Annotated in this window: 313 protein-coding genes, 5 tRNA genes, 1 rRNA gene, 74 pseudogenes and 2 CRISPR repeat arrays (2 of these 395 running past the window's edge); of the genes and pseudogenes, 74 read left to right on the forward strand and 319 right to left on the reverse strand. The window is 48.5% G+C overall.

All coding sequences use genetic code 11. From position 1 onward, the window contains the following. From A0V43_RS06800 to A0V43_RS06945, 32 genes and pseudogenes are all read right to left on the reverse strand, one after another. Nucleotides 1–976: the 5' portion of an endo-1,4-beta-xylanase gene (locus A0V43_RS06800; RefSeq protein ID WP_063192702.1), read on the reverse strand. The gene continues 20 nt to the left of window position 1, outside the view; 976 of the gene's 996 nt are visible here — the first part of the coding sequence; the start codon lies at nt 974–976; its stop codon lies off the left edge, out of view. A 2-nt stretch (nt 977–978) separates the two neighbouring features. Further along, a complete protein-coding gene (locus tag A0V43_RS06805; RefSeq protein ID WP_063192703.1) occupies nt 979–3,096 on the reverse strand; it encodes a glycoside hydrolase family 52 protein in 2,118 nt (705 codons plus the stop codon). 72 nt (nt 3,097–3,168) lie between these two features. After that, entirely contained in the window at nt 3,169–3,783 is a 615-nt protein-coding gene (locus A0V43_RS06810; protein WP_063192704.1) for a polysaccharide deacetylase family protein, read from the reverse strand. A gap of 23 nt (nt 3,784–3,806) precedes the next feature. Beyond that, complete coding sequence (locus A0V43_RS06815; RefSeq protein ID WP_063192705.1) at nt 3,807–4,853, reverse strand: aldose epimerase family protein; 1,047 nt, start codon at nt 4,851–4,853, stop codon at nt 3,807–3,809. Between the two features lie 113 nt (nt 4,854–4,966). After that, nucleotides 4,967–5,833 carry a carbohydrate ABC transporter permease gene (locus A0V43_RS06820; protein WP_015374982.1) on the reverse strand — a complete coding sequence of 289 codons (867 nt, stop codon included), beginning with the start codon at nt 5,831–5,833 and terminating at the stop codon, nt 4,967–4,969. A gap of 14 nt (nt 5,834–5,847) precedes the next feature. Beyond that, a complete protein-coding gene (locus tag A0V43_RS06825; RefSeq protein WP_013145180.1) occupies nt 5,848–6,717 on the reverse strand; it encodes a carbohydrate ABC transporter permease in 870 nt (289 codons plus the stop codon). 62 nt (nt 6,718–6,779) lie between these two features. Then, the gene (locus A0V43_RS06830; protein WP_013145179.1) at nt 6,780–8,105 is read right to left on the reverse strand and encodes an extracellular solute-binding protein; all 1,326 of its coding nucleotides are present in this window, start codon (nt 8,103–8,105) and stop codon (nt 6,780–6,782) included. 104 nt (nt 8,106–8,209) lie between these two features. Then, nucleotides 8,210–8,989, reverse strand: a complete 780-nt coding sequence (locus A0V43_RS06835; protein ID WP_063192706.1) for a response regulator transcription factor — start codon at nt 8,987–8,989, stop codon at nt 8,210–8,212. After that, a complete protein-coding gene (locus A0V43_RS06840) occupies nt 8,989–10,710 on the reverse strand; it encodes a sensor histidine kinase (protein ID WP_063192707.1) in 1,722 nt (573 codons plus the stop codon). Before A0V43_RS06840 ends, A0V43_RS06835 begins: the two co-directional genes overlap by 1 nt. A gap of 219 nt (nt 10,711–10,929) precedes the next feature. After that, complete coding sequence (locus tag A0V43_RS06845; RefSeq protein WP_236930977.1) at nt 10,930–11,424, reverse strand: glycoside hydrolase family 127 protein; 495 nt, start codon at nt 11,422–11,424, stop codon at nt 10,930–10,932. Nucleotides 11,425–11,705: 281 nt separating this feature from the next. Continuing rightward, nucleotides 11,706–11,915, reverse strand: a pseudogene (locus A0V43_RS20360) (IS1634 family transposase); the annotation flags it as partial. A 169-nt stretch (nt 11,916–12,084) separates the two neighbouring features. Next, nucleotides 12,085–13,524: pseudogene (locus A0V43_RS06855) on the reverse strand (glycoside hydrolase family 127 protein); the annotation flags it as partial. Then, nucleotides 13,521–14,732, reverse strand: coding sequence for a sn-glycerol-1-phosphate dehydrogenase (locus A0V43_RS06860; RefSeq protein WP_015374987.1), 1,212 nt, complete (start codon nt 14,730–14,732; stop codon nt 13,521–13,523). The gene A0V43_RS06860 and the pseudogene A0V43_RS06855, both read right to left, overlap by 4 nt. Next, on the reverse strand, nt 14,729–15,532 hold the full coding sequence (locus tag A0V43_RS06865) for an HAD-IIA family hydrolase (protein ID WP_063192710.1): 804 nt from the start codon (nt 15,530–15,532) through the stop codon (nt 14,729–14,731). Before A0V43_RS06865 ends, A0V43_RS06860 begins: the two co-directional genes overlap by 4 nt. A 21-nt stretch (nt 15,533–15,553) precedes the next feature. After that, the gene (locus A0V43_RS06870) at nt 15,554–16,606 is read right to left on the reverse strand and encodes an aldose epimerase family protein (RefSeq protein ID WP_063192711.1); all 1,053 of its coding nucleotides are present in this window, start codon (nt 16,604–16,606) and stop codon (nt 15,554–15,556) included. 16 nt (nt 16,607–16,622) lie between these two features. Next, entirely contained in the window at nt 16,623–17,618 is a 996-nt protein-coding gene (locus tag A0V43_RS06875) for a Gfo/Idh/MocA family protein (protein WP_063192712.1), read from the reverse strand. Nucleotides 17,619–17,680: 62 nt separating this feature from the next. Then, nucleotides 17,681–19,189, reverse strand: a complete 1,509-nt coding sequence (arfA, locus tag A0V43_RS06880) for an arabinosylfuranosidase ArfA (RefSeq protein WP_063192713.1) — start codon at nt 19,187–19,189, stop codon at nt 17,681–17,683. A gap of 325 nt (nt 19,190–19,514) precedes the next feature. After that, nucleotides 19,515–21,002, reverse strand: coding sequence for an alpha-N-arabinofuranosidase (locus A0V43_RS06885; RefSeq protein ID WP_063192714.1), 1,488 nt, complete (start codon nt 21,000–21,002; stop codon nt 19,515–19,517). 296 nt (nt 21,003–21,298) lie between these two features. Next, nucleotides 21,299–23,845, reverse strand: coding sequence for a LamG-like jellyroll fold domain-containing protein (locus A0V43_RS06890; RefSeq protein WP_063192715.1), 2,547 nt, complete (start codon nt 23,843–23,845; stop codon nt 21,299–21,301). A 29-nt stretch (nt 23,846–23,874) separates the two neighbouring features. Beyond that, on the reverse strand, nt 23,875–24,756 hold the full coding sequence (locus tag A0V43_RS06895; protein WP_013523906.1) for a carbohydrate ABC transporter permease: 882 nt from the start codon (nt 24,754–24,756) through the stop codon (nt 23,875–23,877). A gap of 28 nt (nt 24,757–24,784) precedes the next feature. Continuing rightward, entirely contained in the window at nt 24,785–25,687 is a 903-nt protein-coding gene (locus A0V43_RS06900) for a carbohydrate ABC transporter permease (protein ID WP_013523907.1), read from the reverse strand. 110 nt (nt 25,688–25,797) lie between these two features. After that, nucleotides 25,798–27,159 (reverse strand): ABC transporter substrate-binding protein, encoded by a 1,362-nt coding sequence (locus tag A0V43_RS06905; RefSeq protein ID WP_013523908.1) that lies wholly within the window; start codon nt 27,157–27,159, stop codon nt 25,798–25,800. A gap of 329 nt (nt 27,160–27,488) precedes the next feature. Further along, a complete protein-coding gene (locus A0V43_RS06910; protein ID WP_063192716.1) occupies nt 27,489–28,436 on the reverse strand; it encodes an arabinan endo-1,5-alpha-L-arabinosidase in 948 nt (315 codons plus the stop codon). 128 nt (nt 28,437–28,564) lie between these two features. Beyond that, entirely contained in the window at nt 28,565–29,866 is a 1,302-nt protein-coding gene (locus A0V43_RS06915) for a glycoside hydrolase family 27 protein (protein ID WP_063192717.1), read from the reverse strand. Between the two features lie 111 nt (nt 29,867–29,977). Beyond that, nucleotides 29,978–31,468 (reverse strand): L-arabinose isomerase, encoded by a 1,491-nt coding sequence (gene araA, locus A0V43_RS06920; RefSeq protein ID WP_063192718.1) that lies wholly within the window; start codon nt 31,466–31,468, stop codon nt 29,978–29,980. A 16-nt stretch (nt 31,469–31,484) separates the two neighbouring features. Continuing rightward, a pseudogene (locus A0V43_RS06925) lies at nt 31,485–33,178 on the reverse strand (ribulokinase). 16 nt (nt 33,179–33,194) lie between these two features. After that, nucleotides 33,195–33,881 carry an L-ribulose-5-phosphate 4-epimerase gene (gene araD, locus A0V43_RS06930; protein WP_063192719.1) on the reverse strand — a complete coding sequence of 229 codons (687 nt, stop codon included), beginning with the start codon at nt 33,879–33,881 and terminating at the stop codon, nt 33,195–33,197. Between the two features lie 94 nt (nt 33,882–33,975). Next, nucleotides 33,976–35,069: pseudogene (locus A0V43_RS06935) on the reverse strand (GntR family transcriptional regulator). 272 nt (nt 35,070–35,341) lie between these two features. Further along, a complete protein-coding gene (locus A0V43_RS20365; protein WP_236930979.1) occupies nt 35,342–35,641 on the reverse strand; it encodes a pyroglutamyl-peptidase I family protein in 300 nt (99 codons plus the stop codon). Continuing rightward, nucleotides 35,568–35,828, reverse strand: a complete 261-nt coding sequence (locus tag A0V43_RS20715) for a pyroglutamyl-peptidase I family protein (protein WP_250637092.1) — start codon at nt 35,826–35,828, stop codon at nt 35,568–35,570. The genes A0V43_RS20365 and A0V43_RS20715 overlap by 74 nt, the downstream gene beginning before the upstream one ends. Before the next feature lie 40 nt (nt 35,829–35,868). Continuing rightward, nucleotides 35,869–36,678: an enoyl-CoA hydratase gene (locus tag A0V43_RS06940; protein WP_063192720.1), complete on the reverse strand. Its 810-nt coding sequence runs from the start codon at nt 36,676–36,678 to the stop codon at nt 35,869–35,871. 344 nt (nt 36,679–37,022) lie between these two features. Next, on the reverse strand, nt 37,023–38,459 hold the full coding sequence (locus A0V43_RS06945) for an aldehyde dehydrogenase family protein (RefSeq protein ID WP_063192721.1): 1,437 nt from the start codon (nt 38,457–38,459) through the stop codon (nt 37,023–37,025). 520 nt (nt 38,460–38,979) lie between these two features. Here A0V43_RS06945 and A0V43_RS06950 point away from each other — a divergent pair. Next, a complete protein-coding gene (locus A0V43_RS06950) occupies nt 38,980–40,260 on the forward strand; it encodes an IS110 family RNA-guided transposase (RefSeq protein ID WP_063192722.1) in 1,281 nt (426 codons plus the stop codon). Nucleotides 40,261–40,644: 384 nt separating this feature from the next. On the opposite strand, the pseudogene A0V43_RS06955 reads toward A0V43_RS06950, so the two are convergent. From A0V43_RS06955 to A0V43_RS07070, 25 genes and pseudogenes are all read right to left on the reverse strand, one after another. Next, a pseudogene (locus tag A0V43_RS06955) lies at nt 40,645–40,848 on the reverse strand (aldose epimerase family protein); the annotation flags it as partial. A gap of 16 nt (nt 40,849–40,864) precedes the next feature. Then, nucleotides 40,865–41,802: pseudogene (locus A0V43_RS18815) on the reverse strand (Gfo/Idh/MocA family protein). Between the two features lie 242 nt (nt 41,803–42,044). After that, entirely contained in the window at nt 42,045–43,118 is a 1,074-nt protein-coding gene (locus tag A0V43_RS06965; RefSeq protein ID WP_442899712.1) for a sugar ABC transporter permease, read from the reverse strand. A 2-nt stretch (nt 43,119–43,120) separates the two neighbouring features. Beyond that, nucleotides 43,121–44,635 (reverse strand): xylose ABC transporter ATP-binding protein, encoded by a 1,515-nt coding sequence (locus A0V43_RS06970; RefSeq protein ID WP_063192725.1) that lies wholly within the window; start codon nt 44,633–44,635, stop codon nt 43,121–43,123. Nucleotides 44,636–44,746: 111 nt separating this feature from the next. After that, nucleotides 44,747–45,841, reverse strand: a complete 1,095-nt coding sequence (gene xylF / locus A0V43_RS06975) for a D-xylose ABC transporter substrate-binding protein (protein WP_063192726.1) — start codon at nt 45,839–45,841, stop codon at nt 44,747–44,749. 299 nt (nt 45,842–46,140) lie between these two features. Then, the gene (locus tag A0V43_RS06980) at nt 46,141–47,343 is read right to left on the reverse strand and encodes an MFS transporter (RefSeq protein ID WP_236930980.1); all 1,203 of its coding nucleotides are present in this window, start codon (nt 47,341–47,343) and stop codon (nt 46,141–46,143) included. A gap of 31 nt (nt 47,344–47,374) precedes the next feature. Beyond that, a complete protein-coding gene (fba, locus tag A0V43_RS06985; protein ID WP_062898653.1) occupies nt 47,375–48,262 on the reverse strand; it encodes a class II fructose-1,6-bisphosphate aldolase in 888 nt (295 codons plus the stop codon). 73 nt (nt 48,263–48,335) lie between these two features. After that, nucleotides 48,336–49,796: a CoA-acylating methylmalonate-semialdehyde dehydrogenase gene (locus tag A0V43_RS06990; RefSeq protein WP_062898654.1), complete on the reverse strand. Its 1,461-nt coding sequence runs from the start codon at nt 49,794–49,796 to the stop codon at nt 48,336–48,338. Nucleotides 49,797–49,816: 20 nt separating this feature from the next. Next, nucleotides 49,817–50,824, reverse strand: a complete 1,008-nt coding sequence (gene iolC / locus A0V43_RS06995) for a 5-dehydro-2-deoxygluconokinase (RefSeq protein ID WP_011231378.1) — start codon at nt 50,822–50,824, stop codon at nt 49,817–49,819. A gap of 31 nt (nt 50,825–50,855) precedes the next feature. Next, a pseudogene (iolB, locus tag A0V43_RS07000) lies at nt 50,856–51,683 on the reverse strand (5-deoxy-glucuronate isomerase). Between the two features lie 17 nt (nt 51,684–51,700). Next, nucleotides 51,701–52,627: a myo-inosose-2 dehydratase gene (gene iolE, locus A0V43_RS07005; protein ID WP_011231380.1), complete on the reverse strand. Its 927-nt coding sequence runs from the start codon at nt 52,625–52,627 to the stop codon at nt 51,701–51,703. 18 nt (nt 52,628–52,645) lie between these two features. Beyond that, nucleotides 52,646–54,577: pseudogene (gene iolD / locus A0V43_RS07010) on the reverse strand (3D-(3,5/4)-trihydroxycyclohexane-1,2-dione acylhydrolase (decyclizing)). A 21-nt stretch (nt 54,578–54,598) separates the two neighbouring features. After that, nucleotides 54,599–55,441 carry a sugar phosphate isomerase/epimerase family protein gene (locus tag A0V43_RS07015; protein ID WP_063193828.1) on the reverse strand — a complete coding sequence of 281 codons (843 nt, stop codon included), beginning with the start codon at nt 55,439–55,441 and terminating at the stop codon, nt 54,599–54,601. A gap of 15 nt (nt 55,442–55,456) precedes the next feature. After that, nucleotides 55,457–56,460 (reverse strand): annotated as a pseudogene (locus A0V43_RS07020) (ABC transporter permease). Between the two features lie 18 nt (nt 56,461–56,478). Beyond that, nucleotides 56,479–57,989 (reverse strand): annotated as a pseudogene (locus A0V43_RS07025) (sugar ABC transporter ATP-binding protein). 176 nt (nt 57,990–58,165) lie between these two features. Beyond that, a complete protein-coding gene (locus tag A0V43_RS07030; RefSeq protein ID WP_063192727.1) occupies nt 58,166–59,134 on the reverse strand; it encodes a sugar ABC transporter substrate-binding protein in 969 nt (322 codons plus the stop codon). Between the two features lie 142 nt (nt 59,135–59,276). After that, the gene (iolG, locus tag A0V43_RS07035; protein WP_063192728.1) at nt 59,277–60,302 is read right to left on the reverse strand and encodes a scyllo-inositol 2-dehydrogenase; all 1,026 of its coding nucleotides are present in this window, start codon (nt 60,300–60,302) and stop codon (nt 59,277–59,279) included. 55 nt (nt 60,303–60,357) lie between these two features. Beyond that, nucleotides 60,358–61,551, reverse strand: a complete 1,194-nt coding sequence (locus A0V43_RS07040) for a Gfo/Idh/MocA family protein (protein ID WP_063192729.1) — start codon at nt 61,549–61,551, stop codon at nt 60,358–60,360. 16 nt (nt 61,552–61,567) lie between these two features. Next, on the reverse strand, nt 61,568–62,209 hold the full coding sequence (locus A0V43_RS20375) for a Gfo/Idh/MocA family protein (RefSeq protein ID WP_236931024.1): 642 nt from the start codon (nt 62,207–62,209) through the stop codon (nt 61,568–61,570). Between the two features lie 14 nt (nt 62,210–62,223). Continuing rightward, nucleotides 62,224–62,571: a Gfo/Idh/MocA family protein gene (locus A0V43_RS20380; RefSeq protein WP_236930982.1), complete on the reverse strand. Its 348-nt coding sequence runs from the start codon at nt 62,569–62,571 to the stop codon at nt 62,224–62,226. 298 nt (nt 62,572–62,869) lie between these two features. Further along, nucleotides 62,870–63,884 (reverse strand): annotated as a pseudogene (locus A0V43_RS07050) (LacI family DNA-binding transcriptional regulator). A 193-nt stretch (nt 63,885–64,077) separates the two neighbouring features. Continuing rightward, nucleotides 64,078–67,211 (reverse strand): annotated as a pseudogene (locus tag A0V43_RS07055) (alpha-mannosidase). A gap of 39 nt (nt 67,212–67,250) precedes the next feature. Beyond that, nucleotides 67,251–68,075 carry a carbohydrate ABC transporter permease gene (locus tag A0V43_RS07060; protein ID WP_128578077.1) on the reverse strand — a complete coding sequence of 275 codons (825 nt, stop codon included), beginning with the start codon at nt 68,073–68,075 and terminating at the stop codon, nt 67,251–67,253. A gap of 21 nt (nt 68,076–68,096) precedes the next feature. Beyond that, nucleotides 68,097–69,032 carry a carbohydrate ABC transporter permease gene (locus A0V43_RS07065; RefSeq protein WP_128577994.1) on the reverse strand — a complete coding sequence of 312 codons (936 nt, stop codon included), beginning with the start codon at nt 69,030–69,032 and terminating at the stop codon, nt 68,097–68,099. 73 nt (nt 69,033–69,105) lie between these two features. Continuing rightward, nucleotides 69,106–70,497 (reverse strand): extracellular solute-binding protein, encoded by a 1,392-nt coding sequence (locus A0V43_RS07070; protein ID WP_442899720.1) that lies wholly within the window; start codon nt 70,495–70,497, stop codon nt 69,106–69,108. A gap of 377 nt (nt 70,498–70,874) precedes the next feature. Between A0V43_RS07070 and A0V43_RS07075 the strand changes: the two genes are divergently transcribed. Beyond that, entirely contained in the window at nt 70,875–71,951 is a 1,077-nt protein-coding gene (locus A0V43_RS07075) for a GntR family transcriptional regulator (RefSeq protein ID WP_236930983.1), read from the forward strand. A 100-nt stretch (nt 71,952–72,051) separates the two neighbouring features. Here the strand turns inward: A0V43_RS07075 and A0V43_RS07080 are convergent, their stop codons facing one another. After that, nucleotides 72,052–72,816 (reverse strand): enoyl-CoA hydratase, encoded by a 765-nt coding sequence (locus A0V43_RS07080; protein WP_063192733.1) that lies wholly within the window; start codon nt 72,814–72,816, stop codon nt 72,052–72,054. Between the two features lie 188 nt (nt 72,817–73,004). Between A0V43_RS07080 and A0V43_RS07085 the strand changes: the two genes are divergently transcribed. Then, the gene (locus A0V43_RS07085) at nt 73,005–74,462 is read left to right on the forward strand and encodes an ArnT family glycosyltransferase (protein ID WP_063192734.1); all 1,458 of its coding nucleotides are present in this window, start codon (nt 73,005–73,007) and stop codon (nt 74,460–74,462) included. A gap of 95 nt (nt 74,463–74,557) precedes the next feature. Here the strand turns inward: A0V43_RS07085 and A0V43_RS07090 are convergent, their stop codons facing one another. The 4 genes and pseudogenes from A0V43_RS07090 to gabT form a co-directional block, all read right to left on the reverse strand. Beyond that, on the reverse strand, nt 74,558–75,985 hold the full coding sequence (locus A0V43_RS07090; RefSeq protein ID WP_063192735.1) for an aldehyde dehydrogenase family protein: 1,428 nt from the start codon (nt 75,983–75,985) through the stop codon (nt 74,558–74,560). 106 nt (nt 75,986–76,091) lie between these two features. After that, the gene (locus A0V43_RS07095; protein WP_063192736.1) at nt 76,092–77,513 is read right to left on the reverse strand and encodes a sodium:solute symporter family protein; all 1,422 of its coding nucleotides are present in this window, start codon (nt 77,511–77,513) and stop codon (nt 76,092–76,094) included. A 146-nt stretch (nt 77,514–77,659) separates the two neighbouring features. After that, nucleotides 77,660–78,997 carry an aspartate aminotransferase family protein gene (locus A0V43_RS07100; RefSeq protein WP_015375005.1) on the reverse strand — a complete coding sequence of 446 codons (1,338 nt, stop codon included), beginning with the start codon at nt 78,995–78,997 and terminating at the stop codon, nt 77,660–77,662. A 321-nt stretch (nt 78,998–79,318) separates the two neighbouring features. Next, nucleotides 79,319–80,664: pseudogene (gene gabT / locus A0V43_RS07105) on the reverse strand (4-aminobutyrate--2-oxoglutarate transaminase). 160 nt (nt 80,665–80,824) lie between these two features. On the opposite strand from gabT, the gene A0V43_RS07110 reads away from it, so the two are divergent. The 6 genes and pseudogenes from A0V43_RS07110 to A0V43_RS07135 all read left to right on the forward strand — a co-directional run bounded on the left by A0V43_RS07110 (nt 80,825) and on the right by A0V43_RS07135 (nt 87,761). Continuing rightward, nucleotides 80,825–82,213 (forward strand): sigma-54 interaction domain-containing protein, encoded by a 1,389-nt coding sequence (locus tag A0V43_RS07110; RefSeq protein WP_013523933.1) that lies wholly within the window; start codon nt 80,825–80,827, stop codon nt 82,211–82,213. Between the two features lie 164 nt (nt 82,214–82,377). Continuing rightward, on the forward strand, nt 82,378–83,352 hold the full coding sequence (gene speB / locus A0V43_RS07115; protein ID WP_013523934.1) for an agmatinase: 975 nt from the start codon (nt 82,378–82,380) through the stop codon (nt 83,350–83,352). Nucleotides 83,353–83,382: 30 nt separating this feature from the next. Next, nucleotides 83,383–84,830: pseudogene (locus tag A0V43_RS07120) on the forward strand (aldehyde dehydrogenase family protein). A gap of 78 nt (nt 84,831–84,908) precedes the next feature. Further along, a pseudogene (locus tag A0V43_RS07125) lies at nt 84,909–86,280 on the forward strand (purine-cytosine permease family protein). 1 nt (nt 86,281) lies between these two features. After that, nucleotides 86,282–87,103: a carbon-nitrogen hydrolase family protein gene (locus tag A0V43_RS07130; protein ID WP_063192737.1), complete on the forward strand. Its 822-nt coding sequence runs from the start codon at nt 86,282–86,284 to the stop codon at nt 87,101–87,103. Nucleotides 87,104–87,110: 7 nt separating this feature from the next. Further along, nucleotides 87,111–87,761 (forward strand): cyclase family protein, encoded by a 651-nt coding sequence (locus A0V43_RS07135; protein ID WP_063192738.1) that lies wholly within the window; start codon nt 87,111–87,113, stop codon nt 87,759–87,761. Between the two features lie 60 nt (nt 87,762–87,821). Here the strand turns inward: A0V43_RS07135 and A0V43_RS07140 are convergent, their stop codons facing one another. The 3 genes from A0V43_RS07140 to A0V43_RS20385 are packed head-to-tail and all read right to left on the reverse strand — an operon-like array spanning nt 87,822 to nt 89,814. Further along, complete coding sequence (locus A0V43_RS07140) at nt 87,822–88,379, reverse strand: sugar O-acetyltransferase (protein ID WP_063192739.1); 558 nt, start codon at nt 88,377–88,379, stop codon at nt 87,822–87,824. Between the two features lie 56 nt (nt 88,380–88,435). Next, nucleotides 88,436–89,647, reverse strand: coding sequence for a D-serine ammonia-lyase (locus tag A0V43_RS07145; RefSeq protein ID WP_236931025.1), 1,212 nt, complete (start codon nt 89,645–89,647; stop codon nt 88,436–88,438). After that, nucleotides 89,569–89,814 carry a hypothetical protein gene (locus tag A0V43_RS20385; protein ID WP_236931047.1) on the reverse strand — a complete coding sequence of 82 codons (246 nt, stop codon included), beginning with the start codon at nt 89,812–89,814 and terminating at the stop codon, nt 89,569–89,571. Before A0V43_RS20385 ends, A0V43_RS07145 begins: the two co-directional genes overlap by 79 nt. Nucleotides 89,815–90,090: 276 nt before the next feature. On the opposite strand from A0V43_RS20385, the pseudogene A0V43_RS07150 reads away from it, so the two are divergent. Both A0V43_RS07150 and A0V43_RS07155 read left to right on the forward strand, forming a co-directional pair. After that, nucleotides 90,091–91,258: pseudogene (locus A0V43_RS07150) on the forward strand (MFS transporter). A gap of 329 nt (nt 91,259–91,587) precedes the next feature. Further along, a complete protein-coding gene (locus A0V43_RS07155) occupies nt 91,588–92,067 on the forward strand; it encodes a GNAT family N-acetyltransferase (protein ID WP_063192740.1) in 480 nt (159 codons plus the stop codon). A 114-nt stretch (nt 92,068–92,181) separates the two neighbouring features. On the opposite strand, the gene A0V43_RS07160 is transcribed toward A0V43_RS07155, so the two are convergent. The 18 genes and pseudogenes from A0V43_RS07160 to A0V43_RS07240 form a co-directional block, all read right to left on the reverse strand. Then, entirely contained in the window at nt 92,182–92,805 is a 624-nt protein-coding gene (locus A0V43_RS07160) for an urease accessory protein UreH (protein ID WP_063192741.1), read from the reverse strand. A gap of 20 nt (nt 92,806–92,825) precedes the next feature. Continuing rightward, entirely contained in the window at nt 92,826–93,641 is an 816-nt protein-coding gene (locus tag A0V43_RS07165) for an urease accessory protein UreD (RefSeq protein WP_063192742.1), read from the reverse strand. Next, nucleotides 93,638–94,252 carry an urease accessory protein UreG gene (gene ureG, locus A0V43_RS07170; RefSeq protein WP_013523944.1) on the reverse strand — a complete coding sequence of 205 codons (615 nt, stop codon included), beginning with the start codon at nt 94,250–94,252 and terminating at the stop codon, nt 93,638–93,640. Before ureG ends, A0V43_RS07165 begins: the two co-directional genes overlap by 4 nt. 49 nt (nt 94,253–94,301) lie before the next feature. After that, nucleotides 94,302–94,979: an urease accessory protein UreF gene (locus tag A0V43_RS07175; RefSeq protein ID WP_063192743.1), complete on the reverse strand. Its 678-nt coding sequence runs from the start codon at nt 94,977–94,979 to the stop codon at nt 94,302–94,304. After that, nucleotides 94,972–95,418 (reverse strand): urease accessory protein UreE, encoded by a 447-nt coding sequence (ureE, locus tag A0V43_RS07180; protein WP_050367339.1) that lies wholly within the window; start codon nt 95,416–95,418, stop codon nt 94,972–94,974. The genes A0V43_RS07175 and ureE overlap by 8 nt, the downstream gene beginning before the upstream one ends. A gap of 10 nt (nt 95,419–95,428) precedes the next feature. Further along, entirely contained in the window at nt 95,429–97,138 is a 1,710-nt protein-coding gene (gene ureC, locus A0V43_RS07185; protein WP_063192744.1) for an urease subunit alpha, read from the reverse strand. Continuing rightward, the gene (locus A0V43_RS07190) at nt 97,135–97,470 is read right to left on the reverse strand and encodes an urease subunit beta (RefSeq protein WP_015375019.1); all 336 of its coding nucleotides are present in this window, start codon (nt 97,468–97,470) and stop codon (nt 97,135–97,137) included. Before A0V43_RS07190 ends, ureC begins: the two co-directional genes overlap by 4 nt. A gap of 45 nt (nt 97,471–97,515) precedes the next feature. Then, nucleotides 97,516–97,821 (reverse strand): urease subunit gamma, encoded by a 306-nt coding sequence (locus A0V43_RS07195; protein WP_011231418.1) that lies wholly within the window; start codon nt 97,819–97,821, stop codon nt 97,516–97,518. Between the two features lie 83 nt (nt 97,822–97,904). Continuing rightward, a complete protein-coding gene (gene urtE / locus A0V43_RS07200; protein WP_063192745.1) occupies nt 97,905–98,606 on the reverse strand; it encodes an urea ABC transporter ATP-binding subunit UrtE in 702 nt (233 codons plus the stop codon). Nucleotides 98,607–99,002: 396 nt separating this feature from the next. Then, nucleotides 99,003–100,282: pseudogene (locus tag A0V43_RS07205) on the reverse strand (IS110 family transposase). A gap of 105 nt (nt 100,283–100,387) precedes the next feature. Then, nucleotides 100,388–101,119 (reverse strand): annotated as a pseudogene (gene urtD, locus A0V43_RS07210) (urea ABC transporter ATP-binding protein UrtD); the annotation flags it as partial. Then, the gene (urtC, locus tag A0V43_RS07215) at nt 101,094–102,152 is read right to left on the reverse strand and encodes an urea ABC transporter permease subunit UrtC (protein ID WP_063192746.1); all 1,059 of its coding nucleotides are present in this window, start codon (nt 102,150–102,152) and stop codon (nt 101,094–101,096) included. The pseudogene urtD and the gene urtC, both read right to left, overlap by 26 nt. Before the next feature lie 10 nt (nt 102,153–102,162). After that, on the reverse strand, nt 102,163–103,062 hold the full coding sequence (gene urtB / locus A0V43_RS07220) for an urea ABC transporter permease subunit UrtB (protein WP_063192747.1): 900 nt from the start codon (nt 103,060–103,062) through the stop codon (nt 102,163–102,165). Between the two features lie 55 nt (nt 103,063–103,117). Further along, entirely contained in the window at nt 103,118–104,374 is a 1,257-nt protein-coding gene (gene urtA, locus A0V43_RS07225) for an urea ABC transporter substrate-binding protein (RefSeq protein ID WP_033005789.1), read from the reverse strand. A gap of 288 nt (nt 104,375–104,662) precedes the next feature. Further along, complete coding sequence (locus A0V43_RS07230; RefSeq protein ID WP_236930984.1) at nt 104,663–105,973, reverse strand: methyl-accepting chemotaxis protein; 1,311 nt, start codon at nt 105,971–105,973, stop codon at nt 104,663–104,665. Between the two features lie 546 nt (nt 105,974–106,519). Continuing rightward, the gene (locus A0V43_RS20390; protein ID WP_250637093.1) at nt 106,520–106,957 is read right to left on the reverse strand and encodes a M20/M25/M40 family metallo-hydrolase; all 438 of its coding nucleotides are present in this window, start codon (nt 106,955–106,957) and stop codon (nt 106,520–106,522) included. A 37-nt stretch (nt 106,958–106,994) separates the two neighbouring features. Beyond that, nucleotides 106,995–107,765 carry a M20/M25/M40 family metallo-hydrolase gene (locus A0V43_RS20395; protein ID WP_250637094.1) on the reverse strand — a complete coding sequence of 257 codons (771 nt, stop codon included), beginning with the start codon at nt 107,763–107,765 and terminating at the stop codon, nt 106,995–106,997. 13 nt (nt 107,766–107,778) lie between these two features. Next, entirely contained in the window at nt 107,779–109,017 is a 1,239-nt protein-coding gene (locus tag A0V43_RS07240; protein WP_063192749.1) for an allantoate amidohydrolase, read from the reverse strand. A 162-nt stretch (nt 109,018–109,179) separates the two neighbouring features. Between A0V43_RS07240 and A0V43_RS07245 the strand changes: the two genes are divergently transcribed. Then, on the forward strand, nt 109,180–110,799 hold the full coding sequence (locus A0V43_RS07245) for a PucR family transcriptional regulator (RefSeq protein WP_063192750.1): 1,620 nt from the start codon (nt 109,180–109,182) through the stop codon (nt 110,797–110,799). 687 nt (nt 110,800–111,486) lie between these two features. Next, the gene (locus A0V43_RS07250) at nt 111,487–112,956 is read left to right on the forward strand and encodes an NCS1 family transporter (protein ID WP_063192751.1); all 1,470 of its coding nucleotides are present in this window, start codon (nt 111,487–111,489) and stop codon (nt 112,954–112,956) included. Here the strand turns inward: A0V43_RS07250 and A0V43_RS07255 are convergent. Then, nucleotides 112,940–114,115, reverse strand: a complete 1,176-nt coding sequence (locus A0V43_RS07255; protein ID WP_063192752.1) for an ISL3 family transposase — start codon at nt 114,113–114,115, stop codon at nt 112,940–112,942. The genes A0V43_RS07250 and A0V43_RS07255 overlap by 17 nt on opposite strands. A gap of 170 nt (nt 114,116–114,285) precedes the next feature. Between A0V43_RS07255 and allB (A0V43_RS07260) the strand changes: the two are divergent. Further along, a pseudogene (gene allB / locus A0V43_RS07260) lies at nt 114,286–115,670 on the forward strand (allantoinase AllB). Nucleotides 115,671–116,012: 342 nt separating this feature from the next. Here the strand turns inward: allB (A0V43_RS07260) and A0V43_RS07265 are convergent. From A0V43_RS07265 to A0V43_RS07275, 3 genes and pseudogenes are all read right to left on the reverse strand, one after another. Then, a pseudogene (locus A0V43_RS07265) lies at nt 116,013–117,353 on the reverse strand (GntP family permease); the annotation flags it as partial. Nucleotides 117,354–117,467: 114 nt separating this feature from the next. Further along, a pseudogene (gene gntK, locus A0V43_RS07270) lies at nt 117,468–119,038 on the reverse strand (gluconokinase). A 17-nt stretch (nt 119,039–119,055) separates the two neighbouring features. Further along, nucleotides 119,056–120,072, reverse strand: a complete 1,017-nt coding sequence (locus tag A0V43_RS07275; protein ID WP_063192753.1) for a LacI family DNA-binding transcriptional regulator — start codon at nt 120,070–120,072, stop codon at nt 119,056–119,058. A 618-nt stretch (nt 120,073–120,690) separates the two neighbouring features. Here A0V43_RS07275 and A0V43_RS07280 point away from each other — a divergent pair. Next, entirely contained in the window at nt 120,691–121,266 is a 576-nt protein-coding gene (locus A0V43_RS07280) for a DUF5626 family protein (RefSeq protein WP_236930985.1), read from the forward strand. A 305-nt stretch (nt 121,267–121,571) separates the two neighbouring features. Here A0V43_RS07280 and A0V43_RS07285 read toward each other — a convergent pair. The 18 genes and pseudogenes from A0V43_RS07285 to A0V43_RS07370 form a co-directional block, all read right to left on the reverse strand. Further along, nucleotides 121,572–122,485 (reverse strand): annotated as a pseudogene (locus tag A0V43_RS07285) (Rpn family recombination-promoting nuclease/putative transposase). Nucleotides 122,486–122,659: 174 nt separating this feature from the next. After that, nucleotides 122,660–124,084: direct repeats of the CRISPR family, unit length 30 nt; unit sequence GTTTCAATCCCTCATAGGTACGATAAAAAC. Nucleotides 124,085–124,268: 184 nt separating this feature from the next. Continuing rightward, entirely contained in the window at nt 124,269–125,204 is a 936-nt protein-coding gene (locus tag A0V43_RS07290) for an AEC family transporter (RefSeq protein ID WP_063193830.1), read from the reverse strand. Between the two features lie 193 nt (nt 125,205–125,397). Then, nucleotides 125,398–126,090 (reverse strand): response regulator, encoded by a 693-nt coding sequence (locus A0V43_RS07295; protein ID WP_063192754.1) that lies wholly within the window; start codon nt 126,088–126,090, stop codon nt 125,398–125,400. Nucleotides 126,091–126,103: 13 nt separating this feature from the next. Then, nucleotides 126,104–127,714 carry an ATP-binding protein gene (locus A0V43_RS07300; RefSeq protein WP_063192755.1) on the reverse strand — a complete coding sequence of 537 codons (1,611 nt, stop codon included), beginning with the start codon at nt 127,712–127,714 and terminating at the stop codon, nt 126,104–126,106. 75 nt (nt 127,715–127,789) lie between these two features. Next, a pseudogene (locus tag A0V43_RS07305) lies at nt 127,790–129,314 on the reverse strand (tripartite tricarboxylate transporter permease). Between the two features lie 13 nt (nt 129,315–129,327). Next, entirely contained in the window at nt 129,328–129,783 is a 456-nt protein-coding gene (locus A0V43_RS07310; protein WP_015375035.1) for a tripartite tricarboxylate transporter TctB family protein, read from the reverse strand. Nucleotides 129,784–129,835: 52 nt separating this feature from the next. After that, nucleotides 129,836–130,876 carry a tripartite tricarboxylate transporter substrate binding protein gene (locus tag A0V43_RS07315; protein WP_063192756.1) on the reverse strand — a complete coding sequence of 347 codons (1,041 nt, stop codon included), beginning with the start codon at nt 130,874–130,876 and terminating at the stop codon, nt 129,836–129,838. 380 nt (nt 130,877–131,256) lie between these two features. Further along, nucleotides 131,257–132,105 (reverse strand): Rpn family recombination-promoting nuclease/putative transposase, encoded by an 849-nt coding sequence (locus A0V43_RS07320; protein ID WP_063192757.1) that lies wholly within the window; start codon nt 132,103–132,105, stop codon nt 131,257–131,259. A 100-nt stretch (nt 132,106–132,205) separates the two neighbouring features. Further along, a CRISPR array of direct repeats spans nt 132,206–133,707; the repeat unit is 30 nt; unit sequence GTTTCAATCCCTCATAGGTACGATAAAAAC. A gap of 181 nt (nt 133,708–133,888) precedes the next feature. Continuing rightward, nucleotides 133,889–135,048 (reverse strand): annotated as a pseudogene (locus A0V43_RS07325) (mannitol-1-phosphate 5-dehydrogenase). Then, nucleotides 135,048–135,491: a PTS mannitol transporter subunit IIA gene (locus tag A0V43_RS07330; RefSeq protein ID WP_063192758.1), complete on the reverse strand. Its 444-nt coding sequence runs from the start codon at nt 135,489–135,491 to the stop codon at nt 135,048–135,050. The pseudogene A0V43_RS07325 and the gene A0V43_RS07330 overlap by 1 nt, the downstream one beginning before the upstream one ends. A 5-nt stretch (nt 135,492–135,496) precedes the next feature. Then, nucleotides 135,497–137,586: pseudogene (locus A0V43_RS07335) on the reverse strand (BglG family transcription antiterminator). A 275-nt stretch (nt 137,587–137,861) separates the two neighbouring features. Further along, a pseudogene (locus A0V43_RS07345) lies at nt 137,862–139,312 on the reverse strand (PTS mannitol transporter subunit IICB). A gap of 136 nt (nt 139,313–139,448) precedes the next feature. Then, the gene (locus A0V43_RS18835) at nt 139,449–139,619 is read right to left on the reverse strand and encodes a DUF3368 domain-containing protein (RefSeq protein WP_081601531.1); all 171 of its coding nucleotides are present in this window, start codon (nt 139,617–139,619) and stop codon (nt 139,449–139,451) included. 166 nt (nt 139,620–139,785) lie between these two features. Then, complete coding sequence (locus A0V43_RS07350) at nt 139,786–140,175, reverse strand: PIN domain-containing protein (RefSeq protein WP_236930986.1); 390 nt, start codon at nt 140,173–140,175, stop codon at nt 139,786–139,788. Continuing rightward, complete coding sequence (locus A0V43_RS07355) at nt 140,168–140,464, reverse strand: UPF0175 family protein (protein WP_236930987.1); 297 nt, start codon at nt 140,462–140,464, stop codon at nt 140,168–140,170. The genes A0V43_RS07350 and A0V43_RS07355 overlap by 8 nt, the downstream gene beginning before the upstream one ends. 120 nt (nt 140,465–140,584) lie before the next feature. Then, on the reverse strand, nt 140,585–142,048 hold the full coding sequence (locus A0V43_RS07360; RefSeq protein WP_063192760.1) for a CoA-acylating methylmalonate-semialdehyde dehydrogenase: 1,464 nt from the start codon (nt 142,046–142,048) through the stop codon (nt 140,585–140,587). Nucleotides 142,049–142,249: 201 nt separating this feature from the next. After that, nucleotides 142,250–143,437, reverse strand: a complete 1,188-nt coding sequence (locus tag A0V43_RS07365) for an iron-containing alcohol dehydrogenase (protein ID WP_063192761.1) — start codon at nt 143,435–143,437, stop codon at nt 142,250–142,252. Between the two features lie 241 nt (nt 143,438–143,678). Beyond that, nucleotides 143,679–144,020: a group II intron maturase-specific domain-containing protein gene (locus A0V43_RS07370; protein WP_063192762.1), complete on the reverse strand. Its 342-nt coding sequence runs from the start codon at nt 144,018–144,020 to the stop codon at nt 143,679–143,681. A 363-nt stretch (nt 144,021–144,383) separates the two neighbouring features. On the opposite strand from A0V43_RS07370, the gene A0V43_RS20400 reads away from it, so the two are divergent. Beyond that, on the forward strand, nt 144,384–144,803 hold the full coding sequence (locus A0V43_RS20400; protein ID WP_236931027.1) for a DUF6431 domain-containing protein: 420 nt from the start codon (nt 144,384–144,386) through the stop codon (nt 144,801–144,803). Nucleotides 144,804–144,944: 141 nt separating this feature from the next. After that, nucleotides 144,945–145,357 (forward strand): annotated as a pseudogene (locus A0V43_RS07380) (helix-turn-helix domain-containing protein); the annotation flags it as partial. A gap of 151 nt (nt 145,358–145,508) precedes the next feature. On the opposite strand, the pseudogene A0V43_RS07385 reads toward A0V43_RS07380, so the two are convergent. After that, nucleotides 145,509–147,027 (reverse strand): annotated as a pseudogene (locus A0V43_RS07385) (ISLre2 family transposase). A 34-nt stretch (nt 147,028–147,061) separates the two neighbouring features. Between A0V43_RS07385 and A0V43_RS07390 the strand changes: the two are divergent. Together A0V43_RS07390 and A0V43_RS07395 are read left to right on the forward strand one after the other, a co-directional pair. Next, nucleotides 147,062–147,907, forward strand: a pseudogene (locus A0V43_RS07390) (DDE-type integrase/transposase/recombinase); the annotation flags it as partial. Beyond that, nucleotides 147,900–148,700: an ExeA family protein gene (locus tag A0V43_RS07395; RefSeq protein WP_063192763.1), complete on the forward strand. Its 801-nt coding sequence runs from the start codon at nt 147,900–147,902 to the stop codon at nt 148,698–148,700. The pseudogene A0V43_RS07390 and the gene A0V43_RS07395, both read left to right, overlap by 8 nt. A 209-nt stretch (nt 148,701–148,909) precedes the next feature. Here A0V43_RS07395 and ltrA read toward each other — a convergent pair. From ltrA to A0V43_RS07515, 24 genes and pseudogenes are all read right to left on the reverse strand, one after another. After that, nucleotides 148,910–149,767, reverse strand: a pseudogene (ltrA, locus tag A0V43_RS07400) (group II intron reverse transcriptase/maturase); the annotation flags it as partial. A 588-nt stretch (nt 149,768–150,355) separates the two neighbouring features. Beyond that, nucleotides 150,356–152,065, reverse strand: a complete 1,710-nt coding sequence (locus tag A0V43_RS07405) for a sigma 54-interacting transcriptional regulator (RefSeq protein ID WP_063192764.1) — start codon at nt 152,063–152,065, stop codon at nt 150,356–150,358. A 242-nt stretch (nt 152,066–152,307) separates the two neighbouring features. Continuing rightward, on the reverse strand, nt 152,308–153,312 hold the full coding sequence (locus A0V43_RS07410) for a C-terminal binding protein (RefSeq protein ID WP_063192765.1): 1,005 nt from the start codon (nt 153,310–153,312) through the stop codon (nt 152,308–152,310). 214 nt (nt 153,313–153,526) lie between these two features. Further along, on the reverse strand, nt 153,527–154,675 hold the full coding sequence (dgoD, locus tag A0V43_RS07415; RefSeq protein WP_063192766.1) for a galactonate dehydratase: 1,149 nt from the start codon (nt 154,673–154,675) through the stop codon (nt 153,527–153,529). A 2-nt stretch (nt 154,676–154,677) separates the two neighbouring features. Then, nucleotides 154,678–155,334: a bifunctional 4-hydroxy-2-oxoglutarate aldolase/2-dehydro-3-deoxy-phosphogluconate aldolase gene (locus A0V43_RS07420; RefSeq protein ID WP_011231442.1), complete on the reverse strand. Its 657-nt coding sequence runs from the start codon at nt 155,332–155,334 to the stop codon at nt 154,678–154,680. Nucleotides 155,335–155,350: 16 nt separating this feature from the next. Then, nucleotides 155,351–156,309 (reverse strand): annotated as a pseudogene (locus tag A0V43_RS07425) (sugar kinase). Between the two features lie 47 nt (nt 156,310–156,356). Continuing rightward, on the reverse strand, nt 156,357–157,523 hold the full coding sequence (locus A0V43_RS07430; protein ID WP_063192767.1) for a UxaA family hydrolase: 1,167 nt from the start codon (nt 157,521–157,523) through the stop codon (nt 156,357–156,359). After that, nucleotides 157,495–157,815 (reverse strand): UxaA family hydrolase, encoded by a 321-nt coding sequence (locus A0V43_RS07435; protein WP_063192768.1) that lies wholly within the window; start codon nt 157,813–157,815, stop codon nt 157,495–157,497. The genes A0V43_RS07430 and A0V43_RS07435 overlap by 29 nt, the downstream gene beginning before the upstream one ends. Nucleotides 157,816–157,863: 48 nt before the next feature. Continuing rightward, nucleotides 157,864–158,820 (reverse strand): U32 family peptidase, encoded by a 957-nt coding sequence (locus A0V43_RS07440; RefSeq protein WP_013145105.1) that lies wholly within the window; start codon nt 158,818–158,820, stop codon nt 157,864–157,866. A 49-nt stretch (nt 158,821–158,869) separates the two neighbouring features. After that, the gene (locus A0V43_RS07445; protein WP_063192769.1) at nt 158,870–159,784 is read right to left on the reverse strand and encodes a dihydrodipicolinate synthase family protein; all 915 of its coding nucleotides are present in this window, start codon (nt 159,782–159,784) and stop codon (nt 158,870–158,872) included. A gap of 14 nt (nt 159,785–159,798) precedes the next feature. Beyond that, complete coding sequence (locus tag A0V43_RS07450) at nt 159,799–160,419, reverse strand: urease accessory protein (RefSeq protein ID WP_063192770.1); 621 nt, start codon at nt 160,417–160,419, stop codon at nt 159,799–159,801. Between the two features lie 3 nt (nt 160,420–160,422). Then, nucleotides 160,423–161,658, reverse strand: coding sequence for a nickel pincer cofactor biosynthesis protein LarC (gene larC, locus A0V43_RS07455; RefSeq protein WP_013145102.1), 1,236 nt, complete (start codon nt 161,656–161,658; stop codon nt 160,423–160,425). Then, nucleotides 161,655–162,463, reverse strand: a pseudogene (larB, locus tag A0V43_RS19970) (nickel pincer cofactor biosynthesis protein LarB). The gene larC and the pseudogene larB overlap by 4 nt, the downstream one beginning before the upstream one ends. Further along, on the reverse strand, nt 162,460–163,284 hold the full coding sequence (gene larE, locus A0V43_RS07465; RefSeq protein ID WP_011231451.1) for an ATP-dependent sacrificial sulfur transferase LarE: 825 nt from the start codon (nt 163,282–163,284) through the stop codon (nt 162,460–162,462). Before larE ends, larB begins: the two are co-directional and overlap by 4 nt. 106 nt (nt 163,285–163,390) lie before the next feature. Then, entirely contained in the window at nt 163,391–164,857 is a 1,467-nt protein-coding gene (gene gucD, locus A0V43_RS07470; protein WP_013145100.1) for an alpha-ketoglutaric semialdehyde dehydrogenase GucD, read from the reverse strand. A 20-nt stretch (nt 164,858–164,877) separates the two neighbouring features. Beyond that, complete coding sequence (locus tag A0V43_RS07475; RefSeq protein WP_063192771.1) at nt 164,878–165,777, reverse strand: fumarylacetoacetate hydrolase family protein; 900 nt, start codon at nt 165,775–165,777, stop codon at nt 164,878–164,880. A gap of 70 nt (nt 165,778–165,847) precedes the next feature. Then, nucleotides 165,848–166,624 (reverse strand): IclR family transcriptional regulator, encoded by a 777-nt coding sequence (locus tag A0V43_RS07480; RefSeq protein ID WP_063192772.1) that lies wholly within the window; start codon nt 166,622–166,624, stop codon nt 165,848–165,850. A 107-nt stretch (nt 166,625–166,731) separates the two neighbouring features. Further along, nucleotides 166,732–168,933, reverse strand: a complete 2,202-nt coding sequence (locus A0V43_RS07485) for a dihydroxy-acid dehydratase domain-containing protein (RefSeq protein WP_063192773.1) — start codon at nt 168,931–168,933, stop codon at nt 166,732–166,734. 13 nt (nt 168,934–168,946) lie between these two features. After that, a pseudogene (locus A0V43_RS07490) lies at nt 168,947–170,214 on the reverse strand (lactate racemase domain-containing protein). Nucleotides 170,215–170,321: 107 nt separating this feature from the next. Further along, entirely contained in the window at nt 170,322–171,380 is a 1,059-nt protein-coding gene (locus tag A0V43_RS07495; protein ID WP_063192774.1) for a TRAP transporter substrate-binding protein, read from the reverse strand. 39 nt (nt 171,381–171,419) lie between these two features. Next, a complete protein-coding gene (locus A0V43_RS07500; protein ID WP_063192775.1) occupies nt 171,420–172,703 on the reverse strand; it encodes a TRAP transporter large permease subunit in 1,284 nt (427 codons plus the stop codon). Next, a complete protein-coding gene (locus tag A0V43_RS07505; RefSeq protein ID WP_063192776.1) occupies nt 172,704–173,294 on the reverse strand; it encodes a TRAP transporter small permease in 591 nt (196 codons plus the stop codon). A gap of 24 nt (nt 173,295–173,318) precedes the next feature. After that, nucleotides 173,319–174,347, reverse strand: a complete 1,029-nt coding sequence (locus A0V43_RS07510; protein ID WP_063192777.1) for a TRAP transporter substrate-binding protein — start codon at nt 174,345–174,347, stop codon at nt 173,319–173,321. A gap of 469 nt (nt 174,348–174,816) precedes the next feature. Beyond that, entirely contained in the window at nt 174,817–175,764 is a 948-nt protein-coding gene (locus A0V43_RS07515; protein WP_013523972.1) for an aldo/keto reductase family protein, read from the reverse strand. A 297-nt stretch (nt 175,765–176,061) separates the two neighbouring features. Here A0V43_RS07515 and A0V43_RS07520 point away from each other — a divergent pair, with 297 nt between their 5' ends. The 6 genes and pseudogenes from A0V43_RS07520 to A0V43_RS07545 all read left to right on the forward strand — a co-directional run bounded on the left by A0V43_RS07520 (nt 176,062) and on the right by A0V43_RS07545 (nt 181,547). Then, the gene (locus A0V43_RS07520; RefSeq protein WP_015375048.1) at nt 176,062–176,790 is read left to right on the forward strand and encodes an amino acid ABC transporter ATP-binding protein; all 729 of its coding nucleotides are present in this window, start codon (nt 176,062–176,064) and stop codon (nt 176,788–176,790) included. A 28-nt stretch (nt 176,791–176,818) separates the two neighbouring features. After that, a complete protein-coding gene (locus A0V43_RS07525) occupies nt 176,819–177,664 on the forward strand; it encodes a glutamate ABC transporter substrate-binding protein (RefSeq protein ID WP_063192778.1) in 846 nt (281 codons plus the stop codon). An 87-nt stretch (nt 177,665–177,751) separates the two neighbouring features. Continuing rightward, nucleotides 177,752–178,405 carry an amino acid ABC transporter permease gene (locus A0V43_RS07530; RefSeq protein ID WP_063192779.1) on the forward strand — a complete coding sequence of 218 codons (654 nt, stop codon included), beginning with the start codon at nt 177,752–177,754 and terminating at the stop codon, nt 178,403–178,405. Between the two features lie 16 nt (nt 178,406–178,421). Further along, complete coding sequence (locus tag A0V43_RS07535) at nt 178,422–179,072, forward strand: amino acid ABC transporter permease (protein ID WP_033025580.1); 651 nt, start codon at nt 178,422–178,424, stop codon at nt 179,070–179,072. Nucleotides 179,073–179,362: 290 nt separating this feature from the next. Beyond that, nucleotides 179,363–180,618: pseudogene (locus tag A0V43_RS07540) on the forward strand (sensor histidine kinase). A 29-nt stretch (nt 180,619–180,647) separates the two neighbouring features. Further along, entirely contained in the window at nt 180,648–181,547 is a 900-nt protein-coding gene (locus A0V43_RS07545) for a response regulator (RefSeq protein WP_063192780.1), read from the forward strand. 117 nt (nt 181,548–181,664) lie between these two features. Here A0V43_RS07545 and A0V43_RS07550 read toward each other — a convergent pair whose 3' ends face one another. Further along, nucleotides 181,665–181,979: a MurR/RpiR family transcriptional regulator gene (locus A0V43_RS07550; protein WP_236930989.1), complete on the reverse strand. Its 315-nt coding sequence runs from the start codon at nt 181,977–181,979 to the stop codon at nt 181,665–181,667. Nucleotides 181,980–182,108: 129 nt separating this feature from the next. Here A0V43_RS07550 and A0V43_RS07555 point away from each other — a divergent pair, with 129 nt between their 5' ends. Then, the gene (locus A0V43_RS07555) at nt 182,109–182,636 is read left to right on the forward strand and encodes a YceI family protein (protein ID WP_063192782.1); all 528 of its coding nucleotides are present in this window, start codon (nt 182,109–182,111) and stop codon (nt 182,634–182,636) included. Nucleotides 182,637–182,689: 53 nt separating this feature from the next. On the opposite strand, the pseudogene A0V43_RS07560 reads toward A0V43_RS07555, so the two are convergent. From A0V43_RS07560 to shc, 5 genes and pseudogenes are all read right to left on the reverse strand, one after another. Beyond that, nucleotides 182,690–183,462, reverse strand: a pseudogene (locus tag A0V43_RS07560) (3-hydroxybutyrate dehydrogenase). After that, on the reverse strand, nt 183,462–183,767 hold the full coding sequence (locus tag A0V43_RS07565) for a 4a-hydroxytetrahydrobiopterin dehydratase (RefSeq protein WP_063192783.1): 306 nt from the start codon (nt 183,765–183,767) through the stop codon (nt 183,462–183,464). Before A0V43_RS07565 ends, A0V43_RS07560 begins: the two are co-directional and overlap by 1 nt. A gap of 2 nt (nt 183,768–183,769) precedes the next feature. Then, on the reverse strand, nt 183,770–184,357 hold the full coding sequence (locus A0V43_RS07570; RefSeq protein ID WP_063192784.1) for a Uma2 family endonuclease: 588 nt from the start codon (nt 184,355–184,357) through the stop codon (nt 183,770–183,772). Between the two features lie 344 nt (nt 184,358–184,701). Further along, the gene (locus A0V43_RS07575; protein WP_063193832.1) at nt 184,702–185,952 is read right to left on the reverse strand and encodes an esterase/lipase family protein; all 1,251 of its coding nucleotides are present in this window, start codon (nt 185,950–185,952) and stop codon (nt 184,702–184,704) included. A gap of 230 nt (nt 185,953–186,182) precedes the next feature. Next, nucleotides 186,183–188,035 (reverse strand): annotated as a pseudogene (shc, locus tag A0V43_RS07580) (squalene--hopene cyclase). 88 nt (nt 188,036–188,123) lie between these two features. Between shc and A0V43_RS07585 the strand changes: the two are divergent. The 3 genes and pseudogenes from A0V43_RS07585 (at nt 188,124) to A0V43_RS07595 (ending at nt 190,567) form a co-directional block, all read left to right on the forward strand. After that, nucleotides 188,124–189,274, forward strand: a pseudogene (locus A0V43_RS07585) (DUF2515 domain-containing protein). Further along, the gene (locus tag A0V43_RS07590) at nt 189,264–189,659 is read left to right on the forward strand and encodes a CBO0543 family protein (protein ID WP_063192785.1); all 396 of its coding nucleotides are present in this window, start codon (nt 189,264–189,266) and stop codon (nt 189,657–189,659) included. Before A0V43_RS07585 ends, A0V43_RS07590 begins: the two are co-directional and overlap by 11 nt. Nucleotides 189,660–189,810: 151 nt before the next feature. Then, a pseudogene (locus A0V43_RS07595) lies at nt 189,811–190,567 on the forward strand (rhamnogalacturonan acetylesterase). A gap of 159 nt (nt 190,568–190,726) precedes the next feature. Here A0V43_RS07595 and A0V43_RS07600 read toward each other — a convergent pair. The 15 genes and pseudogenes from A0V43_RS07600 to A0V43_RS07660 form a co-directional block, all read right to left on the reverse strand. Beyond that, nucleotides 190,727–191,704, reverse strand: coding sequence for a bile acid:sodium symporter family protein (locus A0V43_RS07600; RefSeq protein WP_063192786.1), 978 nt, complete (start codon nt 191,702–191,704; stop codon nt 190,727–190,729). A gap of 141 nt (nt 191,705–191,845) precedes the next feature. Then, nucleotides 191,846–193,624 (reverse strand): adenine deaminase C-terminal domain-containing protein, encoded by a 1,779-nt coding sequence (locus A0V43_RS07605; protein WP_063192787.1) that lies wholly within the window; start codon nt 193,622–193,624, stop codon nt 191,846–191,848. Nucleotides 193,625–193,711: 87 nt separating this feature from the next. Continuing rightward, nucleotides 193,712–194,161 (reverse strand): acyl-CoA thioesterase, encoded by a 450-nt coding sequence (locus tag A0V43_RS07610; protein WP_063192788.1) that lies wholly within the window; start codon nt 194,159–194,161, stop codon nt 193,712–193,714. Nucleotides 194,162–194,185: 24 nt separating this feature from the next. Next, nucleotides 194,186–195,763: a benzoate-CoA ligase family protein gene (locus A0V43_RS07615; RefSeq protein WP_063192789.1), complete on the reverse strand. Its 1,578-nt coding sequence runs from the start codon at nt 195,761–195,763 to the stop codon at nt 194,186–194,188. 122 nt (nt 195,764–195,885) lie between these two features. Next, nucleotides 195,886–196,683, reverse strand: coding sequence for an enoyl-CoA hydratase/isomerase family protein (locus A0V43_RS07620; RefSeq protein WP_063192790.1), 798 nt, complete (start codon nt 196,681–196,683; stop codon nt 195,886–195,888). 143 nt (nt 196,684–196,826) lie between these two features. After that, complete coding sequence (locus A0V43_RS07625) at nt 196,827–197,471, reverse strand: Phenylacetic acid catabolic protein (RefSeq protein ID WP_069304315.1); 645 nt, start codon at nt 197,469–197,471, stop codon at nt 196,827–196,829. Nucleotides 197,472–197,487: 16 nt separating this feature from the next. Then, nucleotides 197,488–197,703, reverse strand: a complete 216-nt coding sequence (locus A0V43_RS07630) for a hypothetical protein (protein ID WP_013145071.1) — start codon at nt 197,701–197,703, stop codon at nt 197,488–197,490. Beyond that, nucleotides 197,700–198,026: a metal-sulfur cluster assembly factor gene (locus A0V43_RS07635; protein ID WP_063192791.1), complete on the reverse strand. Its 327-nt coding sequence runs from the start codon at nt 198,024–198,026 to the stop codon at nt 197,700–197,702. The genes A0V43_RS07630 and A0V43_RS07635 overlap by 4 nt, the downstream gene beginning before the upstream one ends. Beyond that, nucleotides 198,026–198,961, reverse strand: a complete 936-nt coding sequence (locus tag A0V43_RS07640) for a Phenylacetic acid catabolic protein (RefSeq protein WP_063192792.1) — start codon at nt 198,959–198,961, stop codon at nt 198,026–198,028. The genes A0V43_RS07635 and A0V43_RS07640 overlap by 1 nt, the downstream gene beginning before the upstream one ends. A gap of 280 nt (nt 198,962–199,241) precedes the next feature. Beyond that, nucleotides 199,242–200,216, reverse strand: a complete 975-nt coding sequence (locus tag A0V43_RS07645) for an MBL fold metallo-hydrolase (RefSeq protein ID WP_063193833.1) — start codon at nt 200,214–200,216, stop codon at nt 199,242–199,244. 97 nt (nt 200,217–200,313) lie between these two features. Continuing rightward, the gene (locus A0V43_RS07650; protein WP_236930990.1) at nt 200,314–201,189 is read right to left on the reverse strand and encodes a PaaX family transcriptional regulator; all 876 of its coding nucleotides are present in this window, start codon (nt 201,187–201,189) and stop codon (nt 200,314–200,316) included. Nucleotides 201,190–201,318: 129 nt separating this feature from the next. Next, nucleotides 201,319–201,605 (reverse strand): annotated as a pseudogene (locus tag A0V43_RS21000) (enoyl-CoA hydratase-related protein); the annotation flags it as partial. Beyond that, nucleotides 201,605–203,086: an aldehyde dehydrogenase family protein gene (locus A0V43_RS07655; protein ID WP_442899714.1), complete on the reverse strand. Its 1,482-nt coding sequence runs from the start codon at nt 203,084–203,086 to the stop codon at nt 201,605–201,607. The pseudogene A0V43_RS21000 and the gene A0V43_RS07655, both read right to left, overlap by 1 nt. Further along, nucleotides 203,052–203,258, reverse strand: a complete 207-nt coding sequence (locus A0V43_RS18855) for a PaaD-like zinc ribbon domain-containing protein (RefSeq protein WP_013145068.1) — start codon at nt 203,256–203,258, stop codon at nt 203,052–203,054. Before A0V43_RS18855 ends, A0V43_RS07655 begins: the two co-directional genes overlap by 35 nt. Before the next feature lie 601 nt (nt 203,259–203,859). After that, entirely contained in the window at nt 203,860–204,177 is a 318-nt protein-coding gene (locus A0V43_RS07660; protein ID WP_063192794.1) for a hypothetical protein, read from the reverse strand. 198 nt (nt 204,178–204,375) lie between these two features. On the opposite strand from A0V43_RS07660, the gene A0V43_RS07665 reads away from it, so the two are divergent. Together A0V43_RS07665 and A0V43_RS07670 are read left to right on the forward strand one after the other, a co-directional pair. Next, entirely contained in the window at nt 204,376–205,689 is a 1,314-nt protein-coding gene (locus A0V43_RS07665) for a processed acidic surface protein (protein WP_063192795.1), read from the forward strand. After that, nucleotides 205,690–206,283 (forward strand): class D sortase, encoded by a 594-nt coding sequence (locus tag A0V43_RS07670; protein WP_014196058.1) that lies wholly within the window; start codon nt 205,690–205,692, stop codon nt 206,281–206,283. A 45-nt stretch (nt 206,284–206,328) separates the two neighbouring features. Here the strand turns inward: A0V43_RS07670 and A0V43_RS07675 are convergent, their stop codons facing one another. Beyond that, on the reverse strand, nt 206,329–207,492 hold the full coding sequence (locus A0V43_RS07675; RefSeq protein WP_063192796.1) for a CapA family protein: 1,164 nt from the start codon (nt 207,490–207,492) through the stop codon (nt 206,329–206,331). Nucleotides 207,493–207,727: 235 nt separating this feature from the next. On the opposite strand from A0V43_RS07675, the gene A0V43_RS07680 reads away from it, so the two are divergent. Further along, nucleotides 207,728–208,141 (forward strand): coiled-coil domain-containing protein, encoded by a 414-nt coding sequence (locus A0V43_RS07680; RefSeq protein ID WP_063192797.1) that lies wholly within the window; start codon nt 207,728–207,730, stop codon nt 208,139–208,141. Nucleotides 208,142–208,870: 729 nt separating this feature from the next. Here A0V43_RS07680 and A0V43_RS07685 read toward each other — a convergent pair. The 21 genes and pseudogenes from A0V43_RS07685 to A0V43_RS07775 all read right to left on the reverse strand — a co-directional run bounded on the left by A0V43_RS07685 (nt 208,871) and on the right by A0V43_RS07775 (nt 226,722). After that, nucleotides 208,871–210,424 carry a class I adenylate-forming enzyme family protein gene (locus A0V43_RS07685; protein WP_063192798.1) on the reverse strand — a complete coding sequence of 518 codons (1,554 nt, stop codon included), beginning with the start codon at nt 210,422–210,424 and terminating at the stop codon, nt 208,871–208,873. Nucleotides 210,425–210,470: 46 nt separating this feature from the next. After that, on the reverse strand, nt 210,471–211,247 hold the full coding sequence (locus A0V43_RS07690; RefSeq protein WP_063192799.1) for a crotonase/enoyl-CoA hydratase family protein: 777 nt from the start codon (nt 211,245–211,247) through the stop codon (nt 210,471–210,473). Nucleotides 211,248–211,269: 22 nt separating this feature from the next. Next, on the reverse strand, nt 211,270–212,667 hold the full coding sequence (eat, locus tag A0V43_RS07695; protein WP_063192800.1) for an ethanolamine permease: 1,398 nt from the start codon (nt 212,665–212,667) through the stop codon (nt 211,270–211,272). Between the two features lie 26 nt (nt 212,668–212,693). Beyond that, nucleotides 212,694–213,551 carry an ethanolamine ammonia-lyase subunit EutC gene (gene eutC, locus A0V43_RS07700; protein ID WP_063192801.1) on the reverse strand — a complete coding sequence of 286 codons (858 nt, stop codon included), beginning with the start codon at nt 213,549–213,551 and terminating at the stop codon, nt 212,694–212,696. A gap of 27 nt (nt 213,552–213,578) precedes the next feature. Then, nucleotides 213,579–214,939, reverse strand: a pseudogene (locus A0V43_RS07705) (ethanolamine ammonia-lyase subunit EutB). 13 nt (nt 214,940–214,952) lie between these two features. Next, nucleotides 214,953–216,410, reverse strand: coding sequence for an ethanolamine ammonia-lyase reactivating factor EutA (locus A0V43_RS07710; RefSeq protein ID WP_063192802.1), 1,458 nt, complete (start codon nt 216,408–216,410; stop codon nt 214,953–214,955). 30 nt (nt 216,411–216,440) lie between these two features. After that, the gene (locus A0V43_RS07715) at nt 216,441–217,031 is read right to left on the reverse strand and encodes an ANTAR domain-containing response regulator (RefSeq protein WP_063192803.1); all 591 of its coding nucleotides are present in this window, start codon (nt 217,029–217,031) and stop codon (nt 216,441–216,443) included. Further along, nucleotides 217,028–218,329, reverse strand: a complete 1,302-nt coding sequence (locus A0V43_RS07720; RefSeq protein WP_236930991.1) for a sensor histidine kinase — start codon at nt 218,327–218,329, stop codon at nt 217,028–217,030. Before A0V43_RS07720 ends, A0V43_RS07715 begins: the two co-directional genes overlap by 4 nt. After that, nucleotides 218,275–218,451 (reverse strand): histidine kinase N-terminal domain-containing protein, encoded by a 177-nt coding sequence (locus A0V43_RS20905; RefSeq protein ID WP_335339938.1) that lies wholly within the window; start codon nt 218,449–218,451, stop codon nt 218,275–218,277. Before A0V43_RS20905 ends, A0V43_RS07720 begins: the two co-directional genes overlap by 55 nt. 91 nt (nt 218,452–218,542) lie before the next feature. Continuing rightward, the gene (locus tag A0V43_RS07725; RefSeq protein ID WP_063192804.1) at nt 218,543–218,986 is read right to left on the reverse strand and encodes a EutP/PduV family microcompartment system protein; all 444 of its coding nucleotides are present in this window, start codon (nt 218,984–218,986) and stop codon (nt 218,543–218,545) included. Beyond that, nucleotides 218,983–219,321 carry an ethanolamine utilization microcompartment protein EutS gene (eutS, locus tag A0V43_RS07730; RefSeq protein ID WP_023633559.1) on the reverse strand — a complete coding sequence of 113 codons (339 nt, stop codon included), beginning with the start codon at nt 219,319–219,321 and terminating at the stop codon, nt 218,983–218,985. Before eutS ends, A0V43_RS07725 begins: the two co-directional genes overlap by 4 nt. A gap of 10 nt (nt 219,322–219,331) precedes the next feature. Further along, a complete protein-coding gene (locus A0V43_RS07735) occupies nt 219,332–219,601 on the reverse strand; it encodes a EutN/CcmL family microcompartment protein (RefSeq protein WP_023633558.1) in 270 nt (89 codons plus the stop codon). A gap of 11 nt (nt 219,602–219,612) precedes the next feature. Then, entirely contained in the window at nt 219,613–220,407 is a 795-nt protein-coding gene (locus tag A0V43_RS07740; protein WP_023633557.1) for a hypothetical protein, read from the reverse strand. 10 nt (nt 220,408–220,417) lie between these two features. Next, nucleotides 220,418–221,197, reverse strand: a complete 780-nt coding sequence (pduL, locus tag A0V43_RS07745) for a phosphate propanoyltransferase (protein WP_063192805.1) — start codon at nt 221,195–221,197, stop codon at nt 220,418–220,420. Between the two features lie 11 nt (nt 221,198–221,208). Continuing rightward, nucleotides 221,209–221,496, reverse strand: a complete 288-nt coding sequence (locus A0V43_RS07750; RefSeq protein ID WP_017435945.1) for a BMC domain-containing protein — start codon at nt 221,494–221,496, stop codon at nt 221,209–221,211. Between the two features lie 30 nt (nt 221,497–221,526). Next, nucleotides 221,527–223,041, reverse strand: a complete 1,515-nt coding sequence (locus tag A0V43_RS07755) for an acetaldehyde dehydrogenase (acetylating) (RefSeq protein WP_063192806.1) — start codon at nt 223,039–223,041, stop codon at nt 221,527–221,529. Further along, nucleotides 223,022–223,423, reverse strand: a complete 402-nt coding sequence (locus tag A0V43_RS07760; protein ID WP_236930992.1) for a BMC domain-containing protein — start codon at nt 223,421–223,423, stop codon at nt 223,022–223,024. The genes A0V43_RS07755 and A0V43_RS07760 overlap by 20 nt, the downstream gene beginning before the upstream one ends. Nucleotides 223,424–223,450: 27 nt before the next feature. Continuing rightward, nucleotides 223,451–224,103: pseudogene (gene eutL / locus A0V43_RS07765) on the reverse strand (ethanolamine utilization microcompartment protein EutL). A 266-nt stretch (nt 224,104–224,369) separates the two neighbouring features. Next, a pseudogene (locus A0V43_RS18865) lies at nt 224,370–224,549 on the reverse strand (PTS transporter subunit IIC); the annotation flags it as partial. A 227-nt stretch (nt 224,550–224,776) separates the two neighbouring features. Further along, nucleotides 224,777–225,043 (reverse strand): DUF2642 domain-containing protein, encoded by a 267-nt coding sequence (locus A0V43_RS07770; RefSeq protein WP_063192808.1) that lies wholly within the window; start codon nt 225,041–225,043, stop codon nt 224,777–224,779. Nucleotides 225,044–225,231: 188 nt separating this feature from the next. Then, nucleotides 225,232–226,722, reverse strand: a complete 1,491-nt coding sequence (locus A0V43_RS07775; RefSeq protein ID WP_063192809.1) for a peptide MFS transporter — start codon at nt 226,720–226,722, stop codon at nt 225,232–225,234. A 418-nt stretch (nt 226,723–227,140) separates the two neighbouring features. On the opposite strand from A0V43_RS07775, the gene A0V43_RS07785 reads away from it, so the two are divergent. Next, complete coding sequence (locus tag A0V43_RS07785; RefSeq protein ID WP_063192811.1) at nt 227,141–227,662, forward strand: gamma carbonic anhydrase family protein; 522 nt, start codon at nt 227,141–227,143, stop codon at nt 227,660–227,662. A gap of 459 nt (nt 227,663–228,121) precedes the next feature. On the opposite strand, the gene A0V43_RS07795 is transcribed toward A0V43_RS07785, so the two are convergent. From A0V43_RS07795 to ilvD, 18 genes and pseudogenes are all read right to left on the reverse strand, one after another. After that, entirely contained in the window at nt 228,122–229,117 is a 996-nt protein-coding gene (locus A0V43_RS07795) for an alpha-ketoacid dehydrogenase subunit beta (RefSeq protein WP_063193835.1), read from the reverse strand. Beyond that, nucleotides 229,114–230,185, reverse strand: a pseudogene (gene pdhA, locus A0V43_RS07800) (pyruvate dehydrogenase (acetyl-transferring) E1 component subunit alpha). Before pdhA ends, A0V43_RS07795 begins: the two are co-directional and overlap by 4 nt. A gap of 25 nt (nt 230,186–230,210) precedes the next feature. Further along, a pseudogene (locus A0V43_RS20410) lies at nt 230,211–230,522 on the reverse strand (ABC transporter ATP-binding protein); the annotation flags it as partial. A 308-nt stretch (nt 230,523–230,830) separates the two neighbouring features. Continuing rightward, on the reverse strand, nt 230,831–231,973 hold the full coding sequence (locus tag A0V43_RS07810) for a Glu/Leu/Phe/Val dehydrogenase dimerization domain-containing protein (RefSeq protein WP_063192812.1): 1,143 nt from the start codon (nt 231,971–231,973) through the stop codon (nt 230,831–230,833). Between the two features lie 187 nt (nt 231,974–232,160). Beyond that, nucleotides 232,161–233,111 (reverse strand): NAD(P)H-dependent flavin oxidoreductase, encoded by a 951-nt coding sequence (locus A0V43_RS07815; RefSeq protein WP_063192813.1) that lies wholly within the window; start codon nt 233,109–233,111, stop codon nt 232,161–232,163. Nucleotides 233,112–233,420: 309 nt separating this feature from the next. Beyond that, nucleotides 233,421–234,278, reverse strand: coding sequence for a phenylacetic acid degradation operon negative regulatory protein PaaX (gene paaX, locus A0V43_RS07820; protein WP_033008035.1), 858 nt, complete (start codon nt 234,276–234,278; stop codon nt 233,421–233,423). Nucleotides 234,279–234,487: 209 nt separating this feature from the next. Next, a complete protein-coding gene (locus A0V43_RS07825) occupies nt 234,488–235,699 on the reverse strand; it encodes a thiolase family protein (protein WP_063192814.1) in 1,212 nt (403 codons plus the stop codon). A 26-nt stretch (nt 235,700–235,725) separates the two neighbouring features. Continuing rightward, nucleotides 235,726–236,589 carry a 3-hydroxyacyl-CoA dehydrogenase gene (locus A0V43_RS07830; RefSeq protein WP_063192815.1) on the reverse strand — a complete coding sequence of 288 codons (864 nt, stop codon included), beginning with the start codon at nt 236,587–236,589 and terminating at the stop codon, nt 235,726–235,728. 251 nt (nt 236,590–236,840) lie between these two features. Beyond that, entirely contained in the window at nt 236,841–238,358 is a 1,518-nt protein-coding gene (locus tag A0V43_RS07835; protein ID WP_063192816.1) for an aldehyde dehydrogenase family protein, read from the reverse strand. 17 nt (nt 238,359–238,375) lie between these two features. Next, nucleotides 238,376–239,149, reverse strand: a complete 774-nt coding sequence (locus tag A0V43_RS07840; RefSeq protein ID WP_063192817.1) for an enoyl-CoA hydratase-related protein — start codon at nt 239,147–239,149, stop codon at nt 238,376–238,378. A gap of 12 nt (nt 239,150–239,161) precedes the next feature. Then, nucleotides 239,162–239,938, reverse strand: coding sequence for an enoyl-CoA hydratase/isomerase family protein (locus tag A0V43_RS07845; protein ID WP_015375103.1), 777 nt, complete (start codon nt 239,936–239,938; stop codon nt 239,162–239,164). Beyond that, a complete protein-coding gene (locus A0V43_RS07850; protein WP_025950499.1) occupies nt 239,931–240,242 on the reverse strand; it encodes an EthD family reductase in 312 nt (103 codons plus the stop codon). The genes A0V43_RS07845 and A0V43_RS07850 overlap by 8 nt, the downstream gene beginning before the upstream one ends. A gap of 24 nt (nt 240,243–240,266) precedes the next feature. After that, nucleotides 240,267–240,743, reverse strand: a complete 477-nt coding sequence (gene paaD, locus A0V43_RS07855; RefSeq protein ID WP_063193836.1) for a 1,2-phenylacetyl-CoA epoxidase subunit PaaD — start codon at nt 240,741–240,743, stop codon at nt 240,267–240,269. Between the two features lie 155 nt (nt 240,744–240,898). Then, on the reverse strand, nt 240,899–241,732 hold the full coding sequence (paaC, locus tag A0V43_RS07860) for a 1,2-phenylacetyl-CoA epoxidase subunit PaaC (protein WP_063192818.1): 834 nt from the start codon (nt 241,730–241,732) through the stop codon (nt 240,899–240,901). Beyond that, a complete protein-coding gene (gene paaB / locus A0V43_RS07865) occupies nt 241,708–242,061 on the reverse strand; it encodes a 1,2-phenylacetyl-CoA epoxidase subunit PaaB (RefSeq protein WP_011231529.1) in 354 nt (117 codons plus the stop codon). Before paaB ends, paaC begins: the two co-directional genes overlap by 25 nt. 12 nt (nt 242,062–242,073) lie before the next feature. Continuing rightward, nucleotides 242,074–243,042, reverse strand: coding sequence for a 1,2-phenylacetyl-CoA epoxidase subunit PaaA (gene paaA, locus A0V43_RS07870; RefSeq protein WP_063192819.1), 969 nt, complete (start codon nt 243,040–243,042; stop codon nt 242,074–242,076). A 95-nt stretch (nt 243,043–243,137) separates the two neighbouring features. Continuing rightward, a complete protein-coding gene (locus A0V43_RS07875; protein ID WP_236612564.1) occupies nt 243,138–243,509 on the reverse strand; it encodes a phenylacetate--CoA ligase family protein in 372 nt (123 codons plus the stop codon). Between the two features lie 356 nt (nt 243,510–243,865). Continuing rightward, nucleotides 243,866–245,536 (reverse strand): dihydroxy-acid dehydratase, encoded by a 1,671-nt coding sequence (gene ilvD, locus A0V43_RS07880; protein WP_063192821.1) that lies wholly within the window; start codon nt 245,534–245,536, stop codon nt 243,866–243,868. Between the two features lie 504 nt (nt 245,537–246,040). Here ilvD and proB point away from each other — a divergent pair. Next, nucleotides 246,041–247,165: a glutamate 5-kinase gene (proB, locus tag A0V43_RS07885; protein ID WP_063192822.1), complete on the forward strand. Its 1,125-nt coding sequence runs from the start codon at nt 246,041–246,043 to the stop codon at nt 247,163–247,165. Further along, on the forward strand, nt 247,162–248,406 hold the full coding sequence (locus A0V43_RS07890; RefSeq protein ID WP_063192823.1) for a glutamate-5-semialdehyde dehydrogenase: 1,245 nt from the start codon (nt 247,162–247,164) through the stop codon (nt 248,404–248,406). The genes proB and A0V43_RS07890 overlap by 4 nt, the downstream gene beginning before the upstream one ends. A gap of 309 nt (nt 248,407–248,715) precedes the next feature. Here A0V43_RS07890 and A0V43_RS07895 read toward each other — a convergent pair whose 3' ends face one another. The 3 genes and pseudogenes from A0V43_RS07895 to A0V43_RS07905 form a co-directional block, all read right to left on the reverse strand. Then, nucleotides 248,716–249,120, reverse strand: a complete 405-nt coding sequence (locus A0V43_RS07895) for a GtrA family protein (protein WP_063192824.1) — start codon at nt 249,118–249,120, stop codon at nt 248,716–248,718. Next, nucleotides 249,092–250,053: pseudogene (locus tag A0V43_RS07900) on the reverse strand (glycosyltransferase family 2 protein). The gene A0V43_RS07895 and the pseudogene A0V43_RS07900 overlap by 29 nt, the downstream one beginning before the upstream one ends. A gap of 239 nt (nt 250,054–250,292) precedes the next feature. After that, nucleotides 250,293–252,338 carry a glycosyltransferase family 39 protein gene (locus tag A0V43_RS07905; protein ID WP_063192825.1) on the reverse strand — a complete coding sequence of 682 codons (2,046 nt, stop codon included), beginning with the start codon at nt 252,336–252,338 and terminating at the stop codon, nt 250,293–250,295. Nucleotides 252,339–252,491: 153 nt separating this feature from the next. Here A0V43_RS07905 and A0V43_RS07910 point away from each other — a divergent pair, with 153 nt between their 5' ends. Further along, complete coding sequence (locus A0V43_RS07910; RefSeq protein ID WP_063192826.1) at nt 252,492–253,001, forward strand: hypothetical protein; 510 nt, start codon at nt 252,492–252,494, stop codon at nt 252,999–253,001. Nucleotides 253,002–253,136: 135 nt separating this feature from the next. Here the strand turns inward: A0V43_RS07910 and A0V43_RS07915 are convergent, their stop codons facing one another. From A0V43_RS07915 to A0V43_RS07940, 6 genes are all read right to left on the reverse strand, one after another. Continuing rightward, complete coding sequence (locus A0V43_RS07915) at nt 253,137–256,394, reverse strand: hypothetical protein (protein WP_063192827.1); 3,258 nt, start codon at nt 256,392–256,394, stop codon at nt 253,137–253,139. 210 nt (nt 256,395–256,604) lie between these two features. After that, the gene (locus A0V43_RS07920) at nt 256,605–257,171 is read right to left on the reverse strand and encodes a shikimate kinase (protein WP_063192828.1); all 567 of its coding nucleotides are present in this window, start codon (nt 257,169–257,171) and stop codon (nt 256,605–256,607) included. Nucleotides 257,172–257,187: 16 nt separating this feature from the next. Continuing rightward, the gene (locus A0V43_RS07925) at nt 257,188–258,216 is read right to left on the reverse strand and encodes a LacI family DNA-binding transcriptional regulator (protein WP_206501589.1); all 1,029 of its coding nucleotides are present in this window, start codon (nt 258,214–258,216) and stop codon (nt 257,188–257,190) included. A 173-nt stretch (nt 258,217–258,389) separates the two neighbouring features. Continuing rightward, entirely contained in the window at nt 258,390–259,589 is a 1,200-nt protein-coding gene (locus A0V43_RS07930; protein WP_063192830.1) for a CaiB/BaiF CoA transferase family protein, read from the reverse strand. Nucleotides 259,590–259,613: 24 nt separating this feature from the next. Continuing rightward, nucleotides 259,614–260,387, reverse strand: coding sequence for a type I 3-dehydroquinate dehydratase (gene aroD, locus A0V43_RS07935; RefSeq protein ID WP_063192831.1), 774 nt, complete (start codon nt 260,385–260,387; stop codon nt 259,614–259,616). A 12-nt stretch (nt 260,388–260,399) separates the two neighbouring features. Further along, a complete protein-coding gene (locus tag A0V43_RS07940; RefSeq protein WP_128577999.1) occupies nt 260,400–261,158 on the reverse strand; it encodes an IclR family transcriptional regulator in 759 nt (252 codons plus the stop codon). Between the two features lie 501 nt (nt 261,159–261,659). On the opposite strand from A0V43_RS07940, the gene A0V43_RS07945 reads away from it, so the two are divergent. Further along, the gene (locus A0V43_RS07945; RefSeq protein ID WP_063192833.1) at nt 261,660–262,976 is read left to right on the forward strand and encodes an MFS transporter; all 1,317 of its coding nucleotides are present in this window, start codon (nt 261,660–261,662) and stop codon (nt 262,974–262,976) included. Between the two features lie 102 nt (nt 262,977–263,078). On the opposite strand, the gene A0V43_RS07950 is transcribed toward A0V43_RS07945, so the two are convergent. From A0V43_RS07950 to A0V43_RS08000, 11 genes are all read right to left on the reverse strand, one after another. Continuing rightward, nucleotides 263,079–264,362: a TRAP transporter large permease subunit gene (locus A0V43_RS07950; protein ID WP_020756271.1), complete on the reverse strand. Its 1,284-nt coding sequence runs from the start codon at nt 264,360–264,362 to the stop codon at nt 263,079–263,081. Next, on the reverse strand, nt 264,363–264,953 hold the full coding sequence (locus tag A0V43_RS07955) for a TRAP transporter small permease (RefSeq protein WP_063192834.1): 591 nt from the start codon (nt 264,951–264,953) through the stop codon (nt 264,363–264,365). It lies immediately after the preceding gene. 76 nt (nt 264,954–265,029) lie between these two features. After that, nucleotides 265,030–266,046, reverse strand: coding sequence for a TRAP transporter substrate-binding protein (locus A0V43_RS07960; protein ID WP_063192835.1), 1,017 nt, complete (start codon nt 266,044–266,046; stop codon nt 265,030–265,032). A 273-nt stretch (nt 266,047–266,319) separates the two neighbouring features. Beyond that, complete coding sequence (locus A0V43_RS07965; RefSeq protein WP_063192836.1) at nt 266,320–267,156, reverse strand: sugar phosphate isomerase/epimerase family protein; 837 nt, start codon at nt 267,154–267,156, stop codon at nt 266,320–266,322. Between the two features lie 30 nt (nt 267,157–267,186). After that, a complete protein-coding gene (locus A0V43_RS07970; protein WP_063192837.1) occupies nt 267,187–268,950 on the reverse strand; it encodes a thiamine pyrophosphate-binding protein in 1,764 nt (587 codons plus the stop codon). Continuing rightward, nucleotides 268,947–269,945, reverse strand: a complete 999-nt coding sequence (locus A0V43_RS07975; protein WP_063192838.1) for a zinc-dependent alcohol dehydrogenase — start codon at nt 269,943–269,945, stop codon at nt 268,947–268,949. The genes A0V43_RS07970 and A0V43_RS07975 overlap by 4 nt, the downstream gene beginning before the upstream one ends. Before the next feature lie 17 nt (nt 269,946–269,962). Continuing rightward, complete coding sequence (locus A0V43_RS07980; RefSeq protein WP_063192839.1) at nt 269,963–271,396, reverse strand: aldehyde dehydrogenase family protein; 1,434 nt, start codon at nt 271,394–271,396, stop codon at nt 269,963–269,965. A 3-nt stretch (nt 271,397–271,399) separates the two neighbouring features. Continuing rightward, the gene (locus A0V43_RS07985) at nt 271,400–272,242 is read right to left on the reverse strand and encodes a citryl-CoA lyase (protein ID WP_063192840.1); all 843 of its coding nucleotides are present in this window, start codon (nt 272,240–272,242) and stop codon (nt 271,400–271,402) included. A 319-nt stretch (nt 272,243–272,561) separates the two neighbouring features. Beyond that, nucleotides 272,562–273,905: a hypothetical protein gene (locus A0V43_RS07990; protein WP_236930993.1), complete on the reverse strand. Its 1,344-nt coding sequence runs from the start codon at nt 273,903–273,905 to the stop codon at nt 272,562–272,564. An 88-nt stretch (nt 273,906–273,993) separates the two neighbouring features. Beyond that, nucleotides 273,994–274,845 (reverse strand): Cof-type HAD-IIB family hydrolase, encoded by an 852-nt coding sequence (locus A0V43_RS07995; protein WP_063192841.1) that lies wholly within the window; start codon nt 274,843–274,845, stop codon nt 273,994–273,996. 21 nt (nt 274,846–274,866) lie between these two features. Next, a complete protein-coding gene (locus A0V43_RS08000; RefSeq protein WP_128578000.1) occupies nt 274,867–275,085 on the reverse strand; it encodes a hypothetical protein in 219 nt (72 codons plus the stop codon). 131 nt (nt 275,086–275,216) lie between these two features. On the opposite strand from A0V43_RS08000, the gene A0V43_RS08005 reads away from it, so the two are divergent. Together A0V43_RS08005 and A0V43_RS08010 are read left to right on the forward strand one after the other, a co-directional pair. Further along, entirely contained in the window at nt 275,217–275,630 is a 414-nt protein-coding gene (locus A0V43_RS08005) for an EamA family transporter (RefSeq protein ID WP_063192843.1), read from the forward strand. Between the two features lie 280 nt (nt 275,631–275,910). Then, nucleotides 275,911–277,029, forward strand: coding sequence for a Delta(10) desaturase DesB (locus A0V43_RS08010; RefSeq protein WP_063192844.1), 1,119 nt, complete (start codon nt 275,911–275,913; stop codon nt 277,027–277,029). A 166-nt stretch (nt 277,030–277,195) separates the two neighbouring features. Here the strand turns inward: A0V43_RS08010 and A0V43_RS08015 are convergent, their stop codons facing one another. The 16 genes and pseudogenes from A0V43_RS08015 to A0V43_RS08090 form a co-directional block, all read right to left on the reverse strand. Then, nucleotides 277,196–277,582, reverse strand: a complete 387-nt coding sequence (locus A0V43_RS08015) for a DUF302 domain-containing protein (RefSeq protein ID WP_063192845.1) — start codon at nt 277,580–277,582, stop codon at nt 277,196–277,198. Between the two features lie 149 nt (nt 277,583–277,731). Beyond that, nucleotides 277,732–278,513 (reverse strand): annotated as a pseudogene (locus tag A0V43_RS08020) (sulfite exporter TauE/SafE family protein). Between the two features lie 71 nt (nt 278,514–278,584). Then, entirely contained in the window at nt 278,585–279,721 is a 1,137-nt protein-coding gene (locus A0V43_RS08025) for an MBL fold metallo-hydrolase (RefSeq protein WP_063192846.1), read from the reverse strand. Nucleotides 279,722–279,768: 47 nt separating this feature from the next. After that, nucleotides 279,769–280,338, reverse strand: coding sequence for a sulfurtransferase TusA family protein (locus A0V43_RS08030; protein ID WP_063192847.1), 570 nt, complete (start codon nt 280,336–280,338; stop codon nt 279,769–279,771). A gap of 21 nt (nt 280,339–280,359) precedes the next feature. Continuing rightward, on the reverse strand, nt 280,360–280,656 hold the full coding sequence (locus A0V43_RS08035; RefSeq protein ID WP_063192848.1) for a rhodanese-like domain-containing protein: 297 nt from the start codon (nt 280,654–280,656) through the stop codon (nt 280,360–280,362). Nucleotides 280,657–280,668: 12 nt separating this feature from the next. Continuing rightward, nucleotides 280,669–281,034 carry a rhodanese-like domain-containing protein gene (locus A0V43_RS08040; protein ID WP_063192849.1) on the reverse strand — a complete coding sequence of 122 codons (366 nt, stop codon included), beginning with the start codon at nt 281,032–281,034 and terminating at the stop codon, nt 280,669–280,671. Nucleotides 281,035–281,117: 83 nt separating this feature from the next. Continuing rightward, nucleotides 281,118–281,533: pseudogene (locus A0V43_RS08045) on the reverse strand (DsrE/DsrF/DrsH-like family protein); the annotation flags it as partial. 53 nt (nt 281,534–281,586) lie between these two features. Beyond that, nucleotides 281,587–281,814 (reverse strand): sulfurtransferase TusA family protein, encoded by a 228-nt coding sequence (locus A0V43_RS08050; RefSeq protein WP_063192850.1) that lies wholly within the window; start codon nt 281,812–281,814, stop codon nt 281,587–281,589. 101 nt (nt 281,815–281,915) lie between these two features. Beyond that, nucleotides 281,916–282,176 carry a metal-sensitive transcriptional regulator gene (locus A0V43_RS08055; RefSeq protein ID WP_013145015.1) on the reverse strand — a complete coding sequence of 87 codons (261 nt, stop codon included), beginning with the start codon at nt 282,174–282,176 and terminating at the stop codon, nt 281,916–281,918. Continuing rightward, complete coding sequence (locus A0V43_RS08060; RefSeq protein ID WP_033012386.1) at nt 282,143–282,535, reverse strand: hypothetical protein; 393 nt, start codon at nt 282,533–282,535, stop codon at nt 282,143–282,145. Before A0V43_RS08060 ends, A0V43_RS08055 begins: the two co-directional genes overlap by 34 nt. 89 nt (nt 282,536–282,624) lie before the next feature. Continuing rightward, nucleotides 282,625–283,194: a class I SAM-dependent methyltransferase gene (locus A0V43_RS08065; protein ID WP_063192851.1), complete on the reverse strand. Its 570-nt coding sequence runs from the start codon at nt 283,192–283,194 to the stop codon at nt 282,625–282,627. A gap of 140 nt (nt 283,195–283,334) precedes the next feature. Beyond that, nucleotides 283,335–284,462, reverse strand: coding sequence for an MBL fold metallo-hydrolase (locus tag A0V43_RS08070; RefSeq protein WP_063192852.1), 1,128 nt, complete (start codon nt 284,460–284,462; stop codon nt 283,335–283,337). 46 nt (nt 284,463–284,508) lie between these two features. Then, nucleotides 284,509–284,754, reverse strand: coding sequence for a glutaredoxin family protein (locus A0V43_RS08075; RefSeq protein WP_013145011.1), 246 nt, complete (start codon nt 284,752–284,754; stop codon nt 284,509–284,511). 24 nt (nt 284,755–284,778) lie between these two features. After that, on the reverse strand, nt 284,779–285,168 hold the full coding sequence (locus A0V43_RS08080; RefSeq protein ID WP_011231562.1) for a DsrE/DsrF/DrsH-like family protein: 390 nt from the start codon (nt 285,166–285,168) through the stop codon (nt 284,779–284,781). A 274-nt stretch (nt 285,169–285,442) separates the two neighbouring features. Beyond that, a complete protein-coding gene (locus A0V43_RS08085) occupies nt 285,443–286,705 on the reverse strand; it encodes a glycoside hydrolase family 18 protein (RefSeq protein WP_063193837.1) in 1,263 nt (420 codons plus the stop codon). Between the two features lie 215 nt (nt 286,706–286,920). Beyond that, nucleotides 286,921–287,130, reverse strand: a complete 210-nt coding sequence (locus A0V43_RS08090; protein ID WP_236930994.1) for a hypothetical protein — start codon at nt 287,128–287,130, stop codon at nt 286,921–286,923. 178 nt (nt 287,131–287,308) lie between these two features. Here A0V43_RS08090 and A0V43_RS20415 point away from each other — a divergent pair. Then, nucleotides 287,309–287,506 (forward strand): annotated as a pseudogene (locus A0V43_RS20415) (hypothetical protein); the annotation flags it as partial. Between the two features lie 5 nt (nt 287,507–287,511). Here the strand turns inward: A0V43_RS20415 and A0V43_RS08095 are convergent. From A0V43_RS08095 to A0V43_RS08185, 19 genes and pseudogenes are all read right to left on the reverse strand, one after another. Next, complete coding sequence (locus tag A0V43_RS08095; protein ID WP_063192853.1) at nt 287,512–288,747, reverse strand: MFS transporter; 1,236 nt, start codon at nt 288,745–288,747, stop codon at nt 287,512–287,514. Nucleotides 288,748–289,071: 324 nt separating this feature from the next. Continuing rightward, complete coding sequence (locus A0V43_RS08100) at nt 289,072–289,701, reverse strand: response regulator (RefSeq protein WP_063192854.1); 630 nt, start codon at nt 289,699–289,701, stop codon at nt 289,072–289,074. Then, nucleotides 289,679–290,701: a PAS domain-containing sensor histidine kinase gene (locus A0V43_RS08105; protein WP_063193838.1), complete on the reverse strand. Its 1,023-nt coding sequence runs from the start codon at nt 290,699–290,701 to the stop codon at nt 289,679–289,681. Before A0V43_RS08105 ends, A0V43_RS08100 begins: the two co-directional genes overlap by 23 nt. 70 nt (nt 290,702–290,771) lie before the next feature. After that, on the reverse strand, nt 290,772–292,181 hold the full coding sequence (locus A0V43_RS08110; RefSeq protein WP_063192855.1) for an MBL fold metallo-hydrolase: 1,410 nt from the start codon (nt 292,179–292,181) through the stop codon (nt 290,772–290,774). Between the two features lie 11 nt (nt 292,182–292,192). Beyond that, the gene (locus tag A0V43_RS08115; RefSeq protein WP_063192856.1) at nt 292,193–292,735 is read right to left on the reverse strand and encodes a hypothetical protein; all 543 of its coding nucleotides are present in this window, start codon (nt 292,733–292,735) and stop codon (nt 292,193–292,195) included. 13 nt (nt 292,736–292,748) lie between these two features. Next, nucleotides 292,749–293,948, reverse strand: coding sequence for an FAD/NAD(P)-binding oxidoreductase (locus tag A0V43_RS08120; protein WP_063192857.1), 1,200 nt, complete (start codon nt 293,946–293,948; stop codon nt 292,749–292,751). 310 nt (nt 293,949–294,258) lie between these two features. Then, nucleotides 294,259–294,627, reverse strand: a complete 369-nt coding sequence (locus A0V43_RS08125) for a YidH family protein (RefSeq protein WP_063192858.1) — start codon at nt 294,625–294,627, stop codon at nt 294,259–294,261. A 26-nt stretch (nt 294,628–294,653) separates the two neighbouring features. After that, complete coding sequence (locus tag A0V43_RS08130; RefSeq protein ID WP_063192859.1) at nt 294,654–295,208, reverse strand: TlpA disulfide reductase family protein; 555 nt, start codon at nt 295,206–295,208, stop codon at nt 294,654–294,656. A gap of 66 nt (nt 295,209–295,274) precedes the next feature. Next, nucleotides 295,275–295,934 carry a cytochrome c biogenesis CcdA family protein gene (locus A0V43_RS08135; protein WP_335339939.1) on the reverse strand — a complete coding sequence of 220 codons (660 nt, stop codon included), beginning with the start codon at nt 295,932–295,934 and terminating at the stop codon, nt 295,275–295,277. Nucleotides 295,935–296,330: 396 nt separating this feature from the next. After that, entirely contained in the window at nt 296,331–296,924 is a 594-nt protein-coding gene (locus A0V43_RS08140) for a hypothetical protein (protein WP_063192860.1), read from the reverse strand. 166 nt (nt 296,925–297,090) lie between these two features. Beyond that, a complete protein-coding gene (gene cdr / locus A0V43_RS08145; protein WP_063192861.1) occupies nt 297,091–298,734 on the reverse strand; it encodes a CoA-disulfide reductase in 1,644 nt (547 codons plus the stop codon). A gap of 166 nt (nt 298,735–298,900) precedes the next feature. Next, on the reverse strand, nt 298,901–299,602 hold the full coding sequence (locus tag A0V43_RS08150) for an ABC transporter ATP-binding protein (protein ID WP_063192862.1): 702 nt from the start codon (nt 299,600–299,602) through the stop codon (nt 298,901–298,903). Then, the gene (locus A0V43_RS08155) at nt 299,599–300,408 is read right to left on the reverse strand and encodes an ABC transporter permease (protein ID WP_063192863.1); all 810 of its coding nucleotides are present in this window, start codon (nt 300,406–300,408) and stop codon (nt 299,599–299,601) included. Before A0V43_RS08155 ends, A0V43_RS08150 begins: the two co-directional genes overlap by 4 nt. Before the next feature lie 135 nt (nt 300,409–300,543). Next, entirely contained in the window at nt 300,544–301,077 is a 534-nt protein-coding gene (locus tag A0V43_RS08160; protein ID WP_063192864.1) for a nitrous oxide reductase accessory protein NosL, read from the reverse strand. Continuing rightward, on the reverse strand, nt 301,074–302,354 hold the full coding sequence (locus A0V43_RS08165; protein ID WP_063192865.1) for a right-handed parallel beta-helix repeat-containing protein: 1,281 nt from the start codon (nt 302,352–302,354) through the stop codon (nt 301,074–301,076). The genes A0V43_RS08160 and A0V43_RS08165 overlap by 4 nt, the downstream gene beginning before the upstream one ends. Nucleotides 302,355–303,047: 693 nt before the next feature. Then, nucleotides 303,048–303,335, reverse strand: a pseudogene (locus A0V43_RS08170) (glucose-6-phosphate isomerase); the annotation flags it as partial. A 72-nt stretch (nt 303,336–303,407) separates the two neighbouring features. After that, nucleotides 303,408–304,310 (reverse strand): phosphogluconate dehydrogenase (NAD(+)-dependent, decarboxylating), encoded by a 903-nt coding sequence (gnd, locus tag A0V43_RS08175; RefSeq protein ID WP_063192867.1) that lies wholly within the window; start codon nt 304,308–304,310, stop codon nt 303,408–303,410. A gap of 107 nt (nt 304,311–304,417) precedes the next feature. Beyond that, nucleotides 304,418–305,874 (reverse strand): annotated as a pseudogene (gene zwf / locus A0V43_RS08180) (glucose-6-phosphate dehydrogenase). Between the two features lie 338 nt (nt 305,875–306,212). Then, nucleotides 306,213–307,379, reverse strand: a complete 1,167-nt coding sequence (locus A0V43_RS08185; RefSeq protein WP_015375150.1) for an iron-containing alcohol dehydrogenase — start codon at nt 307,377–307,379, stop codon at nt 306,213–306,215. A gap of 303 nt (nt 307,380–307,682) precedes the next feature. Here A0V43_RS08185 and A0V43_RS08190 point away from each other — a divergent pair. The 6 genes and pseudogenes from A0V43_RS08190 to A0V43_RS08215 all read left to right on the forward strand — a co-directional run bounded on the left by A0V43_RS08190 (nt 307,683) and on the right by A0V43_RS08215 (nt 313,919). Beyond that, a pseudogene (locus A0V43_RS08190) lies at nt 307,683–308,047 on the forward strand (winged helix-turn-helix transcriptional regulator). Between the two features lie 499 nt (nt 308,048–308,546). Further along, on the forward strand, nt 308,547–309,722 hold the full coding sequence (locus A0V43_RS08195) for an ISL3 family transposase (RefSeq protein WP_063192752.1): 1,176 nt from the start codon (nt 308,547–308,549) through the stop codon (nt 309,720–309,722). 187 nt (nt 309,723–309,909) lie between these two features. Next, the gene (locus A0V43_RS08200; RefSeq protein WP_063192868.1) at nt 309,910–310,584 is read left to right on the forward strand and encodes a GNAT family N-acetyltransferase; all 675 of its coding nucleotides are present in this window, start codon (nt 309,910–309,912) and stop codon (nt 310,582–310,584) included. 15 nt (nt 310,585–310,599) lie between these two features. Continuing rightward, complete coding sequence (locus tag A0V43_RS08205; protein WP_033015477.1) at nt 310,600–311,271, forward strand: GNAT family N-acetyltransferase; 672 nt, start codon at nt 310,600–310,602, stop codon at nt 311,269–311,271. A gap of 374 nt (nt 311,272–311,645) precedes the next feature. Further along, nucleotides 311,646–313,003, forward strand: a pseudogene (locus tag A0V43_RS08210) (ISLre2 family transposase). A gap of 205 nt (nt 313,004–313,208) precedes the next feature. Further along, nucleotides 313,209–313,919: a bis-aminopropyl spermidine synthase family protein gene (locus A0V43_RS08215; RefSeq protein WP_236930995.1), complete on the forward strand. Its 711-nt coding sequence runs from the start codon at nt 313,209–313,211 to the stop codon at nt 313,917–313,919. Nucleotides 313,920–314,432: 513 nt separating this feature from the next. Here A0V43_RS08215 and hxlB read toward each other — a convergent pair. The 3 genes and pseudogenes from hxlB to A0V43_RS08230 form a co-directional block, all read right to left on the reverse strand. Then, the gene (gene hxlB / locus A0V43_RS08220; RefSeq protein ID WP_063193839.1) at nt 314,433–314,990 is read right to left on the reverse strand and encodes a 6-phospho-3-hexuloisomerase; all 558 of its coding nucleotides are present in this window, start codon (nt 314,988–314,990) and stop codon (nt 314,433–314,435) included. A 3-nt stretch (nt 314,991–314,993) separates the two neighbouring features. Then, the gene (gene hxlA / locus A0V43_RS08225; protein ID WP_015375155.1) at nt 314,994–315,629 is read right to left on the reverse strand and encodes a 3-hexulose-6-phosphate synthase; all 636 of its coding nucleotides are present in this window, start codon (nt 315,627–315,629) and stop codon (nt 314,994–314,996) included. Between the two features lie 413 nt (nt 315,630–316,042). Continuing rightward, nucleotides 316,043–316,114, reverse strand: a pseudogene (locus A0V43_RS08230) (DUF4004 family protein); the annotation flags it as partial. Between the two features lie 195 nt (nt 316,115–316,309). On the opposite strand from A0V43_RS08230, the gene ade reads away from it, so the two are divergent. The 3 genes and pseudogenes from ade (at nt 316,310) to A0V43_RS21005 (ending at nt 320,343) form a co-directional block, all read left to right on the forward strand. Beyond that, on the forward strand, nt 316,310–318,043 hold the full coding sequence (ade, locus tag A0V43_RS08235; RefSeq protein WP_063192869.1) for an adenine deaminase: 1,734 nt from the start codon (nt 316,310–316,312) through the stop codon (nt 318,041–318,043). Between the two features lie 254 nt (nt 318,044–318,297). Next, nucleotides 318,298–319,404, forward strand: a pseudogene (locus tag A0V43_RS08240) (glycosyltransferase). After that, nucleotides 319,391–320,343, forward strand: a pseudogene (locus A0V43_RS21005) (exosporium glycoprotein BclB-related protein). The pseudogenes A0V43_RS08240 and A0V43_RS21005 overlap by 14 nt, the downstream one beginning before the upstream one ends. A gap of 116 nt (nt 320,344–320,459) precedes the next feature. Here the strand turns inward: A0V43_RS21005 and trpB are convergent. The 18 genes and pseudogenes from trpB to A0V43_RS08335 all read right to left on the reverse strand — a co-directional run bounded on the left by trpB (nt 320,460) and on the right by A0V43_RS08335 (nt 341,864). Beyond that, a complete protein-coding gene (trpB, locus tag A0V43_RS08255; RefSeq protein WP_063192871.1) occupies nt 320,460–321,623 on the reverse strand; it encodes a tryptophan synthase subunit beta in 1,164 nt (387 codons plus the stop codon). A gap of 331 nt (nt 321,624–321,954) precedes the next feature. After that, nucleotides 321,955–322,209, reverse strand: coding sequence for a hypothetical protein (locus A0V43_RS19775; protein WP_063192872.1), 255 nt, complete (start codon nt 322,207–322,209; stop codon nt 321,955–321,957). Then, nucleotides 322,133–322,330: pseudogene (locus A0V43_RS20910) on the reverse strand (IS1634 family transposase); the annotation flags it as partial. The gene A0V43_RS19775 and the pseudogene A0V43_RS20910, both read right to left, overlap by 77 nt. 275 nt (nt 322,331–322,605) lie before the next feature. Next, nucleotides 322,606–323,268 (reverse strand): annotated as a pseudogene (locus A0V43_RS08270) (IS1634 family transposase); the annotation flags it as partial. 149 nt (nt 323,269–323,417) lie between these two features. Continuing rightward, nucleotides 323,418–324,782 carry an ISLre2 family transposase gene (locus A0V43_RS08275; protein ID WP_063192874.1) on the reverse strand — a complete coding sequence of 455 codons (1,365 nt, stop codon included), beginning with the start codon at nt 324,780–324,782 and terminating at the stop codon, nt 323,418–323,420. 189 nt (nt 324,783–324,971) lie between these two features. Then, nucleotides 324,972–325,980, reverse strand: a pseudogene (locus A0V43_RS08280) (IS1634 family transposase); the annotation flags it as partial. Nucleotides 325,981–326,080: 100 nt separating this feature from the next. Further along, nucleotides 326,081–326,332: pseudogene (locus A0V43_RS18905) on the reverse strand (IS1634 family transposase); the annotation flags it as partial. A 132-nt stretch (nt 326,333–326,464) separates the two neighbouring features. After that, entirely contained in the window at nt 326,465–326,782 is a 318-nt protein-coding gene (locus A0V43_RS08285; RefSeq protein ID WP_128578002.1) for a hypothetical protein, read from the reverse strand. A 195-nt stretch (nt 326,783–326,977) separates the two neighbouring features. Further along, on the reverse strand, nt 326,978–327,751 hold the full coding sequence (locus A0V43_RS08290; protein WP_063193840.1) for a hypothetical protein: 774 nt from the start codon (nt 327,749–327,751) through the stop codon (nt 326,978–326,980). Between the two features lie 41 nt (nt 327,752–327,792). Further along, entirely contained in the window at nt 327,793–329,736 is a 1,944-nt protein-coding gene (locus A0V43_RS20420; protein ID WP_063192876.1) for a hypothetical protein, read from the reverse strand. 137 nt (nt 329,737–329,873) lie between these two features. After that, the gene (locus A0V43_RS20425; RefSeq protein ID WP_063192877.1) at nt 329,874–331,193 is read right to left on the reverse strand and encodes a hypothetical protein; all 1,320 of its coding nucleotides are present in this window, start codon (nt 331,191–331,193) and stop codon (nt 329,874–329,876) included. After that, nucleotides 331,190–332,068 (reverse strand): DUF4007 family protein, encoded by an 879-nt coding sequence (locus tag A0V43_RS08305; RefSeq protein WP_063192878.1) that lies wholly within the window; start codon nt 332,066–332,068, stop codon nt 331,190–331,192. Before A0V43_RS08305 ends, A0V43_RS20425 begins: the two co-directional genes overlap by 4 nt. 84 nt (nt 332,069–332,152) lie before the next feature. Beyond that, nucleotides 332,153–333,313: an FtsK/SpoIIIE domain-containing protein gene (locus tag A0V43_RS08310; RefSeq protein ID WP_063192879.1), complete on the reverse strand. Its 1,161-nt coding sequence runs from the start codon at nt 333,311–333,313 to the stop codon at nt 332,153–332,155. After that, on the reverse strand, nt 333,289–335,808 hold the full coding sequence (locus A0V43_RS08315; RefSeq protein ID WP_063192880.1) for a hypothetical protein: 2,520 nt from the start codon (nt 335,806–335,808) through the stop codon (nt 333,289–333,291). Before A0V43_RS08315 ends, A0V43_RS08310 begins: the two co-directional genes overlap by 25 nt. Nucleotides 335,809–335,876: 68 nt before the next feature. Beyond that, nucleotides 335,877–337,169, reverse strand: a complete 1,293-nt coding sequence (locus A0V43_RS08320; RefSeq protein WP_063192881.1) for a hypothetical protein — start codon at nt 337,167–337,169, stop codon at nt 335,877–335,879. A 15-nt stretch (nt 337,170–337,184) separates the two neighbouring features. Next, complete coding sequence (locus A0V43_RS08325) at nt 337,185–338,741, reverse strand: hypothetical protein (protein ID WP_063192882.1); 1,557 nt, start codon at nt 338,739–338,741, stop codon at nt 337,185–337,187. Between the two features lie 36 nt (nt 338,742–338,777). Then, the gene (locus tag A0V43_RS08330) at nt 338,778–340,478 is read right to left on the reverse strand and encodes a hypothetical protein (RefSeq protein WP_236930996.1); all 1,701 of its coding nucleotides are present in this window, start codon (nt 340,476–340,478) and stop codon (nt 338,778–338,780) included. A 210-nt stretch (nt 340,479–340,688) separates the two neighbouring features. After that, nucleotides 340,689–341,864: pseudogene (locus tag A0V43_RS08335) on the reverse strand (ISL3 family transposase). 366 nt (nt 341,865–342,230) lie between these two features. Between A0V43_RS08335 and A0V43_RS08340 the strand changes: the two are divergent. From A0V43_RS08340 to A0V43_RS08355, 4 genes and pseudogenes are all read left to right on the forward strand, one after another. After that, the gene (locus A0V43_RS08340; protein WP_015375174.1) at nt 342,231–343,658 is read left to right on the forward strand and encodes an 8-oxoguanine deaminase; all 1,428 of its coding nucleotides are present in this window, start codon (nt 342,231–342,233) and stop codon (nt 343,656–343,658) included. An 18-nt stretch (nt 343,659–343,676) separates the two neighbouring features. Beyond that, nucleotides 343,677–344,458: pseudogene (locus A0V43_RS08345) on the forward strand (ABC transporter ATP-binding protein). After that, a complete protein-coding gene (locus A0V43_RS08350) occupies nt 344,459–345,319 on the forward strand; it encodes an ABC transporter permease (protein WP_015375176.1) in 861 nt (286 codons plus the stop codon). A 209-nt stretch (nt 345,320–345,528) separates the two neighbouring features. Continuing rightward, nucleotides 345,529–346,560, forward strand: coding sequence for an ABC transporter substrate-binding protein (locus A0V43_RS08355; RefSeq protein WP_015375177.1), 1,032 nt, complete (start codon nt 345,529–345,531; stop codon nt 346,558–346,560). A 476-nt stretch (nt 346,561–347,036) separates the two neighbouring features. Here A0V43_RS08355 and A0V43_RS08360 read toward each other — a convergent pair whose 3' ends face one another. From A0V43_RS08360 to A0V43_RS08390, 8 genes and pseudogenes are all read right to left on the reverse strand, one after another. Further along, a complete protein-coding gene (locus A0V43_RS08360) occupies nt 347,037–347,501 on the reverse strand; it encodes a nucleotidyltransferase family protein (RefSeq protein WP_236930997.1) in 465 nt (154 codons plus the stop codon). A gap of 21 nt (nt 347,502–347,522) precedes the next feature. Then, nucleotides 347,523–348,614: an XdhC family protein gene (locus A0V43_RS08365; RefSeq protein WP_047818543.1), complete on the reverse strand. Its 1,092-nt coding sequence runs from the start codon at nt 348,612–348,614 to the stop codon at nt 347,523–347,525. Then, a pseudogene (locus A0V43_RS20430) lies at nt 348,611–349,064 on the reverse strand (helix-turn-helix domain-containing protein); the annotation flags it as partial. The gene A0V43_RS08365 and the pseudogene A0V43_RS20430, both read right to left, overlap by 4 nt. A 100-nt stretch (nt 349,065–349,164) precedes the next feature. Beyond that, the gene (gene allB / locus A0V43_RS08375) at nt 349,165–350,178 is read right to left on the reverse strand and encodes an allantoinase AllB (RefSeq protein WP_335339945.1); all 1,014 of its coding nucleotides are present in this window, start codon (nt 350,176–350,178) and stop codon (nt 349,165–349,167) included. After that, nucleotides 350,094–350,528, reverse strand: a complete 435-nt coding sequence (locus A0V43_RS20915) for an amidohydrolase family protein (protein ID WP_335339940.1) — start codon at nt 350,526–350,528, stop codon at nt 350,094–350,096. Before A0V43_RS20915 ends, allB (A0V43_RS08375) begins: the two co-directional genes overlap by 85 nt. 150 nt (nt 350,529–350,678) lie before the next feature. After that, a complete protein-coding gene (locus tag A0V43_RS08380) occupies nt 350,679–351,179 on the reverse strand; it encodes a cytosine permease (RefSeq protein ID WP_236930998.1) in 501 nt (166 codons plus the stop codon). A gap of 137 nt (nt 351,180–351,316) precedes the next feature. Continuing rightward, nucleotides 351,317–352,573: an ArgE/DapE family deacylase gene (locus A0V43_RS08385; RefSeq protein ID WP_063192884.1), complete on the reverse strand. Its 1,257-nt coding sequence runs from the start codon at nt 352,571–352,573 to the stop codon at nt 351,317–351,319. Nucleotides 352,574–352,605: 32 nt separating this feature from the next. Continuing rightward, nucleotides 352,606–353,844, reverse strand: coding sequence for an allantoate amidohydrolase (locus tag A0V43_RS08390; protein WP_041470520.1), 1,239 nt, complete (start codon nt 353,842–353,844; stop codon nt 352,606–352,608). Nucleotides 353,845–354,020: 176 nt separating this feature from the next. On the opposite strand from A0V43_RS08390, the pseudogene A0V43_RS08395 reads away from it, so the two are divergent. From A0V43_RS08395 to uraH, 5 genes and pseudogenes are all read left to right on the forward strand, one after another. Then, a pseudogene (locus tag A0V43_RS08395) lies at nt 354,021–355,635 on the forward strand (PucR family transcriptional regulator). 180 nt (nt 355,636–355,815) lie between these two features. Further along, the gene (locus A0V43_RS18925; RefSeq protein WP_128578004.1) at nt 355,816–356,001 is read left to right on the forward strand and encodes a hypothetical protein; all 186 of its coding nucleotides are present in this window, start codon (nt 355,816–355,818) and stop codon (nt 355,999–356,001) included. Between the two features lie 319 nt (nt 356,002–356,320). Beyond that, a pseudogene (locus A0V43_RS08400) lies at nt 356,321–357,681 on the forward strand (ISLre2 family transposase). A 158-nt stretch (nt 357,682–357,839) separates the two neighbouring features. Beyond that, nucleotides 357,840–359,221: pseudogene (pucL, locus tag A0V43_RS08405) on the forward strand (factor-independent urate hydroxylase); the annotation flags it as partial. A 15-nt stretch (nt 359,222–359,236) separates the two neighbouring features. Continuing rightward, entirely contained in the window at nt 359,237–359,599 is a 363-nt protein-coding gene (uraH, locus tag A0V43_RS08410; RefSeq protein WP_063192885.1) for a hydroxyisourate hydrolase, read from the forward strand. A gap of 114 nt (nt 359,600–359,713) precedes the next feature. Here the strand turns inward: uraH and A0V43_RS08415 are convergent, their stop codons facing one another. From A0V43_RS08415 to A0V43_RS08440, 6 genes are all read right to left on the reverse strand, one after another. Next, on the reverse strand, nt 359,714–360,217 hold the full coding sequence (locus A0V43_RS08415) for a (2Fe-2S)-binding protein (RefSeq protein WP_047818549.1): 504 nt from the start codon (nt 360,215–360,217) through the stop codon (nt 359,714–359,716). Continuing rightward, nucleotides 360,196–362,496 (reverse strand): xanthine dehydrogenase subunit D, encoded by a 2,301-nt coding sequence (gene pucD, locus A0V43_RS08420; protein WP_063192886.1) that lies wholly within the window; start codon nt 362,494–362,496, stop codon nt 360,196–360,198. Before pucD ends, A0V43_RS08415 begins: the two co-directional genes overlap by 22 nt. 2 nt (nt 362,497–362,498) lie before the next feature. Continuing rightward, nucleotides 362,499–363,365 (reverse strand): FAD binding domain-containing protein, encoded by an 867-nt coding sequence (locus A0V43_RS08425; protein WP_015375199.1) that lies wholly within the window; start codon nt 363,363–363,365, stop codon nt 362,499–362,501. Beyond that, nucleotides 363,316–363,951 carry a nucleotidyltransferase family protein gene (locus tag A0V43_RS08430; protein ID WP_063192887.1) on the reverse strand — a complete coding sequence of 212 codons (636 nt, stop codon included), beginning with the start codon at nt 363,949–363,951 and terminating at the stop codon, nt 363,316–363,318. Before A0V43_RS08430 ends, A0V43_RS08425 begins: the two co-directional genes overlap by 50 nt. A 49-nt stretch (nt 363,952–364,000) precedes the next feature. After that, entirely contained in the window at nt 364,001–364,453 is a 453-nt protein-coding gene (locus A0V43_RS18940; protein ID WP_128578007.1) for an XdhC family protein, read from the reverse strand. Nucleotides 364,454–364,538: 85 nt separating this feature from the next. Continuing rightward, nucleotides 364,539–365,864: an NCS2 family permease gene (locus A0V43_RS08440; RefSeq protein ID WP_015375201.1), complete on the reverse strand. Its 1,326-nt coding sequence runs from the start codon at nt 365,862–365,864 to the stop codon at nt 364,539–364,541. A 463-nt stretch (nt 365,865–366,327) separates the two neighbouring features. Between A0V43_RS08440 and A0V43_RS08445 the strand changes: the two genes are divergently transcribed. From A0V43_RS08445 to A0V43_RS08465, 6 genes and pseudogenes are all read left to right on the forward strand, one after another. After that, nucleotides 366,328–367,677 (forward strand): 5'-deoxyadenosine deaminase, encoded by a 1,350-nt coding sequence (locus A0V43_RS08445; RefSeq protein WP_063192888.1) that lies wholly within the window; start codon nt 366,328–366,330, stop codon nt 367,675–367,677. Between the two features lie 81 nt (nt 367,678–367,758). Then, entirely contained in the window at nt 367,759–368,289 is a 531-nt protein-coding gene (locus A0V43_RS08450; RefSeq protein WP_063192889.1) for a winged helix-turn-helix domain-containing protein, read from the forward strand. Continuing rightward, complete coding sequence (locus tag A0V43_RS08455) at nt 368,286–368,816, forward strand: IS630 family transposase (RefSeq protein ID WP_015375204.1); 531 nt, start codon at nt 368,286–368,288, stop codon at nt 368,814–368,816. Before A0V43_RS08450 ends, A0V43_RS08455 begins: the two co-directional genes overlap by 4 nt. A gap of 301 nt (nt 368,817–369,117) precedes the next feature. Further along, nucleotides 369,118–369,318, forward strand: a complete 201-nt coding sequence (locus tag A0V43_RS20435; RefSeq protein ID WP_236931000.1) for a hypothetical protein — start codon at nt 369,118–369,120, stop codon at nt 369,316–369,318. Then, a complete protein-coding gene (locus tag A0V43_RS20920; protein ID WP_335339942.1) occupies nt 369,230–369,580 on the forward strand; it encodes a CBO0543 family protein in 351 nt (116 codons plus the stop codon). Before A0V43_RS20435 ends, A0V43_RS20920 begins: the two co-directional genes overlap by 89 nt. Nucleotides 369,581–369,649: 69 nt before the next feature. Beyond that, a pseudogene (locus A0V43_RS08465) lies at nt 369,650–369,981 on the forward strand (hypothetical protein). A 96-nt stretch (nt 369,982–370,077) separates the two neighbouring features. On the opposite strand, the gene A0V43_RS08470 reads toward A0V43_RS08465, so the two are convergent. From A0V43_RS08470 to A0V43_RS08490, 5 genes are all read right to left on the reverse strand, one after another. Further along, entirely contained in the window at nt 370,078–371,049 is a 972-nt protein-coding gene (locus tag A0V43_RS08470) for a sugar phosphate isomerase/epimerase family protein (protein ID WP_033017215.1), read from the reverse strand. A gap of 103 nt (nt 371,050–371,152) precedes the next feature. Continuing rightward, nucleotides 371,153–372,307, reverse strand: coding sequence for a Gfo/Idh/MocA family protein (locus tag A0V43_RS08475; protein WP_063192890.1), 1,155 nt, complete (start codon nt 372,305–372,307; stop codon nt 371,153–371,155). Continuing rightward, nucleotides 372,304–373,053 carry a ThuA domain-containing protein gene (locus tag A0V43_RS08480; protein WP_047758013.1) on the reverse strand — a complete coding sequence of 250 codons (750 nt, stop codon included), beginning with the start codon at nt 373,051–373,053 and terminating at the stop codon, nt 372,304–372,306. The genes A0V43_RS08475 and A0V43_RS08480 overlap by 4 nt, the downstream gene beginning before the upstream one ends. A 93-nt stretch (nt 373,054–373,146) precedes the next feature. Continuing rightward, nucleotides 373,147–374,226: a Gfo/Idh/MocA family protein gene (locus tag A0V43_RS08485; RefSeq protein WP_063192891.1), complete on the reverse strand. Its 1,080-nt coding sequence runs from the start codon at nt 374,224–374,226 to the stop codon at nt 373,147–373,149. Between the two features lie 166 nt (nt 374,227–374,392). Then, nucleotides 374,393–375,397 carry a LacI family DNA-binding transcriptional regulator gene (locus tag A0V43_RS08490; protein ID WP_063192892.1) on the reverse strand — a complete coding sequence of 335 codons (1,005 nt, stop codon included), beginning with the start codon at nt 375,395–375,397 and terminating at the stop codon, nt 374,393–374,395. A gap of 375 nt (nt 375,398–375,772) precedes the next feature. Here A0V43_RS08490 and A0V43_RS08495 point away from each other — a divergent pair, with 375 nt between their 5' ends. Both A0V43_RS08495 and A0V43_RS08500 read left to right on the forward strand, forming a co-directional pair. Then, nucleotides 375,773–376,729, forward strand: coding sequence for an RpnC/YadD family protein (locus A0V43_RS08495; RefSeq protein WP_063192893.1), 957 nt, complete (start codon nt 375,773–375,775; stop codon nt 376,727–376,729). Between the two features lie 204 nt (nt 376,730–376,933). Continuing rightward, nucleotides 376,934–377,371, forward strand: coding sequence for a GNAT family N-acetyltransferase (locus A0V43_RS08500; protein WP_063192894.1), 438 nt, complete (start codon nt 376,934–376,936; stop codon nt 377,369–377,371). 100 nt (nt 377,372–377,471) lie between these two features. On the opposite strand, the gene A0V43_RS08505 is transcribed toward A0V43_RS08500, so the two are convergent. From A0V43_RS08505 to A0V43_RS08540, 8 genes and pseudogenes are all read right to left on the reverse strand, one after another. After that, nucleotides 377,472–378,767 (reverse strand): MFS transporter, encoded by a 1,296-nt coding sequence (locus A0V43_RS08505; RefSeq protein ID WP_063192895.1) that lies wholly within the window; start codon nt 378,765–378,767, stop codon nt 377,472–377,474. Nucleotides 378,768–378,926: 159 nt separating this feature from the next. After that, on the reverse strand, nt 378,927–379,373 hold the full coding sequence (locus tag A0V43_RS08510; RefSeq protein WP_063192896.1) for a MaoC/PaaZ C-terminal domain-containing protein: 447 nt from the start codon (nt 379,371–379,373) through the stop codon (nt 378,927–378,929). A 263-nt stretch (nt 379,374–379,636) separates the two neighbouring features. Next, entirely contained in the window at nt 379,637–380,464 is an 828-nt protein-coding gene (locus A0V43_RS08515) for a carbohydrate ABC transporter permease (RefSeq protein WP_063192897.1), read from the reverse strand. A gap of 13 nt (nt 380,465–380,477) precedes the next feature. Continuing rightward, nucleotides 380,478–381,785 carry a carbohydrate ABC transporter permease gene (locus A0V43_RS08520; protein WP_063192898.1) on the reverse strand — a complete coding sequence of 436 codons (1,308 nt, stop codon included), beginning with the start codon at nt 381,783–381,785 and terminating at the stop codon, nt 380,478–380,480. Nucleotides 381,786–381,967: 182 nt separating this feature from the next. Next, nucleotides 381,968–383,281, reverse strand: coding sequence for an ABC transporter substrate-binding protein (locus A0V43_RS08525; RefSeq protein ID WP_206501591.1), 1,314 nt, complete (start codon nt 383,279–383,281; stop codon nt 381,968–381,970). A 427-nt stretch (nt 383,282–383,708) separates the two neighbouring features. After that, nucleotides 383,709–384,113 (reverse strand): hypothetical protein, encoded by a 405-nt coding sequence (locus tag A0V43_RS08530; protein WP_063192900.1) that lies wholly within the window; start codon nt 384,111–384,113, stop codon nt 383,709–383,711. Between the two features lie 13 nt (nt 384,114–384,126). Continuing rightward, nucleotides 384,127–385,027 (reverse strand): annotated as a pseudogene (glsA, locus tag A0V43_RS08535) (glutaminase A). A 173-nt stretch (nt 385,028–385,200) separates the two neighbouring features. Beyond that, complete coding sequence (locus A0V43_RS08540; RefSeq protein WP_063192901.1) at nt 385,201–385,776, reverse strand: Uma2 family endonuclease; 576 nt, start codon at nt 385,774–385,776, stop codon at nt 385,201–385,203. A 135-nt stretch (nt 385,777–385,911) separates the two neighbouring features. On the opposite strand from A0V43_RS08540, the gene A0V43_RS08545 reads away from it, so the two are divergent. Both A0V43_RS08545 and A0V43_RS08550 read left to right on the forward strand, forming a co-directional pair. Beyond that, nucleotides 385,912–386,373 carry a Uma2 family endonuclease gene (locus A0V43_RS08545; protein ID WP_063192902.1) on the forward strand — a complete coding sequence of 154 codons (462 nt, stop codon included), beginning with the start codon at nt 385,912–385,914 and terminating at the stop codon, nt 386,371–386,373. A gap of 367 nt (nt 386,374–386,740) precedes the next feature. Then, nucleotides 386,741–386,814 (forward strand) — tRNA-Pro (locus tag A0V43_RS08550). A 276-nt stretch (nt 386,815–387,090) separates the two neighbouring features. Here A0V43_RS08550 and A0V43_RS21010 read toward each other — a convergent pair. The 5 genes and pseudogenes from A0V43_RS21010 to bioF form a co-directional block, all read right to left on the reverse strand. Then, a pseudogene (locus A0V43_RS21010) lies at nt 387,091–387,269 on the reverse strand (IS1634 family transposase); the annotation flags it as partial. Between the two features lie 15 nt (nt 387,270–387,284). Next, nucleotides 387,285–387,464: pseudogene (locus A0V43_RS20445) on the reverse strand (IS1634 family transposase); the annotation flags it as partial. Nucleotides 387,465–387,601: 137 nt separating this feature from the next. Next, nucleotides 387,602–388,552, reverse strand: coding sequence for a hypothetical protein (locus tag A0V43_RS08555; RefSeq protein WP_236931001.1), 951 nt, complete (start codon nt 388,550–388,552; stop codon nt 387,602–387,604). 63 nt (nt 388,553–388,615) lie between these two features. Continuing rightward, nucleotides 388,616–389,173: a hypothetical protein gene (locus A0V43_RS18965; protein WP_128578009.1), complete on the reverse strand. Its 558-nt coding sequence runs from the start codon at nt 389,171–389,173 to the stop codon at nt 388,616–388,618. Nucleotides 389,174–389,784: 611 nt separating this feature from the next. Then, the gene (gene bioF / locus A0V43_RS08565; protein WP_063192904.1) at nt 389,785–390,975 is read right to left on the reverse strand and encodes an 8-amino-7-oxononanoate synthase; all 1,191 of its coding nucleotides are present in this window, start codon (nt 390,973–390,975) and stop codon (nt 389,785–389,787) included. Nucleotides 390,976–391,180: 205 nt separating this feature from the next. Between bioF and A0V43_RS08570 the strand changes: the two genes are divergently transcribed. Then, nucleotides 391,181–391,363 carry a small acid-soluble spore protein H gene (locus tag A0V43_RS08570; protein WP_011231614.1) on the forward strand — a complete coding sequence of 61 codons (183 nt, stop codon included), beginning with the start codon at nt 391,181–391,183 and terminating at the stop codon, nt 391,361–391,363. Between the two features lie 276 nt (nt 391,364–391,639). Here the strand turns inward: A0V43_RS08570 and A0V43_RS08575 are convergent, their stop codons facing one another. The 9 genes and pseudogenes from A0V43_RS08575 to A0V43_RS08610 form a co-directional block, all read right to left on the reverse strand. Further along, nucleotides 391,640–392,008, reverse strand: coding sequence for a VOC family protein (locus A0V43_RS08575; protein WP_063192905.1), 369 nt, complete (start codon nt 392,006–392,008; stop codon nt 391,640–391,642). Next, nucleotides 392,005–392,787, reverse strand: a complete 783-nt coding sequence (locus tag A0V43_RS08580; protein ID WP_063192906.1) for a YhfC family intramembrane metalloprotease — start codon at nt 392,785–392,787, stop codon at nt 392,005–392,007. Before A0V43_RS08580 ends, A0V43_RS08575 begins: the two co-directional genes overlap by 4 nt. Nucleotides 392,788–392,810: 23 nt before the next feature. Continuing rightward, nucleotides 392,811–393,458, reverse strand: a complete 648-nt coding sequence (locus A0V43_RS08585; protein ID WP_063192907.1) for an SdpI family protein — start codon at nt 393,456–393,458, stop codon at nt 392,811–392,813. Continuing rightward, nucleotides 393,445–393,729: an autorepressor SdpR family transcription factor gene (locus A0V43_RS08590; RefSeq protein WP_015375228.1), complete on the reverse strand. Its 285-nt coding sequence runs from the start codon at nt 393,727–393,729 to the stop codon at nt 393,445–393,447. Before A0V43_RS08590 ends, A0V43_RS08585 begins: the two co-directional genes overlap by 14 nt. Nucleotides 393,730–394,021: 292 nt before the next feature. Next, nucleotides 394,022–395,131 (reverse strand): RNA-guided endonuclease InsQ/TnpB family protein, encoded by a 1,110-nt coding sequence (locus tag A0V43_RS08595; RefSeq protein ID WP_063192908.1) that lies wholly within the window; start codon nt 395,129–395,131, stop codon nt 394,022–394,024. Between the two features lie 12 nt (nt 395,132–395,143). Next, nucleotides 395,144–395,542, reverse strand: a pseudogene (tnpA, locus tag A0V43_RS18975) (IS200/IS605 family transposase). Between the two features lie 188 nt (nt 395,543–395,730). Then, nucleotides 395,731–395,916, reverse strand: a complete 186-nt coding sequence (locus tag A0V43_RS08600; RefSeq protein ID WP_063192909.1) for a hypothetical protein — start codon at nt 395,914–395,916, stop codon at nt 395,731–395,733. A gap of 58 nt (nt 395,917–395,974) precedes the next feature. Beyond that, complete coding sequence (locus A0V43_RS08605) at nt 395,975–397,630, reverse strand: class I adenylate-forming enzyme family protein (RefSeq protein ID WP_063192910.1); 1,656 nt, start codon at nt 397,628–397,630, stop codon at nt 395,975–395,977. Nucleotides 397,631–397,881: 251 nt separating this feature from the next. After that, on the reverse strand, nt 397,882–398,397 hold the full coding sequence (locus tag A0V43_RS08610) for a DoxX family protein (protein WP_063192911.1): 516 nt from the start codon (nt 398,395–398,397) through the stop codon (nt 397,882–397,884). A gap of 180 nt (nt 398,398–398,577) precedes the next feature. Here A0V43_RS08610 and A0V43_RS08615 point away from each other — a divergent pair, with 180 nt between their 5' ends. Continuing rightward, nucleotides 398,578–399,120, forward strand: a complete 543-nt coding sequence (locus A0V43_RS08615; RefSeq protein ID WP_063192912.1) for a diguanylate cyclase — start codon at nt 398,578–398,580, stop codon at nt 399,118–399,120. Next, nucleotides 399,041–399,232, forward strand: a pseudogene (locus A0V43_RS18980) (4-hydroxyphenylacetate 3-hydroxylase C-terminal domain-containing protein); the annotation flags it as partial. The gene A0V43_RS08615 and the pseudogene A0V43_RS18980, both read left to right, overlap by 80 nt. Nucleotides 399,233–399,287: 55 nt before the next feature. On the opposite strand, the gene A0V43_RS08620 reads toward A0V43_RS18980, so the two are convergent. Beyond that, the gene (locus A0V43_RS08620) at nt 399,288–400,724 is read right to left on the reverse strand and encodes a sodium/proline symporter (RefSeq protein ID WP_063192913.1); all 1,437 of its coding nucleotides are present in this window, start codon (nt 400,722–400,724) and stop codon (nt 399,288–399,290) included. A 342-nt stretch (nt 400,725–401,066) separates the two neighbouring features. On the opposite strand from A0V43_RS08620, the gene A0V43_RS08625 reads away from it, so the two are divergent. Beyond that, complete coding sequence (locus tag A0V43_RS08625) at nt 401,067–402,308, forward strand: aminopeptidase (protein ID WP_063192914.1); 1,242 nt, start codon at nt 401,067–401,069, stop codon at nt 402,306–402,308. A 103-nt stretch (nt 402,309–402,411) separates the two neighbouring features. Here the strand turns inward: A0V43_RS08625 and A0V43_RS08630 are convergent, their stop codons facing one another. The 4 genes and pseudogenes from A0V43_RS08630 to A0V43_RS08645 all read right to left on the reverse strand — a co-directional run bounded on the left by A0V43_RS08630 (nt 402,412) and on the right by A0V43_RS08645 (nt 407,552). Next, nucleotides 402,412–405,225, reverse strand: coding sequence for a tetratricopeptide repeat protein (locus tag A0V43_RS08630; RefSeq protein ID WP_063192915.1), 2,814 nt, complete (start codon nt 405,223–405,225; stop codon nt 402,412–402,414). 283 nt (nt 405,226–405,508) lie between these two features. Then, entirely contained in the window at nt 405,509–406,147 is a 639-nt protein-coding gene (locus tag A0V43_RS08635) for a LysE family translocator (RefSeq protein ID WP_013144954.1), read from the reverse strand. Continuing rightward, nucleotides 406,137–406,652, reverse strand: a pseudogene (locus A0V43_RS18985) (YqcI/YcgG family protein); the annotation flags it as partial. The gene A0V43_RS08635 and the pseudogene A0V43_RS18985, both read right to left, overlap by 11 nt. Before the next feature lie 23 nt (nt 406,653–406,675). Then, nucleotides 406,676–407,552 (reverse strand): annotated as a pseudogene (locus A0V43_RS08645) (IS982 family transposase). A gap of 72 nt (nt 407,553–407,624) precedes the next feature. On the opposite strand from A0V43_RS08645, the gene A0V43_RS18990 reads away from it, so the two are divergent. Next, complete coding sequence (locus tag A0V43_RS18990) at nt 407,625–408,317, forward strand: hypothetical protein (RefSeq protein ID WP_128578012.1); 693 nt, start codon at nt 407,625–407,627, stop codon at nt 408,315–408,317. Between the two features lie 87 nt (nt 408,318–408,404). On the opposite strand, the pseudogene A0V43_RS08650 reads toward A0V43_RS18990, so the two are convergent. Beyond that, nucleotides 408,405–409,322 (reverse strand): annotated as a pseudogene (locus A0V43_RS08650) (transposase); the annotation flags it as partial. Between the two features lie 61 nt (nt 409,323–409,383). Between A0V43_RS08650 and A0V43_RS08655 the strand changes: the two are divergent. Further along, nucleotides 409,384–409,617, forward strand: a complete 234-nt coding sequence (locus tag A0V43_RS08655; RefSeq protein WP_063192917.1) for a hypothetical protein — start codon at nt 409,384–409,386, stop codon at nt 409,615–409,617. Nucleotides 409,618–410,966: 1,349 nt separating this feature from the next. On the opposite strand, the gene A0V43_RS08660 is transcribed toward A0V43_RS08655, so the two are convergent. From A0V43_RS08660 to A0V43_RS08680, 5 genes are all read right to left on the reverse strand, one after another. Further along, nucleotides 410,967–411,043 (reverse strand) — tRNA-Arg (locus A0V43_RS08660). 95 nt (nt 411,044–411,138) lie between these two features. After that, nucleotides 411,139–411,209: transfer RNA gene (locus tag A0V43_RS08665), tRNA-Gly, on the reverse strand. A gap of 101 nt (nt 411,210–411,310) precedes the next feature. Then, nucleotides 411,311–411,384, reverse strand: a tRNA-Arg gene (locus A0V43_RS08670). A gap of 9 nt (nt 411,385–411,393) precedes the next feature. Next, nucleotides 411,394–411,465, reverse strand: a tRNA-Gly gene (locus A0V43_RS08675). 192 nt (nt 411,466–411,657) lie between these two features. Further along, nucleotides 411,658–414,295: ribosomal RNA gene (locus tag A0V43_RS08680) — 23S ribosomal RNA — on the reverse strand; it runs 290 nt beyond the window's last position.

Below are 414,295 nucleotides of genomic sequence, written 5' to 3' on the forward strand. Positions count from 1 at the left end.
AAAAAGCTGGTTTCGGTTTATGCTGTTCATCGAACAAAAGCGGCCAGTTTTTTCTCCCCTGCACTGGAAAGTTATCGAGCCATGTATGGTCATCAGCAATTCCCCAAAATGTGACACTTTGAATAACATCGCGATACTCCTTAAACAAAGCGAAAATTTGCCCATACCGCTCTGCTTGCTGTTCGATCATTTCGTTCGTCGGGACAGCCAAATCGGTTCGACGATCGTGAAATTCAAACATGGATACATCGAGTTCCGTAATATGAAGAACAACGCCAAGTGACGCATATCGTTCAATGGCCGCACGAATTTCATCCAACGATGGGTGGGTCAAACTCCAATGCGCTTGCATCCCGATGCCATGAATCGGAATGCCTTTGTCACGCAGCGATTTGACAAGTGCAAAAATTTTTTCTCTCTTTTCCGGAAAACATTCATTATAGTCATTGTAAAAAAGCAGTGCATCTGGGTCAGCTTCATAAGCATAGAGAAATGCTTGTTCCATAAAATCGTCCCCGATGATTTGTCGCCACTTCGAAGGCCTCAACAACTCGTCTCCTTCGTCGGCTACCGCTTCGTTGACGACATCCCAACAATATATTTTTCCCTTGTATCGCCGTACAACAGTTGAAATGTGACATTTCATCCGCTCAAGCAACACATCCCGACTGACGAAATGGCCTTGACCATCTTGAAACACCCAATCCGGAGTCTGGTTGTGCCATACAAGTGTGTGCCCTCGAACCGCCATTCGGTGCGAACAAGCAAAATCAACAATCCGATCCGCTTCCTGAAAGGTAAATTTCCCTTCTTCCGGCTGAAGATGCTCAAACTTCATATGGTTCTCTGCCGTAATACTGTTGACATGATCGATCAACAACTGTTTTTGCATCTCAATTGTCACAGGATTGACCGCCGCCCCGATGCGGAAATCATTCGCGAATACATCGCGGAGGGAGGGGAGGGAGCTGTTCATCTTCATTCCCCCTCCTCCAACCATAAAATGCTCGTCACGCCGCGCGGGTAGTATTTGCTGCCGCTGATTTCGCCAGCGATAATTTGGTCGCTCCAACTCCAAATGGAGAGCGTCGGATGCGTGAGCCACGCAACATGAGCCGCATCAGCTCGTTTTCCTTGTTCATCCCATTCCCACCCTAAAATGCGGCGGGCAATAAACTGGCATAAGTAAATTTTGCTCAACCACGAGTTGTTGCTTGTCGAGGAAATTTTCCATCCCCCGTCCGGGAATAGGCAAATTCCTTCCCGCAACACATATTGCAAATGTTGTCGCAGTGCACGAATATAGTCTCCAAAACGTCCTTCTTCTCTTAACGCCTCATGGCAGTTCGTAAAGTAAGGAAACACAAGCCCCTCAATAGCCGGAATGATTTTCGAGTCATTTCCTTCTCCCATCACGGCTGGGATATACCCGTCCTCCGTCACGTGACTGACAATCGTCGCGGCGCATTTTTCCGCCTGCTCCCTTGCCAATGCAGCCAGTTCTTCTTTGCCGACATCGCGGAACAACTTTTCGAGCGCCACATAGGCAGCCCAACATTTTCCTGCCAAATATAAATTGTTGCGCGCCTGGCCGAGGGAAACATCCAAACTATCATACGTTGTGATTTCCGCTCCACCCATGGTGCGGGTGCTGTCAAGCCCCATCACGCCGTTCCGCTTTTCTGGATCCGGATGATCGCGGCGCACCATGCTTTCGAGACATTGTTCCAAGATCGTAAGCCGCCGGTCGCGCCATGCCCAGTCTTTCGTTTGTTCGATGTATACCGCCGCGCAAAGCACCCAGTTGACGAGCTGTTCGTGCGTCATATGTGAAAAGCAGCCGCTGATTCCGTATAGCTCATATGACGAGTAATGCGGACGCGAGAACGTGTTGGCGACTCCCATATCATGAGTGAAGCTGATGCCGCCGGGATATTCCGTCTCATCTCCTGGGAAACGGACACGATCCTCATAGCTGTAGCGCTCGACATAGAAGTCAAGCACATTTTTCACCGTCCACGGATTCATTTTCAACTCAAAAAAGAGCTGGTCGACGGTGAGATCAAACGTATTCATCATCCGGTACTCGCCTTCATTGACGACCCAAATCGGCTTTCCTTCATGCTCAAGCAGTTGTGTATTGCCATAGTAGCTGCGGATCGCGTGCGCCATCATAAACTTTTGATCATCGGAGAGCCATTCTTTTTCAATGAGTTCATTCGAACGGAACGCCTGCTCCTTTAACACCTCGGCCTGCTCTAACGCATAAAGACCGACTTCTTCGATATTACGGAAGAAACGGGTGTAAAAATAAGAGGAATCCATTCCCGCCGTCACACAACCTCCACGATAGAAGCAAACAGCAAATTGATACGTTTTCTTTTCTCCCGCCGGCACATCAACGATTAACGCACCGACTTTCCCAAGCCCAAACGTCCAGTTTTCTTCGAGAGTCGCCGTTAAGATATCCTCCATGCTAAAATGCAGCGCTGAGCGAACACCCTCATCCTTGGATACAATGCCCAAAATCCGCCCTTGACCGACCCCTCGCAACTGCGGGCATGTATCATCGATACGCCGCATGGAAGTATACGGGTCGGTGCCTTCGAATCCGAAAAACGCCCGTCGTGTTCTTGTTCCGTTCGTGTTATCGATCGTCATCTCGACAATGACAGCTGGGACCAACGCCAACTTGAGTTCTTCCTCGGCCGCTGTTTCGGGATCAGGCACCGCCTTTACCGGCGAATAAACCGTAAACGTTAAATCCCCAGCTTTCCATGTATCCGTTGCCACACAGAATTCGCGCTTGATCTCCTCTTTCGCAAACGGGATGAGAATGTTTGGTTTTTGCGGATTCGGATCAGGATTTTCAATGTCATATCGTTTGCTTTCATCCTCGCCTGTTGTTTCCGCGAATGGAAGGATATGATACAGCCCCGGCTCATGCGGCGACTCAACGCCAATAAAGACATTTTGCCGCGGCGGTCGGGCGAGTTCCAAGTCCAGTCCTCCGCTTTTTCCTGGGAATCCTAGCGTAAAGCTGGCAAACGCCCCAACCGGCGAGTGATGGGCGTTGAAAAATACATTGGTTGGCATGAATAGCTCACTCTCCCCTTTTCTTACTATGCATGCGATCAATCATCAGAGCATCAGAGAACTGCTACTTTTTCATCTGCTTCCAGCTTGCAGCTCCAACAATTCGCTGACCGTGACCAATTTGTAACCTTGCGAATACAATTCGGATACGAGTATATTGACAGCCTCGATCGTTTGTGAACGATCTCCGAATCCGTCATGAAAGAGCAAGATGCTCCCGTTTTTTATATGGGGGCGACTCTTCCGAACAATATAGTCAACGCCCGGTTGTTCCCAGTCTCGGGCATCCGTATTGAGCGCACCGATCATTTGGTAGCCGAAATGGTTGCACATCGAAACAACAGTTGCATTGTAGTCAAGATAAGGAGGACGGAAAATCGTGGGCTTCGCTCCAGTCATCTCGGTAATGATGGCATCCGTCCACTCCATTTCTCTCAAAGCCTCATCTTCCGTTAGAGAAGTCAGGTTAGCGTGAGAATACGTATGATTGCCAATTTCATGCCCTTGCGCCTTGACCATCTTTACAACTTCCGGATGCTTCTCCATCTGGCTTCCGATCATAAAAAAGGTCGCTTTTCCAGATGCCTTCTCCAATATCTCCAACACTTTCAATGTATAAACCGGATTCGGTCCATCATCAAACGTCAGGGCGACCAATCTGTGCGGCGTCTCTACATGTTCAATCATTCCTCTATCTTTCCTCCATTGATTCAAATGATGCCAAACCGATAGACCGTCGTTGATGCTCGCTCTTGGCCAGCTGGCAATACGATCGACGGAAACTGCGGATGATGAACCGCATCCGGCAGCCCTTGCGTTTCGAGGCAAACACCGAGATATTTCCGCGACGGCACGCCGCCCAAATCCAGCCCCTCCGGCAATTGGTTTGACGTATACACGACGACGCCGACCTCATCCGTCTCCACCGTCAGCACCCGCCCACTCTCCGGATCGGAAAGCACAATCTCTTTGTCATGATGCCGATCGAGCCAAAACGGATGGTCATAGCCCCCGCCAACGAGTTCAATTTGCGGATGCCCGGATTCGACCGCCTCCCAGATCGCCTTTCCTTGCCGCAAGTCAAACGGCGTGCCGGCGACATCCAAGACGCGGCCTGTCGGAATCATCTCCTCATTCAACTCGAGCACACGCGAGCTTTGGATCGTCAGCGTGTGGTCCAATATATCGCGCTTGCCGTTGCCGCTTAGGTTAAAATACGTATGGTTCGTCAAATTGAGCAAAGTTGTTTTGTCCGAACGAGCCCGGTGTGTGACGGTCCATTCGTTGTCATTGTTCAGCCAATATTCCACTTGAACATGAACCGTTCCCGGGTACCCTTCCTCCCCGTCCGGGCTCGTGTACGAAAAGACGACCCCCACCGCACCGTCGCGCTGGACGGGCTCGGCCTGCCACAGCACACGATGGAATCCGCTCGGACCGCCGTGCAAGTGGTTGTTGTGTTCGTTTTTCGCCAGTTGATATGTGATTCCATCAAGTTCGAAGCTCGCCCCGCGAATGCGCCCCGCCACCCGGCCGATCACGGCGCCGAAATAAGGGGCGTTCTCAACATACGGTTCAAATCGTCCAAACCCGAGCACGACATTTTCGATGTTGCCGTTCCGGTCGGGAACGCGGAGGTCCGTCACGATGCAGCCGTAGTTTGTCGTGGACAGTTCCATGCCGTGTTCATTTGTCAACGTAAATAAAAGAACATCTTTTTCGTTGAAACAAGACCATGTTTCTTTCCTAATCCGCAACCTCTCTCCCCTCTCCAACGATGGAAAAAGCAACGATTTGATTATTTTCATCATACTATATTTGTTTAGTTTGTATATAACACAAACAAACTTAACCACAATCACATATGACATCATCCTTTTACCGAACCGGCAACCAATCCTTCAATAATTCGATCGCTCAAGAATAAGTACACAATCAAAATCGGCAAAATGCTGATCACCAAAGTCGCGCCGATGGCCCCCCAGTCGGTGAGATATTGGCCGACAAAATTATTGACTCCGACTGTGATCGTTTTCCATTTTTCCGAACTAATGAACGTGTTGACAAACACAAACTCATTCCAATTGTAAATCATGTTGATAATAGCTGTAGTCGCAAGAACAGGCGCTGTCATCGGCAATGTGATGCGGAAAAAAATGCGATGAACAGAGCACCCGTCCATTACCGCCGCTTCTTCGATTTCGCGCGGCAACGACTGATAAAATCCTAGCAAAATCATAATCGTAATCGGCAAGTTAAAGGTCGTATACGAAAGGATGATCGAAACGGGGTTATCAATCAAGTTCATTTTATTATAAATATTAAACAACGGAATGAGCGTCGAATGAAGCGGGATCATGTAAGCGATCATAAACAGGGCCAATACAACACCTTTGAATTTCCACTCCATTCTGGTCAAGGCGAACGTGACAAAACTGGCTAAAATCAAAGTCAATACAACAGCGACGATCGTATACCAGACACTATTGAAAAAGTATTGGTTGATCCCTCCATCAAACCAAGCATTTATATAATTTTCCCATCGCGGAGATTTCGGCAAAGCGAACGGAGACATTCCAAATACTTCCTGATTCGTCTTCAACGACAATAAGAATAACCATACTAACGGATATAATTGAAGAAGCGCTACGACAACCAAGATAAAGTAAAGAATTCCCATTGCGATTTGTCGTAAAGGAGAACGAGGCTTGGAATCTAAGATTTTCTTTTCTTTCATGGTCAATTCTCCTTTTATTCTTGATTGACTCTCAACATTTTTTGAATCATCCAGGTCGCTCCCATGCTAAGGATGAGCAACCCAAAACCAATCGCACTTCCATACCCGAAGTTGAATTTCCCAAACGCTTCTTTATACATATAAGAAGCAATCACTTCCGTGGCATGCCCCGGGCCGCCTCCGGTCATGACGTAAATCAAATCAAAATATTTCAAAGACCCGACAACGGCTAGAATCACCAATACTTTTAACACCCCAGAAATAAGGGGCACCTTAATTTTGTAGGCAATTTGAAAGGCATTGGCACCATCGATTCTTGCAGCTTCAATCAATTCTTGGGGTACATTGATCAAAGCCGCATACATAATAATGATGTAAAACCCCGCATACTGCCAAACGATCGGGATGAAAACCGAATATAGCGCCATATCCGGATCCGCCAACCAAAGTGGAGTCTCTTTTATCCCAAACATAGACAATAAACTGTTAATCAGCCCATTCATCGGATCAAAAATCTTAATCCAAAGTTGAGCGATGGCGACAGACGACATAAGCATGGGAATAATGTAAATTTTTCTAAACAAATTCCCTCCCTTAATTTTGCTCGCTAATATTAAAGAAACGATTAAATAGCCGATCAAACTGAGAACGGAAAACAACGCCAACAAGACGGAGTGCCAGGTGCTCTCCCAAAACAGCTTGTCATGAATAAGCTTTTTATAATTCTCCAAGCCGATGAACTTCATCTGGCCTACCCCGCTCCAATCCATCAATCCATAATATCCCGTCAGCGCAATCGGGATATAAATTAAAAACAAGACAAGGAGAAGCGACGGCAGGACATAAAGAATGATGGCTGTTTTATTGGACATAACGTTTTTCATCGCTGATAACTCCTTCTTTACAAATAAGGGGGCATGTGTTGTTCCAGATGCCCCCAAAATTCTTATTTGTTGGCTTCCTCCGCCAACGCGTCATCATGTTGTTTCGCAAATTCTTCTGGAGTGATTTGTTTGCCAAACAGGGCCGTCATTAAGTCATGGTGCAGCTCAGAAACATTCGGGCTTGCTTGGGTGTCAAACCAAGTCGTAATGTTTGTCGCGTTATTAATGTCATGCAAGACATCCAGGTACATCTTCGGTACGTTCAACCCTTCTGTATTCACCTTTGTAGCTGGTAAAATGCCTGCACCCTCCACTGACCGTTTGCCCCATTCTTTGACAAGGTACGCCGCGAAGTCTTTCGCTTGTTCTTTATGCTTTGAATTTTCCGCGACAAACGCGCCTAACCCAGGACCGCCAACATAACTGTTGATGTCCGTTCCTTTGCCGCCTTCATACAGTGGGAATTTAAAGTAACCAACCTTCTCTTTAAACTCTTGCGGCACATCCGGGCTGGTTGTAAAGTTCGGCAACTCCCATGTGGCCGTTAAGAACATGGCTGCCTTTTCGTTTAGGAAATAACCTTTAGCATCATCATTCGAGAAGGCAGTGTTCCCTTTGACAAAGAACCCCATATCCACAAGATTTTGAACTTCTTTTGCCGCTTTGACAATAGCTGGGTCAGACATTTTCACTTTTCCTTGAATGACATCGGTCAAAATCGTCGGGCCGCCAATCCGGTCAGCGAGGTACATAAACCACATCGATGCCGGCCATCCGTCTTTTGAACCGACCGTGGCTGGAATCACCCCGTGCTTGATCAACGTTTTCCCAATATTTTTCAAATCTTCAAAGGTTTTCGGTTCCTGAAGACCATATTTTTTGAAAATCTCTTTGTTGTAGAAAATATACGTGATGTTCATCTCCATTGGAAGCGCATACGATTTGCCGTTAAAGGTATACGCTTCTACCGTTCCAGGTACAAACTGGTCTTTAAATTCTTTTTCGATAATATCATTTAGCGGCGCAAATTGTCCTCCAGTGGCGTATGGTTCGGCAAAACCGTTCGACCACGTCAACCCTACGTCAGGCAATTCATTCGAAGCGGCCAACACTTTTAATTTATCCCGATATTGATCCGGATTTAATACCTCTACATCAATCTGAACATTCGGATGCTTCGCTTCATAGTCTTTAATAATCTCCTCTACAAGATTGTAGTAAGCGGTTGAACTGCCTTTTGGCCAGTCGTGCATAAACTTCAAATGAATTTTCCCGTCTCCGGATTTCCCCTCGCTCGCAGAATCGCTCGACGAAGAAGAACAACCAGACAGCACAATCCCCGCCATCAACATTAGCAAAACCAACCATGTGAACGCTTTCTTTTTCATAAACTGTACCCCCTTTTCTATTCTTTGCTTGCAAATACAGTCTACCATCATCATGAAGGGGGAAAAAGGCAACAACCATTAGGAAAAGTACCAGTATTTTTAGATTACTTTTCTTTTTGACTTTTTCGATAGCTGCTCGGAGTCTTTCCCTCCATTTCCTTAAACAAATGAATAAAATATTTCGCTGTTTTGTAACCGCACTCTTCCGCAATCTCTGATACAGCCATATCAGTCGTCATCAACAGTTCTTTAGCTCGCTGCATTCTTCTTCTTGTGAGATATTCGCTGAATGTGAGTTTCATTTGTTCTTTAAACAACGTGCTAAAATAGCTTGGATTCAAATGGACGTGCTCCGCCACTTCTTTTAGTGATATATCATCTTTTAGATGCCGATCAATAAATTGGATGGCCTCGCGAATCGGTTCACGAGTTTGGGGGTGACGGTCAAGGGCATCGATGAGTTTATCGTCAATCAATTGTTTCATCACTCGTTCCCTTTCCTTTTGCTCGGAAACGTGGATCGCTTTTTCTACCACTTCGAATAATTCGCTTTTTTTCACCGGCTTCAACAAATAGTTTAATACCCCAAGGCTGATGGCTTTTTGCGCATAATCGAAATCAGGGTAAGCAGAAATGAGGATCACTGCCGGAGAATCGTCTTTTTCTCTCATTTCCTCTAACACATCAAGCCCGGTAATTTCCGGCATCCGAATATCTGTCAGTAACACGTGCACCCGCTCTTGCCGCAAAATGTCAAGCGCTTCTTGGCCGTTGGCAGCCGTTATGATTCGGTGTTTGCCGGAGGCCCATTTTTCCAACAACCGCTTCATCCCTTCCCTCGCCCTCGGCTCATCATCCACAACTAAAATGGTCTTCTCATGCATCATTTCTCCCCTCCGTTCACGGGAATTCGAATCGTGACTTTTGTGCCTTTGTTTTTATGGCTGTCAATCGTTATGCCATCGCTCGTTTCTTTCTTGTAATAAAGTTGGAGACGTTTTTTCACATTATACAATGCCATTCCTTTTCCTTTCGCTTCTCCTGTATGCATAGCCTGTTTCACCGCCTCGAGCCTTTCTTCATCCATTCCAACTCCATCATCTTCCACCATGATCTCCAGATGACGATCCGAAACCGGTTTGACAGCCACGGTAATGGTACAAGGGGCTGTCCGGTTTTCCGAACCATGCACGACCGCGTTTTCGACTAACGGTTGAATCAACAGTTTTGGGATTTTGACATTTTCCCATTCCTCAGGCAGCGACAAATGCCACTTGATGCGATCGCCAAACCGAAATTTGATAATGTCCATATAATTTTCGATATGGCGAAATTCCTCTTTCAATGTAACCCAATCATCGTTCACATTTCGGCTGATGGTGTAGCGAAACAGCTCTGACATGGACACAACGACATCTGCCAACTCTTCTTCCCCTTTCTCTTCTAACGACCACCGCAACGACTCCAACGTGTTGTACAAGAAATGAGGGTTGATTTGCGCTTGAAGCGCTTTCAATTCACTTTGGCTGCGAACAATCTCTTTTTGATACACCATTTTGATCAAATGATTCGTTTCTCTCACCAATTGGTTATAGGTGCTATTCAGCTCCCTGATCTCATTGACCGTAACCATTTTCGGATCAACTGTTAATAACCGCTCATTCGCCAGCCGCATCGTTTTCGTTAATTGAACGATCGGCCGCGTAATAATGGTCGAGAGAAGCAGCGAACATAAAAAGTAAACAAGCATCCCGATAATGCCAGCGAAAATGATCCCAAACCGAATGCTGTTCACTCCCTTGGTCAGGGCACTGACAGGCGTTAATATGAAAACGGTGAACCCTTTGTTGGAAGACTGCTTTGTTACCATGTATTCGGTTTGATTTATTACCGTTGCTGACCGTTGATTTAATGAAGATACATCAGTTAAGCTGGAATTATTTGAAAAAATAACCTTTCCTTCCGGATCGGAAACCAATACGTATTGCCCCGTGTTCACCTCAGTAATCGCGAAATACGGCTTGTAAATTCGCACAAGCAAGTATCCCCCGTTGGCAAAATGACGCTCCATCAACGTAATGCGCCGTATCGCTAAATAAAATTGCGGGTTTCGCGGATCTTCTCCGATCCATACAAGTCTGCCTTTCGCGCGATCTGCTTCATAAATCCACTTGACGCTGAGGCGCTGAAACATCTTCATAGAACTGTCTAAAGGAAACACTTGCTTCAAATCTTCTGTATAGAGCTCGACAGAGTAAATGCCCTCAGAGTTGGCTTGGATATTATTGACCACACTTTTTAGCCTTTGCAATTCTGGAAACGTCACTTTCTCTCCCGCATGGATTCGTTCAAATAATCGTTGAACTTCTTGATTGGTCATCACAAACTTTGTCGCTGTATTCAACTGTTCAAACAATGAATCAATCCGACCGCTCGCTTCAATAGCTGTCTGCTTGATTTGGTTTTCAGCGTTGTTCCGAATCAACAGGGACACTTGCTTGAGCGTGATCATGCTGACGAGAGACAGCACAATCACCATGACAAATAGGAATACGACCAATATCTGATTTCGCAACGTGTTCCATTTTTTTAGGTAGCTAAGCATGGCGATGTCCCTTCCTAACGGAAAAGAGTATGTGAAAGACAAATCTCTTTAATTACTAGTATAGTGGCTTCTACATAATTTGTATAGAACACAAACAAAGATTGTCGAAACAAAAAGCTGGTCGTGTCCGGTTCATCAACCATCCGACCAGCTCATTCAACTTCATATTCGTCTTGATTTCCACAGCATTCTATGTGGTGACCAGCAACATCGATACGTCTATTTCTCATTCACCCACACCGTCATCTCCCCTTCCCCACGGTTGCACCAAGCGTAATAAGGAATCGCTCGGAACGAAACTTCATAGGTTCGGGGTTCAATCGGCCGATACAACTCATCATTCCATGCCGACTCATCGACCCGCTCGGCGATGCCAGTGATTACCACGGTCCCTTCTAGCAAGTCCGGCTCAAAGTGCGCCTCAAGCTTGGCATCGCGCGGAAGGAACAAATTTGCCAAATTCGGTCCGTTATCGACTTCTTCCAAACAATACACAATCGGCCCGCGCTGCAACGCAACTTTGCCAGCGTTGGCACGCACTTGGGGATGAGCCTTGATTCGTTCGATCGGCATCGGGAAATAGAGCTTGATCTCATCCCCTTGCCGCCACACTCGACGGATATAAGCGTACCCTTTTTTGGTCAGCGGCGCAATGTCTACGTTTTCCCCATTGATCGTTACCTCCGCTCCCCGGCACCATCCAGGAATGCGCAATCCAAGTGTAACCCGAGTTCGACAGTGACTAGGCAAACAAAATGCCTCTCGCCCCTTGATGCAAAAGGGACGAGAGACATTTGGGCACACTTCGGGCGTGTATCTAGGCGCGAGGATGGATGCCTAGGATCTTCGGAGGAGGCTCCAGCCCTAGAGCCGTAAAGAGTTGCGCTTGTTTGGCCGTCAGCTCGGTTCGTTGATAAAGGTCGCCGTTTTTGGAAGAAAAATGTCCAAGCATAAGACGCTCACATTCATCCCTTACTTTCGGCCACGATTCATATTTCCCAAGCCTGCTCAGGAGAAAGGAATCGCGAAATGCTTTTGGCCAGACGCTCCAGGACGGCGCGATCCACCTCGTCTTCGCGCCCAAACGAATAAATCACCCTTGCTTTCGCATATTTGGCCTTCGGATCCCATTCGTTGTGAGCAAGCTGAAGATACGCAACAGTCGTTCCATCTTTGTTTTTGCGTGTGACTCTCCGTATGTACATGCCTATATTATAAACGATATTTGGCTATTTTAAAAAGGTTAAATTATCAAATCGTGTGCCTATTAAATTCAGCGTTTTTTTCTAGGATCCGCATCGTGAAATCCTTGATATTACAGCATTTTGACCATTTTCATTTGCCTAAAATGGCCTCAAAACTGTCGAACTCGGGTGTAAATTCCTGAGCTGATTCCGCCGAAACCGTCAATCGAACCGTTCCATCCCAAGGATAATTCGTCTCTTGCACGATCTCGACTGACCGACCGCCTATTTCCGTTTGAATGTTGCTGCCGACATAAAGGTGGACGAACAACGCATCCGATGTTTGTGAATAAATGTAATGGCCGATCGAGGCGATGAGACGGGCCAAGTTCGGCGGGCAGCACGCACAGCTGAACCATTTTTGCCGCACCGGTTTCACATGGCGTTTGTCATGGCGTTCACATGCCTTCGGCCACACTTCGAGCGGGTTGACATAAAAGAATCTCTTGCCGTCCAAATCCATGCCGCTGATCGTTCCGTTGTATAGCGCCCGTTCCATCACATCCGCGTACTTCCCATCCATCTCCAGTTCCAGCATGCGGCGGGCCCAAAACACTAACGCAATTGCCGCGCACGTCTCGGCATAGACCGTATCATTCGGCAAATCAAAATCAAACGTAAACGATTCGCCAAAAGCGCTCGAGCCGACGCCGCCCGTGATATACATTTGCCGTTTCGTCACGTTTTCCCATAACGTTTGGCATGCTTGTTTCAACGATTCGTCTCCCGTTTTCGCCGCCAGTCCAGCCATGGCGGTATACATATAGAGCGCCCGCACCGCATGCCCAACAGCTTGTTTTTGTTCCCTGACCGGAATGTGCGCCTGATGGTAACGATACCCGCCGTCATACCAAAATGGCTTCGTTTCCCCTCTTGCTTCTTTTTCCTGATCAAAGTAATGAGGTTGCTGCCCGCGCTGATCAATAAAATATTGGCTCAGTTTTAAATAGTTCTCGTTTCCAGTCGCCTCATACAATTTCAACAGCGCCAACTCAATTTCCTGATGTCCGTCGTATCCAGGAATTTGGCCTTCCCCGCGGCCGAATACCGTACCGATATAGTCGGCATATTTGCACATAATGTCTAAAAAGCGCCGTTTGCCTGTAGCCTGGAAATAAGCAACTGCCGCTTCGATCAAATGGCCGGCGCAATACAATTCATGGTTGTCCCGCAGGTTGGTCCAACGTTTACCGGGTTCCTTGACCGTATAATACGTGTTGAGATAGCCGTCCGGCTGCTGGGCGCGGCCAAGCAGCTCAATCACGTCATCCGCGAGTGCTTCCAATTCCGAGTCGCGCTTTTCCTCGAGTAAATACGCCACCGCTTCGAGCCATTTCGCTACATCGCTGTCTTGAAAGACCATCCCATAAAATTCTCCATCTGATTCGCCAGCGGCGATGCGGAAATTTTCGATTGCATGGCTTGGTTCAGCGCCTAGGATGCGGTCATTAAGCGCTTCCCACTGGTAAGGAACGACTTCGTTCCGGACGACATCGATATATCGTTTCCAAAACCGATCCTTGACATTTGCCCTTATTGTAGCTTTTTCCACTTTGATTCCCCCTATCATGTTCCTAAAACCCATTCATTTAAAAAGTAGAGAATCGTAAAGCGGTTCGGACGCAATCGATGAGCCTCCCGCAGACTCCGTTCAACCAACGGAAGATCGATGCCGAGTTGTTCCGGGAGAGCGGCCCCTCCTACTTTCTCTAACATAGTTCGAACGCGCCCTGGAGAGGGCAAGGATTCAAGCAGTTTCTGAATAGAAGCCGCATTGGCTTTGAGTCGTTTCCTTGCAGTTTCGTCTATTGATTTCGGCCGTTCTTCTAGTTTGTTCCATAACGGCAAAAAGACGCGTTGATAGTGTTCAATGATCATCGGAGTCGCTACGCCAACCTTCGCCCCGTGCAGCACTTGCCGTTTGTTCCGACGCAAAAATTCCATTTCCCAGTAGTGGGACAGATGGTGTTCCGCTCCCGATGCCGAGTACGATTGCCCCATGAGCAACATCGCAATGCCCGACTGCAGCAACGCATTCATTAATACACGAATCCCTTGTTCACCGCCATCGGCAATGTCATCAATATGGTCGACACATGCTTTGAGAGATTGTTCGGTAAGCTGGTGAACAAATGGACAATAGGGCTCATCGGCCATCCAGTGGGCAAACTGCCAGTCGACCAATGACGTATACTTCGCCACCATATCGCCAAATCCAGCGGCGATCATCTCTTTTGGAGCCCGGGATAACACATCCGTATGAGCAAACACAGCGACCGGCGCCTGTGCTTGAATGGTTTTTTTCACCCCACGAATGATGAGCGGAGCTCCCATTGACGTAAATCCGTCCACCGATGGGGCAGTGGGGACAGAAATGAACGGAATCTTCATTTTATAGCTGCTAAAACGGGTAATGTCATGAATCGTCCCTGCTCCTGCCGCAATGAGAACATCGACATCGTCGGGCGTTTCCAGAAGCACTTGCACAATCGAACGTTCATCGGCGATGACATCCCCATTTTGATCGGGTTGCACGAGGCATATTGTATAGCGGATCGATTTGTTTTCCAGTTCATCACACAATGACTCCCCTGCTGCCGCAAACGTCCGCTCATCGGCCACCACGGCCACCTTCTCATACCGCTTATGACGCAAATAAGCAACGAGCTGCTCAAACGCGTCACATCCCACCGCCATCTGTTCGATCGGGATGTCATAATGACGGTGGCCACAATCGCATTGTTTCACCAATGGCACGATTTCTTCTATTGAATTCACTGCACGATCTCCTTTCCGAGCCCCACGATATCATAAATGGAATCCATCACATAATCCGGCCGTTCTTTTTCCCTCCATGCCTCTAATTCGTTGCGCTTCGTATTTCCTGTCAGCACAAGAGCGGTTTTCATACCGTACATTCTCCCCATGCGAATATCCGATTCCACGCTGTCACCAATGACGAGACAGCGGTTAGGAGGCACCTTCAGCTGGCGCAAAGCCGCTTCGACCATAAAACAAGAAGGCTTCCCTAACACAAGTTCCACTTTTCGGCTCGCCGCCGCTTCAATCGCTCCTACCATCCCGGCGACATCAATGGCATTCCCATGTTCACTCGGAAATGTTTTATCGATGTTGGTCGCAATGATTCGCGCCCCATGATGGACCGCACGAAATGCCAAATCCAAATCGCGGTACGTCATCGTTTCATGCAGCGTGATGATGAGAAAATCCGCGTCTTCGGGAGCCGGTGCCAATGGCACCTGGTGATGCTGCAGCTCTTCACGCAATCCTTCGTCGCCTAACGTCCAAACTTGGCATAGCGGATAATGTTTCCGAAAAAATTGGGCTGTTACCGTTGAGGATAAAATGATGTCTTCCTCCCCCGCCGCAATTCCAAACCGTCCAAGCCGTTCATGACACATGCGGCGCGACCAATTGCCACGGTTGCTGACGAACACGATTCGTTTTCCAAGCGAACGGAGGTAGGCAACCGCCTTATCTGCATGCGAAATGAGTTCATTTCCCTTCCATATCGTCCCATCAAGATCAATCAACACCCCTTCAATTTCCTCTATCAAGAGCCATCCCCCTCCATCCGCCTATGATGTCCGCCCGCCAAACCGATAGACCGTCGTTGATGCTCGCTCTTTGCCAGCCGGCAATACGATCGAGGGAAACTGCGGATGGTGAACCGCACCCGGCAACCCTTGCGTTTCTAAGCAAATGCCGAGATGTTTCCGCGACGGCACGCCGCCTAGATCTAACCCTTCCGGCAACTGGTTCGATGTATACACCACCACGCCGACTTCGTCCGTCTCCACCGTCAGCACCCGCCCGCTCTCCGGGTCGGAAAGCACAATCTCTTTGTCATGATGCCGATCGAGCCAAAACGGATGGTCATAGCCCCCGCCGACGAGTTCAATTTGCGGATGCCCCGATTCGACCGCCTCCCGGATCGCCTTTCCTTGCCGCAAGTCAAACGGCGTGCCAGCGACATCCAAGACGCGGCCCGTCGGAATCAGCTCCTCATTCAATTCCAGCACACGCGAGCTTTGGATCGTCAGCGTGTGATCCAATATATCGCGCTTGCCGTTGCCGCTTAGGTTGAAATACGTATGGTTCGTTAAATTGACGAGCGTCGTTTTGTCCGAACGAGCCCGGTGTGTGACGATCCATTCGTTGTCATTGTTCAGCCAATATTCCACTTGAACATGAACCGTTCCCGGGTACCCTTCCTCCCCGTCCGGACTCGTGTACGAAAAGACAACGCCAACCGCATCGTCGCGTTGGACGGGCTCGGCCTGCCAAAGCACACGATGGAATCCGTTCGGTCCGCCGTGCAAGTGGTTGTTGTGTTCGTTTTTCGCCAACCGGTACGTGACGCCCTCAAGCTCAAAGCTCGCTCCACGAATGCGCCCCGCCACCCGGCCGATCACGGCGCCGAAATAAGGGGCGTTCTCAACATACGGTTCAAATCGTCCAAACCCGAGCACGACGTTTTCGATGTTGCCGTTCCGGTCGGGAACGCGGAGGTCCGTCACGATGCAGCCGTAGTTTGTCGCCGACAGTCCCATGCCGCGGTCGTTTGTCAAGGTGAATAAGAACACGTCGTTTCCATTCCATTCGGACCACTTTTCGTATGTAATGTTCATCTCGATTCTCCTTCCTTCATAACCGTACAATCGCTCCCGTTTTCATCGATGTGCGGCAAGCATCAAGCGCCCGTGCTTGTTGGATCATGCGCTCCGGGGAATACAACAGCGGCGTTCCTTCGAGAACGGCGCGTGAAAAGTGCTCGATTTGCAGCGCGTATTGATCGCCTGACACCGTTTCCTCGCGTACGTTCCCATCAGCCGTTGCGACCGTAATTCGCCCCTCGCCACCATCCACATCCGGTCGATACGCCCGCGAGACAACGATTTTTCCCTTCGTACCCACTACTTCGTATTCGTTCTGAAAGAGCATATCAAAACTGCACGTGAACTGCGCAAGAACACCGTTTTCCATCCTCATCCATCCGTTCGTCGTTAAATCAACCGAATGGTGTGGATCAAAACAAGATTGGACGAACAGCTCAACGGGCTCGGTATCAAGAATGTGTCTCGTCGAATGCACACAATAGCAACCGACATCGAACAGACTTCCCCCGCCAAGCTCATCGTTCATGCGGATATTCGTTTCCCGGTCTTGCAAGTAAAAGGAGAAATGGGAGCGCATGTACTTAACTTCGCCGATCTCGCCAGCGGCCAAAAGCTGTTTGACCCGTTCGTGCTGTGGGTGGAATTGGTACATGAACGCTTCCATGAATAAAACGCCATTTTTCTCGCATTCCTCAATCATGCGCCGGACATCTTCTTCACATAAGGCGGCCGGCTTTTCACAAAGCACGTGCTTTTTCTTCCTCGCCGCTTTGATTGTCCATTCAGCGTGCAGGCTGTTTGGAAGCGGGATGTACACTGCGTCGACGTCCGGGTCATCAAGCAGCTGGTCATAGCTGTCATACGCTTTCGGAATACCGAGCTCCTTCGCCGCTTGTTTAGCTCTCCCGCTCTCACTCGCGATGGCCACGACTTCAGCGTGATCTGCCCGACGAATGGCGGGAATCATCACGTCTTTGGCAATGGCAGCTGTACTCATAATACCAAAGCGGACTTTACATCCCATATTTCGTATCTCCTTCCCGTTTTCAAAGGGATAGGCTGGCCATCAGACCAGCCTTCACTTCCTTATCGTTTTCCTAAACGAATGACGTTCCACGACAACTTCGGCAACGTCGCTGACACTTTTCCACCGGACGACTGGGCATCGCCGTTGCGGTGTGGAACGACCGGAGACGATTGCGCTGAATTCGTTTGTTTCACATTTTCATGCTCCAAAACGATATGCTCAATGACGCGATAGTCTTCAAAACTGCGAACATCGCATTCGAGCAGCAACGCATCGTCCATATCACGGTTGACGGCAAAAATCGTCACTTCTTCTTTTTCTTCATTGTAAACCGCAATCGATTCTAAGTATGGCACATCGGTGAAGTCTTTGCTGTCGTATTTCGGGCTGGAAACCACCGGATGCAACGCCACTCCTCTTCCATACACAGAGGCGTGCATAAACGGATAATAAATCGTTTGTTTCCAAGCCGGACCGTTCTTTTCCGTCATAATCGGTGCAATGACGTTGACTAGTTGGGCCAAACAAGCGATTTTCACCCGGTCCGCATGTTTCATGAGCGTAATGAGCATGCAGCCGACAAGAAGCGCATCTTCAAGGTTATAAATATCTTCCAACAGAGGCGGCGCAACGGTCCACGGCTCAATTTGCTTATCCGCCTCATTTGAGTGGTACCATACATTCCACTCATCAAACGAAAGATGGATCGTCTTCTTGCTTCGTTTTTTCGCCTTTACATAATCGGCAATCGCCACAACCGAACGGATAAAATCATCCATTTCCAGCGATAGAGCCAAATAATTGGCCGTATCATTGTCTCGGTTCCCGTAGTATTGATGGAGAGAAATATAATCGACATGCTCATACGTATGATCAAGAACCGTCGCTTCCCATTCCGCAAACGTCGGCATATTCCGGTTCGAACTGCCGCAGGCGACGAGTTCAATCGTCGGATCGACCCATTTCATCACTTTGGCTGCTTCGCAAGCAATCCGCCCGTACTCGATGGCCGTTTTATGGCCGATTTGCCACGGGCCGTCCATCTCATTGCCTAGACACCATGTTTTAATTTTATGCGGCTCTTTATAGCCGTGGGAAATGCGCAAATCGCTGTAATACGAGCCCGATGGGTGGTTGCAGTATTCGACTAAGTTGCGTGCTGCATCAATGCCTCGTGTCCCTAAGTTGACAGCCATATTTACTTCGGCCCCGACCATCTTGGCCCAGTCCATAAATTCATTCAACCCGATTTCATTCGTTTCCACCGACCGCCATGCCAAATCCAACCGCCGTGGCCGCTTTTCTTTCGGCCCAACGCCATCCTCCCAGTTGTAGCCGGACACAAAATTCCCGCCCGGATAGCGGATGATTGGCACTTGCAGCTCTTTGACTAGTTCAATGACATCTTGGCGGAAGCCGTTTTCATCGGCCTGCGGATGGCCTGGCTCATAAATCCCTCCATACACCGCGCGGCCGAGGTGCTCGATAAATGAGCCATAAATGCGTTTGTCGATTTCAGCGATTTTGAAGTCTTTTTCGATGATCATGGTTGCTTTTTTCGTAGCCATCTGCCACTCTTCCTTTCTATTTTTTATCAACTTGTCAATCTATTCTTCCCTTCCCCATTTCGCCCTTCCCGGAAGCGGGCAACATTCCCGCCTCCATTTTACTTGGTAATGGACAAGATACCTGCTATAGGCGCAAGTTGTGCCATATTGGAGAGAGGAACAACTTCTACATATATTGATCCTTTTCTCATATACGTCATCGGAAACGAGTGCTGAACGATCAATTTGTTCAATGAGCGGATCCATCATTTCCCGTGTAACGATGACGCTACCCGCGCAGTCTTGGCACCAATTTTTTCTTCCATATTTTCCGCCGCCTTTGTCTTCATTGTCGTTCAATCAAAGCCGCTTTATTTTCAACAATCGCTAAAGTGACGACAGACATGGGCGGAAGTTTGGCCCTCAGTGTATGTTGGCCGAGCTCTATTTGACGGAACGGTTCGGGCTTCACTGCATCCGGCTTTTCAAATGTATTATGGGCATTCATCTCATTCGCTGTTAACATCGTGCCGAATACTTGCTTGCGTGCGAGGCTGTCTCCACGAAACTCTAAATCTACTACCGCCTCATTTCGATGATCAATATTGCATAAACTGATATGGACAGTTCCTTCCCCGTTCTTGGATGCAGTGATGCTTACTTGCGGCAACGTTTCCCCGCGATGCTCATACTCGGCACATGAAGACTCTATTGCCAACAACTCGGCATCTTGGTGAACCTTATACATGTCAAACACATGATACGTAGGCGTGAAAATCATTTGTTCCCCTCTTGTCAAAATGACCGCTTGCAAGACGTTAACCGTTTGCGCAATATTCGCCATTCGCACTCGATCACAATGGTTATGGAAAATATGAAAATGGAGAGCTGCGACAAGCGCATCACGGATTGTATTTTGTTGATATAAGAATCCCGGATTCGTGCCTGGCTCTACGTCATACCACGTTCCCCATTCATCCACAATGAGCCCGACGCGCTTTTCCGGATCGTACTTATCCATAATCGTGCTATGCCTCGTAATCAATTCATCTATATATAATGCTTTTTTCAATGTAATAAACCACTCATCTTCTGTAAAATCCGTGGCGGAGCCTTTCCCGAGCCAAAAGTCCCCAGGAATTGTATAATAATGAAGGCTCAACCCATCCATAAAGCGGCCGGCATTTTTCATTAAAACTTCTGTCCAGTAATAGTCATCTACATTCGCACCACAGGCAATTTTATAAATTTGATTGTCCCCGTAATTTCTGACATATGTTTGATAGCGGCGATACAGGTCGGCGTAATATTCAGGGCGCATATTCCCTCCGCAGCCCCAGTTTTCATTCCCGACCCCGAAATATTTCAACTTCCACGGCTTCTCCCGCCCATTCTCCTTGCGCCAATTCGCCATTGGCGATTCTCCATCAAATGTCATATACTCAATCCATTCTGACATCTCTTGAACCGTGCCGCTGCCTACATTGCCGCAAATATAAGGCTCGCATTCAAGCATTTCGCATAACATCATAAACTCGTGAGTGCCGAAATGATTGTTCTCAATCACCCCTCCCCAATGGGTGTTAATCATTTTTTTGCGCTGCTCCCTTGGGCCAACCCCATCCTTCCAATGGTACTCATCCGCAAAGCAGCCGCCCGGCCACCGTAGAACCGGAACTTTTATGTTTTTCAACGCTTGCAATACATCGTTGCGAATCCCATTTGTATTCGGAATCGGAGAGTCTTCTCCGACCCAAATTCCTTCATAAATGCAACGCCCAAGATGTTCCGCAAAATGGCCGTAAATGTTCTTGTTGATGGTTCCTTTTGGCATGTTGACGTTTATTACCGCTCTGTTTCTCACAATACCTCTCCCATTCCTTTCATTAATGTTATGTAGATATTTGCTTCACCAGTGTCAGATTATAATTTGTACGTACTATAGAAGACATTAAACAAAGTTAAGGTATATTTGTACGTATAAATTTCAATTCGATTGTATCACAACCTTTCTTTTTTTCAAGGGGGCTTTCAAAATTTTCGAATCGTTCGCAACACCTCTGCTTTGCCGCCCTATCCATCGATGGAGATGCGAGCCCCCTTGGAAAAAGCCAAGGGGACTTCTCTGATTTATTCACTCGTTTGCGCCAAGTCAGTCACCTGGGAAGGAGTTAACGCGCCCTCGTAAATGCGCAGTTCGTCAATCAATCCTTTGAATGGAGGATCCCACCAGTTTACCCCTAGAGCGAAGCTTGCGTTTGCGCCGGTGAAGACATCCGGAAAGTTTGTGCCGCTGAATTTTTCCACGCCGTTTATATAAACTTTAACCGCGCCGTTATCGACCGAGAACGCTAAATGTGTCCACTGACCCGTTGGGATTTTCCAAAAAGTTCGACCATCATACCATGGCGAGCTTCCTGACCATAGCATCGTATTGCCGTCCCAACCTTGCGGAACGAGGCTTACCCAATGGTTAGGATCCTTGGCGCCAAAGAAAGTTGTCGTATGCGTGGTTAATTGTTCCGGTTTCACCCAAAGCGACACCGAATATTGGTTGCTTGAGACCAAACCGTCCGGCAAGCGGATGCCAGATTGTCCGTTCAATACGGCCGCTTTCCCGATCTTGCCGTCTGCATAAGCGATCGTGTCGCCCTCGTTATCGATTCTATTGCCAGTAATCGTACCTGGTCCAAAATTGCCCGTACTATCGCTTAAGTCATTGTTATCAAAACTGTAATGCGCAGTTAACTTCGCTTCCTCGTAGGGCAGTACAGTAATGTGAAACACTTTCGTCGCTGTGGCATCTCCTTTCGTAATCGTCGCCGTAAGGGTAGCCGTAACAGGGGCTGAGCCGACTTCCGGACGATGAACGACTCCCGTCTCGGAAACCACCTTTGCGTCCGAAGTGGTCCACGAAATTACCGTATGCCTTGTTCCCTCGGTGGGAAGATGTAAGTTGGAAACCACGTGATCGGTATCACCAAGATCCAAGTCACTCGCGACATCCTCTACAATTTCCTCATCTGTTTTATCAGCCAGTTTGCTCCCCCAGATCGAGACACCTTCATTTGAAAGAGCGGTAAAGGCCATGACATAACGTTTGGAAGTGGGATCCCATTGACGTACAAATACCCCGTCATACGTTTCTCCATCGATTGTGATTTCTGCTTGATTATGTCCGATTTTTCTCCACGTCCCAGTGGCATCCCCGGAAATGGTGTTATTTCTGTTCAAGCGTACAAATATTTGCTTTTTTATGTCAGCCGAATAGTCTTTCCCGTGATTGATCAATTGATATTCCCCAACAACATCTTGCTTGTTGACTTTTTCAAGCTTTTCGCCTGCATACCGATATGGAGCTACAACCGGCCATCCATTTTTATTCATAAACATTTGATGGACCCGGACTTCATGATACTCACCCGATTGCGGAAAACGAGTATGAAAAACTAAAAATTGCTGGCCAGTTTTGCGGTCCAAATAAACAGAGTTATGCCCCGGAGAGACATACCCTACGCCGATTCCCGTCCCAGGATCCCCTACTTTTCGTTCGAATAAGAAGTTCCCCATAATTTTATTGCCATAAGGGGAGTTATCAACTTCTCCGGGCAAAACGGCACTTTGCCCCTTTGCATCTACGTAAGGTCCTGTCGGGCTAGTTGACCGAAACTGTCTCATGTTATAGCCGCCGTCCGCTCCTAACCAACCATATGTGACATACAAATAATAATAGTCTGTATTTTTATCGTAGACGATGTACGTCCCTTCTCCTGATTGATAATACCCGCCCGCGATCTTTATGCCGAAATATCGGTCAACAAGCCGTCCATCGGGAGTTTTTCCATCTTTGCCAGGATAGATCGGCTTGCCAGTCGTTTTGTCCATCGGCAGGACAAAAATACCGCCAGACCATGATCCGTAAGCCATCCAAAGGTTCCCTTTCTCATCATAGAACAAATTGGGGTCAATAGCGTTAGGAAAGTCTCGATTATTATACGATCCATCATTATGAAACCAATCGGCCCGCACCCCTTTCAATTTTCCTTGCTCGATCAATTTAGGAATATTCGTATTCGTCCATTTTTTATTGATTTTGCTGTTGGCATCATACGCTTCCTCTTTAGTAAATCCGGAATATACAATTGTATCCACATACTTATATGGGCCTTCGATATGCTTAGACACCGCATATCCGATGGCTGACCGAATGTAAGTGGACGAAACCGAGTAATAAATCATATAGGCTCCTTTTGTGCCGTCTTCATTGATATAGTCTTTGTTCCAAAAAACATCCGGAGCCCAAACCGCAAAACCGCCCTTGCTGTCGGCATCATTTTCGCCCGCCCATTTAAACGAACCAGCCAAATTCTTTGATAAATCGCCATATAGCTTATTATTTGGTGTTGTGTAGCCATTAGTAAACTTCTCCCAATTCATTAAATCTTTTGACTTGGCGGCCTCAATATGGGAACCAAAAATGTAATACGTATCACCGTCTTTCACAATCGATGGATCATGGACAGATACATTTGTAAATTGGGGATCCTTTACCTTTTGATTTTGCCGGACATTCTCTCCTGTATGCTTCTCTTCTCCCCTCCCTAGCGTTGCGCTGGACAAACATACGGCAACAATTAAAAGAAACAGAGCGATTCCTTTCAAACTTCTCCTTTTCATCCTAAGCACCCCTTTTTCATGCTAAACCTCTATCCTTTAATCCCTGAAATAGCAATCGATTCAATAATTTGTTTTTGGAAGATGACAAACACAATAATCATAGGCAACAGAGCGACTACGGAAGCCGCCATAATTAACGGATAGTCACTTTGAATTGCAAAATTGGCGTTAAAGCTAGCAATCACCAATTGCAATGTTTGCTTTTCCGGAGAATTCAGATAAATAATAGGCGCTAAATAGTCATTCCATATCCCCATAAACCATAAAATCAATTGTGCAGCAACAGCCGGCCGAATTAAAGGGAGAACAATTTTATAATAAATTTGGAAATATGAACATCCATCAATTTTTGCCGCTTCAATAATGGAATCAGGTATGCTGCTTAAATATTGTCTGAGAAAAAAAATCATCATAATATTTCCAAACAATCCTGGAACAATTAATGGCAATAGCGTATCCGTCCACTCAAGGCTAGAAAACATGATAAACTGCGGAATCATAACCACTGGATAAGGAATCATCATTGAAGTCAACAATAAAAGAAAAATTTTATTTCTTCCAGGGAATCGCAACTTGGCAAATGCAAATGCCGCTAAACTGGAAGTAAATGTTCCGACTACCGTTACCGTGACAGCGACAATCAAGCTATTGATCATCCCCGAAAGCAAAGGACCTTTTTCCCATATCTCGATATATTTTTCAAAATGTATCGTTTCCGGAATCCACTTTGGCGGCAAAGAAAATACATCCTGCTTATCTTTCAAGGACGTCGATACCATCCAGAGCAAGGGCGCGATCATAAAAACGGCTCCCACAGATAAAAGGAAGAAAAGCACTAAGTTGATGATGCGGTTTTTTTTCGCCACCGTATTTACATTAAGTTTCGCATTTTTTTGCACAACTGCTTCCATAACGATCCTCTCCTAATAAGAAAATGCATTAATCCATATCAAATCTTGACCGCTCATTCAACCGGAATTGAATATACGTGACGATAAATATAAAGATTCCGAGGATTACAGCCATAGCGGATGCATATCCTAATTGGAAATTCCCAAACGCTTTTTGCCAAATATACCAAACAATCGAGGCCGAGCTAAACTCCGGTCCTCCGTTTGGCGTCATCACGTCAATTTCCGTAAAAATTTGCGCCCCACCAATTACTGAGGTGACAATAATAAAGAAGGTTACGGGCTTCACCATCGGCAGCGTAATATACCAAAAAGATTGCAACGCGTTAGCCCCATCCAGCTTTGCCGCTTCATAAAACGTTTTTGGCACGCTTTGCAAAGCAGCCAAATAAAGCAACATAGTATACCCTAATCCTTTCCAAACGGCCATAATAATTAACGCAGGTTTGACAGTGTGAACATTCTGAAGCCAGTTAGGCCCTTTGATGCCAAAAAAACCTAAAAACTGATTAACTAATCCATAATCCCCATTATACGCCCATTGCCACAATATGGATATCGCAGCAATTGAAGAAATAACAGGAATATAATAAATCACGCGAAAGACATTGGTTCCAGGAACCCCTCTATTCAGTGCCAAGGCCAGCAGAAGAGACAGCACCACACCGATAGGGATGCCAATCATCATAAAAATCGTGTTATACATAGCTTTGTAAAAATATTCATCTTTAAACAAGGCTTTAAAATTGTCCAGCCCTATAAAATTCATTTGCCCAAGCCCGTTCCAATCGGTAAATGCCCCATATAAAGAGTAGAGAGATGGAACAAAAGTAAAAACAAGGAATCCTATCACCGGAGCGGAAATAAACAAGTATGCATAAATTTTTTCCTTTCGATACAAGGACGATTGGTGGCTTCTTCTCCGCTTCACGCCTCTCCCCTCTTTCAATATCATAAGAGTATTTCATCCGCAGGCTAATAAACAAATACCGGTGTTATTGGCACAACACCGGTATTCACCTGTTTTCTCTTGAACAATTGTCATTTTTTGCTTGCTTGTTTTTCTTGTTCGATTGCCTGATCCAACAGCTTTTGCATTTTCGGCTTTGCTTTCTTTACGTACTCTTCAGCGGACATTTTTCCATCTAAAACTGGTTGCAGATTGCGATAAAACTCGTCGTACCATTCACCGTTGTACGTATATTCTGTCGGAAATGAACGCCCATAATCATTAATGATATCCAAAAATTCCTGCTTGTTTGCCGGCTTAATGGAAGGATCTTTTGCCCACTCTTCAGCTACTTTCACAGAGTTCGGCAACTGTACACGCTGGTCAACAAGCGCTTTCTGTCCCTCTGGATCAGCGGACAAATATAATGCTAACTCTACTGCCTCTTTTGGATGCTTGGTCATGCTTGACACCCCGATTCCAAGCGACCCAACCCAAGTAGCCGGTTTGCCAGTCGAACCTGCAGGCCATGGAATCAAATCATACTCAAATTTGATTTGTTGGTCAAAAGCAGCTAAATCCCAAGGACCTACAGGGAAAAAGCCAAGTTGCCCTCTCAACCAGCGTTGATACGTATCCAATGTCTGCGCCTCCGCAATCGATGGGGTGACCTTATATTTATTCTGCATGTCAGCAAAGAATTGGAGGGCTTCTATAAATTTCGGATCGTCAACGGTAACTTTCGTTTTGCTTTCATCAATCCAATCGGCACCATTGCTCCAAACAAACGCTTGCAACGTCCATGTGGCATTTAAACCTGTTCCCCATTGGTCGAGTTTCCCATCGCCATTCGTGTCTTTGGTTAGTTTCTTACAAACATCAATAAATTCTTGCCATGTATATGGTTTATCTTTATCTGGAAGAGGAATCCCTGCTTTTTCAAACATTGTTTTATTGTACCCGAGTGCAAACGGTCCTAAATCTTTCGGCAGCCCATAAAGATTTCCCTGACCGACCTTTTCTCCATCAAATCGATATTTATTTACCCCTTTTTCCCAAATATCTTGGAGATTAACACCTTTTGAGTTTTCTACATATTTTGTGATGTCTAATAGTACATTGGAATTCACATAAGCGCGAAGTTCTCCGGGGTTGAAATAAAACACATCAGGTATTTTTCTTCCCGCGATCGCAGCCCGTAGTTTCGTAGCATATTGATCTGGCGACGTAACAACAATATTTACTTTTACATTCGGATGTTTTTCTTCGAATTTTTTCACTACGTTCTTATAAGCTGTTTGCTCTTGGGGCTGTCCCCTAAACATAAACGTCAGTTCTATTTTTTCCCCATTGCCATTGCCGACAGATGCGTTTTTGTCCGAACACCCTACTAAAGCAGAAATCACGGCAAACGCTAGAGCAAGAAAAAGCGTTTTCATTTTTTTCGTCCTCATCATCCAAATCCCCCTTCGTCATACTCATTTGCAGCCATACTTCACGCCAATCCAAATGTGCGAACAAAACACCTTCATATTTCTTAAAATAATGAGCCCCCTCCTAAATATGTAAGCGTATTCTTTATTCAATTACATATTAATCTAATTGTTCGTACATGTCAATGAATTTTTCTAAAATTTCACCTTATTCTACTTAATTTGTTCGTACATATTATTACGTTCTTTGATCCCATCCGTTCATAAAATGTATTCTTTCATAAATCCCTTTAAATACCGGTTGTTTTTTTGAATGGAATCAAATCCTCTCTCACATATTTTCTCTGCCTTCAAACTGACAAATACGGCCACCCTTCATCATCCCAATACAAAGGCCGGATTTGCAACGTTGGCTCTCCGTTTTTGAGAGCGTCGTACGCATGGTTCACAAGAATGGCGGAAGCCCCCGAGAAATAAACGGCGCAATGCCCTGGTCCTATCCAACGGTCGTTCCCTGCGTCAAGAATCGTGCCGCCTCCCTGCATCATCGATACACCATTTTTGTCTACGTATGGCCCTGTAATGTCCTTTGACCTACCAACGGCGATTTTATACGTGCTTTCAATACCGCGGCAGCAAAAATCAAATGATACAAACAAATAATAATATCCGTTCCGGCACACGATAAAAGGGGCTTCGATCGCATTAGGCTCCTCACCCCTGCTGGCAATCGTCAGCAACTCGGCCTGCGCGGCAGGTTTCATTGTTTCAGTGTCGAGCTGAATCAACTGAATTCCCGACCAAAAAGAACCGAAACTTAACCAAGGTTGCCCTTCCTGATCAAAAACTACATTCGGATCTATCGCATTATAGTTATCGGAAGCCGTTGAATGAATAACGGGACCCATGTCTTTCCATTCATAGTCAGGATTTCGCGGGTCAAGGGTCCGATTGGTCGCCAATCCAATCACCGATGTGTTTTTTCCAAAGGTAGAGACTGAATAATACAGATAGTAAATTCCGTTATAAAAACATATATCGGGCGCCCATAAATGATCTTCGTCTTTTTCTGGAACATACTGCTTGCACCAATCCGGCAACGATGGAAATACCCGGTCCATATTCTCCCAATGAACCCCATCTTCAGATGTTTTGATTTGAATGCCCCTCCCGGTGTGAAAAACATACCATCGACTTCTCTCTTTTGCAATGACTGGATCATGAGCCCATAAATCTCCCTTAAGACTCCAATCCATTTCGTAAAAGTTAACATTGCCAAAGGGGTGGAAATGAACCATTTGCTTAGTCTCCTTTTAATTTGGATTATTTTCAGAACTTTATAACATATTGTTTTAAGCCCAAAACCATTGCTGAGATGGAACATGCCATAGTTTCTCAATTCTTTAAGAATCAAAAAAAACAAAGTCTATAACCCCTTCCCTACAGCTGGGGATAATTTCACCAATATCGACTGATGGGGACCTAATTCAAATGCCAGTTGATGTTTAACTAATCCTAGATCCTCTTTGGCCCACAAATCCCTAGCCTTCATAGGTTCCATACATCCTAGATCATTTAAAGAAACAGAAACAACTGATCGTTTTTCACTAATGTTAAACATGGCGACAAATTGATTTCCTTCAGCATCCTGTGAAGTCCAAACGACATGATCATTCTCCCGATATACTTGCCGTGCTCCGTAGCCATTTTGATGAACGTGTAATACTTCTTCATTTGTTAAAAGAGAAAGCGTCCACTCGTCATTATCTCTTAATTCACCGCCAAACATCAGCGGAGATCGAAAAATTATCCATAACGTCATCATCGTACGCTGTTCATCTTTGGTAAATCGGGTCATACGGTCGGTACCACCGCCATCTACCGAACGAATGCCAATATGACCTAATGGCAGCATATCCGCATCGGGCCAATGCCCTGGACCAACAAGCTTGCACCATTTATAGCATCGCTCAAACATATCATAAAGCAATTCCCATCGATCCCAGAAATCATCAGTCATTCGCCACATATTCGCATTTTCCACAAACAACGTAGCATGATCAAGTGGAGCTGGTCCAGGCGACAGGCTAAGAACCATAGGGCGTCCGCAGCGATCAATTGCCTTACGAATCATTTTGATTTCTTCCGTATGGGTACCATAAAGTTTTGATGCAGCAATATCATCGACTTTTACAAAATCGACTCCCCATTGCGCATAAAGCTGAAATAAGGAATCGTAATAAGCCTGAGCTCCTTCTTTTCGATGGTCTACTCCATACATATCAGTGTTCCAAGGACAAATTGAGTTCGTATCCGCAATATCGCGTGCACCTACATTTGTCCCCAAAATTGGCGTATTTTGATGAACAGCTTGACGTGGAATTCCCCGCATAATATGGATGCCAAACTTTAATCCAAGATTGTGGATGTAATCGGCCAATGGTTTAAATCCCTTTCCTCCCTTGGCTGATGGAAATCGATTTACCGCCGGCATTAAACGTGAATATTCATCCATTTCTAATGGGACAAACGGACGGTAAATCGATAAATTGGCGCCGGGTTCATACCACTGAATATCGACCACAACATATTCCCATCCAAATGGTTTTAAGTATTTTGTCATATATTCCGCATTCCCTTTTACTTCATCTTCCGTAACTGACGCCCCGTAACAATCCCAGCTATTCCATCCCATTGGCGGAGTTTTTGCCCACTGATAGTGATGCATACTTGCATCTCCTCTCTGCACATCCTTATTAGAATAAGAGGACATGAGCCCTCCCCTCAAGTCAGCCCATGTCCCCGATGCCGCGTCATATTCCGGATCTACACATGAAATCTATCGTCCCCTCCAAAACACTTCATTCCATCTCAATTCATTTTTGAACGATGAGACAGACGTATGTTCATTGATCACGACGCATTCAATGCCAGCCATTTCCGCAAAGTCTTGCAACTGTTCCGTTGTGACCGCAAACGAGAAGCACGTATGGTGGGCGCCGCCAGCTAAAATCCATGCTTCAGCGGAGTCGCGAAGCGACGGGCGAGGCTTCCATAAAATGCGGGCGACTGGCAGTTTCGGCATGTTATGTTCCGGTTTTACCGCATCGACTTCATTGACGATCAGGCGGAAACGGTGCCCTAAGTCGATCAATGACGCGTTGACCGCCGCACCCTCGCCGCCGTCAAACACAAGACGGGCCGGATCTTCTTTTCCTCCGATGGAAAGCGGATGAACTTCGATTCTTGGTTTGGTTGCCGCGATGGTCGGGCATACTTCGAGCATATGGGCGCCGAGAATCAGTTCGTTGCCAGGCTCAAAGTGGTACGTGTAGTCTTCCATAAACGACGTCCCTTTGCCGTCGGCCATGACTTTCATCAACCGGACGAGTGCGGCTGTTTTCCAGTCGCCTTCGCCGCCAAAGCCGTAGCCTTCCGCCATGAGTCGCTGAACGGCGAGTCCCGGGAGCTGCTTCATCCCATGCAAATCCTCAAACGTCGTCGTGAAAGCGGTAAAGTTCCCATCCTGCAAAAAGGCTTTTAACCCAAGCTCAATCCGCGCCTGTTCGCGGATCGACTCGCGGATCGGCCCTTCTTGACGGCCAGCGGGTACAATGTCATACAGCTCCTCGTATTCATCGAGCAACTCGTTCACTTTTTGTTCGGAAACATCGTGGATGTATTGCACCAAATCCCCGATGCCATAACCGTTGACCGACCAGCCGAATTGAATTTGCGCTCCGACTTTGTTCCCTTCCGTTACCGCCACTTCGCGCATGTTATCGCCGAAACGGGCGACTTTTAGGTTACGGCTTTCAACAAAGGCCACAGCCGTCCGCATCCATTTCGCCAGCCGCTCGCGGACTTCTGGGTCTTCCCAATGACCAACGACCACTTTTCGGGCAACTCCCATTCTCGCACCGATAAATCCGTATTCCCGGTCACCGTGAGCCGATTGGTTTAAGTTCATAAAGTCCATGTCGATGCTGTCCCACGGAATATCACGGTTAAATTGAGTGTGAAGATGCAATAACGGTTTTCGCAGCTCCAAAAGGCCGCCAATCCACATCTTCGCTGGCGAGAATGTATGCATCCAAGTGATGACCCCAGCGCATTGTTCGCTCGCATTCGCCTCAAGGCAAACGCGCCGAATTTCCTCTGGCGTTGTGACAACTGATTTGAAAACAAGTGGGAACGGGAACACTGAATCTTGATTCAGCTCATTGACAATCATCATTGAATGCTCTTCAACTTGCTTTAATGCTTCTTCTCCGTACAAGTGCTGGCTTCCCGTTACAAACCAAAATTCATAAGGACGTAATGATAACATGATTGCCTCTCCCCATTCACGATAAAGTCATAGATTCTTTCGCCGCCCGCGCGGTCTCTTTCCAATGTTTGAGCCGTTTCATCACATCGTTTTCCCCGCGGCCGAAGTAGTCATGCAACTTCGTATATTCTTGGTACAACTGCTCGTACATCGCGACATTCTCCGGAATCGGTTTGAACGTCTCTTCACGTACTTTCCCCATCTTTTGTGCTGCTTCAACGATCGACTCATATCCACCGTTTTCTTTGCCGGCCGCCACCGCCGCGAACATGGCAGCCCCCACTGCCGGGGTTTGCTTCGACGCCGCGATTTTGATCTCGCGGTTGGTCACATCGGCGTAAATTTGCATGAGCAGCTTATTTTTTTGCGGCAACCCGCCGCACGCGTACAACTCGTCAACGTTGACACCGTTTTCAACAAACGCATCAATAATTTTGCGCGTGCCAAAGGCCGTTGCTTCAAGCAGCGCACGGTAAATCTCTTCTGGTTTCGTTAGCAACGTATAGCCAATGATGAGCCCTGTTAAATCGGTATCGACCAACACGGAGCGGTTGCCGTTCCACCAGTCCAACGCAAGCAAACCAGTTTCTCCCGGTCGGTAGGCAGCAGCTCGTTTTTCCAGCCACTCATGAACGCTGACTCCTTCTTTTTCTGCCGCTTCTTTCACATAAGCCGGAACGCCTTGTTCGACATACCAAGCAAAAATGTCCCCACCGCCGACTGGCCGGCTTCGTAACCGAAATATCCGGGAATGATGCCGTCTTCCACAACGCCGCACATGCCTTCGACGTATTTTTCTTCTGTGCCCAGCAGCATATGGCAAATCGAGGTTCCCATCGCCATCACCAGTTTGCCTGGCTCGACGACTCCGACGCCTGGTACGGCCGCATGGGCATCGACATTTCCGACGGCGACAGCTGTTCCCGGAAGGAGGCCCATCATAGCGGCCATTTCGTTCGTCAGCACGCCTGCTCTCGTACCAAGCGGAACGATCGGGCCGCGCAGTTTCGTGTCTGTCAAGTGTTCCAGCCGCGGATCGAGCGCCCGGAAAAACTCCTTGCTTGGATAGCCGTCTTGTTTATGCCAAATCGACTTATAGCCCGCCGTGCAGCTGTTGCGGACGATATTCCCAGTCATTTTGAAAATGACCCAGTCAGTCGCCTCCAGAAAAAGGTCAGTTTGCTCATAAATCTCCGGGTCTTCGTTTAAAATCTGCCAAATTTTCGCAATCATCCATTCGGATGAAATTTTTCCGCCGTATCTCGGCAAAAATGCTTCGCCTCGTTTGGCCGCAATTTCATTGAGCAAGTTCGCCTCATCCTGAGCGGCATGGTGCTTCCACAATTTCACCCAACTGTGCGGACGGCTCTTGAATTCTGGCTTTAGACAAAGCGGCTCGCCAGAAGCATCAACCGGCAGCATCGTGCAAGCCGTGAAATCGATCCCCACCCCGATGACATCAGACGGACTCACTCCAGACTTTTGCAAAACGGCCGGGACTGCAGTCGCCAACACTTCGATATAATCACCAGGGTGTTGCAGCGCCCAGTCTGGCTCGAGTTGTACGTTCGATTCCGGCAGGACTTCATCAATGACTCCGTGAGGATACGGAGTGACATGGTCCGCAATTTCGTTTCCTTCTAGATCAACGAGAACAGCTCGTCCCGATTCGGTGCCATAGTCAATGCCAATGACGTACTTTTTCCCCATCTCGGTCTCCCTCCCTTTACTGCCCATAGTAAGCGTTTGCACCATGCTTGCGCAAATAATGGCGATCAAGCAGCGTTTGGCTGATCGGCTTTGCATCTGGATTGAGCATGAATGTTCTTGCCGCCATTTTCGCCACTTCTTCCAAGACAACGGCATTATGAACCGCGTTCGCTGGATCTTTCCCCCAAGCAAACGGGCCATGGCCGTGCACCAAAACACCTGGCATTTGCAACGGGTCGAGAAAGCGGAACGTTTCCGTAATGACCTTTCCAGTTTCTAGTTCATAGGCTCCTTGAATTTCTTCATTGGTCATCGGCCGGGTGCACGGAATTTCCCCATAGAAATAGTCTGCGTGTGTCGTTCCTAATGCCGGAATTCCTTTTCCGGCCTGCGCCCAAACAGTCGCCCAAGTCGAATGGGTATGAACAATTCCTCCGATCCCCGGAAATTGCTTATACAACCAAAGATGGGTAGGGGTGTCCGACGACGGTTTTAAGTCCCCTTCCACCACATTTCCAGTTAAATCCACGACCACCATATCATCAATGGTCAACTTGTCATACGCCACCCCGCTTGGCTTAATGACAACCAACCCGCGCTCCCGATCAATCCCGCTCACATTTCCCCACGTAAACGTCACGAGGCGGTATTGCGGGAGCTGCAGGTTGGCCTCTAATACGGCTCGTTTCAATTCCTCAAGCATCAGCCTCCACTCCCTCTATAAAAAAACTCCTCACCTCCATTATATTATTGTACGTACAATTTTTCTATAACTTTTTTGATGCCTCGTACATTTTTTAAATTTCCTTTGTTGAGTTACGGACAATTAGCTCTGGTCGATAAATGATATCGCCAATTTTATCGACTGATCGTTGTTCGATCATTTGAATGAGCATCTCAGCCGCTTGAACGCCCATTTCTGTTTTTGGATGACGAATCGTCGTCAATTTCACCTCCGTCGCTGTCGCAAACGTCGAGTCATCAAACCCTACAATCGAAAGATCATCGGGAACTGACAGCCCTTGTTGGCGAATGACTTCAAGAAGCAAAATCGCCAGCTCATCGTTGTAGCACACAAAGGCTGTCGGGCGCTCCTCTTTCGGCCGCTGCAAAAACTCCCGCGCCACCTCAAGCGGCTTTGTCCATTTCTCCTCTGTTGCGTAGGAAAGAAGATACTCCGTGGCCACAGGCACCTCGTGTTGCTGATGGGCGCGAATAAAGCCGCGCAAACGATCCACCCCTTGCAAATCGTCAGTTTTAAAGAAACCGGCAATTCGGCGATGCCCTAAACGAATGAGATGATCAGTCAATAAAAATCCTCCCTGCTCATCGTCCATTTTCACGCATGGACAGCTCACTTCCAAATAACGGGCGTTAATCATGACATACGGGATGTGAAGGTTGTTGAGCGACAAGTAATAGCCAAGGTTCGGATTCCCTTGCGCGCTTTTAGTCGGCTCGATGATCAGTCCGCTCAACGGCTCCCGGATCATCTCCTCAAGCTGCTCTTTCTCTCTCTGTTTGTCGTTATTCGTGCTGGCAAGCAAAAGACGGTATCCTTTTTCCCGCAGCGTCTCCTCCGCTCCGCGTACGATATGGGGAAAAATATAATCGGAAATATAAGTCGTCACGATTCCGATCGTTTTCGTATCCACCTGTTCTTTCGGCTTCGGTCGGGACACAAATGTGCCGCTCCCTTGGATTTTGTACAGCCATCCTTCCTTCTCAAGTTCCCCAGCGCCTGCCGAACGGTATGTCGGCTTAGTTGAAACTGGTTGGCGATCTCATGCTCGGTCGGAATTTTCTCATCCGGCTTCATTTGTCCGGAAATGATCCAAGATAAAATTTCTTGCTTCAATTGCAGATATTTCGGCAGCGTTTTCTCCTTCATAGTCCACCTCAACGATAAAATAATGAGATACAAATTAATTTTATTATAGCAGTTTTTATTTGTCCGTATCTATTTCTCCAATTTCAACAACATTTCATCCACAAAATTCACTGGATTAGACAGCAGGACAACCCTATTCTCTTACTTTCTTCTAAAATGTATCAAAGGAATTAGCTAAAATAATTAGGGGCTTTTTTGCACAAAAAATCCCTTCTTCATCGGGGATTAGAGAGAACTCCCCTAATGAAAAAGGGACGGAGACAAACAACGAACTACTCTAACTCTTCAATCATCGACATCACCGCATCCCGCAAATCCTTGTACGACCAACTCGGGAAAGTCGGCCGCTGAACAGCAAGTTCGTGCGAGGCGGGAAGGTGGACAAAGCCAGCCTGCACGGATAAATTTTCAGTACTTACTTTATGAAAGACAGAATACATGACATGGTTGCACAAATACGTTCCCGCTGTATTAGAGATTTGCGCAGGATAACCCCGCTCATTCAAGACGTTGACAAGTCGGCGGATCAGCAAAGCAAGGCCGAGAAATAGGCCCCAGGCCCTCTTCGACAATCAGCTCATCTTGCACCCGCATGCCGCGATTATCCGGCCCTCCGTCTTGACAATTGATCGCCACTCGTTCTGAGGTGATTTTTGTACGCTCGGCGGCGAGGCCGAGAGACATGACGACATCGGGTTGGATTTGTTCTAAGTACTCTAAGCAACACAAGGATGACTGTGAAAAGTCGACCAGAAGCACACGGCCGAAAACACAATATTTTCCTATTCCTTCTTTAAAACTACTCCCACCCGAGCTTTTCGGCGGCAGAAGCCGTCACTTTTTCCCTACCTCCCCCAAACACCGGCTTCCGTTTTTCTAAAAAGGCGCGGACGCCTTCGCGGTGGTCTTCGGTTTGCCGCATGCGCTGTTGGGCGTCGGTTTCAAGTTCGAGCACGCGAAGCAACTCCTCTTTTGTTTGTTCGACATACAGCAATTTCGTGGCGATCATGGCTTGGAGCGGTTTTTCCTGCAAGGAAGCGATGAATGGTTCGGCCTGCTCCTCGTTTTCGACAACGAAGTCAACGAGCCCAAGCTGCTGCGCTTCGTCCGCGCTCATCGGTTTTCCTTCCCAGATGATGTGTTTCGCTTTCGCCTTGCCGACCCGCTGCGCCAGGAAGAAATGCCCGCCGCCATCAGGGATGAGGCCGATGCCGATGAAATTCATCGCCAGGCGCGCTTCTTTCGTGGCGATAAGATAATCGCTTGCCAAGGCGAAGCTGAATCCAAGGCCAGCCGCTGGGCCATGGATGAGGGAAACGGTGATTTTCGGCATCGTATACAAGAGCATGATCATCTCCCGAATCGTATTCATCACCGTCTGAAACTGGTTTGGATCATCGACAGCGAGCATCGTCTTAATGTCGCCCCCAGCCGAAAATCCTCTTCCTCTGCCGCGAATGACGACAACGGAAGCGTCGCTTTCCTTGATTTTCCGCAGCGCGTCGACGAGCTCATGCAACATTTGTACATCCATCGCATTGAGCGCCTGCGGGCGATTGAGTTCCAGTATTGCTTTGTTTTGGTCAAATGTCAAAACAACTGTTTCCATCGTTCTCCCCCTCTGAATCATCATTCATTTATTCATTTCCCGATCGGAGGGCAAAATTCCTTTTTTGTGCATGAAAAACTGGGTGCCCGCAGTCAAGGCACCCTCCCTTTCATTGCATTTTACCGTGTATGTTTGCCTGCTTTCTTTACAGCCGTCCTTTCTCCTCGCCTAAAGCAGCAAGCAGCCGCTCGATCCGTTCGAGCCGGCACCCCATACTCCCGATGGAGAAGGCGATCCATATTAACTGCCACAAACAGCACAAACGGCAGAAGCCACGCAAACAAAGGAAACAACCCATCTCCAATCGGAATCCTCATTTACCCTAACTTTTTCCATCTATAATTTTAGTTTTCGTTAAAAATAATCAACTTCAACTCCGTCATTTCTTCAATCGCATAACGAATGCCTTCACGGCCAAACCCGCTTTCTTTCACGCCGCCGTACGGCATATGGTCGACGCGGAACGTCGGGATGTCGTTAATCAACACGCCGCCAACGTGCAGTTGTTTCGCCGCTTTCCACGCGGTATGGACGTTGTCGGTGTAGATGCCCGCCTGCAAGCCGTAGCGCGAGTCATTGACCAGTTCAATGGCTTCATCGATCGAACGGACGCGGTTGATCAAGACGATCGGGGCGAACACTTCTTGGCAAGACACTTTCATCGTCGGTTCGGCGTCCACAATGACCGTCGGAAGCAAGATATTGCCGTCGCGCTCGCCGCCGAGGACGACGTTTGCGCCGCCTTGTTTCGCCTCTTCGATCCAAGAGAGCGCCCGGTCGACATCGTTTGGCGTAATCAAGGCGGATACATCGGTGGTTGGATCCAACGGGTCGCCTGTTTTCAACTGTTTCGCGGCGGCGACAAATTTTTCGACGAACTCGTCATAACGATTCTCATGCACGTAAATGCGCTGGAGTGAAATGCACACCTGTCCTTGGAACGTGAACGCGCCGAACACGCAGCGCGGGATGATGCGGTCAAGATCGACCTGCTCGTCGACGATCACGGCCGAGTTCGAGCCGAGCTCGAGCGTCACCCGCTTTAAGCCAGCTTTATTGCGGATCGCGATGCCGACTTCCGGGCTGCCGGTGAAGGTGATCATGCTGATGCGCGGGTCGGTGACGATTTTGTCGCCGACCGTGCGGCCGCTTCCCGTGACGACGTTGAGCGCCCCTTTCGGCAAACCGGCTTTTTCGAACAGTTCGGCAATAAAGTAGGCGGACAGCGGCGTTTGGCTGGCTGGCTTCAACACAACGGTGTTGCCCGAGGCGATGGCCGGGCCAAGTTTATGGGCCACCAAGTTCATCGGGAAGTTAAACGGCGTAATCGCTCCAATGACGCCGATCGGCTCGCGGACCGTCAAGGCGATGCGATGTTCCCCGCCCGGCGCGGCGTCAAGCGGCAGCGTTTCCCCGTGAATGCGCTTCGCTTCTTCGGCGGCGAATTTGTACGTTTGAATCGTGCGGGCGACTTCTCCTTTCGCCGTGGTGATCGGTTTTGCTGCTTCCAGTGCGATCAACCTTGCCGCTTCTTCCTGCCGCGCTTTCAGCTGCTCGACGACCCGCTCTAAAATGGCGGCCCGCTCATGAGCAGGCATAGCAGCCATCGTTTGCCGCGCGGCGTACGCCGCCGCGATCGCTTCGTCAACTTCTTCTTCCGATGCAGCCGGGATCTCGGCGATCGTCTCGCGTGAATACGGTGATTTCAGTTCAGTGTAAGACTTCCCTTCCCGCCATTCGCCGTTGATGTATAGCTTCTGTTTCTGCACCGCGATTGACATCTTTTCACCCTTCCCTTCTTTTAAGCACGCGGCCGAAATTTTCCCCTTCAGTATATGTCCCGCATGCCCTGTTTATTTGTTTCATTCGCCATCGCGCGTGAAAATCCTTCCACTTGTCCTTTGTTTACGAAAGCCGTCCGTTGCCATGCAGCGCCATCATTCGCCTCTCTCGTTACGGGTGACGTTCCCCTCCCTCTCTATGATAACACTCCGTCGCTCGGTTTGCCGCCAAACTGCTTGCCCCTGTTCGCGGAAAGACAAGCAACATAGCCCTTGGTCACCGGCCGCCCAACGTTCGGCGCAACATTTCCTCAGCTAACCGTTCAGCCCCGCAAGGCATGATGATGGCTTTCTAATTCCTCCTTCTCCTATGTTTTTGTTGTATGATAAAAGCAGCCAAAAATAGTGTAGAAGGAGCATTCCCGTTAGGAGCTTTTCCGGGGACTTGATCAAAAAAAGCCCTCTTGGTATGATGCAGGGGTGTCAACCACATCACTCACCATACCAAGGAGGACTTCAGATGAATTGTACACAAAACTATAAAATTGATCAAGTCACCGAACAAACGCTTGTCGTGGGTATTGATATCGCGAAACGAACCCACTACGCCTGCTTCGTGGATGACCGGGGGCGCGTGCTTCGCAAATCGTTCCCGATCTTCCAGTCGAAAGAGGGGTTTCAACAGCTGTATAAAGCGATTCAGGGGGCGATGCAAGCGTTCGGGAAGTCAGAGGTGATCGTCGCCGTGGAGCCGACCGGGCACTACTGGTTGAACCTGGCCTACTTCCTCGAGGAGCACGGGATCCCGTTGGTCATGGTCAACCCGGCGCATGTGTGCCGGTCAAAAGAACTTGATGACAACCTGCCGACGAAACACGACGCCAAAGACGCCCTGGTCATTGCCAGACTGGCAAAAGACGGACGATTCCTCGTTCCCCGGCTGCTGCACGAGATTGAAGCCGATTTGCGCGTGGGGAGCACGCTCAAAGAGAAGCTCCGCAAGGAACAGACGGCGGTGAAAAACGCGATCGTCCGCTGGACGGATCGGTATTTTCCAGAGTTTTGGACCGTGTTTCGTGACTTGGGGAAAACGGCGCTTTCGGTGTTGGAGTGGACGCCGCTTCCGGCTGATATGGCCGGCCGGACGGTGGAGGAGCTTCTTGAGGTGTACCGGCAAAGCGAAGGGATGAAATGCCCGCAGAAGGCCAAAATTCAGGCGTTGATCAACACCGCGAAGGACTCGATTGGGGTGACGGAAGGGACAGCGATGGCCCGGTTTGAGATCGCCGCGCTCGTCCGCCGATACCGCCAATTGGAGGCGGAGATCGCTGCACTGGACGCCGAGTTGAAGGCATTGGTTCAAACGACGATGGAGTACCAATGGTTGAAAACGATCGACGGGTTGGGAGACGCCACGATCATCGATCTGCTGGCGGAGATCGGCAGCTTCGCCCATTATCGGGACCCGCGCCAATTGGTGAAGTTGGCGGGCCTGACGCTCAAGGAGAACTCCTCCGGCCAGCGCAAAGGGCAAAAGCACATCTCCAAACGGGGACGGAAACGGTTGCGCTCGGTGCTGTTTCGGGCGGTGATTCCGCTGATCCGGCACAACGAGGCGTTTCGCGAGCTGCATGAATATTACACGACCCGCCCCGTCAACCCGCTGACCGGAAAGCAGTCCATCGTCGCCTTGTGCCGGAAGCTGTTGAATGTGCTGTTTGCGATTTGTACGAAGAAACAAGCGTTTGACGCGGAGCGAATGAAGCAGGACGTCTTGTCCCAAGTGCAACGGGCGGCCTAAGGCCTCCCCTGCGAACGGAAGAATCGTTGGACAACAGGATGACACCGGAGAAGCTGGCGTGATTTCATCCATTCGACCTTGAGTCCCTAAAGGAGCTTGGCCGGCCTCCGCCTGATGACGAGACCGAACGAGGGAATGTTGGCGCGAAGACGCCCGGAGACATGGGAGGGTTCGTCCTCATCAGCGACGCGGAGATCCAAAGGGTGCATCGAATATGCTTCCCCCACGGAAGGAAAATATCCCCAGCCGTGGCCGCGAAGCGCACCCTAGGTCTGTAAGATATCCACAAAACTGAAAAAGGATGTAAGGGATTTTGTCGAAAAATATTTTTTGGACACCCCTGAGGGGCCGAAAAGCCTTGATAGATCAACATTTCTAGAGGGAGGGAGCGTTGGTTAAATACGGTTCAAACCGATCAAACCCAAGTACGACATTTTCGATATTGCCGTTCCGGTCTGGAACGCGGATGTCCGTCACGATGCATCCGTAGTTTGTCGCCGACAGTCCCATGCCGCGGTCGTTTGTCAAGGTGAATAAGAACACGTCGTTTCCATTCCATTCGGACCACTTTTCGTATGTAATGTTCATCTCGATTCTCCTCCCTTTATAACCGCACGATCGCTCCCGTTTTCATCGATGTGCGGCAAGCATCAAGCGTCCGTGCTTGTTGGATCATGCGCTCCGGGGAATACAACAGCGGCGTTCCTTCGAGAATGGAGCGCGAAAAGTGCTCGATTTGCAGCGCGTATTGGTCGCCTGCCACCGTTTCCTCGCGTACGTTCCCATCAGCCGTTGCGACCGTAATCCGCCCTCACCGCCATCGACATCTGGCCGATACGCCCGCGAGACAACGATTTTTCCCTTCGTGCCCACTACTTCGTATTCGTTCTGAAAGAGCATATCAAAACTGCACGTGAACTGCGCAAGAACACCGTTTTCCATCCTCATCCAACCGCTCGTCGTCAAATCGACCGAATGGTGTGGATCAAAATGGGACTGAACAAATAGTTCAATAGGTTCGGCGCCAAGGATGTGTCTTGTCGAGTGCACGCAATAGCAGCCCACATCGAACAGGCTTCCTCCGCCAAGCTCATCGTTCATGCGGATATTCGTTTCCCGGTCTTGCAAGTAAAAGGAGAAATGGGTGCGCATGTACTTGATGTCACCGATCGCCCCATCGGCTAAAAGCTGCTTCACCCGTTCATGCTGCGGATGAAACTGGTACATGAACGCTTCCATGAATAAAACACCGTTTTCCTCGCACGCCTCAATCATGCGCCGGACATCTTCTGCGCATAAAGCGGCAGGTTTTTCACAAAGCACGTGCTTTTTCTTCTTCGCCGCTTTGATCGTCCATTCAGCGTGCAGGCTGTTTGGAAGCGGGATGTACACTGCGTCGACGTCCGGGTCATCAAGCAGCTGGTCATAGCTGTCATACGCTTTCGGAATACCGAGCTCCTTCGCCGCTTGTTTAGCTTTCCCGCTCTCACTCGCAATGGCCACGACTTCAGCGTAATCCGCCCGACGAATGGCGGGAATCATCACGTCTTTGGCAATAGCAGCGGTGCTGATGATGCCAAAACGGACAGTGGGTTTCACTTTTCGTTCTCTCCTTCCTGTTTCCAAAGAGATAGGCTAGCATTAGAATGAGCTAGCCTCTTCCCGCTTTTTTACATCTTGAACTCAACTCGCCTTACTTTTGCTTGAGATATCCGCCCAAACGGCAACAATTAAAATTAATCCTTTCACAATGTATTGCCAAAAGGTCTCAATGTTCATCATGCTCATACCGTTATCGATACTAGCCATAATAAGGGCGCCGATAATCGCCCCAACAATATTTCCCCTTCCCCCATTAAACTCGTGCCACCAATAACACAAGCAGCAATAGCATCCAATTCATACATCTCCCCAGCGCTGACTGTCGCTGCATTGAGTCGGCTTGTCAAAATGATACCCGCCACCGCCGAAAGCACTCCCATTAAGATGAAGACAGCTAATACAACACGCTTGATGTTGATCCCAGATAGAGCGGCCGCCTCAATATTTCCACCAATCGCATAAATATATCGTCCAAACGGGGTTTTAACGGCAATAAACACAAAGACAAGCGCCAATAAAACAACGATCAACATAGGAATAGGAACACCGTAATAACGATTTAACATATACACCAATACTAAAATGCATAGCGAGTAGACTGCTGTTTTGCCATAATCATTTATTTTAGAATTGAGCGTTAAGCCTAACTGTTTTCGTTTCTTTCTATTTCGTGCTAAAGAAAGAAACAATAAAATGATGCTGACAGCAGCTAAAATGTAGCCGATTACGTAAGGGAGATAACTGTTTCCTATCGCTTCGAAACTATTGTCTAACGGCGCTACAGTCTCGCCATTGCTAATTCCAATCAAAATTCCTCGAAAAACTAACATCCCACCTAAAGTTACAATGAAAGCAGGAACACCTCGATAAGCAACCCACCATCCTTGCCAAAGTCCAATTAATACGCCAGCAACAATAGCCACAACAATAACAGAGACTGTTCCCCAGCCATACCATACTTGCAAAATCGCAGCGATTCCCCCGGTCAATCCGACAACAGATCCAACTGATAAGTCAATATGGCCTGCTATAATGACTAGTGTCATGCCGATCGCCAAAATCGAAATGACAGACATCTGCATAAATAAGTTCGATAAATTTCGTGACGATACAAACTCTCCGTCAGTTAAAACACTGAAAATAACAGCGATAAAGACTAAGGCTATAATTAGCGTATAAGAACGAAAATCAAATTTCCATCGTATCTTCCCTTTTGTTTGACTCTCTAAGGTCGCTATAGAAATCGGGCTTTTCATCCTCATTTTCCTCCCGTTGCACAAGTCATAATTTTCTCTTGGGTGGCCTCATGACGCTGAAACTCCCCGGTTATTCTTCCCTCGGACATGACTAAAATGCGATCCGACATTCCCATGACTTCTGGCAACTCAGATGAAATTAAAACAATTCCCACTCCCTGACTAGCTAACTCGTTAATAATTTTGTAAATTTCGTACTTTGCCCCGACATCGATTCCGCGAGTCGGTTCATCCAAAATCAATATTTTCGGGCTATTTAAAAGCCATTTGCTTAAAACGACTTTTTGCTGGTTTCCACCGCTTAGTTGGGATACTTTCGCTTCTAAAGTAGGAGCTTTTAATTTCATTCTTTTCGTTATTTCTTCTGCCTGCTTCACTTCTAACGCATGATCAATAACGTTCCATTTTGTGACTTTTTTCAAAGCGACAAGAGTGGAATTCTTAATAATATCCATCTCTAAAACGAGACCATACTTTTTTCGGTCTTCAGATACATACGCCATTCCGTACTGAATCGCCTCTGCAGGACGGCGAATATCAACTTGTTTCCCATCAATCCAAACTGTTCCTCTTTTCTTGCCATGATAGGCACCGAATAGGCTAGTAAACAATTCGGTTCTCCCTGAACCCATCAATCCTGAGATTCCGAGAATTTCCCCTGCTTTTAATGAAAATGAAACATCGTGAATTACTTCCCTTCCCGTTTGTTCATCAATGACAGAATAGTGGTCAACTTTGAGAATTTCTTTCCCAACATTCCTTGGTTCATACGGATATAATTCATTTAATTCCCTTCCAACCATTTTTGCAATAATCTGCTCTTCTGTCAGCAGTTCGATACGATCGGTGCTGATTGTTTGGCCATCACGCAAAACGGTTACCGTATCTGCCAATTCCATAACTTCATTCAGTCTATGGGAGATATAAATGCAAGTTACTCCTTGAGAACGAAGATCGCACAAAATATTTTTTAAGGTGGCAACATCACTATCGGTTAATGCTGCCGTCGGTTCGTCTAAAATAATAATTTTAGCGTTTTTTGAGAGTGCTTTAGCAATTTCAATTAACTGCCGCTTGCCGACTGTTAAATTGCGAACCTTTGTTTCCGGATCAATATCCAATCCAATTTTCCGCAACCATTTCTGTGCCTCAGAATATAAACGATGCCAATCAATATATTTACCTCTCATTAGTTCATGACCAAGAAATAAGTTCTCCGCAACCGTCATTTCCTCAACTACGGCTAGTTCTTGATAAATAATCGCAATCCCTGCTTCTTGAGACTCTTTAATATTTCGAAATCGGACTTCTTTTCCCTCGATATAGATCTTTCCATCATATGTTCCATATGGATAAACACCACTTAAGACTTTCATCAAGGTAGACTTTCCTGCGCCATTTTCACCACAAAGGGCATGAATTTCCCCCTTACGGACAGAAAAAGTCACGTTGTCCAACGCCCGAACCCCTGGAAACTCTTTTGTAATCCCCTTCATTTCCAAAATATACGGTTGCATATATCCCACCTACTAACAAAGATAGTTATATTAATAAACTAAGTTTAGAAACTACGGGCAACATCCATCTCGCTGTGACAGGATGGCTACCCGTATATCAATCACAGTAAATTACGGTCGCGGCGGGCGTTTGTCTTCAGGAACATTTTTGTAAACTTCGTCATACGAATGGAATCCATCTTTAATAACAGTGTCAATCACATTATCTTTATCTACCATAATCGGATCCAGTTTAATAAACGGCACGTCTACCTTCCCATTATTCACTGTTTCGTTCGCTTGAATTTTTTCACCCTTCGCCAGCTGTACTGCAACTTCAGCAGACTTTGTTGCGATGCTTTTAATCGGTTTGTACACGGTCATTGATTGAGTTCCTTCCACAATTCGCTTAACGGCAGCCAAGTCGGCGTCCTGGCCAGAAATCGCTACTTTTCCGTCAAGACCTTGAGCCTTCAGCGCTTGAATCGCCCCGCCTGCAGTACTGTCGTTCGATGCTACAATGGCATCAATTTGGTTTTTATTGGCTGTCAATGCATTTTCAATAATTCTCATCGCTTCAGAAGCTTGCCAGTCTTTTGCCCATTGATCCCCGACAACCTTAATATCGCCTTTATCAATCAATGGCTGTAAAACATTCATTTGTCCTTCTCTAAACATCTTCGCGTTATTATCGGTCGGTGAGCCGCCCAATAGGAAGTAGTTTCCTTTAGGTACTTTTTTCACCAAATACTCAGCCTGCATCTCACCGACACGCACGTTGTCAAAGGAAACATACGCATCGACATCTGCATTCATAATCAGGCGGTCATAGGCTAGCACTTTGACCCCTTCTTTTTTAGCTTGCTGAACAACAGGAGATAATGATTCTGTATTAACAGCTACAATGACTAAAACGTCAATTCCTTGGGATAACATGTTTTGTATTTGGGATAATTGTTTCTCACTATCCCCGTTCGCTGACTGGACGATGACATCAGCTCCCAGCTTTTTCGCCTCTTGTACAAAGATATCACGGTCATGCTGCCATCTTTCTAGTGTTAGGTCAGATACGGAAAAGCCAATTTTAATTTTCTCGTCTTGACCTGTCTGGCCCCCACTTTTGTTTCCGCTTTCATTTTTGGCAACGTCTTGTCCGCAAGCGGAAAGCATTAGCAAAACGAGAGACAACAGTAGAACAGAAATGAAAATTTTTCGGACGGTCTTCATTGTGATCCCCCTTTATTATTTTCTAGAACTTTCAGTATAAATTATAAGATAATTATCTTAGTTTGTCTATCATACAAACGAATATAATATAAATTTTTTTATTTAGGGAAACATCTCCTTACGATGAACAGGGATTAATCTAGGGGCAGTAACTTCAACTCAAGCATAATCTTCAACCAACTGGGGATTCTTATATTTATGTTAACGGGGGATGGGGGATCACTCTCTCTTCGTCCCCCTAGTCCCAAAACTAGTAGATAAAATGATCAATCACTATTTTATACCTAACCTACTTCTCACTAATATCCTCGATGAACCACCTTGTTCAACCCCCTCTCTTTTCTCTTCCATACAGCAATCATCCCTATGGCGATGAGCCCGAGGGTGCCGGCGAAATAAAAAGCGAAAGGAAGAGCGATGAGCTCGTTGACGATGCCGGCAAGGTACGGACCGCCAAACATGCCGATGGCGTAAATCGCCTGATACGTTCCCATGGCGGTCGCCTTTTGGCTTTCATCAACGGATTCAATCGACATTCCTAACAACAAAGGGAATAAAAGGCCGAGGAAAAAGCCGCTCCCGATTTGGACGGGATAAACAAAGAAACTTCCGCCGGCAACCGGGATCAAAAACGTAAACACGGCGCTGCCGAAAAAGGCGATGACCAAGGATCGCCATTTCCCGAATAAAGGCACTACGGTCTTTCCGATGAACACCGTCGCGATGGCGTGAGGAATCATAAAACAAATCATCAGAAAGCCCAAATCTCGTTCATCAAGGCCGGCTTTTAGGACATACGCCGGTGTGAAGCCAAAGATGGTCGTAAACATGATCCCGTGGGCCAACACGGATAAAACGGAGACTTTGAGCAACAACGGTTCCTTCATCACAGAAAAAAGGTCTTTGAGTTGGACGGTTTGCGGCCGCGCCGATCTCTCGCCTTGTTTTTCCTCCTTAATGGATAAGGAGAGAACAACACCCACCGCGGCTAGACATCCCCCAGCCCAAAACGGGGCGTGCCATCCCCAGCGGTCCACGATCGATCCGCTCACGGTCATGCCGACCAGCTGTGCCAACACCACGACAAGCGAAATTTGGCCCATCGCCCGGTGGGTGTCTTCCGAACGGAAGTAACTAGCATACAGAACCGTAAAGACGACCCACGTCGCGGCGGCGACGCCAGCGAGCGCTCTTGCCACAAGCGCCCATCCTAAGCTGTTCGTGATCGCAAACAGCCACCCGCTTCCCATAGCAGCCGCCATACCGAGCGTGACAAACGGCTTTCTCCTTTGCACCATATCCGAGACAAGGCCGATCGGAATGCGGCATAAAAACTGCATGAGGCCGTAACTGCCCAAGACAAGCCCGACAAACGAATACGCCCCTCCCAGCTGTTCCACATACGGAGACAGGATCGGTATATAAATAAAAAGAGACAACCAAAAGAAAAAGGAGGCGATGAGGAACATCGCCACATCCTTGCGCCATGGGCTGTGAGCCACCCCACTCCCCCCTTTGCGTGTTCATGTATGGCTACACCGAAGGCAACAAGGTCTCTGTTGCCTTCTTTGCCGAACCGAATTCGCGAATTTTTTGTTTGACCGTCTGTTTCACTTCTTCTCTTCCGGCGCCAAGGTATTTCCTCGGATCATACAGTCCCTCGTTCTCGCGGAACATGCGGCAAATGCCGCGGGTAAAGGCCCATTGGTTCTCGGTGTTGACATTGATTTTCGCCGTTCCGAAGGAAATCGCCTTTTGAATATCGGCCAGCGGAATTCCTGTTCCGCCATGCAGGACAAGAGGAACCCCAGTTCGGCGCCCGATCTCTTCCATCTGGGCAAATCCCAGCTTTGGCTTCCCTTTGTACGGGCCGTGAACCGAACCTAACGCCGGAGCGAGGCAGTCGACCCCTGTTTCTTTCACAAGGCGTTCGCATTCCTCAGGAATGGCATACATGGCTTCTGCTTCGTCCACCACCAAGTCGTCCTCCTGCCCCCCGATCCTCCCCACTTCCGCTTCGACCGAGGCGCCAAACTCCCGGGCGGCTTTGACGACTTGTTTCGTGATGGAAATATTTTGTTCTAACGGATGATGGGATGCATCGATCATCACCGAAGTAAACCCGGCTTCCATCGCTTCGAGGCATTGTTCATAGGAAGAGCCGTGATCCAAATGAAGCGCGACCGGCACCGTGATGCGGTACTCCTTCACGAGCTCTTTCACCATGGCCGCTGCGGTCCGCAACCCACCGAGATGGTCAATATATCCCGGACTCACGGCCAAAATGACCGGCGCTTCTTCTTCCTCAGCCCCCAGCAAAATGGCCTGGGCAAATTCCAAATTGTTGATGTTGAAATGTCCGACGGCATATCTTCCTTGCCATGCCCGTTGCAGCATGTTTTTCATCGACACAAGCGGCATTGTTCTTCCTCCTTTTCAATATACGGAAAACGTATCAAGCGCTCTTGCGGCGCTTGATACGTTTTCGAACGCATTACCAGCGGGAGGTCACCATTTTTTTGCGCGTATAAAACTCGACGCCATCCATGCCGTTCGCATGAAGATCGCCATAAAACGAGTTTTTCCATCCGGAGAATGGGAAGAACGCCATCGGCGCGGGAACTCCTAAGTTGACGCCTAACATGCCGGCGTCGATTTCCTCGCGGAATTTGCGGACATTCCCCCCGTCTCTTGTATAGATGCACGCTCCATTGGCAAACGGAGACTTGTTGGCCACCTCAATGGCTTCATCTAATGTCTCGACCCGTACGATCGAAAGAACAGGGGCGAAAATTTCGTCTTTCCAAATGGTCATGTCAGTAGTGACTCGGTCAAAGATCGTCGGACCGATAAAGTATCCATTGTCCTGAACCGCGGCGTCCTTTCGTCCGTCGCGCACCAGAATGGCCCCTTCCTTTTCCCCAAGTTCAATATACTTCACGGTCCGTTGCTTATGGGCTTCGCGAATGACCGGGCCTAAAAAGACGCTCTCCTCCAGCCCATTGCCGATTTTCAATTCATTCGCGGCCGCCACCAGCTTCTCGACAAGTTCATCGGCAATCTCCCCAACCGCGACAACGACCGACGCCGCCATGCACCGTTCTCCCGCCGAGCCGAACGCCGCGTTAATAATTTCACGGACCGCAACATTCAAATCGGCATCCGGCATGACAATGGAATGGTTTTTCGCCCCCGTCAACGCTTGAACCCGTTTGCCGTGAGCCGCTGCCGTTTTGTACACATACTCGCCGACCGGCTGGGAGCCGACAAACGAGATGGCTTTCACATCCGGGTGCTCCAACAGCCCGTTCACGACATCATGCGCCCCATGGACGATGTTAAGCACCCCGTCCGGAAGCCCAGCCTCTTTAAACAGTTCAGCCAAACGATTCGCCAACATCGGCGTGCGCTCGGACGGTTTTAAGACGAACGTGTTTCCGCACGCAATCGCCAGCGGGAACATCCAGCAAGGGACCATCATCGGGAAGTTAAACGGCGTGATGCCCCCCACGACGCCGATCGGATACCGGTACATCCCCGATTCAATGCCGGTCGCAATATCTGGAAGCTGCCGCCCCATCATGAGCGTCGGCGCACCGGCCGCAAATTCGACGCATTCAATGCCGCGCTGCACTTCCCCATATGCTTCGTTGTAGCTTTTGCCGTTTTCTAACGTCACCAATCGGGCCAGCTCTTCCCAATGCTCGACAAGCAACTGCTGATATTTAAACAAGATTCTTGCCCGGCGCGGCACCGGCGTTTTGCGCCATGTTTTGAACGCCTCTTTGGCAGCTCGGACCGCTTCGTCCAACTCCTCGCGGCTTGAAATCGGAACGTAGGCCAACACTTCGCCCGTTGCCGGGTTCGGAACGGCTTCCGTCTTCCCGGAACGAGACTCGACCCATTGCCCGCCAATATAGTTTTTTAAGGTTTGCACTCCCGTTGTCATCGTCATGTCCATGTTCCCCCTTCTTTTTATTTCCGAGCAGCTGAACCGTTGCGATGTTGTTCGATGAACTGTTCGATTTGCGCCAATGTCGGCATCGCATCCGAGCAGCTATGGCTTGAGATGACAATCGACGCCGCAGCTGCCCCGTATTCCATTGCCTTTGGAATCGGCCAATCGTTCATTAGCCCGTAGATAAATCCTGCGGCATACGAGTCGCCGGCCCCAAACGTTTTGACAATATTTGCTGGGAAAATCGTGCCGACAAACGTTTCTCCAGTTTTCGTATAAGCAATAGACCCGTCTTTGCCATGCTTAATGACAACGATTTTCGCGTTGTAATCAAACCATTTTCGCGCTGTTTGTTCATCATCGCGCCGCTGGCCGTCAAACCGCTCCATCATGTCAAATTCTTCTCTCGTGCCGATGATCACGTCGCATTTTTCGGCTGCCAAGTTGTAATAGATCGCTGTTTCCTCTTTGGATTGCCACGTATATGGGCGATAATCCAAATCGAACACAACGACGGTTCCATGGCGTCTTGCGTAGTCCAACGCTAAAAACACCGCTTCTCTTGACGGGCTTTTCGCTAAAGCTGTCCCGGAAATCAACAGGCATTTGGCGCGCCGAATATAGTCTTCGTCAATATCGTTCGGTTCCAGCTTCAAATCAGCGACATTATCGCGATACATTAGGATGCTGCAGTCGGTCGGGCTCTTGATTTCGGTAAAAGCCAAGCCCGTCACACTGCCGGACTTGTCGGTAATGACATGGGACGTATCAATTCCATTGTTTTTTAAATATCGGACAATAAATCGACCCATTTGGTCGTCGGCCACTCGGCCGATAAACCCTGTTTTCATGCCGAGCCGGGCCATGCCGATGGCAATATTCGCCGGAGATCCGCCGACATATTTCGTAAACGTCATCGTTTCTTCCATCGGCCGATGGATTTCATTGGCGTTCAAATCGATGCATAGCCGGCCAACGGCGATAAAATCCAACGGTTTTTGCTGGTCAAATGGGAGGAAACTCATCGAACCGCCTCTTTCCTGTCGTCTTTTTAGATTATTTCTCCTTCTGTTTGGCCGCGAGCTTGCTTTCCATCACCCAGTCATGGTCCGGGTCATTATGAAACTTCCACGTCCGCACCGGCCCGGCCATGACGTTCAAGTAATACCCCTCATACCCTGGGGAGCGGAAACCGGATGGTAGCCTTTCGGGACTAAGACAACATCCCCGTTTTTCACGACCATCGTTTCGTCGATGGAACGATCATCGGTGTACACACGCTGCACCATAAAACCGTGACCGGGATTGATTTTATGATAATACGTTTCTTCCAAATACGACTCATGGGGCAAGTTGTCTTGGTCATGTTTATGCGGGGGTAGCTCGACCAGTTTCCTTCCGGCGTAAACACTTCAACGACAAGCAAGCTGTCGGCCGGTTGGGATTCCGGAAGAATGTTATGCACCCGCCGTTCAATATTTCCTGCTCCCCGTATTTCGACTCCTACTTCGCTTGGGGGATCAATCGCGCCGGATATGTACCTTTCCCCGGCGCTAAACAAACCGCTACTTCCACATCCGTCATCGCTTCGACTTCATACACATCGTTTGCCGGAACATAGACCGAGTATGGCGGAACTTTCTCAAACACATCCATTCTCAATCCGATCTGTTCCCACCGCTCCAGCTTCGTAGATATGTTCGCTTTCCCTTTGAGAAGAACAAGGCAAGCCTCCTGATCCTTCGTCTCTTTTCGCAATGTTTGTCCTTTTGCCAACACATACACTTCAAACCCGACGTACTCCCACCCCACTGATTCCGGTGTTACGCGGACGACGTTCCCTTCTTCATTCGGCGAATGGCTTGGTATGATCAGTCGGCTCATCGTTTCATCCTCCCCCCTTACCGCTTTTGGGCCGCCAAGAGATGATGAACAAGGCGGTCAATATATTCTTTGGCCATTTTGGCGTACGTGTACGGGTGCGCCACAGCCGGGTCCTGTTCTGCTTCGACGATGATCCAGCCGTTATAGTCCATCTCAATCAATTTGGCAAAAATCGGAACAAAGTCAATGCATCCATCTCCAGGAACCGTAAACATGCCACGCAACACCGCCGTGCGAAAGTCGAGTTGTTCCCGTCTCACCAGCTCGAGCACATCGTGCCTTACGTCTTTCAAATGAACGTATTGAATGCGATCCGCATACCGATGCAACAGTTCAACTGGATCATATCCGCCATATAACGCATGCCCTGTGTCATACAAGAGATGGACAAGATTCGGATCCGTCAACTCCATTAAGCGATCGATCTCTTCCGCCGTTTCGACGACTGTTCCCGCGTGAAAGTGGTAAACAAGTTTCATTCCTAGCTCTTGACATATATGCGCGGCGCGATGCAATCCGTCAACAAGGGACTCCCATTCGGAATCCGTGAGCCGTTGAATCGTTTTTTCTTCTGGCGCCCGGCGCGGATCCCAGTGCATCGATCCCCCCATCTCGCAGACAATCGCATACTTGCATCCCATATCGTGCAAATATTCCGCCCAAGACCGGAACGTCTTGAGTTCCTCTTCAAGACGAGAACGGTCTGAAAAGAGCACGCCGATGAATTTGCTGGCGAGCTCGATGCCATATTGGTTCAGTTTTGCCCTCAATGACGGGGGATCTTGGGAAAAGAGGCGCCCCATTTCCGTTGCAACATACCCAAGCTCCGCCATTTCGGATAAGACTTGATCTTGGGTATAGTGATCACCCAGTCCCGGAATATCATCATTGACCCAGCTGATCGGGGCAATGCCGATACGAAAAGGATTAACCGTTTTTTCCATCTCTCTCACTCCAGTTGTTCAATATTTTCTTGCCCTTTGCAATTGTTGTTCTTTCCGCTTGTATGCCTCCGCAATTTTTGGGTTCCGGGACACTTCCGCCACCCGACATGCCACCATGACTCATAATCATGGGTCATCGTTTTTGGAAGCACCTTAATATCGATCAATGTCGACACCGATTGTTGTTTGGCATCTTCGAGCGCTTCTTTTAATTGCTCGAGCGTGTGCACTTTATACGTTTTCACCCCGTAACCGGCCGCGCTTTGCGCGAAGTCAATCGGAATCAAGCTCCCGTCTAAGCGCCCGGTTTCTTCGTTGCGGTAGCGGAATTCTGTGGCGAAACTGCCCATTCCATGACCCATTTGCAAGTTGTTAATGCAGCCGAATCCACCATTATCAAATAGGAGAACATTGATTTTTTTCTTTTCCTGAATGCTCGTTACAAGCTCCGAGTGAAGCATTAAGTAGCTGCCATCGCCGACCATCGCATAGACTTCTTTATCCGGCTCCGCCATTTTCACGCCAAGCGCACCAGCAATCTCATACCCCATGCACGAATAGCCGTACTCCATATGATACGTATTGGGCCGGCGCGCCACCCACATGCGCTGCAAATCCCCCGGCAAGCTGCCTGCCGCTCCGATGATAATGGCGTCGTCATCGATCCACTCGTTAATCGCGCCAATGACTTCCGTTTGCGTTAACGAAGAATCGAAAAACTCGGAATACTCAGTCAAAACCTCATCGAGATGGCCGGCCACCTCCGGCTGAAAGCCCGACTGGCGGTAGCGGACGTGATGCAGTCGGTTAAGCTCTTCTTCCCACGCCTTTTTCGCGATGTCTATTTCATTCGTATAGCCGGATCGATACCCGATTTTCTCCAACTCTTCGGTTAAGGCGAGAAGAGCAAGTTTCGCATCTGCCACTACGCGGACGGCATCCAATTTGCAAGCATCAAAGACCGAGACATTGATCGTCAAAAATTCTACTTCAGGATGTTGGAAAAGCTGTTTCGACCCTGTCGTAAAATCGGTGTAACGGGTGCCAATCCCAATGACCAAATCGGCTTCCTTCGCAATTATATTGGCGGCAAGGTTGCCGGTGACGCCAATTCCCCGAGATTGTATGGGTGGGCGCTTTCCACCGCGCTTTTGCCGGCTTGCGTTTCCCCGTAAGGAATGTGAAATTTCTCGGCAAACTGTTTCAGTTCTTCCGCTGCTTCCGAATAGCGGACGCCGCCGCCGCAAATGATGATCGGTTTTTTCTTTCTGCGAATGAGCTCCACCGCCTCATGAATCGCCGCTTTCGCCGGAACGCGGCGTTCAATGCGGTGAATCCGTTTTTGGAAAAAGGATTCAGGAAAATCGTACGCTTCCCCTTGCACATCTTGAGGCAAGGCAATGGTGACTGCTCCGGTGTTGGCGGGATCGGTCAGTACCCGCATCGCTTGAATCATCGCCGGCATCAGCTGCTCGGGCGGCTGATGCGATCCCAATATTTGCTGACGGCACGAAACGCATCGTTTGTGGAAATGGTCAAATCATGCCAGTGCTCGATTTGTTGAAGCACGGGATCGGGCTGTCTTGTCGCGAACGTATCTCCCGGAAGCAATAACACCGGAATGTGGTTCGCCGAAGCTGTCGCCGCTGCCGTCACCATGTTCGCCGCCCCGGGACCGACGGATGACGTGCATGCCATGATTTGCCGACGGTGTTTTTGTTTTGCAAAGGCAATCGCCGCATGCGCCATTCCTTGTTCATTGCGCCCTTGGTACACTTCGAGCTCTCCGGGATCTTCCTCAAGCGCTTGACCAAGGCCGAGTACATTACCATGGCCGAAAATCGTAAAAACACCTTTGACAAATTTCTGTACACGACCATCGAATTCCACATACTGCTGGTTTAAAAACTTGACTAATGCTTGGGCGGTTGTTAAGCGGATCGTGTTCACCGGTTTCCCTCCCGTAGATGTTCAAACTCGTTCGATCTCAAAATACCGACGGAGAACGTTTTCCATTTTGATCTTTCCGGTTTGAATTGCTGCCTCTGCCTCCCATTGCCAATACTCAGGTCGAAATAACTCAATGGACGCCATATCATTGTAACCAATGGATTGAAGCGTGCATAAAATGCCATCCAAGTCAATCACCCCGTCCCCCGGCCACACTCGATGGCGATCGCGTAACGCTCCTACCGGCAAATCTTCGCAATCATCGATATGAAAGACGAAAATGTCCGTTGGATCAGCCGTCTGCAAGTCTTCGAGCTGGGAGTTCATTGCATGGAAATGGAAGCAGTCAAGAACAAGGCCCACTTGATTGCTGTCCACCGCTTTGATAATCTCATACGCCTGTGTAAACGTGTTGACGGAACAATTCGGGTATCCGCAAAACTCGAAGGCGATTTTTACGCCGTACGGTTCGCTGAACTCTGCTAACTCTCGCAACACGCGAACGGTTTCCGCTTTGATTTCCGACTTCGTATAATCGCCGACATCAAACGTCGGGACCGCAATCACCGTTTTGCAACCAATTTGTTGACCGATTTCACATAAGAACTGCAGATCACGAAGGATTTGGCCGAATCCTTCCCCATCACGGAACGTGATAAACTCCAGCGCATTGAATGCATACGGTTTTAAACGATGAGAAGCAAAGAATTGTTTCAAGTCGTCGACCGTATAGGAAGCTAGAAATTCTTTCAACTTATCAAGTCGAATTTCAATGCCGTCATAACCATATTTTTCACATAGTTCTAAGTCATTCTTTAATGTAGAATTTTTTAGCGTCGTCGCTTCATTAAATACAAGCTTCATCATTTTCCTCCAACCCTATGATTTTCTGTTTTTGCGAGAATCAATGAACACCGCCACCGTAATAATGACTCCTTTAAGAATTTGCTGCCAATATGGCGAAACATTCAACAAGTCGAGACCGTTATTCATGACCCCGATAATGAGCGCACCGACAATCGTGCCGCCGATCGTACCGATCCCACCGGCAAGGCTTGTTCCGCCAATGACCGCGGCAGCGATGGCATCGAGTTCATACATGACCCCGGCCGTCGGCTGCCCCGAGGAAATGCGCGAGGTCAAGATGAGTCCAGCCAGCCCTGACAATAGCCCGGCATATGCGTAAACGAAAATCTTATATTTATCGACATTGACTCCGGCAATTATGGCCGCCTGTTCATTTCCGCCAATGGCATACACATATTTGCCAAACTTCGTTTTATTTAAGAGAATGTAGGAAATGACCCCCACAAGCGCAAAGATGAGAATCGGGACCGGGATTCCCACAACATCTCCTTGCCCAATCCATAAAAACGATGGCGACAAATTCCCAATCGGTCTCCCGTCGCTGAATAACAGCGCTGCCCCTCTCGCTGCTGTCATCATGCCCAATGTGACGATAAACGGGGCAATGTTCGCCTTCGAAATAATCGTTCCGTTTATGACCCCAGTCAAAAGCCCTAACCCAAGACCGATCAAAATCGGGACAATCACGGGATACGTATCGGGTGGGCAAAACTGGCGGCTACAACCGACACAAGCGCAATAACGGACCCCGATGACAAATCAATGCCGGTCGTAATAATGACGATCGTGACGCCAATCGCGACAATGCCGACCACCGACATTTGCCGAACAATATTTAATAAGTTGCCGGTTGTAAAAAATGTCGGCGAAAGAATGGACATCAAAATGACGAGTGCTATCAGAATCACCAACATGCCATATCGGTTTAAAAATCGATACAATTTGTCCTTCGACGTGGCCGTCGAAGAAATCCCTGCCTTCCCCTGTTTGTTCGTAACAGAAACTTGGCTTTCCATACCCATTCCCCCTGCTCTTTATCGCTTCGCCTCGATCAACTGGCCCGTTGCCAGCTGCATAATCCGCTCTTGGGTTGCTTCTTCCCTTGTCAGCTCTCCTGTTTTTCTTCCTTCATGCATAACGATAATCCGGTCGCTCAATCCCAATATTTCCGGCATTTCCGAAGAAACTACGACGATCGCTTTTCCCTTCTTGGCGAGATCAAAAATCAAATTGTAAATTTCCGCCTTCGCCCCTACATCAATTCCCCTTGTCGGTTCATCGAGGAACAAAATATCCGGGTTATGAAGCAGCCAACGGGCAATGAGTGCCTTTTGCTGATTGCCCCCGCTTAAATATTTGATCAACTGCTGCAAACTCGGCGTTTTAATCGCAAGCTGTTCGGCCAACCTTTGACAGTCTTCGCGGATTTTTCGTTGCTGCAAAAAACCCGCCTTCGTATACTGGTTGACCGTAACCGTGATCATGTTGTCCTCGACAGACAACGGTAAAAACAGCCCTGTCAGTTTTCGGTCTTCCGTCAACAGGCCCATCCCATATCGAATCGCGTCCCGTGCCGAGCGAATCGCAACCTTTTTTCCGTGAACATAAATGTCTCCCGCGTCCGGTTTGGCAACGCCAAAAACGCTTTCTAATACTTCTGTTCTTCCAGACCCCATCAACCCAGCAAACCCGACTATTTCTCCTTTCCGTACTTCAAAGCTCACATCATGAAATTTCCCTTTTTTCGTCAACCCTTTGACCGACAACGCCACTTCTCCGATCGGAATCTTTGGCTTATGGAAAATTTGATTCAATTCCCTTCCGACCATCATTTGAATGAGTTCATCCCTTGAAATTTGATGGCTCGGCTTCGTCCCGATGTACTTCCCGTCCCTCAGCACGGTCACCTCATCGGTGATTTGTTCGAGTTCATCCATCTTATGAGTAATATAAATAATGGATACGCCCTCTTTTTTCAAAGAGCGAATGATGTGGAAAAGGTGATGAACCTCTTTCTCCGTAATGGCCGACGTCGGTTCATCCATAATGATCAGCTTCGAATTGTAAGAGATCGCTTTCGCAATTTCCACCATCTGCATATTGGCAATGCTCAAATCCGCCATCTTCGCATTGGGTCAATATCGATCTCAAGCTGTTCAAATAGTTGTCTCGTCTTTTTAATGAGTTCCTTCATTTTGACCCAACCCGCGAACGGATAACTCGGTTCTCTGCCGAGAAAAATATTTTCCGCCACCGTCATGTTCGGAACCGGGCTCAACTCTTGATGAATCATCGAAATGCCTTTATCGAGCGCTTGTTTAATCGTGGAGACTTTCAGCTCTTCCCCGTTGAACATGATCTTGCCTTGATCGGGCGTGTAAATGCCGATCAGGATCTTCATTAAGGTAGACTTCCCCGCTCCATTTTCCCCCATCAGCGCATGTACAGTTCCTCTTTTCACTCTCAGCTGCACGCGATCCAAAGCCTTTACTCCAGGAAACTCTTTTGTAATATCGATCATTTCCAATACATAATTGTTGCTCATTCGTACCCCGCCTTTTCGCTATAGATTGCCCCTTTTATCAAAGCGGATGGTTGCCCCACGGCTTTATAACGTCGGCCGTTCTATGAGCTTAGGTAGGCTAGTTTCACAAAGGAAAAGTGAATGTTAGGAAGGATGTCAGCAACGCGGCAGCATCCTTCCTTTTCACTCTTCTTTTCTCATTGCCACTTTTTGATGTACTCATCGACATTCTCTTTCGTAACCAGCTCATACGGAATCCAATTGTATTTCTCTACTTTTTCTCCTTTTGCCGCTTTAATAGCCGTCTCTAATCCAGCTTGTCCTTGGCCTTTCGCGTTTTGATAGACGGTGACTTTTAATTTTCCTTGCTTAACATATTCAAGAGCATCCGGCGTCGCATCAACTCCTGCTACAACAACATCATTTAACTTTCCAGCAGCCTCCAGTGCCATAATCGCACCGATGGCCATTTCATCATTGTTAGAGACAACAGCATCAATTTTTTTGCCAGACTGCAACCAGTTTTCCATCAGCGCCATTCCCTTTGCACGATCCCATTCTGCTGTTCCTTCTAGAACGACTTTCATCCCCGGATATTTTTTGATCACTTGCTTGTTTCCTTCGGTCCGTTTGATCTGCGCTTCATGCCCCATTTGACCGTTCATAATGGCAATGTTTCCTTTACCGCCTAACATTTTTGCTACTTCTTCCATTTGCATAATGCCGGATTTGATTGACTCTGAACCGACGTAAGCGGTCGCTTTGTCTACCCCATCAAAGATACGGTTGACAACCACGATTGGAATGTTCGCTTGATTCGCCTTTTCTACCATTTGCGGTGCCGAAACCGTATCAACAGGAATCAAGACAATGGCATCCACTTTTTGTTGAACAAAGTTTTCCACTTGAGACAATTGCTTGTTTGCGTCATTCATCGCATCGACGTAAATGACTTCTACATCTTTTTGCGTTTTGGCATACTCTTTCATTCCGTCTTGCAAGTAACTTAGCCATTTGTCATCAAAATCCGGAAGGGCTGCGCCAATGACGATTTTGCCCGATTTGTCTCCCGATTGGGCTGTTTCTTGTTGTTTGTTACAACCAAACAGCAACGAAAAACTAAACAGCAATACGACTAACGACACCCACTTCATTCGACCTTTCATCTTCCTTTTGCCCCCTTTTCCCCTTTATTTCTTTAAAGCTTCTTTGTCCATAGCGGCCTTTCTCGCCACTCCATAGGGAGCGAAAGCCGCTGCGAACCATGTTCTATGACAAACGAAGCCAAAGTGGCCTCGCTGCCGTCAATTAACGTGTTTGCTCAGCTACATGCCCTTCGAGCCATACTGTTTTTCCGGTGTCAAACGATTCAGTCGCCGCAATGGCGATTTTTAAGTTCACTTTTCCATCAATTTCGGTTACTTTTGGCGTTTGCCGGTTTTGAATGCATTCGATAAAGTGGACAAGCTCTAAACGGTATGCATCATTGAAGCGCGTTTGGAAATCAGGGATGATTTCGTACGTGCTTCCTTTGGCATTCAGCAATGTGACATTTTGGTTGCGCAAAGTGCCAATAAACAGCGAACCTTCTGTACCGATGATTTCTGTACGAATATCGTGCCCGTATGGCGAGTTCCGGCTTGCCTCGATATCCCCGGCTGCGCCAGAGTCAAAGTGGACATACGTAATCGCCTGGTCTACGTCTTTAAACTCTTCCATAAACGGATGCAAGAGCACCCTTCCATGAGCAGAAACAGATGTAATTTCCGCCCCCATTAAGTAACGGGCAATATCATAGTCATGAATCGAAACATCCAAAAATACGCGGCCGCTATGTTGGATAAACTCAGCCGGGGGCGAACCTGCATCTCTTGTAATCCCTTTAAAGTAGATCGGCTTGCCAATATCCCCCGCTTCGATTCTTCGCTTCGCCTCGGCATAAGCGGGATCGAACCGTCTCATAAAGCCGACTTGGCAAATGACGCCTGTCTCCTGAATCGTTTGAATAATTTCATCAGCTTCCTCTAAACTTTGGGTAAGCGGTTTCTCCACGAAGATCGCTTTGCCGTTTCTAGCTGCTTTTGCAATCATCTCTGCATGAGTGCTCGTCGGGGTTACGATCACGACGGCATCGATTGTCGGATCCTCGAATACATCATCAGGATTCTTCGTCCATCGCTCAATCCCATACTCTCGCGCAAACTGCTCCGCTCTTTCTCCAAGAGGGTCGACCACACTCACCAGTTTCGCGCCGCTTATTTGGTGAGTGGCCAGGTTTTTCGCATGGTGGTGTCCAAGGCGCCCTAGCCCAAGAACTGCACAACGAACGGTCATGATCCACACACCTTTCTTTTCTTAATGTAACCGTTTTCTAAATCGTCGTATTTCATCAACGTGATTGCACTTGCACTGACGGTAGCACTTCAGAAATGCTTACCCATCCCCCAGTTTGCACCGACCGTTCCACCGCCTCAAGCACAGCTTGATTGCGAACACCGTCTTCGAAGTTCGGCGAAGGGCTGTACCCGCCGGCAATGCCATTCATCATTTCCACCAACAAGTTAATAAATGTATGTTCATAGCCAATAATGTGCCCAGCCGGCCAATAAGCCGAGGCATACGGATGCTCCACCTCTGTGCAGTTGATCGTCCGGAATCCTTGCAGTCCGCGCTCATCGTCTTCGAGGTACACTTGAAGGTTATTCATATTTTCCATGTCCCAACGAATCGAGCCGCGTTCCCCATTAATTTCAAAACGGTTGCCTGCCCGATTCCCTCTGCTAAAACGGCTGACTTCAAACACTCCTAAAGCCCCGTTTTCAAAACGGGCCAAGAAGGCGGAGGCATCATCAACATCCACTTCTCCCCATGCCGTGCCTTCAACGCGCCCTTTTAAATGGATATCCATATCTCCAAGCGGCCGTTTTTTAATAAACGTCTCCATCATGCCGACAACTTCGCGGAATTCTCCGACTAAGAAACGGGCCAGGTCGATAATATGCGCCCCAAGATCTCCGTGTGTGCCTGATCCAGATACTTCTTTTTTCAGGCGCCATATTAACGGGAAGTTCGGATCCATCAGCCAGTCTTGCAAAAACGTAGCACGAATGTGGTAAATTTTCCCCAGTCGCCCTTGTGCGATCAACTGCTTGGCAAACTGAACCGCCGGAGCAAAACGATAATTGTGACAAATCATATGAACTACACCTGCTCGCTTGACAGCTTCCAACATTTCAAGCGATTGTTCCAATGTGAGAGCAAGCGGTTTCTCACAAATGATATGTTTTCCTGCTTTCGCTGCCGCGATTGCAATTTCCGCATGCGTATTGTTTGGAGTAACAATATCGATGACATCGATATCATCCCGTTCAATCAGGCGGCGCCAATCTGTTTCATACGATGCCCATCCCATTTTTTGCGCCGCTTCTTTAACTCCTTGCTCATCCCGACCCGCAATGGCTTGCAGAACTGGGATGACATCTGTGTCGAAGTAAAAGGGAAGATCGCGAAACGCATGGCTATGCGCTTTTCCCATAAACTTATAACCAACCATGCCAATCCGGATTTGTTTTTTCTCTTTCATTCTCTCACCCGCCTTTTTATTTTGACGGAGCTGTTTGGCGAAAGTCGATTATTTTCCCCGTTTTAGCACTTTCATAAATCGCCTCTAGCAATTGAATCGAGCGGAATCCATCTTCAGCTGTCACCGGAGGCTTTGTTCCATGGATAATGGCATCAATAAACAGACGATCCTCTTCCTTATATCCCCATTTTTCTTCAATGGATAATTGATAGAAATCATGAATGTGCGCCGCCTGCTGCAACCCTGGGGCATACATGACTTTTTCGAGTTCTTGGGTTGCGACCGTGCTATACTTCCCATAAACCTCCAAACTCTCAAACGGAAAGCTCCATCCGGCATGAGCATACGTCACAAAATTGACGATCGTCCCCGAGACAAATGTCATCATAATCGCGAATGTATCTAATTCCTCTGTCGAAATGTTTTGTTTTGCTTCGCAGTAAACCGTTTGTACTTCACCAAATAAATAACGGCATAGATCCATCAAATGGAAAGGAGTTTCATACAAGAAGCCTCCCGTCACCTTCGGGTTTGCCGTCCAAGGAGGATTTAACAGTTCACCGCGGTTCATTTTTACATGAGCCAAATAGGGGGTTACCTCCCCGGAATCAATCAATTCCTTGACTCTTTTGTACACCGACGCATACCGGCGGTTCATTCCCAAGTTGTAAATCACCTTTGATCGTTCAGCCGCTTGCCTGATCTGCTCTGCCCCTCCAAAGAAGTCGCCATCGGTTTTTCTGAGAACACATGCACATTGTTTTCCAGACATTTTAGTACCGGCTCAACATGCATCGTGTTTGGCGTCGTCACGTAAACAGCATCTACACCAAGATCAAATAATTCCTCGAGGCTTTTGACCGCTTTTGCTTCCCCGGCTTCCTTCGCCAATGAAGCGGCTCTTTCTTCCACAATATCCGCTACCCCAATAATTTGAACCCGCTCATCTTTCTTTAGGATCGACGTATGTACCTTGGCAATCCCTCCGGCTCCCAAAATTCCTACTTTCACCCGAGTCATTATTTTCTCCTCCTCATCTCCGTTGTAGCAGGGAAGCGCTTTCTAATACATCGAAAACAATGGTTATCATGTCCATTAATAAATAGTGCAATCTAATCCCATCAAACTTTTTGAGCAAGCGCTTTCCTTTTGTTTTTTATTTTACCCTCAACCTATTATTTTATCAAGTGTTTTTTCTAAATTTATAGAATTTTTATTAAAAAATAAAAGAACAGCTATTTACAGCTGTTCTTCTCATTAAATTCAACGTTTTCTTCGGTAACATCTATTATTTCATAAAAACAATCTGCTCACATCCTTACGATTTCACTTTAGCGATATGACAGGCCGATTTCCTTACCACTAGATGAGGCGGCAAAATGATCCGCTGTTTCGTATGATTGGTCTCTTCAATTTGGGCAATTAGCAGGTCAACCGCTTGCCTTCCCATTTCTTCAATAGGTTGGGCGACTGTCGTCAACGGCGGGTCGATAATGGCCGATAAAATCGTATTATCAAATCCAACCACCGACAGATCATCGGGAATGCGGAGTCCCAACTCTTTGGCCGCCTGATAAATGCCAACGGCAAGAGAATCAAAACAGGCAAAAATCGCTGTCGGCCTTGGGGTCAGCTGCAACAGCTCCATCGCCGCCCTTTTTCCATCAGCCATCGAATAGTCCGTATATACAATCCAAGATTCTTCGCATTTCAAGCCGTTCTCTTGAAGCACCTGCTGATAGGCCTGCAGCCTGTATTTATCGCTTGTGCGACTTAAATTCCCAAGCATGATCGCGATCTGTTGATGTCCTAGGGAAACAAGATGCGAGACAGCCTGATATCCCCTAAAAAATCATCAACTCTCACCACGTTAATAGCCAGCTCCGGGATGTCTTGGGCAATAAAAACCAAAGGGAAATTCTCTTCCAACAGCTCTTTGATCATTGTATAATTGTTCGTTGTGGTTCCGATAATGATGCCATCCACGCTTTTTTGGCGCAATAAAGAAAGATACATTTCTTCCGTCTCCGGGTTGTTATCCGTATTGCACATCAGAACGTTAAATCCCTGTTCTCTCCCCGATCTTCCACTTTCCTAGCGATTTCAGAAAAAAATGGGTTTGCTACGTCAGGGATGACAAGGCCAATCGTTCTTGTCCGCTTCCCAGTCAACGCCGAGGCGACCATGCTCGGTTGATAATGCAGCTCTTCCATTACCCGAAGGACTCTTTTTCTCGTTCTTTCACTAATGCGCCCGGTATTGTTGAGTACTCTTGACACCGTTGAAATGGATACACCAGCTTTTTTGGCAACGTCGTAAATGGTTACTTTCATCGCTCATCATTCTCTCCATCTGTTGTAGTCAAGCTCGTTAGGTAAAGCGCTTGCTCTTCTTAATGTTATTTTAATGGTTTTTCCACTTTCTTTCAATACAATATAGAAAAAGATCCCTTTATATCCGGCCAGAAGGAAGATTTCTAACCAGCAAGGGGATTTTTCTTAAACAACAATATACAAATTATTTATACTATTTGAGATCTATGAGAAACGTCTTGATTTCATATGGATTTATATCAAATTCCAATTTCTCACTTATCGTTCCTTCCCTACCTCCCTTTCCATAAGATCACACTCTTGCCAAGCGAAGATGGGCAAATCGCTTGTTATATACACTTTGTTTCTTCTGCCTGTAAATTCATGTAATCGAAGAACAATCCGATTGGAATCCTCAGCTCTTTTTACAACATCTACCATAATGTTGTCAGTATTGGTACCAAACAATGAATATTTTTTTCTAATCGGCTCTCCTACGGCGTAAGTTAAAGGATTATTTAGATACCATGCTTCTTTTACCGTATTGCCTTCTACCCAGTCTCCTTGATGCGGAAGTAAGGAGTAAGTAAAAATGTGATACCCTTGATCTTGTTGATAGTCTGGATAGGTGGCAGATTTAATCAGTGATAGTCTTATCACATTATCTTTAATATCATAGCCATATTTGCAGTCATTCAATAAACTAACCCCATATCCTGTTTCTGATAAATCAGCCCATTGATGCGCAACTGTTTCAAACTTCGCGTAATCCCAACTTGTGTTCCAATGTGTAGGTCTTTTCACATTACCAAATTGGATATCATAGGTCGCTAATGTAGAACGGATCTTGACAGGGAACGCCACCTTTAACAGCTGGTTCTGTTCCTTCCAATCTACCTCTGTCTTAAAATCTATTCTTCTGCTATGTGTGTACAGAATCATATCTTGTTTGATAATGGAGTCCATATATTTCCACTCAAAATGGATAACGGCATAAAGCGATGTTATTTCCTTTATGCTTACATGTTGTAAATCCTCTACCTCTCGCTTTTTCTCTTGGTAAAATATATCAATATCCCAAGCATCAAAGCGTAGAGGTTTATCCTCAAACACTTGTAATACATTTCCACATTTTCCTTCATCTAAGACCTCCCGTTTGGCCTGAAGATCATAAATGGAGATAATTTGCCCTTTATCATTCCATTTAATTTTGTAGTACGGTGAAATAACTTCAGAAGAACCTATATGGAACATAGTAGTTCGAACCAAAGTATCATCCGATTCCCCGGCATAAAAATGAATTGTGCTGAATCCTAGAGGCGGAACATCTTCTACTAATATAACCCAATTGTCACCAACTCTTTCTGCCTTTAACTCTCTCCCTGACACATCCTTCCATATCCCTTTTTCGGTCTCTACAGTTACCGGAATTCGAATTAAATCTGTCCTTACCCAAGGAGAGGAGTTGAACACTATAACTGTATCCCCTTTCTTCTCGACTATAATGCTCTCGCTTAGGTTTTTCCAAGCACTTAATGCATACTTTTCAGCTTTCTCATATTCCTCTCTACTATCCTCATAGACTTCACGAATAGAGGAACCAGGAATAATATCGTGGAACTGATTGCGTAAAATTATTTTCCATCCTTCATTTAACCGTTCAAAAGGATAACGGGACCAATCGGAATTTAACGTCGCCGATACAATTCCCATCCATTCCGTCTCACGGTACAGAAGTTCCATCTTTCGATTCATTCTCTTATTGTAAGCCTGGCTCGTATAGGTTCCGCGGTGATACTCAAGATAAAGTTCTCCATCCCATACATGTACATATTGATCCGTATTTCTAATTTTTTCGTTTAACCGTTCAAAAAATTCATCTGCTCTACCAGTTTCTACATTCGGCAATCCAGGGATATCGTTTAGGCGGCGGCGCATCTCCAACATTTCTCTATTTACCCCTCCCCCGCCATCTCCGTAACCATACGATAAAAGCAACTCTTGATTAATTGCCTTATCTCTATATGCCTCCCAAATCCCCTGCACCGTCTCAGGTGTAATTACCCCGTTATAAGTGTAAAACCACCAGTTTTTGTTGGGCTCAGGAGTTGTAATAAAGTGTGTAAGTATCTCACTTCCATCAATCCCTCTCCATATAAATGTATCATGAGGCATCCGATTATACTGGTTCCAGCTGATTTTCGTCGTCATAAACGCATGAATCCCGGATTTTTTAAGAATCTGCGGCAAGGCCCAGTTATATCCAAACACATCCGGAAGCCATAAATACTTGCACTCTACACCGAACTCTTTACGCAAAAAACGAGTTCCCATAAGTATTTGTCGTACCAATGATTCCCCGGAGGGAATGTTACAATCCGCTTCTAGCCACATCGCTCCTCCCGCTTCCCAACGCCCTTCCGCAACCCGCTTCCGAATTTGCTCGAATATTTCAGGATAATCCGATTTAATATATTCATATAGCTGAGGCTGGGTTTGCAAAAAAATGTACTCTGGGTATTTCTCCATTAGTCGAAGCACTGTAGAAAATGACCTCGCAGCCTTTTCCCTTGTATGCTTAAGGCGCCAAAGCCAGGCAACGTCGATGTGTGTATGCCCAATACAACGAATAGTTACCGGATGTTTTTTCTCCATTCTCTTTAATTCACCTTTAATCATTTCAAGGGCTATGGCGACGGAATTGTAGAATGAATCCGACTTCGGTTTAGACCAATCAATTTGCCGAAATGCACGATCCAACAATGAAAGAAGCAATTGACGCTCGGGAGAGTGCTGACCAAGAACTTTCACCGTTCCAAGAATAGCTTTCCCGGTGAAAAACAAATCATCAGTAACCTCATCAAGCCAAGCTACCTCTGCCCGTTTTATCTTATGTTCCTGCGATTTCGGAATCCCCCCTCCTTCAAGGCCAGACCATAGGCGAAACGTTAAACTTATTTTAGCGCCAGCCGAACCTTTTGGAAAAAACACTTCCATATGATTGGAATCTACACCTTGATATGGAGAACCGTTTAAGTATAAAAGTGACTCGAATCCTGAGTTATTTCCCTCGCCGGTTTTGCCAAAATCAAATAGACCTACTATCTCCTTTCCCTTCCATTGTTCCGGAATATCAATATCAGCTTGAAGCCAAGCATAGACATCCCTTCCACTCCAATAATCGCCTATCCTAATTTCCTTCCATTCTTTTGTTTCCGGCGGACGGGCACCTACCTCCCCTTTTTCATCTACCAAAAAGCGAAACTTAGGAATTAAAATCGCTTCGCGATAGCGATGCTCCGACAACTCATTAATACGAGCTTCCAATTTTTCTTCAGTTAAAAACATATCAAGTCTCCCCTTTGATTTTATTGTCGCAAATTTCACTTATCCTTTTGTTGCTCCCCCAAAATTAAACCCTTCTGACATGAAACGTTGACTAATCATGTAAAGAATGATCGGGGGAATTGTATAAATGAGAGAAAAAGCAGCCAATTTCCCATATTCAACCAAACCGTATTGCCCAAAAAATTGATATATTGTTACGGATGCTGGGAGTTTCTCCGGTGATTGTATTAAGATATAGGGAACAAAAAAATTCCCCCAACTTAGAGTAAAAGTGAAAATAGCAACTGTACAAATTCCCGGAATCATCAATGGAGCCACAATCTTTTGAAGTCCTTTCAACACCGATGCTCCGTCTATCCATGCAGATTCCTCTAATTCAAGCGGTACGGCATCCATAAAGTTTTTCGTCATCCAAATCGCATAAGGCAACGAGGAGGATGCAAGAAACAACATCGTGCCTAACAACGAATCATGCAAATTCAAAAACATAAACAATTGGTACACCGGAACCATTACAGCGGTAATCGGTAATGATGTCATAAATAAAATGGTCAAAAGAAAGGGCTTCTTATACTTGAGCTGGTATCTTGATAACGGATACGCCGCTAATGTAGCGGCTACTACTGTTATAAACGACTGACCAAGCGAGAGAAAAACTCCGATTAAAAGAGAGCGTTGATTAGTCTTATCTGTTAAAACCGAAGTGAAATTTTCCACACTAATTGTTCTCGGAATCCTCAACGACACTGTAGCATGGGGATCAAACGATGCAAAAAGGATCCACAGCAAAGGAAGCAAAAACACTATTCCTATAAAACTAAGTACAATATATGGGATAAATTTTTCTAATGTGCTCTTAGTCATCTGCATCCCCGCCTCTTCCCTTTAAACTTTAACTTTTAACAAACGGATATATAGTAAACTTGCAATTATTCCAATCAGTAACATCGCCAATGAGATAGCCGTCCCGTAACCTAACTGATAATTAACAAAAGCCTGATTGTACATGTAAATAGGAAGGGTTTGAGTCGCCATTCCAGGTCCACCGCCTGTTAAAGCATAAATTAATGTAAATACACCTAACGTTTGTAATGTAACGAGAATCATATTTGTAACAATTTGTCCCTTAATCACAGGAATAATGATTTTCCACAACCTCTGCCATCCTGTTGCGCCATCAATAATTGCTGCTTCTTCTAACGACTTAGGAACATTGTCGAGAGCAGATTGGAACACTAACATGGAAAATGCTGTTCCATGCCAAATATTAGCGATAATCACACTAACCATCGGAAAAGTAAATAACCATGCAATAGGTTTAATCCCAATCCATTGGAGCATAGTATTTAATGTACCATGTTCATTTAAAAAAGCGAAAAAAGCAAATGCAACCACAATTTCCGGGGTAACCCACCCTGCAAGCACAGTAGCCCCTATAACACGCCGAAATGTGCGATTCCTTTCTTTCATCAATAGGGCTAGTATAAACCCTAATACTTGTTGGCCGATAACAGCAGAAAAAACAAGAAAAATTATCGTTTTAATAACACTCACTCGGAAGTTAGGATCTGAAAACATATACATAAAATTTTTAAAACCGACAAACTCTATCGCTTGAGCAGTCATACCAGTAAGCGACATGTTGGTAAAGGCGAAGTAAAAAGTTAGCAAAATCGGACCTATAAAAAAGATCACTAACAATGAACAAGCGGGAAACAAGAACAAAATCGACCTCAATATCAAACGGTGGTCCCTTTTATTTTGGACATATGAAAAGTGTCGTATATTTCGATGGATATTTTTTCGCATCTCAGCATCCATAGGCATCCACCTTCCAAAAAAGTGGTGTAAAAGTGATCATCTTTTAAGATGATCACTTTTATATCCGTTTCTATTATTCCCGAACCTCTACATTTTCGGATCCTACTATACGTGTAACCTCCCTTGCATACTGATCCATCGCCTCTTTAGGGCTAAGACTCCCTGTCGCAACCGCTTCTACAGCTGCCTGGATAGCAGTAGAAACCGCTGGATATTTATCTACCCCAGGTCTAAAATGTGTAAATTTAATAAAGCTAGCGGCTTCTTTTGTGACACTTCCAGGAGCGTTAAGCACTTCTGGGTCCTGAGCAACATCAGTACGTGGGGTCAAATCCCCTTGCTTCAGGACATATAATTTGTTATATTTTTCGCTTGTAGCCAACTTAATAAATTCCCATGCTAAATCCTTATTGTCAGCTTTAGTCGGAATCGAGAGTGCCCATCCTCCGGACATTGAGGTAAAACCCGGATCCTGTCCATGTTGTGTCGGCATTGCAGTCAGTTTATATACTTTTGTCCCTTCCGGCCAAGGTGAAGGACCTCCCTCTCTCCAAACCCCTGGAACCCAATTCCCGTTCAATACAATGCCTACTTTTTCCTTGGGCATTAACTCTGTCTGAACAATGTCCCCAGCTTTCCCTGTCAATACCTGTGATAATTCCGGCCCTAGACCACTCGAATAAATTTCATGGATAAACTCGAGGGAATCCAAGAATCCTCGGCTTTTAACAACCCACTTTTTTGTATCAAAATTGTAAAGTGTATCATTTGTTCCATACAGAAGCATTTCAAACGTCTGCATCGACGTTGCCTCTCCTGTTGCCTTGCCGGAATTTGCCCAGAACGGGACAACCCCCGGTACTTTCTCTTTAATGGTTTTTGCGGCCTCTAACACATCATCCCAGCTTTTTGGGCTCCATGGTACCGGAAGACCTGCTTTACGAAAAATATTTACGTTATACCAAAGCCCACGTGTATCTGTACTATAAGGAACGCCATATATCTTTCCATCAACAGCTGTTACTCCTTGCTTGACCCTGTCATTAAAATTTTTCCAGTCATCCCACTGATCAATGTATTTATCTAGAGGGTCGATATTGCCAGCGGCTGCATCGGAGTTAATCATAAACGTATCTTCTGTAACGATATCGGGAGCTGTTTGCTCATTCTTTACCATCAAAGCGAGTTTGGCAAAAAAGTCTCCTTCCGATGCTTGAATTGGTACAAATCGGACTTTTACCCCTGGATGTTTTTGTTCAAATTCTGTTTTTACAGCATTTAACCACTCTTTTAAACCCGTATTTCCGGAACCGAAGTCACGGAAAGCGATTTCAATACTGTTTTTAGAATTACTAGCGTTGCTATCCCCTTCCTGGTTAGAGGATGGATTAGAACAAGCCCCTAAAATCAACACAAGCGAAACCATAAACGTTGCAACTAACCTCTTAGCGAAAGACAGAAACATACAATACATCAATCCCCTTTCATAATTTAAAGAAATCATACCTGTTTTCCCAATAGAAAATTCGTATTTTCCCTTTTAGAAATTACAACTTAAAGTTCTAATCACCCCCTTTGTTAATTTCCCCTAATCAATCAAGCAACCACCCCTAACTTGTAATCTTTATAATAATGTATATTCAACATCCTAACTGAATATTAACACAATTCAGTTATATTGTAAATCCCCGATCTTTTTTATCTTAATATTTAAGCTGAAAGTCACAATATGTTCTTTACTTTACAAAACCTCATCTAAGTTGTATATTTGTTATATATCAAGTAAAGGAGGAGGTTCCCATAGTTAGAATCCCCTTTTATATGCAAATACGTCAGTATATTATGGATAATATCCAACAAAAAAAGTGGAAACCTAACGATAAAATCCCTTCTGAAAACGAACTGGCCGAACAATTTAAGGTTAGCAGAATTACTGTAAAAAAAGCATTAGATTCTTTAGTGGAAGAAGGAATTATTTATCGCATTCAAGGCAGAGGTTCATTTGTGGCTAAAGAAGAAGATTCTGAAAATATCATCTATCAAAACAAAGTTTCACAACAGAACTCGAGTAAACTGATAGCTTGTATCATTCCACGCTTAAATAGCCAGTTTATAACTATTATGGTGGGTGAAATTGAGAAACTTCTCTCCCAGCATGGCTACCGTGTTATTTTGTGCCAAACATATGATTCACAGCAACTCGAGACGCAAACATTAAAAGAGGTTCTTCGCTTAGGAGTAGATGGAATTATCATTTATCCCGCGGAAGGAGAAACCTATAATGAGGAGATTCTTAAATTAACGATAGAAAAATTTCCTCTAGTCCTTATAGACCGTTACTTTCGAGGAATTGGTGCTAATAGCGTCTGCACGGATAATATTTTAGGCGCCTACGAGGCAACAAAGCATTTGCTTGATTTAGGGCATGCTAAAATAGGGATCATCTCTAGTATTCCGGAAGGAACAACTAGCATCGAGGACAGAATTAAAGGATTTGAAAAAGCACTAACAGAGTATAATATTCCCATCGATCATCACTTGTATCTCTTAGATCTTACACTTGGGGAGCACGATAATACAAATAAGGATAAAATCAGGGACTTCCTCTCTAACCATCGAGACATCACCGCCCTATTTGTGATAAATAATGGCCTGACAGTTATGGAAGTAGCCCTAGAAATGGGCTACACTATTCCACAAGATTTATCTATTATCATGTTTGATGACTATGAGTTTTCGCATCTTCTCAAGGTTCCGCCTACATGCATGAGGCAACAAGAAAAATTATTGGGGCAAGAAGCTGTAAAACTAATCATATCGACAATTGAAAATCCGTTACAAAAACGTCAGCAAATTTTTGTGCCTCCAAAACTTATTGTTAGAAGTTCGACTGCACCGTTTAAAGTAAAATCTAACTGACAAGATGATTTAACACAATTTTTTTTCCGTTGAAAACTAAAAGCAACTCCTGCCAAGTACGCTTGAGCGTAATTGGGCAGGAGTTGATCATTGCATTTTCCTACCTCCCCCGAAACACCGGCTTCCGCTTTTCTAAAAAGGCGCGAACGCCTTCGCGGTGGTCTTCGGTTTGCCGCATGCGCTGTTGGGCGTCGGTTTCGAGTTCGAGCACGCGAAGCAACTCTTCTTTTGTTTGTTCGACGTACACCATTTTCGTGGCGATCATGGCTTGAAGCGGTTTTTCCCGCAAGGAAGCGATGAATTGTTCGGCTTGCTCCTCATTGTCAACGACGAGATCGACAAGTCCAAGGTGTTGCGCTTCGTCCGCGCTCATCGGTTTTCCTTCCCAAATGATCTGTTTGGCTTTCGCCGTGCCGACCCGCTGGGCCAGGAAGAAATGCCCGCCGCCGTCAGGGACGAGACCGATGCCGATGAAATTCATCGCCAAGCGTGCTTCTTTCGTGGCGATGAGGCAATCGCTCGCCAAGGCAAAGCTGAACCCAAGGCCGGCCGCTGGGCCATGGATGAGCGAAACGGTGATTTTCGGCATCGTATACAAGAGCATGATCATCTCCTGAATCGTTTTCATCACGGTTTGAAATTGGCTCGGGTCATCAACCGCCAGCATTGTCTTAATGTCGCCGCCCGCAGAAAATCCTCTCCCTTTGCCGCGGATGACGACAACGGAAGCATCACTTTCCTTGATTTTCCGCAGCGCGTCGACGAGTTCCGTTAGCATTTGCACATCCATAGCATTTAACGCCTGCGGGCGGTTCAGTTCCAATATCGCTTTGTTTTGGTCAAATGTCAGCACAACCGTTTCCATGGCTCTCCTCCTCTGAATGATGATTCATTTCTTTTCATTCGCCATGAAGAAGGTTTTTTCCTTGTTGGCGGCAAAAATATCATGTTCTCCAACACATCCATGCTTGACATCTTCATCTACTTGTAATAGCTTCTATGTCGGTGTTGCTTTTTTTCGAAGCACAGCGTGCCGATAAAGGAGTGGATCGCATGAGAAATCCAAGTGTACGAAACATCTCGTTTTATCTAGCGGCGGCGTTGATCTTCTCGATGATGGTCTACAACGTCTTTTATCATCTAGGAACATTCCCGATTTCAAGCTGGGACGAAGCGCGTCATGGCGTCAATGCATACGAAATGCTGAGGCATGGAAACTTGATCGTCAACACATACCTTGGGCATCCTGATTACTGGAATTTAAAGCCTCCTGTTAGCTACTGGGCGATCATGATTGGCTATAAACTCGTTGGGATGAACGCGCTTGGTTTGCGGCTGATGTCTGGCATTTGCGCTACGCTCACGGCCGTTGCCATTGCGCTATTTGTGAAAAAACGGTTTGGAAGCATGGCCGCGATCGTCTCATTGCTTGCCTTGTCTACTAGCACCCAATATCTTCTCAACCATTGCGCTCGCACAGGAGATGCGGATTCGCTCTTTGTATTCTTCTTTACGTTATCCATCCTTTCTTTGCTGGCCGCCAGACGGCAGACGCGATGGTTGTATGCAGCGGGCCTTGCCTGTTCACTTGCTTTTTTAACGAAAAGTTGGCATGCGGGGAACATTCTGTTGATCATGGTCTTATATTTTCTCATCACTAGGCAGTGGGAGTCAGGACGCTGGCGCGCATGGTGGAGGGCAGCGCTCACCTTCGTTGTTCCTGTGCTCGCTTGGGCTTTTGCCCGCTATCACTATGATGGATTCAGTTTTTTTAAACAAATGATCGGATATGACTTGTTGTTGCGCTCCACTCGGCCCATTGAAGGTCATATCGGCGATGAAACCTACTACGGCATCATTCTTGTTCATTTTTTCTTTTGGTGGCTGGCGCTCTTGGTCGGAATCATGGTCATCAGTTACATGCAAGGCGTTCGTCTTTTAGCGTTTGAAGGAACAGACCATCGATTGAAAGAAGATGTGATCGGGATTTTGCTTTGGATTTGCGTCCCGCTTCTCATGTTTACCATAGCTAAGACGAAAATCAGATGGTACATCCTCCCTGTCTATCCGCCGCTTTGCATGTTGATTGGCATTTGCGCAAGTCAATTATGGAGAAAAGGAACGTGGGGAGCGCGGGGAGTGTTGCTGACTGGACTGTTGTTCGTCACATCGTTTTACGAAACGAATATTCAACATTATATCCATCATCCCAAGCCAAATTTCGAACTGGCATTGCTTCAGCAGACCGCCCAAATGCCTGTTCATGGATACGAACTGTTTATGTACCATCCGTTGCACGAGAAGGGTCGCTGGCCGCAAAATGCGGTCTTGACAGCAGAGCTTGCGAATGACCTCAAACCTCGGCACGGAGGGCTGAAAACGTTCTTGCATACAAGCCGAAGCCTGCTTCTCGTGAAAAAAGCATGGTTCAGCAAACAGCTCGAGCATAAATACCACCTGTCTGTTCTCGCCTCGAACCGTTGGGGATATATTTTGGAAAAGCACGCTTAAACATACAGCCTTGGAGTGCCACTCTCTCCAAGGCTGCGCAACCATTCTTCTAGAATTTTAGGAATAAACTTTACTCCAACCTCTTCTCATCCCGCTTAATTCTGGTTAAAAATAATCAATTTCAACTCCGTCATTTCCTCGATCGCATAGCGAATCCCTTCGCGGCCAAACCCGCTTTCTTTCACGCCGCCGTACGGCATATGGTCAACGCGGAACGTTGGGATGTCGTTAATCAACACGCCGCCAACGTGCAGTTGTTTCGCCGCTTTCCACGCGGTATGGACGTTGTCGGTGTAGATGCCCGCCTGCAAGCCGTAGCGCGAGTCATTGACAAGTTCAATGGCTTCATCGATCGAACGGACGCGGTTGATCAAGACGATCGGGGCGAACACTTCTTGGCAAGACACTTTCATCGTCGGTTCGGCGTCCACAATGACCGTCGGAAGCAAGATATTGCCGTCGCGCTCGCCGCCGAGGACGACGTTGGCGCCGCCTTGTTTTGCCTCTTCGATCCAAGAGAGCGCCCGGTCGACATCGTTTGGCGTAATCAAGGCGGATACATCGGTGGTTGGATCCAACGGGTCGCCTGTTTTCAACTGTTTCGCGGCGGCGACAAATTTTTCGACGAACTCGTCATAGCGCTTTTCATGGACATAGACGCGCTGGAGCGAAATACATACTTGTCCTTGGAACGTGAACGCGCCAAATACGCAGCGCGGGATGATGCGGTCAATATCGACCTGCTCGTCGACGATCACGGCCGAGTTGGAGCCGAGCTCGAGCGTCACCCGCTTTAAGCCTGCTTTATTGCGGATCGCGATGCCGACTTCCGGGCTGCCGGTGAAGGTGATCATGCTGATGCGCGGGTCGGTGACGATTTTGTCGCCGACCGTGCGGCCGCTTCCCGTGACGACGTTGAGCGCCCCTTTCGGCAAACCGGCTTTTTCGAACAGTTCGGCAATAAAGTAGGCGGACAGCGGCGTTTGGCTGGCTGGCTTCAACACAACGGTGTTGCCCGAGGCGATGGCCGGGCCAAGTTTATGGGCGACCAAGTTCATCGGGAAGTTAAACGGCGTAATCGCCCCGATGACGCCGATCGGCTCGCGGACCGTCAAGGCGATGCGATGTTCCCCGCCCGGCGCCGCGTCGAGCGGCAGTGTTTCCCCATGAATGCGTTTGGCTTCTTCGGCGGCGAATTTGTACGTTTGGATCGTGCGGGCGACTTCCCCTTTCGCCGTGGTGATCGGTTTGGCTGCTTCCAAGGCGATCAACCTCGCCGCTTCTTCCTGCCGCTCTTTCAGCTGCTCGACGACCCGCTCTAAAATGGCGGCTCGTTCATGCGCTGGCATGGCCGCCATCGTTTGCCGCGCGGCGTACGCCGCCGCGATCGCTTCGTCGACTTCTTGTTCGGTGGCCACAGGGATTTCGGCAATCGTCTCGCGTGAGTATGGCGATTTCAGCTCAGTGTACGACTTGGCTTCCCGCCATTCACCGTTGATGTATAGCTGTTTTCTTTCCGCCATGTTCCCATCCTTTCCCTAAACTAGTATTCGCAACCCAAACATTGCCTGTGTCAATCCATTTTTTTATTTCGCCGCAAATTTGCTAGAATCCTCTTTTCTGATCCGTTTATAGGACATGTTGTTGCTCCTCTATCATTTTATTCCCTTCTTTCAGATTGGAGGATGGAAAGAGGTAAGAAAAAACCACAATCGAAACGATACTCACCCCAATTCCATACATGATCGGGTTGGTGGAACTCAATCCCTCCACGACCAAACCAATGAGAACGACCAATGAGCTGATCACAATCGAATAGAAGCCGGCTTTCGCTGTTGCTCGCTTCCAAAAGAAACCGAGAACCACTGGCACGAAAATGGCGCCTGACAAAATGGCATAGGCTACATCCAATGCGACAAGCACATCCTGAATCCAAATAGCAAAGACAATGGCGACAATCCCAACCGCTAGCGTCATCATTCTGGACAAAAGGACAAACTGTCGATCGCTCATATTTTTAAGCCAATATTGCTTCAAAATATCATGCGATAACAGAGTAGACGAGGCAAGCAATGTTCCGGAGGCCGTTGACATGAGAGCAGAACATACGCTGGCCAAAATGAGCCCTAACAAGCCGTGTGGCAAAATCTCTAATGACATGTTGGCAAATACGTTTTGCGGATCGTTCATATTCGGAAAAACAATCACCCCGCACATACCAATGACGCTTAACGCTACGGCATAAGCAACGCTGTAGAGACCAGCATATATTGCGCCGCCTCGAGCAATGTTCGGTGTTCTGGCCGTAAACACCCGTTGCCAAATGTCTTGTGATACCACCATTCCTAACGTATAGAGCAAGAAGTATTGGAAAATATTTGCCCATCCCATGGACGTCAGATCAAAATGCGACGCTGGCAATCGCTCCAAAAGCGATGTCCATCCGCCGACATGGGACAAACTCATTGGCAGCATTACGAAGAAAATGCCGACTGTCATGACGATAAACTGAATGATGTCCGTCATCGTAACGCTCCACATGCCCCCGAGAATCGTGTAAAACAGCACGATCCCCCCGCCGACTAACATCGAAACGGTCATGCTCCAACCTAAAACAGCATGAATGATGGTGCCCATCCCAATGACTTGTGTCACCGAAACCATCAGCGTATAAATCGCGGCAACCAACGCGCTGATCAAACGCGTTTCCTGATTGTAACGGCGGCCAAGCAGTTCGCTGATCGTGGTCACATGGGCGCCGTAAATTTGGTTTGTAAAAAACAGACCGAGCACAGCAATGCCCAAGCCAATCATAAAAACAAACCACATACCCGAAATCCCAAATTGATACCCTAACTTCGCCGTCCCAATCGTTGAAGCGCCGCCCAAAATCACAGCAGACAGACATCCAAGATAGACAAATAGTCCGAGATTTCGGCCTGCCAACGCAAAATCTTCGGCGGTTTTCGCCCGCTTCGCCCCAAAATCAAAATCCCTGACGATCAATACGAGAAAATAACATAAGAGAACCCCACTATCCAGTGCGTTCATAACCATTCCCCCATCCTCTTATAATTCAGAAATCGATCTCCTTCGAGGTCCTTTCATAAAGGCAGACATTCCTTCAACGAGACACGACATCGGTTCCTGAATACACCCAATTTCCAAATTGCAATCGACATGTGCCCCCTCTTTTTTCATTTTCCAGAAGCGAACGAATGCACACCGATTTCCGCTTCATATTCGGTCAACGCCTCGTCGAGCATGCTTAATCCTTCGTCAATCTGTTCTTTTGTCACGATCAGCGGTGGGATCATGCGAATCACTTCTCCTTGATTGCCGCATAGATAGAAAAGAACGCCTTTTTGCAGGCAACGATTCAAAATATTCATCACTCCCTCCCCATTCGGTTCGCCAGTATGCGGCTGGACGATCTCAATGCCGATCATCAGACCGATCGAACGCACGTCTCCAATGACGGGATGCTTCCTTTTTAAAACTTCCAGTTTTTTTCGCGCGTATTCCCCAACTTCCCTGCAATTTTCTAACAATTTTTCTTCCCTAAATACTTCTAAAGTCGCCAGCGCCGCCTCGCATGCGATGGGGTTGCCTCCAAAGGTTGTCCCATGGCTGCCGAGCGGCCACTGTTTCATTAATTCTTTCGAAGCCACTGTTGCACTTAATGGAAGACCGGAAGCGATGCCCTTGGCAATGGCCATAATGTCTGGAGTGACACCGAATGTTTGAGCAGCAAACCACTCGCCAGTACGACCAAAACCTGTCTGTACTTCATCGAAAATAAGTAAAATTTCATAGCGATCACAAATTTCCCTCATCTTGTGAAGCCACCCTTTGGGAGGCACAATATATCCTCCTTCTCCCAACACCGGCTCGACAATCATGCATGCCACTTCTTCCGGAGTCACTTGATGGGCAAACAAAGAAGCCACGTCGTTTTCAAGCCTATTGGCAAAATACACATCTGGATCCTCCCCAACTGGACAATCCTTTGGATTGGCATATGGAAGTTGATACGTCAACCCATTTGGCTGCAAGTATTTCCGATATTTGCTTTTCGATGTGCTGACGCTGAGCGCCCCTAACGAACGGCCATGAAAACATCCGGTAAATGAAATGACGTATGGCCGCCGTGTCACATGTTTCGCTAATTTGATCGCACCTTCGATCGCTTCTGTTCCACTGTTGGCAAAAAAGAAGCAGTCAAGTCCTTCTGGCAAAATTTTCGTCAGCTCTTCGGCCAAGCGCAAAATGGACTCATACATGATCACACCGCTCGGCCCGTGCATTAGGCGGTCTGCGGCCTCTTTGATGGCCTGCACGACCTTTGGATGACGATGCCCCGTATTCGCCACGGCGATACCAGAAGTAAAATCAAGATATTTCCTTCCATCTAATCCGTAATAGTAGCACCCCTCTTCCTTGACAACCGGCAGATTCGGATGGTCTTTCGCCATCGTTGGCGCGAGCAGGTCGGGCATTTTGTGAAAGAGAGGCATCCAGTTGCTCTGTGTCATGTACATCCCCCTTTGACCAAACCATTTGTTCATTGAAAGTAGTTCGCAAGTTTTGTGCCACCATTTTGACTATTCGATATTTTTTGTCAGCTATCCGCACTGGTTTCTATCATCTCATTTCCTGCGACCCCCCAACTGTTCTAATTCTTTTTTGAATTAAAAATTCATTTTTGCATCAATACGGATTGTTCTCCCTTCAAAAACATTCTCTCGTGGTAAAAGTGGTCAATCTCAATAAAAAACCGCGCCACAAAAAGGTGGCACGGTCCAAAATTCGACTGCATAGCGAAGTTTTCATGAGTAGTTTGGTCAGGACACTAATCATGCCAATTCGGCAATAACCTCTTCGATGACATCCAATGCTTCCTCCAGCTGTTCATCTGTGATGACAAGCGGCGTTAACAGACGAATGACATTGCTGTATAGGCCCGCACCCATGACGATGACCCCCCGTTGATGGCATTCTCGCAAAATGGCGGCCGTCAACTCCTTATTCGGTGTTTTCGTCTTAGCGTCAGTGACAAATTCAACGGCCACCATGGCGCCGAGCCCCCGAACATCCCCGACCGTCTCGTATTTCTCCTGCAGCCGTCTGAACCGATCAATGGCGATTTGTCCAATGACATTGGCCCGTTCAACCAACTGTTCTTGTTGCAACATGCGAATCACTTCCAAAGCGGCCACGCAGCCGAGCGGGCTGCCTCCGTACGTCCCGCCGATTTCTCCCGGGTTGGGTGCATCCATGACTTCCGCTCTTCCCGTCACCGCACTAATCGGCACTCCTGCCCCGATCGACTTGGACATGGTGATTAAATCAGGGATCACATCAAAATGTTCAATGGCAAACATCTTCCCCGTTCGTCCAAATCCCGTCTGGATCTCATCGGCGATAAACAAAATCCCGTATTTTTCACAAATTCGTTTGACCCCTTGAACAAATGTTTTCGACGGAACAATAAACCCGCCCTCCCCTTGTACAGGCTCCATAATGATTGCGGCTACCTCTTCTGCCGGAACGTCGGAGAGGAAAAAATCCTCAAGCCGCCGCAAAAGCTCGGCGTCCAATTCCTCGTTGGTCATGCCCGCTGGCTTTCGGTAATAATATGGATAAGGCAGTTTGTACGTATCGGGCGCAAAGGGGCCGAATCCGAATTTATAGGGTTTGACTTTGCTCGTGAGCGACATCGCCAGCAGCGTCCGTCCGTGAAATCCTCTTTCAAAGGAGAGAATGGCTCTTCTCCCAGTATACTTTCGGGCAATTTTGACGGCATTTTCGACCGCTTCTGCCCCGCTGTTCAAGAAGAAGGTCTTTTTCGAATGATTCCCTGGCGTGATGCGGTTCAATGTCTCTGCCAATTCGACATACGGTTCATACATCATAACGTGAAAACATGGATGAATATACTGCTCCGCTTGTTTTTGGATCGCTTCCACCACTTTCGGGGGCAATGGCCGACATTGAGGCTTCCAATCGCCCCAGCCAAGTCGATAAACGTATTTCCATCCACATCGGTTAAGAGAGCCCCCTCTCCTTTTACCCCAAATGTCGGTACGGTGTGAAACGGCCCCCGCGGAACATTCTCTTCTTTTTTTCTTAATAGCTCCTTTGCTTTTGGTCCCGGAATCGCTGTTTTGACTTGGATATATTTTTTTGTTTTTGCCTTCATCTTTTTTCCTCCGTTCCTTATGTCATGATTCACTTTTTCATACATGCAAACAACATGCCAAAAACTTCACGGAAAATCATATGACAAAGAAAGAGGATTTTTTCTCTTCTTTAGATAAAGTTAGTAATAGAAGCGCTGACAGACTGCTAGGAGGGAAAGTATGCAACGTACAGCCGATGTGTTGGAATTCGAGTTGGATGCGATATTGAGATCATCGAACGACAATATTGTCATCGCAGACGAAAACGGGATCGTTCTTCGCGCCAGCCCGAATTGCTTGTCCATATACGGAAAGGACGCCTCTTATTTAGTCGGAAAATCGGTCTATCAATTAGAAAAAGAAAACGTCTTTTGCCCTTCCGTTACAGCCAGAGTATTGCGGGAGAAAAAAGAGGTTCAATTGATGCAGCAAACCGCCACCGGCCGGGTTGTCATGGCGACAGGAGTGCCGGTATTTGACCAACAAAACCGCCTTGTCCGGGTGATCAGTTTCTCCCACGATTTAACAGAACTGGAGCGTTTAAAAGAAGACTATGAAAAACTGAGAAAGCAGATGGAACATTATCAAATGGAAATCGAGGAGTTGAAACCGGACCATATCGTCATCCAAAGCAAGGCGATGGAACGAATTTGGAAGCTCGTGCACCGCGTGGCCCAATCGGATGCGACGGTTCTTTTCCTCGGCGAGTCTGGAGTCGGAAAAAACGTATTCGCCCGTTCCCTTCATCTCCATAGCCCAAGGCGAAACGAACCGTTTATTGAGGTCAATTGCAGCGCCATTCCTGAATCGTTGTTTGAATCGGAAATGTTCGGCTATGAAAAAGGGTCCTTTACCGGTGCGCAAAAAACAGGAAAACCGGGGCTGATCGAATTGGCCGACAAAGGGACTCTCTTCCTTGATGAAATTGGTGAGCTTCCCCTTTCGATGCAAGCGAAACTGCTGAAAGTGCTTCAAGAGAAAAAAGTCATACGCGTTGGAGGCATTAAAGAACGAACGGTCGATTTTCGTCTGATCGCCTCGACGAATCAGAACCTAGAACAGATGGTGAAGCAAGGGAAGTTCCGCCAAGATTTATTTTATCGTTTGCATGTGATTCCGATTTATGTTCCTTCTTTGCGCGAGAGAAAAGAAGATATTTTCATGCTGGCGCAATACTTTTTGAAAAAATTCAACGAAAAATACCAGATGGATAAATATTTCCATCCGTCCATCGTCGACCATCTCGTTCAGTACGACTGGCCGGGCAACGTGCGTGAGCTGGAAAATATGATCGAACGGTTAGTCATTACTTCTGAAACGAGGGCCATTTATCCGGAATATCTCCCTTTTTCGATCCAGAAACATCAAGAGGTGATCCATCAATCGTTGGAAAAACGGAACGAACCGTCGACATTAAAAGAAGCCATGGAACAAGTGGAACGGCAATGGCTCCTGCGCGCCGTCAAACAGTGCAAAACAACATACGAGATGGCTGATTATCTTGGCATCAGCCAGCCAACGGTCGTACGAAAGCTGAAAAAGTATGGTATTGATTCAAAAACGAATTAAGATTCATTTTTGAATCAAGTGTTCACTCATTTTTGAACATACGCAAGCAAGGATGGCAGTCAAAACAGCCCTGCTTGCGTATTTCTTGTCTACTTCCCCTTTTTGGCATACTTTTTGCTTCTAAATATCACAAACTATTTTTCACTGCCCAAGGAGGTCTTGACATGTATAAACCGAAAGATTCTTCCCAATCGCCCCGCTTTTGCGGCGTTCGAACCTTTATGCGGTTAGAACCAATCAAAACGACAGATAACGTTGATTTTGTCGTGCTCGGCGTCCCGTTTGATACGGCAGCCTCGAATCGGACGGGACAACGGTATGGTCCGCAACACATTCGCAATTTTTCCGTCCTGTTGCGCCCTTACAACCCCGACATGGATATCGATATTTTTGCCTATTGTTCTGGCGTCGATTACGGGGACGTTGATGTCATCCCGGGCAATGCGCTCCGCACATATGATCGCATCGTCGAAGAGCTGCGGCCATTGTTAAAGAAAAACATCGTTCCGATTCTGATGGGCGGCGACCATTCCATTACATTGGGGCACTTGCGGGCTTTTTGCGAACGCTTTGGTCCCGTCGCCCTCGTTCATTTTGACTCACACAGCGACACATGGGACCATTACTATGGAGAAAAATATATGCATGGCACGCCGTTCCGCCGCGCGGTCGAGGAAGGGCTGCTCGATGTCAATCATTCCATTCAAGTCGGAATGCGCGGACCGCTTTACAGCGCGGATGATCTCGAGGACGCACGACGGCTTGGCTTTGAAGTCATTCCGATGAAAGAAGTCCGGCAAATCGGCTTTTCGGAAGTCATGCGCCGCATCCATCAACGTGTCGGAAACAGACCGGTTTTCGTTTCTTATGACATTGACTTTGTTGATCCGGCATTCGCTCCTGGAACAGGCACGCCGGAAGTAGGCGGACCGACAAGCTATGAGGCATTAGAATACGTAAGAGGGCTTGACGGGTTAAATATTGTCGGGTTTGATCTCGTCGAGGTATTGCCTGCTTATGACAGCGGGGAAATGACAGCCGTATTGGCGTCTGCCATTATATATGAAATGATCACGCTTGTGGCGCTAAAGAAAAGGCGGGCGCAGGCTAACCGTCTATCCACGGCGACAACGCCATAAAACCATCTTGCCGAAAAGGAGCAATCTTCCATGATATACGTCAACGGAAAATGGAGTAAAGGAGAAGGAAAAAAAAGACCGGTCATCAATCCCGCGAATGAGGAAATCATTATAGAAATCAATGAAGCATCCCAACAACAAGCCGTAGAAGCGATCCAAGCAGCTCGTCATGCTTTTCAATATACCGATTGGCCATTCAATCCAGCAAAACGGATCGCTGCGCTTCGCCAATTAGCGGACCTGTTGGAACAAAACGCAGAAACATTCGCTTCGATCGAGACGTTGAATACAGGAAAACCGATTCGCGAGTCGCGCCTCGATGTCAGCGATTCAATCCAATGCCTTCGTTACTACGCCGATTTTGTTGAACAACGGGCCATCGAGGAAATAAAAAGAACCGATGGCACGACAAGCAAAATCATTGAGGAGCCAATCGGGGTATGCGCGTTGATTGTTCCTTGGAATTTTCCTCTCTTGTTAGGAATATGGAAACTGGCTCCAGCGCTTGCGGCGGGAAATACAGTGGTATTTAAACCATCAGAACTGACTCCGTTATCGTTCATCGAACTGACAAAGCTGATCGATTCCATCGGTCTCCCGCCAGGCGTGTTTAATCTTGTTCCTGGAGGCGGTTCGCCGGTTGGAGAAACATTGGTGACACACCCTGATGTGGAAAAAATATCGTTTACCGGCGGAACGAAAACCGGACGATGGATTTACGAACAAGGCGCTCGCCGTTTGAAGCGAGTATCTTTGGAACTTGGCGGAAAATCCCCGCTGCTCATTTTTGACGATGCGGATCTTGCCAGCACCATCGAGTGGGCGTTGTTTGCCTCCTTCTTCAATCAAGGAGAAGTGTGTGTGGCTGCTTCGCGAATTCTTGTTCAACGACGCGTTTATGATTCGTTTCTTGATCAGCTGACCCAAAGACTAGCTTCCCTCCGCATTGGCGATCCTTTCGCGGAACATACGGAGATGGGGCCGTTAATCAGCTCCTCACATTTAGAAAAAGTGGAAACGTATATCCAGATCGGCTTGCAGGAAGGAGGAGTACTGCTGCAGGGAGGAAAACGAATTAAAGAACTGGGGTATTATCTCACTCCTGCCGTTTTCGCCCATGTCCGTCAAGATATGCGCATCGTCCAAGAAGAAATCTTTGGACCGGTCATAACCGTACAACCGTTTGAACATGATGAAGAGGCGATCAAGTTGGCGAATGACACCATATACGGTCTGGCAGCCGGCCTATTCAGCCGCGATCTCGAACGGGCGGAACAAATCGCCGGGAAATTGAGAGCAGGAACGATTTGGATTAACAGCTATCACACTCCCTATGTCGATGCCCCTTGGGAGGATTGAAACAAAGCGGAATCGGCCGAGAGCTTGGACCGCAAGGATTCGCTGCTTTTACGGAAACAAAGCATGTGAACATCAGCCAACATGGCAAACCACTCGGATGGTATTCATCGCACTCCTGATTTCGTCCTAAGGACGAAATCGGTGCAAGTTTATTATTCTGAATATTTAAAATAGAAAATCAAGAAGGGAGAATCCTTATGAAGTGGACAGAACGATTTGGTCATGATGATATTCGGCCGACCCCGATGAACGAACGGAGCATGAATTTTTTTAGCACGTTTACTCTTTGGATTGCGGCGAATGTGGTGATTACGACGGTCATGACGGGGATGATGTTTGTTCCTGACATTTCCTTCTCCAACGCCATGCTGGCGATTATTGTCGGTTCGGCGATCGGCGCCATTCCGCTCGCCCTTACTGGAAACATCGGCATCCGCACCGGTCTCCCTACAATGGTGATCACAAGAGCGGCCTTTGGACAAAAAGGCGCCATCCTTCCCGCCCTTGTCAACACGATCATTTTAATCGGCTGGAGCTGGATTCAAGCCTATATGGCTGGCCTTAGTCTGAATTATGCCGTCCATTACGCCACTGGATACAGCAATATCAACCTATTTGTCATCTTGACGGAACTTCTTGTTGTGATCATTACGATTTTTGGCCACCGAGGGTGGAACGAATCGAAAAATATATATCGATTGCCATGTTGATTTTATCTTTCCTTGTTTTTTATAAAATTTTTACGACTTATGACATTTCGACACTAGTCGAAATGAAATTGAGCGAACATCCATCCATCACCACGATTATCGCCTTTGACATCGTCATCGCCACCGCTTTTTCTTGGATGTCGACGGTTTGCGATTTCAACCGCAACTGCCGCTCCGAAACAAGCGGTTTTTGGGGAACGTATTTTGGCTATCTGGTCGCTTCCATTGTTGCAATGGGCTCGGCGCTGTCGTCAGCGGCTTCAGCATCGCCTCGAACATGGAACGGACGTATGATCCAACGATTCTCCTTGCGGCTTACGGGTTTGGATTGATCGCATCCATCGTTGTGTTCTTTTCTGTACTCTCGACCAATGTCATGGCATTATACAGCGCCACGATGTCGTTCATGAATGTCTTCCCGCGCGCAGGCTTTTGGAAACCGACGTTGATCATGGGAGTGATTTGCACGCTTGGCGCCTTGCTGAAAGAAGTGCTGATGTCCCATTTCTTTAACTTCATTATGCTGATTGCCACGTTGTTCATTCCTGTGTTTGCGATTGTGCTCGTTGATTACTTTTTGATCAAAAAAGGGGTATACGACGCAGAAGATATTTTGTACGACACAAAAGGTCAATATCGTTATCAAAAAGGAGTCAACATCGCCGCCTACATCACCTATATCGTTGGAGCTGTCTTCGCCTATTATTTTACGTACATTCATCCGCTTGCCGTCGGCTCCACCATGCTGACGTTTCTTTTATCGGGAGCTGTTTACTGGGGGTTGATGAAATGGACAAACCAAATATCTGCGAGCACGAATACAGTCGAGCTTGAATCTCCCACTCACTTGGAGGGATGATATGAACCAATCGTTTGACATCGCATTGGCGCAGATGATGCCGGCCGACGGCGACATTGGCGCCAACTTGGCCAAAATAGAAACGATCATCCATGAGTGCAAACGAAAGTTCCCTAATGTTCGCCTTCTTCTGTTCCCGGAACTTTGCACCACTGGTTACGTACTGTCAGAAATGCTAAAAGAGGCGGCCCAGACATGGGACGGTCCTGCATTCCAACACATGAGCCAACTCGCCCAAACATTTCAATTGTATCTTGCCTACGGGTACGTTGAAAAAGACCATACAGGAAATCTATACAACTCTCTTATGTTGATCGATCCTAATGGACAATGTATCGGAAATTACCGGAAAATCCATTTGAATCCTTTTGAAAAAGCCTGGTTTTCCAAAGGAGCCGAGCCGGTGCTGGTGGATACAGAACTCGGCCGCATTGGTCTAATGATTTGCTGGGACTTGGCTTTTCCGGAACTAGCAAGATACTTAGCGGTTCATGGAGCCGAGCTTCTTCTCGTTCCATGTGCTTGGGAATCTCCCTTTCATGCACCGTTTCAAAAATTCGCCATGGCACGAGCGATCGATAACACGGTTTATGTGGCGGCATGCAATCAAATTGGATCGTCTTCTTCTTTCCATTTCTTTGGTTTATCCTCTATTTATGGGCCGGATGGAAGGAAAATAGCCGCAGCCAACATGAATGGACGGGAAGAGCTCGTACACGCTATGATCGATCAAAATCAACGCCAAGCGTTAAAGAAACACTTTTACACCATGATGGACGAACGACGAATCGACCTTTACCGACAATGGATTTGGAGGGAATGACGAGAACATGATCATCCAAAAACTCATCGACCTCACCATGCCGATCACGGCCCAAACTCCGGTGTACCCGGGGGATCCGAAGCCGAAAATCGAACCGGCGGCGACGTTCGCCCAAGACGGCTATCACGTCAGCCGCTTGGTGCTTGGGTCGCATAGCGGCACGCATGTGGATGCGCCGTTTCACTTTTGCGAACACGGTTGGCGGCTCGATGACATGCCGCTCACGTATTTTCTTGGCCGCGGCGTCGTGATCAGTGCCACCTGGAAAGCGGAAGGCGAAGCGGTGACGATGGCCGATGCCGCTCCGTATATCCCGAAGCTGGCGCCGGGAACCATTGTATTGTTTCATACCGGCTGGTCGCAATACGCCGGAACAAAGCGGTATTTTTCCCATCCGTACGTTGCGCCGGAGGTGATTGAAGCGATGCTGGAGCGAGGCGTGCGGACGTTTTTCATCGACGCGCTCAACATCGACCCGCCGGACGGCTCGTCGTTCCGCGCCCACGAACTTATTCTTGGCGTCAACGGGGTGATCGGAGAAAATTTCGTGAACTTCGAGCGAATCGATTTTGATGACCCGTATATTATTGCCCTTCCTCTTTCCTTGCCTGGCTGCGACGGTTCGCCTGTTCGGGCGGTGGCAGTGCAGTGGGCGTAACAAAGAAGGATAATGCAACCAAACGCCCCGCACATGCTTTGCGCGGGACGCGGCCTTGGGCTATTTGAGCCATTTGATCACTTTCGCCGGGTTTCCGCCAACGACCACGTTGGCGGGGACATCTTTTGTCACGACCGCCCCTGAGGCGATGACAGCGTTGTCGCCGATCGTGACGCCCGGGTTGATGACGGCCCGCCCGCCGATCCAGACGTTATGGCCGATCACAACCGGCTTTCCGTACTCCAACCCGGAATTTCGTTCGTGCGGATCGAGCGGGTGAGTCGCCGTATAAATGTGCACACCAGGACCAATAAAACAATGGTCGCCGATTCGCACTTCACATACATCCAAAATCACGCCATCAAAGTTCATAAAAAAGTTTTCGCCGACGTGAATGTTGTAGCCGTAGTCGCAGCGGAAGTTCGGCTCGATAAACAGTCGTTCTCCCGTTGAACCGAACAGTTCTTTGAGCAGAGCGGTTCGCTTTTCATATTCCGTTTCCAACGTTTCGTTATACAAACGAACGAGCCGCCGCGCCCGCTCCCGCTCCTTGACGAGCTCCGGATCAGCGGGATTGTACAAGTGTCCCGCCACCATCTTTTCTTTTTCGGTTTTCATCGAATCCCTCCAACACTTTATGCATTCGTTTCAAAACTCCATCGAATGGAGGGGGCTTATCGCCCTCCGGAAAAACGGTTGCCTGTCATGGTTTCAATCCGCACGCCTTCCCGATAGTAAGCGTCCATCACATCCTTTGGCACCATGCTTCCGCCCGTCGCCCAGCCAATATGGACGGCGTTTTTCATGTTTTCTTTCAAACCGTTTGCCTCTACGTACGTTTGCCCCGCCAAATCACGAAACAGCCGAACAGGCCCCGCCACCCCCGCCAAGGCGGACGGCTCTAAATAGATTTCCTCCGTTTCCACCATCGCCGCGAGCAAGCGGTACAGCGTCGCATCATCCACCGTATAGACGCCGCTGATGACGTTCTCAAGCATGTTCCCCACCAACCTTGACGGCCGGCCCACCGCCAGCCCGTCCGCTTCGGTCTTATTGTCGAGGCCAAAATCTTGCACCGACACACGGTCGTGCTGTCCTGTCATCAACCCAAGCAACATGCAAGGCGAATGCGTCGGTTCAGCGAAAAAGCAATGGACATGATCGCCGTACACGAGCTTCAGCCCAAACGTCACCCCACCCGGACCGCCGCCGACGCCGCAAGGAAGATATACAAAGAGCGGGTGGTTTTCATCAACCGTGATGTTCATGTCCTCTAATTGCTTTTTCAGTCGAAACGCCGCCACCGCATAGCCTAAAAACAGATGGATCGAGTTCTCGTCATCGATAAAATACGACGTTGGATCCTCGGCGGACTGTCTTCGCGCCTCTTCCACCACTTTGTTGTAATCAGTGAGATGTTCGATGACGGTGACCCCTTTGCTTCGCAATAAGTCTTTTTTCCATTGTTTCGCATCGGCTGACATATGAACGGTGACGCGGAACCCAAGCTGCGCTCCGATGATGCCGATGCTCAAGCCTAAATTTCCTGTCGAACCGACGACAAGCGAATAGCGGGAAAAGAACTGCCGGAATTCTTCGCTGGCCATGACCGCATAGTCCTCTCCTATGGCGATCATCCCGTTTGCGAGCGCAAGATCTTCCGCGTGTTTCAACACTTCGTAAATGCCCCCACGCGCCTTGATCGACCCGGAAATCGGGAGATGGCTGTCGCATTTTAGCAACAGCTCCCCTTCCATATTGGTCTGAAACATCTTTTCCAAACGCTGTTTCATGTTCGGAATCCGGACTAAAGGGGATTCGATGATACCGTGGGCCGTTCGCGTCTCGGGAAATGCCTTCGCGATGTAGGGGCAAAGCGGCGCAATCGCTCTTCGGCCTCCTTGACATCGCGCTCGCGTAAAGGAATCGTTTGAATGGCTTGCGCAAACGCGTGATATTTTGGATTGCGCCAAAACACCTCTTCGGCCGCCATGATCGTTTCAAGCAGCGGGAATTCCTTTACCCACTTTTGGATTTCGTTTTTGGTCATCATGCACCATTCTCTCCCATGCGTGTTTGTCGTTTCGCACCCTTGGCGGATGCCGGTCCAAAGTCCACTTCATTGTTTGCCGAACCGTTTGCCGTTTACCTTCAGTCTCGCGAAAACCGCTTCCATTGTCAATGGGGATGAAGGGAAATGGTTTGTGGATGACATTCGGGAGTGATCCCAGCCTTGTCGGAATGGCCAAGCAAGGTGCGATCTGCTTTGAAAAATGCCTGTCTTTCCATTATGATGAAAGAGGCAAACCATATCGTGGAGATGATGATCATGGACAATCGCCGCGGTTTATCGCTTTTGTTTCTCGTGATGTTTTTGGTCATGGCCGGGTTTGGCGTCATTATCCCTGTCCTTCCATTTTACGCAGAAAAAATCGGCGCTTCCCCGACACAACTCGGCTGGTTGATGGCCGTTTATTCGCTCATGCAATTTTTATTTGCGCCGATGTGGGGGAAATTATCGGACCGATATGGACGAAAACCGATGTTGCTCATCGGTATTTCTGGCTTAGCACTTTCGTTTTTCTTGCTCGCCGTCGCGACAAAACTTTGGATGTTGTTTGCCGCTCGCATCATCGGGGATGTTTATCCGCCGCCACGATGCCGACCGCTATGGCATATGTCGCAGATGTGACAACCGAAGAAGACCGGGGCAAAGGAATGGGCATCATTGGAGCGGCCGTTGGGCTTGGATTCATTTTCGGACCCGGAATCGGCGGCATATTTTCCAAAACGAGCTTGACCGCTCCGTTTTGGATGGCAGGCAGCTTGGCGCTCTTGACCGCTCTATTCGTTTTCGTTTTCTTGCATGAGTCGCTTCCGAGAGAAAAACGAGCGAACACACAGGGGAAACGGCCATCGCTCACGGCTGCTCTTCGAAGCCCTTTGGCCCGCCTATACATATTGCAACTCATCGTCACGTTTTCCCTCGCCGGACTTGAAGCGACGTTCGCCTATTTTGCCGCTGAACGAGCGGGGCTTTCGTCGACGGAACTTGGCTACATCTTTATGATCATGGGGCTTGCAGGGCCATCGTCCAAGGAGGGTTGCTTGGAAAACTGATCCGCTCATTCGGGGAAGGCGCTGTCATTCGTTTCGGGCTGTTCCTGTCAGCAGTTGGCTTTTTTCTCATTTTATTCGTTCACAGCTTTTGGACAGCCGCGCTCTATTTAACGATTTTCGGCATTGGAAACGGCATCATCCGCCCGTGCGTCTCCGCGTTGTTGACGAAATATACGGCGGACGGCCAAGGAAGCGCAACAGGCGTCTTATCCTCGTTCGATTCGCTCGGCCGCATCGGCGGTCCGGCGATCGCCGGCTGGCTGTTCACCTTAAAGTCCAGTTTGCCATATATGGCAGGGATTGTGCTAACATTCATTTCCTTCGCTGTTTTTCAATCGTTTCAACGAGCCATGATGCAAAAAGACTCTGCCCTTTGACACAAGAGGAGGACGGATGTGGACATTCCCTGTTACAGATCAGCGAGCGAAAAAGCCCACTCCTTGAGGGGTGGGATGAAAGCGAGCCCCGTCTAACCTAGCGCACTGGTCACAGGTGCGCCGCCCATTGGGGTACATCCTAACCCGATGGGACGGGGTGATGACACACCCCTGAATTTGGGCGTTGTCCGAACCAGAAATGGATGAGGACGCGAACGACCCAAGAATCCCACGCCTTTAGGCGTGCGGAGTGTCAAACTCACGCACGGAAGTGAACGTCTTATGCATTGGGGTGAAAATCATCATCTGCACAAAGGAGAAGGACCGCCTTGAACATCGTTCCAATCAAACAATTGAACCGCGCCATGGTCAACCAGTTTTTCACTGACCATTGGGGAAGTCCGCAAATGGTTGTCTCGACCGGCATCTATAACTGCAGCGAACTGGATGGATTTGCGGCTGTTGAGAATGGATCTCGGATCGTCGGGCTCATTACGTTTGTGATTCGCGGAAACGAATGCGAGATCATCTCATTAGACAGCCTAGTAGAAAACCGCGGCATCGGCAGCGCCCTTTTGCATGAGGCGGAGACATGGGCGAGACAACAAAGGTGCACCGCTGTTCAACTGATCACTACCAACGACAACTTGCATGCCCTTCGTTTCTATCAAAAGCGCGGCTATCAAATTGTGAACGTCTTTCCCAACGCTGTCGACAAGGCGCGACAAATCAAGCCAAACATTCCGAAAACAAGTCCTGACGGCATTCCTATTCGAGATGAGTTGTTGCTTGTAAAACCACTGGCGTGACACGAAGTGGCGATGACGCCGTATTGGAAAAGAAGCACCGGCCTTCTCCCAAGACCGGTGCTTCTTTCTATGTTTTGAACACTCCTCCACCTATGACGCCAGCCGCGAGGAGCGTCAAATTTCGGCGGCGATATGATACATGTAATAGACCCCATAGGCGATGCTGATGAGGGAAACGGTTTTCACGATCCATTGATTCATGACTTGCTGTCTCGCTTTCATCCAAACGAACGGAATCCCGAGAAACGTTGTGAACAGCATCATGCCGATGACCGTTCCTAGGCCAAAAATCAAAATAAAAGCAAGCGCCATCCAAGTTCCTTTGACCGTCGTCATCGTCAACAACACCATTCCGGCGCTGCCGGCTAAACCGTGGACGATGCCGATCAATGTCGATTTCACATGCAAATGATGAATATCGCCCTGGTGACGATGATCCAGCCTCATTGTCGAACGGAAACTAGCAATTCCTAGAATAACGATCATGATGCCGACGCCCATTTCGAGATAAGAAGCAATCTGTTCAGGAATTTGCCGCTCAAAGGCGATCATCGCCATCCCGACAACGAGCAGCGTCAACGTATGGCCGATTCCCCAAAACATGCCGGCCAGCGATGAAAGGGACAGTTTTTTCGTCCGGCTGGCGATGGTCGAAACGGCAATGACGTGATCCGGTTCGGTCGCATGCTTCATTCCTAGCAACAATCCAAACAAGAGCACAGGCCATATCGATCCCATTGTCTTCATCCTTTCCCTTATCAATATTTCCTCCAGCAGACTGGCGCTTTCTCACCGCATTGTTGGCGAATAAACTGTTGGACGCGTTGGAATATCGCTTCGATGGCCGATGTTTCATACGCCAATATACGTACAGAAAAGCCTGGAACGGCTGCCGCTGAAAAACCGCAGCGAACCTCTTGCGGCATCTCTTCCATGAATTGGTTGAACTGTTCTAACACTTCCTTTGTGATGAACGGAGAAAGAGCCACCAATGATCCGACATGCGTATAGCCGCCAAGCTGCAGCATGCTCGTTAAGTGCTGCCGCGAGTCCAAGTACAGATGATCAAACAGAACGAGCGCCTCGTCTTGATACACCTTCAGTTTCGAGCGAATCCAATCATAGCGGAACAGCTCGCCGCTTTCCGACCAGCCGGGCGTAATGATTTCCCCGTACACAAACGTGGAGCTTGGCGTGATGTACACCGTCGTTTCTTGAACAAACCGCGCATGCTCATAGGCGATCGTCGGGTCGGGAAAATATTCGAGCACGCTTTGCTCCCCAAGTGACAATCGTGTATACTGCCTTACAGGCGTTGAAGGAGTTTTGTAGATTTTCGCCGCCGACTGGGTCGTCACCATCAACCGGGCGCTGGGCTCGAGGAAGATTTCCATATCATATGCATCTCCGTCGACATACCCGCCGCCGACGTGGACAAGATATAACGTCGGATGAGCCGGGTCGAGGTAAACAGGACGCATCAGTTTCAGCGCTCCTTCATTATAGCTGTCCAAAATGACGGTGCGGCCGTTTCTGAAGGCCGCTGTACATCGCAAACGCCCGGTCCAGCTCATTCTTCCAGCCCTGCCAGCAGCACCTGTTTTTCGATCCAATCCACAACGTCAAAAAGCCCGATCTCTTCTTTTAAATTTGTAAAAATGACCGGTTTCGCCCCTCGCGCCGCTTTGGCGTCCCGCTCCATCACTTCCAAGCTGGCGCCGACGTAAGGAGCCAAATCAATCTTATTAATCACGAGCAAATCCGACTTAATCATCCCTTGCCCGCCTTTGCGCGGAATTTTCTCCCCTTGGGCGACGTCGATGACGTAAATGGAGAAATCAACCAACTCCGGGCTGAAGGTCGCCGCCAAGTTATCGCCGCCGCTCTCGATAAAAATGAGCTCAACATCCGGATGGCGCCGTTTCAGTTCATCAATGGCCGCAAAATTCATTGATGCGTCTTCGCGAATGGCCGTATGCGGGCATCCGCCCGTTTCGACGCCGATAATCCGATCTTCCGGCAAGACGCTATGTTTGATTAAAAATTGGGCATCTTCTTTTGTATAAATATCATTCGTAATGACCGCGATGCTAAAGCGGCGATGCATCGCCCGCGTCAGCTTCTCGACAAGCATCGTTTTGCCGGCGCCGACCGGGCCGCCGATGCCGATTCGTACCGGTTCCATTCTGGATTCTCCCTTCTCTGTCCTTCTTTCGTTCCACGTCAAACAAGATTTACGACATAAACAATCGAACAGGAAGACGTTCATGCTGCATTTGCGCGATTTCCAAGCCGACGGCTGCCGCCCCGAGCTCCTCTTCGTCGAGCGCCTCGATGATGCTTGCGGCATGAATCAAATACGGCTGCGCCATGACGAGCAGCTTTTGCCCGTCCGTCTGGCCGAGGGGAATGCCGCGAACCGCGTTTTGCACCATCGTTTGTACGGAAGCAAACAAATACGTCAGCACCGTCGTTTGTTTGGCTGCTCCGATTTTGCGGCCAACCGCCGCAAACACAATGGCCGGATGAATGGACCGCGTCGTTTGCACGATCTCATCCAATTCATCGACTCCGTAAATGTCGCGGCACAGTTTCCATAAGCGCCCCCCAATCATTCTCGTTCCTTCTCGCGTTTCCTTCGCCAAGCAGAGAGCAAACAGCGTGTCGTTCAGCCGCTGCAGTCCTTCCATACGGTCGACTTCCAACTGCTCATAGGCGATCCGGCACGCCAATCCATCCGTATACGTCAGCTGGGTCTGAATATAAGCGACAAGCACATCGCCAAACGTTTTGGCATCGCAAATTTGTTCATTGTACATGTATGTTTCAAACCCAAAGGAATGGGAAAACGCTCCTGATGGAAAATTGGAATCGGAGAGCTGCAGCAGCCACAGCAGCTGTTGGTCAGTCATGGCGATGCCCGATATGGCGGAACGCTTGTTTTACTTTCCGTTTTTCCCTCTTGTACGGGATGCCGAGTTGCTGGAGCAGCTCTTCGACTAAATAGTCGTATTGGACGAGCATTTCTCCTTCCTCAAATTGGGCGGGCAAGTGGCGGTTGCCGAGCTGATGAGCAATCTCCCCCATTTGTTTCATGGAAACCGGCTGGATGACAAGCAAATCATCGGGAAGAACGGATACGACAATGGCATTATGCTCATCCATCCATAACACATCTCCGTCTACCAATTCTTTCGCTTCTTTCAAGCGAATGCCAATCTCCCTCCCGTGGTCGGTCACCACCCGCTGAATTCGTTTCACTAAATCGTCGCTTGGCATATACACCCGTTCGATGTGCGGGGGGAGAGAAGAAAGAGTTCGAATGTTGCCGATAACCGTTTCTACAATCATCATCATCACCTCAAAATAGAAAATATCGTTGCGCCATGGCCACCACTTCAGCCGGTTCGCACGTGATGAGCCGCCCATCGACCTTCACTTCATACGTTTGCGGATCGACATCGATTTGAGGCATGGCGTTGTTGAACACCATATCGTGTTTCGTTAACGAACGAATGTTTCCAACCGGTTTGACGATTTTGTGCAATCGCAGTTTGTCAGAGACGCCGCGTTCGAACGCCGCTTTGGACAAAAACGTAATGGACGTTTTCGCGACGGCGGCGCCATAGCTGGCGAACATCGGGCGGTACAGAGCGGGCTGCGGCGTCGGAATGCTGGCGTTCGGGTCGCCCATCACGCTGTAGGCGATCATCCCGCCTTTGATGACGAGCTCAGGCTTGACCCCGAAAAAAGCGGGATGCCAAACGACCAAATCCGCGAATTTTCCGACTTCGACTGACCCGACATACTCCGCGATGCCATGAGTGATAGCCGGGTTGATCGTATATTTGGCTACGTACCGTTTGACGCGGACATTATCGCCTCGCCCCGTTTCCTCCGGCAAGCGGCCAAACTGTTTTTTCATTTTGTCGGCCGTTTGCCACGTGCGCAAAATGACTTCACCGACGCGCCCCATCGCTTGCGAGTCGGAACTGATCATGCTGAAGGCGCCGATGTCGTGCAAAATGTCTTCTGCCGCGATCGTTTCTTTGCGGATGCGTGAATCAGCAAAGGCAATGTCTTCTGGAACGGACGGATCTAAATGATGACACACCATTAACATATCTAAATGCTCATCGAGCGTGTTTTTCGTATACGGCCGCGTCGGGTTCGTGGAAGAAGGCAAAATGTTCGGGAAGCTGGCGACTTTCATAATATCGGGCGCATGCCCCCCTCCGGCTCCTTCCGTATGGTATGTATGGATGACACGTCCGTTAATGGCCTTCAGTGTATGCTCGACAAACCCGCCTTCATTCAACGTATCGGTATGAATGGCGACTTGCACATCGTACTCATCCGCCACTTGCAAGCACGCATCAATCGCTGCCGCCGTCGTTCCCCAGTCTTCATGAAGCTTAAGTCCCACCGCGCCCGCGCGCACTTGCTCCGCGATCGGCTCTTTCGCCGACGCGTTGCCTTTTCCTAAAAACCCAAGATTCATTGGGAACGCTTCGGCGGCTTCAAGCATCCGGTAAATATTCCACTCTCCCGGCGTGCACGTCGTGGCATTCGTTCCGGTCGCCGGTCCGGTCCCGCCGCCAATCATCGTCGTAATGCCGGATGACAGGGCGGTTTCGATTTGCTGCGGGCAAATGAAATGGATATGGGCATCCACTCCTCCAGCGGTCACGATTTTCCCTTCGGCCGCGATCACTTCCGTTGAGGCGCCGATGACAATATTGACGCCGTCCATTAACAGCGGATTCCCCGCCTTGCCGATGGCGGCGATGTTTCCATCTTTGACCCCGATATCGGCTTTGTAAATGCCGGTGTAATCAACGATGACAGCGTTCGTCAACACTAAATCGACCGCTTCGTCGCGGACAGCGAGCGGATGCTGCCCCATCCCGTCGCGAATCACCTTCCCGCCGCCGAATTTCACTTCATCGCCGTAAACCGTATAGTCATGCTCAATTTCAATCCATAAGTCTGTATCCGCCAACCGGATGCAGTCCCCGGTCGTCGGTCCAAACATATCCGCGTATTGCCGTCTTGACATGGAAAAACTCATTCTCTTGCTCCCTCCTTCCCGTTGTCATCAAGCGGACCGTTGACCATATTGTTTAGTCCGTACACCCGGCGCTTGCCGGAGAACGGGACGAGCTCCACTTGCTTCGCATCCCCGGGTTCAAAACGGACCGCTGTCCCGGCTGGGATGTTCAAATGTTTTCCGTATGCGGCCTGTCGGTCAAATTCGAGAAACGAATTGACTTCAAAAAAGTGAAAATGGGAACCGACCTGCACCGGGCGGTCGCCGCGGTTTATGACCGTCAGCTTCGTAACCGGCTTTTGCCGGTTGCACACAATCGGTTCGTCGCGCAATCGGTATTCTCCTGGAATCATAGGACCACTCCTTTAATCCACCTTTATCGGAATCGGCCGGCGCTATTACGACCGGATCGGCTGGTGGACCGTGACGAGTTTCGTGCCGTCCGGAAACGTCGCCTCGACTTGAATCTCGTCGATCATGTCAGCGACGCCTTCCATCACATCATCGCGCGTCAAAATCGTTGCGCCGTATTGCATCAACTCCGCCACCGTCCGCCCGTCGCGGGCTCCTTCCAACAGCTCATACGTAATGAGCGCCACCGCTTCCGGATAATTTAGCTTCAAGCCCCGCTCTTTCCGGCGGCGCGCCAAATCAGCGGCAACGACGATCAGCAGCTTTTCCTGTTCACGCGGAGTCAGTTTCACTCATCTCTTCCCCCTCTTGAATGCTCCCGCCTATACTCGCAGGTTCAAAAAATCTCTCATTCGCTAACACCGCTGTCTGCTGCTTAAACAGCAAGAAATGATTGAATATAATTCAAATCAGCCCCATCGACATCCCCTTTCGCCACGACAGCGCCGCGATCCAAAATATAGAAACGATCGGCACAAGAAAACGCCAGCTCCACGTTATGTTCGACCAATATGATGCCAACCTGTTTTTCTTCGGCGATTTTCATAATCACATCATGAATCAACGCAACGATCGACGGCTGAATGCCTTCCATCGGTTCATCAAGCAAGAGCAGTTTCGGCCGGCCGGCCAACGCGCGGGCGATGGCCAGCTGTTGTTGCTGTCCGCCGCTTAAATCCCCTCCCTTTCGCTGGCGCATCTCTTTTAAGACTGGAAATAATGCATACATTTCCTCAAGGATCGGCTGAGGACGAACGTTCTCGGCCTGCGCTTCCAACCCGAGAAGGATATTTTCTTCCACTGTCAGCGCGGAGAAAATTTCCCTCCCTTGCGGCACATAGCCGATCCCTGCCCGCGCCCGACGCTCCGGCGGCCATCGCGTGATATCTTCTCCTTCCCATTCGATGACGCCTGACATCGGGCGAATCAACCCGATGATCGTTTTCATCAACGTCGTTTTGCCGACTCCGTTTCTGCCCAACACCGCCGTCACCCGGCTGAGAGGAATGTCCATGCGAACTTGATCGAGCACAACGCTTTCGTCATAGCCAGCGGTTACATTCCGGAGGCATAACACGCGTTTTTCCTCCCTCTAGAAATGTTGATTTATCAAGGCTTTTCGGCCCCTCAGGGGTGTCCAAAAAATATTTTTCGACAAAATCCCTTACATTCTTTTTCAGTTTTGTGGATATCTTACAGACCTAGGGTGCGCTTCGCGGCCACGGCTGGACATATTTTCCTGCCGTGGGAGGAAGCGTATTCGATGCACCCTTTGGATCTCCGCGTCGCTGATGAGGACGAACCCTCCCATGTCTCCGGGCGTCTTTGCGCCAACATTCCCTCGTTCGGTCTCGTCATCAGGCGGAGGCCGGCCAAGCTCCTTTGGGGACTCAAGGTCGAATGGATACAATCACGCCAGCTTCTCCGGTGTCATCCTGTTGTCCAACGATTCTTCCGTTCGCAGGGGGAGGCCTTAGGCCGCCCGTTGCACCTGGGACAAGACGTCCTGTTTCATTCGCTCCGCGTCAAAGGCTTGTTTCTTCGTACAAATCGCAAACAGCACATTCAACAGCTTCCGGCACAAGGCGACGATGGACTGCTTTCCGGTCAGCGGATTGACGGGGCGGGTCGTATAATACTCATGCAGCTCGCGAAACGCCTCGTTGTGCCGAATCAGCGGAATCATCGCCCGAAACAGCACCGATCGCAGCCGTTTCCGTCCCCGTTTGGAGATGTGCTTTTGCCCTTTGCGCTGGCCGGAGGAGTTCTCCTTGAGCGTCAGGCCCGCCAACTTCACCAATTGACGCGGGTCCCGATAGTGGGCGAAGCTGCCGATCTCCGCCAGCAGATCGATGATCGTGGCGTCTCCCAACCCGTCGACCGTTTTCAGCCATTGATACTCCATCGTCGTTTGAACCAACGCCTTCAACTCGGCGTCCAACGCGGCGATCTCAGCCTCCAATTGGCGGTATCGGCGGACGAGCGCGGCGATCTCAAACCGGGCCATCGTCGTCCCTTCCGTCACCCCAATCGAGTCCTTCGCGGCGTTGATCAACGCCTGAATTTTGGCCTTCTGCGGGCATTTCAGCCCTTCGCTTTGCCGGTACACCTCAAGAAGCTCCTCCACCGTCCGGCCGGCCATATCGGCTGGAAGCGGCGTCCACTCCAGCACCGAAAGCGCCGTTTTCCCCAGGTCGCGAAACACCGTCCAAAACTCTGGAAAATATCGGTCGGTCCAGCGGACGATCGCGTTTTTCACCGCCGTCTGTTCCTTGCGGAGCTTCTCTTTGAGCGTGCTCCCGACGCGCAAATCGGCTTCGATCTCGTGCAGCAGCCGGGGACGAGGAATCGTCCGTCTTTCGCCAGTCTGGCGATGACTAGGGCGTCTTTGGCGTCATGTTTCGTCGGCAGGTTGTCATCGAGTTCTTTCGACCGGCACACATGCGCCGGATTGACCATGACCAACGGGATCTCGTGCTCCTCAAGGAAGTAGGCGAGGTTCAACCAGTAGTGCCCGGTCGGCTCCACCGCGACGATCACCTCTGACTTCCCGAACGCTTGCATCGCCTCCTGAATCGCTTCATACAGCTGGCGAAAGCCCTCTTTCGACTGGAAGATCGGGAACGATTTGCGAAGCACACGCCCCCGGTCATCCACGAAGCAGGCGTAGTGGGTTCGTTTCGCGATATCGATGCCCACCACAAGCGTTTGTTCGGTGACTTGATCAATTTTATAGTTTTGTGTACAATTCATCTGAAGTCCTCCTTGGTATGGTGAGTGATGTGTTTGACACCCCTGCATCATACCAAGAGGGCTTTTTTTGATCAAGTCCCCGGAAAAGCTCCTAACGGGAATGCTCCTTCCAAGATACACATCGATGACTTGTTCGTTTTGCTGCACTTCATCCATCGATCCTTCGCACAATACTTTTCCTTCATGCATGACCGTCACTTGCTTCGAATAACGGCGGACAAAGTCCATATCATGCTCCACAATGATCACCGCACAATGTTTGGCGATTTCGTGCAACCATTCCCCCGTGCGCTCCCGTTCCGCCGCGCTCATGCCGGCAATCGGCTCATCCAATAAGAGAAGTTGCGGGCGCTGAATGAGCTGCATGCCAATTTCCAACCACTGCTTTTGGCCATGAGACAGTGAGCCCGCTAAGCGATGACGTTCATCGAGCAATCCAATTTTCTCTAGCTGTGCTGCCATCATTTCTTTCTCTTCTCCAGTCAGCTTCGCCCGCAAAACGGAACGCAGACGCCGATCTTGTCGCATGGCTAACTCCATATTTTCCCACACCGTCAAAAACGGAAAAATGGAAGGGCTTTGAAACTTCCGGGCGATCCCTATTTGCACGATCTCATATTCCGGCCGTTGCGTGATGTCATGGGAGAAAAACAGCACCCGCCCGTCCGTCGCTCTCGTCCGCCCGCAAACGACATCGAGCAGCGTCGTTTTTCCCGCTCCGTTCGGGCCGATCAAAAATCGCACTTCATGAGGGTAAACCGCGAGATCAACACCTTGCAAAGCACGAAATCCATCGAAGTCAACGACGACGTCACGACACATCAACACGGGCTTCACATTCATGCCCCCTTTTTGCTTTGATGCGAACGGCAGCGAGCGATTCATAAATGCCCGCCAATCCCTTCGGAACAAACAGCACAACAACGACAAACAAGGCGCCTAACAAAAGCAGCCATAGATCTGGATAATTTTCGCTTAAAAAGCTTTTCGCCGTGTTCATGACAACCGCGCCCATAATCGCGCCCATGAGCGAGTGGCGTCCGCCGACAGCGGCCCACAGCACCATTTCGATTGAAGGAATAATCCCCATCATTTCCGGAGAAATGAGCCCGACTTGCAGGACAAACAATGCGCCTGCCACCCCGGCAAAGGCGGCTGACAAACTATACACAAACACTTTATAGACGGTCGGATTAAACCCTAAAAAACGAACCCGGTTTTCAGCGTCGCGAATGGCAATGAGCACTTTTCCTAGCCGACCAGTCGTTAGACGGCGCGTCATAACGAAAATGAGGGCAAGAACAGCTGCTGTCAGCCAATACAACACAATTTGCGTAAGCGGCGATGATAACGAAAAGCCGAACACGGTCGAAAAATTGGTCAAGCCGTTCGTTCCACCCGTCCATTCTTGCTTGCCGATAAACAACGTAACAAACACGACAACAACCGCCTGGGAAAGGAGAGAAAAATAGACACCTTGAATCCGATTTTTAAACGTTAAATAGCTTAATAGCGCAGCGAGCAACGTAGGAAGAGCGATCGCGGCGGCGATGGCCACCATAGGATGCGCAAACGGCTTCCAAAACCACGGCAGTTCGCGCACGCCGCTCCACTCCATAAAATCAGGCAAATGCCCTCGCGAAGCTTCGAGCTTCAAATACATCGCCATGCAATAAGCGCCTAACCCGAAATACACCCCATGGCCGAGGCTCAAAATGCCGGTATAGCCCCAAATGAGAGAAATGCCGACCGCCACGATGGCAAAGCAAAGAAATTTGCCGAGCAAAGACAAGCGAAACTCCGTTAAATAAAATGGCGCCAAAAACAAAGCAACGAAAAACAGCCAGTATCCCCAACGTTTGTTCACCATGCTCCCCCCCTCAATCGAGCGACCGCGTTCTCACGCTAAGAAGACCGGACGGTTTCCATTGCAAGAACGCAATAATGAGAACGAACACAATGACTTTGGCGATGGTGGCGCTTGTGGAATATTCGACGAACGTCGAAATCAAACCAATGCCAAATGCCCCCAGCAGCGTCCCAGCCAGTTTTCCCACTCCCCCTAAAATGACGACCATAAACGCATCGACAATATAGTATGTGCCGATCGTCGGCCCGATCGGCCCAAGCAAGGTCAACGCACATCCCGCCACCCCCGCCAATCCTGAACCGATCGCAAACGAGTATACATCAACTTTCTGCGTGGCAATGCCGAGACAGGCCGCCATCGGCCGGTTCATGGTGACAGCCTGAATGCGTCGGCCAGCTCTTGTTCTCGTTAAATACATATAAAGAAAGAACACGATCGCCAATACAAGACAGAGAATAAACAACCGTTTATACGGAAACACCGCCCCAAACAAGCGGATTCCACCATCCAGCCAGCTTGGCGGCACAACCGCCACGTTGGGCGCCCCAAAGATGAGACGGGCCGTCTGTTGCAAAATCAAACTGATCCCCCATGTCGCCAACAAACTGTCCAGCGGGCGGTGGTACAAATGGCGGATCAAGCTTTTTTCCAACCCCCATCCAATCAGAGCGGCGGCCAAAAATGACAATGGAATGGCGGCGACAAAATACAGCCCTGCCGAGTGCGGCATATGGCTAGTGAACCATTGCTGGATGACATAGGTCGTATACGCGCCGACCATCATCAGTTCACCGTGCGCCATATTGATGACACCCATCAGCCCGAACGTGATCGCCAACCCAATGGCGATCAAAAGCAAAATCGAACCGACGCTCAGCCCGTTGAATAATTGGTCAATGAACATCGCCATCCCCCTCTCATGTCCGCTGGGCGAGAAGGAAGGAAATCCCTTCCTTCCAAGTGAACTATTCACTTAATCCTTTCGCCCATGGGTAGCTTTTTAAATACGGATCTGGCTTCACCGGCTGGCCGGAATTCCATAACTCTTTGAATTGTCCGTCCGCTTGGATTTCGCCAATGCGCACCGTTTTCCATAGATGCTGCGTTTCCCCGTCAATTTTCACCGTTCCTTCCGGCGCCTTGTATTCAAGGCCGGCCGCCGCTTTTTTCACTTGATCAACATCAAAGGAACCGGCTTTTTTCACCGCTTCGGCCCATAAATGAACGGCCGTATACGCCGCTTCAATCGGGTCATCAGTCACGCGGTCTTGTCCATACTTTTCTTTATACTTTTGTACAAATGCCTTATTCTCCGGTGTATCAGTCGTCTGGAAATAGTTCCACACAGCCAAATGACCGGCCAACACATCCGGCCCGATCCCGCGGATTTCTTCTTCTGCAATGCTGACGGACATCACCGTCACGTCTTTCGGTGTGATGCCAGCGTCTTTCAACTGTTTGAAAAAGGCAACATTGCTATCGCCGTTGAGCGTATTGAAGACGACAGCCGGTTTCACTTGTTTGATTTTGCTGATAATGGTGCTATAATCGGTATGGCCGAGCGGCGTATATTCTTCCCCGACCACTTGCCCACCTTCGGCCTTCAACTGGGCCTTGATGATTTTGTTCGCTGTCCGCGGAAAGACGTAATCCGATCCAAGCAAGAAAAACGTTTTGCCGCGGTTTTTCAAGAGCCAGCTGACCGCCGGAACGATTTGTTGATTCGTCGTCGCCCCAGTGTAAAAGATGTTCGGCGACGACTCCATCCCTTCATATTGCACCGGATACCAAAGCAGCCCGTTGTTTTGCTCCACAACCGGAAGCATCGCTTTGCGGCTCGCCGATGTCCAACCGCCAAAAATGGCGGCCACTTGATCTTTTTGCAGCAATTTTTTCGCCTTTTCGGCAAACGTCGGCCAGTCCGACGCCCCATCTTCCACAACCGGTTCAATCTTCTTGCCGAGCAGCCCGCCCGATGCATTGATTTCCTCGATCGCCATTAACTCGGCATCGCGCAGCGACACTTCACTGATGGCCATCGTTCCGCTTAACGAGTGCAGGATTCCTACTTTGACCACATCCCCTTCTTTTCCAGCCGAAGATGAATCATTTTGATTCTCGTTTTTGGCTTGATCCACTGCTGATGACGCCGCACATCCCCCAAGAGCAAAAACACTGACGCATAAAAGCAGCCATAATTTCCACATGAATGCTGGTTTCATTCGCACACCCTTCCCCTATTCATTTGAAACATCGATGAATTCCTGCCCCTCGTTCATCTAAAAGAGCGCATCCCTCCCTTGTTCCTCAAAAGCGATGCATGTTCTCCAGGTTGAGGATTTGTTCTTGATTAGCAGTATAAGGCCCACGTTTCACGGACTCAACATATTTGTCATATTTTATTACATATTTTTGTTATATTTATTATCAATCATCTTCCGACCAATCAGCCAGGTCGAAAAACAAAACATGCCCCAAAAAGGCACACATGCGCCTTTTCAGGGCGTCTTTCATTTCGAAAGCGCCAAATCCGCTCCGATGACTCCGACAATTTGACCGTTATGATCCGTAATGGGAGCGGACACCGTGACGCAAAGATGTTTCGTCAATGCCGATACATACGGATCGGAAACGTACACTGTTCCTCCGCTGGCTTCCTGAAACCACGACCGGACTTTGGCGTTGACCAATCCAGCTGGCGGGTTCGAATAGACAAACGCCCCATCAAGACGATTCGACCAGACGGCCTCAATTTCTCCGTTCTCGGATAAAAATCGGTCCAATACTCGTCGGTGCATGGCCTCATCCATTTGTTCCAACGGAGCTGACTGAAGCAAAGCGGATAGTTTCTGAATCGTGTTTTTCACCACCGCATCATCGACAGAAATCGTTTCTCTCATCCAATCACGTCCGACCGTTTGTTGCAGCTCCTCCGCTGTCTTTTGCAGCGCTTCATTAATGCGTAAAATCTGTTCGACGCTTTCATGCTGTTCGTTCATATCCGCCGTCACTCGCTCGACAAACCGTTGATTTTCCCGGCTCAATTGCACGATTTCTTCAAGCAGGCCGGCGATTTCTTTCACGCTGTCCGACTGCCCAGACGCTGACCGGACAGAAGAGGAGACGAGGTCCGTCATATCATTCAGCTGTCGCTGCAGCAAATGAAGGAACGACATAATCGCTTCCATTTCTTTCTCTTCGACATCGATTTGCTTTGTTTCTTCGCGAACGATATCGGTCGTCGCTGCGATTTCGCGTTGAATAAGGGACAAAATATCCTGTGTTTGCTGGACAGCTTCGGACGTTTGGCTCGCCAGCATGCCGATTTCCCGCGCGACGACCGCAAACCCGCGCCCATGTTCTCCCGCACGAGCCGCCTCAATATTGGCATTGAGCGACAAAATTTTCGTTTTCTGCGAAATCTCGCCGATCGCTGATATAATTTCATTGATGCGTCGCGAATGATGAACGAGATGGTCCATTTGTTCCAATAACGTTTCATGATGGGAGCGTAGTGTTCGAATTTCTTTTTGCAACGTCTCCAATGAATTCCATGAATGCAGCCATTGTTCAGAAAACTGCCGGCTGCTTGCATGAATGTCGCTTGAAGAGGCAGCAATCTCTTTCGCCGCTTCCTCGATTGCCCGCATTTTTTTCGCCACTTTTTCTGTATACTCCACCGTTTTCTCGCTATGGTCCATCAGCTCTGCCGCACTATTCCGGCTTGAATCGGAAATGTCATTCAGCGAAAGTGCCGCCATCTTCATCTGTTCCATCGCCGCCTTGAGCTGATCGACGGCCACGACAATTTGCCTTGCCATTTGTTGTGATCCTCCCTGCATTTCCTCATGTCGAGGCTGATCCAATTCACGCTTTGTTTTTCGCGCCGCACGTCTCGCAAAAATCAATGGGTGTCACTCCTTATGTAATATTTTATTACATGATTATAACATAAAATGAATACAAAACAAACTTTCAACTAATGATAGGCACTCACCATCCTCCATTGAAGGCTTTTCTTTTGTAACGCCGCACCATACCAAGCGTACAAAAAAAAGTGAGGGTGTCCCAAAAAGGATTGGAACACCCTTTCTTATTACTGTATATAGGCATAAAGCAGTCACTAAGAAAAGAAACAATATGTCGTGTTTTGTTTGAGGAAAATTCCCCTTTTGGGCCAGCCCCTTTTCGCCTGCCTTTCCTCACCGTTTTCTGACTAAGTTTATCTCTCCACTTCTATAGCATGAAGAAGTCAACCGGCTTTTCAAAAAACGACGGATACTCTTGAGCAAGAAACCTCCGCGTGATGGCCTTTTCCCTTATTTAATACTATTCCGAACTGCTCCACGCTGATAAGACGGACTCGTTTACTCCTCTTTCCGCAACAAGTCATACAACGTAAGAGCCACGATTTTGGTTGCTGCAATCAAATCATCTATCCGAACGTGTTCATCCGCCCGATGGCCGTTCGCTTCAAGCAACGTGCGCGGACCAGCGCCAAATAGTACAACCGGAACACCCGCTTCCGCAAAGTGCCGTGCATCAGTGTAGAGCGGAATTCCATGAATTTCTGGTTCTCCTGTCATGATTTCCTTCCAATTTGCCACAAGCGTTTGAATGAGCGGGCAATCGGACGGTGTCGGCTCAAAACTTTTGGCCAAAAGAATTCGATCGCATTCTACTTCAATCCCCTCATAGCGCTCGGCTGCCCGTTTGACTAACTGTCGAATCTCCATTTCCACTTGCTCTCCGTCTTCTTCAGGAATCAAGCGGCGATCAATGCGAATAGCGCATTGGTCAGGCACAACGTTCGTGTTAATCCCCCCGAAATCAACCCGACAACTAAAGTAGGGGAATCAATCCCCGGAACCCCGAACGTTTCTGTTGCAACGTTTCCCGATAAGCATAAAGGGCCTGCAATACGCCCGTCATCGCCTCAACGGCATCATACCCTGTATATGGCGCCGCTGCGTGGGCCGACTTGCCTTTCGTGCGAATTTCAAGATGAAGGCAACCGTTATGAGAGTTGACAATCGAATGCGTAAATCCAGCTGAAATCGCCATAGACGGCTGAATATACCCGTTTTCTATCATCCATTTCGGGCCAATTTCTCCGCCTGTTTCTTCATCAAAGTTAAAGGCAAGCGAGACGGTCCCCGAAAGCTTTTCACCCACTTGCCGAAGTGCCATGACTGCAAACGTATAGGCGGCAATATCCGATTTCGATACCGCTGCTCCGCGCCCGTATATTTTCCCGTCGACAATTTCCCCGCCATACGGATCATACGTCCAGCCAAGCCCCGGGGCTACGACATCCCCGTGGGCGTTGAGGACAATTTCTGGGCCATCGCCAGATCCAAACGTCGTTTTTGCTACGACGTTCGCTACCCGTATCATCCCTCGTTCCCTTACTTTCTCGGCCTCCACCTCCAGCAGCTCGGCATCATAAAAGGAAAATTGCTGCAACCGCTTATAGATATGTTGGGCAATGGCATAGCAATCACCAGGTGGATTGTCTGAAGGAATGGCGACCAACTCGCGGAGAAATTCAATAATTTCTTTTTTCTCCATCTCGATCCAATCGATTATGTTTTGTTTCTCGTGAGATAGCATAATACGGCCTCCTTTATGCTGTTAGTTTCCGAATGACATCTAATAAAACATTCGTGCCTGTTTCAATATCTTCCACAGACACAAACTCGTCCGGATGATGGCTCAGTCCATCTTTACATCGTACAAAAATCATGCCCACATCGGTAATGGAAGCTAACGCCATCGCATCATGCCCAGCCCCGCTGACAAGCTTAACCGGAGCCATTCCGTGCTCTTTTAAGACATCGGTAATCACATTTGTGAGATGACCCGAACATAATACAGCCGGAGAATCCATCACTTCCGTAAATCGGCAAACGAGTCCCCGTTGTTGGGCAATATTTTCACATTTCCTTACGAATTCATTGATCGCACTCTTCCGCAATTCATCATCAATGGAACGAATATCAACCGTCCCTTCCACCGCTCCAGGAATGACATTGCTTACGCCCGGAAACACAGATAATTTCCCTACTGTCATCATCAGCTGATCACATTGGCTCGCCATTTGTTCGGCTGCCAGTATGACTTCCGCCGCTCCGGCAAGCGCATCTTTCCGCCATTGAATAGGAACCGTACCCGCATGTCCTGATTTTCCTTCGATCCGAAACGTATACCTCGACTGTCCAGCGATGCCAGACACCGCTCCGCACGCTTGGCCGATTTGCTCGAGCACCGGCCCTTGTTCAATGTGTAGTTCAATATAGCCACGAATGGTGCGAGGATCCCGGACAGCGGCGCGATAGTGATGCGGATTCATCCCGAGCTGTTCCATCGCTTCCGCTAGCGTCGTTCCCTGGTCATCTTTGGCCAACAGTTCTTCCGGACGAAGATGGCCTGTCATCGCCCGGCTTCCAAGCAGTGTCGTATGAAATCTTGCTCCTTCCTCATCCGAAAAACCGACGACTTCAATAGAGCAGTTGGGCCGTATGCCATGCCAATGCAGTGTATGAACAGCCTCAATCGCCGCTACGACCCCAAGAATGCCGTCATATTTTCCGCCTTCAACAACTGAATCGAGATGCGATCCGACAAGCAAAATCGGCGCATCGCGATCTTTCCCTTCGTATCGGCCGATCAGATTGTTCATTCCATCTTTTCTAACATCCATTCCTGCCTCTTTCATCCATTGAGCGACCAATTGATTAGCCCGTTCGCTTTCTTCGGAAAATGAAAGGCGTGTCACTCCTACTTTTGTTGCACTGCACCGGGCCAACTCCTCAATTCTCTGTACAATTCGGCTAGGATCGACTTGCAGATTAGGCATCGTCATTTGCTGTACACCTCTGCTTAAAAACATGAATTGTCATAAAAGATCGCGAGACTTGTAATATAGATTTTATTTTATCTTGCCATTGAAAGATATTCATTGGTAAAATTGCTATAAATTCAACACTTTTTTATACAACTTGACTAAAAAGGAGCGTGAATGCTAATGAAAATTTCTGATTTATTCCGCTCAGTCCCTGCCTTCCAGTCAGCTCGATTAGTAGCCGGACAAAAAGGAAAAGACCGCGAAGTATATAGCGTGAACATGATGGACGCCCCCGATATTGCTGATTACTTAAAACCAAACGAGCTGCTTGTCACAACCGCCTACCACTTAAAGGATAAACCGAACGATTTGCTCGAATTAGTCCAAAGCATGGTCAATCGACAATGCGCAGGACTTGCTATCAAAACAAAACGCTTTTTACATGAAATTCCGCATGAGGTGCTTGCTTTTGCGAATAAAATGGAATTCCCTCTTATCGAACTGCCTATTCATATCGCCTTAGGCGACGTCGTTACGCAAACATTAAGCCGTATTCTTGATAAACGAACAAACGAGCTGTTGCAAGCGATTGAAACCCATCAAAAGTTTACCGAGCATATTATGAGCGGAAAAGGCATTTCTTCTTTATTAAAAAACTTATCGTCTATTATTCGCCATCCTGTTCTATTGTTAGATAAATACCTTCGCGTCATCAGTTCATCGCATCCTGATTTCCATCTTCTTGTGGATTTAACAGATCTGCATAAAAACGGATATCGCCTGTTTTTGCAAAAAACACCCTATTCTTGTTTTTCGCTATTAGGCAATAAAAAAACTTTTTCTGCTTTCCCAATTTATACTCACGAAGAGAAAAGCGGTTGCTTAATCATCGTAGGAACAATTCCTTTTTCAAAACCATCGCTTGTTTTAACGGTTGAACAAGCAACCAACGTTATCGCTTTTGAGTTCATGAAAGAAAAAGCATTGAAGCAGTACGGAAAAAGAGTGCGCAATGAATTTTTTAACAACATCATAGAGGGGGCTTTCCACTCGCAAGAAGAAATCGTGATAAAAGCCAAAGAATTCCAAATTGAAAATGAACAGCCATATGTTTGTGTCGTTGGCAAGCTCGATGAGAACCTAGCATCGTTGAGTTTCATCCAATCACAGAAGGAAATAGATATGATTTTTGAATGGATCGAAGACGAAACGAAGGTTTGTTTTCCATCTGTTCATCATTTTGTGAAAGGAACGACATGCGTTTCCTTATTTCCGATCTCCCAATCGTGGAACGAGTTCCACACAACCGTTTTTCCATTTTTGAAAGAATTGCAGTACAAAATTAAGAACACATACAATCGAACCATTTCGTTTGGTGTTAGCAACTTATGCACACAATTTTTAGACGTGCAAAAAGGGTTTAAAGAAGCATTAGAAGCGTTGCAAATCGGCCAATTAGCAAACCATCACCAGTTCATCCAAATTTATCGCCGAAAAGACATTTCCGAACTATTGCAAATGATTCCTCCAGATTATTTAAAAACCTTCTATTATGAAACATTTCAAAAGTTGGCTCTTTCTTCAACAAATGAACGGGATATGTTGTTACAAACGTTATTCGTGTTTTTAGAAAACCATGAACAAATTTCAGAAACTGCGAAAAAACTATATGTTCACCGGAATACAGTCATTTATCGACTGAAAAAATGCGAAGAACTGATCCAGAAAGATTTGAAAGATCCTGAGACGACATTCCGCCTCCGCCTAGCTTTTCGGATCAAACACCTGCTTCACCTGTAAATGAATCTCTCCCGCCTGCACTCTATTCGAAGGCGGGAGCTCTCTCGGGGATAGTGTTAAATTATCATTGTTATATTTTTTGACAAATACCGATATTGGTTTAATAACAACAGATAAATTTACATTATGCACCTTAACTTTTCCTTTAAGTAAAGATTGGATAGGTTGACTAATGACATTGCCATCTCCGCGTTTTAATATGTTATATAAAGTAACACCAAATGTGATGAAAAAAGGGGGCAGATCGTGAATCGTGAACCTAGAAAGTCGTTCTTCTCACCGTTTGTATGTTTAATGTACGTTGACGCCATGTTGTGTCGTCTATGGATTGAAAACGTGCAACATTCACCAATTCATAATACTTGAAACAAGTTCGTTCCTTAATCTATGACTGGAAGATCCAAGGCGGCTACATCCCTCAATCATACTGAATCAAGTGAACGTGTAGCACATGGCACTGATGAATGAGGGAGAATGAGTTTTCCGATTGTCGCTACTGGCTGGCCGTTATAGGCTCGCCTCTTTCTTATCTTTATGTTAGGCGACCTTGGCCAAAAAACAGACAATGACAGCAGAAATGCACAAACATTCAAAAAAAGGTGTTTTGTCAAAAAAATATTTTTTGACGCCCCTGAGAGGGCATCAAGCCTTGATACATCAATATTTCTAGAGGGAGTTGACAATACAATGTCCGTAAATACAAATGTGGAATCCGTGATTCAACTTGCGGAACATGCAGACGAATCACTGCAGCCAAAGACCGATAGAGATAGAAAAGTCGGACCGCTAAGTTACGTTTTTATGTGGATTGGCGACGGTGTCAACCTGGGCAATATGACACTTGGAGCTAGCTTGATAGTAGCTGGGACAGCTACACTTAACATTTTCCAAACTTTTGCCGCCGCAATTATTGCCATCGGGATTATTTCAACCATTTTCGCCTTAAATGACCGACTCGGGTACAGAACGGGAATCCCTTATGTGGTGCAGCTCAGAATGTCCTTTGGCCTGAAAGGCTCTGTCATTCCATCCCTTTGCCGAGGCATCCCGGCCATCGTTTGGTACGGCTTCCAAAGCTGGATCGGCGGTACCGCCCTGAACGAAATTATGAAGATTATCACAGGCGGATCTTTTGACAACGTAGCCATCTGTTTTGTGGTACTCCAAATCGTGCAAATTGTACTTTCACTGTATGGCTTTCACGCTATTAAATGGGTGGAAACCGTCGTATCAGTTGTCATTGGATTAGCCCTCATCTATGTATTTGTTGTTCTTCTTACATCATATAGCAATGTGATTGTCGAAAAATGGGTGCATACAGAAGGGTCATGGGGATTGCCGTTCTTTGCCTTTATCATGATGTTTATGGGCAACTATGCAGCAATCTTCTTAAGCGCCGCGGACTACTCGCGGGAATTGAAGCCCGGCATTAGCAACACAAAACGTGGCTTTTTATACTTTTTGCCCATTTTTGCAGCATACGGCTTGACCCTCACAATCGGTGCCATGCTTGCTTCCGCAACTGGTGTCGCCAATCCGGTTAAAGCATTTGCGATTGTGGTAGACAACTCATACATTACATTCTTTGTATCCACGTTTATTATTCTCGGGTCTATTGGGGTGAATATGGTTGCCAATATTGTTCCGCCCACCTATGTCATTCAGTTGCTGACAAAACTAAAGTATAAACCGGCTGTAGCCATAACCGGATTGCTTGCGTTATGCTCATTTCCTTGGGTACTCGTACAAGATTCATCCTCTAAAGGTCTAGGAATATTCATTCTCATCTATTCTGCGTTTTTAGGGCCGATTGTTTCTATATTATTAGTTGAATATTATATATTGAGAAGACAAAAAGTGAATGTTTCAGATTTATACAAAGAAGACGGCCCATTTGCCGGGTATAATCCAGCCGCAATCCTCGCTATGTTTATTGGTGCTGGCGCAGCGTTTATCGAAGTGGATTTGGCATGGATCATCGGCTTTGTTGTGGCTGGAATTGCTTATTTCCTTCTTATGAAGTTCGCTTTTAAAGATTCGAAATTCAAAAAGGGAACGATCTTCGAAGTAGAAGATCAGGATATTTCACCGAAAAATTCTGAATATAATGGTTCATCACCAAAAGTTGTACTTGCACCTGTCATGAAAGTATGTTAGCTGTTTCTAGCCGAACCCGCAATGCAAAACGCTGGATATTTCTGTATCCGTATCCCCGACGTTTCATCAGCTTGATCTTGTTATTTGTTCCCTCCATTTTCCCATTTGAATAAGGGGATAAAATGCACGATATGATTTCGTCTGTTCGTTTGACGAGTGATTTTGCGATGGCGCGAACAGCAGAACAAGGACAAAACAAATACCGATGAACCCAGGCGTTCAAACGACGTTTCGCTTGTCGCTCGCTTTGGCTTTTGGATACATAACGAAAATGTTGAAGGGATTGATAGACAGCCTGCAAGGAATCGCTCTCTTTCTGCCACTCCCGCACCGTTTGGCGCTCCTCCTCGGTGAGTTTCTCGGGGCACTGGGTCAATAAGCGGCAAACATACCGAACATGCCCATGTTTCTTGTTCCCTTTTCCGAAGGATTGGCGGCATCGATCCAACGCTTCCGTAAACAATTGAATCACATGAAAATAATCGACCACATGCTTCGCTTCCGGACACACCCCTTGAATGGCTTTTTTCATCGCTGGAGCCAAATCACTCACGACATACTGAACAGAACCAGACACAGGAGCCAACACACGTCCAATGGCTTCCTCGTTCTTTCCTGCTTCAACGGCATACACTTCTCCCGTTTCGGCATCCATGACTGCCACTCCGTAATCATGTCCTTTTCGAAACGCAAACTCATCGACACAAACTGCCTTTGGTTGGATGTCATTCGATAGGAAGGAAGGGGCATGGGTATAAAACCAGCGTTCGACGGTCGTGTACGGAAGCTTGAGCATACGAGTCACCGCCTGAATGGATGTTCCGATGCAAGATTGCGCCACCCATTGCTGAAACGCATCCGTCGCTGCACTTCGAGGGGAAATTCCGGGATAAGACGTGCTGAATGTCATGCCACATGTACAACAACGTCTACGCTCCACAGGGAGTTCCACCCAAAAGATGCCGATCCGTTGAGCATACCCATGCATCCATTGCTTCTTTTTTCCTGTCATTTTGATCGTGCGTTTCAAGCAAACAGGACATAACGGGCATTGTTCGGGAAGAGAAAGTTCGAAAATCCAACGTTCTTCTTCTTTTCGCACCTTTTGAATCAAAACATCTGGTAAATCGATGAGTTCTTTGATAAACTGAGCGTACATGCGAATTTTCCTCCAATGGTTTGGTTTGGACACCTTTACCATACAGGAAAATTCGCATTTTTTGTATCCTCTATTTTCCCTATGCATACCTATCTTAAAATCTCAAGTACAACTTGTGGTGAAGAGCCAATATAATTAATAATATTTAAATTATCAAGGAGGGTTCGCATATGCAGTTTGATCTTATTATAAAAAACGGGCTGGTTGTTTTCCATGATGAAGTCAAAAAGGCTGATATTGCCATCCGAGACGAAAAAATTTGCGGTATCGGAGAAGAGATCAACGGGAACGGCGCAGAAATCGTCGATGCTAAAGGACAATACGTGCTGCCCGGCATGATTGACATCCACGTTCATATATGTGAACCCGGACGCACGGAATGGGAAGGATTCCGAACGGGATCCATGGCGCTCGCCGCCGGCGGCACGACCGCCTATGTCGACATGCCTTTAAATGCCCTTCCTGCAACTACCACAAAAGAGGCATTAGAGTTAAAGATCAAGGCAGCCGAGGGGAAAAACTATATAGATTATGCTTTTCATGGCGGCCTCATCCCTGGAAACCTCGCTCATCTTCAAGAACTCTCCGATAGCGGGGTCGTCGCGTTCAAATGTTTTCTATCCACTTGTGGCAGCGACATCCCCGGCGATTTTAAAAACGTGGACGACTACACGCTCTATCAAGGGATGAAGAAATTAGCCGAACTGGGCCATGTATTATTAATTCATGCTGAAAACCCATCGATCACAGATCGCCTGGCTGAAGAAAAAATAAAACAAGGAAAAGTGACGGCCAAAGACTACGTCGACTCGCGCCCCGTTATTGCAGAAGTAGAGGCGGTGAAACGCTCCTTGTTATTCGCAAGAGAGACGGGATGCAAGTTGCATTTTGTCCATATCAGCAGCAGAGAAGCGGTCGAAGAAATTGTGAAAGCACGAAACGAAGGCCAGGATGTCACGCTTGAATCATGCCCGCATTACTTTACATTGACGGTCGAACAATTCGAAGAGCTGGGCGCTATCGCCAAATGTGCTCCCCTTTGCGGGATGAAGCAGAACAGAAAAAACTATGGGAAGCGTTGAAACAAGGAAAAATTGATATGTTGGCATCCGATCACTCTCCATGCCCACCGGAAATGAAACAGAGCAATACCAATAATATGTTTGAAGTTTGGGGCGGGATTTCCGGTTGCCAAAACACTGTGGACTTAATGTTTGACGAAGCCGTCAAAAAGCGCCATGTTCCAGTTCCTCTTTTTGCCCGGATGATTGCGACGAATCCGGCCAAACGGTTCAATTTAACGACAAAAGGCGAGATTGCTATATCGAAGGACGCTGACATCATCCTAATTGATCCGAACCGGTCCTATACTGTGTCTGACGAACATTTATACTACCGCCATAAGCATAGCCCGTATATCGGCCGCACCATCCATTGCCAAGTAACAAAAACATTTGTTCGTGGTCATCTCGTCTACGACGTTGAAAAAGGCATTTTGGGAAAACCGGTTGGACAGTTGCTGAGAAGCAGAAAAACATTGCAAAGCATAGGGTAAATGAGTGCATTTTTAGAAGGCTAGTGCAAAACAACCTTGTTCCTTAAATCGAGGGTTATTGCGTGAAGAAAGGAACAGGTGTCGCATAGTTTCTCAAATAGAAAAACCTTACTGTTGAGCCATTCCGTTAAATCAGCAGCCTTTTAGATTTCAAATGACAAATCTATTTGCTCGCTTGTATGCGATTGCTCCATTTTCGACCATTCCAATACACCTTTTGTACAGGCCGACATCAAACTCGTCTAATAATTTTAGAGGGATAGCAAAGCAAAGGCAATGGTTGCAGAAAGCTATGGACAATATAAACACCCGCCCCTTAACGATGCAGGGCGGGTGTCGTTCCACATTCAAGAGCAAGACGAAAATAAACGCCACCACCGAAATAATCGTCTCCATCGCCGTCCATGTCATGAGCGTTTCTTTGACGGTCATGCCGAAATATTCTTTGATCATCCAGAAGCCGGAGTCGTTGACGTGCGACAAGATCAAGGATCCGGCTCCAGTCGCCAAGACGAGCAGTTCCACGTTCGTGCCCGGCATGGTGGCGGCAATCGGTGCAACGATGCCGGCAGCGGTCATCATCGAGACGGTCGCCGATCCCGTCGCTACGCGAATGAGCGCCGCAATGCCCCAGCCTAACAGGAGCGGAGACAAGTGCGAGTGTTTCGCCACTTCCGCGATTTGTTCGCCGATGCCGGAATCAAGCAGCACTTTGTTGAATGCGCCGCCCGCCCCGATGACAAGCAAGATGTTCGCGACCGGACCGAGGCAGTCGTTGGCGAATTTCAGCACGGCATCGCGGTTGAAGCCGCGGGCGTAGCCAAGGCTGAAGAACGAATAAACCGTCGCGATCAAGAGCGCCACAATCGGGTCGCCGATAAAGCGCAACACTTTCGCCGCTTCTGACTTTTGATCAAGCGTCACGTTTGCCACAGAGGCAATCAACATCAAAATGACCGGAAGCAAAATCGTGAACAGCGTATTGCCAAAGCCAGGGAGTTCACGTGCTTCTTTATGCTGCACAAGCTGTTCGGCGATTTCCGCCGGCACTTTTTTATACAGGCGCGAGCCGATCCATTTACCGTACAGCGGCCCAGCAATGATCGCCGTCGGTAGACCGACGATAATTGAATAGAGAATCGTCTTTCCGACATCCGCCTTAAAAATGCCGACTGCCGCCATCGCCGCCGGGTGCGGCGGAACAAGGCCGTGAACGACCGATAAACCGGCGACAAGCGGAATGCCGATCGTGACCAGTGAAATGCCTGTTTCCATCGCAATCGTAAAGACAAGCGGAATGAGCAGGACAAACCCGACTTGGAAAAAGACCGGAATCCCGACTAAAAAGGCGACGACCATCATCGCCCAATGGACGCGTTTTTGGCCGAAGCGGTCGATCAACGTTTTCGCAATGCGCTCAGCGCCGCCCGATTCAGCCATCATTTTGCCAAGCATCGTCCCGAGCGCCAGAACGATCGCTAGAAAGCCTAGCGTATTGCCAAGCCCTGCTTTAATCGAATCGATGATGCCCGGCATTTCCGGCGACGGCGCGATAAGCGGCATGCCCATCGCCAGCCCGACGCCGACGGACACTAAAATAAGGGCGACAAACGGATGCATTTTCGCCGCCGTAATGAGCAATAACAAGACAATAATAGCGGCCACAACAATGGCAATTCCCATCATGCACTCCTCCTTAGCTTTTAGATAAATCGATTTAGTATACAAAGCAAGCGGTTTCAAGCTTTCGGAGAAAAAGAGGGGGGATAAATCGATTTAGTCGCCCCCATTATAAGGCTACACCGATTTCGTTTCCGACCTCTTTTCCCCATTCCGCCGTTGAAACGCGGCGATGATGTTAAACTCCTCTTTCAACCGCTCATACAAGCGGGCATACAAATCAAACAGTTCAGCGTAAAGGAGCGTATGTTCTTCCTTTGGTTCATGACGGGCTGTCGTGTCGATCCACGTTTTCACTGTTTCGAGCGACGGCAGCTCGCCTAACGCGTAAAGCGCCACCGCAGCCGCCCCTAACGCCGACGCTTCATGCGTCTGCGGCACGATGAGCGGTTTGCCGAGCATATCAGAAAGCATTTGCCGCCAAAACGGCGACTTGGCGAATCCGCCTGAGACGCGGATTTCCGTCATCGGCCCCGTGACATCGCGAATGGCCAAGGCGACAGAGAGAATGCTGAAGCAGACGCCTTCCATGACAGCGCGGATGAAATGCTCGCGCTTATGATGCAGGCCGAGGCCGAAAAATGTCCCGCGCGCATTCGCGTTCCAATGCGGCGCCCGCTCGCCTGACAAAAACGGCAAAAACACAAGCCCTTCCGCCCCGGCGGGACGCGTTCGGCATATTTCGTCAACAAGTCATACGGATCGATGCCGAGCTTTTTCGCCACTTCCCGCTCGTGGGCGCCGAACTCGTCGCGCAGCCAGCGAAGCAAGATGCCGCCGTTGTTCGTCGGTCCGCCGACGACCCAATAGCCGGGCGTCAACGCATAACAAAACGTCCGCCCTTTTTCATCGGTTGTCGGTTTTGCCGCAATCGTCCGCACCGCTCCGCTCGTTCCGATCGTGATGGCCGCTTCCCCCGGAAGCACCGCCCCGACGCCGACGTTGGCGAGCACGCCGTCGCTCGCCCCGATGACAACAGGCACATCCGAAGCGACTCCCATTTTTTCCGCCCATTCTCTTTTCATCCCAGTCATGATGTGAGTGGCGGGAACGAGCCGCGGAAGTTGCTCGCGGCGAATGCCGACAAGGGCGAGCGCCTCCTCGTCCCAATCGAGCGTGTCCAACCGGAATAACCCCGTCGCCGATGCCATGGAATGGTCGGCGACATAGTCGCCGTACAGGCGATACAGCACATAATCTTTCACCGACACAAACCGCCGTGCTCGCTGAAATACGTCCGGCTGCTCTTCCTTGAGCCAAAGCAATTTCGATAGCGGCGACATCGGATGGATCGGCGTGCCCGTCCGCCGATAAATGGCAATCCCGTTTTGCTCTTTCAACAGCCGCTCCGTTTGAGCCACGCTTCGGTTGTCCGCCCAAATGAGGAGGCGGGTGAGCGGCCGGCCCGACTCGTCAAGCGCCATAATCGAGTGCATCGCCGCGCTCAAGCCCATCGCTTTCACCTGCTCTGGGCGGATGCCGTGGCGAATCGTCACCGCCCCGACCGCTTGAACGACCGCCGCGAACAGTTCATCCGGATCCTGCTCGGCAAACCCCGGATGCGGCTGGATGATCGGATAGTCGACAGCGTGAGAAGCCAGCACCTTCCCCCGCCCGTCAAACACGACCGCTTTCGTGCTTGTCGTCCCAATATCAATCCCAATGACGACGTCCCCGTGAATCGCCATCGTTTCTCCTCCCTTCTTCATGCCTTCTCCCGCCTGATCGATGTCCGTTCCATCAATGTCGGGGAGAAACGAAATACGCGCGGATCGTCGGCTTTTTTCGCTTTCATTTGTTCAAACACGCGCTCAGCTGCTTTCTTCCCCATCGCAAACGTCGGCTGGGCGATGGTTGTCAGCGCCGGCGTGTAAATGTCGGCAAACGGCACATCATCGATGTTGATGATCGCCACCTCATCCGGCACACGAACCCCTGCGTCTTTCACAAACCGCAAAACCCCCATCAACGTCAAGTCGTTGATCGCAAACAAGGCATTGGGCCGCTTCGGTTCGGCAAATCGCTGTTTCAACACTTTCGGCAACGCGTCCGGATCAGCGGCGATAATGTTCCCATCTTCAACGTCCAGCCCTCTTTTGCGCATAGCTGCCCGAAACCCTTCCAACCGCTCCATCCGCGGCACGTTGTAAGGGATAAGCGGAGGGGTGACAATAGCGATGCGCCGATAACCGTTGGAAGCGAAATAATCGACTGCCATCTCCGCGGCAGCGAAGTTATCCAGAAGCACGCTGTCCGCCTCCACTCCCGACACCATCCGATCGACAAAGACGAGCGGAAACCGTTCCTCGACAAGACGGCGGTAGACGTCCTCGTTCCTCCCTGTCGGAAACACGATCAGCCCGTCCACTTGCTTCGCCAGCAGCGTATCAACATACGTTTTTTCCTTATCCGGATCATCGCCGGAATTGCAGACAATGACTTGAAACCCGCGCTTTTGGCATTCCTCTTCAATGGCGTGCAGCACTTGCGTTGTCATCATATGAAGCATATTAAAAACAATCACGCCAATGGTCGCTGTCGTCTTTTGCTTCAAACTGCGGGCGATGATGTTCGGCTGATACCCAAGCTCTTCAATCGCCTCGGCGATGCGCTTTCTCGTCTCCTCGCTCATATACTCATAGCGCTTATTTAAGTATTGCGACACGGTGCTTTTCGAAACGTTGGCCAATTTCGCGACATCGGCCATCGTTACTTTTTTCAAAAGGGATCCCTCTCTCGCACTAAATCGATTTAGTTCAAAAGCGTTTTCATAAACCGGTTTAGCTTTATTATAAACCAAGTGAAAGCGGTTTACAATAAGTTTTGTTTGAAATCTAAAAACCAATGAACGGTATACGGCCGTGACAGCTTGCCGATCGAGTGATGCCATTCCGCCCGAATGGATCGCGCCAAACGGCTTTGAAGAATCGCCGATATCACTTTAAACATCAGAAGAGGCAATCTTTTTATGCCATAAAGCTCTGCACTTTTTTTGCTGCAGAAGTCTGTACTTTCATTTTGCACTAAACGATGAATTGATTCATTTTTATGAACAAATACCTATTTCGGATATGGTAATAAAGTTCCTTTTTTTAATTTCTAATAAAATTATAATTGTAAATATATAGAAGATCAGTGAAAAAGTACACTCGGGATTTAGGGGGCTTATGTCGAAATGAAAACATTTCTAGAAGGCCGGTGAAAAACGGCTGCCACGAGCAAATCAGCGGCATTTCACCAAAAAAGAAGGCTGATTTCGCAAGGCTTCTCTAATTGAGAAAAAGATGGAATAGCGGTATTTTGTACTAAATCACCGGCCCTCTAGAGGGGAGTGATTTTTTTGAGGAAAATTTTTATGATCCTGTCGTTTGTTTTAGTATTTTGTACACTATCGTTTGGCGTTTCCGAAACATCTGTGAAAGCCGCAGAAGAACATAATGAGTTTGTTAGAGCCTCACAAACACAATTTGACTTATCTTTATTAAAACGACAAGAACAAAAAATTTATAATGAAAATGGTGAGTACGTAGGGACTCTTGGTATTGAACCTGTACTCTCAGCAGAATCAAATGACAAAATTATGTCAGCTTTAGCTTCATATAAAATCGGTACAGGGAATAGCACTTGGAAGATTTATTGGTACTCTGGAACTGTCAATTATCATTTTTATGTGGATATTAATATTGGTAGTACTGGGTTAGCCACAATAACACGAGCTTATGATGGATGGTATTTTATAACTCCGCCTTACACTGTTAAAAAAGATTGGGTTTCTATTCTTAGAAAAACAGAAACATATACTTTGCCGGCTGAAGCTAGATATCATCTAACCCTTAATAGCATTTGGGGCGGAGAATGGACGATTTATTTATATGCCCGTGTGAAGAATCACACATTGTATACCGGTACTAATTAGAGAAAAGGAGAATGGGACATGCTGACCACCATTACGTCTATTTTAGGCTACCTTTTTATAGGTGTCGTTATTTTAGCTGTTTTTATGGTTTTTAAATTCGTGAGAAAACGGTAAAAAATTAGAAGACTGATCATAAAAGAAAAACGCCGTTCATAAATCGAAAAAGTTCCCAAAACACGGCGTTTCCAAAAACCTCCCCTGGGAACGAAACGTCCGAAGGCTCTAACAAGACGGCCGCCGCCCTTTATGAGGGATTTGAGGCCATTGCGGGCGGCGACGTTCGCTCCAGCCAGGTGGCATCCGACTTACTGCCTCACCTTTTCAATCGTCTCGACCGGCAGCCCAGTCAGTTCGTGAATCGTGTCGATATCGTACCCTTTCGCCAGCATTCTCTTCACCACGTCGAGCTTCCCTTCCTCGATCCCTTGTTGGCGTCCTTGCTTCATCCCTTGCTTTAACCCCTGTTCGATTCCTTGTTGGATTCCCTTTTCCATCCCCGCTGTTCGTATGAGACGATGAGTTCCATCACACGCTTTGCTTCCTTCGTTTCCATTTGGCTCACCTCGTGTCGCAGTTGGATTTCCTCCTCTTCGGACAACGGCAAATACGTCTCGAAAAAACCGAACAACAGCCGCTGTTTCGCTTCATCCAGCTCGAGACGGACGAGCATGCGCAAAAATTCCTTTTTCACTTCCACCTTCTCCTCCTCATTATACCCCATTTTGCTTAACAAGGCAGCGGCGACAGGGTTGTCATGGCGGATGTACGCGCGCCACGGCAGTTTGCGCAGCTCCACCGTCAAAAAGCGGAAGTCGAGAACGGTCAAAAACGGAAACTGGACGACCAAGGAGGAGGGTTCATCGTATAGTTCGTCATAGCTGAAGATGGCGATCGGGAGAATGCGGCGGCGGTATTTTTGAAACAAGCGGCTGAAGTAGAGAAACATTCGCTCGGGGAAGGTCCGCTGGGTGTAGCTTTGATGCTCGACATGAACAATGACGAGTCCGTCTTCCCCTTTTACCTTTGTTTCGACCAACAAGTCGACGCGGTGCTTCTCTCCGGCCGTCACATCGGTGAACAATTCTTCGGAGAGGAAAGAGAGATGGTGAACGTCGATGTGCTCGTACACGTGGGGAAAGAAAAGAAGCAAAAACTCTTCAAAAAACGTCGACAGCAACTCTTTGAACAACCGGTCATGGTCAATTCGCTTCTTCGCCACGTTTTTCCTCCCTGCAATGTCAGATTCACCATACTGTATTCGCTCTTCGCGGCCGAATTCCTTCTTGTTTCCCCCGCGTTTTTTTTGGCATGTGCTATTTCGCATTTGTCCTTTTCCTATGTCGAGCGGTAAAACAAGCTGAACTCAGCGGTGGTTCAGCTGTGGCAGGAGACAGTTTCAGTTCCTCATGGGTACGATAAAAACAAAAGGAGAGGTTTTATATGTCACTATCAAAAAAATAGTTTCAATCCCTCATAGGTACGATAAAAACTCGTCTCAGCCAAGAAGACTCCCGCTTCAACGAAGGTTTCAATCCCTCATAGGTACGATAAAAACCGATACGTATCCTTTTGATTGGTACTATGATGTGACGTTTCAATCCCTCATAGGTACGATAAAAACGGATGTTGAGAATACAGATGATGGGATTGCCGTATTGTTTCAATCCCTCATAGGTACGATAAAAACCTTCTTCGTTTGCATATTCATGATAATAATTTTTCTTAGGTTTCAATCCCTCATAGGTACGATAAAAACTCGTGGCCGCGGCGTATGGTTAATGCACCGCGACGGTTTCAATCCCTCATAGGTACGATAAAAACTTTTCCATTGTTTTGGAAAGCGGCAAATTGATTTCGTTTCAATCCCTCATAGGTACGATAAAAACAACCGAAGCTCAAAGTGAAGAAGCCTAGAAAGCGGAGTTTCAATCCCTCATAGGTACGATAAAAACAGGGCGGCCTAGGGCTGCCCTTCGTCTTTTTCATAGTTTCAATCCCTCATAGGTACGATAAAAACTTGAATAAATTGATCGTTATGATCTTTGACCGCTTCGTGTTTCAATCCCTCATAGGTACGATAAAAACAACAAATTCCACTACATTAACACAAGAATAGCCGAGTTTCAATCCCTCATAGGTACGATAAAAACACAAAACCGGCGCGGCTATGATTGGGGCTGTCGTCGGTGTTTCAATCCCTCATAGGTACGATAAAAACTTAGCCGCCCAAAAATCGAAGAAACTCTGGAGTATTAGTTTCAATCCCTCATAGGTACGATAAAAACTGGGTTGCCGCTCGCTATGATACAATGAGGATCTTGTTTCAATCCCTCATAGGTACGATAAAAACCAGCAGGACGTTGGGGTAGCGGCCAGTCCCAGCAATGTTTCAATCCCTCATAGGTACGATAAAAACTTTAAGGATTGAATTGCATGTTCCACGCTGGTAGTCAGGTTTCAATCCCTCATAGGTACGATAAAAACTCATCGGCGAACAGGTATAATCGGTACGGCTTCTCTACGTTTCAATCCCTCATAGGTACGATAAAAACAAAGGGGAAATGAGTAGTGAGATTAGAACAATTCATGTTTCAATCCCTCATAGGTACGATAAAAACCCCAAAAGGAGTTAGCTTCTTACTTGGGTATATCCGTGTTTCAATCCCTCATAGGTACGATAAAAACTTGCAAAGGCCAACTGCAATCGTTTCCGGCGCTTCTGTTTCAATCCCTCATAGGTACGATAAAAACAGGTGGCTCTTATCGGAACTCCCGCAGAAAAGGAGGTGTTTCAATCCCTCATAGGTACGATAAAAACCCCCAAACCATGTGCGTAAAATCAAGCTTTTCCCCTTTTGGCTGTTTTCAGAATAACACGTTTCAAAAATTCTGTCAATACTGTTCAGCCGTGTTGGTTGTAGGATTTTGACGCGAAAAGACATTGTCGTCGATCCCCCGGGATTTTTGCACGATTGGGGGTCGACGACAGCTTACCTCCGTTTTCATCCGCCAATCGGAAACAGCAGACGGGCCGCATATACTGTGCCTGTCACGGTAATGGCGCTCAACAAGGTCGACACCAGCACTGCCTGGGCGGCGTAATCGGGGTGGCAGTCATACTCGAGCGCATACAGCGCCGTATTGCGTGAACATGGATACGAACTGGCAATGAGCAATGCCTGAGCCGTCACGCCATCCATTCCTAATAGAAAGATCAAAGACGCAGCCAACAGCGGCGACAAAATCAAGCGCCCGAACACACTCACATACACAAGCGGCGGCAAGGCAGTAAAACGGGCGTAGGCGATTTGCGCTCCCAACGTAAAGAGGGCGATGGCTAAAAACGCATCGGCGACCCGCTGAAGCGGCGCCCATAAAAATGATGGGATGGGGATATGAAGCCATCGACAAACTACGCCAAGCAACAGCGCGTGAAGAACGGGATTTTTCCATATCTCCGCAGTCCATTTCCCTCTTTTTCCATTCCCGGATACGAACTGATATACCCCATATGTATTCGTCAAGAAATTTTGAAAGATCGTCACCATAATTTGAATCGTCGCCCCGAGCGGATGTTGATGAAATACAAGCTGACTGACCGGGATGCCGAAATTACCTGAGTTGTTCAACACAATGGTGTTTTGAAATACGGCTGACAAACTCCGTTCCAATTTGAACAACTTGGCCATCATCATACTCAAAACGATCAGTCCGCTGTTTTGCAACAAGAGAAATCCTAAGATGGCCGCCAACACCTTTCCATTCAACTCACTGTCATACACGTTGATGAATGCGACTGCCGGCAGCAGGACGTACATGTTCAATTTGGATAACGTATTGAGGTCAAGATGAAAGAAGCGGTGAAGCCCTGCCCCCAAGCCGACAATCAATAACATCGGAACCATCACTTGCAATAAAATGCCGCTAAAAACAGCCAAGACGCTCTCCTCTCTTTCTTTCTCCATATAATAGATGTTTCATTTTTGAAAATCTATAAGGCTGGTGAAAAACAACTGATTTCGCTGAATCCATTGTTTTCGGCCGAAAGAGAAGCGTTGATTTTGCAAGACTTCTCTATTTGAAAAAAGTCCATTTTCTGTGATTTTTCACGAAATCACCGGCCTTCTGTACCTACATTTTCTTCTTGTAAACTCGTTCCGGCCGCCCAACGGATCCGTAGGCAATATCGGCCGTCACCTGGCCTACGGAGACGAGATACTCCAAGTAACGGCGGGCCGTCGTCCGGCTGGTTCCGATTTGCCGCCCCACTTCTTCAGCGGTGATGCCTTCTGGGCACTGTCTCACAACCGTTAACACTTTTTCTAAGGTCAATGGCTGAATGCCTTTAGGCAACATGGGCTGGTCCTTAACGGACACTTCTCTTCCCATTAAGGCATCAACCTCTTCTTGGCCAATCCACTCTTTCTCTTTCACCCACCGCTGCATTTTGTCATAGTACTCTTTATATCGATGCAATGTGTCGGCGAATCGGTCAAACATAATCGGCTTGATGATGTAATCAAACACTCCGCCATGCAACGCTTGCTTCAGCGCCTCCACTTCTCGTGCTGCGGTGATCATAATAATATCGATATCGGAAAAACGCTCTCGCACCCATTTCAAAAACGAAAGGCCGTCCATGTCGGGAAAATAGACGTCAAGCAACAACATGTCTGGCCGCAGCACCTCCGTCAATTCCCTTGCCTCTTCAGCGTTCGTGGCGATGCCGACCACTTCATAACCGTTCACTTTCTCGACAAAGCGCCGATTGATTTCCGCAATGCGGCGGTCGTCTTCAATAATCAGTACACGAATCGGCAACATCGGTTCCCTCCTTCTAGCCTTGGCGGCACTGCCGACCGACATGGTCCGGTCGCTTTGGGATCATGATGGTAAATACCGTGCCTGCTCCTTGCTCCGATCGATGCGTCATTTGCCCCCCGAGCATTGTCAACGCCCGGTTCACTAGATCAAGCCCATACCCTCGTCCTCCGGCCGCCTTCGTTGAAAAGCCGCGCTCGTAGATCCGTTCCGCTACAACTGGGTCAATGCCTAATCCGTTATCCTCGACCTCAATAATCAAATCATCGCCGAGGTCAGTCAAAAAAACGGCCACTCGTTTCTCTTCCTTTCCGTTATGGAGAACAGCTTCCATGGCGTTATCTACTACATTCCCAATAATGGTTACTAGATGGTCCCGGTCCATCCATGACGGCACATCACGGAAACTGCTTTCCCGATCAATCTCAAACACAATTTTCAGCTCGTTGGCGCGATTGAACTTGCCGATCAGCAGCCCGCCGATGATCGGATCGGGAATTTCTTTCATGACAAACCGGACGATGTTTTGTTGCAAGTCGGTTTCTTTGGCGATCAGTTCAAGCGCTTCCTCATACGATTCCAGTTGAATAAGACCGGAGATCAAATACAGCTTGTTGGAAAATTCGTGTGTTTGCGCGCGCAAAGCATCGGCATAGCTTCGCAGCTGTGACAGCTCTTTTGTCAGGCGATACAGTTCTGATTTATTGCGAAACGTCGACACCGCTCCGATCACGCGGTCCGCTTTATCTTTAATCGGAATGCGATTGGCAATGACCGTTTCTTCCCCTAACACCATTTCATCGTCAAATTCTGCCTGCCCCGTCCGAATGACTTCAGGCAGCCTCGAGTGGGGAATAAGCTGCAAGATCGGCATTCCCAGCACATCGCGTTCGTTCTCATACCCAAGCAGCTTCAGTGCCGTTCGGTTGACCATTGTAATCGTTCCCTCTTGATTGATGGCCACAATTCCTTCGCGAATCGCCTCTAAAATCGCTTGCTTTTCTTGGTAGAGCAAACCGATTTCTTCCGGTTCAAGGCCATGAATCGATTTCTTCACCGCCCTTGCGATCGCCACAGCACCCACCGCTCCGAGCAAAAGGGCAAGAACAGAAAAGAGAAAAATCTTCAGGCTATATGACCACACCGTTTGTCGAATATCCTCTAGCAAAAAACCGACCGAAACAATGCCGATCACCTGTCCGTTTTCATCCAACACCGGCGCTTTTCCACGAATCGCCGGACCGAGTGAACCGACCGCCTCTGAAATAATGGCCTTGCCTTTAAGCACCTCACCGTTATCGCCCCCGACCATCGGCTTGCCAATCCGATCCGGCAGCGGGTGGGCATAGCGGATTCCTTGGCGGTTGCCGATGACGACGTATTCCGCCCCTGTCTTTTGGCGGATGTGCTCCGCAAACGGCTGCAAGCGCACGGACGGATTCGGGTCGTGGAACGCCTCGCGCACAAGCGGGGTGGACGCGACGGTTTCCGCCACGTTCAGCGCCCGCATGCCGATTTGTTGTTTGATCGTCTCCGCGAACATATGTTGGAATAAAAACGTAAGAAACACGATGACAAACAAAAGCAGCGAACAAACGATCATCATCAACCGTGTTTGCAGTTTCATCGTGCTGTCCTCCAAACGGAAAAATGAAAAGAAAGACCATCCTCCACTAAAGGAAGAAAGCCTTTCTTTCTATTATTACATATCTTCATTGACAATGACGGTTTTTCCTCGTAATTTCATGAAAAACGGCACGGCAATCCACAATAAGGCGATGACTAACAAGACGAGCGAAATCGGCTTTTCAACGAAAACGAGATAGTCCCCGTTGGATGCCGTCAACGCCCGGCGCATGTTGTTTTCAATCATTGGCCCCAACACAAGCCCCAATACAAGAGGCGCGAGCGGGTAATCGTGTTCCGCGAGCCAATAGCCGAGCAAGCCAAATGCCAACAACAGAAACACATCAAACGTCGTCACTTGCACCGCATACACGCCGAATACAGAGATGGCAATAATGAGCGGCAACAAATACTTCGTCGGTGTTTGGATGATTTTTGCGAAAATTTTTACAAGCGGCATGTTCAGAATTAGCAACATCACATTTCCGATGAACATGCTGGCGATTAACCCCCACGCCACGTCTGGATGTTCATCGAACAACAACGGACCCGGCTGGACGTTGTACATAATGAGTGCACCCATCAAAATAGCCGTCGTCCCGGACCCCGGAATCCCTAGCGTCAACAGTGGAATCATCGCGCCTCCAGACGCACCGTTGTTCGCCGACTCGGGCGCCGCGACGCCGGCGATCGTCCCTTGGCCGAATTTTTCTGGATGTTTGCTGATTTTCTTTTCAAGAATATAAGAGAAAAACGAGGCCAATGTAGCGCCGGCTCCCGGCAATACGCCGATGAAAAACCCGAGCAGCGACCCGCGGGCGATCGGTCCGGCGCTTTCTTTCAAGTCCGATTTGGTTGGCAACACGCGGCCAATTTTCGCAATTTCCCCGCTGTTCATTTCGTCGTGGAGAATCGACTTGAATACTTCCCCAACGCAAACAGCCCGACCGCTACGGTTAAAAACTCCAGCCCCCATACAAATAGGAAATATTGTACGTGAAGCGTGCGACGCCAGAGACGTTGTCGAGCCCGATCGTGGAAAGCAACAAGCCGAACACCGTCATGATCCACGCTTTCGTCATCGATTTGCCGGCAAGGCCGCTCACCGCGGCGAGCCCCAGCAGCATAAGCGAAAAATACTCCGCCGGACCGAACTTCAAGGCGACATTGGACAGCGGCTCCGCTAATAATACAAGACCGATGAGCGACACAATCCCCGCCACAAACGAACCGATCGCCGCAATCGCCAGCGCCGCCCCGGCCCGGCCTTGCCGCGCCATTTGGTAGCCGTCCAGCGTCGTGACAACAGACGATGATTCCCCGGGCGTGTTTAACAAAATTGACGTCGTCGACCCGCCGTACATCGCCCCGTAATAGACGCCGGCGAGCAAAATAATCGAGCTCGCTGCCGCCTGTTCCGGACTAAGGCCGGACGTCATCGACGCCGTCACCGGAATGAGCAGCGCCACCCCGCTCATCGGCCCGATCCCAGGAAGCACGCCGACCGCCGTGCCGATCAACACCCCGATAAACGCAAACAGCAAGTTATGCGGCTGAAGCGCCGTCTGAAATCCGTCAAACAAAAACGATAGTGTGTCCATGATGCCCCTCCTTTCATTGGAACCAAATCGGCCAGCTCGGCAATGTTCCTTGCAACAGTTTCACATAAAGGCCATATACGCCTAACGAAAAACCAGCCGCAATGGCGATCGATTTCCACAGCGCCCCTTTTTCCATCGTTTGAAAGCCGATGACAAGAAAGAGAAATGTCGTGATCACATATCCAACCGTTTCAAGCAACGCCGCATAGAAAATGGCGGCGATGAAAATGACAAGAAACTTTTTATATTGCCGCGGCAGTTTCTCCCCTGTTGCGCCTGAATAATTTCTTGTCTCAAACAGCAGTTTTATGCTTAATAAAACCAACACAAGTCCAAGCAAAAACGGAAACACATTCGGCCCGACAGCGCTGCCGTAGGCGCTTTTCGATATGCGCAAACTTTCCACCATAAACAAAGCACCCACAGCCAAAAACGCCACCGCCGCGATCCGGTCAGCCGTTTTGTTCATCGCTTTCCCTCCCGCTTTTGGAAAAAGGGGAAGAATGCTCTTCCCCCTCGAGTTATTTATGCATCCCAAGCGACTTCAGCAGGTCGCCGACTTGCTGCTCTTGCTCTTGCAAAAATTTCGTAAACTCTTCCGAATTGCGGTACTCTGCTTCCCAACCTTGTTTTTGCAGCTCTTCTTTCCATTTTTCATGCTCAGACAGTTTTTTCAATGTTTCTTCCCAAAACGCTTTTGCTTCCGAAGACATTTCCTTCGGCCCGAACACGCCGCGCCAAATCGTAAACTCGGCATCAACGCCAAGCTCTTTCATCGTCGGCACGTCTTTCAGCACTCCGCCGAGGCGTTCTGGAGCCGAAACCGCCAACACCCGCACTTTGCCGGCTTTCAAATATTCGCCAACCGAAGACGCATCCGTCGCAATCACATCCGCATTGCCGCCAAGCAGCGCCGCCATCGCTTCTCCGCCGCCATCGTACGAAACATACTTGACTGATTTTGGATCGATGCCCGACTTATAGATCGGCAAAATCGCCACTAAGTGGTCCATCGACCCTGGCGCCGATCCTCCGGCAATGGTGACGGATTTCGGATTTTGTTTAATGGCGTTCAGCAAGTCGGTCAACGTTTGAAACTTCGAATCGGCTTTAACCACAATCGCGCCAAAGTCTTTCGTCAACTGGGCGAGCGGGGTCGTGTCTTTGTAGCCGAACGGGCTGTTCCCTTCTTTTTTCAAGTTATTGATGATAATCGGCGGTGAATTGACAAACAGCTTATAATCGTTTTTCACATCCTGGGTAGCGTATTCGGCCATAAAGACTGCCCCGCCGCCGCCCGGTTTGTTTTCGACCGTCATCGTCTGTTTGACGAGCCCCGTCTCATCGAGCACCTTGGTGATCGCGCGGGCCGTTAAATCCCAACCGCCGCCCGCTCCGGACGGAGCAACAATCGTAATCGGCTTCGTCGGATAGTTTGAGGCCGATGAGCCAGAGTTCGAACCGGACGATTTCGATCCTGATGCATCGTTGCCCCCACAGGCCGCCAGCGCGAACGTCATCATCCCTGCAGCGAGCAATCCCCACCATTTTGTCTTCTTCATTTCTCCCTGCCTCCTTGTTTTTGATAACGTTTTCAAACTCAACCTTACCATGCCCAAGGGTGAACGTGAAGTTTTTGAAAATAAAATGAATTTTGTGCATTTTGTTCATGGACGTATAATCAACATGACCTGATATGGCCAAGACGCCTCGGGGAACGCTGGAGTCTCAAAGCAAAAAAAAGACCGCCAGCCTTCAAGGCCGACGGTACATAAAACGTTGGTACAGTGCATACTTTCTGACGTTCGTTCCTCATCTTTCATGTGGCAGGACGATCATTCGTTTTTTTACAATCGATCACTTACGAATCAGTGATTTCATCTGCCTCTTTTGCCGCCGCCAACTGTCCTCGTTAGATGGCCGCCACTTGTATTTGATTCCCCTACTCTTCAAGCAATTCCCAAACATCTTCCTCTGGAAGATCCACCAACCTAGCAATGTCTTCCGCCTTCATTCCTTTGCGCGCCATGTTGCGGATCAGCTGTTTCATTCCTTGTTTTATCCCCTGTTTCCTTCCCTTTTGCTCATAGGAAATGATCAGCTCCAACACTTGCTCTTTTTCTTTCGTTTCCATCGCCCTCACCTCTCTTTGCAGTTGTTGCTCTTCCTCCTCCGACAACTTCACATATGTTTCAAAAAAGCCCAAGAGCAGCCGCTGCCTCGCTTCATCCAGCTCCAATCGCACCAACATGCGCAAAAACTCTTTTTTCAACTCGACTTTCTCACTTTCAGTATACCCCATTTTGCCAAGGAGGGCAGCCGCGATCGGATTGTCATGCCGGATGTAGTCCCGCCAATGTTTCTTGCGCAGCTCCACGGGGAAAAAGCGAAACTGCAGCACGTCGCCAAAGGGAAACTCGATTGAGAACACGGACGGTTCCTCGCGAAGGGCCTCATAGCTGAAGACAGCAATCGGAACGATGCGGGTGCGGTATTTTTCAAACAGACGGCTGAAATAGACAAACATGCGCTCTGGAAACGATGGTTGCACGTAGCTTTGATTCTCCACATGAACGATGATCAGCCCGTCTTCCCCTTTCAGCTTCGTCTCGACCAATAGATCGACGCGGTATTTTTCACCTGCCGTGACATCGGTAAACAGTTCTTCGGACAGGAAGGACAAATGGCGGAAATCAATGTGTTCGTGCATGTCGGGGAAAAAGAGGAGAAGAAACTCTTCGAAGAACGTTTGAATCAGCTCTTTGAACAATCGGTCATGGTCAATGGCCATTCGATCACCCCTCTTTGAACGTGTTCGATTCTATCCATTCGCAAGCAGGGGGTGAAAATCCTGCATGGGAGACAGAAAAAGTTGTGCCGTACTACACAGTGTTTCAATCACTGATGGGGACGATAAAAGCCTGAAACAGTCCGATTGGAACGGTACGTAGTTTCAATCCCTCATAGGTACGATAAAAACGGAAATATATTGAGAATAAACATTTAGATTTACTCATGTTTCAATCCCTCATAGGTACGATAAAAACCGTCTCGCCGATTGAATCGTTAAATGGTTTCTTGGGTTTCAATCCCTCATAGGTACGATAAAAACGCCGACTACATTTGGTGCGGAGCTGGCGACAATCCTGCGTTTCAATCCCTCATAGGTACGATAAAAACATTCTTCTTTGAAGCCTTATTGATTTGCCTATATATGCGTTTCAATCCCTCATAGGTACGATAAAAACGCAATACAAGAAGAAACCGAAAAACTCAATAACACGCTTGGTTTCAATCCCTCATAGGTACGATAAAAACGCGTTAGGCCGCTATTCACCCTTAACGCCTTTGGTGAGTTTCAATCCCTCATAGGTACGATAAAAACTCGGTGAACTTTGACTGCACGATATTTTCATTGGTATGTTTCAATCCCTCATAGGTACGATAAAAACAGAAACCTCGCATTCATACACCTTCTTTTTCCATCTGAGTTTCAATCCCTCATAGGTACGATAAAAACGGCCGGCTTCCTGCCGGCTGTCCCGACGTCGCTTGCGTTTCAATCCCTCATAGGTACGATAAAAACGGTTTCGTACTTGCTTAAACATCCGAGCAATACGCCGGTTTCAATCCCTCATAGGTACGATAAAAACATGAAGCGGTTAAAAAATACTTTGGCCATGTTGGTTGTTTCAATCCCTCATAGGTACGATAAAAACGTGTGACTATCGTTTCCCTGTCGCGGCGTTGAAACCTTGGCACGTTTCAATCCCTCATAGGTACGATAAAAACGTGGCCCAAGTTGCAATTGCATTACCTGCGTTTGTTGCCGTTTCAATCCCTCATAGGTACGATAAAAACGTGTAAGAAATGACCATAGATGGCTGACACCATCTAAGGTTTCAATCCCTCATAGGTACGATAAAAACTGGGTGATACGCACATCTACTTGAATCATATTGAAGTTTCAATCCCTCATAGGTACGATAAAAACACAAACGTCGCCGTAGATTAACATGGGATGAGGCATAGTTTCAATCCCTCATAGGTACGATAAAAACGTGTAAGAAATGACCATAGATGGCTGACACCATCTAAGGTTTCAATCCCTCATAGGTACGATAAAAACTGGGTGATACGCACATCTACTTGAATCATATTGAAGTTTCAATCCCTCATAGGTACGATAAAAACACAAACGTCGCCGTAGATTAACATGGGATGAGGCATAGTTTCAATCCCTCATAGGTACGATAAAAACTACGCGGACAAGGTTGACTCAGGTAGTGTGGTATAGGTTTCAATCCCTCATAGGTACGATAAAAACTAAAGACAAAGTGAAAGGTCCTTTCATCGCCACAGAGTTTCAATCCCTCATAGGTACGATAAAAACCCCAAAGAATGCGCATAAAATCAAGCTTTTCCCCTTTTGGCTGTTTTCAGAATATCACGTTTCAAAAATTCTGTCAATACTGCTGAGCCGTGTTGGTTGTAGGATTTTGACGCAAAAAAACATTGTCGTCGATCCCCCGGGATTTTTGCACGATTGGAGGTCGACGACATTTGAAAGGCGGTCAGCTTTTGTTTTTCTCCATTCTCCCGTACTCTTCCCTCACCGCGGCCGCAAGCGGGTGCGCACTTTCGAGCCCGGCGTATTGCCGAAGCGCCTCTTCGACCCCGCGTTGTCGGATCGTTTGTTGGAGCTCGGCCGCCTCGCTGTCTTCCGGATGATCAAACAAGAGCAGCGCGGCAATGCCCTTGGCAAGACCAGCGGGGACGCTGCCCAATAGCGCACAGTATTGCGTTGCCGGAGCGACGAGGCGGTCGTTCGGCCCAAGTTTGCGGATCGGCGAGCGGGCGACACGGATGATGTCGTCGGACAGCGCCGGGTTCATGAAGCGCCCGATCGTCGTCTCGATATACGCGCGGTGCTCATCTGCCTTCCAACCGTGCTTTTTCACCAACACCGCTCCGGATTCGCTGAGCGCCTGTTCGACATCCGCCCGAATGGCGCTGTCTTTCATCGCGTCTTGCACGGTTTCGTATTGCTTGAGGTAGCCTAAGTAGGCGGCAAGGGCATGGCCGGTGTTGACAGTAAATAACTTTCGTTCAATATACGGCCCTAAGTCAGCGACAAAATGCGCTCCTTGAATCGGCGGAACCGCGCCGATGACGTTGCGCGTTTCAATCGCCCATTCGAAAAACGGCTCGACCGTCACCGCCAGCGGATCATCGTTCGTTTGGTTTGGCACGATGCGGTCAACCGCGCAGTTGAGAAAGCCGACCGACTCGCCCGCCAGCTGTTGTTCGGCCTCGGAAAGATGGGCAAACACGTGCCGCTTCAACGTCTCCGTGCCGCCGATCATATTTTCGCACGCGATGACATGAAGCGGAGCTTGCTGGACGGCCAGCCGCTGCTTGAGCCCTTCAGCAACAAGGGGGGCGATGGCCGGCAAAATGTGCGGGCCGACGGCGGTCGTGACCAAATCAGCGGCGGCGATCGCCGCGATGACTTGCTCCCGCTCTGTTTGGCTGTTCAACGCCGAGACGCCGCGCACCCATTGTTCTTCTCGCTGCTCGCCGGCGACAATGACGCGATACTCCCCCGCTCTTTCAGCAAACGGACGATTTGTCCATTGACATCAACGAACACGACGTCATATCCCGACGCAGCCAGCAGACTGCCGATAAAGCCGCGGCCGATGTTGCCGGCGCCAAAGTGGACGGCCCGCATCAGCCGTTCACCTCATGGAGCAGCGCAAGAATTTCTTCTTCTGTTTTGGCGTTCGCCATTGCTTCTACATGATCCGCTTCCGCACACACAAGCGCGAGTTGGGAGAGAATGTCCAAATGTTCGCCGTCTTTACCGGCAATGCCGATCACGATCGTGGCCATGTTGCCGCCGCCAAAATCGACGCCGCCTGGAACTTGCACGATCGAAATGCCGGACTGTTTCACGAACGCTTTGGCCGCTTCCGTTCCGTGCGGAATGGCGACGTTGTTGCCGATATACGTTGATGTCAGTTCTTCCCGTTCAAGCATCGCATCAACATATGCCGGGGCGACATATCCTTGCTTAACCAACACCTCGCCGGCGAGGCGGATCGCCTCTTCTTTCGTTTTTGGTTGTGCATTGAGCACAATGTTTTCTTTGTTTAAAATCGAATGGGTCAACATCTATTTCACTCCTTCATCGATATCCAATAATCATCGAAAAATTGTTCCAAATGACCGCTAATAAGTGAATACACTTCGTCTTCGCCGCCATAAGCCAACGTGGCCGCGCTTTGCTCGTCCTTTACGAGCAACGTGCTCACATGGCTTAATACTGAAAGCATCTCTTCATCCGCATCAGCAGGGCCGAGAAGCAACACAACCGTGTTGATCTCCATCGGCTCCCCGTCCATGCCGGGCACCGTTTGCGGCGCATCAAGTCGGTACATCGTCAGAGATGGACGAAGGACAGCGAAGCTTCGAGCGTGGTAAAGCGCCAGCGTCGTGCCAGGGACGCCAAGCCCGCCAAGCGACTCGCGGCGCCGCAGCTCCTCGATGACGACATCGGCATCGACGATGACGCCGCTTCGTTCGAGGCGGCGGCACGCGTCCGTCAATAGTTCATGAACAGAGCGCCTCTTGACCACCTCGAGGGAAAAACCGTCCAACAGGTGGACGACCGTCTCGCTGATGCGCCGAACCGCCTTCATCGCCTCGAGCGCTGGCCTGTTTCTCTGTGCGATTGACTCTTTCCTCATCCGCTTTTCAGCGGCCGATTTTCGCTCTAAAAATTCACGAATCGCCCGCGCTTCCTCTTCCGTCAACATCGGGCTGACGGTGAAATATGGGCCGCCTTCATCGGCCAGCGGCACGGTCGAGACGACAAGGTCATACGCGCTTGCATCTTTCTCTTTCCATTCAAACACGGACGCTTGTTCCAGCGAAACAATGTCCGGAATCTCTTTTTTCAGCCTCGTCGCTAAAATTTTCGCCGTCCCAAGCCCGCTCGAACAAATGACGAGCACCCGCCAGCCTTTTCTCTCCCGCATGAGCGCGGAGGCAAAATGGAGCACTAAATAGCCGATCTCCTCCTCAGGCATCGGGACGTTGCCAAACAGTTGCTTTGCCCCTTCTGCGACAATGGCGAACAGCTCCGCATAGTCCCGCTTAATTTGCTCAAGCAGCGGATTGGACACTCCCATTCCGTGCTCCAAGCGGTACAGGGCTGGCTTCAAGTGGACGACCAAATCTTCATACAGCGTGCGGTCGGCGGACAAATCGACGCCAAGTTCGCGGCTGACAAAGCGGATGAGTTGCTGGGCTTTCATGCCGACAGCTAAGCTCGTTTCCTCCATCATCGTCCCTTGGCGGCTGCGCCATTTCGCTCCCATCAAGTGCATCGTCATATAGCCGATCTCCTCGCTGGGGATGGCAACGCCAAAGACTTTTTCCAACGATTCGGCGAGCACGCGAGCGATTTCGTATTCGTTCGTCGCTTGAAGCGTCTGCAAATCCCGCGGATCGAAGTGGATCGCTTCTCCCCGCTTGATGCGCTCGATCGCTAGAGCCAAATGGACGACAAAGGCGATGTACGAGCTATCGGCCATCGTAAACGGGAGCGTTTCTTTCACTTGCTCGATTTGCTGCTCAATGATGGCAAGCTTTTTCCGGTCGATGAACCCGAGCAGTTTTTCCGCCATCGTATCAAGCGGTTCGTCAGCGCGCCTTTGGATCGTCTCTTTCATGAGCGCCAAAAATTCGTGTTCATCAACATGGCGGAACAACAAGTCGCTGATCAGGCGCCGTTTCGCCGATTCTGAACCGGCCAGTTCCACCCGTATCCACGCTTGCGGATGAGCGAAAGCCCATACGCTTCGATTGTTTGTTCCAATTTGTCCAAATCAAAGCTGACGGTCGCCACCGTCACATTCAAGTCATTTGCCAAGGAGACAAGTTTCACCGGCTCGGCCGCTTCCAACAGGGCGATTAAAATCATGAGTTGCCGCTCTTCGGGGGTGTATTCATGATGAGAAAGGCGAAACAGCTCTGCGGCCAGCGCCTGTTTGTTTTCTTCCTTCCCAACAAGACGGATGCCGACCCCCGCCTTTTTTACGAGCTCGAGCCCGTAACGACGCAACACCGATTCGAGCCCTTGCAAATCGCGGTGAACCGTACGGGCGCTGACATTCAGCTCCTCGGCCAGTTCGCCGACGGTCCAATCACGGTCGCTTGCCAACAAACGCTCAAGCAGCTTCCGCTCCCGTGCCGATACGTACATCGCCGTTCACCTCCCATCTTCGGTCGTATTGTTGACAGTTTTAAATTGATCAATCAGTTCTTCATTTCTTATTGTAAGAGCTTTTTTCTTGATTTGACAATGAAGAGATGTTTCATTTTCGTCATTGTTATTGTTGACAGTTTTTAATTTCACATTCATGATTCCTTTTTCGGCGCCAAAACCAACCCTGCTGGCCGGAAAACCGACTCGAAACAGCAGGCTGCCGTAAAACAAAACGCAGGGGGAACGCCATTTCCCCTGCGTTTCATGCCGACTTACGCGTTCTTTTTCAATTGTTCAATCAACTCATCGTACTTCGGGCTGTTTAAGAAGTTTTCGACCGATACGTGGTAGGCGTTCGGCAATTTTGCCTTCGCCCGGTCGGTTAAATTTTGATGGGTGACGACGATGTCGGCGTCGGCCGGAAGCTGGTTGATCGCTGTATTCGTCACTTCGATATCGAGCCCGGCTTTTTGCACTTTGTTGCGCAAAATCGATGCTCCCATCGCGCTCGAGCCCATTCCGGCGTCACACGCAAAGACAATTTTTTTCACCCGCACAGGGACGGCCTGTTCCGCCACCGCCGCTGCCACTTCCTCTTGTTGCTGCAACGCGGCCGCCACTTGGCTTTGTTTCCCTTTTAACTGTTGCATTTTTTCTGCCGCCTTGGCCAAGTCTTCTTCCTCTTCGTTTTGTTTCGCCGATTTCAAGAACACCGACGCGACGAGGAACGATACCGCTGCGGCGACGAACACGCCGGCTAGCACGCCAAAGTAATTCCCTTTTGGCGTCATCGCCAGCAAGGCGAAAATGCTTCCCGGCGACGGCACGGCCACAAGCCCGGCGTTGAGGATGGTAAACGTGAACACCCCGCTCACGCCGCCTGCCATGGCTGCCAAAATCAAAATCGGGCGCATGAGAATGTACGGGAAGTAAATTTCATGAATCCCGCCAAGGAAGTGGATGATGACCGCCCCCGGCGCCGATTGTTTCGCCATCCCCTTGCCAAACAGCCAATACGCGAGCAAAATCCCCAACCCTGGACCAGGGTTCGTTTCCAATAAGAACAAAATCGATTTCCCGGTTTTTGCTGCTTGCTCGACGCCAAGCGGACTTAAAATCCCATGGTTGATTGCGTTGTTCAAGAACAGCACTTTCCCTGGCTCGATGAACAAGTTCGCCAGCGGCAACAAATGCCAATCAATGATTTTTTCCACTCCGGCCGCTAATGTTTTGCTGATGAGCGAGATGACCGGGCCGACTCCTTTAAAGGCAAGGAGCGTCAACACGCCGCCGACGATCCCGGCCGAAAAGTTGTTGACAAGCATCTCGAATCCTTGCTTGACTTTCCCTTGGAACAATCCATCCACTTTTTTGATCACATAACCGCCAAGCGGCCCCATGATCATCGCGCCTAAAAACATCGGGATGTCCGAACCGACGATGACCCCCATCGTCGCCGTCGCCCCAACGACGCCGCCGCGGACGTCGTAAATCATTTTGCCGCCCGTATAGCCAATCAACAGCGGCAGCAAATACGTAATCATCGGCCCGACGAGCTTCGCAAACGTCTCGTTCGGCAGCCAGCCGGTCGGGATAAATAGGGCGGTAATCAGCCCCAGGCGATAAACGCGCCGATGTTCGGCATAATCATGCCGCTCAAATAACTGCCAAACCGCTGAATCTTCACACGGAATCCTGTTTCATTTCCGGTTGTATGCGTCATAACGTCGCTCCTCCTTTTGCTTGACTGTATCTTTATCTTAAAACGCTTACAACCGGCCCTTCAATGATAAGTAAACGCGATTTTGTCAAGGGGGTTGTTGACAGGGGTTAAAAAAGAAACCCCCGCGCGGGCGGGGTTACGGCGTTTCTTCTGCCAACGACAACGCCTCTCGATAGAGACGTTGGGAGAGATAAAATCCATTGTCAAGCAGAGTGTCTAACAGCGGCTTGACTTCCGCTATTTTCCTGTTTTTCTTCCCTAGAATCAAAACTCCAATTGTACCGATAGGCCGTGAACTACCCACCACCTACGCTTCGCTTAGAGATGGGGGCTTCAAGCGACTTGTGTGTGTTCGCCGAACGGTAAGCCACACACAAGAACCCTTTACGCTTCCCTTCGTTCCGAAGGTGTCCGTTCTAGCCATATTCTATCCTATTCGTTGGCTGACGCCAACCGACATTCATCTCCCACTTTCACTTCGTTTCAAAGTGGGAGACTTCTTTCGGAAAGATGTTAAAAAGAATTTGTTTCGACAATGGTCTATCAGCATGCTCATCCATCACAACGGCTTGAGCACCAAGTTCTTTCGCTCCAATAATAACTTCTAACTCCCCGGCATGGAATTTTCCATACAAACTTTCAACAAGGCCGCGATTTTTTACATGGTATAGTCGAAACACCCCCTCGTTGACCAATCGTTTGAGCTCTTCTTTTCCATAATGGCGTGGGGCATGGTGATGAACAATTTCTTGATAGACAGCTTCCGGAACATATACTTCATCAAATAGGTCAGACAAAAGAGTCAATTGACCAACGATCGACAGACCTATAATCGGTGTAGAGTTGACCGTAACCCTACTCATTGCGATCCCTATTTTCATTGCTCAATTGTTGCACCGTGTCCCAATCATCTTTGATGTGTTCCTCCGTATATTCCATCCAAGGAATCGCCTTCGAACGCAATACATCGATAAATTCCCCTAAGGATTTTCCTGCCAATTCAGCCGCTTTCGCTAGCGTCACCTGTTTTCCAACAAACAGCCCAATCGCCAATGAAAGCTTTATTTTCGCCTCAACGGTGCTGCCTTCCAATTCATTAATGGCGGGCAAAAACTCTTTCGGCAAGTTCACCTGAAAGTAGTCCATAGCCATGAAACTCACACCCTTTTTTATTTTATTCTATCACACTTCGCGCCTTTTGAATGCCGTCACGACTCAGTGTGAGGTGATAAAAAAGCAGCCCGAATCCAAGCGGGCTGCTTCATTGTTTTCCTATTCATATCTCGCCGTCACCATTTTCTTTCTCGTATAAAACTCGACGCCGTCGCGGCCGTTGGCGTGGAGGTCACCATAGAACGAGTTTTTGTAGCCTGAGAATGGGAAAAACGCCATCGGCGCTGGGACGGCGACGTTGATACCGAGCATGCCAGCGTCGATTTCTTCACGGAACTGGCGGATCGCTTTGGCGCTGTCCGTGTAGATGCAGGCGCCGTTGGCGAATTCCGACCGGTTGGCGATCTCAATCGCTTCGTCCAAATCGCGGGCGCGGACGACCGACAGAACCGGGGCAAAAATTTCGTCCGTCCAAATCGTCATGCCCGGTTTGACATGGTCGAAAATCGTCGGGCCGATGAAATACCCTTTTCCGCTCGTCGCCGAGTCGCGGCGGCCGTCGCGGACAAGGAGCGCCCCTTCTTTTTCGCCGATTTCGATGTATTTGATCGTCCGTTCTTTGTGCGACTCGCGGATGACCGGGCCTAAAAAGACGCCTTGGTCGAGCCCGTTGCCGATTTGGATGCGATCGGCGGCTTCTTTGAGCCGTTTCACTAACTCATCAGCGATATCGCCGACAGCAACGACGACCGAACACGCCATGCACCGCTCACCCGCCGAACCAAAGGCGGCGTTGATGATGTTCGTCACCGCCATATCAAGGTCGGCATCCGGCATGACGATCGAATGGTTTTTCGCACCGGCGAGCGCCTGTACGCGCTTGCCGTGGGCGGCGGCCGTTTTGTACACATATTCGGCGACCGGCTGTGAGCCGACGAACGAGACGGCTTTAATATCTTTGTGCTCTAAAATGCCGTTCACGACTTCATGCGCCCCATGAACGATATTGAGCACTCCCGGCGGCAGGCCGGCTTCGGTGAACAGTTCCGCTAATCGGTTGGCGAGCATCGGCGTCCGCTCAGACGGCTTCAACACAAACGTGTTGCCGCAAGCGATGGCAAGCGGGAACATCCAGCACGGCACCATCATCGGGAAGTTAAACGGCGTAATGCCGGCAACGACGCCGAGCGGGTAACGGTACATGCCCGATTCGATGCCGGTCGCGATATCCGGCAGCTGTTGGCCCATCATAAGCGTCGGAATTCCCGCCGCAAATTCGACGCATTCGATGCCGCGCTGCACTTCGCCGTAGGCGTCTTCGTACACTTTGCCGTTTTCCAATGTCACAAGGCGGGCAAGCTCCTCCCAATGCTCGACAAGGAGCTGCTGGTAGCGGAACAAAATGCGGGCGCGGCGCGGAACGGGCACTTTGCGCCATTCGCGGAACGCTTCTTTCGCAGCCGCCACCGCCGCATCAAGCTCCTCGCGCGAAGAGAGCGGCACTTTCGCCAGCACTTCTCCTGTCGCCGGGTTCGGCACGATTTCTTCTTTTCCGGATGTTGACGCGACCCATTGGCCGCCGATAAAATTTTTCAATGTTTTCGTTTCGGTCACGGAACTCATGGATGAAACCACCTTTCTAGTCGATCTTTCAAAAGATTGGTTCATGAACGCACACAAGGGCTATGGATGATCGACGAGCGCTTCCTTTCGCGGAAACGGCCGGCGGGCTGAACGCTTCCAAAAAGCGGCGTTCTTTGCTGTCCGTTTGCTGCTGGTCGCTGTCATGCGTCCTGCAATCACCATCCCAGCCGTCGGACTCATTTACGAACTTACGGTTTTGGTGTCGTACTGATAGTCATAGCAATAATGGTACAAGGCGACGATTTCCTCATGGGTCGGCACTTTCGGATTGTTGCTTGGACTGCCGCTCGCGAGCGCATCGGCCGCCATTTTATCAACCGCTTTGTCAAACGCCGCTTTGTCGATGCCCCACGTTTTCATATTCGGAATGCGCAAATCGCGGCAAAGCTGCTTCACTTCTTCAACAAGCGCCTCAGCCGCTTCCGTATCGGAAACGTCTTTGAGCGGCGGCTTGATGATGCGGGCGATCACCGCCAATCGTTCGATGGCGCTGTCTTTTGTAAACTCGAGCACCCCCGGCAGCAACATCGCGTTCGAGACGCCGTGGGGCACATGGAAGAGCGCGCCGATCGGCCGCGACATGCCGTGCACAAGCGTCACCGAGGCGTTGGAAAACGCCATGCCGGCTTTCATGGCGGCGATCGCCATTTTTTCCCGCGCTTCGATGTCTTCCCCGTTTTCGTACGCCCGGCGCAAATGGCCGACGATCGCTTCGATGGCAGAGAGCGCCAGCGCATCGGTCACGGGATGGGCGCGCCGGGAAATGTACGCCTCGATCGCATGGCAGAGCGCATCAACCCCAGTCGCCGCTGTAACGGACGGCGGGCACGAAACCGTGAGCAACGGGTCGACGATCGCCACGGCTGGAAGCAGCTCCGGTTGGGAAATCATCATTTTGACGTCCGTCTTCGTATTGATAATGACCGTTACTTTCGTCACTTCCGAACCCGTTCCAGCCGTTGTCGGAATGGCGATGAGCGGCAGCGGTTTTTCGGCAAACCGCTTTTGATTGCCGATATAGTCGCTGATCTCCCCTTCATTTGTCATCATGACGGCGACCGCCTTGGCGGCGTCGATGCTGCTGCCGCCGCCAAGAGCGATAATGACATCGCACTGCTCGCTCCGGCAGACGTCAAGCGCTTCCTTCACATGGACATCCGTCGGCTCGCTGTCGACTCCTGTATACTTCACAAACGGCAGCCCCGCTTCTTGCAAATATTGCTCACAGCGGGCAACCACCCCGATGTTCTCCATCACCGGGTCGCTGACGATGAGCGCTTTCGTTCCGAGCGCTTTTGCCTGTGGGCCGACTTCGGCGAACGTATTGCGCCCATACACAACCCGGCTGGGCACCAACAATTCGTACATCGCGTCCCCTCCTGATTTTGATAACGGTTTCACCTCTTTTAGAAAGCAAGTTTCGTGCCAACATACAAAGCGCACCGCAACAAGGAAGCCGATTCAAAACAAAAGCGCCATCACCGACACAAACAAGACATCTATCAAACAATAACCAGACACTAATCCGACATCACAATCGAGTAGGAGGGGGCGGCTAACCCCCGTCCCCTCACACCACCTAGCATGCGGGTCCGCACTAGGCGGTTCGTCAACCTTGACGGAGTTCGAAATATCGTTGCGTCAAACTCTTGAGCCCCTGAGTGGTCCAGTAGGTCTTGCCCAGGGCCTGGTGGAGTTGCGGCGTTTTCGTTGTTCTCCAAGCTCCTTTTCGGGTATTGGCGATCTCCATCACCGCTGTTTCCTTCAACCCCAGCGCCCTTAACTCACGGATTCTGGTTCTGACCCGTTTCCATTGAAGCCATTGACAGAGTCGAAGCCTCCTCCGAATCCATCCTTCGATGGTCTGAAGGACAGACGGGGTTTCGACGAGCCGAAAATACCCGATCCATCCCATGACGTATTGATTGACGCGATGAATTCGTTCTGGCATCGATATGCTCCAGTTTGGGTTGGTCAGCTGTCGGATCCGCTGTTTCAGACGTTGAATCGACCTTGGGTGTAAATTATCATTTTATTTCAGCATAAAACGCCCATTTTTTTGCACATTCTTTCAGAAAGCCCTCTCCCCTTTTCTGAAGGAATGTGCTAAATTTTTTGTGAATTGTTTCGGACGAAGATTTCCATTCGTTTCAAGGAGGGGGGGGAGGAAGTGTGATCCAGTTTCACGACTTTGGCATTGACATTCAAACGTATACGGATCGTGGGAAAGGGAACGATTTTCCTGACGTGAACCAATGCCCCACTGTCCATCCCGCCGCCCTTGCATCGTCACGGATACTACCAACGCTATGCGTTGACGGCAGAGGGGGAGTATCACCTTTGGATCGCACGATATCGCTGTCAAGAGTGTCGCAAAACCGTGAGTGTGCTGCCTTCTTTCCTCCTCCCGTATGTTCAATATACACGATCGGTTATTTGGCAAGCAGTCAAAACGTGGCTGGAAACGCCAAGGCGAGGAGCGAAGACCAAACAGGTTGGTTTTCCCACCAAGGAGGTCATCTTGTTTTATGTCCGACGATTTTTACGGAATCTCTCTCGCTTGCATCACGCGGCGGCGAGAAGGTGGGGGATCATCGGCCCTGTGGGGAACGCAAGAACAGAACGGGCGGTTTGGTGGATGCAGACCTTGGAGGGACGGGGGGTGGGCTCGATCATCCAAGACCTATGGACAAACGAGAGGTGGCATCCGTTTGCGGATCAAATTTCTTCCTGATTTTCCACTTAACACCAAAAACGGATATGATTGATGTTCCCACAAACCCTTCCTCTCGACGAATCTCGAGCCGTTTCGTAAGATAGGAGGCAGAGGGACCGGAACGGTCCAACATCACAGGGAGACAGGGAGGAGATCCGGATGGATGAATCGATGAGACACGACATCGCGCTGTTTCGGTACGGGCTGATCGCTCCGTTGGTGAATGGCCAGGTGGAGCCCAAAGCGTATTTGAATGAGGTGGGCGGGCGAGTGCATTCGATTCCTCATCAAGGGGACAAGCCCATTGCGGCGAAGACGATTCTGGATTGGTGCGCCCGATACAAAAAAGGGGGCTTCGACGCCTTGAAGCCGAAGCGCCGTTCGGACCGCGGCCGCTCCAGACGTCTGTCCCCGATGATGAGGATCATATTCTAGCATTGAGGAAGGAACATCCCACCATGCCCGTGACCCTATTCTACGAACAACTCACCAAGCAGGGGGACATTCCCACCACCCTCTCATACTTTACTATATACCGATTGTTGAAAAAACACAACCTGGTGGGAAAAGAAGAGTCAGTCAAGACTTTGTGGAGAACATTTTTTCGATTCACTACGGGCGTTGTCAATCACTAGTTAGCGAACCATTTTCAGGAATTCATATCGTAAGCGCTTTCGGACTCTCATCCCTCATCTTGAGACGATGATACGATATTCCATTTTTTTACACCCAACCACCATCCCGGAGCGCCGACAACGCTTGATGGATCGGCGTCCCGGATGACTGTTGCAGACACGGTATATTCTGACGCACCACATCCGCCCACAACTGTCCGGCCTTCCGTTTGGCCTGTTCGATCCGCTTGGACTTTGTTGAGGCCGAGACGGTCGACTGGGGCTCTTGCTCCTCCCACCGTCCCTTTCTCCACCCGATCCCGTCGATTCGGGCTGCCATCGCCCTCAGAAACGCCCGAAGCCCTTGGTCTTTCCAGCTGCGGCGGGATTTCACCCGATGCGCAAACCGGCTCATCACACTCTCCGCATGGCCCATCGGACGCATGCCGGTCGTCTCCACCCCTTGCTCCGACAGCCACCCCGATAGTCCCGGATGCATCCCGGCATCGACTCGATCCGGCGGATCATGGCAGCCAGCTGCTTCTCTTTCGCTTCGTCCTCCAACGTGCCGACCGCGCTGTTCAGCTCTACGAGAAGCCCTTCTTCATCTTGTTTCGCCAGCTTCTTCCGCACCTCCCGCCAACGCGGATGGCCGGACAGACACTGACGCAGCTCCCGCGCCACATGAAATCGATCCAGCTGAAAGCACGCCCGCTTCCCAAAATACTCCCGGCAGGCCGTGATCCACGACGCCGCGTCGCCGTTGATGACCAACAGGTCTTGGCACGGATCATAGGCATATTCCTTCATCAGCCACTCCTCAAACTGTTCCCACACGTCCCCGTCCCTTCATGGAGGTAGTGGCGCCGGTTCACCAGCTCAAGCTGCGACCCGTTTCGTCTCCATCCCTCGTGAACCGCCAGGATTTTCTCTTCTTTCGCCCGTTTCCCTTTCCCCTGGCGGGAAATAAACAGTCCATCGGCCTCCACAAACAGCACCCGGCCGTGCCGTTTGGAAACAGGGTGATGCAGCGAGACAGGGGCCTCCAGCACCAGTTGGCGAATCGCCTCGTGGCTGAGGACCGCATACCCCACGATCGACTCCAGCGTGCGAGCCGCTTTGCGGTAGGAAGAGCACTCGACGGCCAACTCGACCGCCGTTTCCTCGAGGCAAGGGCTGATCGACTGCGCTCCATCAAAGCCCAGTTCGGCATCCAGCAAGAACGTATACGCCCCCGTTTGTCGATCATAGTAGTAGTTCCGTCGGAACGTCACTTCCCCAAACAGCGTTTGGATCGTAGTCGGCCGTTTGTCTTTCAGCTGATACCGGCGCTTGTCCCGCGCTTCCGCCAGTTGTTGATCGATCTCCTCCAAAAGGGCCGCCAACAAGACAGCGAACACCTTTTGAAGAGTTCTCAACAATTGTTCCTCCAACTCTTTTAATAAAGGCCATTCTGTGGTAAGATGTTTCATGGACTCTCTCCCTCCTGTTTTCGGTTGATGTTGACAATCACCATCATAGCAGGGAGAGAGTCCTTTTTGCATGACATTTGCTTGTTCTACCGCGCTTCGCTTGGTGGCCCCGACGAGCGTCGCGAACAAAAGTTCGCAACCCTCGTCGGGGATCATTTCGGAATGTCACCCACAAATATTTTACTCACACGGAAAAGAAATCTTGCCGATGCCGGAGCGAAAGCGTTTTGCGTATGACCAGATCAATGAGCTATGGCAAGGGGACTTATCCCATGGACCCACGATTCGCGTCCATGGGAAAGCCCAGAAAACGTTTTTGATCGCGTATATCGATGACTGCTCGCGGTTGGTGCCGTACGCGCAGTTTTTCCCCTCGGAGAAATTTGACGGGCTGCGGATCGTCACAAAGGAAGCGGTGCTTCGTTGCGGGAAGCCGAAACGCATTTACTCGGACAACGGGAAAATTTATCGATCCGAGGTGCTGCAGTATGCGTGCGCCGAGATGGGGATTACGCTCATCCACACTCAGCCGTATGACCCGCAAAGCAAAGGGAAAATCGAACGGTTCTTCCGCACCGTACAGACGCGGTTTTATCCGCTGTTAGAGCTGAATCCGCCGAAGTCGCTTGACGAGTTGAACGAGCGTTTTTGGAAGTGGCTTGAAGAAGAGTATCATCGAAAACCGCACGCCTCACTGGACGGAAAAACGCCGCATGAGGTGTTTCAGTCCCAAGTGGAACGAGTGGTGTGGATCGAAGACATCGATTGGCTGGACGCGATTTTTCTGAAACGGGAGCACCGCAAGGTGAAAGCCGATGGCACGATCACCCTGAATAAACAGCTATACGAAGTGCCGCCTCGGTTCATTGGGCAATCGATTGAGCTCCGCTATGACGAACGAGGCGTCTATGTGTATGAAGATGGCAAACGGGTGGCGGAAGCCATTCGGGTGCGTTTGGAGGACAATGCCTATGTGAAGCGCCACCGGTCGCCGTTTGCGGCGGTTTCGGCGAAGGAGGGCGAACAGGATGTATAAAACGTTTTATTCCCTCTCGCGGGAGCCGTTTGCGAAAGAAACCGACCCATCCGAGGCGTATCAAGGGGCGGCGTTTCAAGAAGCGCTGCGGGCGCTGGAGTACGTGAAACGAACCCGGGGAATCGGGCTGTTGATCGGAGAGCCGGGGGCGGGCAAGACGTTCGCCCTTCGGGCGTGGAAGGAATCGTTGTCCCCTTCGTTGTATCATGTGGTCTACTTCCCGTTATCGACCGGAGGCGTGATGGATTTTTACCGTGGGCTGGCCCTTGGGTTGGGGGAAGAACCGAAATACCGCAAGGTGGACCTCTTCCGCCAAATCCAGCAGGCGATCGAGCGATTGCATCATGAACGACGGATCACGCCGGTGTTCATTTTGGACGAGATGCATTTGGCCAAAGATGCCTTTTTACAAGACATCGCCATCTTGTTCAACTTTGAGATGGATTCGACCAACCCATTTGTCTTGATGTTGGCCGGGCTGCCCCATTTACAGGGAAAGCTGCGGCTCAATCAGCACCGCCCTCTCGACCAGCGGATCATCATGCGATGCCGGATGGGGCCGCTGGAGAAGGAAGAGGTGGCGGGCTACATCGAGCATCGGATGAAACAGGCCGGGGCGAAGCATCCGATCTTCACTCCATCGGCGTTAGAGGCGATTGCCCTGCAATCACGTGGTTGGCCCCGTGTCATCAACACGTTGGCCACGACGTGCCTGTTATACGGGCATCAGCTGAAAAAGGACGCCATTGACGAAGAAGTGGTGCGCATGGCCGCAGAGGAAATGGGGTATTAACATGAAAGGGGCCTAATCGGCCTCTTTTGTGCTTCCTCTTTTTCATCGGTCCATCAGGTGAGCTGGAAATCTTTATCTGAAAGAGCGTGCAAACGTTCCGAAAGAATGTGCAAAATCCGGAACAATCCGCAAAAATTTTGCACATTATTTCGGAATCCATCTGAAATAATTTGAAAAAGGGATTCTGAAATAATGTGCTAATTTACACTTGGGGCGAGCCGGATTCGCGCTTTTCGTTCCGGTGTGAAGCTAAACCCCAGAAAGGCCCGTTTCCACGGGCGGTCCACCGCACTTTTCTCCTCGTTTACTTTGAGTTTGAGCGTTTTCTCCAAGAACCGTTGGATGCTTTGTTTCACCCGTTGTCCTGCCCGCAGACTTTTCACATAGATGTTGCAGTCATCTGCATAACGGCAGAATTTCAATCCTCGCTTCTCCAATTCCTTGTCTAAATCGTCGAGAAGGATGTTCGCCAGCAGGGGGCTGAGGGGGCCGCCTTGCGGCGTCCCCTCCTCGGTCTGCACCTTCACCCCTTCGATCATAACGCCGGCTTGCAGGTAGGCACGGATCAGTTTCAGCACACGTTTATCCTTGACTTTTCGGGCTACCCGGCTCATCAGGATGTCATGATTGACACGGTCAAAGAACTTTTCTAGATCTATGTCAACCACGTACCGATACCCTTCCTGGATGTAGCCTTGCGCTTGCCGCACGGCATCGTGGGCGTTGCGGCCGGGACGGAATCCGAAGCTGGAAGGGGAGAAGTCTGGATCGAAAATGGGTGTGAGTTCTTGAAGAATGGCTTGTTGGATCAGCCGGTCCACCACGGTGGGAATGCCTAGCTGCCGTGTGCCGCCGCCCGGTTTCGGGATTTCGACCCTGCGGACAGGCGCCGGCCGGTAAGTTCCCGCCAAGAGTTGGGCGCGGATTGTGCTCCAGTGAGCGCGGATGTAGTCACGGAGTTGATCGGTTGATACTCCGTCGATTCCCGGTGCTCCTTGGTTCGCTTCGACCCGTTTGAGCGCCGTGATGAGGTTGTCTCTCGCTAAGATGCGTTCCAACAAAGCCATCGTGATCTTCTCCTTCCGCGGGATGAGATTCAGGTCTTGCCGGGTTGCGCTCAGCCCTCGACCTGAGGCCCTCTGGGCTTCACCCTTGCTTCCTCAGATGAGTTCCGAAAGGAATTCTGCTTCGACACGCAACATCTCGAAAGAGTCTGATTCATCCCTGAGTTGACGTTCGGCCCTTCCTGTTTCAGGCGTCCCTTACTCCAGTACTATGGCCTCTGCTGACTCCTGTACGTTCAGCAGAGCCTTTCGACTCTGGTTGCCATCGTCAGAAGGCGTTCCGTACAGGCCTCCCCGGATAAGGATGGACACTTTCCACTCATGTACCTGCCCAATCTACCTCCACAGCCCTTGGCGGCTTAGGACTTCGTCTTGTTGTGCAGACTCGTCCGACTGTGACGGCCTCCCATTGGGTTCGTGTACCTCAGGTCGAGTGTTTGCTTCCAGCTTCCTTCAGATTCCACCTCGCGGTGGACACCCTTGCTTTCAGCTAACGGTAGGCGCTCGCCAGCCCCCGTTCGGGACTTTCACCCTATAGCGTCGCACCCATGCCGGGCGTACACAAAAACAACGGCTGTTCCGCCGTTGTGTCTATAATCCGTATTTTTTCAGTTTTTCATATAACGTCGAGCGGTGAATGCCGAGCCTCCTTGCCGCTTCCGCCTTATTGCCGCCCGCCGCCACCAGCGCCGCAGCGATGCGCTCACGTTCTGATTGATAGACCATTTCTTTCCACCGATCAGCCATCTTCACACCACCGTTTGGCAAAGACGAGGCTGCCGGTTGAACGGTCGACAAGTAAGACGGTAAGTGTTCGCGTTCGATCACATCTCCTTCGACCATGCTGATCAGCCATTCGACGACGTTGACCAGTTCGCGGACGTTCCCCGGCCATGAATAGTGGACAAGCACTTCCATGGCCTCTTTGGTAAACGACTTCAACGCGACGCCAAACTGTCGGCATATCCGTTCCATATGGTAAGCCAACAGCGCCGGAATATCCGTTTTCCGCTCGCGCAACGGCGGAAGATGAATGCGAATGATATTCAACCGATAAAACAAATCTTCGCGAAAGGTTCCATTCCGCACCATCTCCTCAAGCGGCTTGTTCGTCGCGGCAATAATGCGCACGTCCACCTTGGTTTCGTATAGTCCGCCGACTTTTTCCACTTTCTTTTCTTCCAAGACGCGCAAAATTTTCGCCTGCATGGCAAGCGGCATATCGCCGATTTCATCCAAAAACAGCGTCCCTCCATGGGCGAGTTGAAACTTGCCGGGCTTGCCCCCTTTTTTCGCACCGGTGAACGCCCCATCTTCATAGCCGAACAGTTCCGCTTCCAACAACGACTCAGGGATGGCGGCGCAATTCACGCTGACAAACGGTCCGTCCGCATGTGGCCCCGCTTCATGGATCGCCCGTGCCACCACCTCTTTCCCCGTTCCGCTTTCACCGGTAATGAGCACCGTCGACGGCACGCGCGCCGCCCGACGAATCATCTGCTTCACAGCGGCGATCGCCGGGTTGCGGCCAATGATCCGCTCGATTCCTTTCGGGGCGGAGTCGGCCGTCTCCTGTGGTTTCGCTTCTTTCTTCTCCTTCCGGCTTGCCTCACGCGACAGCTCCTGCAGGCGCCGGAAAATTTCATATACTTCCGATACCCCTTGGAAAATAAGCATCCCGATCGCCCCGATCACCTTGCCGTCCCGCCAAATCGGGATGCGGTGCACCACCATCGGCTGGCCGTAAATTTTTTGAATATATCCTCTTTCTGGAATGCCCGATTGAGCACAAATGTGCAGACGGGTGTTTTCGATCACTTCCGTCACATGTTTTCCGATCGCTTCTTCCCGGCGAATGCCGAGAAACTGGCAATACGCCCGGTTGATTTCACGAACCACGCCGTCTTCATCGACGACAACCACCCCTTCGTACGCCGCATCCAGCACCGTTTTCATCGTCTCAGCCAGACGGTGCGCTTCCTCCAACTCACGCCGCAGTCGCCCGAGCTCATTCGTTGCTTTGGAATCGCTTTCGGACATTAGCATTGCAACGCAGACGCCTTCCTGTTTCGTTTCCCACTTGTCGGAAAATGCCGTCAATACTTCCCCTATCGGCATGGAACGATCGAGCCCATCCGCCGCCGCCCGCAGCATCATCCGCCACGTGCACCGCCCCACCGTCCGGCCATGCTCATCGATCACGTTCACCGACTCAAGCCCACGAGCCGCCATCAGTTGCATGACTTCTTGCAACGTTTGGCAGCGACTGACCATCGGCGAGGTGTCGCCATTGCTCGTCATCGTCATCCCCCCTTTTCGCCATCTTTTCCTTTTCGTATCGTTCGTCGTTGGCATGGAAAAATCCTTCTGTTTGCTTTTGCTTGAAAATCATCCATGGGAGCATACGTATATTCCAAGTACAGTGCGTGTTGACGCCCACAAAAATAAAGGCAGGCCTTCGCCTACCTTGATTGTACCGTATTATCAACCTCTTTATTATCATATACACCAAATGGTCTCAAACGCGGACTCCCCAAGACTGTTTATACATAAAGCCCTTTCTCTTTCAAACGCATCTTTTCCTTGACGTTATGGTTGACAAGATAGGTCGGATAATATCCCGACAATACATCGGCAACGTTTTGAGCGGTTTTCCGTTTTAATTCTTTTTCCGATTCCTCAGAATACCAGGCTACATGAGGAGTAATGACCACGTTTTCCATTTTCAGGAGAGGGTTGTCCGGTTGGATTGGCTCACATTCCGTCACATCGAGCCCAGCGCCGCTGATTTTTCCCTCTTGTAAAGCGCGAATTAAAGCGGATTCATCAATGACCGGGCCACGAGCCGTGTTGACGATGATCAATTCCTTTTTCGCCAAGTTAAATTGTTCGTCGCTGATCATTCCTTTTGTTTCTTTAGTCAACGGGGCATGAACGGAAATGTAGTCCGATTGTCGGAACACATCGTTCAGTCCAAGCAGTTGAACATTGAGCTCGTCAGCCACTTTAGCGGGGACGTACGGGTCATAGGCAATAACGCGCAGTCCAAAAGCTTGGGCCTTTTTCGCCAACGCTTGCGGAATTCTTCCCAATCCCACAAGACCGAGCGTTCTCCCCCGCAGCCGGTAAATCGGCTTGCCGACATTAAAATTCCATGTACCACTCTTTACTTCGTGATTCAATTTGACGATTTTGCGAGCTAGCGAAAGCAACAGCGCCAGCACGTGATCCGAGACCTCATCGATCGAATAGTCCGTTACATTGGCTACAATAATACCCTTTTCGGTGGCAGCGTCTACATCAACTGTATTGACACCGACGCCATATCGGGAAATGATTTTGCACTTTTCCAGTTGTGCGATTACCTCTGCAGATATTGGAGCATACTGGTTGATAATGGCGTCGGCGTCCCTGCACGCGGAAATGACTTCCTCCTCTGTACGACACTGGGTGGCGACAAACTCCACATTGAGAGATGAAAGCACTTCTTGTTCAGGTGCCAACGTTTGAAATTCGTAGTCTGTCACCACAACTTTAAATCTATCCATATCGTTCTTCCTCCATTTCGTGAAAAATTCGGATTTATCGCTGAAAGACGTGCTTGGTTTTTAGACAATCATGATTGCAATGTTGCTCCAAACAAGATGGAACAAAAAGGAGAAAATCCATTTTGATTTTCTCTATCATCGAGTCTTTGAGTCTGTTTTTGTTAAGCATATTTTGTGGGTGAAAAGCCGAAATCCCAAAAAACTGCTTTTATATCTACCATTCAGCAACGGAACCGTCAGCATGACGCCAAACGGGATTTTTCCAATTATGTCTAACCTTTGCCATTTCTCTCACATACTCTTCGTTAATCTGTATTCCTAAACCGGGGCCTTGTGGAATTTTGACATACCCGTTTCGATACTCAAACACAGAGGGATCCACTAAATAGTCAAGAAGATCATTCCCTTGATTATAATGAATGCCAAGGCTTTGTTCTTGGATAAAAGCGTTGTACGACACAGCATCCACTTGTAAAGAGGCTGCCAGTGCAATCGGCCCCAACGGACAATGGGGAGCTAAAGCAACATCGTATGCCTCAGCCATTGCAGCAATTTTTCTTACCTCGGTAATACCGCCGGCATGAGAAAGATCAGGCTGAATGATATCGACGTACCCGTCAGATAAAACCGTTTTGAAGTCCCAGCGTGAAAACATTCGTTCGCCGGTTGCGATCGGAATATTGGAATGTCTAGCAATTTCTTTTAACGCTTCATTATGTTCGGGTAATACTGGTTCCTCAATAAACATTGGGTGATATGGTTCAAGCTCTTTCGCTAAAATTTTCGCCATCGGCTTGTGAACACGCCCATGGAAATCGACTCCAATTCCAAATTCGTCACCTGTCACTTGACGTACCGCGGCCACCCTTTCGACCGCTTCCTCAATCTTTTTAAACGAATCAATATATTGAAGCTCCTCTGTTGCATTCATTTTTACTGCCGTAAACCCCGTTTCTTTCGCTTTTTTAGCCGCTTCGGCAACGTCGCTTGGACGATCGCCGCCAATCCAACTGTAAACCCGAATAGAATCGCGAACCGGGCCGCCAAGCAATTGATGAACCGGGGCGTTGAAGTATTTCCCTTTAATATCCCAAAGCGCCTGATCAATTCCCGAGATGGCGCTCATTAAAATGGGGCCTCCACGGTAAAATCCCCCCCTGTAAAGAACGGTCCAATGCTCCTCAATTGCCAGTGGATCTTTGCCGATCAAGTAGTCGCTGAGCTCCTCCACCGCTGCTCGTACGGTACCGGCTCTTCCTTCGACAATCGGCTCCCCCCACCCCGAGATTCCTTCATCCGTGCTGATTTTTAAAAACAGCCACCGCGGCGGGACAAGAAACGTCTCGAACTTCGTTATTTTCATGTTCATTCTCCCTCTCTTGATAAAGCGTTTCTGACCGTTTCAACAAATTTTTGCGCTGTTTCCCTAATTACATCAAATCTCTCTTCTTCAATAGCCCGTTTATCTAATAAAGCGCTTCCTACCCCTACAGCAACCACACCGTTGCGGATAAACTCCGCCGCATTATCCAACGTTACACCACCTGTCGGCATCAGTGGAATATGTCCCAGCGGACCGCTTAGCTCCTTAAAATATTTCGGGCCTAAAGAACCGGCTGGAAATACTTTCAACAGGTCAGCTCCCATTTGATACGCCTTAACGATTTCCGTCGGGGTCATCACGCCAGGAATAGAGATTTTCCCGTATCGATTGGTTAAAGAGACCATTTCTTGATCGAAAATAGGCGAAAAAATGAAGTCTGAACCAGCTTCTATCGCCCGTTTGGCTGTCTCCGCATCGAGGACAGTCCCTGCGCCAACGATCGCCTTATCTCCGAACGTTTCCTTCAGTGCAGCGATCATCTCAAAACTGCCAGGGCTATCCACCGTCACTTCGAGCACCTCGACTCCCCCGTCGATAAGAGCCTCAGCAATCTGAAAAATTTGCGACCGTTTCGGTTTTCGAATTACCGCGACCAATTTAGATTGCTTCAGCCGGTTTAAATGCTCAAGTTTATCCATACTTGTCTCTCCCCCTTTATCGTTTTACATCTCGTTGGTACGCGGCACCTTGCAAAAATTCATCGAGTTCTTCTCTAGTTGGCAACCCTTCAACATCTCCATTCGTCCCCACCACGATCGCACCGACTGCATTCCCTCGCCTAACCGCCTCAGAGATTGGCACGTTCTGCAAAAGTCCACTAATAACCCCAGCAGCGAAGCCGTCTCCCGCTCCCACCGGATCCACGATCTGCGTCACAGCAAATCCTCTGACATATCCTTCTTCGCAGCCAAACTGATAATACGCCCCACGCTCTCCCAGCTTAATGATGACCAGTTTTTCCTCTCCAAAAAAACGGGCAATATCCTCGGGGTATTTCGACCGGACAGCAACTCTCCTTCATCAAGACCCGGCAAGATAATATCTGCCTCTGCCGCGATTTCCATAAGCACCTGTCTTGCCTTTTCAATCGTCCATAGCTTCAGTCGAATGTTCGGGTCAAACACAATTTTGACACGATGCCGTTTCGCTATTTCTATAGCTTTGAACACCGTCTCTCGGCACGACGTGCTGAGGGCGGGGGTAATTCCCGTAATATGAAGAAACTTTGCATTGGCGATATACTCTTCATCCAAGTCGTCAGGAGACAGCAAACTAGCTGCCGAGTTCCTGCGATAATAATAGACTTTTATATTCGAAGGCGAACGTTTCTCTTTAAAGAAAATCCCTGTTGGAGCTTCATCCGTATAAATGCATCGGGATGTATCAACTCCCTCGCCCCTCACAAATTTATGGATATACCTTCCAAACGGGTCATTTCCTAACTTGCTAAACCAGCCGACGGAATGGCCGAGTCTTTGTAACCCGATGGCGACGTTCGATTCAGCTCCCCCAATTTGTTTCGAAAAATGACTGCTGTACTCAAGCGGAGTCATGGCTTCGGATGTAAATAAGACCATCGTTTCTCCAAATGTGACGACGTCGAGCGTTTTCATGATGAGCCCTCCAAGCGTTTGCTTTCATCATCGACCGAAACATCGGTTTAAAATGTCGGTCCAATTCTCCAAATACCAAAGTCGTGCTGTTTTAAGATCTCAGATTTGGTCAGCTTTCCCGAGGCAGTAAGGAGCAATTCATCGAAAATTCTCCTCCCTACGGATTCAAGCGACTCTTTTCCTTCGATAATTGTGCCAGCATTGACATCCATATTTTCCCTCATCCGCTCAAACATTGGGGTATTCGTAGCGATTTTGATTACCGGTGCAATCGGCGATCCGGTTGGCGTGCCGCGCCCACTCGTAAACAATACGATCTGCGCCCCGCCAGCAACCATTCCTGTCAGCTGCTCAATATCATGCCCCGGAGTGTCCATCCAAACGAGCCCTTTTTTTGTCGGACGCTCAGCATAATTGATCAGCTCTTGCAAAGGTCTCGTTCCAGCTTTGGCTGCTGCTCCAAGCGATTTTTCTTCGAGAGTGGTGAGTCCCCCCTTTCGGTTTCCAGGGCTTGGATTCCCAGTGCGGATGTCCACTCCCATCATAATGGCCCGTTTCTCCATGGCTTCAATGACTTCATAGACCCTTTTCGCCACTCGATCATTAACGGCACGGCTGGCTAAAAGGTGTTCGGCTCCAATCAGTTCAGTCGTTTCCGCTAAAACGACCGTTCCCCCTCTATCGACAATCATGTCGCTGACATACCCAACCGCCGGGTTAGCGGAAAGACCGGAGCATGCATCGGATCCACCGCACTCCGTTCCAACAATCAATTCGCTGACATCAAACGGCTCGCGCATGACTGTCGAAGCATCTTGCACCATTTTCGTGGCGATTCTCGCCGCTTCGGCAATCGCCCCGAGTGTTCCACCATGATCTTGAATAGATACAAGCTCAACCGGCTTGCCGCTTTTTGCAATTTCTTGAGCCACGCTTCTTCCTTGATGGGTTTCACAGCCAAGCCCCATCACCACGACGCCATATACGTTCGGATTTGTTCCCATGCCGACATACGTACGGAACGTCTGTTCATAATCCACTCCTACTTGGGCGCATCCGTGCTGATGAATGAAAGTGACCGTGCCATGGACCAGCTCCGTCACTTGTCTTGCCGCCTGAGTAGCACACACAATGGTCGGTAAAATGAGCACATGGTTTCGAACTCCCACCCGTCCATCAGGACGTCTATACCCCCAAAATTGAGCGTTTTCCATGCTTTCGATCTCCCCTTCCCCTTTTTCCTTCCACGTTATGGACGTGAACGTGCTCTCCTTCGGCAATATCATTCGAAGCAACCCCGATTACTTCCCCATACTTTAAAACATCTTCTCCTTGTTTGATTGGCACAATGGCAAACTTGTGCCCAAACTCAATAGGTTGCTTTATGGTGATGTCCTGTTCCCGGTTTTGATAGGTAATTTTTACGACGCTTCCAGCTGGAATAAAATCCAAGGCAGTGGCGACGTTGTCTTTTGGGTTTAAGATTACGAAACGATAGGGCGACATTGTATCCCTCCCTCTAGAAATGTTGATCTATCAAGGCTCCTTTCCTACTTAGACCTTGGCATTTTGCACGCCTGTCACTGGAACGCCTAACCCTTCAGCGCCTAATTTTGACGTAACCGCTTCCGGATAATATTGTTCAACGATCCGCATTCCTAGCGCCGCCCGACGCACTCGTTCCCGACATAATTCAATGTTCACCGATTCCAAGTGTTTCCCGGATGGATAGACGTCTGGATGGTTGCGCAAACCGAACTTAATATAAACAGGCGCCAAAATACGGATGATCTCAGGGATCTCATAATGTCTAATGAATCCACCGAATCCGTCGGGTACTTCCACGTACACATCAAGAGGAAGGTTAACCGTCTGGCGGATCGCTGCCAGCTTCGGCAAAGTTAAGGCAGTCGGAACGTTATATGTGTCAGCCCCCAACTGCTCCATCAGCTTAATTGATACCGGATTTGAGGCCATCATTTGTACCGACACCTTGATGACAAAGTTTTGCGGCAATATCCCTCGATGTTTCATTTCTTTTGTTAAAAGCAACAACCCTTCATCTGCCACTAAAGCCCCTCTTACTCCTAACTGGGCTGCTCGTTTCAGGTCCTCAATAGCATAAACTAGCTGATCCATTCCTTCATGGCGAAGCCCAGCCGCTTTTCCAGAGGAAGTGAACGGCAACGCACTGATGTCCCAAGTGCCCCTCGGGCCGACGAACAGGCTGAGTTCAATCCCCCGGCTCGCGCACATTTGACACATATCGCTGATCTCCTCATCTGTCAAGAGCATGATTCCACTTCCCTGCGATACTCGGTGAATCGTGACCCCTAGACGATCCGCTTCCTCAAGCACCGCCTCAAGCGCCCGCGGCCCTTCAACGCTCGGAATCTCCACGCGATATTGTGCCCCATCGGGGAAGCGTTTGGCGGAAGTAGGAAGATCGTAACAGTCACCACCTGGATAACCTAGCGATTCAAGAAACTCTCGTGTTTCCTTCATAAACATGTTGACCACCCCTTCATTTTCTATGTAGCCATTCTGAAAACGCTCTTTTCTATTTTCTCACTTTGTTTATATGAAGATTATGTTTTTTCAGAAAAATACGGACACGTTCTTTCAAATCCGCGCACTCTTTTAAAGGCAGCCTCAGTGCTGTCTGCCGACCTAAAATCAACTGATGAACGGCCTCTTTAATCGCAAGAAACAGCGGTTGAGAAAGCTCGTAAATCTCCATAAGCTGCAAAATCGATGCGTTTACCCTGAACGTCTCTTCATATTGTTGGGCTTGAAAGCTCTCAAACAGCCTGACGGACAGCTCGGGACAAAACACAGCCGTACCGTTGATAGCGCCGGCAGCCCCCATTTGCAAGGATGGAAAAAGAAGATCGTCAAAAGCGGCAAACACGACGAAATCCTTTCTCTGTTCCTTAATGCGGATCAACTGGCGAATATGTCCTAGTTTCTCTGTCGTGTCTTTAATTCCAGCAATATTTTCCTGATCCAATGCGAGCCTCAACACAAGATCCGAAGACAAATCCTGCCCAGTCAGCAATGGGATATTGTAAATCAACAAAGGGATACGAATGCTTTGAGCCACGCTTATATAGTAGTCATATAGCTGGCGCTCCGTATATTTCCAATAAAACGGGTTAACAACGAGTACACCGCTCGCTCCGATCGATTCAGCATGTTGTGATAAAGAAATTGTCTCCTTTAGCGATGTCGACCCTGTGCCAATGAGAACTGGAACACGTCCATCTATGTATCGTATCATCCGCTCCGCAAAATTTTTCCTCTCTTCGGTCATCAAAGTGGAAAACTCCCCTGTGCTTCCCATATAGAGCAATCCGTGAACGCCTCGCTCAATCAAGTAGTCGGCGAGAAGATAATTTGCTTCCCAATCAAACTCGCCCTTCTCATTGAATAAGGTGACAACTGGAGGAATAATACCTTTCAAGTCATAAGACATTTTTGTTTCCCCTTTCATATATGGCAGTATAAATAATATCCTCCAAAACAAAGGCTGGCCAATGCTGTTGTAAACTCCAGCGCTTTCCCTATATTGAGACGCGCCCTGCCCAGCACAATAGGAAGCGCTAAAGCAGTAGTAAAACAAGCCATTCCAATAATGGTTCCTGCACCAAAAACCAAAATGTATAAAGCCGCGACAGCAACATTATCTACTGTTGACAAAACGAGAATGGTTAAAGCTGCACTTCCTGCTAGGCCATGTATTCCGCCAATCGCGATCGATTTAGCGTAGATCATGTTATTTACTTTATCCAAAGAAAGATAACCACTTCGTCTATTCATGGCAAACAACGAGCTTCCCCCTAAATAAACAAGCATCATCCCAACCGCGATTTCAAAACCTGATTCAATTTTCGGAGGAATTTGAAATTTTAGCACAATAACCAACAAACCAACCATAATCAAAACGAAACTATGACCTAATCCCCAACATACACCCGCTAATAAAGAACGAAACAAACTTTTGCTTTTGCTTGCAATAGTTGAAACGGCTATCACGTGATCCGGCTCGAAAGAATGCTTTATCCCCAACAACAGACCAGCTATTAACGTTGAAACGACCCCTGCCTCCATTCGTCATTCCCCTTTTATCCTTCTTCTAGCCTGTTCCGCAGCTTCTGCATAAACGTCTAAAAATGCTACCTGATGAGTGAGGGCTGCTTCCTTCACATCCTCATACTCCGGCATCTGCCTGATCACCTTTCCCTTGTGTATAGCCTGTTTAACGCGAATATTTCCGTACAATGTAGCAACGGTCACAACGTCTCTTTCTAAAACCTCTCGCACCCAGATATCTTTTCGAATGCCAAGAGTCGTTGTCTCTTTCAGCATAAATTGCTCGCACTGCTCTACATGAGTTGCTGAAGTCAAAACCGTCAAAAGAACACCGGGACGGTTTTTCTTCATAAAAACAGGAGTATAAAATACATCAAGCGCTCCTTTTTGAAAGAGCCCATCCATCACATATCCAAGCGCTTCTCCTGGCATATCGTCCAGCTGACACTCAAGAATATAAACCGTCTCTTCTTTCGAATGGGATAACGGCAGACTATCCAATCTTGTATGAATCCTCTCCCCGATTACTACCCGCAACACGTTTGGTTGATCGGGCAAGTCACGTGTTCCAGCACCGTATCCAACTGCTGATATTTTCATTGATGGAATTGGTCCGTATGAATTCACTTGACTTTTGATAATCCCAGCCCCAGTCGGAGTCGTCAATTCAAACGGCAAATGGTTAGAAATGACTGGCACGCCCTGAAGAATTTCTAACGTTGCCGGGGCTGGAATGGGATATATGCCATGTGCACAACGAATGGATCCGTATCCTAACGGGACAGGTGCAGAAACAATATAGTCGACATGAAGTTCCGTGAGTGCAATCGCTGTAGCGACAATGTCAACAATAGAGTCAACAGCTCCAACCTCGTGAAAATGAACTTTTTCAATGGGAATGCCATGGATTTTTGCCTCTGCAACAGCAATACAATGAAAAATTTGTTCGCTTCGTTTTTTGACTTCCACGTTTAATTCCGAACGCTCAATCATATCGACAATATCTGAATAATGCCTATGAGCATGATGTCTTTCATGATCATGACTATCCTCGATGTTCTCTAGCATAATGACATCGAATTTCGTAGCAGAAATCCCTTTTTTCATCACCTTGCCCCATTGCAATTGATAACCTGACAGAGGTAATTTTTTCAGTTCCACCTCAATTTTCTCCGGTGGCACGCCCGCATCCACGAGAGCGCCCACCATCATATCGCCGCTGATTCCGGAAAAACAGTCCAAGTACAAAATCTTCATTTTTCTTCTCTCCCTAACGTTTTGGCCTCAGCAACAGCCTGCTCAATAACGGCCATGACTGTAGCAGCATAATACCCCGCACCAAACCCGTTATCAATATTCACGACGGAAACACCGCTTGCACATGAATTCAACATAGTAAGCAAAGCTGAGAGCCCTCGAAAGTTTGCACCATATCCAACACTTGTAGGAACAGCGATAACCGGTTTGGAAACAAGTCCACCGACCACACTCGCGAGTGCTCCTTCCATCCCAGCAACTACAATGACGACACGGGAACGTTCAATCATTTCGATTTTGTCGAGTAATCGGTGAATACCCGCAACGCCTACATCATATATTCGCTTTACTTCGCACCCTAATAACTCAGCCGTTACCGCCGCCTCTTCAGCAACAGAAAAATCTGATGTCCCCGCGCTAACAACCGCTATATAACCTGGTTTTTTATTTCGACATAATCATGAGAAATCCAATAAAAAATATTGCAATCATTCCGATACTCAAAATGTTCCGTTGGATAACGTTCCTTGAGGTTGGCCGTCAGGTAAGAAGCTTTCTCTTGATCAACGCGTGTAGCAACCACCTTTTTATGAAATCTCATTAATCGTTCAAAAATACCAAGTAAATGCTCCCTTGATTTCCCTTCTCCAAAAATGATCTCCGGAAATCCTTTTCTTCGCTCCCGCTGAATATCTAATGTGGCATATCCGAGATGATCATAGGAGGCTAGGGTTCGATATGCTTCCTCTACCGAAATGCTCCCTTCTTTTAACTTGTTCAGCGTTTCTTTTATAACCTCGCTCATTTCACCATTCCCTTTTCTAACATCTCATTCATACTTCCAGATTTATATCCTCTAAGATCAAGGGTCACATATAAAAAACCTAACTCTTTCAACTTGTTATAAATCGTTTGACGATGCCTGATCACCATTTCCATCTCTTCAGGCAACACTTCGATTCTCGCTATTTCTCCATGGTGACGAACACGAATCTGACGGAAGCCGAGATTGAAAAGGAATTCTTCAGACTGGTCCAGTTGCTCGATTTTCTCTTTTGTAATTTTTTGTCCATAAGGAATGCGAGAAGATAAACAAGCGAACGACGGTTTATCCCATGTTTCCAGGCCCATTTCTTTCGATAAAATTCGAATCTCTTTCTTGTATAGCTCCGCTTCTTGAAGAGGACTCCGAACCCCGAGCTGCCTAGCCGCCTGAAGCCCTGGACGATATTCCCCTAGATCATCCATGTTGGAGCCATCAACAACAGTGTAAGTCTCACTATATTTTCTAGCTAATTCTCCTAAATGGGTGTATAAATTGTTTTTGCAGTGGAAACAGCGATAAAGATCATTTTTGACAAAGTCCTCATTCTTGAGTTCATTAATTTGAATTTTTATATGTTTAACCCCTATTTGCTCCGCCAGTTTAGTTGCATGTTGCACTTCACGAGTTGGAAATGTTTCCGAAACAGCAGTCACGGCAAGCACCTGATCGCCCAGTACCTCTTTTGCCATTGCCAATAAAAACGTGCTATCTACCCCGCCGGAAAAAGCAACTAATACATTTCCCATTCCCTTAAGAATATGGATGAGCTGCTCTCTCTTCTGCAATAAATGTTTCTCCAACCCACTCTCCCCCTTTCCGTTGTCATTGTCCATAAAACTATTCGGTGAGAAGGTGTCCCCTAGTAATGGGACACCTATGTGCTATTCTGTAAAACCTATTGCTTAATTAGGCTTTCACAAATACAGTTTTGATTGTTGTGAAAAACTCAATGGCCGCCTGTCCTTGTTCCCGAGAATGTGAGCTTGATTGCTTCATTCCGCCAAACGGTGCTTGGTACTCAACCCCCGCTGTTTCTGCGTTGACTTTGACCATTCCCGCCTCAATATCCTTAATGAAGTCAAGAATATTCCCAATGTTTTTCGTATAGATCGAGGCGCTCAGCCCATATTCTGTATCGTTGGCCAATTCAATCGCCTCCTCAATGCTGTCGACTGGAATCAACACCAATACTGGGCCAAAGATTTCTTCGCGGGCAATCGTCATTTGAAGGTCGACCTCTTCAAAAATCGTCGGCTCGACGTAAAAACCATTGGCCAGTTCGCCTTCTGTACATCTATTGCCTCCATAAATCAATTTGGCGCCTTCAGCTTTTCCCTTTTCAATATAGGATAAAACCGTATTAAGCTGCGATTCACTGGCGCATGGCCCCATCCACGTTTCAGCATCCATGCCATTCCCGATTTTCAGCTGTTTCACCCGTTCAAGAAGTTTTTCTTTAAACGGTTCGTACACTTCCCGCTCAATAAAAACGCGGCTTGTGGCTGTACATTTTTGCCCCGTTGAGCGCAAACCACCGCTGATCGTCCCCTCAACAGCGAGATCCAAATCGGCGTCTTTGGCCACAATAACCGGGTTTTTCCCCCCCATCTCGAGCTGGTATTTGGCCCCGCGCTCAAATGCCGCTCTTCCGACTTGTTTTCCAACCGTGTTGGAGCCGGTAAAGGTGACGCCATCAACATCTGGATGGTTCGCGATCCCTTGACCAATGACGGATCCAGAACCGCACACCATATTGACGACCCCTTTCGGGAAGCCCGCTTCATGGAAGCATTCAATCACTTTCGCCGCTGTCACAGCTGTTTCGCTTGCCGGTTTGAGCACGACCGTATTTCCGTACACAAGCGCCGGCGCCATTTTCCAAATCGGAATCGCGACGGGGAAATTCCACGGTGAAATGACGCCAACCACACCAAGCGGAACGCGGGTTGTGAACATGAGCCCTCCACTGTCGCTCGATGGGATGACATCGCCAATTTTCCGCGCTCCTTCACCCGCATAGTAACGCAATATATGAACGCCCCTCATCGTCTCCGCTTTTGCCTCGGCCAAAGTTTTTCCCATTTCTCTTGTCATCGTTTCGGCAATGTCCTCAAGGCGCTGCTCTAAAAGAAGCGCCGCTTTATACAAGTACTCTCCTCTCTCGATCCCAGATCGCTTCCACCACGATTTCTGCGCCTGTTTGGCCGCAGCTACAGCCGCGTTTAAATCTTCCAGTGTCGAGCGCGGAACATACCCGACAATGTCATTTCGATTTGCTGGATTGATGCTCGGTTCGACGTTCTTGCTCACCGAACCGACCCAACTACCATCAATGTAGTTTAAATACGTTTTGATTTCTGTTTGCACAGCCATCTTTTCTCCCACTCCCTCTTTTATTTATTAGCAATAGTTTGTTTTACCGGCGATTTTACTGGATTGGATAACACCCCGATCTCAGGAACCTCAATTTCAATTCGATCCCCGTCTTCAAGCGTGAACTGATTCGGTGGAACAATGCATGTTCCTGTCAATAATACTGTGCCGTCAAACACCTTATTGTCGCGAAGCAAGAAAGACACTAACTCATCGTATCTTCTTTTCAACTGTCTTGTATTGGCACTTTCCTCAACAACAAGTTGGTCGTTGCGGTAAATGCGACAAATAATTTGCAAGTTATATGGGTCTTCCACTGTCTCCGCTAATCGGATCGCCGGTCCAATGGCGCACGAATGTTTCCATATTTTTGCCTGCGGTAAGTATAATGGATTTTCTCCCTCGATGTCTCGGCAACTCATGTCGTTTCCAATCGTATATCCTACGATTTCCCCTTCTCCGGTGATCACCAATCCGAGTTCGGGCTCAGGGATTTGCCAATTTGAGTCGCTGCGCAAATAAACGGGGGCATTCGGGCCTACTGTACGGGCAGCAGTAGATTTAAGGAAGATTTCCGGCCTTTCTGCATGGTAAACCCGGTCATAGCACGTCTCTTGACCGTCTATTTTTTCAGATGTTTCGTAGTTCCTCGCATCCCGACTTTTCTCATACGTGACTCCGGAAGCCCATACTTCAGGAGCGACGATGGGAACGAGAAGATGCAATTCGGCTAATTCTTTTTTCACCCCCTGCTTCCCACTGATTATGGTTTGAATGTAGCAAAAAACGGACAGTTGATTCTTCTTGGCCTCGCGGACGACATCCATTAAATCGGCAAATGGCAGTGGATATATAGTATGATCGTCCGTCATGGCAGCCAATACAACGTGCGAATCTTCAATATAGCGGATAATTCTCATAGTCCTCTCCCCTATCGTTTTATATTAAAAAACTAGGTTTTATCATATTGTCAAAAAGAAATCGCACAGTTTAGACAGAGAGATGTCCGTGCTGAACGTATCCCATTTCTCGTGAAATTTGTTCAGCGGCGCTTTGAAGCAGACGAATTTCCGTATTAAGGACAAGATCGTCCACTTTAGCGGAAGGCTGGGATATGCTGATCGCTGCAATGACATTCCCTGAATGGTCACGGACAGGAACAGCGACGCATGTGATGCCCGGCTCGTTTTCCTCTCTGTCTAAAGCATAACCGTTGCTTCGCACCCGCTCGAGCTCCTGAAGAAATTCCTCCTCGCTTGCAATGGTATTGGCGGTATGTCGTTTATACACATACCCTCGCAAAAGTTCTTTCAACTCTTTCTCGCTTTTGAAGGCGACGAGCGCTTTCCCGACCGCACTGCTGTGAATCGGAACCCTCCGTCCAATTCTTGAATACAATACCGTCCCCGATGTTCCTTCGACTTTATCGATATAGATTCCTTCTTTACCATCAAGAATTACTAAATGGACCGTGTTCCCCGTTTTGATAGAAAGATCAATCAAATGCTTTTTGGAAACAGAGCGAATATCGAGATGACGGATGACTAAATTCCCGCGTTCAAACAACTTCATCCCGAGTCGATATTTACCATTTTCTGGATTTTGTTCAATATAATGGTGGTGTTGCAACGTTTTCAACAGTGAATGCACCGTGCTTTTATGAAGCTGCATCCGTTCGCTGATATCGGTAATTTTAAGCTCTGTCTCATACTCGTCAAATAAATCTAAAATACGGAGAGCACGGTCCACAGCTTGAATCAATGGCAATGCCTTCACCCTCTTCTCTAGAAGTTTTCTGCATCATGTTAGGAAATCAGCTATAGTTCTATTATAATACGTGAGGGTGAAAAGCACGAATCCCTTTGGTCCACCCTTTATATTTTTTTTACTGTCGGAAGAACGACATCCTTTTTGTAATCATATACCGCCTCTTCGGCAATATGGAGCGGGACAACCCCATGGGCAGCATCGGTATGCCCGATCAACCGGTTGCTCGCCGCGATGCGCCGTTGCCGTTGGCGCATGTTGGCCATGCGTTGATTGGCTATTTCCGCTCTCTCTTGTTTCACACTTTCAAACTCGAATACCAGCTTTCCATTTTGGAACAACCATTCATTCACGAATTCAATTTTCCGCTCGCGAAGCCCGATATATAAAAGATCGCCTGTTTTCAAGTACAAAATTCCCCCGCCGCGGATGGCCTCAGGAGTCATATGTCCGATGGCCGCTCCGTATGTGACGCCTGAATATCGTCCATCACTAATCAAAGTCGCGATCCGTTTCAATTGCCGATTTGCGTTAATATGTTGCATCGGGGTAAACATCTCCGGCATTCCGAACGCCTCCGGCCCTTGGCCGGCAATAACCACTGCAATTTTCAACACACCTTCTTTGGCCATTGCATCAAACAAATCATCATATTCTCGGTCTTTCCATTCGTCAAACAAGTGCGGAGCATTGTGCTGCAATGCAGCCAATAAGCTTTGATGTCGGAAACAACGGCTGTGCTTTAGCTTTTCCAACAAGTGAACATCAAGCAGCCCTTGATTCGCCTCATCCTCGTTTTCGTAATACAAGACAAAGGCCACTTTCTTGTCAAACTCATCGATTTGCTTTGTCGACATACCGCTGATTTTGACAACCGCACTTTCAAAGAAGTTCCCCGACAAAACATCAACACCACTGAATGGTCGTCTCGGCTTGGATAAGATGATTGGATTGTTTTTGACGTTTTCAGCGGGCAACTGTTCCTGATTGACAGAAAGTCTTTCTCTCCACGTCGTCCCCGTAACGGTCGGGGCATCGACATCCATCGGCACCCCATTGCTTAGTAATTCGTGGAATACCGTTTCCATCCCTCTGATTTTCCCGCTGCAACATTGAATCGCTAATGCAAAAATGTCTCGTCCTTCCGTTAAACTGTAATCAAATAAATCGGGCACCGGCACTTCATGATGGATATTGTCATACTCCCATAAGTCAAATTGATATCCACCATAAAGCATCGCCGCAACAATATGCATCATAATGTTTGTCGATCCACCGGTAGCGCTGTGAATGCGAATCGCGTTTTTAATGTTCGCCGCCATAATATTGGCTGCCCCGTACACCGGATCATTCATTAAAAGCGCCAAGCTATCTAAGGCAGCATTAACTTGCTCCTGCGTCGGCGGGGCGGTCAATAATTCCAAGGCAGGATGAATTAATCCTAACCCAGCAATCAAATGCCGCGAACTGTTGCCAGTCCCATTAAAAGCGCACACTCCTCCTTGGCTGTCGCATGTCGCTACGGCTAGCCGTTTTTCATAGTCTTCGTGTTGTTCTTTTGTGATAATTCCTTTCCCTCTCGCCCGTTCGAGAACTCCTTGAAAAGCCGTATTAGAAGAACACTGCAAAATGTACGATAATGCATCCCGCAAATCGTAGGCAATATCTTCTTCACCTGCCAACTCCGCTCTACGGGCAACCTCCTCCAGTTCGGCATATAACTTAGGAGGAATCGTTCCTCCTTTTAACACATGTGCGGGTGCAAACGTAGCGAAGAAAGGCGGCTCTCCCCGCTCCCGACGAACGCGGTCAAGGTGTGCCAACGCGCTGACTACTCCAAGCGGTTGCTTGTCGCATCCTTGGATGACAAACGCTCCGTGATAGCTGTGCGCTTCCAGCTGGTTGACGATCATTTGTGCTACGGCGTTGCGGCTTTGCAACGAATAACTCATCCCTTGGTTGCTCTGCGCCGTTCCATCACACATCACCGGTGTTGAAAACTGAAACGGCACACCTCCGTTTTGCCAAATGCGAATCGCTGCTCGAGCGATCGTCTGATAATCCATAATGTGCGCCGGGTGGTCTGATGAGCCACCGATAATCGCAATCCGCGGAGCGTTATGGTGCAACCGATCGTAAATTTCCTCGAGCGTCCAATCTGGTTGCATCCCCTTTAACTCGGAACCTAAAATTTGCTTCGAACGGTCAAGCAGCCCAGCGACACATATCGGCTCATTAGCCTTTCCTTGCACATTATCCCGGTATGGGTTGACCTGGCTTTCAATTCGTGGATAAACAACCGCTGGCATTATGAATCTCCCCTCATCCCCATGTTTGTTCGTTTGAAAAATCCATCTCCATCGGCGCCGACAAAATCTCTATCCCTTCTGTTTGGCGCGCTTCATCTAAAAGACTTTCGGAAATCCAAATCTCTCGAAGCGCCAGCGTATTCTTGATTCTGACCATTCTCACCTTTTTGAGATCAAACGCATTGCATGTTTTGATCGCTGCTTTCACCGCCAGCTCTTCTGTTTCCAAAAACATCGGCAATTTGACAACAGAAACGACAGTGCTTGTCAAGGCGTTTGCAAAACCTTTTTCCCAAATGATCTGTTCTTTCACTTTCTTTGTTGTAATATCAGCTAAGCCGATTCCATTAGCATTGCCATCCGTTTTTTCTGACAGACCCAGCACGACGATTCGTGTGACGTCCGGACCGCCGCTCGCATAAGGGGTCGCGTACCTTCCTGTAATGTTCGGGTCCATCCCGTCACCGGAAATATCTTTTCCAATTTCATCGACGACAAGCACATCAATTGGGTTAAACATGATTCTCGGCATGAGCGATTTCGCCTCAACCAACAGTTCAGGTTCCACCGTTTCAAACTGCTCGGCTGGCACTGCTACAATTTTGGCGGGACGGTCGTAGGCATTTTCTAACACAGCGACACCGAAAATAATCGGCGCTTGTTGAATCACAATCTTCGCCATATCGACTACGTGCCGGGCCATGTATTTGAAACTGTACTGATGGGCTGCTTCCGCCCCTTTTTGCTTGCCGAGCCCGATCGTAATCATTTTCATTAATCCGCTTTCCACCAGTCCGCGAAACGCCGTATGGGGCTTAACTCGATTGATGACAATGATTTTGTCTGCCTCATAAGCGAGTTTGTCTATGTAGACCGGCAATCCGTTGTCCAGCCTCCCCACTTCAACAACATCCATATTCGAGTGAATCGGCGCCCCGACAAATTCTTCTGTTACCCCTAAATGAGCGAGTACCTCTTTCTGTCCTTCCGCTGTCGCCCCTCCATGGCTTCCCATCGCCGGCACGATAAACGGGATGCCCCCGCTTGCTTTACCGCATTTACGACTTCCCGGACAATCACCGAGATATCGGCAATGCCCCGGCTTCCAACAGCGATAGCGACTTGGTCGCCCGGGGAAATCCGTTCCAAAACACCTGCTTGGTTGATGCTCTGATGAACTGCTTTAGGGACATCGGCAATTTCCGGGGCGTAAAAATTTTGCCTTACCTTTATCATTTTAGGAATGGGAATATTTTTGAGCATATCATTAATGATTTTCATCTGTATCTTCCCTCGATCTCTAATTGATCGCTTAATCCTCAGTGCATTTCGGAAGGAAGAGGGCAAACGCTCATTGCCCCCTCCTCTCAACTGTCGGCCTATTGTTTTCACTGCCGTACTTTATCTAATTCGCTGTAAAGTTCATTCACAAGATCTTCACCAAATTCTTTCGCGTATTTCTCAACGACAGGTTTAATGATTTCAGCCATTTTTTCACGTTCTTGATCGCTGACTTCATTGATGTTTATACCTGTCTTTTTCAACTCTTCCAATGCCTTTTGATCTTCTTCCCGACTCAGTTGACGTTGATATTTTCCGGCTTCAACCGCAGCGTCCTGCAAAATCTTTTGTTCTTCAGGTGATAACTGATCCCAAAACTTCTTGCTGACAAGGAACACGAATGGAGTGTAAACGTGCTTGGTCAAGCTCAAATATTTTTGTACTTCGTAAAACTTATTTGACTTAATCGTTGCCAATGGATTTTCCTGACCATCAATTGTGTTGCTTTCCAACGCTGTGAACACTTCCGAGAAAGGCATTGGCGTCGGATTGGCGCCGAGCGCTTTAAACGCATCAATATGCACTTCATTTTGCATCGTCCGCAACTTCAATCCTTTAAAATCGCCGGCTGTCTTGATGGCATGTTTGCTGTTTGTTACGTTCCGAAATCCATTTTCCCAGTAACCAAGCCCAATCAACCCGTGCTCCGGCAGTTTCTCCAACAATTTTTGGCCTATCGGCCCGTCTAAAATAGCGTCAGCCTCTTCAGGCGTGTTAAAGAGGAACGGAAAATCGAAAATACCGAACTCTTTGATCATCCCAACAAGCGGTGAAGTCGATGGAATTGTAATTTCCTGAGTCCCGCCTTGAAGTGCCTCAGTCATTTTCAAGTCGTCACCCAAAGTAGCACTGAAATATGTTTGAACTTTGAGTTTGCCGCCGCTTTTTTCCTCAACAATCTCTTTGAACTTGAGCAATCCTTGGCCTTGCGGATGGTCTTCGTTCAAGCCAATTCCCGCTTTAATCACTCGCGGTTGAATTCCTTTCGATTCGTTCTTGCCAGCATCCCCTCCTTGAGTCGTTCCTGAACTGCACGCGGTCAGGAAAAGCAAGCCCATAGCTATGCAGCAGGTCATGATCTTTCTGATCACATTTCTTTTTTTCATAGCCCTCGCAACCCCCTTACTATTTAATAGGAATATTCATCAACTGCCCGTAAACCACCCAAGCGGCACAGTGACGAGAGACGGGAAGAAAATCAACAGAAGCAACAGAAGCGTCTCCACAAGCAAAAACGGCCAAACTCCTTTCATGATGTCTTCCATGTTGATTTTCGCCACTCCGCAGGCGACGTTCAGCACCGTGCCGACCGGCGGCGTGAGCAGCCCGATGCAGTTGTTTAAAATAAACAATACCCCGAAGTACACCGGATCGATTCCCGCTTTTTGAATAATCGGCATCAACACCGGCGTCAAAATGAGCACCGTCGGCGTCAAATCCATCGCCGTTCCGACCAACAGCACCAACGCGTTAATGGCCAAAAGCAGCGCCAACGGATGATCGATAAACGGCGCAAGCACATCTGTCACGATCGCCGGAATGTTGGCGACCGTAATGAGCCAGGCCGACACCATGGCCGCCGCCACCAAAAACATGACGACGCTTGTCGTTTTCGCCGCGGCCACGAGCACGTGAAACAAGTCTTTCACCTTCAGCTCACGGTAAATGCACAAGCCGACAATCAACGCGTAAAACGCGGCCACCACCGCTGCCTCGGTCGGCGTAAACACTCCTCCGCGCAGCCCGCCGACGATGATCACCGGCAGCAGCAGCGCCCAAAACGCCTCGCGGGTCGCCCGCCAAATTTCTTTTGCCGATTGGCGCGGGAGCACCTCGACTTGATCCCGGCGCGTCACCCACCACCAGCAGATGGCCAGTGAAATTCCAAGCAAAATCCCGGGAACAATGCCGGCCATAAACAGCTTCGTGATCGACACGCCGCTTGTCACCCCGAAAATGATCATCGGAATGCTCGGCGGGATGATCGGCGCGATGATGCCGCCGGCGGCGATGAGGCCGGCCGACCGGTTGCGATTGTATCCGGCTTTGACCATCATCGGGATGAGAATGGCTCCAAGCGCCGCTGTATCAGCCACCGCCGACCCCGACAACCCGGCGAACAGCACGCTCGCGATGATCGCCACATACCCGAGCCCGCCGCGGATATGGCCGACAAGCGCCATCGCAAAGCGGATGATCCGCCGCGAAATGCCGCCGGCGTTCATGAGCTCCCCGGCCAGCATAAAGAACGGAATCGCCATCAGCGGAAAGCTGTCCGCGCCGCTGATCAAGTTTTGCGCAATGATTTGCGTATCAAAAATATCCAAATAAAACATCAGCGCGACGCCGCTGACCAAGAGCGCAAACGCGATCGGCATCCCAAGCGCCATGACTCCTAGCAGCGATCCGATAAAGACGACCAACGCCATTTACCGCTCACCTCCAGCAGCGCCTTGCTTTCGTTCGATCGACACCTCTGTCGTTTCGTGTGGAGAGGCAGTGATGATTTCTTCTGATTCTTTCATTTTCGTCAGCTCATCAATCGCTCCGGGGCGAAACAGCGCCTGATACAAATGATACAAAATGATGAGGCCCATGCCGATGCTCACAACAAGCCCGGTCCCGTAGATGAACGCCATCGGCAGACCGGTGGCCGGGGCCCGGCTCCCGATGCTGCTGAGCGTAATTTTCCAACTCCCATCAAGAAGCAGGTAGAGCACATAGAGTACAATGGCATTGCTGATGACAAAAACCACCTGTTTGGCTCGGGGCGGCAGTTTCCTAAGCAGCGTGTCGACGCCTAAGTGGTCGTTGTCTTTTAAAGCGCCAATGGCTCCAAGAAACGACATCCAAATGAAGAGAAAGCGCGACATTTCTTCCGACCAGGTGATGCCGGAGTTAAACCCATAGCGGAGCACGACGTTGCCGAATACCAAAATGCACATGAAAGCAAGCGTCGCGGCCATCAATACATTCAGAGCACCATCCAAAAATTTCCCTGCCTTTTTGAACAATTCCATCACCCTTTTGACTTTTGGCTTATCTTATTCCGCCTCTGCTTTGATTCTCTTATACAAGTCTTCAGCCCAGTCATATTTTTTGAACAGCTCGTCATATAGCGGCTGCACAGCTTTTTCCATTTGCTTCACAAACTCATCGCTAGGAGTGGTGAATTTAATCCCATGTTCTTGCAAAAACTTCTTGTCTTCCTCGTAGCTCTTTTCCATCAGTTCAAATTCATAGTTGGCTGCCTCTTTAGCTGCTTCTTGAATAATTTTCCGTTGTTCGTCCGTCAAACTGTCCCAAAACTTTTTATTGACCACATACACATTCGGGCTAAACATATGCTTTGACTCCAATACATCTGTTTGAACTTCGTACCACCCGGAAGCCCGCAATGTCGCAATTGGGTTGTCTTGCCCGTCTACCACTTTTTGCTCTAAAGCAGTGAACACTTCCGAAATCGGCAATGGGGTCACGTTAGCTCCCAACAATTTTCCAATCGTAATATAGTTGGGGATATTAGGCATCCGCAGGCGCAATCCTTTAAAATCGTCGATTGAGTCGATCGTTCTATTTGAAGAAAACATCCGGAACCCATTTGCACTCCACGCCAGCGGAACAACACCATGTTTCGCCTCAAGCTCTGCAGTAATTTCTTTTCCGATCGGACCATTCAACACTTTTTTCACATGTTCAAAATCTTTGAATAAGAACGGCCATTCAGGAACTCCCATTTTAGGGATGTCATTTTGCATAATCAACCCCGGAATCCCCATCTCAATCGTGCCATTGCGAACACCGTTGTAAAACTCTTGCTCTGCACCTAAAGCACTATTGGGATAAATCTCGACCTTAAGACTGCCGCCGGATTTCTCCTCAACGATCTTTTTAAACTTTTCACGCAACGCAACATTTTGTGGGTGACTTTCGGCAAAATAATTGGCCACCTTGATTACCCTAGTTCCACCTGTTTTCCCTCCGACCGTTGATTTGGATCCGGAGCTCCCGCAGCCGGAAAGCAGCAGAAGCAACAAGGATAAGATTGCCGAAAAAACTGCCATTCGTCTCATGATACCATCAACTCCTTTTGCAACACTGTTTTTATTAGAGAAAAATATGAGGGTTAACTACTATTAAGCCAGATATTAAGCGCTTTCAGAAAGTGCTTTCAAAAAGCAAGTTTCTGAACCCGTTTCTAAACGTTGGAAGATACCTGTTTAAAAAACTAACATCGTGCGGTTTGATATAGTAGAACTCGGTTTTGAAAACAGCGAAAAAATTAAAAGGCGTCTAATTGATTATGTTTTATATTATAAAACGAAGTTTATCAATGTAGTTCATCAGGCCTGATATTTTTATGTTAATCAAAATTTTCCGAACAGTCAATATAAAAAATGAAATTTGCCCTTATTTCTGTACAATGGCGCTGTTTATTTCAACAAAGGAAAATAAAAGTCCTCCTGAACACAATTAACAGCCATAAAAAATGCCATCCTCCCGACCCAAACCTCATCTTCGGGAGAACGGCTCGTTGGCCTGCTACGCCAAAATCCCCTCAATTTTCTCCAACACATCTTCGCTGAGCACGACATCGACCGCTTTGACGTTCTCTTCGACTTGTTCCGGGCGGCTGGCGCCGATTAAGGCGCTGGCGACGTTCGGCTGGCGCAGCACCCAGGCGAGGGCGAGCTGGGACAACGTAATGCCAAGCTCAGCCGCGATTTTTTCGAGTTGTTCCACTTTCGTTAACACTTCGTCATTGAGCAATCCTTGAATAAACGTATTCGCTCTTGGATCAGCGGCGCGGCTGTCCGCCGGCAACGCTTGACCTCGTTTGTATTTGCCGGTCAGCACCCCTTGGGCGAGCGGCGAGAAGACGATTTGACTGATGCCGTTTTGTTCGCACACCGGGATGACTTCCTTTTCAATATAACGGTGAAACATGTTGTACTGCGGCTGGTTGACGACGATCCGATCGAGCAGGTAGCGGTCGGCCACGCCGAGCGCCTCTTGAATTTGTTGGGCCGTCCATTCGCTCACGCCGACATACAGCACTTTTCCTTGGCGGACGAGGTCGTCGATCGTGCGCAACGTCTCATCGACCGGCGTTTCTTTGTCATAGCGGTGGCAGTAGTAGATATCGACATAATCCAGTTGCAGCCGCTTTAAGCTCGCATGGAGCTGCTCAAACACATGCTTGCGCGACAGGCCGCGGTCGTTCGGACCATCGCCCATCGGCCAAAACACTTTCGTCGCGATGACATACGATTCGCGCGGATATTTGCGCAGCGCCTCGCCGACGATTTTTTCCGCTTCCCCGCGCGCGTAGACGTTCGCCGTGTCAAACGAGTTGATGCCAAGTTCGTACGCCTTGTCAATGACGCGGATCGCGGTTTCTTTTTCCACTGAATTTCCATATGTAAGCCAGCTGCCTAAACTAATCTCACTAACTTTCAGCCCCGTGCGGCCGAGTTTTCGATACTTCACCTTCGCCCCCCTCTCCTTTTGACGGCAATCAATTCCAAATTCTTCATGTCCTAATTATAATCCTTGGCTGTTTATTTGCAAAGATATTTGCCTCACTATTCAAAAAACATGTAATGTCTGAGAAAACGGGCCAAAACGGCGCCGAATCCGACCTACAGCCGCAAGGGCAGTCAGTTCTTCTTCAAGTTTCACATCAGAAAAACAAAAATTTTTGTAGATTTCCGTAGATTTTCGTAGATGCGCATTTACAATCAATTCGAAAAACATTCACAAATTTGTCACAAAGGAGGGGGGCTATTGATTTATTTCCACCAAGTCAACAAATACTACGGCGATTTTCATGTGTTGAAAGACATTAACTTGACGATCAACCAAGGGGAAGTCGTCGTCATCATCGGGCCATCCGGCTCGGGCAAAAGCACGCTCGTGCGCTGCATCAACCGGCTCGAGACGATCTCAAGCGGCGAATTGATCGTGGACGGCGTCAAAGTGAACGACAAAGGCGTCAACATTAACGAACTGCGGCGCAATATCGGCATGGTGTTTCAACATTTCAACCTATACCCGCACATGACTGTTTTGCAAAACATCACGTTGGCGCCGCGCAAAGTGCTCGGCATGTCCGAAAAAGAGGCGAATGAAATCGCCATGTATTACTTAGAAAAAGTCGGAATCCCAGACAAAGCGAACGCCTATCCGTCCGCGCTGTCCGGCGGCCAGCAGCAGCGCGTCGCCATCGCCCGCGGATTGGCGATGAAACCGAAAATCATGCTGTTTGACGAGCCGACATCGGCGCTGGACCCGGAAACGATCGGCGAGGTGCTCGATGTCATGAAGCAGCTGGCGAAAGAAGGGATGACGATGGTTGTCGTCACCCACGAAATGGGGTTTGCCCGCGAGGTGGCCGACCGCATCGTCTTTATGGATCAAGGGCGCATTTTAGAGGAAGCGCCGCCTGAGGAGTTTTTCGCGGCGCCGAAAGAGGAGCGGGCGCGCGTGTTTTTAAGCCGCATTCTAAACCATTAATTCCGGTCAATCAAAGGGGGTTTTGTTCATGAAAAAGAAAACATGGAAATGGTGGATCGCCGTCGCCTTGACGGCCTTATTGAGCGCTGTCGCGTTGACGGGCTGCAGCACGACGGACAAAGGGGAAGGCGGAACATCGTCAGAAAAAACGGAAGCGGCCAATACGCTTGAAAAAATTAAACAACGCGGCAAGCTTGTTGTTGGCGTCAAATACGATCTAAACTTATTCGGGTTGAAAAACCCGGAAACGGGCAAAGTCGAAGGATTTGACATTGATATTGCCAAAGGGCTGGCGAAAAAAATTCTCGGTGATGAAAACAAAATTGAATTGAAAGAAGTGACGTCCAAAACGCGCATCCCGATGTTGAACAACGGGGAAATTGATGCTATTATCGCCACGATGACGATCACCGAGGAACGGAAAAAAGAAGTCGATTTCTCGGATGTGTACTTTATGGCAGGCCAATCGCTGCTTGTGAAAAAAGACAGCCCGATCAACAGCGTGAAAGACTTGAAAAAAGGCATGACGGTCTTGACAGCGAAAGGATCGACATCGGCGGAAAACATCCGCAAAGTCGCGCCGCAAGTCAACGTGCTTGAATTTGAAAACTACGCGGAGGCGTTTACCGCATTGAAAGCCGGCCAAGGCGATGCGCTCACAACCGACAACGCGCTGCTTTGGGGCATGGCGAAACAAGATCCGAACTATCGCGTCCTGGATGAAACGTTCACCGAAGAACCGTACGGCATCGCCGTCCGCAAAGGAGACAAAGAACTGCTGCAAGTCATCAACGAATACTTAAAAGAAATTAAAGAAAACGGCGAATACGATAAGATCTACGAAAAATGGATCGGCAAAAAGCCGCAACAATAACAGGCGAAACGGTGGGCGGAACATATCCGCCCACCTGTTTGCCCAAAGGACAGGCCATGAGTCAGCGAGGAAAGGAGGCGTTTAGCCTTGTTGCGCTATTCTATTTTAGTTGAACATTGGGATTTGTATATGCAAGGGTTTGGCCATACGATCAAGGCCAGCGTGCTGGCGCTGATCGGCAGCTTGGCTTTAGGGACCTTCATCGCCATTTTCCGCATCGCGCCGATTCGCCCGCTCAATTGGATCGGAACGGCGTACGTGGAATTTATCCGCAACATCCCGCTTGTGTTGATCGTGTTCGTTTTTTTTATGGGCTTGCCCGCCGTCGGCATTCGCTTTGACTCGTTTACCGCCGGAACGCTCGGACTGATGGTGTATACCGCTGCTTTTATCGCCGAAGCGATCCGCTCGGGCATTCAAGCCGTTCCGAAAGGACAAATGGAAGCGGCGCGTTCCTCCGGGTTGACCTACTTACAGGCGATGCGTTACGTCATCTTGCCGCAGGCGGTGAAAATCGTCATTCCGCCGCTTGGCAACCAGTTCATCAACTTGGTGAAAAACTCTTCGGTGCTTGGCGTCATCGCCGGATTGGATTTAATGTATTACGGCGACTTGATTTCCTCGAAAACGTTCGTCACCTTTGACGTTTATATTTTCGTCGCCTTGTTTTACCTCGTCTTAACGATCCCGCTCAGCCTTGGCGTCGGCTACTTAGAGCGCCGGTTGCTCAAGGCGCGGTAGGAAAGGAGGCCAAATGATGGATTTTGCCGGTGCTTACGCGCCCGCCCATTTGAAGTTTTTGCTTCAAGGGTTTCTCGTCACATTGGAAGTGGCGTTCATTTCGATTGTGTTGAGTTTTGTCTTTGGCATTATCATCGGGGTCATTCGCTATACGAAAATTCCGGTGCTTTCCCAATTGCTCGCCGTGCTGGTCGAAACGATCCGGAATTTGCCGCTGTTATTAATCATTTTCTTTACGTATTTCGCCCTTCCGGAAGTTGGATTAAAGCTGGATAAACTATATGCCGCCATTTCGGCCTTGGTCATTTTTGAATCGGCCATGCTGTCGGAAATCGTCCGCAGCGGCCTGCAGTCGATCGATAAAGGGCAAATCGAAGCAGCCCGTTCATCAGGGCTCACGTATGGGCAGACGCTATGGTACATCATTTTGCCGCAAGCATTGCGGCGCATGGTGCCGCCGATCGTCAGCCAGTTTATTTCCTTATTGAAAGATACGTCGCTGGCCATTGTCATTTCGTTGCCGGAATTGATGAACCATGCGCAAATCATTAACGGCCGCAACGTCAATTTTGTCATCCCAATTTTCATCCTCGTGGCGTTCATGTACTTTATCGTCAACTATTCGCTGTCGCTCGTTTCGCGCCGGTTGGAATACCGCCAGCGATAAGGAAACCGTATCCCCTTTTTTAGCTGGGGCATACGGTTTTTTCTTGCCATTCGCTGCACCGCTCGCTCCTTGAGCGTTCATTTCCATCACTCGTTGAGGCGCCAAAAGGGGAATGAAGATTTTTTCACGAAAATCATCCGTTGTTTTCGCTTTCCTGTTATATAATAGAATTGGAGATTCGTTCACGACTTTCACAAAGGCGGTGACGTCCACTGACACCAGCGAAAAAAGAACCGCTTTGGCTTCTTTTGCTTTTGCTTTCGGCTGCTGCGTTTCTCGGTGAAATGAAAATGAACCCGTTTGACAGCCCGTTTCGCGTCTCACTCGGCAGCGCCGTCTTTTTTCTCGGGCTTGTCGCCTTTCGCTCCCTTTCACCGCTTGTCATCGGCGCAAGCACCGGAGCAGCGGTCGTTGGGTTTCGTGTCTTTCTGGACTCGTTGACCGGAGAAATGTCGATTTCTGAGAGTCTGCTGACCCATCTCCCGGCAGCGGGGTATTATATCAGCTTTTCCATGATGGCGGCTGCTGTTCGGTTTCGCCAACGAATGGCCGCACCGATTCGGGCTGGAACGGTTGGAGCAGCGCTCGACTTTTTGGCGAACACCTGTGAACTAGCGATCCGATATGGGATGGGCGAGCCGTTTGCCCTAAGCGGCCAAACGATCATCGTCTTATGGTTGTTCGCCATTTTGCGCAGTTTTTGCGTGATTGGCGTTTACAATATGTGGGTGACAAAGCATGTCCGTTCACTCGCTGAAGCGAGAAAGCAAGAACTCGAGCGGCTCATGATGGTGAGCAGCGGATTATACGAAGAAATGTTTTACTTGCAAAAATCAATGGCTCTCATGGAAGACATGACGCGCCAAAGCTATGACCTTTACTCGCGGCTGATCGAACGAAAACACGTTGAACCGCGCGTCGCCCTGGAGCTTGCCGAACATATTCACGAGACGAAAAAAGATATGCAACGTATTTTCGCCGGCCTGTCTAAGCTCATCGGCCGCCAATCGGTGCGCGGACGCGTGCCGATCGCCGAACTGTGCGCCATGGTCATTCGCGCCAATGAAAAATACGCCAACTTATCCGGAAAAACGATCACCTTTTCGTACAACGGCCATATCGATCTTATGACCGATCAGCTGTATCCGCTTCTTTCCGTGCTCAACAACTTAGTATCCAATGCCGTCGAAGCCATTGAGAAGGCAGGCGACGTCACCTTGCATGCGCGTCTCCGCGGAAGCGAGCTGATCATCGAAGTGGAAGACACCGGCCCCGGCATTGCGGCTGATGACATCGCCTGGATTTTCCAGCCCGGATTTACAACGAAATACGACCGCCAAGGCAATCCGTCAACAGGCATCGGTCTTACCCATGCGCGCGATATCGCCCAAACACTTGGGGGCATCTCCAGCTTGTCAAAAGCGAGCCGGGGCAGACGGTGTTTCGTCTTGCCGTGCCGACAGCCCGCCTCCTGCAAGACACACCGTCCGCCGCCGAAATGTTCTCCGATCGCAACGCTGATCGGCAAGGAAATGCCGTCATATAGGCAAGTCAAGGAAGGGAGAGAACAGGAAGATGGGGCTCCGTTTTTTTCTAATCGAAGATGACCCTGTTGTGAGAAAGATGCTTGAAAAATTGATTCATGAATCCGGGCTCGGCGAGGTGGTCGGCTGTGCAGAAGATGGGCTAAACGTCCGCGCGGCCGACTTGCTTCACGTAGACGTCGTGCTCATTGACTTGTTAATGCCGGGGCGCGACGGAATTCAGACGATCAAAGCGCTGCGCCAAGAAGGATTTCCGGGGACATTCATCATGATCTCGCAAGTGGAAAACAAAGAAATGATCGGCCAAGCCTATTTGCATGGCATTGACACGTACATTCAAAAACCGATCAACCGCTATGAAGTGCTGTCCGTGCTGAAACGCGTCGCCGATCATCTCTCCGCCGTCCGCTCGCTCGAGTCAATCCGTCAAGTGCTCAAAGGGCTTGAGCCGCAAACGGCTGACACCGCCGTTTCCAAGCCGTCCGCCATGGAACAGCAGGCTGAGCAGCTTCTCCTTCTTCTCGGGGTCGCTGGCGAAGCGGGCAGCGCGGATGTGCTTCTTGTTGTGCGCTGGTTGGCCGAGCAAGAAGCAAAAGGCCTTCCCGTCCGTGAACTGCCGCCGCTGAAAGAACTGTATGCAGAACTCGTCGAGCGGGAATACGGCCTGTCCCCTGGCGAAACCGCCAAGGAAGCGCGGGCGATGGAACAGCGCATCCGCCGCCTCGTCCTGCAGGCGTTCACCCATCTCGCTTCCCTCGGCCTGACTGACTACACGAACCCGACGTTTGAGCATTTCGCACCTAGGCTGTTTGATTTCGGTGACATCCGCCGGCGGATGAATGAACTCGAGCGCGGCCAAATGGAGACGGAATGCCGGATGAATGTGCGGAAGTTTTTAACGGCTTTTTTTCTCGAGCTGAAGCGCGTCTAAAAGGCTGGTAAAAAATAGCTATTTCTTTTCAATCGGCGATCCTCGGATGCGAAGAAGAACAACGTTTTATAAGGTTTCCCAATTTGAAACGAGGTATGATGAAGCTGCGCTTCCTTTTCAATCACCAGCCTTCTCAATCATGATGATGCTGCCTTGAGAACAGGTCAATCTTTTTTTCCGTCGCCATGCCAACAGCCAACTGCGCCTCTCTTCACTAGCGACGAATGAGACAAAACGAACGACGCTCGCTTCACTTGTGTCAGCCGCCTGAGCCAAATCCTTCGTCGTCATATTTGGCACGAGCTCGGCATGATCGAGAATGTAGGCGGCTACCTTTTTTTCCGCCGGTGAAAACCGTTCCATTTGCTGTTCAATTTTCGCTAAAATGCCAAGTTCATTCATCTTTTTCTCCCTTTCCGTCCACCGTTTCATCTTCATCTTATCATGGATGGGCGTCTGTTCTCCACGCCAATAAAAACTTTAATAAAAAATATTTGAATTCGAGATATATGTTTGCTATGATAATGATGTGATCATTACGTGAACAAGAGGAGGAGAACGATGACGACCTTTCAACTCGACAAAGCGCACAGCTCTGTCGCCTTCCAAGTGAGACATATGATGATCTCCAAAGCGAAAGGGGAATTCACCAACTTTGACGTTGAGGTCGAAGGCGACATCAACGAACTCGAGTCGCTGAAAGTGAAAGCGACGATTGACGCCGCCTCGATCGATACGAAAAACGCCGACCGCGACAATCATCTCCGCTCGGCCGACTTTTTCGATGTCGAAAACCATCCAACGATCACCTTTGTCAGCGAATCGGTGCGCAAGCTGTCCGACACGGAATATGAAGTGACCGGGAAGCTGACGATCCGCGGCGTGACGCGAACGGAAACGTTCAAAGTCGAGTACAACGGCCAAGTGAAAAACCCGCTCACCGGCGGCATCTCGGTCGGTTTTGATGTCGAAGGAACGATCAACCGCGAAGACTACGGGTTGGTATGGAACGTCGCGCTCGAAACTGGCGGATTCCTCGTCGGGAAAGAAGTCAAAATCCTCGCGAGCTTTGAATTCTCTCTTAGCTGAACGACCAAGCAACAAGCCCTTAGCCTTTTGCGAGGCTAAGGGCTTATTGCGCTTCATTGCGCCGTATACCCGCCATCGATCACGACCGCCTGGCCGGTGACGCCTTTAGCTTGTTCGCCCGCCAAAAAGAGGACATAATGGGCCACCTCTTCAACCGACAGCAGCCGCCGCTGCGGCACAAGCGGGTAAATCACTTCCTCCAGCACTTTTTCAAGCGGCACGTTTCTTGTCGCCGCCAAATCCGCGAGCTGGCCGCGGACGAGTTCAGTGTCCACATAGCCCGGGCAAAGGGCGTTCACCGTAATGCCGTATGGCGCCCCTTCTAACGCCGCCACTTTCGTTAAGCCAATCACCCCGTGCTTCGCGCTGTTGTACGCCGCTTTGCCGGCAAACCCGACGAGCCCGTTGATCGACGCCATATTGATGATGCGGCCGTAGCGCTGTTGTTTCATAATGGGAAACGCATGCTTGATGGCCAAAAATGGGCCGACAAGCATGACGCGAATGAGCTGTTCAAATTTTTCCGTCGGGAAATCCTCGATGTTCGCCACATGTTGCAATCCGGCGTTGTTCACGACAACATCAAGGCGCCCCCAACGACTGACGGCCTCGTTGATCGCTTGCTTCACCTCTTGTTCAACCGTCACATCACATTTCACGCCGACCGCTTCATAGCCCAACTCCCGAAGCGACTGAGCAGCTTGCTCGACTTCTTCCTGGCGCAAATCAACGAGCACCACGTTTGCACCATGTTCCGCCAACGTTTTCGCCACTTCATAGCCAATCCCCGCGCGGCTCCCGTGATGAGTGCCACTCGCTTTTCCATTATTCCCCTCCACCCTGCTTCATCTGGTTATACACCTCATCATACTGCTTCGCCAAGTCAAAATCGAGCTTCGTCAGCCCTTTCGCCCGCCATGAGGACAGTTTCACGGTGATGAGCTTGTAGTCGATCGAAATGAATGGGTGGTGGTTGGCGTCTTCCGAAATCGCGGCGATTCGCCGGACAAACTCGATTCCTTGCAAGTAGTCTTGAAAACGGTATTTTTTCACAATCCACCGCTCATCGGCCAGCTTCCAGCCGTCCGCTTTTTCAAGCAACTCTTGCACTTCCGCTTCTGTCAGCCGCATCTTTACCCCTCGCTCCCGATATTTTGAAATACGTCAGTCAACGGAATGGACAACTCCACAAACAAAAATGAGGCAAGCATGTCGCCTTCGCCAAAGACGCTCCGCTTCTCGTACCCTTTCTCACCGCGGCCGTACACTTCCACCGTTCGATGCAGCGGATCGACGATCCAATACTCCTTGACGCCAAACTGTTCGTACAACATATACTTTTCGTTCCGATCTTTCAACGCTGTACTTGGCGAAAGCACTTCCACTACCAAGTCATGCGGACCATCGCAGCCTCGGCTGCCCATTTTGCTTTGATCGCAAATGACGGAGATATCTGGCTGCACGACATGCTTCGCCTGTTCATAGTCCGCCTGTTCATCAAGGCGTACATCAAATGGCGCCATGACAACCGTGCATCCTTTTTCACGAAAAAATGCCCGCAAAGCGACATACAATTCACCGACGATAAACTGGTGGACAAATGAAGGGGCCGGTGCCATGTTGTAGGGCACGCCGTTGATCAGCTCCCACCGTCCGTCCCACTTGACATAATCTTGATACGTATACCGTTCCTTTTGCCGCTCGGGCGGCTTCACGTCCATTCCCCCATCCGCTTGCTTTACCCTTATTATACCATCGGACATCCGCGGCCGTCATACAACATAATGCGCTTCTGTGAAAATGCACGTGCTGGGATGGGTCATTTTTATCCTTGGGTAGAGGGCAAACCGTTGCCCATGGACCTTTTCCGTGAACATGCATACTTCTTGATAGTCATTTTCATCCCCGGGTTTAGGGGAGCGAGTCGCCCATGAGACTTTTCCGTGAACATGCAGGACTGACGCGTGAATTTCATCCCCGGGTGGAGGGCAAAGCGCGCTGCCCATGGAACTTTTCCATAAAAAGAGCCATCCGATCGAGATGGCTTTTTTGCAAAATACTCGTTTTAAGGCTGCAAGCTCGCCAACTGCTCGGCAAGCCGCAAATAAAAGGCGCGAATATCAAATGACGGATTCGGGTCAACGCCGATGATTTCCAAATGGTCGACATTGTACGTTCCCATATCATTCCAAACCCCTTTTTTCAACGTCCCGTCATACGGCACGATCCGATCGTTTGATCCACGCTTCGGACCGTTCATCGAAATGGTATTGACAATGCCGTCGTTCTCAAGCCAATGACTGTCAATGCCAAGCGTCGGATTGCGGTACGAACCGAGAAACGGAGCGCATACGACCGCGCTGAATGCATTCATCCCCAGTTCGGGATAATAGTTGCCTGTGAGCGCTCCGCGATACGTCCGTTCTGTAGAGAAACTCAAATAATACGTATTCGGGCTTGCTTGCACCCATTGATTCAACTTCTCAGCTCCGGAAACGGATAAATCGTAGCGGGCGGTATCGGTCGATGTCCAGACAGGGGAGCGCTTGAGCCGTTCAAAATAATGGTCGAACGATTCGCCCGGCTGACGGCGCAGTCCCCATTGGTCGAGCTTAAAATCGTATACTTGACTCGTGTACGGCACGTTGCTGGCGACAGCCGCCGCTTCCAACACCGCTTTTTGCAAGTCAAAAAAGCGATCGGTGAAATCAACCATGTTGACAAGCGTTGTCCCGTCATGAGGAGTGGCGATGGTCGTCACACTCAACACAAAATGATGTCCACCTTCAAACAACGGTGACAACGACACGTTGTGCGCCTTGGCGTACTCCCGCTCTTCTTGGCTTCCGTTCTCTAGGAGCGAGACAAGCATGCGGGCCGTCTGCCCCCCTTGGCTGTGGGCGATGATATGGATGCGGCCACCCCTTTTCAATTCCGGCAACAGGCCGGGATAAGTGCGGCCAAACCGCGCATGGCCGTGCTTTGCCGCATGGGCTGCCCCATAATCGACCGTCCCGCCGACAAGCTGAGCATACGCTTCACACGCCCGGTCCCAGTTGCTCGAGAGCGGTCCGACCGCCAGCGTATACGTTCGATAACCGTTGTCGTTCAGCCATTGTTCGATATCGCCGCGCACGCCGCCCCAATACTTGAATCCAAACATTTCCTCTCGTCCCCATCCGGTAAACCCATGGAGAAGCACAATCGGCGCATCATTGGCGCGTAGGGATGCCGCTTCCGTCCGCCCTCCCGGGACCGATAGGCCGAACACAAAGCATAATCCGAGCAACACAACCATCACCCGGCAGCCTTTCATCATCCTATCCTTCTCCTCCCCTCACATAAACGGAATCTTTTTGTTCATAATTACCTGAATATTCTATATATATCAACCAACTGATTCAATCCCGGCAATTGTCGGGTTTTTCTGTGAGAGAAAGAGAAAAGCGCATGTTTGTGCCGTCATATTTCGTTTCTCGCTGACAGCGAGAGGGTGATGCACTATGCCATGGCAGCGTTCCATCACCGCCTCGTACGGACGGTTGGCTAATCCACAAACGGTCCGAACTTTTGCTCATAGTGGGCGAGCGCCAACAGCGGAAAAATGTAGCGGTAGCTATGATAATGGATGTAAAAGGCGCCGGCCATTCCTTGCCCAACGGGATACGAAGCCGTCCAACTCGGATGGCGAAGAAGGCGAATAAGGGAGCGAAAGCCGGCTTTCATTTCCGGGGTCGTCTGTTTGGCGGCGGCGATGAGGGCATCAAGCGCCCAGGCGGTATGGACCGGCGTGCTGGCGCCAAGCGGCACATACGTCTTGGCTCCGTCGCTTTTGCACGATTCCCCCAGCCGCCATCAGCATTTTGGATGCTTAAAAGCCAATGAACAGCTTTTTGCATCGCCGGGTGATCGATTGGAACGCCGACAGCCGAAAGCCCCGTCACCGCCGCCCATGTGCCATACACATAGCAAATCCCCCAGCGCCCATACCACGAACCGTCGGCTTCTTGATGGTCAAGCAGCCACTTGACGGCGCGGGCGACGGCGAGGTGGTCTTTCGTTAACCCGGCGAACGTCCCGAAATATTCGAGCGCCCGGCCGGTCAAATCGGCTGTTGATGGGTCCATCAACAAAAATTCCGCTCCTTCGATCGGCAAATACCACCAAAACCGTTTGCCGACGTTCTTTTCAAACGCCGCAAACCCGCCGTCATCGTTTTGCATCGAAAACAGCCACCGATTCGCCCGATCCCATGCATGGCGAAACGCCGTCTCTTTCGCTGCCGCCTGGCGGATGGCGCGCAGCGCAGCGGTCGTATCGTCAACGTCCGGGTTCATCGTATTCACATCAGAAAATCCCCAGCCGCCCGGTATACCGTACGGGTTGTGCACCGCCCAGTCGCCATAGCGGATATGCTGGCGCGACAACAAATAGCGGTTCGCTTTTTCAATCGTCCGATCGGTCGGCGGCACGCCAGCTTCCTGCAGCGCATAGCTCGCCAACGCCGTGTTCCAAACGGAAGCGGTGGTATATTGCATATGCACATGCCCGTCGATCTCGGTGCGAAACGAACGCAAACCACGGATAGCCCGCTGAATATACGGATCATCTTTCGGATAGCCGAGCGCGAGCAGCGCAAAAATCAACAAAAACGTCGAGCTGAAATAGCTGTACAGCGTTCCGTCCGGCTCAATATGATCAAACATATAACGGACGGCGCGCTGTTCGGCGGCATGATGCAGCTGGTTCGGAAGTCCGATGAGAGATCGCCTGATGTACGACCATAGCGATCGGCTTTCAGGCAGCCGCCAGTCGTTGCGGGAAACAACCAAATCGGACAAGTCTGGGCTTTTCGCCGTCCTCCGGCTGTACCGTCGCTCCGCGGCGACGAGAAGCGGAATCATGTTCGCTCTTCCGTACACGGAAAGGTCATACATATTGAGCGGAAACGACGGGGGAAGAAGGAAAAATTCAAGCGGCAACGGAAACCGTCTTGGCCACGGGTGCTGTCCAGTCAATGCGAGCATCACTTTCGTAAACAAGTGGACGCGTTCTAGGCCGCCCATTTCCAAAATGCGCATTTTTGCCTTTTGCATGTGCGAGTCGATTTTTTTTCGATATCCAGAGTAAAGCAAGGCATAATACGCCTCGGTTGTCGCCGTCACGTTGCCATCGCCTTCATCGGCAAACAACTTCCACGCCCCGTTCGCTTCCTGTCGGCTTTCGATCCGTTCGACAAGCGCTTGAATCAACGGTTCATCATCGATTCCGAGCGTCCGCAATAAAATGATCATATAGGCATCGGTGGAAATACCGGTTTCAAACGGAAACCGCCACGATCCGTCGGCGCTTTGCGACCGTTTGAGCGCATCGATGAGCGCACTTCGTTCATCCGTCACTATTCATCGCCTTCCTTTTTCGAAAATCTGCTTCTTTCCATATTTATTCGATTCGCAAACCCGCGATGCGCCAAGAGGGGGATTCATCATGCGTTGCCGAAAATCAAAAACCTCGTCTCTTCCCCTTTCTCTCGTTGATCTTTATCGGGAGCTGAAGAAAAAGAGAAAGAAAGGAGCAACAACGATATCACAACGCGATCTAACAGCCAAAGAGCAGCAGCTCATCCGCCGCATCCAGGCGATGACGGCGGAACAAAACGAAAACAATGTCACCCGGACAGCGGCTTACCTTGCGTTTTACTTGCGCCATCGCGAAATCCACTGGGCGTTTTTAGGGCATATGGTGTCGCGCAACGGCGGCTGGAATATGACCGACTTAAAAGGGGAACTGCTCATGAGGCTGCTCTCGGAAGGCGAGCGGCAGTCGTTTTTCGCCTTTTTGGAGCGCGGCAATTGGCTCATTTTTCAAGACATTTATCCACAGTTTTTGTTGTATGAGGAAAGCAAAAAGCGGGGGAGCCGTTATTTTATTTATTGCCGTGGCTTGGCGTCTCAACGTTTATGGAAACGGTATGGCGCCATTTTTGGAACCGCGGCGATCCGTATACACTGGCGATCGCCTTGGTTATTAATGAACAAAGCTACTTAGAACAGCGGGTCATCCAACATCCTGTGTTCCGGCAAACCGTCTTTCGGACCCTCGAATTTAAATTGCAAGAGTTGCTTCACTTCAACCATATTTTATTTCCGCATGACGATGGCCAGGGCGGCACCGCCTTGATCGGCCAAACACTCCACGAGTTTGAGTCGCTCCATGAACGCATTTTGCTTGGCAAACGGTTGTACTCGATTTTGTTTGACGATGAAGAAACATTGGAAAACGCTGTGCGCTGGGCGGTGCGCCATCCGCACACCGGCTCGCGCAAAGACTATTGGCCGCAGCTGTTTAACGACGTATGCGAATCGTTCCCACGGGAGCCGTACCGCCGCCGCATCCGCGATTGCCGAATCGTTCCCGGCGCCCCGCGCCTGTACAGCCCACAGCTTCGTCACGCGTGGAAAAACGTCGTCCATGAAGCAGCCGAACCCGGCGATTGGTTTACCGACCCGCACGTTGTCGGCTACCTTGTAAAACCGGAACGACCGACGAATGGAGAGATTGTGGATGCCTATTGTGAAACGCTCGAAAAAATGGAGCTGGCGATCATCGCCAAACACGCCTTCTTTCATGCGCGCTAGCCGCCGTCGCGCCTACGTGGCTTCCGCGCTGCTCGCCTCATGGATTGGGACGTACTTGGATTTATATTTGGTTGAAAAAGGGCTGTATACGTTCCCCAAACGGCCCTTTCCCTCCGTCTTTTCGATCGATATTTTCTTTACGGCCGTCGTTCTTCCGCTTGGCGCCGTCTTCTTTCTTGGCCTCATGGAGCGGCTTGGCCGCTTTGGGCGCATTGGGCTCATCGCTGCATTGGCGGCATTGGCGGCCGCATTGGAAGCCAAAGCCGAAATGTACGGCTTGTTCACCCACACGGCCGAATGGAGCCATTGGTATTCAGTTGCCGGTTACGCCCTTTTTCTTACAATAATATGGCATTTTTACCGCCGATTCCAAACGGTTGACTAGCACGAATGGCGCATAAAGGCCATGGCGGCGAGCAACGATAACGGGGGAACAAACCGAAAAGACGAGCCGCTGCCGGATAGGAGGAATCCGATTGAGAAGAAAAAAAGCCGCATTCCTTTGCTTGGCTGTCATCGCCGCCGGCGTTGCCCTCATCGCCCAACCGGACACGGACGGAAAAGCATCCAAAACGGGCGGACGGGCCGTCATAACGATCTACTTGGCGGGCGATTCGACCGTTGCCGCCGCTCCCCGCTCCCGCGCCCCGCGCGCCGGATGGGGTGAAATGCTCGGCGCTTGGTTTGATGACAACGTGATCGTCAAAAATATGGCCGCTTCCGGCCGAAGCGCGAAAAGTTTTGTCGAGGAGGGGCGGTTGGCCCGCCTGTTGCATGAGATGAAAAAAGGGGATTACTTGTTCATCCAGTTTGGTCATAACGATGAAACGGTGAACGCCCCGGAGCGCCACACCGAGCCGTTCACCACCTACCAGGCATATTTGAAACAGTATATTGACGGCGCCCGCACGAAAGGAGCAACCCCTGTCCTCATCACTCCGGTCGAGCGGCGGCGCTTTTCTGCCGACGGACGAGCGCTCAACTCGCATGGACTTTATCCTGCGGCCATGAAGGCGCTTGGAGAGAGAGCACGTTCCCGTCATCGATTTGACGGCAAAAAGCAGAAAACGGTTTGAACAGCTCGGTCCGGAGCGGACGAAACGGTGGTTTTTATGGCTCGCACCGGGCGAACATCCCAATTACCCGAACGGCATCAGCGACAACACCCACTTTCACCAGCGAGGGGCGAAGGAAATCGCCCGGCTCGTCGTGGAAGGAATTGTCGAACTCAACCTTCCTCTTCGCCACCACCTCATCCGTTCACCGGAACGGGAACATGCGCCAAGCCGCTAGGCCGGCTCAGCCCTGTCCCTCCACCGCAGCAGATCCATCGCCCATCCGCGAACTGATGCCGCCGGCAACGCCTTTCTTTGGCTTGCTGCCCATGCCCGTCCGGTCTCGGATGAGCAGTCTTTTTGGCCCCTCGCTCCCTCGCCGGACGCCGCTGTCCGCCTACCGGGCGCTTTCGACAAACGACGCCTGACGGCCCGACGACAAATGATACGTTTTGTCCAGCAGGCGATGGTACATCGACGCGAGCACTTGCTGAAACAGCATGCCAAGCACAACCGGCACGCTCACCGGCGGCGGAAAGTAAGTGATCGCCAGCACCGCGCCGGCGCTGATGTTGCGCATGCCGCCGGTAAACGTCAACGCAATGATGTCCGGCGGGGCAAATTTCAGCCAGCGGGCCGCCATCCAAGAAAGGAAATAACCGGAGCCCGCAATTACGAAGACGAGAAACGCCATGAAAACCAAGCGGGCGTCAGCATGACCAAAATACGGAGCGACAACCGCGCTATTGATCATGACAACAAGGACAAGCGCCAATTTGGAAAACGGCGACAATACCATGGCAAGCCGTTCATTTACCTGATTGGACAGCCGTTCGCTCACGAACATGCCGCCTAGCGACGGCAAAATGATCATAAAAAACAACCCGAGCATCATCTGCCAAACATCGATCTCAACCGCGCTTCCCACAAACAGCAGCAACGTCAGCGGCACAACAGCCGGCGACAAAAACGTATCAATCAAAATGACGGACAGCGCCAACGCCAAGTTCCCCCGTCCGAGCGACACCCAGATGAAGCTCGTCACCCCAGTCGGAATGGCCGCGGCCAGCACAAAGCCGATCACCGTCAGCCGATTGTGGCCGAAAAACAAATGCCCAAGCCCAAACGCCCAAAGCGGGATGACGAGGTGAAGCAAACATAACGCCGCCGCGATCGGACCAGGGTGGACGAACGCCTCTTTCAAATCAGCCAACCGCAGCCGCAAACTGCCGCTAAACGTCATAAACGCAAACAGCCACGGCACAAGTTCGGCATAATCGTGCAACTCTTTAGACAGCCATAAACCGATCGCCACGCTCGCCGGCGTCAGCAACGGCAACACCTTCTCAAGCCGGCGGTTGATCGATTGCCACATTGGTTTCATCTCCCAATCTGGTCATGAAGGGGTGTGCTCGCCTTTGCTATACCTACACCTCCCCATTATACACCGTGATCGCCCCATTGGAGCGACAAATTTTCGCCAAAACCGATGGACAACGATCGGCCAGCTCCTTAGCTATTTCGCCACTTTTTCCTCTAACCGTTTAGCCGGCAAGACGACCTCTCCTTTCTTCACATCATACAAACCGTACGGGATGAGGCGAAGACCTGGCAAAAAGTCGCACGTTAAAAACAAGAGCGTATACAAAATATCATGAAAAGGAAATCCACGTTTCTGGAGGACTGCAAGCAGTTCGTCATGGAAACGGACGGCCGTGCCAAACGAATGGTCAGTGGTCATCATGCCGGTAAACGGCAGCGGAATTTCCACCACTGTCTTGCCGTCATCCACGACGACAATCCCGCCACCCATCTCATACACTTTTTTCGCCGCTGCCGCCATCGCTTTCGGATTCCGGCCGATGACAAGCAGTTCTGTCGTTGTGTTGTACGTGGACGCCATGCCGTCGATGTCCACGGCAAACCGTTCCAAAATGGCTTGCGCAACCCATTGGCCATTGCGAGCGATCAACGAAGCGTACAACAGCCCTGGATGTCTGGAAAGGTCGGCATAACCGTTGACGGACGGAAGGTGGACGTCTTTTCGCTCGGTAATGACGTTGCTTTTGAAATAAGCGACCGGCACCGGCTTGTTTGGCCCTGGATGCGGATAGCGGTATAGATGCTCGTCCTCAAGCCGCTCTTTCGCAAACAAAAACGGCTTTTTCGACACATACCGATTCCAGTCGATGGCTGGCAGCGACGCGAGCAGCTTGCCGTCGCGGGCAACGATGCTTCCTTTGGAAATGACAAGCGACGGCTTGAACGTGACCAAATCTGGAAGCAGAAGAACATCAGCCAGTTTTCCGGGAGCAAGGCCGCCGATGTCATCATCAAGCCGCAAATATGTCGCTGCGTTGATGGTCGCCATTTGCAGGGCGGTCATCGGCGGCACACCGAGCTCCACGGCCTTCCGAACCAACCCGTCCACAAACCCTTCTCGCTCGATAAAACCCGGATGCGGACCGTCTGTTGTCATCGTGATTCGGTGCGTGCTGACCTTTTTCTCTGTGATCAAGCGGATGATTTCCGGGAAATCCGGGCGGAGCGAGCTATGACGAAGCGTCGTCCATAGGCCGAGCCGCAGCCGATGGAGCGCCTCTTCAGCCGTGATAGCTTCATGGCAGGCGCTGACGCCGCTTGCGGCAATGCTGTTGAGTTTCTCATACGAACAGCCGGCCGTGTGGCCATCAACGACTTTTCTCGCACGTTTCGCTGCTTCAATCGTATCGATTAAAAAAGGATCACCTTGATACAACAGCGGCCATCTTGTCACTTCCGCCGTCCCGACGACTTCATCCATCTCGAGCAGCTTTCGAATTTCCTGCGGGTCGAACCAATCACGCTCCCCTGAAAAATCAGCTTGCGACACCAAACGGACGAGCCAAAAGAAATTGCCCGGCAGCGCCCGCAAATCTTCGATCATCTGCCGAAAGCCATCGACGCCAAAGTGCAAATAAAAAAACAAGTCGTCGTTCACCGTCGTCGTCGTGCCGAGGGGCAACACTTTGGCCGTCATGCTGACGGGATTGTAAATCACCCATGGGTGAGCGTGAGGCTCGATGAATCCGGGTGAAACATACATCCCCTCTGCGTCGATGACGATCGTATGTTCATCGATCGCAACTTCGTTTTCCCCGACATAGGCAATTGCATCTTGATAAATGGCGACGTTTTGACGCAAAAATTCGCCCGAATAGACGTTGGCTACCGTTCCACCCTGAATGACGATATCGGCCGGACGGCGCCCTTGCGCCACTTCAATCAACTCCGTCCGCTTCGCTGTTCGAATCATAAGCCCTTTCCCCCTTCCTCAGCTTAGAGAAAAAGCAAGCCAAGACGCAGCAAGGCGAACTTGGCTTTCCCATTCCTTTCCCATTCATTAGGCATTCAGCAACGGATTCATATGGACACATGCCCCTACTCCGTCTTCCTCCAACAACTGCCGGACATCGTCGGGAATCGGCACGGCAAACATGCGCCCGTTCTCCTCTTTCACCCATCCTCTTAACTCAAAACCGTGGCCGGTCCGCACCTCTTTGCGAAACACTTCATGGCGCAGTTTAATCGTTTTGCGGTTGACCTCCTCCACCGTTGTCCGAATCGTAATAATGTCGTCGTAATACAATGGACGCTCAAACGTGCAGCCAACATCCAGCAACGGCAAAATGATATTCTGTTCTTTCATCAATTTCGCCGGCGGCAGCCCGATGCTACGGAAAAACTGATGTCCGGCAATATCGAACCATTTAAAATAGTTCGGATAATAGACGATGCCGGCTGCATCGGTATCGCCAAAGTTGACGCACAGCTGAAACTCGTTTTGCTTCATAGCCGATCGTTCCTTTCGCCTCGCTCATCGTTGTTTCAATAGTTGCCGCAGTTTAAATCGCTGAATTTTTCCAGTGGCTGTTTTCGGGAGTTCGTCGATCAATTCGATGATGCGCGGGTATTTATAGTGGGCCAGATGTTGCTTTGCAAATTGCTTGAGCTCTTCTTCCTTCTCGGCTGAACGAGGAACGCCGTCTTTCAACACGACGAACGCTTTCGGAACCACCAACCCGTTTTCATTTTCCATGCCTACCACGGCCGCTTCCAACACGTCGTCATGCCGCAGCAGACAGTTTTCCACCTCTATCGGGGAGACCCAAATGCCGCCGACCTTCAACATGTCATCGGAGCGCCCGCAATACCAGTAATACCCTTCTTCGTCGCGGTAATATTTATCGCCGATATACAGCCATTCCCCAACGAATTTTTGCTTGTTTTGCTCGTGAAGGTTCCAATATCCATGGGCGATCGAGTCGCCGCGAATGATCAAGTCGCCTACTTCATTTGGGGGCAGTTCATTCCCTTGTCCATCAATGATTTTTACTTCGTAGCCCGGGACTTCTTTTCCGGAGCTGCCCGGTTTGACGTCGCCAATGCGGTTGGAAATGAAAATGTGCAACGCTTCCGTCGAACCGATGCCGTCTAAAATGTCGACCCCAAACAGCTGTTTCCATTTATAATAAAACGATGGCGGCAACGCTTCGCCAGCAGATACGCAAACACGCAATGAGCTAACATCAAAGCGCCGGCCCGTTTTTTCGACATAATCAATCATGGCGCCGTACAACGTCGGCACGCCGAAAAAAATCGTCGGCTTGTACGTTTCAATCGCCTGAAACATCACCTCCGGCGCAGGCCGCTCTTTTACAAGCACGGTCGAGGCGCCGACGCCTAACGGAAAATACATTCCGCCGCCAAGGCCATACGCAAAATACAGTTTCGACGCCGACAGACAGCGGTCATTTTCGTTGATTTCCAGCACTTGTCTGGCGTATGTGTTTAACGCATATTCCATATCGTGCTGCAAATGGATGATTCCTTTCGGATCCCCAGTGCTTCCTGAACTGAACAGCCAAAACGCCGCATCATCCTTGTTCGTCGGCGCCGCTGCCAGCTCCCGATCCGCGCAGGCGAGCAACCGATGAAAGGAAAGTGTGCCCTCGACGGAACTGTTAGCGTTTTCATGAATGACGATGACATCTTGCAAAAAGGCGAACCGCTCGCGAATCAACTGAAGGCGCTCCCATAAGTCTTCATGAATGACCAACCCTTTTGCACGGCTGTTGTTTAAAAAATATTCGTAATCTGACGGCTGCATCATCGTATTGACTGGAATCGGCACTGCTCCAATTTTGATGGCGCCAAAAAACGTATAGATAAACTCGGGAGTATCGTGGCAGATCATCACCAGCCGATCCTCTATCCGGTAGCCAAGCCTCCTCAGCATATTGCCGGTTTGGTTCACCTTTTCCTGCAATTCCCGGTAAGAAATTTGCTCATCGCGATAATAAATGGCTGTCTTCTCGCCCAATCCGCCCTGAACGTTATGGTCAATAAACACCCCTGCCGCATTGTACAGCCTTCCGAACCCGCGCAATTCCATCGTTCACCATCCCATTCCTCATGAAATTGAACTGCCCGGTAAATCGGCGTGCCAAACAACTGGGCAGCGAAGCCCTCGAAAGGATGAACCTGCCCCTTCATAAGGGCTCCGCTAACCACACATTAAATGCCTTTCCAATTCGGTTGGCGTTTTTCCAAAAAGGCGCTCAGCCCTTCTTTCGCGTCTTCGGAGCGGAACAGCAAGTTTTGCAGCTCCCCTTCATAGCGGATCGCCACATTGAGCGGCATTTCTTTCCCATTCATGATCGCCAGCTTGATGTTCGAGACCGCGTACGTCGCGCTATTCGCGAGCTTGCGTGCATACTCCCGCGTCCGCTCTCTCGTTTCCGCCTGCGGGAACACCCGGTTGACCAGCCCAATCTCCAATGCCTCCTGCGGCGTGATCGTTTCGCCCGTAATGTTCATATCGAGCGCCCGCGAATAACCGATGAGCCGTGCCAGCCGCTGCGTCCCGCCCGTTCCGGCCAATACGCCAAGCGATACTTCCGGTAGCCCGATTTTTCCGGCTTCATCGCCCATAAACCGCAAGTCACACGCCAATGCCATCTCCAACCCGCCGCCAACCGTATGCCCTTCTAAGCAGGCGATGTACACTTGCGGCGAACGCGCGATTTTGTCGAGCGTCTCATTGCAGAACAGGCAAAATTGCGTTTTAAAGCGCGGGTCAGCCGACCGCAAAAAGTTGATATCCGCTCCGGCCGAGAAAAACTTCGGCACATCACTCATGACGATGACGACTTTGATGTCTGGGTCAAAGCGGATGTCATCGATCGCTGCATTGAATTCTTTGTAAAATTCCAAATCATACGAGTTCGATTTGTTAATGTGCAAGTGAATCTCGGCAATCCCATCCTCTTTGACAACCGTTAAATATTGTTTTTTCGTTTCTACAGCTGTCATTGTTCATTCCCCTTCCTTCAAAAATGATTTGATTGTTTCACGCAGACAACGACGGATAGACATTGCTTTGAAAAGTTCATTTCCCTTGCGCTTCAAGAGAGAGAAAGAATACCGTCTGTTCCTCACCTCCTTGTGTGCCGTTGTTATTTCAACTGAACGAAAGGTTCAGCCGCAACCGTTTTCAATTCCTGCTGCAGCCGTTCAACGAGTTTGACTCCGTTCGGCAAGTACCCTTCCTGCTGCAGCTCTTCCTTGCTTTCAACCTTTTTTAACCAAGCCGCCGTCTCGTTCGCTGCAGCGTTCAACGCTTCGCGGAAACGATGCGGAACAGCGCCGCGGTCATGAACGAGCTGTTGAGCCCAATGTTTGGCGTATACAAGATGATCTTGTTGTTCTCGGATCAACTTCTGGATTCGCGATACAATGGCAGGATGGTTGGCATCAAGTGCGGATTGCAAAACAGCGTCAATGGCGGTGTTTGTTGCGTATAGTGCAGCGATGAGCGTGATCCAGTTATGCACGTTGACGGCGCTGGCCAGCGCTTTTCCGGTTTGTCTGTATATTTCCGGCTTTCTTCCTTTCAAACCGCGCAAATCAAAACACCAGTTGTATAACAAACGCGCATGTCCCAGCTCTCCTTGCGCCATCGCGATCGATGCCAGCGTGGCTTCCAAATTCGGACCGCTGACCCCGACCTCAACGAGGCGGTCGCCAAGAACGTATTTATTGTCAGCGATCGTTTCGAGCAACTCAATCAGCGAATGCACAGCAGACTGCCTTTGTTCCATTGCGCCTCCTCCCCTTTTAGGCAAATAGCCACTTCGGTTTTCTCACCCAAATGAGCTCGCTGCGGTCGACAACGACCATTTCCGCCCAATCTTCCTCATCGTACGTGTAAGAAGCATACACTTTCGCCAACTCCTCGTTTTCCGCCTCCACCGTGCCGATGTGGGACAGTTGGTCGCCCCGTTTCACCCGTGCGAAAATGTCAAACGTTTTTCGTTGTTGGACCGCTGTCATGTAGAGCTCACCCCCCAATATTTCAATTTCTCGCGCCCTTCCGGACTGATCCTGTCGACCGTCCACGGTGGATCCCAAACGACGTGAATATGCACGTCGCGAATCTCTTCTTCCTTGAGCAGTCGATCGCGGATGTCTTGCTCGATCCACTCCATGCAAGCGCATGATACCGCTGTATACGTCATGGTCACATGGAGCTCGTCATCCATTTTTTCAATGCGGTAAATGAGCCCCATATCGACGACGCTGATCGGAAATTCCGGATCCATCACTTCTTTCAGCGCTTGCCAATACTTTTCCGTTTCGGTGTTCCGTTTGTCCATCACACCGCTTCCTTTCGCAGTTGTTCGAGTTCCTTCGCCCCGCGTTGAATCCGTTCCACGAACTCTTTATTTTTCGGGCCCCGATGTTTAAATCGCTTGATGACGTTGTCCCATGTATCCGGCTGGTCAAACAGCCATTTTTTGTTCACCGGGTCAAACTTGCACGGGAACGGCACATCGAGCACGTATTTTTGTTGCTCCTCATCGTAATGGGCTGGGACTTTTACGCCGATCGATTCGCAGAATGGAACGGCCGTTGACAGCCATTTTTGCCGCAGTTCGTCATTCGTCCGCCCTTTTAAGCGGTACTCCAGCTGCGCTGAGCGGCTTTTCAACCGATCCTCGACCCCGAAAAACTCGAGCGCCATTAAAAACATCCAGTCAACCGCTTTTTGCACTTCTTCGCGCAAATTCGGATCCTGCATCGCTGTTCTCATAATGATCTCGCCGTTGCGAAGATGAAACAGCTCCTCTTTGTCCACTTTGACGAGCGCCCGCTTCCATGGCCCGTACGATGTATGCTCGAACGCATCGCCAAGAAGGGTGTAGCCCGCGCGATCGAAAAAGGCGTTAAAGACGCCAAGTTCAATCCAGTTTGAGAGTTCGAAGTCGAAAGCATACGGATTTTTCCAGCAGTGCGGCTCTCGTTCATAGAGCAATTGATCGACGTCTTCGCCCAAATCTTTCAACAGCCGATAGGCGATGTGGGCATGGCCGATTTCATCCTGCATAATGGCCAGCGCTGTGATTTTGCTGTTTAACGTCGGCGCTTGATCGTACACCGTAAGCAGCGGCGGGACGCTCAGCAACTCGGTGTCGCCGACGATCGTCAGCGTCTGTTTCAACGCGTTTAAATACTCTTCATTCATATCGTCAATGCCTTCGACGATAAATCCATTTTGAACTTTTTCCTTTAGCAGCGTTGCTTGATCCATATTCTCACCCTCCTTATTACGTTTTTTTAACTATCGTATTATATGCATAATGTTAATACAGCGTAAATAGTGTTGTCAACATAAAAATAAGAAAAATCGGAAAATTATTTTTAGTTGGGAATCCTTTTTTCTGCTGATCAACCGTCTATTCTGTCTCTTTGTTCCATTCGGTCGTTTTTCAGAGTATACAACATTTGTTTTCCGTTCGTGTAATTTTCATGGATTCACTAGTTGCACAACTAGGCAAAAAAAAGCCAGCTGTCTAACAGCTGGACATCGGTCATTGTCGATACATGATCGTATGTCGATGCTCCTCTTTTTGCAATTCGCCGACAGACACCAAATATTCCAAATGCGCCAGCGTCTCGGCCACCGCAAACCGCCATTGGTGCGCCGTCAACGGCTTATGGCCGAACACACAATGGGCGACTTCATAGGCGGTGCGCCCCGCTCCTGCTAGCGCTTTCATTTTTTGCAACCGTTGTTCGTGGTGGCGGAAAAGATCACCGATCCGCTCGCGAAATTGGCGAATGACCGCGCCATGGGCAGGCAGAGCCACATCCACCTCCAGTTCCTCCACTTTGCGAAGCGAGGCAAAATATTGCTCGAGCGGGTTCGGATGGGCGCCCGGCCATACACTAATGTTCGGAGTGATGCGATCAAGCACATGGTCCGATGCAAGCAACTGGCGCGATTCCGGCTGATAAAAGCTGATCAATCCATCGCTGTGCCCCGGGACCGGGATGACCGCCCATCGCCGCTGCCCCAGCACAATTTCCGAACGATCCAAAACGGTTAGCACCGGAAACGGGCTGACGCGCAACGACAGCTTCCACATGCTCTCCTCAATGTCCGTTACCAACTCATCCGGCACGCCATGACGGCGAAACATGGCACCCACTTCGCACGCCTGGACGCTCTCTTCCCCCCACACTCGTTCCGCCATCGCATAATCCGGCTCGCTGATCCAGACAGGCGCCTCCGTCTGCTGTTGCATCCACCCGGCCAAGCCAAAATGGTCCGGATGAAAGTGAGTGATGTAAATGGCGCGAACGTGCCGCGGTTTGATTCCAAGTTGCCGAAACACTGCTTCCCAGGCGCGAATCGCCTCAGGATCGCGAAAGCCGACGTCGACGATGCTCCATCCATCCGTTTCCCGACCTACGTAACAATAGACATACTTCATGGGAAACGGAACCGGGATCGGAACACGGTAAATTCCATCTCCCACCATTTCTATTTCAATCTGCGCCATCCTTTTCCCCTCCCCCTGATCTTTTTCTTCCCCGTTCACGCGCTCCCTTAAGTGGACATGCTAAGCGCCGACATCCGAAAACCTATTTTTTGGACGCCTAAATCATTTCCATAAATGGATTAATCGCCTTATCGCGGTTAAATGTCACCTCACGATCCGGTGCGGCCTCAAACAATGTTTCAAAATAACGGATGGCCGGAATGGCGAGCAACTGGTGGACATTGAAAAACAGCTCCCGCGCTCTCGTTCCGCTCCAATCATCAGGCAACAAGTCGTTCGGGAATCCTGGATCGATAAAGAAAAAGCTCCGATACTCATGCACGAGCTTCGTCCGTTCAATGAAGCATTCGCGGTCGGTCAGTTCATTGTTCCAAGCCCGATGTTGGAACTCTTCGTACTTTCGTTCGTACGTTTCAATAAACCGGTCATACTCCTTGGCGATGTACGGGAAATCCCAGCCGCGCTCGATGATTTGCTCGTTGTTGTGCGACACGATGGAGCTCGCCGTAAACAAAATGACGTACGGCTCCAAATGATAGTCTTTAACCCATTCCATCACTTGCGGTTCGATCGGATTCGGACTCGCCCACGTCCCGTGGGAGATGAGGCCAAACCCCATCAAGCTTAATTCTTTGCGGATTTGGCTGCGCAGCTCCCGTTTTTCTTCGGGAACGGAGTACGTCAACACCCGCCATTGGCCGTCCCACTTGTAGTTCCGCTGCGAATAGACGCGGTTGAACCCGTCCATCATCGTCCGTTTCCCTTTCGGCGTCAACGAATAATAGCTGTTGTTGCCGATTTTCCGCACTTCAAAAAATCCCTGTTGCACCATCCTTAGCGCCGCTCCGCGGATGGACGACTCGGAAATGCCGAAGTGGGACATCATTTGGATCAAGCTTCCGATCCATACTTCGTTCCCATAATGTTGAATATATTCCCCAAATAACGTAAACATGAGCGCTCTCGGCTTCACTGCTGTTCACACCTTGTCTTTTTTTTGAATTTTTCTTTTATTATGGTACGAAATCACCTTCCCTTTCAAGCGCTAAATTTATGTTTTCATAAAAACATATCGGCCGAAACGGCCGATATGCACTCTGAATCATTGAACTCCTTTCCAATTCGGTTGGCGTTTTTCCAAAAAGGCGCTCATCCCTTCTTTCGCGTCTTCGGAGCGGAACAGCAAGTTTCGCGCCTCCTGTTCGTAGCGAATCGCCACATTCAGCGGCATTTCTTTCCTGTTCATGATCGCCAGGTTGATGTTTGGAGACCGTATACGTCACGCTTACTCGCGAGCTTGCGTGCATACTCCCGCGTCCGCTCTCTCGTTCCCGCCTGCAGAAACAACCGGTTCACCAGCCCAATGTCCAACACCTCTGGCGGCGTGATCAAATGCCAAATAGGTTCAACGGTTTAGCGCCGATATAAGAAACAACGCTTTTGGTCTCGGTATACAAGTTCAACGTCTCAAGAGCCAGCTCGCGGCCAAATCCCGACTGCTTGTATCCACCAAACGGCGTGCCTGGGAAAGCGGAAATCGGCGAGTTGATCATGACAATTCCAGCGCGGATGCGCGCGGCAACGCGATGGGCTTTTCCGTGGTCTTTCGTCCAAACGGCTGATCCTAATCCAAAAATCGTGTCGTTTGCCAGCTCGATGACCTCTTCTTCATCGTGAAACTTCATGACGACGACAACCGGGCCGAAAATTTCTTCCTGCGCCACCCGCATGTCATTTCTTACATTGCCGATAATTGTCGGCATGTACCAATAGCCTTTTGCAAACTCCTCACCTTCCGGGATTTTCCCGCCGTATAAAATTTCGCCGCCTTCCTCAACCGCCAGCTTCACATAGCTGTCGATCACTTGCTGATGGCTTCGCGAAATGACCGCGCCCATATGCACCCCTCTTTCAAACGGGTTGCCGACGCGGATGCGGGACGCTTTTTCAATCAATTTCTCCATAAACTCATCGTAAATGGTTTCATGCACAAACAGCCGCGAACGCGCTTCGCACGACTGCCCCGTGTTGTAAAAAATGCCGTAAAGCGAGCCGTTGACCGCCGCTTCGATATCGCAATCATCAAACACGATGTTCGGTGATTTCCCGCCAAGCTCCAGCGTCACCCGCTTCAACGTCTCCGAAGCGCGCCGCATAATATCCTTGCCCGTTTCCGTCTCCCCGGTGAAGGCGACTTTGTCAATTCCAGGATGTTCGGTCATATACGGGCCGATTTCGGAACCGCTTCCAGCAATGACATTGACGACGCCGTCCGGAACCCCGGCCTCTTGGCAAATTTCCGCCAACATATAAGCGGTGATCGGCGTATAGCTTGCCGGCTTTAACACGACCGTGCATCCGGCCGCCAATGCTGGGGCGAGCTTCCAAGCCGCCATCATCAACGGATAGTTCCACGGGATGATTTGACCGCATACACCGACTGGCTCTTTGACCGTGTAGTTGAAAAAGCCATTTGGCACTTGGTTGACATCGCCTTGTAACGTAATTGCCGCGGCCGCATAAAATTCAAAATCCTCAATCGCTTGCATAATTTGTCCTTTGGCCGCATCAACCGTTTTACCGCTGTTTAGCACTTCCGCATACACCAAGTCATCGAATCGCTCTCTCATCAAGTTGGCAATTTGATTCAACAGGCGCGCCCGCTTCGCCCCCGTCATTTTGGGCCATTTCCCCGATTCAAACGCCGTGCGCGCCGCCTCGACGGCATGGTCTACATCTTCTTTCGTCGCTTTGGCGACGGTCGCAATCACTTCTTCTGTCGCCGGATTGACCGTTTCAAACACTTCTCCGTTGCTGCTCTCGACATACTGGCCGTTAATAAACAGTGGATAATGTTGCTTGATCCTCATCAGTGGCTTCCCCTTCCTCCTTGGCATCGTCTCTCCATCTCACCCGCTCAAACACGCTTTTGCATTGATGGCAATAGTATTGCGAAACGAGCTGAGCGGTCCCAAACATCGATAGCGGCGCTACGTTCGTTGAGCCGCAAAACGCGCAGCGCACCTCCCCGCGTACCGGCATCGGCTAGACACCTCTTATTATTATGTTTTATTTAATATCGTCAGTTTAACATAATAATACGGAAATTCAAACGTGTTGTCAATCATTAGACTGAAAAAAATGAAAATTTATAATCTTTATTGTACCCTTTCATTCGACCCGAGGTGGCTCATGGCTTTTGAATTATATGGAACAGAAACGGTCGTCTTGATCAAGAAAAAACGACGGGACGCGTTACATCCCATCGGGTTTCCTCAAAAGCCTTGAAACAGTAGAGCAACGTTGCTCCACTGTCTGACTCGTTTCCCCACATTTGTTTTTGCCGTACACTCCCTTACGCCAACTCGCCACGTTTCATTCCGTCGTTTCCACTTTCAAGAAGTGATAACACCCATTCTTTTATATTGATCTCCGAAGCAGGATACATCAATGAATCGGTTCACCAACATCACAACCCGTTTCTTTCCGTCATCTGCTGGCACTATTGAATCCCCTTTTCACCATGATTTTGTCCATTCACTGCAGCGTTCGTGTCGCCCATATGCACGAACCATCAAACCAGGCGACATAGAAAAAGCCGGCGAGCGCAATACCGCCGGCTTGTGGGACACGCAAAAAACCGTTATTTGTCCTGCTGATTGCCCGGACGCTCTGGAGTCATTTCTTCGGCAAACTCCGCCGCAGCAGGCTGCATCGTTCCCATCCGCCGGCTCATCCAGCGGTTGAGGCCGCGAATCACGTTTCGCATCGGTCCTTGCGTCATCGGCGCCATGCGTCCCCCTTGTCTCGCCCCCAACATCGCGGCTGCCACCGCTCCTAAGCTTACACTGACGAGCGTCCAAATGGCGTTATGGTTTCTTCGCCGTCTAACACCCCCCAACCATGGATTCCACAACCCGCGGCCGCGCTGAACGCGGAACAGACGGAATAAGCGATCCATTGTACCTCCACCTCCTTTTGCTCGACAGCTCCCGTTCAACGGTTAGCATACGTTGCCTCTAAAAAGTCATACGTGGAAAACATTAGATGTAAACAGGGAGGGTGTTCTATATAAAAATTTCCATATATTTCACTATTTTCGTCCCTTTCATGTCCCTATATACTGAATTCGTATATACAAACAAACGGAGGTCACGACATGAAAAACATCGTTCCTTTTGCCTTGGCCGCATCCATAGCCACTGTATGGCCAGCTTCAGCGTTCGCCATTGAACGCAACGATCCAGCTTTAGAGCAGTATTTAAATGAAGCAGGGATCACAGTCGAAGAGCTGGAAAATTATTTGGACTATGAAGGCTATTCGCTCGATGAGTTTGACAGCGTGGACGAAATGCGCCGTGAGTTCGGCGAGCCGCTCACGGAAGAAAATTTAGCTCAGTTGCTCGCCAAACACGGATTGACCGAACAACAGCTTCGACAAATGCTCATCGACAATGGAGAAATGGAAGAGTCACAGGCCATTACTGATGTGTTTTTATTTTACAATGATCTGGAAGAATATATCGAACTGTTTAAAGATTACTCCGTTCCGATCACGGATGAAACGTTGGCCGCCTTTCTAAACGAACGCGGAATGACAAAGGAAGAGCTCATCGCCCTTCTTGATCGGCATGGCGAATCGTTGGCCGATTACCACTCGATCGGCGAGCTGAAAGATATCGTCGATTATTATCGAAATTTGACGCCGTTGACCGAAGAAACATTAAACAAATTTTTACAAGAAATTGGCATGACGAAAACGCAATTGGAAAAACTGCTGTCTAAAAACGGCGATTCGCTTGACAATTATGCGACAGTCGAGGAACTGTCGGAGGCCGTCATCGACTACTTGCTTCCGGATTTAGACGAGCTTGGTTTGACGGACGCAGAGTTGGAAAAGCTCTATCACCATTTTGAATCGCTTAATATGGAAGATCCACAATTCGCCGAGAAAATGGAAGAAATCGGTCAACGGCTTGAGGCGATCGGTGCGTACGATTTTACAAGCGTTACGGAGTTATCGCCAACGCAAATCGCTGAGATCGCCAATGTATGGACCGACCTGCTTTCCACATTTCAGCTGGAAGCGAAGTTTTATTTGACAAACGGTGGCGAGAAAAAGCCGCTCAGCCTGTCGACGCTGCTGACAATGGAATCAGCGAACGGCTACGATTTGCTTGTTGAAATTTACAGCACCGAAGGCGAGCTGCTGGCTGATTTTGTCGTGACCGAAGAGATGTTTGCCTCCGACATATTCGATGAAATCGGCGAAGACTTGCAACAGAGCGGCCAGGCAGCGAAAATCGAAAAAGTGGTGAAATCGGCGCCGCCGAAACCGCTGAAGCGGACCGAAGCCGGAGCGAAACTGCCGAAGACGGCATCCCCGTATGCCGCTTATATGCTTTTTGGTTTGACCTTAATCGGTGCCGGCGCATTTCTTGTCCGCTTCCGCCAAGGAGCCGAGGCGAAATAAATGAACCGGAAACGGCTCGTGCGCTTTTTTGGAGCAAGCTTGATCGCAGCAGGAATCGCCGTAGCCGCCGTTAGCGGCTTGAAGTGGAAAAACGGCCTCGAGGCGGTCAAACCGCTGTCTGTTGAAATAGAGAGACAAACAGGCGCTGCGCCGATGCAAATCCAAAGTTCACTCTACCCAAAACAGCCCAAAATCGGCGAACAAATCGGCGAACTCATCATCCCGAAGCTCAACATGAGCCTAGCGATTTACCACGGTACAGATGAAAACGAGTTGGAAAAAGGGGTCGGCCATTACGCCGGCAGTGTCCTGCCAGGAGAGGCGGACAACTGCGTGCTTTCTGGCCATCGCGACACGGTCTTCCGCCGTCTTGGCGAAGTCGGCCAAGGCGATATCTTGATCGTCCGTACGTCCGCCGGCACATTCACCTATAAAGTGCGCAAAGTGCGCATCGTCGACGCCGACGACCGGACGGTCATCGTTCCAAAGCCGAAAGCGACACTCACCGTTTCCACGTGCTATCCGTTCCGCTACGTCGGCCCTGCTCCGCAGCGGTACGTGCTCGTCGCCAACTTAATCAATGATCGCTCTTAACCTTGCAAAAAGCGAAAGGATGGCCGAAACAAGGGCCATCCTTTTTTACTTCACTTCGTACGCGGTCCAAGTCGGCTTTTTGATTTTCGCCGACAGCGAGACAATTTTCCGTTTCACTCGGGCTGCTTCCCCTCCCGCTAACGGCATCGGCTGATAATTGTTTCTTGTCGTCACCGATGAAATGCGAAATGGGATGACGCGGATTTCTTTTTTGGCCGTCCGCTTCCCGTTTTGAAAAGAGAACACTTGCTGGAAGACAAACGTATCTTTGTCGCTCGGATTTTTGTTTCCGCCGAACATAAAATTGCCGAGGCTGTAGACGATGAACTTTCCTTTATACTCCTCAATCCCTTGAATGACATGCGGATGATGACCGACGACCAAATCGGCGCCGCTGTCAATCGCAAAGCGGCCGAGCGCCTTTTGCGTGCTGTTTGGCACATAGCTTCGTTCCACTCCCCAATGAAAATGAACGAGGACGAGATCGGCTCCTTGGTTCCGCAAGGCGCGGATGTCACCAGCAATTTGTTTGCGCAGTGCACTTGTACTGCTCCAGCCTTCATAACCAAGCGCTCCAATTTGAATGCCCTTGACCGTTTTCAACAGCCGAAGCGTCCGGCCGAAATAACCGACCTTTTCTTTTTTCAGACTGGCGATCGTATCTTGATACCCTTTTTGCAAGTAATCGTATGTATGATTATTGGCCAGATTCACCGCATCAATGCCGCCATAAGTTAAGATTTTCGCATAACTCGGGTGGCCGCGAAAACGAAATGTCTTGCTTGCCTTCCGCGTCGAGGTCGTCAGCGTCGTTTCCAAATTGACGGTCGTAAAATCGTCCTTTTTGAAGATCGGCTCAATGTATTTCGTAAAATAGCGCAAGCCGTGCTTCTTCGCTTCTTCATCAAACGAATACGCATAGCCATAATTTCCATCGCGCCCGAGCGTCACATCGCCCGCCGCGCTGATGGTGATGCGCACTTCGTTCGGGTTCGGCGCCGCTTGTTTGGCAGAGGCTGACGCTATCACCATCTTATCGATCGGACTCGGCAGCGGTGGATGCTCGATTGTTTGCCCCGCCAGTTCGTTTGGCGCCGCCAGCACTTCCTCGACGCCGCGATCAGCCGCATTGCTGCAGGAAAATAAAAAGATGGACGCCATACACATACACATAAGCGCCGCATTTCTCCCCTTGATCCATGCGTTCATGTTCCCTCTCCTATCCATCTATTTTCTTCAAACTACCACAACTTCTGCTAATGACGTATTCAACACACCCCCTATTTATCCCTTTTCTTTCCCTCAATTTAGGAGTGATGGCCTAGCCAAGCCATGATATAATGAGCTTGCAGGCGTTTCCTCTCCTATTTCCACATCCTGGACTCCTCACGTTTCATAGTTGAAACGCCCCGAGTGAATCCCATCTCGATAAGGAGGTTTCTTCATGGAAGAGCTGTTGCGGCAGTTAACCACACTTGTTCAAGGACTTGTCGATGACATGTCCGTCCTGAAGCAAGACATGCAAACGGTGAAGCAAAAATTGGGTCAACTTGAACAACGGGTGGACAAGCTAGAGCAGCGGATGGACAAGCAGGAAGAAGAGCTGCGCTGGCTGAAAGAGCAGATGAAAGAAAACACGGACATGATCAAAGCGATCCGCGACAATCAACTCGAGCAGCGCAGCATCCAAGACGGCATGCGCCATGAAATCGCCAGCCTCCGCGGAGAAATGGCCGGCATTCGCGAGCAGATGGCGACAAAAGAAGACATCTCCCTCATTCATCAGCGGCTTGATTATCAACTTAGCCGCATCGCGAAAGTGGAGGAGGAGATGTATTTGCTGAAGAAGGCGAAGTAACACGGCCGATATAACGTTTAACCTTCTATATATAAATGCAACTGGAAGGTTTAACATATCGTTGACCCTAAAGCGTGTTGTCCACTTTTCCTAACTGCCGGAGGCAAGTTAAGGCGTAACAGAAGACCGAACAACCAACCACTTCCTGAACCCATGGATAAGTCCGGAAGTGATGTTGCTCAATCACCCAACAGTCGGTAAAATACCAGCTAGTTCCATAACAGAGCGTAAACATTAACGTTTCAAATTGCTTGTATCCTGAAAATACCCGAACTCCAAAATGTGTAAAACCCGTGGCGCTAGATAAACTCAAACAAGCATAAAAATAGCCCTTGCATGAGGATCCCCTTAAAATGAAAGTACAATCAAACATTGGAAAGGAGAATCCCCATGCAAGAGCACTTTCATGTTCCTGCAGGTCGGGCCAAGATTCAAAAGCAATAGGTTGCCATTTGAGCGCTAGCGTTCAACTAGCACCACGGGTGTATAAAATTATGATATTCAGCAAAAGGACATTTTCATCCTTCCGTTAGCGACGAATTTTTTTCGTCATGGGAGTCTATATAGAACGCATTGTCTTTTTGTTTGTTTTGCCATCCGTTTAGAAGTTAACGGACCGTTTATTCCTCACGGTTTTTCCCGCATGACGCGCCGATCTGTCGTGTCCATCGACGCTTCAGACGGCGACATCTGTGCAACACTCCGTTTCTCTAGCATGACAAATCCCGCTTATATTTTCCTTTCATGCTTGGCCCAATAAGGATCCCTTAACCAACGCCGCACTACTTTCCCTACCGGGCTTTTTGGAAGTTCATCAACAAATTCTACTGATTTCGGTTTTTTATAAGAAGCTAAGTGCTCCTTACAATACTCTATAATGTCCTGTTCACTCACGGTAAAACCTTCCCGCAACACAATAAATGCTTTAATTGTCTCTCCCCATGTTTCATCTGGCACACCTACTACTGCCGCTTCCAATACAGCAGGGTGTTGATAAAGAATGTCTTCTATTTCACGCGGATAAACATTAAACCCACCGGTAATGATCATGTCCGATTTGCGGTCCACAAGGTACAAATAACCTTGCTCATCCAAATATCCCATATCACGCGTATAAACCCATCCGTGCTTAATAGTTTCTTGTGTTAGTTCAGGAGCTTTCCAGTATCCAATCATTGCTTGATTGGTTTTTACTACAATCTCTCCTATGTTTCCTGCATCAACTTCATTATCATTTTCATCAACGATTTTAATTTCCACATTAGGGGTTGCACGTCCACATGATAACAGTCTTTGTTCAGCATTGCTTCCATCTATGATATGATCACTTGCTTCAAGTAAAGTTAAAATAAGAGGTGCTTCGGTTTGGCCATAGTATTGAATAAATTTCGCTCCCCATAATTTGATGCCACGCCGCAATGCTTCGCGCGGCATCGGAGAGGCACCATAGATGATATTGCGGACTGATGAAAATGAGTACTGCTCTACCTGAGGATCGTTTAACAACATGATAATCATAGTAGGAACCAAATTGAGTGTAGTCGCTTTAATTTTATCGACTTCCTCTAAAAATTCTCTTGGAGTAAAACGCGGTAAAATGGCATTTGCCGCGCCTCGAATCCAGTGTGGGAGAACCAGCGTGCCTGATGCGTGTGTTAATGGTGCGGCATGCAACATGACATCCCCTTCTTCTATCCGAATCGCATGCAAGATATTGTTACAAATTGCGGCCCATGTCTCTTGAGTATGCACGGCTGCCTTAAGAGTTCCGGTTGTACCAGAAGTATATTGGATTGTAGCAAGATCATCTTCTTTAACCATTATAGGTGGATCATCGTCCGTTTCGTTCTTCGCAATTTCCTCAAGAGATAAAATCCAAGAATGATTAGGGGTGCTATTCAATTGAAAATAATGCTCTACGGAAGATAATGTTGGCTTTAATGCTGTGACGCGATCCGTAAACTCTTCCGTGAACAAAATAGCTTTTGCATCGGTTTCGTTAATCATATGGCGATGTTCATTTTCTGACAGTCTTGTATTAAGAGGAACACGTACAAGTCCGCTTAATAATAAAGCGAAGTCAATTTCAACACTTTGAAGAGAATTCGATAATAGGGAAGCCACTCTGTCTCCTTTTTTCAATCCCATCCTTAGTAAGGCATTAGCCAATTTATTGCTCCTGCGAAGTACCTGTTCGAATGTTAAACTTTTCCCTTGGAAAATCACACCTGTATGATTCGCATAATATTTTGCGCCTCTTTGAATTAATTCGCGTGCATGCATATCATAAACCCCCTTTTTTCATCGCTATTTTGTCTGGCAAAAACAATTAGAATCGCCCGTGTCTTCCTTCTCCCTCACAAAAACGCTGGGCGCCTTGTCTCGTTTCACCACTTTGGATCACTTTCATGCCCAATTGGAATTCCAACTCCATTGCCTTTTGCAAGTCCAAACCTATTCCTTCGTAAACAGCTTGCCGATCACTGCGTAAACAAATTTGCGGAAAACTCGCTATTTGTTCTGCCAACTTCTCCGCTTCTATTCTTGCTTGGCCAGTAGGGACAACACGATTCGCTAAACCAATCATTAACGCTTCTTCTGCCCCTACCGGACGTCCCGTTAAAATTAAGTCTAAAGCTCTGCTCATACCGATTAGGCGTGAAAGGCGCTGAGTGCCCCCATCGATGAGAGGGACGCCGAAACGCCGGCAAAAAACTCCAAACACCGCATCTTCCTCGACAACACGTAAATCACACCAACAGGCAAGCTCTAGGCCTCCTGCCACCGCGTATCCCGCTACTGCAGCAATAACGGGTTTTCCTAATCTCATTCTTGTCGGCCCCATTGGGCCCTCTTGGCTCATGTCTATGTTTAAACGGTTAACTCTTTGTTCGTCTCCCACAGAAAGTGCTTTCAAATCGGCTCCTGCACAAAAATTCCCCCCTTCCCCCCATAGCACCGCAACATATAAATCATCATCTTGCTCGAAGGTTCGGAAAGCATGTGCCAACTGCTCAGCTGTTTCGCGGTCAACCGCGTTCCTCACTTCCGGCCGACTAAGAATAATCGTACAAAATCTTCCTTTTCGCTCTAGTCGAACCACCATTCATCTTCCCTCCCGCAATAAATTACAACGATGCATTTTTTTGGCTAGAGGCGATATCTTCGATCGATACAAATTCTTCGGATATTGGGCGAATTTTCTTCGAACCTATTAAAAAGTAATAAGCGCTGCCCAGGCCAAATACGAACAAAATGATAGCGATTAATGGGATTTCGATTCCAAAAAACGGCAAATTAGTAGTTAACACACTGTACTTCAGTACGCAAAAGAACGAAACAATCCCTAAAAAGAGTGCGATTCCTGGAACAACTGGGTAACTCACCTTGAACGGTCGCTCCATATGCGGTTCCTTTTTTCTTAATACAAAGAGCGATATGAGACTCAAACAATACATCGTAATCGCACCAAATACAGATAAAATGATCAATGCATTGGCAAAGCTGGCAGAACCGGCACTAGCTACTCCTATGATGCCAGGTACAATTAATCCCCAATGTGGAACCCCTTTTTTCGATAAGCTAGCTAAAAATCCAGGGAGGTACCCTGCTCTGGCTAATGCAAACGTTTGTCTAGAGTAGCCAATAATTATGCCATGTAAGCTTGCAATCAATCCAAACAAACCAATGATAGCGACTGTTTTAGGCAAAATATGTTCTTCGCCATAAACACTGGATAGAGCTTGAGGAAGCGGATAATCAGCAGGTTTTCCTTCTCCTCCACCAAGCCCGGCTGTTACAAGCAACGTAAGAACGGTGGCAACTGCTAATGTCAAGATTCCCGAAATAAATCCTTTTGGTATATCCTTTTTGGGATTACGCACCTCTTCTGCTGCCATCGCTCCCCCCTCAATAGCAAGGAAAAACCAAATAGCAAAAGGAATAGAGGCAAATATTCCTGTCCAACCTTTAAAAGCTGACATGTTGCTAAATATGGCTGAGCCATTTACATGAGGCAGTCCAGCAACATAGTAAACGCCTAAGCCAATCAAGGCTAAAACCGTAGCCACCAGTTCAATGATCGCAGCCCCTTTTACTCCTATAAGATTAATGAAAATAAAGAATAAAAAAACGGCTACTGTAGCATACACAGCATTAATACTTGGAAATAAAAAGTTAATATAGGCTCCTGTTGCTACAGCAATGGCCGGTGGAGCAAAAACAAATTCAAGTAAACATGCTAACCCCGTCATAAACCCCATATAAGGGCCCATTGCTTTTCTTGCATAGGCCGATGGCCCTCCAGCATGGGGAATAGATGTAGAAAGCTCTGAATAGCTAAATATAAAAGTCGTATAAAAAACAGTCACAATAATCGCAGCAATCGCTAATCCTATCGTTCCACCTTGCTCAAATCCGTAATTCCACCCGAAATACTGACCTGAAATCACCATTCCGACTGCAATACCCCATAAATGAATGGGTTTTAACTCTTTATGCAAATGGTTATTCGTATTGTTGGCCATGCTATCCTTCCCCCTTCAAATGATTACTATAGCTCTAGACGCACCCCACTAGCTTTTTGCTCAATCATTTTTCTTAAAACCGTACCAATATAGGCACCGGCTTCAACGGGAGGTGTGCCTCCTGAATGAATATTGGAAACCACAGTTCTGTCTGACTCTACTGTTCCTTTTCTCGGTCTATAGCACATATACGCACTCATGGAATTGGCAGAAACAAGGCCCGGTCTCTCTCCAATCAAAAGAACGAGTACTTCTGGTTGCAAAATTTCACCGATATGATCCATACATGCTACTCTTCCACCTTTAACAAAAAAGGGAGTTCCTTGTGTTAACCCGTTTACCTCTAATGAATCCAACAATGCTGGATAAATATCTCTAAGATTTGCTTCAATCGCACTTGCACTTAATCCATCAGAAACAACAATTTGTACTTGAGGTTTTTTCACACATTTTTCTTGAATGGTTTTGACTGCTTCTTCCGTAAGAACGCGTCCTTTGTCTGGTCTCTTTAAATAAACTTCTTTGTTTTCATAACAAGTCTCGACCGTAAATAAACCAAATTCTTCAAGTAAACTATCAAGAACTTCTCCACTCACAGCGTCAACGGCAGCGGCATGATCAAGTTGTAATTTTAAAATCGTTTTAGTCAACGGGCGTGTTCCTGTTCTCCATACCCCTATACGCGCGGGCGTGACTTTTCGCAATTCGTCAATTCCTTCAGGAAATTTCGGATTTGGAACGGAGGTTAACCAATCAAACGTCGTATAATGAAGCTTTTTTTCACATTCTTTTTCATCAATGTTTTCTTTTAATTGTCGAGATACTCTAGTCTCTAATTCCACCATCACTTTCTCAACAATTCGTTGAATATCCACTTGATTCATTTTCGCAGATCACCCGCCTTCAGAACTTTATAAAAATAAAGTGGGATCACCAGCCATTGATGTTAACTTTCCGTTCTCCATAATTCCCATTTTTTCTAACCATCGCTCGAACTCCGGAGCGGGCCGCATATGGAGCAACTCCCTTAATGTAGCAATATCATGGAAACTAAGAGATTGATAATTTAGCATACAGTCATCTGCCATCGCCACCCCAATCAAAAAGTTCACACCTGCTGCAACGAGCAGAACGGCTAAGTTTTCCATGTCATTTTGGTCTGCTTTCATATGATTGGTGTAACAAACATCTACTCCCATCGGCAAACCATGAAGTTTCCCCATAAAGTGATCCTCAAGTCCCGCGCGAATAACTTGCTTACTGTTGTATAAATACTCCGGTCCAATAAAGCCCACTACCGTATTTACCATAAACGGGTTATATCGTTTCGCCAGCCCATAGCACCTAGCTTCTAATGTTAATTGATCTATACCATGGTGGGCATCTGCGGATAGTTCTGACCCCTGTCCTGTTTCGAAATACCATACATTTGGACCAGCAGCCGTCCCCTCTTTTAAAATTAATTCATTTGCTTCATCTAGCAATTCCACACTAATGCCAAATGCTTTGTTTCCCAGTTCTGTACCGGCCAAGCTTTGGAACAATAAATCTGCTGTTCCTCCTTGTTTGATTGCTCGCATCTGCGTCGTGACATGCGCTAAAACACAGTTTTGTGTAGGAATACCCCATTTCTCCATCAATTCTTTTGTCATATTTAAAATGGCTTTTACACTATCTGCTGTATCGATTACAGGATTAATTCCAATAACGGCATCTCCAACACCATAACTCAAAGCTTCGAAAATGGCTGCCTTGATTCCTTGTAAATGATCATTCGGGTGATTGGGCTGCGCTCTTCCCGCCAATCGCCCTTTTTGGCCGATTGTTGTGTTGCAACGCGTTTCTACCGTAATTTTTGATGCAGCTTGTATCAAATCTAAGTTTGTCATAATCTTTGTTACAGCAGCGATCATTTCGCTTGTTAACCCTCTACGGATATGAGAGATTTCATTGTTCGTGACGTTCGGGACAAAAGGTACTCACGAAGTTCCGCAACTGTCCAATTTCGAATGGATGCATAAATTTTTTCATTAACTCCTTCCTCGATGACACGCGACACTTCATCTTCCTCGGGCGGCAAAAGAGGGTTGTTTCGAATATCAGCAAGGGTTAGGTCTGATAAAACATGTCTCGCTGCAATGCGTTCTTGTGCATCTTGGGCATGAATGCCTGCCAGCTGGTCACCAGATTTTTCTTCATTTGCTTTTGCCATAATTTCCTTTAAACTTTTAAATTGATATGTTTTTCCCGTTAGAGTGATCGTTGTTTTCAAATAGAATCACCTCCTAACTCTTCGTAAAAGCTAATGTTTTGACTACTACAGGGACCATACTTTGATTGATTGTTTCCCCTATGTCAATGTAATCACCTTGTTCAACTATAACTTGATCAATTGAAATAATATCTACTTTATTTTTCGATTGAAGTACTAGCAATTGTCCAAACGCTTTCGCAATATCGTCTTCACAAATGACAACTATAATCGAATGATTGGGGAAATTCCTTTCATAAAGTAAAAACAATATCTTGGCTATTTCTTTTAATACAGAATAAGAGCAATGAAAAATCCCCTTCATACAAATCGCAAAAGGAAGTTCTTGATCTTCTTGGATGTATTGCTTCCAATCCATCATGGCTTGTTTGATTTGCTTATACACATAATCTCTATTGTTTATCTGGTGATGATCTAGCTCAATCATCATAATGGGTAAATTACGAATAGGGAGACGCGATGAAGCAACATGTATAGTAGCCCCGCTAATTTCTGTACTTTGCATCCCGGCTCCGATTACGGTTGCACGAGATGTTTGCGTTGCTTTGATTAGTTTTAATGAACACTTTTCAATTGCTTTTACTACTTCATGAGCAAGAAGCGGACCAACATCTCCATAGATAGCTGTATCATAGATTGTTTTAGGTGCTTCTTCCTCAAGCAACCGACCGATCCCTCCCGAAATCATCACTTCATCGATAGGTGGAATCACTTGAAAGCTCGTACTGTGAATTAGTGAATCATCCGATCGAATCGGTTGCTGACCAGTTAACGAATCTAACATATCGTTGCACATTTGCTGGACAATTTGCTGGATTTCTGCAAAACTAATTTTTTTGTTTATATACAGTCGATAATTTTTTGAATCCAACCAAGATTGAATAGATGGAGATATAAATGTAATTTCTCCATTCTGACTTAATTCGATTAGTCTCCCACCAACATGATAGGTAATAGTACCTAATACTTTTCCTCTCTGAAAAAGAACAACATTCGCTGTTCCTCCCCCTATATCAATGTTAGCAATGATTCCTTTTACTTCTTTAGATCTCGAAAAAGCACCCGATCCTTTGCCTGCAAGTAGTGCTTCCAAACTGGCGCCAGCTATGGCAACTACAAAATCCCCCGATTTTTCAGCCAAATAATGCAAGATGCTCTCCGCATTTTTTTTCGTCGCCGTTTCGCCTGTTATAATAACAGCTCCAGATTTTACATCACGTATGTCGACCCCTGCTTTTTGATATTGGTCTTCAAGCCATCCTACAAGGGTTTCCAAATCAATTTCATCCCGTTTCCCTTTTAGCGGTGTTGAGTACATCGGACTCTCATACACAATGTTTCTTTCAACAATTTCATAACGAGGCAACGAAAAATGGTTGGATACTTTTGCATATTTTAAATGACTGACAACAAATTTTGTCGTACTTGTTCCGATATCAATCCCTACACTAATAATTGTTTTACCTTCCACTATAATTACACCTCAGGAAATGATTACATATCATTTATTCGTCATCGAATTCTCATATTTTTCGAGAATTTTTTCTGCCAATTTAAACATGGAAATACGGTGTTCCATGCTCTTTTTTCTCATCCATTCATATGCTTTTTCTTCTGAACAAGAAAATCGTTTCATTAGCTTGCCTTTTGCCTTCTCGATTATTTTTCGTTCCTCTATTGACCTTTTTAATAGTTGGATATCTCTTTCTAACAAGCGGAACTGCTCCTGTTGGCTTTTCGCAATCTCAATGGCTGGAATTAAATCCTCTTCTGAAACAGGCTTTACTAAATAACCGGTTACTCCTGCCTCTTTTGCATCATTTACGAGCTCACGTTGACTATAAGCAGTTAGTAAAACAACAGCACATAGATTGAATTTTCTGATTATTCTAGTTGCCTTTATCCCATCCATTTTTGGCATTTTAATATCCATAATAACAATATCCGGTTTGAACTGATATACTAAATCAATGGCCTCCTCTCCATTTCTCCCTTCCCCCACCACCTCATATCCCGCTTGCATGAGCATTTCCTTGATATCCATGCGAGTGATTGGATCATCATCTACAACAATAAGTTTCAATGTACTCATGTCACTAGGCCCTCCTTGGGAAGCGGAAAAGTAACGGTCACTTTTGTCCCAGGGTGATTATTTTCAAATTCTAAAATTCCTCCTAAATCTTCCGAAATGAGCGTTTGACATATTTGAAGCCCTAGCCGTCCTTTTTGCTGTACTTTTTCAACATCAACCCCTACACCGTCATCTGTTACTGCAAGGCTTACAATTTGATTTTGTTTTTTCAACTCAATTCGGATAACTCCCTCATCAAGATTGATAAACGCATGGTTAATGGCGTTTTGTACCAATTCATTAATGACAAGAGCTAAAGAACTAGCCTTTTGAGAAGGTAAATAAAGAGAACATCCTTCTACTTGAATTGTAATCTTTTGTTCTGATTGTTTCATAGATGAAATAATGGCATTCGACACTAATTCAATCACTTCTTTGCATTCAATCATATCCGTTCCTTCCAATGAAAGAACTTCATGAATAATTGAGATGCTCGTAATTCGATTGATGATTTCTCGAAAAACTTTTTCAACTTCCTGGGAGTCTATTCGCCTCATTTGTAATCGCAACAAACTGGAAATCGTTTGCAAATTGTTTTTAACACGGTGGTGAATTTCTCTAATAACAGCTGATTTAATCATTAATTGCTTTTCTTTTTCTTTCAATTCTGATAAATCCCTCAAAAGAAGCACCCCTCCTACTGTTCGGTTATTTCGTTGAATCGAAACAGCTTTTAATTGAAGAAAATGCTCTCCTAGTTCGAATTCATGAAAAAACATTCCTTTTTGTATATTAAGTCCTTCTTTAATCATGGAACCAAAAGGTAGTGAATCCACTTTCTTGCCAACTAATAAGTGTCCATTTGCTTCAAACATCTCTTTTGCTCGATCATTGGCAAACATAATTTGATAATCGCAGTCAAATAATAGCAACCCTTCATGCATCAAGTCTGGAATTGCAACTTCTGACATTGCTATGTGATAAAGAGTTTCACTTAATTGCTCTGTTGTTTCCATTAACAACTCTACATTTTTCTCCTGTTGTATTTTTTCAGTAATGTCTTGCTCCATGATTAATACACCTATTATCTTTCCAAATTCATTTACGATGGGCATTACATTTTGCTGCATGTTTACATTTTCCTGAGAAACCCCTCTTGATCCGATAACAGGTCTGCCGGTTTTAAAGCAAAAGAATACCCCAGGCTCGTTTTCCTTATAAGCAATTTTCCCAACAACTGGTTCTCTATAGAGTGATTTACCTGTCATTGGATGAGCTTCAGCGACAACGATCGCTTCTTCTCCCCTGGTAACAAGCAATCAATAAACACATCTGATTGTGATAGATCAGAAAATAACTGCAAATACTTGGACAGCTCTTCTATAATTTTGATATCCTCTTTTCTTAAAAAAGAAGCCAACGCAGATACCTCGAGAATCAAGTTTCTACAACTCCCCTTCTTTTCTGTTTAGTTATCTTTATTTTTTCATTTTTTTCACAATTGGTAAACAAAACTTTCTAGACAACATTTACTAAAGGTACGACAAAATTCGATCTTTTAATTCCTTTATTCCCGCAAGAGTAACAGAAGAAGTCAAATAAATATCTCCTACAGGCAGTACAGTTCTTAAAAATCGGGTGGCTGTCTCGATATCTGCGTTAGGATGATCTATTTTTGTTATGACTCCAATAGGATTAAGAGGAAATCCAGATGCAAAGTTCGGGGGTAAAGCACAATCCCTTCGTGTAGCATCTTGAACAATTAATAAAACTTTTGCCCCCAACGCTGTCGCCATTAATGTACGATAATACATTGGATTTTGACTATATTCCCCAGGGGAGTCGATAATCCAGTTTGTATATTCCAACGATTGTGTCTTCTTGACTGGAACATCTTCCATGCCAAGAAGTCTTTTCGTCAGCGTAGACTTTCCAGATCCTACCGGACCAATAACAAGTACTTTTCCTTTGTTCATGACCTTGTAATCTCCGCAGTTGAGAATTTTAAAGTTTTAACAAAAAACTCCTTTATGTTTTGTATCGCTGTTTCCACATCAGAAACATTGCCGGTAATAACGACTGAACCTGTAAAACGATCTAAATAACCGATCTCTACATCGGCCGATTTTGTCGCGATATCCGCAGCAATAATGGCGGTCTCGGTTGGAGTCACCGTTAAAATTCCAATAGCTCCCGCCTCATTTATACCAAGGCGTGTATATAACGATTCATCAGGATTGGCAATAATATGAGCTAGATTCAATTGTTTTCCAGGCACATACTCTTGAATAATCCGCTCTTTTCTCTCCATATCTTTCTCCTTATTCTTTGCAGTATTCGAAAGAATCTACAATTCCTACAACAACTGCATCAACAGGAGAGTCCTTACTGATTAATATTCGAGCAGAGCTTCCCCTTGAAACAATGACCGTCTCACCTTGTCCCGCACCTATACGATCAGCACATATAACTTGTGTGCCTGCATCCGTTCCATCGGCGTGGATGGGCTGAACTAACAAAAGTTTTAAATGTTCCATTCCGACCTCTTTTTGCGTTGCCCAAACACTCCCCACCACTTTCCCAAGAAACAAGAGGATCACTCCTATACAAATTTGACATCAATCCTCTTTTCATTTAATAGGTCTTTTGCTTGCGGTGTAATTAATACTTTCTTATTAACTATCAGTGAATCATTTTCCTCCAAATAGTAATGTACCCAGTCTGCTGTTACTACGTTTCCTTCAAATCTTTTTCCTTTGTCCCCATTCTCTGATGAATGTGTTGGAGAACCGCTCAACTTTTCTAAAATTGCTTCGTATATTCGTTCTTGTTTTGTAAGGATCACTCCCATGTTTTTCAAATCTTCTTTATATTGAATGAAAAGTTTTTGGTAAGCGGGCGGCAAGGATAATTTTTTTAATGTTCTTCGATCAGCACGCTTAATCCCCGGCACATCCTCACCAATGATGACTGGCTTCCCCAAAGTTAATGCAGAAAACACAATCTCCGCTTTAACCGAGCCTTTGAGCCCAAGTGCTATCCTTGCTGCATTATCTAAGTCAATTTCCGGAATTACTACTGCCTCATATTCTTTCGGAAGTTCTAAAGGAGCAGGAGCCAATTCGTCCGCCGCAATCACCTTCGTGGACCCTGTCGACTCAATTTGATGAAGGCCAAGCCATGCGGACGTCTCCCCATCCAAGAATAAAAGATCGTATCCAATTTCTGTATTATCAAGTTGGATTAGCTGATCTGTAAATAATTCGTGGGCTGAACTATCACAAAAGATGAATAATACCTTTTTGCGCACCTTTTGAGCACTATTAGCTTTTTCCAAAAGGTCACGCACAATTGTTTCGACTAATGCTTTCAACTCTAAATTCGTATTATGCTCCATTTCATCACCTCTAAGCATTTACGCTAAAAGGTTCGCCATTTCTCCCGATTACTTTTACAAAATCCCCTGTCTTTAAGTTCGCCGCATTTGCCTCATCGGTATCAATATGGAAATCAAGGGTAAATCTCTCGTTTACTCGAACAACGACTTCTGGAAAAATAATCGATCGATCTGATATGGCTTGAACAATAAGTCGATCGCCGTCTTTCACATTGAACTCCTTTGCATCGTTTGGAGACATATGAACATGATTTTTTGCAACAATAACACCTTGTGAAATCGTTATAGAACCAGCTTTTCCAACAAGTGTAATACCAGGCGTCCCTTCAATCGAGCCAGACAGACGGACGGGTGGATGGATTCCAAGAGTAAATCCATCAGTGCGCGAAATCTCTACTTGAGTCAGTTCTCGAGCAGGACCTAAGATCCTCACTTTCGACAGAACGCCTTTAGGCCCAACAAGAGTCACGGTTTCCTCGGCAGCAAACTGTCCTGGCTGTGAGAGTGAACGGTATGGCGTTAATTCGTATCCTTTTCCAAATAAGACTTCCACCTCATGGTGCGAGAGATGAACATGTCGATTAGAAACTCCTACTGGAATCCTCAATTCCTTTGATTTAGCGATAGTTCGAATGGAGTTGCTGCCCATTACCTCAATTTTTATTCCTCGATCACGCAAAAAGTCTTGGGCAGCGGGCGTTAGTCGATGTTGATGCGAAATGAAATAAGGATTTGATAACGTTCCTTTTAACATTTCCGATCTTAAATACGTTTCCGTAATTACCGCCATTGACTTCTAACCTACTCTCCCGCTTTTGGAAGAAGAAGTTCGATATCTGCATGGGGACGCGGAATCACATGAACAGAGATCAATTCTCCAACCTTTTCTGCCGCTGCAGCACCCGCGTCTGTTGCTGCCTTTACCGCACCAACATCTCCTCTTACTAAAACTGTTACCAATCCGCCGCCCACTTGCACTTTCCCAATTAACTTTACATCTGCAGCCTTCACCATTGCATCTGCCGCTTCAATGGCTCCAACTAATCCTTTTGTTTCAATCATCCCAAGCGCCGAATATTCTCTCGCCATGTTGAATAACCTCCCCAAAGTTTTATGATGTTAGATTTTCATTTCCGACAATATTCTCTTAACAATCTCTGCAATCTCTTCTCTGCTGACTGTTACATTCCCGCCTCGATCTACGGAAATGTTTTTTTCCGTTTCAGAAGCATCCGCCGTTTTGGCTGGCTGCAAAGTTCCATTCTTAGTAGTCTTGATCATCATCCCCTTTATACCAAATGCTACTCGTTTTATATTTATCAAGTGCTGTGGTCCGATGTTATCAGATGTAATATTGTTTCCATAAGAGCCACATCCAAGTGTCAAAGATGGAAAAATTCCTGTTGTTGCTCCTATCCCTCCAAATGCCGTTCCAGAGTTCACCACAATTCTTGAAGCTGGTTGCTTTAAAGCAAACGCTTTGATTACTGCTTGATCTTGACAATGGATCCCAAATGTATGTCCTAATCCTCCTGCCTCTAATAATTTAATGCAAACATCGCATCCTTCCTCCCAACCATCTACTGTATACAAGGCTAAAATCGGAGAAAGTTTTTCAATCGAAAAAGGAATATTTTTTCCAATCTCTTTTTCTTCCCCTATTAGCACTTTGATCTCTGCAGGAAAAAATAACCCTGCCATCTTACCGATTGCTTGAGGTGATTTTCCTACAATTTTCGGGTTTAAGGTTCCGCCAGTGAGGAGGATTGATTCGATTCTTTCTTTTTCCATTTCCGACAATAGATACGCACCATATTTTTTGAGCTTATCGATAAAATCCTGTTTGATTTCTCTTTCTACAACAACAGCTTGTTCTGAAGCACAAATGGTGCCATAATCAAACGATTTGCTTTCAATGATATGCCGCGCCGCCTGATCCAAATCGGCGCTTGTGTGAACGTACACAGGAACATTTCCTGGCCCTACCCCATAGGCAGGCTTGCCAGAACTATAAGCTGCTTTCACCATCGCGGGACCGCCGGTTGCAAGGATGACATCCGTCAATTTATGCGACATTAGTTCCCTCGTTCCCGGTAAAGATGGATATTCCATACACTGAATAATATTTTCCGGTGCTCCAGCCTCTTTTGCAGCTTTTTCCATAATCTTTGCAGCTTCTAATGAACACTTCAGTGCTGAAGGATGAGGACTGAAAACAATCGCATTTCGTGATTTTACCGCAATAAGAGATTTAAAGATAATGGTGGACGTCGGATTCGTCGAAGGAATCACTCCTGCGATCACACCAACAGGCTCTGCTATTTCCCAAACTTGTTTATTTTCATCAGTACCGATAATTCCGACCGTTTTCATATCTTTAATGGCAGCATAAACCTCTTTTGCCGCAAAAATATTTTTTATCGTTTTATCTGTTTCATTGCCGAATCCGGTTTCTTCCGCGGCCATTCGGGCTAAAAAACCCGCCTGTTTTTCTGCTTCTAAAGCCATACGTTCCACAATTCGATCAATCTGTTCCTGAGACGATTCTGTCAATTTTTTCTGTGCTTCCCTAGCTTTATAGAGAAGATTCCTTGCTTCCTGAACCGATAATAAATCAAAGTCTGCCATTATCATTGAGTGTCTCACCTCCCTGAGCAGTATACATATTGGCTGCTTGTGCTACATCAATACTTTTACTATCTCTAGCTCGACTTTTTTTCCTTGTTTCGCTCTTTTTTCTCTCTTTATTAACCAGTTCATTAATTACATCACTACTAGGGCGTGGAATGACATGAGAGGTACGATACTCTCCAATCTGTTTGGCCTTCTCTACTCCTGCTGAAACAGCTTCTCTCACAGATGCTACATCCCCAATAAAATAAACTGTCACAATTCCTGCATCGGGTTTATGATATGTAATTATCTGGATATCAGCTGCTTTTGCAGCTTCATCAGCCGCTGCAATTAACGAAGTCAATCCTATTGTTTCAATCATACCAAGTGCATATTTTTTCATCGTCATGCCCCGTCATCATCCCTTTTTCTAAAAAGATTTATGAGGGTGCCGTGCAATATCCTGTACTGCTTCCGCAAAAGCATGAGCTGCTGCTGTACATGCAGATTGACTTCCAGTTAATAATCCTCCTCCAAAATTTGTTTCAGTCGGAGGGGCATACAGTTCACAAATTTTCACATCAGAGGCCTTTAGTGCCGCATCTAATCCGTACATTGCTTCAAGGGGGGCGCTATTAAATAAGCTAATGGCTCACCTTGTTGAATCCCAGCAATCTTTGATAAGTAACTGCCTGTTCTCGATATTGTACAAGCATAATATGCATGGTCGCCTTCCTCATTTAATGAATAAAAGCAAGGGCCATTTTCAATCACCTCGAACACTGCTTCCAATCCACTCTTTACGTCAGAAGGATTTTCTGCCCCCAAAATCCCGATAAACTCTCCAGAGAGGGGCCCCGATGCATGAGCAGAGCCAGCATAGAAGGATTTGGCATATACTACTTCGACCGCTGCCTTTTTGGTAGCTTCATCTAAGGCCGTATATCCAACATCATCAATTGTTAATGTAACTAAAGCAAGACTTCGAATATGGGCTGCTAAATTTAATTTAATTGCTAAACCAGGATCAACATTTGAGATGATTCGACTAGCTAACACTTTCGCCCTAATTGGTTCTCCAATCACAATATTTCCACCTCCCCGAAACAAAAAGGTGCCTATATACAGAGGATATTCTCTGCATATGTAGGCACCTTTGCCTTACCACTTATGAACATGTAAGCATAGACCAAAACAAATTTCTAATAATCAGTATATTCATAATAAATTTATTTGTCAATATTTTTTAAAATATACTCTATCCCCATGTCCAGTTCTAAACACTCTATTTCCATTAGAAAAACCACTTCATCAAATATTCCAACAAGATCCCCCACGATTCCAAGATTTTAATCCCCAAACGTCGTTCCTTCAAACCCAAGCAAACCAAGTACCGGAAGCAACAATGCCGGCAGGAAGGAAATCAAAATGCCGTTAGCAAATGCCCCCAGCACTACTACCCATCTGCCTCTTATGGCATTGCCGAATACACTGTAGCCGCTCCAGCGAAATCTTGAAAAGATAAGCCCAAATTCCAACACCCCAATTGCGCAAAAATTGGACTGATTCAATAAAAAAGCCACACGATCGACTTGTGTGGCACCATCTAAACTATCTGCCCCTTCCCTGTCCGAACTCCTGCACTAACCGTGCGTGGACGCTTCCTAAGAAGGAGTGACCGTAAGGCAGTTGTCATTGCCCCCTGTTTTTCTTCGACTTATCTTTGCACGATCATATCCCGATCGTAAAGAATAGTTCAATTCTCATCCATTAAATATCGTTCCCATTCATCGTCGTCAGACGAACGATGAGGTTCATATCCGCTTCCTGTTCCTATTAACCGAAGCAGCGCGATAATTAATGCCAAACGGATCAGAATACGCCGTAGTCTTCCTCCAATATTCACCCGCATAACAATAAAATCATCGCCAACTCCCAATAATGTTCCGTGGAATTTTCCATGCACCGTCACAACAGTCACACGCTGCCCAACTAGCTGACGGGCTTGATGTTTAAAATCCATCGTTTCTCCTCCTTTCTACACTAACTATGTAATGTTTTGCAGGAGAAAAAGGTATGGTCATGATAACTACTGCAACAGCGGATTTTTTAACATCACTTGTCAAGAAGTCTCCCGCCTCTACACAAAATGTAGGTGTAAAAAATCAAAAAAATCCTCCCAGCCAATAAAGGCTAGGAGGATCAGATTCTTTAACGAATCCCTTTCATCAATCTCCCGATTCTTGGTGCAATGGCCAATAAGATCAAGCCTAGCACAAGCGCCGCACCGCCGATCGTGCCGAAATAGGCCGTTTCGTTTTCCGGCGTATAGAAGCGGACGAGCTGGGCGTTGATCGCTTGCGCGGCGGCGTTCGATAAAAACCAAAGGCTCATCGTTTGCGCCGAGAAGGCCGCAGGCGCAAGTTTCGTCGTCGCCGACAGGCCGACCGGCGACAGGCAAAGTTCACCAAGCACGACGATGAAATAGCTTAACACAAGCCAGATCGGATGAACGAGCCCCCCGCCGCTTAAATGGCCCGGCACGAGAATGACGATGAACGACAGGCCGGCGAACAACAAGCCGAGCGCGAATTTTTGCGGGATCGTCGGCTGCCGTTTACCGAGCTTCACCCACATCCATGCGAACACCGGAGCCAAAATGATAATAAATAACGGGTTCAGCGACTGGAACCATGCAGGCGACAAGTGGATGCCTGCGACATCCAACTGTGTCCGCTTGTCCGCATAGTTCGCCAAAATGGTCGATCCTTGTTCTTGAATCGCCCAAAACATCGCTGAAGCGACGAACAACGGAATGTAAGCGATCACGCGCGACCGCTCCTCCGCCGTCGTTTTCGGGCTGCGGTACATGACGACAAAATAGATGATCGGGATGATGATTCCTAAGATGCCGACAAGGGAAATAAACGTTTCCACAGTGAACCAACCGTTCGGAATCAAGATGGCTAGCAGCACGGCCATCACGACCACCCCCATGGCCATGATCGAAGCCGCTTTTTTCTTTTCCGCTGGCGTCAATGGATTCGGCACATACGTCCCGGCCAACCCGAGGTTTTTCTTTCTTGTCGCCACAAATACGACAAGCCCGAGAAACATCCCGACGGCCGCAAGTCCGAAGCCAAGGTGGAAGTTGTACTTCATCCCGGCAGTTCCAACAACAAGCGGAGCCAAAAAGGCGCCAAGGTTAATCCCCATGTAAAAAATGCTAAATCCGGCGTCGCGGCGGTCATCGCCAGGCTTGTACATATCGCCGACAATGCTCGAAACGTTCGGTTTCAACAACCCGGTTCCCAAGACGATGAGCGCCATCGACACAAACAGCGCCGTCACCCCGCCCGGAATCGCCAGGGCGATATGACCAGCCATAATGAGAAGGCCGCCGTAAAAGACCGCGCGCGACGTGCCAAACACCCGGTCGGCAAGCCAGCCGCCAATGATTCCGGACATGTACACAAGCGCCCCATAAATCGACATAATCGCAAGCGCCAGATGCTCATCAAGCCCGAGCCCGCCTTTCGATACTTCGTAATACATGTAGTACACTAAAATGGCGCGCATGCCGTAGTACGAAAAGCGCTCCCAAAACTCGGTGAAAAAGAGCGTAAACAGCCCTTTCGGATGGCCGAAAAAGCCCCGCTGGGGAACGCTGGCAGCGATTTGTTGCTTGTCAATGGATGACATAACCACTACCTACCTCCTTTAAATTCTTTTAATATAATAATTCATTATGTTTATATTGTCAAAAAAATTTTGTATGATTTATAGTAAGGTAAATAAAACAATAATATTAAGAAAAATAATATTATTTAAATAAAAATTCCAAAAAATATTTCTCCCTTTCCGTTTTCTTCGTTATAGAAAAAACCTTTTTCCTCTTTTCGTTGATCATGTATAATCAATGGCAGGGAATCGTCGTTTCCCCAACAGCACCATTTCCTCTTTTCCATCTCATCTGCATCTTTGTGTTCACCGCAATTGGTACATGAATCGACGCTTCTTTTAAGGGAAAAGATATCGTGCATTCCGCTCCTTTCCGTCCCCGTGCAAAATGTGTTATACTTATCATGACACAGTTCACCAAATGAAGGGGGATGTGGGGATGCTATACCCGTATAACGGAAAACGTCCGAATGTTCATGAAACCGCATTCATTGCCCCGGGAGCCTATTTGATTGGAGACGTCACCGTTGGGCCGGAATCGACCATTTGGTTCAACGCCGTGCTACGCGGCGATGAAGGGCCGATTACGATCGGCGCCCGAACGAGCATTCAAGACAATACGACCTGCCATTTGTACGAAGGGTCGCCGCTCGTTGTGGAAGACGAAGTGACGATCGGGCATAATGTGATCCTTCACGGCTGCACGATCCGCCGGCGCTCGATCATCGGCATGGGGTCGACCATTTTGGATGGGGCCGAAATCGGTGAAGAATGCATCATCGGCGCCAACACGTTGATTCCGTCCGGCAAAAAGATTCCGCCCCGCTCACTCGTCATTGGCTCGCCTGGAAAAGTGGTGCGTGAACTGACGGACAAAGACCTTGCGCTCATCCAGCTGTCGATTGATACATACGTGCAAAAAGGAAAAGAGTATCGCGAACAGCTGGCCAATCATCGGTAATAACGCCTTGAATGCTCTCCCACCTACGCTAAACGCTTAAAGGTGGGAGATTCTTGAGAACACCCGCCTCACGGCAAGCTGTTAACCAAGCCATCCCCGCCCACTTCAAGTGGGGGGCTTCTCGGCGCGAGATGATCAAAACAAAATCATCAGAGAACAGATGGTTGCACGAAAAAACGATATTCGCGGCCATCTGTTCGTACAGCTTATCGTTAAAAGAAAAAGAGCCAGCCAGAGGGCATGGCTCTTCGTTTATGATTCATCCGTGTTTTGCACAATCATCTTCCACACTCGAAAAACCGTTTCAATGCGGCGAGGCGGTGTTTTCCGAACTTGCTTTCTGTTTCATTGGCAAAAGATGAATGATTCCTGATCTCAATGCTTCTACCGCTTCTAACAAACATTCGTTGCTGCTTGGGTGCGGACAAAAAGGGAATTTCATGTCTTCCTCTCGCGCCGCTAGAAATTCATCACTTTTTCGATGGCATGCAAAACGCGCGCTGGCGTTGGCAAATAATCGTCTTCATAAGCGAAAAACGGCACAGGAACGTCAAATCCCGTCACCCGTTCGACCGGCGCTTTTTGATAGAAAAACGAAGTATCGTTGATGACAGCGAGAATATCATTGGCCAATCCACCCGTCGCATGCGCTTCCTGAACGATCACGGTTCTCCCTGTCTTTTGCACCGACTCGGCAATCATATCTTTATCGAGCGGGTAAAGGGTGCGCAAGTCAATGACATCGGCATCAATCCCTTTTTTCGCCGCCTCTTCCGTCGCCTTTATGGCGACCGGCACCATAGCTCCCCAGGCGATGACGGTCACGTCGTCCCCTTCGCGAAGTTTTTTTCCTTTGCCAATTTCAATCGCATATTTCCCTTCCGGAACGTCCTCGCGAAACGCGCGATAACTGCGCATCGGTTCTAAGAAGAGAACAGGGTCCGGGTCTTCAATCGCGGCGATGAGCAACCCTTTGGCGTCGTACGGCGACGCGGGACAGACGACTTTGATGCCCGGCATATGGGTAAACAGCGCTTCCGTGCTGTCGGAATGAATTTCCGGGGCCCGCACCCCTGCGCCGTACGGGGCGCGAATGACCAAGGGCACGGTAAAATGCCCTCTCGTCCGCGCACGCATGCGTGCCGCATGGGTCATGATTTGTTCATAAGCTGGATAGATAAAACCTAAAAATTGAATTTCGACGACCGGCCGAAATCCACCAAGCGCCATTCCAATCGCTGCACCAGTAAATCCTGCCTCGCTTAACGGCGTGTCCATCACCCTCTCCTCACCAAATTCCTCAAGCAATCCTTCGGTGGCGCGAAACACACCACCATTTTTTCCAATATCTTCCCCGAGCAGGATGACATCCTCATGCTCTTTTAGCATGGTACGAAGCGCATCATTGACCGCTTGCACGATGGTGAGCGATTTGACGCCTACTTTGGTGATCACCTTTCCATCCCCCGCTTCCATTGAAGATACGCTTCTTTTTGTTCGGCGATCGTCCATGTCGGTTGGGCGAACACAAAGTCAAACATGTCAGATACATTCGCTTTTGGATAGCTCTCCATTTCCACAACCGCCTGCTCGATTTCCGCGTCCACTTCCGCTTGCACTTGATTTGCCCACTCTTCATCCCACCAGCCTTCCCGCTGCATCAACCGCTCGACCCGCTTGATCGGATCGGTCGTTTCGCGCCGTTTCTTGCTCTCTTCCTGGTCGCGGTATCTGGACGGATCATCGGATGTCGTATGGGCGCCATAACGCCATGTCACCGCTTCGATTAACGTCGGCCCCCCCTCCGTTTCTCGCCCGCTCGAGCGCCTCTCTCGTTTTGAAATACACCGCAAACACGTCATTCCCATCGATGCGGATGCCGGGAATGTCATACGCCAGCGCCTTTTGGGCGATCGTTTTTGTCTTCATCTGACGGGTGATCGGAACGGAAATCGCATATTGGTTGTTTTGGTTGAAAAAGACAACAGGTGCGTCAAAAACGCTCGCAAAGTTCAACCCTTCATGAAAATCCCCTTCCGATGTCGCGCCGTCGCCGAAGTACACAATCACCGCATTTTTCGTCCCCTTCCATTTTTCGGCGCACGCCGCCCCCGCTGCATGAGGGAGTTGCGTGGCAATCGGAACGCTCGGCGGAACGATTTTTTTTCCCTCAGGTGGAACACACCCTTCCGTCCGCCCTTTCCAGTATAAAAGCGTTTGCGTTAAGGAACGGCCGAACGTCATCATCGCTCCATGGTCGCGATAAGTAGGAAACATCCAATCCCCATCGTTGAGCGCGAGCGCACTTCCGACTTGACACGCCTCTTGCCCTTCGTACGGCACATACGTCCCGATGCGCCCTTGCCGTTGGAGACTGACACATTTTCGGTCAAACGTCCGCGTTCGAATAAGATGACGGTACATCGTCATCGTCAACGGTTTTGTGATTCGTTCACGATACTCAGGCTGCACGACCGTTCCGTCTTCATTCAATACTTGCACGATCGGGAAGTTGAGTTCCATACCATTCCTCCTCATCCTGACAATATCAACTCAATACCGCGCGGTCGCTTGCGAGCTGTTCCCCACGAATGCGCCGAAATTCCGCCAACAGCTTCTCCACCGTCAAGCGCTTCTTTTCCGCTTCATCCACTTCCAAAATAATCTGCCCTTTATCCATCATGATGAGGCGGTTTCCTAACTCGATGGCTTGCTGCATATTGTGGGTGACCATCAACGTCGTCAGGCGGTAGCGCTCGACAATCTCTTTTGTTAAGTTGGTGATCAACTCTGCTCTCGCTGGGTCGAGCGCCGCTGTATGTTCATCGAGAAGCAAAATGGACGGTTCGGTGAAGCTCGGCTTCAGTTTGATTCCTTGCTTTTCGGCCGCTTGTTTATTGATGACGAGCTTCAGCTTTTTCGGATATTCCGGCGTGACGCCGATCGTAACCGTTTTGTTCCCCTTCCCTTCTTCTTTTCCGCCATCGGTCGCCGCCTTTTCCCCTCCGCTACATCCCGAGAGCACGAGAGCCCCAAACAAAACGGGAATGGCCAATCGTGACAACATCTGTTTCATGATCCTTCTCCCCCCACGACTTCTTCTACTTTGTATTTCGAATGATAATACGATTATTTATTTTCAGATAAATCTTTTCGCATGAATGCACGTTAATGGCGAACATCCCACTTCGGCCGCTTTTGGTGCGTGAAAAAATGATTGCGGCGTTTGCGCTGCTCGAGCCGCTCTTCGCAAAATTGGTCGGCTGCCTCAACCGTCGTCATTCCTTCTGATTCAGCCCGTGCATAAATGGCGAGCAATGTATCGTAAATCGCTTTCGTTTTCGCCAACACCCGCTCTTTGTTCGCCCCGTACAGTTCATCAGCCACTTGAATGAGGCCGCCGGCGTTGACGATATAATCGGGGGCGTATACGATGCCTTTTTCCTTCAACATTCGGGCGTGGCGTTTGTCGGCCAGCTGATTGTTCGCCGAACCGACGACCGCTTTCACCCGCAGGACGGCGATCGTGTCATCGTTGATGACGCCGCCAAATGCGCACGGGATGAACACATCGGCTTGGACGCGATAAATATCCGTTCCGTTCACCGGCTTGACGGACGCCCCGATTTGCTTGCCGTACGCCATGACCTCTTTGACTGCCGCTTCGTTTACATCGCACACGTACAGGTCCGCCCCTTCCTCAAGCAAGCGAAACGCCACTTTTTTTCCGACTTTTCCGAGCCCTTGGATGGCATACGTTTTGCCTTGCAAATGCCGGCTGCCAAACACCACCTGGTTTGTCGCTTGAATCCCGTACACGACGCCCTCGGCCGTCGGCACGGATGAGTCGCCGCTTCCGCCATACGCTTCCGGAACACCGACGATGCAATTCGTCTCTTTCATGGCGTGCACGAAATCATCCGGCGTCGTCCCCATATCGGTGCCTGTGTAAAACCGGCCGCCTAATGACTCGACAAACTGGCCGAACGCACGAAACAATTCCGGTGATTTGTCTTTGCGCGGGTCGCCGATGATCACCGCTTTGCCGCCGCCAAAATCGACATCTGCGGCCAAACATTTATACGTCATCCCTTTCGACAGCCGCAGCGCATCGGCAAGCGCCTCTTCCGTCGTGGCATACGGATGCATCCGGCAGCCGCCGAGCGCCGGCCCAAGCGCGGTGCTGTGAATGGCAATGATCGCCCTTAGGCCAGTCGCTTCATCGTGGCAAAACACGACCTGTTCGTGTTCGCGCATATGGAAAAACAAATCGAAGCTTTGCGACATGTTTGGCGATAACATGACCTTCATCGCGTCCCCTCTCCTTTGCTTTACTGCTTGAAAGCGTTTTTCAAGTTAATATAACAAAAAATATTATTACGTTATAATAACGTTATACTATTTTTATAGTAACGATGTTGGTTACCCGTGTCAACCCTCTGCCAACCCATTTTTCATCGCCAAAAAAAGACGCCGTTTGACAGGCGTCTTTCGTACATCAGCGAAACAGTTCGGACAACGATTGCCACTGCGTTTTCGCTTCCGTCATCATTTGTTCAAACAGCTCGGCCACCGTCGGCACGTCGTCGATCAAACCGGCGATTTGCCCCGCATTGATAAATCCTTCGTGAAAATCGCCAAGAAGGGCGCCGCGGCGATGACGATCTTCCGATGTATATTGTTGAAACTCGTCAAGCGGCATGCCTTGCTGTTCATACTCCAGCAGCTTCTCGGCATACGGCGTGCGCATGATGCGGCGGATGCGCCCGACCGAGCGGCCGACGATGACCGTTTCATTTTCTTTCGCCTCGACAAGCCGCCGTTTATACGCGTCATGAAACGGCGCTTCCTTCGTCGCCACCAGCCTTGTGCCAAGCTGCACCCCTTGGGCGCCGAGCGCGAAGGCGGCGAGCAGCCCGCGCCCATCGCCGATGCCGCCCGCGGCGACGACGGGAAGGCGGACGGCGCTGGCGACTTGCGGAATGAGCGTCATCGTCGTCAACTCAAGCGGTGAGTTGATGCCTGCCGCCTCATACCCCTCGGCGACGACGACATCCGCCCCGGCCGCCTCCGCTTTTTGCGCTTGGTTGACCGAAGCGACGACGACAAGCACCTTGATGCCATATTCCGCAAAACGCGGAATCCACGGCGCCGGATTGCCAGCGGAAAGGGAAACGACCGGCACTTGATGGCGGATGACAAGCTCGGCGATCTCCGCGGCGTGCGGCGTCACTTGAAGCGGAATGTTCACCGCAAACGGGCGATTCGTGCGCCGCTTCGTTTCAACGATCAGCGCCTCCACCTCATCAGGCGGCATCGTCCCCGCGCCGATCGTTCCGAGCCCCCCTGCTTCCGACACGGCGCTCGCCAGCTCGGCGTTGCTGATGTTGCCCATCCCCCCTTGAATGATCGGATAACGAAGATTGAGCAAACGGCAAATATCATTCATTACATTCACACTCCGTAAAAAATACGTTATATATAAACGATACCATATTTTTTAGACGATGAGAATGGATGATGAAGAAAAAACGAACACCAATTCACCCGTATGAATTCCGTTTGAAGCCTATTTTTCGCCAATGAGACTGGCTCAAGTCATCCCCCCGCAGCGATGTAAAATCGATAACGCTTGGTAGGCCCACCCGCACTAACGATGATTGTTTGAACCACAACATACTTCTTCCACACTCCTATACCAAACGTTCCGTAAACGGCAACCGGGATGCCCAGCTGCTGTTGCGCCGTGCATCCCGGTTCATTCCACGGAGGTCTCTTCCTCTTCTTTTTTGTCAAGCTCTGCCCCTTCTTGAAACACCGCTTCAAAGAAACGGCTAGCCGGTGCGGCGAGCTGTTGGTAATAGTCGTTGAACAAGGCGGCGGCATGGCTTCCCATCCACTCGTTCGGCAGCAGCTCTTCCGGCAGGCCGGGGTCGATGAACAAAAACTTCCGGTACTCATGAACGAGCTTCGTTCGCTCGACAAAACAGTCCGCATCCGACATTTCGCCGCGCTCAATTTTATGTTTGTCAATGACATATTTTTGGCTGTAGACGGCAATAAACTGCTCGTATTTTTGGTTGATCTCATCCAAGTTCCAGCACTTTTCCACAAGCTGCTTGTTCGTATGCGGACCGTCGTATTCGGCCAAAAAGAAGTCGACATACGGGCGGATGTCATACTTGTCGATCAAGTCGTACACTTGTTGCTCCAAATTGTTCGGGGACATCCAGCAGCTGTTGGACATCGTGCCGAACCCGCTCCAAACAAGCTCCTTTCGCAGTTCGTCGCGCAAATGCCGCTTCTCCTCAGGAATCGTATAGATCAGGATCCGCCATTTCCCGTCCCAATGCTCGGGACGCGTTTTGTAAATGCGCCGCGCCGCCTCTTCCATCCGCTTGACGCCGCGCGCCGTAAGGGAATAGTAGCTTTTATTGCCGCGTTTTTCTGCCTGAATCCATCCTTGCTTGCTCATGCGCGACACCGCCGCCCGCACCGCTTGGTCGTTATGGCCGAATTCGCGAAGGAGGCGGATGAGGCTCCCGATCCAAATTTCACCGCCGTAGCGGCGGATGTAGTCGCCGTAAATGGTAAAAATGAGTGAGCGCGTATTCATCCAATGAAACTCCCTTTATCTTGTTTTCGAACTATAATCGTAACAAACTTTTCTCACGCTGGCAAGACGGACGAAAAACAAACGGAATAAAAAAGAGCCGCACCGCTAAAAAGCAGGCGGCTCTCAGCGGCGCGCCAACGGGCGGCCGCAGCCCGATCCGGCGGCATTTCGCCAAGCCGCCGCGACAAGGCCAACCTGGCGAAATACTCTCACCGTTCGTCTGCGTTTTTCACAATGGTGGCGATTCCTTGGCCGACGCCGATGCACATCGTCGCCAAGCCATAGGCGACGCCGCGTTTTCGCATTTCGTAAATCAATGTCGTCAAAATGCGGGCGCCGCTCGCGCCAAGCGGATGGCCGAGGGCAATCGCTCCCCCGTTGACGTTCACTTTCGACCGGTCGAGCTCTAGCTGGCGAATGCACTCTAGCGCCTGTGAGGCGAACGCTTCGTTCAGCTCGACAAGCCCGATGTCGTCAAGCGACAACCCGGCGCGGCGCAACGCTTTGCGCGTCGCAAAAACCGGGCCGATTCCCATGACGGCCGGTTCAACGCCGGCGACCGCTGAAGTGACATAGGCAGCCAGCGGCTTGAGCCCGAGTTCTTTTGCCTTTTCGGCGCTCATTAACAAAAGCGCCGCCGCCCCGTCGTTAATGCCGGACGAGTTGCCGGCTGTCACCGTGCCGTTTTCAAACAATGGGGGCAGCTTCGCCAGTTTCTCAAGCGTCGTATCCGGACGCGGATGCTCGTCTTTATCGACGACAACGCGGTTGCCTTTTCGATCGTGGTATACAACCGGCACGAGCTCATCCGCAAACCGATTCGTTTCGATCGCTTGTTTCGCTTTCATTTGGCTTTCATAGGCAAACTCATCTTGCGCCTCGCGCGTCACGCCGAACCGCTTCGCCACGTTTTCCGCCGTCTGCGGCATGCTGTCGGTGCCGTACATTTCATGCATTTTCGGGTTGATAAAGCGCCAGCCGATCGTCGTATCGTACATCTCGATGTTGCCGCGCGGGAAATCGCTTGCCGGTTTCGGCATGACAAACGGAGCGCGCGTCATGCTTTCCACGCCGCCCGCGATCATGATATCCGCCTCTCCAGCCAAAATCGCCCGCGCTGCATAATTGACCGCATCAAGCCCTGAACCGCACAGCCGGTTGACCGTCACCCCTGCGACTTCAATGGGCAGCCCGGCCAACAGCGCCGCCATGCGGGCGACGTTGCGGTTGTCCTCGCCGGCTTGGTTGGCGTTGCCAAAAACGACATCATCAATTTGTTCCACCGGCAAACCCGGATTTCGCTCGATAAGCGCCCGGATGACAACAGCCGCCAAATCATCCGGCCTGACGTCTTTCAACGCGCCCTTGTAGCGGCCAATCGGCGTGCGCACCGCATCGACAATCACGACTTCTCTGCCCATGTTCTCTCCCTTCCTTTTCCAGCGAATCAGATGTTTTCCCGATTCGTATAGTCATAGACGCCGCGGCCTGTTTTGCGGCCGAGCCGCCCCGCTTTGACGTATTGCTCCAACAGCGGCGCCGGGCGGTATTTTTCGCCCAACTTTTCATGCAAATATTTTAAGTTATTCAACCGCGTATCGAGCCCGACTAAGTCGGCCAGCTCAAACGGGCCCATCGGGAAATTGAGGCCGAGCTTGATCGCTTTGTCGATCTCTTCCGGCGTCCCCACGCCTTCTTGCAGCATATAAAACGCTTCATTGCCGACAAGGGCGCTGATCCGGCTCGTGACGAATCCCGGAAATTCATTGACGACAACGGTTTCTTTCCCCATCCGCGCGGCGACTTCCTTCGCCATTTGCGCCGTTTCGTCGCTCGTCTCCAAACCGCGGATGATTTCCACAAGCTTCATTTTATGAACCGGGTTGAAAAAGTGCATGGCAATCACCCGCTCCGGCCGCTTCGTGAACGAACCGATTTCGGTCGGACTCATGGTGGACGTATTCGTCGCAAAATAGCACGACGCCGGCGCATGGGCGTCAATCGTCTCGAACACTTGCTTTTTCCATTCAAGTTTTTCCGGCACGGCCTCGATCACCAAATCGGCATCGCGCACAGCGGCCGCCAAATCAAGTGAATACGACAGGCGCGCCTCGGCTTCTTGCCGCTCGCCCGTTGTCAATTTCCCCCGAGCGACCGCTTGTTCAAAAATTGAAGCAATCTCCTTCTGGGCGCTCTCCAATTGTTCTTGCTTAATGTCCACTAAGGTCGTCTGAAACCCGCCGACAGCGCCGACATACGCAATGCCTCTCCCCATCACGCCGCTGCCGACGACAACAAGACGTTCGATCATCGTCTTCCCCCTCCCGTGTGTTGATGTACGGTGGCTGATGCATCGAGCTAGCGTTCTCTCTCACCAAGCGGCGGACGCCGTCAAATGAATGGGCACCCCATCACGCGCGACGGGGTGCTCAGCAAACGGACAGGCGCGTCTCTTCACGCTTGCCCGAATTCGCTCTTGCCTTCAAGGGCGGCAACTTGAACGTTGCGTCCAAGGACGCGACCCGCTCTCGTATGTTGGCAAACGCCAAACGGCAAAAGCCCTTAGACGCCAAACGGATTAAGCGGACGCGGCCCGTAATACGACAGCACGCTTTTCGTTTCTGTGTACAAATCAAGCGCCTCGACAGACAGCTCGCGCCCGAATCCGGACTGTTTGTAGCCGCCAAACGGCGTGCCCGGGAAGGCGGAGAATGGGCTGTTGACCATGACAATGCCGGAACGCAGCTGTTTCGCTACGCGAACGGCGCGGCCATGATCTTTCGTCCAAACGGCGGCGGCCAGCCCATAGTCGCTATCGTTCGCCAATTCAACGGCTTCGGCTTCATCGCGGAATTTCATGACGACGACAACCGGTCCGAAAATTTCTTCGCGAACCGCTTTCATTTGATGGCTCACGTTCGTCAAAATCGTCGGTTCATACCAGTAACCGTTTTCAAATCCCTCGACTACCGCTTCTTTCCCTCCGGCAACGATCGTCGCTCCGTCGGCGACAGCCGATTGCACATATTCATCGATCACTTCCAGCTGCCCGCGGCTGATGATCGCCCCGACATGCGTGCCGGCATCAAACGGGTTGCCGAGTTTCAGCTGCTTCGTTTTGGCCACGAACGATTCCATAAAGGCGTCATAAATGCTTTCATGCACATACAAGCGAGAGCGCGCCTCGCACGATTGTCCGCTGTTGTAGAAAATGCCGAACAATGAGCCGGCGACAGCCGCTTCCAAATCGGCGTCCGCAAATACAAGGCTCGGCGATTTGCCGCCCAGCTCGAGCGTCACCCGTTTTAATGTTTTCGACGCTTTCTCCATAATTTCCTTCCCGACCGGCGTCGATCCGGTAAACGCGACTTTGTCGACGAGCGGATGCTCCACCAAATAGTCGCCGACTTCCGCCCCGGCGCCGGTCACCACATTGACGACCCCTTCCGGCACCCCGGCCTCGTGGCAAATTTCCGCCAGCACAAGGCAGGTGAGCGGCGTCAGCGACGCCGGTTTGACGACAACCGAGCATCCCGCGGCAATGGCGGGCGCGATTTTCCAAGCCGCCATCATGAGCGGGTAGTTCCACGGAATGATTTGGGCGCACACACCGACCGGCTCCTTTTCCGTATAGTTGTGAAACGCCCCCGGCATCGGGTTGACCGCCCCGCGGTGGCCAATGATCGCTCCGGCAAAAAACTCAAAGTCTTCAATGGCTTGCATTACTTGTCCTTGAGCTGCTGACAGTGCTTTTCCGGTATTCAAAATTTCCAATTCCACCAATTCATTGAAACGTTCGCGCATGATGGATGCAATTTGGTGCAAGATGCGGGCGCGTTTTTGCACCGGGAAATGACGCCATTTCCCATGATCAAACGCACGCCGCGCCGCCTGCACCGCCCGTTCGGCATCCTCGCGCGTCCCCTTCGCAACGCGGGCGACCGGTTCGCCAGTGGCCGGATTGATCACTTCAAACGTCTCTCCCGAAGCGCTTTCCACCCGCTCCCCGTTCACAATCAAATGATAGAAATCGCGTTTGGTCGGCATCGGTTCCATTTTCTTTTGTTTCACAGTCGCCATCGTTTCATCCCCCTTGCTTAGTTTCCTCGGAATAATGGTTTTCGTTTTTCAAAGAACGCCTTGACGCCTTCGCGGTGATCTGCCGTCATGCCGGCAATGCGTTGGCATTCCGCTTCCCGTTCCAAGTAGCGGTCAAACGTCGTTTCTTCGCCTTCGCGAAGCAGCCGTTTGATGAGTCCAATCGCCTTCGTTGGCATGGCAGCGAGCCGCTCGGCAAACTGCTTGACTCCCTCCTCCCAATCAGAGAGAGGAATGACCTTGGTCGCCAGCCCGAGCGAGGCGGCCTGTTCAGCGGAGATTTTATCCCCGAGCACCGCAAGCTCAAGCGCCTTCGCCCGTCCGACGAGGCGCGGCAAATAGTACAGATGGCCCGCATCCGGCACAAGACCGACGTGAATAAACGCAGGAGCGAAACTCGCTTTTTCCGAAAGAAGCCGGAAATCACACGCCAGCGCCAAGCTCATGCCCGCGCCGGCCGCCGCCCCGTTCACCGCCGCGACAACCGGCTTTTCAAAGCGGTGAAGCGCTTTCATCATCGGCGCGTACCGGGTGCGCAACACGTCGCCGTGGTTCATTTCTTCCGTCACGCCGCTTAAATCTTCCCCGGCGCAAAACGCCCGCCCTGCGCCTGTGATCACCATACAGCGGACGTTTGGATCCGCCCCTGCTTGTTTGAGCGCTTTCGTCACTTCTGCATTCATCTGCTCCGTAAACGCATTGAGCTGATCCGGACGGTTGAGCGTCAGCCAGGCCACTTGCCCCTTTACTTCATACCGGATCGTTTCGTACATAAAGCGCCCCCCTTATTTTCCTTGGAAGCGCGGCTTCCGTTTTTCGAGGAAGGCCGCCATCCCTTCTTTTTGGTCTTCCGAGGCGAACAATAGGTAAAAGTTTTTTCGCTCAAATTGCATGCCTTCATAGAGCGGATAGTCGACCGCTTTTTGCACCGCCTCTTTGATCAGCCGAAGAGCCAACGGCGGCTGTTGGGCGAGCCGCCCGGCCAACCGCATCGTTTCTTCCATTAGCAGCTCCGGGCTGACGACGCGCGTCACGATGCCCAGTTTGTGCGCCTCCTCCGCCGGCAAGCGCTCCCCGGTCCATAGCCACTCAAGCGCCCGCTTCGGTCCAATGAGTTTCGTTAATCGCTGCGTGCCTCCCGCACCTGGCATGACGCCAAGGTTCACTTCTGGAAAGCCAAATTCGGCCGCCGACGACGCGACAATCAAGTCGCACGAAAGCGCCAGCTCAAAACCGCCCCCGAGCGCCAACCCGTTCACCGCGGCGATCATCGGCGTTTTCACGATGGACAGGCGATCCCAATCGGCAAACTGGTTCAGCCACTCAAGGCGAATCGGGTCATCATCCGCCATCTCTTGAATGTCCGCCCCTGCCGCAAACGCTCGCCCGCGCCCGGTCAGCACGATGACGCGCACTGTTTCATCCCGGTCAAACGCTTCCACCGCCGCCACGATTTCCGCCACCATTTGACGGCTTAACGCGTTCAACACATGCGGACGGGCGAGTTCGATGATGCCGACCGCTCCTTCTTGCCGCACCGCAATGGAATTCCATTCACTCATGCTCTACTTCCTCACCGACCATAAAGGTGACGAGATCGCCGGCAAACGACATGACATCTTTGGCCGATGCTTTCGCTTCTTTCGTTTTCATCGCTTCTTGAAACGCCTCTTGGCTGTCGTAATACATTTCACACAACAAATAATACTCGCTTTCCGTCCCCATCGGCGTGCCGGTAATTTTCGTCACTGTGATTTTGCGCAGGCCCGGAATTTTTTCCGTCAGCGGCACATGCGTTCCGTAATAATGAGCGTCGAATTGCTCCTTATCTTTCGGCTGTTTGTACAAAGCGATCATTTTAAACATGGCGAACATCTCCTCTCCCTTTTCTTATCGTGAAACCAATACAGGCTTCATCGCTTCAAACGGATTTTTGCATTGTTTGCAGTAGAAAATGCTGCGGCAGGCGGTCGGGCCAAACAAATTTTCCATGACGGTCCGCTCCGCCCCGCAATATGGACACGCCACTTGCCATGCCCCTGACGGCATTTGCCGCGGCGGCGGGGCGATGCCGAACTGCTTTAGCCGCTCCCGTCCGGCTTCGCTGATCCGGTCGGACGTCCACGGCGGATGGCGGAGAAACTCCACCGTCACCGCCGAAGCCCCTGCCTGCTTCACCGCTTCCTCCACCTTGGCGCGGATGATGTCAAGCGCCGGACACCCGAGAAACGTCGGCAGCAGACAGACCGAGACCGCTCCGTCATGAACGTCAACCCGTTCCACCATCCCGAGATCGACGATGCTAACGGAATGGATTTCCGGGTCTTTCACCAACTCCAACGTTTTCCAAACCTCTTCCTTTGTCATGATTCTCCCTCGCATTTCCCAATCCGCCGCCGTTTTCCCTCTTTGGCTGCCTAGTGCCGCCAATGCTATGCCGTTTTGCTCCTTCAACAAACACCTCGCCGGCACAAAGAGGCATCATGCCCAACGCCGCACTTTGGCCAACAGCGGCGCCGGCATCACCAGACCGCATGCGGGACGGCGCGGTATACTTCTGACAACGTCGCCAGCGCTTCGTCCAAATCCGGCGTATGTTCGCCGTTGCGGCCGTTGCCATGTTTCATGCCAAACGGCATCGGCCAATCAAGCCCCACTTCGGCAAACGCCGGCGCCAGCGCGGCAATCGTCCGTTCTGTCAGCACCTTTTCGTCGTCAATCAATCCCCATCGCACCATGTCCGCTCCCTTCGCCCCAAGCGTCAACACGCCGGCAAAATCAGCGGCCACGTCTTGGATGGCTTTCGTCATTCGCGTCCGCGCTTCCAAAGGGGCATTCGTCAGCTGGACAAACCACGTATGCCAATGAAGCAAATGATAATGCAGCTCCACTTGAATTTTCGCCGCCACCTCGGCCAAAGGCGTATACACACTTTTTGTCAATGATTCAAGACGGATGCGTTTCGCCTGTGTATAAAAGTACTGGCGAACAACGGTGAATGCCCAGTCATAGCGAGGCTCGCGCAAATAATGCCCCGGGCCGTTTACCCGTTCGAGCAAAACCGCATTGCGCCGCGCCGAAGCCGGACGTGCGTGCGCCAGTTCGTCGGCTGATCCACAGCCAAGATCTTCAAGCAGCTGATAATACATGGCCGCATGCCCCATCGTATCTTGGCTGATGGAAGAAAACGCAATATCCTCCTCGATATGCGGCGCCAACCCAAGCCATTCCGAGCCGCGGTAGGCAAGCAAAAAATCATCATCCGCGAGCTGAAACAATAGCTCGACAAGCGCCTCTTGACCGTCTGGATGGAAGTGAATCGGTTTTTCGCTCATCGCCGAATCTCGCCTTTCCATGACAAAATTTCCTTCTCATCAAGCACGTTTTGCTCATATTTGCGCCATCGTTTCTTTAAATCCCCATATCCTCGCGTCAACCGGTAATCTTTGTTGTCAAGCCGCTTGAGCGCTGCTTTTTCCTCCTCACTCATTCGCCGGATATAGTCCCGCTTCACAACCCAAAGATCCGCGACCGGCTCGCGGCGCATAAAGTTTTCCTGCGCCATCACGAGCGCAATCTCCTCATTGGGGGCAAGCAAACTGAATTGATGCTGCATCGGTGCATCCGGCGCTTTGCGGCTGAACACTTCAAACACTTGATAAAATCCTTGTTCTTTTCCCGCCATGGCCATCCCTCCTCATCCAGCCGTCCGGACCGCGCCAAGCGCCTCACGCACCCACGCATTTTGCTTGTACGCCGTCCGCCGAAGCTCAAGCCGCTCCTGCGACTTCGGCCCGTTGTTGCGGATGATTTCTTTAAACCGCTCCCAATCCGGCTGCCGGTAAATCCATTGGCCCTTCTCTTTGTCAAAATGCATGGTCTCATCAGGAATCTTCAGTCCGAGCGCCCAAATGCGCGGCACGTATTTCGTGAAAAAGTCTTGACGCAGCTGCTCGTTCGTTTTCGTGCGAATGCGGTATTTGATCGTGATGTCTTGCTTTGACGTTCCCGTCGTATCGGCCGTCGGCGGACCGAAAAACATAAGCAGCGCCTCCCACCAACGGTTGAGCGCCTCTTGGAGCATCTCTTTTTGCTCCTTCGTCCCTTCGGCGAGCGCCAAAATAATCGACTCGCCGTGCTGGGCGTGAAACACTTCCTCGGCGCAAATGCGCTTCAGCGCCCGCGCATACGGTCCGTACGAGGCATCGAGCATGTTCGTCTGCGTCATAATCGCTGCTCCATCGACGAGCCAGCCGATCAACCCGGCATCCGCCCATGTCGGCGCCGCCATATGAAAGACATTGTGAAACTTCAACCGTTCGTTCAATAAATCTTCGAGAATATCGTCCCGCGTTTTGCCAAGCGGCGCCATCAAATCTTCCGCCACCCGCAGCAGCAGCTGGCCGTGCCCCATTTCATCCTGCACTTTCGCCATAATGCCAAGCTTGCGGCGCAGCGACGGCGCTTTCGGCACCCATTCTTTTTCCGGAAGCGCTCCCATAATTTCGCTCACCGCATGCATCGCAATGAGCTTGATCAGCGTCACCCGATACTCATCCGGCATCCAGTCATCGGCTTCGATCTTTTCTCCCGCCTCGATGCGCTGCATAAACCGTTCGTATTTCTCCTCATCTGACAGGCGGGTGAACATCATCATCGCTGCCATCCTCCATCCCCTCTATTAAAAATTTATTATATAACGTTTATTTAACGTTATTATATTTAAATGTTATAAAAATAGAAACTATTTTTCTCGCTTTTTTACACGGGATTCTCTTGTTTGCGGCGGTCAATAACGCGCACTGCTTTCCCTTCTGAGCGCGGGAGCGTTTTGGGAGGATGAAGACGAACGCCAATGGAAATCAAGCAATGCGTTTTTAACAACGACTGGATGCGCCGAACAAGCTCAATCGCTGCCCCGCTTTGCAAATCACCGCCAACCTGATTGTAAAAATATTCCGTCACCTCGGCATGCAATTCAAGCGCTTCGAGACGCCCGTGAAGAAACCGATGCAGCTGATAGTGCGGAGCCAGTTCCGAGACGCGAAGCAGATGGTGCTCAATTTCCGATGGAAACACATTGACGCCGCGGATGATGATCATATCATCAACCCGCCCTTTGACCCGCGACATGCGCGCCGTCGTCCGCCCGCAGCCGCTCAAGCTGGAGAGCCTCAAGCTCGCTGCGTGCAGCCGTCTCAATGTCATGCAACATCATCGTTTCCGCCCCCTCTATTAAAGCGCTTTCAAATAATGATAAACATATAACGTTATATAAACGTTATATGTTTAAACTATTATATTTAATTTTAAAATAGGTTAAATATTTTAAAATGTCAATACTCTTTTTTGAGGGCCAAGAAGAGGACGGATGGCAGTTTGGGCTTTTTAGATTGTTTCTGCTGATGGGAAAGTTTAGAAATGAAAAAAGAAGGCAGCGCTCATGCTGATGGAGCGCCGCCTTCCTTGATCCTATTTCGCCTAAATTTTCATAATCCCCCCGTGCTCGCCGAGGTGACGTGTTTCGAGTAGCGGGCGAGATAGCCGGTTTTCACTTTCGGTTCAAAGCCTTTCCAGTTCGCCTTCCGCCGTTCGAGCTCTTCATCGGACAGCTTGACGTTGATCGTCCGTTTCACCGTGTCAATCTCGATGATGTCGCCGTCTTGGATGAACGCGATCGGCCCGCCTTCGGCCGCTTCCGGTGAAACGTGGCCGACGGATAGGCCGCGCGAGGCGCCGGAGAAGCGGCCGTCAGTGACAAGCGCCACTTTGGTGCCGAGCCCCATGCCGACGATTTGCGACGTCGGCGCCAGCATTTCCGGCATCCCTGGGCCGCCTTTTGGTCCTTCGTAGCGGATGACGACAACATGTCCCGGCTTGATTTTGCCACTGGCGATGCCTTCAAGCGCCTCTTCCTGCGAATCAAACACGATCGCCGGACCTTCATGGCGCGTGATGCCGCCTTGGACCGCGCCGGTTTTGATGACGGCGCCGTCCGGCGCCAGGTTGCCAAACAAAATGGCAAGCCCGCCCGTTTCCGAATACGGGTTGTCAATCGGCCGGATGACATCGTAGTTTTTCACCTCGCAGCCGGCGATGTTTTCCCCGAGCGTTTTGCCCGTGACGGTGAGCGTATCTAAATGAAGCGTGCCTTCTTTTTTCGCCAGTTCGTTCAACACGGCCGAAACGCCGCCCGCTTCATGCAAGTCTTCGATGTAATGGATGTCCGACGCCGGGGCGAGTTTGGCCAAATGCGGCACGCGCGCCGCCACTTCGTTGATGCGCTCAAGCGAGTACTCGATGCCGGCTTCGTTGGCGATCGCCAGCGTATGCAGCACCGTATTCGTCGAGCCGCCAAGCGCCATGTCGAGGGCAAACGCATTGTCGATCGCTTTTTCGGTGACGATGTCGCGCGGTTTAATGTCATGCTCGATCAAATACATGAGCTGTTTCGCCGACTGGCGGACAAGTTCTTTGCGCGCCGGGTCGACCGCCAAAATCGTGCCGTTGCCCGGCAGTGCAAGCCCGAGCGCTTCAGCGAGACAGTTCATCGAGTTGGCCGTAAACATGCCCGAGCACGATCCGCACGTCGGACAGCCGTACCGTTCGAGTTCTTCAAGCCCTTTCTCATCGAGCGTTCCCCCTAAATACGCCCCGACGCCTTCAAATACAGATGACAGTGAAATTTTCCGCCCATCCTTCGTCACGCCGGCTTTCATCGGTCCCCCGCTGACGAAAATCGTCGGAATGTTAAGACGCATCGCCGCCATCATCATTCCCGGCGTAATTTTGTCGCAGTTCGGAATGCACACCATGCCGTCAAACCAATGCGCCGAGATAACCGTTTCGATCGAATCGGCGATGATTTCCCGGCTCGGCAGCGAATAGCGCATCCCGATATGGCCCATCGCAATACCGTCGTCAACGCCGATCGTGTTCATTTCAAACGGCACGCCGCCCGCTTCGCGAATCGCTTCTTTCACGATTCTCCCAAACTCTTGCAAGTGAACGTGCCCCGGAATAATGTCGATGTATGAATTCACCACCGCAATAAACGGTTTATCAAAGTCTTCTTCTTTTACGCCCGCCGCTCGCAATAGGCTTCGGTGCGGAGCACGGTCAAATCCTTTTTTGATCATGTCGCTGCGCCGTTTTTTCATCATCGGTCCCTCCATCATGCGGTTTGATTGATTGCTAGTATTGTACCACTTTTTCTAATAGAAAGACAATTACCTTTATTATGAATGCGTTTTCAAAATCTGCTTCGAAAAAACAAGTCAGAAAAATCAGCCTTTCCTCTTGACAACCGGAGCATTTGGCGTCATAATTTCTTACAAATTGCACTCCTTGACAAGAAAACAACAGGAACGGCACGGGACTAGTAAACCGAGGGAACGCGCCAGAGAGTGGAACCCACAGGCTGGAAGGTTCCTCGCGGGAAGCCGGTTGAACCTGCCCTAGACGGCCGCTTATGCAAACATAAGCCGCACGCCTGCGTTACAGGCTCGAGGGGGCGCTTTAGGCGCCAAAAAAGGTGGTACCGCGGAACGCTTTTCCGTCCTTTTGCGAAAGGAGGAAAAGCGTTTTTTATTGGCCGGCCGCTTCGCAGGACGGCTAGGCAATCCAACTCATGCCATTCAACACGCAAAGGAGGGAGGAACGCGATGAAACGGCAGCGCGTGGTGGTCAAAATCGGCAGCAGCTCGCTCACCGATCCGAAAGGCGGCCTTTGCCATGACAAGCTGTTCGATCACGTTGAGGCGATCGCTTATCTCAAACAGCTTGGCCATGACGTCATTCTCATCACGTCCGGCGCTGTCGCCGCCGGGTTCGGGCCGCTCGGCTACCCGGCGCGGCCGACGACGATCGCCGGCAAACAGGCCGCGGCTGCCGTCGGGCAAAGCTTGCTCATGCAGGCGTACAGCTCGGCGTTCGCCCGCTTTGGCTTCACGGCCGCCCAATTGTTGTTGACGCGCAGCGACTTTTACAGCCGCGAACGGTTTCGCAACTTGTTCGCCACGATGACGACGCTGCTCGAACACGGGGCGATCCCGATCATCAATGAAAACGACTCCGTTTCCGTTGAAGAATTGACGTTTGGCGACAACGATATGCTGTCGGCGCTTGTCGCCGGTTTTTTGCACGCCGATGCGCTCATGTTGCTTACCGACATTAACGGGCTGTATGACGCCAACCCGAAAACGAATCCACAGGCGAAAAAATACGCCTTTTTGCCGCACATTACCGACGAAATGATCGAAGCGGCCGGCGGCAGCGGCTCGGCAGTCGGCACCGGCGGGATGCGCTCAAAGCTTCTCGCCGCCCAAAAAGCGTTGTCCTTCGGCGTCAGCGTCTTTATCGGCACCGGGCGAGGCAAAGGAAAACTCGCCGATATTTTAGCCGGAAAAGGCGATGGGACGTACATCGGTGCCCCATTTCCGAAGCAAATGCAAATGCACAAGCAATGGATCGCGTATCACGCGCCTGTCGCCGGCACGATCACCGTTGACAGCGGCGCGGAGGAAGCGCTCCTTGCGCGCGGCAAAAGCTTGCTGCCGGCCGGCGTCACGGCCGTTTCCGGCGACTTTCATGCGATGGATGTCGTCGATGTTGTCAATGAGAAAGGGATCACGATCGGCCGCGGCCAAGTGTATTATGCCGCTGCCGATTTAGAAAAAGTAAAAGGACTTCCGAGCGAGGAAGCGCGGCAATACTCGTACTTGCACCGCCCGGAAGTCATTCACCGCGACAATTGGGTCACCTTGCGAAAGGAGAGTGTATTCAAATGACCGAACTGCTTGAAAAAGCCGAGCGTCTGAAAACCGCCTCACAAACGCTCGCGATGCTGTCAACGGAAGAAAAAAACGCCGCATTGGAACAAATCGCCCAAGCGCTTGACCGCGAACGCGCCTTCATTTTGCAAGAAAACGAGAAAGATATGGCCCAAGGCCGCGAGCAAGGGCTGTCACCGGCTTTGCTCGACCGGTTGCAGCTCACCGACGAACGAATGGACCAAATCATCGGCGGCGTCCGCCAAGTCGCTTTCCTTCCCGACCCGGTCGGAGAAATCGTCGAGGAATGGACGCGGCCGAACGGGCTTCGCATCCAAACGGTGCGCGTGCCGCTTGGAGTGGTCGGCATGGTGTATGAAGCGCGGCCGAACGTCACGGTCGATGCCGCCAGCCTTTGCCTGAAAACCGGAAACGCCGTCCTGCTTCGCGGCAGCTCGTCAGCGCTTCATTCGAACAAAGCGCTTGTCGCCGTCATGAAAGAGGCGCTCCGCGCGACGACCGTTCCGGAAACGGCGATTGAACTGCTCGAAGACACAAGCAGGGAAACGGCCCAGCACATGTTTCGCCTGAACGAGTATTTGGACGTTCTCATCCCGCGCGGCGGCGCCGGGCTCATCCGCTCGGTCGTCGAAAACGCCACCGTGCCGGTGCTTGAAACCGGCGTCGGCAACTGTCATATGTTCATCGACGAATCAGCCGAGCGGCAAATGGCGATTGAGATCGTCCTGAACGCCAAACTGCAGCGGCCGTCCGTCTGCAACGCCATCGAAACGGTGCTCATCCATGAGCGTTGGCCATATGCCGACGACTTGCTTGAGGCGCTGCACGCCCGCGGCGTCGAGCTGCGCGGCGACGGCCGCCTCGCGTCATCGTATCCGTTCATCAAGCCGGCGACGGAAGACGACTGGCATACGGAGTATTTGGCGCCGATTTTAGCGGTTAAGCTCGTCGCCGATGTCGATGAGGCGATTGCCCATATCCGCCGCTACGGAACGAAGCACTCGGAAGCGATCATCACCGAAAATGAAGCGAACGTCCGTCGCTTTTTCCAAGCGGTCGACGCCGCTGTCTTGTACCATAACGCCTCCACCCGCTTCACGGACGGCGAGCAGTTCGGCTACGGGGCGGAAATCGGCATCAGCACGCAAAAGCTGCATGCTCGCGGTCCGATGGGGCTTGTCGCCATCACGACGACGAAATCGCTCGTGTACGGGACGGGGCAAATTCGCGAGTCATAACGATGGCGCAGCGAAGCCGGCTTCTTTTTTCACCAAGTTTCGAAAAGGCTGGCAAAATCAGCGCTTCTCTTTCATACTGAAAGCAACGGGTTCAGCGAAATCGGTCGTTTTTCACCAGTGCTCTAAAAGGCTGGTAAAAAAAACAGCTGTTTCCCTTGATCGATGGGGGAACGTGTGAAAAGCGGTACCGATGCCACAGGGGTTTTCTATTTGAAAAATGATGCTGGGAAGCGACCTACTCCCGTAAATCACCAGCCTTCTAAAGCATAAAACGATCCGGGCCCAACGCATGGCTTCCGGATCGTTTTCTTATTTTCCCGTTTCCGCAAACACCCAATAGCGGCTGCCGATAAAATTCACCGCCATCCCGGCCATCGTCGCCGCCATTTTCGCTAGCCAGAGCGGCATGAACAGTTCGCCCGCCAATAAGACGCCAAGCGACGCGCCAAGCGACAACCCGTTGACGGCAAGAAAGCGCAAAACTTCCTTTATATTGGCCTTTCGTCTCACTTGAAACGTCCAACGCCGATTCCAAATGTAGCTGTTCGCCATCCCAGCGCCGTAGGAAACGACTTGGGCGGCCGCCGCCGGAGCGCCTGCGGCAGTCACCAAAAAAAAGACGACGAAGTCCACCGCGGTATTGCTCACTCCGACGACCACAAATCGCCATACGGTTTGGTTTTCTTTACGAAATGTATGAAGGCTTCCGTTCATGTTTCGTTCCGACTCCCCACGTTTCATTGACAATATAGAGCGGACGCTCTTTCACTTCATCGTAAATCCGGCCGATATATTCGCCAATCGCGCCGAGCATGAGCAGTGTCACCCCGTTGCCAAGCAGCATGACCATCGACAACGACGCCCAGCCGGCGACCGTTGAATGGGCAAACCATTTAAGGTAAAGGACAACGAACATCCCTACCACACTGGCCGCCGACAACAAGAACCCAAGCCAACTCGCCAGCTTCAGCGGCTTGTATGAAAAAGAAGTGATGCCATCAAGCGAAAACCGGATCATCTTTTTGAGCGGGTATTTCGTCTCGCCGGCGAAACGCGGCTCCCGCTCGTATTCAACCGCCGTCTGCCGGAAGCCGATCCAGCTTACCAGCCCCCGGACAAAACGGCTTCGCTCCCTCATATAGCGTAACTGATCACACACTTTCCGGTCAATAAGGCGAAAATCGCCTGTATCGACCGGAATGTCGATTTCAGTCGCCGCTCGCAGCAACCGGTAAAACACGTAAGCCGTCCATCTTTTGAACGCCGTCTCGCCCTTGCGCTTGACGCGCCGGGCATACACCACTTCATACCCTTCCTTCCAGCGCTCGATCATCTCTAAAATAAGCTCGGGGGGTCTTGCAAATCAGCGTCAATGACGATGATCGCTTGGCCCGAGGCATAGTCCATCCCTGCGGTAATGGCGATTTGGTGGCCGAAATTGCGGGAAAAGTCAATGTACTTCACGGTGTCATCCTTCACGGCCAATTCCCTCAAGATCTCCAGCGTCTCATCCGTGCTGCCGTCGTTAATGAACAACAATTCATACGGTTCGTCCGTTTGCTCCATGACGGTTTTCAACCGCCGGTACGTCTCGCGGATGACCAGCGCCTCATTATATACAGGGATAATGACAGAATAGGTCGCCATTCATGTCCCCTCCTTCGTTCGCTTCTTGCCTTTTTCTGCGAAAAGACAGCTCACACACGCCTCTATCCTCACACCCGAAAAAAGAGAGCGATGCAAACCGCATCGTTTTGCACCATCGTGCTCAAAGCGCAGCTTTTCGCGTGCGACGTCCCATGATTTCGCGAAAAACCGCACGGCGCTTCCGTTGCAAGTGAAAAAACGTTATCGAAGTATTCGCCAACATACTCGAGCACCAGATGCTAGCCGTTGTACACGTACAGCGTCATTCCTCCGCGGCCCATGCCGCCAAAGGTCTCGCTTTGCCCACCGCCCCATTGTGACGACGGCACTTCTTGACAATGCGTTTTGATCCATTGCACCAGCTCATTGTCGCCCCGTCCCTCTCCAGAGAGAAGGAAATACTTCACCTCGCCGTTTTGGACCATCTTCTCCAGCTTCGAGGGGGTCAACACTGGATCGGTTCCCCCAAATCCACCCATCGCCATCACCGCGCGGTCGGTATGAAGCATCATCTCCGCCGCTTCGGTTGCTCGAATGGTCGCGGCCAAGTATTTGGTTTTTCCAGCGTGTTGCTCTAAATAAGCCACTAAAGCGGCCAATGAATGGCGGCCTCCAAGCTCAGTCCCTTCATCCGACCGCACATCCCTTTGCCCTTGCCGCCAGCGCCCGTCCTGCCCCGCCGGCATCGCTGCAGTCAGCATGGCGCCTCCTTCCCGGCGCAAATCGGGCCCTGCATATGGAATCGTGCTGTTCGTTCCGTACAACACAGGTGTGAGCGACCAATACGCCGGCAGCACAAGCAAGCCAAACAACGCGGCCGCATAGATAATCCGCCGCCAACGCTCGCGCCCTTCCATCGCCAACCAGAGGCAAACGACCGCCAGTCCGTAAAATCCGACCGCCATCGGCCACACGGCCGACAATGAGTGGTTGTATTGCCAAGCAATCCATATATCAAACGCATAAGTGGCCAAAAGAGCTGTCGGAAACAGCCATGTCATTCGACGCTCACCGGTTCCAAACGAAGCGAGCATCGTTCCTCCAGCTCCCACCAACACTGCAATCGCCGGAGCCAGCATACTTAAATAGTAACGATGGTAAAACCCGGCGATGCTGAAAAACACCATCATCGGTCCAAGCCAAGCAAGCCAAAAGAGCAAGAAACGATGAAACAACGTTATTTGGCGGCGGCGCCATACATCAGCCATCCATCCGACAGCTACCACCATCACAAACGGCAGCAGCCAACTCGCTTGTCCGGCTAAAGGAAGCTGGAACAGCCGAAAAATGCCGGGATCGCCAATCTCTCCGCGGCCGATGCCGCCCATGCCGCCTCCTGGAGCAGAAGGAGGGGCTCCTGGCGCTCCGGACATCGAAGGCGGTGCTCCTTCTGAAGGAAATGCGCCATTCTCTCCACCGTTTGGCGGTGCAGTGATGCCGCTCGTTTCTGTCAACCTCTCTCTCCCATTCAAATCCGTCCCCATCCTACCGCCCGGCCCGGCCTCCCCTGTCAGCCGTTCAATGCCGTTGTAGCCTAGGGCCAGCTCCAACACCGAATTGGTTTTGCTGCCGCCAATGTATGGGCGTTTATCGGCCGGAATCAAAGCGACAGCTCCCGCATACGAAAGGGAAACGGCAAGCAGCACGACTGTGGCCATCGCCAAATGGCCCGTCCGTTTTTTCCACGATGTTTTCGCCGCCAACCAATAGAACAAGTAAAACGCCGGCAGCACCATGTACGCCTGCAGCATTTTCATATTAAACCCCACCCCAACGACCGCAAAGCTGCCGATCAGCCATGCGAGCCGCTTGGTCATGACGGCTTTCATCAACATCCAAACCGCGACAAGCAGCGTAAATACCAATACGGCATCAATGTTGTTCGTACGCGCCACGGCCACAAACACCGGGGTGCAGGAAAAAATGAAGCTTGCCCAGCGCGCCGCTATCCGACCCGCCCACGGCTTGACGATGACGTACATCATCCACGTCGAGGCAACCCCCGCCAACGCTTCCGGAAGAAGCACGCTAAAATCGCTCACTCCGAACACTTTCACGCTCAACGCCTGCAGCCAAAGCGCCGCCGGCGGCTTATCAACGGTAATGAATCCCTCCGGATCAAGCGCTGCGAAGAAAAACGCCTTCCAACTTGCGGCCATGCTTTTCGCCGCCGCCGTATAATACACATTGGAACCGCTGTTTCCCATTTGATAGAAGTGCAAAAAAGCTGACCAAGCCATGATCGCCGTAATCCATCCATCCCATTTCCATTGTATTTTCTTCATCGACTCTCCCTTTCCGTCATGTTCTTCGTCTCCTGCCGTTACGTTACCCCTTGTTGGTGAAAGTTTGGTGAAAAAATCGAGCGAATGGACAAGGTTTTCATTTCGCTGGCCGCAGACGTGTGCTATGATAAAAGGCGAAGGGAGGTGAATCGTGTGGAAGGAGCCACCATCGTGCAACAAATTTTAAAGGCGCTCGACTTGCATTCCGGAAAAATTCAACAACAAATGAAGGAAATGGAGGATCGGCTGCGCACCGAAATCCAAGATACAGAAAGCCGACTGCGTGCTGAAATTCAAGACACGGAAAGCCGACTGCGTGCTGAAATTCAAGACACGGAAAACCGACTGCGCGCTGAAATCCAAGATACAGAAAACCGACTGCGCGCGGAGATCCAAGATACAGAAAACCGACTGCGCGCGGAGATCCAAGATACAGAAAATCGGCTGTATGCCAAAATTCGCGAAACGGAAGACCGGTTGCACCAAAAACTCTTGGATCTGGAAAAACGCACTGACGCTCGGTTTGAGCGCTTGGAAACGAAAATGAACTATTGGCGCCTTGAATGGTCGGAAACACAGGAAACCGTCGACTTCCTCGCCCGCAAAACCCTCCAACATGAACGAAAACTCCGTTCCCGGGCTGGACAAAACGAAATCTCTTAAAAAACGAAAAAAGCCAAACCGGCCGCCCGCGCTTTCCTGCTTGACGGTTGGTTTGGCTTCTGTCTTCTGTTGTTTAAACAGGCGCTTGCTTTGATGAATGATCGCGATGTCGAGAGGAGGCAAGCGCTTTTCTTTTTATTCCGCTCCCTGCTGTGTTGCGATGCCCACGCGTGAAAACGCCTCTTTCATCACCTCATACGACCGCTTCAGCCGCTCATGATAGCGCGGCGCCTCCCACACCGGCCACGTGTACTCATAAAATCGCGCGGCCGGGAGCACATTCCCGTTCATCGCCGGGAAAGAAAACGAATCGTCTTCATCCTTGACGTACAAACCAAGGCGAATGCCTTCAATCATGACACGGCTTTTGAGCCCGCCTTTCGACCACATGTCGCCCATCACCTCGCGCCGGCTCGGATCGGTCACGTTCAAAAGCGCCCATGGCAGGCGGATTTCGTACATATCGCCATCGCGGCTGACGCTGATATCCGCGAGTGAATCGTACGCTGCATCGTCGGGATTGGCCGTGCCAAACCGCAACACCCCGGTTTCATATGAGTCGAACGGCACGGCCTTGCCGCGGGTTTCTTCCAATTTTTTGTTCAATGTCAGGCGAATCGGGTGGTAGACGCCGTTATCTTTGCGATTGGCGTACGGCGCCGCCGGCATCATATGCAGCTCTTTTCCGTAATGAAAGTAAAACGTGTCATAGTAGCTGTCGACAAGCAGACGGGCGCTCTGTTTTCCATGAATGACCAAGGCAAAGTCGATTCCCGCTGTCCGGACGCCAGACAGGCCGGGCAGACGCGATTGCCCTTGATTCGGAATCGTATCAAACGCCATGTAGACCGTCGTCCGATCGGTGATGCGCCCGCTGTCAAGCCGCACGTACAAATACCCTTCATCGCTTGTGACGTACAGCGCTCGCTTGCCCTCTGTCCAAACCGGACGGATTCCATTGAACGTCCAATCGTCTTTCCGCCCGTCGACCTTGATCATCGCGGCCGCGCTTGAACGTGGCTCAAACCGAAGCAGCCCAAAATGTTGTTCGTTCGTCTGCGCATTCAGCCAAAACGGCCGCCGGTTCGGGCTGTCGTACTCCATCGTGTTCCACGTCCGCTTGAACCATTCATCCTGCCAGGAAAACAACAGCCCTCCCGCCATCCGCTCATGGACGATGTCCTCAAACAGCTTCCGGTCGATCGCTCCTTGTTCTTGTTCCGACAAAAACCCCTGATTTTTCCCGTGCACATTTCGATGCGCCATGCCGCGCGAAGAAGGAACGCCAAATTCAGCGACCAAAATCGGCATCCGGTGCGCCGCCTTCATGTCGTGCAAGTAGCCGGCATAGCTGTTCTGCTCGCCGCGTTGGTCAACATAGCTGACGTACTTTTCCTCACGATTCAAAAAGTCAGGGTAATACGGATAAATATGGTATGACGCAAACAGCCCGGCGCGCAGCTCGTCAGTGGCGTACATGACATTCGGGTTGACGGAGACAAGATCTTCTTTGACAAGCGGCTCGGCCGGATGGCGGAGGAGGTCAGTCGTCACCCAATTCGTAAAACTGACCGGCCGCTGCCAGCCGTATGTTTCCGCTTCATACGCCACCGCTTCGTCGATCACCTGCGCCAACCATGCCTCAAACGGGCTCGCTCCTTTCGTGTACACGTATTTGCCGCGGTAGTCGCCCTGCTTCGGGTGTTTTTCGTTCGTCGCCGCCACGACTTCCGGATCCCACTCGACGCCGAAAATCCAGCCGAGAACATACGGGGAAAGGTCGTATCGGTACACCCCGCCGGCATGACCCGGCCGTTTTGGAATGCGGGCCTTGCCATGAACGAGGTCAATCGTGCGGCGAATATCCATGCGAAACGACTCACTCACCTCAGGCGACCACACATCTTTCGTCCGCAGCATCGCCCCTTCATCGATCCAAACGCCATGGAACAAATAAAGCGGCTGCTTCGCTATTTGGTTGTACTCGTAAAGCGCTTCGTAAAACGCAGGCGGATGGATCGTATAGACGCGGATGGCATTCGCCCCCATAGCGCCGATGTATTGCAGCCAGCGGAAATATTCTTCCTTCGTAATCTTCGCCTCTCCCGGAAACGCGCCGGGCTTGCTGATGCCGAGGTTGACGCCTTTGATGAGCAGCGGCTCCCATCTCCCGTTGTGGTATACTTGCAAATAGTCGCGCCCGACCGTTCCGGCCAAGTGGACCCCTTCCTGCTTGGCTGTTTGAACTTGGACTTGCAGCTTTCCTTTCTTTTTGTATCCCTCTATTTCGCGCAAAATCGCTTTCATCATCGGCACGTACGCCTTCCAGTAAAAGGCCGCGCCGTTGTCCGGGCGGCTGCCCGCCGTCCATTTGCGCCATACATCCAGCCCCACGGTCTGATAAACGGAAGGCAGTTCCCCTTGATCAGCGTAATCGCCGCAAAAGTAATACGACTGATACGTCTTTGTCTCATAGCGAACAACGGCTGGAAACGAAAGCGGCAGCCCGATCGCCCGCAGCTTCTCTTTCCCGCGCTCAGACAGCGACAACGTATACGTCGCCAACACCATGTGTTTATCAAGCGGCTTGACGATGTCAAACCAATACGCATACGGCGCGCGCATCTTGCCGCCCCAACGGGCTTCCCCCGCTTTTGTGAACGAAAACACGACACCATCGGCGCCAATATCACGCCGATCGAGGACAAGAAGGCGATCCGATTCATCGACCAACACTATACCCGGCCCGCGGAACGAAAACGGCTTTCCGTATTGCGCTTTGTAGTTTTCTTTCACCCACACCGGCACTTCCCGGCTTCCCAAGTCAGAAAAATAACGGCCGATCCAGCCGGTCCACTCAAGGCCGAACAGCTGGGCAAACGAGGCGCGCACTTCGTTTTCTGTCGGATGGGCCATCGAATTGAACTCAGCGATCAACGTTTTCCCGCCTTGGCGGGCAAACCGCCAAAGCGACTCCATCTCCTGCCGCTCAAGCCCGCCGTACACTTTCGCCGAACGGGCGCCGTCCATTTGCTTGCGGACGAACTCCTCCTCATATACCCCGTATGTGTCAACGATATAGACCGCATCGTACCGCTCCATCTCCTTTGGCAGCGGCCGCACCTCGTACGTTCCATCCTGTTTCGGCGCAAACCCGGCATAATCTCGCGCCGCCTCATACCGCTTTCCGCTGCTTTGAACGTATTTTTGCTGATTGAGCAGCCAAACGAGCCCTTGATGCTCGCGATACGACCGATCGGGCACCGTTTTGTCGACAATAAGCAAATCGAGCTTCGTTTCTGGTTTCAGCCACCAAAGCCAATAGGGCGCGAACAGAACCAGCACTGCCAAGACCATATACACATAAAGCCAGCTGAACACCCGCTTCTCCATCTCCCCACTCTCCCAATCTTTCACCTATTTCCCCTATTTATAACAAACGAAACGATTGTCCGGCAAGAACAGGCAGATGCGGCATTCGAAATTTCTTTTTTGGTCAACCGAAGTCCATTTCCAATCAAATGGCGGCAACCCTTGCCGATGAAAAAATCAAAAAAGCAAGCCCCTTTGTCTAGGAGCTTGCTTGCCTGCCGCTGGATCCTCTCAACGGTTCGGCTCGTACACATCCCACGTCCATTTAATCGACTGAACAATTTGGTCCGCCGCCTGTTCAGCCTCGAGCTCATTGATGATGACGCGGGAATGGTGGAGCGCATAGGCCGATTGGCGCTGGAAAAAGAGCTGCTCCACTTCTTCCAACGTTTTGTTTTTCAACACCGGGCGGCTGTCGACAATGAGCGGCAGCCGCTCTTCCTTCCAATGCTCCCACGACAAGTCAAGGAAAAAGACGATGCCGTGGGCCAAACAGGCGCGCCGCACCTCTTCCTGCAAATACGCGCCACCGCCGAGCGAAAGGATTTTCAACCTTGTATTCGTGCACAAATCAACGATCAGCTCGCGCTCAACTTGCCGAAAATACGCTTCCCCTTTTTGCGCGAACATCTCCGGAATCGTCATCCCGTGCTGCCGCTCGATTTCCGCATCGACATCGATAAAGTCGCGGTACAGCTTCTTCGCGACAAGCTGCCCGATCGTTGTTTTCCCCGCTCCCATAAAGCCGATCAAAATGATATTTCGCTCGCGGAGCGGGATGGCGGTTTGCCTCTCCACGTTGCTTCACCTCTTTTTACTCTCTCTTTCCGGAAGACTGGCGGATAACGAGCTCCGGATGCAAAATCGTCCGTTTCGGCTCGCCGTCATCCCCTTTCATGCGTTCGTGCAATCGCCGCGCTGCGCACGCACCGATCTTTTCTGGGAATGCAGCCACCGTCGTTAGCGGCGGTTGAAACAGCGCGGATTCTTGAATGTTGTCAAAACCGACGACCGCAATGTCACGCCCCGGAACGATCCCTTCCTCTTTTAAGCCAAGCATCGCCCCAAACGCGACGACATCGTTGTAACAAAAGAGCGCTGTCGGCGGGTTCGGGTGCTGCAACAGGCGTTTGACCGCCATCCGCCCGCCTTGCCTTGTCGTCGCCGATGGCACAAGCAGCGTGTCATCCATCTCGATGCCCGCCGCACGCAACGCTTCACTGTACCCCGACCGGCGCGCTTTCCATACGGACGATTGCGGAGACCCACCGATAAAGGCGATGCGCCGATGGCCGCCTTCGAGCAAATGCTCGACCGCCATCCGCCCGCCGGCCATATTATCGATCCCAATATAATCAAACTGTCCGGCCGGAAGTTCATCACGGGCAAACAATACAACAGGAATATCCCACTGCCGCAGCTGCTCGAGCATCTCTGCCGAACATCCGGGAACCGGGCTCATGATCACACCGCCCACCCGATGCTCCAGCATCGTCGACAATAAGGCGTCTTGTTTTTCCGGCCGGTCAAACGTCGTGCCTAAAATGACCGTATATCCTTCCTGATCGAGCGCCTCATGGACGCCAACGAGCAATTCGGAAAAAAACGGGTTGTCAAGTTCGGTGATAATAAGACCAACTGTCGACGAACGCTGCGAACGCAAATTGGCCGCCACGCGGTCATAGACGTAGCCAAGCTCTTTCATCGCTTGGAGCACTTTTTTTCGCGTTTCTTTCGAAATATTCGGACTCCCACGGACGACAAGAGAGGCGGTCGCCCGCGACACGCCGGCGTGTTTGGCGACTTGTTCGAGCGTCACGCGGGAACGCTTTTTATCTGACACCGTTCGAATCACCTGCTTTACCGTCGCTTTCACCTATCAAAAGTATAAAGGCTGGCGGCAAGCAGTGTCAATGCAAGGCGTGGGCTGCCGCGAAAACAAACTTCGAAACAAAAAACCCGGCAGCCTCGCACAAGGCAAGGAGCCGGGAAGGCGGCAAGCCGCCGTTCGTTCATTCATATGATCCCGTTTTCTCGCAGCCGCTCAATGTCTTCCTTGGACATGCCAAGCATCGTTTGCAAAATCTCTTCGGTATGCTCCCCTAAATCCGGAGCAGTGCGGCGGATGGCGCCTGGCGTTTTTTCGAATTTCGGCACAATGCCGGGCATTTTAATTTTGCCAAGGCGCGGATGGGCGACTTCGATGATGTTTTCCCTCGCTTGGTAATGCGGGTGCTCAAAAATATCTTTAATGCTCAAAATCGGACTGACCGGCACGCCATGCTCATCCAAAATGTGAAGCAATTCATCGCGCGTCTTCGTGCCGATCCAGTCGGCGACGATGCCGTTTGTCTCTTCATGATGAGCGAGCCGCCGTTCGTTTGTGCAAAATTTCTCATCCGTCAACATATCTTCCCGCCCCATCGCTTTCGCCAGCCGCTCGAACGTCGAATCGGTGCTTGTGACGAGCACGACCCAATGCCCATCTTTCGTCATAAACGTGCCCGCCGGGCTCGAATGGCCGGACAATCCCGGCGACCGCTCGCGCACTTTGCCCAATTGGTCATATTCCGCCACCAAAAACTCCATCATGCGGAACACCGATTCGTAAAGACCGATATCGACCATCTGCCCTTCGCCATTCGGATGGACATCGCGGTGGTAAATGGCCGTCACCGCCGCAAACGCCACATAAATGCCGGTAATGTAATCCGTCAACGAAAACGATGGGCTGACCGGCGGACGATCCGGATACCCTTGCAAATACGTAAACCCACTGAACGCCGTCGCCGGTGTGCCGAATCCGGCTTTCTCGCGAAACGGACCTGTTTGCCCGTAGCCCGAGACGCGAATCATCACCAGCTTCGGATTGATCCGCTTCAGTTCTTCATATCCGCCGCCCCATTTTTCGAGCGTGCCGGGGCGGAAGTTTTCAATGACAATATCGACGTGGCGGACGAGCTGTTTGAAAATGTTCATTCCTTCTTCTTTGCGCAAATCCAACGTGAGCGACCGTTTATTGCGCGCCAGTCCGGGCCAGCGGAGCGGCTCCCCATCCTTGAACGGCCCGACATGGCGGAGCGTATCCCCTTTTCCTGGCAATTCCACCTTGATGACATCGGCGCCAAAATCACCGAGCAAAACCGCCCCAAACGGCGCCGCGATCATCGTTGACACATCGAGCACTTTGACGCCTTCCAACGGCAAACGCGCCATGACAATCTCCTCCCCCATTTCGATTTATTGTCCGTATGTCATGATGACCGACAAAGCGGTCCGGACGTCTTCAATCGGAATTTGCCCGGGCGCCGAGCTTTGCCGCCCGACTGCGAAGGTGACAGCAGAGCCGAACAATCCGCCCGCCAGGCGGGTGATGGCGCCCAATGCCCCCATCGACATCGTGATGAGCGGAATTTCCACCTCTTGCCGCGCCTCTTCCGTCGCCTGCAGCAGCACGAGCACATCCCCCCGCGATTTTGGCATCACAGCCGCTTTCGCGATGTCGGCGCCGCATTGCTCAGCTTGGCGCATTTTCGCGACAAGCTCTTCCTTCGATGGCGTATGATCAAAATTGTGGTAAGACAACACAAGGCGCACTCCATAGCGGCGCGTCAGCTCCCGGACTGCGGGGACATGCGGCTCATGGACAAGCTCGTAATCAAGCAAATCGATCGCGCCGCTTTGGCATACAGTTTCAAACAACCGAAGCTTTTCCTCTTCTGTCAAGGAAATCGGTCGGCCGCCCTCCAGTTCGGAACGAACCGTAAACAAAATCGGGATGTCTCCGGCAATCGCCCGCATCTTTCTCGCCGTGGCCGCCACTTGCTGTTCGTCCCGAATCGCCTCGAAAAAGTCCGCCCTCCATTCAATGAGATGCGGCTTTTTCTCCGTGATTTGCCTTGTTTCCTCCAACACTTGCTTCGCGTCCGCTCCGACGACCGGGGCGCAAATGCACGGTTCGTCTCCCCCGATCAAGACATTGCGCACACGGACGGCGCGTTTTGAAATCGCCATATGCTCTCCCCCTTATGGTCGATAACCTAGTTTTTCTGAAATCGCTTGTGCTCCTTCTTTCACGATCGTTTCGAACTTCCCAAGCACATCCGGCGCAAACCGATGCGTCGGCCCGGAGATGGACAAGCAGGCGCGAACTTCCCCACGAATATTGAAAATCGGCGCGGCAACGGCTGCAGAGCCGACTTCCCGTTCATCGACGCTGGATGCCACACCGCGCTCCCGAATCACCTCAAGCTCCGCCGCTAGACGAGCCAAGCGTTCCTTTGTCGGCACTTGCGCGAAAATCCGCTCTTGAAAAGCAGGCGATTGATAAGCCAATAATACTTTTCCCCCCGCCCCCGCCCAAAGCGGAAGCCGTTCGCCGATTCTCACCATATGACGCAGCGCCTGAAGCCCCTCGCACTGTTCGACGCAAACGCGGGCATCTTGTTCGAGCACATACAAATTCACCGTCTCCCGCGTCTCATCGCGCAGCCGCTCCATCACCGGCCGCGCGATTTCCCGCACTTCCATCGATTTGCCGGCAATGTATCCTAAATAGTACACCCCTTGTCCAAGACGGTACTTTAACGTCTCCGGATCTTTGACGACCAAGCGGTTTTGCTCCAGCGTAGCGAGCAAGCGCGTTGTCGTCGATTTAGGAAGCGAAATCTTTTTCGCAATTTCCGTGAGTGATAGCTCTTGTTCCTCAAGGGTAAAACAATACAAGATGTCAATGGCCCGCTGCACCGTACGCAATCCGGCCTCATGCTTTTTTTCTTCCTTCAACTGTTTGTCTCCCCCCTTCCTTATGTTCCATTCAACGGAATTTAATTTCTTTCAGTGGAACCTTACTCCCATTTTAGCATCTTCGGTCACCGCCGTTCAAGCTTTTTTTTCGCGTTTCCTTCCTTTTCGGTTTCAACAAGGGAAAGGACGGCGAAGCCTCTTTTATATTCAAATGTCTGCGCGAAGAGACACATGCTGCTATGGCCCGTCTTCCTGTCCGTCCATTGGTTAAACGGATTGCATAAACAGTTCAAATTTTTCAACAAGTTATGGACAAACGAGAGCGAACTTTGTTATAATCCATTCAAGAATTCCATTTATAGAAAATGAGTTACACATAATGGAACAAAGAAAGGGGATGATCAGCGAACATTGGGGAATCGATCATTTCATGGGATGATGAAACATCGAAACGCGATGTCCATTGAAAGGGAACTCGCTATTTTTTCTCTCTAACACTGTATGCGTTTTCCCGCATCAACACAAGGATGGTGAACCGTGATGAAGCACAAACGACGTTGGGCGATTGCGTTTTTGATCGCGTTAGGCGTCATTATCAACTATTTCGACCGCATCAACATGTCCGTCGGCATTCAGCCGCTGGCGAAAGAGTTCGGCCTCACGCCCGGACAGCTCGGCATTTTGCTGTCTGCGTTTGCTTGGTCTTATGCCATTTTGCAAATCCCGGCCGGCGTGATTCTCGATAAAATCGGCGTCAAATGGGTGACGCGCATCGGGACGATCATTTGGACAATCGCGTGTTTCTTGACCGCTATCGCCACTGGCCAAGGCCTTGTCATGTTATCACGCGTCTTGTTGGGCATCGGGGAGGCGCCGTATTTCCCGTCAGCCGCCAAAGCAGTCGGGCAATGGTTCCCGCGCCATGAACGGGCGACCGCGATTGCCCTTTACGACGCCCAGTCGAAGCTGTCAAACGCCATCGGCACTCCGATCATCGCGTGGATCATCACCGAGTGGGGATGGCGGGCTGGGTTCTATACGACGGCAGTGCTCAGCTTCATTTACGCCATCCTGTTCTGGGCGACATACCGCGACCCACATGAAGACAAACGGTTGTCGAAAGAAGAGTACAACTACATCGTCCAAGGCGGAGCGCAAAAGTCGGATGAAACATCGGGAAACGTTTGGGAGACGATTCGGTATTTGCTGACGAAGAAAAAAGTATGGGCGACATTGATCGGGTTTGCTGCGTATGGCTACTCGTGGTTTTTGTTTCTTACGTGGCTTCCCGGCTATTTGGCGACGGAAATGCACATGTCGGTGCTGAAATCAGGCTGGTACGCCTCGATTCCGTGGATCGTCGGCACGATTTCGGAGATCGCGATCGGCGGATGGCTCGTCGATCGGCTTATCAACAAAGGAGGCCATTCAACGCGCGTGCGAAAAACGTTTTTGGTCATCGGCATGCTGCTTGGGCTGTCCGTCATCGGCGCCGCTTTCACGACAAACCCAAACATCGCGATCCTTTGCATTTCAATTGCGCTCGGCGGCCTAGTCATCACGTCCTCGATTGCCTACAGCATTCCGACATTTATTGCACCGCCAGGCACGGTCGGGACGTTGACCGGCCTGTTGACGTTCGGCAACAACTCGATGGCGATTGTCGCCCCAATCGTGACGGGGTTCATCGTTCAAGCGACCGGCTCGTTCATGTACGCGTTTCTCGTCGCGGCGCTCATTTTGCTTGCCGGCATTTTCAGCTATTTGTTCCTGCTGACGGATTTAGAGCCGATTGAGCCGATGGCTCAGCCGGACACAACGCAAAACGCAAGCATCGGACATATAAAAGTGCGATAGCGAAAAAGAAGCGCCTTCGTCCAACCCGGCGAAGGCGCCTTTCTATGCTGCGGATGTGCGGTGAATCAAGCCTTCACTCCTCCTCAACGCAACACCATCCGTTTAATGACCCGCAAACCACCCAAGCGGCACGGTCACAAGGGACGGGAAGAAAATCAACAAAAGCAACAGAAGCGTCTCCACCAGCAAAAACGGCCAAACTCCTTTCATGATGTCTTCCATGTTGATTTTCGCCACCCCGCAGGCGACGTTCAGCACTGTGCCGACCGGCGGCGTGAGCAGCCCGATGCAGTTGTTTAAAATAAACAATACCCCGAAGTACACCGGGTCAATGCCTGCTTTTTCAATAATCGGCATGAGCACCGGCGTCAAAATGAGCACTGTCGGCGTCAAATCCATCGCCGTTCCGACCAACAGCACCAACGCGTTAATGGCCAAAAGCAGCGCCAACGGATGATCGATAAACGGCGCAAGCACATCTGTCACGATCGCCGGAATGTTGGCGACCGTAATGAGCCAGGCTGACACCATGGCCGCCGCCACCAAAAACATGACGACGCTCGTCGTTTTCGCCGCGGCCACGAGCACGTGGAACAAGTCTTTCACTTTCAGCTCACGGTAAATGCACAAGCCGACAATCAACGCGTAAAACGCGGCCACCACCGCTGCCTCGGTCGGCGTAAACACTCCTCCGCGCAGCCCGCCGACGATGATCACCGGCAGCAACAGCGCCCAAAACGCCTCGCGGGTCGCCCGCCAAATTTCTTTTGCCGACTGGCGCGGGAGCACCTCGACTTGATCCTTGCGCGTCACCCACCACCAGCAGATGGCCAGTGAAATTCCAAGCAAAATCCCGGGAACAATGCCGGCCATAAACAGCTTTGTGATCGACACGCCGCTTGTGACCCCGAAAATGATCATCGGAATGCTCGGCGGGATGATCGGGGCGATGATGCCGCCGGCAGCGATGAGGCCGGCCGAGCGGTTGCGGTTGTACCCGGCTTTGACCATCATCGGGATGAGAATGGCCCCAAGCGCCGCCGTGTCGGCGACCGCCGACCCCGACAACCCGGCGAACAGCACGCTCGCGATGATCGCCACATACCCGAGCCCGCCGCGGATATGACCGACAAGCGCCATCGCAAAGCGAATGATCCGTTTCGAAATGCCCCCGGCGTTCATGAGCTCCCCGGCCAGCATAAAGAACGGAATCGCCATCAGCGGAAAGCTGTCCGCGCCGCTGATCAAGTTTTGCGCAATGATTTGCGTATCAAAAATATCCAAATAAAACATCAAGGCGACGCCGCTGACCAAGAGCGCAAACGCGATCGGCATCCCGAGCGCCATGACCCCTAACAGCGACCCGATAAAAACGACCAACGCCATTTACCGCTCACCTCCAGCGGCGCCTTGCGTTCGCCCGTGCACCCATTCTGCCGCTTCGTGCTCGACGGGAGCGGCCGTCATGATTTCTTCTTCCGATTCTTTCATTCTCGTCAGCTCCTCAATCGCCCCGGGGCGAAACAGCGCCTGATACAAATGGTACAAAATAATGAGGCCCATGCCGATGCTCACGACAAGCCCGGTCCCGTAAATGAACGCCATCGGCAGACCGGTGGCCGGGGCTTTGCTTTCCAATCCGCTCATCGTCATCTTCCAGCTTCCATCCAACAGCAAATAGAGAACGTACAGCACGATCGCATTGCTGATGACAAACACAACGCGCTTGGCACCAGTCGGCAGTTTTCTTACCAATGTGTCGACGCCTAGATGGTCGTTGTCTTTCAAAGCACCGACCGCGCCTAAAAACGACATCCAAATGAACAGAAAGCGCGACATTTCTTCCGACCACGTGATGCCGGAGTTAAATGCATAGCGGAGCACGACGTTGCCGAATACAAGAATGGACATAAACGCGAGACAGAACGCCATTAAGGCGTTCAGCGCCTTCTCCAGAACGGCTCCGATCTTTTTCATCGCTGTTCCCTCCAAGTCTGCAAGAATGGAAGGACTCTTAAGGGGATGTCCCTTAAGAGCCGGCTTTGCCATTCGGTTATTTTCCTGCGTTAATCAATTCGTTCACGAGATCTTGGTCGAATTTCGGCGCGTATTTTTGATAGATGGGCTGCACTTTTTCGACAAATTTTTGCTTCTCCTCCGGAGAAAGTTCGGTAATGACCATGCCCTGTTGTTTCAAATAGTCGAACATTTTCTCATCTTCTTCTTGGTTCAGCTTGCGCTGATAGTCTCTCGCTTCTTCCGCGGCTTTTTTGATGATGTCTTTTTCCTTGTCCGTCAACGTGTCCCAAAACTTTTTGCTGATGAGCAGCGGACTCGCATTGTAGACGTGGCCGGTTTTCGTCAAATATTTTTGCACTTCGTAAAACTTATTGATGGCCACATTCCCGACCGGGTTTTCCTGGCCGTCGACCACGTGCTGCTCCAAAGCGGTGAACAGCTCCGTGAAGGCCATCGGCACTGGTGTAGCGCCCAGCTCTTTCCACAAATCAATATGAAGATCGTTTTCCAACGTGCGGATTTTCAACCCTTTAATGTCGTCCACGCTTTTGACTTCCCGCTTATTGTTCGTCAAATGGCGGAAGCCGTTTTCCCAATAGTTCAAGCCGATCACACCGACAGACGGCAAATCGTTGAGCAAATCTTGGCCGATTTTCCCATCCAGCACTTTGTAAGCGGTTTCTCGATCTTTGAATAAAAACGGCAAGTCTAGCACCCCGATGCGCGGAGCGAATGAAGCGATCGGACCGGTCGACATCGTCGATCCTTGAATCGTGCCCATCTTCAGCGCTTCAAACACGGCTACGTCTCCCCCGAGCTGTCCATCCGGATACACTTCCACTTTGATCGAGCCGTTTGTTTCTTTTTCCACGATGTCCGCAAATTTGTACAATCCTTTCGTCAGTGAACGATCCTTCGATGTCGCGACGGCCATTTTCATCACTTTCGGTTCGGCTTTCTTCGCCGCGCCGCCCCCTTGCGGCTCGGATTTCGATGAGCACCCCGCAAGCACCAACAGGCAGGCAAACAACAACACCAACATCTTTTTCATTACGTTTTCCCCCTTCTTTCCTCTATAGTGCAATGGTTGATGCAGCCGAACGGATCAACCGGCTGGCATCGTTGTATGTTGAACCCGCATTCCCGTTTGGCCGCACGCCATTCTGTTCTCTCTCGACCGCTGCCGGTCATGCGGGAAACAACCAAATGAACAAACCATTTATTTCTAACAATGGAATTAATATATAAAATTTTCTGATAATTAAGAATGTCTATAAGGCAGCCTCCCGTATCGGAAGCGCTGCCATATTTCTCTGTTGACTAGTCACGCCGATCGATCGCTTTGCGTTGCAATATGACGGGCAAAATAGTCTTTTGCCGACTGCAGGCAGCGGCGTGCATGTTCTTCGTAGCCGAGCTCCTTGACACGTTTGATGTTTGGTAACTCGATCGAGCAGGGAATTTCCGGAATGCGGCGGACAATGCCGGCAATGTCGATCCCGCCTTCGCCGATGTACAGCCGCCCTTCGCGGAGAATTCTCGTCATCTCTTCTTTTGACGCCGGAATCTCGCCCGGCGCGTCGCAAAGATGGAGAAAATGGAACCACTCCCGCGGCACGGCTTCCAACGCTTCTGGCGAATCGCCGGCGCGATGAAAATGGTGCAAATCAATCATAATGCCAGCATTGTCTTTCTTTACCGTCTTTAACACATCGACGACTCCGGCCAAATTCGTCACCGCCGCAATCGGCACATACTCCAAATCGACCGTCAATTCATATGGCTTCGCCAGTTCGCACAGCTCGGCAAACTGTTCAATGTAAGCGCTTCGGTCGGCCGTCCAAATGCTGCTTAAGACGTGGCGGCCGCCCAGTTCAGCCGCCACTTCCAAAGCGGGTTCATACCGTTTTGGATCCGTATCAGCGTCAATACGGGCCAGTTCGATATCCAGCAGCTTGACGCCGGTGTCCCGCAACGCCGCTTTCGTCTCACGCAACAGCTGTGGATTTTCCGCCAACGCATAGTTCGGTTCTCCCGGAAGCCCCATGTAGATGATCCGGAAACTGACGTAATCATACCCTGCCCGGGCGGCAATGTGCGCCATCTCCGGCGGCGGACAGCCGAGCACGGTCAAATGGGCCAAGGAAAACGTTCTAGCCATATCTTCCCCCCCGATCTTGAAGGTTTCTCCTTACCGCTCTACGGCCACATGGTGAACACGTTTGCCTGGGGAATAGATATCCATAATATTCCAGTGGCCGGACGTCGGCGTCGGGACGTTGATCATTTCCACATCGATGACAAACGGTTTGTTCGCTTGGATGGCTCGCTCGAGCGCCGGTTTAAACTCTTCCGCCGAGCGGATTTTCACTCCTTCAACGCCGTATGCCCGGGCAATGGCTGCATAATCCGGCGAATACGGCTTACCGTCCTTTTGGAAAACCGTCCCGTGCGTCGTGCCAAAATGCGCCTTCTCGAGCCCGGCGATCGTGCCAAAGGCGTAGTTGTTCATAATGACCCACACAACGGCGATATTTTCCTCGGCGGCGGTCGCTAACACCGCCGGGTTTTGGCCAAATCCGCCATCTCCAACAAGCGACACGACGACGCGGTCCGGGCAGGCGATTTTCGCTCCAAGCGCGGCCGGAGCGCCAAAGCCCATCGTCGCATAACCGCCTGGCGTCAAAATCGTTCCTGCACCATACGCTGGGAACTGTTGGCCGACCCCGTTTTTGTTCCAGCCGACATCGGTCGTGATGATCGCATCTTTCGGCAGCACTTCCCGCACCTCATGCAAAATGCGTTCCGGACGCATCGGATAGCTGTCGTCTTGAATGTGCGGCGCGTTTTGCCGCCGGAATTCCTCCTTATAGTTAGCGATTCGTTCTTTCAGCGCCTCGTCCGTCCGCCCTTGCGGCACGGTTTGTTTCGCCACGCGGTTCAACACGGTAAGCGCTTGCTTGACATCGGCGACGATGCCGAGTTCCGTTGGATAGTTGCGCCCGATTTCGTTCGGGTCGATGTCAATATGAATGAGCTTCGTTTCCGGAATGTTGAACGTGTACTCCGGCTCCCATGAGCTGCAATCCGCTTCGGAAAATCTCGTTCCCAATGCCAAAATGACATCGGCGTTGCGGCACATGTCATTGACGAATTTCGTCCCCCAGAATCCGCTCATGCCCAGTGTCAGCGGATGGTCATCCGGCAGCGCCCCTTTGCCCATCAGCGTGTGCGCAACGGGGAGATCGAAATGTTCGACAAACGTTTTCAATTCTTCCGCCGCATCCGCCAGCATAATGCCGCCGCCGACGTACACAAGCGGACGTTCCGCCTGCATCAACTTCTCAATGATGCGTTTCGCCGTTTCATCGTCAATCGACGGTTTATGCAGCGTTTTCGTATGCCGCTTTTGCTTTTCAAACAGGGCAATATCCACTTCTTTTGAGAAAATGTCCATCGGCACGGAGACAAGCACCGGCCCTGGGCGGCCGCTCTCCGCCAGCTGGAACGCTTTTTCCAAAATTTCCGGGAACAAATCCGGCCGGTCGACCCGCCATGCCCGCTTCACAAACGGGCGGTAAATTTCATATTGCGACGCATCAGCGTGCAAGTTGATCTCCTGGTGCGGATGCTTTCCGTAATAATGACTCGGCACATCACCGGCGATGACGACCATCGGAATGGAGTCGAGCGCCGCATTGGCGACGCCTGTCGCCGCATTCGTCAGCCCCGGGCCAACGTGGCAGAGAACGACAGCCGTTTCCTTTTTCGCCCGCGCATAGCCGTCAGCCATATGCGCGGCGATTTGTTCGTGGCGGACGTTGACGAACTTGATTGAACTATGCTCCAAAGCCGCCAACACTGCGATGTTCGTATGGCCGCAAAGCCCAAAAATATGCGTAACGCCGCGGTCCTCCAAATACCGGACCAACTGTTCGGCTACTGGTTTTTTCATCGCTCTTCCTCCTCCTTGAAACGTAACACGACTTTGCCCGCATTGCCGGATGACGCCAGTTCATACGCCTGCTCATAGTCGCGAACGGGGAAAATGCGGGAAATGACCCGTTCGATCGGATGCGGCATCGTCCGCAAATAATGAATCGCTTGCAAATAGTCATCCGGGAAGCGGTAGATGATGGAACCATGCACGGTCACTTCGTTGCGGACAAGACGCACCACCGGAAACGTCGCTTCATTCGCCAGACCGATCAACACAAGATGCCCCCCTGGAGCGACAAGCTCCACCGCCTGTTCGACCGCTTCGCGCGCACCGGCCGCCTCGATGACAACATCAAACGTTTCACCCGACAGCGCATCAGGCGCAAGCGTGCGGATGTCGGCCATCGCTTTCACCGTCTCTAGTTTTAACGGATTCACATCGACCGCCGTCACATCCGCGCCTAAATGGCGGGCGAGGACGGCCGCCATCATCCCTTCATTTCCGCAGCCGATGACCGCTACGCGCATGGCGGGCTCGATCCGCACTTTGCTCAAAGCATGCACGACGACAGCAAACGGTTCGACGAGCACCGCCTTTTCATCCGAGAGATCATCAGGAACAGGAAGCACATACTTGGACGAGATGACGAATTCATGCGAAAATCCGCCGTCCGTGTTGATGCCAAGCGATTGTTTATGCCGGCAGATGTTCGTCAACCCTTTTTGGCACAAATCGCACGCGCCGCAATACGTGTTCGGCAGCACAACGACCCGCGTCCCGACGTCATAGGTCGCTTGCTCGCCCTTTTCGACAATGACGCCGACAAGCTCATGCCCGGCGCGAACAGGATAGCTTGCATATGGAAGTTTTCCTTTCAACACCCCAAGATCCGACCCGCAAATCCCGCCGTAGATGAGCTTGATTTTCACCTCATCCCCTTGAGGAGAACGGACGACCTCGAGGCGCCGCAGTTCTAATTCATTCGGCTTCGCCACATAAAGCGCTAACATGTTGCCACCACCCATCATCACTGTGGAAACTGCCATACAATCATCTTCATTTCCGTCATTTCTTCAATCGCATAACGCGGGCCTTCGCGGCCGATGCCGCTGTTTTTCACACCGCCGTACGGCCAATGATCCAACCGGAAATTCGAGGTGCCGTTCACAACGACCCCGCCGACATCAAGCGCCTCCGCCACTTGATGGACGATGTCCATCCGGTTCGTAAACAGCCCAGCTTGCAGGCCAAAGGCGGAATCATTCGTCTCGGCGATCGCTTCGTCAATCGTCCGGTACGGGATGACGCTGACGACCGGGCCGAACACTTCTTCACAAACGACTTTGCTTCGCTTCGGTGGGTTGAAGAGCACCGTCGGCTCCACCGTCGCCCCACGCCGTTTTCCGCCGCACACCAGCGTCGCGCCGGAAGCGATGGCTTCATCAATCCAGTTCATCACCCGATCCGCCGCCCGCTCATCGACCATACAGCCGACATCCGTATCGGGCAAGAGCGGGTCGCCGACTTTCAACGCCTCGACTTCCCGTTTGAGCAAGTCGGTAAACGGTTCAACGACCGACTCATGTACGTAAATGCGCTGGACGGAAATGCAGCTTTGCCCGGAGTTGCTGTAGCCGGTTTTCGCGCAAAGCGCGGCCGCCCGTTTCAAATCGGCGTCTTCATGGACGATCGTCGCCGCATTGCCGCCTAGCTCAAGCAGCACTTTTTTCATGCCGGCCAACGCGCAAATGTTGCGGCTCGCCACCACGCCGCCGGTAAACGAAATGACGTTGATGCGATCGTCTTTCACGATTTGCTGCCCAACCTCGGCACCGCCAAGCACCATGTTGATGGCACGCGGTGGAAGCCCGGCCTCTAGCAGCAACTTCAACAGTTCTGTCGCAATCAGCGGCGTCTGCGGCGCCGGTTTTAACACAACGGTGTTGCCCGCCGCAAACGCGGGTCCGACTTTATGGCAAATCAAATTGAGCGGGGCGTTGAACGGCGTAATCGCCACCACGACGCCGACCGGCACGCGAAACGTCACCGCCAACGCCTTCACCCCGCGCGCCGAGGCGTCGCCCGGAATCGTTTCCCCAAACAGCCGTTTCGCTTCTTCGGCCGACTGCTCGAGCGTTTCGATGGAGCGGGACACTTCATCCAACGTATTTTTGAGCGGTTTGCCGAGCTCTTCCGAAATATAGCGGGCAAACGTTTCTTTCCGCTCCTCAAGCAGCATCGATGCCTTTTTTAAAATGTGCGCCCGCTCATAGGCCGGAATTCTCGCGATGTCTTTTTTCGCCGCAAACGCAGATGCCAACGCCCTTTCAACATCATCCGGAGTCGCGAGCTGCTGTTCGCCGATCACTTCCCCGGTATACGGGTTTTTCACCGGCTCCGCCGCACGCGGTTCTTCCACCCATGTCCCGTTAATATACAGCTGTGCTTTTCTCACATTCATCACCTACTCTTCGAAATGACGTTTCTCCGGTCCGGTATAGCGGACTAAATCATCGCGGTTCGGGCACGGCCCTTTGATCAGCACGCCGTTTTGCCACTCTTCAAACGCATGGGCGACAATGCCCATTCCGCGCGAAAGGGCGAACACACCTTTCGCCGCCGCCGCCGGCACACCGAGCTCGCACTGGATCGCGGCCGCCACCCCGTCGATGTTCATCGTCATCCGTTTCCCTTTCGTTTTCTCCAAATGGGAACGATACGCTTCGGCGATCGCTAAATACCGTCCACTGATCTCCCCTTCTTCCACAAGCTCGCCCGCCAGCGCATACAGCCGTCTGACACGTGGGTCGTCATCATGAAGCTGATGGCCAAATCCCGGCAGCTTCTGTCCTTCACGGAGAAACTGTTCAAACTGCTCACGGATCACATCGGCCATGGCGCCTTCCCCGCCGCGAGCCTCGATTTGCTCGTTCGTCTCGTAAAACAGCGCCATCGCTTTCTCCACCGCTCCCCCGTGCACATCACCAAGTACGTTGATGCCGGTTGCCACGCACGAGTTGAACGAAATGCCGCATGTCGCCGCCATGCGGGCCGCCGCAATCGACGGCGCGCGCGGGCCGTGATCCGCCCCGGCGACAAGGACGCTCTCCCATAACTTCGCCTTTTTCTCGCTCAATATCTCGCCGCATAATAAGAGGTACAACATTTGCGTGTACGACACATTGCCGATTAATTCTTCAATCGGATATCCGCGAATGAGAATTTCATTTTTGCGGACGTCGCTGATCGACGTCTCCCACCACGCCCCTCCATCGGCGTACATATCGAGCGCACTTCGTTGCTTCATCTTAAGTCTGTCCTCCTTCGCCGCTCTTTGTAGATCGATCTAAAAGAACAAGAGATGATTAGATCGATCTAAAACAAAGAATGAAAGGTAATTAGATCGATCTAAAAAAGATCTACAGAGCAGACCATCTCTCTTTCTCAATAAGCCGATGATCCCCCAACACCCTGCCTTGACATCACCGATTTTATTAGATCGATCTAAAATAAAGTCTCACTTATCAAAAAATTCGATTGATTCAATCTCATTATACCTTTCTACTGAAAACGCTGTCAACCAAAAAATATTCTTTCCGCTAAACAGGCGATGCCGATTCCCACTGTCATATAGCCGAGAGCGAACGGAACATTCCGTTTGCCGATCCGGTACGGGTTATCCCAAGCTCCTCAGCCAGCAAGGAAACAGAAATATTGTACGGGCTATACATCACTGTCGCCAAACTGCAGCAAATGAGCACGATCGACAACGGCACAGCCGGAACAAGCAGCCGCACCGGCTCAAGCAGCGGCATGAGCAGCGTCAAGCTCACCAGCGGGTGAAATCCGACAAGCGACGTCGTGAAAAAATAAGCGGCAATCATCGCATACAGCCAGACGGAATGCTCCGCCCCGACGCGGAACCAACCCTCAAGTACGGCAAGCAGAGGGGATCGGGCCAGCATCTCGACAAACAATCCAGCCCCTAAAAACATGAAAAAGTAGTTCGCCAATCCTTCTGTCCGTTCTCTCCAATGGCGGAACGCCACCGTCGCATACCGCTTCCCCCGGCGCACAAACAGCGCCCATCCGAAGCAAAACGGGGCAAGCAACAAGACGACAGAAAACAAAAACCCTTTGCCAAGCCAATGTTGCAACAAGGAAACGAGCACGGTAAACACGACGAGCACCAACAGCAGCTGGGCTGCCTTTTTCCCGACCGAAACAGCCATTTTCCCATTCGTTTCTGCGCCGTTTTCCAACGGGATGCAACGGTACGAAACAGTGGCTGTTCCCCAATCGATCATCGCCATCATAAAAGCTAGAAACAACAAAAACAGCGCCACTTGATCATAACGCACGCCGGTAAAGTCAATCGTCGTGCTGATCATCACTTCCATCGGGCTCCACGTCAAACAAAGCGCGTACGCCCGCAGCAAATTCCGAACATAAAACGACTCCGCCGTTCCTCGGTCGATCGTCCGCAGCGCATCACGCAACGATCGAACAAGAAGCGGAATCGTAGCAATGTTCAAAAACAATCCAAGCAAATGGCAGACACTGAAACTGCGGCGGTATAACGAAGAAACGCTCTCGGCGTTCCGCTTCAGCCATTCGCTTAAACTATGGTCATACCGCCCGACGCGAATGAGCGTATTCATGAACGGAAGCACAAAAAACAGCGCCAACAGCCCCAACACCCGTTCAAAATGCAGGACAAACGTCGGCCATGCATCGCCATAGAACAAAAACAATCCAACACCAAATGCAAAAAACAGAGCCCCCGACACCTTATACACTCCGCGGGCGTAAAACGCAGATGCGACAAAGGCCAACAGCGCCACATCTCCCATCACATAGTGAATGGCCGCCACATCGGTGAACTGGGCGAGAACATACAGCACCACCGCCGCTGTGTACACCGGCACCCGCAGTGTTCCGATCATGTTTTTGATGCGATCGTTTGTCATCGTTCTCCCCTTTCTTTGTAGGTATATGAGATGATTATACTGCATTTTTTCAGCAAGCTGCAGACAAATGAATAAAAAACGGGTGCTGCTACACCCGTTTCGCAAGCACCCGCTCAAGCCCCGCCGCCACGCCGTCTTCTTCGTGGGAGGACGTCACCATATCGCATATGGCTTTCAAATCCGGCTCTGCATTGTCCATCGCCACGCGATAGCCCGCGACCTCGAACATCGACAAGTCGTTATGGCTGTCGCCAAAGGCGACCGTGTCGCGCAAATCGATGCCGTAATGGGCGGCGAGCCGCTTGAGTGCTTCACCTTTTGTCGCCCGTTCGCTGTTCATCTCAATGTTGTGCGGGTGCGACGAAGTGACCGTGACGCCAGGGAGCGCGGCGAACCGAGAGGCTGCGTCGCGCAACCGCTCGCGGTCAAGGGCAAAAATAAGCAGTTTATATAACGTAAGTTTTGGGTCGTCCCACACCGTGCCGATGTCATCGACGTACGTCACCCGCGCCTGCTGGAACTGTTTGTTCACGAGCCACTTCACCTCTGGCGCCGCATCGGCCATCCCGGAGGCGAGCGCTTCCCATTGAGCGCGGTTGTGGAGCCCGACGTACACCGCATCGCCTGTGTACGTCTCGCAGTACAAATCCGGCTGTTTCCGCACCCACTCAAGCGCCGGACGGACGATTTCCCGCTCGAGCGGCGCCTCGCTGATGACCGTGCCGTCTTCAAGCGTCACGACCGCCCCGTTTAAGCTGGCGATTGGGCAGATAATGCCCGCCTCGCGAAGCGGGGCGAGCGCGTCTTTGCGCGCCCTCCCGGTCACGACGGCGACGATGTGGCCTTGCGCCTGCGCCGCGGTGATGGCCGCCCGGTTGCGTTCACTGATTTTTCCTTCCCCGTTTAATAGAGTGCCATCCATATCAAGTGCAATCAACATCACTCATCCCTCTTTCTTTCGTCATGCCAAAAGCGGCTGGAAAAACGGTGTTCCGACAGAAGCAGGGGCTAGTGGAAAGTTGGAAATGTCCGCCCTCTTCTCTCCGCACGCCAGCGCCTGACTCCATCTGCTCTTGTTCTGCAACGCTTCCTTTTTATTCTGATAGCTGTCGGGTTCTTCGATCACAAACGGTGCGAACCATTGGCGCACTTCATCAGAACGAGGGGGATTTGTGCTCATCTTAACGCCCAGCTCGCAAAAGTGGCGCTTGCCCTCCATTATAACAAACGAATGGAAAAATGGTGAAATGTTCTCCCTTCTCGTAGTATAATAGATGAGAAGAATTCTCAAATGAAAGCGAAGGGATGCCCATGTGGATCGTGTATGCCGTTTTGGCGGCGGTGTTTGCGGCGCTGACATCGGTGCTGGCGAAAATCGGCATTGAGAACGTGAACTCCCATCTAGCGACCGCCATTCGCACCATTGTCGTGCTCGTGCTCGCATGGATGATCGTCTGGATGACAGGGGCTCATCACGGCCTAAAAACCATTTCGACGAAAAGCTGGTGGTTTTTATGCTTATCCGGAGCGGCGACCGGATTGTCATGGCTTTGTTTCTACAAAGCGATCCAAATCGGCGATGTCTCGCGCGTATCAGCCATTGACAAATCAAGCTTGGTGCTGACGATTTTGTTTGCGGCGATGTTTCTCGGCGAACCGCTGTCCGCGAAAGTGGTGATCGGGGTGTTGCTCATTACCATCGGGACATTGATCATGATGTTTTAGCCGGCCGCCTGCTCAAGCGTCTAGCCTGTTCTTCTGGAAGCATTGCCATCATGCCCAAATTTGGTATTTTTCCATCAAGCCTATAGACAGGACGATCCAAAAGATGTTACAATAATTTTTATAGTGACCAAGAGCTTTTCTCGCCCCTCCACATCATTTCGGCATAGAGGACAGCTTTTGGGATCACCTTATGAAATAAGGTCTTCGTTGCGACCAAGAGTGTGTGAATGGCCTTGCCGCTGCTTGTCAAACGGAGAGTAGTTTGAAAGGAGATCACTGAATGAATGATTTTCACCCGTTCGGCTGGTACGCGGCAAAAATGGCCCCGCATTTGCCGAAAAAAGCGTTTCAACCTGTGAAGTCCCGCTTGTTTGGAGGTCTGGCTTATGTAGGGCTCGTCATCGCCGGCATCCTCGCTGTATCACTTTTTCATCTTCACCCGGTATGGAACCTCCTCATCTCTGTTGTGCTTGGTTTCAGTTTTGCGGCGTTAGGATTTTTAGGACATGAAATTTTGCACGGCACCGTCGTCCGTACACCTTGGCTGCGCGATCTTCTCGGCGCAATCGCCTTTTGGCCGCTTTGCACCGGTCCGAAGTTGTGGAGAAAATGGCATAACGCCAGCCACCATGTGCATACCCAGCATGAAGAAAAAGACCCGGACGCGTGGCCAAGCATGGAAAAGTTAGCGAAAAGCCGCCTGCTCTCTTGGGTATACCGCATCCCATTTCCGATTCGCGCGTTTTTCGCGTTTAGCTCCTTGTCGGTGATGTTTACCCTTCACTCGATCCGGATGCTGTTTTACTTTTTCAAAGACTTTCGCCAGAAGAACCGCGCGGTTGTCCTGTTTCAATTTTTCTTGCCTTGGGCGACATGGCTCGGGCTGTTATGGCTGGTCGGCTGGGAGAAATGGTTTTTCGCCTTTTTGCTTCCGCTGCTCGTCGCCAACACGATCGTCATGAGCTATATCTCAACCAACCACCGTCTCAATCCGTTAGTGCCGGTCAACGATCCGTTGGCGAACAGTTTGTCGGTCACCGTGCCAAAGTGGGTGGATATCCTCCACTTTCACTTTTCGCACCATACTGAACATCATCTCTTTCCTGCGATGAGCTCGAAGTACTACCCGCTCGTGAAAAAACACATCAAACAAATGTGGCCCGACCGCTACCACGAAATGCCGATGGGAAAAGCGTTGGCCGCCCTTTGGAAAACGCCGCGCGTCTACTACGAGCACAACGAGCTCATCGAGCCGAAGCAAGGCCATGTGTACGGCACGCTCGGCAATGGGTTGGATCCCGACCGGATTGTGCATCGCGAGCTGGAAACAGAGAAACAACCGCGCTCAGCCAAAAAACGGGCAAAAACAAAAAAAGCAGCGGGGCAAGGGAATTTGTAGAAAGGATGGGCTTTTCAACAATCAGCCCCTATGTGATTCTCCTTTTGGATCATCGATCAAGAAGCGGCGGAGAAGGGAAAAGAGCGCTTTTCTTTCTGCAAACCTGCCTGCCGTGTATATGTGCACAACCAAAAGGTGCCCCTCACGCGGGACACCTTTTTCCTTTTCACTGACGGCATTGGTCAATGCAGGCGACCAACCTTTTCTCAATATCTTCCGCGATTTCCTTCAACGCCGGCTCGTTCACCATGCCAACAAGCATTGTCGGCTTCGGCATGCCGATTTTCGTTGTGCCGTTCTCTTGATAGAGGACGAGTTTGCACGGCAAAAAGTAACCGACCAACACGTTTTCATTTAACACCCGAGCCGCTTCTTGCGGGTTGCACACTTCTAAAATGACCATCGGCGTGGAAAAATCAAGCCCCTTTTCTTGCAGCTTCTCGGTCACGCTGAACCGCCAGAGCACGCCAAATCCTTCTTGTTTCAAGTTCTCTTCCAAACGCTCGATCGTTTCGTCCATGCCTGTGGGCACGTCAACCGTGTAATGGAACATCGTTCCTTCTTCCCTTCGTTATGTTTTCCCGTTGTTTAGCATGCCCAAATCGATCGCTCACCATCACGCAGAAAACGGACGGCGACACATGATCAGTTCCAGCGTTCACATGTCTTTTCCCGTGACCCGTCGCCTTTCAAGCGCTTCGATCATAAAATATCCACCCAAATTTTCACCGCCGTCGCCAAAATCAACACGGCAAGGATGACTTGCAGCACTTTCGTGTTCATTTTTTGCCCCGCTTTCGCTCCTAACGGAGAGGCAAGCAAGCTCGCGACGACCATGATGAGCGCTGGGATGTAATCGACTTGGCCGGTGGCGATTTTCCCGAACGTCGAGCCAATGGAGGAAATGAACGTAATGGCCAAAGAGGTGGCGATCGTCATTCGCGTCGGGATTTTCAGGACCACGAGCATGACTGGCACAAGCAAAAACGCCCCCGCCGCCCCGACGATGCCGGACCCGACGCCGATCAGAAACGCCAAGGCGGCCGCCATCCCTTTGTTGAACGTCACTTGGTCAAGCGGAATGTCATCGATCCCTTTTTTCGGCACAAACATCATGATGGCCGCCAATGCCGCCAAGATGCCGTAAACGACGTTAATCGTTCCCTCACTCATCAGCTTCGAGCCATAGCCGCCGACAAAACTGCCGACCAAAATGCTTATCCCCATATACAAAATGAGCGATTTATTCAAGTAACCGCTTTTTCGATACGCCCACACGCCGCCGATCGTGGCGAAAAACACTTGCACCGCGCTGATTCCCGACACTTCATGAGCGCTGAACGCCGCCAGCCCAAACAACGGCGGAAGATACAGAAGCATCGGATATTTAATAATCGACCCGCCGATCCCACCATCCCAGAAATAAACGAACCGACAAAACCGATTAAAAAGATGACAATGAGAAACGCGAGCGAAACATCCATCGATCATTCCTCCCTTTTGGTTTCAAAAAGGACGGGGCACGCCCCCGCCCCTGTCAATCTGTGCCGCTTCTTTAGGCATGGGCATGATGCAGCGCACAGCGGTTCGGGCCGATCTCAAGCTCCCGCTCTGTTTCGATATCCACGGTTTTGAGCCCGCGGTTGATGGCGACAATGTCTTCAAAGTTCGGCGGAGTCTCCGTATTGGCGCTTTGGATGACAAGATCGATAAATTCGTCTTTTGGTTTGTTTTGCATCATCTCATTGCGGGCGCGGATGCGGCCTAACGTATCGCCGACATACCCCTCCGCGTTGATTTCTTCATCTAAGTTCGCGTAGTGAGCCGGCAAGACGATCACATCATCCGCCATGGCTGCGACTTTTTCGTACACGGTGTCATACAAATCCGCCGCCCATTCCGCCACCTTGCCGCCGAGATCCGGCCGCCCGAGACCGCCGACAAAGATCGTGTCACCCGAGAACAGCCATTTGCCGTTGACAAAGAACGAGACGCTGCCTGGCGTATGCCCCGGCGTTTTCACCGCCAACACTTCCAAATGAACGTTTTCGAAATCGATCGTGTCATGCTGCTCGAGCGGCTCGAAATCAAACACCGCTCCCTCGCTTTTCATCAAGTAGTACGCAGCTCCGGTCCGCTCGGCCAGCGCCTTGCCGCCGGAAAGATGGTCGGCATGCAAGTGCGAGTCCACGATATGCGTGATCGTCACCCCTTCTTGTTGGGCCACTTGTTCGTACACATCGATAAACCGCAACGGATCGATGACAAGCGCTTCGCTTCCGGAGATGACCATATACGACAGGCATCCTTTGCCGACGCGGATGAATTGGTAAATTTTCAACTGATCATCTTCGTATACTTTCGCTTGATGGAGATGCTCACTCCACGCCTGCATCCCGCCAGCGAGCGTATAAACGTTGTCAAACCCGGCTTCCGTCAGCTGTTCGGCGACAAACGCCGCCGATCCGCCCTTCGCGCACACCACGACAATGTCTTGGTCTTTCGGAAGACGGTCAACAATCGCGTCCACCCCGTCGATCAACTCAAAATACGGCACATTCAAATAGTCAAAGTTTTCCCCTTCGATTTTCCAATCGCGAAAATCGCTTTCGTTGCGGACGTCCAAGATGAACAGCGATTCTTTGTTCAACACCTTTTCCGTCATCTGTTGCACGGTCATTTCTTTCACCATATTAACATACCCCCAATGTATATTTGATTGTTGAAAAAGGCCGCTCATTACGATTGAGCGGAATCAAGCGGCCCGTTCCATTGCGACATGCCTGGAATGACGTTGCGCACACGGTCAAATCCGTTTTCGGCCAGCTTTTGCGCGGCCAAATCGCTCCGCGTCCCTGTGCGGCACACGACATAAATCGTTTTGTCTTTCGGAAGTTCGGCCATCCGATTTTCAAGCTCCCCAAGCGGAATCGAAACGGCGCCCGGAATATGGCCAAACGCATACTCCGCCGGTTCGCGGACATCCAAGACAAACGAATCGGGATCGTGAAGTTTTTCTTGCAACTCTTCATTCGATACGACATGAGGGAATGTCGTTTCTTTGCGTGTTTCATTTTCCGCTGACTTGCGGATATAATGTTTCAAAACCCCATTTTCTTCAATTGTTCCTAAATATTGATGCCCTGTGCTTTCCGCCCATGCTTTGATATCGGCTTTGGATCCCTTATCCGTCGCCTGCACTTCCAGCACTTGCCCCGGCTGCAATTCATTGATCGCCTTTTTCGTTCGAACGATCGGCATCGGGCAGGACAGTCCTTTCGCATCAACGGTCATATCAACTTTAATCATGAACGAATCCCTCCTTACGGCTTATTCGACAGGCCCTTCCCAGGCGAGCATGCCGCCTGTCATGTTGATGACGCGGTAACCGCGGCTGTCAAGAAACTCCGCCGCACGGCCGCTCCGCCCGCCGGAACGGCAGACGAGAATGTATTCCTCTTTTTTGTCCAATTCATGCATGCGAAACTCGATCAAACCGAGCGGAATGTTGACCGCTCCTGGAATTTTGCCTGCAGCGACTTCCTCCGGCTCGCGCACATCGATGATATGAAGCGATTCTCCAGCGCGAAGCCGTTCTTCTACCTCTTTCGGTGTGATTGTTTTCATCATCATCCTCCTCTACTGCCAGGCGTTTAGGCCGCCTTTGACGTTCGTCACGTGCTGAAATCCCATTTTCTTTAACAATTTGCTCGCTTTTTGGCTTCGCATCCCGCTTTGGCAAATGACAATCACTTCTTTTTCTTTGGATAGTTCGTGAACGCGTGCTGTCAATTCGTGCAGCGGGATGTTCCGAAACCCTGGCAGATGGTAAGACTGAAACTCCAAAGGGGTGCGCACATCAATATATTGCACCCCGGGTTCTTTCAACCGGCGTTTCAATTCCGCCGCCGTCATCATCCGCACCCCTTTCGGCGGGATGAAGCGGCTGGTGAGAAACCAGACAAGCAAAACAAACAGGATGATGTTGAGGATCATTTGCGACATAGGATTCCCTCATTTGATTAAATGAATAAGTTCACATTTCCTTCCGACGCATCAGCCAAATACGCGGCAACGCCGGCAAACTCAACGCCATCGATCAATTCCTCCGGCTTCAGCCCAAGCAAATCGACTGTCATTTGGCAAGCGACGAGTTTCACGCCTTGCTCCTTCGCCATCTCGATCAATTGCGGAAGCGGCATGGCGTTATGCTTTTTGATCACCTTTTTGATCAACTTCGGGCCGATGCCAGCAAAATTCATGCGCGACAGCCCCATGCGGTCCGCGCCGCGCGGCATCATTTTCGCGAACATCTTTTCAAGAAACCCTTTTTGCACCGGAACCGGCGCCTCTTTCCGCAAGGCGTTGAGCCCCAGAACGTATGAAAGATCGTCACGTCATGGTCGTAGGCAGCGGCGCCGTTGGCGATGATGTAAGCCGCCATCGCCTTGTCATAGTCGCCGCTGAACAAAATGATCGTCGTCTTTTTCTTCGGCTGTGTCATCTGGCTGCCTCCTCTCTAAATATACATATATGGGTATATTAAAACCTAAAAAATTATCCTTTTTGAATCCAGAACGTCAACACACCGTTTTCCTCTTTCATCTCAATGACCGTATGGCCGCTCGCTTTCGCCCATGCCGGCAAATCGTTTTTCGCCCCTTTATCGGTCGTTTGCACTTCCAGCACTTCTCCCGATTGCAATTCGTCCATCGCTTTTTTGGCTCTCACCACCGGCATCGGGCAAGCCAATCCTTTCGCATCCAATACTTTCGCTACGTTCATGATGATGACCTCCTTCACAACAGATTTTTATTACCATTACCCTATGGGTATATTACTACAAGAAAAAGAACGTTGTCAACACCTTTTTGTTGAGCAACGCATTAACGGCTTTTCACAAGCAGTTCCACTGCTTCTTTGACAAGACTGTCTGTGCTTTCCCCTTTTTCCATGCTTTCACGAAGACAATGTTCCAAATTGGTGCTGACGATGACGGCAATGGCGCGGTCAATGGCATTGCGCGCCGCCGACAGCTGGGAAACGACGCTCTTGCAGTCTTTCCCTTGTTCCATCATGCCAAGGACGCCTTTAATTTGTCCTTCAATCCGTTTTAAGCGGTTTTTGATCTCTTTGTTATATTCCATCGGCTCGTTCGCCCCCTTTCTTGACAATCGCAAGCCGTGATCGAATAGCTGTTCACCTCATAGCCATAGCGGCGCAACAGGCGGATGCCGACGTTTTTTTCGATGTCATCCTGAACGATGATATGAAGCGGCTTTGGCGGAATATCCCGCGCATGCCGTTTCAAATACGCCACCGGAATATGCAACGCTTGGCCAAATATGGAGCCGTTGCTTTCATTATAATCGCGCAAGTCAAGAAGAAGCAAGCCGTCCGGCACCTCTTCTACCGGAAGGCATGGGATATGTTTGACAGGATAGTAGCGTCGATACAACGCTGCGCCCAAAAGAATGAGAAAGAATAACAAACTGCTAACGATCAACGGTTCACCCCCTCTATTCACCCTATGCACGATCATTATATACCCTATACGGTATAATGACAATAAGAAATATTTTCCTCAACAATTGGTTATTCCCAGCGAATCAAAAGACCATAGACAGCCGGGTGAAAACGGACAAGTTCCACGTTGCCCGCCTTTTGTTTCACATAGGAAAACAGTTCATCCGACGGAATCCGCTCATGGAGCGGCGGCCCCATTTCGCTTTCCATCGCCTCCCATTCGATCAACAGAAACTGCCCGTTTGGCCTCATCACACGGCGAATTTCGTCAAGGGCGGCTTCTTTTTGTTCCACCTCATGAAAGACAAATGCCATGATCCCTTTGTCCACCGAATGCGAAGGCAAGGCGGTCGAAGCGACATCCGCCACCCGATATTCGATGTTGGTGATCGCTAGTTTCTCGGCCCGCTGTTTTAGCAATTCAATCATTTCTGGCTGCACATCGACCGCGTACACTTTTCCGTTTGTCGCCTGCGCGAGAGGAATCGTGAAATAACCATTCCCGGCGCCAAGATCGACGACCGTGTCATCCGGTTTCACGGACAACATCGAAATCGCCTGTTGCGGGTCAATCCATTCCTTGCGCTTCGGATCGAGCAATCGATCCGCGTGTTCATACTGAAAACGGTGTCCTGCCATCTTTCTGCCTCCTATTCCATCACTTCGATCATAGTATAATACGCATGCTGGCCGTTTTCAAACAACTTCCGCGAACACCGCCAGCCCGCCACAACCGAAAAAGAAAAAGCCGGCTTGAAGCAAACGCCGGCTTTCTCTCTTTACCGAACGGCGCAACGGTTTGGACCGATTTCCATCTCTCTCTGCTCTTCTTCTGTCGGATTGAGTTTCCCCATATTCGTCTGCCGAATTTCCTTGTAAGCATTCGGCTGCGGCGGCAAATTTTCGGTGACAGTGCGGCGAAACTCTTCATCTTCTGAAATATTCAAACCGTGGTTCCGTTTATAAAGCACACCGAGCCGTTCGGCGACACTGCCGTCCTCATTCATTTCCTTTGGCCCCATATAATGTGCTGGCAAAACAACCAAATCATCAGCCAACCGTTTGTAGCGGTCGTATAACGTTTTCCGCAAATCACTAACCCAATCTTGCGCTTTCCCAGCCAAATCCGGACGACCGATCGAGTCGATGAACAAAATATCACCTGTTAACAAATATTGATCGTCCACAATAAACGATGTGCTGCCGATCGTATGCCCCGGTGAATACAACGCTTCAATCACGACATGGCCGACGCGGATGCGGTCGCCGTCTTGAATCGGTGTATACGTAAACGTCACTTCTTCCGCGTCTTTCGGCGGCAAGTAATACGTTGCCCCCAGTTCTTCCGCCAACTTGCGCCCGCCGGAAATATGGTCGGCATGCAAGTGCGTATCGAGCACATGCTTGATGGTAATGCCGTGTTCGTTCGCAAAACGGACGTACGCATCCGTCATGCGGTTCGTATCGATCAATGCCCCCTCGCCGTTCGATTCGACGAGATACGAGAGACACCCTTTGCCAAGGCGGACGAATTGGTAAATCGTCCCTCCGCTTTTCAGCTCGCCGATTTTCACTGGTTCCAAATGCTCGCTCCACGCCTTCATGCCGCCTTCAATCGAATAAACGTCCGTATAGCCCGCCGCTTCCAGCTGTTCAGCTACAAACTCCGACGAGCCGCCCTTCGCGCAAACGGCATAAATCGTTTTGCTTTTATCTTTTGGCAAACGGTCCAAATATGGTTCAATGCCATCCAACACTTCAAAATACGGAATATTGACGACCTCGACATGTCTCCCTTCAATCCGCCAATCGGCAAAATCTTCGGGGTTGCGAGCGTCCACAATGAACAGCTCCTCACCGCGAATGATCTTATTGGCGATTTCTTTAACCGAAATCGTTTTTGCCAACGATATCCCCTCCTGATCTCATAGTTTCGTCAAGGGTCCGTTATTCTCAACGATGATTCGCCTGATTCCACAATGCCATAATGGCATCCGGATCATACCCGAGCACCCAACGGCCGTTAATCTCGATTTGCGGCACGCCCATTTGCCCGGTCGTTTCCACCAGCCTCCGCGCCGCTTCCGGATCGAGCTCGACATTCACTTCCTTAAACGGAATCCCTTGGGCGCGCAAAAAGTTTTTCGCCATGACGCAATACGGGCATGTCGTTGTTGTATAGACCGTGACTTGTGCCATCTTCTCTTTCCTCCTCTCTCCTTCTTAGAAAGCCAATGTAATATCAGCGTCTTTCGCAAACTGCAGGAACGTCGCCGCCCCCGCCACCTCAATGCCATCGACGAATTGGTCTTTGTCAAGCCCCATGACATCCATCGTCATTTGGCAAGCGATCAGCTTCACACCCATCTCTTGCGCCATTTGAAGCAATTCGGCAATCGATGGAACGTTCGCTTTTTGGAACCCTTGTTGAAAATGTTCTTTCCCTTCCGGAATCGGCAATTGTTTGTGCGCTTCTTTATGGATGAGATTCAACCCCTCAAACGTAAAGAACACCCCGACCTCCGCGTCTGCCGCCGCAGCGGCCGTCGCGATGTTGAACACCTTGTACGCATCAAACAACCCGCCGTTTGCTGCAATAATCGCTACTTTCATGACAACAACCTCCTTCACGTATGTCGCTATTATATTTTGATACCCTCATAATATTTTATACACATATACACGCTGTATTATACATATACGTGTATATGTATTTCAATAATCATACTATCGCATCATTGTTTTCTTGTCAACAAAAAAACGCAAAATCCTATGCAACGACTTTTCAGCCAGCTTCCAAAAAATGCTTCCCACTTCAAATGAAGCGGGAAGCATCCATTTTCCCGATTTCCCCGCTGACTAGACAACCAACGGAAATGGGTGTTTCTTATACTTTCCGAACAGTAAAAAACTTTCGCACCAACCATGGGCCTGGCGCAAATCGCAGCCCCAACTCCCATGCACCGATGCCCGCAATCTGAAATTGGCGGGCCAATTTCATTTTCTGCCCTATGCTTCTGACATCTTCAAACCATACCTCATGAATGTTTCCAAGTTCATCCGTATATCGAAAAAAGGGGGATTCATATTGAAACGAATATTGAATCGGCGATTGGTAACGCATGGCGGTTAAAACCGCCTCTTGGTTGGAGAGGGCCTCCGCCAATGTCCCAGGCTGGTACGGAATGATCCAATCGTATCCATATAAAGGGAGTCCGAGCAAGATTTTTTTTCGGGGGACGCGCTCGACGGCAAACTGAAGCGTCGATCTCACCTCACTAATAGGAGCGACTGGACCAGGTTCACTTGTTAAATGGTGCCAATCGTACGCCATAATAAACATATAGTCGACGACAGCACCAATGCCGCCGTAATCGTAGCCCCTGAGCCAAGGGATCTCCTCGCTCGTTTTCGCTGGAACGGCGATCGTCAAAACATACCCAGCCGGTTTTAACCGATCGCGCAACTGGCGCAAAAAACCCGTAAACAAATCACGATCCTCTCCGCGAACCTGCTCGAAGTCAATATTGACGCCACCATAGCCTTTCCGTGATACTAAATAAAAGATGTTCTCAACCAAGTTCGCCCTTGCTTCCGGATTGTTCAGCACTTGGCTTGCCAGTCTCGCACTAAATCCTTCTGATGTTAGGTTCGTCACTACCGCAATGGGTGTGACGCGGTTTTGCCATGCTGTTTCAATCGCTGCGGCGTCATCCCGCGTAGTGACAATGTCGCCATTAGGGGCAAAGTGATATTCGAACAGGGCAATGTACGATGAATACGGGGCAAAATCTCGCACGAACGTCCGATCTAAGTTCGGTTCGCGGAGAATGTAATAGGCTAACGTTATAGCCTGATACCAGGAAATATCAGGAATATAAATTTTCATTCCCGGATACATCCTGTACGGATCCACCGCCGGATTGGCTGCCCGCAACTGTTCGACCGTTACAAATGCTTTCTGTGCAATGGCGCTTAGCGTGTCTCCTGGCTGCACTGTATACGTATAGCTAGGAACAAGCAAAGCTTGACCAGGAACAATATTCGTTTCAACTAAGCCATTGACAAGGCGCAGACTTTCCAGCGGATAATCGTATCGCCTGCTGATTGAAAAAAGCGTATCTCCAGGTTGAACAATGTGGATAAACATGACCATCCCCCGTTGAATCAACAAAGCTTCGGCGCTGGCATCATGATAAATATATATATGCTTATCGACCGCAACCGCACCTTGTCTTGACATGGCTAGTTTGCGATTCTTTTGCATGTTCCTAACGCGCAAGTCCTCCACGCACACCAATGCTCACACGTGGAAGCGGGTGTCTTCTCGGTTCAGGATAATAGAAAGCGGCCAAAAAGCCGCTATTAAAGCAAGGTAAAAAAATAATATCCAAACAATCCGGTGATCAGCAGCAACAGAGAAGCCAAAAACCAAATAAGCGGGCGCGACGGCCGGAACGTTTGTTCATTAATTTGTTTGGTCTTCATGACATAACTAATAGTGGAAAACACAATCGTGCAGATGGAAATGACCACAGCTAATGCTCCGATCAATTGGACAATGGCCGCAGACAATGCGCTTGCTGTCGTCTTCTCGTACAAATAACACAAAAGAGCGCATGAGGATCTCCCGTTTTCCGACCCAGATTCTGTTTTCTCTTATTGGAGTGCCTGTCAAATGAACAACATAGGCAGGAACAAGGGAGGAAAATGCAAGGGGAAAAGAAAGAAAGCGCTCCTGTAACGAAAGCGAATATCACGGACATGTTTCTACAGAATCAAGCCGGACTTCAAAAAAACATATGCCGCCATTTTCTTTTCTGTCTCTGCCCAACTGTCATCGATTCAGATGCATATTCACCACCACAACCGCCTGGTCAATCAGGAAGATGTCGCGGACATGGCGACTTACCTTTCAGGAAAGTTGCTGAGCTTTTCTTTCGAACGGGCATGACATCACTTTGCCACTGTTTTCAAAGTTTCATCCAGCCGCATACGTGAATAGACTCCAGCAAGAAAGGGGAGCAAGGCCACGATCCCGATTGCCCATGTAACTCCTAATAAATCTGCTATTATTCCAGCAATTAACGCCCCGAACGCATAACCACTATCCCTCCAAAAACGGTACACTCCCATTGAAGATGCACGCCAGTTAGGTGACGCAACATCACCAATTGCTGCCTGCAAGGTCGGATAAACCATTGCTGTACCCAAACCTAAAAGAATAGCACCTAAAATCCATAAAGAAAAACTGTTAACAAATAAGATAAACCAAAAGGCAAATGCTTGTGTCCACATTCCATAGGTAATTAATTTTTTCCTTCCGACTTTATCACTCAATACTCCCGTAAACAACTGAAAAAATCCCCATGCTGCTGGATATACAGCTACTATTGTACCTGTTTGGCTAACACTTAAACCTACAGTAGTAAAATATAAAGGAAATAGCCCCCAAGCCATCCCATCCTTCAAATTCGTTGCCAATCCAGAAAAACTAATACTAGAAAGGTTTTTATCTTTCCATGTTGTTAAGTTAAATACCTCTTTGGATGATAAATTATTAATGCTTTCATTTTTTGTAGCATGATCTCGAATTTGAATCTTTAAATGTTGCCCAGTATCCTTTACAATTAAAGATAATAAAATTCCAATAATGACAATACCGATCCCTAAATAAAATGGTTCTGGTCTTAATGAGTAGGAAGAAGCAACATAACCTGATACTGCAGCCATTATTGCCACACCAGAATATCCCGCGAATTCATTTAAACCTACTGCTGTTCCTCTTTGGCTCGCTTTGGAAATGTCTATCTTCATATTAACTGTCATTGACCAAGTCAGTCCTTGGTTAATACCTAACAAAATATTTGCAAATACAATTACCCACCATGCATGTGCGAAAATAGTGAGAATCGGTACAAATAAACCAACGGCCCAACCTAACAAGAGAACCCTTTTCCTGCCAAACTTATCAGCAATTTGCCCTGCAAAATAATTTACAATCGCCTTCGAAAAGCCAAAACTAACGATAAAGGAAAGGGCTGCGCTTGTAGAAGCCAAACCAAACTGTTCCTCACCTAATAACGGTAGAACCGTCCGTTCGATCCCCACCATTGATCCAACAAAGAAATTGGTAACGACTAATAAAATAAATTGATATAAATTTTCCTTGATCCCGTTTTTTTTAGACATTCCTTTCACCTCTCAAGAGAGGGGATGTCCCAAAAGGATCGGGACACCCTCTTTCGCCTTTATTATACACACACTGACCGCTTCTTTCGCACTATATTTATATATTCAACAAAGAATCATCCCCTTGATCTCCAATCACATGCATAGAATAATTACTAAAATTTATAAATTATCGCACATTCCCCGACATTTTCATAATATACAAAAAACAACCCCGGATATGCGCATAAAATAATTTTTATATAAAAATTGTAAAATCATTAATTTTTAGTCGGTCAAATCGGGCTTATTTCGAATTTTTACTCAGAGTGGGAAATGTGAGAATTATACTAAATCTGCAATCTGATTTTTTAAAGCGTATTGAATGAGCTGATGTTTTTCCTTAATTCCAAGCTTCTGCATAATGTTCGCTTTATGGCTTTCAACTGTTTTAGGACTGATTTTTAATTTGTTCGCAATTTGATTATTGGTATATCCCAAAAATGTCAACCGAACAATTTCCCGTTCACGATTTGTAAGAGGAGATCTCGGTTCTTTTTCCATGATTATTTTTTCTAGTTTCTCTTGTGGAATATGTGTACGGTAAAACCGTTCTCCTCGACATACCGCCTTCAATGCTTTGTACAAATCGTTCGTTTGGCTATTTTTTAGCAAGTAGCCATGAATGTTATGTTGAAGGGCTTTTTGCACATATATTTCTTCATCGTGCATGGTTAAAACAACGATTTTGGTATCCAGTTCATCCATGATTGTTTTTGCAGTTGTAAATCCGTCAAGTCCTGTCGGCATAGAAAGGTCCAGCAACACAACATCAGGATGATGCTTCAACGCGAGCGTAATCGCATCACAACCGTTGCTTGCTTCTCCAACGACTTCAACATCTGGAAATCCTTCGAGAAGTAGACGAATGCCTTTGCGAATTAAATCATGATCATCGACGATTAACACTTTCATCCTCTTCACCCCCTTCGATCGGCACACATACAAAAATCGTTGTTCCTTTCATTGGTGAAGACGTAATGATTGTTTCTCCACCTAAATGAGAAATACGCTCTTGAATATGTTTTAAGCCAAGCCCTTCGCGTTTTTCTTCAACCTCGAAACCGACTCCGTTATCTTTAATAGATACATGTAATTCTTGCCCCACTCGCTCGATGGTTATACATACATCTGTTGCCTTTGAGTGCTTCATGACATTGTGCAATGCTTCTTGAATGACACGGTAAAGATTAATTTCCACTGTTGGTGACAAACGCATGTATACATTCGTTTGAAGAGAAAACGACATATTTGGCATTTTTGATTGAAAAGAATGAATAAGGGATTGAATAGTCGGAACGAGCCCAAGTGCGTCTAAACTTTTTGGACGAAGTTGTTGCGCATATAGCTTCACATCCTCCATGACACGGCCAAGTTCTTCCCGCACCTCTTTGACATATGCGTGCAACTTTTCATCCTGTATATGTTGTATGATATTATCTAAAGCAATAGAAATGCTGTAGAGCGATTGACCGACACCATCGTGCAATTCTTGTGCGAGACGTTTATGTTCTTCCTCTTTTGCCTCTGTTAGTTTTTTCACCATCCATTTGGAATGCAGCACTTCTTCTTCTTTTTTCTTCGCCGTTTGGTCACGAAGTACAAGCAAATAATATTTTGCACCGTCTTGCTCAAGGATAAGCGCTGTGCTCATTTCTACATCAATTAAGTGTCCATGATAAGTTGGCATTTCAGATAAAAAATACGGCACTTCTTCGGTAGAAATTAAATAGCACCGCTCTTCGCCTTGACGTACATCACGCTTTTGACAAAACGAGCAATATGGAACTTTTTCGCCAAGCCGCCATCCAGTGAGTCGTTTAGCAGCCGGATTCATTTCGACAATTGTTCGCTCATGGTCCATTACAATGATCCCGTCTTGAATGTAAGTAAAAATTCTATCCAAAAATCTCATTTTTACCTTCATTCCCCTATTAGAGGTTGAAAAAGAAAAAATCGAAAGAAAGGACTGATGAAATCAGTCCTCATGCTTTTCTGACAATTGGAAATTTTTCTCGCACCCACGCTAAATACCCACCTTTTAAATTCAGCACCTGTTTTACCCCTTTTGCTTGTAAGATACTGGCGCCAATTGCTGAGCGTGCACCTGATTGACATTGAACAATGTACGTTTTTCCCGCTGGAATCTCGTTTAAACGATCCACAAGCGCGCCGAGCATAATATGTTGGGCCCCTTCAATATATCCTTCGTCCCATTCTGCTTGATTGCGCACATCAATAAGGTGATAATGCTCGTCTTGTAAATATTGCCGCAATTGTTGCACATCAATTTCTTCATATCTCTCTACTTCACCGCTTAATGCAACGATTGGTTCAATGTAGGCAACAATGCGGTCCAACCCAATATAAGCAAGGGCTTTGCGAATCGCTTGTACATCTTCTTGACTTGCGATCAATACAATGTCTTGGTCATCGTTAATCAACCAACCTGCCCAGTTTGTAAATGATTTGTTAAACGGAATGTTGATGGATCCTGCATAATGTGCATTCGCAAACTCTCGAGAAGGACGAATATCTAAAATAAATGCTCCATTTGCTCGATACTCGTCGAGTTGCTCACGCGTTGACAATGCTGGCACTTCTTCTTCATTCAAATATTCAGGACCCATTTTATTCACTTGTTTCATCATGGCAAAATATTTTGGCGGCTCCGGTTGCCCTGCAAGCAATTGCTTTACAAACTCTTCCTCATCTTCAATTTTTAGCGCCCAATTGGTTCGCTTTTCATATCCAACCGTTGAAAAAGGAACAGCGCCAAGCGCCTTTCCACAAGCGCTTCCCGCCCCGTGCGCCGGCCATACTTGCAAGTAATCTGGAAGCGCTTTGAATTTTTTCAATGACTGAAACATTCGGCGAGCCCCAACGTCTGCTGTCCCAACAACCCCTGCCGCTTTTTCAAGCAAATCCGGCCGACCTACATCCCCAACGAACACAAAATCACCCGTAAAAATGCCCACCGGCTCAGTTGAACCGCCGCCTCGATCCGTTAAAAGGAATGAAACATGCTCTGGTGTATGCCCTGGTGTATGAAGCACCTTAAATTCGACATGTCCAACGGTAAAGACACTTCCTTCTCTCACAAGTTCGTGATTAACCTCATCTAAATATTGATATTTCCAATTTTCATCTCCCTCATCCGACAAATACAATTTTGCTCCACAACGTTTGGCTAATTCTTTGGCACCGGAGACAAAATCTGCGTGAATATGTGTTTCAGCGGCTGCAACAATTCTCATTCCTTCTTTTTTGGCTGTGCCGATATACTGATCTACGTTGCGTCCGGGATCGATGACAATCGCTTCCCCTGTCCGCTGGCAACCAATTAAGTAAGACATGTGGGCCAGCTGCTCATTGAAAAATGAACGAAATAACATGTCACATCCCCTTACAAACGATGTTGATGAATAACATCCAAAAGCGTCTCTATATATTTAACACCATCTTGGATCAACGGGTGTTTTAACAACCGATACATGCGCAACAGCGAAACAGTAGATGAATCACGTTCGCGCTGAAAACGTTCATGGGTCTCTTTTAAAATGGCCAGCCCTTTTTCAACAGGAACAATCTCTTTCGCTCCCTCCACGATATACGTCATCGACTCACGGTCACGAAGTACACTAACGGAAAACGAAATGAGTTCCTCTGCTTTTTGCAACCATTGAACAAGTGTCGGCAGCAACTGAATGAGCGTTGCCATCGCTTCAAGGTGCGCGGCCGTCAATCGGAATGGCTCCATTTTTTCCTCGAACTCGGTAAACAATGCTTCGAGCGATTGCTTATCGTTCATGACATGTTGGACAAAGGCGAGTTTGTCTTCCGCAGACTCCATCGCTTTTTTTAGTTCTGGGAGCTTTTCAATCAAATACCGCAGCGCTTCGCGTTGTTCATCTTTTTCGAGTAGTTGCAACACAGGTTCGAGCGACATCTTCTCCCCTCCTTCACATCAATCCTTTTAACATCCCATCCCAATACACAATTGGCAATAAGTGTTTTTTCATGATATACATGCTGAATCGCTCTTTCGACTGGTCAAATGGAAACGTTTCATGCGGATTTTTATCGTAATCAAATTCAGCCAAAACAAGTCGATTGTAACCAGTTACGAGCGGGCACGATGTATAACCGTCATAGCGAGCGTGCAACGGCTTCCCGCGCATGAGCGCAAGCAAGTTTTCTGCCACGACCGGCGCTTGTTTCCGGATGGCCGCTCCCGTTTTGGACGTAGGCAAATTCGTGCAGTCGCCAGAACCGAACACATTTTTGTACGTTTTATGTTGCAGCGTATACGGATCGACATCCACCCATCCATCAGCATCAGCTAATGCACTTTTCGCAATAAAGTCGGGGGGACCCATCGGAGGTGTAACGTGAATCATATCAAAACTTAGCGTAAAACGTTCATTGGTATCTAAATGTTGGAACGTCGCTTTTTTCTCTTCTCCATCAATCTCAACTAAGTCTGCGCGATACTTGGTTTCAATATCTTTTCGTTGAATGACTTCTTCAAGCGTATCTGCATATCGTTTGACAGCGAAAATATTAGGCAACCCTGAAACAAACATGATCTTTGTTTGGTCACGCACACCTGACTGGCGGAAATAATCATCGGCGAGATACATGATTTTTTGCGGTGCGCCGCCACATTTGATCGGTGTGCTTGGTTGAGTAAAAATGGCTGTACCGCCGCGAAAATGACGGATGTTCTCCCATGTGCTCCGGACATAGTCATAGGAATAGTTGCTGCAAACTCCATTCCTTCCAATCGTTTCTTTTAGACCTTTAATGCGTTCCCAGTTGATTTGAATTCCAGCCGCTACGACAAGATAGTCGTAATGGATTGTTGAACCTTCTTTCGTCCTCAACTGATTGTGTTCCGGAGAGAACGTTTCGACAGCTTCTTTGAGCCACTTTGCCCCTTCTGGAATCAGTGAGGCTTGCTCCCGTACGGTATCTTCTGCTTTTGCTGCGCCACCGCCGACAAGTGTCCAGAGTGGTTGATAATAATGTTTATCTGATGGATCAATGAGCAGCACTTGACCATGTAGTTCACGATTTTTTCTTAATAAACGTGCTGCAATCGAAATCCCCGCTGAACCTGCTCCAACAACCGCAACTTTTACATGATGCACACCAGACATTTACAATCACTCCTTCATATTCGGATTCAAATCTATTTAACCAACTTAATTACATTATATATATCATACATTCATATACCCATAAGGGTTTTCCCTGATTCTCTTTGATTCCCCAAAAAAGAAAGAGGGTATTTTTCTATCCCTCGATCAAATGAAATATGCAACAGTATGTTGTTCAAAAGACCGGAGCGAATAGCCTGCCTCCTTCGCTTTACCCACAGCCTTTGGTGAAGCGTTGAATCCTTTCACTCATGGGCATTGATTCTCTAACCGCCAGCCGGACGAAAACTTGTTGAAGTTTCCCATGCCATCAAAGCAAGCTAAAAAAATAGTAACCGAACAATCCGGTAATCAACAACAACAAGGCCGCTAAAAACCAAATTAACGGACGTGACGGCCGAAATGTCTGCTCATTAATTTGTTTCGTTTTTATAACATAACTAACAGTCGAAAAAATAATGGTACAGATGGAAATAACGACCGCCAATACTCCGATCCATTGGACAATCACCGTAGACAATGCGCTACTCGTTGACTTTTCATGCAAATTGATAACCAAAAACGCGATCCCGACCACCGCGATCGACGTGCGAATCCAGGCAAGAAAGGTCCGTTCGTTCGCTAAATGTTGTTGAATGTATTTAGAATCCTCCGTCGTCTGTCGTTGTTCCTTTTCCATCTCCGATATCCCCTCCACATATTGATTTAATCGATCTGTTTCATCTGCTCCATCATCCAATCTTTGCTCATTGGTCCAATCATTTTATTCCGTATGATTCCCTCTGAATCAATCACATAGCTTGTCGGAATCGCCTGGGCTTGGTATCGTTGGGATACTTCTCCTTTTTCATCGAGAACGACTGTGAATGTAATGCCGTACGTTTCAATGAAGCGCGTCACCTGTTCTGAATTCTTCTCCGATTTAGTCAAGTTTACCGCTACAATTTCTACTCCTTGATTTTTGTATTCTTCATAAAACGCTTGCATATCCGGCATTTCCGCACGGCACGGCGGACACCATGTTGCCCATATGTTCACAATTACTTTTTTTCCGCGAAAATCGGACAGTCGCACTTCTTCTCCGTTGAGCGTTCGCAATGCAAAATCAGGCGCCCTGTTTCCCACTTCAAGTCCTTCAACTGCTTGGCTGTTGCTCATTCCTCCTATTTTTTTCTCAAAGTTGTTTTTTTGTAAAAACGCATCGTAGATCGCCCATCCTGTCAACACGAGAAGCACCAATACCACGGCTGCTTTTTTCAATTTTCCTTCCTCCTCCACCTTAAAACGAAAAGATCGAATAACTTGACAACAAGGCGCTAATTTTCGTCATCTGCCCCGTATAAAGCAACCCCCAAGCACAACGAGCAACCAGCCGTTCACTTTCGCCAACACCGGAATCCAGCGATTTACATTTTTGATAATTTGCAATGATTTTGTCATGACGAGAGAAATAAACAAAAACGGGACGCCCAATCCAAGAGAATAAAGCAAGAGAAGTGCCATTCCACTATATAGCGTTTCCGTTGAACTCGCCAACAACAAAATGGATGACAGTGTCAGTCCCACACAAGGAGTCCAACCCGCGGCGAACGCCATTCCGACAAATACAGAACTGAGCCACCCTCTCGTTTTATTCGCGCTTGTATCCCAACGTTTTTCCTTCATCAGCAGACGAAAAGAGAGAACACCCGCCATTTGCAGCCCAAATACGATAATAAATAGACCTGCGAGTTTTTCCATCAATCCTCGGTATTGAATCAACATTTGCCCGATCGCGCTTGCCGTTGCGCCCATCAGCACAAAAATGATACTGAATCCGCCAATAAAAGCAAGGGAGCGAAGAACAATTTCCTGTTTTCGGGCTTGAATTTTGTTTTCTGCCACCTTCGTCCCCGTCAAATGAGCGACATAAGCAGGAATAAGCGGAAAAATGCAAGGAGAAAAGAAAGAAAGAGCACCTGCAACAAACGCGAAAATCGCTGACATATGGATCAACATCCCTTCTTCTTGATTCCGGTGGCATCCTCCCACCGCCTACGCTCACGCTTAGAGGTGGGGGCTTTCCGGGTCATTCCCTCTCACGACGGGAAGTGGACCGAGCGATCCCGCATGCCCCACGCTTGGGCTGCCTTACAAAGACAGCAGCCAAAGCCCTTTCTGCAAAAGATTCCGAGCATCGTTATGGTCCCAATCTTTCATTCAGTTAGCGATTTTTACCTATCTTTTCTTCCTTTCACACTAGAAGGCCGGTGATTTAAGGGGAAATTAGGGCAAATCGCACCTTTTCAAATTGCGAAGTCTTATAAAATCGGCGTTTGTTTCTCGACGAACTTCAGCGATTTTACAAACATCATCGTTTTTCACCACCCTTCTAGACACCGATTACCGGGCGATCATCCAAATCAGCCATTGACCAACGCCCCATACAGCGAAAAACCAATATGGACCGTCTACTCTTTCAATCGGCTTTCTTCGACCGATCATCCACAACATGACCAATACGGAGAGCAGCAATTGATATAAATGGATCGGATGGCGAAAAAAAAGAGAAGAATGACTCATCAGCTTCCCGTATTGCCGCTCAAACAAATAATATATGAAGTGAGCACCCAAATAAACAGCAATGAACGAATTCGCTACCACATGCCAGGAAATGTTTCGACGATAAGTTCGAAACACAATCATGGCCGCCGACGCAGCCATCCCCCACAGCACTCCTTTGCTTCCGCCCGGCAAATATAACACGCCGAGCGGATTGCGCCATAACAAAGAAGGATCTGCAATGGCCGGACTCAGTTTCCATACAAGTATATAGATCGATACGCCGTCTATAAATAATTGCTCTATCGCCCTCCGCTGCTCGCTTGAACCCGTCCAAACCGCCCACCAAAATAAATACCCTCCCACACCGGCAGCAAACCAAATCATCCAACTTGTGCGAATCAGCAACGGCCCTATGGCAATGACATCACCCATATGCGACACTCCTGCCATCAGATGCTTTCGAACGAGAAAGCATCTTGTTTTACAACTACCCCTACAGGTATATTAGCCATCTGTTAACTGATTGTCAATGTTTGCTGAAAAAACGGGTCGTTCGAATGAAAAACGTCTTGCCGCTTTCGGCAAGACGTCCTATTTGCTATTGTTTGGCAACAGCATACAAGCGATACCCGCCATCGACGTTGATCGCGCGAAACCCGTGCTGCCGCAAAATGCGGACGGCAATATATCCACGCAACCCGGCTTGGCATATGACATAGATGTCTTTCTCTTTAGGAAGCTCTTGCAAACGATCGCGCAATTCATCGAGCGGCACGTGGATCGAACCGGGAACCATGCCCTGCATGATCTCTTCTTTCGTGCGCACATCAACCAACACGCCGCCTTTCGCAACGATGTGATCTATTTCATGCCATGACACGGTCTCGACAAGACCGTCCATGATATTCGACGCGACGTACCCTGCCATATTCACCGGGTCTTTCGCTGAAGAAAACGGCGGGGCATAGGCCAGTTCCAAGTCCGGCAGATCCCGGACGGTCAATCCCCCTTTGATCGCAGTGGCGATGACGTCAATCCGTTTGTCAACCCCTTCTTTTCCAACCGCCTGTGCGCCGTAAATACGCCCGCTGTTGCGGTCAAAAATCAATTTGAACATCATCGGCGCAGCGTGCGGGTAATACCCCGCATGGCTAAGCGGATGAATGTGTATCGCCTCATACGGAATGCCTAGCGACCGCAACATTTTTTCGTTCAGGCCTGTCGCCGCGACCGCTAATTCAAATACTTTCGCAATCGATGTTCCCAACGTACCGCTATATGTCACGTCAAAACCGTGGATATGGTCGGCAACAAGCCGCCCTTGTCGGTTCGCTGGCCAAGCGAGCGGAACGAACGTTTCAAACCCATGAATATAATGTCTCACTTCCACCGCATCGCCAATAGCATAAATCGACGGGTCGGACGTCTGCAAATGTTCATTCACTTTGATCGCGCCGCGAACCCCTAATTCCAATCCCGCTTCCTTGGCCAGCCAGCTTTCCGGCTGGACGCCGATGGCCAAAATGATCATATCCGTTTCGATCGCACGTCCGCTCGTCAAAACGACACGGCGGCCGCGCTCTTCTATCGCTTGCACCCCATCTTCTAGCAAAAGCTCCACTCCATGTTCCCTCATATGGTCATGAACCATAGCGGCCATTTCATAATCCACCGGTGCCATCACTTGATTGGACCGTTCGACCAAGGTCACCTTGATGCCGCGTCGGACTAAATTCTCCACCATTTCCACGCCGATAAATCCGCCGCCGATCACAACAGCGCGCCGCGGTGTTTGTTCGTCAATATACGCTTTAATGCGGTCTGTATCCGGCACTGTGCGCAACGTAAACAATGCCTCCGCCTCTTCGATTCCCGGAATCGGCGGGACAATCGGCTTCGCTCCCGGCGATAAAATCAACGTATCATATGTTTCTTCGTATTCTTCTCCCGTCTTCCGATTTCGAACGGAAACGGTTTTGCGGTCGCGGTGAATAGCGGTCACTTCACTCAGCGTACGGACATCGATGCGAAACCGTTTCGCCATCCCGTCCGCGGTTTGCACAAGCAGCTTGTCTCGCTTTTCAATTACTCCCCCGATATAATACGGCAAGCCGCAATTAGCAAACGAAATGTATTCACCGCGTTCAAATAAGACAATATGATCCTCTTCGCTCAGCCGGCGAAGGCGCGTAGCCGCCGTCGCTCCCCCTGCCACTCCGCCGACAATAACAATTTTTCTCATTTTGCTCCTCCTCCTCATTCGTTTCATCCATCCCCCATGGGCAATCTCCCCCTTAAACCGATACCCCCATATGTATAATAACACTCATGAAGAAGGGGAACAGTGACATTTCTCACACATCCCCCTTCTCTTGCCTCATCAACATAAATCATGCCAACCCATTCGACTATCTTCTATGCAAAGCTAACAGTTGCCATACCGTTTGTTCCTTCGATTCGCCATCGGTAGCCTTGATTCGCTGAACAACCGCTCCGTTTTTCATAAAAAGAATCATATCTCCGGCATCCGCAGCTACATCCATCATATGGGTCGAAAATATAATGATCGTTCCCTCATTTTTTCGCTGGTTTAAAATGTCGATGAACCGGTCGATCCAAAACGGATCGAGACCATTTGTCGGCTCGTCAAGAAGCAAAAGCGCTGGATGACCTAATAACGACTGACCAAACAATAACCGCTGCCGCATTCCTTTGGATAAACGCTTGATCCATTCATGTTTTTGCGCCTCTAATCCGATGTCACGAAGCGTTTCCTCCACCTGTTCCCACGGCACCTTCCGCAACGACGCATAATACGAAAGAAATTCCCAAACCGTCATCATCGGTGGTGCCTGAAACTCATCGGGCATGTAGCCAATGTATGAAAGGTATTGTTCCCGCTCCCTCCATAAAGAAACACCATGAAGGGTGACCGTTCCGTCTGTCGGCGGCAACACTCCTGCTAAAATGGAAAGAAGCGTGCTTTTCCCCGCACCGTTTCCCCCACACAACACGATGCATTCCCCTTCCTCGGCCTGAAAGGACAGCGGAGACAACGCGGTTTTCTCCTTATATACTTTTGATACTCCCTTCACCTTGAGCCCGGTCATCGTTGTTTCCTCCTCGTTAACTTCCACGTTGCGATCAACCATAACACGCCTAAATAGCCGACTCCATAGATCAACCATATCAAACCGAATCCGTTTTCCCCTAAATTAAGCAAATGATCGTACGCTTGTCCGAAAATGGCGCTTCCTCCTAATTTAACGACAAACGCCACACGCAACCCCTCAGCCGGATTGAAAAGGGTAGCTGCTTGCAGCAAGGGGGCAATGAGCGGGTACGGAACGAAAGAAAGCACAGCAATCAACAACGTCGGCCAAATCATGATGAATAAAAACCACACTCCAACCGATATGGTCAACGCTTGCCACCGGGTCGACGTAAATGCACCGATCGCTACTCCGAACATGAGAAACAAAGCTATGAGCAATAACGAGAAACTATAGAGTACCGTCATCCATTTCACTGGGATCACAATTCCAAGCAAAGCACTTAACGCCACACTCACGCCAAAACTGAACGTAAACAATGTTGTTTGCCCAAGCCATTGCCCGAGCCATTTTCCCGTCACGTACATACGCTGTGGCAGCGGATACGTGCATAACAAGCGCCATTGGCCGTTTTCCATCTCCCCTGCAATCGCAAAAGAACCGGCAATCATCATTAACAAAGGCAACAGATACAAAATGACGTTGGCGATCGTTCCCGTCATATTCGTATATCCAGCTAAATCCGCGTGATTTTTCGCCATAAGAAACAACATCGACAATACGATGACCCATAACAGCACAAACGAATAAGATGAACGTTGGCGCATGAGCAGCTTCCATTCCATCCGTGCGATTTTCCACATCCTCCCCTGTCCTTTCCATACGATATTAACAAACGAGGGCATGACGGCTGATCGCCGAAATCTTTCGCCAATAGAGACATCAAACGCTTGAAAATTACGAATTTCAAACGAGGGAGGAAAAAAGGCAACTGGTATTCAGTTGCCCATATGATCATCATGCTGGCCTTGCTGTTGATCCATTTTCATATGTTTTTTCTTCATTTCCATCATCATCTCTTGATTTCGTTCCCATGAATGACGGCTGAGTTCATCATGCGTGAAAACCGTTCCGCCATGCTGGTCAACAAATTTCTTGGCGCTTTCTTTATCTTTGAAAGAAATGACATTGTATGCCATCGGCGTGCGAATCGCTCGGTCGTATACGTATGTCGCTTTCTCTGCCTCGAGCCATTCGCCCGTTTCATAATCACGCACGAAAGCGACTTCTACCGTTTCGTTTTTATGTTCTTTCCTCCACTCATACATGCATCCGATATCATCAAACTTAAGCACTTGTCCATGATTCAATACAAGTTCAGTTGCAAACGGATTATTTCCTACCGCCATATGACAAACTTCACACTTATCCTTGTTTTCATCAATCGCGACCGGCTTAGCCTGTTGCTGACACCCCATCATGCTCACAATTAGCAACATAAAAGCAACCAACCATTTTCCTTTTCGTTTCATGCTCGCTTCCTCCCTTTGATGAATCCAGTGAGACTTCCGATAATCATTCCGGCACTGATCACGTACAACAATATTGTCGGCTGAGAAGGATCGTCCTTCGTAGCCGTTGGCGGCTCTATGAGCGGAGCATCATCCGTCAACACTTGTTCGTCAGGACTGCGAAGCAGCTTTTGCAAGACAATCATCCCTGGCGAATGGAAAAACAATTGGTATTCCGGAATGCGCGTCGTCAATGCGAGAAAAAACGGATCCATTCGGTACGGAATCGCGCTTTCTCCCTTGCCTGTGACATCTAACTTGGACGCTGCATCCCAGTAGTTACGAACGATGACGTTATCCGCACTGCGAACGGCTTGCCCGTCATAAACATTGCCGATGAATGAATTGTCTGAAACGTGGTTGTTCGATGACTCATTCCACTGCATACCGATAAAATTGTAAGAAACATCGTTTCCTGTAAATTCATTATCGTGAGCGCGTTCAACATACATTCCGATCCGATTGGTCGCGATCCGGTTGTTTCGCACCTTTGTTTTCTTCGCATCATACAGCAAAAGGCCTTGCGAGTGAACGTGCTGGTGATTTCGTGTAAACACGTTTTGTTCCACTATCGTTTGTTCTGTCCCCATCACCATCGCTCCAGCGATATTTTTTTCGGAAATGTTGTGTCGCAGCACGATGCGATTCGAAAACATGACATGAATGCCATAGCGGGCATTGTCAATGTGATTGCCGCTTAGTACGTTGTTATGGCTGTTTTCCATGTAAATTCCGTCTTTCACCCGCTCAATCGCCGTATAATGAATCACGTTTTGCGTCGATTCCCATAGATCAATGCCATTGCCGTTTTTCTCGCCTTGAACAGCGCAGTGGACAATGGTTGTATGATGCGCGTGATCAAGCTTGACGCCTTGCTGATTCGTCAACACGCGCACACCGTCGATCGTATGATCATGTCCGGTTACGTAAATCGCCGGCATATCGGGCGCATCACCACATTGCACCACACGAATATTTTTGAACACAACATGCCGGCCGTATATCGCAATGACAGGAGACTTGCGGCACGAACGAATCGTCACCTCCCCAATCCCTTCCAACGTAAGGGGTTTCGATAATACGATCGCTTCATCATAGACGCCGCTCGCTAGCCTCACCACCCCATACTCCGGCGCTTCGTCGATGCGGGCTTGAACGGTTTCTTCCGCACGCGCTGGCAACGGAAAGACAAGGAGCAGCAATAGGACAAGCAGCCAATGATCTGCATATCTCCTCATCGGCTCACCACCTTCTTGTGATACAATACCAAACAATGATGTGAACTTTGTGAAAACCGTTTGTCAATTGTTCAACATTCACGTTTATTATTTTTGAATCGTTGCGTTGATTGCTTTGCGTTCAAAAAACAAATGCGACACCGTTTTCGTATATTTTTCCGCCAATGGTTCTCTTCACAACAATAAATATCTCTCGTCTTCGCACTGAAAGCTGCTTAGTCATTCCATTTTCAAAAGTTGAGACAGTAAGTTTTGGCAAAAGAAAGAAATGGAGATGATCGCTCTGTATTAGAAATACCGATTAGAAGAGTTGACCTTGCCTGCTGAACATGGTCTGCATGCGAAAAAAGATGATCATCAAATTTCAGGAAAAATGAAACTACCTGTTTCCTGTAGAGTTCAGGAAAACAGGTAGTTTAGATGCAGAGCCTCATTTCAAGATAGACCCCCATGCCGAAAAAATTTCGGCGCCATCGGGAGGATGAAAATACCGTTCTGTTGAATATCCAAAGTTTATCCCTTTTGGAATTTACGTATTTTCAGGATAGTTGCACGATAACAAGCGGAAAAACGTTATTTAGACAACCGTTTCATGAGAGCCGCTTTTTCCGCTTCAAAGCCCGGTTTGCCAAGTAAGGCAAGCATATTGTTTTTGTATGCTTCCACTCCCGGTTGGTCAAATGGATTTACACCATGGGATAATGCTTCAACAGCGGCCCTTGCCCCTAAATAAGATCCGCCAATGCCGATGACGACAAGAGCATCTGAATGATTGCGGATTTTTTCGGCTGCTTGCTTGATTCGCGCAAATTCGTCCTTATCATAACGAATCGGCCAATCCACCCAACCAAGAAAATCGGATCCTGGGCCTTTCTTTTCATGAAGCATATGATGAGCCGCTTTTACAAATTCGCTTAAATAATGTAGTTCACTCTCTTTCATAAATGGCAAGGCATTGGAGTAATCAAAAGAGATAGCCATATACACTTCTCCTTTCTCATTCTATTTTGCAGCGCATGTCCATTGTATGCCTTCCTGCAAGGGGATTTTATGTTATTTCTTCTCATTTTTTTCTACAGCATGTCCGCCAAATTCATTGCGTAGAGCGGCTACCACTTTTCCTGTAAATGTATCGCTTTCTAATGAACGATACCGCATCAATAAGGCCATGGCGATGACAGGAGTGGCCGTTTGCAGATCTAATGCTGTCTCGACCGTCCATTTTCCTTCGCCGGAAGAATGCATAATTCCTTTGATTTCCTCTAATTTTGCATCTTTTGAAAACGCGCGTTCTGTTAATTCCATGAGCCATGAACGAATAACCGAACCATTGTTCCACACTCTCGCCACTTTTTCATAGTCGTAATCGAATTCGCTTTTTTCTAATATTTCGAATCCTTCGCCAATGGCAGCCATCATTCCGTATTCAATCCCATTGTGGACCATTTTTAAGAAGTGGCCACTGCCTGCTTTTCCAGTATATAAATACCCATTTTTTACAGCAGTGTCGCGAAAAAGAGGCTCGACCATATTCCAAGCTTCGGGATCGCCTCCAACCATGTAACATGCTCCGTTTCGAGCGCCTTCGACTCCGCCAGAAGTTCCCGCATCCATAAAGTGAATTCCAATTTCCTTTAGCTCGTTATAGCGGCGAATCGATTCTTTGTAGTGAGAATTGCCACCATCGATCACAATGTCTCCTTTGCTTAAAAATGGAGCAATTTCACTAATCACCGAATCAACAACGGTATGGGGAACCATTATCCAGACAATTCTCGGTTTTTCTAATGATAGGGCGAGTTCCTTTAAAGTGGATGCGCCTTTAGCACCGTATTTTTTTATTTCTTCCACCGCATTTGCATTTATATCGAACGCCACTACTTCGTGCTTATGGTCCATAAGATTTTTGCCTAAGTTTAATCCCATTTTTCCTAAACCGACTAGCCCGACTCTCATGCTGACTACCTCCTAAAAATATCTTGGTCAAAGAAGATTAGCTATTCCTATTTCATAGTTAGTTTATCCAGAAATTATGTTTTCAGGTTTGCTCCGGAAGAGCTTATTTACCGCCAATAAAATCCGTCTTCTTTCAATAATTGATAAGACGCCTCTGGCCCCATCGATCCTGAACGATAGGAGTAAAGAGGAAGGAGGTTTTCCGCAAATGCCTCTAAAATAGGTTGCAGCCATTTCAAGATAGTTCGACCTCTTTCCAATGGGCAAAGAAAGTCGAATCGCCGTGCAAAGCGTCAAAAATTAAGAGTTCATACGCTTCAGGCACCTCTTTCTGATTCGTTGCGAAGTCCATATGGACAGGCTCCATCTTTCCGTTGTTGAATACATTTTTACTATTGAATTGCAGCGAAACGCCTTCGTTCGGATTGATTTGAATCACCAAAAGATTAGGAGCTGTTTCTTCATTTTTTGGCAAGTACCATTCCTTTAATGGATTTTTAAACTCCATCACGATACGTGTGGACTTTTCCTTCATTCTTTTACCTGTACGGATGTAGAATGGCACCCCGCTCCAGTTTTCATCATCAATCCACAGACGGGCCGCAACAAACGTCTCCGTTGTCGAAGAAGCATCGATGCCAGGTTCTTCTTTATATCCAACCACTGGTCTGCCATCGATTTCTCCAGGACCGTATTGGCCGCGAACAACGTGCAAGCCTACTTCTTCCTTCTGTATTGGTCGAAGAGATTCCATAATTTTTCTTTTCTCGTTACGGATGTCTTTTGCGCTAATTTGTTTTGGCAAGTGCATGGCTGTCATCATCAACAGTTGCAACATATGGTTTTGAAACATGTCGCGAATGGCGCCTGCTTGATCATAATAGCTTGCTCTTTGTTCTACCCCAACGGTCTCGCTAGCTGTAATTTGCACATTGGCTATAAATTGATTATTCCATATCGCTTGAAACACAGGGTTGGCGAATTTTAAAGCTTCAAGGTTTTGCACCATCGGTTTTCCAAGGTAATGATCTACCCGATAAATTTCTTCTTCCTCGAAAGCTTGGCTTAATTTTTCGTTTAAATCTTGGGCCGATTGGATATCGTGGCCAAACGGTTTTTCGATAATCAGACGTTTCCAACCTGTTGTGGATCCTAATCCGCTTTCCTTGATGTTCGACGCGATCACATCAAAAAATTCCGGCGCAACAGATAAATAAAACATGCGGTTTTCAGGAATATTCAATTCTTTTTCCCGTTGTTGAACCATTTCAAGCAACTTTTTATACCCTTGTGCATTCGTTACATCTAGAGAAATATAGCGAAACGCGCGAAGAAACTCCTTCATTTTGGAACGGTCATTTGCCAAACGTCTGGAAAAGGTTTTTACCGAATTTTCCACATATGTTTGAAACGCTTCATCGGACAATTCTCTTTTGCTTACGCCAATAATGGAAAATGGCTGCGGCATTTTTTGATCAAGAAATAAATTATATAATGCAGGGAAAATTTTTCGTTTCGCTAAATCACCTGTTGCTCCAAACAAGATAAAGGTCATTGAATCCAATGTGATCCCCCCTGACTTTTCGAAACATTTTCCCAAAAGAATAAAGTGGATAGAGCAGATATAACAACGTTTACTACATTGCTTGAATTGGTATTTTTTATGAATAATGCCCATTTCAGGGAGAAAGTCTTGTCCATGTATTTGTCGTGCATGAACGTTTAAACAAAATACATCCGCTAAAAGGCAAATGATTAAAATAACCTAGTACCTTTTTTAAGGCATCTATGGTAATATAAATATAAAAGCAAACGGTGGGATAAAAAGATCAGATTCAATGGAATCCGATCTTTTTATCGCTGGTAAGAATGTTAGTGACAGGCTTTGCTTTTTTTATTTGTTTAGAAGTTGACATCTAGACCATAAAACGCTGCGATATATAATTTTTTCATTTCTTCTACAGAAGTTTCACGCGGATTTGTGCTTGTACAAGGATCTTTTACGGCATTGGCCGCCATTTCATCCACGTGTGCGGTGAACGTTTCTTCGGACACTCCGTATTCTTGAAGTGTATTTGGAATATTCATCTTATTATTCAAGTCACGAATCCAAGCAATGAGTGAATCCACCAATTCTTTGTTGTTTTCCCCATCCAGACCGAGCCGTTTGGCAATTGCTGCATAACGTTCCTCGACTACCGTGCGATTAAATTGGATTACATATGGTAAATAAATCGCATTGGCACATCCATGCGGAATGTTAAATATTGGGCCGCTTTTGTGTGAAAGACTGTGCACATTTCCTAGCACCGCGTTAGCAAAGGCCATTCCAGCCATCGCCTGAGCGTAATGAACTTGTTCGCGGGCTTTAGCATCTCCGTGGTAAGAAGCAAGAAGATTTTCTTTCAGTACTTGAGCTGCTTCAATAGCCAAGGAATCTGTGAAAATCGTACGAGGCTTTGCTACGTATGCTTCAATACTATGTGTGATTGCGTCCATCCCGCTGTAGGCTGTAACGTGCTTCGGCATGGATTGGACCATAATCGGATCAATAATCGCCATGTCTGGCGTCAGTTCAAAATCAGCCAGTGGATATTTGACCCCTGTTTCTGCATCAGTAATAACCGATAAATTGGATATTTCCGATGCACTTCCGCTTGTCGTTGGGATTCCCACGAACTTTGCCCTTGTGCGTAAGCGTGGCAGGCTAAATGGACGTGTCGCTTCTTCAAATGTCAATTCTGGATGTTCATAGAACAACCACATCGCTTTTGCCGCATCCATTACTGACCCGCCGCCAATCCCGATCACCCAATCTGGCTGAAAATCATTAAGAATGCGCACTCCTTTTTTTACCATTTGGGTGGTTGGTTCTGTCGTAATTCCGTCAATCACTTTTGTTTCTATATTGGCTTCTGAAAGAAGTTGCTGAATTTTATCAAGATTTCCGTTTTTCTTGACGGAGCTGCCGCCAATGACGAGGGCAGCTTTTGTTCCTTCCAATGTTTTTAAAACATCGAGAGCATTCTCTCCAAAATAAATATCGCGAGGAATAGTAAAACGATTCATGCTGCTCCCTCCAGTACCCGTGATTGTTTACAGATGCTAGTATAATGTGTATAAAACTTATTGAGAAGTACGCACTTTATTATCATGTAGTGACAAAAATATAATATAGTGTAAAAAAATATACTTAATGATATAAAAGGCATCCAGATGCAATGAATGGATTGTATTATCCCGAAGGAATGAATACCATTTGCAATGAGTGAAAATAACAGATATATAACATTTATTTGTAAGTATGTTCTTTATGATCATAAAGTGACAAAAAGTATACTATCGCGTTATAATCAACATGGGGGTGAAATGATGGGACACGTTTGTGGCAAGACGTATAATTGTGAAAAAGAATTAACACTCGCTGTTATTGGCGGTAAATGGAAAATGCTTATTTTATGGCATCTAGGAAAAGGGGAAAGAAGCGGTTTAGCGAACTAAAAGCCCTCATGCCTGGGATCACCCAAAGAATGCTTGTTAACCAGCTGCGGGAGCTGGAGCAAGATCAAATTGTTCATCGCGAAGTCTATCCGGTTGTTCCGCCAAAAGTGGAATATTCATTGACCGAACATGGAAAAAGTTTGATGCCAATTCTTGATGCGATGTATGAATGGGGCAAAAACTATATGGAGACGGTCGTAAAGGGGCAAGTAAAAATCAATGAAGCAGCCAAGTAGAAAGCTTTCTCCGTTATGAAAGCTTCGAAAACGATCTGCGTGTATGTTATATGCACTTTTCTTTTTTTGCTGGTAAACAAAGAAATACACACATGAAAGATAATGAGGAAAGCAATAAGTTTTATAATTAGACGCGAAAAACCAACGGACAACCATCTTTATGAAAGAACCGCTGTCCGTTGGTTTTTCTGTATATGCGTTGATGACTGTTGATGGAGTCCCGAAAATGGCGTAAAAAGAAAAACGGCAAAAAAGTGCTTTTGTTTTCCAGTGATCCAAGTTCACTGGATGGAGAATGGATTTTACACAATAATGTGGACTAGGCATGGCTGTTCGAATGCGAGGAAGGTCTGGAAAAAATATTCCGAATTGGCTCTTCACCACAAGTTGTACTTGATCATTGAAGATCGGTGTGCATAGAGAAAATAGAGGGTACAAAAAATGCGAATTTTCCTGTATGGTAAAGGTGTCCAAACCAAACCATTGGAGGAAAATTCGCATGTACGCTCAGTTTATCAAAGAACTCATCGATTTACCAGATGTTTTGATTCAAAAGGTGCGAAAAGAAGAAGAACGTTGGATTTTCGAACTTTCTCTTCCCGAACAATGCCCGTTATGTCCTGTTTGCTTGAAACGCACGATCAAAATGACAGGAAAAAAGAAGCAATGGATGCATGGGTATGCTCAACGGATCGGCATCTTTTGGGTGGAACTCCCTGTGGAGCGTAGACGTTGTTGTACATGTGGCATGACATTCAGCACGTCTTATCCCGGAATTTCCCCTCGAAGTGCAGCGACGGATGCGTTTCAGCAATGGGTGGCGCAATCTTGCATCGGAACATCCATTCAGGCGGTGACTCGTATGCTCAAGCTTCCGTACACGACCGTCGAACGCTGGTTTTATACCCATGCCCCTTCCTTCCTATCGAATGACATCCAACCAAAGGCAGTTTGTGTCGATGAGTTTGCGTTTCGAAAAGGACATGATTACGGAGTGGCAGTCATGGATGCCGAAACGGGAGAAGTGTATGCCGTTGAAGCAGGAAAGAACGAGGAAGCCATTGGACGTGTGTTGGCTCCTGTGTCTGGTTCTGTTCAGTATGTCGTGAGTGATTTGGCTCCAGCGATGAAAAAAGCCATTCAAGGGGTGTGTCCGGAAGCGAAGCATGTGGTCGATTATTTTCATGTGATTCAATTGTTTACGGAAGCGTTGGATCGATGCCGCCAATCCTTCGGAAAAGGGAACAAGAAACATGGGCATGTTCGGTATGTTTGCCGCTTATTGACCCAGTGCCCCGAGAAACTCACCGAGGAGGAGCGCCAAACGGTGCGGGAGTGGCAGAAAGAGAGCGATTCCTTGCAGGCTGTCTATCAATCCCTTCAACATTTTCGTTATGTATCCAAAAGCCAAAGCGAGCGACAAGCGAAACGTCGTTTGAACGCCTGGGTTCATCGGTATTTGTTTTGTCCTTGTTCTGCTGTTCGCGCCATCGCAAAATCACTCGTCAAACGAACAGACGAAATCATATCGTGCATTTTATCCCCTTATTCAAATGGGAAAATGGAGGGAACAAATAACAAGATCAAGCTGATGAAACGTCGGGGATACGGATACAGAAATATCCAGCGTTTTGCATTGCGGGTTCGGCTAGAAACAGCTAACATACTTTCATGACAGGTGCAAGTACAACTTTTGGTGATGAACCTCCGAATTTCTTTTTTTATTTTTAGGTATAATTTTTCACACTATGTAACACGAAAGTATCTACTTGTTAAATGGAATGATGTGCCTAATAATATCAGTATCGCCACATGAATGGGCGATACGTTGCTAGATGGATAATGAGAGAGGAGGGGTAAGAATGTATCGAAAGGAGTTTTATGTCTTTAACCAAGATCGTCCTGTTCCAGCGGTGATCCGAAATTATGAAGAAAAGGACTTTCCTGGATTAATCCGCATTCAACAGGAAAGTTTTCCTCCGCCATTCCCGTCTGAATTATGGTGGAATACGGAACAGCTGAAAAACCATGTGACACTCTTTCCAGAGGGAGCCTTATGTGTTGAGGTGAATGGCGAAATTGCAGGGTCAATGACAGGGCTTATTGTCGACTTTGACCCCAGCCATCCGGACCATACATGGGAAGAGATCACGGATCATGGATATATCCGTAACCATAACCCAAACGGGAATACGCTTTATGTCGTTGATATTGGCGTGCGCCCTGCCTACCGCAAATGGGGGCTGGGAAAATGGCTGATGCTATCCATGTATGAAGTGGTTGTTCATTTGGGACTAGAGCGGCTGTTAGGCGGAGGGAGGATGCCTGACTATCATAAAAAAGCGCATGAGATGACAGCGGAGCAATATCTCGAAGCGGTAGTAAAAGGCAAATTGAAAGATCCTGTTATTACCTTCCTGCTTCGCTGCGGCCGCACACCTGTCAAAGTGGTGGCGAACTATTTAGAAGATGAAGAATCGTGCAATTATGCTGCACTGATGGAATGGAAAAATCCTTTTTATCGCGCAAAATCTTAAAGGAGAATGATGAAAATGGAGTATCGCAGAATTACGAGCATTGAAGACCCTTTGTTTAAGAAAATGCATCAATTGATGCAAAATGTATTTCCTCCGGAAGAAGTATTGGCATTTGATTTGTGGAAAGAGCCTCTGGAAGATCCGGGAATTCGTGTGTGCGTTGCTGTTCACGAAGGAGAGGTAGTAGGCGCAACGGAGTACCGTTATTATGAAGATTTAAATGTCGCGATGACAGATTTCACCATTATCGGCCAAGCAGGACTGGGGATCGGCCGGTTTTTAGCCAAAAAGCGGCTGGAGGATTTGCAAAATTGGGCCGCTGCAAATGGAAAGCAGTTGTATGGCATGTTCGCCGAGATTTATGATCCTTATCGGGTGAAGCATTATGAATTTGGCGGGATTAAGCCGATGGATCCATATGTTCGTCGTGAGGTATTATCTCATTTGGGATATAAGCGGCTTGACTTCCCTTATGTCCATCCATCTTGGAACAATGATGGAGAAGCCGTAACCGGGCTTGATCTTTGTTTCCTTCCGATGGACGATAGCGTGAATGAACTTCCAGCGGATCTTGTTGTGAAGTTTTTGAAACGTTATTATTCTGTCTTATCGAACAAACCAAGGGATTGGTATGAAATGATGGAAAAACTAGAGGCGAAAAACACCATACCGCTATTACCGATTTAAACCTTAATAAAAACACCATGCTTATGGAACCTTAAAAAAATTCTTCCAACTTCAGCGCGTCTTTTATCGTTTCCCTATCGAAAGCAGCAAAAATGCTATTTCGATGCTGGAAAGGGGTATGGGCCTAGAACGGGTGGCCGAACAGCGCTGTGAGGTTTGCGCGGGGCGCGGCATTGTTCTGAGGGTGTGAGTAAAATATTTGTGGGTGACATTCCGAAATGATCCCCGACGAGGGTTGCGAACTTTTGTTCGCGACGCTCGTCGGGGCCACCAAGCGAAGCGCGGTAGAACAAGCAAATGTCATGCAAAAAGGACTCTCTCCCTGCTATGATGGTGATTGTCAACATCAACCGAAAACAGGAGGGAGAGAGTCCATGAAACATCTTACCACAGAATGGCCTTTATTAAAAGAGTTGGAGGAACAATTGTTGAGAACTCTTCAAAAGGTGTTCGCTGTCTTGTTGGCGGCCCTTTTGGAGGAGATCGATCAACAACTGGCGGAAGCGCGGGACAAGCGCCGGTATCAGCTGAAAGACAAACGGCCGACTACGATCCAAACGCTGTTTGGGGAAGTGACGTTCCGACGGAACTACTACTATGATCGACAAACGGGGGCGTATACGTTCTTGCTGGATGCCGAACTGGCTTTGATGGAGCGCAGTCGATCAGCCCTTGCCTCGAGGAAACGGCGGTCGAGTTGGCCGTCGAGTGCTCTTCCTACCGCAAAGCGGCTCGCACGCTGGAGTCGATCGTGGGGTATGCGGTCCTCAGCCACGAGGCGATTCGCCAACTGGTGCTGGAGGCCCCTGTCTCGCTGCATCACCCTGTTTCCAAACGGCACGGCCGGGTGCTGTTTGTGGAGGCGATGGACTGTTTATTTCCCGCCAGGGGAAAGGGAAACGGGCGAAAGAAGAGAAAATCCTGGCGGTTCACGAGGGATGGAGACGAAACGGTCGCAGCTTGAGCTGGTGAACCGGCGCCACTACCTCCATGAAGGGACGGGGACGTGTGGGAACGTTTGAGGAGTGGCTGATGAAGGAATATGCCTATGATCCGTGCCAAGACCTGTTGGTCATCAACGGCGACGCGGCGTCGTGGATCACGGCCTGCCGGGAGTATTTTGGGAAGCGGGCGTGCTTTCAGCTGGATCGATTTCATGTGGCGCGGGAGCTGCGTCAGTGTCTGTCCGGCCATCCGCGTTGGCGGGAGGTGCGGAAGAAGCTGGCGAAACAAGATGAAGAAGGGCTTCTCGTAGAGCTGAACAGCGCGGTCGGCACGTTGGAGGACGAAGCGAAAGAGAAGCAGCTGGCTGCCATGATCCGCCGGATCGAGTCGATGCCGGGATGCATCCGGGACTATCGGGGTGGCTGTCGGAGCAAGGGGTGGAGACGACCGGCATGCGTCCGATGGGCCATGCGGAGAGTGTGATGAGCCGGTTTGCGCATCGGGTGAAATCCCGCCGCAGCTGGAAAGACCAAGGGCTTCGGGCGTTTCTGAGGGCGATGGCAGCCCGAATCGACGGGATCGGTGGAGAAAGGGACGGTGGGAGGAGCAAGAGCCCCAGTCGACCGTCTCGGCCTCAACAAAGTCCAAGCGGATCGAACAGGCCAAACGGAAGGCCGGACAGTTGTGGGCGGATGTGGTGCGTCAGAATATACCGTGTCTGCAACAGTCATCCGGGACGCCGATCCATCAAGCGTTGTCGGCGCTCCGGGATGGTGGTTGGGTGTAAAAAAATGGAATATCGTATCATCGTCTCAAGATGAGGGATGAGAGTCCGAAAGCGCTTACGATATGAATTCCTGAAAATGGTTCGCTAACTAGTGATTGACAACGCCCGTAGTGAATCGAAAAAATGTTCTCCACAAAGTCTTGACTGACTCGTTCTGAGGCCGCCTTTTGACAGCGTCCTTGCTGCTTTTCAAGATATCGCAGCCATGCGGCCCAAGGCGACGCCCGACTTTGACCAAGGGTATGTGACGCCCGAGACAACCGTTCGGCGGCTGGCACTGATGGCCCAACAGGGAGATCTGATGGGGCGAGACATTTTGCTGCTGGGCGATGATGACCTTACAAGCATTGCGGCTGCGCTCTCGGGGCTGCCGCGGCGCATCTGTGTCTTGGACGTGGATGAACGCATTGTCCGCTTTGTACGCGATGTGGCTCAGGACCAAGGTTGGGACCACGTCCACGCCGAGGTCTACGATGTGCGGGATGAATTGCCGTCCCATCTCCGCGGCCAGTTTGATGTGTTCTTCACGGACCCGGTCGACACCGTCAAGGGACTCCTGCTTTTTCTAAGCCGCTGTACAGAGGGGGTGCGTGGGCCCGGTGCCGCGGGCTATTTTGGACTCTCTTACTTGGAGGCCTCTTGGTGGAAATGGCGGCAGATCCAGCAGGGCATCCTTGACATGGGCTTTGCCATCACTGACATGCTGAGCGCCTTCCAAGACTATCTGTTAGAGGATATTGTGTTCCTAGACTGGGCGCACATGGCACCGGCGCCGGTCAAAGAACCCGATATCCCCTTCTACGTCAGCACCGTCTATCGCTTAGAGATGGTCGAGGAGCCTCGTCCCCTCTTTTTCGGGTGGGTGGAGTTTGAGCAGGACTTCTATTACGACGAAGAGTTCTGCGGCAAAGAATAGCGATAAAGACTGCCCGCCTTCTGCAGCGGGAATACCCGTTGCCGAGGGCGGGCGTTTTGTTCGCCGTTTCCTGACATCTGCATGCGGAGTTGCGTTCTTCAAGGTTTGCTGAATGACATTTGCCACCATCGCACGATTTTACCGATGGATTATGGAAGGCAACAGACTTTTGAGAGTTTTTGACGCCGCGTGCAACCATGAAAGGAGTGGTCATCGATTTTGCAAAAAGTCTTGGCACCCCCCCCCCCCCGCGTTCTGACTATAACCGACTTGATTTGTAATGATCATCGAGGGAATGCTGATAGTGGGAGAGCGGCTGATGTGCACGAAGGGAATGAACGATCATGGATCGATCACAAGAATCCAATCTCCCGATCAAAAAAGACCGCAAAGCGTTTCTTAAAGAAAGCTTTGCGGCCTTTTCTCCTTTCCCCCGTGATTAAGTTGAAAATTTCGTTTAAATAGTTTAAAATTTCGAATGGTTAAAGATGTCTGCGCAGCATTCCTTATACTCTATTCCAGATTGGCGTGTCTTTTGAACATGGTATTGGAGTCCAATCCTTTTTTCTCCATGCATCTTAATATGATCGCATCATAAAACAGCAAGAGGGTTTGCTCAAAAAGCGATCCCATCGGCTGTATCGTTTTGTATCCGTTATCTGACTGGTCTTTAGGCGAGCCAGGCAATTTGACCGTGATATCAGCCAATTGTCCAATGGTCGATTCAGGGAAAATGGTCACTAACGCTACGGTTGCCCCTAAGCTTTTCGCTTTTTCAGCCATGGAAACTAAACTTCTCGTTTCCCCTGAACCCGATCCAATGATCAAAATGTCGTCTTGTTCTAGGTTAGGGGTGATGGTTTCGCCTACGACATAGGCGTCTAGCCCCATGTGCATCATTCGCATCGCAAAAGATTTGGACATAAATCCAGATCTGCCTGCGCCAGCTACAAAAATTTTCTTTGCTTCGAGAATCTCATTCACCAATTTTTCCGCTTCTCCCGCGGCGATTAAATCGGCTGTCCGATTTAACTCTTTGATGATTTCTCCTAAATATTGCGTAGCTTGCATCATTCATTCACCTTGTTGGATCATTTTTTTCATTTCAGCAGCTACAGCGCGTTTGTCTTCTTGGCCAGTAATACCGCCGCCTACGATGATAAGATCAGGTTTTGCTTTAATGACTTCAGGCAATGTGTTTAATTTAATGCCGCCTGCGATCGCAGTTTTTGCGTTTTTCACGACACGTTTGATTGTGGCAAGGTCTTCAAGAGAGTTTTTGCCGACTGCTTGAAGATCATAACCTGTGTGTACGCAAATATAGTCGACTCCAAACCCATCTACTTCTTTCGCTCGTTCTTCTAAATTTTTAACCCCGATCATGTCCACCAATATTTTTTTGCCTTGTTTTTTAGCTTCTTCCACAGCACCTTTGATGGACAAATCTTCAGCAACTCCAAGTATCGTGATAATGTCGGCTCCGGCTTCGGACGCTTTCATGACTTCATATGCGGCGGCATCCATGATTTTTAAGTCTGCCAATACTTTTAAGTGAGGAAATTCTTGTTTGATTTCTTTTACAGCTCTAAGACCTTCATTAATGATAACTGGAGTGCCGATTTCTACAATATCCACATACTCCTCAACTTCTTTTACTAATTGTTTCGCTTCTGGAATGTTTACGAGATCCAATGCTAATTGTAATTCCATGAATCCTTCACCTCTCATAAAAATTTTGCAGGTTGCATAAGCAGTAGCATTTTTATGTGTTTATCTCTTACACACTGATGAGTATACTATGTATGTTTTGCCTTTAAAAGTACGCACTTTATTTTTACATAGTATCAAAAAATATACTATTGTTCATTATGTATACTATTTGGGAAAGAGGGGCTCTCCATTTCCAGACAAATTTTATTTTGAAATGGCCCAAAAATAAGAAAAGCAATATGCTATCCATTGCTTGTGGCATTAACTGAAGAACTGTTTCTTTGTCAAGCCATATGTAAAAAGGGCTATCTCATCTTTGTGAGACAGCCCTAAAACGCCGGATTTTATTTCCTGAGTTCGACAGTTTTGAGGCCATTTCAGGCAAATGAACATGGCCAAAATGCTGTGATATCGCGGTAAAGCTGGCCGTACGAAATGCCCGTCAGCTCAAGCAGTCCTTTTTTCGAGATCAATTCTTGTTCCATGAGCCGCACACCCCCTTCCTTTTGTTAATTGCAGCATAACATTGTTACGTTATAAAGAGAGGCGAAAACAACAGCGCCATACGCATGGCAAAAAACGAACCAAAGCGGTTGACAACTTGTCAGCTGGCTCATTACAATGAAACCAATTTCCGCCGATGATCAGGCGATGGACATGAGGAAAGGAGAGTCAGCAGCATGAATTCGATCTTACAAAAACAGCTAGCCACCGCAGCGAAACAAACCAAAGCGGATCTCGTTGTCAAAAACGGGAAAATCGTCAACGTGTTTACGCGCGAAATCATCGAAGGGGATCTCGCCATTGCGGAAGGGATGATCGTCGGCATCGGCCGCTATGAGGGAAGGAAAACGATCGATGCCGAAGGGCGTTATATATGCCCGGGGCTGATTGACGGACACGTGCATATCGAATCGTCGATGGTGCCCCCGAGCGAATTCGCCCGCGTCGTTCTCCCGCATGGCGTGACGACCGTCATTGCCGATCCGCACGAAATCGCCAATGTCGCTGGCGTCCGCGGCATACAATTTATGCTCGACGATGCGAAACGGACGCCGCTCGATGTGTATATGATGCTGCCGTCGTGCGTGCCCGCCACTTCGTTCGAACATGCCGGAGCCTCCTTATCCGCGGCGGAACTGGCGCCGTTTTTCGCTGATGAGCGCGTGCTCGGATTGGCGGAAGTGATGGACTATCCGTCATTAAAGGAACAACAACCATCGATGCTTGACAAACTGGCGCTCGCGGCAAACGCCAACCGCCTCATCGACGGCCACTTGGCCGGCCTTGATGCCAACGCCATCAACGTCTACCGAAGCGCCCGCATCCATACGGATCATGAATGCGTCACCGTCGACGAAGCGCTTGAACGCGTTCGCCGCGGCATGTACGTGCTCATTCGCCAAGGATCGGTCGCCAAAGACCTCGAAAAACTTCTTCCTGCCGTCACGGAGTACAACGCGCGCCGCTTTTTGTTTTGCACAGACGATAAACATCTCGACGACTTATGGTTCGAAGGCAGCGTCGACCACAACGTGCGGCTCGCCATTCGCGCCGGGCTCGACCCGCTTCTTTCGATCCAAATGGCCACGTTAAACGCCGCCGAGTGCTACCGGTTGTCGACGAAGGGCGCTGTCGCCCCGGGGTATGACGCCGACTTTTTGTTCGTTGAGGATTTGGAAACGCTGAAAATCACCCATGTCTTCAAACAAGGGGCGCTCGTCGCCGAACATGGAAGGGCAACGCTTTCCTTCCATCCGGCATCCAGTGAAACCGAACCGAAATTGCTTCAATCCATTCGTTGCCGACCCGTCACCGAATCGGATCTTCGCATCCCGATGACGAAAGGAAACAAAGCCAATGTCATGGAGATCATCCCAAATCATTTGCATACGAACCATCTCGTCACCGAGGTGGATGTCCGGGACGGGGCCTTTTCCCCTTCGGTCGAGCGGGATTTGCTGAAGCTTGTTGTCGTCGAACGCCATCGCGGCCTCGGCATCGGCCTTGGCATCGTCCGCGGTTTCGGATTCAAAGCAGGCGCCATCGCTTCTTCGATCGCGCACGATTCACACCACATCATCGCCGCGGGAACAAACGATCGCGACCTCGCCGCCGCCATCGAACAGCTCCGCCGGCAGCACGGCGGGCTTGCGGTCGTCAAAGACGGAGCGGTGCTCGCTGGATTACCGCTTGAGATCGGCGGATTGATGACAAGAAAAGATTATACTGAAGTGTTAAATGGATTGAAACAGATCCATGAAGCGCTGGACTCGCTCGGCTCAAGCCATGCCTTCAACCCGTTTATCACACTGTCCTTCCTCGCCTTGCCGGTCATCCCGGAGCTCAAGCTGACCGACCAAGGGTTATTTGATGTGAACAAATGGGAATTCATTCCTATTGAAGCGGTTTAAACCCTCCTATTTGCGCTGACGCTTCGAAGCGATAAGATTTGGCGAGCACCCGCCTTACAGAAAGCTGCCACTTAAAGCCGACCCGCCAAAAAACCAAGTCCCTTCATCTCCTCCATTTATCAGCCAAGGGGATGAAGGGATTTTCTTCGCCCCGCCTATTTTTCTCTTTTTTACAGCGCCATGCGGCATTGGCATAAGCACATTCCTGCATGATTGTAAAGCAGCAACATGGTCGAAAGGAAGGTGCAAGGAAATTGATCACCATCAGCCTTTGCATGATCGTCAAAAATGAAGAAGACGTCCTTGCCCGCTGTTTGGACAGCGTCCGACATCTCGTAGACGAGATCGTGATTGTGGATACAGGGTCGACCGATCGCACGAAAGAAATCGCCCGATCCTACACCGCACGAGTCATCGACTTTCCTTGGAGCGATGATTTCTCTGCGGCGAGAAATTTCTCCTTTTCCCACGCCGCAATGGACTATATTTTTTGGCTGGACGCAGACGATATCCTGCCGGCAGAAGAGCAAACAAAATTTCTCACACTGAAGCACACCCTTTCTTCTGACATCGACTCCGTCATCATGATTTACAGCCTTGCCCAAGATGAAGATGGAAAAACGATTTCCAGCGTCCGCCGCAACCGCCTCATCAAACGAGCCAACCGCTTCCGATGGCATGGGGTCGTTCACGAATATTTGGAAGTATGGGGAACCATTCTCAATAGCGACATTACCATCATTCATCAACCTACTCATCACGCTTCAGACCGAAATTTAAAAATTTACGAGAGGCAGCTAGCACAAGGAATAGAACTTTCGCCAAGAGATCTATTTTACTTTGCCAACGAATTGTTTGACCATCTACAATACGAACAAGCCATTCAGTATTACGAACAGTTTTTGCAGACAAAAAAAGGGTGGGTGGAAGATTGCATCGCCGCCTGCGGAAAGGTAGCGGATGGTTTTGATGCGCTCGGTGATGAAGAACAGGCATTGCGATATGCGTTCCGATCGTTCGAATACGATACCCCTCGGGCTGAATGCTGCTGCCGGCTCGGCTATTACTTTCTTCAGCGCAAGTAATATCGGCTTGCCGCATTTTGGTACCATTTAGCCACTCAGCTCACAATGCCTTCCGACAGCTGGGGATTTGTTCATCATGCTTGTTGGACTTGGCTTTCCCACTTGCAGCTTTGTGTATGTTACTTTTACATGGGCGAGTACGAGTTAGCATACCAACATAACGAAAAAGCCAAACAATACGTTCCTCATCATCCCGCGGTTTTGCACAACGAATGTTTGCTGCAATCCATTCTCGCCGCCGAAAGCACGTTCCACCAAGCCGATGAATCGCGATGAAAGGAGGTTATGCCGCTTGTCTGACCGACGTCCTATTCGAGTAAAATGTCTTTCCCCTTTATGCGGAACATGGCCGCCGATTGTAAAAATCTATACCGGACCTACAGGACCCACGGGACCTACAGGACCCACGGGACCCATTGGACCCCAAGGACCGACCGGACCCACGGGACCTACAGGACCCACGGGACCCATTGGACCCAAGGGCCGACCGGACCCACAGGACCTACAGGACCCACGGGACCCATTGGACCCCAAGGACCGACCGGACCCACGGGACCCATTGGACCCCAAGGGCCGACCGGACCCACGGGACCGACTGGACCTACGGGACCCATTGGACCCCAAGGACCAACCGGACCCACAGGACCTACAGGACCCACGGGACCCATTGGACCCCAAGGGCCGACCGGACCCACAGGACCCGCTGGAGCAGGAGCCATCATTCCATTCGCTTCAGGAACAACGGTTGTCTTGGCCGCCACTATAGCTGGGTTGGCCGACACCGCAAGTTTGATCGGATTTGGAAACGCTGCTTCAAGCATCAGTTTAGTGGGAGGAACCATAAACCTTGGCGGCACATCGAATTTTTCCTTTACCATTCCGCGTTCAGGAATCATTACTGCTGTCGCAGCCAATTTTTCCGCCACAACGGGCACGGCGCTTTTAGGAACAGCTACGATCCGCGCTCAATTGTACATCGCCACTTCTCCATCCAGCAACGTATTTTCGCCTATTCCAGGCACGCTCATTACATTAACGCCATCAATCACCTTTCCCATCTCCCTAGCCCAAAACGCCAGCGGCATCATCACAGGATTAAACGTGCCTGTCAATGCTGGCGACCGGCTGCTCATGGCGTTTTTCATCACCACTTCCGGCCTTTCAATCGCCGCTTCCGTCATGGGATATGCGAGTGCAGGAGTGGCGATTAGTTAGCCAACGATGGTGAAAAAGGGCAGAACATCACCAATCGGGAAACGGGAGATCGAAAACAATAAGCAGGCGGCTTCACGTGGACACCGCCGTGAAAGTCCGCCCGCTTTCCTCTTAATTTATGATTGTAACATCGAAAACACTTGCTCGACATCTTTATCTCCGCGCCCCGACAAATTCACAATGATGATTTGGTCTTTGCTTAACGTCGGCGCGAGTTTGATAGCGTACGCCACCGCATGGGCACTCTCCAGAGCGGGGATGATTCCTTCCGTTTTGGACAACAGTTGGAACGCTTCGAGCACTTCCTCATTCGTAACCGTATAATACTCAGCCCGCCCGGACACTTTCAAATGGCTGTGCTCCGGACCGATGCCCGGATAATCGAGCCCAGCGGCGATCGAGTATGTGGGCTGCGGGTTGCCGTTTTCATCAAGCAACACGAGACACTTGAATCCGTGAAGAACCGCCGGAACCCCTTTCGTCAACGTCGCCGCCTTCTCCGGCTCGACACCGATGAGCCGCACGCTTGGTTCATCCAAATAATGGGCGAACGCCCCGATGGCGTTGCTTCCCCCGCCAACGCAGGCCACCACCACATCCGGAAGCCGCCCTTCTCTCTCTAAAATTTGCCGCTTGCTCTCTTCGCTAATAACCGACTGAAAATGTTTCACCATCGACGGATACGGATGCGGACCAACCGCCGAACCAAGCAAATAAAACGTAGTCTTATAGTTTTGTACAAGATCGTTCAGCGCCTCGTCCACGGCATCCTTCAACCGCCCTTGCCCTTTCGAGACCGGCACGACTTTCGCCCCTAGCAGCTCCATGCGGAACACATTGAGCGCCTGACGCTTCGTATCTTCTTCTCCCATATAAATGGTGCAGTCCATGCCAAACATGGCGCATGCGGTAGCGGTCGCCACCCCATGCTGGCCTGCGCCGGTCTCCGCAATGACCCGTTTCGCCCCCATCCGTTTCGCCAACAAAATTTGCCCGATGACGTTGTTGATTTTATGCGAACCAGTATGGTTCAAATCTTCGCGCTTCAAATAAATCTTCGCCCCGCCGAGCCGCTCCGTCAACCGCGCCGCAAACGTCAGCGGACTCTCGCGGCCGACATACTCCCGCAAGTAGGTTCGAAACTCCTCATTGAATTCCGGATCATCCTTATATTTCAGGAACTGCTCCTCCAAATAATCAAGCACTTCCTGCAGTTCAGGTGGAACAAAGCTGCCGCCAAATTCGCCGAAATAGCCTTTCTTTTCCTGCGCTACACTCATGGCTCATCTCTCCTCTGCTAAATGTCGTGACAGTACCAGCATAGACTGTTTGGCCACATAAGTCAACAAAATATTTTTGAAAAATTTAAAAATACAGAACTAACCTACAGTGTTTCTTCTCTCCCATTGCACAGCCGGATGATCCGTTCCTTACCGCCCGAAGCGTTTGGGAGGACGCCATTGATTTTCAAAACCGTTGATGATGGAATAATCACTCACATTTCGCACCCTAACAAGGTCCCGAGTTCGACAGTCACTAGGCAAACAAAATGCCTCTCGCCCCTTGATGCAAAAGGGACGAGAGACATTTGGGCACACTTTGGGCGTGTATCTAGGCGCGAGGATGGATGCCTAGGATCTTCGGAGGAGGCTCCAGCCCTATAGCCGCAAAGAGCTGCGCTTGTTTGGCCGTCAGTTCGGTTCGTTGATCAAGGTCGCCGTTTTTTGTAGAAAAATGTCCAATCATGAGACGTTCGCATTCGTCTCTTACTTCTCGCCACGATTCATGAGTCAGGAGAAAGGAATCGCGAAATGCTTTTGGCCAGACGTTCCAAGACGGCGCGATCCACTTCATCTTCGCGCCCAAACGAATCAATCACCTTCGCTTTCGCCTATTTGGCCTTCGGATCCCATTCGTTGTGAGCAAGCTGGAGATAAGCAACGGTTGTTCCATCCTTGTTTTTTCGTGTGACTCGTCGTATGTACATGCCTATATCATAACGTATAAACTTTATTTTTAAAAGAAAAAATGAATAAATCGTGTGCCTATGAAATTCGGCGTTTTTTTCTAGGATCCGCATGACGAAACCCTTGATATAACAGCATTTTGGTCATTTCCATTTGTCTAAAATGACCTCAAAGCTGTCGAACTCGGGGTGCAGAAACAAAGGATTTTTTATTCATTTTTTTAAAATATTTTTTGAGCCAACACAACAAGCGATGGCAATCCTTTTTTTACCATCGCTCATCATTCCTTATGAGATTAGACATAAATGCTTTCGTCCATTCCCAACTCTTGCAGAATCCTTCGCTGCTCGTAGGTGAGCGGTTTACCTAACGCGCGTTGGATTTGCCCATCCGGCAGCTCCAACAGGACGACTTTCACATACCAGAACAACTGAAAAATCGCCTGCCCGGTCGGACGGGTCAGCTTGCGGCCTCCTACGCCCTTTAACGGGCGCTCCGGCGTAATAAACTGACGCACCCGGCGCTGGAAAACGCGGTAAATGGCCAATGCGAGGAGAAACAAATAGCCCAACACCGCCACTCGTTCCGGTTTTTTCACGTAAATCTCGTCCGTAAAGAACGGATCTTTCAGGAAGGAGAAGTTCATTTCCACCGAGATCTGCCCTTTATACAGCTTCAAGATCTCTTTCGCGTCCATTCGTCGGTCCTTCCATTCCTCCGGCACCGTCGTGACGAGAACAAACCGGGACGCTTTCCGTCTCGCCTGTTCCCACGCGTCTTGGTCGAATTCTACGCTCAGGCGAAGGGTGTACAGCGTCTCCATTTCCGGTTCCGCCCCTTTTTTCGGCCGTCCGCGCCGTTTTTTCGGACGCACGATCTCTTCGACGACGGCCTCCACTCGATGGAACCGGGGACGAAGGGATGCCTTGAGGGATGCCAAGGCTTGTTCGGCGTCTGAGTCAGTCAAGACTTTGTGGAGAACATTTTTTCGGTTCACTACGGGCGTTGTCAATCACTAGTTAGCGAACCATTTTCAGGAATTAATATCGTAAGCGCTTTCGGACTCTCATCCCTCATCTTGAGGTGATCATATTACATTCTATTTTTTTACACCCAACCACCATCCCGGAGCGCCGACAACGCTTGATGGATCGGCGTCCCGGATGACTGTTGCAGACACGGTAGATTCTGACGCACCACATCCGCCCACAACTGTCCGGCCTTCCGTTTGGCCTGTTCGATCCGCTTGGACTTTGTTGAGGCCGAGACGGTCGACTGGGGCTCTTGCTCCTCCCACCGTCCCTTTCTCCACCGGATCCCGTCGATTCGGGCTGCCATCGCCTTCAGAAACGCCCGAAGCCCTTGGTCTTTCCAGCTGCGGCGGGATTTCACCCGATGCGCAAACCGGCTCATCACGCTCTCGGCGTGGCCCATCGGACGCATGCCGGTCGTCTCCACCCCTTGCTCCGACAGCCACTCCCGATCGTCCCGGATGCATCCCGGCATCGACTCGATCCGGCGGATCATGGCAGCCATCTGCTTCTCTTTCGCTTCGTCCTCCAACGTGCCGACCGCGCTGTTCAGCTCCACGAGAAGCCCCTCTTCGTCTTGTTTCGCCAGCTTCTTCCGCACCTCCCGCCAACGCGGATGGCCGGACAGACACTGACGCAGCTCCCGCGCCACATGAAATCGATCCAGCTGAAAGCACGCCCGCTTCCCAAAATACTCCCGGCAGGCCGTGATCCACGACGCCACGTCGCCGTTGATGATCAACAGGTCCCGGCACGGATCATAGGCATATTCGTTCATCAGCCACTCTTCGAACCGTTCCCACACGTCTCCCTCCCCTTCATGGAGGTAGTGGCGCCGGTTCACGAGCTCGAGCTGCGAACCGTTTCGTTTCCATCCCTCGTGAACCGCCAGGATTTTCTCTTCTTTCGCCCGTTTCCCTTTCCCCTGGCGGGAAATAAACAGTCCATCCGCCTCCACAAACAGCACCCGGCCGTGCCATTTGGAAACAGGGTGATGCAGCGAGACAGGGGCCTCCAGCACCAGTTGGCGAATCGCCTCGTGGCTCATGACCGCATACCCCACGATCGACTCCAACGTACGGGCCGCTTTGCGGTAGGAAGAGCACTCTACGGCCAACTCGACCGCCGTTTCCTCGAGGCAAGGACTGATCGATCGGGCTCCATCAAAGCCTAATTCGGCATCCAGCAAGAACGTATACGCCCCCGTTTGTCGATCATAGTAGTAGTTCCGTCGGAACGTCACTTCCCCAAACAGCGTTTGGATCGTAGTCGGCCGTTTGTCTTTCAGCTGATACCGGCGCTTGTCCCGCGCTTCCGCCAGTTGTTGATCGATCTCCTCCAAAAGGGCCGCCAACAAGACAGCGAACACCTTTTGAAGAGTTCTCAACAATTGTTCCTCCAACTCTTTTAATAAAGGCCATTCTGTGGTAAGATGTTTCATGGACTCTCTCCCTCCTGTTTTCGGTTGATGTTGACAATCACCATCATAGCAGGGAGAGAGTCCTTTTTGCATGACATTTGCTTGTTCTACCGCGCTTCGCTTGGTGGCCCCGACGAGCGTCGCGAACAAAAGTTCGCAACCCTCGTCGGGGATCATTTCGAAATGTCACCCACAAATATTTTACTCACACTCGGCGTCTTCCCGGCACGAAAACGGGTGGCGCTCCCAACGGGCTTGTTCCTCGTGAAGAAACTCCGCTTCTTGTGCTCGTTCTTTTTCGAGCGTCTTTCCTTTCCGTTGGTCGAGGGCGCTCGATTCGACGACGACCAGCCGAACCGGATGGCCTTCATACGTCGATGCCGTTTCCCATACCCGATACGTGGCGCCGTTTTTCTCTGCCAGCGAAAATGGATCGCTCCACGTCGTGTCCCTGGCATCGGCTTCGGCCAGCGCGGTTTTCACGATCCGGAGCGACGACGGGCCTCTGGTGATCAAAAAGGCGTTCGCCGCTTTCGTTTGCGCCAGCGTGTCCTTCGTCATCGCGGCGGAATCTGCCACGTAAATCCATTCGTCCTCGATCTTCGCTTGCTTCAGCTGCTCATGGACACGGGACAGCACCTCGGGATTCCACGTTTTGTCCGGCAGGTTGCCGTCGTGCACATCTCCATAAAAAGGAACGCCATCCTCGTTGCCGATCAGTCCGAAGCCGATCTGCTTTTGCCAACGGTGTTGTCGGTTGTAGCCCATGGGCAATATGCAGGGTATCCGGCGAGGCCGATTCATACGTGCCGTAAACAGATACATCGGTCGTATCGGCATGGAACACCCGAAGGGGGATGCCTTCCTTCTTGTAGATCTGCACAAGGCAAGCCGAAATGACTTGATGGATGTTGGCATCATACAGGCGATCCAGATGGCGGGCGATGGCATCGTCATTGAACCAAGAAGGCTGGAGCTCCGGCCGGATCAGCTTGGGCAAATCGATTTCATGCGCCCATCGTTCCAAATGAACCAGCGCTTGACGGCCGCTTAAGATATCCAGGATGAGCAGCCAGACAACATCGCTGGCTCGGGTGTGGCATTGGGGATCCACCGGAACCAGCCGGTCAATCAGCTGGGGGAGGCCAAGATCCTTGAAGATGGCACTTATTATATTCAAATAGGAACTTTCATAAATAGCACGAATTCGAACGTCCATGGTGTGGAAACTCCCTTGCTTTCCTTGTGTACCAAGGACCTATTCGACATCGGGATGAAAAAATCCTCCCGATTTTCGTCGGGAGGGTGCGAAATGTGAGTTACACGTAGATGCTCTCATCCATGCCCAATCCCTGCAGAATCCTTCGCTGGTCCGGGTTGAGGGGGCGATCCAGTGCGCGTTGGATGCGCCCGTCTGGCAGCTCCAGCAGGATGACGTTCACATATTGAAACAGCTGAAAAATCGCCTGTCCCGTTGGCCGGGTCAACTTGCGGCCTCCCGCGCCCTTTAACGGGTGTTCGGGTGTGATGAACGGGCGCACCCGGCGCTGAAAAACGCGGTAAATCGCTAGAAGGCCGGTGATTTAGTGAAAAATCGCGGAAAATGGACTTTTTTCTCAAATAGAGAAGTCTTGCAAAATTAACGCTTCTCTTTCGATCGAAAACAATGGGTTCAGCGAAATCAGTCGTATTTCACCAGCCCTCTAGAAATGTTTTCTATTGATTTGTTCGTGTTGAGCTATTTTATCCTGTATTTCTCCTGAAGATTTGAAATCCCTAAGCCCCCAGTATCCTTTCCCCTTCCCTTTAACCGCATAAAAGAGATCATCCTCCCCTTTAAAAATGTCACAATCGCTAGAATGAAGATAGATATGTTTTCTTACCTGCGACTTCCAATCAGTATAGGAGCTCAGATCAATCTCACTGTTTTTTTTTACTTGTTCATAAATTTCATGTAACTTTCCGACTCCCCCAAGTTTTTTTAGAGCCTTAATTATTTCATTTACCCATTGTTGCTCCATTTGCTCTTCTCTTCCCTCTATTAAAGAGAAAAATACAGTCCAAACCTGCAAGTATAAAACAAAACACAGAGTAGTGAAAAAACCATGTTCCCCTCCATTCAAGGCAAACAAGAGTTTTGCCACAAGGAAGAAAAGGGAACTATAGCTCCTATACCAAATGGAATCCTCTCATCTCACACACATCGGATTATTCGTTTATGAATATGAACATACACATGGAATTGTATCATCCTGCGTTTTTAAAAACCGGTCGACTCCCTCTCTCTCTAATTGATCTCTATATTGACGCAACGTAAAGGGTTTTCCATCCTTTTTTAAAATGGATACATCTTTTTGGAAATACGCTCTAAATCTTTCTTCCATCTCTTCTTGCTCTTTGTAACGTTCAGGCCAAATTTTGTATAGTTGAGCATAATGATAAAAGCCACCACGAACGCAACGCCCCCCACAGTTCGCATGTGCAAAGCCCAGTTTGTACATCCGGGGAAGGCGGATTCCCCATTCATTTTCAATAATCGACTTCACGTCAAGATCAGATGTAAATGTTTCGATCATAGGAAATCGAGTTTCTACCGGTTCAAGAGGGACATGCTTGTAAAACTCTCGCAAATTGTCTGCCCGATGCTTCTCATGCGGGCCAATCCCAAAATATAAAATCGGCTCCAAATTTTGCTCATCACGCAACTCTTCAATAAACATCACTGTTTGTCTTACCTTAAGTTCCTCAGAACATTTAGCTAGTCTCGCATTACCTAAAAACCGGTAATCATAAAATACTTCCTCTGGAGTACGCCCGTCGATTCTCTCTGTAATTTCAATCCCTATATACTCGGCCACTTCCTCCATAAATCGATAATTGTCTTCATCTTCCCAAAGGGTATTGGTGAAGAAAAGAATACAATTCTCTTTTCCATATGCTTGCACCATACGATACGCCACATAAGCACTCGCTGCACCGCCACTAAACATGGCCACGTGGACGGGCTTTCTATTCAATGTAATCACCTTCTCTACTTAATAAATTCCTCAACAAGTTTGTAAATTAAATATTCAATTTCTTCACGCGGAACGGTTCTCCCTCCACTGGTAATGATACGGTGAATATTTTGGTACAGAGTTTTGGATTTTGGAGACAGTTCAGTCTTAGTGACTGCTTTTTGACGGCCGTCAATTGATAATAAAACACTATCCTTGGAATAAGATACATCGTAGATTTGATCAATCTCATTTCGCACTTGCACTAGAAACATATCAGCTGTATTATCGGACCAGTCCTCAAAAGAGACACCAACCAAACGATCCACTAATACATCAAACCAGTTTGTCGATTCTAATATAGAAATGATTAAACGATTTTGTTTTTTATGGACAGCATTTTGCCTGTTCGCCCAATCAAATAGCTCTTCATCTGTATTAACGCTCAACATATGAAGTACATTTTTCTTAAATTTTTCTTTTTGCGTCTCACAATGTTTTTCTAATTTGTTCACATGGATTTCTAGCAACCCTAGATTATCTCCGTACACATTTACAAGTTCTTCTAATGCTTGGTTTGGATTGACCTCCACTTTTCTTATTATCGTTTTTAGATAAAGAAGTTGTTCATCCATCTTTCTGCTGATCTGAGTGAATCTAGGTAAAGAGCGCAACCATTTTAAAATAAGATTCGCTGCTCTTAGATGTCTCGGCAGTGAACTCTCTATTGCATTTGACATAAAAAGTTTCTCGATTTGCGAAAATAAGTTTTCATATTCCTTGCCAAATTCATAATAAATGTACTGATACTGTTCAGCTTCGTCAAACATACTAAAAAGCTTTTCTCCGTTAATCTCAGGAACGTACATATTATTTCGATAAAACGACAAGTAGTCCCATTTATCCCTCAGCAGACTAACAAAATAAATAGGAATAAGCGGTTCCCTTACTCCGAAGGGCGGCTTGCTAAAGATATCCTTAAACGATTGCAAAGAACCTATAGGCTCATCACTTAGTAATTGTACCAATTTATCTCTCATTATTCTAAAATTTTGATTCGGAATTTTATTTAATTTTTCAAGATCTAAATCATTATTCTTGAAAACGGTGGCATAAAGCAAATAGTCTGGCCCGTTCCCCTTGATATTGAACTGTGGCGAGTGCCAGTATTCTAATATATGATCAATAACGCTACATCCCGCTTTCCATTGAACACGGTTGATACTTCTCCTATTATAGGAGTCATTTCTTACTTCCGGGGTCAATGGATAAAGCTCCATCATGGCATCTGACAATATTTTTTCTAGAACGAATTCATTTGGTATATGGCGTATCTCACCAGCTATAATCCATACTAACTCCTCATTAAAATCAATATACCGGGATAAAAACTTGCGAATAGCAAATGCTGTTTCTTCCTTTTTTAAAACTAATTCTTTTTTTAGATTCGGATCCGTTTTGAGCAATTCTTTATCTTTTAAAAGAATATTGCTAATCAGTTCAAAAACTTCAACATGGTTTTCTAATGATTTATAACTAAAATTCGGAACACAATATAAACGGTCTATATCTCTATGCGTTTGCAGTTTTTCAATCACTTTATCTCTATCATTCTTGTCATCTAGCAAAACCAAGTAAACTATTGCATCTGCTCGATTACTCACCGAAACCGCTGGTAACCCCTCGGTTAAAATATCGGAACTGAATAGCAAACGTACCGAAGCAAACCGCGTCATACTCTTTGTATCATTATATTCATTTGCCAAATAAAATTTCTTTTCAAGATGTTCCTCAAGAATCTGTAGCTTTTTATCTTTTTTGAGATAAAATCCCTTTATTTTTTCTCCAATTACTTCTTCAACATCTAATCCGCTTCCTTCAAACAGCTCCCAATATCCTAAGATGCTGTTGTATCTGATAGCCTTATTTCTTGCCAGTTCATTTAAAACAGTTTCTGTCTCATCATCATGATAGTCCATCGCAAATGCAATTAAATCCGAAGTTAAAGGATAGGTAGCTTGAAACCCCGTTATATTCCATAATGTTATAAATTTCAGTACTGCTAAATGCCGATTATCAAGATTCGGGATCTTTTTTAATATTTTTTGGTATATTCCTAGTTCCTCGACCCCTCTTCTAATTCCAACTCCTCTATATTTGGAAAAAAATAATCAAACAGATGTGCTGCTGTATATACTTCCTCTTCTCTTTTTTTAATAAAATACATCAATCCACCGATTTGACGGCTTTCTAAAAAAGTAAATAACGTTCTTTCATTTTGGCCAAACAAACTAGATACTTTGGGTAATAAAGACAACGCTACAGGGTGCATTGGATATGCCCCTTGAATTACAAGTCGCTCAATTTCAACTTGATTAAACTCAGAAAAAAGAGGGAATTTTCGCAAGTAGTTAATATAGGTACTTTTTCTAAACTCACTTATATTTCCTTGGCCGTATAGTTCATTAATAGCATTTTGAATAAGTCGAATATAAGTTGCTCCATCATTCTCGATATGATATATATTGTAACGTTTTTCAATACGTTGGAATTCATTATGATATTCTTCACTATATTTCGAGAAATAATGACGTAGATTTTTATGGGTAATGTACATAATATGAAAATTATCGCTTCCATGATCCGCTAGCTCAGCAAGATCTTGAATGTCCTGCATTGTCTGATAAATTTGGTTGACAGGGACATTTTGCAAAAAACGCCCAAATTCATCATGCACAATGAAAAGGCCGATATGTTGTTTGCTTAGTTCATTTAAAATATATTGGACTTGAAAAACAAATTCTTCCTCAAAGTCAAATATAAGCTCTGCCCCAGAAGTCAATGTTGGATAAATATCTTGGAACCATTTGATTTCTTTTTCATTATAATTTAATATCTCTATCCGCCAAAGCTCTAAATCTTTATTCTCGCTGCTAAGCATTTGTACAAACTTTTTATACGTTTGTTTATACTCCTTCTCCCACGTACTAATGGTTCCTAGAATGCGACTAATAACTCCCGGAGCAACAATGGGAAGGTTGTTTTGTTTTAAGACCCTCATAATGGATGACAGAATGGCCTGACGAAAATTTCCTTCATACCCATTTAAGATCACAGGCAGGTAGCGATACGGATGATCAGACATATTACCCAATTCGATATAAATCTCATCATCCACCTGGCTAAATTTCTTTCTTAAAATATCGAATGTAGCTGGGTCTACCATTTTAGAAACAATTCCTGCAATAATTGTTCCTAAAAGCGACTTGCCAGTCCCGTATGGACCTACTACAATATGGGCTCTAGATTCTTGGTAGTTGATTCCCCTTAACACCCCTCTTAATACCTCAGCATGTGATGGAGTAGGCATATATCTCTCGAAATATTCTCGTTTTCCTAAGTCGAATCTAATGTTGATACTTGACTTAAAAGTCATACTAAACTCTCAACCTTTCTGGCATATTCAAATTGTAAATATTCAATTGGCGAAACATCCGGAAGTTTGACAGTGTCCAAATTATTTGTCCGGGTAAATGAAATGTGATATAGCGGTCGATTAACAAGCAACTCTAACGCATTCACAACGCTAGAGCGATCCATATTGAAAACTTTTCCCCATAGCCCTTTTTCGTTTACAATTTCATCTACTGAAACAGTATCGATTCCCTTTTTTGCTTTATAGTCGAGTAACGAATACATTAAGGCAGTAATCCCTATATCCTTTATATCAGGAATTTTTTTATAAATAATGTTGTTATGTTCTTCAATCAATCCTATCTTTTGTATAGGACTATGTATAACCTCCTCAGGGTCAAATGTCGATTGTCCTGCCGTGTAAAGTTTTAATAGGCACTCTATATCCCGCTTTAGCGACTTTATGGATACTTCTCGTGTTTCTTGCTCATTGACCCAGTAGACAAAAAACTGAAGTAATTCATCTTTTGAAACAACCTGTTGAGGAAATATATTAAAAAACCAATACCATGCAGTCGCCGGTTCTTTCTCTTTTGTCATTTCATAGTGCAGAATAGCCGCTGTTTCGTTAAATCGCACAAACCGGTCAAACTTATAAATTACTTCCCCTAAAGGAGTGATGTAATGCACCCTTTTTTGATCTTTGTCCACTTTTTCCTCAACTAAGCGAGTGGCGATAACCCAGAAACGCAATGACTGCAACATATTCTTTCCTAACCCGACTTTTTCGAATGAATCCTTATTATAAAAGAAACGTTTATCTCCCATTAAATGGCGAAGACCTTTACTTAACCATCGATCCCGCAAATAAAAACTTTGATGTTGACCATATGCCATCTCGACTCACCTCCTATATTGATGGAGCAATTTATCCAGTAGCGCTGAAAATCGAAAAAGAGGCATCTAGACACAAGATAGTGCCTAGATGCTATATACTTTTTTCTCAAAGTATTTTAGCAGAGCTCTTTTAACTTCAGGTGTAAGAAACGGACTTTTGCCACGAATAACCCCATCTGAACCAACCTTTGCCAAAAAATCTCCTTTACCTGCTAGCTTCTCTGCACCTTCTTGGTCAATAATTACGTGAGAAGCTACACCGTCCGCTGCTTTTAATGCCAATCTCCCCGGCAAGTTGGCGCGTATTTTTGTGTTCACAATTTCAGCTTTCGGATATTGAGTACAAATGATCAAATGTATCCCGGCCGCCCGTGCTTTTTGACCTAGCCTTTGTATAGCCGTTTCAACCCGTTTTGCGGTCTCTTTATCCTGACTCATAAAATCAGCAAACTCATCAAACACAACAACAATTCTAGGAATGCTTTTTCCGGTCAAACTCAAAAATTCTTCGAGATTGCTTACATACTCTTTATTCATGGTTGCATACCGTTGTTCCATTTCCTCAACTAGCTCTTCTAAGGCCTGTACAGCTTCCTCGATCTGAGTGATTACTCTCCGAGTATGTGTCTTGCCTTCGTAGAAATTAAACTCCACTTGTTTCGGATCGATAAAAACAAATTGGACATCCTTACTATCGTATAGACACATAATGCTAAGAATAATGGAATTTAGCGTCACACTTTTGCCACTTCCGGTCGTTCCCCCGACGAGTAAATGCGGTGACACGGGATTAGCTAAATCTATACTTACCACCTTATTTAATGGATCAAGGCCTAACGGTGCAATTAACCCCATTCGTGTAATCTTCTCACCAAGCTGTTCTCTAACTAGCTTCATAAATTTTTCAAAATAAATCGTTTCAGGATCGTCCCTTATAATATCCATATACATTCCATTTTTATCAATTGCAAAGGTCGGCTCATTGTTTAATCCTAACCATATTTGAATATCCTGAGAGCGGGAAGTGACCTTTTTGGCAAGAATGTCTCCCGGAATATCTAAATAAAACCTAATTACACTTGACCCAACTATACTCTTTTTGATTTTGATATCCAGACCGTTTTTTAGAAAATTACGCACTAACTTTTTTTCTAGTTCGTGCAATCTGTCCGTATAGTCTTGTTTAACATTTTGATAATTGAGCTGAAGTTCCTTTAGTGCTACAAGTTCCGGGTAATCACCCAACTCATTATCATTCCGTTTATAATCTTCTTCACCACTAGTTTCTGGTTCTTTCCCCTGTTCTCCCTATCTACTTCCTTGTTATCTCCACTTGTTACCTCATCCATATTTGGAGTCATAGGAGTAGGTTCAATGAACTCTTCATCCTTCTTAAAAAGTTCGTCATAAGAAGGAACCTGGTGCTCATCAGCCCCTAGTTGCTCAAGTATATAGTGACGTCCGTAAATATAATTACAGTAATTATCGCCTATTGTATCGACATAAACTCCTTTTTCGATTTCTTTAAGCTCCTGATCAGTTAAATTAGATGTATAGCAGTATACATCTACAGAAGCTGAAAAATTCACTTTTATGTCTTGTGCACGGGTATTTTGCAGATCTTTTAAAAGTTCCACTTCAAACGGTAAATAGGCTTGTTTTTCCACTAAGTAGTATACTAATTCACTTTTCCAATATTCTGCATCGGCATGATTATCATCGAACGAAAAACGATGTTTGTACTCTTTCAGTCCAACATCGATTTGTTGGATAGCATCTAATGTTTCTTTGTCCAAAATATGATGACTTACAAATTTGAGCTCTATTAATTCAAAATCAATCATTAACTGCCCATCCTGCTTATAAATAATGGAGCGAACAAGGTCAGGTCTTCTCTTATTGCTAGCAAACCATGGGAGCTCATCACATAGTGACCAGACGGTTAACGAATTCTCCCTGTGATCGATTCGGTCTCTTCGCTTCGTCGTCAGGTAGGTAGCCAACATCTCATGTGCATACTTTCCTGGGCCAATTACTTTTAGAACTAATGCTCCCGAGATATCCTTTACTTTGTCCACTGCTTCGATAACAGTTTCTCGCCGAATCCTATCATTTTTCAAAATGTCCGCCAGCTTGCGATGTAATCGATCGTAATAGGCATAATCCTGGGTTTGATGACTTAACCTTCTTATATATTTAGATGAAGACAAAATGAGTTTAAAGTTTTTGTTTTTCCCTGCTTTCGACTTATATTGAATAATTTGTGCCTTGGAAGAGATTTTTTGTAACAAAGATTTATCTATGAAACGATCCATGATCATAACCCAGTTAAAGTGTTCATGTATAAAGTCAATCAACGTACCACTAAAATGAGTAGGAGAAATGGTCACATTTAGTAAGTAAAGCTCATCTTCGCTAGGCATGGACTTGCTATGAACAATATACTGCATTTGATAAAAATGTTGAAGTGTTTTTGGTAAACTTTCACTTACATAAGGAATACGCTTTAACGCCTCTCTAATGGACAACGGTTCTTTATAAGGCTCGCTGAACCAGTCGTTGCTAGGTAACGGATTAACCTTATTAAAGTTATATCTCACCTGTCCATTTTGTCCAAAGTAATCCATCAATACTACCAAATCGGTATCATTCATCTGTTCATCGATTTCATCAGCAATCTCACTAATATCTGCTTCACTGATCACGTTTATCTCCACTTTAGGAAACATCATATTAAAAGAAGGACTTTTGTACTCTTCTTTTAATTCAATCCAGTTATTCAGTTCTTTATGCAACTGAGCAGGTTGATTACTATGAATTGTTAACTTCAACTTCGATAAACTTGGCACACGTTTCATTAACTCATCAATCGATCGAATAACAATATCGGTACTTTGGCAATGTAAAAATAACAAGTCAAGCCCATCTTTAGCGTAGGGATATACCTCTAGATAATTCTTTACCACACTGACTAACTCAGCAGGTAACTCTCTAGATAAGTGCGCACTAAAATTTGCTGCATGTGTATTTATAACAAAGTATCCGTTCCCAAATCTTTCATAGTCCTCTATTAAATAGGTCTCTTCATCCTCATTAAGCATATAGCGAGGGGCAAGGTGGGAATATTTATCTATAATAAAGATGAGATAATCATCTACTCGATAAATTTCAAAGTTACCATCTTCCGCTCTTTCAAGCCATTCTTCAAGACAGTGATTGATTGATTCTAAACGGCGCAAATAGCTCAACAGCCGAATCGGATTAAATATTGTAACAACTCTTTCAATAGGCGCAGCTATTGCTTTTTCCTGTATAGAATTGAAAGTATCGATCGATCCGATATAATGCAACGCTTTATAAATAGATTTTGTAATATTAACAGAGGAATATATACCAGATAGCAATTCCTCTAACATCGCATCTAGCGTGTCAGGATTTACACTACACAATCCATTTTTTAGAACTTTTTTCAATAGCAAATCGTATTCGCTAATAAAGACATTCCATTTTTCGAAGTGTGACTCCATCCCCTCAGTTTTAGCGGCTAGATAATATCTTATATTATCGCCTACTAGTTCTTTTACATCTATCTTATCTACTGCGTACTGGGAATAATTTTTTACGTACGGTAATATTCCTTGGTCTATTTCATCAATCAAAGAGTAAGCAATATTACTTGAGAAACTAAGAAGTTTAAATTTATTTTTTCCTAACACATTGTTATCCTTAACCAATTCCAATTCAAAAATAATTCCATCATTTTTTGCCGTTTCATCGCATTCTACTGGAATACTTTTCTCATCGAAATCTATAATGGGGATAATATTAGAAAGCCCCTGAAATACATGTTTAATAGTTCTAAATCTTTTTCTGTTGTCTTAGACGTGACAACTTTTAGGCGGAAGTGCGCATCCTTTATAATTGATTGCTGTGCATCTTCATTTGAATAATACTCGTCGATTAATAAAAACGATTCGTACAAAAGCGCCCTGTAAATATCATCATATTCAGCGGGGTGACGCAACTTTTCAATTAACCGATTGATCCGCTTAACTATTGTCGGTGAAGAGATCTCTTTTCCGTATTTATCTAAAAACTCTTGAATATCATCAGGATCCTCTTCCTTGCGAATCGATTCAATTCCCAACTCAATTTCTTTTTTCTCTTGTTCTGATTTATTATGCAGATTGATGGCCTCGCTTACCTTCTCGGCTAAACTCGAATTCACTTTGAAATTAAAAACCTGCTCAATAATTTCAAATTCATACTTAAGGAATATCTTGTTGCCTGTTTGGATAAACTGTATCGCTTCTTGCCGAAAAGCATCAGGCTCAACTTCGTCCCATAGCTCGCTGATCCAGTTTTGCTTTTCTTCATGTTCTAAAAATGAATCTAGCTTCTCGAGAAGTTTTTCCCCGTCAAGCAATGAGGCTCCCTTTTGCAAGTTAGCCAACATGTAGTTGTTTTTTAAACGTTTTGTATAGCGATCCCCCATTTTCAGCTTAGAATCCCTAAAAAACCCCAATGAAGGCAAATGCTTTTGGATTTTGTGCGTTATTGTTAACATGTTTTCATTTATAATTAACACAATAAATTGTAATAGCGTTCGTAACTGGGGTTCAGTTACTTCCTGAAGCATCGTGAAAAATGTTTTTAACTCCTCGATTTCATCCGAGGCAAATCGAAATTCTTGAACTAATAATTCGTAAAGTATATCAAGTCCTTTTGTAGATAACAAATACGATTCGTCAACAGTGAATAAATTCTCCAAGCTTTGAGCTTCCGGAGTCATCTCATTAATAATTAATACTAGCGCTTGGTTGTCCTTAATATTATTTCTCAGCCATGTACTCGTTTCATGACCACGGAACCCATACTCCTCAAATCCAGAAACAGTAGTAGTTGTACGTATGATGGGTTCATAGTACTTCTTAAATACATCTATGTTATTACTAAATTCACCTAAAACAAAATGCACATCATTATTTGAAAAACCGCTGAGTTTAATGAATATTTTCTTTGCACTGTCTTTCTGCTTTTTAAAATGCTCTAAAACTGTGACGTTAACCCATTTAGCTAAAAATTGCTCACTTGTTATCATAATCCCACCTTTTTCCTACAAAGAATTGTAAGGGTTTCTAATCATCGCCGTTGCGTCCGAATATTCAATAAGTAAGCCGTTGCTTTTCAGTTTTTCACGCAAAGATTGCTCGTTTTTCTGAAAATAATTTACATTCAACTTTGATTTATCATATAGGCCGCTTATCTTTGCTTGTTCCTCACCTATAACAAAACCGTATTTATTATAGATTTGGTGAAGGAATTCAGTAAATTCTATTGATTGTTGAGGAGAAACATTTACTAAAACTAACATCTCTAAAAATTTATCGGTCATAAAATAGCGGTAGTTGGTTCCCGTACGGAATCCGCCCATCCCACTGTCCCTTACAATTCCGCGAATAATAGAAAGATAATGTTTTTTTAGTTGCGACGACACTGTTTCTTGCACGATTATCGAGATTTCCCTTATAAACTCCTCAAATGATTTTGTCTTGCTTAAAGCCTTAATAATTCGCTGTTTTCCGGCTCTCACTCGTTTCAACCCCAAAGCCTCAAATAGCTCTTCCGGATCCTTCCGCCATTGCTCAAGTTTTTCAGTTGCCCCATGAATGGCATTTATCTTTTCTGTTAAGAGTCTCTTGAGTTCATGTTCGAACTTTTCCCTCACCATCGTCTCATTCTCTTGGAAGGACTGTGCTGATAATTTTAAAATTTGGTTCACTTGCCCATCTAAACAGTCAAAAAACATAATCGGGCGACTGTGATCATCTTTTTTAGTTCGTTCATACATGTACTGAACTAACTGAAAACCAATTAGACTAATCAACAAGTGGAACATCTCAAAAATATCAAGATTGAGATGGATAAGTTGATAATACTCTTGGGCAAATCGGTCAAAAAGATGATGCTCTGTTATAGGCAACTTTGGATATTCACGATTAACGTTCTCTATCAGCCTCAAGGGACTATAGTCGGATTCCCTTTCCTCTGTATCATTATCTAAAATACTAGTGATTTTACTAACTATCTTTTCGATCGCCTTATTGCGCCGCAACAGTTCTTCCATTCTAACTTCAATTTCTTTCCTTAACTCTGGTTGTTTTTCTGTCCCGTAAGATAACATAAGATAATACAATTCTCCACCACGTGCAAAAAAGTTTCTTTCATAGCTGGCAAACTTTTCTTTTCCCCTTTTTCTTAATTCAAAAAACAACAAAGACTCGTGAAGAGGATACAAAGTTTTTGCATACCAAGAGCGGTCCGCTAAATTTCCTCGCCCATCGTATAAAGGAATTTCTAAATTTCTAAAAAACTCCCTAATGACCATCGCTTTATCTTCTCCGCCAACTTCCTTGTATAATAGTTGGCGCTCCTCTTGATCTAACTGAACGATATCATTTTTACTTCCCTCTTTATCGCCTTCAAAAACAAATTTTCTGAATCCCTCTGCTCTTCTTCTCTTATATTTGTCAGCGTTCAATGTATAGTCAGCCCCTACTAGGACGTTTAGAAACTCAAGAACGTACTCAGGGCCTCGCTGACCATCCATGAATCGATGTCCCCATATTTCTGATGCCAACTGGGCTGCAAATCCTTCCGTTCCTGCCGCCATTGCTTGTCCTTCCCTTCATCCGAAACTGTTTTATATTCACTCATCTAGCTCATGTTCGACATAAACACCGCTGTCCCTGTCCAAACGATATATTTCTAATACATCCATATCTGGTTTGCTAATTCTGATTAACTCGTTTCTAAATGTATTTAATAGGATTTCCACTTCTTGACTAAGGATGTTATGTGTACCTCCCGAACTTAATCTCATCAAATACTCAAAAACCGATAGATTAATTTTTAGTTTTACCTCTCCATCAACAACAAGGAAAAACTTAGAAGGTAAATGATCTAGATCGCTCCTCTCATCCTCCTGCAACAACTCTATTCTTCTTCGATCAAACGACCCATAAATCATCAGTGTCTCATTAGAAACCTTCAGATAGAAAGAACCTTTCGATTTGAATTTCTGTATAAGTCTACGGGAAAATGCACGATTTAATCCATTTATTAATTCTTTTCGAATGCTGTTTTGAGCGTTATTGTTATTAAATAAACTAATATATTGCTCCAAGTATTCAAACGGAAGGAGTTTCAAAGTATTAAGATATTTCCTGTCTTCGAGCTCAAAGTATACTTTCCTTCTTAATCTGGGCATCCAATGCTCAAAAAAGGATTGATCAATGTTTTGCCCGTACTCTCTATAAAATCTAATTTTTTTTCTAAAATAATCAAATTCCATATCTAAATCGTTATCAAATACTCGATCGTATAATCTCTCTATTTCTTCATCTCCATTAATATCTCCATGTATAATAAAATCATCGACTTGAGAATAAGAGTACAAACCTGGATCTAAGGAACGAAATATCCTTAATGCTTTCATTTCAGAAAAAGCTTCCTCACCAATTCCTACGCCGTAAAAGTTCTGATAATAAACCTTTTTAGATTGATCACAGATCTGAGTGTGATCTGCTTCTAGAATATCTTTACAGATATATCCTCCAGTAATTAAATAGCTTACATGTATTAGCATTTCTCTTAAGGTGATATGCGCTTCTAAGTAATCAAGCAGACGGTACTGATCCACTATTTTTTGCTGTATAGCAGGCCTGGATGTGCGCCGATGATTTAAATAAATAATGCACTGTGTTTTCTTTTCACACTCTTCACAGGATTTCCAATATTCTTCTTTGTTCCATTCATTTAATACTCTTTCAACATAAACAGAGGAGGTGACATCTAACAAGTTAATAACACTTAGCTGATCATTATTGTTTTCATGCGAATCAAATCGTTCCATAATATGTTGACGCAAAACACTTAATTCATTATACCGCATCAGTACCTTTGAGAGCTTCCCCTCGTTCGCCGCAATCAAAAAAAACACACTCTCTTTATGCCGATTACAAACATAACACTGCAATTCCGATAGAATGTCGTATACAACTTCCTCTTTTAACTCTGATAAATCCTTGACAATCTTGATGGTTCCTTTTTCATACTGGACAGTTATAATTCCGTTCTCCGGCCAGCTCATCAAAGGGTTGTTGGAGAATTGGTCATGGATTAAACGGCATAATCTAGTCTTCCCGTCACCAGCGTTTCCTGTTAAAATGACGCTGTGAGGACTCCGTAAAAAAATGTCTTTTAAATGTTTCTCAATTTTCGTTGCAATAGTAAATTCAAATGATCCTTCCGACTCAGCATCCCGATTATACTCATCGTAGATTTTAGAGTGGTTAGGGGAAAGTACGTTGAACTTATCTAAATACATCACAAATGGATTTCCGGTCACTTTTTGTTCCACCTCTAAATAAACAGAATTTATTATGAACAAGAATTAACAGATGACAAAATCGTTCTTTCCTTATATACTCTTGGAATAATTTTAATGTAAGGAATTTGGAAGTGTCAACGATTTACTGGCTATATAGGAACCAGTATAGGAATTAAAACCTAAATAATTGGTAAAAAGGTTCATCACCAAAAGTTGTACTTGCACCTGTCATGAAAGTATGTTAGCTGTTTCTAGCCGAACCCGCAATGCAAAACGCTGGATATTTCTGTATCCGTATCCCCGACGTTTCATCAGCTTGATCTTGTTATTTGTTCCCTCCATTTTCCCATTTGAATAAGGGGATAAAATGCACGATATGATTTCGTCTGTTCGTTTGACGAGTGATTTTGCGATGGCGCGAACAGCAGAACAAGGACAAAACAAATACCGATGAACCCAGGCGTTCAAACGACGTTTCGCTTGTCGCTCGCTTTGGCTTTTGGATACATAACGAAAATGTTGAAGGGATTGATAGACAGCCTGCAAGGAATCGCTCTCTTTCTGCCACTTCCGCACCGTTTGGCGCTCCTCCTCGGTGAGTTTCTCGGGACACTGGGTCAATCAGCGGCAAACATACCGAACATGCCCGTGTTTCTTGTTCCCTTTTCCGAAGGATTGGCGGCATCGATCCAACGCTTCCGTAAACAATTGAATCACATGAAAATAATCGACCACATGCTTCGCTTCCAGACACACCCCTTGAATGGCTTTTTTCATCGCTGGAGCCAAATCGCTCACGACATACTGAACAGAACCAGACACAGGAGCCAACACACGTCCAATGGCTTCCTCGTTCTTTCCTGCTTCAACGGCATACACTTCTCCCGTTTCGGCATCCATGACTGCCACTCCGTAATCATGCCCTTTTCGAAACGCAAACTCATCGACACAAACTGCCTTTGGTTGGATGTCATTCGATAGGAAGGAAGGGGCATGGGTATAAAACCAGCGTTCAACGGTCGTGTACGGAAGCTTGAGCATACGAGCCACCGCCTGAATGGATGTTCCGATGCAAGATTGCGCCACCCATTGCTGAAACGCATCCGTCGCTGCACTTCGAGGGGAAATTCCGGGATAAGACGTGCTGAATGTCATGTCACAGGTACCACAGCGTCTGCGCTCGACAGGAAGTTCAATCCAAAAAATCCCGATTCGTTGAGCATACCCATGCATCCATTGCTTCTTTTTTCCTGTCATGTTGATCGTGCGTTTCAAGCAAACAGGACATAACGGGCATTGTTCGGGAAGAGAAAGTTCGAAAATCCAACGTTCTTCTTCTTTTCGCACCTTTTGAATCAAAACATCTGGTAAATCGATGAGTTCTTTGATAAACTGAGCGTACATGCGAATTTTCCTCCAATGGTTTGGTTTGGACACCTTTACCATACAGGAAAATTCGCATTTTTTGTACCCTCTATTTTCTCTATGCACACCGATCTTCAATGATCAAGTACAACTTGTGGTGAAGAGCCAGTTTTTTAATTGAATCCTTTTCATAAGGTGATTGTATTATTTGTTAAAATATATTACATATAATTGTTATAAATAACATCATTCAAAAGAAATTTAGTTAAAATGCACAAAATAATATTCAAAATTGTAAATATCCTCTAATGTTAAACTATTAAAAAGCGTATATAATAAGAATATATTACATGTAATGTTATAAAAATTAACATAAAATTGAGATTGGTATAAGGGGTTGAACAAATGAGGACATTATTAATAAAAAATGCCAAAAACATCATTACGATGGACGAAAAGCGAACGGAATACCCAGGCGGCAGCATGTATGTTGTTGGACAAGAAATTAAAGCGATCGGATATGATTTGCCTTTTGAGACAGCGGACACTGTTATTGATGCACGTGGAAAAATTGTTTATCCGGGGTTAATCAATACACATCATCACTTATATCAGACTTTCACTCGAAATATCCCTTGGGTGCAGAATGTTGAGTTGTTTGATTGGTTAATCACTTTGTACGATATTTGGCGCCATTTAAAGCCAGAAGATGTGTATTTAAGTGCTATGGTCGGATTAGGCGAATTGCTTAAAAGTGGCTGTACAACAACCGCTGACCATTTTTACGTGTTTCCAAATGGAGTAAGTGGGGAATTAATCGATGAAGAAATACGGGCAGCTCGTGAGATTGGAATTCGTTTTTACCCAACTAGAGGTTCTATGAGTTTAGGTAGATCAAAAGGGGGATTGCCGCCAGATGAAGTCGTTCAAAGCGAAGATGTTATTCTTCGAGATTCCATGAGGGTTATTGAAACCTATCATGACCCTAGTAAATTTTCAATGTTGCGGGTAGGTGTTGCACCATGTTCGCCATTTTCAGTTAGTAAAGACTTGCTTCGTGAATCAGCAAATTTAGCCCGCAGTTATGGTGTTCGGATGCATACCCATTTGGCGGAAACGATCGATGAAGAGGACTTTTGCAGAGAAAAGCTTGGCATGCGTCCGTTAGAATTAATGGAAGAAACAGGTTGGGTTGGCGGTGACGTGTGGTATGCGCATGGAATTTGGTTTAATGACAAGGAAATTGCAAAGCTGGGTGTTTGCGGCTGCGGAGTTGCTCATTGTCCGAGCAGCAATATGAAAATGGCATCCGGAACGATGCGAATTATGGACATGTTACATGCAGGAGTAAAAGTGGGATTTGGTGTCGATGGTTCATCTTCCAATGATTCATCTAATCTATTACTTGATTTAAAAATCATGAACTTGCTCCATAATCTTCAGCATGGAACAACAGCGCTGAGCGCTGAAGATTGTTTATCGATTGCAACGAGAGGTTCGTCTAAAGTGCTTGGTTGGGAAGATGCCATTGGTTCCTTAGAAGTCGGCAAGGCTGCAGATATGTTTTTGATCGATACGAATCGATTAGAGTTTGCCGGTGCTCTCTTTAATGATACGGCGCTTCCGATTCTTGCGGGCACACCGCAAGTTGATATGACCATCGTTGGCGGGAAGATTGTTGTAGATGAAGGGCGTCTCGTGAATATCGATGAAGAACAATTTGCCATTCGGGCGCAAAAAGCTGCCGAAAAAATGCTGGAAACGGCTGCAAAGCATACAAAAGTCAATTATAGAAAATCGAGATTAACAAACTCAGCTATTCTAACAAAATAATTATGAGGAGTGATAGCGGTGGACGCAATTCAAAACGAAGTTGTCTCATTTCAACATGTTAGTAAGATTTACAATACTGGCACTGTCGCTTTAAGCCAATTTCATTTTTCGATAAAAGAAGGGGAATTTATAAGTTTTCTCGGTCCATCAGGCTGCGGGAAATCAACGGCATTAAGAATGGTAGCAGGATTAGGCGAAGCTACTGAGGGCAAGGTAAAAGTGTTTGGGCAAAACCCTAAAGAAATTATAAAAAATACAAATGATATTGCGTTCGTTTTCCAAGATGCTAATTTACTTCCATGGAGAACAGTGCTCGAAAACGTATTATTACCGTTAGAATTAAGGGGGCTGATAAAAAAAGACGTAAAGAGGATGCGATCAAAGTATTAGAGATGGTGGGGTTAAAAGATCATTTAAAATCTTATCCTAGGCAGTTATCCGGCGGAATGAAGATGAGAGTGTCTATTGCTCGGGCGTTAGCTGCAAAACCTAAAATGCTTTTAATGGATGAACCGTTTGCTGCATTAGATGAGATTACAAGACAGACTTTGCAGACGGAACTGCTCGAAATATGGAAAAGGGAGAATATGACGATTTTGTTCGTGACCCATAATGTATATGAAGCTGTATATCTTTCTACTAGAATTGCAGTGTTGTCAGCGCGGCCTGGCAGATTATCCTCTATTATCGATGTCGACCTTCCTTATCCAAGGGAGCGAACAGATGAAAGGTTTACAGAGTATGTCAATATTGCCGCGCGAAGTCTTGAGGATAGTACAACTCGAAGGGAGTTGGGATAAATGTCTGTACAAACAGCAACTACTCAAACGAAGGAAATTGTCACTCAACCCAATAATACTGGCAGACTTAAAGTACGGAACAAGTCAAAATGGAAGTTCATTGGTCCGATTGTTGCGCTTGTTGTTTTTCTTTCTTTATGGCAGTTTGTTCCGATTATGGTTGGTGTGAAGCCATTTATACTTCCAAAACCGACAGATGTTATTCAAGCGGCGATTGAAGATTGGGATTTATTATGGCCAGCCATAAAAATAACGGTAGCTGAATCTGTGATTGGATTTTTAATAAGTGCCATCATTGGGATTGGCGTCGCGGTTTTATTAGCTAGTTCCAGAATTTTAGAAATAAGCATTTACCCATATGCGGTTATTTTACAAACGATACCAGTTGTGGCCGTTGCACCGATCGTTGTTATCTGGTTCGGTTCAGGCTTCAACTCGATTGTGATGATTTCATTTTTAATCGGATTTTTTCCCATCATTTCAAATACTTTAATGGGATTGAATTCAGTCGACAAAAACATGAGCGAATTATTTACTTTATATAATGCGTCAAAATGGCAAAGAATGTGGAAGCTTCGAATACCAGCTGCTATGCCTTACATGATGACCGGGTTAAAAATATCTAGCACACTATCTATCGTTGGTGCTATTACGGGTGAATATATAGCAGGGATTGGCGGAGGGAAAGGTGGTTTAGGTTATGGTATTACGGTCGCAGCTGTTCAATTAAAAACACCATATTTATTTGCTTGTGGAATTGCCGCTGCTATTTTTGGGATTGTCTTTTACCTTCTCATAAGTTTGTTTTCTCATTTCATGCTTAGATCATGGCACGAATCAGCGATGAAGGGAGACAAATAAAATCTACGCAATGCGCGTTTAAAAAGAGATTTATATAAATTTAACATAATATTGCTTATTACTGGCATGAGTGGAATTAAGTTTAAAATCAGAGCAATTAATAGCCAATGGCTTGCTGAATTAAGGGATAAAGTTGGGAGCAGTTTAATATTTTCAAAACTACAATTTTGGTAGTAAAAAACAAAGTGCTATACGAGGGGGAAAATAAAATGAAGGCATTGCGCAAAGCAAATTTTTTATTAATTGGGATTATATTCATGTTTATCCTTGCCGCCTGCAGTGGGCAAGAGTCGAACAGTTCGACAAGCGAGGGAAATAGCAATTCAAATGAAGAACAAAAAAACTTAAAAGATGTAAAAATTGTATTAAACTGGTTCCCTAAAGCGCAGCATGGCGGTTTGTATGCAGCACAAGAAAATGGATTATTTGAAAAAAAAGGTTTAAAAGTCACGATTGAACCGGGCGGGCCGCAAGTATCCTCTATTCAAATGGTTGCATCTGGAAGTGCTGACTTTGGACTTGCACATGCTGACCAAATGGTTATTGCTAGAAATCAAGGAATTGAATTAGTCGCCGTAGCTGCTGCCATGCAAGGAAGCCCGCAAGCATTAATGTTCCATAAAGGGAAAGGAATCAATGATTTTGATGAATTAAATGGAAGAAAAGTGTATATTCAACCTGGTATTACGTATTGGGATTTTTTAAAATCAAAATACAATTTAAATAATGTACAAGAATTGGCTTATACTGGCCAACATTCGAATTTTATTAGCGATGTCAATTCCGTAAGCCAAGCCTTTGTTACATCAGAGCCGTTCTTCTTAAAAAAAGATGGAGTAGAGGTCGAAACGAAGTTAATATCTGATGCAGGGTATAATCCGTATAACATAGTCTTATATGTTACAAAAGACTATTTAGAAAAAAATGAAGAAACTGTAAAAGCTTTTGTAGAGGCTTTTGTTGAAGGATGGTATTTATATAAAGATTCTTACGAAGAGATCAATAAAGTGATTCAGAAAAACAACACTGATATGGAGTTAGAATCTTTGAAATTTGAAGCGGAAGCACAAAAAGATTTTGTATATGGAGGGGATGCAGCAGAGCATGGAGTCGGGTATATGACTGAAGAACGCTGGGCAACACTTATTAAACAGTTGTATGATCTAGGTTTATTAGAAAAGACGTTTGATGCAAAAGAAATTTTTACAACCAAATATTTGCCAAGACGTGAATCGAAGTAAAATCTGAAAACAAAAGCTGGGCAGCTTCATGGTTGCTCAGTTTTTTGTTTTATAAATGTAAACGTCAAATAGCCCCCACCTTTTTTGAAGGCCGGAGCTTAAGGTATTATTTAGTTAGCTGATTAAAAGCAATACATGTAACAGGGAGTGTGGTTGACCAAGGAAGCATTTGATCCAATGCATTCTTGTCTGACAAGCGTTTGTTCGGTGACTTGATCAATTTTATAGTTTTGTGTACAATTCATCTGAAGTCCTCCTTGGTATGGTGAGTGATGTGGTTGACACCCCTGCATCATACCAAGAGGGCTTTTTTTGATCAAGTCCCCGGAAAAGCTCCTAACGGGAATGCTCCTTCCTAAGAAGCTGCTCATAGTCTTCCGGTGTATCAATATCACTTGGGAATGGTTTATCGATTCTAGCAAAACAGATCTTATTCGAGAACATTTTTAAAACAGATCTCGCGCCTTCATCGCCTGTTACATTGAAAAGATGTGGAAACATCGAGCAATCAAACAGAACAGGATGCCCTCTTTTCGATTGATAGCTTGCTTGGACAATGAGGGGCCGCCATTCGATTCATAACATTCAATTACCGCATCTATATCATCTGATGAGACAAGCGGCTGATCACCAAGCAACACAACAGCAGCATCAGCCGTTAAAGGCAGATTCATCAACCCTGCTTTTAACGATGTTGACATTCCTTGTCCCGCCTGTTCATTCAAAACGAGTTTGCTCACGCACGACCTAGAAACTTCATTTCTAAGCTCGGCAACCTCGGGATTGACTACGACAACCACACCGCTTAAACGCGACTCCATACTTTCATCAATCACATGCCGGATAATAGGTTTACCTTTGTACGGAAGAAGCAGCTTTGGTTTTCCCATGCGCTTTGAAAAACCTGAAGCTAAGATAATTCCCCATATGTTCTTTCTCATCTTAATAGACTGGCACCTCCTTCATACAGAATGCGCCATAGATGCCAGTTGCGACAGTTTTCTTCCAGTTCCTCCTCTATATACCATCATGATTTCAGCCAAAATACTGAGTGCGATTTCTTCTGGCGTTTTCGCTCCGATATCCAGTCCAATCGGACTATGGATGCGATAGACATTTTCATTGGATAGGAGGGTGTTGCTTGTCGCAATCAATCTATCCGTTCTTTTTCTCGGTCCTAATAGTCCGATGTAGGCCGCATTTGAATTTAAAATAGATTCTAAAATTTCCCTATCATGCAAGAAGTTGTGTGTCATAATGACAACATATGAGTTTTCATGAAGGGAAACGTTTGGTACGCTACCAGCAGGATAGACATGAATGAAATCGGCTTCTGGAAAATTTTCCTCATTGCAATAAGATGAGCGATAATCAAGCACAGTAACTAGCCACTTCAAATTTTTCGCCATCTTGACAAGTGGAATGGCATCAGGACCCGCGCCGAAAACGATAAGATGAGGCGGTGGACTTATTGATTCATAATACACGTACAAATCTTGCTCGCCACCTAAATAAACCATTTCATTTTTCAAATCCTTTTTTCTCATCATATAATCGACGGCAATCTCCCGAACAGAGATAGGTATGTCGCTATTATCGAAAGCACTATCAATGACCCACATTTTCCCTTGCAGCGATTCGTCTTTCGCTTTCACAATCGTGACAGTGTGTAACGTTTTTTGAAGAGAGTCCGAAAAGTACCGATCAATAATAGCTGCCTTTTCAGGTTGTTTGGCAGGAAGATACGGCTGTAAAAAAATATTCATTTTTCCGTTGCAACCAACCCCAAGACCCCAAACGATGTCATCGTCTCCGTAAAAATCATAATGGATGATGGTCGGTTTTCCAGTCTCTAGAACTTTCATGGCGTGTTCAATAATATCTGATTCCACGCATCCGCCACTTAAAAGCCCAGTAAGCTTCCGGTCTTCTGAAATAAAACATTTTGCTCCTGCTTTTTGATAAGTAGATCCTTCTGTCGAAATAATCGTTCCAAGTACTCCTGAAAGCCCTTCCTTTTTACAACGTTCCAATTCTTTTTTTATAGCAATCACGACTTTACCCCCTTTTCCTGAAAATAGAATTGCTCCCGATATTCACTTGGCGTTTTTCCCACAATTTTTTTGAAAGTAGTCGCAAAGTAGCCAGGATTAGAAAATCCCGTATTATGAGCTATGACTTCAATCGGCAGACTGGAAAATCTAAGTAAACTTTTCGCTTTCTGCACTCTAACAAACGACAAATATTCCACTTTTCCAAACGTCGGAATGATTCGTTGTTTTCCTTTGACAAACCATGTTTTTTGAATCGCTTGGTAATCACGAATCATCGACTCATCTTGAAAGAGGACATGGGCGATGTTCCCATCTACCAGTTTTTTTTACTTCAGGGAAGGTGATTTCGACGAATTCTTTTTGTTTCTCTTCATCGGCATTGGCTAGTGTATAGGTCGGTTTCGTATAGCTTAGCCCTAACCGATGCAGAATGTCACTTTTATTCTGAATTTTTATATTTCTTCAAATATTATCCATTCATTTTCTTATCATTCTACTCTTTAGCTGAAATACTCATACCATTTTCTTAGAAGAAGAAACAGGCTATAATTTATACTATTTGCCCAGAAATGTTGCTGTCAATTATTTCACCTCTTTGAAAAACAACCCTTCCGCGAAGAATTGTATGCGTTACTATCCCCCGGAAACTTTTCCCTATATACGGACTTTGTTGATGCCGATATAAAAGATCTGTTTCCTTCAGGACAAAAGAAGATTGCAAATCGACCAATGTCAGGTCAGCGTCACTCCCAACGGCAATAGTACCTTTCCGTGGATACAGACCAAACCGTTTTGCCGGATTGGTCGCTGTTACTCGTACAATGACTTCCAAGGGAATTCCACGCCGCCAATACCCCTCCTCAAGCATAACATTCAAGGTTGTCTGTGCGCCCGATATTCCGCCCCACAAACTGAAGAAATCACCGTTATCCGAAGCAACTTTCATTGCTGGAGGAGAAGGAGAATGATCTGAACCGATGATATCAATTTCACCGGATTTTAAAGCTTCCCACAGCGATTCTACATCCTCCCGTTCCCGCAGAGGCGGTGCACATTTCGCCATTCCGCCAAGCCGTTCCAGATCCTCAATGGTAAAAGACAGATAATGGGGGCAAGTTTCAACAGTTATATCAACCCCCCTTTGTTTTGCTTCGCTTATATACTTGATGACCTTACCACTGCTTGCGTGTACGATATGCAACTTGCATCCCGTAATTTCCGCATATGCCGCTGCCCTGCCTACAGCTTCGATTTCTGATATAACGGGACGGGAAGCCACATAATCCCGTGCAGTCCGATTCCCTTGTGATTTATACCAATCTGCGAGTTGTTTCGTAATGACATCACTTTCGGCATGGAGGGCCAGGATGGAACCCAGCCTTGCAATTTTTTGCATTCCTTTAAATAAAGTACAATCGTCTACGTGAGGGAACTCATCGATGCCGCTATCGGACATAAAACCTTTGAATCCAATAACACCTAAATCTTTAAGATGTTCCAGGGAATCCAGATTTCCTGGAACAAGTCCTCCCCAAAGGCCAAAATCAAGAATCGATTTTTGTATGGCCGCTTCTTTTTTGACTTGAAAGCCGTATGTCGATGTAGTCGGGGACTGCTATTAAGAGGCATATCAAAGAAAGTTGTGACTCCCCCCGCAGCCAAACTTCGGGAGCCTGTGTAGAAACCTTCCCAGTCCGTCCGACCGGGTTCATTAAAGTGAACATGGGTATCGATCAAACCGGGCAAGACGTGCAGACCGAAAGCATCAATCTCTAGCTTGGCTTTTCTCCCTGACGGTATAGATCCAATTTGAACGATTTTTTGCTCGCACACGGCAATGTCCCCTTGAAATATTCCATCTTCGGTAACAATCTGCCCATTGCGTATAATAAGATCGTAACTACTTTCTTTCACGCCAATCCCCCTTTTACTCGATTACAGATATAGATTGAGTTTTATCCACAACTATTTGTTGATTGCGTTGCATTAATCCGCGGTAGGCGACGGCAGAAATCATTGCACCAATAAACCATGAAAAGGGAGCAAAATATGAAAACATTGGAACTAGTGCGACAATTGCAGCGAAAATAGATCCGATAATAAAGGCAGCCAACGCCTGTAGGTTAAACCCATTTTTATACCAATAAGGGATGTGGCACCTTCCTTATAAAGAGAGTGAACATCAACTTTTTGCTGCTTAACTAAGTAATAGTCAATAACCATTACTCCGAAAATTGGACCGAGGAAAGCTCCAAGCCCTCCCAAGAAATAGTTGACAGCTACAGGGCTCCCATAAATTTTCCAGGGCATGACAAGAACGGACAGAATCGCGGTAATAATCGTTCCTTTCTTGAAATTTATATGTTTCGGCGCTGCATTGGCAAGATCATATGCAGGAGATACAAGGTTCGCGACAATATTAATGGCTAACGTTGCAACGATGAAAACAATTGCTGCAATTAAATTGACCACACTATTCTCAATCTTTTGCACGATCAAAACAGGATCAACAATTGCCTCACCAAAAACTGTAATTGTACCTGCTGTAATAACTACAGTAGCCAAGGAAAACACAATTGGATTCCATCACATTGAAAGGATTTTGGGCACTCCTTGGTAGGCAATTCTGTTTCCACAACGACCAGCCAACTCGCGGTACCAAGGAGTCCTCTTTTGTTGTTTAAAGCGCAAAGAGAATAAAGTTATTTGTCTGTCCGAAGCAAATCATAAAGAGTAAGTGCCACAATTTTTGTTGCTTTGACCAAATCTTCAATCCGGACATGTTCATCCGCCCGATGGCCGTTGGCTTCCAACAAGGTCCGAGGACCCGCGCCAAACAGGACGACAGGAACTCCGGCTTCCGCAAAATGTCTCGCATCGGTGTACAACGGAATTCCGTGAATCTCTGGCTCTCCGTCCATAATTTCTTTCCAGTTTGCCATAAGCGTCTGGATCAATGGGGAATCTACCGGTGTCGGCTTGAAGCTTTTCGCCAGCAGTATGCGTTCAAACTCCGCCCGGATTCCTTCATAGCGCTTAACCACCTGTTCCACCAGTTCACGAATTTCCATTTCCACCTGTTCCCCGTCTTCCTCCGGGATCAACCGGCGGTCAATCCGGATTGTACACTGATCCGGCACCACGTTAGTGTTGATTCCTCCCGAGATTAATCCGACTACTAATGTGGGAGACTCGATTCCAGGAACACTGGAACGTTTTTGATCTAACTTCCGGCGATAGTCGTACAGTGCCTGTAGCACACCGGTCATCGCTTCGATGGCGTCATGTCCTGTATACGGCGCTGCTGCATGTGCCGACTTGCCTTTGATTCGTATCTCAAGGTGCAGACATCCGTTATGGGAGTTTACAATCGAATACGTGAATCCAGCTGAAAACGCCATATCCGGCTGAATATATCCCTTTTCGATCATCCACTTTGGACCGATTTCTCCGCCTGTCTCCTCATCGAAGTTAAACGCCAAGGACGCTTTACCCGACAACTTCTCTGTCACTTGACGAAGGGCCATGACCGCGAAGGTATACGATGCAATGTCCGATTTGGATACGGCAGCACCGCGACCATACAGCTTCCCGTCAACGATTTGTCCGCCATACGGATCATACGTCCAGCCAAGTCCCGGCGCCACCACATCTCCATGAGCGTTGAGGACAATTTCAGGCCCTTTTCCGTCCCCAAAGATGGTTTTAGCGACAACGTTTGCCACCCGAACCATCCCTTTTTCCCTGACTTCCTCCGGGTCTACTTCCAACAGCGCGACATCTTCAAATTGAAAATCATGCAGACGTTTATAAATGTGCTCTGCGATGGCATAACAGTCGCCCGGCGGATTGTCCGACGGTATGGCGACCAGTTCCCGTAGAAATTTGATGAGGTTGTGCCTTTCAGATTCAATCCATTGCAAAATTTCCTGCTTCGCTTGACATTTGATAGTTGCCATTGATGATTCCCCCTTCTAATCTTAAGACTTTTTTATGATGTCAACTTCAGAGCAACATCCAGCAGCACAGAGGTTCCTATTTTAATGTCCTCGGCTGCTACAAATTCGTCAGGATGATGACTCAGACCATTTTTGCATCTGACAAAGATCATGCCAATGTCAGTTATAGAAGCTAATGCCATCGCATCATGTCCCGCTCCGCTAACAAGTCGAACTGACTTCATTTTGCGCTCCTCGAGAACCGAAGAAATCACATCGATAAAACGACTCGAACATAGCACAGCAGGAGATTCCATGACTTTTGTAAACTCGCAAACTAATCCCCGTTGTTTGGCAATCTCCTTACATTCCTCTATGATTCGGTTCAGTGCGGTTCTTCTAGTTCCATCGTCAATCGACCGGACATCAAGTGTTCCTTCGACCAATCCCGGAATCACATTGCTGGCCCCCGGAAATACAGACAGCTTTCCTACGGTAGCCATCAGATTCTCATATTGGAGAACGATCTGTTCGATTGCCAGGATCATTTCCGCTGTTCCGGCAAGTGCGTCTTTTCTCAGCGGCAACGGTACGGTTCCCGCATGCCCCACTAATCCTTCCACCCGGAATTTATATCGGGACTGTCCAGCAATCCCGGATACGACCCCGCAGGCTTGATTCATTTGTTCAAGAATTGGACCTTGTTCAATATGCAATTCAAGATAACCAAGGATTGTTTTCGGATGACGGGCAGCCGTGTGGTATTGAAATGGATCAAGACCGATCTCTTTCATGGCTTCTGCCAATGTAATCCCATTTGCATCTTTCGCAAACAGTTCTTCTTCCCGTAGATTACCCGCAATTGCCCGACTGCCAAGCAGCGTTGTATGAAATCTAGCACCTTCCTCATCGCAAAAGCCGATCACTTCAATTGGATTGTTGGGTCTCATACCGTTTTCATATAGGGTTTGAATCACTTCAATCGCTGCAATCACGCCAAGTACCCCGTCATATTTCCCAGCTTCAATGATAGAGTCGAGATGCGACCCAATGAGCAGTACTGGCGCGTCAGGCCATTTCCCTTCGTAACGACCGATGATATTATTAAGACCATCCCTGCGAACTGTCATGCCTGCTTCCTGCATCCATTGCGCCACCAGCTCATTAGCCATTTCGCTTTCCCTTGAAAAGGAAAGGCGGGTCACTCCTTTTTTAGTCATGCTGCATTTCGCAAGTTCTTCAATCCGACGTACGATTCGATCTGCGTTTACTTTTTGATAAAGCGTCTGCATCCCCACTCTCGCCTCTTTCTTTTTCAAATGAAAATAAATGTTATATAAAATGTTATAAAACATAACATATTGTGTTATATAAGTTGATTTTAGCTTGATTTTCCTCTATAATCATTGGTAAAATCGCTATAAATTTTATAATTTTTTGTGCAATTTAACCAAAAGGAGTGAGGAGTATGAAGATTTCAGATATATTACATATACCTGCTTTCCACAATGCAAGATTAATCGCGGGCATAAGGGAAAAGAAAGAGATGTGTATAGTGTAAATATGATGGATGCTCCCGATATCATCTATTACTTAAAACCGAATGAATTACTTGTAACTACAGCATATCACCTTAAAGACAACCCACACGACTTACTTGAGTTAATCAAAAGCATGGTGGAACAACAATGTGCAGGTCTTGCCATTAAAACAAAACGGTTTTTAGAAGAAATTCCGGAAAACGCTCTTGCCTATGCCAATGAAATCGGATTCCCCATCATAGAACTGCCAATAGATATTTCATTAGGAGAAGTTGTCAACCAATTATTAAGTTATATTCTTGATAAACGAACAAATGAATTGCTCTTAGCTATTGAAACGCATCAAAAATTTACCAAGCATATTATGAGTGGCAAAGGGTTAACATCCTTGCTCAGAAGCTTATCTTCCATGATTAAATATCCAATTATATTACTGAATAAGCATTTTCGAATTATCGGTTCTTCTCATCCGTTCTCCAATCTTTCTGATGAACTCAGGAAACTATACACAAATGGATTTCGCTTTTTTTTACCAAACACTTCTTATTCTTGTTTTTCCATTATATCTAACCGAGAGGTTGTTTCTGTATTTCCAATCTACACCCATGAGGAAAACAGCGGTTGCTTAGCTGTAATAGGTATGATTCCCTTTTCTAACCCGTCAATGATTTTAACCATTGAGCAAGCAGCCAATGTTATTTCCTTTGAATTAATGAAAGAAAATGCATTAAAACAATACACAAAAAAAGTGCGCAATGAGTTTTTTATTAATTTTACAGAAGGGCATTTCAATCCCTAGAAGAAGTGACTATTAAGGCAAAAGAATTTCAGATTATCAACGACCAATCCTATATTTGTGCAGTTGGAAAACTTGATGAGAGCAGGACGATGTTAAGTTTCACAGAATCCCACAAAGAAATTGATACTATTTTTGAGTTTATAGAAGAAGAAAGTCACATCTTTTCTAAATCCATTCATCATTTCGTAAAAGGAAATATTTGTATTTTACTATTCCCTATCACAGAATCTTGGACAGAACTCAATACGATCATTCTCCCTTTCCTAGAAGAGCTACAGATTAAAATCAAAAACAGATATAATCGGACTGTTTCTTTCGGACTTAGCAACTTATGCCAACAATTTTTAGATGTCCAAAAAGGATTCAGGGAAGCTTTGGAAGCATTGCAGACTGGCCGGCTGTCAGGAAATCGCCAGTTTATTCAAATCTATCGAAGAAAAGATATTTCCGAACTTTTACAGATGATCCCCACACAAGATTTAAAAGATTTTTACAACGAAACATTACAAAAATTATCAGATCAGTCTATACACGAAAACCAAATCCTATTGCATACATTATTTGTATTTCTAGAGAACCATTGTCAAATTTCAGAAACAGCGAAGAAACTATACGTTCATCGAAATACCGTAATTTATCGTTTAGAAAATTGCGAAAAACTAATTGGAAAAAGCCTAAAAGATCCTGATACTACCTTCCGCCTTCGTTTAGCGTTTCGCATCAAAAATTTACTTCATTTATAAAAAAAGTCTTTTTTATAATTGTTAGATTTTGTAACATCGATATTTACCTACTCCGCCTAATTTCATACTGAACTTTTTGTTTTTTATGCAATTTGTCAACTCCTCTAAAAAATAATTGTACAAATTAACTAATGACATCTACATCACCTTACTTTATTATGTTATATAAAGTAACAATTAATGTCATTTTATTTACAAAAAAGAGGAGGGAATGCCATTGAACAAAAATCTTGGAAAGGCCCAAATCTTTTAGAAGATGGAATTGTAACAGGCAGCTTAACTGCTATTATCTTAAACTTGTTTTTTAATCTTTCATTAAAGGAAAAGCCAACTGTTAATAACACTTTAAAAACAACAATAGAATAGAATCACAAGAAAAGGGGAAAATGATGCGATTAGAACAATTAAACGAAATGAGTGCTTCTGAATTTATTAATCAATTAGGAGGGGTTTTTGAGCATTCTTCATGGGTGGCAGAACGGGCAGAGCCCTATCGTGTGAGTAAAATATTTGTGGGTGACATTTCGACATGATCCCCGACGAGGGTTGCGAACTTTTGTTCGCGACGCTCGTCGGGGCCACCAAGCGAAGCGCGGTAGAACAAGCAAATGTCATGCAAAAAGGACTCTCTCCCTGCTATGATGGTGATTGTCAACATCAACCGAAAACAGGAGGGAGAGAGTCCATGAAACATCTTACCACAGAATGGCCTTTATTAAAAGAGTTGGAGGAACAATTGTTGAGAACTCTTCAAAAGGTGTTCGCTGTCTTGTTGGCGGCCCTTTTGGAGGAGATCGATCAACAACTGGCGGAAGCGCGGGACAAGCGCCGGTATCAGCTGAAAGACAAACGGCTGACTACGATCCAAACGCTGTTTGGGGAAGTGACGTTCCGCCGGAACTACTACTATGATCGACAAACGGGGCGTATACGTTCTTGCTGGATGCCGAACTGGGCTTTGATGGAGCGCAGTCGATCAGCCCTTGCCTCGAGGAAACGGCGGTCGAGTTGGCCGTCGAGTGCTCTTCCTACCGCAAAGCGGCTCGCACGCTGGAGTCGATCGTGGGGTATGCGGTCCTCAGCCACGAGGCGATTCGCCAACTGGTGCTGGAGGCCCCTGTCTCGCTGCATCACCCTGTTTCCAAACGGCACGGCCGGGTGCTGTTTGTGGAGGCGGATGGACTGTTTATTTCCCGCCAGGGGAAAGGGAAACGGGCGAAAGAAGAGAAAATCCTGGCGGTTCACGAGGGATGGAGACGAAACGGGTCGCAGCTTGAGCTGGTGAACCGGCGCCACTACCTCCATGAAGGGACGGGGACGTGTGGGAACGGTTTGAGGAGTGGCTGATGAAGGAATATGCCTATGATCCGTGCCAAGACCTATTGGTCATCAACGGCGACGCGGCGTCGTGGATCACGGCCTGCCGGGAGTATTTTGGGAAGCGGGCGTGCTTTCAGCTGGATCGATTTCATGTGGCGCGGGAGCTGCGTCAGTGTCTGTCCGGCCATCCGCGTTGGCGGGAGGTGCGGAAGAAGCTGGCGAAACAAGATGAAGAAGGGCTTCTCGTGGAGCTGAACAGCGCGGTCGGCACGTTGGAGGACGAAGCGAAAGAGAAGCAGCTGGCTGCCATGATCCGCCGGATCGAGTCGATGCCGGGATGCATCCGGGACTATCGGGGGTGGCTGTCGGAGCAAGGGTGGAGACGACCGGCATGCGTCCGATGGGCCATGCGGAGAGTGTGATGAGCCGATTTGCGCATCGGGTGAAATCCCGCCGCAGCTGGAAAGACCAAGGGCTTCGGGCGTTTCTGAGGGCGATGGCAGCCCGAATCGACGGGATCCGGTGGAGAAAGGGCCGTTGGAGGCAGAAGAGCTCCAGTCGGCCGTCTCGGCCTCAACAAAGTCCAAGCGGATCGAACAGGCCAAACGGAAGGCCGGACGGTTGTGGATGGATGTGGTGCGTCAGAATATACCGTGTCTGCAACAGTCATCCGGGACGCCGATCCATCAAGCGTTGTCGGCGCTCCGGGATGGTGGTTGGGTGTAAAAAAATGGAATATCGTATCATCGCCTCAAGATGAGGGATGAGAGTCCGAAAGCGCTTACGATATGAATTCCTGAAAATGGTTCGCTAACTAGTGATTGACAACGCTCGTAGTGAATCGAAAAAATGTTCTCCACAAAGTCTTGACTGACTCGCCCTATCGGCCATTCTCCTCATTTCAATCTCTATATGATAAAATGGTGGAGATTGTCGAAACAGCTTCGGAGAACGAAAAATTAAAATTAATTAGAATGCACCCACATTTAGGCACTAATGCAAAAGTAACAGATTTCTCTCAAAAGGAACAGAAACATGCTGGATTAAATGAATTAACAGAAGATGAACATAATCATCTAATGCTACTCAACAAAGAATATATGGATAAGTTTGGATTCCCTTTCGTAATGGCAGTTCGCGGAAAAACAAAACAAGATATTTATAGAACGATAAAAGAAAGACTAAAAAATAATTATAGAACAGAGTTTGAACAAGCATTAGAAGAAATAAAAAAAATCGCGATGTTTCGTTTACAAGAAATAATTAATGGGGAGAGATGATTTCTATGACCAATAATAAAGAAAGAGTCATGTATTATGGAAAAGGAGACGTATTTGCCTACCGCACAAATTTAAAACCACTTACAGGGATAAGAACGATTCCTGAATCTTCTTTTTCTGGTCGAAACAATATTATTTTTGGAGTAAATGTAAAAATAGCAGTGGGAGGAGCAAAGTTGTTAACCTCTTTTACGGAAGGAGATAATAGCTTAGTCGTTGCAACGGACTCGATGAAAAATTTTATTCAAAGACATTTAGCCAGCTATACAGGAACAACGATTGAAGGATTTTTAAAATATGTAGCAACTTCATTTTTAAAGAAATATTCTCATATTGAAACTATTTCATTGATTGGAGAGGAAATTCCATTTGAAACAACTTTCACATTAAGTGATGGAAATATAACAGCTAGTGACCTAGTTTTTAAAAGATCCCGAAATGAATATTCCTTTGCTACTTTAAACATGGTTCGAAGAGAAAATGACAGTATAGATATTATCGATCAATACAGCGGAATTTCTGACCTTCAATTAATTAAAATTAGCGGTAATTCTTTTGTCGGTTTTATTCGCGACGAATACACAACCCTTCCAGAGGATACAAACCGCCCGCTATTTGTTTACTTAAACATCAAATGGAAATACAAAAACATTGAAGACTCATTTGGTGATAATCCAGAATATTATGTTGCAGCCGAACAAATTCGCGACATTGCCACTTCGGTATTTCATGAAACAGAAACACTTTCCATCCAACACTTAATTTATTTAATCGGTCGCAGAATATTAGAAAGATTCCCTCAACTCCAAGAAGTAAACTTTGAATCTCAAAACCATACATGGGATAAAATTGTTGAGGAAATTCCTGGATCACAAGGAAAAGTATATACTGAACCGCGACCACCATACGGATTTCAATGCTTTACTGTTACACAAGAAGACTTGCAACACAAAAACATTCCTATGCTTTCTGCTGAAATTCAATAATAAAGGAGCACTTAGATGAGCGGGTTAACGACACATATTTTAGATTTAACACATGGAACACCAGCCGAAAATGTAAAAATAAAGTTGTTTCGTTTCGATGATGAATTGGAAACAAAAAAACGGTTGCTGCAAACGACTATCACAAATCAACATGGTCGCGTTGACCGGCCATTATTAGATGAGCACGAAATCGTTCCAGGGAAATATGAACTTGTATTTTACATCGGTGATTATTTTCTGAGAAAAGGCCTAAAATTGGATGAACCTCTATTTTTAGATAAAGTTGTAGTTCACTTTGGAATTTCCCAACCTAATTCCCATTACCACATTCCTTTGCTCATCTCTCCGTGGGGATATCAAGTATATCGAGGAAGCTAAAAATATATGGGGCTGATTCAAATACACGTTGAATCAGCCCTTTTGTTACGCTATGAAACCGATTATAAAAAGATCTCCCGCAAACTTGCGGGAAAACCCGTACTCTTTATATTTTTATAATTGAGCCAGTTTCTGAATCGCTCTGATGATGCCGCCATAACCGGTACATCTACAAAGATTTCCTGATAATCCTTCGAGAATTTGCTCCGCAGTTGGATTGGCATATTGATCAAAAATGGATTTTACAGCCATTATCATTCCCGGTGTGCAGTATCCGCATTGAAAGCCTCCTTCTTCCAAAAAAGCCTTTTGAATCGGATGAAGTCCATTCTTTCCTAAACCTTCAATCGTTATAATCTCCTTCTGATCTGATTGATAGGCCCTCACTAAGCAAGAATTGACTAATTTTCCATCCATAATGACTGAACAGGCACCGCATCGACCAATTCCACAAGAAACTTTTGTGCCCGTTAATTGCAATTCTTCTCTTAGTATATCAACAAGACGCATAGTTGCATCTACAAACAGTTCCTTTGCTTGTTCATTAACAATAAGCGAGATTTTTATTTTTTCCTCCAACGGAGGTTTAGCTTTTCCTACAATTTTGTTGTCAGCCACTCTCTCATCTCCCTTTGATTCACTGCTTTTACAATTTCCTCACGAGACACAGGCAGCTTAGTAACCCACAAGCCAATCGCGTCATAAATAGCTTTAGCAATCGCCGGAGCAACGGCCACCGTCCCAATTTCGCCTACACCTCTTGGACCATAAGGATCTCCCTCGTACAATTCTTCTATAGCTGTTATATCCATAGAATGCGGAATATCATTTATGGTAGGAATAAGATAGGAGTCGAAATTTTCTGTTACGTACTTTCCCTTTTCCATTATCGCTTCTTCTAGTAACGTATATCCTAATGCCATAACTGAGCCACCTTCAATTTGCCCCAAGTAGCCTGTTGGATAAATCACCGGACCTGCAGCAACCGCCTGCTCCAAATTTTTCACTCGCACTATTCCCGTTAATTCATCTACTTCGACTTTTACCGCACAAGCGGCAAAAGAATATAAATAGTGCCCGCCAGGAATGGAATGAGGAGTCGTTGGAAAATGAAATTCCGTCTCGATTTGGATGGGATCATCCTTCGTTTCATGGGCTATTTGCTGATAAGTGATGAGAGGCTCAGAATTCAATCCATCGCAGGACCAAATTCCAATGGGACCTAAATACAATTGAGTGGCTGGCACTCCAGTGCATTGAGAAGCTTTTTCTAATAATCTTTTTTTAAAAGGATCTTTCATCCGTTGAAGCGCATGCCACACCATGCTTGTTCCCCGTGAAGCGGTAGAAGAACCGGAGCGGGGAACGCGATCAGTATCGCCAATCGTGATTTTTATATCATTTGCTGAGCAGCCTATTTCTTTTATTACTAGCTGTTCAATGACAGAAAGCAGCCCTTGGCCAAATTCTTCGAAGCCGAAAGCAATTTCAATTTTTCCATCCTCATTTAACGATAGACGACCCCCTGCTGGGTCTAAACGTCCATATCCAAGTCCTCCTCCGTGCATCGCAATGGCAACGCCTATACCTGTTTTTTTCCATCGATCAGTGCCTTCTCCCCACTCTATGCTCTCTTTTTTATTTAAAAGAGGAGATTGACTAATCGCTTTTAAAACTTGTGCTGCCCCATCAGTAGGTGCAATCTCTTGACCTACTGGACCTAGATCATCGGCTTTGCGGAGATTTCTTTTTCTCAACTCCATTGGACAGATTCCAAGCTTGACCGCCAAACGGTCGATTTGCCCCTCCAACGCAAAGGTCACTTGATTTCCTCCAAATCCTCTAAACTCTCCAGCAACACCATTGTTTGTATAGACACTTAACCCTTCAACATGCACATTTGGGATAATATAAGGTCCTGTTGCATGCTCAACCGCAAAATCTAATACAGCCGGACCTAACGTAGCGTAAGCACCCGTATCCGCAATAATTCGTACTTGATGAGCAAGAATTTTACCATTACGGCTGGCACCTGTCTTCATCGTAATCTTCATTGGGTGCCTTTTTAGTCCGGATCTAACAGATTCGCGTCTGCTTTGGTGAATTTTCACCGGACATCCAGTTTTTATCGCCAATAATGCACCGTACGGCTGAATATTCAACTCATCTTTGCCGCCGAAAGATCCGCCGATTGGACTGGAAACCACCCTGATTTTACTTTCAGGAACATTTAAAATTCGGGCTAATTGGAAACGATCTTTATATCCATGTTGTGTTCCGACATACACAGTAATCCTTCCATCCTTTTCTGGAACAATCACCCCTCCTTCCGTTTCCATATACGCGTGCATTTGACGAGGCAACTCATACGTTTCTTCCACAATCACATCACATGTTTGAAAGGCTTCTTCTACATTTCCTTTTTGATAGGAAGCTTGATGAAGAATATTTCCGTCAGGATGTAATCGAGGTGCTGAAGGAAGAAGAGCCTGTTCCGGATCATCGATAACAGGCAAAGGCTCATATTCCACTTCGATTAGCTGAAGCGCTTTTTCCGCTATTTCTTCCGTTTCTGCTGCCACAGCAGCAACAGCATCTCCTACATATCGAACCCGCTCATCGCACAAAACCGGCTGATCGGGAAAAATTAACCCAAATCGATTTAATCCCGGCACATCTTTACTAGTAATAACAGCTCGCACTCCCGGCAACTCTTCCGCTTTTTTTGTAGAGATAGAAATAATTTTGGCATGAGGATACGCACTACGTAAAATTTTCCCATGAAGCATATTAGGAAAAGAAAGATCTGTTAAAAACTTTAATTTACCTGTTACCTTATCTACTCCATCTGGTCGTATAAGGGATCTCTGTAAATTGTTAGAATAGGTAAATTTCATGATTATCCCTCCAATCTACTTAATTCGGAAATAATGATATTGGCCGTCACCCATCGCCGATAGTCATCAGAGTAAAAAACATCAGAAATGGGATGAAATTCATTAAGGATCGTTTCATATACATTCCTTAACAACTTGGGATTTATCATTTGATCTATTAGCAATTGTTCTGTTGCTTTTAAACGATGAGGACGATTATCTCCTCCACCTACTGCTAATCGAACAAAATCGATCACCCCTGCATCATTTTTGCCTATCACTCCTGAAACCGTCACAACTGATCCTGAAAAAGCCTCTCTCCGTCCAACCTTTTTATAAAATTGAGTAACAAATGAAGAGTGACGATATTCTGGCAGAATGACGCCAGTAAGGAGAACCTCCTTATTTTGTCTTGTATTCAACCAATGATCTAGTTTTTCGGTTTTTATTGTTTTTCCATCAAAGTATGACACTTCCGCATCCATCGTTAAAAGAGCAGGAATGGCATCACCAAATCCATAGGCTACATTTCCACCAATCGTTCCTAAGTTACGAATGGCTGGCGCAGCAATTTGCTGAATTGCTGTTGATAATAAAGACCACTTTTCTTTAATAACAGGATGATTGCGACAAGTGGCCAACTTGGTCATTGCACCAATCTGTAGAAAACGTTTTGTTCCTTCCGTTTTGTAGTTAATCCCCTCAAGTCCTTCTACTTTTTCAAGACTTATCAGTTGAGGAGGATACGGTACCCCCTTTTCCCACTGAGTTTGTAGCAGTGTCCCTCCAGCAACAAAGCATGATTGCAAATGAAATTTTTCCCTTAATGTCCATGCCTCTTTAATGTCTGTTGGAGTCCAAACTTTTGCAGCCAGTATCCTCATGCTCATTTTTATATCCCTCCTTCTCTCGCCAATTGGTAATCTTCCTTTGTATCAATATCAAAAAAGCCTTTCGATCTTCATAGATGATGGAAATCCCGTTTAAATCGGGATTTTGGCGTATAATTCCTTGTGCACCAGCATCTCCTGTGAGTGTTATCAGTTTTAGAAAAAGATTTTTTGATAGTAAAACAGGCGGCCTTAATAAGTTCCCGAACATCGCGGCTACAAAATCTAGTTTTTTATGGTTGCTTACGTATTGTTCGTACTGAAAGATTAGTTCGTTAATCATTTCTGTTCGAATAAAAGGCTGATCAGCAAGGAGAACGACCACCCCATCTGCTTTCTCCTCTTTTGCCCTAGATAAACCCGCTTTTAAAGAGAACGATTGCCCTTTTTCTGCCTCGCAACAACGGACAATCGTCCAGCGATTTTTCAATGCTTTCATTCTTAACACCCAATCAATCCAATCTAACGTGTCATCCCCTCTTGTAATTACAAAGATATGGTCAAGTTCAGATGTAACAGCCGCATACAGAGATAAACTTCCTATCGTCCGATCCCTGATGGGAAGGGAAAGCTTATGTGTCCCCATTCGGCTGCTTTTTCCCGCCGCTAAGAAAATCCCAAAATTCTAACGGATTTCATAAAAATGGCACCTTGCTTTTTAACAGCATCTTTTTTACGTGAATTAATTCAGCAAGAATACTAATAGCAATTTCTTCAGGGCCTTCAGCTCCAATAGTCAATCCGACCGGTGTGCTGATTTGAAATGGCAATTCTCCGAAGTTAAGTAATCGAGAAGTTCGTTGTTTAGAACCCATGACCCCGATGTACCGCAAGTCTTTTTCCACTATCAATTGCAACAGTTCTTTATCTCGTTGAAATTGATGAGTTAAAATGACAACAAAATCCCGAGGGGTAAACTGTAATTTCGATACTGCTTCTTGCGGGGATCCAACAATGAGCTGATCTGCATTAGGAAAAATTTTTTTATTGCATAGCGCTTCTCTCCAATCACATACAGTAACAGAAAAGCCGGTTTTTGCTGCAAAACTGGCAAGAGAAACCGCATCAGGGCTGGCGCCGAAAATAATAAGCCGAGGTTTTGGTTGGAAACAGTGAAAATAACAAAAAGAAGTAAAACGGGATACCCTTTTTCGCGAGCACCCTCTTTTCGTTCTATTCTCTTAAGAACACAAAGTAAGCAAGGAAAACAAAAAACAATACATATAGAATTGGGTGAACTTCTTTGCCGCGGCCCTTTAAGATCATAGTGATTGGATAGAAGATGAAACCGACCGCAATTCCCGTGGCGATGCTGTAAGAAAGCGGCATCGTGATCAGCGTGAAAAAGGCTGGGACAGCAACCTCTAATTTTTTCCAATCAATCTCCCCAATTGAAGACGCCATTAACACCCCGACGATAATTAGAGCTGGCGCTGTTACCGGAGCAGTAATAACGCTTAATAACGGCGAGAAGAATAACGCTAACAAAAATAAAATCCCTGTGACAACGGCTGAAAATCCTGAACGTCCGCCTGCCGCAACACCTGCGGATGACTCAATGTAAGAAGTCGTTGTTGATGTTCCGAAAATCGCTCCGACCATCACTGCTGTCGCATCGACAAGCAGTGCTTTTCCTGCGCGCGGCAACTTGTTGTCCTTTAACAATCCCGCTTGGTTCGCCACCGCTAAAAGCGTTCCGGTCGCATCAAAAAAGTCAACGATAAAGAACGTTAACACAACCCCTAACATTTTTAAGGTAAAAATGTCGTCCAAATGTTCGAACGCCACTCCAAAAGTAGGAGAAATGTCAGGAATCGCTCCAACAATTTTATGCGGAACTTCAATTAATCCAACAATCATTCCTACAACAGCGGTAATCACCATTCCGTAAAAAACACCGCCATTTACTTTTTTCACCATTAAAACAACAGTAACAAACAAACCGAAAATGGCCAATAACGTATTCCCGTTTTTAAAATCACCTAAACCGACTAACGTCGCTGGATTGTCGACAATGATTCCAGCGTTTTGGAATCCGATAAATGTAATGAATAGACCAATTCCCGCTCCGACCGCATATTTTAATTCTATCGGAATCGCATCAATAATTTTTTCGCGAATACCTGTCAACGTTAAAACTGTAAAGATCATTCCTGAAACAAATACGCCTGCTAACGCTGTTTGCCAAGGAATTTGCATATGCAATACAACCGTAAATGCAAAAAACGCATTCAATCCCATCCCTGGCGCTAACGCGATCGGATATCTTGCTAAAATCCCCATCAAAATCGAGCCGTACGCCGCAGCCAATGCGGTTGCGACAAACACCGCACCTTGATCAATTCGAAGTTCGTTCGGAAAATCTTTCACCGCTCCCAATGAAAGCGTGAACGGGTTTACAAATAAAATATAAGCCATCGATAAGAACGTCGTTAACCCGGCAACGATTTCTGTCCGGTAGTTTGTGCCGAGTTCATCAAACTGGAAATACTTTCTCACTTCCTTCTTTGTCCCCCTTTAGTATATAAATGTTCAGTTGTGCCTATTGAGACTAAGTAAAAGTAAAATACCGCTCTCCAAACAATCGACCTCCTCACGAAATATTAATGATTCGATTTCGATTATATTTTTTTTTAGAATTTTTTATCATTTAATTTGTTATTTTTTATAACACAAAAAATGAAATAATTTCGAATACGGCTAATTTTATTTTCCGCTTTGAATACATGTAATAATTTGTTACATATTTGTTGAAATGTATTTATCTTTATTTTAGGATATCGTTATCAACGACGAATACATATGCTTGTACACCAACCATAGATTAAAAAACATCAGTAAAACGAGTTGTTAAAACGTTTCACTCATGCTGAAAAGTCAATTTGCATTCATATAAACAGCTATTATTTACGCTATGTTAGCCAACAATAAAATAGTTGCGACAAGCAATGGGGGGAATCGAATGGGAACTTTGTTAATTAAAAATGCACAAATTATTACAATGAATCCAGCTAATGAGATTATAATTGGCGACATTTTCATAAAAAATGACACGATTCACTCAATCGGTTCAGAATTAAATCCAAATCATGTTGATAAAATCATCGATGCGAAAAATCGTACCGTTATACCGGGATTTATACAAACTCACATTCACTTATGCCAAACTCTTTTCCGAGGGAGAGGAGATGATTTAGAGTTACTAGATTGGTTGAAAAAGCGAATATGGCCATTGGAAGCAGCACATGATGAAGATTCAATCTATTATTCTGCAATGCTTGGAATCGGGGAACTTATTCAAAGCGGGACAACGACGGTAGTCGATATGGAAACAGTCCATCATACAGAGTTTGCTTTTCAAGCCATCGCCAAAAGCGGGATAAGAGCTTTGTCAGGAAAAGTGATGATGGATAAAGGCGATGATGTTCCAATTGGATTACAAGAAAAGACGTCTGATTCTATACAAAAAAGCGTCGATTTGTTAGAAAAATGGAATATGTTTGATAATGGGAGAATTCGCTATGCCTTCTCTCCTCGCTTTGTCATTTCATGTACGGAAGAGTTATTGAAAGAGATCAGAAATTTATCAGAAGAGTATAATGTGAAAGTCCATACCCACGCAGCAGAAAATCGAAAAGAAATTGAAATAGTGCAAAAAGAAACAGGCATGAGAAACATTGAATATCTTGATTATCTGGGGCTGGCAAATGAACGATTGATACTAGCCCACTGCATATGGCTAAATGAGCAGGAAAAGAAAATAATCAAAGAAAAAGGGGTTCATATCAGTCATTGTCCCGGATCAAATTTAAAACTGGCATCAGGAATCGCTGATATTCCAGATTTACTCAGCATGGGCGTTTCTTTAAGCCTAGGTGCCGATGGAGCCCCATGCAATAACAATTTAAATATGTTTAATGAAATGAGACTAGCAGCACTTATCCAGAAACCTACATACGGACCTACAGCTATGAATGCCAGAAGCGTCTTCGAAATGGCCACAATTGGCGGTGCCAAAGCAGTAGGATTAGAGAATGAAATTGGAAGTATTGAAGTTGGCAAAAAAGCAGATTTAGTTATCTTAAATTTGAACAATTTCCATACGTATCCTTCCTATGATGTCGATCCCATTTCTCGAATCGTTTATTCTGCTTCGAGAGATGACGTCGAAACAACCATCATTAACGGACAAATTGTCATGGAAAATAAAGTGTTAAAAACTATTGACCAAAATATTGTTTTATATGAAGCAAACCGTTCCATTAAAAGACTTTTAAAAAGAGCAAGCTTTATTTATATAGATGCACATTGAAACATTAACGTCCGTATAAGTGGCTTCCACCCCGGTTATACTGCTCCTAGGTACTTCACGAAGAAAAGGAGCGGAAACGGAATGAAACGATTGAAAATCACCAATGACCATGGATGGACGCCACGAACCCTTCGAAAGGAAGAGAAAAAAATCAAAAACATTTCCCTGCGTCAACGCGTCATGGCCGTTCGCCTCGTCATGGAAGGGTATCTGGGGAAAGACGTCGCTTCCATGCTCAACCTGTGCCGCCAAAGCGTCGCATTTTATGTCTCCTTATTCAACGAAGGAGGGCTCGATCTCCTGCTCGATCGGAAATATCCGCCGGGCCGGGAGCCGTTTTTGACACTGGAACAGCAACAGGAACTGAAACAGACGATCTTGACCCACACCCCGGCCGAACTCGGTCGGGACATCGCTTCTTCTTGGAATACGCGGATTCTTCAGTCTTATATCCGCGAACACTACGAGGTGGACATGTCCCGGGAAGGAATTCGCAAACTTTTACATCGAATGAGATTGTCTTGGACTCGTCCCACCTATACCCTGGCCAAAGGCGATGCCGAACAACAGCAGGCGTTTGAGAAACAAATGGATCTCATTAAAAAAAATTGATCACTCCCGATACGATTCTTTTATATGCCGATGAAACTCATGTCCGGTCTTATCAAATCCTGCGGGCCACTTGGTCGGAGGCAGGCCGACAAAAACAAGTGCCCACGTACGGCCATCATGCCCACGTTTCTGTATTTGGGGCGGTGAATGTGCTCAATGGGGACACCGTTCTTCATCGAGCAGTCGCTGCGAATGCGACGACGTTTTTGGATTTTTTAAAGATCTTGAAGAGCCGTTATCCAGACCAGCTGATCGTGCTCGTGCTCGACAATGCCCGCATCCACCATGCCAAAATGGTGAGAGATTTCTTGCGCCAAGAAGGGGAATCGTTTCACTTGATCTTTTTACCTCCTTATTCCCCACAGCTGAATCCCATCGAACGCTTGTGGAAATGGCTCAAGGATGCGGTCATTGCCAATGTGTTTCACAAAGATCAAATGGATATTGACCAAGCCATTGCCCGGTTTATGGAATATATAGATCAACAACCGGAAGAGGTGCTTCGACGCTTGGGGTGTGCAGCGTGATGCAAAGGTTAACTTTTCAAGGTGCATTTATAATGGTTTGGTCACCTTTACCATACAGGAAATTTCGCATTTTTTGTACCCTTGATCAGAAAACAACCTGATTGTCAAGTATATTTTGTGGTGAAGAGCCTACTATTTTACAAAATTCCACTTTTTTTCATAGGACAGAACATACATAAGACCATCACTTCTAAGGCCTATTGCCTGTTGCAAAATGAAAACACCAAAAATTTCACATACTCCCCCCTCTTTCATCCCATGCTAAAGAAAAATCGACATCATTCGCATCCAGGGGGCGATCATGGAACAATGGATTCTCTGGGCGCTTGTTGCGGTGGGCATCGGTTTGCTGGGGCTCAGCTTCCGCGTTTTTTCACCAAGGGAAGTATGGCTTTCGTTTTTGCTCAATGCATATGCGGCGAGTTTTTTCGGTTCGATCGTGGCAGGGGCCGGGCTGCTCGAGTATCCGGTCCGTTTTTTTTTTTGCTTCTTATACAAATAACAGCGTCATTTTTGAATATCTTCTCTATCCGGTTGTCAGTGTGTACGTCTATGCCACCTCGCGCCGGGCGCGCTGGCCGGGTGTGGCGGCGCAATGCGCGGGGTATGCGGCGGTGCTGACAGCCCTTGAGGTTGTCTTTGAACGGCATACGGATTTGATCGAATATCATGGTTGGAAGTGGGAATACTCACTCGTTACAATGTTTCTGTTGACGTTGGCCGTTCGGTTGCTCGCTGGGCGAATGCTGAGACGAAATGAGTGAGCCAGCATGTCTATTTTTGCCCGTTTGGCGCTATACATATAGTATCATGTCCAAAAGGAGGCAAACGGGATGGTGCTGTTTGACATCAAACACCGCCTGTATTATGAAGCCATCAATTCCGCGCGTCCAAAAATGGCGCCGATCCGCCAAGACCGGGCGTGGGGTATGTATGGAAGACCGTAAATGGCGAGGCGGTGAAGTTTTGGATCGATTTCCGGCGCGGGCGGTACATGTATTTTGAGTACGGGCGCAAGTGGTACCGGGTCGCGTACTTGCAGGCAAACGGAAAAAAGTCAGGCGATGATGTGTTGGATGGCGCGATGATCGATTTGACGGTGGACGGGCACCGGCTGCTGTTCATGAAAGGGCGCGTTGGCCGCGAGACGGCGCAAGTGGTCTAAAGCAGGTGCGCCTCTTGGCAGGCGTTGGAGGGTCTTTTTCGCGCTTACGCTGAAACGGCGGGCGGCAAGGGATCATTTTCCCTTGCCGCCTTCTTTTTACGCCCACCACATCTCCGGCAGTTCTTCTTTGAACAGCACCTTTTTCAAAAGCGCGACGGCTTTGGACAGCCCTTCATCGATCGAAGCGAGCATGTCTTCATGTTCGATCGACAGCACGTAGTCGTAGCCGACGGCGCGCAGGGCGCTGACGATGTCGCGCCACATTTTTTCGCTTTGTCCGTAGCCAACGGTGCGGAACACCCACGAGCGGTCGAGGATTTGGCTGTAATGTTTCGTATCGAGCACGCCGTTTTTGCGGATGTTCGCTTCGTCTAGGTACGTGTCTTTCGCATGGACATGGAAAATCGCTTTTTCGCGGCCGAGCAGTTTGATCGCCTCAACCGGGTCGATGCCTTGCCAAAGCAGGTGGCTCGGGTCGAAGTTGGCGCCGATCGCGTCGCCGACATGTTCGCGCAGTTTGAGGAGCGTTTCCGGGTTGTAGACGACAAAGCCCGGATGCATTTCAAAGGCGATTTGCGTGATGCCGTGCTCCTTGGCGAACGCGGCTTCTTCGCGCCAGTACGGAATGACGACTTCTTCCCATTGCCATTTTAAAATTTCCAAGTAATCCGGCGGCCAGGAGCATGTGACCCAGTTCGGGTATTTGGCGCCGGGATGGTCGCCCGGGCAGCCGGAGAAGGCGTTGATGACCGGGACTTCGAGCTGCTCGGCGAGCCTGACCGTTTTCCGCCACGTGTCATGTGACTGTTTCGCGAACGTTTTGTCCGGATGAAGCGGGTTGCCATGGCAGCTTAACGCGCTGATGACGAGGCCGCGGTCGGCGACAGCTTTTTTCAGCGCTTTGATGTTTTCCGGCTGATCCAACAGCGCGTCGGGATCGCAATGGGCGCTGCCCGGGTAATTGCCGGTGCCAAGCTCAACGGCTTCGATGCCCATGGCGGCGACTTTGTCCAGCATCTCCTCAAACGGCAGCTGTTGATACAAGACGGTGAATACGCCTACTTTCATTTTGTCATTCTCCCCCTTTTGACGGCGCGCAACGGCCGGACGGCCGCCGCGCCGCGCTGTTGTTGCTTCTCGTCGGATGAGCGGATCGAACGAACTCCCACGCTTATTCCGCCACCCGCACCCATTGTTTCGTGCGATGGCTTTCCAAAATGGCGTCGACGATCCTCATCGTATGGTGGCCGTCGGCGATCGTCGCAAACGGCAGTTCCCCAAGCGCCTCGCCGCGTTGTTTCCGGATGATGGCGCCATAAAAATCACGGAACAAATTTTTCAGCCCGTCCGGCCAGCCTTCTTCATGGCCGCCCGGGTAATGGGCGTAAGCGGCGGCTGGCGGCGACAAAAGCGCCGGGTCGCGGACGATTTCTTCGTTCGGGCCGCTGCGGCGCCCGACCCAGAGGCGGTTCGGGTGCTCTTGGTCCCAGGCGAGCGTCATCTCATCGGCGGCGATTTCAAAATAGAGTCGGTTTTTCCGGCCGGCGCTCACTTGCGAAATCGTAAACGCCCCGTGGGTGCCGTCGTCAAAATGGACGAGCACGCTGCCGCCGTCTTCCGTGTCAATCTGGACGGGCTCGGCGTCTTGGCTGCGGCCGGATGCAAACGTGCTCCCTTCCTGCTTCGGCTTGTAGCGGACCGGATGGACAGTGCGCAAGTCGGCGAACACTTCGACGATTTTCTTGCCGAGCACGTATTGCACCGTGTCGCACCAGTGCGAACCGATGTCGGCGATGGCGCGCGACGGGCCGTTTTGCGCCGGGTCGAGCCGCCAGTTGTAGTCCGTGTCATACAAGAGCCAGTCTTGCACATAGCCGCCGTACACGAAATGAACGCGCTTCGCCTCACGGGCGAGCCGCTCTTTCGCCTCGACAACGAGCGGGTAGTGGCGGTAGTTGAAGCAGACCGCGCTAAGGCTTTCGCTTTGTGCAGCGAGCCGCTTTAATTCCGCTGACTGTTCGCTGTCCATGGCGAGCGGCTTTTCCGACAACAAATGTTTTCCCGCCTCAAGCGCGGCCTTGTTGATCGGGAAATGGAGGACGTTGCGCGTGCAGTTGTGCACGGCTTCGACGTCCGGGTCGTCAATTAAAGCGCGGTAGTCGCCGTACGCTTTCGGAATCCCGAATCGGCGCGCGGCTTCCTCTGCTTTTTCTTGGCTGCTTGAAGCGATGGCGACGATGTTCACAAACGGCAGGCGGCGGAGCGCCTCAATATGGGAAGAAGCGGAAAAGCCGGTGCCGATAATGCCGACGTTGATCGGTTTCACTGCGTCACTCCTCCTTGTTTCGCTTTGATCGGCTCAAGCGGCTTGACGTTGCCGAAAACGATTTCCCCGCGGTTGACCGGCGCGGCCCAGCGGACGGCGTTGGCGATCACTTTCAGCACATCCGGGTGATGGTACGTCGGATACGTTTCATGGCCGGGGCGGAAGTAGAAAATTTTCCCTTTCCCGCGCGTGAACGTGCAGCCGCTGCGGAACACTTCCCCGCCTTCAAACCAGCTGATGAAAATCGTTTCGTCCGGCTCTGGGATGTCGAAAAACTCGCCGTACATTTCTTCCTGCTCAAGCTCGATGTACGGTCCGATTCCTTCCACAATCGGATGGCCCGGGGCGACGACCCAGAGACGCTCTTTTTCATCCGCCTCGCGCCATTTCAAATTGCATGTCGTCCCCATCAGCGTTTTGAAAATTTTCGAGAAATGGCCGGAATGAAGGACGATGAGCCCCATTCCTTCGAGCACGCGGCGGTGGACGCGTTCGACCACCTCATCTTTCACTTCGTCATGGGCGATATGCCCCCACCAGACGAGGACGTCGCACCGGTCGAGCACCTCGTCGGTCAAGCCGTGCTCCGGTTCGTCCAAGACAGCGGTCGCGGCGTCAAATCCAGCTTCAGCCAAGTAGCTCGCGATGACGGTATGCATGCCTTCCGGATAAATGGCTCTTACTTGTTCATTTTTCTTTTCATGGCGAAATTCGTTCCAGACGACGACGCGAATGGGTGTAGTCATTCATGGATCCCCCTTGTTTTTTTCGGATTGCGTTCATAAAGGCAAGGACGGCTTGTTTTTGGTTCACAGCTCGCGGGAAGCCAGAACCGCTTCTCACCATTCAATGCGGACTTGCCGCCCTTGTTCGGACGACTCGTAAATCGCTTCCAACACTTTAGCGATCATAAGCCCTTGTTCCGCCGTGCAAAGCGGTGCCGTCTCCTCCGTGATGCTCGTGACAAAGTGGTCAAGGAGCGCCACCCGTTCGCCCTGGTCCTCAAAATGGAGCGTGACATCGGCCGGAACGCCGTGTTCGTTGCGGAACCATTTCACTTCTTGGCGGTTGCCGGCGATGTTCCACTCCCAGCGCACGCCGCCTTCCGTGCCAAGAAATTCGACATATGCCCGCTCTTCTTCAATGTGCGACGCCCAGCTCGTCTCCAGCAGCACCGTCGCGTCGTTTTCGAGCTGGATGAACGCCGCGGCGAAATCTTCGACCGTATAGGCGGCATCAGGCGAAAACGTCGTTCCCGGCCATGCCCCTTGGCGACGCGGGCCAAACTTCGCGTACGTTTTCCCCGTCACGGCAACCGGGTTCGGATTGCCGAGCAGCCAAAGGGTCACATCGAGCATATGGACACCCAAGTCAATGAGCGGACCGCCGCCGGAGCGCTCGCGGTCAAAAAACCATGCCCCCCATGCGGGAATGCCGCGGCGGCGCACCCAACCCGTTTTCGCGTAATAAATCTCGCCGAACGCACCGGATTGAATTCGCTCATGCAGCCATTGCGCCGCTTGGCGGAAGCGGTTGTTCAACGACACCATAAACTGTTTTCCCGACTCATCACGGGCGCGGATGATGGCGTCGGCCTCTTCCGCTTTCGTCACCATCGGCTTTTCGCAAAGCACGTGTTTCCCGGCCCGCAAGCTGTCGACCACCACTTGGGCGTGCAAAAAATTCGGCACGGTAATGATGACGGCATCGACATCTGGTGAGGCGAGCAGTTCCTTGTAGTCGCGATACACTTCACGGATGCCGTACGTTTTCGCTTTCTCCGCGGCCGCTTGTTCATTGACGTCGCAAATCACCTGCAAGACGACGCGCTCGGGCAGGGTGAGCGCCGCCTTGATGTGTTCATTGGAAATCCCTCCGGCTCCGATCAAGCCGAGGCGGATTGGAAGTGTGTTTCCCATGTCCTTTTCCCCCTTGCGCTCATTTGTTTTCTCTGTCGCATATGCTCCACCGATTCGCCGTCCGTTTTCTAAAACAACGGCTAAGCAGTGATGTAATCGATTACATCACCATACTAAAAAAATCCGCCCGTCCCCAGGACCGGAACGGGACGCTCTGTCCAGTTCTTCAGACAGAGCGCCCTCCTCCACACGAATCGCGAATGACGAGCCGATCGGGAAGAACGAGCTGGCGCCGCTCGACATCGATTCCTTCAATGAGCCGAAGCAGCAGCTCCATCGCTTTTTGGCCGATCTCAAACATCGGCTGGGCGATCGTCGTGAGGCTCGGTTCAAAAATCGAGGCCATGTGAATGTCGTCAAATCCGACAACGGCTACATCGTCGGGAACGCGTCCGCCGCGGTGGCGAACCGCTTTGATCGCTCCGATCGCCATCTCATCGTTGGCGGCGAAAATCGCCGTCGGCGGCTTCTCAAGGGCGAGTAGCTTGAGCGTTAAATTATATCCGGACTCATAGGTAAAATCACCTTCCTGCACGAGCGCCGCATCGACTTCGATCTCGTGCTGCGCCAACGCTTGATAATAGCCGCGCAGCCGGTCGCGGCTTAAAATGACGTCCATCGGCCCGGATAAGTGGGCGATGCGGCGATGGCCGAGGCGGATCAAGTGTTCGGTCGCCTTACGGGCGCTGCTGATGTTGTCGATCGAAACGGTCGGGATGTCCGCCCCTTCCAAATACTCGCACGCCAAGACGATCGGAAACTGCCGCGCCATCTCTTCCACCAGCTCTTTGCGGATGCGGGCGGTCAAAAAAATCATCCCGTCGACTTGCCTCTGCGGCAACAAATTCAAATACTGCTCCTCAAGCCGGGCATCGTTTTGCGTATCGCCAAGCAGCACCTGATAGCCGTGCTTGAGGGCGACCGCTTCAATGCCGCGCAGCACCTTTGAGAAAAATGGGTTCGTAATATCGGGCACGACGACGAGCACCGTCTCGGTCTCCATCCGCCGCAAATACCGGCCGAGCACGTTCGGCTGGTAGTTCAGCGCTTCAATGGCTTCAAGCACGCGCTGCCTTGTCTCTTCGGTGACATTGCCCGTGTTGCGCAACACGCGCGACACGGTCGCCGTCGATACGTTCGCCCGTTTCGCCACATCTTTTATGCTTGCCATTGGTCGTAGTCCTCTCGATTATGTAATCGATTACATCACCATCGTATCGGAAAGACAGGACGGTTGTCAAGCGTTGTTTTTCCTATCCATCTCAGACATGGGTTGCTCCTTCTTTTTGGCGAAATGCCGTTGATTGGCTAGTGACAGCCGTTTTTCCACCAGCCTTCTCGTAATCGATTTTTTTATATATAAGTTGTAATAAAGATTTTCCGATTGCTCGATTCTGTTTTCCTTCATACAAGTCAGTTTGATAGAATGCGGCGGGCGCTCTACTGGATGTAAAACAAAGTTTCAACTTATATATTTTCCATGCAGGATTTTTTCTTCTGCTCACGAACAAGTTTATCATGTAACGTTTCAAAATGAGGTGATCGAATGGCCATTGACCATGACCGATTGTTCAAAGAGCTGATTCAAACGTTCTTCGAAGAGTTTCTTCTCCTCTTTTTCCCCGACATGCACGAGCACATCGATTTCCGCCATTTGTCCTTTCTGTCTGAAGAACTGTTCACTGATGTCACGGCAGGTGAAAAATACCGCGTCGATCTATTGGTCGAGACGAAACTGAAAGGAGAAGATGGGCTGATCATCGTTCATGTGGAGAATCAAAGCTACGTGCAACCATCGTTTCCAGAGCGCATGTTTATCTATTTCAGCCGCTTGTTTGAAAAATACCGCACGCGCATCGTTCCGATCGCCGTCTTCAGCTATGAGGCCCTTCGCGAGGAACCATCCGTGTTCTCAATCGAGTTTCCCTTTGGCGACGTGCTACAGTTTCGCTTTTTCCCCGTAGAGCTGCGCAAGAAACATTGGAGAGACTACATCCGGCATGACAATCCGATCGCGGCTGCCCTCCTTGGCAAAATGGGGTATACTGAAAGTGAGAAAGTCGAGTTGAAAAAAGAGTTTTTGCGCATGTTGGTGCGATTGGAGCTGGATGAGGCGAGGCAGCGGCTCTTGTTGGGCTTTTTTGAAACATATGTGAAACTGTCGGAGGAGGAAGAGCAACAACTGCAAAGAGAGGTGAAGGCGATGGAAACGAAAGAAAGAGAAAAAGTGTTGGAGCTGATCATTTCCTATGAGCAAAAGGGAAGGAAAGAGGGATTGGAAGAAGGAATGAAACGCGGGATTCAACAAGGGATCAAGCAAGGAATGAAGCAAGGAATGAAGCAAGGAATGAAGCAAGGAATGAAGCAAGGAATGAAGCAAGGAATGAAGCAAGGAATGAAGCAACTGATCCGCAACATGGCGCGCAAAGGAATGACGGTGGAAGACATTGCCCGGTTGGTGGATCTCCCAGAGGAAGATGTTCGGGGATTGCTTGAAAAGTAGGGAAATCAAAAGCAAGTGGATGGCCCTGGAAAATACCGAAAGAAGACGGTTGGCGGCGACAAGCGGCCAACCGATCGTCGTACGAACAGCATGGCCTAAAGATGCCCGGAGATCGCCGTGTTTGTGAAGACCGTGACTTTCGAAGATCCAGTGCCTAAAAAAGCCTAACCAACCATCTATGAATCGTTGGGAGAGGAGAACTCCATGGAAATTAGAAAACCAAGCGATTCGGAATACAAAACGATTTTATCACTCACACCACAAGCATTATTCGATGGCACATTAGGCGAAGCAAAACCGTCAGATGAAAAAGTCAAACAACTGATTGAGCCATTATTGCAGAAAGGGAGCTGTTATTTGATCGCAACGGAAGGCAATCATCTGATGGGTTGGATTTTAATCGGAGCAAGCCAAGACCCGCTTACTGAGAAAAGATGTGGATTCATCTACGAATTGTTTGTGTTAGAAGAATTTAGAGGAAAGGGAATGGCAAGGAAATTAATAGAAGCCGGCATCGAACATTTGAAACAAGATGGATATTCAGAGGTTCGTTTGCGTGTATATGCAGGAAATCAAGCGATGAAACTGTATGAAACACTCGGATTCAAGCACCACACCATTATCATGAGCATGAGCGTGTAAGGCAAACATATCCCGCCCACCGTCATCCTTAGCAGGCGGCAAGAAGAAGCGCCTTTGCCCGAACGCAAAGGCGCCCATCATGGAGTTCAGTCCGATTCATCTAATCAATCGCCTGGCGCGCACGGTCTTGCAGCATTTTCACCCCAGCGAGTGAAACCAAGCCCATGACGACGATATAGAAGGAGATGGCCGTGGCGCTGCCGTATTTGTGCAAAAGCCATGTGCTCACGAGCGGGGCTGGGCCGCCGGCGATGATCGAGGCCAGCTGGTAGCCGAGCGAAGCGCCGCTGTAGCGAAGCCGCGTCGGGAAGTTTTCCGCGATCATGGCCGCCTGCGGGCCATACAGCATGCCATGGAACACCATGGCCACGACCGTTGCCAAAAAGATGAGCCCGACGCTTTTCGTATTGACCAGCCAGTAATACGGAAACGCCCAAAGCATCAGCAAAATCGTGCCCGTCATGTAGACGCGGCGGCGGCCCCACCGATCGGATAAATGGCCGGAATAGACGATCGAAAGCGCGTTGATCACCGCAGCGATAATCGTCACATTGACGAAAACGCTTTTTTCCATCCCCAAAAATGTCGTCCCATAGCTGACGATAAATGTGACAAAAATGTAGAATGACCCGTTTTCAATCACCCGCGCAAGCGCTGACCATAGAATTTCGCGCGGATGCTTGACCAGCACCTCGCCGACCGGCATCTTGCTCGTCTCTTGTTTTTTCATCGCTTCTTGGAACAGCGGCGATTCGAGCACTTTCAGCCGGATGTACAGCCCGATGGCGATGAGAAGGAAGCTTATGAGAAACGGAACGCGCCATCCCCACGCATAAAAGCTGTCGCCGCCAGCCGCAAGCATCAGCGTCGTCACAAGGGAAGAGGACAACAGCCCGAACGGCACGCCCATTTGCGGCAGCGAGGCCATAAACCCACGCCGTTTGCCTTCTTCCCACTCCATCGCAATCAAAATGGCGCCGCCCCATTCCCCGCCGACGCCAATGCCTTGAATGAGACGCAGCGCGGTCACCAGCACCGGCGCCCACAGGCCGATTTGTTCATAAGTCGGCATCAGGCCGATCAGCGCGGTCGCCAACCCCATCAGCAACAAAGTGGCCACCAACGTCGCCTTCCGCCCGATGCGGTCGCCGAAATGGCCGAAAATCGCGGCGCCGACCGGCCTGGCGATAAATCCTAACGCAAAGGTGGTAAAGGATTGCATCAGGGCGACGTACGAATCTCCTTGTGGAAAGAATAATTGTGGAAACACGAGAGCGGCCATCGTCCCGTAAAGGAAGAAATCGTACCATTCAATCGTCGTACCGACCACACTGGAAATCGCCGCCCGCTTTTTTTGACGCTTCAATTCCACCGTATCCATCATCGTTACAGCCATTCACAACACCCCTTTCACGCAATCAAAGTGCGCGCATCTCATGGAAACGGAAAAACAAATGGATGATAGCAAAAAAACGAACATAATGTTAGCGCTTCCAAAAACAAACCGTCATGGACTCGTTTCTTTGTCAGACCGTCATGACGTTTCACAAGCCCGTCATGGAGCTTTCCCTTCCCGCGCAACAAGCACATACACAACGACATCGACGACCGTCTCTTCCCGCTGGTTGACGATCCGCTGATGCACCGTGACGAGCCCGGCTTCCTCGCCCCGTTCCGTCAACCGCTTCACTTCCGATTCCACGTAAATCGTATCGCCGATTTTCACCGGACGGACGAAGCGGAGCGCGTCGATGCCGTAAAAAGCGAGCACACATCCCGGCTCCATCACCCATAGTCCAGTCGCCACCGACATTGTCAGCATCCCGTGGGCGATCCGTTCGCCAAACCGCGTCTGCCGTGCGTACTCGCGGTCGAGATGGAGCGGATAAAAATCGCCGGAAACGCCGGCAAACTGCACAATATCAGCTTCGGTGATCGTTCGCCCGCGCGAACGGTGGCGCTCGCCAAGCGCATACTGTTCAAACGGACGGTCAAATCGCACGCCTTCCCCTCCTCTTGATTGGTCCAAAAAAGAGTAAAATGAAATTCCACCCCCTTCCGGTCTGACAGTTATATTTTTCTAATATTCAGAATATTGTCTGTGTAGATTTTCCTTTGCGCATCCCTCCCCGCTAGTCGTCTGTCATTAACATATGAACGGAGTGAAGCGGATAGAACTGCTCCTCCTCTGTTTCGTGTTTCAAAATGGGCATTACCCAAAAAACAAAAGGATGCTCACCTGGCATCCTTTTTCATGTTCGTTCTTTATTCTTTTACCGAGCCGGACGTGAGCCCAGAGACGATGCGGCGCTGGAACAACAGCACCATGATGACGAGCGGGATCGTCACAATCACGGTGGCCGCGGAAATTTCGCCCCACGGGATCGTATACTGGCCTTGGAACATGGCAATGCCGACCGGAACGGTTTTGTATGTTTCCGCCGTATTGATCGTCAAGGCAAATAAAAATTCGTTCCATGCAGCAATGAAGACGAGAATGGACGTCGTAAACACCCCTGGCACAGCGAGCGGCAAAATGATTTTAAAATACGTCTGCATCGGCGTCGCCCCGTCCATTTTCGCCGCTTCTTCCAAATCAAACGGAATCTTGCGGAAAAAGGTGACCAACAGCCAAATCGACAACGGCAAGGCAAACGTCGTATACGGTATGATCAATCCTAGGTAGCTGTTCGTCAACCCGAACTTTTTCACAAACATGTAAATCGGAGAAATGGTCGCAATTTGCGGAAACATCGATACGGCTAGCACCAAGCCGAGAATGACCGTCTTGCCTTTAAATTCAAGGCGTGCAATCGCATAAGCCGCAAACGCGGCGACAAAGACCGTATACACCGTCGTAATGGTCGCCACGACCGTGCTGTTCCATAAATAGCGCAAAAACGGGTAATTGACAAAGACCGACACATAGGATTTTAAGGTCGGATGGCTCGTCAACCAATCGAACGCTTTGTCGCCAAACAATTCGCTAAGCGGCTTAATGGAACTGAGCAAAACCCATAAAAACGGAAACATCATAAAGAACACAAACAGGGCTAAAAACACGTAAAAGAGCGGACCTGCTTTTTTCGTCATGATCCCACCTCGCTTATCGTTTCACACTCGCGCTGTCAGACAGCAAATCCTTTCCAAGCCACTTAATATAAATCATCGAAATGATGGCTACGCAGAGAAATACAACGACCGCCAGCGCCGACCCCGCGCCGAAATTCGTCTGCGAGAACATGACTTTATACGCTAAAATCGAAATCGTCTCCGTCGAGTTCGCCGGCCCTCCACCGGTTAAGACGTAAATCAAGTCGAACACGCGGAACGCATCGAGCGTGCGAAACAACAACGCGACTAAAATGCTTGATTTTAACAGCGGCAGCGTGATTTGGGTGAATTGCTGCCATTTGGTGGCCCCGTCGATCGAGGCGGCTTCATACAACGAACTCGGAATCGTTTGCAGCCCGGCCAGCAGCAAGAGCGCCATATAGGGGGTTGTCTTCCATACATCGGCAAAAATGACCGCAAACATCGCCCCCGCTTCCGTCGTCAACAAATCCCCCATCCGATCGACCAAACCGATCGTTTCAAAATAGTGGGCGACAATGCCGTTTTGTCCATCGTATAAAAATTTCCACATCAGCGCCGATACGGCAGTCGGAATCGCCCACGGAATCAAAATCGTCGCCCGCACCAACCCTCGGCCAAAAAAGGCCTTATTGATGAGCAACGCAATTCCGAGCCCTAACACCAGCTCAATGGCGACCGACACCACCGTAAAGAACGTCGTATTCCATAACGCTTTCCATAAGCGCATGTCGCTGAAGCTGTCCTTATAATGCTTGAGGCCGACAAAGTTCGGCTCGATCACAACCCCTTCGAGCCCTTCGGCCAAGCCGACGACTTTATCCGCCTGCTGAAGTTCGCCCGCTTTTTTCATCTCCTTCAGCGCTCGGACGACATCATGAACCGTGTCGGTCAGCCGCTCGGCCGTCTGTTTGTCCAGCTCGGCGATCTTCAGCTCATCGCTTGGCGTCTCGAAATTGTCGAGCACTTCGTTCACTTTGTCATATTGCCTTGCCACTTGATCATTCGAACGGATCGCCGCGTCCAGTTTCGCAAGCTTTTGTTCGATTTGCGCCAACGTTTGTTTCGTTTGTCCATCCGCCGCCGCCATTTCCTGCTTAAGAGCGCTTTTGAGGAACGGATAGTTTTGCAGATATCCTTCCAGATCGAGGCTGTAACTCCAGTGAATCGACGATTTGGTCGGGTCGTTGAGCCGATAGTCGAACAAGCTGTAATAAAAGGACTGGATGACAGGCCAAATGGCAATCGCCAAAATGAGCAGCATGGCCGGCGCGACAAGCGAATAGCCTAATAGGCGCTCCATTCGCTTTTCATTCCTCATCGCTGTTCTCTCCCTTCTGCTTGGAAAAGGATATTAGCCTTCAGCACCGGGCAGATGGCGGCCTGAAGGCTAATGAACCGAAAATGGTCAAACAACATGGCGTTCTTTGTTTGACTGATGGGGCATTGGCCGGCGTTGGCCGGATTCGGATCGGCTGCGGCGCGCCGGCCCAGTCATTCGCCTTACTTATTCAAGGCTGCTTTCATTTCTTTTTCCATATTGGCCACAGCTTGTTCGACCGTCAGCTCCCCGGTCAGCGCTTTCGATACGTTGATTTGGATGATTTCCGAAATTTCTGGATAGTTCGGGACGACCGGGCGCGGCACAGCGGCGTTCAACGCATTGACAAATCCTTCTTCCGCAAAGAACGGATTGGCTTTTAAGACATCCGGATCTTTAAACAATTCCGGAAGCGTTGGCGCTAAACCGCCGTAAATCGCAGAAATTTTTTGCCCCTCCGGCCCCGTCATAAATTTGACAAATTCCCATGCTTCTTTCGGATGTTTCGAATATTTGTTGATCGCGGTCATCCAGCCGCCCAGCGCGGCAGCCGAACCTTTGTCTCCGGCCGGAAGCGGAGCCACGCCGACTTTGCCGACGATTTTCGATTGTTCTTTGTCGTTCGCTAGCGCGTATTGATAAGGCCAGTTGCGGATAAACGGCGATTGTCCTTCAATGAACGCGGTATGCGATTCTGGTTCAGTGAAGGTGGTGATGTTGCTCGGCACAACATCGGACTTGACGATTTCCACCATTTTCTTCAGCCCTTTGATCGTTTCCGGGCTGTTGATCACGACATTCCCGTTTTTATCGACAATTTGCCCGCCATAAGAGGCGATAAATTCAACCGCGTTGCACACCAATCCTTCATATTGTTTGGCCTGCATCAAATAGCCGAATTTCGTGCCGCCTTTTCCCTTCAGTTCTTTGGCCTCTTTTAAGAGTTCATCCCATGTTTTCGGCACTTTGTCCTTTGGCACCAGGTCGGTGCGATAGAACAGCATGCCGGCATCAATGAATTTCGGCATCGCCCATTGCTTGCCATTGAAGTTGCCGGCCGCAAGCGCCCCTTGGTTGTATTTGCCGAGGTCAATGCCGTCTTTCTCAATAAAGCGGTCGAGCGGCAACGTATAACCCGCTTGAGCAAACTCAGCCGGCCAAATGACGTCGAGATCCATGACATCGATTTCCGACGACTGCGCATTTAACATCGTGACATACGCATCATGCTGCTTCCCGGTGTCAGCCGGCATTTCGCGAAATTCCACATCGATGTTCGGGTGCGTTTTCTCGAACGCTTCAATGATTTTTTCGGTGGCTTTCGTGGAATCTTGGCCGCGGGCATAGACAATTTTCACTTTTTCAGACTGGCTCGTTTTCCCTTCTTCGTTTTTGCTGTCTTTGCCCGTCTGGCTCTCGCTTTGGCCGCCGGAGCATGCCGCGAGCCCCATCGTAAGCGCTAACAAAACAGCCGATGTTTTGAACGTCTTTTTCATCGTCATTCTCCCCCTTTTAATTTTGGATTTGTCAAACACCGCATGGCATCGCGTATAGTGGTTGCTTCGACTGCCCCAATCACCTCCTGGACATGACATCGATTGACTTTTGACTTGGCATCCCCCACTGCTTGTCTATGCATCGATTGTTTGTAATCGATTACATACAAATGGGCGAATCATCCTCGTTTTCGTTTGTCTGTTCTTTTCTCGCCAAAAGCCGAAAAGGGAACACCGTCTATCCGTTTCTCCTTTTCAATGAAGACAACTTGTCTATCATCATCGCGCCCCTTATCCGCTTTGTTAGCTTACTATGTAATCGATTACAAAACCATCTTACATCGCCGAAAAATCGTTCGTCAAGCCCCTAAATTCTTTTTTTGTCCTATAAACAAAGAACCCCAAGCCGTTTGGCTTGGGATATGCCTCACACCTCCACCGTCTTCCCTTCCTCCACAATATGGTAAAGCAAATGCGCCAAGTGGTGAATCGGGCCGTATTCCTCTTCGCCATCTTCCGCCATTTCTTCTTCGTCAGCGAATTCAAGGTCGTTTAAGTAAAGCGCCATAAATTCGTAAAAGTCTTTCAGCTCAAAGCTGTAGCACGCGCTCGGGTCTTCGTTGTCTTCCTCGTATTGAAGCATTAAGTACGACACGTTTCCTTCCTTATCTTCGGCATCAAAAAAGACGAAATAGCCGATATTCGTGTCCAAATCGAACAAGTGCCGCGTCCCACCTTCGGTCGCCTTGTCGAACTCGTCTTGATTCAACTTGCCGACTTTCATCGCTTCCACGTCATCTTCGCGGTGAAACTGGACCGTAAATGTTTTCATGGTTGTCTCCTCCTTAAAAAATGCTTAATGAGTATGTTTTCGCCAGCCGCTCAAGCAGCTTGATCCCGGTCAGGCTGTTCCCTTTGTCGTCTAGCGCCGGACCGAAAATGCCGATGCCGCACCGCCCGGGCACGGCGGCGAGAATGCCGCCCGAGACGCCGCTTTTCGCCGGAATGCCGACTTTGATGGCAAATTCCCCGGATGCGTTGTACATGCCGCACGTGACCATGAACGTTTTGCAAATGCGGGCGACATCAAGCGGCATGAGCGGCTCACCCAAATGCGGATCGCGTCCGTCGAGCGCGAACACCAAGCCGATGCGCGCCAGGTCGATGCACGTCATTTCGATGGCGCACTGTTTCGTGTACAATTCCATCAGCTCTTCGACATCTTCATCGATAATGCCGTGCTGCTTTAAAAAATAACAGAGCGAACGGTTCAAAAACGCTGTCTCAAACTCGGACCGGGCCACTTCGTCGGAGTACGAAATGCATTCGTTGCCAGCGAGACGGCGGACGAACGCTAACAGCCGTTCCAGCCGTTCGGACACCGAGCCGCCTTGAATCATCGATGTGACGACAAGCGCGCCGGCGTTAATCATCGGATTCAGCGGCTTGGCAGGCTTTTCCTCTAATTTGGCAATGGAATGAAACGGATAATCCGTCGGCTCCATGCCGACTTTATGGAACACTTCATCTTCTCCGTGATCCATCAACACAAGGGCCAGGGCAAGAATTTTGGAAATGCTTTGCAGCGTCACTTTCACCGTCACATCCCCGGCGCTTGCCACCTTGCCGTCCGGGGTATATCGCTTTGCCTAGAGCGGGAATGTAATCGGCTACTTTTCCATAGCGGGCGTACTGTTTCGCTTCTTCGACAAAGCGGATCAGTTCTTCTTCGTTGTACACAGGCATCACCGATCGTTAGTATCGCCTGTTTTTTCCTTTTCTATGCCCAAACGATGCAAACAGCGGCGATTTCAGACAAGGGGGCGCTTGGCCCTCGCCAAGCGGACCGCCGGCAAAAACCGCCCCGCTCTCCTCCAGTCGGCGGCCTGAACCTGCTGTTTGAACAGCAGCCGTTTTTCTTATTCTTCTTCGGCAAATACGTTTTTTAATTCGATCGCAAATCCGGGAAACAGACGGACAGGAATCGTATCATTGCGGACATACATCCCTTGATGACGGAATCTTCCTTCTTCGAGCACATAGACATCAATCGTCTCATTCATCGGATCGGCAATCCAATATTCTTTCACCCCTGCCCGCTCATAACGATGAAATTTGACAATTTTGTCCTTGCGCACCGTCGATTTTGAAATAATCTCCACAACGAGATCCGGCACGCCGACAATTCGTTTTTCGCGAATTTTGCTTTTGTCGCAGACAACGACAAGATCTGGTTCAACCCATTCGCGAATTTGTTCCGGATCATCCCGATCCGCCAAACAAACGTCGATCGGAGCACCAAATACGGTGCATTCTTTCCCCCGCAAATATGTCGCAAATTCCACCAACAATTCACGTTGCACGGCCTGATGTTTCGGCGTCGGAGCGCAGGACATGTTGAAGACTTGGCCGTCAATGACCTCATAGCGTACATCTTCGTCAAGCATCATATATTGCGCATAAGTGAACGGCTGCCCTTTTCCCGGCGCTCGCATGAAAACGGCCTCCTTTCCTCTTTTCTTTTTAGTATACTTGAATACCACCTGGCAACCTAGCGTTTTCTTTTTCTCCACAACCCGTTGCAAACAAAGGAGAACCGTTTCAAGTATAATGAAAAAGAGGTGAGGAGCGTGCAAGAAGCCATCAACATGTCCACATCCCCGTCATGGGAACATCAAATCGTTTGCGCCAATCTTGTTTCCGTGATCAAAGGAAAAAGCCCATGTCAACCGATTTCCAACTTATCCGTGAAACTCGAGAAGAACGGAAACGTGATGAACGAGTTTATCCAGCCGGATGTCGCTGTCTATTGCGAACGGCCGGAAAAGATCATCGGCGGCTATAAGGGGCGGCCGCTCATCGTCATCGAAGTGGTCAGCCCGTCAACCTACAAAATCGATGTGACGCTGAAAAAAGATTTGTACTGCGCCTACGGAGTGGAAGAATACTGGATCGTTGACCCATACAACAAAACGATCCGTCAGTGCACACGCGAACATGATCGATACGCCGAGACGATCATCGCCTGCGGAGAAACGTTCGATTCTGTGATCGGAACGATGGACACCGCACTCGTTTTCCAAGGTGTGTAGAAGACGGGGAAAACCATTCTTTTCGGCCTATCGGCGGTTTTTGTGGCCGAAGGCGAATCGATTTTGCAAAGTTCCTCAACTTAAAAAGAGTCTCTGCTGAACAACTCGTTTCCAATCACGAGTTCTTTAGCGGGACATCTTGCATGCTTTGTCGTATAATCAATGGCGAATTCTCTGTCGCAAAAGCAGGGGCGGACAGACAGAGGAAGATACGTTCAAAGGAGCATGAAAACAGAAAAAAACAGACTTGTCAGCAACAAGGATGCCGCTAGTCTTTCAACGGCATCCTTTTCCAACTCAACGCAAAATTCGCCATTGATTTTGTCCTGCTTTTCTTGTATAATTGAAGATGTCTCACCATCCATTTCGGGATGTAGCTCAGCTTGGTAGAGCACACGCATGGGGTGCGTGGGGTCGCAGGTTCAAATCCTGTCATCCCGATCGAAGGAAACCAGCCGAAAAAACGTCCGGCTGGTTTTTTGTTTCATAAACTTTATTGTATTTCATACAAATTGGCAAAGTTTAAAAAAACATGACTTTTTCCTTTTTTTATATTATTTAGATGAATAAAACTTTCTTCTCTTGGATTGTTGTTAATGAACAAGAAAAACCGTTCTTTGCTAGACCCGAGTTCGACAGTGACTAGGCAAACAAAATGCCTCTCGACCCTTGATACAAAAGGGACGAGAGGCATTTGAGCACACTTCGGGCGTGTATCTAGGGGCGAGGATGGATGCCTAGGATCTTCGGAGGAGGTTCCAGCCCTAGAGCCGCAAAGAGTTGCGCTTGTTTGGCCGTCAGCTCGGTTCGTTGATCAAGGTCTCCGTTTTTGAAGAAAAATGTCCAAGCATAAGACGCTCGCATTCGTCCCTTACTTTCGGCCACGATTCATGAGTCAGGAGAAAGGATCACGAAATGCTTTTGGCCAGACGCTCCAAGACAGCGCGATCCACCTCGTCTTCGCGCCCAAACGAATCCATCACCTTCGTTTTCGCATATTTGACCTTCGGATCCAATTCGTTGTGAGCAAGCCGGAGATACGCCACGGTCGTTCCATCTTTATTTTTGCGTGTTACTTTCCGCATGTACATGCCTATATTATAAACGATATTTGGCTATTTTAAAAGGTTAATTTGTCAATTCGTGTGCCTATGAAATTCAGCGTTTTTTTCTAGGATCCACATCGTGAAATCCTTGATATTACAGCATTTTAACCATTTTCATTTGCCTAAAATGGTCTCAAAACTGTCGAACTCGGGCTAGACAAAGTGATTTCTTTTGGAATAGGGATGATAAAATCCTGATCTTTTGGTTGTTCAAGCGTATAAGAACGAGGTTGTTTTCCTTTTACTCCATATATATTTCCTTCCATATCAAAAAACATGATCTCCTCCACCATTTTGTGCGGACTTTGATCAATTCGAACATACCGTGCTTTATGAACCTCTTCTACTTTTAAAGGAGTGAAACGATCATTTAGCAAAACAACAGATGGCAGACCAAACTTGTTGCTTTTACTATTTTCCTTCTTAAATATCTTTTGAACATTATCCAATTTTATATGTGATGGTATTTCAGAGAAATCTTTATTCCTTTTACTGACTAATATCTTCGTTACAGGTATGTTTTCTGTAAAAAATTGTTTTTGATCTTTATCAATTAAAATAGGCAAATACTCACTAAAATCATGATTATTTGATACCTGGACACGAATCGGAATTTTTAAGGATCCGTTTCCTTTCATGTGAATATCATAATACGTATATTTTTTATTGTTGATCGAAAATTTGATAAATTTTTGATTATGGAAAATAAACAGACGAAAGTGACGATCTGTATCTTTTAGACTATCAATGATAAAGTTGAACGTGAATTGTTTCATTCCAGGTTTTAAAGAAACTATATCAACCGATTCATTATCAATCATCCACTTTTTTTTCAGTTTCGAATCAACTGTAAATGAAGTTGCGGTATCAGGAATAAATCCAAGCTGTTCCTGCGCATTATTTGGTATAATAAAATGTTCATTTTCATGGAAAGAGATAGTATCACTTGTATGTAAGGGTTGTCTATTTTCTTTTTTTAAAAAATTATCGCATCCTGAAAACAGCAATACAGAAAGCATGACGAGTACTATAATCAAATAGCTTTTTTTTCGACCCATTTTATCATTTTCCACCTTCCGTTTTCATCTTGATGAAAAAGCCCAAAATGCTGAAGCATTTTGAGCTTTTAGTTTTTATTAAAATCTTATACTATCTCCTGTATCAGCCATATAAGTATTAGTAGAAGTTGATAATGTGTGATGAGAAGTAGCTCGATATTCCCATCCAGAAGGAACACTTCCTGGATAATGAGAAACTGTTGCTGTATCAGTAGTTTTTCCTAACCCAGTATCTTGCTTAGTGCCTAGAGAGTTTCCATTAAGCATTAACGTCGTAGTTACTCCATGAGATGAAAGGGTAACTTTACTCGTCGTTTTTCCAACAGCCTTCACTTCACTAACAGGATACGCATTTGGAGTAATTCCTTTTATTGAAGATAGCGAGGATTCTGAAACATAAATATACGTGGAGCCTGTCCCTACCGTGGATATAGAAGTTGATCCTTGAGCCGTCACTTTTCCGTTTTCTACTACTGCTCTCAAGTTTGCTTCATTGTTATAATGGATGGCATTTTCCCATAATTTCGAAACACTGTCTTTATTCTCTTCTGCAAAAACTCCTCCTGAAGAAAAAGAAATCAAAGAAGCGGACAAGGCCGTGGCAAGTCCGAATCCCAAAAACTTCATTTTCTTCATTCCCTATCCTTATTTCCTATTTTTTATAATTCCATTATAAATTGGCTCTTCACCACAAAGTGTACTTGACAAAGAAAGACGATTATGATAGAGAAAATCAAAACAGCATTTTTCCTTTTTATACCACACATCTCTTTGAGCAACATTGCTATCATGTTTGTCTTTAAAAGTCAAGTGCATCTTTTGGTGATGAACCTATAAATTATTAAAAATAAACCTTCAATAGTAAATTTCCGAAAAATACACTTTATATCTCACATTTCGCACCCTCTCGACCAAAATCGGGAGGATTTTTTTCGTCCCGATGTCGAATCGATCCTCGGTACACAAGGAAAGCAAAGGGGTTTCCACACCATGGACGTTCAAATTCGTGCGATTTATGAAAGTTCCTATTTGACGCACCTTTTGAATCAAAACATCTGGTAAATCGATGAGTTCTTTGATAAACTGAGCGTACATGCGAATTTTCCTCCAATGGTTTGGTTTGGTCACCTTTACCATACAGGGAAATTCGCATTTTTTGTATCCTCTATTTTCCCTATGCATACCTATCTTAAAATCTCAAGTACAACTTGTGGTGAAGAGCCAAAAAATCCTTTCTTTCAGCCCTGTTAGGGTGCGAAATGTGAGTATGAAATCAATCCGATCTGCTTCCCCGCCAAAGCGATGCAGTCAACCGCCATATCAATGTCTTCTTCCGTCATCGCGGCGGTGATGGAAAAGCGAATGCGCGCCGTTCCCTCAGGGACGGTCGGCGGCCGGATGGCGACGGCCGCGATGCCAGCTTCTTGCAGCAGCTCGCTCATGGCCACGGCCCGGTCGTTCGGACCGACAATCACGGGAACGATCGGCGTCTCGCTGCCTCCTATGTCAAACCCAAGCCGCTTCAGCTTGGTGCGGAATCTTTCGCTTAGAGCGTGCAGCCGCTCGCGCCGCTTTGGCTCGGATTGAACGATATGAATAGCCGCTTCATTGGCGGCGAGAACCGCCGGCGGCAAGGCGGTGGTAAAAATGAAGCTGCGGGCGCTGTTGATCAAATAGTCGACCAGCCACGGCTCTCCTGTTACATACGCGCCAAAGCTGCCAAGCGCTTTGCTGAAGGTGCCGATGGCGATCACATCCTCTTCCTTCTCAAGCCCGAAATGGTGAAGCAGCCCTTCACCGTTCGGTCCGAACACGCCGCCGCTGTGCGCTTCATCGACAATCAATATCGCGCGGTAGCGCCGTTTCAACTCGACAAGCTCCGGTAGTGGCGCCAGGTCGCCGTCCATGCTGAAGACGGCATCGGTGACGATCCATTTCCGCTTATCGGGCGGAGATTGCTTCAACAATGATTCCAGCTGATCGATGTCGTTATGCCGATAGCGGAAACAGGCGGCTTTGCTCAAGCGGATGCCATCAATTAAACTCGCATGGTTCAACTTATCGCTAAAGATAAGATCATCTCGGCCAATTAAAGCTGTCAACACGCCGATGTTGGCCGTGTAGCCGCTGTTGAAAATAAGAGCCGCCTCTGCTTTTTTCCATTGTTTCAACGCGGCTTCCGCCCGCTCATAGAGCGGATGATTGCCGACGACGAGCCGCGACGCGCCCGCTCCGGCTCCGTAGGCCCGCATCGCCTCGCAGCCGGCTTCAATGAGCCGCCTATCATCCGCCAACCCTAAATAATTATTGGACGCTAAATTCAACATCGGCTTTCCGTTCAGGATGACCGTAGCGCCTGAAGCCTCTGCCCGGCGCAGCTGGCGTTTTTGCGCTTTTTGTTCCCATTCGTGCAGTTTGACGGCCAGTTCGGTTTTCATCCCTATCCCCTTGTATGTAAACCGTTTATAAAAAATAGTTTACATTAAAACCCGCAACTCGGCTAGGAAAAGATGGTCGGTTTTGTTAATTGATTATTTAGCACATTGTTTTGGAAATTATCCTTTTCCGCCCTCGACCGCATGCATAGTTCAATCGCAGACATGTCATACTATGCGTGTTATCGGCAAAAAGGAGGTGGTGGAAATGGACGTCCGTCGGGCGCAAGAAATCGCGTCGTCGCCGGTGATGGCAAACGTCACGTACAACGGCCAGCGCATTTACATTGAGCATGTTGACCAACAAAAAGGCGTAGCCACGATCCACCCGCTTGACAACCCAAATCAAAAGCAAAGCGTGCCGGTCGCAAGCTTAGAGGAGCATTCGTAACGAAAAAAGCGAGAGAAAGGACGCGCCCTTTCTCCCGCTTTTTGATTGAATCGGCCGTCAGTTCTTCCCGCTCTTTGTAGGCCTCTTGCACCGTTTGTTCCTTCATCGCTGTCCGGCCTGCCGTCCGTGTGTAGGCGGCGCGGGCCGGATGCCCGGCGCGTTGGTTGTCCGGGTTCCGTTTCATCGCCCTCCCCTCCTTCATCCCTAGCATGCCCCGAATGAGACGGGTTTACGATAGCGAAGGGGAAAGAGAGCATTCTCGCCTCAAACACTATTTTACCTTATTTTTTCCAACAGCTCGATCCGGTTGCGGAACGGATCGCGAAACGAAAAGCGCTTCACCCCTGGGATCGGTTTTTCGTCTTGCGTCGCGACGCCGTGCTCTTCCAAATAACGGCGCGCCGCTTCCACATCTTCCACTTCGAAAGCGGGGTGGCTTTTGCTATTGTAGCCGTCGCGTTGTTCCGTCCCGATATGGAGCTCGATATCGCCGACTTTGTACCAAAGCCCACCGTTTCCTTTCAGCGATGCCGGCTTTTCGATTTCTTGAAAACGAAGCACACCGGTGTAAAAGGCGCGCGCTTCGTCTTCGGCGCCAAACGGAATGCAAATTTGCACATGGTCAAGCCGTTTTACACGAATCATCGTTTCTCTCCTCCCTGTTCGAATGCTGGTTTCATGCGGCGGATGAACGAAACAGCGGCGATCGCCCAAACGAGCAGCACCGCTTCGACCGCCCAAACGTTCGTGACCACTTTCGCTTGGTAAAGCGCCGGCATCACGTCCATCGCCGCATGGATCAAAATGGCGTACAGGACATAGCGGAATTGCTTCTCCCGCACCCCAAACAAAACGAGGAGCGACAGCGCCACGTGCACTGTAAGCGCAAACAGCCGTTCCAAGCCGCCTAACACGTACATCGCAAACGGCGTGTGCAACACTTGCTCCTTGATCAGCTCCGCCTGTCCTGCCGGAAGCGATGGGGCGATCGTTTTGTCGAATGATCCGGATTGAATCAGGCTCGCAAGCACGATGACGTTGACCGCGCCAACCGCCCCGAGCAATACCGCTTCCGTCCCGCCGTGCCCAAGCCCGAATGATAAACCATCGCCATATCCGCGATGTTGCTTTAGCAGCCAACGGAACCCGACATAGCGGCCAAGTTCTTCAAACACGCCAGCGGCGAGCGCGGCGTACAACACAAAGAGCCAGACGCTGTCCGTTCCCTTCAGCGCCGGGCGCCCCGGTTCGAGCACGGCAATGTGGAGCGCCTTTTCCAACACTTGCGAGAACACGAGAAAGATCAGCGCCCCGACGCCGAGCGCTTTCCATGAAAGCCATCCTTTTTTTCTCCCGTACCATGCGAGACCAACAGGAACAAGCAGTGAAATGGCAAGCTGCACCGCCGCACCGATCATTCCCACGTCCCTCTCCCCCTGCCGCGTATTTATGAACGGTTGCGCTGTTCTTGCTGCTCATAAAGAAACGATTGAACGATGAGATACAAATTGCCGACAACGATGATGACGAGAAACAAAACAGCCCTCATCTCTCCGCGCCAAAACGCGGTGAGCATCGACAAAATCCCCATCGCGATAAACACTTTGCCGCCAAGACGGTGCGTCTTATGCCAAACCGTCTCACTCGCTAATGTCCACGGTGTGCGAATGCCGATGAAATAATTGTGTTTGATTTTCGGCATGTAGTTTCCAAGCACGATCAACAGCGCTCCGACGCCAAGCGGCACGAGACGCCCAATATCGACCGAAACCCCAAGATTGTACGCCAATGTTGCGATATGCAGGAGCAAGAAAAAGCAGGCGAGCGCCGCGTTGACAATACGATAGCTTTTTTGAAAGCGGCTGTAGTTGGCTTTTTTCGGGTCGAGTTTCGGCAGCACTCCCATCAACATGATGAGAGGTGTCATCAATAAGGGTGGAAGGAAGGCACCCAACCATTTGTTGCTGAAGCCGTCGGCTTCACCCGCTGCGTTCCAGTGAATGGCCACTTGATCCGGCAAATAAGGAATGGCAGCCAGACTGATGACATAGGCGAAAACTGTAAGCATGATCGCAAGCCGATTACTCTTCCACATGTTTCTCTCCCCTTTCGACAAAATCGTAAAACCAGCGCAGCAAATCTTGAAACACCGTTGTGTTCAGAGAGTAGTAAATATGCTGTCCCTCACGCCGGTCTTGCACCAAATCAGCCTGCTTGAGAATTTTCAAGTGATGCGAGACGCTCGGTTTTTGCATATCAAAATGCGAAGCGATCTCCCCTGCTGTCAACTCCCCGTTCCGCAACAGAGATAAAATTTTCCGGCGCGTCGGATCGGCGATCGCTTTAAACGCTTCGTTGAATGACAATGGCGATCCCACCTTGCAAACGAGTTTCGTTGGATGAACCGCTGAGGGGCATTTTTCGTTTATCACAGCTTCGTATGCGGCGCATGCAAACGATTTTTCATGCCGGTCTATAGTTAGACATTTAGAAAATTATCTAAATATGGACAAAAACATTCGATATTTAGACATCTTTCTAAGTGACATACTCCCACCACCTACGCTTCGCTTAGAGGTGGGGGCTTCTCGGGTAATCCCATCTCATGATGGGAAGTTGACCTAGCGATCCCCGTGTGCCCCACGGTTCGAGGACAAATTAGACGATCGCCAATCGTTTCATGCCCTCATGTTTGATATTGATGGCCGCATTGACGTCCCTGTCGCTCTCGAATCCACATTCACAGCGGAATGTCCGTTCAGAAAGCGATAGAGACTCCTTGACTCGACCGCAGCACGAACACGTTTTGGACGAGGGGAACCATTTGTCGATTTTGATCAGCTTCTTCCCCTGTTCTTCCAATTTGTACCGAAGGAAAGTGATAAACATGCCCCAGCCGTTGTCATGAACGCCTTGACCGAAATGGAGGGCTTGTGACATCCCCTTCATGTTGAGGTCTTCGATGACCACGCAATCATACCGTTTCGCTAATTTGTGCGACTCCTTATGCAGAAAGTCCTTGCGCTGGTTGGCAATTTTCTCATGCAGCTTTGCCACTTTCAGACGCTGTTTGTGCCAACGATTCGAGCCTTTCTTTCTGCGTGATAGAATGCGTTGTTCCTTCGCTAATGTTTCCAATGCTTTGCGATAGAATCGAGGATAATTGGCTCTCTTACCCTCGCTATCGACATATAGCGTACTCATGGAAAAGTCAAGCCCCACAACCGTTTGCACTTCTTTTTGCACAGGTTGATGCTCATATTCGGTGAGAATAGAAACATAATATTTTCCTGTTTTGGTTTTCATGATCGTACAAGACTTGATGATATGGTGGGCAGGAATCTCCCGATGTTGCTTGAGCTTGATCCATTTCAGTTTGGGCAGCTTGATATAGCCATCTGAAAGCTTGATGTTGCCATTCACCACATTTGTGGTGTACGACTGTTTCGCCTTGCGGTTTTTGAACTTGGGAAATCCAGCGCGGCCGGAAAAGAAGTGTTGAAACGCTTTCTGCAAATTTAGTTGAGCATTTGCCAGCGCAAGGCTGTCCACTTCTTTTAGCCAAGGAAACTCCTTTTTGTACTTGGCAGGGGTCGGAAATGTTTGCTGTTTCAAGGATTCTTGATCGTCCTTGAACTTTTCAAACATTTGTATGCGCTCTTCAAGCATTTTGTTATACACAAAACGGACACAACCGAAGGTTTTGGCGAGCCGTTGTTCTTGTTCTTTTGTTGGGTACAGACGGAACTGATAGGCTTTGTTTGCCATATCGACACCACATCACTTCATACCTTGATTTTCTATATATTTTTTTATTCCTTCAATGGGCGCACTACCCGTTGTAAGCAGGCAAAAGCTTCTTGACCAAAAATATTCTTTCCACAGTTTTCTTTTCACTTGCGGAAAATGCTTTTTGATCAGTCGAGAACTTGCACTTTTATAGGCATTGATGAACTTGGATCATTCACGATTTGGATGTGCTTTGAACAAAATATGCACATGGTCCATATCGTGATTCCATTCGACCAAGGAAATATTGTAATTTTTACCCAATCTCACAAACATATCTTTTGCATAGTCAGATATGGTATCATCAATCACTTGTCTGCGATATTTTACAACCAGCACAAGATGATCATACAACAGGAACACTGAATGGTTATTATTGTCTAATTTCATTGATACAACAGCCTTTCATTTTTCTAAAACTGATTATATCATAACACACAAAAAAGAGACAATTTTAGGCTATACCTAACCGAAATTCATCTCCCACTTTCACTTCGTTTAGAAGTGGGAGACTTCTTTCGGAAAGATGTTAAAGAATATTCCATTTCCATTGGATTGTCAATGTATTTTTCGACTTTTCACCTCTCACATGCGGCATCCGACCGCTGTCCCTCGATGAAAAAGAAACAGCCAAGCGCCACCCCGTCCGCCACTGGCGGAGGGGATTTCCCATTAGCTTCCATTAAACCCCGTCGGCCAAGCGGCGAGCAGCCGCTCGCTTTTTTCGCCATCAGTTCGTCTGTTAATTGCCGCAAATTGTCCACCGTGATCCCCCTTTTCCGGAAAAGGCGGGGCGGCCCGCGCCAAAACCCCGCCGCGATGTTATTCCCTTGGAAGCAGCTTTCGCAATACTTTGCCTGACGGCGTCGCCGGCAATTCATCGATGAATTCGATATAACGCGGATACTTGAACGCCGCCATATGCGCTTTCGCCCATTCGATCAACTCAGACGGCGCCACCTTTCCTTTGCGCGAATCATGAAGCACAACAAACGCTTTCGGCACTTCCCCTTTCATCGGGTCAGGCACGCCGATGACCGCGCATTGCTTGACGGCCGGATGTTCGTTCAACAGCGCCTCGACGTCTTCCGGAAAGACGCTGTAGCCGGACACTTTGATCATTTCTTTCAACCGCCCTTGGAAATACAAATAGCCGTCTTCATCAACATACCCGATATCGCCCGTGTACACCCACCCGTCTTTCAGCGTCTCGTTCGTCGCGTCATCGCGCCGGAAGTAGCCTTTAAAGACACCTGGATTTTTGACGACAATTTCCCCCGACTGCCCAGGCCCAAGCTCCCGTTTCGTTTCCGGGTCGATGATGCGAATGTCCGTCTCATATGTCGGGATGCCGCACGATCCAAATTTCACACGGTCATCCGGCATAAACGTGTCGCACGTATGCGTCTCGCTCAACCCGTAGGCGGCTTCGTACAACAGGCAGCCGCCGGTCGCTTCCGCCCACCGCTCGGCAAGGTCTTTCGTCACCGGCAGACCGAAGCTGGTGGCCAAATTGCGCTTTAAACTTGACACATCAGCCGAAGTCGTAGGCAACACTTGCAATATAGCAGCGTTCATCGGCGCGATGCTGTACCAGGCGGTCACCTTGTACGTTTCGATGGCCTTGATCGTCGCCAACGGGTCAAAGCGGGTAAACAGCACGCACGGGTGGCCGGTATACACCGGGGTATTCAACCCCATCACCATCCCGGCAATATGGCAAAGCGGCGAATGGGCCATCAGCACTTCCGCTTTTTCCGTCAGCCGGTTCGCCTGCGCGGATGCAGCCGTCTTAAACAGCGCGTTGCCGTATGTCAGCATCGCTCCTTTCGGCCGTCCGGTCGTCCCTGAGGTAAAAATGATCAGCCCGACATCGTTCCATAAGTCAATAGGGGCGGCTTCATCAAACGGCAAATAAGCGGCGATGATGGCGGCGAACTCATCCACGCCTTCACACGCCTGCTTCGGTTGCAGCACCTCCTCGCAAAGTGGGATCTCTCCAGATGGATCAGCGTACTCGCCGTAATGGCACGATACGGTAAACGACAACGGCGCTGTTTGTTGTTCCGCTTGTCGAACGCGCGGCACTCCTTCCTCTCCGGCGATGATGCCGGCAAGCGGCACTTCAGCGAAAAAATAGGCGAGCTCGGATTCGCGGTACATCGGGTTGAGCGGGACGACAATGCCGCCGAGCTGCTGAACGGCAAAGTGAGCGATGATGTATTGCGGGCAGTTTTGCATGTACAAAGCGACATAGCTTCCTTTCCCCACCCCTTTTTCCCGCAAATAGCGGGCAAAACGGTGAACGTGATCGAGCAAGGTTCCCCACGTGATCACCTTGTTATAGAAAATGTACGCCGGCTCGTTTTCCTCGCGTTCGCCGCGATGGCGCAAATAGCCATAGAGCGGCTGTTCGCCGAGCTCATAGCGGAGCTCCTTTGGCAGCCCGCTCGGCCAGTATGGGCGTGTTTCATTCATTCGTTTCACCATCCCTTATAAAAAATACTGAACGGTTAGTATGTTACCTTGCAGAAAACGCTTTCAAATACTTGTTCATGTCTCCTGCTTCATCCATATGCATATCATTTCGCCGTCATTCGTCAATTTCCTTTCTCAAACAGCCAACCATTTTATCCGACGCGGTAAACGGCCGCCCCTTCCATTCGGAGAAGGAGCGGCCGTTCGGAAAAGGAGGAAAGTCCGGCGCAGCTTACGCGGCTTGATGGCGGTCATTTATGCGCTGTGGCAGGACGGTGTGGACGATGCGTTTTATCCGTCCACCAGTGGCGGAGATATGGCAGCACCCAACGGTCCAAGCCGTATCGTCCCGCATTGGCTCCGGCGACGAGGATGAAGACGGTGAGCAGCACCATTTGCGGGTTCGTGCTCGTCGTGCCCGAGAACATGAAGGCGAAGTTCATAACAGCTCCCATGAGGGCGGCAAACGTCGTAAACAATCCGAGAAGGAGCGCGATTCCGACGAGAAATTCACCCCATGGCACGAGGAAGTTGAACAATCCGACATTCGGCAGCGCCACGTGTTCGATAAACGCCGCCCACCAGCTTTGCACAGCAGGATGTTCCCCAGCGGCTTTCGCCAACGCTCCTTTTAAAAATCCGGTGGCGTCAAACCCTTGCGTGATTTTCCCCCATCCCGCCATTACCCACTCATACCCTAAATACAACCGGAACACCACCATCAACCACGACGCTGTGACGTGTTTGCGCAACCATTTGACAACCATCGTATTTCTTCCCCTTCGTTTTAGAAAATGTTCTTTACACTTTTATCTTAATCGTTTTTTCGCCTGGCGGAGCATATTTGCTCATTATTTCACAATATATTCAAAAAGTTATGGTGGAATTATGACTACGAGATCCATTCACAATATTAAGCATTAGGTCTTTATCCATAGGAAAACGGATTGACCGGCATCGCCAACCGCCGTTCATTCGATGAGCGCCTCGTCCGCGAGTGGGAACGCACAAAGCGGCAGAAAGCGCCGTTTGCCGTCATGATGGTCGACATCGATGCGTTCAAACGGTTCAACGACACGTACGGCCATCAATGCGGGGACGACTGTTTGCGCAAGGTCGCCTTGTCGCTGAAGCAAACAGCAGAGCAATACGGCGGGACGGCAGCGCGCTATGGGGGTGAGGAATTTGCCGTCATTTTGCCGCACACTTCGCCGTCCGAAGCAGCGGCTGCCGCTGAGGCGGTGCGGGCAAACGTCGAACGGCTCGCCATTCCGCACGATTCCTCGCCTGCTGCTTGTGTTGTTACGGTCAGCGTCGGAGCCGCCGTCGCCGTCCCACAGCCAAATGAAGGCACGGAGTCCCTTCTTTCCCTTGCCGATCAGGCGCTTTATCGGGCCAAGCAAAACGGGCGCAACCGGACGGGTGCGGCTGTTCCGCTTCGCCTGGGATATGGCGATGAGCGCCTTCGGGACGCGGCAAACGCTGTATGAGCGGTTTTTCTTCGGCGATCCGGCCCGATTTGCAACGACGTTCTACCACCGGTACGACCGAGAGGCATGCGCCGAGATCGTGCGTCAGTTTTTGGACAGCGAACAGCCATGACGGCGATGCCTCCCCTGACGCGCGGGGGAGGCATCCGTATCAGCCGCGTGGCAGGCTACTTCGTCCGTTGCCGGTCAGGGAACAACAGGCTAAACAGCACCCCGGCCGCCAGCGCAATGGCAAATGTCGTAAACCGCGAGCTAACGATGGCCTCAAGCGGAGAAGAAATCCAAATGACCGTGCTGACAAAACCGGCCACAATCGTCGCGATGACGCCGATGCCGGAATACCGCTTCCAGAAGAAAGAGAGCAAAATCGCCGGCGACAACGTGCAGCCGATCCCTGCCCATGCCCAGCTGACAATAAAATACACAAGCGACTCGGATGTCATCGCCAACACCAAGCCAAGCAGCCCGGCAACGACCACCACCGCCCGAGAAAGCGCGACAAGCTGTTTTTCCGACAGGCGAAGGCGCAAAGAACGGCGCGCAATGTCTTCGCTGATGGCGCTCGTGATCACCAGCAGCTGTGAATCGGCCGTTGTCACGATGGCGGCCAAAATGCCCGACAAAAGCACTCCCGCGAGCCACGGCGGCAATAAATCGAGCGCCATGTGCGGCAACACCGTCTCAACATCGGCGAAAGGCTGATTTTGATAAAGCGCAATCGCCGCAAGGCCGATCAAAAACGCACCACCATACGCCAACAGCGTCCAAACGATGGCGACCGTCTTCGCCGTTTTCGCCTCACGGGCGTCTTTTAGAGCCATAAAGCGGACGCTCAGCTGCGGCTGGCCGCCTAGATAGCCGAAAAACCAGGCAAAATTGTTAAACAACAATAGCCCAAGCGCCACACCGGTCACTCCCCCCGTCCATGAGTCGAGCCCTGGTTTCGCGTGATGGAGCGCTTCACTGATCGACAACCCGCCGCTATAAATTTCCACGAGCGCCGCAATGGGCAAAATGACGAGCGTGGCCAACATGAGCACACTTTGAATCATATCCGTCCAGACGACGCTGACAAACCCACCAGTGTACGACAAAAGGATGACAATCGCCGCGCTGATGACCATGCCAAGCGCGGGGTCGATATGAAACACGGCAAACAACGTCTTGCCCGCTCCCGCAATTTGCGCGCTGAAGTAAAACATCATAAAGCTAAAAATAAGGACGGTCGAAAGCCATAAAATCGTTTGCCCGTGGGCGCCGAACCGTTTCGCTAAATAGCCGGGCAAGGTCAGCGCTCCATGTCGCTCCGCTTCTTGACGGAAACGGTCCGCCAAAAAGAGCCAGGCGCACACAATGCCGATGATAATGCCGACGGCCACCCAAATGGCAGAAAGGCCGCTTGCAAACACAAAACCCGTGTAGCCAAGCAGCAGCCATGCCGATTCGCCTGTCGCCCGCTCGGAAAACGCGAGCGCCCAGCCGGGGAGTTTTTTTCCGCCAAGCAAAAAATCGGAATGGCTCATCTCCTTTTTCCCATACCAATAGCCAAGCGCCGCCATCACAAGACAATACAGCACGAGTTCCGCCAAGATGATGCCATTCATCGCTGTTCCTCCCTGTTTGTATGGTTTTGCGCAGGCGCACACTTGATCTGCCAGTACATCCCCCTCCTTTTGCCCTACACCCCCTTTTCATAAAAATGGCACTATCATCAGGCTGCGACGATAGTGCCGGTGACAACGACAGTTGGTGGTCTTCACCATGGAACCTTCTTTACTCTTTACATATGTGTCAACTCATCCTATTATTCCAATATGAGGCGCGTCCTACATCGGAACGTTTCGCTCTCGTCCGGACAGCATCCACATGTAAAGCTCCCTAAGTTGCGAGGCGGCGGGAATTATAATAAAGTGGAGATGAGTCAGTCCAAAAAAGGAGTGAGGAAGATGAACCGTTGGGAGAAGGAATTGGACAAATACGCCGAACTGGCGGTGAAAGTCGGGGTGAACATTCAGCCCGGGCAGACGCTGTTCGTCAACGCCCCGCTCGAGGCGGCGCCGCTCGTCCGCAAAATCGCCAAAACGGCGTACGAAACCGGGGCAAAGCATGTGTATGTCGAGTGGAACGACGAGGCGCTTACATACATTAAATTTCACCACGCCCCAGAGGAAGCGTTTTCCGAATATCCGATGTGGCGGGCAAGAGCGATGGAAGAACTCGCCGAACAAGGCGCTGCCTTTTTATCCATTTACGCCCCGAATCCGGACTTGTTAAAAGACGTCGATCCAAAGCGGATCGCGACCGCCAATAAAACAGCGGCGCAAGCGCTCGCCAACTATCGGAGCGCCATTATGGCCGACCGGAACTGCTGGTCGCTCATTTCCGTCCCCACACCGGCGTGGGCGCAAAAAGTATTTGGCGATCTGCGCGATGAAGAAGCCATCGACAAATTATGGGAAGCGATTTTCCGCATCACCCGCATCGATCATGACGATCCGATCGCTGCCTGGCGCGAACATAACGACCGGCTCGCCCGCATCGTCGATTACTTAAACAACAAGCAATACAAACAACTCGTTTATGAAGCGCCCGGCACCAATCTCACAGTCGAGCTCGTCGACGGGCACGTCTGGCACGGCGGCGCGGCGACGAGTCAAAGCGGCGTGCGCTTCAATCCCAACATCCCGACCGAAGAAGTGTTTACCATGCCGCATAAAGACGGCGTCAACGGCACGGTGCGCAACACGAAGCCGCTCAATTACAACGGCAACGTGATCGATCGGTTTACGCTCACGTTCAAAGACGGTCAAGTCGTCGACTTCAGCGCCGAACAAGGATATGAGACGCTTAAGCACTTGCTTGACACCGATGACGGGGCGCGCCGCCTCGGGGAAGTCGCCCTCGTGCCGCACCAATCGCCGGTGTCGCTGTCCAATCTCATTTTTTACAACACGCTGTTTGACGAAAACGCCGCTTGCCATTTGGCGCTCGGCAAGGCGTATCCGACCAATATCGAAAACGGCGCCTCTCTTTCCAAAGAGGAGCTTGACCGCCGCGGCGTCAACGACAGCCTCGTCCACGTCGACTTTATGATCGGCTCAGCTGATCTGAACATTGACGGCGTGACGAAAGACGGGAAGCGCGAGCCGATTTTCCGCAGCGGCAACTGGGCATTCGAACTGGCGTAATCGGTTTCGCCAGCTCTAAACAATAAGGCTGCGCCAAACGAGCGGCCAGATCCGACCGTTGGCGCAGCCTTATTTCGTTCAAACACGGTTTTGCACGGAACCATTAGACCGAACGGATTGGTTTGTTTTCGTCCTGCAGCAAGTGCACAGCGGCAGATGCCGCCTGCGCCAGCTGCTCGCATTGCCGCAAACGAATGCCAAAGAGCACGAGCGGGTCGCGGTACGCCTCAGGGTTTTTGCGCATATGTTTGAGCTCGCCTTCCTGGGCAGCGATCTCCAGCTCCAGCCGTTTCAACGTTTCATCGAGCGCCGTCAATGGCGCATGGAAAAATTGAGTGACATCACGCTCAAGCGATTTGGCAAACCATTCAAACGGCAGCAGCAACTGCTGGATGATCGCCTCCACCGCCTCAGCGTAATCTTGCGTCTGGATCAACTGCTTATACTTTTGCGCCAGCATCGCCTTGTTTTGCGCAAAGGCACCGAGCAGTTTGCCCGCCCCTTTCAACAGCAGCTGGCTTGGCGTTCTCCGCAAGAAAACGTTCACCTTGCCCACTTGCACCCCGTTGATCAACCGATCCGTATCGCGCCGCCAATCGGCGAGAATGCGAAAATCGCATTCGAGCTTGAGCCGTTCCTGGCCGAACATGGCGTTAAACCCTTCGCCCATTTCATGCAAAAACACCTGGCATTCGTTGAATTCGTCTTCCGTCGCTGCAATCCACTGTTCCATGGCGCGGCGCAGCTTTGGCAACGCCTCTTCATCAAGGTAAGCGCGAAGCCGTTCGTTCGCTTTGTTGTTCAGTTCAAGATGCAAGCGGGAAAAATCGCTGTCTTCGCTCACAAGATCCGCCATGCTGCGCAACAGATCGGGAATCGCCGTCAACAGCTCGCCCCGCATTTCCGCCAAGACGGTGTGGAACGACTTTGCCGTTTTGGCCGTTTTCTCCTCTTGCAGGTCGCCAAGCTGATGAATGGCGCCGCTGAGTTTGGCCGCCATTTCTTTTTTCCATACGACCAGCTCCGCCAGTCGGCTTTCCGCCTCGGCCCGCTGCCGGAACAAATGAGCGATGAACTGGCGGATCGTCGTTAAAATCGCTTCCTCGCGGCGGACAGGGGACACGCATCGGCGCATCTCCTCAAGCCAGCCGACGAGGGCTTGCTGCTGCTTGCGGCTTGGCGCATGCGGCGAATAGACCATGACATTGGCTTCCGGAACGATCGTACGAACGTGTGCTTCCACTTCCTCAACGATTCTCGCCGTCTCCTCTTCATCCACCATCCCATCGCCCGGAGGAAGCAAAACGTACATCGGCGCAGACGGCGCCCGCTCGCGAAGCTGCAGCATCAACTGTTCATCGGCGCTAGAAAACGGATCCTCACCGTTGAGAAGAAAAAGAATGCTGTCAGCAAGCGAAAACGACACAAGCGCTTCATGGTCGAATGAAGCGCGCCCGCCGAGCGGGCCGATATCCAACAAGACAATCCCTTGCGGCACGAGTGAAAACGGCGCCGTGCATTCAATGACAGCGTCATCGGAGAATCGGCTTCCGCGGCCGCCCGTTGCCTGTTGAAATTCGTCAATGCTCGAAAAAACGGTAAACTGGTCGTCGCTGATTTTCGCCACTTCCATCTCCCCGCCGTTTCTCCACGCAAGCACCGGCGCAGATGGCGCCGCCAACGCTGCCTCGCCGACCAACGTCCGCAAAAACGCCAACCGCTCATGGCGCGACGCCCCAGCGACCAAAACGAAATGCGCCCGCGAATCGGACAGTTGCCGCACGAACCAGCGGAAGCGGAAATGCGAGCCCGCCCGCTGCTCTTCCGCCCAATCGGCAATTTCTTCAAATAGCGACACACCCGCTTCCCCAGCTTGCCGTTTCGCATGGACGAGCCGCTTAGCGGCGTCGTTGACCATCTCTTCTTCAAACGCCTCAGGAAATTTCTCGCTCCACGCCAACAAGGCAGCCGCGGCCACCGCTGTCTCCGGACCGTCGGCTAAACTCACCCAGCTTTTGACAAGCGGTGGCACCACTTCCACCAACTCTTTCAATCGGTACGGCCCTTTCATCAATCCTGCATAAGCTTCCCCTAAAAGGCCGGGAATTCGCTTCCAGTCGTAGTCGCGGCCGATCGACAACTCATCATAGAGGCGGTTCCACTCTGCGAGCCACGAAAAATAGAGGTCACCATCCCGATAACCGTTCCATAGCGCCTGCACAAGCCGTTCAAACTTCACCCGATCCGTTTCGTACAACAGCGCCAGGCAGCGTGAAAACCGCGCAGGCGCCATCGTTCGCGCATGTCCTTGTTCCACATAACCGGTCAAGATGTCCGCCCAGCGGCGCGCCGACGTCCGCACCGCCTCTCCTAAAGCAAGCTCGAGGGCGCTTTCCCAATCACCTTGCTCCTCGAAAAAGGCGCGCGCCCATTCGGTCATGTTCGGATAATCCGGATACAACGTCACGCCGCGCTTAATCATATCATCCGCTTTCGCGTTTTCCCCCAACTCACGGTAGAGCGAAAACAGGCGCAAAATGATTTCCGCATGCAACGTTTCGCTTTCCGTCTCAATCGAACGGTACAGCTCCTCGGCCAGCTCGAGCCGTCCAAGCTCATAGTAGCTGTCGGCGATATTTTTTTGCGCCCACGGGCGCAAATCGTCGTGATGGACTTGTTCCCATTTAAAAATGGCCGCTTCATAGTCGCGGCGGTGGAAATACACTTCCCCTTGGGCAAAGCGAATCGACGACAAATCCGCGCCATCCCGATGCGCCGTGAAAAACATATCGCCAAGCGCGCTGACAACGTCGCGTTCCACCGCCTCGACGAGCGTCTCGTAAAATGTTTTATGAACAAGTTGCTGTTCAAACCCCATGTCGATCACCTGACTCGTATATTTGCCATGCATGTTCATTGTATGGCACGTTTTCTAATTTTATTTCTATCCTATACATTTTAACAAACTTTCGCCGAAAGGAACGTTTCAATTTGTTTTCATTTGCAAAACAAAATTCGACCCAATATGCGATGAGGCCAACCAAAGGAACTTTCAATGGTGGTTGCGGCCGCGAACCGCTTTGTTCTTTAACGTCTACAAATGCTAAAAAGACGAGGAAAAATAAAAAAGCACTCAACCACCTAAATGTGATTCAGCGCTTCTAGCCAATGACTTCAGAGGGATCTTTTGATGCCAAAAATTATATCATATGTAAAAATGTTTTAAATGCTCTATATCCAAAGCTTATACCAAATCCAATCAAAGAAATCCCTGCGGCAACAGATAACCATTTTAGCCACTTTTGACTTATCATTTTTCTTCCCAAATGTACAGAGAGTGCTACTGTAAAATCCCATAGTGCGATCCCCAGAAATATCGCACTACTTTTAGCAAGTGCATGATACCTTTCAATAGAATTCAATTCCATCGCTAATACAGATCCATAGATGCTAACCCAAAAAACAATATTAAGTGGATTCGATATAGCTATAAAGAAGCCAGAAAGATATGATTTGAATAAACCTTCTTTGTTCACCTCTCCGGTTATTTCAACCTTTTTAAATGCCTCCTTTATGCTATCATAACCCAAATAACACAAAATGAAGAAACCAGAAAACCACATGATGAGCTGTACAACAGATTTTGTTAAAAAAACGGATAAGCCAAAAAAGATGGCAAACATTAGTACTATATCCGCTGACATTCCTCCCAATCCGACAACCCATGAATGAAAAAATCCGTACTTTATTCCCCGCTTCACCATTTCTATGTTAATAGGACCAATCGGAATTGATAAAGATAAGCCAAGAAGAACCGAAGCAAAAAAACTACTTAGCATATATGAATCTCTCCTTTTTTAATGGACACCTCATCACACTTTCTTCATTTGTATCAGGTAATATATACTGTTTCCATTCTCTTTTGTCAGGGGCTCCATAATCGCCTATATCTGGATGAGGAGGAATTGCATCGTATTGTTTTAATCTGGCTCTAATCATTTCTCTTACTTGTTGACCTCTTGGAGTATCTCCTGTTATATCATCAAGCGTACCTCTCGGTTGGAAAGTAATTTCAAGCCCATTAGACGTGTATCTGCTTTTTCTTGCATGATAAATAGGAGCTCTGCAGACAACAAAAATAGGTTCTCCCCCAAAACAATACTCCCATTTAGGATGATTTGGATCTGTTGGAATGTCTCTAGGCCATGGTTCTGGATCATGCTCCATTAAAAATTGTAACACTTTCCAAAACTGTCCTTTGTAATATTCTGCATACACAACTTCTTTCGGAGGTTTAAAAAATGTTACTAAAGTAGTTCGTTTCCCAATGTTTCTATATGTCTTAAACCCGTGGTGCTAGTTGAGCGTCAGCGCTCAACTAGCCCTAGTGTGACCAGGGAATACGCCAATAAGATGCCATCGAGTGCCACTTCAAACCCGGCAATGGAATTCGCTCGAATGTCGGTGATCCGGTATTGGTCTACGAGAATCGAAAACACTGTCTCGATGACTTTGCGTTTTTTTCGGATCCATTCTTCCCATGCCTTGGATGGGCCGTGCTTTTGATTGTGTCGAGACGGTGTCCAGAACGCAGCTTGGTGTTCTTCGTACAGCTTTTCTCGAAGAGCGCGGCTGATGTATCCTTTGTCCCCAAAGTTGTAGGGATGAGGGATTTGAGTCATCACCGTTTCAGCGGCTTTGACGTCGTGGCAGGACGCTTCCGTCACGACATAGCCCATGGCCAGCCCTTGATTGGTCACTTGAAGGTGCAGCTTGAAACCGTAGTACCATTGCTTTTTGGAAGCACAATACCCCATATCCGCGATCCCTCGAAATCGCTTGACGCGCTGCATTCTCGCGGGATGGCACAACGGAAGAGGCAAACTGTCGACAATGTCTAGCATGGTGTTGGCCACGTTTCGCCAGTTCATGACGAATCCATTTGACCGCGAAGCCAAGAGCTCGGCAGCGGCGGTTGTATCGGGAGCGTTCAAGAAACGAGCCGTTTGTGAACAAATTTCCCGTGACAAAGCGATGCCAGGCTCGTTCGGAAGAAAAGCCCAGCAGCTTCCCCAAAAGGTGAACCGCCATAACCACTTCGTCTTCTTGCTTGACCAAGTGACGGTTGCGGCGATGAAGATACATTTGAATCAACGACAGTTGGGCAGAAACAAAACAGAAAATGGCGGCATATTGTTTTTGAAGTTTGGCTCGATCTGTAGTAAAATGAAAGTGCTCTTGCATGGGGGATCTCTCCTTTCGAATGTTGAGTGACACTTTCATTCTACTGGAGATCCGCCAGCAAGGGCTATTTTTATGCTTGATCAAGTTTATCTAGCACCACGGGTTAACCAAAAAATTATTGTAGAAAAATCTGATGGTGAACGGCTTATTATAAACTTAGATAGGCCAGATTTTAAAGATAGACTTAGTGATAATCTGATCAAAGATATAGCTGAGCAAGCGGACATTAGTGACAATGTAACTATTCATGATATTATTGAACCGTCTTCTTGTATAACAATCCCAAACAATGCAGGAATTCTAAATTCTAAAAACAATCGATTCTCTCTTAATGCTGCTCAGCCGGAAAGTTTGCTTTATCGATACGAGGTGACAAAGAAGTATACTGATAGGTCTCCGCTAGCTGCACAATTGATTATAAGTGTTGCTTATGGTGAAACAGCAACTTTAAAATCTTCAATAACTGTTACTAATTCTGCTACTATTAGTGGGGCGACTAAACTGCCGGACGAAGGACTTGCAGAGCTAAATGCATCCCTAAATGCGTCAGTCACTTATACTTATGAGAAAGGTAGAACTTTTTTAGGTCCTTCAAAAGGGTATACAAGTAGACAATATTATTCAACTAGATTTCATGATAGAGGAAATTATATTGTTCGAAAAATAAATCGCATAACGGGCAATGTATCAGAAACCTACACTGGTACTTATGGAGAACCTAGTTTACAGGATCCGATTGTAAACTGGTCCAGAGATATCAAATAACTTACGTTTTTTGGGCTATGCATTGCTTGTGATAAAAATACAGAATATTCGTATTATTATTCTGCTTATAACGCACTGAATTTTAGCTATTTTCAGCTGGTCTTTCGCTTGACGGAAAAAACATTCGATCGACCAACGCTCGGCATAGTAGCGCAAGATGTCTTCGTCGCTTAGCTTTCGATCGGTGCTCAAGACGCAATGAAGATATTCGGGTGTCATCGGCTGATCGGCTTTCCAAGCGAGTAGCACCACCGCATCATCGAGACCGTTCAGAGCGCCTTCGCAGCGATACACCCGATGACGCTCTTTTCCCACCGTGACGAGGCGGGTGTCATTTGGTTCGATATAGCGGGCAAACTGCTTCGCTTGGATGGCGATGCCTTTCGGGTAGAGAATTCGGTTCGTCTTGAGCATCGCAATCACGTGGAATCCCTTTTTCAGACAAGCTTCCACGAGCGTTTTGGGATGGATACCAAGAGTCCATGAGCACATAAACAGGGCGACCTTTTCCCAGCCGTCTTGTCGTAGAGGCGAAAGGCAAAAGGAAACGCTTGAGTCATCGTATGAACCATGAGCCAAACGAGAGAATGTCCCCAGATCGACTTTTTCTCTGTGTGAGAATCGTGCCAATCACACCTTTGAATGGCGTGTGTTGCCCGTGACGAGGGCTTCGTTTTTTGGCAAATCGTATCATCGATCGAAACAAAAAGGGGGAATTCTCTCGTTTCGAGCTGCGTTCGACACGACGAAGGATCCACTGCTGGAGTTTGCACAGCAACGTCTCTTCTGCTCAAGGGCTTTTCGTAAAAAATGCCTGTGTGTCGTGCGATGGTTCGGATGAAAGCTCCCATGATGAAGATCGGTCAACGTCCCTAAAAAACCTTTCGTCACCATCGCATCCACGATATGAACGAGATGCTTCATCACAGGTTTCGAGAAATAAAGCGCCAACCCTAACGTTATGAAAAACTTGTGGATTCCTTGATGATGTGCTAGTCTATTCATGAGACATGAACCTCCTTGTGAATGGTTTGGTGACACATACATAGGAGAGGAGAAATGAGTCTTGAATAATTTTATTGAAAAAGGTTTTATGTACGGTTTTGTCATAGGAATCACTTTAGCATTGATATTTGTCCCCTATAAAACAGTAACATATATGTCAGGAGGGGTGACAACAACGGAGTATAAAGAAATACCCGAATATATTATAAATGTACTTAGAGTGAGTTTTAGCAGCGGACTGATTGCCTCTACAATCAGTCTGGCTTTATATAAAAAACGAAAAACTAAAAATTAGCACGGTTGTTGATTATTGGCTCTTCACCACAACATGTACTTGACAAGCAGATGCGAAAAAATCAGGCTCTTCGCCACAAAGTGTACTTGACAAAGAAAGACGATTATGGTAGAGAAAATCAAAAACCTGAATCCGTGACAGAAGTGTATCAAAAATGTTGGAAAACCCAATCATGCCAAAGTATCAACTCAATTCCGAATATTCACCTATTAGGTGAAGAACCCTGAGCACAATATTTGTTGATTTATCAAGTTTTCTTGGCAGTTTGAACGCGTCTTTATCACGGATTCAGGAAAACAGCATTTTTCCTTTTTATACCACACATCTCTTTGAGCAACATCGCTATCATGTTTGTCTTTAAAAGTCAAGTACATCTTTTTGTGATGAACCTCTTCATAATATCCTAATGTAAATTAGCACATTATTTCAGAATCCCTTTTTCAAATTATTTCAGGAGGATTCGGAAATCATGCGCAAAATTTTTACGGATTATTCTGGATTTTGCGCATTCTTTTGGAACGTTTGCACGCTCTTTCAAATGAAGATTTCTACTCTCACATCATAGACGAGAAGGAACAAAAAGAATCGCGACAGGTAGATCAAACCATGATGGAACTCTATAATGCCCTGTGATCACCGCGCAAAATTCGTGCAAAATTTTTTCGGATCCTATCGTTTTTTCGAGATTCCCAAAAAAATGAAAAACGACCGCAAACGCGGCCGTATCAAGGGTTTTGAGGATTTTAACCCGAACGAATCGTATGGAAATGGCGTCCCAGGAGAGACTCGAACTCCCGACCGACGGCTTAGGGCCGATGCCCCTTCCTCTACAAGCTTACTCGAAGAAGATGGATGCGTCGGGGCAACTCGCAGCTGTTTCATAGAAGCCTTTGCTCGTTGCTCTATCCTGCTGAGCTGCTGGGACATACCAAACATGGCACTCTCATTATTCCGCTGCCCCTTCCTCTACAAGCCGATTCGAAGAAGCCCGATGCGTCGGGGCAACTCGCAGTTGTTTCATAGAAGCCTTTGCTCGTTGCTCTATCCTGCTGAGCTACTGGGACATACCAAACATGGCACTCTCATTATTCCGCTGCCCCTTCCTCTACAAGCCGATTCGAAGAAGCCCGATGCGTCGGGGCAACTCGCAGTTGTTTCATAGAAGCCTTTGCTCGTTGCTCTATCCTACTGAGCTGCTGGGACATCATCGACAGAACACGCCAATATTCCCACTGTCGGCTCTTATAACCAAATAAAAAATTCCCCTATCGCACATGGAATCAATCTTCTTCCCTGGCGATCGGAGAACTTCGTTCCAGCGCCTTTTGCGCGTTCTTTTCGTATGGAAATGGCGTCCCAGGAGAGACTCGAACTCCCGACCGACGGCTTAGAAGGCCGCTGCTCTATCCTACTGAGCTACTGGGACATAGCAATCATGACACTCTCATTATTCCGTCCAAGTTGCTGGAGCATCATCAATAGAACATAATACTCCACGATATTCGCGATAAAATAAAGGAAAGCGGGTGATGGGAATCGAACCCACGACTTCAGCTTGGGAAGCTGAGGTTTTACCATTAAACTACACCCGCATGATCGATATCATTAAACTTGTCCTCAACAATGATTGCAATTAAGAATATAATCGCTAATTGTTTTTTTGTCAATATCTTTTTTAGAATTCATTAATAAACGCGCTCGAGAGGATTCGAACCCCTAACCTTCTGATCCGTAGTCAGATGCTCTATCCAATTGAGCTACGAGCGCATATTGGGAAGCGGAAGACGGGACTCGAACCCGCGACCCCCACCTTGGCAAGGTGGTGTTCTACCACTGAACTACTTCCGCATCATGAGAAGAATTCATTCCTTCAAAACTAGATAACCGTCGGAAGAAGCCGCTCGCCTGCGCTTTTCTTTGTCCAGTTCCAGCGCCTAGCTCTCTTCTGCCAAATAACCTTCCCCCTCGGGGTGCAAGCACCCCTGCGGGTGAAGAACATTTGGCTTCGAGAGCTAATCGCGGCGCTTTCACTTTTCTCACTAGGTTAAGCCCTCGATCGATTAGTATCCGTCAGCTCCACGTGTCGCCACGCTTCCACCTCGGACCTATCGACCTCGTCATCTTCGAGGGATCTTACCCGCCTAACGCGGTGGGAAATCTCATCTTGAGGGGGCTTCACGCTTAGATGCTTTCAGCGCTTATCCCGTCCGCACATAGCTACCCAGCGGTGCCCCTGGCGGGACAACTGGTACACCAGCGGTGCGTCCATCCCGGTCCTCTCGTACTAAGGACAGCTCCTCTCAAATTTCCTCCGCCCGCGACGGATAGGGACCGAACTGTCTCACGACGTTCTGAACCCAGCTCGCGTACCGCTTTAATGGGCGAACAGCCCAACCCTTGGGACCGACTACAGCCCCAGGATGCGATGAGCCGACATCGAGGTGCCAAACCTCCCCGTCGATGTGGACTCTTGGGGGAGATCAGCCTGTTATCCCCGGGGTAGCTTTTATCCGTTGAGCGATGGCCCTTCCATGCGGAACCACCGGATCACTAAGCCCGACTTTCGTCCCTGCTCGACCTGTCCGTCTCGCAGTCAAGCTCCCTTGTGCCTTTGCACTCTCCGAATGATTTCCAACCATTCTGAGGGAACCTTTGGGCGCCTCCGTTACCTTTTGGGAGGCGACCGCCCCAGTCAAACTGCCCACCTGACACTGTCTCCCACCCCGCTAAGGGGTGCGGGTTAGAATTTCAATACCGCCAGGGTGGTATCCCACCGTCGCCTCCACCGAAGCTGGCGCTCCGGCTTCCCAGGCTCCCACCTATCCTGTACAAGCGATACCAAAATTCCATATCAGGCTGCAGTAAAGCTCCACGGGGTCTTTCCGTCCTGTCGCGGGTAACCTGCATCTTCACAGGTAGTATAATTTCACCGGGTCTCTCGTTGAGACAGCGCCCAAGTCGTTACACCTTTCGTGCGGGTCGGAACTTACCCGACAAGGAATTTCGCTACCTTAGGACCGTTATAGTTACGGCCGCCGTTTACTGGGGCTTCGGTTCGCACCTTCGCTTCCGCTAAGCGCTCCCCTTAACCTTCCAGCACCGGGCAGGTGTCAGCCCCTATACGTCGCCTTTCGGCTTCGCAGAGACCTGTGTTTTTGATAAACAGTCGCTTGGGCCTTTTCACTGCGGCTCTTCAGGGCTCTTCACCCCAAAGAGCACCCCTTCTCCCGAAGTTACGGGGTCATTTTGCCGAGTTCCTTAACGAGAGTTCTCCCGCGCGCCTTAGGATTCTCTCCTCGCCTACCTGTGTCGGTTTGCGGTACGGGCACCTCTTCCCTCGCTAGAGGCTTTTCTTGGCAGTGTGAAATCGGGGACTTCCGGATCACTCCGTCGCCGTCACCGCTTGGCCTTATGATCCGCGGATTTGCCTGCAGATCAGCCTCACGGCTTGGACAGGCTCTTCCAGCCGCCTGCTCGCCCTATCCTCCTGCGTCCCCCCATCGCTCAAACGGGAAGAAGGTGGTACAGGAATCTCAACCTGTTGTCCATCACCTACGCCTTTCGGCCTCGGCTTAGGTCCCGACTAACCCTGAGCGGACGAACCTTCCTCAGGAACCCTTAGGCTTTCGGCGCAGAGGATTCTCACCTCTGTTTTCGCTACTCATACCGGCATTCTCACTTCTAAGCGCTCCACCAGTCCTTCCGGTCTGGCTTCTCTGCCCTTAGAACGCTCCCCTACCGATGACCAACGGTCATCCCGCAGCTTCGGCGGCACGTTTAGCCCCGGTACATTTTCGGCGCAGAGTCACTCGACCAGTGAGCTATTACGCACTCTTTAAATGGTGGCTGCTTCTAAGCCAACATCCTGGTTGTCTTTGCAACTCCACATCCTTTTCCACTGAACGTGCACTTCGGGGCCTTAGCTGGCGGTCTGGGCTGTTCCCCTCTCGACCACGGATCTTATCACTCGCGGTCTGACTCCCAGGCATAAGTCATTGGCATTCGGAGTTTGACTGGGTTCGGTAACCCGTTTTGGGCCCCTAGCCCAATCAGTGCTCTACCTCCAAGACTCCTAAACCCGAGGCTAGCCCTAAAGCTATTTCGGGGAGAACCAGCTATCTCCAAGTTCGATTGGCATTTCACCCCTACCCACACCTCATCCCCGCACTTTTCAACGTGCGTGGGTTCGGGCCTCCAGCCGGTGTTACCCGGCCTTCACCCTGGACATGGGTAGATCACCTGGTTTCGGGTCGACGACGACGTACTTGACGCCCTGTTCAGACTCGCTTTCGCTGCGGCTCCGCCTCTCCGGCTTAACCTCGCACGCCATCGTCACTCGCCGGTTCATTCTACAAAAGGCACGCCATCACCCATCAACGGGCTCTGACTACTTGTAGGCACACGGTTTCAGGTTCTCTTTCACTCCCCTCCCGGGGTGCTTTTCACCTTTCCCTCACGGTACTGGTGCACTATCGGTCACTAGGGAGTATTTAGCCTTGGGAGATGGTCCTCCCTGCTTCCGACGGGATTCCTCGTGTCCCGCCGTACTCAGGATCCGCTCGGGAGGGAACGAAGTTTCGACTACAGGGCTCTCACCTTCTCTGGCCGGCCGTTCCAGACCGGTTCGTCTACCCCGTTCCTTTCTCACTCCCATCGTGAGCGGTCCTACAACCCCAAG

Source organism: Geobacillus sp. JS12 (assembly GCF_001592395.1).
GTDB classification, from domain to species: Bacteria; Bacillota; Bacilli; order Bacillales; family Anoxybacillaceae; genus Geobacillus; species Geobacillus zalihae.

Bases quoted from the DNA above. Each gene is read 5' to 3' on its own strand.
- A0V43_RS06805 (WP_063192703.1), bottom strand. From the start codon at position 3,096: ATGCCAACCAATGTATTTTTCAACGCCCATCACTCGCCGGTTGGGGCG.
- A0V43_RS06810 (WP_063192704.1), bottom strand. From the start codon at position 3,783: ATGATTGAACATGTAGAGACGCCGCACAGATTGGTCGCCCTGACGTTT.
- A0V43_RS06820 (WP_015374982.1), bottom strand. From the start codon at position 5,833: ATGAAAGAAAAGAAAATCTTAGATTCCAAGCCTCGTTCTCCTTTACGA.
- A0V43_RS06825 (WP_013145180.1), bottom strand. From the start codon at position 6,717: ATGAAAAACGTTATGTCCAATAAAACAGCCATCATTCTTTATGTCCTG.
- A0V43_RS06830 (WP_013145179.1), bottom strand. From the start codon at position 8,105: ATGAAAAAGAAAGCGTTCACATGGTTGGTTTTGCTAATGTTGATGGCG.
- A0V43_RS06835 (WP_063192706.1), bottom strand. From the start codon at position 8,989: ATGCATGAGAAGACCATTTTAGTTGTGGATGATGAGCCGAGGGCGAGG.
- A0V43_RS06840 (WP_063192707.1), bottom strand. From the start codon at position 10,710: ATGCTTAGCTACCTAAAAAAATGGAACACGTTGCGAAATCAGATATTG.
- A0V43_RS06870 (WP_063192711.1), bottom strand. From the start codon at position 16,606: ATGAACATTACATACGAAAAGTGGTCCGAATGGAATGGAAACGACGTG.
- A0V43_RS06875 (WP_063192712.1), bottom strand. From the start codon at position 17,618: ATGGGATGTAAAGTCCGCTTTGGTATTATGAGTACAGCTGCCATTGCC.
- arfA (WP_063192713.1), bottom strand. From the start codon at position 19,189: ATGGCTACGAAAAAAGCAACCATGATCATCGAAAAAGACTTCAAAATC.
- A0V43_RS06885 (WP_063192714.1), bottom strand. From the start codon at position 21,002: ATGCCAAAAGGAACCATCAACAAGAACATTTACGGCCATTTTGCGGAA.
- A0V43_RS06890 (WP_063192715.1), bottom strand. From the start codon at position 23,845: ATGAAAAGGAGAAGTTTGAAAGGAATCGCTCTGTTTCTTTTAATTGTT.
- A0V43_RS06895 (WP_013523906.1), bottom strand. From the start codon at position 24,756: ATGGAAGCAGTTGTGCAAAAAAATGCGAAACTTAATGTAAATACGGTG.
- A0V43_RS06905 (WP_013523908.1), bottom strand. From the start codon at position 27,159: ATGAGGACGAAAAAAATGAAAACGCTTTTTCTTGCTCTAGCGTTTGCC.
- A0V43_RS06910 (WP_063192716.1), bottom strand. From the start codon at position 28,436: ATGGTTCATTTCCACCCCTTTGGCAATGTTAACTTTTACGAAATGGAT.
- A0V43_RS06915 (WP_063192717.1), bottom strand. From the start codon at position 29,866: ATGCATCACTATCAGTGGGCAAAAACTCCGCCAATGGGATGGAATAGC.
- araA (WP_063192718.1), bottom strand. From the start codon at position 31,468: ATGTTATCATTACGTCCTTATGAATTTTGGTTTGTAACGGGAAGCCAG.
- araD (WP_063192719.1), bottom strand. From the start codon at position 33,881: ATGCTTGAGGAATTGAAACGAGCCGTATTAGAGGCCAACCTGCAGCTC.
- A0V43_RS06940 (WP_063192720.1), bottom strand. From the start codon at position 36,678: ATGGAAACAGTTGTTTTGACATTTGACCAAAACAAAGCAATACTGGAA.
- A0V43_RS06945 (WP_063192721.1), bottom strand. From the start codon at position 38,459: ATGTCAATCGCGGTGCAGAAACAGAAGCTATACATCAACGGCGAATGG.
- A0V43_RS06950 (WP_063192722.1), top strand. From the start codon at position 38,980: ATGAATTGTACACAAAACTATAAAATTGATCAAGTCACCGAACAAACG.
- A0V43_RS06965 (WP_442899712.1), bottom strand. From the start codon at position 43,118: ATGAAAAGCCCGATTTCTATAGCGACCTTAGAGAGTCAAACAAAAGGG.
- A0V43_RS06970 (WP_063192725.1), bottom strand. From the start codon at position 44,635: ATGCAACCGTATATTTTGGAAATGAAGGGGATTACAAAAGAGTTTCCA.
- xylF (WP_063192726.1), bottom strand. From the start codon at position 45,841: ATGAAGACCGTCCGAAAAATTTTCATTTCTGTTCTACTGTTGTCTCTC.
- fba (WP_062898653.1), bottom strand. From the start codon at position 48,262: ATGCCGCTTGTGTCGATGAAAAACATGCTGCAACGGGCATGGCAAGGA.
- A0V43_RS06990 (WP_062898654.1), bottom strand. From the start codon at position 49,796: ATGACGATGACAACGGGAGTGCAAACCTTAAAAAACTATATTGGCGGG.
- iolC (WP_011231378.1), bottom strand. From the start codon at position 50,824: ATGAGTTTCCTCCCATTTGACCAGCAAAAACCGTTGGATTTTATCGCC.
- iolE (WP_011231380.1), bottom strand. From the start codon at position 52,627: ATGGAAAAAACGGTTAATCCTTTTCGTATCGGCATTGCCCCGATCAGC.
- A0V43_RS07015 (WP_063193828.1), bottom strand. From the start codon at position 55,441: ATGAAGCTTGTATTTAATGAAGCGACGACGCTAAAAAATTCTACATTA.
- A0V43_RS07030 (WP_063192727.1), bottom strand. From the start codon at position 59,134: ATGAAAGGTCGAATGAAGTGGGTGTCGTTAGTCGTATTGCTGTTTAGT.
- iolG (WP_063192728.1), bottom strand. From the start codon at position 60,302: ATGACCGTTCGTTGTGCAGTTCTTGGGCTAGGGCGCCTTGGACACCAC.
- A0V43_RS07040 (WP_063192729.1), bottom strand. From the start codon at position 61,551: ATGAAAGAGAAAAAACAAATCCGGATTGGCATGGTTGGTTATAAGTTT.
- A0V43_RS20375 (WP_236931024.1), bottom strand. From the start codon at position 62,209: ATGAACCGCCGGTATGCGTCGGTGTACAAAAGAGTCAAGGAATTGATT.
- A0V43_RS20380 (WP_236930982.1), bottom strand. From the start codon at position 62,571: ATGACTCGGGTGAAAGTAGGAATTTTGGGAGCCGGAGGGATTGCCAAG.
- A0V43_RS07060 (WP_128578077.1), bottom strand. From the start codon at position 68,075: ATGACTAAGAGCACATTAGAAAAATTTATCCCATATATTGTACTTAGT.
- A0V43_RS07065 (WP_128577994.1), bottom strand. From the start codon at position 69,032: ATGGATGCTGAGATGCGAAAAAATATCCATCGAAATATACGACACTTT.
- A0V43_RS07070 (WP_442899720.1), bottom strand. From the start codon at position 70,497: ATGTTTCTGTCTTTCGCTAAGAGGTTAGTTGCAACGTTTATGGTTTCG.
- A0V43_RS07075 (WP_236930983.1), top strand. From the start codon at position 70,875: ATGGATAATATCCAACAAAAAAAGTGGAAACCTAACGATAAAATCCCT.
- A0V43_RS07080 (WP_063192733.1), bottom strand. From the start codon at position 72,816: ATGGAAACGGTTGTGCTGACATTTGACCAAAACAAAGCGATATTGGAA.
- A0V43_RS07085 (WP_063192734.1), top strand. From the start codon at position 73,005: ATGAGAAATCCAAGTGTACGAAACATCTCGTTTTATCTAGCGGCGGCG.
- A0V43_RS07090 (WP_063192735.1), bottom strand. From the start codon at position 75,985: ATGGCGGAAAGAAAACAGCTATACATCAACGGTGAATGGCGGGAAGCC.
- A0V43_RS07095 (WP_063192736.1), bottom strand. From the start codon at position 77,513: ATGAACGCACTGGATAGTGGGGTTCTCTTATGTTATTTTCTCGTATTG.
- A0V43_RS07100 (WP_015375005.1), bottom strand. From the start codon at position 78,997: ATGACACAGAGCAACTGGATGCCTCTCTTTCACAAAATGCCCGACCTG.
- A0V43_RS07110 (WP_013523933.1), top strand. From the start codon at position 80,825: ATGCAACGTACAGCCGATGTGTTGGAATTCGAGTTGGATGCGATATTG.
- speB (WP_013523934.1), top strand. From the start codon at position 82,378: ATGTATAAACCGAAAGATTCTTCCCAATCGCCCCGCTTTTGCGGCGTT.
- A0V43_RS07130 (WP_063192737.1), top strand. From the start codon at position 86,282: ATGAACCAATCGTTTGACATCGCATTGGCGCAGATGATGCCGGCCGAC.
- A0V43_RS07135 (WP_063192738.1), top strand. From the start codon at position 87,111: ATGATCATCCAAAAACTCATCGACCTCACCATGCCGATCACGGCCCAA.
- A0V43_RS07140 (WP_063192739.1), bottom strand. From the start codon at position 88,379: ATGAAAACCGAAAAAGAAAAGATGGTGGCGGGACACTTGTACAATCCC.
- A0V43_RS20385 (WP_236931047.1), bottom strand. From the start codon at position 89,814: ATGATGACCAAAAACGAAATCCAAAAGTGGGTAAAGGAATTCCCGCTG.
- A0V43_RS07160 (WP_063192741.1), bottom strand. From the start codon at position 92,805: ATGGGATCGATATGGCCTGTGCTCTTGTTTGGATTGTTGCTAGGAATG.
- A0V43_RS07165 (WP_063192742.1), bottom strand. From the start codon at position 93,641: ATGAGCTGGACCGGGCGTTTGCGATGTACAGCGGCCTTCAGAAACGGC.
- ureG (WP_013523944.1), bottom strand. From the start codon at position 94,252: ATGGAACCGGTACGAATCGGCATCGGCGGCCCGGTCGGCGCCGGCAAA.
- A0V43_RS07175 (WP_063192743.1), bottom strand. From the start codon at position 94,979: ATGACTGACCAACAGCTGCTGTGGCTGCTGCAGCTCTCCGATTCCAAT.
- ureE (WP_050367339.1), bottom strand. From the start codon at position 95,418: ATGATTGTAGAAACGGTTATCGGCAACATTCGAACTCTTTCTTCTCTC.
- ureC (WP_063192744.1), bottom strand. From the start codon at position 97,138: ATGAGTTTTTCCATGTCAAGACGGCAATACGCGGATATGTTTGGACCG.
- A0V43_RS07190 (WP_015375019.1), bottom strand. From the start codon at position 97,470: ATGATTCCAGGAGAATACCGATTGCGCGACGAACCGATTGTGTGCAAC.
- urtC (WP_063192746.1), bottom strand. From the start codon at position 102,152: ATGGTGAACAAACGTTGGGGATACTGGCTGTTTTTCGTTGCTTTGTTT.
- urtB (WP_063192747.1), bottom strand. From the start codon at position 103,062: ATGGCGATGTTCATTGACCAATTATTCAACGGGCTGAGCGTCGGTTCG.
- urtA (WP_033005789.1), bottom strand. From the start codon at position 104,374: ATGAAACCAGCATTCATGTGGAAATTATGGCTGCTTTTATGCGTCAGT.
- A0V43_RS07230 (WP_236930984.1), bottom strand. From the start codon at position 105,973: ATGGCAAGGCAAATTGTCGTGGCCGTCGATCAGCTCAAGGCGGCGATG.
- A0V43_RS20395 (WP_250637094.1), bottom strand. From the start codon at position 107,765: ATGCTATCTCACGAGAAACAAAACATAATCGATTGGATCGAGATGGAG.
- A0V43_RS07240 (WP_063192749.1), bottom strand. From the start codon at position 109,017: ATGACGATGCCTAATCTGCAAGTCGATCCTAGCCGAATTGTACAGAGA.
- A0V43_RS07245 (WP_063192750.1), top strand. From the start codon at position 109,180: ATGAAAATTTCTGATTTATTCCGCTCAGTCCCTGCCTTCCAGTCAGCT.
- A0V43_RS07250 (WP_063192751.1), top strand. From the start codon at position 111,487: ATGTCCGTAAATACAAATGTGGAATCCGTGATTCAACTTGCGGAACAT.
- A0V43_RS07255 (WP_063192752.1), bottom strand. From the start codon at position 114,115: ATGTACGCTCAGTTTATCAAAGAACTCATCGATTTACCAGATGTTTTG.
- A0V43_RS07295 (WP_063192754.1), bottom strand. From the start codon at position 126,090: ATGTTGCCGATTCGTGTACTGATTATTGAAGACGACCGCCGCATTGCG.
- A0V43_RS07300 (WP_063192755.1), bottom strand. From the start codon at position 127,714: ATGAAACTGCAAACACGGTTGATGATGATCGTTTGTTCGCTGCTTTTG.
- A0V43_RS07310 (WP_015375035.1), bottom strand. From the start codon at position 129,783: ATGAACAAAACGGCTGACCGGATCGCGGCGGTGGCGTTTTTGGCTGTG.
- A0V43_RS07315 (WP_063192756.1), bottom strand. From the start codon at position 130,876: ATGAAGAAGACAAAATGGTGGGGATTGCTCGCTGCAGGGATGATGACG.
- A0V43_RS07320 (WP_063192757.1), bottom strand. From the start codon at position 132,105: ATGGCCATTGACCATGACCGATTGTTCAAAGAGCTGATTCAAACGTTC.
- A0V43_RS07330 (WP_063192758.1), bottom strand. From the start codon at position 135,491: ATGTTGACCCATTCGATTTTAAACAAAGAAAACATTGTGCTCAATGCA.
- A0V43_RS07350 (WP_236930986.1), bottom strand. From the start codon at position 140,175: ATGAGTAGGGTTACGGTCAACTCTACACCGATTATAGGTCTGTCGATC.
- A0V43_RS07355 (WP_236930987.1), bottom strand. From the start codon at position 140,464: ATGGCTATGGACTACTTTCAGGTGAACTTGCCGAAAGAGTTTTTGCCC.
- A0V43_RS07360 (WP_063192760.1), bottom strand. From the start codon at position 142,048: ATGAGTTCCGTGACCGAAACGAAAACATTGAAAAATTTTATCGGCGGC.
- A0V43_RS07365 (WP_063192761.1), bottom strand. From the start codon at position 143,437: ATGTACGAATTGTTGGTGCCCAGCCGGGTTGTGTATGGGCGCAATACG.
- A0V43_RS07370 (WP_063192762.1), bottom strand. From the start codon at position 144,020: ATGCCAGAACGAATTCATCGCGTCAATCAATACGTCATGGGATGGATC.
- A0V43_RS07395 (WP_063192763.1), top strand. From the start codon at position 147,900: ATGTATAAAACGTTTTATTCCCTCTCGCGGGAGCCGTTTGCGAAAGAA.
- A0V43_RS07405 (WP_063192764.1), bottom strand. From the start codon at position 152,065: ATGACGAGCAATGGCGACACCTCGCCGATGGTCAGTCGCTGCCAAACG.
- A0V43_RS07410 (WP_063192765.1), bottom strand. From the start codon at position 153,312: ATGGATAGATTTAAAGTTGTGGTGACAGACTACGAATTTCAAACGTTG.
- dgoD (WP_063192766.1), bottom strand. From the start codon at position 154,675: ATGAAAATAACGAAGTTCGAGACGTTTCTTGTCCCGCCGCGGTGGCTG.
- A0V43_RS07420 (WP_011231442.1), bottom strand. From the start codon at position 155,334: ATGGATAAACTTGAGCATTTAAACCGGCTGAAGCAATCTAAATTGGTC.
- A0V43_RS07430 (WP_063192767.1), bottom strand. From the start codon at position 157,523: ATGGAAAACGCTCAATTTTGGGGGTATAGACGTCCTGATGGACGGGTG.
- A0V43_RS07435 (WP_063192768.1), bottom strand. From the start codon at position 157,815: ATGTCGCCCTATCGTTTCGTAATCTTAAACCCAAAAGACAACGTCGCC.
- A0V43_RS07440 (WP_013145105.1), bottom strand. From the start codon at position 158,820: ATGTTTATGAAGGAAACACGAGAGTTTCTTGAATCGCTAGGTTATCCA.
- A0V43_RS07445 (WP_063192769.1), bottom strand. From the start codon at position 159,784: ATGTCTTATGACTTGAAAGGTATTATTCCTCCAGTTGTCACCTTATTC.
- A0V43_RS07450 (WP_063192770.1), bottom strand. From the start codon at position 160,419: ATGGAGGCAGGGGTCGTTTCAACGTTAATAGCTGGTCTGTTGTTGGGG.
- larC (WP_013145102.1), bottom strand. From the start codon at position 161,658: ATGAAGATTTTGTACTTGGACTGTTTTTCCGGAATCAGCGGCGATATG.
- gucD (WP_013145100.1), bottom strand. From the start codon at position 164,857: ATGGCTGTGCAAACAGAAATCAAAACGTATTTAAACTACATTGATGGT.
- A0V43_RS07475 (WP_063192771.1), bottom strand. From the start codon at position 165,777: ATGAGAATTATCCGCTATATTGAAGATTCGCACGTTGTATTGGCTGCC.
- A0V43_RS07485 (WP_063192773.1), bottom strand. From the start codon at position 168,933: ATGCCAGCGGTTGTTTATCCACGAATTGAAAGCCAGGTCAACCCATAC.
- A0V43_RS07495 (WP_063192774.1), bottom strand. From the start codon at position 171,380: ATGAAAAAAAGAAATGTGATCAGAAAGATCATGACCTGCTGCATAGCT.
- A0V43_RS07500 (WP_063192775.1), bottom strand. From the start codon at position 172,703: ATGGCGTTGGTCGTCTTTATCGGATCGCTGCTAGGAGTCATGGCGCTT.
- A0V43_RS07505 (WP_063192776.1), bottom strand. From the start codon at position 173,294: ATGGAATTGTTCAAAAAGGCAGGGAAATTTTTGGATGGTGCTCTGAAT.
- A0V43_RS07510 (WP_063192777.1), bottom strand. From the start codon at position 174,347: ATGAGACGAATGGCAGTTTTTTCGGCAATCTTATCCTTGTTGCTTCTG.
- A0V43_RS07525 (WP_063192778.1), top strand. From the start codon at position 176,819: ATGAAAAAGAAAACATGGAAATGGTGGATCGCCGTCGCCTTGACGGCC.
- A0V43_RS07535 (WP_033025580.1), top strand. From the start codon at position 178,422: ATGGATTTTGCCGGTGCTTACGCGCCCGCCCATTTGAAGTTTTTGCTT.
- A0V43_RS07545 (WP_063192780.1), top strand. From the start codon at position 180,648: ATGGGGCTCCGTTTTTTTCTAATCGAAGATGACCCTGTTGTGAGAAAG.
- A0V43_RS07550 (WP_236930989.1), bottom strand. From the start codon at position 181,979: ATGAAACGGTGGACGGAAAGGGAGAAAAAGATGAATGAACTTGGCATT.
- A0V43_RS07555 (WP_063192782.1), top strand. From the start codon at position 182,109: ATGACGACCTTTCAACTCGACAAAGCGCACAGCTCTGTCGCCTTCCAA.
- A0V43_RS07565 (WP_063192783.1), bottom strand. From the start codon at position 183,767: ATGCGGCTGACAGAAGCGGAAGTGCAAGAGTTGCTTGAAAAAGCGGAC.
- A0V43_RS07570 (WP_063192784.1), bottom strand. From the start codon at position 184,357: ATGGACGTGAAGCCGCCCGAGCGGCAAAAGGAACGGTATACGTATCAA.
- A0V43_RS07575 (WP_063193832.1), bottom strand. From the start codon at position 185,952: ATGAAAGGCTGCCGGGTGATGGTTGTGTTGCTCGGATTATGCTTTGTG.
- A0V43_RS07590 (WP_063192785.1), top strand. From the start codon at position 189,264: ATGCGCGCTAGCCGCCGTCGCGCCTACGTGGCTTCCGCGCTGCTCGCC.
- A0V43_RS07600 (WP_063192786.1), bottom strand. From the start codon at position 191,704: ATGTGGCAATCGATCAACCGCCGGCTTGAGAAGGTGTTGCCGTTGCTG.
- A0V43_RS07605 (WP_063192787.1), bottom strand. From the start codon at position 193,624: ATGATTCGAACAGCGAAGCGGACGGAGTTGATTGAAGTGGCGCAAGGG.
- A0V43_RS07610 (WP_063192788.1), bottom strand. From the start codon at position 194,161: ATGAAGCAAAACGAGTTTCAGCTGTGCGTCAACTTTGGCGATACCGAT.
- A0V43_RS07615 (WP_063192789.1), bottom strand. From the start codon at position 195,763: ATGGAATTGCGCGGGTTCGGAAGGCTGTACAATGCGGCAGGGGTGTTT.
- A0V43_RS07620 (WP_063192790.1), bottom strand. From the start codon at position 196,683: ATGACAGCTGTAGAAACGAAAAAACAATATTTAACGGTTGTCAAAGAG.
- A0V43_RS07625 (WP_069304315.1), bottom strand. From the start codon at position 197,471: ATGGAACAAAGGCAGTCTGCTGTGCATTCGCTGATTGAGTTGCTCGAA.
- A0V43_RS07630 (WP_013145071.1), bottom strand. From the start codon at position 197,703: ATGACAGCGGTCCAACAACGAAAAACGTTTGACATTTTCGCACGGGTG.
- A0V43_RS07635 (WP_063192791.1), bottom strand. From the start codon at position 198,026: ATGGACAAACGGAACACCGAAACGGAAAAGTATTGGCAAGCGCTGAAA.
- A0V43_RS07640 (WP_063192792.1), bottom strand. From the start codon at position 198,961: ATGGATCAAGCAACGCTGCTAAAGGAAAAAGTTCAAAATGGATTTATC.
- A0V43_RS07645 (WP_063193833.1), bottom strand. From the start codon at position 200,216: ATGGCGCAGATTGAAATAGAAATGGTGGGAGATGGAATTTACCGTGTT.
- A0V43_RS07655 (WP_442899714.1), bottom strand. From the start codon at position 203,086: ATGAGGATCAAGCAACATTATCCACTGTTTATTAACGGCCAGTATGTC.
- A0V43_RS18855 (WP_013145068.1), bottom strand. From the start codon at position 203,258: ATGCCGGTACGCGGGGAGGTGCGCTGCGCGTTTTGCGGCTCAACGAAC.
- A0V43_RS07660 (WP_063192794.1), bottom strand. From the start codon at position 204,177: ATGGATCGCTTATTCCGTCTGTTCCGCGTTCAGCGCGGCCGCGGGTTG.
- A0V43_RS07665 (WP_063192795.1), top strand. From the start codon at position 204,376: ATGAAAAACATCGTTCCTTTTGCCTTGGCCGCATCCATAGCCACTGTA.
- A0V43_RS07670 (WP_014196058.1), top strand. From the start codon at position 205,690: ATGAACCGGAAACGGCTCGTGCGCTTTTTTGGAGCAAGCTTGATCGCA.
- A0V43_RS07675 (WP_063192796.1), bottom strand. From the start codon at position 207,492: ATGAACGCATGGATCAAGGGGAGAAATGCGGCGCTTATGTGTATGTGT.
- A0V43_RS07680 (WP_063192797.1), top strand. From the start codon at position 207,728: ATGGAAGAGCTGTTGCGGCAGTTAACCACACTTGTTCAAGGACTTGTC.
- A0V43_RS07685 (WP_063192798.1), bottom strand. From the start codon at position 210,424: ATGCATGCACGCGAATTAATTCAAAGAGGCGCAAAATATTATGCGAAT.
- A0V43_RS07690 (WP_063192799.1), bottom strand. From the start codon at position 211,247: ATGGTGGTTCGACTAGAGCGAAAAGGAAGATTTTGTACGATTATTCTT.
- eat (WP_063192800.1), bottom strand. From the start codon at position 212,667: ATGGCCAACAATACGAATAACCATTTGCATAAAGAGTTAAAACCCATT.
- eutC (WP_063192801.1), bottom strand. From the start codon at position 213,551: ATGAATCAAGTGGATATTCAACGAATTGTTGAGAAAGTGATGGTGGAA.
- A0V43_RS07715 (WP_063192803.1), bottom strand. From the start codon at position 217,031: ATGAGTACATTGAAACTTATTGTTGTAGATGATGATCCAATCACTCGC.
- A0V43_RS07725 (WP_063192804.1), bottom strand. From the start codon at position 218,986: ATGAACAAAGGAAAAGTACTTGTTATTGGTCCGGTAGGATCTGGAAAG.
- eutS (WP_023633559.1), bottom strand. From the start codon at position 219,321: ATGGAGAGAAAAGAGCGGATTATTCAAGAGTATGTGCCTGGAAAACAA.
- A0V43_RS07740 (WP_023633557.1), bottom strand. From the start codon at position 220,407: ATGGAGCATAATACGAATTTAGAGTTGAAAGCATTAGTCGAAACAATT.
- pduL (WP_063192805.1), bottom strand. From the start codon at position 221,197: ATGGCGGTAATTACGGAAACGTATTTAAGATCGGAAATGTTAAAAGGA.
- A0V43_RS07750 (WP_017435945.1), bottom strand. From the start codon at position 221,496: ATGGCGAGAGAATATTCGGCGCTTGGGATGATTGAAACAAAAGGATTA.
- A0V43_RS07755 (WP_063192806.1), bottom strand. From the start codon at position 223,041: ATGATAATGGCAGACTTTGATTTATTATCGGTTCAGGAAGCAAGGAAT.
- A0V43_RS07760 (WP_236930992.1), bottom strand. From the start codon at position 223,423: ATGAAAAAATATGCACTTGGTATGATTGAAACAATAGGATTGACTTCG.
- A0V43_RS07770 (WP_063192808.1), bottom strand. From the start codon at position 225,043: ATGGATTTTAAACATCAAGCCCGTCAGCTAGTTGGGCAGCGTGTGACT.
- A0V43_RS07775 (WP_063192809.1), bottom strand. From the start codon at position 226,722: ATGTCATCCATTGACAAGCAACAAATCGCTGCCAGCGTTCCCCAGCGG.
- A0V43_RS07785 (WP_063192811.1), top strand. From the start codon at position 227,141: ATGCTATACCCGTATAACGGAAAACGTCCGAATGTTCATGAAACCGCA.
- A0V43_RS07810 (WP_063192812.1), bottom strand. From the start codon at position 231,973: ATGAAGGTCATGTTATCGCCAAACATGTCGCAAAGCTTCGATTTGTTT.
- A0V43_RS07815 (WP_063192813.1), bottom strand. From the start codon at position 233,111: ATGAATGATATTTGCCGTTTGCTCAATCTTCGTTATCCGATCATTCAA.
- paaX (WP_033008035.1), bottom strand. From the start codon at position 234,278: ATGAATACGCGCTCACTCATTTTTACCATTTACGGCGACTACATCCGC.
- A0V43_RS07825 (WP_063192814.1), bottom strand. From the start codon at position 235,699: ATGGGCAGAGAAGTCGTGATTGTCGATGCGGTGCGCACGCCGATTGGC.
- A0V43_RS07830 (WP_063192815.1), bottom strand. From the start codon at position 236,589: ATGATCGAACGTCTTGTTGTCGTCGGCAGCGGCGTGATGGGGAGAGGC.
- A0V43_RS07835 (WP_063192816.1), bottom strand. From the start codon at position 238,358: ATGGCGACTGTGAAACAAAAGAAAATGGAACCGATGCCGACCAAACGC.
- A0V43_RS07840 (WP_063192817.1), bottom strand. From the start codon at position 239,149: ATGTACGAAACGATCCGGTATGAAGTAAAGGGGCAAGTGGCCTGGCTG.
- A0V43_RS07845 (WP_015375103.1), bottom strand. From the start codon at position 239,938: ATGAGTGAATGGAATTCCATTGCGGTGCGGCAAGAAGGAGCGGTCGGC.
- A0V43_RS07850 (WP_025950499.1), bottom strand. From the start codon at position 240,242: ATGTTTAAAATGATCGCTTTGTACAAACAGCCGAAAGATAAGGAGCAA.
- paaD (WP_063193836.1), bottom strand. From the start codon at position 240,743: ATGACAAAGGAAGAGGTTTGGAAAACGTTGGAGTTGGTGAAAGACCCG.
- paaC (WP_063192818.1), bottom strand. From the start codon at position 241,732: ATGGAAAGGCGAGATTCGGCGATGAGCGAAAAACCGATTCACTTCCAT.
- paaB (WP_011231529.1), bottom strand. From the start codon at position 242,061: ATGGCGGGAAAAGAACAAGGATTTTATCAAGTGTTTGAAGTGTTCAGC.
- paaA (WP_063192819.1), bottom strand. From the start codon at position 243,042: ATGGCAGCGATGATGATGTTCACCCGCCTGTCAGATGAGGAGAAATAC.
- A0V43_RS07875 (WP_236612564.1), bottom strand. From the start codon at position 243,509: ATGTCGCGGGTCAAAGGGCGGGTTGATGATATGATCATCATCCGCGGC.
- ilvD (WP_063192821.1), bottom strand. From the start codon at position 245,536: ATGAAAAAACGGCGCAGCGACATGATCAAAAAAGGATTTGACCGTGCT.
- proB (WP_063192822.1), top strand. From the start codon at position 246,041: ATGAAACGGCAGCGCGTGGTGGTCAAAATCGGCAGCAGCTCGCTCACC.
- A0V43_RS07890 (WP_063192823.1), top strand. From the start codon at position 247,162: ATGACCGAACTGCTTGAAAAAGCCGAGCGTCTGAAAACCGCCTCACAA.
- A0V43_RS07895 (WP_063192824.1), bottom strand. From the start codon at position 249,120: ATGAACGGAAGCCTTCATACATTTCGTAAAGAAAACCAAACCGTATGG.
- A0V43_RS07905 (WP_063192825.1), bottom strand. From the start codon at position 252,338: ATGAAGAAAATACAATGGAAATGGGATGGATGGATTACGGCGATCATG.
- A0V43_RS07915 (WP_063192827.1), bottom strand. From the start codon at position 256,394: ATGGAGAAGCGGGTGTTCAGCTGGCTTTATGTGTATATGGTCTTGGCA.
- A0V43_RS07930 (WP_063192830.1), bottom strand. From the start codon at position 259,589: ATGGCGCGTTTGCCGTTGGAAGGCGTCAAAGTGCTCGATGTGTCAACG.
- aroD (WP_063192831.1), bottom strand. From the start codon at position 260,387: ATGGCGATTTCAAAACGCGCCGTCCGTGTGCGCAATGTCTTGATCGGG.
- A0V43_RS07945 (WP_063192833.1), top strand. From the start codon at position 261,660: ATGAAGCACAAACGACGTTGGGCGATTGCGTTTTTGATCGCGTTAGGC.
- A0V43_RS07950 (WP_020756271.1), bottom strand. From the start codon at position 264,362: ATGGCGTTGGTCGTTTTTATCGGGTCGCTGTTAGGGGTCATGGCGCTC.
- A0V43_RS07955 (WP_063192834.1), bottom strand. From the start codon at position 264,953: ATGAAAAAGATCGGAGCCGTTCTGGAGAAGGCGCTGAACGCCTTAATG.
- A0V43_RS07960 (WP_063192835.1), bottom strand. From the start codon at position 266,046: ATGAAAAAGATGTTGGTGTTGTTGTTTGCCTGCCTGTTGGTGCTTGCG.
- A0V43_RS07965 (WP_063192836.1), bottom strand. From the start codon at position 267,156: ATGGCTAGAACGTTTTCCTTGGCCCATTTGACCGTGCTCGGCTGTCCG.
- A0V43_RS07970 (WP_063192837.1), bottom strand. From the start codon at position 268,950: ATGAAAAAACCAGTAGCCGAACAGTTGGTCCGGTATTTGGAGGACCGC.
- A0V43_RS07975 (WP_063192838.1), bottom strand. From the start codon at position 269,945: ATGTTAGCGCTTTATGTGGCGAAGCCGAATGAATTAGAACTGCGGCGC.
- A0V43_RS07980 (WP_063192839.1), bottom strand. From the start codon at position 271,396: ATGAATGTGAGAAAAGCACAGCTGTATATTAACGGGACATGGGTGGAA.
- A0V43_RS07985 (WP_063192840.1), bottom strand. From the start codon at position 272,242: ATGAAGCAACGAAGTGCGCTCGATATGTACGCCGATGGAGGGGCGTGG.
- A0V43_RS07990 (WP_236930993.1), bottom strand. From the start codon at position 273,905: ATGACAAACGATCGCATCAAAAACATGATCGGAACACTGCGGGTGCCG.
- A0V43_RS07995 (WP_063192841.1), bottom strand. From the start codon at position 274,845: ATGTTGATTGCACTTGATATGGATGGCACTCTATTAAACGGGGAAGGA.
- A0V43_RS08000 (WP_128578000.1), bottom strand. From the start codon at position 275,085: ATGAGCACAAATCCCCCTCGTTCTGATGAAGTGCGCCAATGGTTCGCA.
- A0V43_RS08005 (WP_063192843.1), top strand. From the start codon at position 275,217: ATGTGGATCGTGTATGCCGTTTTGGCGGCGGTGTTTGCGGCGCTGACA.
- A0V43_RS08010 (WP_063192844.1), top strand. From the start codon at position 275,911: ATGAATGATTTTCACCCGTTCGGCTGGTACGCGGCAAAAATGGCCCCG.
- A0V43_RS08015 (WP_063192845.1), bottom strand. From the start codon at position 277,582: ATGTTCCATTACACGGTTGACGTGCCCACAGGCATGGACGAAACGATC.
- A0V43_RS08025 (WP_063192846.1), bottom strand. From the start codon at position 279,721: ATGGTGAAAGAAATGACCGTGCAACAGATGACGGAAAAGGTGTTGAAC.
- A0V43_RS08030 (WP_063192847.1), bottom strand. From the start codon at position 280,338: ATGATTAAAGTTGATATGACCGTTGATGCGAAAGGACTGTCCTGCCCG.
- A0V43_RS08035 (WP_063192848.1), bottom strand. From the start codon at position 280,656: ATGAAAACAATCACACCGAAAGAGGTAGAAGAACGGCTTCGCGCTGGA.
- A0V43_RS08040 (WP_063192849.1), bottom strand. From the start codon at position 281,034: ATGTCGCAAATGATCCTCAACATCATCCTGTTTGTTTTGCTTGTCTGG.
- A0V43_RS08050 (WP_063192850.1), bottom strand. From the start codon at position 281,814: ATGAACGTAGCGAAAGTATTGGATGCGAAAGGATTGGCTTGCCCGATG.
- A0V43_RS08055 (WP_013145015.1), bottom strand. From the start codon at position 282,176: ATGGAATATAACAAAGAGATCAAAAACCGCTTAAAACGGATTGAAGGA.
- A0V43_RS08065 (WP_063192851.1), bottom strand. From the start codon at position 283,194: ATGGCAGGACACCGTTTTCAGTATGAACACGCGGATCGATTGCTCGAT.
- A0V43_RS08075 (WP_013145011.1), bottom strand. From the start codon at position 284,754: ATGGCACAAGTCACGGTCTATACAACAACGACATGCCCGTATTGCGTC.
- A0V43_RS08080 (WP_011231562.1), bottom strand. From the start codon at position 285,168: ATGAAAGTAGCGATTATTGCAGCAAACGGCGGGTTGTTTGATGCGTAC.
- A0V43_RS08085 (WP_063193837.1), bottom strand. From the start codon at position 286,705: ATGTTTATCCACATTGTTCAACCTGGAGATACGCTTTTTTCAATCAGC.
- A0V43_RS08095 (WP_063192853.1), bottom strand. From the start codon at position 288,747: ATGTCTAAAAAAAACGGGATCAAGGAAAATTTATATCAATTTATTTTA.
- A0V43_RS08100 (WP_063192854.1), bottom strand. From the start codon at position 289,701: ATGAAAGTGTTAATCGTCGATGATCATGATTTAATTCGCAAAGGCATT.
- A0V43_RS08105 (WP_063193838.1), bottom strand. From the start codon at position 290,701: ATGAGATTTTTGGATAGAATTTTTACTTACATTCAAGACGGGATCATT.
- A0V43_RS08110 (WP_063192855.1), bottom strand. From the start codon at position 292,181: ATGTTATTTCGTTCATTTTTCAATGAGCAGCTGGCCCACATGTCTTAC.
- A0V43_RS08115 (WP_063192856.1), bottom strand. From the start codon at position 292,735: ATGTCGCTCGAACCTGTGTTGCAACTACTCGAAAAAGATGAACAACGC.
- A0V43_RS08120 (WP_063192857.1), bottom strand. From the start codon at position 293,948: ATGTCTGGTGTGCATCATGTAAAAGTTGCGGTTGTTGGAGCAGGTTCA.
- A0V43_RS08125 (WP_063192858.1), bottom strand. From the start codon at position 294,627: ATGGAAAAGGAACAACGACAGACGACGGAGGATTCTAAATACATTCAA.
- A0V43_RS08135 (WP_335339939.1), bottom strand. From the start codon at position 295,934: ATGTCAGCGATTTTCGCGTTTGTTGCAGGTGCTCTTTCTTTCTTTTCT.
- A0V43_RS08140 (WP_063192860.1), bottom strand. From the start codon at position 296,924: ATGGGTGATGTCATTGCCATAGGGCCGTTGCTGATTCGCACAAGTTGG.
- cdr (WP_063192861.1), bottom strand. From the start codon at position 298,734: ATGAGAAAAATTGTTATTGTCGGCGGAGTGGCAGGGGGAGCGACGGCG.
- A0V43_RS08150 (WP_063192862.1), bottom strand. From the start codon at position 299,602: ATGACCGGGCTCAAGGTGAAGGGAGTATCAAAAGTATATAAGGAGAAA.
- A0V43_RS08155 (WP_063192863.1), bottom strand. From the start codon at position 300,408: ATGTGGAAAATCGCACGGATGGAATGGAAGCTGCTCATGCGCCAACGT.
- A0V43_RS08160 (WP_063192864.1), bottom strand. From the start codon at position 301,077: ATGAAACGAAAAGGAAAATGGTTGGTTGCTTTTATGTTGCTAATTGTG.
- A0V43_RS08165 (WP_063192865.1), bottom strand. From the start codon at position 302,354: ATGAGGAGATATGCAGATCATTGGCTGCTTGTCCTATTGCTGCTCCTT.
- gnd (WP_063192867.1), bottom strand. From the start codon at position 304,310: ATGAGAGTCGGGCTAGTCGGTTTAGGAAAAATGGGATTAAACTTAGGC.
- A0V43_RS08185 (WP_015375150.1), bottom strand. From the start codon at position 307,379: ATGAATCGTTTTACTATTCCTCGCGATATTTATTTTGGAGAGAATGCT.
- A0V43_RS08195 (WP_063192752.1), top strand. From the start codon at position 308,547: ATGTACGCTCAGTTTATCAAAGAACTCATCGATTTACCAGATGTTTTG.
- A0V43_RS08200 (WP_063192868.1), top strand. From the start codon at position 309,910: ATGTATCGAAAGGAGTTTTATGTCTTTAACCAAGATCGTCCTGTTCCA.
- A0V43_RS08205 (WP_033015477.1), top strand. From the start codon at position 310,600: ATGGAGTATCGCAGAATTACGAGCATTGAAGACCCTTTGTTTAAGAAA.
- A0V43_RS08215 (WP_236930995.1), top strand. From the start codon at position 313,209: ATGCGGCCCAAGGCGACGCCCGACTTTGACCAAGGGTATGTGACGCCC.
- hxlB (WP_063193839.1), bottom strand. From the start codon at position 314,990: ATGCAAGCTACGCAATATTTAGGAGAAATCATCAAAGAGTTAAATCGG.
- hxlA (WP_015375155.1), bottom strand. From the start codon at position 315,629: ATGGAATTACAATTAGCATTGGATCTCGTAAACATTCCAGAAGCGAAA.
- ade (WP_063192869.1), top strand. From the start codon at position 316,310: ATGAATTCGATCTTACAAAAACAGCTAGCCACCGCAGCGAAACAAACC.
- trpB (WP_063192871.1), bottom strand. From the start codon at position 321,623: ATGAGTGTAGCGCAGGAAAAGAAAGGCTATTTCGGCGAATTTGGCGGC.
- A0V43_RS08275 (WP_063192874.1), bottom strand. From the start codon at position 324,782: ATGAAACATCTTACCACAGAATGGCCTTTATTAAAAGAGTTGGAGGAA.
- A0V43_RS08285 (WP_128578002.1), bottom strand. From the start codon at position 326,782: ATGGAGCAACAATGGGTAAATGAAATAATTAAGGCTCTAAAAAAACTT.
- A0V43_RS08290 (WP_063193840.1), bottom strand. From the start codon at position 327,751: ATGTTTAGTGGCGGTGCAGCGAGTGCTTATGTGGCGTATCGTATGGTG.
- A0V43_RS20420 (WP_063192876.1), bottom strand. From the start codon at position 329,736: ATGGACTATCATGATGATGAGACAGAAACTGTTTTAAATGAACTGGCA.
- A0V43_RS20425 (WP_063192877.1), bottom strand. From the start codon at position 331,193: ATGACTTTTAAGTCAAGTATCAACATTAGATTCGACTTAGGAAAACGA.
- A0V43_RS08305 (WP_063192878.1), bottom strand. From the start codon at position 332,068: ATGGCATATGGTCAACATCAAAGTTTTTATTTGCGGGATCGATGGTTA.
- A0V43_RS08320 (WP_063192881.1), bottom strand. From the start codon at position 337,169: ATGATAACAAGTGAGCAATTTTTAGCTAAATGGGTTAACGTCACAGTT.
- A0V43_RS08325 (WP_063192882.1), bottom strand. From the start codon at position 338,741: ATGGCGGCAGGAACGGAAGGATTTGCAGCCCAGTTGGCATCAGAAATA.
- A0V43_RS08340 (WP_015375174.1), top strand. From the start codon at position 342,231: ATGAGGACATTATTAATAAAAAATGCCAAAAACATCATTACGATGGAC.
- A0V43_RS08350 (WP_015375176.1), top strand. From the start codon at position 344,459: ATGTCTGTACAAACAGCAACTACTCAAACGAAGGAAATTGTCACTCAA.
- A0V43_RS08355 (WP_015375177.1), top strand. From the start codon at position 345,529: ATGAAGGCATTGCGCAAAGCAAATTTTTTATTAATTGGGATTATATTC.
- A0V43_RS08360 (WP_236930997.1), bottom strand. From the start codon at position 347,501: ATGAGAAAGAACATATGGGGAATTATCTTAGCTTCAGGTTTTTCAAAG.
- A0V43_RS08385 (WP_063192884.1), bottom strand. From the start codon at position 352,573: ATGGCAACTATCAAATGTCAAGCGAAGCAGGAAATTTTGCAATGGATT.
- A0V43_RS08390 (WP_041470520.1), bottom strand. From the start codon at position 353,844: ATGCAGACGCTTTATCAAAAAGTAAACGCAGATCGAATCGTACGTCGG.
- A0V43_RS18925 (WP_128578004.1), top strand. From the start codon at position 355,816: ATGTCATTTTATTTACAAAAAAGAGGAGGGAATGCCATTGAACAAAAA.
- uraH (WP_063192885.1), top strand. From the start codon at position 359,237: ATGAGCGGGTTAACGACACATATTTTAGATTTAACACATGGAACACCA.
- pucD (WP_063192886.1), bottom strand. From the start codon at position 362,496: ATGAAATTTACCTATTCTAACAATTTACAGAGATCCCTTATACGACCA.
- A0V43_RS08425 (WP_015375199.1), bottom strand. From the start codon at position 363,365: ATGAGCATGAGGATACTGGCTGCAAAAGTTTGGACTCCAACAGACATT.
- A0V43_RS08430 (WP_063192887.1), bottom strand. From the start codon at position 363,951: ATGGGGACACATAAGCTTTCCCTTCCCATCAGGGATCGGACGATAGGA.
- A0V43_RS08445 (WP_063192888.1), top strand. From the start codon at position 366,328: ATGGGAACTTTGTTAATTAAAAATGCACAAATTATTACAATGAATCCA.
- A0V43_RS08450 (WP_063192889.1), top strand. From the start codon at position 367,759: ATGAAACGATTGAAAATCACCAATGACCATGGATGGACGCCACGAACC.
- A0V43_RS20435 (WP_236931000.1), top strand. From the start codon at position 369,118: ATGGAACAATGGATTCTCTGGGCGCTTGTTGCGGTGGGCATCGGTTTG.
- A0V43_RS20920 (WP_335339942.1), top strand. From the start codon at position 369,230: ATGCGGCGAGTTTTTTCGGTTCGATCGTGGCAGGGGCCGGGCTGCTCG.
- A0V43_RS08470 (WP_033017215.1), bottom strand. From the start codon at position 371,049: ATGAAAGTAGGCGTATTCACCGTCTTGTATCAACAGCTGCCGTTTGAG.
- A0V43_RS08480 (WP_047758013.1), bottom strand. From the start codon at position 373,053: ATGACTACACCCATTCGCGTCGTCGTCTGGAACGAATTTCGCCATGAA.
- A0V43_RS08485 (WP_063192891.1), bottom strand. From the start codon at position 374,226: ATGGGAAACACACTTCCAATCCGCCTCGGCTTGATCGGAGCCGGAGGG.
- A0V43_RS08490 (WP_063192892.1), bottom strand. From the start codon at position 375,397: ATGGCAAGCATAAAAGATGTGGCGAAACGGGCGAACGTATCGACGGCG.
- A0V43_RS08495 (WP_063192893.1), top strand. From the start codon at position 375,773: ATGGCCATTGACCATGACCGATTGTTCAAAGAGCTGATTCAAACGTTC.
- A0V43_RS08500 (WP_063192894.1), top strand. From the start codon at position 376,934: ATGGAAATTAGAAAACCAAGCGATTCGGAATACAAAACGATTTTATCA.
- A0V43_RS08505 (WP_063192895.1), bottom strand. From the start codon at position 378,767: ATGGCTGTAACGATGATGGATACGGTGGAATTGAAGCGTCAAAAAAAG.
- A0V43_RS08515 (WP_063192897.1), bottom strand. From the start codon at position 380,464: ATGACGAAAAAAGCAGGTCCGCTCTTTTACGTGTTTTTAGCCCTGTTT.
- A0V43_RS08520 (WP_063192898.1), bottom strand. From the start codon at position 381,785: ATGAGGAATGAAAAGCGAATGGAGCGCCTATTAGGCTATTCGCTTGTC.
- A0V43_RS08525 (WP_206501591.1), bottom strand. From the start codon at position 383,281: ATGAAAAAGACGTTCAAAACATCGGCTGTTTTGTTAGCGCTTACGATG.
- A0V43_RS08530 (WP_063192900.1), bottom strand. From the start codon at position 384,113: ATGAAAACATTTACGGTCCAGTTTCACCGCGAAGATGACGTGGAAGCG.
- A0V43_RS08540 (WP_063192901.1), bottom strand. From the start codon at position 385,776: ATGCGAGCGCCGGGAAAAGGGCAGCCGTTCACTTATGCGCAATATATG.
- A0V43_RS18965 (WP_128578009.1), bottom strand. From the start codon at position 389,173: ATGAAGAAAATGAAGTTTTTGGGATTCGGACTTGCCACGGCCTTGTCC.
- bioF (WP_063192904.1), bottom strand. From the start codon at position 390,975: ATGAAAACCGAACTGGCCGTCAAACTGCACGAATGGGAACAAAAAGCG.
- A0V43_RS08570 (WP_011231614.1), top strand. From the start codon at position 391,181: ATGGACGTCCGTCGGGCGCAAGAAATCGCGTCGTCGCCGGTGATGGCA.
- A0V43_RS08575 (WP_063192905.1), bottom strand. From the start codon at position 392,008: ATGATTCGTGTAAAACGGCTTGACCATGTGCAAATTTGCATTCCGTTT.
- A0V43_RS08585 (WP_063192907.1), bottom strand. From the start codon at position 393,458: ATGTGGAAGAGTAATCGGCTTGCGATCATGCTTACAGTTTTCGCCTAT.
- A0V43_RS08595 (WP_063192908.1), bottom strand. From the start codon at position 395,131: ATGGCAAACAAAGCCTATCAGTTCCGTCTGTACCCAACAAAAGAACAA.
- A0V43_RS08605 (WP_063192910.1), bottom strand. From the start codon at position 397,630: ATGAATGAAACACGCCCATACTGGCCGAGCGGGCTGCCAAAGGAGCTC.
- A0V43_RS08610 (WP_063192911.1), bottom strand. From the start codon at position 398,397: ATGGTTGTCAAATGGTTGCGCAAACACGTCACAGCGTCGTGGTTGATG.
- A0V43_RS08620 (WP_063192913.1), bottom strand. From the start codon at position 400,724: ATGAATGGCATCATCTTGGCGGAACTCGTGCTGTATTGTCTTGTGATG.
- A0V43_RS08625 (WP_063192914.1), top strand. From the start codon at position 401,067: ATGAACCGTTGGGAGAAGGAATTGGACAAATACGCCGAACTGGCGGTG.
- A0V43_RS08630 (WP_063192915.1), bottom strand. From the start codon at position 405,225: ATGAACATGCATGGCAAATATACGAGTCAGGTGATCGACATGGGGTTT.
- A0V43_RS08635 (WP_013144954.1), bottom strand. From the start codon at position 406,147: ATGCTAAGTAGTTTTTTTGCTTCGGTTCTTCTTGGCTTATCTTTATCA.
- A0V43_RS18990 (WP_128578012.1), top strand. From the start codon at position 407,625: ATGCTTGATCAAGTTTATCTAGCACCACGGGTTAACCAAAAAATTATT.